Consider the following 455,836-nt stretch of genomic DNA (forward strand, 5'->3'; position numbering starts at 1 on the left):
CCCCAGGGCCTGGGCCTCGACCGCCTCCCAGTCCGCTCTCAGGGGCTCCATGATGGTCGGCTCGATCAAGCGTTCGACATAGGCCCTGGGGGTGTAGTGCGCCCCCAGTTCCGCGCGCTCTTGCGGGTCCAGGGCCTGTTCCAAAAGGGCGCCGAATATGGCCGGCTCGACCAGGGCCCAGTCGCACCGCGCCGCCGCGATCAGGGCCTCAAGCTCCTCTTCCGTGATCGGCAAGGGGACGGCGGAGCGGAACAGGCCGCCGTTGAAGCGGCGAAGACGCTGCTGAATCGCCAGACAATGCCCGCCCTGATCCATAAGGCCGAAGAAGACCCGCGCCCCTTCGTGGAACCGATCCGCCTTGCCCCGATAGGCTTCGAGAAACCGCAGGAATCCCCGCTCCTCGATCAGGCCGACGCTGTCGGCGAACATGGCGAAGATGCACTGCATCACGAAGAGCGCGGTCTGGTTGGCGCGGGCCGCCCGCTGAACCCGGTCTTCGCCCGCCGTCGATCGCCTCTGGCCGATCGAGCGCACAAGCCAGGCCAGACGTCGGGCGATGTCCGTCGTCGCCTCTGCGACCGCAGCGGCGGGATCCAAGGACAGGGGGTCGAGCCAGATCCGGCGCAGCCTGTCGCGGACCTCGGGCGCGCGAAGATGCTCCAGCTCGATGCGGTAGGTGGCGCGATCCGGGTAAGGGATATAGGCCTTCCCCTGACGATCGAAATCCGACCAGACCTCGATGCACCGGCCCACATCGACGATGATCAGGAAGGGCGGCCATTCATCCAGCGCCTTGGCGTAGTTCTCAGCCTGGCGCTTCGCCGCGCGCATCAGGCGATCCACCGCCTCAGGCGAAGGCGCGCGAGGCCTGGCGCTGGGTTTGAGGAAAAGCGACAGTTGCACCGCCGGGTCAAGGGGGCCGCCGTTGCGCCGCTTTGACGACTGTTTGGCCTCCAGCACGAAACAGCCGCGCTTGGCGCAGTCGATCCAGCCCTGGGTCGCGCGGCCGTCGTCATGTCGGAAGCGAACCGGCCGCTCGAAACAATAGTCCAGGTCGCCGGTTCGCTCGTCGTCGGGCGCCGGGACGCCGATCAGACGGCAAAGCTGAATGATGAAGGTCTGATAATGCGACCGTTCCCCGATCGGGGCATGGGCCCAATGCGCGATAAAGGCGTCGACATCCACAGATTGCTCCCCGGCTATGGAGGCAACCTATAGTTAAATCTCGCCCGCCTGCAACCTAAGAGCGCACGCCGTCCAGCCAACGGGCGTGCAGCACAGGCTTGCCCAGCCAATAGGCCAGTTCTGCGGGATTTTGGATGTCCCAGGCGGCCAGATCGGCTCTGAGACCAACCTCCAAACGCCCCAGGTCGGCGCCGAGACCCAGGGCGTGGGCCGCCTCTCGCGTCGCCCCCGCCAAGGCCTCTTGGGGAGTCAGTCGAAACTGAACGCAGGCCAGAGTCATCGCCGCCGTCATGGAGGCGAGCGGAGAGGTTCCCGGATTGCAATCTGTAGCCACCGCCATTCGGACGCCGTGACGGCGCAAGGCGTCGATCGGCGGAATCCGGGTCTCGCGCAGCATCAGAAAGGCGCCCGGCAGCAGCACCGCGACGACCCCCGCCTGGGCCATGGCCGCCACCCCGGCCTGGGTCGCATATTCGATATGATCGGCGGACAGGGCGCCGTAACGCGCCGCCAAGGCCGCCCCGCCGCTGTCGGACAACTGGTCCGCATGCAGTTTGACCGGCAGACCCAGCCCTCTCGCCTTGTCGAACAGGCGCGACACCTGATCGGGGGAAAAGGCGATCGGCTCGCAATAGGCGTCCACCGCATCGACCAGTCCCTCGGCGCAGGCGGCGGGAAGTATGTCTTCGACGGCCTCATCGACATAGGCTTCGGGGTTCGCGCGATGCTCCGGCGGCGTGGCGTGCAGACCCAGATAGGTGGTGCGAACCCGCACCCCGCCCTCTCGACCGATGCGGCGGGCGACGCGCAGCATCTTCAACTCGCTGTCTCGGTCCAGACCATAGCCGGACTTGATCTCTACGGTGGTGACCCCCGTCGCCTTCAGCCCCTCCAGCCGTTCCATGGCCGAGGCGAACAGTTCGGCTTCCGACGCCGCGCGGGTGGCCCGGACCGAAGACAGAATCCCTCCGCCGGCCCGGGCGATCGCCTCGTAGGTCGCGCCGCCCAGCCTCTGTTCGAACTCGGCCGCTCGATCGCCGCCGAAGATCAGATGGGTATGGCAGTCGATCAGGCCGGGCGTGATCCAGCGCCCGTCGAGCCGCTCCGTCCTGCGGGCCGACACGGTCGGCAGGTCCGCCCGATGTCCGATCCAGACGATGCGTCCGTCCGCCGCCGCCACAGCGGCGTCCTCGATCACCCCATAGCCCCCCTCGCCTTCGGACAGGGTTGCGGCGTGGCAGTCGGTCAGAAGCAGGTCGATCTTCATCGTCTCGGCTCCCCGCCGCGGCCGCCGGAACGGGCGGAGGAAAAAAGCGCGACCAGATCATAGCGGTCGCCCGGAAAGATCTGGCGCACCTGGGTCACGCCCAAACCGTCGCGCCAGGTCCGTCGTTCCACGCAAAGGCAGGCGGCGCCCCTCTTGATCTGCAGGAGGCGCGCCGATTGGGCGTCCGCCCCCATCGCGCCGATGCGATTTTCAGCCTCGGTCCAGGGTTCTGATTCCAGGAGCCAGCTTCCGGGCGAAACCCGGCTAAAATCGACGGCGATCGCCTGGGGCGCAGCCTTCAGCCCGATCAGTCGCCGCTCGAGGGCCAGGGGAATGGAATCGGCGCTGTGAAGACAGGTCAGGTCCAAAAGGCGCGCGCCGGCTGCAAGTTCCGCTTCGGCGGCGTCCGTCGGCCCGCGCTCGATCTGCGTCAGAAGCCGATAGCCGTAGACCTGTCCCCGCTCCGTCACCTCGGCCCTGAGATCGGGGATGGCCAGGAAGGCGGCGTGGGCCTTGGGCTGGGCCACAAAGGTGCCGGCGCGGCGTCGGCGCACCACCAAGCCTCGGGCCGCCAGTTCCGACAGGGCTTTGGACACGGTCGCCCGCGAACAGCCGTAGTCCTGCATGAGCTCATGTTCGAACGGCAGCCGCCGCCCCGGCGCGAGGGCGCCCGAAAGGATGCGATCCTCCAGATCGGAATAGATGCGGCGATGCAGCGGCCCCGCGCTCACGCCAGCACCGCCTTCAAGGCCTGGCGATAGCGCGCCTCAATGGCGTCGCGCGCGACATGGCGTCCCTGCCGGACCACCAGCCGTCCCGCGCGCCAGACCGAGGCGACGCCCCCTCTGGGCGCCCCGAAAATCCAGCTGTCCAGCACCGCGTCTCCGAACCGGCCCTCGAAACTGATATGGCCGCCGTCGAGGGCGACGATGTCCGCCGCAGCGCCCACGCTCAAACCGCAGGACACGCCGGTCGCCTGAGCGCCCCCGGCCAGGGCCTGATCAAAGAGGAGCCGTCCGGTCGAACGACCGGGGTCAGCCATGACGGCCCGGCCTCTGAGGGCCAGCCGCTGGCTGTATTCCAGCATCCGCAATTCGTCGGCCAGGCCGATCTGTACATTGGAATCCGTGCCTACGCCGAAACGGCCGTCGGCGCGGTGATAGGCCGCCGCCGGGAAGATTCCGTCGCCCAGATTGGCCTCTGTGATCGGACACAGGCCGACCACGCTCCCGCGCGCGGCGACTCCCCGCCATTCGGTCTCCGCCACATGGGTGGCGTGGATCAGGCACCAGCGTGGATCAACCGGAGCGTTGGCCAACAGCCATTCCACGGGGCGCGCGCCGGACCAGGCCAGACAGTCCTCAACCTCCTTGGTCTGTTCCGCCACATGTATATGGATCGGCCCCTGTCCGGCCATGACAAGCAGCGCCTGCAACTGCTCCGGCGTGACCGCACGCAGGCTGTGGGGCGCCACCCCCACCCCGGCGTCCGCCAGTCCGGCGGTCAGGGCGCGGCAATCGGCGACAAGGACCGCATAGCCGTCGAGGTCGGTGATGAACCGTCTCTGACCTTCGGTCGGCGCCAGGCCGCCGAAGCCGGAATGGGCGTAGAAGACCGGCAGCAGGGTCAGGCCGATGCCCGTCGCCTCGGCCGCCGCCGCGATCCGGGTCGCAATCTCCGCCCGGTCGGCGTAAGGCGCGCCGGTGGGGTCGTTGTGGAGGTAGTGGAACTCCGCCACCCGGGTGAAGCCGCCCTCCAGCATTTCGGCGAAGGCCAGGGCCGTGATGGCCTCGATCTCGTCAGGCCCGCCCCGATCCAGAAACCGGTACATCAGACGCCGCCACGTCCAGAAGTCGTCATCGGTCGGCCCGCGCGCCTCGGTCAAACCGGCCATGGCGCGCTGAAAGGCGTGGCTGTGCAGATTGGCGACGCCCGGCAGGGCCACGCCGCCGCCCTGGTCTTGCGGCGATCGCGCGACCTCCGTCTCCAGACGGGATATGCGGCCTTCGCGGACCCGGACCCTGACCCCGCGCGCCCAGCCTTGCGGCAGCAGGGCCGCTTCGAACCAGAGCAACAGATCGACGGGCGTGGGCTCGGGCGTCACTGGACAGGTCCATCGGGTTGCGATCAATATGTCTAGACATACCACGACGATCCGATTTGGCGAGGGAGGCCGAGATGACGTCCGACTGGCTGACCGTGCACGAGGGCGCCGCCCCCCTGATCATCGGCCTGCCCCACACGGGAACGACCATTCCTGCAGCGATCGAGGCGCGGATGAGCTCGCCCTGGCTGGCGCGCAAGGACGCCGACTGGTGGGTGGATCGGCTTTACGACTTCGCCCGGGACATGGGCGCGACCACGGTTCGCACCGCCCTGTCGCGCAGTGTGATCGACGTGAACCGCGACCCGTCCGGCGCATCCCTCTATCCGGGCCAGATCACGACCGGCCTTTGTCCGCTCGAAACCTTCGACGGCGAGCCCCTTTACCGGCCCGGCCAGGCGCCCGAAGCTGCCGAGATCGAGGAAAGGCGGGCGGCCTGGTTCGATCCCTATCATGCGGCGCTTCAGGCCCAGATCGACCGGTTGCAGGCGAAGGGGCCCCTGGTCGTCTATGACGCCCACTCGATCCGATCGGTGGCGCCCCGGCTGTTCGCCGGCGAACTGCCCCAGTTCAACATCGGCGACAATGACGGCGCCACCTGTGCGCCGCAGCTGACCCAGGCGGTCGAGGCCGCCTGCGCCGTCAGCGGCGACAGTCTGGTCGTCAATGGGCGGTTCAAGGGCGGTTGGACCACGCGCCACTACGGCCGTCCCCAAGTCGGCGTGCACGCCATCCAGATGGAGTTGGCGGACCGAGGCTATATGCGCGAACCGGCCGAGGGTCTGACGCCCGAAAACTGGCCCAGCCCCTATGAGCCGGACCGGGCCGAGACGATGCGTCGTCATCTGCGCCGCATCCTGAACGCCTGCATCACCTTCGCCGAGAGCCGGACATGAAGACCAATATGCGCGAGATCCGCAGCCCGCGCGGTCCTGAAAGGACCGCCAAGACCTGGGCCGCCGAGGCCGCAATCCGGATGTTGATGAACAATCTCGACCCGGAAGTCGCTGAACGACCGCAGGATTTGGTCGTCTACGGTGGGATCGGCAAGGCGGCGCGGGATTGGCCGGCCTTCGACCGGATCGTCCAAACCCTGACCGATCTGGCCCCCGATGAGACGCTTCTGGTCCAGTCAGGCAAGCCGGTGGGCGTGTTCCGCACCCATGCGGATGCGCCACGCGTGCTGATCGCCAACTCCAACCTCGTGCCGAAGTGGGCGACCTGGGATCATTTCTCAGAACTCGACCGTAAAGGGCTTATGATGTATGGACAAATGACCGCCGGGTCATGGATCTACATCGGCACCCAGGGCATTGTTCAGGGCACCTATGAGACCTTCATGGAGGCCGGTCGCCAGCATTACGGCGGCGACTGGTCCGGGCGATGGATACTGACGGCGGGCCTGGGCGGGATGGGCGGGGCCCAGCCGCTGGCGGCCACCATGGCGGGGGCTTCCTGTCTGGCCGTCGAATGCCAGCGCAGCCGTATCGAGATGCGGCTGAAGACCCGCTACCTCGACGTCATGTCGGAAAGCCTGGACGAGGCGCTCGACCTGATTGAGCAGGCCAAGATCGGTAAAAAACCTATCTCGGTCGGCCTGTTGGGCAATGCAGCCGAACTTCTGCCTGAACTTGTCAAGCGCGGGGTGAAGCCGGATTTGGTGACGGACCAGACCAGCGCCCACGATTTGGTGAACGGCTATCTGCCTTCCGGCTGGTCTGTGGCGGAATGGGAGGACCGTCGCCAGTCCGATCCCGGCGCCGTCTCTGCCGCCGCCGCCGCCTCCATCGCCCGCCATGTCCAGGCCATGCTTGATTTCCAGGCGTCCGGCGCGCCCGTGGTCGATTACGGCAACAACATCCGCCAGGTCGCCCTGGATCAGGGTGTGGCGCGCGCGTTCGACTTCCCCGGCTTTGTGCCCGCCTATATCCGCCCCCTGTTCTGTCGGGGGGTGGGGCCGTTCCGCTGGGCGGCCCTGACTGGAGATCCAGAGGACATCCGCAAGACCGATGCGGCCATGAAACGGCTGTTTCCTGACAATGCGGGCCTGCACCGCTGGCTGGACATGGCGCAGGAAAGAATAGCTTTTCAAGGACTTCCGGCCCGAATCTGCTGGATCGGACTAGGCGACCGTCATCGCGCGGGGCTGATGTTCAACGACATGGTCGCCTCGGGCGAGTTGTCGGGGCCGATCGTGATTGGGCGGGATCATCTGGATTCCGGCTCCGTCGCCAGTCCCAACCGCGAGACTGAGGCCATGGCGGACGGGTCCGACGCCGTATCGGACTGGCCCCTGCTGAACGCCCTTCTGAACACGGCCTCCGGCGCCAGCTGGGTGTCGCTGCATCACGGCGGCGGGGTCGGCATGGGCTATTCGCAGCATTCCGGCGTGGTCATCGTCGCCGACGGCACGCCGGAGGCGGCCCGCCGGCTTGAGCGGGTCCTGTGGAACGACCCCGCGACAGGCGTCATGCGCCATGCGGACGCCGGTTACGAGGTCGCCCGTGCGGCGGCGCGGGCCCACGGTCTGAATCTTCCCAGCCTCGAGGCTTGATCATGACAGAACTGATCATCGGCGCTGCGCGCCTGACCTTGCCCCAGTTGCGCGCCGTTCTGGAGGGGCCGGTGACGGTCACCCTGACGCCCCAGGCTTGGTCCGACGTCGAGCGCGGCGCCGAGACGGTGGCCGCCATCGTCGATGAAGGGCGAACGGTCTATGGGATCAACACCGGCTTCGGTCTCCTGGCCAACACCTCCATCGCGCCTCAGGATCTTGAGACCCTGCAACGCAATCTGGTGCTGAGCCATGCCTGCGGCGTCGGCCCTCTCCTGCCCGACCCAGTGACGCGGCTGATGATGGTGCTGAAGATCGCCAGCCTGGCCCGCGGCGCCTCGGGCGTTCGCCGCCAGACGCTGGAGGCCCTTATCGCTCTGGTCGAGGCGGACATCCTGCCCTGTGTCCCATCCAAGGGATCGGTGGGCGCCTCGGGCGACCTTGCGCCCCTCGCCCATATGAGCAGCGTCCTGATCGGCGTCGGCGAGGCTCGTCAGGGCGGCGCGGTTCTGGACGCCCAGGCGGCCCTGGCCAAGATCGGGCTGGAGCCGCTGGTTCTGGGGCCGAAGGAAGGCCTGGCGCTTCTGAACGGCACCCAATGCTCGACCGCCCTGGCCTTGGCGGGTCTGTTCGCCGCAGAGGCGGTGTTCGCCGCAGGGATCGCGGCCGGCGCCCTGTCCGTCGACGCCCTGAAGGGGTCAGACGCCCCGTTCGATCCACGAATCCACGCCCTGCGCGGCCAGCCGGGCCAGATCGCCGTCGCGGGCCGACTGAGAGCGCTGATGCAGGGCTCGGCCATACGCGACAGCCATAGAGACGACTGCGCCAAGGTTCAGGATCCCTACTCCCTGCGTTGCCAGCCCCAGATCATGGGCGCCGTGCTTGACGTCCTGACCACGGCGGCCGACGCCCTGGAACGCGAGGCCAATGCAGTGACTGACAACCCCCTGGTCTTCATTGACGACGGGGATGTGATTTCAGGCGGCAACTTCCACGCTGAACCCGTTGCTTTTGCAGCGGACCAGATCGCAATGGCCCTGTGCGAGATCGGCAATGTCTCCGAGCGGCGAACGGCCATTCTGGTCGATCCGAAGATGAGCGAACTGCCGGCCTTCCTGGTTCGTGAAAGCGGGCTGAACTCCGGCTTCATGATCGCCCAGGTGACGGCTGCGGCCCTTGTGGCCGAGAACCGGATGATGGCCCACCCGTGCAGCATCGACACTGTGCCGACCAGCGCCAACCAGGAAGACCACGTGAGCATGGCGACCCATGGCGCGCGACGCCTGCTGGACATGGCGGAGAACGCCGCCACTGTGGTCGCGATCGAACTGCTGGCGGCGGCCCAGGGGTTGGAGTTCCACCGTCCTCTGACCAGTTCCCAGGCCTTGGAACGGGTCTACGCCCTCGTCCGCGAAGCCGCCGCCCCCTACGCCAGCGACCACTATTTCGCGCCCGACATCGCCCGCGCGACTGACGGGGTTCGGGCGGGGCGGTACCGCCCCTTCGCCCTCGACCTGCTGCCCTCCGCCTGAGACGGAGCCAGCCCCTGATCAGGGCTGGCGTTCCACCGCCAGCGCATAGGCGCCGGTCTCATTGGGGGCCAGGGCCCGGGCGCGCACGACGTACCAGCCGTCTTCCGGCGCGGTCCATTCCAGCTTGGCGTGGGTGTCCGACAGCCCGTCATCGTCCGTCGCCAGACTGGTGAAGGCTTCGCCGCCTTCGCCCAGATCCAGGAAGGCGTCAAAGGCGTTCGAGACTAGGGTGATGCGCAGCTTCTCGTCCTTCTTGGCCTGGAAGCGATAGGCGTCGTAATAGGCGCCCTCTTCGGTCATGGCGTCGGTGGAACTCAGGGTTCCGCGCGCCGTGGCGCCGACCAGGATGCTGCCGGGTTCCGGCTCCGGGCCGCGCTCGGTCAGTTCGAGGGCGTAGAGCCCGTCCTCTTCCGCCGACAGGGGCATGACCCGGATGACGTAGTCGCCGGTCTTCGGCAGGGTGAAGTTCAGCCGCGAATCCGTACCCTGGGCCAGGCCGTCGTCGTCGCTGGCCAAGGCGGTGAAATCGCCTTCGGCGGCCCCAACCTCCAGATAGGCGTCGAAGTCGCCGGATCGAAGGATCGCCTGGATACGCTCTCCCTCCGCGCCGGAGAAGGCGTAGGCGTGATAGTGTTTGCCGTCATCCGACTGGGGATCTTCGGTCTTGATCTCGCCTTCGACCGTGTCGCCGAACTGGATCGGCGTCGGCGGCGGCGGGGGCGCGACTTCGCTGACGGTCAAGGTGAATCGTCCCTCTCCGTCGCCGCTGAAGGCCCGCGCCTCGACCACATAGTCTCCCGCCGTATCGAGGGTCGCCGTCAGGCGCGAATTCGTACCCACGCCTGCGCCGTCGTCGTCTTGCGCGATCACACTGTCATCAACACCGTTTCGCAGGACCAGATAGGTGTCGAAATCCTTTGACGACAGTTCAATGGCGACCCGCTGACCCGCCTCAGCGCTGAAGCGATACAGCTGGGCGCGTTGACCGTCGTCATTGGCCCCCGTGTCGGCATTCAGTTCGCCCTCGACCTTATCGCCGATCGCGAGGGGTTTCGCCGGCGGGGCGTCAGGGGCGGGCGCCAGTCCGATCGTATAGGCGCCGGTTCCGTCCTGCACGGCCGTGGCGCGGATCACATAGTCGCCCGCCGTCGGCGCCGTGAAGACGAGGCGGGAGTTCAGCCCCTGATCGGGGCCATCGTCATTGTGAGCCAGTTCGACGAAGTCGCCGCCCGCCATTCGCCCGACCCGCACCAGAGGATCGAAGTCGTCGGAGTTCAGGGTGATGATGACTCTCTGGCCCTGTTCCGCTCGGAAGCCGTAGGCGTCATAGGAACCGCCGTCCTCCTGTTGGGGGTCGCGATCGGTCAGTTCTCCGGCCTCCTCGGCGCCCAGTCGGATCCGCGCGGGCCGGGGCGCTCGGGCCGGGGCGGGCCGTTCGCGGAGCGACAGGCTGTAGCCCCCGCCGTCCGTTCCCGACAGGGTCCGCGCCCGCAGCACATAGGTTCCGTCCTCTTCGGGCGTAAAGCGCAGCCGCGCGTCCGTGCCCTCACCCAGACCGTCGTCGTCTTCCGCCAAGGCCTCGTCCGATCCTTCGGCGTAAAGGGCCAAATAGGCGTCAAAGGAGTCGGATCTCAGCACCGCCTCCAGCCGCTGGCCCGCGCGCGCGGCGAATCGATAGTCGTCATAGACATAGTCGCCGTCGGTGTCCCGGGCGTCGCCCTCCCCCAGGGCGCCGTCAACGGTCGCGCCGATCCTCAGGCTCGCAGCCTCCTGCGCCAGGGCGGGCGAGACGCTCCAGATCAGGGCCAGGGCGCCGGCGGCGGCGAGAAGCGAGGGCTTCATGAAGAACACTCCAAGAGTTTGCGCCCGATCATAGACGCAGAACGGGGACGGCTGTAAATCGCGCCATCCCCTTTCCGTCCCTTCTCGCCCAGGAGCTCTCATGTCGGCCGAGCCCGCGCACGCCATACTGATCGACGGCAAGGCCTATGCGGCCGCCCTGGTGGACCGGGTCGCCGCCGCCGCCGCCCGCCTGGAGGCCAATGAGGGGGTGAAGCCTGGCCTGGCCGTCGTCATCGTCGGCGAAGATCCGGCCAGCCAGATCTACGTCCGCAACAAGGGCGAGACCACGCTGCGCGCCGGCATGCGGTCCGACACCCACCGCCTGCCCGACACGATCAGCCAGGAAGATCTGCTCGCCCTCATCGCGACCTTGAACGCCGATGCCGACATCCACGGCGTTCTGGTGCAGTTGCCGCTGCCGAAACACATCGACTCCTCGGTCGTTCTGGACGCCATTGATCCCGACAAGGACGTCGACGGCTTTCATGTGGTCAATGCGGGACGGCTGGCGGTCGGACTGCCCGGCATGGTCCCCTGCACCCCGCTGGGCAGTCTGATGCTGTTGAAGGATCAGCTGGGCGACCTGACGGGTCTGAACGCCGTCATCGTGGGCCGGTCGAACATCGTGGGCAAGCCGATGGCGCAGCTGCTGCTGGCCGAAAACTGCACCGTCACCGTGGCCCATTCCAAGACCCGCGACCTGGCCGCCCTTTGCCGCACGGCCGACATACTGGTGGCCGCCGTCGGCCGGCCTGAGATGATCAAGGGCGACTGGATCAAGCCGGGCGCGACCGTGATCGACGTCGGCATCAATCGCGTACCGTCCGCCGATCCGGTCAAGGCGGCCGAGGGCAGGACCCGCGTGGTCGGCGATGTCGCCTTCAAGGAAGCGGTGGAGATCGCGGGTCGCATCACCCCGGTTCCCGGCGGCGTCGGCCCCATGACCATCGCCTGTCTGCTGGCCAACACCTATTCGGCCGCCTGTCGCTCCACCGGCGTCGAACCGGAGCCATTGGACGCTTGAAGCGTTGCAGCCGTGGGGCGATAGTCGCCGCCACGGCGCTGATCGCCGAGAGGGGAGAAACCATGGCTCGTTCCAATGCTCGCGCTCTGGCCTTGGCCGCAACGCTCGTCGCCGTTCCGGCGGTGTCCGCCTGCGGCTACAATACGATTCCGACCAAACAGGAACGGGCTGAAGCCGCCTGGGCCGACGTCCAGGCCCAGTATCAGCGCCGGGCGGATCTGGTGCCCAATCTGGTCGCCACCGTTCAGGGCGCGGCGATCCAGGAACGCACCACCCTGACGGAGGTGATCAACGCCCGCGCCCGCGCGACTTCGGTCAATGTCTCGGCCGCCGACCTCAGCAATCCCCAGGCCTTCCAGCAGTACCAGCAGGCCCAGGGACAGCTTTCCGGCGCTCTGTCGCGCCTTCTGGTCTCTGTCGAAGCCTATCCCCAGCTCCAGGCCAATCAGAACTTCCTGACCCTGCAGTCTCAGCTGGAGGGGACGGAAAACCGGATCACCATCGCCCGCCGCGACTACAATGAGGCCGTGCGGGACTACAACACCACCCTGCGGACCTTCCCCAATGTGATCTGGGCCAAGACGGTCCATTCCGGCTCGCAGCCGATGCAGCTGTTCACCGCGACGGCCGAAGCCCAGTCGGCGCCCAAGGTGGAGTTCAACCTCGGAGCGCCGGCCGCTGCCCCGGGCGGCGGAGCGGCGCCGGTGACGCCGGGATCCGCCCCGCCCGCGCAGTGACGTCCTCGTGAGCGGTTTTCTCGCCCGAGTGAAACATCGCACGGTCGCGGCCGGTCTGGCGGGCCTTCTCACGACCTTGATCATCGCCCTGGCGGTCGCATCCGCGGCCTTGGCGGAGCCGGCTTTTCCGCCCCTTTCCGGCCGTGTGGTCGATCAGGCGGATCTTTTGGACGCGGCGACGGAGCAGGCCCTTACGGAAAAGCTGGCGGCGCTGGAGGCTCAGTCCAGCGACCAGTTGGTCGTGGTTACGGTTCCGAGTCTGGATGGGCTTGAGATCGAAGACTACGGCTATCGTTTGGGGCGCGCCTGGGGGATCGGGCAAAAGGATCAGGACAACGGCGCCCTGCTGATCGTGGCCCCAACGGAACGCAAGGTTCGGATTGAGGTCGGCTATGGGTTGGAGCCGATCCTGACCGACGCCTTCTCGTCCCAGCTCATTCGCAACCGAATCCTGCCGGCGTTCCGCGAGGGCGACTATTCGGGCGGGATCGTCGACGGCGTGGATGGGCTGATCGAACAGCTTCGGCTTGATCCGGCCGAGGCGGAGGCGCGGGCGGCGGCGGCCCAGACGGAAGAGGCCGAGGCTGGACCCGCCGTGCCCTTGATTGTCATCGCCCTGATCGGTTTCGGCCTCTTCATCGTCGGCGTCAGCCTGGCGAACGGCGGTCGTCGCCATCGACGCGACGGCGTGTCGCCCATTCTGATCTGGGCCGCGTCCGAGGCCTTGAAGAACGCCGGACGCGGCGGCGGGGTTTTGGTGGAGGGCTTCGGCGGATTCAGGGGCGGCGGCGGCGGGTTCGGCGGCGGCGGCGCCTCGGGAGGGTGGTGATGCGACTGACCGAAGACGATCGGAACCGTATCGCCGATGCGGTGGCCAAGGCCGAACAAGCCACCTCAGGCGAGATCTTCTGCGTCCTGGCGGGGCGCGTTTCGTCCTATGTCGATGTCAGCCTGGTCTGGGCTGCATTGGCGGCTCTGGCGGTCCCGGCCCTGTTCATTCCCTTCGGCGTCGGTCTGAGTTGGCCCGAAGGTTGGCCGACGAGCGGCTGGCAGGCTGCGCATGCATCGACATCAGCGGTCGCGGGCCAGACCTTGGCCGTCTATGCCCTGATCCAGGTCCTTCTCTTCGCCCTCGTCTTCGTGCTGACGCGCATTCCGCCGGTGCTGCGTTGGGTCACGCCGCGCTCGATCCGGCGTACGCGGGTTCGGGCCGCCGCCTTGCAGCAGTTCCTCGCCCACGGCGTCCATGTCACGCGCGAACGGACCGGCGTTTTGATCTTCGCCGCCCTGGCCGAACATCAGGTCGAGCTGATCACGGACGAGCTGATCCTTCAGAAGGTGGATGCGGGCGTTTGGGCCGACGCCGTGGCCGCCCTGGTGCGGGGGCTAAAAGCCGGGTCGCCTGCGGCCGGTTTCGAGGCTGCAGTTCGACAGTGCGGCGATGTGCTGGCTGCGCATTTTCCACCCCGCCCAGACAACCCCAATGAGCTTTCTGACCGGCTGATCGTGCTGTGATCGTCGCACCGCGGTCGTAATCCGCGCCCAGAATGCCTAATCCTGCGTCCCTGCCCCGCTTACCGGGAAATCATGCCTCGCCTACTGACCTATAATGTTCACCGCTGTGTCGGCACGGACAAGCGACTGGACGTCGATCGCATCGTCGCCGTCATAGGCCAGCATGAGCCGGACGTCGTCTGCCTTCAGGAGCTGGACGTCGGCCGGCTGCGGACGGGCAAGGTGGATCAGGCCGAGGCGATCGCCGAGGGCCTGGCCATGACCTCGCGCTTTCACCCCGCCATGCGAGTGGAGGCCGAGCTTTACGGCGACGCCATCCTGACCCCCCACCCCGAGCGGTTGATCCGAGCCGACGCCCTGCCTACCGTCCGCGGCATTCCGGGATTGGAGCCGCGCGGCGCCCTCTGGTCCGAGATCATGATCGACGGCGCGGCCGTCAATGTTCTGAACACCCATCTGGGCCTGGTGCCTCGAGAGCAAAGACTGCAGGCCGCCGCCCTGGTGGGGTCAGGCTGGCTGGGCGGATGTCAGGGTCCGGCCCTGTTGGCCGGGGACTTCAACGCCACATCGATCACCCGCCCCTATCAGACCTTGGCGCGGCGTCTCGACGACTGTCAGCGTCGCCTCGATCTGAAGCCCTCGGTGAAAACCTTCCCGTCCAGCTTTCCGGCCATCCGAATCGACCATTGCTTCGTCAGCTCCGAGATCCGCGTCACGGGCGTAAGATCCGACTTTTCTCCCTTGGCGAGGGTGGCGTCGGATCACCTGCCTCTGATCATCGACTTCGACATCGTTCCGGACGCTGATCCGGCTTAGAGCCGGGGCCTTCCGGACGGAACCGCTGCGCGGAGCCTCAGCCCGGCGCCAGGCCGCCTTCGGAGGCGGGCCGCGTTCGATGGGATCGATTCAGCCGTTTCCACGGCCGCCAGGCGTCGCCCGTGGAGGTGGGGTCGCCCAACTGCCATTCGGCGATAAGGCGCTCGATAGGCGTCGGGGGTTCGGCGCCCAGCGGTCGCAGCCGCTCGCTTTCGAAGCTGCAGATGGCCGCCCCGGTGGACCCCATTAGCCCCTCCACGGCGGCGAACTCTTCGGCGGCGACGCCGATCCAGTGCGCGATCGTGCGATGGCGGTGGGCGCGAATTACTGCGCGCCCGGCGTCGTCCCGGGGTTCGGCGGCCACGTCGCATTCGGTGTCCAGCCCCATCGACCGATTGTTCAGATTGGTGGAGCCGATCCGCAGCAGCTGATCGTCAATGATGGACACCTTGGCGTGGACGATGATCCGGTCGCCTCTTCTGGTCAGGGGGGAAAAGGCGAAGAAGCGGTTGTAACGGTCCGCCTGCTCCAGCCGGTACAGGACCTCGGCGCGGGCGGTGTCCATGGTGATGCTGTCGAACCAGCTGGGGCTCTTGCCGGTGGACACCACCACCACTTCCGGCCCGTCCACCTCCGCCAGCCGTTCGGCCAAGGCGGCGGCGATCACGGGCGAGGTGAAATATTGGTTCTCCAAATAGATCAGCCGTTTGGCGCGTCGGATCGACTCCAGATGCAGGGTCTCGTTTTCCCGCACCTCGTGACGGCCTGACCATTTCGGCTCGGTCCGGGCGATGCCGATCGGGACATTGGTCATCTGAACCGGCACGCCGTCCGGCCAGGGGTCGTTGTCCACCTCGTCCGGCGCAGTCCTTTCCCAGGTCGCACGGAACCAGCGCTCGCGCGCCAGGTCGCCTAGGGCGCGCGCCGCTTCGCCGTCCATGACGCACATCACCTCGTGACGCGCCTTGCAGATGAGCCCGCTGGGCAGGGCTCGCCGCGGATCCCCGTCCAGATGCTCGTCTGAGTCCCAGCGGTCGGTCGAGATGTCGCCCCCGCCGCAGAAGGCGACCCGGTCATCGATCACGATCACCTTCTGATGATGGCAGGCGCCAATCGGGCCCGGCGCGTCCATGCGGAACTCGACCATACGTTTGCGGAACCAGCGCTGGGCCCGGTGCGGATAAAAGCCTTGGGATGCCGCGATCAGCAGCGGTGATTTCCAGATCAGAAGCCGAACGTCGAGTTCGGGCTTGCGCTTCACCAGCATCCGCAGCTGATGGCCGATCTCATGCTGTTTCTCACCGGGCCGGGTTTCGGGGTCCAGGTGGGTGCGGGGGTCGAACTGCCAACCCAGGATGACGATCGACCGCTCCGCCTTTTGCAGGGCGGACGAGAGGGCGTCGAAATAGGCCTCATTTTCCATCAGAATCGAGAAGCGGCCGGCGGGCGCGCTGCGCCACACCCCGGCGCCGGGGCCCAACAGACTTCCTTCATAGCCGTCAGCGACTTGGGTCATTCCGCCTGCCTGCCCGATTCGCGTGACACCGCGATGGGACCCTTGCCGTCTCCGTTCCATGGAGCCTCGGCGCGGTCAATCTTTGGCGGCAGGATTGTGACGTTCGCCAAAAAGGCGCATAAGTGCGCAGCCGAGCGGGCGGGGAGGAGTTTTCAATGCAGGTGCTGGTCGAACTGATCGCCGGCCTTGTCGCCCTGCTGGCCGCCCTCGTCCTCTCGCAATTCGGGGTGGACATCCACGCGCCGGCGACCGGCAAGCGCGAAGTTCACCGCGTCCAGGACTGCCGCACGGATGACGCCGGCGCGCTCAAGACAGACGCTCGGCCGGACTGCTGATTTCGAACCGTCCACTCCTGTTGAACCGGTTCGACTTGGACCTTGGGTTTCAACTCGCTAGGGTCAAATCGGCGCGTGCTCGCGCGCCTGCGCATGAATCGAGCTCGACGCCTGATGAAATCCCGTAACCGGCCGCCGCTGACCCTGACGAACGAAGACGCCGTCCTGCCCGAGGAGACGCCGGACGTCGCCCTGCCCGCTGACGGGGAACCCGGCCCTATCGCGGACGAATCCGGCGGCGAAGGTCCGCCACAGGCCGAGCTGGCGCCTCTTCCGCCGCCGCCGCCGCCGGAACGTCCGATCTCTGAGCGTCGCCGTCGTCGGCTGGCGGAAGAGGCGCGGCGCGCCCAAGAAGAGGCGGAGCGTCTGAACGCCGAAGCCCAGATTGCGGATCACGCGCCTGCCGGGTCTGAGCCGGAGCCCGCCTCCCAGCGTCGCCCCCCCTCCCGTTTCCGGATCGGAACGCCGGATCAAGACCAGCCGGTTTCACAACAGGCGTCGGAGGCCGCGTCGGCTCCCATCGCCGAACCGACGATCGCCGACGCCGCAGCGGCTCCGCTGGAAATGGCGGTCGCCCAGGGCCAGCCGCCGGCGCCCTTCGAACGCTCCCCGCCCGTCCCGGCCTCGCCGGGGAGCTCGACGCCGGCCCCAAGCGGCCGCAACGCCTATCTGTTCGCCGGCCTGGCCTCGGCCGTGTGGATCGGAGGGGTCGCCTCATGGGCGGCCTATGAGGTCGGCGCAGGCGGGACGGACCTGGATCCGCTCAGGATCGCCGTCTACGCCCTGCTCGCCCTGGCGCCCGCCAGCCTGACGCTGGTCCTGGCCAACGCCATTCTCCAGGGCGCCGGCCTGGCGGCCGAGACGCGGCGCGCGCGCAGAATGGCTGAATCGCTGGTGGCTCCCACGGCTTTCGCCGCAGATCAGGCGGGGCAGGTCCTGACCTCGCTTCGGACCGACATCGACCACGCCGCCCTTGCGGCCGAGCGCGCCCGCAGCGACATGGCCCTGCTTCGGCAGGCCCTGGCCGAGGAGACCGAGCGTCTGAACGAGGCGGCGGAAGCCGCCGGCCGCACGGCCCGACGCCTGGTCGAGAACCTCGGGCGGGAGCGGGATCAGATGCAGGCCCTGGGCCTTCATCTGGACAGCCAGGCCGCAGGGGTCCTCGACGCGGTCGAGCGCCAGTCGCGCATGGTCGCCGACGCCTCCGACCTGGCTCAAGCCCAGCTTCGCGAGGCGGAAGCCGCCTTGGCCGCCCGAGCCGCCGACATGGCGGCGGCTGCGGGAGAGGCTCAGGACGCCGCTCGCGTCGCCGCCGATGATTTGGCGCGCCAGACGATCCGCCTGGAGAATGCGGGCTCGGGGGTCGCCGAACAGATTCAGTCGGTCGAGGAAGGGCTCAGCCAGCAACGCGCAGCCCTGGTTACCGCCGCCTACGCCCTGCGCACCGATCAGGAGGACTTCTCCGCCCAGGTCGAGAGCCAACGGGCCCAGTTCGTCGAACATCTGTCGGCGACACGCGCCGCCCATAACGAAATGGGACAGACCTCCCAGGCCTCGATCCAGGCCTTGCGGGAAATTCTGGAAGCCGCCGGCGATCAGTTCCGCGCTCTCATCGACATGTCTCAGCGCGAGGCGGACGGCTTCGACGCCGCCACAAAGGTCTCGCTCGATCGGTTCGAAGCCTTGGCCGCCGATGCGCGCGACACCCTGATGGAGGAAACCCGCCGCGCGCTGGAGCAGATGCGCGCCACGGCCGAGGATTCCCGCGCCGCCGCCGCCGACGCCTCCGAACAGGCCCGGCTGCGTGCCGACCGCCTTGGCGAAGCCCTGTTCGAGGCCGCTCAGAAGGCCGACCAAGCCGCTGACGCCCGGATCGAAGACGCCCGACGCATCGTCGGTGAAACCTCCGGCCTGCTGGAACAGGCCGGCGAACGGATGGTCCAGCGGCTGGAAAGCCTGATCGATCGCCTCAACGCCGCCCTCTCCGAGATCGACACGGCCGTAGCGGATGTCGATGAAAGGGCCGCCCGCCTGCCCGAACAGGCGCGCGCGCGCGTCGACGCCGTTCGCGCCAGTGTGGAAGAAGGGCTGAACGCCCTGGCCGCCGCCTCGCGCAAGGCGGCCGAGGACACCGAGGCGCTGGATGTCGGCTTCCAGGAAAGGGTTCGCCGAAACTACGACATGTTGACCGAGGCTGTGCGCCTGATGGGCGTTGTCTCCGGGGACGCCCCGACCGGCCGTCGCCGAGACCCTGATTTTGGGCCGGAGCCCCGGCCTTCGCCCCGCCTGCCCGCCTCGCCGCCAGAGCGCGAAGAGGACAAGAGCTTCGGCCTGCGGGGTCGGCTGCGTCTGGCGCCGACTGAGCCGGAAAAGGCCAAGTCGCCCGGCGCCGGCCTGGGCTGGGCCGAACTGGTCGCGGGCGGCCCGGAAGCGCCGCCGCTGGACCTGGACACCCCGACGGCCGCCGCGCCGGACACGGCGGCCCTGTCGGACCGCGTCTCGGCCGCCATCCGCCGCATGGGTGTCGATCCCAACGCCCTGTTGCCGCGCTCGCGCGTGGAAGAGGCGGCGCGCCTGCTGGGCGAAGGCGACCCTGACGGCGCCCGTCACATCGTCCGGCGCGTCGCCCCGGCCGCCGTTCGCAGCGTGTCTCGGCGCGTGCTGAGCGACCCCGAACTCCGCGCAGACGCGGAACGCTATGTCCGGGTCTTCGCCCAGGAATTGGCGAGCGCGGCGCGCATGCGGGATCTTCAGGCCATCCAGACCCGCCTGGCGTCCGACGGCGGCCGCGCCTTTATGTTGTTGGACGCAGCGGTCGGCGATCTGGGATGAGGCTTGACGTCGACCCCCTGTTTCCTTCACCTGTCTTCGTCACGGAAACTTCATGGAATTCGTGGGGATCGGGGCCGGCATGATCATTGAGACCGAAACGCCGGGGCGATCCGACCGTCGACCCGGCATCGCCATATGCGCCTATGAGGCGGACGCGCCCGGCTGGGATCTGGTCGAGGATCTTTCGGGCGAGGTCTGGAGCCCGGCCGGCGCCCGCACCCTGCGCATTCCGGCCGAGGACCCGGATCATCTGGCTCGGATGATCGGGGGCGTCTTGGACAGCGGCGACTGCCGCGCCGTTCTTCTTGTCGGACGTAATCCAAAGGGGGGCGGCTTCCGCATGCAGATGCGCGCCGAAAACCGCGCGCTGGATCGCAAATCCCGCCTCTCCGACACCGGCCCCGCCGTCGCCCGGACGACGGCTCCTGTGGCGGATATCGTCCGCGCCTTGAACGAAATCGGTTTGGCGGCCGATGCTTCATCGGACTCTGTCGATGATGTGGGCTCCTATCTCCTTTATCGGGTTTTGGCCGATCTGCCCGACGAAGCGCATACCCCGGCCGTGGGCCTGCTGCGCGCGCCGCCGGGCGCTGACGAGGCGGCGGTGAAGAAGGCGGTGAAGACCGCCGCCTCTGTAATGGCGGGGCAGATGGCGCTTCTGCCGCGCTTCTGACGTTTGCCCTCGGCGGACCAACCGGCAGAGCCGGATCGGCTCAAGAGGAACAACTCCCCGGTTCCGCCCGAAACGATCATGCCCTAGGGTCGATCCATGATGGTGAACCGCAATCTGATCGTCTTCGCCGCGTTCAACGGCGCCATGGCCGTGGCGCTCGGCGCCTTCGCCGCTCATGGTGCGGCGCCGCAGGTCCGGACGCTGCTGTCGACCGGCGCGGCCTATCAACTCACCCATGCCGTCTTCGCCCTGGCCTGCGCTGTCTGGACCGGAGGCGGGCGGCTGGCGCGGCTCGCCGGATGGCTCGGGGCGGCGGGCGGCCTGGTGTTCGGGCTCGCCCTGGCCCTTCTTGGCGTGCTCAGCCTATCGACCATGGGAATGGTCGCTCCAATCGGCGGTCTGCTGATGATCTCGGCTTGGTTTTGCCTCGCTGTTGCGGCATTGCGACCCTAGTTTCCAGTACGGCCGCGCTTGCAGCCTCTCAGAAAGACCTCTCCATGGCCTTCCCTGCGCCTTCAGAGCCGCGTCGAGACCTTTATCCCGAGATCGAGCCCTTCGCTTCCGGCTGGATGCAGACCGACGGGGTCCATGAGATCTATTATGAGGAATGCGGCAATCCCCAGGGCCGGCCGGTCCTGGTCCTGCACGGCGGCCCCGGCGGGGCGGTCAATCCGGGCATGCGGCGCTATTTCGACCCGGCGCGGTACCGGATCATCCTGTTCGATCAAAGGGGGTGCGGCCAGTCCCGACCCCATGCGTCCCTGGAAAACAACACGACCTGGACCTTGATCGAGGACATCGAACGGCTGCGCGAGCGCTGCGGCGTCGATAAGTGGGTAGTGTTCGGGGGATCGTGGGGCTCGACCCTGTCGATGGCCTACGCCATCACCCATCCTGAACGGGTCATGGCCCTGGTGCTGCGCGGCATCTTCCTTCTGACCAAAAAGGAGTTGCACTGGTTCTATCAGGACGGCGCCTCGATGATCTTCCCCGACGCCTGGGAACGCTTTGTCGAGCCGATTCCAGTCGCTGAGCGCGACGATCTGATGGGAGCCTATCACAAGCGACTGATCGGCGAGGATCAGGTCGAGCGGGCGCGCTGCGCCGTCGCCTGGTCCTGCTGGGAAGGCGAGACCGTCAGCGTGGAAGGGCCCAGCGCCAAGCCGGACAAGTTCGCCGACCCGACCTTCGCGGTCGCCTTCGCGCGGATTGAAAACTGGTTCTTCACCAACGCCGGCTTCTTTCCTGAAGACGGGTGGATTCTGAAGAATGTGGACCGGATGCGCCACATTCCCTGCTGGATCGCCCAAGGCCGGTTCGACGTCGTGACGCCGATCGCGGGCGCCTGGGCCCTGCACCGCGCCTGGCCTGAGGCGAAGCTGGACATCGTTCCCGACGCCGGCCACGCCTCGTCGGAGCCGGGCGTAATCGACAGCCTCATTCGCGCAACGGACTGGGCGGCGAATCTCTGAAGCGGCGCCGGGCGGGGTCGATCCCGCCCGGCGCCCTTCGACCGTCAGGCCGCGTCCACCAGGACCACTTCGGCGTCCGACAGGGCCTTGACCGTCACCAGCTCCTCTTGGGCTATGGCCGCGCCGTCTCTAGCGTTCAGCCGAACCCCATTGACCTCGATCTCGCCCTTGGCCGGGACCAGATAGCCGCGACGGGCGGCGCCCAGCGGATAGTCGGCGCTGTCGCCGGCGTTCAGGGTCGCCGCCACGATCCGCGCATCGGTGCGAATGGGCAGGGCGCCCCCGCCGCTCTCGGACGTGTCCCCGTCAAAGCCGGACGCCAGGACCACGAACTGACCCGACCGCTCGCCCTTGGGAAAGGGCTTGGAACCCCAGCTGGGGGCCTCGCCGCGCCTGGTCGGCTCGATCCAGATCTGGAAGATTCGCGTCAGCTCCGGCTCGGCGTTGTATTCGGCGTGGCGGATGCCGGTGCCGGCGCTCATCACCTGGACGTCCCCGGCCACGGTGCGGCCCTTGTTGCCCAGGCTGTCCTCATGGGTGATGGCCCCGTCGCGGACATAGGTGATGATCTCCATGTCGGCGTGCGGGTGAGGCGGGAAGCCGGTCCCGGCGGCGATCTCATCGTCATTCCAAACCCGCAGATTGCCCCAGCTCATCCGCTTGGGATCATAGTAGTTGGCGAAGGAGAAGTGATGTTTGGCGTTCAGCCAACCATGGTTGGCGCCGCCGAGAGATTCAAAGGGTCTGCGTTCGATCATCGGTCTGTCCTCAGGCCGGGCCGTCCCGGCGTCATTGACTTGACGCCAAGATAGAGATCGACGACCGAACAGAAATAGAAACCCCTGAAACTCATCGTTTCCGACTTGGAGGTCGCCATGTCCCGCCTGCCTGACCTCGAGGCCCTCGCCATCTTCGCCAAGGTGGCGGAGGCCCAGTCTTTCTCCGGCGCGGCTGACGCCCTGGGCCTGTCCAAGGCGACGGTGTCCAAGGCGGTGACGCGGCTGGAACAACAACTGAAGACCACCCTGCTCCATCGGACCTCGCGCCGTTTCGCCCTGACCGACGCGGGGCGCAATCTGGCGGCGCGCGCGGGCCAGATGTTGGCTGAGGCGGAAGGGGCGGTGTCCGAGGCCCTGGACATGTCCGTGACGCCGCGCGGCCTCGTGCGGCTGGCCGCGCCCATGTCGTTCGGCATGGCCTATGTCGCCCCGGCCCTGCCGCAGTTCCTGGCGACCCATCCGGATGTCTCGGTCGATCTGCATCTGTCGGACGAGGTGGTCGATCTGGTGGGCGGCGGCTTCGACTGCGCCCTGCGCATCGCCGCCCTGCCCGACTCATCGCTCACGGCGCGTCGTCTGCGGCCGGTCGAGCGGTTCCTCGTGGCCTCGCCTGACTATCTGGCCCAGCGCGGGCGGCCGATCCATCCGAACGATCTGGAGCGGCATTCCTGCCTCGGCTACGCCTATATGCCGACCCCGGACGCCTGGCGCTTCATCAATGACGCCGGCGAAGAGGTCGTGGTGCGGCCGCGCGGGCCGTTGCGAGCCAATAATTCCGATGCCCTGACCGCCTCCCTCTGCGCGGGCCTGGGCCTCTTCCCCCAGCCGGACTTCATCTATTGGAGGGACGTCGCCGAAGGGCGGCTGGAAACGGTGATGACCGACTGGCGCCTGCCCCCCATCGCCCTGCATCTGGTTGCGCCCAGCGGCGGACCGCGCCCGGCGCGCGTGTCGGCTCTGATGGATTATCTGGCGAAGACCTTCAGCGCTCCGCTCTGGCCCGGTGACAAGGTCGGCCGCTGAGGCTCAGCCGCACTTGACCTGCTGGATCACGCCGGTCGCCTCGTCATAGACGAAGTTCACTCGGTTCTCGCGATAGTCCATCGTGGCCGCGCAGGTGGTGCACAGGAGGCGGAAGGTCTGACCTTCCGGCGCGCTGGGCACCGTCGAACGGTTCCGGCCCACATAGGCCTGATAGTCCTCCACCTTGCAGGCTTTGAACGCGGTGTCGCCCCCCGGCGCAGCGCCGGCGGCGGGCGTCTCGGTCGGGGCGCAGGCCGACAGGGCCAGGCCCGCCGACATCAGGGTCGTCAGGATGAAGGCGGTCTTCATGGTCGTCTCTCCAAAAGCCAGCGTCAGCCGCAGCGGACCTGTTCGATGATCCCTGTCTGGGCGTCGTAGAATATGTTCAGCCGGTAGGCCGAAAAATCATGGGTGACCGGGCAGGTGGTGCAGGTCACGCGCCGGTTGACGACATCCACAGGCACCGGGATTTCGGTCTTGGGCCGCCCCACCAGATACTGAAGTTCCCCCGCCTTGCAGACATCGGTCGTCTGGGCGGTCGGCATGCGACTGCCCACGGGCGGCGTGACCTGCGCCTGTTCCACGGTTCGCGGGGCCGGCTTTTCTGCAACGGGCGTGGAACAGCCGGCTAAGGCCGCCAAGGCGATCAGGCCGCCTTTTCCCAGCGCCCTTCGTCCGTCTGGCGCCAATAGGCCAGATTGGCGCCGTCCGTCTTCAGCGTCTTCCAGCGGGCGCGCGCCTGCTGAAGCGCCGTTTCGTCCCGACCGTCGAAAATGATGAAGCATCGTTCGATCCCTTCCGTGGCGCCCAGTTCTGCGTCATCGACGATGAACAGCGCCTGAGCGCCGTTCAGGTTCTCGCCCGATTCGCTCAGAAGCACCGGCTGGCGATCCGCATGGGGCTGGTCCGCCCGGCCGTGCGGCAGAAAACTCTCCTCATCGAAGGTCCACAGCCGTTCGTCCAGCTCATCCAGCCGATGGGCGTGGGAGGACTTGATCAGGGCGCGCCAGCCCCGCTCGAGCGTCTTCTCGAGCAGGGTCGGCAGCACCTGGTACAGGCTGGACCGTTCCAGGTGGTAGAACCAGATTTCGGGCTTGCCGCTCATCCGGCTCTACCGTCCAGGGCTCAGGCTTCGTAGGTGTCGGCCACCATCCGGTCCAGGGTGCGAACGGCGAAGCCGACGCCGCCTTCCGGCACGGTGGGGCTGGGGCTCTTATTGGCCCAGGCGGTCGGGGCGATGTCCAGGTGCGCCCACGGCACGCCGTTGGTGAAGCGCTGCAGGAAAAGGGCGGCGGTGATCGAGCCGCCGGCGCGGCCGTTGCCGGTGTTCTTCACATCGGCGATCTTGGAATCGATGTGCTGCTCGTAGATGGCCGGGATCGGCATGCGCCAGAAGTTCTCGCCGACCTTCTTTGAGGCGGCCAGGATCGGCTCGGCGACCTCGTCCGAGTTCGAGAAGACGCCGGCGTAATCCAGGCCCAGCGCCACGATCATGGCGCCGGTCAGGGTGGCCAGGTCGATCATGAATTTCGGCTTGAAACGCCCCTGCGTGTACCAAAGGGCGTCGGCCAGGACGAGCCGACCCTCGGCGTCGGTGTTGATCACCTCGACCGTCTGGCCCGACATGGACACGACCACGTCGCCCGGACGCTGGGCGTTGCCGTCCGGCATGTTTTCGACCAGGCCCAGCACGCCCACGGCGTTGACCTTCGCCTTGCGGCCGGCCAGGGCGATCATGGTTCCGGTCACGGCGGCGGCGCCGCCCATGTCCCACTTCATGTCCTCCATGCCTTCGGCCGGCTTGATCGAGATGCCGCCGGTGTCGAAGCAGACGCCCTTGCCGACGAAGGCCAGGGGTTGGGCGCCCGCCTCGCCGCCGTTCCACTTCATGATCGCCAGCTGGCTTTCGCGACGGCTGCCCTGGCCGACGCCCAGCAGGGTGCGCATGCCCAGCTTCTCCATCTCGGCCTCGCCGAGGATTTCGACCTCCAGGCCCAGGCTCTCGAGCGCCTTGACGCGGCGCGCGAACTCGGCGGGATAGAGGACGTTGGCGGGCTCGGACACCAGATCGCGGGCGAAGATCACGCCGTCAGCCACAGCGGTCAGCGGCTCCAGGGCGGCCTCGGCGGCGCGCAGGTCGGACGTCACGACGCGCACCGTGTTGATCGACGGAATCTTGTCCGGCTTCTGGGTCGTCCGGTATTTGTCGAACCGGTAGGCGGCCAGTCGCACCGCGAAGCCGACGCGCGCGGCCTGTTCAGGGCTCAGGTTGGAGGCGTCGATGGTCAGAACCTCGGCGCCCGACAGTTTCACCGCCGCATAGGCGTTGCCGCCGAACGCCTCGACCGCCAGGTCGTCGATTTTGTCCGCCGACCCAGCGCCGACCAGCAGGATGGACTCCGCCTTTGCGCCCGAGACGGCCGCAACCATCAGGGTCTGGCCAGCCTTGCCGACGAACCGCCCCTTGCTCATCGCGCGGGTCAGGGCGCCGCCGGACTGTTCGTCCAGCTCCGACCCGGAGCCGGCGAGGACGCGATCTTCATGAACAGGCACGGCCAGGATTTCAGCGGCGTCAACGGCAGCGACGAACTCGATCTTCATTCAACGACTCCAGCCGGGCCCCACCCGGCGCTCACAACAGAAGAAAAAGACAAACGGCGCGTCTGCATGTCGCGGACGCGCCCTCCTGTGCTACTAGATGCGCCTCATCGCCGCCGCCTGCAACCGGGCGAAGTCCATCCGCCCATGACCCTGATCCAAAGATACCTTTTTCGCCAGCTCTCCCTACCCGTGGTCGCGGCGTGCGCGTCCCTGGCTGGAATCGGAATTTTGAGTCAGAGCCTCGACCAGCTCGAGGTCATCGTGGAACGGGGTCAGAGCGTATGGATGATGGTCAAGCTGACGCTTCTGGCCCTGCCTCAGTTGCTGGCCGTCATCCTGCCCATAGGCCTGTTCGTCGGCGCCCTGATCGCCCTGACCCGGATGCAGCGCGAGCAGGAACTGACCGCCGCCTTCGCCGGGGGCATGACCCGCTGGCAGGTCATATCGCCGGCGGCGCGGCTCGCCGTCCTCGTGCTGATCCTGAACCTGACGATGACGCTGTTCGCCCAGCCCTGGGCACAGCGGGAGGCGCGCAACCAGGCCTTCGCCATTCGCACCGACCTGGCGGCCCTGCTTGTCGAGGAAGGCCAGTTCGTCCAGGGGCCGGACGGGCTGACCGTCTATGTCCAGCAGATCGAGCAGAACGGCCTTCTGAAGAACCTTTTCGTCTATCTGGACGACGGCAAGTCCAGCCAGAACTGGAGCGCGGCCGAGGCCCGCTTCGGGCGTGACGCCGCCAATGAGCCGGTCCTGACCATGATCGACGGCTCCTGGCAGAAATATTCCTCGCGCGGCGTACTCGAAACCCTGTCTTTCGACCGCTACGACTTTCCGCTGGGACAGTTCTCGGCCGTGACCGAGCAGATTCGCTACAAGCCGGCCGACCTCTATCTGCGTCAACTGCTCAACCCGACCCCGCGCGTGCTCGAAACGGCGGGCTCGCGGGGAGAACTTCTGGCGGAGGCCCATGCGCGGATATCAGCGCCGCTTTACGCCTTGACCGCCATGGCCATGGCCCTGGCGGCGATCCTGGGCGGCGCCTTCAGCCGCACCGGCTATTCGCTTCGCATCGCTAAGGCGGCCGGTCTGTTTCTGCTCGTGCGGGTGATCGGCTATGGCCTGGTCGCGGCCAGCGCCTGGAACCCCTGGATGAACCTGCTCCAATATATCGCGCCCCTCGCCGCGACCGCCTTGGCGCTCCGGCTTCTGTTTCGCGCGCTTAAGCCGCGAAAGCGCCGGTCCTGGGCGATCGTTGAGCGGCTGCGGCCCCTGTCTCCGGCTAGGACGGGGTGACCATGAGGTCTCTGTCCCTTCCCGCCCGGTCCTTGCGTTCGCGCCTTCCCCGTCTGGGCCGCATCGAAATCTATGTACTGATTCAACAGTTGCGCGCCTTGGGCGTGGCCCTGGCGGTGATCTCCGCCCTGGTCATGCTGATCGACTTCGTCGAGGTGTCGCGCGGCGTAGGATCGGATCAGGATCTCTCGGCCTTGCGCATCCTGGGTCTGGTGGCGCTGAAGTCGCCGGCGGTGATCGTCCAGCTGCTGCCCTTCGTCTTCCTGTTCGGCACCTTGGGCGCCTATATCGGCCTGAACCGACGCAGCGAACTGGTCGCCATGCGGGCGGCGGGGGTGTCGGCCTGGCGTTTCGTCCTTCCGGCGGCCGGCATGGCCTTCGCCCTGGGCGTTCTTACCGTGACCGTTCTGGGGCCCTTGGCCTCAGCCGGCGACGGTCTGTGGCAGCGCGAACGCGCCCGCATTTCCGGCGCCGCCAACGATGACCGGACGGACGCCCCCATTTGGCTGCGCGAAGGCGACGATCAGCGTCAGATGATCATCCGAGCGGGACGTCAGGACCGCGCCAACGCCCGGCTTCTGGACGTCACCTTCTTCATCTACGTCACGGATGCGGAAGGGAATCGCGACTTTTCCGAACGGATCGACGCCCAGTCGGCCGCGCTCAGCGCCGGCCGCTGGCGTCTGACCAACGCCGTCGGCGCCAGCATCGGCCAGAGGGCTGTCGCCTATTCAAGCCTCGATCTGCTCTCCAGCCTGGCGGACGAAGAGGCGTTCGAGCGATTCGCCCGTCCCCAATCGACGCCCTTCTGGTCCCTGCCGAATCAGATCCAGCGGATCGAGGACGCCGGCTTCGCCTCAACCGCCTATCGCCTTCGGCTTCAGCAGCTGCTGGCGACGCCCCTGGTCTTTGCGGCCATGTCCATACTGGCGGCGGCTTTCTCTCTACGTCTGATGCGTCTTGGGGACCTGGCGAGGATGAGCGTGGCAGCGGTCGTGCTGGGCTTCGCCTTCTTCTTCCTGAACCAATTCAGCTCGGCCATGGGTTCGGCCGAGGTGGTGCCGCCCCTGGTGGCGGCATGGCTGCCGCCCTTGTTGACGGCCCTCGCCGCCTTCACCTTGCTGTTCTATACCGAAGACGGCTAAGCGAGCGCCTCGCTCAAGACAGACGGATGCTTCATGCAAGGTGATCGCGATCGGCGTTCAAGGGCCTTACGGGCTAGGCTTTTGGCCGGCGCGGCGCTCCTGGCGTGTCTGCCCTTCGCGGAAGAGGCGCTCGCCCAAGCTCAGCCGGTGCCGGATCAATCGGCGGTTTCCGACGTCCTGCCCCAGGGCGCCGTCTATGTGGACGCCGACAGCGCCGGCCGTGTCGGCGACACGATCGTCGCCCAGAGCAACGGCGCGCGCCGGGTCTATCTGCGCGCTGACGGTCATGTGCTTCGGGGCGAGAACCTGACCTATGATCTGTCCACCGGCGCGGCCGCGGCCGACGGCCGGGTGGAGGCGATCGCGCCGGACGGCACGGTCGTCTACGCCAGCCATTTGGAGGCCGACGGCGAACTGAAGGCGGCCGTCGCCGTCGATTTCGCCACCCGTTTCAGCAACGGCGCCAGCCTGATGGCCGCGACGGCGGTTCGCCGAAGCGAACGGGTCAATGAGCTGAACTACGCCGTCTTCACCCCCTGCCCCATCTGCGACGACAAGGGCCCCAAGACCCCCAGCCTCTCGATCCAGGCCGAGAAGGTGGTTCAGGATGAGGCCCTGCGCGCCGTCATCTACCGCAATGCGATGTTCCGCATCGGCGGGGTGCCCGTCTTCTACACCCCCTTTTTCGCCCACCCGGATCCCACCGTCGAACGCGCGTCCGGCTTCCTGGTGCCGATCGTCAACTATGACGAAGGCCGCGGCGTCTCGATCGAAACCCCCTATCTGCATGTCGTTTCGCCGTCGGAAGACTGGCTGATCAGCCCGCAGTTCAACACGCGGGTGTCGCCCCTGCTGAACCTTCAGTGGCGCCGCCGCTTCGTCAACGGAACGATCGTCGCCCGCGGCGGCTACACCTATGAGCGCACCTTCGGCGACTTCGACAGGAACGGCGACGGGGATTACGAAAGCAATGTCCGCTTTGGGGACAAGGAGCACCGCAGCTATCTGCTGTCCCATGGCGCGTTCGATCTGTCGGGCCCCTGGCGCCTCGGCTTCACGGCCGAGCGGACGTCCGACAAGACCCTGTTCGACCGCTACGACGTTCAGAACCCCTATCAGGACAACGGCCTCTATTACGGCGACCGTCGCCGTCTGATCAGTCAGGTCTACGCCGAGCGGCAGACCGACCGCTCCTATGTTTCGAGCGCAGCCTTTTCGATCCAGAGCCTGAGACTGGACAACCGCTTCGCCGACACCGATTTCCGCGACACGGAAGGGTTCAAGGTCTTTGAAAACGACGGCGCCCTGCCGATCGTCGCCCCCCTGATCGACGCCCGCTGGGAGCCGTCGGGCCTGATCGGCGGCGGCCGGCTGCGGCTGAAGGGGTCCGCCGTATCCCTGTATCGCGACGTTTTCGTCGGCGCGCCGGTGCTCAATCCGGACATCGTGCCTGGGGACCCAACGGGGCTTTCGGGCGTGGACAGCCGACGGATCACAGGTCAGGCGGAGTGGCGTCGCGTCTTCATCACGCCCAACGGCCTGCGTATCGAGCCCTTCGTCGACGGCCGCGTGGACTTCTACGCCCTGTCCGACCTGCCGCCGATGATGGGCGTCGAAAGCGACGAGACGCTGAGCCGCACGCGCGCGAGCGCCGGGGTGGACCTCAGTTACCCCCTGGTGCGTCGCACGCCGCGCGGCGACATCATCTTGGAGCCGGTCGCCCAGCTGTCGGTCTCCAACAAGTCCGACATCGACCCCCGCATTCCCAATGAGGATTCACAGGTCATCGAACTGGATGAATCTTCCCTGTTCCGCATGGACCGCTTCTCGGGCTATGACCTGGTGGAAGGCGGCGCCCGTTTCACCGCCGGCGCCCGGGCTACGATCCGCTGGTCCGAAGGCCGCAGCGCCAGCCTTTTCGTAGGCCGCAGCTATCGCGCCGACGACGAAGACGCCTTCCGCACCACCATACCCGACAGCACGACCGGCGCCCTCTACGACCCCACCGGACTGGCCTCCTCGGCTTCCGACTGGGTGGTCCAGGGCAGTTTCTCGCCTTCGGACCGGATCCGCAGCTGGGGCCACGCCACCGTCGACGGGTCGGGCGACATCCGGCGCGCCGAGGCCGCGCTGGACGGACGTTGGGGCCGGCGCAACCTGGCCAGCTTCAGCTATATCGTCGACCGGTCCAATCCGTTGTCAGGGCCGCTCAATCGGAACTATGAATTCGTCCAGCTGGCGGGTCAGCAGTTCGTCTACGGCCACTGGGGCGTGGCCGTAGCCGGGATCGCCGACCTGGAGCGCAACGTCATCACCCGCCAGGAGGTCGGCCTCCTGTTCGACGACGATTGTTTTCGGGTCGAGATCGGTTATCGCCGCGACAATACGCGGGTTCGGGCCAGTGGTCCGTCGGACGGGGTGTATCTACGCCTAAACCTCGCCACTTTCGGAGGTTCAGGTTATGGACAGGGCGGATTGCGTTGAGCATGACGCTGTACGGGCGCGACCGCCTGCCGGCCCGGCCGGTGGACCGCTGTGAGGAATCAGGACGACCAATGGGTTTGATGCGTTATTCGACGGGGGCTGCGCTCGCGGCGCTCCTCCTCGCCGGTTCGGCCTATGGTCAGACGGCGCCCGCTCCGGCCGCCCAGCAACCGACGGCCGCAGGCGCGCCTAACCCGGCGGCCGGAGACGGACCGGTTGCGGCCCGCGCCGCGCCTCAGTTCGAACTGGCCGACGGCATTGTCGCTACGGTTAATGACAAGATCATCACCGGCTATGATCTGCGCCAGCAGATGCTGATGCTGATCGCCTCGTCCCAGGTTCAGCCGACGGAACAGAATCTGCCGGCGATCCAGCAGGCGGCGCTGAACCGACTGATCGAAGAACGGCTGAAGGCTCAGGAAATCACCAAGTTCGAGACCTTGAAGGTCACCGACCAGGAGATCGACGAGGAAATCGCCCAGATGGCGCGCCAGGCCGGCGTCACGCCGGCCGCCTATATGGAGTTTCTCCAGCAGGGCGGCATTCAGCCCAGCGCCTTCCGCGAAAACCTGCGCACGGAAATCGGCTGGAGCCAGCTGGTGCCCGGCCGCTTCAACAGCCGCGCCCGGCCCAGCACGCTTCAAGTCGAGCAGGAACTGCGCCGCCTGAACGAGGCGGCGGCCCAGCCCCAGTATCTGATCGGTGAGATCTACATCGAAGCGGCACGGGTCGGCGGCCAAGAGGCTGCGATGAACGGCGCCCGCCAGCTGGTGCAGCAGATCATTCAGGGCGCGCCCTTCCAGGCGGTCGCCCAACAGTTCTCCTCCGCCCCGTCCGCCTCGGCCCGCGTCCCCGGCGACGCAGGCTGGGTGGTCAAGGGCACGGTGCAGCCGGCCCTTCAGACCATCTTCGACCAGCTCCAGCCCGGCCAGCTGTCGAACCCCGTCCCGGTCGATGGCGGCGTGTACATCATCTATATGCGAGACAAGCGTGACGGCGCGGCGACCAGCCTGGTTTCGTTGAAACAGATGATGGTCGAACTGCCGGAATCGGCGTCCGAGGCCGAGCTCGCAGCGGCCACCCGGACTTTGGAAGGCCTGCGCCAGGGACTGAACTGCGACAACATCCTGTCCCAGGCGCGAGCGACCCAGGGCGTAATCGGCGCCGACCTGGGCGAATCGGACGTGGCCAATCTGGCGCCCCAGTTCCAGCAGTTCGCCCGCACCGGAGAGATCGGCTCGGTCTCGACCCCGATTCGTACGCCGCTCGGCCTGCATCTGGTCGCCGTCTGCGGCCGTCGCGTCGGCGGTCCTGAGGCCCCCAATCGTCAGCAGGTCGAGAACCGGCTGCGCGGCCAGAACCTGGCGGTGCTGGAGCGTCGCTATATCCGCGATCTGCGCAACGACGCCCTGATCGAGTTCAAATGACCCGGCCTCTGGTCCTGACGCTGGGCGAACCCGCCGGCGTCGGGCCGGAGATCGTAGCCGCCGCCTGGCGGGCGCGCTCGGCCGACATGCTGCCGTTCGCCGTAATCGGCGACGCCGCCCTGCTTGAGGCGCAAGGCATAGCCGTCGCCGACGTCTTCACGCCCGGCGAGGCCGCCCAGCATTTCGAGCGGGCCCTCCCGGTCATTCACCGCGCCCTGCCTGCGCCGGTGACAGTCGGCCTTCCCGACCCGGTCAATGCGCCCTCGGTCGCCGACGGCATCGAAGAAGCCGTCAGTTTCGCTCTGTCGGGCGAAGCCTCGGGTCTGGTCACCGCCCCCATCGCCAAGGCGCCCATGTACGCCTCGGGTTTCCGCTTTCCGGGTCACACCGAGTTCATCGCCGAACTGACCGCCGACGCCCCCTACGCCGGCACGCGGGGGCCCGTGATGATGCTGGCCGCCCGCGACCTGCGCGCCTGTCTGGTCACCATCCACGTCGCCCTGGATCAGGTTCCCGAGCTGATCACGGCCGAGCGGGTCGCCCGCACCGCCCGCGTCGTCCACGAAAGCCTGAAGCGCGACTTCGCCATCGCCCGCCCGCGCCTAGCCATGGCCGCCTTGAACCCCCACGCGGGCGAAGGCGGCGCCCTGGGGCTGCAGGAGATCGAGACCCTGATCCCCGTCGCCGAACATCTGCGCGGCGAAGGGATCGACATCACCGATCCCAGACCCGCCGACACCCTGTTCCACGACGCCGCCCGCGCGACCTATGATGCGGTGATCTGCATGTACCACGACCAGGCCCTGATCCCGGTCAAGACCCTGGACTTCTGGGGCGGGGTCAATGTCTCGCTGGGTCTGCCCGTCATCCGCACCTCGCCCGATCACGGAACGGGTTTCGACATCGCCGGCAAGGGGATTGCGCGTCCGGACAGCCTGATCGCCGCTATTCGTCTGGCCTCGGAGATGGCGGCGGCCCGCGCCGCGCGCTAACAGGGCGTGTGACCGACCTTCCTTCCCTCCGCGAAACCCTCGACGCCCACGGCCTGTCGGCGAAAAAGAGCTTCGGCCAGCATTTCCTGCTGGACCTCAATGTCACGCGCAAGATCGTCCGCCTGGCCGGTCCGTTCGACGGGCGCGCCGTGATCGAGGTCGGCCCCGGCCCCGGCGGCCTGACCCGCGCCCTGCTGGAATCCGACGCCGGCCCCGTGGTCCTGGTGGAAAAGGATCCGCGCTTCATTCCCCTGCTGACCGAACTGGACGACGGCTCGGGCCGGCTGACCATCGTCGAGGCCGACGCCCTGAAGGTGAAGGAGGCGGACTTGGTCTCCGGCCCCGCCCACCTGGTCTCCAACCTGCCCTACAATGTCGGCACCGCCCTGCTGATCAAATGGCTGACCGGCCCCTGGCTGCCCCACAGCCTGACCCTGATGTTCCAGAAGGAGGTCGCCGAGCGCGTCGCCGCTGGGCCCGGCGAGGACGCCTACGGCCGCCTCGCCGTCATCGCCCAGGCCGTCTGCACCGCCCGCATCGTCATGCACCTGCCCGCCGCCGCCTTCACCCCGCCGCCCAAGGTGGCCTCGGCCGTGGTCCATCTGGTCCCGCTGGATGAGCGCCCGTCGCCTGAGCGCCTGAAGAAGTTGGAACGCGTCACCGCCGCCGCCTTCGGCCAGCGCCGCAAGATGCTGCGCTCCAGCCTGAAACAGCTCGGCGGCGCCGCCCTTTGCGAGGCCGCCGGCATCGAACCCGACGCCCGCGCCGAGACGATCGACGTGGCCGGCTTCCTCAGACTGGCGGACGCCCTGACATGACCGTCGAACCCTTCCGCGCCATCACCGTCAGCCGTCTAGCGCACCAGCTGAAAGCCGAAGGCCGGTCGATCATCCATATGGAATTCGGCCAGCCCTCCACCGGCGCGCCCGCCGCCGCCGTCGCCCGCGCACATCAGGTGCTGGACGCCGACGCCATGGGCTATTGGGAAAGCCCCGACCTGCGCGCCCGCATTGCTCGCCTGTACCAGGACCGGTACGGCGTAACGGTCGACCCCGGCCAAATCCTGCTGACCTGCGGGGCCTCGCCCGCCCTGGTCCTGGCCCTCAGCGTCCGGTTCAAGCCCGGCGACCGCATCGCCCTGGCCCGTCCCGGCTATGTCGCCTATCGCAACAGCCTGCGTGCCCTGCATCTGGAGCCGGTGGAGATCGCCTGCGGTCCCGAGACCCGGTTCCAGCTGACCGCCGCCCAGCTGGAGGCGCTCGATCCCGCTCCGGCCGGCGTCATCATCGCCAGCCCGGCCAATCCGACCGGGACCATCATCCCGGAGGCCGAACTCGCCGCCATCGCCGAGGTCTGCCGCGCGCGAAACATCGCCATCCTTTCGGACGAGATCTACCACGGCCTGTCCTACGCGGGCCCGACCCCGTCGATGCTGCAGTTCGCGCCGGACGCCCTGGTGATCAACAGCTTCTCCAAATACTGGAGCATGGCCGGCTGGCGGTTGGGCTGGCTGCTGGTCCCCGAGGCCCTGATCGAGGCCGCTCGCGCCTATATCGGGAACATGTTCCTGACCCCGCCCAGCCTCAGCCAGCACGCAGGCCTGGTCGCCATGGACGCGATCGACGAGCTTGAGGGCCATATCCAGACCTACGCCCGCAACCGCGAGCTGATGCTGGCGGCCCTGCCGGCGCTTGGATTGAGGAAGATCGCGCCGCCTGACGGCGCCTTCTACATCTGGGCCGACATCGGCCACCTGACGGACGACAGCGTGGCCTTCTGCGAACAACTGCTGCGCGATACCGGCGTGGCCACCGCGCCGGGCGTGGATTTCGACCCCGTCGATGGTCGACGCTACATCCGCTTCAGCTTCGCGGTCTCGACAGGGGAGATCAAGGCCGCGTTGGAACGAATCACGCCTTGGTTCGCCGCTCGAAATCCAGGCTGAGCCGATCCGCAAAAGGCGGCAGGCCCATGGTGGGTCGTACCTAAGCAATCGCCCCTAGGCCGATATTTACCCTCTGGAACCTGCCTTGTGGGAAAAGGAGTGCAGTTGCGTAGCGCATAGGACGACATCGCGTAGGACGCCCCCGCCGGCGCGATGTCGTCGCCGCTTCACAGCCGAAGACGACACTGCGGCGGCCTCTCCCCCCTCCCGCCAGCCGCGGTGTCGTTGTTCGTTCAGACAGGCTCGCGTAGCAGGGCGGCCTTGTAATCCCCCACCCACAGATTGCGGAACCGGCGCGATCGCTCGGCGTGATAGATGTGCGCCAGCTCGGCGTAGGACCGGTCAAAATCCTCGTTGACGATCACATAGTCGAAGGCGTCGCAGTGTTCGATCTCACCCTTGGCGTTGGCGACGCGGCGCTCAATGACATCGTCCGAGTCCTGCGACCGGGTGACCAGTCGTCGGCGCAGCTCTTCCAGGCTGGGCGGCAGGATGAAGACCCGCACCGCGTCCTCCGGGCATTTCTCGGCTACGTCGCGCGCGCCCTGCCAGTCGATGTCGAACAGGACGTCACGTCCCTCAGCGAGGGCCCGATCGACCGGCCCGCGTGGGCTGCCGTACAGATTGCCGTGGACATCGGCCCATTCTAGGAAGGCGTCGGCGTCGATCAGCTTCTGGAACCGCTCGCGATCCACGAAATTATAGTCGCGACCGTCGACCTCGCCGGGACGGATGCCCCGCGTCGTCATCGACACCGACAGTTCCAGCCCCCCGTGGTCCGCCATCAGCCGGCGGCACAGCGACGTCTTGCCGGCGCCCGACGGGCTGGCGACGATGAGGAGGACGCCCCGGCGGGGCGAGCGTTCATTCGACATTCTGAACCTGTTCACGCAACTGTTCGATGACGGCCTTCAGCTCGAGGCCGATTCCAGTGAGCGCCGTCGTAGCCGATTTCGAGCAGAGGGTGTTGGCCTCGCGCATGAATTCCTGCAGCAGGAAGTCCAGTTTCCGTCCGGCCGGCGGCGCGGTCATCAGCTGGCGCGCCGCAGCGACATGGGCCGACAGCCGGTCCAGTTCCTCGCGCACGTCGGCCTTGGCCGCCAGCGACGCAGCTTCCAGAAAGATTCGCTCTTCCAGGCCCGGCGCATCCGGCGCCAGTTCGGCCATACGGCGGCTGAACCGGTCGCGGATGGCGGCGACCTGGGCTTGAGCCTCGCCTTCGGCCGAAGCGACCAGCCCTTCGATCCGGGCGATGAAGTCCGCCAGTAGCGGCGCCAGCTGGGCGCCTTCGGCGTTTCGCGCGCCCTTCAAGGCGTCCAGGGCGGCCTCGACTGTTCGCGCCATCTCGACCTCCAGCGCGGCGCGCGCCTGCGGATCCTCCACCTCCTCCGGCGCCTCTATGACGCCGCGCAGGGCCAGGAGGCCGTCGGCGGACGGCGGCGTCGCCCCGTCCTCGGCCAACTCATTGGCCAGGGTCAAATAGCGGGCCAGCAAGGGCGCATTGATCGTAACGGCCGCCTCCGCCCCCACCGTTCGTTTGGCCTGTACGCCGACGGAGATCTGTCCGCGGACGAATCGCGCCTGGGCGGCTGTCTTCGCAGCCCTCTCCAAGGTGTCGAATCCGTTCGGCCCTCGATACCGAACCTCCAGATTGCGCCCATTGACCGACCGCACCTCGACCGCCCAGGTCCAGCCCTCACCGGCGCCCTCGGCCCGGCCAAAGCCCGTCATTCCAGAAATCAGGCTCATCTCAGACCCTGGGTCGCGCCGGCAGGCAGGGTGAGGGTGGCCTGTCCGCCCTCCGCGTTCGGATCGGTCATGGGCGCAGGGCTGGCCTCAGGCGCGACCGGCGCCTGCGTCTCGGGCGGCAGGCCGGCCTTCTGTCGCTCAATCTGACGCCAGCGCGCCACATTGCGCAGATGCTCTTCATAGGTGATGGCGAAGACGTGGCCGCCTGATCCGTCGGCGACGAAGAACAGGGCCGGATCCGCCGGCGGGTTCAGCACGGCCTCCAGCGCCTCCTTGCCGGGATTGGCGATGGGCGTCGGCGGCAGGCCGTCGATCTGATAGGTGTTCCAGGGCGTCTGACGCTGCAGCTCTGACCGGCGGATGCCGCGCCCCAGCGGCCGCCCCTGGGTCAGGCCGTAAACGATGGTGGGATCGCTCTCCAGCCGCATCCCCTGCCGCAGTCGGTTGGAGAAGACCGCCGCCACGCGAGGCCGCTCGGCCGCCAGCCCAGTCTCCTTCTCGACGATGGAGGCCAGGATCACCGCCTCTTCCGGGTTGCGGGCCACTGTGCCCGGTCCCCGCTGCGCCCACAGCAGCCGCAGATTTTCCTTCGCCGCCCGCTGCATCCGATCGATCACCGACTGGCGGGTATCGCCGCGTGACACCTCATAGGTGTCGGGCCACAGACTGCCTTCCTCGGGCGTCGTCTCGACGGTTCCGGTCAACACCGGCTCCTTGGCCAGGATGTCCACCGCCTGGGCCGAGGACCAGCCTTCCGGCAGGGTCACGAAATGGCGCACCACCCGCCCCTCGACCAGCAGGTTCAGCACTCCGGCCAGCGAGGTCCCCGACGGCACCTCATATTCCCCGGCCCGCAGCTTGCGGTCCGCACCGGTGAAGGTGGCCGCCGCCTTGAACAGGTCGGTCGAACGGATCACCCCCGCCGCCTTCAACTGGGCGGCGATGGCGGAGACGCCCGAGCCGCTGGCCAGGGTCACGACCGTTCGATCCCCCTGCCGTGCGCCCGGTCCTGGCCCGTAATAGACGCCCCAGACGACGGCGAGGGCGGCGATTAGGAACAGGCTGAAGGTCGCTGAGGCGGTCAGCAGACTGACCGTCAACCCCGACCGCTTCTCCACACGCCTGTCACCCCGCCCCCGTCCGAACATGTCAGTCGACCTTCTTGAAGATCACCGAGGCGTTGGTGCCCCCGAAGCCGAAACTGTTGGACATGGCGACGTCGATCTTCATCGGCTTGGCCTTGTTCGGCACCAGGTCGATCGGGGTCTCCATCTCCGGGTCGTCCAGATTGATCGTCGGCGGCGCGACCTGGTCACGGATGGCCAGGACGCAGAAGGCCGCTTCGATGGCGCCGGCCGCGCCCAGCAGGTGGCCCGTCATCGACTTTGTCGAGCTGACGGCCAGGTTCTTCGCATGGTCTCCGACCAGGCCTTCGATGGCCTTCAGCTCGATCCAGTCAGCCATGGTCGAGGTGCCGTGGGCGTTGACGTAGTCCAGGTCGGACGGCTGCAGCCCGGCTCGCTTCAGCGCCGCCTTCATGGCGCGCGCCCCGCCCTCGCCGTCTTCGGACGGGGCGGTGATGTGATAGGCGTCGCCGCTCATGCCGTAGCCGACGATCTCGGCGTAGATCCTGGCGCCGCGCGCCTTGGCGTGTTCGTACTCCTCCAGCACCAGGATCCCTGCGCCCTCGCCCATGACGAAGCCGGCGTGGCCCCGGTCATAGGGTCGCGAGGCCTTCTCCGGCGTGTCGTTATAGGCGGTGCACAGGGCCTTGCAGGCCAAAAAGCCGGCGATGCCGATCGGCACGATCGAGCTTTCGGCCCCGCCCGCCACCATGACGTCGGCGTCGTCCAGGGCGATCATCCGGGCCGCATCGCCGATGGCGTGGGCGCCGGTGGCGCAGGCGGTCACCGCCGCATGATTCGGCCCCTTCAGCCCGTGCCGGATCGAAATCTGCCCGCCGGCCAAATTGATCAGGGCGCTGGGGATGAAGAAGGGGCTGACGCGGCGCGGCCCCTGCTCTTTCAAGACGATGGCCGTATCGGCAATGGGGCCCAGGCCGCCGATGCCGGAGCCGACCATGACGCCGGTTCGTTCCTTGTCCTCGTCCGTCTCGGGCTTCCAGTTGGCGTCATGCAGGGCCTCGTCCGCCGCCGCTATGGCGTACAGGATGAAGTCGTCGACGCGCTTTCGGTCCTTGGCGGACATGATTTTCTCGGGGTCGAAGTCGCCTTCGCCGCCGCCGCCGCGCCCGTCGACGCTCGGCACTTCGCCGGCGATGGTGCAGCCATAGCCCTCGGTGTCGAAGGCCGTGATCGGACCGATGCCCGACCGTCCCTCGACGATGCCCTTCCAGCTCTTGTCGACGCCCCAGCCCAGGGGGGTCAGCAGACCGATGCCCGTAACGACGACGCGGCGCATGGTGCGTGCTCCTTCAACTCCAATCCTGTCCCGGGGAATCACTGCGGATTCGCGAGGGTCAGAAACAGTAAAGGCCGCCGGGCGTCTCCGCTAGGAGCGCCGGGCGGCCCTGTGATCTGTCAGCCTGTCGGCCGCCAGTCGGGGCTGGATCAGCCCGCCGACTTTTCGTCGATGAACTTGACCGCATCGCCGACCGTCTGGATGTGCTCGGCGGCGTCATCCGGGATCTCGATGTCGAACTCTTCTTCGAAGGCCATCACCAGCTCGACGTTGTCGAGCGAGTCGGCGCCCAGGTCGTCGATGAAGCTGGCCTTTTCCGTGACCTTGTCCGGATCGGCGTCCAGGTGGTCGATGACGATCTTGCGAACGCGCTCGAGGGTGTCGGACATGAGTGTCTCTCTGCCTGTTTAAAATCGCCGTAGAGGCGGGGGTAGCTTCAGAAATCGCCGTCTCACGGCAGCGACGACGATGCAAGCCCGAAAGCCTGAACCGCCGATGCGTTCCTGCCCTTTAGCACAGGCTTTCGGGCGGGAAATAGTCTGTTGCGTGTCGTGATGACGATCAGATCATCGCCATGCCGCCGTTCACATGCAGGGTCTGGCCCGTCACATAGGCGGCTTCGTCAGACGACAGATAGACGGCGGCGGCCGCGATCTCGTCGCCCGTGCCCAGCCGGCCCGCCGGAATCCGGCCCAGAATGGTCTCGCGTTGCTGGTCGTTCAGCACGTCGGTCATGGGCGAGGCGATGAAGCCCGGCGCGATGCAATTGACCGTGATCCCGCGCGATCCGACCTCCTGCGCCAGCGACTTGGAAAAGCCGATCATCCCGGCCTTCGACGCCGAATAGTTGGTCTGGCCCGGATTGCCGGTGACGCCGACGACCGAGGTCACGCCGATGATCCGGCCCGACCGGCGCTTCATCATCCCCTTCACCGCGGCGCGGGTCAGGCGGAAATAGCTCTCCAGATTGATCTGGATGACCGACTGGAAATCTTCGTCCTTCATCCGCATCAGGAGGCCGTCCTTGGTGATGCCGGCGTTGGCCACCAGGATGTCCAGGGCTGAGCCCGCCGCCGTCTCGGCCGCGTTCACCAGATTGTCGACCGAGTCGGGGTCCGACAGGTTCGCCGTCGCGAAATGCGCCCGCTCGCCCAGGTCTTTGGCCAGATCCGCCAGCACCGCCTCGCGCGTGCCCGACAGCACCACGGTCGCGCCCTGGGCGTGCAGCGCCCGCGCCACCGCGCCGCCGATCCCGCCCGTCGCACCGGTCACCAGCGCGGTCTTGCCTGCAAGATTGAACATTTATGTCTCTCCGAAGTGGCGAGTGATTAGTGGCGAGTGACGAGGAAAAGCAAAGTGGGGCGGCGATAGTCTCGCCACTCGTCACTCGCCACTCGTCACTCCCCTCGCAAAGGCTTCCAGCTCTTCCGGCGTGTTCAGAGGCAGACTCTCGGCGTCAGGCGCGATCCGCTTGGCCATGCCGGTCAGCACCTTGCCGGAACCGACCTCGACGAAGCGGGTCACCCGCCCTTCGCTCGCCATCCACTCCATGCTCTCGCGCCAGCGCACCCGGCCGGTCACCTGCTCGACCAACAGCCGGCGGATGACTTCAGGATCGCTCTCCGGCCGCGCCAGCACATTGGCCACCACGGGAACCGCCGGCGCCAGAATGGTCGCCGAGGCCAGGGCCGTCGCCATCTCGTCCGCCGCCGGCTGCATCAGCGGGCAGTGGAAGGGCGCCGAGACGTTCAGCGGAATCGCCCGCGCCCCCAGTTCCTTGGCCTTTTCGATGGCCCGGTCCACAGCCGCCTTCTCGCCCGAGATGACGATGTTGCCGGCGTTGTTGTCATTGGCGACCACGCAGACGCCGACTTCAGCGCCGGCCGCCGCTGCGGCCTCGGCCAGGGCCAGATCGGTCTTGGGCCCGATCAGCGAAGCCATCGCCCCCTGCCCGACCGGAACCGCCCGCTGCATGGCCTGGCCGCGCAGTTTCAGCAGCCGCGCCGTATCCGACAGCGAGATCGCCCCGGCCGCCGCCAGGGCCGAATATTCGCCCAGAGAGTGACCGGCCACATAGGCCGCCTTGGCCACGTCGAAATCAAACTCGACCTTCAGCGCCCGGATGACCGCGACCGACACCGCCATCAGGGCCGGCTGGGCGTTCTCGGTCAGGGTCAGCTGATCCTCGGGGCCTTCGCGCATCAGCACCGACAGCTTCTGGCCCAGGGCCTCGTCCACCTCGGCGAAGACGTCGCGGGCGGAGGCGAAGGCGTCGGCCAGTTGCGCGCCCATGCCGACGGCCTGGCTGCCCTGTCCCGGAAACAGAAGTGCGAGGGTCATCGACCGCTCCCTGAATCATTGATCAAGAGCGCGGACCCCTAAGGCCAGACTTCCGTCAGGGCAAGTCGGCGCCTATTCGGCCCGCCGCGCTCTGACCTTGATCCGGACGTCGACCATCTTGGAGACCCAGTCGCCGGTCGCGTCGGATTCCAGGCCCAGGTTCAACGCGGTCCGGTCCAGTTGCAGCCGCCCCTCCACCGTCGCGACGCCGCCGGTCTCACGATAGGTGAAGGGCAGGATGACCCGCAGACTGGTCGTCTTGATCCGCAAGCGGCCCGTCGCCTGGTATCGATCCCCGCCGAGCGACCGGAAGCCCGTCGTCTCGAACCGGGCGGTCGGATATTGGCCGACGTCGAACCATTCAGCCCCCTGGATCGAAGCCTCCTGCGTCGAGTCCCCTGTCCGCGCCGAGCCGGTCTGGACGGTGATCACCGCCTTCGACCCCGCCAGATCGGCAGGGTCGAACCGGATCTGGCCGCTCCAGCGTTCGAACCGGCCGTTGAAGGCGGCGCCCGACTGGCTCCCGGCGAAGGCGATCTCGGAGGCGTCGCGGTCTATGGTCCAGTCGACCGCCTTTTGCGACGCCTCCGTCCCCGCAGCCGGTTCGGCGGTTTCGGCCTCCGCCGCCTGGACGTCCGTCGGGCCGGACGGGATATCGGGCTCGGGCGCCGGAACGGGCGCGATTTCAGGCCGGAGCGTCGGTTCAGTCCTGGGGGCAGGCTGCGCGGCTATAGCCCCGGCCGCCGCCACGACGAGGATCAAGGCCAGGCCGAGACTGCGTTCCGCCCAGGCCGCGCGCGCGTCCGGCTCCACGCCGACATCGGAATCCTCCCCGTCCTGCCTCAGACCTGGAACCATGCGCGCCAGGACGCCGTCGCGGTCGAGAAACTGGTGTTTCAGCGCCGCCCCGACGTGCAGGATCACCAGGACGACCGCGCCCCAGGCCATGGCGGCGTGCGCGCCCATCGCCGAAAAGGCCATTGCCCGCCGCGCCTCCGTCGCCAGTCCGGCCACCCCCGGCAGGTGCGGGACGGGAAACAGGCCGAACCAGCGGGTCGCCACCTCCAGCGCCCGGTCCTGCGACACAGCCCAGCCGGCCGAGACATACAGCCACCCCGTCAGCGGCAGCCCCAGCATCAGCGCGTAGAAGGCCGCATGGGTCGCATGGGCGGCGAAGACCTCCCATCGCTTCATCCCCTCAGGCAGGGCCGGCGGCCGATGCGTCAGCCGCCAGACGATCCGCACCAGGGTCAGGGCCAGAATCAGAAAGCCGATCGACTTGTGGAGTTGGAACACGCGGTAGGCTGCGGCCTGGCTCCCCGGCTGTTCGATCGCGGCGGTCATCCACCACCCCATCGGGATCATGGACAGGATGCAGAGCGCGATCACCCAGTGCAGGGCGACGGCGACGGCGGAATAGCGGCGGGCGGCCATCGGGCTCTCCGGATCAGGACGCAAGCAGCTCCCGCCGCCTCGGCCATCGCCGTGAGAGGAAGCAAGACAGCCCTCTACACCCGCAGCGGCTGATTTCGCAACAGACACTGTATCGTTTGGTTCTGGTTGTCAGTGGTCCGCCTCGAAGATGGAGAACAAATGTTCTTGCTCTGTTCTCGTTTTTGATCCACCTTCCCTTTCATGCAAACCGCCAAGGGAAGAGGCGCGCGTTCGAATGCGACAGGCCGTTACGAGCCCGAGCAGCATGAGTCGTTCGACGACGGCTGGACGAACGACGACGCCCAGGCCGCGCCGTTGCGCACCACCCTCACGCCCGAACACGCCCGCACCATCATCGCCCGGAACGACAGTCCCGACATCGGTTTCGACCGCTCCATCAACCCGTACAAAGGTTGCGAACATGGCTGTATCTACTGCTACGCCCGTCCGTCCCATGCCTGGATGGGCCTATCCCCGGGCCTGGATTTCGAGAGCCGGATCTTCTTCAAGCCCGAGGGCCCACGTCTGCTGGAACAGGCCTTCCTCGCCCCCCGATACCGGTGCAAACGCATCCACATAGGCGGCAATACCGACCCCTATCAGCCGGTCGAGCGCGAGCTGAAATCGACCCGCTCGATCCTGGAGGTCATGCGGCGTTTCAACCACCCCTTCAGCATCATCACCAAGTCGGTACTGATCGCGCGCGACGCCGATATTCTGGGGCCCATGGGGCAGGCCGGCCTGGCCTCGGCCTTCGTCTCCATCACCACCCTGGACCGGGGTCTGGCCCGCGCCATGGAGCCCCGCGCCTCAACCCCCGCCAAACGGCTGGAGGCCATCAGCCGTCTCGCCGATGCCGGCTGTCCCATCGGGGTCGGCTTCGCCCCGGTCATTCCCGGTCTGAACGACCACGAGCTGGAATCAGTGCTGGAGGCGGCGGCCAAGGCGGGGGCGACGCGGGCCATGTATGTCACCCTGCGCCTGCCGCTCGAGATCAAGGATCTGTTTCGCGAATGGCTGGCCGACGCCCGCCCGGACCGCGCCGCCCGCGTCATGTCCCTGATCCGCCAGACGCGCGGGGGCAGGGATTATGACGCCGACTGGTCCCAGCGGATGAAGGGAACCGGCCCCGTCGCCGAACTGATCGGCGCCCGCTTCAAAGCCGCCGTCAAACGCTACGGCCTGGATGCGCCGCTGCGACCGCTCGACGAAACCCAGTTCCGCATCCCCGCCGACGCCCGGCCGCAGTTGGAGCTGTTCGGCTGAATCATGCGACGCTTGGCCGACGCTCGTAATCTTGACGGAAGACGCCCGCCTTTTCAGCCTGTTGAGAGCGTCAAACCACCCTGAACCCGGCGCTTTCCACTGGCGTGGTAAGGTCGTGAACAGGTCTTTGACAATTCAGCGCGTCGGGAAGCTCCCGCCAAAATGTGCACTAAAGTGCACTCATTTTTTCTTGAACGATCAGGCCTAGTCCGCCGCTGACGGATCGACGGCCCGTGTCACCAGATCGCGCCAGGTCGGGTCCGTGTCGTCGACCAGATCGACATCCTCCATCAGGGCCACCGCCCCCTCCCCGTCCGGCAGGATGAGGCCCAGGATCTCCATCGCCTCGCCGTCCGGCCCCAGATGGCTCTCGGCCTGGACGGCGACGGCCGCCTGTTCGCCGTCCTCCTCCCACCAGATCACCGGCTGGGGCAGGTCCATGGCGATGGGGCGCGGGTCGTCGGTCTCGCCCAAAGCGAAGACGGCCCGGCGCGCTTGGACGTCGTCCAGGGTCGCCACTACCCCGACGAAGGGCGTTAACCGGCTCCAGTCGTCGGCGTCAAACCCGCCGCCATCTTCCAGCTCGTCATCCATGGGGCTACCGCTTGAAAACACTGACAAGTTCGACATGGGCCGACCACAGGAACTGGTCCACCGGCGTGACCCGCTCCAGCCGGAACCCGGCGTCAATCAGCACCCGCGCGTCCCGCGCAAAGGTTTGGGGATTGCACGACACCCCGACCACGACGGCGGCCTTGGTCCCGGCGATCTGGGCCGTCTGGTCGATGGCGCCCGCGCGCGGCGGGTCGAACACGATGGCCTCGCACCCTTTCAGATCATAGGGGGTCAGGGGCCGCCGGAACAGGTCGCGCGCCTCCGCCGTGATCGCCTTCATCCCCTTGGCCGAGCCTGCGCCCGCCTTCAGGGCCGCGATCCCCGCCTTGGACGCATCGGCCGCGATCACCGGCGCCACCGTCGCCAGCGGGAAGGTGAAGGTCCCGGCCCCGCAGAACAGATCGGCGATCTTTTTGGCGCCCTTCACCGCCGCCACGGCCCGCTCAACCATGGCCGCCTCGGCCTGGGGCACGGCCTGCAGAAAGCCCCCCGCCGGCAGGGGCACGGTGGCGGGGCCGAAGCCGATCAAGGGTTGACGCGCCATCATCAGGGTCTCGCCCGCGAGGCTCAGCCGCGCCAGATCGGCCCGCCGCGCCGCCTCTATGGCCCGCATCTGGGCGTCGGCCGACAGCCCCCCGCCCGAGCGTCGCTCCACCCCCGTCACATCCACGTCCAGCCCCGACAGGGTCCAGGTCACGTGCAGGGTCGGCGCCGACTTGGGATGCTCCAGAAAGGCCGCCGCCACCTCGGTCAGGGCCGGGATGGCGCGGATGATCCGGGAATCGGCCACCGGGCATTCCCGCACCTCGACCAGCCGCCACGACCGCCGCGCCTTGAAGCCCAGCACCACCCGGCCGTCCTGGGTTCGGCGCGCGTGCAGAGCCACCCGTCGGCGCGTTCCGGTGGGACTCGCCACCGTCGCCTCGACCTCGGTCTCGATCTTCTCGCGCGCCAGGGCCAGCCGCACCTGTTCGCGCTTCCACTCCAGATAGGGTCTGTCCGCCCAGTGTTGCAGCGAGCAACCGCCGCAGTCGCCGTACTGGGGCGACACCGGCGCGATCCGGTCTGGGCTGGGGGTCACGATCTCGACCTGCTCCAGCCGCCCGTCGACGACTTCCCCCCGCACCGTCTCCCCAGGCAGGGTTAGGCCCGCGAAGACCGGCCCCTGCGGCGTCTCGGCGACGCCGTCGCCCTGCCCGCCGACGCGGCTGATCGTAAAGGTCTGCATCGCCGGGCTTCTAGCCCCGACGCTCCCCCGCGCCAAGCCACCGCCTCAAGCAGCGCTGAGCGCGATAGGCCCACGAAACATGAACGAAGATGAACAGCCCGCTCAAAAGCCGTTCAGCTTCGCGGTCCTAAACCTGCATGCAACAGACAGCCGGTCCAGCCGTTCAGCGCCCGTCACTGAACGTCCGACCATAAGGGGTTGAAGATGCGCCTTTCCAACACGTCACTCGCCGCAGTTGCGGCCCTTACGATCGGCGCCTTGGCCGCCCCGGTCTCCGCCTCGGCTCAAGCCTACAGCTACAGCCGCAACTACGGAACCGGCGCCTACGCCCCCGCCTATGACTACGGCCGCTATGGTCGGCAGACCTACGATCCCTGCGCCCGCGAGCGAGAAGGACGCACCGGCGCCGGCGCCGTGATCGGCGGCGGCGCGGGCGCCGTCATCGGCTCTCAGCTGGCCGCGCGCGGACGCCGCACCGAAGGCAGTATTCTGGGCGGGGTCGTGGGCGCCGTCATCGGCTCGCAAGTCGGCCGCTCCAGCTCGGACGCCTGCCGCAGCTATCAAGCCGGCTACGCCTCCAACGGCTACTACGGCGGCGGCTACAGCCAGCCGAGTTACGGCTATTACGACGATCGCTATACGGGCGATAACGGCTATCGCTACGACGACCGCCGCGACGACTACGCCGACGACCGGTACGATGATTACCGCTCGCGCCCGATCGATTCCTATCAGAACTCCGACCGATGCCGCTTGGCGGAAAGCCGCATCCGTCTGCCGGACGGTCGCACGGACACCCGCTATGTCCGCACCTGCCCCGACCAGTACGGCCGCTATCGCGTCGTCGATTAATTTCAGCCCCCCTGTCAAATCGACGACGTGACGGGAGCCGCCGGAGGATCAGTCCTCCGGCGGTTTCTCATTTTTGAGGGGCTACCGGCCTTTGGCCTATTTGAGCCGGCGCTAGGAGGGCTCCAACGCTTCGCGCGGCTTAGGGCTGTTTAGCCTGGCTGATTGGCCCAGAGCAGGAACTCGACATTGCCGTCGCCGCCGGTGATCGGGCTTTCGGTCGTCGCCTGGACGGCCCAACCCAGGGCCTCCAACCAATCCCTGACGCGCTCCACGGCGGCGGCGTGGGCGGCCGGATCCTTGACCACACCCTTCTTGCCGGCGCCGGGACCGTCCGCCTCGAACTGCGGCTTGACCAGGGTGACCAGATCCGCGCCGGGCGCCGCCAGATCCAGGGCGGCGGGCAGCACCTTGCTCAGGCTGATGAAGCTGGCGTCGCACACGATCACAGACGGCGCCTCCGGAATCAGGTCGCGCGTCAGATCGCGCGCGTCCGTCCGCTCCAGATTGACCACGCGCGGATTGGCCGACACCCGGTCGTGCATCTGCCCAAACCCGACATCGACCGCGAACACCTTGGTCGCCCCGCGATCCAGGCAGACCTCGGTGAAGCCGCCGGTGGACGCCCCGACGTCCAGCACCACCCGCCCCTCGACCGCCACAGGCCAAAGCGTCAGGGCGTGATCCAGCTTCAGCGCCCCGCGCCCGACCCAGCGGTGGGCCGGTTCCGCCTCGATTTCGGCCTCCTCGGCGATCTGCTCCGAGGGCTTGGCCACGACGCGCCCGTCCGCCTTCACACATCCCGCCTCAATGGCGGCGCGAGCGCGGGAACGGGTGTCAAACAGTCCCCGTGCGACGAGCAGTTGGTCGATGCGCATCTAAATCCTCCCCCATCGAGGGAGGGGGACCGCGCGCAGCGTGGTGGAGGGGCCCTGCCCCAGACACCGGCCTTGGATCGAGCCCCCTCCACCGCTTCGCGGTCCCCCTCCCCCGATGGGGGAGGATTGGTCATCCGATCTCGCTGAGCCGCGCCAGCGCCGCCTGCAGCTTGACCTTGCCCGCCTCGGCCTCAGCCAGTTTGGCGCGCTGCTCCTCGACCACGTCTGGCGCGGCGCGCGACACGAAGTTGGGATTGCCCAGCTTCTTGTTCACATGGCCGATGTCGGCGTCGAAGACGGCGATCTCCTTTTCCAACCGCGCCCGTTCCGCGGTCAGGTCGATGATCCCCGCCAGCGACAGCGCCGCCGTCGATCCGCCCGAGACGAAGGTCACGGCCCCCGTCGGCGCGGCCTCCGCCGATCCGACCTCGGACACGCGACCCAGGGTCAGGATCAGGTCGCGATGGCGCGCGATTCGCTCGGCCGTGGCGGCGTCCGGCGCGACGAAGGCCAACGGCGGCTTGGCCGACGGCGGCACATTCATCTCGGCCCGCAGCCCCCGGATTTCGCCGACCAGATCGACCAGCCAGCCGATCTCGGCCTCGGCCGAGGCTTCGATGAAGCCGTCCGGCAGCACCGGCCATTCGGCGCCGATCAGCAGGGTCTCACGCGCCGGCCCCTCCTTGCCCAGCTCGGCCCACAGCTCCTCGGTGATGAAGGGCATGACCGGGTGCAGCAGCTTCAGCGTCTGGTACAGGGTCCAGGCCGTCATGGCTCGCGTTTCGGCCTTTGCGGCCTCGTCCGAGCCCTGGAAGATCGGCTTGGCCAGCTCCAGATACCAGTCGCAGAAGACGTTCCAGACGAACCTGTACAGCGCCCCGGCCGCATCGTCGAACCGCCCGCCCTCGATGGCCTCCGACACGGCCCGCTCGGCCTTGGTCAGTTCGCCCCGGATCCAGCGGTTGATCGTCTGTTCGACGGTCGCGGGATCGAAGCCCTCGACGCGGGCGCAGCCGTTCATCTGGCTGAACCGGGCCGCGTTCCACAGCTTGGTGCCGAAGTTGCGGTATCCCTCGATCCGCTGCTTCGACAGCTTGATGTCGCGCGTGCCAGACAGGATGGCCATGGTGAAGCGCAAGGGATCGGCGCCCAGCTCATCGATGATGCCCAGGGGGTCGATGACGTTCCCCTTGGACTTTGACATCTTCTGGCCCTTCTCGTCGCGGACCAGGCCGTTGATGATGACCCGCTTGAACGGGACCTCGTCCATGAAGTGCAGGCCCATCATCATCATCCGGGCGACCCAGAAGAAGATGATGTCCGCCGCCGTGACCAGATCGCTGGTCGGATAGAACCGCTCCAGATCCTCGGTCTTCTCGGGCCAGCCCATGGTCGAGAACGGCCACAGGGCCGAGGAGAACCAGGTGTCCAGCACGTCCTCGTCCTGGGTCAGGGCGACCTCGGAATCATAGTCCGCCATCGCCAGTTCGCGGGCGTCTTCTTCCGTCTCGGCGACATAGATCTCGCCGTTCGGACCGTACCAGGCCGGGATCCGGTGGCCCCACCATAGCTGGCGGCTGATGCACCAGGGCTCGATGTTCTTCAGCCATTCGAAATAAATCTTCTCGTACGACTTCGGCTCGAACACCGTCTCGCCCTGCTCCACCGCCTTCAGCGCGGGCTGGGCCAGGACCTTGGCGTCGACGTACCACTGGTCCGTCAGCCAGGGCTCGATGACCACGCCGGAACGGTCGCCGTGCGGCACCACATGCTTGGTCTTCTCGATCTCGCGCAGCCAGCCCTCTTCCTCGGCGCGAGCCACGATGGCCTTGCGCGCGGCGAAGCGGTCCTTGCCGACGTATTCGGCCGGGATTTCCTTCACGTCGTCGGCGACGATCCGGGCGAAGGCGTCCATGACGTTCAGGGCCGGCAGGCCGGCGCGCTTGCCGACGCCGAAGTCGTTGAAATCATGCGCCGGGGTGATTTTGACCGCGCCCGAGCCCTTGGTCGGGTCAGCATACTCATCAGCCACAACGGGAATACGGCGTCCGGTGATCGGCAGGGTCACGAACTTGCCGACCAGCCCCTTGTACCGCTCATCCTCCGGATGAACGGCCACGCCGGTGTCGCCCAGCATCGTCTCGGGCCGGGTCGTCGCCACCACGATGAAGTCGCGCGTCTCCCATTCCGTCGCCTCGCCGTCCTCGTCAAAGGCGACGGGGTGTTCGTAGGTGACGCCGTCCGCCAGCGGATAGGCGAAATGCCAATAGGCGCCGTCCACCTCGCGCTGCTCGACCTCCAGGTCCGAGATGGCGGTCTGGAAATGCGGATCCCAGTTCACCAGCCGCTTGTCGCGATAGATCAGGCCCTCCTTGTGCAGTTGCACGAAGACCTTGCGCACGGCCGCGTTCAGCCCCTCGTCCAGGGTGAACCGCTCGCGCGACCAGTCGCACGAGGCCCCCAGGCGGCGCAGCTGGCGCACGATGGTCCCGCCGCTCTCGGCCTTCCACTCCCAGACCTTGTCGATGAAGGCGTCGCGACCCATGTCGCGCCGCCCGACATTTCCGGCGGCGGCCAGCTGGCGCTCGACCACCATCTGGGTGGCGATGCCGGCGTGGTCCGTACCCGGCAGCCACAGCACCGCCTTGCCCTTCATCCGGTGATAGCGGGCCAGGATGTCCTGCAGCGTATTGTTCAGCGCATGGCCGATGTGCAGGCTGCCCGTCACATTCGGCGGCGGAATGACGATCGAATAGGCGCCCTCGGCCCCTTCCGTGCGGGGCGCGAACAGGCCGCTCTCTTCCCACTGGGCGTACAGGCGGGGTTCGGCGGCCTGGGGTTCGAAGGTCTTTTCGAGCATGGGTCTTCTTTGATCGTTGTCGTGCGGCCAGGGCGCGGCCTTGAATGACAAAGGGCGGCCCCTTCAGGAGCCGCCCCTCGATAGTCTGAGGTGAAGCGAAGGGCTAGGCGCTGCGCGCGATGCGTTCGACTTCCCTCTGTACCGCCGCCTGGACGATCCCCGGCAGATTGTTGTCCAGCCAGTCCTTGAGCAGCGGACGCAGCATTTCCGCCACCATGGCCTCGACCGTATTGCCGCTGACGAAGCTCATGTCGCCTCCCGCCGGCGCAGGCGCGGCCTCCGGCTTCTTGAAGCTGGCCGCCAAGCCCGCAAAGGCCGAGGCGGCGCTGGCGGCGGCGCTTTCGCCGACCAAGGCGTCATAGCCGCTGGACGCCGCAGGCGCCGGCTCCGTCGCGGCAGGGGCCTCTTCAACGGCTTCGACCACATCCAGATCGCCGATGCTCTCGGCGGCAGGCGGCGCTTCATAAAGCTCGGTCAGCTCGAGAACGTCTTCTTCCGCAGCCGCTGGTTGGGGCTCGGCTTCGGCGACCGGCTCCGGCTGGGCGGCGAAGATGGTCTCGGCCGGTTCCGGCTCAGGCTCCGGCTGGGGTTCCGGTTCGGGGGCGGCTTGCGGCTCCGCCGCCGCAGCAGCGGGGGTTTCCGCCGGCGCCTCGTCTTCGGAGATGATCCGGCGAATAGACGCCAGGATCTCCTCCATGGTCGGTTCCTGCGCGGGCTGATCGGTCATGGCTAAACCTTGGAGAGACCTGGAACAAACTGAGACACGACGCCAGACGTCGCGACACGCCCCGAAAAGACTGCTGATCCCCCCGGTCGCCCGTTTGTCGTCGCACCAACGCCCGCCGGAATCAACGGGCGTTTTAGGCTTGAAGGCTGATCAGACGCTCAATTCTGCGGCGCCGTCTCGACAACTTCGCTTTTCAGCTGGGCGTCGATCGGGGCGTCGGGCGCGTCGTCAGCGTCCACGACGGGCGGCGAGGCCACCCGGTCCAGCGCCTCGATCACGCCGTCCCAGGGCAAGGCCCCGCGATTGCGCACGCGGTCGTAGTTGGCCTTGGCGTCATAGGCTTCCAGCGTCGGGTTCAGGGCAGGCCCTTCCAACTGTCCCATGGCCGACAGGAGCGAGGCGCGGGCGACATATTCGGCCGCACGCGCGCTGGCCAGGGCGGTCTGGGCCGAGCGCAGAGCCACTTCCTGGTTCAGCACGTCCAGAGTGGTGCGAAGGCCCACCTGGGCCTCCTGCCGCACGCCCTCGGCGGCGACGGAGGCGGCGCGAACCGCCTCGTTCCCCGCGGTGACGTTCGCCCGTGTGGACAGAACCTGGGCGTAGGCGGAACTGACGTTCTGCAGGATGGTGCGCCGTTCGGCCTCGATGGCGATCTGGGCGGCGTTGGCCTGTTCCAGAGACTGGGCGACCCGCGAACGGTTCAGGCCGCCGGTGAACAGCGGCACCGACAGGGTAGCGCCGGCCGTAAAGCTGCGGCGATCCGCCAGCTCATCCAGATTGCTGAGGTCGGTCGCCGTACCGCCGTAGGAGGCTGTCGCGCGAATGGAAGGCAGATATTCGGCGCGCGCCGCCGCCACCGCCGCCTCGGCCTGCTGAAGCCGGTATTGCGCCGCCAGAAGACCGGGGTTGCGCGCCAGGGCCACCTCCATGGCGGCGTCGAAATCGGCCGGAATCGTCGGCAGGACGGGGGCGGCCTCCAGGTCGGTCGGCGACTGGCCCACCACGGCGGCATAAGCGGCGCGCGAGGTCGACAGTTGCGCCCGCGCGCTGGCCAGGTCGGCCTGCGACTGAGCCAGGGAGGCTTCGGCCTGGGCCACGTCGGTGCGGGTGATCTCCCCCACCTCGAACCGTGCGCTGGTCTCTTCCAGCTGGCGCTGAAGAACCGACAGATTCTCCTCGCGAATACGCAGGATCTCCATGTCGCGGGTGACGTTCACATAGGCCTGGATCACCGCCAGCATGACCGACTGTTCGGTACCGCGCAGGGTCTCCCGGCCCGCCAACACCCCGGCGCGGGCCTGGTCGATCGCCAGGGCGCTGCGTCCCGCCGTCCAGATGTTCTGGGACAGGCTGACCCCAGCCGTGGCGCCGTCGCTCTCGCTCGAGGAGCTGGAGACCTGGGTGTCGGGCACGCCGTCGTTGTTAGTGTCGACGAACTGGGTCACGGTCGGAAAGTCGTTGCGGGTGTAACTGGCGCCCACCGAACCGCTGAGCGTCGGCCGTAGGCCCGACCGCGCCTGAACGACCGTCTCGTCCAAAGCCCGCTGGTTGGCGCGTTGCGCCAGCAGGTTCGGATTGGTGCGATAGGCCAGGGCGATCGCATCCTGGAGGGTTTCAGCCCAGGCGGGCGCGCCCAGTCCGGTCACGAGAGCAACCACAGCGGCCGAAGCCAGGGTACGCGAGCGTTTCAACATTGTCCGTCCTTGCCTGACGCCCCGCGAGCGTCCGATGTTCTTCAGCGTAACTGCGGCTTCCGCCCGTTCCACGCCAGTTAAGTTTTTTTCACGCTCACCGCCGAGTCCAGGCTGCACCCGGGCTTACCGTCGGTTTCACAGGGCGAAACTGGGCGCCGGCGTCAGTTCCGCCAGGAGGGCCGGCGACGAATCGAACAGTTCGCGGCGAGACAGCCCTTCTCGGCCCTTGGTGTAGAGGGCCGCCTTGCCGATAGCGCCGCGACGCTCGACCAGAACCATCCGACCGCCGATCCGCAGGGCGGCGCCCCAGGCGTCCGGCAGGGCGGCGACGCCGCCTTCGCAGACGATCAGATCCCAGCCCTCGCCGACCGGTCGGCTCAGCGGGGCCAGGGCCGTCGCGACGCCTTCCGCCTCCAAAGGCGCCCCGACAACGTCGAACACCGCCTGTTCGGCTTCCTGAGCCGTCACCGTCAAGCCCATGCGCGCTAGCACCGCCGCAGCATAGGGCGCCGCTATGGCCAGGGCCTTTTCGCCCTCGCGGGCGTCGGCGGCCTGAAGCAGTTTCGACAAATCCCGCGCCGGCATCAATCGACGGTCGGCCGCGATCTCGACCTCAGCATCCGAATAGGCGGCGAAGATCCGGTCTGGCGCGCAATAGTTCTCGCGCGGCACCGCCATCATCGCCTTGTGGATCTCATGGCTGGTGACATCGTTCACGCGAACCTGGGAATCGACCATGGCCTTGCGCTCGGCAGTGAAATCCATCTGTGGTCAGCCTTCAAACGGGAGGGGGAGAGGAATTATCGCGTGCTTATAGTTCCGTGCGTTGCAGCGGACAATCCGATCTGATAGCGAACGCCCCTCGCGATGACCGCCCCCGAGTGATCGGGGATCAGAGCGGCCTGATGGCGGAGTGGTGACGCAGAGGACTGCAAATCCTTGCACCCGGGTTCGATTCCCGGTCAGGCCTCCATCGCGAAGAGACGCTGCACTGAAAAGGGGCGCGAACCGCACGGTTCGCGCCCCTTTTGTCTCAGCCGCCGATCCGAATCAGACCGGTGCGGTGATCCACCCGATCGCACCGGCCGCGCCCAAGGCGGCGACACCCAAGGCGATAGCCAGAGCGACCCTGGCGTTCCTGTTCAGAAAGTACAGAAGATTCATGATCAGCCCCCCCAGCAGGCCGATGGTCGCCACAACTTCGTTCGACACGCAAGGTGAATAGAAGGTTAACGCTTAAACTCTGGGTGATCTCCGTTCGAGGTCATCTGATACAGAGCCAGGGCGCTGGTCGCCGCGACATTCAGCGAATCAAAGCCGCCCGCCATGGGAACGCCGACCGCCCGGCATCGACCGATCACCTCTGGGGGCAGGCCCGGCCCTTCGGATCCCAACACGACGGCCACCGGTCCGCTGCGACGATAGTCGGCCAATCGCTCGGTCGCCGAGGGCGTCAGCGCCAGCACCTCGACGCCGGCCGCTCGAAGCGCCTCGACCAAGGCTGACGCCCTGGTTCCCACGGCGAATGGGGTTCGCAGCACGGCCCCGACGGAAACCCGAATGGCCTTGCGATAGAAGGGGTCGCAACAGAGGTCGTCCAGAAGAACCGCCCGCGCGCCAAAGGCGGCCGCATTGCGGAACAGGCCGCCCATATTGTCGTGATTGCCGACGCCGCAGGCCACGACGAACACATCATCCGCTCGCACGTCGCACAGCAGGGCCTCGACGGAAGCCGTCGCCGGCTTCTCCCCCAGGGCCAGGATGCCGCGGTGCAGGGCGAAGCCCGCGATCCCGTCGAGCACCGCCTGGGAAGCCGCATAGACGGGAACGTCGGCCGGAAGGATCGCGATCACGTCCGCCAGCGCCTCGACGCGCTTCTGCGCCAGCAGGATCGCGCGTGGACGGCAGCGTGAAGCGGCGGAGGCCAGAACGCGCAAGACCACCTCGCCCTCGGCCACGAACAGTCCCTCTCGGCCGGTCAGGTCCCGTTCGCGGATGTGGCGAAAGCCGGCGATCCTCGGATCGTCAGGGTCATGGATGGAGATCGTGCGCATTCGTCATTTTCCCCATTGCACGAATCGAACGGCCGCTGCTATAGGCCCGCCTCCCGAGCAGTTCCGCGGTAGCTCAGTGGTAGAGCAGCCGACTGTTAATCGGCTGGTCGTAGGTTCGAATCCTACCCGCGGAGCCACTCGGGATTAGTCGCCGACGAGATCGGCGGCGCCCCCTTCCCTTCACATCCGATCGCTCACCGCCGCCTTTCGCATGCGGCGACGACCTCGGCCTGTCGATCAGGTGACGCGGCGTTTCTCCAGCTTTCGCGCCAGGGTGCGGCGGTGCATGCCAAGGCGGCGGGCGGCCTCTGAGATGTTGAAATCGGTCTCAGCCAGGGTCTCGTGAATGCGTTCCCATTCCAGAGTCTTGATGGAGGTGGGGCGAGTAGTCAGCGGCGTATCGGCGTCGCCTGCGGCCTTGCCGAAGGCGGCCTCGATGTCGTCGGTGCTGGCCGGCTTGGCCAGATAGTGGCGGGCGCCCAGTTTGATGGCCTCCACCGCCGTCGCGATACTGGCGAAGCCGGTCAGAACGACGATGTTCATCTCGGGGTCCAGTGCATGCAGGGTGGAGACGCAGGCCAGGCCCGAGGCGCCCCCCAGTTTCAGATCCACTACGGCGAAGCCGGGCCGATGCGTCTTCAAAACCTCGCCCATCTGGTCGGGGCCGTCGGCGCTGACGACGGTGTAGCCGCGACGCTCGAAGGATTTCCGCAGGGTGCGCGAAAAGGACTCGTCGTCCTCGACGATCAACAGCACGGGGGCTTCATCGCTCATGGAAGTTCTCCAGCAGAATTATCCTCCGGCGCCAGGACGTCGATCGGGACGGTCAGCCGCACCTCTCCCCCGCCTGCGGCGGGATTGGACGCTTCAACCACGCCGCCGAGGGAGCGGATCACATTGACCAGCAGAAACAGGCCCAGGCCCGCGCCAGGGCGATCCTTCGTCGTATTATAGGGCTTGCCCAGCCGCTCAAGAACCGTGGCGGGAAAGCCCGGCCCATTATCCCGCAGCGTGACCTGCAAACAGCCTTCGCTCACCGTAGGCGTGACGATGACCCGCCGCGCGCCCGCCTCGACCGAATTGTCGAACAGGACGCTCAGAACCTGTCGCAGGGCCGGGTCGGCGATGATCCGTGGATCGAGTCCGTTCCACGGCGTCAGCTCCACCTTCACGCGGCTGTCCCGCGCGCCCCAGCCGTCGGCGACCTCGCGCAGAAATCGCACTAGGGTGGTTTGGGTCGGCGCCTGTCCCCTCGCCTCTCCGGCCGACATCAGAATGCCGGTCACAATGGATTTGCAGCGCTCCACCTCGGCCTGCATCACCTCCATGTCCTGGGTCAGATCGGCGTTGGCCTTCAGCAGAGGCATGCGACGCCAGTCGCTGAGGATGACCGAGAGAGAGGCCAGGGGCGTCCCCAACTCATGGGCCGCCCCGGACGCGAGCAACCCCATGCGAACGATGTGATCCCGCTCGGTCGCCTGCTGCCGAATGTCCGCAAGATAGGCGTCCCTGGCTCTCAGATTCTCCGTGATCCGGGTGATGAACAGCACCAGCAGCACCGCGATGAGCAGAAAACAGATCAGACCGCCCGCCAAATAGAGGCTTAAGCCCCCGCCATGCTCCGCAGGGAGGTCGAGCGGGCGGTTGAACAGACCCAAGCCTGCAAAACACAGGCTGGTCACGACGATCAGCGACCAGGCATAGGCCGGCGCCAGAAGCACGGCGCCCAGAACCACCTGCAAAATATAAAGGGCGACGAACGGATTGGTCGAGCCGCCGGTCAGGAACAGTTGCCACGTCAGGGCGGCGACGTCGGCGAGAAGCGCCAGCATCAGCTCCTGATCGGATATGGCGTCGCGCCTCTGGGTCAATGGAATGCTGATTAGGTTCACCACCACCAGACCGGCCGGGGCGACCAGCAGCCAGCCGATCGGAACCCGAATACCCATGACGAAGTGGACGATCAGGACGGTGGCGATCTGTCCCGCCACGGCCAGCCATCGCAACTGCACCAGAAGGCGAAGATTGCGGCGGTTTACGGCTTCCTGAGACACCGCCGTCTCGCGCCAGTCGCCCATTCCGAACAGGCGCTGCAAGACCGAGTTCATGGCGCCGCCCGTCGGCGTCGCGTTTCGCGCGCCAAGACGCCGTATCCGACCAGGGTCAGCAAGGCCATGCCGAACCAGGTGAGGGCGTAGACGAGATGAGAGTTCGGAAAGGCGATAACTGTCAATCCGCCTCGCGGCCATCCATCCGGGTTCGGTCGGGCGTCGGCGTCGATGAAATAGGGTGCGGCGTTCGACAGGCCGCGCGCCGCCGCAATGGCCGCGACGTCGCGCGAATACCAGCGCCCCGCGCCGGGATCATTGGCGCGAAGAAAGCCGCCTCCGGGCTCGGTGACGCGCAAAAGACCCACGACGGTCTGCGGACCGCCCACCTGCGCGCCGCTTCGAGTCTCGGGCGCGCGCCTCTCGGGGGTAACGAAGCCCCGGTTGACCAGAACGGTGAAGCCTTGCGTCGTTCGCAGCGGCGTCAGAACCCAGAAGCCGGCGCCATAGTCGGTCACCGCCTGAACCAGGGTCTCGCGGCCATGATCGAACACGCCGCGGACCATGACCCGTCGGTACTGATCATTGGCCTGAGACAGCGTCGCCCAGGCGGCGGGGCCCGGCGCCGCTTGAGGGGCGGCGTGAACCCGGGCGTCCACCTGTGCGATCAGCTCGGTCTTCCACCTCAGCCGCTCGAGCTGCCAGACGCCAAGGGCGACGAAGCCGGCGAACAGCAGGGCCGCCCCCAGCCCGGCCCAGAGGAGAACCGGGGAAGTACGCCGCGCGATGGACTGCCGGGCCTGGATGGCGGTCTCCTAGCCGTCCTCTCAGGAGGACATCTGGCTCATGTCATGGGTGGAGGGCATCATATTGGTGTTCAAATGATACATGACCCACAGCGAGCCCGACAGGGCGATGACCACGACGATGATCGTGAAGATCAGGGCCAGCATGGTCCAGCCCCCTTCGGACTTCGAGTTCATGTGCAGGAAGTAGATCATGTGCACCACGATCTGCACCACGGCGAAGGCCATGACGATCAGGGCGGTGGCCTGGGTCGGCAGGACCCCGGTCATGACCAGCCAGAAGGGGATGGCCGTCAGGATCACCGACAACACAAACCCGATGAGATAGCTCTTGAAGGAGCCGTGATTATGCCCCTCGTGGCCCAGGTGGTCGGTGTCGTGGGACTCCGGCGAGTGGTCGTTCTTGTCGGCGCTCATCGAACCATGCCCAGCAGATAGACGAAGGTGAAGACGCCGATCCAGATGACGTCGAGGAAGTGCCAGAACATCGACAGGCACATCAGGCGGCGCTTGTTGGCGGGGATCAGCCCCTTCCAGCTGACCTGGACCATCAGCGTCACCAGCCAGATGATGCCGAAGGTCACGTGCAGGCCGTGGGTGCCGACCAGGGTGAAGAAGGCCGACAGGAAGGCGCTGCGTTGCGGCGTCGCGCCTTCATGGATCAGGTGGGCGAACTCGTAGAGCTCGATCCCCAGGAAGGCCAGACCAAACAGGCCAGTGACGGCGAGCCAGATCAGCGTCTGGCGCGTCTTGTTCTTGTCCATCGCCAGCATGGCGAAGCCGTAGGTGATCGACGAGAACAGCAGCATGGCGGTGTTGACCGCTACCAGCTCCAGGTCGAACAGCTCCTTCGGTCCGGGACCTGCGGCATAGTTGCCCCCCACGACGCCGAACACGGCGAACAGCATCGCGAAGATGAGGCAGTCGCTCATCAGATAGAGCCAGAAGCCCAGCATGGTGCTGGAGCCTTCCTCGTGATGCGGCTCCTCTTCCAGGTGGAAGACGTTCGGGTCGTCGATCTTGATCGCCGTCGCGCTCATGGATCAGCCCTCCGTTCCGGCCAGGAGGCGGGTGCGCGCCTCTTCGGTCGCGCGGACCTCATCCGCAGGGATGTAGTAGTCGCGCTTGTAGTTGAAAGTATGGGCGATCGAGACCGCCAGCACGCCCAGGAAGCTTAGCGCCGCCAGCCACCAGATGTACCAGACCAGGGCCAGCCCCATCACCAGGCACAGGCCGGAGATGATGACGCCGGCGCCCGTGTTCGAGGGCATGTGAATGGCCTTGTAGCCGCTCAGCGGGCGCTGATACTTCTTCTTCTTCATGTCCCACCAGGCGTCGGCGTCATGGACGACGGGGGTGGAGGCGAAGTTATAGGCCGGCGGCGGCGAAGAGGTCGCCCATTCCAGAGTCCGGCCGCCCCAAGGGTCGCCGGTCGTGTCGCGCAGCTTGTCGCGATTGATGATCGAGACCGCGAACTGGATGAACATGGCGGCGATGCCCAGGGCGATGACGCCCGCGCCGATGGCCGCGATCACGAACCAGATCTGCAGCGACGGATCGTCGAACACGCGCATCCGGCGCGTCACGCCCATCAGCCCCAGAACGTACAGGGGCGCAAAGGCCAGCCAGAAGCCGGGCACCCAGCAACAGAAGCTCACCATCCCCCAGAACTTGTCCAGCTTGAAGCCGAAGGCCTTGGGCCACCAGAAGTTGATGGCGGCGAACAGGCCGAACAACACCCCGCCGATGATGACGTTGTGGAAGTGGGCAATCAGGAACAGCGAGTTGTGCAGCACGAAGTCGGCCGGCGGCACCGCCAGCAGCACGCCCGTCATACCGCCGATGACGAAGGTCAGCATGAAGGCGACCAGCCACATCATCGGCAGTTCGAAGCGGATACGGCCGCGATACATGGTGAACAGCCAGTTGAAGATCTTCGCGCCCGTCGGGATCGAAATGATCATCGTGGTGATGCCGAAGAAGGAGTTCACCGAGGCGCCCGAGCCCATGGTGAAGAAGTGGTGCAGCCACACCAGGTACGACAGGATGGTGATGACGACCGTGGCGTAGACCATGGAGGTGTAGCCGAACAGCTTCTTGCCCGAGAAGGTCGAGGCGATCTCCGAGAAGACCCCGAACAGCGGCAGGATCAGGATGTAGACCTCCGGGTGACCCCAGATCCAGATCAGGTTCACGTACATCATCGGATTGCCGCCGAAGTCGTTCGTGAAGAAGTTGGTGCCGACGTAACGGTCCAGCGTCAGCAGGGCCAGGACGGCGGTCAGGACCGGGAAGGACGCCACGATCAGGACGTTGGTGCACAGCGAGGTCCAGGTGAAGACCGGCATCTTCATCATGCCCATGCCGGGCGCGCGCATCTTCACGATGGTGGCGATCAGGTTGATGCCGGACAGGGTGGTCCCCACCCCCGCGATCTGAAGCGCCCAGATATAGTAGTCGACGCCGACGCCGGGGCTGTAGCCGATACCCGAGAGCGGCGGATAGGCCAGCCAGCCCGTCCGGGCGAACTCGCCGACGAACAACGAGGCCATGACGATGACGGCGCCGGCCGTCGTCATCCAGAAGCTGAAGTTGTTCAGGAAGGGGAAGGACACGTCACGCGCGCCGATCTGCAGGGGCACGACATAGTTCATGATGCCCGTCACCAGCGGCATGGCCACGAAGAAGATCATGATCACGCCGTGGGCGGTGAAGATCTGGTCGTAGTGGTGGGCGTTCAGATAGCCCTCGGATCCGCCGAAGGCCATGGCCTGTTGCAGGCGCATCATGATCGCGTCGGCGAAGCCGCGCACGAACATGATCAGACCCAGGATCATGTACATGATCCCGATCTTCTTGTGGTCCACGGTGGTGAACCACTCCTTCCAGAGATAGCCCCACAGTTTGAAATAGGTCAGGGCGCCCACCAGGGCGGCCCCGCCGAGCACGACGACGACCATGGTCGCGAGCACGATCGGCTCATGCGGCAGGGCCTCGAGCGTCAGCCGCCCGAAGATAAGGGGAATGAGGGTGTCAGCGTTCATCGACTGTGTTCGCTCAAGCGTTGGGGGCGGAACGGACGTCGGTCGAAACCGCCCCCGTCGATTGTTGTGATCGGGACAGCGCCGCCATCGGCTGTCCCTGAAGCGACAGGCCCTGCCCCATCAAAGGAGCCAGGCTGACCGGGGCGCTGACCGAATCCAATTCAGCGCGGCGAATACGCTCTGCGGCGGCCGCCTCGGCCTGCAAGGGGGTGCAGATGGTCATCACATAGCTGTCGTCAGAGCCGAAGATGGCGGCGTTCTTCCCGCGGCCGGCGTACTTGTCGTAGACCAGCGGCATGGTGTTACGCACCGAAGCCATGGTGAGGCCGCCCTTGCGGTCGATCTGCATCATCTCGCCCATGCACATCTTGCCGGGCTCGACACACATATTGAGGATGGCGTCCCACAGTCCGCCTTCGACATTGGCGAAATAGAGGGCCGGGACCTTCTCGCTGGGCTTTTCCAGTTCCAGATAACGCTCGCGGTCCAAGGCCTGACCGCCGCGCCGCACGCCGGCGATCCAGCCGTCGAACCCGGCCTGATCGACCCCGTGGAAGACGAAGCGCATGTGCGAGAAGCCGTCGCCCGAATAGTTGGCCGAAAAGCCCTCGTAGTCGCCGGGTCGATTGATCACGGCGTGCAGCTTGGTCTCCATGCCGGGCATGGCGTAGATCTGACCCGCCAGGGCCGGAATATAGAAGGAGTTCATCACCGAGGAGGAGGTGATGTGAAACCGGATCGGGCGATCCACCGGCGCAGCCAGTTCATTGACCGTCGCCACGCCGTACTGCGGATAGATGAACAGCCACTTCCAATCCAGGGCCACCACATTGATCTGCAGGGGCTCGACGTTTTCGGCCACGGCCTGCCCCGGCTTGATCCGGTCGATCGGGCGATAGGGGTCCAGGAGGTGCGTGCCCGCCCAGGTCAGGGCGCCCAGGCAGATGATGATCAGCAGCGGCGCCGCCCAGATTACGACTTCGAGATGGGTCGAGTGGTCCCAGTCGGGCTGATATTCGGCCTCCTTGTTCGACGCCCGGTACTTCCAGGCGAAGAAGACGATCAGAGCCATCACCGGCACGATGATCAGCAGCATCAGCAGGGTCGACACCATCAACAGGTCGCCCTGCTGCTGGGCGACGTCGCCTGCAGGTCTCAGGACGACCAGGTCGCAGGCCGACAGCGCGGCTGCCAGGGGCGCGAGCAGAAGTAGGCGCAGAAGGCGCAAGACGGCTCCAATCGGAAAACGTCGGACAAGGGGGAGGAGTCGCGACGGTTGGCGTTCGAATTCGGCCCGATAGTCAGCTTCGATGCGGAACGACATTGGACAATCTGTCCTATCCCCTCGGACCGCCTTTCATCGCAAAGGGCGCGCGGTCATAATACGGCGTCTGAGCCGTGATCTTCCAATTTTACCCGTTTTACGGAGCGATGCCAGCCCATGTCCGCCTCGACGACCCCCTCGTCAGAGTCGCTGGAACGCGACGCCGCCGCCCTCCATGCCCGTCATGACCATAGCCATGGCAAGGTGGACGCCGGGGAGATCGCCATTGGTGTGATCATCGGCCGCACGTCGGAGTTCTTCGACTTCTTCGTCTACGCCATCGCCTCGGTCGTGGTGTTCCCGCAATTGATCTTTCCCTTTGCGGGTCCGATCGGCGGCACCCTGCTGTCCTTCGCCGTCTTCGCCCTGGCCTTCCTGGCGCGGCCCCTCGGCACCGCGCTCTTCATCGCCATCGACCAGAAGTTCGGGCGCGGCGCCAAGCTGACGACCGCTCTGTTCCTTCTGGGCACTTCGACCGTCGCGGTCGCCTTCCTGCCCGGCTACGAGACGATCGGCATCGCTGCGGCCGTCCTGCTCGCCGTCTTCCGAATCGGCCAGGGCGTCGCCCTGGGCGGCGCCTGGGACGGGCTGGCTTCGCTTCTGGCCCTGAACGCGCCGGAGAATCGTCGCGGCTGGTTCGCCATGATTCCGCAACTCGGCGCCCCGATCGGTCTGATCGTCGCCTCCGCCCTTTTCGCCTTCTTCCTGAACACCCTGTCGGCCGCCGACTTCCTGGACTGGGGCTGGCGTTACCCGTTCTTCGTGGCCTTCGCCATCAATGTGGTGGCCCTGTTTGCGCGGCTTCGCATCGTCGTCACCCCCAGCTTCCAGAAGCTGTTCGAAACCCGCGAACTTCAGCCCGTGCCGGTCCATGCCGCCGTCAAGGCCGAGGGTCCGCGCATCGCCATCGGTGCCTTCGCCCCCCTGGCCAGCTTCGCCATGTTCCACATGGTCACCGTCTTCCCCCTGTCCTGGGTCTTCCTCTTCACCCAGGAGACGCCGGTGCGCTTCCTGCTGATCGAAATGGTCGGCGCCGCCTTCGGTCTTCTGGCCATCCTGGCCTCGGGCCTTCTGGCTGACCGTTACGGCCGACGGACCCTGCTGGCGATCACCGCCGCCGGCATCGCCGCCTTCTCGGGCTTTGCACCCCAACTGCTGAACGGCGGCGCGATCGGCGAGCTGACCTTCATGATTTCCGGCTTCATCCTGCTGGGCCTGTCATTTGGCCAGGCCTCGGGTCCGGTGGCCTCCAGCTTCTCCCTGGCCAACCGCTACACGGCCTCGGCCCTGACGTCAGATCTGGCCTGGCTGTTCGGGGCCGGGTTCGCTCCCCTCGCCGCCCTGTGGATCTCCAGCCAGTTCGGCCTGATCGCCGCCGGCGCCTATCTGCTGTCCGGCGCGATCTGCACCCTGGTCGCCCTGTGGATGAACCGCGAGCTGGCCCGCAGCGCGTCGGATAAGCAACGGGCCGCAAAGGCCTGATCACCAACCGATCTGACCTTCCAACCCCGGTTCCGCCTTGCGGGACCGGGGTTCTTGCTGCGTGAAGGCCAAACTCAGGGCCTTTCATGCAAAACGGGCGATGCCTAAGCATCGCCCGTTCGGCCGCACGATGGACAGGAAGCCCCGTCGATCAGAAGCGGTAGCGCGCCCCGATGTAAATCTGGCGGCCGGTGTGATGGTAGACATAGGTGCTGTCGCGCGATCCGCCCAGGTCGCCGTGGTTCTGACGGTTTTCCTCGTCCGTCAGATTCAGCCCCTCAACCGACAAGCTGAGGCTGTCCGTCAGATTGTAAGAGGCAGAGGCGTCGATCGTCGTCGTCTCGGACTTGCCCTGGAACGGAATCAGACCCGCCGCGCCGTTTGAACCCGGGACATTCTGGTAATAGGCGTCGCGGTAGGCGGCCGAGACCCGCGCGTTCAGCTTGCCGTCGTCATAGTAGAGGGTCGCGTTCCAAGCCTCGGGCGACAGGTTCACCAGATCCTCAGTCACGATGACGGTGCAGCTCGCCGTGGTGCAGTAGTCGATCTCAGACTCGACGTGGGTGTAGTTCAGCAGCGCGCCGATGTTGGACAGCGGCCCCGGCAGGAAGCTGAAAGTCTGCTGGTAGCTGATTTCAAACCCCTTCAGCGGCCCCCCTTCCGTATTGGTAGGGGTGCTGAACACATAGGGCGAACCGGGCGGCCGGGTGGAGACCGCCGGGAAGGCCACGGGATTGAGCGCCGTCAGTTCGCCGTAGGTCAGGGTCTGCTGGGTCGTCTGCACGAAGGTGGAGATGTCCTTGTAGAAATAGGCGAAAGACAGCAGGGCTTCGGGCGCGAAATAATATTCGACCGACAGATCATAGGTCTTGGCGCGATAGGGCTCCAGTTCGACGTTTCCAAGCGAGGCGGTGTTGCTCGATGCGTTGACCGCGCTCAGCGCGAAGACCGGAACAAGGCTGGTGACCGGCGGACGCGACATCACCTTGGCGGCGCCGAAGCGGACGATCAGGTCCTCCATCGGCTCAATCGCGACGTTCAGCGACGGCAGGGTGTCTTCATACTCGTTCTGGCCCGTCACCGGCGTCGCCACCCCGCCGACGTTGGAATAGCCCAGGGCTTCGACCTCGGTCTTGACCTGACGCACGCCGACATTGCCGCGGACCGGCAGGCCCATGATCTCCAGATTCCAATCCGCCTGAACGAAGCCGCCCGTGTCGGTCTCCGTCACCTCGCGCCAGTTGCCGTAGGTAGAGGGGTTGCCGTTCAACCCGACCAGACGGAAGTCGCCGCCGGCCACCCCGGTGTCGCAGTTGCAACGATAATCCCAGACGGTTTGCAGCGCCTCCAGGTCCGGACGGATCCAGGATGTCGCCGCCCCGGCGGGCAGGTCCAAATTCTTGCCGAACCCGGTCCGCAGATCCGTCACATCCGCCATGGTCACCCCAGCCGGAAGCGCCGGCGCGCCATTCGCCACACGCGCAAAGGCCCGGCTGCTTGATTCATATTCCTTGCGGCTGACGCCCGCCTTCAGCGTCAGGCGCTCGCTCAGCTCGAACGCAAAATTGGCTTCGCCGGTGGTGTAGACATTGTCCTGAAAGTTGGCGCTGGAGCGCAGCTCGGACCGGGGCTGGGCGCCGGTCGGGCCGACGATGGACCATTGCGCAGGATCGGTGACGTCAAAGCCCCAGTTGATGGCCGGAAGATTGCGATTTTCCCGGAAATCATAAGAATAGCCGTCGACATTCTGTCGGTCGATGATGGCGCTGACCTGCACCGGATTGCCGAAGCTCGATTCCGCCCGGCCAATCAGGCCGGTGAACCTCAGTCGGTCCGAGAACTCGTGTTCGACCGCAAAGGTCATCTGCTTGAACTCAGTCTCCAGGACGTCGAACCGCTGCTCGCTGCGGATGTCCATGTCGTCGAGCCGGGCATAGGTCATTTCGCCGGTGTCGGGATCGATTGCAAAATCGACGATGTCCACCTGGGGCTTGCCGCCCTGATCGGCCCCGCGACTTAGGGACCAGGCTTGCAGGAAGTTCTCGCTGCGGGTCGAATCCAACTTGGAGTAGAGCATATCCAGGGTGAACAGGGTCGGACCGTTGCCGGGCCGCGCCTGAAGCGAAAGGGTCGCGCCGAGCCGCTCTTGACCATGTTCAAGGCTGCCGTAGCGCGGAATACGCGGATGATAGGTGTTCGCCGGGCTGGGCAGGACGCTGCCGTTCTGGAAACCCCCGTCGGCGCTGGCCGGGCCCCAACGGACGGAGCTGAAGCCTTCTTCGAGGCTCTCACGTTCGCTGTAGGCGATGGAGAACAGGGCGCCCAGCTGATCGTCGGCCCAAGTGTTGGAGATCAGGCCCGCGAAGCGGGGGCTCCAGTCTTCCGACAGGTCATTGTAGCCGTACTGGCCAGACAGCGCGCCTTGGAAGCCCATCTTGTCGAAGGGTCGGCTGGTCCGAAGGTCCACCGTGGCCCCCAATGAGCCCTCCTCCACCTCGGCCGAGGAGGTCTTGCGCACCGTGATATTGTTGAAGAGCTCCGAGGCGAAGACGTTGAAATCGAAGCCCCGCCCTCGGTTGACGCCGCCGGAAGAATCGGTCGCCCCGGTGGAAGCCTGGGCTTCGATGCCGTTGATCCGCGTCCGGGTGAACTCCGAACTTAGACCCCGGACGGTCAAGGTGCGGCCTTCGCCGGCGTCGCGGTCGATGGAGACGCCGGGAATGCGCTGGATCGACTCGGCGAGGTTGGTGTCAGGGAAGTCAGCGATGTCTTCAGCCGAGATGGCGTCCACCACGCCCGCCTCGCGACGCTTGATGTTCAGGGCGTTCTGAAGGCTGGCCCGAAAACCGGTGACCACGATCTCATCAACCTCAGTGGCGCTCTGGGGCTGAGGCGCGGTCTCGGTCGCCTGAGCGGCGGCGTCGTGCGCCATCAGCGCGAGGGTCAAGGCGCCGAGCGATGCGGTCGCGGTCAGGGCGCGTTGGGCGAATTTCTGGCGTGGGGTCATCTGGCTTTCTCCTCCCGTTTATGGCCCTCGGAGATCAATCGCCTCCGTTCAGCCGCCCGCTGCTGGCGGACGACACCGGTGTCAGCTTTGGTTTGCCAAAGCACTGCTACCGGTGTCATAGTTGTTGTACGCACAGTCGCCTTTCTATTGCAAGACGGACGTCTGACGGGTTTTCGAGGCCCGCGCATCATAGGCAAGGCGGCCTTGCCGACCATTACCGACCGGGCGACAGAACACCGGCGACAGGGAAGGACATCAGGTTGAAGCAGCCCCTCTCCAGCAGTTCCGCAGGACAGACGCCCATGACGCGGCGAACGGCCTTAGCGGCGGGTTTGTCCGCCGCCGTTATAGCGCAAACGGCGACGGCAGGGCCGCGCGCCTCGGCGCCGCGCGTGACGACGACGGCTGGGCCCGTCATCGGTCTGCAGGAAAGGGCGCTCAGCGTCTTCAAGGGGATTCGCTACGGAGCCCCGACACGACGATTTCGGCCGCCCGAACCGCCCGCGCCTTGGCGAACGCCGGTCCTCGCCGTCCAGTTCGGCGCCGCCGCTCCCCAACGCGGGGATGAACCCAACCAAAGCGAAGACTGCCTCTTCTTGAACGTCTGGACCCCCGGCGCCGACGCCGCTCGGCGGCCGGTGATGGTCTATATCCACGGCGGCGCCTACGCCACCGGCTCGGGCTCGCATCCCCTCTATGACGGCTCGCGACTGGCCGCGGAGGAGGACGTGGTCGTGGTCACGCTCAATCATCGCCTCAACGCCTTCGGCTACGCCTATCTGGCGCGGCTCGTTCCAGGCTTTGAAGACTCTGGAAACGTCGGTCAGCTTGACCTGATCCTCGCGCTGCGATGGGTTCGCGACAATATCGCGGCCTTCGGCGGCGATCCCGATCGGATCATGCTGTTCGGCCAGTCCGGCGGCGGCGCGAAGATCGCCACCCTGATGGCCATGCCGGCGGCGGAAGGCCTGTTCCACTGCGCCGCCACCATGAGCGGTCAGCAGGTCACGGCGTCCGGACCGATCAACGCCACCACTCGCGCTGTGACGTGGTTGAAGGCCCTGGGGCTGACACCCGATCGCGCGGCCGAAGCGGCGACCCTGCCGGTGGAGCGCCTGCTCGAAGCCCAGGCGGTGCAGGACCCGATTCTCGGGTTCGGCGGGCTGTATTTCGGCCCGGTTCTGGATTTCCGCGCCCTGCCCCGACATCCCTTCTATCCGGACGCCGCGTCCTCGGGTCTCAAGACGCCCATGATCATCGGCAATACCCGCGAGGAGACGCTGGGCTTCATGGGCGACGATCCCAAAAACCAGGACCTGACCTGGGACACGCTACCGGGTCGATTGACGCCGTCCGTCATGCGGATCGACGTCGCGCCCGAGGTCGTCGTCGACGCCTATCGTCGCATGCATCCCGACTGGTCGCCCGACCAGGTGTTGATCGCCGCGACCACGGCCGGCCGCTCCTGGCGTGGCGCGGTGATCGAGGCCGAGGAACGCGCCAAGGCCGGAGCGCCCGCCTGGGTCTATCAGCTCGACTTTCCCGGCGTCATGGCCTCTGGCCGCAAGGGCGCCTTCCACACGGCGGACATCCCCCTGGTCTTCGGAACTGTCGCCTCGCCCGAATCCCGCGTGAACGGTCCTGGCGCCGAGACCGTCTCAGCGGCCATGCGAAAGGCATTCGCCGCCTTGGCGCGGGACGGTGATCCGAACCACCCGGGCCTGCCGCGCTGGGACCGTTACGAACTGCCACAGCGCCAGACTCTGCTGTTTGATGTCGAGCCACGCATGGCGAACGATCCCAGGGGCGACGAGCGCGCCTTCTTCGCCGCCATTCCCTATATCCAGCCCGGAACCTGACCCGCCTAGAGCGGCACGTTCAGCCGACCGGCCCAGGCCCGGACCAAGTCAGGCCAGACCTGGGCGGGCCGGCCCTGGATCAGACGTACGCCGAAGCCGTGGCCGCCTTCTTGAAAGAGGTGTGCCTCCGTCGGCACGGCCGCAGCCTTCAGCGTCCTCAACAGTTGAAGGCTGTTCTCGACCGGGACCGCCAGGTCGTCCATGGCGTGAAGCATGAAAACCGGCGCGGCGTCCCGCCAATCCATCGCCTCCAGAGAATAGGCCCTGATCTGGTCCGCTGCAGGAGCCTGGCCCAGCAGATGGGTTCGCGAACCCTGGTGGGCGTGGGGGTCAGCCATGGTGGCCACCGGGTACATCAAGACCGTCAGGTCGGGCCTTAGCGAAACGGCGTCTTCGGCGTCGATGGCGGGATAGGTCTCATCGCGCCTGGCGCTGAGCAATCCTGCGAGATGCCCGCCCGCAGAGGCCCCGAGGACGCCAATCCGCGCCGGGTCCACTCCATAGACGTCCGCGCGGGAGCGGATCAGCCGCATCGCCCGTTGCGCATCCTGTAGCGGGGCGTCCGGCCCGGCGGCCCAACCATCCGCCGGAAGTCGGTAGCGAAGCACGAAACAGGTCGTACCGGTCGCCGCGAAGACGCGGGCGACGTCGTAGCCCTCTTTGTCGAGAACCGCCCAACGGTAGCCGCCGCCCGGGATCAACAGCAGGGCCGAGCCGTTGGGCCGTGCCGGCCGAAAGACTGTCAGCATAGGATCATCGGTGTACTGGGCGTAGCGGTCGTGAAAAGCCGGATCGGTCGAACGCTCCGGCACGATCGGCGTGAGCCGCACCCCCTCCCCGCCCGGCGCGCCGCGGGGCCACAACCGGATCGTTTCGTCGGGGTCGGGCGGCGCGGCCGCCTGCCGCTCTCCAGCAGAGAAAGCCTCGGCCGCCGCCGGTCGTCCGAACGCCAGCCCGCCTGCGGCCAAGACCAGGCCGAGCAGATGTCTTCGAAGCAGCTTCATCTCTTCATCCAAAAAGAAGCGGCCGGACGAGTGATCGTCCGGCCGCGCTTTGATCAGACCTTGGCCGGAGCGTACTTCGGCGAAAGCAGATGCACCACCAACAGGGCGATCAGATAGGCTGAAGCCGCCACGATGAAGATCGGCGTATAGGTGCCGATCTGCTCCAGCACATAGCCGGCGTACTTCGCCATCGCCATGCCGCCGATGGCCCCCAACATGCCCCCGATCCCGACGACCGAACCGACCGCCGAGCGCGGGAAGACGTCGCCCGGCAGGGCGTAGAGATTGGCCGAAAAGCCCTGGTGGGCCGCAGTGGCCAAACCGATGATGCCGACCGCCACCCAGAGGTTGGACGCCATGGCGGCGAAAGCGACCGGGACGGCGCACAGGGCGCAGATCAGCATGGTGATCTTGCGGGCCCTATTGACGCTCATGCCGCGGTGCATGAAGCGAGACGACAGCCAGCCGCCGCCGACCGATCCCACGTCCGACAACAGGTAGATGGCGACCAGCGGGGGGCCGAAGGATTTCAGATCAAGCCCGTAGGTTTTGCCGAGGAAGTCCGGCAGCCAGAACAGGAACATCCACCAGATGGGATCGATCAGGAACTTGCCCAGGGCGTAGGCCCAGGTCTCCTTAACGCCCAACAGTTTGGTCCATTTGACCTTTTCAACGACATCGGCAGGATCCTGCTCGATATAGGCCAGCTCGGCGGCCGACAGCCGCTTCTGTTCGCGCGGCCGGCGATAGACCAAAAGCCAGATCGGCAGCCAGATTAGGCCCAGCAGGCCGGTGATGACGAAGGCCAGTTGCCAGCCGAAGGCCAGAACCAGACCCGGAACGATCAGGGGCGTGACAATGGCGCCGATATTGGTGCCCGCGTTGAACAGGCCCGTCGCCAGGGCGCGTTCCTTCTTGGGGAACCACTCGGCGACGGCCTTGATGCCTCCGGGGAACCCGCCGGCCTCGCCGACGCCCAGCACCATGCGCGCCATCATGAAGTGCGACAGATCCCGCGCCGCGCCGTGCAGGATATGGCCGATCTGCCAGATGCCGAAAGCCACCCCCAGGCCCCAGCGCGCGCCGACACGGTCCATGATCCGGCCCCAGAGCAGATAGGCCACGGCGTAGGAGGCCTGGAACCAGAAGACGATGTCGGCGTAGTCGGTCTCCGACCAACCGAACTCGGCTGACAACATGGGCTTCAAGAAGCCGATCATCTGGCGATCGACATAGTTGATGACCATGGCTGCAAACAGCAGCCACATGATGATCCACCGATACTTGCCCGGCGACGGCGCCTTGATCTCAATCGGTCCTGCGCTTGACGCGTCGGTCATGATTATTCCCGTTCCTGATGGTTCCTCACGCGTCCCGGCTCTCTCGTCCCTCAACGGCGGCCAGGTTGACGTGTTTGAAGAAGATTACTGCGCTTCAGCCCTCACGACCGAGCAATGGAGTTCGGCAACGCCCCTGAACACGCAGACGGCCTGATCCCCTGCATGGACCCGGTGTACGCCGGTAACGGCGCCGGTGGAGATCAACATGCCGGCCTTCAGCGGTCGGCCCCATCGGGCGCAATGCTCGGCCAAGAAACGGACGGACTCCATTGCGCCGCCCTGAAGCGACGCAGAACCGCCGACGCCGACGCTCTCGCCGTTGACGAAGGTTTCGACCTCGATCGCCTCCAGCCGCTCGCGCCAATCCGCCAACTCAGGCCCGATGACCAGGCCGCCGTTGTTGCCGAAGTCTGAGGCGACGACTGCGGAGCCCAGGTCATTGATCGCCGACAAGGGGCTGCCCGCCAGCTCAACGCCCACGAAGATCTTGTCGATCGCCGCGACGGCGTCCGCCAAGCTCCAATCCGTTTTGTCGGGGTCCAGATCATGACCGATGCGGGCGATGAACTCGGATTCGACGGCTGCAAAGCCGCCCTCGATCTCCGGCAACGCCGTCGCGGCGCCTTCAGCGCTCGCCCAAACATTGCGTGCAAAGATGGCGCCGGCCAGTCGGTGAACCCCCAGCTCCGGCTGCTGTGAAGGCGGCACCCCGCCGACCTTCCATCCGACGACCTCGTCGGGAAACCGCTCTATGGCCGCAGACTGGATCGCATAGGCCTGGGCCATGTTTTCGGGAATCCGGCCTGGATAGTCCGGCGTGGCGCGGCAGGCCAGTCGCGCCGCCACGAAGCGCGCCGCGATCTGATCTGGCTCCACGGCGACAGAGGCCGTCCCGATTTCGGCGATCGGCGTCGCGCTCATGACGCGACGCTCACGAATGAATAGGTGCGGATCAAGGTAAGGCCTCGCAAACAGGCCGCGATAAGAGCGAGGGAGGAAACCGGTGTCAATGCGCTTTGAAGAGGTTTGTAGCGTCCGACGCGAGTCGGCGTTATGGCTGAAGCTCGACAAGAAGGAAGGAGCCGCACCTTGGCTCAAGACGATCCGCGCCCCGGCAAGACGGCTAAGCGGGCCACCATCAACGACGTCGCCCGCGTGGCGGAAGTGTCCAAAAAGACCGTCTCGCGCGTGATCAACCAGTCGCCGTTCGTGCGCCAGGACACGCGGGAACGAGTCAATGCGGTCATCAAGGCGTTGGGCTTTACGCCCGATCCCCAGGCGCGCGGGCTGGCGTTCCGCCGCTCTTTCCTGATCGGCCTGATCTACGACAACCCCAGCCCGACCTATGTCGTCAATATGCAGCAAGGCGTGCTGGACGCCCTGAAGGGTTCGGGGTTGGAACTTGTCGTCCATCCTTGCAACCGCAACTCCCCTACTCTGCTTGAGGACATCCGAGGCTTCGTGGAGCGGCAAAGGCTCTATGGCGTCATCATGCCCCCTTCGGTGTCTGAGGACGAGGCGGTCATCGCGCTGCTGCGCGAACTGGATTGCCCCTATGTCCGCATCGCCTCGGTAGCCCTGGACGAGCCGGCGTCGATGGTGGTGACGAACGACGGGATAGGGGCGGCTGAGGCGGCGAATCACCTTGCCGACCTGGGCCACCGGCGGATCGGTCTGGTTCGCGGGCCGGACCTGTTCCGATCGTCGGCGGTGCGAAGCAAGGGCTTTATCGACGCCCTGTCGGCGCGCGGGATTCCACTGGCGCCCGAATACGACTTCAAGGGCGCCTATACGTTTGAATCAGGTGTTGAAGCCGGCCACGCCCTGCTTTCCTTGGCCCACCCGCCCAGCGCCATCTTCACCCTCAACGACGACATGGCGATCGGGATCATGCAGGCGGCCCGCGAGCGGGGGCTGGAGCTGCCGCGCGACCTGTCGATCGTCGGGTTCGACGACCTGCCCATGGCCGCGCGGGTCTGGCCGAACTTGACCTCCGTCCGCCTGCCGATTCGCGACATGGGCCGCATGGCGGCCGAGAAGCTTCTGGCGCCCATGCGCGGCGTGGATGCGGCCCAGTTGAAGCAGCCGGAAGTCCGACCTGCTCTCGTGGTGCGGAAATCCGCTATTCCTGCGGCTTGAAAAAGCCTTTCCCAGAGGCGGCCGGCGCAGTTCACGCGCCGGCCGAGCCTTGGCCTTATGCGGGCTCCAAAGCCTTCGCGCCGCTTAGAACGCCCTTCAGATAATCACGAATACCTTCGTCCGTAGCGTTGGCGAAGAAGTATTCGGAAAACCGCTCGCCCGCGATCGCGGCTTTCAGCAAGTCCTGATCCATCTCCTTCAGCACGGTCAGCATGTCCTTGCAGGATGCGGCCTTCAGATCGCGCAGCACGCCTCGGTTCTTGCGCATGATCTCCGCACGTTCCTTGGGATAGCCCAGGCCGCGCTCGCCCTCGAACAGTTTGCGATACACGTCCTGAAGGTTCAGCTCCGCCGCCCAACCGAACCCCTTGGCATAGGGCATGGAGATGGCGTTTCCGTCATTGATCTGGCCGAACAGGAAGGCGTCGGTCGGATCAATGACCAGGCCGCAGAAGACGCCCGGCATGCTGTTGCAGGCCAGCATCGATCCCATGCCGGTGCCGCAACCGGTCACCACGAAGTCGGCGGCGCCGGAGTTGAGCAGGATGGCGGTCAGCACGCCGTTCATCACATAGGTCAGCGACGCCTTATCCTCGGCGGCGTACATTCCATAGTGGAACACCTGATGCCCCAGCGGCTCCGCGACGGCGGACAGAGCCGCATGCACCGTCTCGCTTTTTGCGGCCTGGCTGTTTTCGATAATGAGCGCGATCTTCATGGGGACTCCTCAAGGCGAGTTCAGGCGACATCGAACCATGTCGCGCGATTATGGGCTAATGGATTGCATCATAATATGACACCGGTTACCTAGTCCACATGGGGAGAGATGCAAGGTCGCCCGGATCGATTTCGCGGCGAGGCTGACAGAGCGGAACATTCGCCCTTGCCGCATCACACCCGCTAAACGGCGTCGCAAAAGGCGCAGACCAGAGGAAACACAATATGACCACTCCATTCGACCTCACCGGAAAAGTCGCCCTGGTCACCGGCGGCAATGTGGGCTTGGGTCAGGGAATCGCTCTGGCTCTGGCGGAAGCCGGCGCCGACATCGTTTCGGTCGCCCTGTCGGATTCCGACGACACGGTCGCCAGGGTGAAGGCCATGGGACGCCGCGCTCATGCGGTCAGCGCCGATCTGACCTCGATCGAACCTGTCGAGCGCGTGGTTCAGGAAACCCTTAAGGCGATGGGCCGGATCGACATCCTGGTCAACAATGCGGGCCTGATCCGTCGCGCCGACGCCGTGGACTTCACTGAGGCCGACTGGGACCTGGTGATGAACATCAATCTGAAGACCGTCTTCTTCCTCAGCCAGGCCGTGGCCCGTCACTTCATCAAACAGGGCGAAGGCGGCAAGATCATCAACATCGCCTCCATGCTCTCCTTCCAGGGGGGCATCCGGGTGCCCTCCTACACCGCCTCCAAGTCGGGCGTGGCCGGCCTGACCAAGCTGATGGCCAATGAATGGGCGCCGCACGGCATCACCGCCAACGCCATTGCGCCCGGGTATTTCGCCACGGCCAACACTCAGGCGCTGCGCGAGGACCCCGTCCGCTCGGCTGAAATCCTGGGCCGCATCCCGGCCGGCCGCTGGGGCGAGCCTTCGGACCTCGGCGGGGCCGCCGTCTTCCTGGCCAGCCGGGCGTCCGACTATGTCCAAGGCGCCATCCTGCCGGTCGATGGCGGCTGGCAGGCGCGCTGAGCGACGGCTAGTCTGAAGCATGACCTACAGCGCATCTCCCCGCCGCATCCTCTGCTTCGGCGAGATGCTGCTGCGGTTTTCGCCCAATGAGCACGAGTTGCTTCTGCAGTCTCCCGCCCTGACGGTCCGTCCAGGGGGCGCGGAGGCGAATGTCGCGGTCTCCCTGGCCCAATTCGGCGCCCCCACAGGTTTGGCGACAGTCTTGCCCGACAATGTCCTGGGTCGCGCCGCGCGTGACGAAGTGCGCCGCCACGGCGTCGACACCTCGACGGTCGTGTTCAAGGCCGGTCGCATGGGGCTGTATTTCCTCACGCCTGGGGCCGTGAGGCGGCCATCGGAAGTCCTGTACGACCGCGCCGGCTCCGCCTTCGTCGAACATGTCCATACGGGGTTCGACTGGGACGCCTTGCTGGACGGGGTGGAATGGCTGCACGCGTCCGGCGTCACGCCGGCTACGGGCCCTAACGGCTCTTCCGCCGCCGTCGCCCTGATAGAAGCTGCGGCGCGCCGGGGGGTCAAGGTCAGTTATGACGGCAACTTCCGCGGAAAGCTGTGGGAGCAATGGGACGGCGATCCCCCGACGGTTTTGGGCCGCATGCTGAGCGGCGCGACCCTGGCCTTTGCTGACGATCGCGACTTCGGCCTGGTGCTGAGGACGCGGTTCGACGACGCCGACCCCGCCGGGCGGCGTCGCGAGGCCGCAAAGGCCGCCTTCGACGCCTTCCCTCGTCTTCAACGCATCGCCTGCACCATGCGGGTGCAGGACAGCGTCGCCGACCAGGCGCTTTCGGCGGTAATGCTGACGCGAGACGGTGGGCAGATCGTCGAAACGCGGGCGGACGCCCTACACATGGCCGGTGTCGTTGACCGGGTGGGCGGCGGCGACGCCTTCGCTTCCGGGGTGCTGTTCGGGCTCTGGAGCGGCTGGTCGGATCAGCAAGCGTTGGAATTCGGCTTGGCGGCCGCCGGACTGAAACACTCGGTTCCGGGCGATTTCAACCTGTTTTCGGCCGATCAGGTTCGGGCGTCCATGGGTGACAACGGGTTCGACATTCGGCGTTAGATCCCAAGCCGGATTCCGTCGAGACTCCCCTAGGAAACCGGTGTCAGTCGTGCTTGATTGAGTCTCCAACCGGCCGCGAAGAGCCGTTTCAGAGGTCCAGGAGTTTCAGCATGCATGCCCCTTCCATGAGCCGTCGCGCCGTCTTGGCCGCCGGCGCCGCCGCCACATTTGTCGCCGCCTCCGCACCCGCCCTCGCTGGCGCCGCCTCGGCGCCTCAGCGGGACGCCATCCTGGCTGGGATGAAGCGGGCGGCACGCTTTATGACCGATGAGGCTGCAGTCGAAGGCGGTTATGTCTGGCAGTATCTGCCCGACTTTTCGCGGCGCTGGGGCGAGTTGGAAGCCAGCCCGACCATGATCTGGGTGCAGCCGCCTGGAACCGCGACCATGGGGCACCTGTTCCTGGACGCCTACCATGCGACCGGCGACGACTTCTATTATGAGGCCGCCAAGTCCGCCGCCGACGCTCTTGTCCGAGGCCAACACCCGGCTGGCGGGTGGAACTATGTCATCGACACCGCCGGCGAGGCTTCGCTGAGGCGGTGGTACGACACGGTCGGCAAGAACGCATGGCGGCTGGAGGAATTTCATCGCTACTACGGCAACGCCACCTTCGATGACGCGGGTACGGCTGAGGCCTCGCAACTGCTTCTTCGCCTGTACCTCGAAAAGCGAGACCGCAAATATCTGGCGCCTCTGAACAAGGCGATCGATTTTGTTCTCGACAGCCAGTATCCGAACGGAGGCTGGCCTCAACGTTACCCCTTCGTACAGAACGGCGGCGTCCACGGGCACGCCGATTACACGCCCTACATCACCTTCAATGACGATGTCGCAGGCGAGAATCTGGAGTTTCTGATCTACGCCTGGCACGGGTTGGCGCGGAACGGACGCGGCGATCCGCGCATCCTGGATGCGATCAACCGCGGCATGGATATCTTCGTCAAAACCCAACAGCCTCAGCCCCAGCCCGCCTGGGGCCTGCAGCATTTCCCCGACACCCTAAAGCCGGCCGGCGCGCGGACGATCGAACCTCAGGCTTTCGTCACCCATGCGACGGGCACCAACATCAAGTCGATGCTCGGCTTCTACCGGTTGACCGGGGACCGGAAATTCCTTGACCGCCTGCCTGAGGCCCTGGACTGGCTGGATCAGGTCGCGACCAAGCCGCCGCTCAATACACCGGGGCGGACCCATCCCACCTTCATTCTCGAAGGCGCCAACACCCCGATCTACATCCATCGTCGGGGATCCAACGTCGCCAACGGCCAGTACTACGCCGACGACAATCCCGAGAATCTGATCGTCCACTACGGTTCGTTCCGGAACGTGGACACGCCCGCTCTTCGCGCGGAGTATGCCCGCCTCTCCGCCCTGCCGGTCGAGGCTGCGACGCAGGGGTCGCCGCTGAAGGCGCGACCGGGCTCTCTACGGCTTCCGACCTATTTCACCCTTCAAGACGTCGATGTCTGGGACATGTCCGGCGACGCCAAACGGCCGTCGCCGGTCAGCGAGAGCCGCGTAGCCGAGGTTCTGGCCGGACTGAATGCGCGGGGCTATTGGCCGACGCCGCTGACGACGACGTCGAACCCCTACAGGGGCGACTCCCCGACGGCCGTGACCGGCGGCGAATATCAGATGACACGCGTCGGCGACGTCTGGGACACGTCGCCCTATCGGACCGACTACCCGGTCGAGGGCGTTTCCACCTCGGTCTTCATTCGGAACATGGGCGATCTGATCCAGGCCCTGGTCGCCTGATCGGAGCGGGCGGCCCGAATGATCGGGTCGTCCGGCGTCGGGCCTTTAGAGGTAGGCGCCCACCTGCCAGGGGACGAACTCATTGTCGCCGATGCCCAGCGCCTCCGACTTTGACGGCTCGCCAGAGGCCACGGCCAGCATCTTTTGGAAGATCCGTTCGCCGACATCGGTAAGGCTGGCGCCCGTAAGCACCGGCGATGCGTCGATATCCATGTCCTCGTCCATCCAACGCGCCAATTTGGCGTTGGAGGCGATCTTGATCGAGGGCGCCGGCTTGGCCCCGAAGACTGAGCCACGGCCGGTGGTGAAGACGATCAGATTGGCGCCTGAGGCGATCTGGCCCGTCGCCGAACAGGGGTCGTAGCCTGGGCTGTCCATGAAGCTGAGCCCCCTGGCCGCCCGCGGTTCGGCATAGCCGATCACGTCGTTGAGCGGCGTCGAGCCCGACTTGGCGACGGCCCCCAGAGACTTCTCCAGGATGGTTGTCAATCCGCCCTTCAGATTGCCCGGAGAGGGGTTGTTGTTCAGCTCCATCTGATGCCGCGCCGCATAGTCGCGCCACCAGGCCAGGCGCGCCTGCAGCTTGTCGGCGACGGCCTGTGACGCTGCGCGGCGCAGCAGCAGGTGTTCGGCGCCCCAGATTTCGGGTGTCTCCGACAACAGGGCCGACCCGCCGTGGCTGACCAGCCGATCGACCGCCTCGCCCAAGGCCGGGTTGGCCGTGACGCCGGACCAGCCGTCCGAACCGCCGCACTGAAGGCCGACCGTTAGATGCTCGGCCGACACGGTCGTGCGTCGCATCTTGGCGGCCTCCCTGATCAGGTCGCGAACGATCGCGACGCCGGCCTCGATCGCGCGCCCTGTCCCTCCGGCCTCCTGTATGGTCAGGGCGTGAAGGGTGGGACCGGCGTTCAGCCCCTCATTGGCGAGCCAGGCGGGGATTTGATTGGCCTCGCACCCCAGCCCCACGATCAGCAGGGCGTGAAAGTTGGGGTGGCGGGCATAGCCTCCCAGGGTGCGCTGCAAGAGGGCCACATCGGAAGACAGGGATGAGCCGCCGCATCCCCCCTGGTGGGTGAAGGCGACCACTCCGTCGACACCGTCCGGCAGGCCGTCATCAGGAAAGGCGTCGGCGATGCGGCGCGCCACTGTGGCGGAACAGTTCACGCTGGTGAGCACGCCGATATAGTTTCGCGTCCCCACTCGCCCGTCCGGGCGCACGATCCCCTGAAAGGTCGCGTCAGACCGCAGCGGCGGCGAACGCAGATCTGCCCCCACCTCGGCCTCTCGTCCATCGTCGGTCATCATCAGATTATGGATGTGAACGTGGTCTCCCGGCGCGATCGCAATGCGGGCGCGGCCGATGACCTGACCATAGCGACGAACCACTCCTCCCGCTTCCACAGCATGACGCGCGATCTTATGACCCGTGGGGATGTGGGTGCGCGCGGGGACGTCCAAGCCTTCGGGAGTCTGGCCTTCGGAAATGTCATCCAGGGCGATGGCGACGTCGTCGAGTGAATTTAAGACCACAATGCGAGACATGATCTAGACCGCCGCCTCCCGCGCCGCCTCGACCGCTCCTTTGCGACACAGCGACAGATAGGCGTCCGTAACCGCCAGGGCGAAGCGGTCGTCCGCCGCCAGGCGCTGCGGAAAAACGGCCGCAAGCCTCAGAAGACTCAGCACCTGGTCGGCTTCATTGTCAGCCTCAGCCAGACGCCGGGCCGTTTCGGCGGCCAGCGGATCATCGACCTCGAAGCGCTCTCCCCCTTCCGTCAAACCCGATTGCCACCTCATCCAGGCCGCTACGCCCAGCGCCGTCGCCTTGATCCCGAGCCCTGCCGCCAAACGATCTGAGGCCGTCGCCAACAGCCGCTGCGGCAGCTTCTGAGAACCGTCGATGGCGATCTGGCGTGTGCGATGCATCAGGGCGGCGTTGCAGAAGCGCGCCATCAGGGCCCGCCGATAGTCGGCGATCACCAAACCGGGCGGCGGCTCCAACGTCGTCTCGACCTCGTCCCACAGGGCTTCGACATAGGCGCGGAAGGGCGGCACGCCCACCACCTCATGCACATGTTCGAAGCCGGCCAGGGCCCCCAGGTAGGACAAGGCGGAGTGAGCGCCGTTCAGAAGTCTCAGCTTGGCGTTCTCCCAAGGCTCGACGGACTCCGCCAACTGAACGCCCAGGGCCGGGAAGTCCGGTCGCTCGCCGGCGAAGTGGTTTTCGATCACCCACTGGGTGAAGGGCTCCGTCTTGACCATGCCTTGATCCTCGACGCCGAGCCGGCCGGTCAGTCGCGCCACGTCGTCGGGGGTGGTCGCAGGAACGATCCGGTCGATCATGGTCTGCGGGAAGGCGCCATGACGCCTGATCCAGTCGGCCAAGTCAGGGTCGATACGGCCCGCCATCGCCAGCACGGCCGCCCTGATTCTTTGCCCGTTCTGCGGAAGATTGTCGCAGCTGATGACAGTAAAGGGTTTGAGGCCCGCAGCCTTGCGCGCCTTCAACGCCGCAACGATGAATCCGGGGGCCGTGCGCGGCGCCTCCAGATCGATCAAATCCGCGGCCACGTCCGGATCATTGAAAATCAGATCGCCGCTTGCGGGGTCGATACGGTAACCCTTTTCGGTGACGGTCAAGGTGACGATGTGAACCTCAGCCCTTGCCATGGCGGCCACCAGGGCGGCGGGGTCTTCTGGGCCGACCAGGACGCCGCAGCCCGCGCCAATGATGCGAAGATCCTCGCGCGCCCCGTCACGCAGCACCAGGGTGTACAGTCCGTCTTGGGGATTCAGTTGGTCTCTGACGCCCGGCGACCGCAGCGAGGCCCCGAGAACCCCCCAACGCAGGTCGCCGCCGGCCAGGGCGTCGTCGAAAACAACCGCCTGATGGGCGCGGTGGAAGGCTCCCACCCCCAGATGCACTACGCCGGTCTTCACCTCCGCACGGTCATATTTGGGCTGAGCGACGTCCAAAGGCAGTTGCGACAAAGCCCCTGAGTTCAGCCGGGACGTTTGACCGCTCACAGCTTGTAAGCCGCCTTGACCAGGCCATAGGTCAGGGCGTGGGCGACCTCGTGCGCCTCGTCCTCCTCGATCCTATGCTCCACCACAAGCCGGGCCAGGAAGCTGCAGTCCATGCGCCGCGCCACATCGTGACGGGCCGGGATCGACAGGAAGGCGCGGGTGTCGTCATTGAACCCGACCGTGTTGTAAAAGCCGGCGGTCTCGGTGACCTGTTCGCGGAAGCGGCGCATGCCCTCTGGGCTGTCGTGGAACCACCAACTGGGGCCCAGTTTCAACGCCGGATAATGACCGGCCAGCGGAGCCAGTTCGCGGCTGTAGCTGGTCTCGTCGAGGGTGAAGACGATCAAGGACAGGCGCCTGTCCGCTCCAAAGCGATCCAGCAGCGGCTTCAACGCCCTGACGTAATCGGTCGGGGTGGGAATGTCGCATCCCTTGTCGCGTCCAAAGCGATCAAACACCGTCGCCGAATGATTGCGGAAACTGCCGGGATGCAGTTGCATCACCAGGCCGTCCTCGACCGACATGGCGGCCATTTCGGTCAGCATCTGGCCGCGAAACAGCTCGGCGTCCGCAGCTGTCGCAGACGCCGTGGATACGCGACGGAACAGAGCCTCGGCCTCTCCTCTCGGCAGATCCGCCGTAAAGGCGGTCGGATGGCCGTGGTCGGTCGAGGTCGCGCCCCTTTCGATGAAGAAGGCGCGACGGTCGCGGAGGGCTTGAAGATAGCCGTCCCAGCTCATGACGTCGCGACCGGTAAGATCGGCCAGGCTGTGCAGATTGTCGCGGAAACCCTCATAGTCCGGATCCAGGACCGGGTCGGGTCGAAACGCGGTCAGCACCCTGCCTTTCCAGCCTGACGACGCGATGGTCTTGTGGTGATCCAGGGTGTCGAGCGGGCTCTCGGTGGTGGTCAGAACCTCGATATTGTAGCGTTCGAACAGCGCGCGTGGTCGGAAACCGTCGGTTTTGAGGGCGGCGTCGATGACATCGTAATAGTGGTCCGCCGTCTCGCCCGACAGACGCACATCTAGGCCGAACACCTCGGCATAGACCCAGTCATGCCAGAGGCGCGAAGGCGTGCCGCGAAACAGGTGATAGTTCTCGGCGAACCGGCGCCAGATTTTCCTGGGATCCGTCTCCACAGGCCCGCCGTCGACGCGCGGCACGCCCAGATCCTCCATCGCCATCCCCTGCGAATACAGCATTCGAAAGACGTAATGGTCGGGCGTAATCAGCAGCTCAGCCGGGTTGGCGAAGGCTTGGTTCAGGGCGAACCAGCTGGGGTCTGTATGCCCGTGCGGACTGATGATCGGCAGATCTTTGACGGCGTCATACAGCCGCCGCGCGACTGCGCGGGTTCCCGCATCTGCTGGAAACAGGCGGTCGGGATGTAGTCGGAGCGGCTGGGTCATGAAATCCTTCCCTCAGTTCCCGCCGGCCGGACGCGACGAGTCGTTTCTGTTCCTCCTGTTACAGGGCTGAGGACAAAAAAGACACCGGTTACCTTAGTAGTCTAGTCTGCCTACGGCGCACGCTGAATCTGCGGCGCTGTAATCAAACGTGCGAGGTCTAGGCGGACGGCCTGCCGAGGCGCGCTTTTCAATCGGCCTCAGATCAGCCCATGGCCCTTCGGCAGTTCGGCGTATCGATGCACCCGCGTCGCCATGACGAGGCCGAAGCCGATCATGACGGTCAGCATCACGGTGCCGCCGTTGGACAACAGCGGCATGGGCACGCCCACGACCGGCGCAAGCCCCATAACCATGGCGCCGTTGATCAGCACATACATGGCGAAGGTGGCGATCACGCCGGACGCCGCCAAACGGCCGAAATGACTGTGGGACAGGGACGCTATTCGCAAAGAGATCAATATGATGGCCGCATAGGCGCCGAGCAGGAAGAAGGCGCCGACGAAGCCGAACTCCTCGGCGAAGGCGGCGAAGATGAAGTCGGTGTGCCGCTCGGGCAGAAACTCCAGCTGGCTCTGGCTGCCCAGGCCGTAGCCCTTGCCAAGAAGCCCGCCCGAGCCCATCGCGATCTTGGATTGGACGATCTGATACCCCTTGTCGGCCATGTCCGCCTCAGGGTTCAGGAAGGTCAGCACCCGGTGGCGCTGATAGTCGTGCATGCCGAACATCACATAGGGCGGGACGGCGACCGTGGCGACGGCGGCGACGGCGGCGATGATCTTCCAGTTCAGACCGGCCATGAACATGATGGCCGCGCCGGTTAGGCCGATCAGCATGGCCGAGCCCAGATCCGGCTGGTGCGCCACCAGCAGGAAGGGCATGCCGATGATGGCGACGGGAATGATCAGCTTCCAGTGAAAGCTCGCCTCCTTGGCCGAGGCCCCGTGGTACCAACGCGCCAGGGCCAGAACCACGCCGATCTTCATGATTTCCGAGGGCTGTATGCGGGTCACGCCCAGGTCAAGCCAGCGCGTGGCGCCGAGCGCGGTGTAGCCCAACGGCGTCTCGACGAGAGCCAGTAGGAACAGGGCCATGCCATAGATGGGATAGGCCAGGGCGAACCAGTAGCGAATGTTGATCATCGACAGCCCCAGCATCAGCACCAGGCAGACGCCGAACCGGATCAGGTGTTTAGCCGCCCAGGGTGACCATGAGCCGCCCCCCACCGAATAGAGCATCATTGCGCCCGCGCCGCCTACGGCGCAGATGAGCAGCAGAAGCCGCCAGTCGAGCTGGCTGATCTTGGTCGAAACGCGCTCGCGCTCGCCGGGACGAGACAGGGCGGAAGCGGTCATAAGCGCGGCTCCGTCGATGGGGGAAGCGGATCAACCGCCTCCGGCGTCGGGGTCGTCGGCTCGAGGGTCGAAGGCTGGGTCAGGTCCGTCGTCTCTGTCGGCTCGGGCGCCGGGGGGCGCTCCATTCGCGCGCGCATCTCCGGATCCTTCAGCAAGGCGACCTTCATCACCTCCCGCGCGCGCGGCGCGCCGGCTGTACCGCCGCCCATGCCGCCGTGTTGCACAATCACCGACACGGCGTAGCGGGGATTGTCCGCCGGCGCGAAGGCGATGAACAGGTTGTGGTCCTTCTGGGCCCAGGGCCGGCCCGCGCCCTTGCGCGACCCGGCGCCGTAGTTCTGCGCCTGGGCCGTCCCGGTCTTGCCCGCCATGCGGATGTCGCCGAGGCCCAGTTGGCTGTTCCTGAAGCCGGTCCCCCCGACGTCGGTCACCGCCTCCATCCCTTCCCGCATCACCTGCACGAATGCGGGATCATAGGGCAGGTCGGCGAAGCTGCGGTCGCCCCCCTGCTCCACCCCGCCGATCGACTTGATCAGGCGCGGGGTTACGGCCTTTCGGCCATTGGCCAGTCGCGAAGCATAGACGGCCAGTTGCAGGGCGTTGACCGTCAAGGCGCCTTGGCCGATGCCGTAGCTCGGCGTTTCGCCAGGATACCATTTGCCGTCGCCCCGCACGGGATTTTTCCGCCGCCACTCTCGGTCCGGCACCAGGCCCGGCTTCTGGCCGGAGATGCCGATGTCGTAGGTCTGGCCGAAGCCCATTTCGCGCGCCGTCTCGGCGATGGCGTCCGGCCCGACCTCGACCGCCAGGGTCATGAAATAGACGTTGCAGGAGTTCTTGATCGCCGAACGCATGTCCTGCGAACCGTGCCGCCCCAGGCAGGCGAACCGCCGCCCCAGATAATAGGCCCCGTTGCAGACGATCCTTCTGTTCGGATCGCCGCCCCGTTTCAACGCCGTCAGCCCCACGACCGGCTTGAAGGTCGAGCCGGGTGCGAACGTCCCCGTTAGAGCCTTGTCCAGCAGCGGGCGACGCTCATAGTCGGCCAAGGCGCGATAGATGCTGGAAGGCACGCCCCCCACAAACAGGTTGGGATCGAACGAAGGGGCGGAGGTCATCGCCAGGATGTCGCCGTTGCGGACGTCCATCACGACGCAGGCCCCGGACTCCTCGCCAAACACTTCCAGCGCCCGGTTCTGAATGTCGGCGTCCAGGGTCAGAACCACTTCCTGCCCGGGAACCGCCGGGCGGGAGCCGCCCACATCCTCGGCCACCACTCGACCCCGCGCGTCCACCTCGACGCGATTACCGCCGGGCTCGCCGCGCAGGGCCTCGTCCAGCGCCTTCTCCACCCCTTGCCGGCCGATGCGGAAACTGGGGTTGAACAGCAGGGGCGGAACCTCCTCCCCCCTGTCGCGGATGGCCTTGACGTCCCGATCGGACACCTTGGCCACATAGCCGACCACATGGGCGAAAGAGCCGCCGAACGGATAGTAGCGGGCGTCGTTCATGTCGGCCATGACGCCCGGCAGCTCGTTGGCGTACAGATTGACCTTGGCGAACTCCTCCCAGGTCAGGTCGCTCTTGACCGGGACCGGGTTGAACTTGGACGAGGCGTTGACATCGCGGATGATGGCCCGGCGGCGCTCCAGGGTGTCGGGCAAGAGCCGGCCGAGCAGGTCCAGGGTCTGGTCCAGATCCTTGGTTTCGTCGCGCACCACCAGCACTCGGAAACTGGGGCGGTTGCCGGCGATGACGACGCCGTTGCGATCCTTGATCAGGCCCCGCGGCGGCGGAACCATGCGGAAGTTGAACTGGTTCTGCGACGAGAGCGTCGCATACTCCTGCGCCTGCACGACCTGGAGCTGGGCCAGCCGTCCTACAAGCGCCGCCACGCCGAGGGTCGCCAGGCCGCCGAACACGAAGGTGCGCCGCAGGAACGAGCCCTGTCGTTCATTGACGTCGGCGAAAAAAATGGAAGGTTCGCCGCTCATCGGAAGCGAATGTCTCCATCGTCGAACCGCTCAAGCATCCAGTCAGCGACCGGATAAAGCAGGAGGGTCGGGACGATCTGGCCGATCAGCGACAGAATGGCCGGCGGATTGCCCGCCCGCACCGTCACGATGACATAGGCGAACAGAAACGCCCCCAGGGTGCAGGCCACATACCAGGCGAACCGGATCAGCCCTTCGTGTCCGGCCAAAAGATTGCGCGACAGAAGCAAGACGCCATAGACCCCCATCAGACACAGGGCCCACATGCCGAGCGGGCCGTTCCAAAACAGGTCAAGGAACAGGCCCAGGGCGAACAGCACAGCCGGCGCCGTCATCGACGGACGGATCAAGGGCCAGGCGAAGGCCAGAACCATGGGCACGACCGGCTCCGGCAAGGTCAGGCCGAAAAGCTGGGCGGGGGTGGCCAGGACGATGGTCGCCGCGACCGCCACAAGGGCCGGATAGAGGATCCATTGCAAAGGCCCGACGACGCGGACCGCAACCGGCCGTCTCACGCGGCGCCTCCCGGCGCAGGCGAGGGTCCGCCCGGCGGAGTCTCAGGCGTGGACTGATCCGGAGCGGCGCGCGGAGCCGGACCGCGCTGAACCGACGGCCCGGCGGTTGCGGCCTGCGAAGCCTGGGCCTGCCGCGTGCGTTCGGCCTGGGCGCGTGCGGCCGCTTGCCGGCGTGCGGCAACGTCCGCAATCGCAGCCGCCTGTTCGAGGCTGGGCTCGGGCGCCGTGCCCAGACCCGCCAGGGGCGGCGCATTCAGGGCGTTGGGATCGACCAGTTGGCCGAAGTCCTGGAACAACAGCACACGAACATAATCGACAGCGCCACGATCGCTGAACAGTTTGACGCGCCAGCTGCCGTCAATGCCCTTGGCGGCGACGCCGATCGGTATGCCGCGCGGCAGTCCCCCACCGTCCCCAGAACTCAGAATGCGATCACCCGGCTGCACCGAGCCGGCTCCGCGAACAAACTCCAGACGCGGGTTGTCGCTGCCGTCGCCGGTGAGAAGCGCCCGCGCATCGGTGCGATCCACCAGGACGGGCGTCCGAGACGCCACATCGGTCAGGAGCACCATGCGGCTCACGCCTCCGGTCGCGCCCGTCACGCGACCGACGAGGCCGTGTTCATTGATCACCGGATTGCCGATCCGCACGCCGCGGCGCGTGCCCACGTCCAGAAGCTTGGCCCGATTAAAGGGTCCGCGCGCGTCGGAGATGGCGCGCGCCGTGATCATCGGAACGGGCGGCTCAGTCCGCAGCCCCAGCAAGGCTTCATAGCGCGCGTTGACGTTCTTCAGGGCGATGGCCTGGTCGCGCCACGGTTGGAGTTCCGCCAATTCCGCCTTGAGTTTCCGATTTTCCGACACCGCGAAGAAATAGCCCCCGACATAGTCGGTGACGGCGCCGACCCAGCGCACCGGCGCGGCCAAGATCCCGCTGACAGGTCCAGTCACCGTATCAGCCGCTCCGCGCACGGCGCCATAGCTGGAACCGCCGTCGACGGCCTTGCGATCGCTCACCAACAGGAGGCCGGCGGCCACGATCGACACGACGACGACAACCGCGGCGGTCAAGACCAGCGGCACCTTCAGGTTTTCAAAGGGACCGTCGCGAAACGCCACGGGCGACCTTCCACAAAAGGGGTTGGAATCGACAGGCGATCCCTGTCGTTCTGCCTGCCTATCGCAAAATCAGGGCCGGAATGGAACCGTCGATCACGCAGGGCTGAAAAGGATTTGCGGCCGGACTTTCGCCCAGCCGCGATCGAAAAAATCAGAGCGCCGAGTCGAGCACGCCCTTCATCCAGCGCGGATGCTCCAGCACGCGGCCGCAGCCGATGGCGACGCAGGACAGCGGGTCGTCGGCCACCGAGACCGGCAGGCCGGTGTGGTCGCGAATCTCGACATCCAGGCCGCGCAGCAGGGCGCCGCCGCCCGTCAGCATGATGCCCTTGTCGGCGATGTCGGCGGCCAATTCCGGCGGGGTGGCTTCCAGCGCGACCTTCACGGCCTCGATGATCTGGGTCACCGGCTCGGCCAGGGCTTCGGCGGCCTGGCGTTCCGAGATACGGACCTCGCGCGGCACGCCCTGCATCAGGTCGCGGCCCTTGACCTCGATCGACAGGCCTTCGCCGTCGGCCGGGATGCGGGCGGTGCCGATGTCCTTCTTGATCCGCTCGGCGGTCGTTTCGCCGATCAGCAGATTATGGTTGCGACGCATATAGCTGATGATGCTGTCGTCCATCTTGTCGCCGCCGACGCGGACCGAACGCGAATAGACGATGCCCGACAGAGACAGCACGGCCACCTCGGTGGTGCCGCCGCCGATATCGACGACCATGGAGCCGGTCGGCTCGTGGATGGGCAGGCCGGCGCCGATCGCGGCGGCCATCGGCTCGTCGATCAGGCCTACGCGGCGCGCCGAGGCGTTCAGGCAAGAATCATTGATCGCGCGACGCTCGACCGCCGTGGCGCCGGACGGCACGCAGACGATGATCTTCGGGTTCACGAATCCCTTGCGGTTATGCACCTTGCGGATGAAATGTTTGATCATCTCTTCGGCGACTTCGAAGTCGGCGATGACCCCGTCGCGCATCGGGCGGATGGCTTCCATGTGGCCGGGCGTTCGGCCCAGCATCTGCTTGGCCTCAATGCCCACGGCGTGCACGATCTTGCGTCCGCCGACGTTGCGCAGGGCCACCACGGACGGCTCGTTCAGGACGATGCCCTTGCCCTTCATGTAGATCAGGGTGTTGGCGGTGCCCAGGTCCATCGCGATGTCGTTGGAGATCGCGCCGAAAAGGGAAAAGCTCATGGGAATCGATACCGTTGTTCTTTGACCGAGGGCGTCAGTTTCGCAGTCGACCTGGCGACGCCCCGCCGTCCTGACATCCCCTTGCCGGACAGCTTCCTGATCGTCTTCGCCACGCCTACCGCTGGCCCGTGTGCCCGTATGAAACAGGGAATACAACCCCCTTCGCGTACCGGACGCGAGTTCACCCCCAGGCCTGTGTAAGCTTGGCGCTCCGGGCCGTTCACGATAGCGTCATGAGGGGGAAGGACTCCCTGTGAAACATCCTGCCGGCGCTTGCCGCGACGTCAGTCCCCACGCGCCTTTTCGCGACGCCTCACCCACTCCCGGACCCCCAGCATTAGACCCAACCAGGCCAGGGCCACGCCCGCCAGGATGGCCGAGGTCCAAACCCCGTCGCCGCTGACGGCCGTCATGAAGGAGCCGCCGAAAAAGGCCACAAGCGCCGTCTTGGGCAAAACCCCCAGGGCGCATCCGGCCAGGAAGCCGGGAAAGGACGCCCGCGCCGCGCCAAAGGCCATGTTGACCACGATGAAGGGCGCCGAGGGCACGTTGCGGATCATGAAGCTGGCGTAGAAGGCGTTCTGCCCCACGAACCGGGTCAACCGCCCGACCGTCTTTCCGCCGTGCCGCTCCAGCACCCGCGCGGTCGGCCCGCGCCCCATCCAATAGGTGACGGCGGCCGAGGCGACCGTGGCGATCCAGCTGTACAGAAACCCGAACCAGGGCCCAAAGGCCACGACGCAGGCGGCGATCAGAATGAACTGAGGCGCGCCGAAGAAGGCTGCGACTGTGAACACGATCACGGCCGCAGGCAGGCCCCACGGTCCGTGCCGGAACCCGCCCAGCCAGGCCTCCAGCCGCGCCTCGGCGTCCAGCCCCAGCTGGCTCTTACCCACAGCAAACAGAGCCGTCATCGCACCCAGGACGACAATCGTCGCCAGCACGGCGCGCCAGCGCCGCGCCTCCATATTGGACAGGAAATCGAGGATCCAGCGCATCAGACGCGCCGCTTATCACCCCGGCTGTACATTAGCGAGCCTGGGCGGATTGTCCCGGCGGGCCTGCGCGCGTAAGGAACCTCGCCTCCCCGGCAACAACCTTCCAAGACCGATGGGATTCCCATGTCCAGCCTACAATCTTCCGCCCTCGCCCGCGTCAAGCCTTCGGCCACCATCGCCGTGACCGCCCAGGCCCGGAAGCTGAAAGCCGAAGGCCGCGACGTGATCGGTCTAGGGGCCGGCGAGCCGGACTTCGACACGCCGGAGAATATCAAACAGGCCGCCATCGACGCCATTAATCGCGGCGAGACCAAATATACAGACGCCGACGGCATGCCCGAACTGAAGAAGGCCATCGTGGCCAAGTTCGCCCGCGAGAACGGCCTGACCTACGACGTCTCGCAGATCCACGTCGCACCGGGCGGCAAGCCGGTCATCTTCAACGCCCTGGTCGCGACCCTGAACCCCGGCGACGAGGTCATCGTGCCTGCTCCCTACTGGGTCTCCTATCCCGACATGGTCCTGCTCGCCGGGGGCGAGCCCGTGACCGTGGTCGGCGAGGAGAAGGACGGCTTCAAGCTGCGCCCCGAGGTGCTGGAGGCCGCCGTCACGCCCAAGACCAAGTGGCTGATCCTGAACAGCCCGTCCAACCCGACCGGCGCCGCCTACACCCAGGCGGAGTTGCTGGCCTTGGCCGAGGTCCTGCGTCGCCACCCCCACGTCTGGGTGCTGACCGACGACATGTACGAGCACCTCGTCTATGGCGACTTCGAATACACCACCATCGCCCAGGTCGCCCCCGACCTGATCGACCGCACCCTGACGGTCAACGGCGTGTCCAAGGCCTATGCCATGACCGGCTGGCGCATCGGCTACGCCGGCGGCCCCAAGCCGCTGATCGACCTGATGCGCAAGGTGGCCAGCCAGACCACCTCCAACCCCACAAGCATCAGCCAGTGGGCCGCGGTCGAGGCCCTGAACGGAACCCAGGACTTCATCCCCGAGCGCAAGGTCGCCTTCGAGAAGCGCCGCGACCTGGTCGTCTCGATGCTGAACCAGGCGACGGGGATCACCTGTGCTGTGCCGGAAGGCGCCTTCTACGTCTATCCGTCCATCGCCGGCCTGATCGGCAAGACGACGGAATCGGGCGTGGTCATCGACGGCGACTCGACCTTCGCCGCCGAGTTGCTGAACGCCGAGGGCGTCGCCGTGGTCCAGGGCGAGGCCTTCGGCCTGTCGCCCTATTTCCGCATCAGCTACGCCACCTCCGACGCCGTGCTGGAAGAGGCCTGCACCCGCATCCAGCGCTTCGCCGCCTCGCTGCGTTGATTTTTCCACCGGACGGACGCTTCTGCGTCCGTCCGGATCAACGGCCGCAGTTCAGGCCGTGGCGCGAGGCGACAGTTTGGCTCCGTCGCCGCCCGGTTCGTTCGGATCGCCCAGCGCCCCTCGCTCTCGCGCCCTGCGGCCATAGACCCATTCGAACAGGGGCGACGCCATAAGGGTCGTGATGACGGCCATCAGAACCAGGATGGAGAACAGGGCTGGGCCGATGACGCCGCGCTGAAGTCCGATATTGATGATGATCAGCTCCATCAGCCCGCGCGCGTTCATCAGGGCGCCGATCCCCATGGCCGTGGCGTTGTCCTGGCCCGTCAGCCGGGCAGCCGCCCAGCAGGCGCCCCCCTTGGCCAGGACGGAGCCGGCCAGGATCACCAGGGTGACGGCGGCCAAACCGATATTGTCCACCATCGTCAGCTGCGTATTGAGCCCCGAAAAGGTGAAGAACATCGGCAGCAGGACCAGAACGGCGAAAGGCTCCAGCTGACGTTTGATCTCCGCCGTCAAAAGGCCGCGCGGCATGGCGACCCCCAGGATGAAACCGCCGAAGACCGCATGGATGCCGACGGCGTCCATCGCCCAGGCGCTGAGCATGAACAGGATCAGGACGACGCCCAATACGCTCGGTCCGACGCGCCCCTCCCGCTCTGCGATCCGGCCTAGGGGCGCCAGAAGCCGGGGCCCCAAGGTCATCATGAAAAGGGCGAAGGCGCCGCCTCCGGCGATCGCCACCACCGCCACCATCGGGCCGGCGCCGAAGCTGGCCAGGACGATCGCCAATACGCACCACGCCCCGGCGTCATCGATGGCGCCGGCGGCCAGAGACAGCGATCCCAGCCTCGATCCGCTCAGGCCGCGTTCGTGAATGATGCGGGCCAACATGGGAAAGGCGGTGATCGAAATGGCCGCGCCCATAAACAGCATGGCCTGCCAGGTCACGATTCCCTCGCCGAACAGGCCAAGACTCAGAAGCCAGGGCGCGATGGCGACCGCGACCAGAAACGGCGCCGCCATACCGGCCAGCGACACGGCCGCCGCGCTGGTCGCATGGGCGCGGAAATGATCCCGGCGAAACCCCAGCCCGACCAGGAACATGTAGAGACCGACGCCCAGCTGGGCGCCGACGAACAGGATGGACCGCGACTCCTTCGGAAACAGGGCGGCCTGCAAGTCGGGAGCCAGAAGTCCGAACAGGGACGGCCCCAGTATGACGCCGGCGATCATTTCGCCGACGACCTGCGGCTGGCCCAACCAGCGCTTGGCCGCCCATCCCACCACTCGGCAGGCGGCGATGATCACCGCCATCTGCAGGAAAAAGGCGACGCTCAGCTCCGCATTGGTCATGCGATGATCCCTCCCCAGGGCGCGCCGTTCTTGAGAACGATCACAGGTCGCTCACCCTAAACGCCCTCGTCGCCTATTCAAGGCTCCCCCGCAGACCGAGGTCGTCTTGATCAGGGCCGGCTGGCCATGCCCAGCTTAACCGGCTTGGCCTCCTCGTTCAGGGCGCCGCGCTTGACGCCCCAGAGCAGGATGATCGGCGCGCCGACATAGATGGACGAATAGGTGCCCACGATGATGCCGAACATCAGGGCGATCGAGAAGCCGAACAGGGCTTCGCCGCCGAACAGGGCCAGGGCCGCCAGCACCATGACGGCGGTCACGCCGGTGATGATGGTCCGCGACAGGGTCTCGTTCAACGACAGGTCGATCACCTCGCCCAAAGGCATGGTCTTGTACTTGCGCAGGTTCTCGCGGAGCCGGTCGAACACCACCACGGTGTCGTTCATCGAATAGCCGATGACGGTCAGGATGGCGGCGACCATGTTCAGGCTGAACTCCAGCCGGAACACCACGATCAGGCCGAAGGTCAGGACCACGTCGTGCAGCAGGCCGATCACGGCGCCGAAGCCGAATTGCGGCTCGAACCGGAACCAGATGTAGAGGAACATCAGGCCGATGGCGACGGCCAGGGCCAACAGGCCCGAGGTGAACAGCTCGCCGGACACCTTGGACCCGACCACGCTGACGCCCGAATACTGCACCTCGCCGACCGTGCCGCTGATGGCGCGCTCGACCTGGTTCACCACCTGGGTCTGATCGCGGCCTTCCGGCACCTGGAAGCGCAGGATGGCGGTCGAGCCGTCATCGACATTGGTGTCGCGCCGGGCGATGCCCTGCACCTGGACGTCGCCCAGGTTCAGACCGTTCACCGCCTCGCGCACCCGGTCCAGCTCGATGGTCTGGCCGGCGGGCTTGGACACCTCCATCGAGGCGCCGCCCCGGAAGTCGATGCCCATGTTCAGGCCGGGCACGAAACAGCCCACGATCGAGGCGATGCACAGCACCACCGACAGGACGGCGGCGTACCGGGAGTATTTGACGAAATGGAAGTTCGTCTTCTGCGGCAGCAGTTTGATGAGGGGCCATCCACGCATCGCCATTACTCCGCGATCGGCAGTTTTTTGGGCTTGGCGGTCTTGAGCCAGTAGGCCAGCAGCACCTGGGCCACCAGAACCGACGAGAACACCGAGGTGAAGACGCCGATGCTCAGCGTCCAGGCGAAGCCGCGTACCGGACCGGCGCCGAAGACGAACATGATCGCCGCCGCCACCAGGGTGGTGACGTTTGCGTCCAGGATCGTGCCCCAGGCCTTGGAGAATCCGGCGTCCATGCTGGCGATCACGCTGCGGCCCGTCCGGGCCTCGTCGCGCATCCGCTCATAGATCAGCACATTGGCGTCCACGGCCACGGCGAAGGTCAAGATCAGACCGGCAATGCCCGGCAGGGTCAGGGTCGCCTGGGTCAGCGACATGGCCGCCACGATCAGCACGCCGTTCAGGATCAGGCCGACCACCGAAACGCCGCCGAACAGGAAGCCGTAGGCCAGGATCATGAAGACCACGATGATGGCGAAGCCGACCGCAGTGGACAGTGCGCCCGCCGCCACGGCGTCGGCGCCCAGTTCGGCGGTGACGGTCCGGCGTTCCTCGACGTTCAGCGGCGCCGGCAGGGCGCCCCCGTTCAGCAGGTTCACCATCGTCGCGGCTTCCTGGATCGTGAACTGACCCTCGATGATGCCCGATCCGTTGGTGATGGCGCTGTTGATGCGCGGCGCGGATATGACCTTGCCGTCCAGGATGATGGCGAAGGGTTTGCCGATATTGGCCGAGGTCGCCTCGCCGAAGCGGCGGGCGCCGGCGCCGTCGAAGCGGAAGCCGATGGCGGGGCGGCCGCTCTGATCGGCATCGACAGAGGCCCGTGTGAGGTTCTCACCCGAGACCAGAACCCGCTTCTTGACCAGATAGGGCGTGCCCTGTTCATCGGTCAGCAGTTCGGCGTCCGGCGGCACACGCCCCGCCTGGGCCTCGGTCACCGAGTTTTCGGTATCCACCATCTGAAAGGTCAGCTGGGCCGTCTGGCCGATGACCTCCTCCAGCTTGCGCGGATCGCTCTCGCCCGGCGCCTGGACCACGATCCGGTCGGCGCCCTGGCGGGTGATCGAGGGTTCGCGCGTACCCAGGCTGTCGATGCGGCGACGGACGACTTCGATGGACTGATCGACCGCCGTCGATCCCATGCCGGCCAGGGCCGCGTCCGTATAGGCGAAGCGGACCCGGTCCGAACCGACGCGGCTGGCCGTCCGTTCGACCTGGCCGGACGGTCCCGGCGCGCCGGCGAGGCGGCGCAGGGCTTCAAAGGCGGCGGTCTGTTTCGCCGGGTCCGCCAAAGCGACCACGACGCCGCCCGCCTCGCGCTGGAGGCCGTTGGTGGCGATGCCCTCGCCGTTCAGGGTCACCCGCACGTCCTCTATCAGATTGGTGACGCGCTTCTCGCGCATCGCCGGCACGTCCACCTCGAGCAGCAGATAGGAGCCGCCCTGCAGGTCCAGCCCCAGGTTCAGGGCGTTCTTCGGCAGCCAGCCGGGCAGCGCCTCCCGCTGAGCCGGGCTCAGCAGGTTGGGATAGGCCAGCAGGCAGCCGATGATCGCCGAGGCGACGACGAGAATGATTTTCCAGCGCGACAGCTGAATCATGAGGACAGTCCAGGTTCAGCGATACGCTTCGGGTCTCAGGCCTTGGAGTCGTTGGCGGCGACGGCGGTGCGGTTGCGCACCTCGGCGATCATCGCCTTGACGACGCGGATATTGACGCTGGGCGCGATCTCGACATTGACCTCGGCCTCTTCGACGCGGGTCACCTTGCCGATGGCGCCGCTGGACAGGACCACCGTGTCGCCGCGCTTCACGGCGGCGATGGCGGCCGCATGTTCCTTGGCGCGCTTCTGCTGCGGACGGATCAGCAGGAAGTAGAACAGGATGAAGATGGCGACGATCGGCAGGAACTGCATGATCACGGCCATCATGCCGCCGTCAGCTGGGGCGCCCATGGGGTCTCTCCGAACACAAGGCGGGGCGGCCCTCGTCGGCGCCCCCATTAAAACGAGGCGCGGAACCTAGGGCCGCGCTTCGCGGATTGCAACGTAACGAACGATCAGCGCGGCAATACGCTCAGGGGATCGACCGCCACGGGGTCGTCGCCGCGCATCTGGCGGGTCTCGAAATGGATCGACGGGCGGCCGTCCCCGGCGGTCAAACCCACGGTGCCGATCTGCTGACCCGCGCGCACGTCGTCGCCGTCCTTGACCGTGGCCGAGCCCAGATGGCCGTAAACCGTGCGCCAGCCGCCGTTGTGGACGATCAGCACCGTCAGTCCCTGACCCACCAGGTCGTCGCCGACATAGGCCACGCGCCCGCCGGCCGCCGCCACGACCGAGGCGCCGGCCGAGGCGCCGATGTTGATCCCGTTGTTGCGCTCGCCCATGCCCACCGGCCCGAACCGTCTCAGGATGTCGCCCCGCACCGGCCATTGCAGGGCGATGGGTCCGCCGGCGACGGGCGTCGTCGTCGGACCGGGCGCGCTCTCGACCGGCCGCGTCTGGACCGGCCGCGTCTGGGCCGGCAGGGCCGGATTGCCCGAGGGCGGCGGCGGGGGCGGCGGAACAACCCCCGAGTTCGGCACCAGCACCCCGGCCGGGGACGGCCCCGTGGCGTAGGGATCGCGTCCCGTGTCCACGGCGGAATCGGGCAGAATGATTCTCTGACCGCTGGTGATCGCCCCGCGCGGCCCAAGCCCGTTCAGGTCGATCAGGGTTTGGACCGGCGTCTGGAACCGACGGCCGACGCCCGAGATGGTGTCGCCCGGCTGGATCACATAGGCCGCACCCGGCGTCACCACGGCAGGCGGCGAAGACGGGGCGGGCGTCGCCGGATAGGTCGGCTGGGCCGGCGTGACCGAAACCGGCGGCGGCAAGGCCCCGCCGTCGATCGAGCCGACCGGCGCCGTCACTGGCGGCTGCTGATACGGCTGGGCGGGGGTCTGCGGCTGGGCCGGCTGACCATAGGGGCCCTGCTGGGCCTGCGGCTGGGCGCCTCCGGCAGGAACAGGGCGCGTCGAATACTGCGGCTCGGACGGATAGGTCATACAGGCCGCTGCGCTCAGCGACGCCGCCAAGATCACAACCGCTCTCATTCCGCCCGACATCACCTGCACCGGCCGCTCCTTACGTGGTTAAATCCGCCCGCCCGGTTTGCCCGCTCGCGCCGCCCAAGCCAAGCCCGCAATCATCGCCAAAGTGGGGCGGGAAGGTTAACGGCCGTCCAGACCCTCTCCCGCTTGCGGGAGAGGTGGCCTGGCGTCCGCGCAGCGGACCAGGGTCGGAGAGGGAAGTTTTCTTTCAAGAAGCATGACTTCCCCCATCGTCAGGCGTGTCGCTTCGCGCCACGACCTGACACTTCCCCCGCAAGCGGGGGAAGGTCTCACCCCTCCTTCGCCGTCCCCTCGACCAGGGGCACGAACCGCACTTCCGTCAGGCTTTCGCGCCGGAACGAGCCGTCACCTTGCCCCACATAGCGGTGCAGGATCTGCACCGAGGTGCGGCCCACCGGCGCCACCAGAACCCCGTTTGGCTTCAGCTGTTTCAACAGTTCGGTCGGCTCGCCCGGCGATGCGGCCGTCACCATGATCCGGTCGAAGGGCGCCTGTTCAATCCAGCCCAGGCCGCCGTCGCCGTGGCGGGTGATGACGTTCTCGATCTCCAGGGCGCGCAGACGCGCCTCGGCCTCGACCAGCAGGCTGCGATACCGCTCCACCGAATAGACATAGCGGGCCAGCCGGCTCAGCACCGCGCACTGGTAGCCGCTGCCGGTGCCGATCTCCAGCACCCGGTGACGGGGCTGGACGTCCAGGGCCTGGGTCATCAGGCCGACGATATAGGGCTGGCTGATGGTCTGGGCGCAGTCGATCGGCAGGGCCTGGTCTTCCCAGGCCTGACCCAGGAATTTCTCGTGCACGAAGACCGCGCGGTCGATGCTCTCCATCGCGCCCAGCACCCGGGGGTCCGTCACCCCCTGCTGGCGCAGCGACAGGATCAGCCGTCCGGCGCGGTCGTCGTGCAGGTTCATGCCGCCTTCACCGTCTTCGGCGGCGCCCCGCCCAGCACCTTTTTCAGGTCATGGACGCTGGCCATATGGGTCAGGTCGATGTGCAGAGGCGTGACCGAAATCCGCCCCGCCTCGATGGCCCTCAGGTCCGTGCCCTCGGCATGCTCCTGCTTCTCGCCGCGGAAACTCATCCAGTAATAGTCCCGCCCCCGCAGGTCGGTGCGCCGCACCGCGTGCATCTCGCCCACGTCGCGGAAGCCTTGCGTCGTCACCTCGATCTGCTCGACCCGTTCGGGCGGCAGATTGGGGAAGTTGACGTTCATCACCACCCCATTGGCCCATTTCTGGTCCAGCAGACGGCTGATGATCGCCGGCGCAAAGGCCTCGGCCGTCTCCCAGTGCGCGACCACCTCGTCGTGGAACCGCTCCAGGCTCTGGCTCAGGGCGATGGAGCGGATGCCGAAGGCCATGCCTTGCAGCGCCCCCGCCACCGTGCCGGAATAGCTGACGTCCTCGCCGATATTGTGCCCCCGGTTCACCCCGGACAGCACCAGGTCGGGCTTCTCCGGCATCAGGTCGTTGACCGCCAGGATGACGCAGTCGGTCGGCGTCCCCGTCACCGAGAACCGCCGCTCGCCATGCTTATGCACCCGCAGCGGCTCGGTCAGGGTGATCCCCCGGCCCTTGGCCGACTGTTCGACGGCGGGGGCGCACACCCAGATGTCGTCGCTCAGGGTCCGCGCGATCCGCTCAAGGGATTCAAGACCTTCCGCCTCGATCCCGTCGTCGTTTGTCAGGAGGATTCTCATGCCGCAACGCTCCCTTCTCCCGTTGGGAGAAGGTGGCCCGCGGGGCCGGAGGGGGGGCCGCCGGTGGGCCAGTCCGCACCACCGCGCCCCTCACCCTTTCGCGCAAGGACGACGGCTTGCGCCGCCGTGCGCTCAAGCCCTCTCCCGATGGGAGAGGGGCTCAATTGGCCGCTCCCACGAATTCCAAACCGCCCATATACGGCTGCAGCACCTGCGGCACCGCAATCCGCCCGTCGTCCTGCTGATAGTTCTCCATAATCGCCACCAGGGTCCGACCGACCGCCAGCCCCGACCCGTTCAGCGTATGGACGAACTCGGTCTTCTTCTCGCCGGCCCGCTTGAACCGGGCGTCCATGCGCCGGGCCTGGAAGTCGCCGCAGTTCGAGCAGCTGCTGATCTCGCGATAGGTCCCCTGGCTGGGCAGCCAGACCTCCAGGTCGAAGGTCTTCTGCGCCGAGAAGCCCATGTCGCCCTTGCACAGCAGCATCCGCCGGAACGGCAGCTCCAGCGCCTTCAGCACCGCCTCGGCGCAGGCCGTCATCCGCTCGTGTTCGGCGTCGGAGTCTTCCGGCCGCGCGATCGACACCATCTCGACCTTGGAGAACTGGTGCTGGCGGATCAGCCCGCGCGTATCCCGCCCCGCCGACCCGGCTTCAGCGCGGAAGCAGGGCGTCAGCGCCGTCATCCGCATCGGCGTGGCGAGGTCGTCCTCGGACAGGATGGTCTCGCGCACGAGATTGGTCAGGGAGACTTCGGCGGTGGGGATGAGATAGCGTCGATCTAAGAAACTACCTCTCCGAACTGACGCCTCGAATAGGCCTACGATGTTGCGGACAGCGGCCTCGGAACCCTGTTCAGCCAATGGGATTTGGCCAGGAAGAGGGTCGACGTCGAAATCGAAAACCGCATCGATCCAGCGGTTGACGTGGCCCCAGTCAATACTTCCTGCCTGAAACAGATCCTCCTCAAACTTCGGCAACTGCCCGGTGCCGAACATCGCCTCGTCCCGCACCAGCAGCGGCGGGTTCACTTCCAGATAGCCGTGCTGGTCCGTCTGCATGTCCAGCATGAACTGGCCCACGGCCCGTTCCAGCCGCGCCAGCTGGCCCTTCAGCACCGCGAACCGGGCGCCCGACATCCTGGCCGCCGCTTCGAAGTCCAGCATCCCCAGGGCCTCGCCCAGGTCGGCGTGATCCTTGGCGGGGGCGCCTTCGCGCGGCGTCCCCCAGCGCGAGACCTCGACATTGCCCGCCTCGTCCTCGCCGTCCGGCACGTCCTCGGCCGCCAGGTTCTTCAACCCCGCCAGCAGGTCGCGCAGGTCCTTGCCAACGCGCGCCTCGATCTCGGCCGCCGCCGCGATATCGCCCTTCAGCGCCTCGACTTCAGCCTTGAGGCGGTCGGCCTCGGCCATGTCCTTCTTGCCCATGGCGGCGCCGATCAGCTTGGAGGCGGCGTTGCGCTTGGCCAGGGCGTCCTGGCCCGTGGTCTGGGCGTGGCGCAGTTCGGCGTCCAGCCGCAGGATGTCCGCCACCAGCCCGTCGGCCTGATCCACCCCGCGCGACGACCAGCCCGCGACATAAACCTGGGGGTTCTCGCGAATGGCTCTGATGTCGTGCATGGTCTGAAACTTCGGTTGGGCGGGAGAAGCCGAACGCTCTACCCGCCCGCGCGGTTACGGGCAACGGCGGCCGGGCGGTTCCCCCTCCACCACGCTTCGCGCGGTCCCCCTCCCCCAGAGGGGGAGGAATGCGATGACCGAAATCCTCCCCCTTTGGGGGAGGTGGCGCGGCGCGACGCGTCGTGACGCAGCGGGCCAGACGGCCTTTCCTGTGGACGCCGGTTCGGAACCGCGTGGCGAATCACCCCGACTGGGGCAAGCTGGCGGCATGAACGCTCAGGTCGCCTCTTCAGAACTTCAGGGCCGGACGGCCCCCGCCGACCATCCGGAGCGGCAGTATCTGGACCTGCTGCGCGACATACTGGACAACGGCGTCCGCCGCGACGACCGCACCGGCACCGGCACCCTGGGCGTCTTCGGCCGCCAGATGCGGTTCGACCTCTCCAAGGGCTTCCCCGTCCTGACCACCAAGAAGCTGCATCTGCGTTCGATCATCGTCGAACTGCTGTGGTTCCTGCGCGGCGAAACCAACATCGCCTATCTTAAGGAGAACGGCGTCCGCATCTGGGACGAATGGGCCGACGCCGAGGGCGAACTGGGTCCGGTCTACGGCAAACAGTGGCGGTCCTGGACGGCGCCGGACGGCCGCCTCATCGACCAGATCGAAAAACTGGTCCATGGCCTAAAGACCAATCCCAACAGCCGCCGCCACATCGTCACGGCCTGGAACCCGGCGGACGTCGACGACATGGCCCTGCCGCCCTGCCACTGCCTGTTCCAGTTCTTCGTCGCAGACGGCAAGCTGAGCTGCCAGCTGTATCAGCGCAGCGCCGACGTCTTCCTGGGCGTGCCCTTCAACATCGCCTCCTACGCCCTGCTGACCCTGATGCTGGCCCAGGTGGTCGGGCTGGAGCCGGGCGAGTTCGTCCACACCTTCGGCGACGCCCACCTGTATCTGAACCATTTGGACCAGGCCGAGCTCCAGCTCACGCGCGAACCCCTGCCCCTGCCGGTGATGAAGATCGCGCCGAAGGATGATCTGTTCGCCTTCGAACTGTCGGACTTCACGCTGGAGGGCTATGAAGCCTGGCCGCACATAAAGGCCGAAGTGGCCGTCTGATGGATTTCAAGAGTCTGCAGGCCGACGTCCTGCGCATCTCCGACCTCTACGCCGCCAATCACGGCATTGATCGCGACCGGGACTGGGCCTTGCTGAAGCTCCAGGAAGAGCTGGGAGAGCTGACGGCTGAACATCTGCGGCTGTCCGGTCGGGCGCGCGGCGCGGGCGACGCCGAGGCCTTGGGCGACGAGGCGGCCGATGTTCTGGGCATGTTGTTGATCTATTGCGCGGGCGCCGGGATCGACCTTGAAACCGCGATGCGACGCAAATGGCTGAAGTGGCTGGAGCCTGCGGCATGACCGGGCCCGCTCGGATCGCCCTGGTCGTGGCCCGCGGCCGGAACGGCGTCATCGGTCGGGACGGCGACCTGCCCTGGCGGCTCCGTTCGGACCTGCAGAGATTCAAGGCGATCACTATCGGAAAGCCCTGCCTGATGGGGCGCAAGACCTGGGAGAGCCTGCCGCTGAAGCCCCTGCCCGGCCGGCTGAACCTGGTCCTGACCAAGGACGAGTCCTATGAGGCCGACGGCATGGCCAAGGGCGCCGTGGTCTGCTCCAATCTGGACGAGGCGATCGAGATCGCGCGCGAGACCGCCGAGGAGGACGGCGTGGACGAGATCTGCATCATCGGCGGCACGGCCCTGTTCGCCGCCGCCCTGCCCCGCGCCCGCCGCCTCTATATCACCGAGGTCGACGCGGCCCCCGAGGGAGATGCGGTCTTTCCGTCGTTCGACGAAACAGCCTGGGTTGAAGTATCTTCCGAAACCCATGCGGCGGGCGAGAAGGACGATCACGCCTTCACCTTCCGCGTTTTGGATCGTCGTTAGGAGCCCCTCATGTACGTCGCCACCACCAATGACCTGCCCGGTTTTCGCGTCACCCGCCACATCGGCCTGGTGCGCGGCGTTACGGTGCGATCCCGCAACGCCATTTCCGACGCCATCGGCGGCGTCCAGTCCATGCTGGGCGGCCGAGTCGGCGCCTATGTGAAACTGGCCGAGGCCGGGCGTCAGGAAGCCTATGAAGAACTGGTCAAACACGCCCAGGCCCACGGCGCCAACGCCGTCCTCGCCGTCCGCTACGACGCCACCGAGATCATGCCCGGTGTGACCGAGGTGCTGTGCTACGGCACCGCCGTGATCGTCGAGCCGGCCTGACCTCTCGGAAGGCCGGCCGGCCCGACGCCTCGGGTCAGGACAGGGTCATCAGGTCCGAGCGCTCGAAATTGCGCAGTTCCTCGGTGCGCCCGTCCCGAATCTTCTCCACCCAGTGCGGATCGGCCAGCAGCGCACGGCCGACCGCCACCAGATCGAACTCCTCCTTCTCCAGCCGGCGCACCAGACCGTCCAGGGAGGCGGGCTTGGAGCCTTCGCCCCCGAAGGCCGCGATGAATTCGCCGTCCAGCCCGACCGAGCCTACGGTGATGGTCGGCTTGCCCATCAGCTTCTTGGTCCAGCCGGCGAAGTTCAGGTCCGACCCCTCGAACTCCGGCTCCCAGAAGCGGCGCTGCGAGCAGTGGAAGACGTCGACCCCGGCGTCCGACAAGGGCGTCAGCCATTCGGCCATCTGGTCCGGCGTCTCGGCGATCCGGGCGGCGAAGTCCTGCTGCTTCCATTGGGACAGGCGCAGGATGACGGGGATGTCGTCGCCGACGCCCTCGCGCACCGCCTTGACCACCTCGGCGCCGAAGCGCGCCCGTTCGGCGATAGTCGGGCCGCCCCAGCGGTCCCCGCGCAGATTGACCCCGGCCCAGAAGAACTGGTCGATCAGATAGCCGTGGGCGCCGTGAATCTCGACGGCGTCAAAGCCCAGCTCACGCGCCGCCCGCGCCGACCGGCCGAAGGCCGCGATGGTGTCGGCGACGTCCTCTTCGGTCATCGGCTCATACTTGGCCTTGCCCGGCGCCGTCAGGCCTGACGGACTGTCCACCTTGCCTAACGGCGTCCAATCAGCGCCCTGCCCCCGCGCGGATCCGACGTGCCAGATCTGTGGCGCGATCAGGCCTCCGGCGGCGTGGACCTCGTCCACCACCGTCTTCCAGTGCGGCAGGGCCTCGCCGTGGAAAACCGGTACATTGACGTCGTTTCGGGCGGCGGGACGCTCCACCACCGTGCCCTCGGTCACGATCAGCCCCACCCCGCCCTCGGCGCGGCGGCGGTAATAGCCCGCGACATCGGACGTCGGGATGCCGTTCGGGGAAAAGGACCGCGTCATGGGCGCCATGACGATGCGGTTGGGCAGGGTCAGTCCCTTGATCGTAAAGGGGCGAAACAGGGCATTGACGCTCATCGGATCTCCTCGCGAAATGGCAAGGGTGAAGGTGGCGAACAGAGTTGCGTTTGAAAACCCCATGCCCTGAAGTTTCTAAAGCCCCAAGGAAGCCGCCACCTGCTCGGCGATCGCAGCGAACCGCATCGCGATCGCGCCTTTGGGATCCGACGCAACCACAGGCCGCCCCGCATCTCCACGCTCTCGCAGAGCGGCCTCCAGCGGCAGATCGCCCAGGAAGGCAATGGACAGGCGTTCGGCCTCGGCCTTGGCGCCGCCCGCCCCAAAGACTGCGCCGCTCATGTTCTCGATCAGGCCTAGGGTCGGCACATTGACCCGCTCAAACAGGGTGTGCGCCCGCCGGGCGTCGGCCAGAGCCACCTCCTGCGGCGTGGAGACGATGACGGCGCCGTCCAGCGGGGTCTTCTGGATCAGGGTCAGCTGCACGTCGCCTGTGCCGGGCGGCAGATCGACCACCAACACGTCCAGCGGCGCTTCGGCCGCGCCCCATCGGGTCTGGGTCAGCATCTGGGTGATGGCCTGGGACGCCATCGGCCCGCGCCAGATCATGGCGTCGTCCATCTTGGTCAGCAGGCCCACGGACATCGCTTTCAGTCCATGCGCCTGGTGCGGCACGATAGCCCCGTCCTCATAGGCGGGCTGGCCGCTGATCCCCAGCATGGTGGGCAGCGAGGGACCGTAGACGTCGGCGTCCAGAATCCCGACAGACAGCCCCCGTGCAGCCAGGGCCGCGGCCAGATTGACGGCCACGGTCGACTTGCCCACCCCGCCCTTGCCGCTGGCGACGGCCAGGACGCGCCGGACATGGGCCGGGCGGTCCGTGGGGACCGGCGCCTTGGGACGTCCCTGATCCACGGCGGCTTTCGAAAGGCCGGCGGTGCGCGCGGGCTTGCCGAGCCCAGGCTTGGCCTCCGCCGTCAGGATCACCGAGACCCGGCTCATGCCGGGGATGGCCTTCAGCGCCGCCTCGGCCGCGTCCCTGACGGGGGCGTAGGTCGCGACCAGACTACGGTCCACCTCCAGGGCGAAGCCCGCCCGGTCCTCGGCGACGACCAGCCCCTGAACCAGACCCGAAGCATGGAGGCCCTGGCCCGAAACCGGGTCCGTGACGGCGTCGAGCGCGGCGATGACGGCGGAACGTTCGACCAAGACGGTCTCCACAAGACTTGCAGGCGATAAGGGGCGCGTTCTATCGCCCCTGGATGCCGCCCGCGAGCCTCAATTTGTCCAAGCCGCCGTTAGTCACCCTGATCGCCGGCCCCACCGCCTCGGGAAAATCCGCCCTGGCGTTGAAGATGGCGCGCGAGACCGGGGCGGTCATCATCAATGCGGACAGTCAGCAACTCTACGCCGACCTTCGTATCCTGACCGCCCGCCCCTCGCCGGAGGACGAAGCCCAGGCCGAACATCGGCTTTACGGCGTCGCCGACGCCGCGGAGGCCTGGTCCGTGGGAAAATGGAGTCGCGCCGCTCTGGCCATACTGGCCGAACTCCGGGCGGAGAATCGGCCCGCCATCCTCGTCGGCGGCACCGGCCTGTACTTCACGGCCCTGACCCGGGGCCTAGCGGACATTCCGCCGGTCGCGAGCGCTGTCCGCGACCAGGTCGAGGCGGACTTCTTGGTGCAAGGAGAGGCTCTGTTTCGCACCCGTCTGGCGGAAATCGACCCGGCCGCCGCCCAGGCCATTGAGGCCGGGGATCGACAACGGCTCGTGCGGGCGATGAGCGTCCACGCCGCGACCGGCCGGCCGTTGACCGCGTGGAAATCCCAGACCCAGCCGCTTCTGGCGCCGGAATCCTGGACGGGGCTTGTGATCGAACCTGATCGCCAAGTCCTTTACGCCGACTGCGACCGAAGGGCGGATCTGATGGTCGAAAATGACGCGCTAGATGAGGTTCGTCGCCTCGTCGCGCGCGACCTGTCCCCCGCCCTGCCCGCCATGAAGGCGGTCGGCGTGCGGGAGTTGGCCGCCTATGTCTCCGGCGCACTTGACCGCGAGGCGGCCGTCGCCGCCTTGAAACAGGCCACGCGAAACTACGCCAAACGCCAGCTCACCTGGTTCAGAAACCAGTGCCGCGACTGGAGCCGCATTCCCCGCCCCTGATCCCCTTGGCCGAACTGGACTTGGAAACCCGCCGGGCCACGCCTATATTGCCCTCGTCCGGCTTCGGCCGGACTATGGCGATAAAGGCGCCTGTAATAAGCGGACCGGACCCGGGTGCGATTCCCGGCGGCTCCACCATTCACTTCCCCGCGTTATCGGCGGAGGCGTCATGGGGCCGACTAGCATCGACGGACGTGTAAAGAGGATTGCTTTCGCTCGTCCTGGCCCACCGTATCGGGCCATTTTCTAACTGCGAACGATAACTTCGCTGGAGAAGTCGCTCTCGCCGCGTAATGCGGTTCGGGTGATTTCGAACCTTAAGTCCTAGGGGTTCAGATCCCTGGGCGGGGCCTGTCGGGAGCCTGGCAACAGAATCCCGGCGCTTATCCCGAACATCCGACGTCTTTACCCTATTCGCACCTTTCGCGCGCGCGCCGCCGCCGCTATCAGTCACGCTGAATTTGCGAGGTGACGATGACCGATCAGACCCCTCCGGTCGATGAGATGCAGTACGAGCGACTGGCGCACGAGGCTTTGCGCGGCGTGATCCGGTCTGCGCTCGATCATGTGGCCGCCGAAGGTCTGCCCGGCGCGCATCACTTCTACATCACCTTCAAGACCCGGGCCGCCGGCGTCAGCATCCCGGCGGACATGCTGACCAAATATCCCGACGAAATGACGGTGGTGTTGCAACACCAGTATGAGGATCTGCAGGTCGAGGCCGACCGCTTTTCTGTGAAGCTCCGCTTCGGCGGCGTGCCTCGCACCCTCGCCATGCCCTATACTGCGGTGACCCGCTTCTACGATCCCAGCGTCCAATTCCTGCTGCAGTTCGAAGAACCCGAGATCGTCGAGAATGTGGAAGACGCCACGCCGCCGGAAGATCCGGCGCCGACGTCCGACGGTCCGAAGGTCGTTTCCCTGGACCAGTTCCGCAAGAAGTAGACTCTTCCCTCACCCCGTCCTGGCGCTAAGCTGCTGTGTCACGAATGTGGATGGGGACGTGCGATGTGTCGGTGGACCACGGCGGCGGTCGTGATGTTCAGCCTAGTCGTCCTGGGCTGTTCGGCCCAGGCCCAGAACCGGTTCGACGGCTGGGCCTCCGCCGTCATAGCCGCCGACTGGCGCGACAGCGACGGCCGAGCGATCACCGCCTTCGACAACGCCCAACGCGACCTGTCCAAGGCCTTTCAGCGAGTAGGCTTCGATCCGGCCTCCATGGTCAGCGTCAGCCTGCGTCCGGACGTCGCCGCGCCGGTGGAGGCCGAGGACAGCCTGCGTCGGTTTGCCGAGGCCGCTGAACGGGCGACGCGCGGCTGCCTCTTCTACGTCACCTCCCACGGCTCTCCCGAAGGCCTGGTTTTCGGACCGGAGGCGACGCTGGCTCCAGAGGATCTGATCCCTGTCTTGCGTCAAACCTGCGGCGATCGTCCGACGGTCGTGGTGCTGTCCGCCTGCTTCTCGGGCGTCTTCGTCGACGGCCTGAAGGGACCGAACCGCATGGTCATGACCGCCGCCCGGCGCGATCGCTCCTCATTCGGCTGCGCCGCCGACGCCCTCTATCCCTATTTTGATGAATGCGTGCTGGACGGCCTGAAAACCGCGCCGGATTTCATCGCCCTGTCCCGCGCCACCACGTCTTGCGTCGCCGCGCGCGAACAGGCGGAGGGGCTCTCTCCGGCCTCAGAGCCTCAAACGGCGATCGGCGCGAACATGCAACTGCTTTTGCCGACGCTGCGGTTCAGGCCCTACGAGGATAGGATCGGATCGTAATCCGCTCGCGCTCGCCTTCCCGCCGCTCCACGAGAAGACGGGCCACCTGGCTGTCGTCGTGGAACAGATAGCCCTTGATCGAGTCGAGCAGGGCCTTGGCCAGGTTGTCGAGGTCCATCCACGGGGGTTCGCCGACATGTTCCATGCGGATCTCGACCACATGATCGCCCCAGGACGGCCGCGACGCCCACTCCTTGCGCATGAATTCATAGACCAGCGGCTTGTAGTATTTGGCTTGGGTGGTCAGGCCGTCGATGACGATCTCGACCGCCTCGCCGTCCTCACGGGCCCGCACCTTGCCGGTTCCGATCCAGCCGACGGTCATGGGGTGCAGACGGACGGCGCAGCGTCCAGCAAACGGGCGGAACGGATGACGACCGGCGGCGTCAGCTGCTCTTGCGCGTTCGCGGGCATCCTCTGAATGCGGCGCGCCACATCCAATCCCTCGACCACCCGGCCGAAGGCGGCGAATCCCTGGCCGTCCGGATTGCGGGCGCCGCCGAAATCCAGACTGGGCGTGTCCTGGGTTACAATGAAGAAGCTGGACGTCGCGCTGTTGGGACCGTCACGCGCCATGGACACGGTCCCCGCGCGATGACGCAGTCCTGTGTCCCGAGTCCGCTCCAGCGGAATGGGCGGCCGGGCGTCGTCGTCGCTGCCCCGCGGCGTCGCCGCCTGGATGACGTCGATCGGGTTCGGGTTGGCCGTATTGGTCTCGCGCACCACGGTGCGGAAGAAGGACCCGTTGTCATAGTCGCCAAAGACGACGTAGCTGATGAAGTTGCAGGTGCTGATCGGCGCCGCTTCGGCGTCAAGGGCCAGAACGATTCGCCCGGCCGTCGTGTCCAGGGCGACGCGCGGTCGAGGCTGTTCAGCGGGAAGGCCGGCGCACCCCGCCAGCACCAGCAGAGTCGCCGTTAGAATATGCTTTGGTCCCATGGCCGCCTCGCCTTGCCCTGCTCTTCTCTCGTGCTACACCGCCGCGCATACAATCGCCACGCCTGAGAGCCTTGTCCGCGCATGAGCAACGTCCGCACTGAAACCGACACCTTCGGCCCCATCGAAGTCGCCGCTGATCGCTACTGGGGGGCCCAGGCGCAGCGGTCTCTGGGCAACTTCAAGATCGGTTGGGAGAAGCAGCCCCTGCCGGTCGTCCGCGCTCTCGGGATCGTCAAGCGCGCCGCCGCCGAGACCAACCGCGACCTGGGCAAGCTTGACCCCGCCCTGGCCGAGGCCATCATCCAGGCGGCCAACGAGGTCATCGAAGGCAAGCTGAACGACCACTTCCCCCTGGTCGTCTGGCAGACGGGTTCGGGCACCCAGTCGAACATGAACGCCAACGAGGTGATCTCGAACCGCGCCATCGAAATCCTGGGCGGCGAGATGGGCTCCAAGAAGCCGGTCCATCCCAACGACCACGTCAACATGAGCCAGTCGTCGAACGACACCTATCCGACGGCCATGCATGTGGCCTGCGCCGAACAGGTGGTCAACGACCTGATTCCGGCCCTGAAGCATCTGCACGCCGCCCTGGACGCCAAGGCCAAGGCCTGGGCCCACATCATCAAGATCGGCCGCACCCACACCCAGGACGCCACCCCCCTGACCCTGGGCCAGGAGTTCGGCGGCTACGCCCAGCAGGTCGCCAACGGCATCGAGCGGATCGAACAGACCCTGCCCAAGCTGATGGAGCTGGCCCAAGGCGGCACCGCCGTCGGCACCGGCCTGAACGCCCCCGTCGGTTTCGCCGAAAAGGTCGCGGCCCAGATCGCCCAGATCACCGGCCTGCCCTTCACCACCGCCCCGAACAAGTTCGAGGCCCTGGCCGCCCACGACGCCATGGTCTTCAGCCACGGCGCCATCAACACGGTCGCCGCCTCGCTGTTCAAGATCGCCAACGACATCCGCTTTCTGGGGTCCGGCCCGCGTTCGGGCCTGGGCGAACTGGCCCTGCCGGAGAACGAGCCGGGCTCGTCGATCATGCCGGGCAAGGTCAATCCGACCCAGTGCGAAGCCCTGACCCAGGTCTGCGTCCAGGTGTTCGGCAACAACGCCGCCCTGACCTTCGCCGGCTCGCAGGGGCATTTCGAGCTGAACGTCTACAACCCGGTCATGGCCTACAACTTCCTGCAGTCGGTGCGTCTGCTGGCCGATGCGGCCATCAGCTTCACCGACAACTGCGTCGTCGGCATCGAAGCCCGCGAAGACAATATCGCGCGCGGCCTGAACAACTCGCTGATGCTGGTCACGGCCCTGAACGGCAAGCTGGGCTATGACCTCTGCGCCAAGATCGCCAAGACCGCGCACAAGAACGGCACCACCCTGCGCGAGGAAGCCGTCGGCGGCGGCTATCTGACCGACGCCGAGTTCGACGAGGCGGTCCGGCCCGAGAAGATGATCTCGCCGGGCTGATGCGATGACCGCCCTGGAGCGTCCCTACTGGATCGAGGCCCTTTTCGAGCGCCGAGACGGCTGGGACGCTTCCGTCTATCCCTTCAACCTGCCGGTCGTGCGCTCGCTCGACCGGCTGGCCTTCCACCCGAACGTCACCTTTCTCGTCGGCGAGAACGGCTCAGGAAAGTCCACGCTGATCGAGGCCCTGGCGGTAGCGTGGGGGTTCAATGCCGAAGGCGGCGGCCGGGAGCATCGCTTCGGCACACGGGACAGCCATTCGCCTCTGCACAGGTTCGTAAGGCCGGTCCGGTCGGCGCAGCGGGTTCAGGACGGCTTCTTTCTCCGCGCCGAGAGTTTCTTCACCGTCGCCTCCTATCTGGAAAATCCCGAGGTCATGGGCACTCGGTATGGCGCCCGCCGGCTGCACGAACAGTCGCACGGCGAGTCCTTCTTCGCCCTTTTCGACAATCGTTTTATCGGCGACGGCCTTTACATACTGGACGAACCCGAGGCCGCCCTGTCACCCAGCCGGCAGCTGTCCTTCCTCGCGCGCCTGCATGAGCTCGTCATGGCGCGGTCCCAGCTGATCATCGCCACCCATTCGCCCATCCTCCTCGGCTACCCCAACGCCTGGATCTACCAGGCCTCGGATCACGGGCTCGACCGGGTCGAATACGAGGACACTGATCACTATCAGGTCACGCGCAACTTCCTGACCCGTCGCGAGATGATGCTGGACATACTGCTCAAGCCGGACTGAGGCTCAGGCCTTCTCCCGGATCGTCCGCCCCACCGGCGCCACCGCCAGCTTGGCCAGTTCCAGATCCTTCAGGGCGAAGGGGATGCCGATGATCGAGACGAACTCGGCCACCGCGATAACCAGGTGCGACAGGGCGATGTACCAGCCCGCCACGACGAACCAGACGATGTTCAGCACCAGACCCAGACAGCCCGCCACCGGATGGGCGTCCTGCCAGACGATCTCCCGCCCGAAGGGCCAGAAGGAATAGCTGGCGATCCGCCAGGCGGCGAAGGTCCAGGGCAGGCCCACCACGGTCAGGGCCAGGATCGCACCGCCCAGCAGCCACAGCAGGCCCGACAGCCAACCGCCGAAGATCAACCACAGGATATTCAGGATCAGACGGATCATCGCATCTCTCCGAGAACAATGTCCTCCAGATAGAACGAAGGCCCCGCCGACGACAGCAGGGCCTTCATTAATTCGCCGACACCGGGCCCTAGTGGGGTTTCTCGGACCAGCGCGCCTTGGCCTCGTCCTGTGTCAGGTTCAGATGGACATGCTTGTCGTCCACCCGTTCCACCCAGCTGACCGGGATCAGGTGATGTTTGAAGCCGCCGGCGAGGTCCAGCTTGGCCAGTTCGATCTGGTCTCCCAGCACATGATCCACGCGCCCGACGTGGCCGCCGTCCGATCCCACGACTTCGAGATGTTCTTTGATGAGCGAGGCGTCGACCATGAGGGTTCTCCGGGTTTGAAGATTGGTCCCATGAAACGGATGCGCCACGAGCGGGTTTCAAACCGCATAGCTTACTGCTGTATAAGGAACCTGGGACGGGCCCGAGCTCGGCCGCCGGCTCCTTCACGGATCGTCGAGGTACATATGAAACGCGCCTGTTCGACCCTGCTGGCGATGATGATGGCCTGGTCCGTCGCCGCCTGCGGCACCCTGCAGCGGCCGGAAGGCCCGCTGCGCCTGGCCGATGGCGCTCTGATCCCGGCTCAGGACCCGCGGATCCGCACGAATGACGCCGTGCGCCTCGAGGCCTTCACTGAAGAAGTCGGCCAGCGCCTGGCTCAGAAACATGATCTGTCGATCCTGGCCCTGTCCGGCGGCGGGGCCAACGGCGCCTATGGCGCAGGCGTGCTGGTCGGCTGGACCGAGCGGGGCGACCGGCCGGTCTTCGACATCGTCACCGGCGTCAGCACCGGCGCCCTGGCCGCCCCCTTCGCCTTCGCCGGTTCCGAATGGGACCCCCAGCTGGGCCACGCCTATACGGACGGGGGCGCCAGCAGCCTGTTGAGCTGGCGCAGCCTGGCCTTCTTCCTCTACCCCAGCCTCTACAGCGCCTCGGCGCTCCGGACTCTCGTTGACGAGAACGTGACCCCCGACCTCCTGGCGGCCATCGCCCGCGAACACGCCAAGGGCCGCCGCCTGCTGGTCGCCACCACCAATCTGGACAACGAGGAGACGGTCATCTGGGACATGGGCCTGCTGGCCAGCCAGAACGACGAAAACTCGCGCGCCCTGTTCAAGGAGGTGCTGGTGGCGTCCGCCAGCATCCCGGGCGTCTTTCCGCCCGTGCTGATCGCCGGTCTTCAACCGGACCAGACCGTAGTGATGGAAATGCACGCCGACGGCGGGGTCAACACCCCCTTCCTCGCCATCCCCGAGCCCCTGGCCCTGTGGACGCGGCCGCAGGACGAGCCCGGCGGCGGCGCCCTCTATGTCGTGGTCAACGGCCAGGTCGGCCGCAACGAAGGGGTCACGCCCGGTCGGCTGACCGCAATCCTGATGCGCAGCTACGACAGCATGAGCAAGGCTTCGCTGCGCGCCCATCTGGCGACCACCGCCGCCTTCGCCCGGCGCAACGGGATGAGCCTGTCCCTGTCCGCCATTCCCGATAATGTCGAGGCTTCCAGCCTGGAGTTCGACCAGAAGACTATGACGGCCCTGTTCGAACTGGGGCGCCGGCAGGGTCGGTCCGCCGAGGCCTGGACCCGGCTGGATCGGCCGGACCCTTCGCCTGGCTTCCTTCCCGCGAAGGCCCTGCCCGCCGACGAGGTCCCCGAGCCGCTGAGACCCCACGAGGCCGACAGGCCCGAAAAGCAGAACTGACCATGGCTGAAATCATCAACCTGAACCGGGCGCGCAAAGCCCGCGCAAAGTCAGAAGACAAGATCCGCGCTGCGGCGAACCGTGTCGTCCACGGACGCTCCAAGGGCGAGAAACAGGCCGCCCGGACCGAGCAGGAGCGGGCGGAGCGTCGCCTGGACGCTCAGAAGCGCGAGACGCCGACGGAGGACTGAGCCTTAAGCCGCCTTGGGCGCCCGGATCAGCAAGACCTGGCCCACCAGCACAAGGGCCAGCCCGACCAGCATGGTCACGCCGACCTCCGCCTCCTCGAACAGAACGGACATGATGACGGCGATCGGCGGGGTCAGGGCCGAGATATAGCTGGCGAGGGCGAACCCCCTCTGTTTCGCCAGGGTGAAGTACAGGCCGAAGGCGATGACCGATCCGAAAAGCGACAGGTGCAGCAGGGACAGAACATAGGCGGGAGTCGCCTCAACCCGCCACTCCACTCCGGTTGCAAGCCCGTAAGCAGCCAACATGGCCGTGCCATAGGCCATGGCCCAGGCTGTGGCGGCCATGACCGGGGCTCCGGCCTGCTGACCGCGCCAGGCAAACCAGTTGCCCAAGGCGGAGGCGAGCACCGCGACGAGGGCCAGCACAATGCCCAGCCCCGGCGCCGATCCGGCGGAAGCCCCCGTTCCCGCCAGTTGGCCAAACGACAGGACCGCGACGCCGCAAATCCCGAGCACCGCCCCCTGCCAGGCGCCGGCGGACGCCTTCTGCCGCTCAACTAGCCGGAACATCACCAGATTCACGAAGGCCAGGGCCGCAAAAATGACGGCCACCACGGCGGAGGCCACCCGCTCCTCCGCCGCATAGACGAAGCCGTAGCTTACGGCGAAGACGAAGGCGCCCTGCCCCACGGCCGCGAGATGTTGGGCGCGGGTCAGCCTCAACGGCCGCCGCGTCGCCGCGCAGAAGCCGAACAGAACGAGCGACGCCAGGCCGAAACGCCAGACGATCGAGACGATCGGATCGACCACGCCCAGCTGCAGGGTGATGGCGAACCAGGTCGTGCCCCAGATCAGGGCGCAGACCAGGATGGCGAGGACGGTGACAGGGCGACTCATGCAAGACTCCGGTTGGCGGCGTCCGGATACCACCGTCGCCCCATCGGCGCCCCTCACGTCTTGCGCCCGAATGTGACACCCGCCGAAAAGGAAGCCCATGCGCCGCGCCCCTGTCCACTCTCCCCGACCCGGGCTGCGATGAGCGGCCTGACCAAGCGTTCAGTGGTCTTGGCGGGCCATGCCACCTCCGTGGCCCTGGAGCCGGAATTCTGGGCGGTTCTGGATCGGATCGCCGCCGCCCGCGGCTTCAGCAAGGCGCAGTTGCTGGCCGATATCGACGCCGGCCGCGGGCGTCGTCCCCTCGCCTCCGCCTGCCGCCTTCTGGCCCTGTCCTGGGTGGCGGAGCACGGTCCGGGCGCGTAACATGGGTCGTCAAAGGAGCCTCGAATGGACACCCCGCGCCTGATCCCCGCCGCCGCCTTCGGCGGTCTAATCGCCCTCGGTCTGATCGGCGCCGGGGCCCTGATCGGCCAGGGCGTGGTCCACGCCCGCGCCGGCGACCGCACCGTGACCGTGCGCGGCCTGTCGGAGCGCGAGGTGAAGGCCGATCTCGCGGTCCTCCCGCTGCGCTTTACCGCCTCGGGCGAGGTCCTGTCCGAAGTCCAGGCCCGGATCGACGGCGACCTAGCCCTGGTCCGCCAGTTCCTGAGGTCGCAGGGCTACCCGGCCGAGGCCGTCGATCTGGGACGGCTGGAGGTGGCCGACACGCGGTCTCGGGAATACGGCGTCCAGAACGGCGGCCCCCGCTTCATCCTGGCCCAGACCGTCATCGTCCGCACCGGCGACGTCGCCCGCGTCCAGGCCACCACCCGCGCCCTCAACGACCTGGTCCGTCAGGGCGTGGTGCTTCAGGACTTCCAGGGCCCCTCCTACATCTTCACCAAGCTGAACGCCGTCCGGCCCCAGATGATCGCCGAAGGCACGGCCGCCGCCCGCACCGGCGCCGAACAATTCGCCAAGGACTCGGGCACGCCGCTCGGCCCCATTCGTCAGGCCACCCAGGGCTCCTTCGAAATCCTGCCGCGCGACGGCGCGGGCGGCGACGAATCCGGCTCCATCGACAAGAAGGTCCGGGTCGTGACCACCATCACCTATAGTCTGAAATAGGCCCGTCCGGCGCCTGTACCTCGCCCAGCTGGACGATCTCGGACGCGGGCCGTTCGGTCGGTCGCCGCTCGTCGACCTCCCGCTCACCCGTCGATTCGACCAGGGCGACCCACACGGCGATGACGGCGAACATGCCGACCATGCCGAGGACGAAAGCCCGCCAACCGCCTCCGTCCTGTCCAGGTCTTCGGTCCGATGGTCGGGTCATCCTCTGCGCCTTCCGTTGCATCGTCAGGGGAACAGAGCCTCGGCGGAACCGGTTCCGCAGTTCATTTCCGGACCGGTCCTGACATCGCCGTCTGGTCCCCTTATGTTCCCTTCTTCGATTCTGACCGCCCGGACCGCTTGCCGCCTGTGACCGATCTTCCCGCCCCCCGTATTTCAGACCTGGCCCGCGCGCGTGCGCCGCAGGAGGGAGAGGCCCGCGACTATCTGTCTGGACTGAACCCCGAGCAGCGCGAGGCGGTCGAGACGACGGAAGGCCCGGTCCTGGTCCTGGCGGGCGCCGGCACGGGCAAGACGCGGGTGCTGACGACGCGACTGGCCCACATCCTGGCCACCGGCCGCGCCCGCCCGTGGGAGCTTCTTGCCGTCACCTTCACCAACAAGGCCGCGCGCGAAATGCGCGAACGGATCACCCATCTGATCGGCCCCTCCGCCGAAGGCCTGCGCTGGCTGGGCACCTTCCACTCCATCGCCGCCCAGATCCTGCGCCGCCACGCCGAACTGGTCGGGCTGAAGTCCAGCTTCACCATACTGGACACCGACGACCAGGAACGGCTGCTGAAACAGCTGCTGGAAGCCGCCAATATCGACACCAAGCGCTGGACGCCCAAATCCCTGGCCGGCCTGATCGACCACTGGAAGAACCGCGGCTGGACGCCCGAGAAACTGCCGCCGGGCGAAGACTTCGCCAACGGCAAGGGCCAGGGTCTTTACGCCGCCTATCAGGCCCGCCTGCGCACCCTGAACGCCTGCGACTTCGGCGATCTGCTGCTGCACAACATCACCATCCTGTCCAAGCACGCGGACCTGGCCGAGGAATACCGGCGACGCTTCCGCTACATTCTGGTCGACGAATATCAGGACACCAACGTCGCCCAGTATCTGTGGCTCCGGCTGCTGACGGCCTCGACCGGCAATGTCTGCTGCGTCGGCGACGACGACCAGTCGATCTACGGCTGGCGCGGGGCCGAGGTGGACAACATCCTGCGCTTCGAGCGCGACTTCCCCGGCGCCAAGATCGTCAAGCTGGAGCGCAACTATCGCTCGACCAGCCATATCCTGGGCGCCGCCTCGGGCTTGATCGCGGCCAACCGCGACCGTCTGGGCAAGACCCTGTGGACCGAGGACGACAGCGGCGACAAGGTGCGGGTGCGCGGCGTCTGGGACGGCGAGGCCGAGGCCCGTCTGATCGCCGATGAGATCGAGACCGCGCGTCGCCCCCACGCCGGCAAGCCGGGGCTGAAATACAAGGACATGGCCATACTGGTCCGCGCCTCCTTCCAGATGCGCGCCTTCGAGGAGCGGCTGGTCATGCTGGCCATCCCCTACCAGGTCATCGGCGGCCCCCGCTTCTTCGAACGCGCCGAAATCCGCGACGCCCACGCCTATCTGCGCCTGATCCAGTCCGAGGACGACGACCTGGCCTTCGAGCGGATCGTCAACGTCCCCAAGCGCGGCATCGGCGACACCAGCGTCCAGAAGATCCTGCAGATCGCCCGCCAGCACGACCTGTCCGCCCTGACGGCCGTGCGAGGCCTGATCAACACCGACGAGCTTCAGGCCCGCACCCGCACCGCCCTGTCCAACTTCGTGCGCGACCTGGACCGCTGGCGCGCCCTGGCCGAGACCACGCCTCACTGGCAGGTCATGGAGACGGTGCTGGAGGAGAGCGGCTACACTGAGATGCAGAAGGCCGACCGCACCAGCGGCCGGACGCGGCTGGAGAACCTGAAGGAACTGACCCAGTCCATGCAGCAGTTCGAGACGCTGCAGGCCTATCTGGAGCATGTCTCCCTGGTCATGGACCTGGAACGGGCGACGGCCGAGGACCCGCACGGCGACGGGGCGGTCCAGATCATGACCCTGCACGGCGCCAAGGGACTGGAGTTCCCGCTGGTCTTCCTGCCCGGCTGGGAGGAAGGCGTCTTCCCCAGCCAGCGCAGCATCGACGAAAAGGGCGAGAAGGGCCTCGAGGAGGAACGCCGCCTGGCCTATGTCGGCGTCACCCGCGCCAAGCAGGACGCTCGCATCTCCTTCGCCGCCAACCGCCTGGTCTATGGCCGCTGGACCTCGCAACTGCCCAGCCGCTTCGTCGACGAACTGCCCATCGCCCACGTCGATCCACAATCCGACACCGGCTACTACGGCGCCTCGACCGGCATGAAGGAGGCCAAGAGCCGCTGGGACGACGCGCCCAGCTTCGGCAGCGGCTATTCCTCCCCCGGCTGGAAACGGGCCCAAAGCTTCACCGCCGCACAGACGCCGAACCGCATCCCCGCGCGCAAGGCCGTGATCGAGGGCGACGGCCGCCTGATCGCCACGGCGGACCCGAAGTCCAGCTCAGGATGGGCGCGCGGCCAGCGCGTCTTCCACCAGAAGTTCGGCTACGGCCACGTCCGCGTCATAGAGGGCAACAAGCTGCTGGTCGATTTCGAAAAGGCGGGCGAGAAACGGGTGATCGACAGTTTCGTGGAGAAGGCGGACTGAACGGAGCGACGTCGGCGTGGCGGCGATCATCCGCCTTTGCCGTCGGCCAAGCTTTGGCCTAAGCCATCGCCTTCCTGTCTGCGACCGAGTCCGCCATGTCCGCCCCTGCCCGTCCCACCGTTGATCGCGCCTGGTTGAGCTGGGCCATGCGGCGGATCGAGGCGGACTACAACCGCTCGGCCGACACCCATCTGATCCCGGTGGACATGCCGGCCCTGTCGGACATCGCCCTGTATCTGAAGGACGAATCCAGCCACCCGACCGGCAGCCTGAAGCACCGTCTGGCGCGGTCGCTGTTCCTCTACGCCCTCAGCAACGGCTGGATCGGCGAGGGCATGACCATCATCGAGGCGTCCAGCGGCTCGACCGCCGTGTCCGAAGCCTATTTCGCCCGGATGCTGAACCTGCCCTTCATCGCCGTGGTGCCGCGCTCCACCGCCCAGGAGAAGATCGCCGCCATCGAATTCTACGGCGGACGCTGCCATTTCGTGGACGTGCCCGGCGACGCCTACGCCGAGAGCCAGCGGCTCGCCGACGAACTGGGCGGCCACTACATGGACCAGTTCACCTATGCCGAACGGGCCACGGACTGGCGCGGCAACAACAATATCGCCGAATCCATCTTCGCCCAGATGCGACGCGAGCCCTGCCCCATCCCGCGCTGGATCGTGTGCGGCGCCGGCACCGGCGGCACCTCGGCGACCATCGGCCGGTTCGCCCGGTTCAATCGCCACGACACCCGGATCTGCGTCGCCGACCCGGAAGCCTCGGTCTTTCACCGTCACTGGGCCGAAGCGGCGGTCCAGAGCAGCGCCGATCGACCGTCCCTGATCGAGGGCATCGGCCGGGCGCGGGTCGAGCCCTCCTTCATCCCCAGCGTGGTGGATCGGATGATCGTCGTCCCCGACGTCGCCTCAATCGCCGCTGCGCGCGTCCTCAGCCGGCGTCTGGGCCGCCCCTGCGGCGGATCGACCGGCACCAACCTGTGGGCCTGTGTCGAACTCGCCCAGGAGATGGCGCAGGCGGGCGAATGCGGTTCGATCGTGTCAATCCTGTGCGACCACGGCGACCGCTACGCCTCCACCTATTTCGACGACGCCTGGATCGCCGCCCAGGGCCTCGACACCGTCCCTTGGGAGGCCCGCCTGGACGCCTTCTTCGAAACCGGCGTCCTGCCCAAGGCCTGAACCGGCTGTCTTGTCGGGATGGACAGGACTAAGAAGAGCCGAGAGGCCGCAAACGGTCCGAACCTCCACAGGAGCCGACCATGGCGGGCCTCAAGGACAAGCGCGGCTTCATCGACAAGGACCGCATCGACCTGACCGAGCGTCAGTCGGTCGAATACTGGATGAAACGCTGGGGCGTGACCAAGGACCAGATCATCGCCGCCCACCGCAAGGTCGGCCGCATGACCAAGGACATCGCGGCGGAGTTGAGCAAGAAGCGTTAGAGCAACACGATTGCAGATCGCGTAGGTTACTCCGCAGCAGCCCTTAAGTACCGGTATGGATCAATCCAACTTTCGGAGCGAATGCAAAATCATCAACGGCAGTTAACTCATTTGACGCGATTTGGCTGAAGGATGCCACGCAACGACGTGTTCTTCGTTCTTAGGAGTCACCCCCTGCATATAGGGCAGCCTAACCGGCCAAACTCACAACACCACGCCGAACATCTTTACACAACAAAGGCAACCGAACATCAAGCTGGACTCATAAATTTGAATTTATTATCGCCGTTTCGGCCTAATATATATTCGGCAGGCAGAAATTTCTGCTTGCATCATCTCGATTTTCCTTAGCTCCCGGCGCTAGGTGACATAGGCGTCGGGCAGCACGAGATCACAGACCAGATCGCGAGAGTCTTCATAACCTAATTTCAGATTTTGTGGAAAAGTTGAACGCGCCAGTAGCTCTCCTTAAGCACACTATCTACAACGCATGGCAAAATTCCTCGTATACCGCTTCACATTTTGAAATCAATCGCGATGATATTTGTAATTCCTTACCAAACCGACGCCCTGAGAACCAATAGTCTGCATCTATATTCAAGCGCTCTATCGAAAAATGTCGACAGGTTCGATCAATCGCGACCTGCGGATCGGCAACCATAGCATCGTAGTCTAGCAACAAAAATCGCGCATCTCTAAAAAGCTGAATATGATGAATAAACGAATGCGCCCATATATAATAACAAGCAGCTACATTTGCAGTGGAAGCTTCACATATTGAAATTTCTTCAAGCATTAACCGAGCCTGATTAATGGCAATTTCGGTTGCAACAGGATCATCGCGGCACATATGCAATAGCATGCCGCCACGCTCATTTGCGGCCGAAGAAAAGCGTTCCAGCCACACCAGCGCCCCAGCGTTGCCAAATTCGTTTACAAACGATCCTATACAGTCGGCTGGCTGACGAATCATGTAAACAGCGCGAGAACCGGGATAGCTTTCGAGTAGGTATCGCGCTCGCGGCGTATCATGAAACGATTTGAAGAAAACAGGGTCAGGCGCCGAATTGCTCAAAACAGCATCGATATAAACTTTGTCTCTAAGTACAAACTGATCGAAGCAATCCGGGCTATCTTCGTTCCGCACAGAAATCTGATCAGACTTTTCTAGCGCCCACGTCAGAGCGTTTGTTCCGGATCTTGCCGCGCCAAACAGAAAAAAAGGAACCAGTCTCACGAAACACCTATTTAAAAATCAATCGATCTACAGGATATGTCCGACTTGGCCTGCACCCTTAAGAACCTCGATCACAATGAGCGTCTTTTCAAGGTAAAGACGACGGGCGCTATGTCTGTATATGTGTATGAGATCCAAAACCACGAGTGAAGTCGGACGTCTTTATAATCGTGGCGTCAGCGGCCCGATTTCCGGTGAAGCATCGGCCAAGCTGTTGAAACGGTTTTTCACCGCGATGCGAGTTTAATAGGAGTCGACAAGACTGTCGTGCTGCTCCTCCTCGCCGTCATCCTCAAGATCGCGCTGGAGGATGACCGTCACGGCAGGATTAGATGTGCAGGACCCGCCCATAGGCGTCCAGCGCCGCCTCGTGCATGGCTTCCGACATGGTCGGGTGCGGATAGACGATGCCGTGGATGTCCTCTTCCGTCGCCTCCATGGTGATGGCGGTGACATAGCCCTGGATCATCTCGGTCACTTCGTGACCGATCATATGGGCGCCGATCAGGGCGCCGGTCTTGGCGTCAAAGATCACCTTGACGAAGCCGTCCGGCTCGCCCGAGGCCACGGCCTTGCCGTTCACGCGGAATGGGAACCGGCCGATCTTGACCTCGCGCTTCTCGGCGCGGGCGGCCTGTTCGGTGACGCCGACCGAGGCGACCTGCGGCTGGGCGTAGGTGCAGCCGGCGATGGGCGAGACGACATTGGGGGTCTTGTAGCCGGCGATATATTCGGCGGCGTGAATCCCTTCGTGGCTGGCCTTATGCGCCAGCCAGGGGGCGCCGGCGCAGTCGCCGATGGCGAACAGGCCCTTGACGTTGGTCTGGCAGTGGCCGTCGGTCTTGATATGGCCGCGGTCCAGCTCGACGCCCAGGGCCTCCAGGCCGATGCCGTCGGTGTTGGCGGTGATGCCGACCGCCGAGATGCAGACCTCGGCCTCCAGAACCTCGGCCTTGCCGCCGACTTCGATGTCGACCTTCACGCCCGCGCCGGTCTTGGAGACCTTGGTCACCTTGGCGCCGACTTTGAACTTGATCCCGCGCTTCTCGAACGACTTCTGCGCGGCCTTGGAGACCTCTTCGTCCTCGACCGGCATGATGCGCTCGACCGCCTCCACGACCGTCACCTCGGCGCCCAGGGCGCGATAGAAGCTGGCGAACTCGATGCCGATGGCGCCCGAGCCAATGACCACGAAGGTCTTGGGCAGCTTCTTCGGCGCCAAGGCGTCGCGATAGGCCCAGATCTTGTCGCCGTCGGCCTCCAGACCGATCTGCGGCAGGGCGCGCGCCCGCGCGCCGACCGCCAGCATCACCGACTTGGCCTCGACCGTGCGCGACCCGCCGGCCTTCAGGGCGATCACGACCTTGGGCGCCGCAGCGCCCTTCTCCAGCTTGGCCGAACCCTCGATCACCTCGATCTTGTTCTTCTTCATCAGGAAGGCGACGCCCTTGTTCATCGTCGCCGCGACGCCGCGCGAGCGCTGGATGATGGCGTCGAAGTCGAACGACGCGCCGGACGCCGACAGGCCGTATTCCTTCAGATGGCTCAGGCTCTCGAACTTCTCGCCCGACTTCAGCAGGGCCTTGGTCGGGATACAGCCCCAGTTCAGGCAGATGCCGCCCAGGTTCTCGCGCTCGACGATGGCGCCCTTCAGGCCCAGCTGGCTGGCGCGGATGGCCGCGACGTAACCGCCGGGGCCCGAGCCGATGACGACGAGATCGAATTCAGCAGCCATGATCAGATCAACTTCTCGATGTCGGCCTTGATGGCCTCAGGTTCAGTCTGCGGGGCGTAGCGGGCGACCACCCTGCCCTCGCGGTCGGTCAGGAACTTGGTGAAGTTCCACTTGATGGATTGGGAGCCGAGGAAGCCCCGTTTCTGCTTGGTCAGCCAGGCATAGAGCGGATGCCGGTTCGGCCCATTGACTTCCACCTTGTCGAACAGGGGGAAGCTCACGTCGAAACTGGTGGCGCAGAAGACGGCGATCTCCGCCGCCCTGCCCGGCTCCTGATTTCCGAACTGGTTGCAGGGAAAGCCGAGCACCTCGAACGGCGCATCGGCGAAATCCCGATGCAGCTTCTCCAGACCCTCGTATTGGCCGGTGAAGCCGCATTTAGACGCGGTATTGACGATCAGCAGCGCCTGACCGCGGAAACGGTCCAGCGACACCTCGGCGCCGTCGATGGCGCGGGCGGAGAAGTCATAGACCGAGGTCATGACTATCTCCTCCCCCTACGCCAGCATCGCGACGGGATCTTCGATCAGCGGCTTGAACGCCTGCAGGAAGCGGGCGCCGGTCGCGCCGTCCACCACGCGGTGATCGCAGGTCAGGGTCACGGTCATGACCGTGGCCGGAACCACCTGGCCGTTCTTGACCACGGCCCGCTGCTCGCCCGCGCCCACGCTCATGATACAGCCCTGGGGCTCGTTGACGATCGAGGTGAACTGTTTGATGCCGAACATGCCCAGGTTGGACACCGAGAAGGTGCCGCCCTGGAACTCTTCCGGCTTCAGCTTGCGGTCGCGGGCGCGCTTGGCCAGGTCCTTGGACTCGGTCGCGATCTGCGCCAGACCCTTGGTCTCGGCCTTCCTGATGATCGGGGTGATCAGGCCGCCGTCGATCGCCACCGCCATGGAGATGTCGGCGTTGTGGTGCATGGCGATGCCTTCGGGGGTGTAGGAGGCGTTCGCCTCCGGCACCATCTTCAGGGCAAGGGCGGCGGCCTTGATGACGAAGTCGTTGACCGAGACCTTGATCCCCTGCGGCTCCAGCATCTTGTTCACCTTGGCGCGGACGGCCATCAGCTGGTCGATCTCGCAGTCGATGAACAAGGGGAAGTGCGGCACGTTCTGCACGCTCTCCACCATCCGCCGCGCCACGGCCTTCTTCATCCCGTCCAGCGGGATCAGGTCGTAGCTGCCGTCCGGGATACCCATCTGGGCCAGGGACAGGGCCTTGCGGGGCTCAGCGGCGGCGGGCGTCGCAGCGGCAGCGGCGGGCTGGACAGATCCCTTGCCGGCGGCTTCCACATCGCGGCGCACGATGCGCCCATGCGGACCGGTGCCCTTGACCGACTTCAGATCGACGCCGTTCTGAGCCGCGATCCGGCGCGCCAGGGGTGAGGCGAAGATGCGCTGGCCGCTTTCGGACTTCGGCGCCGGCGCGCTCTTAGGCGGCAGAACGGCCTCGGCGGACTTCACGCCTTCGGGCGTGGCCACGGCCTGTCCGCTTTCATGGCCGGCCTGAGCCGGCTTGTCGCTCGTCGAAGGGCCGGCGGGCTTGTCGGCCTTTGGGGACGCCGCGCCGCCCTCATCCTTCAGTCGGGCGATGGGCGTATTGACCTTCACCCCTTCCGTGCCTTCAGCGACCAGGATGTCGGTGATCTCGCCCTCGTCCACGGCCTCAACTTCCATCGTGGCCTTGTCGGTTTCGATCTCGGCGATCACGTCCCCGGCGGAGACGACGTCGCCGACCTTCACATGCCACTTGGCCAGGACGCCCTCTTCCATGGTCGGAGACAGGGCCGGCATCAGGATATCGGTCATGCCATCACCTGCTTCACGGCTGCGATGATCTTGTCCACGCCCGGCAGCGACAGGGCTTCCAGATTGGCGGCGTAGGGCAGAGGCACGTCCTCCTGGTGCACCCGCAACGGCGGGGCGTCCAGATAGTCGAAGGCGTGTTGGATGACGCGGGCCACCACCTCGGCGCCCACGCCCATCGGACCCCAGCCCTCTTCGGCCGAGACCAGGCGGCTGGTCTTCTTGACGCTCTGGACAATGGTGTCGGTGTCCAGCGGACGCAGGGTGCGCAGATCGACCACCTCGCACTCGATGCCTTCCTCGGCCAGCCTCTCGGCGGCCTGCAGGGCGAAGCCGACCATGCGGCTGTGGCAGGTGATGGTGACGTCGCGGCCTTCGCGGCGTACCTTGGCCTTGCCGATCGGCAGGACATAGTCCTCGACCTCCGGCACGTCGAACTCCAGCCCGTACATCATCTCGTGTTCGAGGAAGACGATCGGGTTCGGGTCGCGGATGGCCGCCTTCAGCAGGCCCTTGGCGTCGGCCGCATCATAGGGGGCGATGACCTTGAGGCCAGGAACCTGGGCGTACCAGGCCGAATAGTCCTGGCTGTGCTGGGCGCCGACGCGCGAGGCCGCGCCGTTCGGGCCGCGGAAGACGATGGGGGCGCGGATCTGACCGCCCGACATATACAGGGTCTTGGCGGCCGAGTTGATGATGTGGTCGATCGCCTGCATGGCGAAGTTGAACGTCATGAACTCGACGATCGGCTTCAGGCCCGCCATGGCGGCGCCGACGCCCAGACCGGCGAAGCCGTGCTCGGTGATCGGGGTGTCGACGACGCGCTGGTCGCCGAACTCCTGCAGCAGTTCGCGGCTGACCTTGTAGGCGCCCTGATACTGGGCGACTTCCTCGCCGATCAGGAAGACCTTGTCGTCGCGGCGCATTTCCTCGGCCATGGCGTCGCGCAGGGCGTCACGGATGGTCGTCTTCACCAGCTTGGCGTCGGCCGGAATTTCCGGATCGCGCAGTTCGACCTTGGGGCTAGCGGTCTGGGTCGGGGCCTTTTCGGGATCGCCGGTCTTGCCCTCTGCGGTCGCCGTCGGCGCATCGGCCTGTGCCTTGTCGGACTCGGCCTTCGGCGCGGGCGCAGCCGCCCCATCTTCGCCGGCCAGACGCGCGATCGGCGTATTGACCTTCACATTCTCCGAGCCTTCGGCGACCAGGATCTCCAGCACTTCGCCTTCATCCACGGCCTCGACTTCCATCGTGGCCTTGTCGGTTTCGATCTCGGCGATCACCTGGCCGGCCGACACGGTGTCGCCCGCCTTGATGTGCCATTTGGTCAGCGTGCCCTCTTCCATCGTGGGGGACAGCGCCGGCATGAGGATGTCGGTCACGGATCAGGCCTCCACGTAGACGTCGGTATAGAGCTCGGACGGATCGGGTTCCGGGCTTTCTTGAGCGAATTGAACGGCCTCTGCGACGATGGCCTTTATCTCGTTGTCGATGGCCTTCAGCTCGTCTTCCGTCGCATTGGCGGCGGCCAGCAGGGTCTTGACGTGATCGATCGGGTCGCGGGTCTTCTTGACCTCGTCCACCTCTTCCTTCGTCCGGTACTTGGCCGGATCGGACATGGAGTGGCCGCGATAGCGGTAGGTCTTGACCTCAAGGATGTAGGGACCTTCGCCGGCGCGGGCGCGCTCGACCGCCTTCTTGACCGCATCACGGACGGCCAGAACATCCATGCCGTCGACCTGTTCGCCGGGAATGCCGAAGCTGGCGCCGCGCTGGCTGAGCTGGGTCGTGGAGGACGAGCGTTCGATGCTCGTGCCCATGGCGTACTGATTGTTCTCGATGATGTAGATGGCCGGCAACTTCCACAGCTGGGCCATGTTGAAGCTTTCGTACACCTGACCCTGGTTCGAGGCGCCGTCGCCGAAATAGACGAAGGCCACCGAATCGTCGCCGCGGTACTTGCCTGCAAAGGCCAGGCCCGTGCCCAGCGCCACCTGGGCGCCGACGATGCCGTGGCCGCCGTAGAAGCCGGTCGGCACGTCGAACATGTGCATCGAGCCGCCCTTGCCCTTCGACGAACCGCCGATGCGGCCGGTCAGCTCGGCCATGACTTCCTTCGGATCCATGCCCGCAGCCAGCATATGGCCGTGATCGCGGTAGCCGGTGATGATCTTGTCATGGCCCTGTTTGACGCTCTCCTGAACGCCCACGGCCACGGCTTCCTGGCCAATGTACAGGTGGCAGAACCCCCCGATCAGACCCATGCCGTAAAGCTGGCCCGCCCGCTCCTCGAAGCGGCGGATGAGCACCATCTCACGGTAATAGCGGAGGAGGTCCTCCTTGGAGGCCGAAGGCGTGTTCGGCAGTTTGTCAGGCGCAGTGGTCTGAGCGGCTTTGGCTGGGGCTTTCGCCATCCGGCATCTCCCGGCTAGGCGCCGGGGAGCGACGCCTTCTTATCGTTACGGAAGGGGGCTTTAGCAGCCTTCGTTCCCGAAACGCAAAGGGGGGCGGGCCAAGCTGTAACAATAGTTCAAGTGGGGAGGATTTTCACCCCTGAACGGATTGCGCCTGAACAGCAATCACATAGTCGCGCGGGTCCGAAAACCCGAGAACGGCGCGCGCCCGCTCCTCCAGCAGATCCTTGGACAGGCTGTCGCTGCGCAGATAGCGCACGCGGGTTTCCAGATCGCGCCGTTGTTCCGTCAGATGGGCGAGCTGCGCCTCGCGCTGCCCCAGCAGGGCGTCCCGCGACGATCCGCTCAGCAGGCCGCGCTCGCCCGTCAGGGCCTGCACCCCAAGATAGGCGAGCAGGAGCAAAAGGACGATGGACAGGCGGTACGGCTTCATCCGTTCGGGCAAGACAGACGCTCCTTCTGAGCGCGAGAGACACAGTTCATTAACTGTGCCCGAAAATGCCTAACGAAAAGTAGCTTGGCCTTAAGAAAGTCGGCAAAGAACGCTGATTCTTCGCCGACAATTCACTGGTTTAGCGCAGCAGCATGCCGTCGCCGAAATAGACGGCCTGGTCGCCCAGCATCTCCTCCAGGCGCAGCAGCTGATTGTACTTGGCCACCCGGTCCGAGCGGGCCAGCGAACCGGTCTTGATCTGTCCGCAGTTGGTGGCCACGGCCAGGTCGGCGATGGTCGAATCCTCGGTCTCGCCCGAGCGATGGCTCATCACGGCGGTGTAGCCGGCGCGGTGCGCCATATCGACGGCGTCCAGGGTCTCCGACAGGGTGCCGATCTGGTTGACCTTGATCAGGATGGAGTTGGCCAGACCCTCGCCGATGCCGACGGCCAGACGCGCCGGATTGGTCACGAACAGATCGTCGCCGACCAGCTGGACCCGGTCACCCAGACGTTCGGTCAGCAGGCGCCAGCCGTCGAAATCGTCCTCGGCCATGCCGTCCTCGATCGAGACGATCGGGAACCGCTCGCAAAGATCGACCAGATAGGCGGCCATGCCCTCGGCGTCGACGGTCTTGCCCTCGCCGGCCATGACGTACTTGCCGTCCTTGAAGAACTCGGTCGAGGCGACGTCCAGACCCAGGTGGAAGTCTTCACCGGCCAGATAGCCGGCGGCCTGACCCGCCTTGGTGATGAAGCTCAGAGCCTCCTCGGCCGAGGCCAGGTTCGGCGCGAAGCCGCCCTCGTCCCCGACGTTGGTATTGTGGCCGGCGTCCTTCAGCTGCTTCTTCAGGGCGTGAAAGATCTCCGTACCCATGCGCAGGGCGTCGGTGAAGGTCTCGGCGCCCGTCGGCAGGATCATGAACTCCTGGATGTCGATCGGATTGTCGGCATGGGCCCCGCCGTTGATGATGTTCATCATCGGCGTCGGCAGGACGCGGGCCGAGACGCCGCCGATGTAGCGGTGCAGCGGCAGGCCGGCCGAAATGGCGCTGGCCTTGGCGGCGGCCAGGGAGACGCCCAGGATGGCGTTGGCGCCCAGACGGCCCTTGTTGGGCGTGCCGTCCAGCTCGATCATGGCTTCGTCGATCCGACGCTGGTCCTCGGCGTCCATGCCGGACAGGGCGTCGAAGATCTCGCCGTTGACGGCGTCGACCGCCTTCTGCACGCCCTTGCCGCCCCACATATCCTTGTCGCCGTCACGCAGTTCGACGGCCTCGTGGGCGCCGGTCGAGGCGCCCGAGGGCACGGCGGCGCGGCCGAAAGAGCCGTCATCCAGGATCACATCCACTTCCACCGTCGGATTGCCCCGGCTGTCGAGAATCTGGCGGGCGACGATGTCGGCGATGTCGGTCATGGCTCGGCTCTTTGGCTCAGGCGAAAAACAGGTCCGAGGGGTTTAGCCGTCTCCCTGCGAATCGCCAATGGCTGCCGCGCCCCTCGCCGTCAGGAACAGCCCTCGACCAGCTGTATCGACGGATCGCCCGCATGGATCGCTTTCACCTTGCCGTCGGCGCCGACCTCATAGCGAAGGCCGCGCGCCGCAGGATCGACGACATAGGCGGTGGAGCCGCCGCGCGACCAGACGAACAGATCCTCCGCAGGAGCCGGCTCATATTTGTGCGGCTGGGCGAAGACGGCGCCGCCATAGGCCTGTTTGATCGCCATGCCGTCTTCACCGACGCCGAAGCCGCGGTCGGTCTTGACCGTCGCCTCACGGGCGGCGGTGATCCGGGTCAGGACGCCGTTCTGAATCATGACCCTCACATCCGCGGGCGCCTTCGTGGGATGGAACTCGTCGCAGGTCTCGGGATCGGGGCCGCCGACAGCATTGGGCTGCGAATCCTCGCCCCAGACCTGAACCAGTTCGGCCCGCGTCATGCCGATTCGCGCCGGGCCCAGGCCGTCGCTGGTCAGGGCGTTGGGGTCTGCGGCCGCCGGCGTGGTCTGCGGCGGGGAAACCGGCGTGGGCGCCGGTTCATCGCGACGTTCACAGGCTGAGAGGGTCAACAAGGCCACGGCGCTGACGGCGGCGAAACGGATCATCGGCAAGGTCTCCAGAACAAGCTTCGCCGCCATGAACGCACGAAAACGGCGCGCGGATCACCGCGCGCCGTAAATCTCTTCGTCCGGTCGGCGACCGGGCCGGGAGGAAAAGACTAGTCTTCCTTCGGCGTCAGAACCTGACGGCCGCGATAGGTGCCGGTCTTCAGGTCGATGTGGTGCGGGCGCTTCAGCTCGCCGGTGTCCTTGTCCTCGACATAGACGTTCGAGGTCAGGGCGTCGTGGGCGCGGCGCATGTTGCGACGCGAGGGGGATACTTTGCGCTTCGGAACGGCCATGTCCGTCTCAATCTTCTAAGTCGGGCGCCGCCCAGAGCCGAAGCCTGTCTGGCGCGAAAACAATAGCGGCGGCCCACCGGACCGCCACGCGAGGCGCGGCTTATGCATGAACCGCGCGACGATTTCAAGGCGTTTAAGCGGGCGTCAGGCGGCGGACGATCTTGGCCGGATTGCCGACCACCACGACGTCCGCCGGAACGTCTCGGGTGACGACGCTGCCGGCGCCGATCACCGCCCGATCGCCGATGGAGACGCCGGCCAGGATGATCGCCCCGCCGCCGATCCAGACATCGTCGCCGATGACGATCGGCCGGGCGGATTCCCTACCCCGCCGTTCGACGGCGTCCAGCGGATGTTCCGGCGTCAGCAACTGCACGCCGGGACCGGCCTGGAAGTTGTCGCCGATTCGAATCTCCGCGCAGTCCAGAAACACGCTGTTGGCGTTGACGAAGGCGTTCGAGCCGAAATGGATGTTGACCCCGTAGTCGCAGTAGAAGCCCGGCATGATGATCGCCGCGCTGTCCGACGCCCGGACCAGTTGGTTGACCAGGGCGCGGCGCCGGTCTCGATCCGGTTCGGCGTTGATGGCGACGGTCAGGGCCACGGCGCGGGCGCGGCCGTCGCGCAGGTCCGGATCGCCCGGATCATAGGGCAGGCCGGCCAGCATCTTTTCTCTTTCTGTCATGCGGCCTCCGTCAGGGCGGCGGCCACGGCCTCGCCGATGGCCAGGGAGCTGGTCAGACCTGGGCTTTCGATGCCGAACAGAGCCATCAGCCCCTCCATGCCGTGGCGCTCGACCCCGTGCAGTTGGAAGTCCGGCTGCGGCTCGCCAGGCCCGTGCAGCTTGGGCCGAATGCCCGCGTAGTCCGGGGTCAAAGCTCCATCAGGCAGCCCCGGCCAGAAGCGACGGATATAGCCGGCGAACTCTTCCGCCTTGGCCGGATCGACCGAATAGTCCTCGCTCTCGACATAGGCCAGGTCCGGGCCGAACACCGCCTGACCGCCCAGGTCCTTGCGATAATGGGTGCCCAGGGCGCCGGGAATCGGCGGCGGATAGATCAGCCGGTCGAACGGCGCCTTGCCGACCAGCCGGAAATAGACCCCCTTGCCGAAATGGCCGGCGGGGATGTCCTCTGCCGGATAGCCCTCGATCGCCGCCGCCACGGCCTGGGCCGCCAGACCGGGCGCCGTCACCAGCAGACGGCAGGAGACCGCCATCGCCCCCTCCCCGCCCACGCGGATCGTGAAGCCGCCGCCCGGCAGGGGTTCGGCCCCCTCAAACGGCGCCGAGACCACCACCGATCCGCCCGCATCCTCGATCTCGCCCTGCAGGGCCAGCATATAGCCGTGGCTGTCGAACAGGCCGCTCTCGGGCGACAGGATGGCGGCGTGGGCGTTCAGTTCCGGCTCCAGCGCCCGCGCCTGGGCGCCGGTCAGGTGCTCCAGCCCCTCGACCCCGTTCGCCGTCGCCTGTTCGAAGATGGCCTCGATCCGCTCGACCTCCGACTCCTGCGTCGCCACCACCAGCTTGCCGCATTTCCAGTGATCGATCTTGTGGCTGGCCAGAAAGTCATAGAGCGCCCGCCGCCCCTCGACGCAGAACCGCGCCTTCAGCGATCCGGTCGGATAATAGAGGCCGCCGTGGATCACCTCGGAATTGCGCGAGGAGACGCCTTGGCCGATATGGCCTTCCTTCTCCAGCACCAGCACCGTCAGGCCCCGTTTCGACAACGCCCGTCCGCAGGCCAGGCCCACGGCCCCGGCGCCCACGACGGTCGCATCGAAATCGAAACTCATCGCCTGCCGTACCTCCGCATCGCCTCGGCCTCGAAACAGCCGATCAGCTTTTCCACCGCCCGGTCGAAATTGGCCGACAGCATCAGATCCAGCATGCGCGACTTGAAGGCGAAGTCGATCATGAACTCCAGCCGCGTCCCCTCGGGATGCGGGAAGAACTCCCACCGGTTCTTCAGATGTTTGAACGGCCCTCGCAGCAGACCGACCTCGACCTTGGGCGCATTACGATCATGCCGGACCCAGGTGGAGAACCGCTCCTTCAGGAAGGAGAAGCCCACCCCCGCCTCGGCGTCCAGCACGGTCACGCCCTCGCCTTCGGCCCGCTCGTTCCAGACCCGCATCGAGGTGACCCAGGGCACGAAGTCGGGATAGGCGCGCACATCGGCGACCAGATCGGCAAGCTGTTCGGGCGCATAGGGAAGAATGCGCGTTACGCGGTGGACGGCCATACGGAATTTAGCGGCGCAGCTGCGCCTCGCGCGCGGCCTTCAGCCGGGCGAAGTCGTCGCCGGCGTGGTGCGACGAACGGGTCAGCGGCGACGAGGACACCATCAGGAAGCCCTTGGCCCGGGCGATCGCCTCATAGGCCTTGAACTCTTCAGGGGTCACGAACCGGTCGATGGCGGCGTGTTTGCGCGTCGGCTGCAGGTACTGGCCGATGGTGATGAAGTCGACGCCGGCGGAGCGCATGTCGTCCATCACCTGCATGACCTCTTCCTTGGTCTCGCCCAGGCCGACCATGATGCCGGACTTGGTGAACTGGTTCGGGTCGCGCTCCTTGACCATCTGCAACAGGCGCAGGCTGTGGAAGTAGCGGGCGCCGGGCCGGATCTTCAGATACAGGCGCGGAACGGTCTCGAGATTGTGGTTGAAGACGTCGGGCTTGGCGTCGATCATCACCGCCGCCGCCCCGTCCTTGCGCAGGAAGTCGGGCGTCAGGATCTCGATGGTGGTGTTCGGCGCCTGGAGGCGGATCTGGCGCACCACTTCGGCAAAGTGGGCCGCCCCGCCGTCCGCCACGTCATCGCGGTCGACCGAGGTGATCACCACATGGTTCAGGCCCATCTGCGACACCGCCAGCCCGACCTTGCCCGGCTCTTCCGGGTCCAGCGGCTGGGGCAGGCCCGTCTTGACGTTGCAGAAGGCGCAGGCCCGCGTGCAGGTGTCGCCCATGATCATCAGGGTGGCGTGCTTCTGGCTCCAGCACTCGCCGATGTTCGGGCAGGCCGCCTCCTCGCAGACGGTGTGCAGTCCCTTGGACCGGACGATGTCCTTGGTGGCGTTATACTGACCCGATCCGGGCGCCTTGACCCGCAGCCAGTCGGGCTTTTTCAGAACGACCGACTCCGGACGGTTCTGCTTTTCCGGGTGGCGCAGCTCCGACGGCTTGCGCTGAAGGGTGTCGATCAGGGTCACCATGGCCGGTATTTCGGCCTTCCGGGGGGCAAAGGCAAGCCACAGGCGGTTACAGATGATGGCGCGCACGATCGCCGCCCCAGGAACTCACGCGACGTTACGCATCTTTTCAAGACGCCGTTGCGTCATTATTGACGGACGCCCGACAACAGAGAGGGCCTGTCGCGCCCTCCGCAGGAGACGCGTTTGCGCCAGGATCTGGACCCTTCGCTGTACGAGACCTCGCTGATCGACGCCCTGATCGAGGCGCGCGCCCGGTTCGGGGACAAGGAGATCCTTGAGGACCAGGATCGCCACCCCCTCACCTACACGGGCCTGATCCGCGCCGCCTTCGTTCTGGGCCGCAAGATCGCCAATATGACCGAGTTGGGCGAGCGGGTGGCCATCCTGCTGCCGTCGTCCATGGGCGTGGTCGTCACCTTCTTCGGCCTGCACGCCCACGGCCGCGTGCCGGTCATGCTCAACTTCACCGCCGGCGAGGCCAATCTGAAGGCCGCCATCAAGGCCGCCGGGGTCAAGAAGGTCCTGACCGCCAGACGCTTCATCGACCAGGCCAAGCTGGACGATCTGATCGCGGAGCTCGAGACGGGGGCTGAGATCGTCTGGCTGGACGACATACGCAAGACCATCGGGCTTCAGGACAAGCTGTACGGTCTCGCAGCCGGCGCCGCGCCCAAACGGTTCCGCATCAAGACCGCTCCGGACGCGCCGGGCGTGGTGCTCTTCACCTCGGGCAGTTTCGGCACGCCAAAGGGCGTGGTTCTGAGCCAGAAGAACCTGGTCGCCAACGCCCGACAGGTCGCGGCCCATATCGACCTTCTGCCGGAATGGGTGATGTTCAATCCCCTGCCGACCTTCCACTGTTTCGGCCTGACCGGCGGCGTCGTCCTGCCCCTGCTTCAGGGTCTGAAGGCCTTCCAGTACCCTTCGCCGCTTCACGCCAAACAGATCACCGACCTGCTGCCCCAGGTGAAGGCGTCCATTCTGTTCGCGACCGACACCTTCCTCAGCCAGTACGCCCGGGTCGCCGAGCCCGGCGACTTCGCCACCCTCAAATTCGCCGTCGCCGGCGCCGAAAAGGTGCGCGAGGAGACCCGCAACCTGTTCAACACCAAGTTCGGCGGGGTCGAACTGCTGGAAGGCTACGGCGCGACCGAGGCCTCGCCTGTGGTGGCGGTCAACCATCCCGACCGCAACGCCCCCGGCACCGTCGGCCAGATCCTGCCCGGCATGGACTGGAAGCTGGAGCCGGTCGAAGGAATCGACGAGGGCGGCCGGCTGTTCCTGAAGGGGCCCAACATCATGAGCGGCTATGTCACGGCCGCCGAGCCCCTGGCCTGGGATGCGGTGGGCGACGACTGGCTGGACACCGGCGACATCGTCGATGTGGACGCCGAGGGCTACATCACCATCAAGGGCCGCGCCAAACGCTTCGCCAAGATCGGCGGCGAAATGGTCTCCCTGACGGCGGTCGAAGGCATCGCCGGCGCGGTCTGGCCGGACCAGCGTCACGCCGTGGTCTCCATTCCAGACACCCGCAAGGGCGAAAAACTGGTCCTGGTCACCGACCACGCCGGGGCCGAGGTCGCGCCCCTGGCGGAATGGGCCCGCGCCAACGGCGCGCCCGAGCTGATCGTCCCCAAGAAGATCGTCAAGGTCGCCGAGGTCCCGGTCCTGGGCACCGGCAAGACCGACTATGTGACGATCCAGAAGATGGTCGAGGGCGACAAGGCGGCGTGATCGGGCTCACCCGATCCGCACCCCCGTCATCGAGATCGAACCGCCGTCGATCCGGTCGTTGAAGAAGCTCACCGCCTCCCCGACCGCCTGCTGGGCGGCCACATAGAGCACGGGCAGGAAGTGCTCGTCGGTCGGCACGCTCAGCTGGGCGTCCTCGGCCAGACCGACCCAGTCGATCAGGGCCTCATGGTCGCCGCGCTCGAACGCCGCCTTCACCGCCTCATTGAACCCGGTCGCCCAGGCGTAGGGCTCGGCCCCCGCCTCCCGCTTCCAGGTCCGCAGATTGTGGACGAAGTCGCCCGAGCCGGCGATCACGATTCCCTCGTCCCGCAGCGGTCTCAGGGTCCTGCCCAGCTCGTAATGCTGGCGCGGCGTCAGCTGGCGGTTCAGCGACAACTGGACCACCGGCACATCGGCCTCTGGCCAGACATGGCAAAGCACCGACCAGGTCCCGTGATCCAGGCCCCACTGCGTCGTCTGCACCGCCCCGGTCAGTTCCGCGACTCGGGCCGCCAGGGCTGGCGAGCCGGGCGCGGGATACTGCATCTCGTGAAGTTCGCGCGGGAAACCACCGAAATCATGGATGGTCTCGGGCTTCTCCTGCGCCGTGACGCCCAGCCCGCGCGTCTCCCAGTGGGCGGAGATCATCACCATCCCCTCGGGCTTGCCCACGGCCTCGCCCAGGTCGCGCCAGGCGGCCCCGTAGGGACCGCCCAGGGCGTTCATCGGCGAACCATGACCGAAGAAGAGCGCGGGCTGGCGCATCGGATCAGCCGTGCAGCTTCTTGGCCAGTTCGGCGATATGTTTGCCCTGGAAACGGGCGCCGTCCAGCTCGATCTCGCTGGGCATGCGCGAGCCGTCGCCGCCCGTGATCGTCGTCGCCCCATAGGGCGAGCCGCCGTGCACCGCGTCCAGGGTCATCTGCGCTTGGAAGGAATAAGGCAGACCGACCACCGGCATGCCGTGGTGCATGAAGAAGTTGTGCAGACCCTGGAAGGTGGTCTCCTGACCGCCGTGCTGGGTCGCGGTGGCGGTGAAGGCGCCGCCGATCTTGCCGATCAGGGCGCCGGTGAACCACAGGCCTCCGGCCTGGTCCAGGAAGGCGCGCATCTGCGAGGCGGCCGAGCCGAAGCGGGTGCCGGCGCCGATGATGATGGCGTCATAGTCCTTCAGGTCGTCGATCTTCGCGATCGGCGCCGCCTGATCCAGCTTGTAGTGGGAGGCCTTGGCCAGCTCTTCCGGCACGGTCTCCGGCACGCGCTTGATGTCGACCACGGCGCCTTCGACCTGGCGCGCGCCTTCGGCAACGGCTTCGGCCATGATTTCCAAATGGCCGTAGGTCGAGTGGTAGAGGACGAGAATCTTGGGCAAGGGAGGACTCCGTTGAATGTCACGGCCGTCATTCGCAACAACGACCGTTGCTAACTTGGCGTCTCGCTTGACGCCATGCAAGCCCCCTCTCGAAGTTCACGTTCGTTTCAGTCAAGAACTGAAATGAGAACCGGCGCTTCGTCCAACCGGCTCAGGGCGCGAACGAGGGATCCCAGGGTCGCACATATTCCCAGTGCCAGGGCTCATAGACATAGGGGACGAAGCCGAACCGCCCGGCGTTCGCGACCAGCCAGCGATAGGTCGCCCCGCGCGCCATATATTCGCGGCTGGCGGGCGCGGTCGAATCCACCCCCCGGCCCGGCGCCTGGCCGACGTACAGATCGACCGCCGTCCCCGTCCGATGCGGCGAGCAGACGGCGCGGCGCAGGCCGTCGCAATTGCCCTGCTGGGCGCAGCGCGCCGCGTCCGCCTCGGGATCGCGGAAGCCTGAGAAGATCTGCAGCAGTTCGGGATCGGCGGCGATCTCGGGAACCTCGGCCCGGGCGGCGGCGACCATCCGGCGATAGGCGTCCAGCACGTCGCGCCGCAAAAGGCGGGTCAGCCGGTCGGCGTGCTCCTCTGACGCGACCAGATAGCCCAGCTGGTTGATCGGCGGCGGATCAGGGCATTCGCCACGGGTTCGCGCCATGACGAACGGCCGCCGCTCCTGCCACAGGCCCCGCAACACTTGAAAACTCTCCGCGTCGAACAGGCCGGTCGGCGCCAGGCCGTGGGTTTGCTGGAACCCCGCCAGCTGCGAGGCGAAGATCGGCGTGCCGGGCCCGCAACGCGTGTGCAGCTCCTGCTGGATCAGCGGGACATAGGTCATCCAGCCGTATTCGGTCGCGCCGAACGGCGCCCAGTCCATCCCATAGGCCGAGGCCGCATTGGCCAGGGCCTGCCCGCCCCAGACATCCGCATTGGTATGGCACGGCCCAGCCGCGCGCGCTGCGCCGGCGAAGGCCAGAACGGCCCAGAGGGTCATCAACGCGAGACAGCTTCGCCACATGCCCCCAGCAAGCCCTAAGCCGGCCGAGGGAGCAAGCGCGCAGACGCCCTTCCGCCCGAATCCGACTCCGCTCCCGCGTCCAAACCTGCAATCTTGCATCGGCCCGACTCATCCGGGCTGCCCCGGACCCGTTGCATGACCGCCGCCGCGCCCCGTCGCTCCAACGCCGTGCTCGCCGCCTTCTCCGGCCCCTGCCTGCCGCTGGCGGCCTTCGGCGTGGCCCTGCCCGTCACCCTGCCGGAATTCTACGCCACCCATGTGGGGCTTGAGCTGGGGGTGGTCGCGACCGTCTTCATGGCGGTGCGCCTGATCGACATCGTCTTCGACCCCTTCCTGGGCTGGGGCATGGACAAGACCAAGACCCGCTTCGGCCGCTACCGTCCCTGGCTGGCCCTGGCCACCCCCATGCTGATGCTGGCGGCCCTGATGATGTTCGTCGTGGTCCAGCCGGGCGCCCCGGCGGTTTATCTGTTCGGCTGGCTGCTGTTCCTGTATCTGGGCTTCTCCATCGGCACCCTGGGCCAGCTGGGCTGGGCCGCCGTCCTCGCGCCCCAGTACGACCAACGCAGCCGCGTCTACGGCTGGTGGCAGGTGTTCAACATCATCGGGGTGGTGCTGATCCTGGTCCTGCCGACCGTGGTGGTCCAGACCGGCATCGGCACCTATGCCGACGGGGTGCGGATCATGGGCTGGGGCATCATCATCGCCCTGCCGGTCACTATCGGCCTGGCCATGGCCGCCGTGCCCGAACCCGTCACCGCCGGGGATCAACCGCACGGCAGTCTCGGCGCCTATCTGGCCCTGCTGAAGACGCCCGTGGTGCGCAAGCTGCTGATCGCCGATCTGCTGCTGGGCGTGGCGCCGGGCATCACCGGTTCGCTGCTGTTCTTCTTCTTCGGCCAGATCCGCGGCTACGACCACACCGAGGCCGGGCTCTTCATGCTGTTCTATTTCGTCGCCGGCCTGTGCGGCGCCCCCTTCTGGGCCTGGCTGGCGACCCGGGTCGGCAAGGATCGGGGCCTGGCGATCGCCAGCCTGGTCTCGGCCGTCCTCTATGTCGGCGCCACCCTGGTTCCCGGCGGCAATTTCGTCCTGACCGCCGTCGTCATGTTCATCGCCGGCCTGCCCTACGCCGCCGGCCTGTTCCTGACCCGCGCGATGATGGCCGACGCCGGCGACCAGGAAAGGTTCGAGACGGGCGTCGACCGCACCGGCCTGATGCTGTCCATCCTGTCGGCCACCACCAAGATCGGCCACGTCGTGGCCCTGGTCCCCTATCTGATCCTCCAGTGGGTCGGCTTCCGCGCCGTGCCCGGCCCGAACGGAAACAGCGACACCTCCCTGCTGACGCTCCAGATCCTGTTCATCGCCGTCCCCGGCCTGCTTCTGGCCCTGACCGCCTGGGTGCTGAAGAACTATCCGCTGACCGCCGCGCGCCATAACGAGATCCGCAAGGCCCTGGACGCCCGCGATGCGGAGGCGCGGGCATGAGGCCCATCGACAGGCTCCTGAACATCATGGAGCGGCTGCGCGACCCGGACGGCGGCTGCCCCTGGGACGTGGAGCAGACCTTCGCCACCATCGCCCCCTATACGATCGAGGAGGCCTATGAGGTGGCCGACGCCATCGAGCGTAACGATCTGGTCGAACTGAAGGGTGAACTGGGCGACCTGCTGTTCCAGGTCGTCTTCCACGCCCGCATGGCCGAGGAACAGGGCCTGTTCGCCTTCGACGACGTGGTCACGGCCATCGCCGACAAGCTGGAACGCCGCCACCCCCATGTCTTCGGCGACGAAGCCCAACGGACTTCAAAAGAACAGACCGTGGCCTGGGAAGCCATCAAGGCCGCCGAACGCAAGGACCGCAAGAAGCCCGGCGTCCTCGACGATGTCCCCGTCGGCCTGCCCGCCCTGACCCGCGCCGCCAAACTGACCAAACGCGCCGGCCGCGTCGGCTTCGATTGGCCCTCGACCGACGAGGTGTTCGACAAGCTGGCCGAAGAGGTCGAGGAGCTGCGCGTCGAGATCGCCGCCGGCGATCAGGCCAAGGCCCGCGAGGAGCTGGGCGACCTGCTGTTCGTCGTCGCCAACCTGGCCCGCAAGCTGGATGTCGAGCCCGAGGATGCGCTCCGCGCCGCCAACGCCAAGTTCGTGCGCCGTTTCGGCTTCATCGAGGCGGAACTGGCCAAGTCCGGCCGCACCCCCGACCAATCGACGCTGGAGGAGATGGACCGCCTCTGGGACGCCGCAAAGGCGGCCGAGAAGGCCGGCTCGTCCTCCTGAGCCGCCGCATGACCTACGACCTGATCATCTTCGACTACGACGGCGTGGTCGCCGACAGCGAGGTGCTGAACAGCACCGTCATGGCCGAGCAGCTGACCGCCATCGGCCTGCCCACCAGCCTGGACGATGTCCTCGCCGCCTATACGGGCCGGCGCTGGCGCGACAACCGGCCGGTGGTCGAGGCGGCCCTGGGCCGGCCCTGCCCGGAGGATTTCCACACCACCTGGTTCGCTGCCTGCCGGGCCCGCGCCCCGCTCCATCTGAAGCCCGTGCCCGGCCTGATCGACTTCGTCGCCGCCCGGTCCGAGGCGCGCTGCATCGCCTCGTCCAGCGGCCCTGACTGGATCGGCGTCGGCCTGGACCTGTTCGGCCTGACCGATCATTTCGACGGCGCCGTCTTCACCGGCCTGGCGGTCGAGCGCGGCAAGCCCCACCCCGACATCTTCCTGCACGCCGCCGAAAGCATGGGTGTCGATCCGGGCCGCGTCCTGGTCATCGAGGACAGCGAGGCGGGCGTCACAGCCGGGGTCGCCGCCGGCATGACGGTGGTGGGCCTGACCGCCGGAGGCCATGTCCGCGACGGCCACGCCGACCGTCTGGTCGCCCGCGGCGCCCACCATATCGCCGACAGCTATGCGGCGGTCGCGGCCTTCATGGACCGCTGAGCGTCAAAGGTAGCGCAGTTCCTGCAGATCGACCTCGCGGATCATCTTGCGCGCCGTCACCTCGTCCAGCCGGCGTAAGCGCGCCATCCGGCCGAGCTCTTCCCGCTCCGCCGCGAGCGCCGCCAGCCAGAGCTTGCGCTCCACCTGATCGATCTTGCGCGCCACGGCCGCGTCGTCTTCTTCGGTGCGGGTATGGGTCTCGATGCGGCGGCGATAGATCTCCATGATCCGACTGGCGACGTCGGAATAGAGGTCAGGGTTGGCCTTGCCCTCGGCCATGGCGTGGGACGCATCCTCCAGGGCGCGCAGGGCGGCCGAGGCGGCAGCGACGCGCCCTCTGTCCTCTTCCCGCTCCTGTGACGGTTCGGGGGGCAGCTCCACCCCCTTCATCAGACGCGGCAAGGCGAAGGTGGCGAGCAGCAGGGAGACGATGATCACCCCAGCCGCCAGGAAGATCGCCAGATTGCGGGACGGCATCGGCGAGCCGTCCGCGAGGAAGAAGGGCACGGTCAGGATGCCCGCCAGGGTGATGGCGCCCCGCACCCCCGCCAGAGACATGACCATGGTCAGCCGCAGTCCGACCTTGGGCGGCGGCCCGCGATGGCGGCGCCGAAACAGGGTCAGCCTCAGCGACGTCCACACCCAGACGAAACGCAAGGCCGCCAGGGCCGCGACAATGGCCAGGACATAGACAGCCAGCCACCAGACCTCGGGCCGGCTGGTGCCCCGCACCACCTCGGCCGCGCGCGCCATTATTGAAGGCATCTGCTGGCCCAGAATCACGAAGATGATGCCGTTGGCGACGAACTGGACCGTGTCCCACACCACCCCGCGCCGGATGCGGGTCATGGCCAGGGACTGGCCGCCTACGCCGCCGCCCCGCTCGGTGAAGCTCATGGTCACGCCCGCCGCCACGGCGGCCAATATGCCCGACGCCCTCAGCTCTTCCGCGACCAGATAGGCGGCGAAGGGGATCAGCAGGCTGACCAGGATCTGCGCCCCGACATCCTCGCCCCAGCGCCGACTGACGAAACCCTTGACGTAGCTGATGGCGATTGTGACCAGCACGCCCGTCGCCACCCCGACCACAGACAGCCAGGCGAAGGTCGCCACCGCCCCGCCCAAGGAAAAGGCGCCGGTGGTCGCCGCCACGACCGCGATCCGCATACAGGTCAAGCCCGTGGCGTCGTTCAGCAGCGACTCCCCTTCCAGAATATGCATCAGCCGCTTGGGTATCGGGGCCCGCGCAGCGATGGCCTGGACGGCGATTGGGTCGGTCGGAGACAGGATCGCCGCCAGGGCGAAGGCCACCGGCAAGGGCATCTCGGGGATCATCCACCAGATCATGAAGCCCAGGCCGATGACGGTGAACAGCACCAGCCCCAGGGCCAGTTCCAGGATCACGGCCCGGTCGCGAAACAGGGCCTCCTTGGGGATGCGCCAACCGTCCAGAAACAGCAGGGGCGGCAGGAACAGCAGAAAGAAGATGTCCGGCTTCAGATCGACCGTCGTCCCGGTCGCCAGGACGATGGCGGCCCCCAGACCGATCTGCACCAGCGGCAGGGCGATACGGGTGATCCGCGCGACCGATCCCGACACCACGACGGCCAGAAGCAGCAGCAGGACGGTCTCGATCAGATGCATGGTTCAGTCGGTCAGGCTGGGATACAGGCGCTCGAACCGCCCCAGGGCGGCAGGATGAAGCCTCACTGTGACATGGGTGCGGCCATCCTCCTCCGCGTCCCGCCTCGTCACCCGGCCATGTTCATAAAGCCAGGCCAGCGCCTCGCCCTGTTCGGGCGACAGGGTCAGGCGCGTCTCCGGATCGTCGTCGATCAGGCCGGCGATGGTCTGGCGCAGGCGTTCGATCCCCTCGCCCGTCCAGGCCGAGACGGCGACCGCCTCACCGTCCTTGGCCAGACGTTCGGCCTGACCAAGAATGGTCTCGCGGGCCTCCTCGTCCAGCAGGTCGATCTTGTTCCAGACCTCCAGCACCCGACGGGTCTTGCCCTCGGGAGTCTCGATCTGTTTCAGCACGGCCTCCACATCCTTGGCCTGGGCGTCGCTGTCGGCCGAGGCGATATCGCGGACGTGCAGGATCAGATCGGCCTCGCCCACCTCTTCGAGGGTGGCGCGGAAGCTTTCGACCAGTTCGTGCGGCAGGTCGGAGATGAAGCCGACCGTATCCGCTACAATGGCCGGCCGGCCCTGCGGCAGGCGGATGGTGCGCTGGGTCGTGTCCAGGGTGGCGAACAACAGATCCTTGGCGAAGACCTCCGATCCCGTCAATCGGTTGAAAAGCGTCGACTTGCCCGCATTGGTGTAGCCGACGAGGGCGACGGTCGGGAACGGGACCTTCTGGCGCTGTTTGCGGTGCAGACCGCGCGTGCGGCGCACCTCCTCCAGCTCGGCCTTCAGCCGCACGATCCGGTCAGCGATCAGACGCCGGTCCAGCTCGATCTGGGTTTCGCCGGGGCCGCCGGTCGAGCCGGTGCCGCCGCGCTGGCGCTCCAGGTGAGTCCAGGTCCGCACCAGACGCGACCGTTCATAGTCGAGCCGCGCCAGTTCGACTTGCAGCCGACCTTCCTTGGTCCGCGCACGGCGGCCGAAGATTTCCAGGATCAGGCCGGTGCGGTCGATGACCTTGACCTCCCAAGCCTGCTCCAGATTGCGCTGCTGAACGGGCGTCAGGGCGTCGTCGATGACGGCCACATCGGCTTCGGCCGCCCGCATCAGGGCGGCCAGTTCGTCCACCTTGCCCGATCCGAACAGGGTCGCCGGCGCGACCTTGCGCACGCGCACGATCTCTTCGCCCCGGATGTCGAGGTCCAGGGCACGGGCCAGGCCGGACGCTTCTTCGAGGCGTTCTTCGGCCAGGCGCGGCGACTCCGACCGTCCGTCGGGGTGGATGACGACCGCCCGCTGAACCGGGGCGGCGTGATCAATCAGTTTTTGGGTCAATCAATCGTCTTCGGCGTCGGGCTCGTACAGCTGCACGGGCGCGGACGGCATGATGGTGGAGATGGCGTGCTTGTACACCAGCTGGGACTGGCCATCGCGGCGCAGCAGCACACAGAAGTTGTCGAACCAGGTCACGATGCCCTGCAACTTGACCCCATTGACCAGGAAGATGGTCAGCGGCGTCTTGGTCTTGCGGACCGAGTTGAGGAAGGTGTCCTGAAGGTTCTGGCGTTTGTCTTGCGACATGGCAGGTTTTTCCTGTTCTTGGTTGTTCGTCGCCATGGGAGCGGCGTCGGGGCCGAACGGGCCGGCAGCGACCTTAGACGGCGCCTCCCCGCTCCGGCAACGCCCTAAATGGCCTCTCGACGCGCGCGTTCAAGATAGAGCCGCCGCAGCTTCAATGTAATCGGCCCCGGCTTGCCGTCCCCGATCTTGGTTCCGTCGATCAAAATCGCGGGGGTCACGAAAGCGCCGGCGGCCGTGAAGAAGGCTTCGCGCGCGCGCTTGACGTCCTCGACGCTGAAGGGGCGCTCGTCCAGTTCGAGGCCCTGTTCCTCGATCAGGGTCATCAGGGTGGTGCGCGTGCAGCCCTTCAGGATGTTGGCCTGGGTGTCGCGGGTCCGCAGCTTTCCGTTCTCATCCACGATCCAGGCGTTGGTCGAGGAGCCTTCGGTCACCAGGCCCATGTCGTCGACGAACCAGGCCTCATAGGCGCCGGCCTCCCGCGCCGCCTGTTTGGCCAGGATGTTCGGCAAGAGCCCCACCGTTTTGATGTCGCAGCGTCCCCAGCGGATGTCGGGCTGGGTCAACACGGCGACGCCCTTTTTCGCCTGAGCTTCTCCCCGTGCGGGCGAGATGGACTTGGCGGTGACGATGACGCTGGGCGGCGTCCCCGGCGCGGGGAAGGGATGGTCGCGCCGCGCCGTGCCGCGCGTGACCTGCAGATAGACGATTCCGTTCTTCACCCGGTTGCGCCGGATCGTCTCGCGCAGCACCCGCGTCAGGGCGGCGACCGACATGGGAATGTCGATGCGCAGTTCATTGAGGCTGCGATGCAGCCGCGTCATATGGCCGTCGAAATCCGCCAGCCGACCGTCGAACACGGACCAGACCTCATAGACCCCGTCGGCGAACTGAAAGCCCCGGTCCTCCACATGGACCACGGCTTCGCCGTGCGGCTGATAGGTTCCATTCACATAGGCGACGCGGGACATCAGTCGGCCTCGTCCTCATCTCCGCCTCGCGCGGGAGAAACACCCAGCGACTTCAGCTTTCTATGCAGAGCCGACCGCTCCATGCCGATGAAGGCGGCGGTGCGGGAGATGTTGCCGCCGAAGCGCATGATCTGGGCGGCCAGATACTCGCGTTCGAACACCTCGCGCGCCTCGCGCAGCGGCAGGGCGATGGTGCGCTCCGCCCCCAGGCTGGAGGACGGGCTGTTCGAGGTGGCGACCTCCTGCGGCAGCATGTCGGCGGTGATCGGCTCGTTCGGATCGCCTGTCGCCAGGATCAGCAGCCGTTCGATATTGTTGCGCAGCTGGCGGATGTTGCCCGGCCAGGGATGGACCTGCAGCACCGCCACCGCGTCCTCCCCGACCACACGCCGAGGCAGGCCCTGCGAAGCGCTGATGGTTTCGACGAAATAATCGACCAGTTCGGCGATGTCTTCGCGCCGCTCCGACAGGGCCGGCACCCGGATCGGCACGACGTTCAGGCGGTGGAACAGGTCTTCACGGAACCGGCCTTCGGCAATCTCCGTCTTCAGGTCTCGCGAAGTGGATGTGACGACGCGCACATCGACCTGCACGTCCTGTTCGCCGCCGACCCGACGGAAGCGCTGATCCACCAGAACCCGCAGGATGCGGCTCTGGCTCTCACGCGGCATGTCGCTGATCTCGTCCAGATAGAGGGTGCCGTTGTGCGCCCGCTCGAACACCCCGATCTTGCGCGGCCGGCCGTCCTGTCCCTCTTCCCCGAACAGTTCGACGTCCAGTCGCTCGGGCGTCATTCCGGCGGCCGAGATGGCGACGAACTCGGCGCGCGCGCGCGGGCTGGCTTCGTGGATCTGACGCGCCACAAGCTCCTTGCCCGACCCGGCCGGACCGGAAATCAGCACCCGGCTGTTGGCCTGGGCCACCTTGGCGATGGTGCTGCGCAGGGCCTGGGCCGCCTGGGAGCGGCCGATCAGGCCGGACGGCGTCATCGTCTGCGCGCGCAGACGGCGATTCTCGCGTCTCAGCGTCGCTGCTTCGATCGCCCGCTCGACCACCACCACCAGCCGATCCGACTTGAACGGCTTTTCGATGAAGTCATAGGCGCCGCGCTTCAGCGCGGTCACCGCCGTCTCGATATTGCCGTGGCCCGAGATCATCACCACCGGCAGGTCGGGGTCGATCTCCTTGACCACCTCCAGCAGTTCCAGCCCGTCCAGACCGCCGCCCTGCATCCAGATGTCGAGGATCGCCAGCGAGGGCTTCCGTGCGCGGATCGCCGCCAGGGCCTCGTCGGAATTGGCGGCCACGCGCACGGCGTGCCCCTCATCCTCGAGCAGGCCCGAAACCAGATCGCGGATGTCCGCCTCGTCGTCGACGACCAGAATGTCGGAACCGGTAGGTCGCATCTTGCCTCGCTTATTCGGCGACGACGCTCTGGAGCTTGCGCTCCGTCACATCGCCGGTCTTGCCGTGGGGTTTCAGGGGGAAGATCAGGCACACGCGCGCGCCGCGCAGGGTCTCGGCGTCCGCCAGCTTCAGCTCGCCGCCGTGGTCCTCGCAGATGCGTTTGACGATGGCCAGGCCCAGGCCCGTGCCCTTTTCGCGCGTGGTGACATAGGGTTCGATCAGGCGATCGCGGTCCTTGGCGGGAAGGCCGACGCCGTCGTCCTCCACCACGAAGACGGCCGTCTCGTTCTCGATGATCAGGGAGGCGATTATGGCCGCCGCCTCAGGTCCGGGCGCTGCGCCTTCGGCGGCACGGCGCGCCGCCACGGATTCGCCCGCGTTCTTCAGGATGTTGACCAGCGCCTGTCCCACCATCCGGGCGTCGCACCGCAGGCTCGTCCTGGGCAGGGGTTCGATCAGGTCCACGCCGATGTCGGCCGCCGCCACCCGCTGGGCGAACACCGCCTCTCGCAGCATTTCGGCGGGGTTGGCCGCCCCGAAACGCGGCGCGGGCATGCGGGCGAAGGACGAGAATTCGTCCACCATCCGGCCGATGTCCCCCACCTGGCGGATGATGGTGTCGGTGCAGCGGTCGAAGATCTCCACCTCGTCCACCTTGTCCCTGTATTTCCGCCTCAGCCTTTCGGCCGACAGTTGGATCGGGGTCAGGGGATTCTTGATCTCATGGGCGATACGCCGCGCCACGTCGCGCCAGGCGGCGTTGCGCTGGGCCGTGACCAGCCGGGTGATGTCGTCGAAGGTCAGCACCATCTCGCCGCCCTGACCGCCCTCGATGCGCACGCGCAGACGCAGGGTCTCGCCTTCGCGGCTCAGATCTATGTCCTCTTCTATATGGGCCTCGACCCGTCCGACCAGATCGCTGAGCTCGGGCGACAGGGTCGCCAGTTCACGGCCGAGAACCTCGGCCTCTTCGATGTGCAGCAGTTGCAGGGCGCTGTCGTTGATGGCCGAGATTCGTCCGCGCCGATCCAGACCGATCACCCCGGCGCTGACGCCGGACAGCACCGTCTCGATGAAACGGCTGCGATCCTGGGCGTCTTCGCTGGCCGCCTTCAGCGCCGACTGCTGGGCCTGAAGATCGCCCGTCATGCGGTTGAAGGCCTCCGACAGGGTGGCGATTTCACCTGGCGCCCCGTCGCTGTCCACCCGGGCGCTGAAGTCGCCCGCCGCCACCTGGCCGGCCGCCTTCACCAGCCGCCCGATCGGGACCGAAATGCTGCTGGCCGCCGACATGCCCAGCCAGACCGCTCCAACCAGAACCAGCAGGGCGGTCTCCAGATAGCTGAGAATGAAGGCCGATTGAATTCGGGCGCGGCTCTCCTGGGCTTCGCGATAGGCCTGGATCGACTGGCTCGAGGCGTTCATTCGCGCCACCAGACCGTCCTGGAGCGGCCGCACCAGATAAAGATAGGCGTCGCCATAGGCTGGCAGAGCGATCAGGGAGCGCACGGTGTCGGGGTGCTGGGTGACGTCCGTCGGCGGCTTGCCGCCCTGGACGGCGTCTTCCAGATAGGAACGCGGCGGAGCCAGATAGGGCGGCGCCCCCGGTCCTTCGGCTCGCGCCAGCACCTCCCGATCACCGTCAAGAATATAGATCGCGGGATAGCCGAAGATGTCTCCGATCTGAGCCAAGGCGTCGTTGAACTGAATACGGTCGTCGAACAGTCCGCGTGCGCTGGTCAGTTGATCCGCGATCGTGACGAGATCCGCATCGACGGCTGTGGCGACGTCCTGGATGTAGGCGCGCCCGACCACGGCGCCGTTTTCGACCGAGGCCTGGACGTTCTGACTGAACCATTGATCGACCCCCCGCGTCACGAGCACACCGAAGACCAGGGCGATGAGAACCGCCGGAATCACCGCCACCGTCGAGAACAGGGCCACGAACCGCAGGTGCAGGCGCGAACCCGCTTCGCTGGTGCTGCGGGCTAGGACCAGGACGCGACGTCCCACGATGAAGGCCAGACCCGAAATCAGGATCAGATTGGCGATCAGGACGAACAGCACGATCTGACCGGCCGATCCTCGCGCCGCACCGGCGCTGGCGCCCGGCGCCACCGCGACCAGCCATACCGCCGCCGCCGTAACGATAACGGCCAAGGCGTAGGCTAAACCGAAGGCCGCCCGCGCCCGCTCGGTTTCGAAACGCCCCCAGAACGACTCGTCGCCCGACGAAGGGTCGGTGCGAGAGGTCACGGCTGAGGGCGTATCCGTCATGCCACAGCAGTGTCCGCGAACTGTGGCGGCGTTTCAACAGCCGAATTGAGATCGCCTGGTAAATTTCGCCGCCACAGCCCCGCCATTTCCTGCTCGACGGCCGCTGGATCGTCCAGGCGGCAAATTCTTGCCTTGGCCTGACGACGGTGTTGCGGATCGGCCGGCCAGGGCGCCTGTTCGATGTACCAGCCCAGATGTTTGCGGAACATCTTCAGCCCCAGCGGCAGGCCGTAGAAGTCGATCGAGGCCCTCAGATGGTCGATCACGATCGCCAGTCGCGCCTCCGGCCCCGGCTCCTGGGGCGCCGTCGCGCCGCTCAGCGCCTGTTCCAAATGGGCCGCCAGCCAGGGCCGGCCGTAGACGCCTCGTCCCAGCATCAGACCGTCGGCGCCGGACCGCTCAAGGGCCGTGCGCGCGTCTTCAGGCGTGACGATGTCGCCGTTGACGATGACGGGAATGCGAACGGCCGCCTTTACGGCGCCCACGGCGTCCCAGTCCGCCCTTCCGGTATAGAACTGCTGGCGGGTTCGTCCATGGACCGTCACCGCCTTGACCCCGAGCGCCTCGGCCCGCGTCGCCAGATCCGCAGCGTTTCGGCTGTCGTCGTCCCAGCCCAGCCGCATCTTGACCGTGACCGGACGACCGGTGGCCCCCACCACGGCCTCCATGATGCGACAGGCCAGGTCAGGCGTCCGCATAAGGGCCGATCCGGCGGCCGAGCCCGTCACCTCCTTGGCCGGACAGCCGAAGTTCAGATCCACGATGTCCGCCCCGGCCTGTTCGGCCATGCGCGCCCCCTCGGCCATCTGCCCCGGATCGCGCCCCACAAGCTGGATCACGGTCAGCGGCAGGCCCGCGCCGACGGCGGCGCGCCGCGCCACGTCGGGCCGAGCCCGCGCCAGCTCCTTGGCCGCCACCATCTCGGTCGCCACATAGGCCGCGCCCAGTTTGGAGGCCAGGATGCGGAACGGCAGATCGGTGACGCCGGTCATCGGCGCCATCAGCACGCGGCCGGGCACGGTGACGTCGCCGATGGTCAAGGATTTGGACATTCCCGCCTTTCGCCGCATTGCGCGCCCTTTCGTCAAGCGCGACAGCGCGGATTGACGGTTTCCCGGCTCAACGTCGCGCTCTAGAAGACGGCATGATCTTCTCAGCCATCATTGTCGCGGCCGGTTCCGGAACGCGGGCCGGCGGCGAAAAACAGTGGCGGACCCTGGGCGGAAAGCCGGTTCTGCGCTGGTCCGCCCAAGCGCTTGTGGACGCCGGCGCCCAGGAGCTGGTCGTGGTCGTAGCGTCGGACGCTCAGGATCGCGCCGCCGAGGTGATGGACGGGCTGACGGGGTGGCGCGCCGTGGTCGGCGGGACGACGCGGGCGGAGTCCGTTCGCGCGGGGTTGGCGGCCCTCACCTGTCCCGACGACCAGCCCGTGCTGGTCCACGACGCCGCCCGGCCGCTGTTGGACGCCGCCGTCATCGCCCGCGTGGTCGCCGCCCTGGATCAGGCCGACGGCGCCCTGCCCGTCCTGCCCGTCGCCGACAGCCTGCGTCGGGGATCGGACGGGCTGATGGCCGAGGCGGTGGACCGCGAGGACCTCTGGCGGGCTCAGACCCCCCAGGCGTTCCGCCGTGGACTCCTGGAATCGGCCTATGCCGCCTGGAACCCGACCGAGACCCCGACAGACGAGGCCGTGGTGGTGCGCCGCCACGGCGGCCGGATCGCCCTGGTCGCCGGCGACGCCCGACTAATGAAACTGACCTATCCCGAGGATTTCACCATGGCCGAGGCCCTGCTGTCGCAAGAGACCCGCTACCAGACCCGCATGGGCGCTGGCTTCGACGTCCATCGTTGGGGGCCCGGCGATTCAGTTTGGCTGTGCGGGATCGAAATTCCTCATGATCAGACCCTGATCGGCCATTCGGACGCCGACGCCGGGCTGCACGCCTTGACCGACGCCCTGCTGGGAGCGATCGCCGCCGGCGACATCGGCGATCATTTCCCCCCCACCGACCCGAAGTGGAAGGGCGCCGCCTCCGACCAGTTTCTGATCCACGCCGCCGAACTGGTGGCGGCGCGCGGCGGCCGCATCGTCAATGTTGACGTGACCCTGATCTGCGAACGTCCGAAGGTGAAGCCGCACCGTCAGGCCATGCGCGAACGGATCTCCGATCTGCTGGCCTTGCCGCTGGACTGCGTCAGCGTGAAGGCCACCACATCCGAAGGGTTGGGCTTCACCGGCCGAGGCGAGGGCTTGGCCGCCCAGGCCGCAGCGACGGTGGAGATGCCGGTCTCGGCCTAACCGGCGCCTTCAGCGCGCGGCCAGCCGCATCTGCCGCACCAGGGCTCCGAACAGGTTCACGTAGTCGTCCGTCCACGGCCGCACCTCCGTGGGCGACAGCCTGCGCCAGCGCGGATCTTCGCGATAGGGCGCCAGGGCCGCTTCGCTCTTGCCGATCACCAGGGCCTCGGTCGAGGATTCCGCCATCAGCGGCGCATCCGGCCGTTCCCGATAAATCTGGTGAAGAGCCGGCGCCCCCAGGGCCGCGGCCGCCGCCTCGGCCGGCAGGGTGATGTCCAGATTGCGGTTGGACAGGTGCAGCACCACCACCCCGTCCGGCTTCAAAAGCCGCAAATAGCCGGCGACGGCCTCCTGGGTCAGCAGATGGGTCGGCACGGCGTCGGAGCTGAAGGCGTCGATGATCAGCAGGTCATAGGAACCGGCGGCCTCCCGCGCCATGGTCAGTCGGGCGTCGCCCAGCACCGTCCGGATCGGTCCTTCGGCGCAACCATTGATGAAGCTGAACCAGCGCGGATCGCGCGACAGCCGATCCACCATCGGGTCGATCTCGAAAAAGCTCATCTGGTCCTGACGGCGCTTATAGGCCGCCATGGCCCCCGAGCCCTGGCCCACGACCCCGATCCGGGCGCCGTCCGGCCGGTGCGCCTGGGCCATCAGGGCCGCCTGCCCCAGAGGCGTCGCCGTGGCGTAATAGAGGGTTGGCGAGCAACGGCGCGGCTCCGACTGCGCCTGGGCGCCGTGCAGGGTGGTGCCGTGCATCAGCACATGGACCGGTCCGCCCAGACCGGCGACATCGGTATCGGCCACACGCATGACCCCGAAGAAGCTGCGCTCCGTCAGGGCCCAGTCATAGCCCCGCGCGACGTGATAGCCGGACCAGACCATGGCTCCCAGAACCACGGTGAACATGATCGCCCGGTCCCTCAGCAGGAAGGCGAACAGGGCGGCCACGCCGATCACCGCCTGGGCGATCCGCACCAGTTCGGCGTCCGGGACGACCGCGCGAATGTCGGGGGCGTAGCGCACCAGGGCCAGACCCAGCGATCCCGCCAGGGCGACCAGGACCCCGATCACACAGGCAATGATCTCCCATCGCCGCACCTCGCCTCCGCCCCATGGCCGCAAAAGGCCGACGGCGACCAGCGCCAGCGGATATTCCCAAACCATGTCGAAGATCAGGGGCGCGATCAGGGCGTTGAACACCCCGCCCAGGACGCCGCCCAGCGACAGCAGCAGATAGAATTCCGTCAGCCGGCCCGGCGCCGGCCGCCGCTCAGCCATCCGCTGATGGCACATCAGGGCGCAGAAGAAGAAGGCTGTCAGATTGACGACGAAGACGAACAGCCACTCCGTGGTCCGAAAGGCGACCAGGGCGCAGCCGGCCGCCAGCACCCCCGCCTGGATCGCCAGCGTCAGGGGGAGCGGCAGGACCGGTCGGTTCTGAAAGGCGATGACGAAGGTCAGCAGATAAAGCGCCAGGGGGATGACCCACAGGAAAGGCGCCGAGGCCACGTCTGTCGACAGATGCGCCGTCACGCCCAGCATCAGACTGGACGGGGCCGCCGCGAGCAGGACCAGCAGCCCCTTCTCGCGCCAGGCGATCGGCGCCCCCGCCTCCAGGGGCGCGGGCTCTGCCGCTGCCCCCGTTCGGACCCCGCGACCGAACCAGGCCAGGGCGCCCAGGCCGGCGACCATCACCAGGAACAGACCATAGCCCAGGCTCCAGCCCAGGCGCTGGAGCGAAAGACTGGCCAGGGGTTCGATCAGGATCGGATAGGCCAGCAGGGCCAGAAAACTGCCCAGGTTCGAAGCGGCATAGAGGACATAGGGGTTCTTCGCGTCCGCCTGGCCCGCCCGCGCCCGCGCATACCAGGCTTGAAGCAGGGGCGCGGTGGCCGAAAGAATGGCGAAGGGGGCCCCGATCGAGAGGGTCAGGGTCGCCAGAAGCCAGGCCGTCGGGGCGCTGGGATCGGGATTGCCCAGGACACCGCTGATCCGCAGGGGCAAAGACAGGCCTGCGGCCAGCAGAAGCGCCAGATGAACCAGCACCTGAAGCCGCATCGACCCGATGCGCTGCAGGACGTGGGCGTAGCCGTAGCCGGCCAGCAGCGCGGTCTGGAAGAAGACCATGGCGGCGTTCCACACCGACGGCGATCCGCCCAGGCTGGGCAGGATCAGCTTGGTCGCCATCGGCTGAACCACGAAGACCAGACAAGCCGAGGTGAAGACGGCCAGCGCGAACAGGAGAGGCGTGAGCCGCCCAGGGTTCGGGCGCGCCGCGCTTTTGGCTTGAACCACATCGGTCATGGTGCTGGTTAGAGCGGGACTCGCGGCCTATGGAAAGCGCATGTTCTCACAAGACATCCTGCGACTGGCGCAACAGATCGTCGCAACCGCGGCCGAGCGGGGACTGATGATCGCCACGGCGGAAAGCTGCACCGGCGGCCTGGTCTCCGCCGCCCTGACGGCCGTCCCCGGCTCCTCCGCGGTTCTGGATCGCGGCTTCGTCACCTACAGCAACGCCGCCAAGCAACAGATGTTGGGCGTGCCGGAGGCGACCCTGATCGCCCACGGCGCCGTCTCCGAGCCGACGGCCCGCGCCATGGCCGAAGGCGCCGCAGCCCAGTCGAACGCGAGCGTCAGCGTCTCCGTCACCGGAATTGCGGGGCCGGGCGGCGGCGGCCCGGACAAGCCGGTCGGCCTGGTCCATTTCGCGGCCGTGGGTCCGGGCGGGCTGGTCCACAGGATGGAGCGGTTCGGCGACCTGGGGCGCGACGCGGTCCGGATGGCGGCGCTCAGGGTCGCCTTGGAGATGTTGGCGGAGCGAGCCGCATCGTGACCGAACCCGTCGTCGTCGACGCCCGAGGCCACCGCTGCCCGGCGCCCAGCCTCAGGCTGCAAAAGGCCATGGCCGGGGCGGCGGCCGGCGCCCGTTTCGTCCTTCTGGCGACCGACCCTATGGCGCGCATCGACGCGCCGTTTCTAATGGCTCAGAAGCAGGGCCGCGTGATTTCGATCGAAGAGGTCGACGGCGTCCTGCGCCTTCTGGTCGAAGCGGGCTGAGTTTTCGACCCTAGGTCCGCGACCGCGTGCGGCGGCTGGCCCGCCGTTCCGACAGATCGACCACATCCGCCGCGGCGGAGGCCCTGCGCGCCTGTTCCGCCCTCTCGGCCCCGGCGGCGATCTCCATCTCGGTCGCGAAGGCGCCGCCGTAGAAGATGGCGTTGACGTTCCAGGACAGCCAGATCAGCAAAACCACCACGGCCCCGACCGAGCCATAGGTCGCTCCCAGAGGCGCGATCTGTTCGACATAGATGGCGCAGAGCCAGGATGAGACCACCGACATCAGGGTGGCCACCAGCCCTCCGGTGATCGACGGCAGCCAGGCCACCGGCGTCCGGTGACTCATGGCGTAGCGATAGAGCAACGTCAGCCCCACCACCAGGCCAAGGGCGGGCAGCAGGGCGTCGAGCGGCATCAGACCCGCATTGTCCCCCCTCGCCCCCGGCGAGGCGGCATGGGCCAGAATCCGCGCCGTCACCACGGCGCCGGACACGACGGTGAACAGGGCGAAGGCGAATATGGCGACGAAAAAGGCCAGTAGATTGAATTTGAAGAAGCCGTGAGGCTCAGTCTCATCGTGAATGAGATTAAGTCCCGCCAGCAACGCCTTGAATCCTCGATGGGCCGCGTAGGCGCCGACGAACAGGGCGAAGGCGCTCTGGGCCGAGACGGTCCGGGCGGAAGCCTTGGCCAGCCGGGCGATTTCGTCGTGAAATATGGTCTGGGCCGCGCGCGGCAACAGGTCGGACAGGGCGGCGGCCTGGGCGCTGACCTCATTGATCGACAGGCCCAGCTTATAGACGCCGATCAGGATGGCGATGGCCGGGAAGACGGCCAGAAGGGCGAAGAAGGAAACGCCCCCCGTGTAGAGCATGACGTCCCGGCCCCAGCTGCGGGTGAAGGCGCGCACGGCCAGACCGCCCCAGAATCCGGGCGCCTTCAGAACCGATCGGGTCAGCTGATCGCTCAATCCGGTCCCCACAACCGTTACAACAAACCCCTAAACTTAAAGGATTCTGGAACGGGGAAAAGCCCTGTCGACGCACCTGCCTTTGAGGGCGGCCTGCGAAGGCGATAGTCCTTTATAAAATGCGTCGCGCTATGGTGGTCCGCCTCGCATGCGGCTATGGCCCCAGCGACCAATGGGGAGGGACTGGCTTGGCTTTCGACGCGCGCGTTTTGATCCTGGCGGCTCATGACGCCCGTATCGGGCCGCTCGCCGCCGGCCTGGACGCGCTTGGCTGGACCACCGTCACCGCCCGCGACGTCGGCTCGGCCGAGGCGACGCTTCAGGACCTGCCGCTCGAAGCCGCCGTGATCGACTTTGATTCCCTGACGCCGGACGCAGCGGTCCGACTGCGCGCGGCGGCCCAACCGCGCCGCCTGCCCATCATGGTGGTCGGCGCAGCCCCCGACTCGGTCGAGGGCGCCGATGTCGCCATGTCGGTTCCGCCGCACCCGGCCCAGGCCGCCCTGCGTCTCGAACAGCTCGGCCGCGCCGCCATCGCCGAGGAAGAGTTTCACCTGCGGGTCGCCACCTTCGGCCTGCGGGGCATCAGCCTGGCCGCCGACCCCGGCGCGGCGGCGCCTCTGCGGATCCTGGCGGCCGGGGTTGCGGACCGTCGCTTCCTGGCCCTGTCCAACGCCTTGACCTCTGCGGGCGCCGAGGTGGTGGCGGCGCCCACCCCTTACACCGCCTTCGACTATCTGCATGAGACCCTGTTCGACGCCGCCATATTGTGGGGCGCCAAGGATCACACCCCGGCCCTGTCGATCGCCGCAGGCATGAAGCGCAACACGCGCCTGTATCATATTCCGCTGATGCTCTATCTGCGTGGCGCCGATGAAATCAGCCTGAACGAACTGTTCAATCGGGGCTTCGCCGACGTCGCCTCGACCGAAACGCCGGAGCAGGAGACGGCGGAGCGGGTCCTGGCCATGGCCGGCGCCCACCGCCGCCACCTGACCATCAGAAAGGCGCTGGATTCGGTCCGTAGTCTGGACCTGATGGACGCCTCGACCGGCCTGTTCACGCCCGAACTCTTCGCCGCCCACCTGGGTCGGGTCGCCGAGGCGTCTCGCGTTCGCAAACGTCCCCTGTCCGTCTGCGTCCTCAGGGTGCGCGAGACCGAGCCCGTCACCTGGGCGCGCCAGGGCGGCTGGCTGGACCGGGCCATGCCCCAGATCGGCGCCATGGTCTCGCGCCTGGTCCGGGTCGAGGATACGCCCGCCCGTCTGGCCAAGGAGGTCTTCGCCCTCGCCCTGCCGGCCACACGCGGCGAGGCCGCCCGTCTGGCCGCCGAACGGATCGCCGCCGTCATCGGCTGCACCGCCTTCGACGCCGGCCCCGACCGCTCGCCCTTCGTCGCCGAATTCGACGTCGGCGCCGCCGAAATGCGCCCTGGCGAATCCGCCGGCGCCCTGCTGGAACGCGCCTCCGCCGACCTGTTCGACAAGGTGCGCTAGGGCCTTACGCCCCCGCCACCCGCGCCAGATCGGCCGTGATCCGCTCCGCCACCTTCAGCCGGTCCTCGGCCGTCGGCCAGTCCCCCGTCACGACGATCTTCTGATCCGGCCGGATCTTCCAGAAGGCGTGGTTCTTCTGGATCAGGCCGACCAGTCCGACCGGATTGGGGAAGCTGTTGTCGCGCAGGGTCAGCACCGCGCCGCGCGGCCCAATGTCGATCTTCTCGATACAGGCCCGGCGACAGTTGGCCTTGACGCCGACGATCTTCAGCAGCTGCTGCGCCTCGTCCGGCAGGGGCCCGAACCGGTCGATCAGTTCGGCGGCCAGGGCTTCACGATCCTCGGCCTGTTCGGCGTCGGACAGGCGGCGATACAGGCTGAGACGGACGTTCAGGTCCGGCACGTAGTCCTCTGGAATCAGGACGGAAGCGCCGACGTTGATCGACGGCGACCAGCCGCGATCCACATTCAGCCCCTCGCCCTTCTCGCGCAGTTCGGCGACCGCGTCCTCCAGCATCTGCTGGTAAAGCTCGACCCCGACCTCGCGGATATGGCCCGACTGTTCGTCGCCCAGCAGATTGCCGCCGCCGCGCTGGTCCAGGTCGTGGCTGGCCAGCTGGAAGCCGGCGCCCAGATTGTCCAGCGACTGCAGCACCTGCAGACGCCGCTCGGCCGACAGGGTCATCGGCTTGACCGGATCGGTGGTCAGATAGGCGAAGGCCCGCGCCTTGGACCGGCCCACCCGGCCCCGGATCTGGTACAGCTGCGCCAGGCCGAACATGTCGGCCCGGTGCACGATCAGGGTGTTGGCCGTCGGAATATCCAGTCCGCTCTCGACGATGGTGGTCGAGACCAGGACGTCGTACTCCCCCTCGTAGAAGGCGCTCATCACCTCCTCAAGCTGGGTCGCCGACATCTGGCCGTGGCCGACCACGAACTTGATCTCCGGCACCTGTTCGCGCAGGAATTTCTCGATGTCCGGCAGGTCCTTCAGGCGCGGCGCGACATAATAGGCCTGCCCCCCGCGATATTTCTCGCGCAGCAGGGCCTCGCGCACCAGCACCGGATCCCACGGCGTCACATAGGTCCGCACCGCCAGGCGATCGACCGGCGGGGTGGCGATGATCGACATCTCGCGAATGCCCGACAGGGCCATCTGCAGGGTGCGCGGGATCGGGGTGGCGGTCAGGGTCAGCAGATGGACGTCGGCGCGCAGGGTCTTCAGCTTCTCCTTGTGCTTGACGCCGAAGTGCTGCTCCTCGTCCACGATCACCAGGCCCAGGTCGCGGAAACCGACCTGTTCGGCCAGGACTGCATGGGTGCCGACGACGATCTCGACCGAGCCGTCCTTCAGCCCCGCCCGCGTCTCGGCCGCCTCCTTGCCCGTCACCATCCGCGACAGCTGGCGCACCTTGACCGGCCAGCCGGCGAAGCGTTCGGTGAAGGTCTTGTAGTGCTGGCGCGCCAGCAGGGTAGTCGGCGCCACCACCGCCACCTGTTTGCCGGTCATGGCCACGACGAAGGCGGCGCGCAGCGCCACCTCGGTCTTGCCGAAGCCCACGTCGCCGCAGATCAGGCGATCCATCGGCGTGCCCTTGCCCAGGTCCTCCAGCACGTCGCCGATGGCGTTCAGCTGGTCGTCCGTCTCCTCATAGGGGAAGCGGGCGCAGAATTCGGCGAACAGGCCCGGCGCCGGCGTCACCGCCTCCGTCTCGCGCAGCGCCCGCTTGGCGGCCAGGGCGATCAGCCCCTCGGCCATGGCGCGCAGCCGTTCCTTGGCCTTAGCCTTCCTCGCCTGCCAGCCCGCCCCGCCCAGCCTGTCCAGCTGCACCCCGTCGGCGTCCGTGCCGTACCGGGTCAGAAGATCAATGTTTTCAACCGGCAGATAGAGTTTGCTGTCACCGGCGTACAGCAGCTCCAGGCAGTCGTGCGGCGCCTCCTGGATGTCGAGCGTCTTCAGCCCCTCGTACCGCCCGATGCCGTGATCCAGGTGGACCACCAGGTCGCCCGTGGTCAGAGCCGAGGCCTCGGCCAGGAAGTTGGAGGCCCGACGCTTCTTGCGCGGCCGAGCCAGCCGGTCGCCCAGAATGTCGGTCTCGGAGATGACCGCGACCGCGTCCGTGACGAACCCGTGCTCCACCGGCAGGACGCCCCGCAGATACAGGTCCTTCGGCGCCGCCAGCACGTCGGCCCAGTCGCGCACGGCGACGATATGATCCAGGCCGTGGTCGCCCAGCAGGGTGGCCAGGCGCTCCGACGAGCCCTCGGTCCACGAAGCGAACAGCACCCGCTTGCCTTCGGTCTTCAGGGCCGCGGCATGGGCCGCGACCGCCTCGAACAGGTTGACGCTGTCCTGTGATCGCTCTGCCGCGAAGGTCCGTCCCAGCCGTCCGCCCGCGTCTTCGCCCCCGCCCGTAAAGGGCGTGAGCCGCCGCACCGACCGGCCCGCCAGGGCCTGGTTCCAGTCGCCGGCGTCCATATAGAGAGATTGCGGCGGCAGGGCGCGATTGGCGGCCGCATGCCCTCCCCCCTTGCCCTTCTGGGCCTTGGCCGCCTCGGCCCGCGCCTCATAGGCGTCGACGATCAGATCCCACCGCTCGGCGCGCGCGCTGTCGGCCTGATTGTCCAGAAAGACCTGCGCCTGATCCGGCAGATAGTCGAACAGGCTGTCCAGCCTTTCGTAGAACAGCGGCAGCCACTGCTCCATCCCCTGCCGCCGCGCGCCCTCGCTGATGGTCGCATACAGGGGATCGTCGCCCGGCGCGCCGAACAGCTTCAGATAGCCGGTGCGGAAGCGCGATATGGCGTCCGCATCCAGCAGGGCCTCTGACACCGGCGCCAGGGCCACCGCCGTCATCTGGCCGGTAGAGCGCTGGGTCTCGGGGTCAAAGGTGCGGATCGATTCCAGCTCGGACCCGAACATGTCCAGCCGCACCGGCTCCTCGAAGCCCGGCGGATAGACGTCCACCACCCCGCCCCGCACAGCAAACTCGCCCCGCTCCGACACAGTCGAAGCCCGGACATAGCCGTTGGCGGCGAAGTACCGCTCCAGCGCCTCGATATCGAGATCGCGGCCGACCCTGGTCTCGAACCCGGCCTGGGTCGTCACCGACTTCGGCGGCGTCCTCTGCATGGCCGCACCGACCGTCGTGACCACCAGAACGGGCGCGTCGCCGGTCTTGCGCTGGGCCAGGCGCGTCAGGGTCGCCATCCGCTGGGCGGCGATCCCCGCCGTCGGGCTCAGCCGGTCATAGGGCAGGCAGTCCCAGGCCGGATATTCCAGAATTTCGACATCTTGCGAGAAGAAGCGGAACGCCTGAACAAAGCCGCCGGCCCGCTGATAATCGCGCGCGACAAAGACCCCCACGCCGCCGTCGGCCTTGACGCGCTCCGCGACGACCAGGGCGTCCAGACCTTCCGGCGCCCCGCCCAGATCGGCGTCGGTCCGGTGCACAGTCACCTGCTGATCCATCAGCCGATGCCCTTGCCGACCTCGGCGGCCACATGCTCGCGCATGAAGGCCCGCACCTTGGCCATCACCGGCGTCTCGAACTCCGGCGGCGTCGGATCACGCTCGATGATCCAACCGTAGAGCCACTGGTCTTCCTCGTCGATCAGCCGCTCGAACACGTCCAGCTCGGCCTCGGTCAGGGTCGGCGCCACCTGGTCCGAGAACGGCCCCAGCACCATGTCGGCCTCGCGGAAGCCCCGCCGCCAGCACCGGAACTGGATCCGGCCCAGCCTCTGCTTTCGCTCGGGAGTCATCTCGTCTTCAAAACGCGCGTCGATTTCGGCCACAAGAATCCTTGCCCGGCAAAGTTGAAGGACGCTCAAGCAGCGAGCCACCGCGTGGCGAGCGTTAGCGTCCTCAAATGGAAGAAGCGCAGATAGCGTTCCTGAACGGACTTCGCCACCCGTCATGGTCACGCTATGTTCACGGCGATGCGTCCGCAGATTCTTTTCCCCCTGTTCGCCGAGGTTTCCAGCCTGAAGGGCGTGGGCCCCCGCATCCTGCCCCTGGTGCAGAAGGTGGCGGGGCCGCTGGTGCGCGATCTGGTCTTCCTCAGCCCCTCGGGCGTCATCTTGCGCCGGCCCATGCAGGCGGCGACCGCCGTGGACGGCGAGGTCGGCATCTTCGAGATCGTCATCGACCGCCTGTTCGTCCCCAGCCGCCCCGGCGCCCCGCTGAAGGTCCGCGCCAGCGACCCGACCGGCTTCGTCCACCTGGTCTGGTTCGGAGGCTCGCCCCAGCATATCGACCGGCTGCTGCCGCGCGGCGAGACCCGGCTGGTCTCGGGCAAGGTCGAGCGGTTCAACGGCGAGGTCCAGATCGTCCATCCGGACATCGTCACGCCCGACAAGGCCGCCGACATCCCGGCCTCCGAACCCGTCTATCCGGCGACGCAAGGCTTGACCTCGCGCCAGCTGCGCAAACTGGTCCAGGCCGCCCTGCCCGCCGCCCCCGACCTGCCGGAATGGCAGGACCCCGCCTGGCTGAAGAAGCAGAACTGGCTAGGCTGGCGCGCCGCCCTGGACGCCCTGCACGCCCCGGCGGGCGAGCCCGACCTGTCGCCCGACGCCCCGGCCCGCCGGCGCCTGGCCTATGACGAATTCCTGGCCCACCAGCTGGCCCTGGCCCGCCGTCGCCGCGCCCGCGAGATCAAGCCCGCCCCCGTCATCGCACCCGGCGCCGCCTCCGACTGCCTGCTCCAGGCCCTGCCCTTCACCTTGACCAACGCCCAGGCCCAAGCCGTCGCCGAAATCCGCCGCGACCTGGCCTCCGGCAAACAGATGGGCCGGTTGCTTCAGGGCGACGTCGGCTCGGGCAAGACCGCCGTCGCCGCCCTGGCCCTGGCCGACGCGGCCTCCAGCGGCTTCCAGTCCGCCCTGATGGCCCCGACCGAAATCCTGGCCCGCCAGCATTACGAAAAACTCGGCCCCCTGCTGGAGGCGGCCGGCGTCGCCTCCGTCCTGCTCACCGGCCGGGATGCGAACGGCCAGAGGCGCGAGAAGCTGGCCGCCCTGGCGTCCGGTCACGCCCAGGTCGCCATCGGCACCCACGCCCTGTTCCAGGACGCCGTCCGCTTCGACCGCCTGGCCCTGGCCGTCATCGACGAGCAGCACCGGTTCGGCGTCAGCGAGCGCCAGCGGCTTCAGGCCAAGGGCGACCCGCGTCTGGGCGCCGTCCACCTGCTCACCATGTCGGCCACCCCCATCCCCCGCACCCTGGAGCTGACCCAATACGGCGAGCTGGAAGTCAGCCGTCTGATGGAGAAGCCGCCGGGCCGCACCCCCGTCACCACCGCCGTCGTACCCCTGGCCCGCATCGGCGAGGTCGCCGCCCGGTTGAAGACGGCGCTGGACGCCGGCGCCCAGGCCTACTGGATCTGCCCCCTGGTCGCCGAATCCGAGGCCATCGACCTGGCCGCCGCCGTCGACCGCGCCGACGACCTGCGCCGCCTGCTGGGGGTCGAGGTCGGCCTCGCCCACGGCCAGATGCCGGGCGCCGAGCGCGAAGCCGTCATGGCCGACTTCGCCGACGGCCGCATGCCCCTGCTGGTCGCCACCACCGTGGTCGAGGTTGGGGTCGATGTGCCCAGCGCCTCCATCATGGTCATCGAGCACGCCGATCGCTTCGGCCTGGCCCAGTTGCACCAGCTGCGCGGTCGCGTCGGTCGCGGCTCGAAGGCCAGTTCCTGCATCCTGCTGTACGGCGGCCAGGACGGCGCCCTCGGCGAAACCGCCAAGGAACGGCTCGAAACCCTGCGCCGCACCGAGGACGGCTTCGTCATCGCCGAGGAAGACTTCCGCCTGCGCGGCGGCGGCGACCCGCTGGGCCTGAAACAGAGCGGCTTCCCCGCCTACCGTTTCGCCGACCCGATCCGCCACCGGTCCCTGATGCTGGCCGCCGCCGACGACGCCCGCCTGATCCTGGGCCGCGACCCCGACCTGACCTCCGAACGCGGTCAGGCGGTGCAGGTGCTGGAGGAGTTGTTCGACTGGAAGGGGCATAAGGCGGGGTCGGATTGAAGGGGCGCCGCGCCCACGTCCGTGATCCTGGACCTTGCGCCTAGGATCCAAAGACTCGACCGGCTAGAACGCCCCGGATGTTGCGCCTGTCAGAACTCAAACTGCCCCTCGACCACCCGCCGGAGGCCTTGCCCGCCGCGATCGCCGCCCGGCTGGGCGTGCCGCCGCACGATCTTGTCTCCTGGTCGATATGGAAGCGGGCGCACGACGCCCGCCGGAAATCCGCGATTCTGAAAGTCTACATCCTCGACGTCGAGGTGAGGGATGAAGCGGCGGTGCTGGCCCGCCTTGCAGACGACGTGCACGTGGCGCCGACGCCGGACGTCGCCTATCGCCCGGTCGCCGTCGCCCCCAGCACCGAGCGCCTTCGGCCGGTCGTGATCGGGGCCGGGCCGTGCGGCCTGTTCGCCGGGCTGATCCTGGCCGAGATGGGGTTCAAGCCGATCATCCTCGACCGCGGCAAGGTGGTTCGGCAGCGGACCAAGGACACCTGGGGCCTGTGGCGGAGCAGCAAGTTGGACCCGGAATCCAACGTGCAGTTCGGCGAGGGCGGCGCGGGCACCTTCTCCGACGGCAAGCTCTACAGCCAGATCAAGGATCCGCGTTTCCTGGCCCGCAAGGTGTTGACCGAATTCGTCGCAGCCGGGGCGCCGGAGGAAATCCTCACCGAGGCCCACCCGCACATCGGCACCTTCCGCCTGGTGACCATGGTCGAGGCCATGCGCGAGAAGATCGAACGGCTGGGCGGCGAGTACCGCTTCGAGCACCGGGTCACCGACATCGATCTCGACAAGGGCGTCCTTCGGGGCGTGCGCCTGCACACCGGCGAGACGCTGGAGGCCGACCACGTGGTCTTCGCCATCGGCCATTCGTCGCGCGACACCTTCCAGACCCTCTACGACCGCGGCGTCCATATCGAGGCCAAGCCGTTTTCGATCGGCTTCCGCATCGAGCATCCGCAGTCGTGGATCGACAAGGCCATGTTCGGCCCCTGCGCCGGCCACCCCGACTTGGGCGCTGCGGCCTATTCGCTTTCGCACCATTGCAGCAACGGCCGCACCGTCTACAGCTTCTGCATGTGCCCGGGCGGCACCGTAGTCGCGGCCACCAGCGAGCCCGGCCGCGTCGTGACCAACGGCATGAGCCAATATTCGCGCAACGAGCGGAACGCCAACTCCGGCTTCGTGGTCGGCATCTCGCCCGAGGATTATCCCAGCGACCACCCGCTGGCGGGCATCGAACTGCAACGGGATCTGGAGACCCGCGCCTATGCGGCCGGCGGCGGAGACTATTTCGCGCCGGGCCAGCTGGTCGGCGACTTCCTGGCGGGCCGGCCCTCGACCGCGCTGGGCGAGGTCGTCCCCAGCTATAAGCCGGGCGTGCGCCCGACCGACCTGGCGCCCCTGATGCCCGACTATGTGATCGCCGCCATGCGCGAGGCCCTGCCCGTCTTCGGCCGCAAGATCGCCCGCTACGACGACGCCCAGGCGGTTCTGACGGGCGTCGAAACCCGCAGTTCATCCCCGATCCGAATGACCCGCGGCGCCGACTTCCAGAGCCTGAACGTGCGCGGCCTCTTCCCTGCCGGCGAAGGCGCCGGCTACGCCGGCGGCATCCTGTCGGCCGCCGTCGACGGCATCAAGGTCGCCGAAGCCGTCGCCCGGTCGATGATGGCGAAGGCGGCAGCGTAGACGAAAGGCGGCGCATCGCCACGATCGTGCGGCAATCCGGACCGCGTCAGAGGGCGCGGATTTGTCAGCCTGTTTTTACGACAAGCCTGCCAAAACTCAGCCGATCATGCAGGTCCAGCCGTCGAACCCGACCTCGACATTGGCCGGAACAATCGCCGACAGTTCCTTGTAATCCATGTCGATATGCAGGTTCGTCAGCACGGCCCGCTCTACATCCGCCGCCGCAATCCACTCCAGCGTCCGGTCCAGATGGGCGTGGGTCGGATGGGGGGTGTAGCGCAGGGCGTCGACGATCCAGACCTGACAGCCGGCCACCGCACGGATCGCCGCCTCGTCCAGGTCCGACACGTCGCTGGAATAGGCCATGTCGCCCAGCCGATAGCCGACCGACCGGATCGGCCCGTGCCCCTGATCGAAGGTCACGACCGGGATCGCGCCCCCCGGCCCCTCCACCGACCAGGCCGTCCCGTGCGGCGGAATGACCTGGGCGTCCAGCAGCGGCGGATAGCCGAACTTGCTCTCGAAGATATAGTCGAACCGGTGCGACAGGGACGTTCGGGTCGCCTCGTCCATCCAGGCCGGGATCCGCTTGCGCGCCCGCGTGGCGAAGGTGCGCAGATCGTCGATCCCGTGGGTCTGGTCCGCATGGTCGTGGGTATAGAGGACGGCGTCCACATGCCGGGTCTCGCTGGCCAGCATCTGTTCGCGCAGGTCCGGCGAGGTGTCGATCAGGATGTTGGTCGTCCCCTCCGGCCCGGTCTTGCGCGCCAGCATCGAGCAGCGCGTCCGCCGGTTCCTCGGCTCGGCCGGGTCGCAGACGCCCCAGTCGCCGTCGCCGCGCGGCACACCGCCCGACGAACCGCTGCCCAGGATGACGACTTCGAAGCTCATGCCGATCTCGGTATCCGGTCAAAGAGGCCGAAGAAGGCCTCGGTGGTTCTCTGGTCCGCCTCCTCGGCGCTCCAGCCCCGGATCTCGGCCAGCTTGTCCAGCACATGGCCGATATAGGCCGGCTCGTTGCGCCGCCCCCGATGCGGGATGGGCGCCAGATAGGGGCAGTCGGTCTCGACGATTATACGGTCGCCGGGCATGTCGCGGATCACCGCCCGCACATCCTCGGCCGCCTTGAAGGTGGCGATGCCCGAGACCGAGAACCAGGCGCCCAGTTCCGCTGCGATTCCCGCCAGTTCCGCCCCGCTGGTGTAGCAGTGCATCAGCATCTTGAACGGCCCGGCGGCGTGCTCCTCCTTCAGGATCGCCCCCATGACCTCATCCGCCTCGCGGGTGTGGATCACCAGCGGCAGGCCCGTCTCCCGCGCCGCCGCCACATGCCGGCGGAACACCGCCGCCTGGATCTCTCGCGGGCTGAAGTCATAGTGGAAGTCCAGGCCGCACTCACCGATCCCGACCACCTTGGGCCGCTGCGCCAGTTCGATCAGGGTCGTCGCCGTCAGGTCCGCCGCATCCTTGGCCTCGTGCGGATGGACCCCGACCGTGCACCAGATGTCGGGGTTGGCCATGGCGATCCCATGGGTCGCCTCGAAGGTGGTCAGCTTGTCGGAAATCTCGACCATCAGACCGACCCCGGCCTCGCGGGCCCGGGCGATCACCTCGTCCCGGTCCTCATCGAACTGGGGGGCGTGCAGGTTCACATGGCTGTCGATCAGCATCAGCCCCTCCGTTCCTCTTGCGCCTGAACCCGTTTCAGGTCGGCCAGCGCCCCGGCCAGGACATCGCCCCGATCCAGGTTCAGCCCGGCCGCTCGCTCCGGCAACGGCTGCAGCCGTTCCCACAGCTCGGCCCAGCGATTGGCGAAGCCGGGCGCACTGTTCAGGGCCCGCATCCGCACTGCGGCGATCAGCCGGTCCATCAGTATGTCGAAACGCTCCTGGCCTTCCGCGCCCCGGAACTTGTCGGCGATGGCCAGGGTCTCGGCCCGGTCCACATCGCCCTCGACCCAGCGCCGCGCCAACTGGTCCATCTCGAAGGTCGCCCCCGCCGCCGGGGCCGGGGCCGCGCCGGGCGCCCCGCCCGCCATGGCCGCCGCGTGCTCGGCCGCCTCGGGCTCGGCCCCCGTGCGGTTCCGCACCAGGGTCTCCAGCCGCTCCTGGCTCCAGATCGGGAAGCTCAGCCGCCGACAGCGCGACCGGATCGTGGCCAGCAGCCGCCCCGGCGCATGGGTGACCAGGAACAGCACCCCCCGCTCGGGCGGCTCTTCCAGAACCTTCAGCAAGGCGTTGGCCGCATTGATGTTCAGGTCATCGGCCGCATCGATGATCGCCACCCGGTGCTGGGCCTGGGAGGGGCTCTTGGAAAAGAATTCCGGCAGGTCGCGCGACTGATCGACCGAGATCGACTTCTTGGTCTTGCCGCCCTCCACCAGCCGTTCCAGCACCAGCAGGTCGGGATGGGACTGGGCCGAGATCAGCCGGCTGACCGGATCGTCGCGCCGCGCGATAGGCGAAGGTCGCCTTGCCCGTCCCCTCGACCCCGCACAGCAGCCAGGCATGGTGCAACCGCCCCCGCTCCCAGGCGTCCAGAAAGGCCGTTTCCGCCGCCGCATCGGGCACCAGATCGAACCGGTCGCGGGGGTGGTCGTCGCTCACAGCAGCCGATCCTGCACCGCCCGCCAGACCCGCGCCTCGACCTCGTCCAGCGACCCCACGGCGTCGATCAGCACGCACCGATGGGGGTTGGCCTCGACGATCCTCAGAAAGCCCTCGCGCAGTCGCTCATGAAACTCCAGCCCCTTGGATTCGAATCGCGTCTCGAACAGGCCGCGCCCGAACGCCCGCTCCAGCCCCACCTCGACCGGCAGGTCGAACACCAGGGTCAGGTCCGGCTGGTCGTCTCCGACCACGCCCGCATCGATCTGTTCGATAAAGCTCTGGGCGACGCCCCCGCCCGCGCCCTGATAGGCTCGACTGCTGTCGGCGAACCGGTCGCACACCACCCAGTCGCCGGCCTCCAGCGCCGGCCGGATGGTCCGCTCCAGATGGTCCGAACGCGAGGCGTACATCAGCAGGGTTTCGGTCATGGCCGACCAGGGCTCGGCGTCGGTGGCCACGACCAGGTTGCGGATCACCTCCGCCCCCTTCGATCCGCCCGGCTCTCGCGTGCGGACCACCTGGCGGTCGCCCAGAACGGGTTGCAGCCGCTCCACCAGCCGTCCGACCTGAGTCGACTTGCCGGAGCCCTCGCCGCCTTCGAAGCTGATGAATTTCCCACGGGTCACGGGCGCACTAATGGCGTCCGCAGCGCGGGAGGCAAGCCTTAGCCGCCGGATATCAACAGAGCGTCCGCATATCCGCGCGCCACGACCGCCTGACGGGCCGTCTCGGCCGCATTGGCGTCGCCCCAGGGACCGACCAGAACGCGGTACAGTCCGCCGGTCTCGTCCACGGTCGCGCGCTCGCCCAGCCTGCGCGCGGTCCGCCGCGCGCTGTTCTGATCCCTGAACGCCCCGGCCTGGACCCAGAAGCCGCCGCCCGCGCCGACCGGGGCTTCGGCCGAGGTCGAGGGAGCGGGCGCCGCCGCCTCGGCCCTCAGCACAGCGCCTCCGCCCAGTCGCGGCGCCCGGCCGAGATAGCGAACCCGCACCCGCCCCACGCCTTGCCGCAGCAGATCCAGCTCCTGCGCCGCGCCCCGCGACAGGTCGATGATTCGCCCATCGACGAACGGCCCGCGATCATTGACCCGCACCACGATCCGCCGCCCGTTCTCCAGATTGGTGACCTCGACCAGGCCCGGCAGCGGCAGGGTCTTATGCGCGGCGGTCAGCTGGCGCATGTCGAACCGTTCGCCGGTCGAGGTCGGCCGACCGTTGAAGGCGTCGCCGTACCAGGAGGCCAGACCGACCTCGTCATAATCCGGCTGTTCCTTGGGCGTGTACCACCGCCCGCGCACCTGATAGGGCCGCATCGTGCCCGACACGATCGGGGCCGGGTCCCTGACGACGGGCGCGGCTCCGCCGCCTCGCCCGCCGCCCAAGGTCGAACAGGCCGCCAGCAGCGAGAACAGCCCCAAAACCAGGCCGCTCCGGATCCACTGTCCAACTCGCATCGGCACGCCTCGTCACACCCGTCCAAAAACAGGATGACCGAAGACATTTCCGCTTTGGTTAATGGGGCGTTCGCCTGCTATGGCGTCCGCCCGACCGGGCGATCCGGCAAGGAAGTGTGGCCGAGTGGTTTAAGGCACTGGTCTTGAAAACCAGCGACGGTGCGAGCCGTCCGTGGGTTCGAATCCCACCGCTTCCGCCATTTGCATTAATTTTATTACGCAAATTCTAGCTTTTTCTATACGCCCACCTAAACACCTGCCTATCACAACACCGCTTCAGATGGCTTTTCAGGGCGTTCGAGGTGTGTTCGGTTATCTCCAGTTTCGCCTGGTCCGGGAGTTCTGTCTCACTTCCACAGCGGTTTCAGGCGCGATTCGGCGATATGCCCGAACCATCTCAGGCGAAGAGAGAACGAGAGTCCGCCAAGCACGCAGCACTGTCGTCAGCCGGATAGCGCCGTCTCCTTAATCGACCCTCGCCATCATCCAGCGACGAAAGGCGTCGGCGCCCGCTTGTGCCCCGAAGTGAATAGTGTCGGCCATGGCGTAGAACCAGCTCGTCCCCAGCCTGCTAATCAGCCACGTACCCAGCGAGCGCTCACGACTGGCCCGCGATCGGGCAAGCGGAGCGAAGTCATGCGGGACCATTCGTTCGGCGTCAGCTGTTTCCATCGGCCGCGATAGATCGTGCTTGCCTTGGCTGTCGATTGGCCACTTCGCCTTTCCAACAGATCCTGACCGCCTCGGGTCGGTAGCGCGAACTCCATGGACGCGGGGGAGCGTCCTCAGTGATCCCGAAATGACGGACCGAGTCCGCACCATGTCGATCATTCCCACGTCATGGCGCGCCTCCACGCAGTGACGGAAATTAGGGATCACCTGAAGAGGTGGCGCCAGTCAGACGATACAATCGACGGCCCGCCCCGTAAGACCGTCGCCGCATCGACCGAGGCCTAAGTTGAGGTCGGGGCCAGAGTTGAAGATGAAGGCTAGAAGCCGAAGTCCGTCTGAGCTGGATCCGGACCACGTGAACGTCGTCGCGGCTTGCGCGCCGCCACTGCGGGCGGCGTACACGGTGGAGGTGGAGGTGGTGTTGGGGATTGCGGCGGAACCGACCCCGTCGTCGCCGAACCGGGCGCCCGCTCGCGGGACGGACCGTTCTCCCGCGACGACAGTGGCATGCCCGGCAGACGCGGCGGGCTCGGCGGGCTGAAACGCCGCTCGCCGCCCGGCGCTCGGCCGGGAACCGGTTCGGCGCCTCGCCTCGCCCTTTTCCAGGCGTTCAATTCGCTTTCCCGCCATCCGACCCGACCTGGGGACACGGGTATGGGCCAAGGGAAGAGTCCTGCCCGCTGCATGCGCCAGGCCGTCGTTCGGCTGAAGCCGACGAGGTTTTGAACCTCGGGCCAGAGCAAAAGCCGGTCATCCGGACCGCCGGGCTGGACGCCGTCGTCGTTTAACCGGAACGGGGTCGCCCGGCCTCTTGGAGGCGGAACCGGCGTCGATTCCGCGCGGTCGAGGATCACGTCCGTCACGATCCGCTCCCTCACCGCCTTCGGATGGGCGGAGAAGAGGTTGGGGCCGTCGGATCGGGGCGTCCGATCAGACACGGCGTCGGCTCTGGGCGGCGGCGGGGGCGCCGGTGCGGAGCCCCAATATCTGGGCCGCCGCCCAGGCTTCGAGCAGATTGCGGGGATAGAAGGGTTTTGAACGGACGTGGAGACACGGAGGTCCGTCGGACCGGGTGGACCAAAGCTGCGCCAGCGGGGCCGGCTTGAGCCGGATGCCCCGCTGCGCCAGGAAGGCGGAGGTCTCGGCGCGCGTCAGGAGCGCGCCCTCCTCCACCGCCGAAAACGCGGGCTCCGTCACCATTGGGAGCCTCCCGTAGGCTGGCATTGCTGGACGGTGAGGATCCGCCGGCCCGCCGTCAGGGCGGAGGTAGCAGCCCAGAACGCTCGCGACGTACTGGCGGGTTTCGGCGATGTCGGGGATCTGTCCGAGCCGGGCCACCCGGGCGGGTCCGGCGTTGTAGGCGGCCAGAGCCAGCCGCACGTCGCCGAACCGGACGAGTTGCTGCGCCAGATAGGCCACGCCGCCGCGCACGTTCTCCTCCGGCTCCAAACGATTCGGAACTTGAAGATCGGCGGCTGTCCCGGGCATCAATTGGGTCAGGCCACAGGCGCCGGCGATCAAACAGGCCTCGGGTCGATAGGCGCTTTCAACAATGACGACGGCGTGAAGCAGCTTCTCGTCGAGGCCGTGTCGCCGCGCGGCGGCCTCCACAGCCGCCTGGTAAGGCTGGCTGAGCGCCGCGATCCTGTCGCTCAGCGCTTCGAACTCACCGACGCCCTCCCTGTCCTCAGACGAGAAGCCGAACAGTCCGCCGCCGGCGGCGGACCAGTCCACGGCCTGGGCCCGTGCCGGTCCAATGCCCATAGTCGGGCTGACGAGGCACAGGAGGAGGGCCGCGCGGCTGGCATACCTCACCACAGACGAACGTCCGGCTTGGCCACTCTGGCTGGCAACTGAGCGCCAACGGCGGTCATGTGGACTATGCCGGATAGAGGACATTCGCGCGTGGATCTGAGGCACGCTTTCGGGCGCGATGCATGCTTTTCAAACCCACCCTTAGCAGACATGACCGGGCCCGTTTCAGGCCCGGTCGAGAGTCACAGATCGATCTGCTCTGACATCTCCAGGGCGTCGTCCACCTCGATGCCGAGGTATCGGACAGTGCTCTCCAGTTTCCGGTGACCCAATAGGAGTTGGCAAGCCCGCAGGTTACCGGTCTCCTTGTAGACGAGAGACACCTTAGTGCGGCGGAGGCTGTGAGTTCCGTACCCTGCGATTCGAGGTCGATCATCCGAATCCATTGATCGACGAGCCGGGCGTCCTGTCGGGCGCCGATGTGCTGCCCCGGCCGGCTACGACTGGGGAACAGCCAGTCCTCATCGCGCTGACCCCGGACCTTTAACCAGGCAGCGATTGCGTCACGCGCGGCCTCTGTGATTTCGAACGGCACAGGCCTACCCGTCTTCTGCTGGATGACGAATGAGCGCTGGCGGAAGGCCCAGATGTGCTTTGGCTTGAGCGGCGCCTCGGGGCCGATCAGACCAGCCCGTGTTCCATGGCGCTTGGGTTGGATGAATAGGTCAGACTGGCGCATGGCCAACCTCCATTGAGGTCGCCTCCATGTGCGTTGCCATTCTATGACCACAGCAGCTCTCAGCGCCGTCGGCGGTCAGGTCTTTAACCCAAAGAGCATCTTCAGATAATCGCCATGGCGCCGCCGTCCCGCCTCGGCTACCGGTCGGCTGAATCAAGTGGCAAGCCGATACCCAATGCCTGGTTCGGTGACGAGCAAAGCGGGCTGGGCTGGGTCTTTCTCCAGCTTGTGCCGGAGTTGGCCGATCACGACACGCAGATACTGGACGTCGTGCAGGTGGCCGGCGCCCCAGACGGTCTTCAGCAGATCGACATGGCCCAGCACCTTGCCGGCGTTGCGCGCCAGATAGGCCAGGACGTCGTACTCCTTGGGCCGCAGCTTCACCCGCTCGCCGGCGCGGGTGACGATCCGGCGGTCCAGATCGATTATGACATCCTCCGCCGTGACCACGCCGCCAGCGACCGGCATCAGCATGCCTTGGCGCAAGCCTGCGCGGATGCGCGCCAGCAATTCGCCGACGCCGAATGGCTTTTCCACATAGTCATTGGCCCCCAGGTCCAAGGCCGCAATTTTTTCCGCCTCGCGGTCGCGTGCGGACAGGATGATGATCGGTCCCTTGTAGAACTCACGCGCCCGCGTCAGCACGTCCTTGCCGTCCATATCGGGCAGGCCCAGGTCCAGGACCACGGCGTCGGGGTTCCACAGGGCGATGGCGCGCAGGCCTTCCTGTCCGCTGTCGGCGCGCTTGGGTTCATAGCCGGCGGCGTCGAGCGCAGGCGACAGAAACCGGTGGATTTGAGGTTCGTCGTCGATGACCAGAATCTGGGGGCGAACGGCGGTCATCACAGCAAATCCGGATGGGTGGCGATGGACTTGGGCAGGCTGATCAGAATTCGAGTTCCGCGCTTTTCACCGTCCGGTCCGTCCTGGATCGGGCTGGCGGCGGCGATGCGGCCGCGCATGGCCTCGACGAAGCCCTTGGCGATGGCGAGCCCCAGGCCGGCCCCTTTTGCACGGTCGGTGGATTCCTCCATACGCCGAAACTTGTCGAACACCCTTTCCAGCTCCGCAGTCGGGATGCCCCTGCCCTCGTCCTCGATGGAGATGACGACGGCGCCGCGATCCTCATAAGCCGCCAGTTCGATGGTCGTGCCGTCGGGGCTGTAGGCGATGGCGTTTTCCAGAATGTTGACCACCGCCTGTTCCAAGAGGCCCGGATCGGCCTCGACCATGCTGAGCTGGGCGGGAAAGTCTCGTGTGACCTTGCGCTGGCCCAGGCGGCGCGACACCCGGTCGGCGGCGGCGTTCAGGATGTCGCGCACATCGGTCCAGTCGGTGCGGACGTTCAGCCCGCCGCCCTCCAGCCGGGTCATGTCCAAAAGGTCGCCGACATAGCGCGACAGGCGCTCGGCCTCTTCTCGGATGCTCAGCAGCAGGTCGTCGCGGACCTCGGGCTTCAGGGTCGCACCATAGTCGATCAGCGTCGTCGCCGAGCCCAGGACGGTGGACAGGGGCGTGCGCAGATCGTGGCTGACCGAGTTCATCAGGGCGGCGCGGAAACGGTCGGCGCGGCGCAGGGTCTCGGTCTCCAGCGCCTGTCCCGCCAGGTCGGCGCGCTCCAGCGCCACGGCGCCCTGATCGAGCAGGGCCAGGGCCAGGCGCTCCTCGTCCGAACCGGCCGTCACGGCCGAGGCGTCGATGCCCGCCACCCCTGCCCGTCCCCGAACCCCCTGCAGGGGTTGGAACCGCCATCGGCTCTGCGGCAGGGTGCCGGTGCCGTGTCCGGCGACCTCGCCATGCATCCAGGCCCAGCGGGCGGCGGCCATGGCGTCGGCGCCCAGGGTCGCGCCTTCCGGACTGGCGGCCGCCGGGACGATGTCGTCTCCGTCCGGCAGCAAGACCACGGCTCCCGCACCCGCAGCGGCCGACGCCTGTTCGGCCAGGCTTAGAGCCGTGCCGGCGCGATCCTCGGCCGCAGACAGGGTCTGGCTGGCGGCCAGCAAGGCCGAGACGGCGGCGGCGCGCCTCTGGGCGGCGCGGGCCTGTTCGCGCACCCGCCCCGCCAGGGCCCCGGCGCCCAGTGCGACGGCCCAGAACAGCACCAGAGTGAGAAAGTCGGTCGGCGAGCCGATCAGGAAACTGTAGCGCGGCTGAAGGAACAGGAAGTTGTAGGTCAGAAAGGCCAGGGTCGCCGCCGCCAGGGCCGGGCGCAGGCCATTCAACACCGCCGCCGCCACGACCGCCGCCAGATAGATGACGCCCAGATCGACCCGCTCGAACCGCGTGTCCAGCAGCAGGGCGACGCCCGTCGCCGCACCGATGGAGCCGGCGCTCGCGCTATAGGCGCGCCAATCCGCGCCGCCGCGCGGTCCCGCCCGCGTCGCCGGTTCGGGCGCCGCCAGATCGCCTTCGGTCACCACATGAACCGCGACGCCCTGGGCCTTGCGCAGCAGTTCGGTCGCCAGGGCCCGGCCGGTCCATTCGGCGAACCGCCCGCCTCGCGTCTTGCCGATGACGATCTGGGTGACGTTGTTGCGATGGGCGTGATCCAGAACGGCGCGCACCACGTCGTCGCCGCTCAGCGTCACCGGGCGCGCCCCCAGTTGCTCGGCCAGTTTGAAGGCCTCGGACAGGCGCGCCATGGAGCGAGCGTCAGAGCGCGAGCCCGACGGCCGTTCCACATGGGCCACCGACCAAGGGGCGTTCATCATCATGTCCGACATCCGTCGCCCGGTCCGCACCAGAGACGCGCTCATGGCGTCGCCGCCCACCAGGACCATGATCCGCTCGCTCGCCGCCCAGGGCCCGGACACGCCGCGGTCCCGCAGATGGGACAACAGCTGATCGTCCACCGTCTGGGCCGCGCGACGCAGGGCCAGTTCGCGCAGGGCCGTCAGATTCTCCAGCTTGAAGAAATTCTCGGACGCCGCCCGCGCCGTCTCGGGCACATAGACCTTGCCCTCGGCCAGGCGAGCGCGAAGGTCCTCGGGCGTGATGTCCACCACCTCGATATCGTCGGCCTCGGTCAGGACGCTGTCGGGCACCGTTTCGCGCGGACGGACGCCGGTGATCCGCAGGATGACGTCTGACAGGCTTTCCAGATGCTGGATGTTCAGCGTCGTCCAGATGTCGATGCCGGCGTCGCGCAGCTCTTCCACGTCCTGCCAACGTTTCGGATGGCGCGAACCGGGCGCATTGGAATGGGCGTACTCATCGACCAGCAGTAGACCGGGGCGGCGCGCCAGGGCGCCATCGAGATCGAACTCCATCAGCGACCGGCCGCGATGGTCGATCGGCGCGCGCGGCATGACGTCCAGCCCGCGCAGCAGACTCATAGTCTCCTTGCGGCCGTGGGTCTCAACCAGACCCACGACGACATCCAGCCCCTCAGCCTTTCGCCGACGGGCGGCGCGCAGCATTTCATAGGTCTTGCCCACGCCGGGCGACATGCCCAGAAACACCTTCAGCCGCCCGCGCTTGCGGCGCGGAACGGCTGAAGTCGCGGGCGTTTCGGGCGCCGTCTCGGGCAATCAGCCCTCCACGCCGAAGCGGGCGTCCAGCGCCCGGTTGGTCAGCAGGACATTGACCCGCGGCTGGCCAATGAAGCCGAGGAAGGCCCCCTGGGTCTGGCTGTCGATGATACTCTGGACCTGCTGCACGGACACGCCTCTGGCGCGGGCGATCCGCGCGGCCTGAAGCCGAGCGTAGGCCGGGGACACGTCCGGGTCGAGGCCAGAACCCGAGGTCGTCACCGCATCGGCGGGGATGACGCCGGGACCGTCCTCGGCGCGGATGGCCTGGGCGCTTTCGGCGACCCGCGCCGCCAGGTCCGGGTTCAACGGCCCCATGTTCGAGCCCGACGAGGCGGCGGCGTCATAGCCGTCGCCCGCAGCCGAGGGGCGCGGATGCAGATAGGTCGAACCCGCGAACGGCTGTCCGATCAGGGCCGAGCCAACGACCCGACCGCCGGCGTCGCGCACCAGGCTGCCGTTGGCCTGGCTGGGGAAGGCGATCTGGGCGATCCCCGTCACCGCCAGCGGATAAGCCAGCCCCAGCAGGAGGGTGAAAAGAGCCATCATCACGATGGCTGGACGCAGTTGGTTGACCATGGTCCTCGCCTCAGAAGGTCACCTTCAGCGTCGCTATGGCGCGCGCGCCGTAGAGATCGCCGAAGTCGTGTTGATCGGTGTCGTGATAGCGCAGGTCGACGGCCAGGGTGTCGGTCAGCTGATAGGCCGCGCCCAGGTTCCAGGTGGTGTAGTCTAGGTCCGAAGACACCCACTGACGCCCGACGGCGCCAGAAACAGTCCATTTCTCGGCTGGGCTGACGGCGCCGTTGATCTCCGCATAGGACGCCTCGTCCTCCGATGCGCCGAAGAAGTCGGGTGAATAATAGACCGCCGCTCCCAAGGTCGCGGGACCTACAGCGCGCGAGGCCGCCGCTTTCAGCTCGACATAGTCATAGTCCGCGCCGTCCGGCTGGCCGGCGTACAGATAGCCGATGACGCCGAAGTCCAGGGCATAGCCCGCCACCTCGGGCCGATAGCCGGCGTAGAGATCGACCTCGGCGTGGGTGTCGTCGCCGAAATCGACATTGGAGGCCCAGCCGCCGGCGTAGAAGCCATTGCGGGTCAGATCGACGCCCGCCGAGATCGCCGGATCTTCCTGCGTCTGGCTGACGCCGCGGAAGACATAGTCGGACGTCAGGGCGACGTTTGCCGAAACATCCTGCGCCTTGGCCTCGCTGCACAGGCCCAGGCCTGCGATTGCGGCGATACTGGCGGCGGCGAACCAGGCGTCGTTACGGCCGGAGGCCTTGTTGAGACGATTACGCATGGAAATATCCTTGGAAGCGCGCATCAGGCCAGGCCCAGCGCGGAAATGACGAGATCGATCAGCTTGATGCCGACGAACGGCGCGATCAGACCGCCCAGGCCGTAGATCAGCAGGTTGCGACCCAGCAGGGCGCCGGCGCCGATGGCCCGGTATTTGACGCCCTTCAGCGCCAGCGGGATCAGGGCGACGATGACCAGGGCGTTGAAGATCACCGCCGACAGGATGGCGCTTTCGGGACTGTGCAGACGCATCACGTTCAGCGCGCCGAGCGACGGCAGGGCGACCACGAACATCGCCGGGATGATGGCGAAATACTTGGCCACGTCGTTGGCGACCGAGAAGGTGGTCAGGGCGCCGCGCGTGATCAGCAGTTGCTTGCCGACCTCGACGATCTCGATGACCTTGGTCGGATCGCTGTCCAGATCGACCATATTGCCGGCCTCGCGCGCGGCCTGGGCGCCGGTCTGCATGGCCACCCCGACATCGGCCTGGGCCAGGGCGGGCGCGTCATTGGCGCCGTCGCCGCACATGGCGACCAGACGGCCCTTGGCCTGTTCGGCCTTGATCAGGCGCATCTTGTCCTCGGGCGTCGCCTCGGCGAGGTAGTCGTCCACCCCGGCTTCCGAGGCGATGGCCGCCGCCGTCACCGGATTGTCGCCGGTGATCATGACGGTGCGCAGGCCCATGCGACGCAGGTCGGCGAAGCGCGCCTTCACGCCCGGCTTGACCACGTCCTTCAGGTGGATGACGCCGACCAGCACGCCGTTCTGGGTCACGGCCAGGGGCGTGCCGCCCGAACGGGCGATCCGGTCCACCGCCTGACGGAACTCGGCGGGAGCCGCGCCGTCGGACAGGTTCAGATCCTTCAACACCGCATCGACCGCGCCCTTCCTCCAGCTGTCCTTGCCGACGTCCAGGCCCGACTGGCGGGTGACGGCGGTGAAGGGGATGGCGACGGCGCCGACAGGTTGTTCGACCGAGACGCCTGCGTTGCGGCCCAGCTCGACGATGGACCGGCCCTCAGGCGTCTCGTCGGCCAGGGACGCCATGACGGCCGCGGCCAGGGCGGCCTCGGGGCGCACGCCGGGAACCGGGATGACCTCGGTCGCCATGCGGTTGCCGAAGGTGATGGTGCCGGTCTTGTCGAGCAGCAGGGTGTCGACGTCGCCTGCCGCCTCCACCGCACGGCCCGAGGTGGCCAGCACGTTCACCTTCAGCAACCGGTCCATGCCGGCGATGCCGACGGCGGACAGCAGGCCCCCGATCGTGGTTGGGATCAGGGTGATGAACAGGGCGCCCAGCACCATCGGGTCCAGATCGACGCCCGAATAGGCGCCCAGGCCGACCAAGGTCACGACCGCGATGAGGAAGATCAGGGTCAGGCCGACCAACAGCACGGCCAGAGCCAGTTCGTTCGGCGTCTTGCGTCGATCCGCGCCCTCGACCATGGCGATCATGCGGTCCAGGAAGGTCGAGCCCGGCTTGGCGGTGATGCGCACCTTGATCCAGTCGGACACCACGGTGGTGCCGCCGGTCACCGCCGAACGGTCGCCGCCGCTTTCGCGGATCACCGGGGCGCTCTCGCCGGTGATGGCGGCCTCGTTGACCGAGGCCACGCCCTCGATGATCTCGCCGTCCGAGGCGATGACATCGCCGGCCTCGACCAGGATGACGGATCCGATCTCAAGATCCGACGCATTGGTCGGGATCACCATGCCGGTCTCGGGATCGACGATCAGCTTGGCCTTGGTTGTGACGCGGGTGGCGCGCAGACTATCGGCCGCCGCCTTGCCCCGCCCTTCGGCGACGCTTTCGGCGACATTGGCGAACAGGACCGTGGCCCACAGCCACAGCGCCAGTTGCACCGCAAAGCCCGCCGATTGACCGCCGGCCATGGCCGCCGCCGCCGAGAGCGTGGACAGAAGCGCCACGATCCAGGTGGTGAAGATAACCGGGTTCTTGACCAGTTTGACCGGGTTCAGCTTGACGAAGGCGTCGCCGACTGCGCGCCCGATCATCGCCCCGGAGAGACCGCCCGCGAGGGGCGACGCACCGCCGCCCTCGCGGGGATCGAGTGTGATTTGTGTCATGTCAGGATGTCCGAAGGATCAGGCGCCGGCGACCGCCGCGAGCACCTGGAAGTGCTCGACGATCGGTCCCAGGGCGAGGGCGGGTAGGAACTGCAGGCCGCCGAGGATGAGGATCACGCCGATCAGCAGGCCGATGAACAGGCCGTTGTCGGTGGGCAGTGCGCCGGCGCTGGGCGCCAGCTTGGGCTTGACGACCAAACTGCCGGCGATGGCCAGAACGGCGACGGCCGGAACAAACCGACCGAACAGCATCCCCAGACCCAGGGTCGTGTTCCACCAGGGGGCGTTGGCGGTCAGACCCGCAAAGGCAGAGCCGTTGTTCGCCGCCGCCGAGGTGTAGGCGTAGAGGATCTCCGAAAGACCATGCGGGCCGTCGTTCAACAGCCCCGCCAGGGCGGTCGGGAACACTGCACTGACCGCCGAGAAGCCCAGGATGGCCAGCGGCAGGACCAGCACCGCGATCATGGCGAACTGGATCTCGCGCGCCTCGATCTTCTTGCCCAGATATTCGGGCGTCCGTCCGACCATCAGGCCGGCGACAAAGACCGACAGCAGGGCCATGACCACCATGATGGCGATGCCCGATCCGATCCCGCCGGGCAGGATCTCGCCCAGCTGCATCAGGAACATCTGCAAGGCCCCGCCCAGCGGCATATAGCTGGCGTGCATCGAATTGACCGAGCCGTTCGAGGCGCCGGTCGTGACCACGGACCAGACGGTCGAGGCGGGCGCTCCGAAGCGGACCTCCTTGCCTTCCATATTGGCCGAGGCGTCGACCTGGGCCGCGACCAGGGCCGGGGCCGGCTGGGTCTCAATCACATACATGGCCGCGCTGGCGACGCTCAGCAGGATCAGCGCCGCCGCCGCAAGAGCGCGGACGTCGCGTCCCGCCAGAGCCGTGCGGCCGAAGGCGAAGAAGGCCGCCCAACCCATGACGTTGATCGCCACGGCGCTGAGAAGATTGGTGATGGCGTTGGGGTTCTCGAAGGGATGGGCGCCGTTGACGTTGAAGACGCCGCCGCCGTTGATGCCCAACTGTTTGATCGCCACCTGGCTGGCCGCCGGGAACAGCGGCAGGCTCTGGGACCCGCCCTCGACGCCTGTCGCCTGAACGTTCGCCGCCAGGCTCTGCACAACGCCCAGCCCGGCCAGAACGACCGCCAGCACCAAGGCTGCGGGCAGCAGCACATAGAGGGTGGTCCGTGTCAGATCCGCCCAGAAGTTGCCGACGCCGTCGCCGCGATGGGCCACAAAGGCCCGCGCCAGGGCCGCCGCTATGGTCGCCCCGGTCGCAGCCGACACGAAGTTCTGTACCGTCAGCCCGACCATCTGGCTGAACGTCGACAGCGTCGACTCGCCGCCATAGCTCTGCCAGTTGGTGTTGGTGACAAAGCTGACGGCGGTGTTGAAGGCCAGGTGCGGCGACACGCCGGCAAACCCCTGCGGGTTCAGCGGCAGCAAGCCCTGCAGACGCAGGATCGCATACAGCAACACAAAGCCCGCCAGGTTGAAGGCCAGCAGGGCGCCGGCATATCCCAACCAGCCTTGGCTGCGCTTCGGATCGACGCCCGCCGCGCCGTAAAAGACGGCCTCCACTGGCTTCAGCACCGGGTCCAGCCAGGTCCGCTCGCCGTTCCAGACGCGCGACATATAAACGCCGATGGGCCAGCCGAGCATGACGGCCAGCCCAAGGGTCACGGCGATCTCGCCCCATCCTTGAATGTTCATGAAATCCGTCCCGGTTCCTCAGAACCGCTCGGGCCGCAGCAGCGCCGCGACCATGTAAACGGCGACGACAAGCGCCCCCGCCCCCCAGAGCATGGCGATCATCGTCACACCCGCTTCAACGCTGTGGCCAGCAGGGCGAAGACGGCGAACGCCCCTGCCCCGATCGCCAGAAAGATCACATCGGCCATGTCGGCCTCCTCGCTCAAAGTTCGAGCGGGACAGGACCATCAAGACGCATAATGGCGCGATGTGACTCCCAGCCCTTCGTCTAAAGGATTCATAAAAACATGGATCTATAGACCGGTCGCCTACTAGGCCTATCGCCTGGACGAAGAAGCGCGTCGTGGCTTCCCATTGGGAGTCGCCGTCGTCGATCCGTAGGAGAATTGGTCGCTTTTGCCAGGATGGACGGCGTCCCCTATGGATCGATCCACTTGCCCTACGCCAAGGCCCCGACTTCCCATTGACCGGGAACTTCCGTGACGAAAACGATGCTCAATGTCTATCAGCAGCAGACCATAGTTCAGCGGCTGTCAAAAGCTGTGAAGGGAGAGACCATGCGGACGGTCGACGGATGGAGTCTGGCGACGCTGATGTTGGCGCTGTGCTTGCCGACGCTAGCGCGTGCACAGGATCAGGAATGCGGGGACATCCGGGCGATCGTTCGTCAAGCCTACCCCAGTGCGGTCTCGGACGGTGAGCGCACTATGAGAACTGGAAATCGCACGCTCACCCTGCCCTCACCCTCGTCGATAAACCCTCACGCCATCGTCTGTCGTCGCTGGCGGGGAAGGCCAGGACTGCTTCTGGTCGCCATCCCGCTTATTGCTGAGGTTGGCGTGGATTCGACGCTGGGTGATCTTGATGTGCTCGTCGTCGACGAGCCAACCGGCACGCCGCGCCATCGGCTCCGCATTCCCCACGCCATGGACGACGACGCCGTCCGGATTTCCCGGATTTCTTTCGACACTGCGCCATACCGCCTCGGGCCAGATCGACTGGCGTTTGGCGTGAGACGCGAATGGGTCGGCAGTTCGCGCCCTAACCCGTTCATGGAAACCACGCTGTCCCTCTACGAGCCGCGGGGCGCAGCCCTCGCGTCAGTCTTGGACGACCTGATCGTCCAACGCAGTCAAGGGCAATGGGATCTGTCCTGCGCCGGCGAGACTGTTGTGACCGAGCGGATTCTTCGAATGATCCCGGGCCAGAAGGGGCAGGATATTTCGGTGCTGGAGCGGATCACTCAGAGCACGTCTAGGGAGGCCAAGAACGGTGAGTGCAGCACGACCGACCAAGCGGTCGCGCCTCGCACGATCCGCCTTTCATTTGACGGCAAGCGCTATGACGTTCCCCGCCTGATCCAGCGACGCTAGCCATCTGGTCATAAGGCGACGCGAACGGCGATCTTGATGTCGCTGGCGCGCCACGACAGGTCATCCCTCCCGCGTCATGTCGCTGGACTTGATGGGACGGCGACGGGCTTCTTGGGCGGACGGGCGATCGCCTCGGCCCTTTCCAGAAGGCTCTCCGTTCTGAGGAGGCGATCGTGATCCGTGTGGATCATCCCCCGCACGATGTAGCTGCCGAGCAGGACGCCGAACCCGATAATGGCCAGCTCCGGGGCGAGGCCGGTGGCGAGCGCGCCGAGGGCCCCGGCCGGATCGCCCCCTTCCACGGCGGACCTGAGATTGGCGGCCGCTCCGACCGCAAGCTCTCCCTCCGGAGAGACGATGAACCGTACGGCGGCCGCGCTCGTCGCGATGAGACCAACGGCGATCGGTAGCTTGTCCGGGGCGCGCGCGTTGAGCTTCAACTCGAGACGCACGGATTTCAGCCGACTTGTGATCTCGTCCTTCGAGAACTGATCCGCTACCTCCCCGGCAAAGGAAGCCGCCAAATCGTGGCTGCGCTGGAACCGCCCCTGTGATCTCGCATGAAGTTCCCGGACAAGGACGCCGAAGCTGAAGACCCAGCTTAGGCCCACGAGACCGAGCCCCAGCAGGAAGGCTCCGGCAACGACCGGCTTGAGCCACGCTCTGATCGTCGCCGCGTTCAGGGCGAGAAGCCCACCCAGTATCGTGACGATCAGCGCCCCGACACCGATCACCATCATCCATTTCAACACAGTCTCAAACCGTCCCTCCGGAGCGGAGGTCCGGTTGGCGCGGCACAAGGCGTCTATCGAATAGTCGGAGTTCTTGCCTGTCATGGCGGCGGTGTGGCCTCAGAACGTAAACTTTGAGTTGCGCTCCACAGCGCGCCCCTCAACCGTCGTCCAACACGAACACCTTGTGAGGGCCGGTTGCTCCGGCCGAGGCGCCACCATGGCGCGCGACAGTCTGGCGGAACAGGTGCAGCTCAAGGAGGCCGAGATCCGCTCCACCTAACTGCGCCTCAGAGAGCAGGAGCGAATGATCGCCATCAATGAGGAGCGCCAGCGCCGGGTGCCGACATGCACGACGGAGTCGGCGGCCATCTGGTCTCGCTGGCCCAGTTGAGAGGCGGCGCGCCCGATGTCGAAACCCTGCGCCAGGGCGTGCGGATCGCCATCGACGATCTGCGGCTGATCATCGACTCGATGAATGGCGTGGATGACTCGCTGGAGGTCGCCATCGCCATTTTCCATGAGCGCATGGCGCCCCGCCTGCGTCTGGTGGGTATCGAACTGACCTGGACCGCCGCGCCGGGCGCGCCCGTCGAGGGTTTCAGTCCGGAGGCCAGGATCAACATCTACCGTATTCTTCAGGAGGCGATCACCAACGCGGTCAAACACGCCCAGGCGTCCCGCGTGGACATCCGCCTTGAGAGCGAGTCCGAGGCCGTCGTCATATCGGTCTCGGACGACGGCATGGACCTGCCGCCAAGGCTGCGGGATGGCGGCAAGGGCCTGCCCAACATGAAACGCCGCGCGGAACGGATCGGCGGAACCTGAATCTGGTCCCGCTGAACCCCGGACTTTCAGTTCGGCTGCGGGCGCCCCTGCCCACCTGGTTCGCACGCCGCCCGGAGATTATGCCCCAGTTTTTAGCTCGACCTGCCTCAGCCGTAACGCCTCGGCCTCGTCTGAAGTCAGCGGCAACAAGGCCATGGCGTCGTTCAGATAGGCGTCCAGAGGGCCCGAGAACGGCCAGTCGGATCCTGGTACGAACCGATCGACGCCGATCCGTCGCATCAGATCGACCAGCCTTTCGCGATCTCCGGGCGGCGTGTCGGCGTCGAAGACCTGGGCCAGGTCGAAATAGAGGTCTGGAAAACGCTTGGGATCCGTCGCCAGCGACTGCCGGAAGGCCTCCAGCGCGTCCCAAGTGTTCGCATCCAGTCCGCCCCAGCCGCCCGAATGGGCGATGACCACCGGGACGCCGCGAGCATGGGGCAGAACCTGTTCGACAAAGATGCGCACATCCTGGGCGCCATAGTCGGAGGCGCGGGTTCGCATGTGGATCATGATGGTCAGGCCGGCGCCCGAGGCGGCGTCGAAGACGGCGGCAAGACGGCGAACCTGACCGGGGTCGCGAAGATCGACGCCCGAGTTGGTCAGATGCAGCTTCAATCCCCTTGCAAAAGGCTCGCCTTTCCACGCTTCGATTTCGGCCAGAGCCTCGGGCGCCAGCGGATTGACCGAGATGAAGGCGACCAGCCGCTCGGGATGCGCGGCCGCCGTGGCCACGGTGAAGGCGTTGGCGGCATGAACGCGGTCGGCCGCGTCGGCCAGGGGTGGAACCATCATCGGGCTCTCGGCCAGATAGGCCGTGGACATGATCCAAGCCGTCTGGACGCCCGTCTGGTCCATATCCGCCAGAAGATCTTTGGCCGTCAGTGGTTTGACGAAGGCCGGATCGCAGGCGCTGATCCGCCCCGGACTGTCGCAATAGGCCGTCAGAATCTCCCGAATGGGCGGGGCGTGGACATGGACATGATGGTCGGTACGAACCGGAAGACGGGTCTGGGACGTGGCGGGCGCCGCAGCGAGCACGACCAGGGCCGCGCTCGCCGCGACAAGGCGTTTGAAGAACATGGAGCGTGACTGGAACTGTGTCGCCTAGCGCGCCGCCTCGCCCAGCAGGGTCTGTTTCCAGAACAGAAGGCTGGTCCAGAAATAGTAGTCCTCGTTCTCCTTCTTGTGGAAGCCGTGGCCCTCGTTCTGGGCCAGCAGGTGCCAGGCCGTGCCTCCGCGGCTGCGGACTGCGCTGACGATCTGGTCGGCTTCGGAGGCCGGGACGCGGGGATCGTTTCCACCGGTGGCGACCAGAAGCGGAATGGTGATCTTGTCGACGCTGGTCAGGGGGGAGATGGCTTGAAGCTGGGCGCGCTGAGCCGGATCCCGTTCGTCGCCGTATTCCACCCGTCTCAGGTCGCGGCGATACGACTGGGTGTTTTCCAGGAAGGTGACGAAGTTGGAGATGGCGACATAGCAGTTCGCCCCCTTCAGCCGGTCGCTGTAATGCACGGCGGCGGCGTAGCACATGTAGCCGCCGTAGGAGACGCCGGTGACGGCGAAGCGCGAGGCGTCAAGGGTGGGATCGACCTCGAGCGCGTCCAGGAAAGCGCCGATGTCCTTGACCGAATTCTCGCGCTGGAACGGGCCGTTGTCCAGATTGACGAACCGGGTGCCGAAGCCGGACGAGCCGCGCACGTTCGGGAAGAAAAGGGCCACGCCCATCTCGTTTAACAGATAGTTCTGCGCGCCCAGGAAATCGGGGCGCGTCTGGCCTTCAGGACCGCCGTGGATATCGACAATCAGCGGCCGCTTGCCGGGGAATTTGGCGGGGTCGGGCCGGTAGAGGAAGCCGGACACCGTCTCGCCGTCGAAGCTCCTCACCTCGACCAGTTGCGGCTCGACGTTGACGGCAGGGTCCAGACCGCCCGTCTCGCTGTGGGTCCATTGGGTGACGGCCAGGGTGGTCGGATCGACGGAGAAGGCGTCGCCGGAGACGCGCGCTGACGACAGGCTGAGGCCGATCGCGCCCCAGGGGGCGATGTCGATGGCCGGGCCGATGCTGTAGGGGATGACGCCTTCCGGCAGACCTGTGACGACCCGGACGGCGCCGGTCGCGACATCCATAACCTTCAGCCGCGATATCCCAGCCTCGTTGACCGCATAGGCGATGAAGCCGCCGTCCGGAGCGACGGCGTAGTCGCTGACATCCCAGCGAGCTTCAGTGCTGACCGGAACAAAGCCGTTCCGCACGATCCGCCCCAGACGCAGGAAGTCGGAATCCTTGTTCGAGGTCGCCCAGACGGCGCCGTCGGGCCCGTACTGAGGATCGACATAGGAGACCTGCGCGACAGGGTCAGTCAGCGGCGTCATCCGGCCCGAGGCGAGGTCCAGCTCATAGACAACGGCCCTATTGATCGACATCCGGTTCAGGACCAGGGCCTTGGTCCCGTCCCTGGAGAAGTCGGCGATGTTCCAGCCGCCGCCGGACACCTGGGCCACCAGACGGTCGGTCGAGGGGTCGGAGGGATCGACCACATAGAGGTCCATGTCCGCGCCGTTGCGACGCGATGAGGCGTAGCCGACCCGCTTGCCGTCCCGACTCCAGGCGCCGAACCAGTTGCGGCTCTTGCCGTCCGTAATCAGGCTCAACCGACCGGCGGCCAGGGTGTAGAGTTGATAGAATTCGTCGCCCCCATTGTCCTTCTGGACAAGAAGGGTCTGACCGTTCGGCGACAGGGCGCCGGCCAGGATCGGCTCGGCCTCGAAACTGATCTGGGTCCGGGCGCCGTCAGGAGCGGCGACGACGTGAAGCTGATCCGTGGCGCCGAACCGGGTCTTGATCAGCATCGACTGATCGGCGGCGTTCCAGCCCAGGAAGGTCGCACGGCGCGTCTGAAGATAGGGCTGGCTCGCCGCGACCAGGTCGTCGGGCACGGCGGGAAGGCCGTCGGCGACGATGGCGGCGGGCTTGGGCGCCTCGGCCAGGGCCGCAGGAGCGACGCTCAGGGCGAGCAGGAGAGCCATCGGCAGACGGGAAATCATGACACAGACCGTGTGAAAAATGGAGGAGCAGAAGGGGAGATCGCCGGCCCAATGGAGGAGCGGGGCCGGCGATCCGGAGCGCAGAACCAGAACTAGAAGCGGTACCGCGCGCCAACCGTGACGTACCGACCGATGACGTCGTAATACGGCGAATAGAGCGACCCGACCGGCGGGTCCTTGTCGAACAGGTTGGTCGCATTGGCGTACAGCTCGACCCCGTTTGCGCCGTAGTGCGCCAGGTCGGCCGTCAGCCCTAGATCGACATAGGTGAAGGCGTCGATGTGGTTGTTCGAGATGGCGACGGTGCTGTTGTAGTCGCCCGCCGAGATGTAGCGCGCGCGCAGGTTCGCGCCGAACACCTCGCCCTTCCAGCCGAGGCTGGCGTTGACCCGCAGCTTGGGTACGCCCAGGCCGAAAGAATAGCCCTGGGATTCGACATATTCGATCTTGGTCACGCCGTCGTCCGTGGTCAGGCTGTTCACCCAGGTGCCGACCAAGCGCATCATCACCCGGCCCGTCGCGCCCGGAACCCAGAGGTCGGCGTCGGAGGCGTAGGAGGCCTCGGCGTCGATCCCGTCCGTGTGGTACTCGGCCAGGTTCACATAGGTGGACATGGTGCGGACCAGATTGCCCGCCGAGTCGCGCTCGACCTTGGAGCAGAGGTCGAGGTTGCCGTTGTAGCAGCGGTTGACCAGATCCTGCGGCGCAATCGTCGTTATCACGTCGTCGATCTTGATGTCGTAATAATCCAGCGACAGGTTCAGGCCTGGGATCGAAGGCGGCGAATAGGTGACGCCCAGGGTCAGTGTATCGGCGGTCTCCGGGCGGAGGTTGGGATTACCGCCGCCGTTGTTCAGCGTATAAACTAAAGCCCCGTTCTTGGCCGGGTCATTGATGTTGTTCCAGCCGGTGGTGGTGGTGGTGAACAGCTCCGAAAGATTGGCCGAACGGATATCGCGCGACTGAGTCACACGGCCGCGGAAGCCGGGGAAGAACTCGTTGGTGGCGCCAACCTTCCAAGACCAGATCGAGCCCGTGGTGTCGTAGTCCGAGATGCGGGCGGCGGCGTTGAACTGCAGGTCGTTCAGGATCGGCAGATCCTTGACGATCGGGACCAGGACTTCGGCGAAGGCCTCCTTCACGCTGAACTCGCCGGACATGGCCGAGAAGCTGAACGTCTTGAAGGCCTTGGCCGCGTCCAGCTCGCCAATGCGCTGATCGGTCTGCTCCTTGCGGGCTTCCAGGCCGACGGCGATCGACACGTCGCCGGCCGGCAGGCTGAAGGGCTCGCCACGCAGGCTGACGCCGGCGACGTCCAGCTTGGTGGTGGCCCGCTGCTGAGGCGTGCCGGTGACATAGTCGATGGCTTCCTGAGACGGCGCGCCCAGGCCAAAGAGATTGATCGGCACGCAGCCCGAGTTGGGATTGGTCAGGGTCACGCGGCAGACGGCTCGACCGCTCACGGGATCGATTACGGAATCGACCGCATTGGCGAATTCGGTCTTCAGCAGGAAACCGGGCGTATCGATATTATTCTCAAACTCACCGTGGCTGTAGTAGGCGCCCCAGCGCCAGCTGTCGCCGAACTCGCCGTCCACGGCCAGAGTGGCCTGGGTGGTGACGCGCTCGAAATCGATCGTGGAATAGGACAGATCGGAGTTGAAACGTCCGAAGGTGAAGGACGTCTGGCCAGCGGCCGCCATCTGCTGCTTGATCGTGGACGACAAGAAGGCGTTGTCGATGCTGATGGTCAGGTCGCCGCGATCGTGATCGCCGAACCAGACATAGTCGTTCCACATCCGCGAGTGACGGACATCGGCCGTGACCCGCAGCTTGCCATTGATCTCATAGACGGCGCTGGCCAGGCCGGTGTAGCGGCGCTGCGGCGTGACCAGGGGGCTGAGATCGTCATTGGACGGACCTTCGCCGCCGATCGAGTTGGTTCCGCTGACTGTGCCGTAATCGAAAGGCCGAAGCGTGCCGTCCGGGTTAAACACCTTACCGCGGTTCACGCCCGACAGGATCAGACCGCCGTAAGCGGCGTTGGCGAAGCCGACGTCCGGCTGCAGGGCGCCGTTGACGGTGGCCCATCGGCCGATATTCGGGCGCGACGCTTTGGGGATGACGCCTTCGTTGTCGAGGTATTCGCCGCCGATGACGAAATGGCCGCGCCCGTCGGCGAAGTCTGTGCCCCAGGCGCCTTCGAACCGTTCCTGCTCAGCGTCGTCGTAGGAGGACACGCCGTATTCGGCGCCCAGCTTGCCGCCGGTGAAATAGCGATCGATGCCGATGTTCACGACGCCGGCGACGGCGCCTGAGCCCCAGGCGGCCGATGCGCCGCCCGTAACCACGTCGACGCTCTTGACCAGCACCGACGGCACGGCGTTCAGATCGTTTTCGCTGGACACGCGACGCCCATCGATCAGGACCAAGGTCCGGTTGATGCCCAGGCCGCGCAGATCGACCGGCGCATTGCCCGCACCGGTGTTGGTGCCGGTCGTCTGGGCCGATGTGGTGGCGCGGAATTGAGGCATGTCGTTGAGGGCGGCGGCGATATTCGGCCGCGCGCCGACCGACAGATCCTCGGCGGAAAGGTGGATGGTCGGCGTCGGCGCCTCGAAGCCGGCGCGGTCGATCCGGGAGGCGGTGACGACGATGTCATCGACCGAGGCCGCATCCTCTGGGGCGCCCGCCTCCTGGGCGTGGACAGAGGTGGCGCAGGCCATCAGCGCGATGGCGCTGCAATAATAGGTCAGGTTGCGATTAAGACGAGACAAAGCGAGATTCCTCATGGCGACGACGCCCCTCCCCAGGGTTGCCCAATGCGACCGGCGCTCTGCGGCGCCTGTTCGCCCCCGCTGTCATTGGGCCTGAGAGTTTCGGGCCGTTCGCCGACCCTTTCTCCTTCGGCGAGGCCGCATCCCCCGGATTCGACCTTCTCTCCAGCGTTCCTTCAGCAAGACGGTCCGTTTGCCTGAGCGTTTCCGGGGCGGTTGCGCCTTCGGCGTCGGCGGGAACCGATCTCTCCCGCCTTGCTGAAGTGAGTAAGATCGACCAACGGATGGCTGTCAAATCGCCTCTATTCGCAATTATAATGCTCTAATTCGCACAGTCGTGCACTAACATGCCGCTTTTAAAGCGCGTCAGTCGCTTGTCGCCCAGCGATTATCGGTCACCGCAGGATCGGTGAAAGCGACGTGACAGAAACACCGCCTCCGGAAGAAACAGACTTATCCACAGGAAAGCCTAGGGCGCCGTAGGGTCTTGCGGCGCCCGTTCCGCCGCCTGCATGGCGGCCCGCCAACGCTGTAGAAGCCGCTCGCGACGCGCCTGGTCGAGATTGGCGAGCAGGGCCGGTCCAACCCGAACCGGCCGAGCGCCTGGGATCAAGGCGCGACGTTCGGCGAGAATGTCGTCGCGCGCCGGGCGGACCCCCAGGCCGGCGATGATCCTCTGCCCTTCACGCGATAAAAGAAAATCCAGAAAAAGCCGGGCGGCGTTGGGGTGGGCCGCGTTGCGGGGTATGAAGGCCACGCGCGAGACGGACAGATGATAGTCCTCTGGCGTAACCAGGCCGATATCGGGCGCCCGGGCGACCCACGACGCCCCGTAGGACTGGTTCATATTGTAGGCGAAGGCCATGCGGCCGTCGGCCAGTTGGCCCATCATCCTTTGGCCGGACGTATCGGCACGCGGACGAGTAGACCCCAGGGCAGTCATAAGGGCCCAGGCGTCGGGATAGATCTGGATGTCGGCCGACAACTGCAGAAGCGCCACCCCGCTGCGTTCGGCGTCATACAGGGTGACCCGGCGGAAAAACCGGTCCGCGTCGGTGGACAGCCGTTCGAGCAGTTGGGCGTGGCTGCGCGGCACGATCTCCGACGGCAACCGCCTGCGATTATAGGCGAAGACGACGGGCTCGGCCGTCACTCCGAACGCCTGGTCTCGCCAAACCGAGCCGTCCGGCATGGCTCCCCGATGCGGCGATCGGTAAACTTGGGCGTAGCCGTCATTGATCAGCTTGACCTGCACGTCCATCGCCGTGCTCCAGACCAGATCCGGCCCCTCCAGTCCGGAGGCGGCGCGGGACTGGACTCGGTTCGCGATCAGGGTGGAGTTGATGTCCTCGAGCCGCACCGCGATCTCGGGCCAGCGCCGTTGAAACGCCGCCAGCACAGGCCCCATCAGGCTGGTGTTCGTGAGGATGTGCAGCCCGCCCTCGCGCCTGGCAAGCCATCGGACGCGGGGCGCCGTCGCGACCCCGTCCGGCTCGCCCGCGCAGGCCGAAACCCCCGCCCCCGCGAGCCCGAGAAGCAGATGTCTCCGGTCCGTCTTCACCGGGGCGGGTTTCCCGCTATTGTACCGCTCATGATCCGCTCCTTCGCATCGCCATGAGAATACTGGTCGTCGAGGATGACAAGGCGCTTCGGCATTCGCTCGAGGCCAGCCTTCTGGCGGTCGGTTTCGAACTCCGCTCCACCGACAGCGGGGACCAAGCCCTTCATCTGGAAGCGACGGAGCGGTTCGACGCCGCCGTGTTGGACATCGGCCTTCCCGACATCGACGGTTTCGAGGTCCTGAAGGCCTTCAGACGGCGGGGATCGCAGACGCCCGTCCTGATGCTGACCGCGCGCGACGCCCTGGGCGACCGGGTGGCGGGACTGGATTTCGGCGCTGATGACTATCTCGTCAAACCCTTCGCCCCTTCGGAACTGATCGCCCGATTGAGAGCGATCGTGCGTCGACGCCAGGGTCGGGCGGCGGGCGCCGCGATCGTCGGCTCACTGGTCTGCGACTGGGAGGCCGGCCGGGCCCAGGTCAATGACCGAGAGCTGTCGCTCCGTCCGCGCGAATGGGCGGCCCTGCGCGTTCTGGCCTCGCGCGCCGGCCAGGTGGTTGATCGGGAGTTGTTGGCGGCCGAGGTCTTTCCGCAGGATGAGGCTCCCTCGCTCAACGCCCTGGAGATCCATGTCGGTCGGCTGAGGCGCCAGTTGCAGCCTGACGGCCCCGCCGTGACCAATATCCGCGGTCGCGGCTATCGTCTCGATCCATGAGCGAGGCGCCCGGCTCGCGCCGCCCCCACAGTCTGGTGACACGTCTGCTGATCGCCCAGGTCGCGCCCCTGGCCCTGTTCGCCGTCGTGGTGCTGGCGGTCGGGGCCTGGACGGCCCACCGGGTGGTGGCGGAGACGGCCGACCGCCTCCTGGCGGGGGCGCTGCAGACCATCCGGGAAACGGTCTCGGTCGCCGACGGCAAGGTGACTGTCGATGTCGCGCCCTGGACTCTGGGCCTGCTCGACGGCCCCGAGCGGGACGCCGTCTTCTACAGTGTTCGCGAGGGCGACCGACTGATCACAGGCTATGAGGAGTTGCCGCGCCTGCCCGACGCCTCGTCGGAAGCTCCGGCCTTCGCCGACCTGTCCGTCCGCGGCGTGCCGGTTCGCATGGCCCAGCAAACCCTGACGATCCCAGGAAGACCCGCCCCCGTCATCGTGTCGGTGGCTCAGAGCCTGGACTCGCGACGCGCCAGCCTGTTGGATCTATATCGCAGCCTCCTGCTGCCACCCACCCTGCTCGTGCTGTTGGCGGCGCTTCTGATCTGGCCGGCCTTGAAGTGGGGCCTCAACTCGCTCAAGCGGCTGATCGACGACCTGACGCGCCGCCCCGGTCCCCATGCCGACTTCGCACCCGCCGACATCGACCTGGCGCCCCGCGAGTTCCAGCCGGTACTGACCGCCTTCAACCATCTCCTGGCGCGGCTCGAGGCCTCGACGTCGGGGATTCAGCGCTTCGCAGCCGACGCCTCGCACCAGTTGCGCACCCCGCTTTCGGTCGTGGCGGCCAATCTCGATTTGCTGGCGGGCGCGCCCAGGACCTGGACCGCGCGGGAGAGGCGTCTGATCGACGACTCCCGCGAGGCGGTCGCCGGCATGACCCGGCTCGTCGGCCAATTGCTTTCCACGGCCCGGGCTGACGGAGCCCGGATCAAGTCGTCTGCGGACCTGGGCCGGGCGGCGCGGCGCGCCTTTCAAATGGCTAAGGCGCGCCGGTCCGCTCCGAACGGCGCCCTACGCCTTCGTCTTCCGGCAGAGGCCGTGGTCGTTCTGGGCGCCGAGGACCTCATCGCTGAACAGATCCTCAATCTTATCGACAACGCCTTCCACCACGGCGCACCGCCCGTCGTCGTACATGTGCGAACAACGGGCGCGGTCTGCGTCTGGGATCACGGCCCCGGCGTCGATGAGGCCGCCCTTCCCCGCCTCACGGACCGATTCTTCCGCGCAGCCCCCTCCCAGGCGTCCGGGTCCGGACTCGGCCTCGCCATTGTTCGCACCTTGGCGGAGGCCCAAGGCGGGCAGTTCGGCTTATCCAACCGCAGCGGCGCGCGAAGCGGCCTCGTCGGGCGACTGACTTTCCAACCCAGTTCGGAAGAATGAGTCGTCGAAACGACAAGCCGTTCTGAGGGTGAACGCGCGCCACCGGATCGGGGACGCCGTTCGCACCGACGGCGGCTGAAGACGCTTCGTTCGATGTGCGGTTTGAGGGCGGCTGCGCCGAAGACGCTCTCGCCAAGTTCCACCAGAGGGCTTTCGCTTTTGCCGCACAGCGCCCGTCAGCCGCCGCGGCCCTGCCCGGCTTCGGTCGCCTTGTCCAAATCACATGCGGACCAGGCCGTGTCGCCGCGCCCGCAGAGATTGAGCCAAGAGCTTAGGACTACAACCAAAAGGATTTGACGGTTCTCGCAAAAGACGTGATCAATACAACGCACGGGGTCGGCGGGATCACATTCTCTTGGAGGAGACACGATGTTCGCGAAATCACGCAAGGCGCGCCTGCTGGCCGCCGCCCTCAGCGTCACGGCTGTCCTATTGCCCAGCGTCGCCGCAGCCTGGAAGCCGACGTCCCACGTCTATTTCGCCGAAATCGCGGTGAACGACGCGCTCGACGACGGCTATGTGGAAATCCCCGTCCTAGGAACCGGCGAGGTTCGGCGATACAAGGTTGCGGACGACACACTGATCGCGTTGAGGGCCGGTCGGGCGCAGTATCGCGCCGGCGTGCTTGGGCCGGACGCCTACCCTGACATCCTCACGGGCCAACAGGTCATCCATCCGGACGGCGAGGAAAGCGGCGTCTCGCACGGCTCGGACGCCTGGCTCGAGCACGTCTGGAACAGCTTCGGCGACGATCCGCTGCAACGCGCCTTCCGCCTGGGCTTCCTGACCCACGCGGCGGGCGACACCTATGGCCACACCTTCATCAATCAGTTTTCCGGCGCCCCCTTCACCTTGAACCCGCCGGACAATGCGATCCGCCACATCGTCCTCGAAGGCTATATCGACAAGCGCCTGCCGGGCTCAGCCTTGACCGGCGACTTCTTCACCGCCAGCGTGGCGGGGGTCGACGGACGCATCTATCAGGCGATGGTCGACGCGCGTCCCGGCTCCGCCCTGGACCGGTTGCTGCCCAGCGCCAGCAGCAGCACCAACTATTCGGTGCCGCGCCTGTTCTCGACCCTGCGCGCATCGCTCGACGCCGACATTCGGGCCTATTACGACCACAAGGCCGACCTTCAGCGCCGCATCGACAACTGCCGCTGGAACGACTTCAGCTGTTCGGCGGTCCTGCTGACGGCGGAGCTGGCCGGCTATGTGGCGCTCAATGCGGCGCCGGTCACCTACAAGGAATACTGGCGCGACGACATCGACGAAGGCCTGCGGCTCTGGCCCCAGGTCAGTCATCAGGTGGCGGAGGCTTTGTTCTTCAACGCCGAGCGCAAGACCGACACCGAGAAGGCCGACCGCATCCTCAGCGACTATGCGACCCGACATCTGCTTTCGATGGCGGGAGCGCCGAGCTTCATCGGTCTGACCGCTGCGGCGATCGGCGACATCATCGACGCCGTGACGCCCGACTGGCTGCTGGCGCCGATCCGTGCGCTGAAAGCGGAGCTGCTGGACACCCTTCTGAAGGCGGCCACCGGCATGACGAAGGCCCAGTTGCAGGCCTATCTCACCCGGCCCGACCGGTATTTCGATCAGGTGATGACAAGCGGGAACGGCGAACACATCACCCTGGCGCGCTTCAACCGCGACTATCTGCAGATCAGCGACACCGGCTACGACAATCCGTCTGAATCGTTCGACTATCGCAACCTTCCGGCCGCTTACAACACGGTCGTCGCCAGCAAGCTCGTGCTGTTGCCGCCGGCCGAGATCGACCGCTTGATCCGGGATCTGGGCGGGTCTCGCCGCCTCGAGCGGCCCAATGTCATGCTCGGCTTCGCCCATACGCTCGACGGCTCCGTCCAATGGCGCAGCGGCATGGTGCTCGCCGCCGAGTGCGACGTTTACCGCCGGGTCTTCAAGCCGCTGCCGCGCGACGAGGTCTGCTGATTTCAGAAGACCCGCGACGATCATCCGCTCGACCCCATCGGTCGAGCGGCCCTGCGACCTGGACCTCTACGGTCGTATGGAACTGACAGCCTTTCCGCCGCAGAGGCCCAAGGCGACGGAGAAGGCGGCGGCTACATGTCCGGCGCGCGCGCGCCGTCCGATGCGAACTCCCGCGCCAGCGCCAGCAGCAGCCCTCGACGAGCCGGCGGCGTCTTCTGAAATGCTTTCAAGAGTTCCCGCCGCTCTCGGACATCTCTGTCGTCCTCCTCACTGACGGGGCGGAACGTCTGCGGTGGAAGAAAGGCGACGATCGGGAGTTTGAGCGCGTCCGCGATACGAACCATCGTGGAGACCGATACCCGGCTCGCCGCCCGTTCGTATTTCTGAATCTGCTGAAAGGTGACCCCGATCGCCGCGCCGAGCCGAGACTGCGTCAGGCCGGAGGCCATCCGCTCCTCGCGGATGCGCGCGCCGATGTAGACGTTCAATGGGTCGGTGGTCTCTGAACCGGACGTCATGGGGATTTCCGAAGCGTCTGCGCCCTTTGCCGCTCGGATCACATATAGTCAAGCTTGGTAGGCGCGCAACCGGGGCGCCGCGTCGCGTCCGCAAGCGCCCCCATCAGCGCGGCCGGCTCGGCCGCGGCGCCCCGCCGGGGTCAGAAGTACTCTATGCCTTCAGGCGTGCACCAGCCGACGTGCTCTTGACTGTGGAAGGCGGTCTGCTGGCCGCTGGTGAACTCGCTGTTCCCGGCCCAGATCGGCGTCCCCCAGCCGCCGTAGCAGACGCCGTAGTTTCGACCGACCTCCGTCGTCTTGGAGGCGTCGCTGTAATAGACGACGTCGTAAAGCGCCACGCGATTGCCGCCGATAATCTGGGCGGAGGAGGCCGTCGAGGTCAGGGAGGCGACGCCCAGCGTGACGGCCGCGATGACCGAAAGTCTTAGCGAAGGTTTCATCTCACTCTCCATCGCCTTCGGACGTGAAGGCCTGGAGAATGGGGACACCCATCAGTTGCAGAGTCAAGCCCTAAAGCTTTACGGTTCAGCGATAACGCCTACCCATAACGCGCCTGTGAGTTGCATTCCCAGGCAAGAGCGCGCGCCCTATGCGGCGCACGCGATCGGCGTGCATAGGGAGACAAAGCCAATGAATATCCGTGTGAAACCCGTTCTTGTCGGCGCTGCTTTGATCGCTGCAGCCTCCGTCACCGCCGCCTCCGCCCAAGTCGATCTGACGGCCTACCACTATGTCTACTATGCCGACGCGGCCAAGACCGAATACCTCGGCGAAGTGTCCGATCGCGGGTGCGGAGGATGGGGCGGCAACGTCTATGTGCTGCGCGCCAATGTGCCCTCCCCCTACTATGACGCGACGCCCATCTATGTCTGCGGCGGCCAGGGGCCGGAGCTTCCTCAGGACTGGTGACCCCGACGGACGGCCCCGACCGTTTAAGGTCGGGGCTTGCGGTCGTTTGCCGGCCCGCGGCGACCTCGCATCCGGGCCGGCGTCATGATGGCGGCTACCATCCGTAGGTAAACCGCAGTTCGGCGCCATGGCTGACGCTGGCGTCGCCCAACTGGCCACGATACCCCAAGCCGAGCAGCAGACGATCCGACACCTGCCAATCCGCCCCAAGGTCGAGCTTGAGCGCATTGCGCGACCAGGCGTCCAACGGCACCAGATAGGACGGACTGGCCGCCCAGTCGGCGTAGCGGACCGTCTGGCGTCCCACCTCTTCAAGCTCATGCGACCATTCGAGACGGGCGGAGGCGGTTATGACGCCGGCGCTGCGGGTGTCGGCGACCCATCGCAAGGCCGCGCCGAGGTTGGTGGACAGACTGCTCTGATCGACGCCGTCCCAAACCAGGGCCGCATAGCCCCCGCCGGTTTCGGTAAAGCCGTCCAGAGTGATCTCCCGCGCGTCGATGCGGGCGTAAAGGTCCGTCGTTACCCGGTCGGAGCGCCGCAGCCGCCCGAACGCCGCCGAGGCGAAGAGGGCCTCCCCCGAGCGCTCGGACGCCGCATAGCCGTTTGGCTGGCCGGCCAGTCCCGAAACCCAGCGACGGGCGTCGAAGTCCAGGTCAGAGACGCCCGCGACGCCGTCGACATACAGCCCCCGGGTCGGGCGCCAGCTTCCATAGAGGGCGGCGCTGAACGCCGAGCCGTTGGAGACCGTGCCGTTGTCGCCGACCTTGGTCCGATCCTCGCCGTAACCAAGGCCGCCGCCGACGACCAGCCCGTCCGCGATCTGGTAGTCCAGCCCCACGGTCACGCCTTGGGTCGTGAAGCGATAGTCCCGCTGTCCCGCCGCGTCCTGCCGTCCCCAGTCAATGGAGCCGGCCGTCCAGAACCCGACAGACCCCACACCCTGCGAGCCTTTTGGAGCGGCCGAGAGGGTATTGGAGCGAGGCGTGGAGGCCGCCGCTTCGAGGGCGTCGCCGCCGACCCCGGTCTCGAGACCGAGCGCATCGCGGCTCCGGTCGTTCAGGGCGCCCGGGTCGATGGGATCGCGCGCGCCCAGAGCCTGCCGAAGCGCCTGCCGCGGATCATTGTCCCTGTCGGCCAAGCCGCCCAGGCCGAAGTTGAGGCTCAAGCCGTTGGATGATCCGTTCGTCCCGCTACGGAGGGCCTGTAGGCGTCGCTGGAAGTTGTTCAGCTGAACGTCGGCGAACCGTCGGGCCGACGTGACCTGCGCGGTGGCGACGCCGCGCACCTCCGGATCCAGTCCCGGATCAGGTCGGCCTTCGACGGTGACGGTCAGGACGCCGTTGGTCGAACCCGCAGCATTGGTCAGGCTGAAGGTGATCACGGCCTCTCCGGTGAAGTCCGTCGCCGGCGTGAAGGTGAGGCTCCGCTCCCCGGCGACCGTGGTCAACGTCGCCGATCCGGCTGTGGTCGGAGCGACGGACACCACGGCGGCGCCGATGAAGGGTCCACCTGTCGTATCGTCAATCCGAACGGTCACGGGGACGCCTTGAAGCGTGGCGGCGGTCAAGGCTTGTTCACCGGGGACGGCCAAGGCCGCCAGACTGACCTCGCCCGGCGCCGATGCGCCGAAGGGCAGGTCGATCACATAGGCCAGCGACGCGACGCCGGCCGCCGCAGACACCGTCTCCAGCGACCGCAAGCTCGAATTGGCGGCGGCGGGGGTGAAGACGATGGTCAGGCCCTCGACGACGGCGGAGCCGGAGGTCGGGGGGCGTGTGATGCGCAAGCCGTTGAACGGGCCGCCGACCAAGCCTGTGGTCGGGGTGATCGTCACGGGCGCGCCGGGCCGGGTCGTCAAGGCGAAGTCGGGCGCCTTGCCCGCGACCTGGATCACGAAGGCAGCGGGCGCCGAGTCTCCGCCCGGTCCAGTGGCGACGACCGACACGGTTTCCGTCCCGAGGAAGTTGGCGGCGGGCGTGTAGGTCAGCACCCAGGGATCGGCGGCGGAGCCGTCGCCGGAGATGGCGGCGACGCCGTTCTGCGGCGGAGCGTCGACCCGGTAGCCCGTGACGACGCCGCTGCTGTTCGGCGCCAGCGGCACCTTGACCGGCTGAGGTCCGCTCCCGCTCGGCGGCGGCGGTGCGACAGGCGCAGCGGGCGGCGTCACGACAGGAGCCGCAGGGGCTTCGACGATCAAGCTGACGGTCGCCGGCGCAGAGGCGCCGCCCGGACCCGTGGCGACATAGGTGAAGCTGTCGGCGCCAGAGTAGTCTGCGGTCGGCCTATAGGTGACGACTTCGCCCGACACCGTCGCGGCGCCGTGCGCCGGGGCCGTCGCGATCGCGATGGAGGTCCGCACGCCGCTGATCGAGCCGGACAGATCGACGGCCGTCCCAGCACTGTTGAACGCGACCGTCACGCCGACGCGATCCGAGGCGACCGGCGCCGCTGGAACCGCGACCGTCAAGGAAACCGTCGCCGTGTTCGACACTCCGCCTGCGCCGACCGCCTGATAGGTCAGGCTGTCCGGGCCGAAATAGCCGGATGTCGGCACATAGGTGAGGACGTCGCCGGCGACGGTCACGGCGCCGTGCGCGGGCGCGGTGACGATCACGACCGAGCCATGGGCGCCGCCGGTGATGGCGCTGGACAGGTCAATGGCGGATCCGGGGCTGTTGAAGGGCACAGCCACCCCAGTCACATCCGCCGCGATCGGAGCAGCCGCTGTGACTGCAAAGCTCTGCTGCACGCGCGCCGCCGCTGTCCAGTTCGCGTCTCCCGCCTGATCGGCGTTGATCACGCAGGTTCCCGGTCCGGTGAAGGTCACGGCGGCGCCGGCCAGGGCGCACCCTGTGCTGGCGGCGTCCAGACTGAAGGACACGTTCAATCCCGAGGTCGCGACAGCCGTGACCGTATAGACCGATCCAGGAACCGTGGCGGCCGGCGCGGTGGAGGTGAAGCTGATGGTCTGGGTCCCCTTGGTGATGGTCCCCGAGACCGTCGCCCCGGTCGCCGTGGCCGGCGTCCCCTGGCTGTCGGTCGCCTGGATCGCATAGGCGAAGGCGCCCGCCGTCGTCGGCGTGCCCGTCACTGCGCCGGTCGCGGTGTTCAAGTTGACGCCCGCCGGCAGGGCGCCGGAGGCCAGGGCGTAGACATAGGGCGCTGTTCCGCCCGAGGCCGGGTTCGACTGGCTGAAGGCGCCGCCCACGCTCGTGCCCGTCGCCGCGCCCGGCGTCACCGACAGGGTCGCCGCCGTGACGGTGAAGCTGCGCTGAACCTGGGTCGCCGCATTCCAGTTGGCGTCGCCCGCCTGGTCGGCGTTCAGGGTGCAGGTCCCAGGGCTAAGAAGGGTGACGCTGGTTCCCGACACGATGCAGACCCCGGTCGTGGCCGAGGTGAAGGCCACCGCCAGGCCCGAGCTGCTGGTCGCCGACACCGTCAGCGGCGAGGCCGACAGGGAGGCGTCCGCCAGGGCCGCGAAGCTGATGGTCTGGGTCCCCTTGGCGATGGTCCCCGAGACCGTGGCCCCGATCGCCGTGGCCGGCGTCCCCTGGCTGTCGGTCGCCTGGATCGCATAGGCGAAGGCGCCCGCCGTCGTCGGCGTGCCCGTCACTGCGCCGGTCGCGGTGTTCAAGTTGACGCCCGCCGGCAGGGCGCCGGAGGCCAGGGCGTAGACATAGGGCGCTGTTCCGCCCGAGGCCGGGTTCGACTGGCTGAAGGCGCCGCCCACGCTCGTGCCCGTCGCCGCGCCCGGCGTCACCGACAGGGTCGCCGCCGTGACGGTGAAGCTGCGCTGAACCTGGGTCGCCGCATTCCAGTTGGCGTCGCCCGCCTGGTCGGCGTTCAGGGTGCAGGTCCCAGGGCTAAGAAGGGTGACGCTGGTTCCCGACACAGTGCAGACCCCGGTCGTAGCCGAGGTGAAGGCCACCGCCAGGCCCGAGCTGCTGGTCGCCGAGACCGTCAGCGGCGAGGCCGACAGGGAGGCGTCCGCCAGGGCCGCGAAGCTGATGGTCTGGGTCCCCTTGGTGATGGTCTCCGAGACCGTCGCCCCGGTCGCCGTGGCCGGCGTCCCCTGGCTGTCGGTCGCCTGGATCGCATAGGCGAAGGCGCCCGCCGTCGTCGGCGTGCCCGTCACTGCGCCGGTCGCGGTGTTCAAGTTGACGCCCGCCGGCAGGGCGCCGGAGGCCAGGGCGTAGACATAGGGCGCTGTTCCGCCCGAGGCCGGGTTCGACTGGCTGAAGGCGCCGCCCACGCTCGTGCCCGTCGCCGCGCCCGGCGTCACCGACAGGGTCGCCGCCGTGACGGTGAAGCTGCGCTGAACCTGGGTCGCCGCATCCCAGTTGGCGTCGCCCGCCTGGTCGGCGTTCAGGGTGCAGGTCCCAGGGCTAAGAAGGGTGACGCTGGTTCCCGACACGATGCAGACCCCGGTCGTGGCCGAGGTGAAGGCCACCGCCAGGCCCGAGCTGCTGGTCGCCGACACCGTCAGCGGCGAGGCCGACAGGGAGGCGTCCGCCAGGGCCGCGAAGCTGATGGTCTGGGTCCCCTTGGCGATGGTCCCCGAGACCGTGGCCCCGGTCGCCGTGGCCGGCGTCCCCTGGCTGTCGGTCGCCTGGATCGCATAGGCGAAGGCGCCCGCCGTCGTCGGCGTGCCCGTCACTGCGCCGGTCGCGGTGTTCAAGTTGACGCCCGCCGGCAGGGCGCCGGAGGCCAGGGCGTAGACATAGGGCGCCGTCCCGCCCGAGGCCGGGTTCGCCTGGCTGAAGGCGCCGCCCACGCTCGTGCCCGTCGCAGCGCCCGGCGTCACCGACAGGGTTGGAATATAGCTATAGGCGTTGACGGCTGTAGCGGTCCCGCCGGCCGTGGTCACGGCGACCCCGACCGATCCCGCGCCCGCCGGCACGGTGGCGGTGATCGAGGTGGCGGTATTGGCGGTGATGGTCGCCGCGTTTCCGCCGAAGGTGACGGCGCTCGCATTGGTCAGATTGGTTCCGGTCAGGGTGACCGTGGTCCCTCCGGTCTCGGGACCTGTGTTCGGCGAGACCCCGTTGATCGTCGGAGCGGCCGCATAGGCGTAGCCGCTGACGGCGGTCGCCACGCCGCCGGCCGTGGTGACGGCGACATCGACGATGCCCGCCCCCGCCGGGGCGGTGACGGTGATGGAGGTGGCGGTGTTGGCCGTGATCGTGCCGGCGACGCCGCCGAAGGCGACGCCCGTAGCGCTTGACAGGTTCGTTCCGGTTACGGTCACACTGGTCCCACCGGCGGTAGGGCCCGCGGCGGGCGATACGGAAGTGATGGTCGGCGCCGCCACATAAACAAAGGCGTTGCTGAGTGTCCCCGTCCCGCCCGGCGTCGTCACCGAAACCGACACGGTTCCCGCCGAACCTGCGGGAGAAACCGCCGTGATCTGCGTGGCGCTGTTCACGACGACACCCGTGGCGGGCGATCCGCCGAAGGAGACGGCGGTCGCGCCGGTAAAGGCCGTTCCCTGGATCACAACGCTCGTTCCGCCCGCCGTCGGGCCCGAGTTCGGTGTGACGCCGGTCGTGGTGGGCGACGCGACATAGGTATAGGCGTTCGTGGACGTCACGCTCTGACCGTCGGCCGTGGTGACGACGATGTCCACCGATCCCGCCGCATGCGCCGGCGTGGTGAAGGTTATGGAGGTCGATGATTCCGCAGAGGGGGTGGCGGAAACGCCGCCGATCACGACCGAATTGCCGCTGCTGCTGAACCCGGTTCCGGAGAGGGTGACGCTCGTACCGCCGGCGGTCGATCCGCTGCCGGGCGAGACGCTTGTTATCGCAGGCGGCGAAGAGACCGATGCGACCGCGCTATAGGTGTTGTTCGTATCGCGCCCTGTGGATGCTGAGCCCTGAGCGATGTCGAACGTGCCGCTGTAGGATTGGTTGGCGCTATACTGGCTTTGCGCCGAAGCCCCCGTGGACAGCACGCCCGACCCCGACAGCGTGACCGTCGTCTGACCCGCCACGGGCGTGAAAAACACATAGCTGCTGCCTGACGGCCGCGTCAGGCTCGATCCGTCGTTGAAGGTGAAGGTCCAGCCGGTCGTGAGCAGGGCGCGGTTGTTCGTGCCGGCCCCGTTCAGGATGTTCCCTTCGAAGCGCGGGCTGGAGGCCAGGGTGGACGTCGCGCAGGCGTAGACGAGCGATTCAGGATCCGAATCCGCAGCAATCTTGAATACGGCGTACGCCGCGCCGTCGCCGGGCACGCGAAGAAGATTCAGTTGACCCGAACCACTGAAGTTCGAATCCGAGCGCGAGGCGGACGCGGTGATCGTGCACACGGACTGGGCGCGGGCCGAGCCGCTGCTGAACGCCAAAAGAAGGAGCGCGAGCAGGCCGACGCCGAATGCGGCGAGCAGGCGCGCAGCCTCGCGGGGCCCACGCCCGACAAACGATTTACCCAAAGCCCACCCCTACCCAAAACTCACGCCTAAGCTGTGCGCCCCTGGCAGGGCCCTCAGCTCGACGCCCTGCGGTATTGCCCCGCTAAGGACACTACCCTACGTATCACTGAGATATGGCGGCGGCGACTCATTAATTTCGAATTCGCCTTTTATGACGCTAAAACTGTTACTTCCGTCAAAACTGCTACGCTACACTTGGTTGTGTCATTTGCTAAATTCGGCGAGTTGCAGAAAAAATACTTGCGGTTTTTGAGGCCCGCCCCCCATGCTGCCGGTCTGCCGACGAGGCGGCTCTCGAGCCGCAACACTCGTTTTCCGCGAACCGAGGGACGCCGCATGTCGACTGTTTTCTTGGGCCAGATCATGATGACTGGCTTCAACTATGCGCAGCGCGGGTTCGCGCGCTGCGACGGCGCCATCCTCAGCATCGCGCAGAACAACGCCCTCTACGCCCTGCTCGGCGTCACCTACGGCGGTGACGGAGTCACCACCTTCAAACTGCCGGATCTGCGGGGACGCACGCCGGTCGGCGGCTTCCCCTCACAGAACCCCAGCTGGCAGCCCGCGCCCTATGGGATGGGTCAGGTCGGCGGGGTTGAGACGGTGTCTTTGAGGGCGGATCAGAACGGCCCGCACACGCACGCGATGATGGCGACCACAGCCGAAGGCGTCAGTCCCTATCTCGACGGCGCCCAGACGCTGGCGCAAGCCTCCGCACCGGGCATGCTCTACGGCCAGCCGCAAAACCTGATCCCCCTCGCCGGCAATCCGACGTCGATCGCCGGCGGCGGTCAGCCGCACGACAACATGCAGCCTTTTCAGGTCATCAACTTCAACATCGCCCTGCAGGGGGTCTTCCCCTCGCGCAACTGACCGTCCGCCGCCGACGCGCAGCAAGATCGGACTGAGCCGCCCAGGCGGACATCATCGAGGATGTAAAATGAGCGAATGCTACGTTGGAGAAATCCGCCTCCTGCCCTACATGCGCGGCGCGCCCGAGGGCTGGCACGTCTGCGACGGATCGCTGTTGCCCATCGCGGAGTATGACGCCCTGTTCGCCCTTCTGGGCACGACTTACGGCGGCAATGGACAGCAGACGTTCGGGATTCCGGATCTCAGAAGCCGGGTGCCCGTGCACCAGGGGACCGGCCCCGGCCTTTCGAACCGTCCGATCGGGATGACCGCCGGTGAGGAGTCCGTCCAGCTGACGTCGCTCCAGATGGGCCCGCACGTCCACACGCCGATGGCGTCGACGGCTGTGGCGACAAGCAATTCGCCGGCCGGCGCCGTGCTCGCCGCCCTGCCGGCGGATATAGCCGAGACCTTCTACAATCCGCAGCCCGGCGACGGCGCCCCCGTGGCCTTTCCCCAGACCACCCTCGGCGTCGCCGGCGGCTCTCAACCGCACGACAACACCGCCCCCACCCTGGCGCTTCAGTACTGCATCGCCCTCCTCGGCTACTACCCCTCCCCTCCCTCGTGACTTCGCTCGACCCCATCAGAACGCAAGGACTTCTCAATGTCTGAACCCTTCATCGGCGAAGTGCAGATTTTCGGCTTCCCGTTTGCGCCGTACGGCTGGGCCCTCGCCGCCGGACAGCTCGTCCCCATCCGGCAGCAATCGGCGCTGTTCTCATTGTACGGCATCCAGTTCGGCGGTGACGGCGTCAACACCTTCGGTCTGCCTAACCTGGCCAGCCGCCAAGCCTGCGGAGCCGGCCAATCGCCGGGCAACAGCCGTCGCCCTATGGGCCAGGCCTTCGGCGCTCCGACCGTCGCCCTGACGGCGGCTGAAACCCCCATGCACAACCATGCGATCAGCGAGTTCGAGCCGTCTGACCCCTCTGTGCTGACGGCGGCGCCGACGCCTGCGTCAGCCATCGGCATTGTGGGCAATTCAGGCTTCAACGCCTTCGCCGCCGTCGGCGCGTCGGGAACCATGATGAACCCCAACGCCATCGGCCTGTCGGGGTCGGGCGCGCCGCACGAGAACCTTCAGCCCTATCTCGGCCTGACCTATGCAGTCGCCCTTACGGGAAACTATCCCTACTTTGACTGAAACGACGCCCGCGCCGTTTCCTGCGGCCGGCAAGCCGCTGGAGCGCCGCGGGCTGTCGCGGTTGAGACTGAGACTGCGTCCCGCAGCCGAGGCCGATCTGCCCTTTCTCAGGGCGCTTTATGGAACGACCCGCTCATCAGAAGTCGCCGCCGCCGGATGGCCGCCGGTTCTGGCGGAGGCGTTTCTCGTCAGTCAGTTCGATCTCCAGCATCGCCATTTCGTGGGCGAACGGTTGGCGACGGACTTCTGGATCATCGAGCAGGCAGGCGTGGACGTCGGCCGGCTTTATCTGAATCGATCCAGCTCGACCTGGCGCGTGATCGATCTGGCCCTGTTGCCCGAAGCACAAGGCCGAGGCCTAGGCGGGGCCCTGCTGCGGATCGTGCAGGCGGAAGCGCGCGCTCACGGCGCCGACGCGCTTGATCTCCATGTCCTGAAAACCAATCGACGGGCCGCAGCCCTCTACGGCCGCCTCGGCTTCGTTTTGACCGCCGAAGAGTCCGCAAGCCACGACCGGATGATCTGGCCGATCAGTTGAAGACCGCTTGATAAAGCACGCCCGCCGGATCGCGCCCGATCGGCACTAGGAAGATCGACAACCTGCCCAAGGTCGCATTGCTAAGGCTGTACATCTTCTGCGGCAGAACGATCGCCGAAGTCCCGCGGAAGACCAGGGAGAAGGGCTGCGGGTTCAGACCAGTGGCAGGTAAAGGGGCAACCTCCACCAGTGTGAGCGGCATCGTGGCCTCGCCCACAGACAGATCGAACGCCTCATGGGCCACCCCAGCAAAGCTTTGAAGACTAGGCATTAAACATTTCTCCCACGCCACCTTCACCCGCGCTGCGCGAACTGGCAAGCGGAATGGCGACTGTTTGGGGCATATCACCTCCTCGCGCCGAGATTTCGCCTGCTAGCTGGAGCCCGCCGCCGGGACTTTGCGCAGCTGCCCCCTGGCGCGTCGCCCGTCGCACCCCCCGCGGCTCGACTATTCGGCGTCTGCCGGGCTCCAAGGCAGGGTCGGAAGTCTGCAACTTCAGCGTCCTTGGCAAGGACCGAATGGACACCCAATTGAGAGCGCCCAGCTCGAGCGCCTCAGCCTCGGATTGACTCTCGCGCTATTTACGCGATTGTAGATAGTCAATCAGCGCGTGTAGAGGAGGTATCGATGCTGAGAACTACGCTCATGGCGGCCGCAGCCGCATCCATGATCAGCCTTGTTTCGGCGGAACAGGCTCAGGCGGGCACCTTCTATCTGCCGCCCCCCGGGGTGACGGGGCCGGCGACCGGGACCATCACCTTCCAAACCTTCATAGGACCGGTCACCTGCTCGGTGCGATCGAGTTGGCGGATGCAGAGCGGTGCGCCGTGGTTGGGCACGTCAACCCTGACGGGACCGAACTGCTTCCTGGTGACCCTGAATGGGTTTGGAAGTCTGGTCGCTCCCACGCCGTCCACCCTGCCGTCGGGGATTAACAGCCAGGTGATCCTGAACTGGAGTGTGTCAGGAGGATCCACCTGCATGTCCTCCATGTCGCCCGGAATCTTCGACAATCCGACTTCGACCGTCAGTTTCACGGGGTCTGGGGTGAGTTGCGTCGCCTCGGGAACCTTGACGTTTCCAGGGCTGACGCTTCTTCCTTAGGCGCGTCGAGCAAGTCGTCGCTGGCCGCCAAGCTCGAGAAGGCGGGTCCTGTCGTGTCAGGCAAGCCCCAGCGACGCGCGCGCAAGAAGCGAAAAACTCGGCAGTCTTATGCCCCCTCGACGATGTTCAGCGTCGTGACGGTCCCCTGAAAAATGCGTCTGGAGCGCATGTTGCAGCTTGTAGAACTCTGCCAACCGATAGCGGTCCGCATGGCTGGCTCGTCCTTTTAGTCGCCATCATTACTGGGTGTGCGGTCTACTGAGCCAGAGAAGAGCGTAAGCCAAATCGTCGTATTGCGATTGCCTCGCACTCGCGGGAAGGCGGTCGCCGACCAGTCGCGCCGCATTCGACGCCAAGGCCGAACGGCTGGTCTCTCGATACGATAGCTATGAACCTCTACCCGGCGTTCACCTGGACGGGCGCCGATCTCTCGGCGAGAACCTCGCAGATTTGGTCGGGGTGACCCTGGCGCTTGATGCGCTCCGGCTGCATGCGGCGGAGACCGGGATGGACATGAACGCCCGGTTGGACGGCTTCGCCGCAGAGCAGCGCTTCTTTCTGGGATGGGCGCAGTTCTGGCGCACACAGACAACTGAAGACGCCCTGAGGCGTCAGTCTCAGAACAGCTACCACTCGCCGGCGCGTTACCGCGTCAACGGCGTCGTCCGCAATCTCGACGCCTGGTACGCGGCATTCGATGTCGGGCCGGACGCGGCTCTGTATCTACCACCAGACGAAAGAGTGGTGGTTTGGTAGCGCCTCGGATTCACGATCAGAACTCGGCGCTTGCGAAAAGCGTATGCGCCCAACGTCGCCTTTGAGTCACGCCGCGTCATCCAGCCTGACCCCGGCTGATTAGAACTCATCCAGAGGCAATCCGAAAGGTGGGTACAGACGTGCGAACAATTCAAGATTGTGGCTTATGACGTTGTTTTAATTTATTTAACCTACAAAGCGGACACTGCTTCCGCCGGCGCCCCGTCAGGCCGGATCCGTTCGCCCCAGATGCGCCTGCCCTCGCCTTCGGGCCAACTCGATCTGTCTTTGCCGCTCGGCATAGCGCAGCCTCTGGGCGTCGTCGCGCGTGTCCCTGCAACGGTCGCAACAGACGCCTTCGATGAAATGGGGCGAGGCCCGCCCCGCCGCATCCATAGGCATGCGGCAGCCCCGGCAGAGCGTGTGCTCGCCCCGGACCAGACCATGTCCGACTGACACCCGCTCGTCAAAAACGAAACAGTCGCCCCGCCACAGGCTGTCGGCGGGATCGACCTCTTCCAGATAGCGCAGGACGCCGCCTTCCAGATGGTGGACGTTCTCCACCCCTTCCGCTTTCAGAAAGGCGGTCGACTTTTCGCAACGAATGCCGCCGGTGCAGTACATCGCGACCCGCTGCGGCTTGCGTTCGTCCAGCAGCGCCCGGCCTTCCGTGCGGAACCAGTCGGGAAAGTCGCGGAAGCTGCCGGTGTTCGGCTGCACCGCCCCCTCGAAAGCGCCGATCTCGCCCTCATAGTCATTGCGGGTGTCGATGACCAAGGTGGTCGGATCAGCGATCAGGGCGTTCCAGTCCTGAGGCGCCACATAGACCCCCGCCTGGCGCGCGGGGTCGAGATCGGGCTGACCCATGGTCACGATCTCGCGTTTGATGCGGACCTTCATCCGGAGGAAGGGCGCCTCCCCCGTCCAGGCGTATTTGACGTCCAGATCGGCGAACCCCGGCAAGGCGCGGATCTCACCCAGCACCGCCTCAATCCCCGCCTCCGGCCCGGCGATCGTGCCGTTCAGCCCCTCGGTCGCGACCAGAAGCGTGCCCTTGACGCCGTACGCGTCGCAGACCGCCTGAAGCCGGTCCCGCACCAGGACAAGCTTGCTCTCCCCTATCGGCGCAAACCGATACAGGGCGGCGATTCGAATCTGAGGAGAGGCGAAAGCGGGGTCTGTCATCGAGAAAGCTCTGATCGCCGCCGCCGGAGAATGGCGCGCCCTGTAGGACTCGAACCTACAACCGTCCGCTTAGAAGGCGGGTGCTCTATCCGGTTGAGCTAAGGGCGCCTGGCAAACGCCCGACGTCAGTGCGTCCAGGGCTGTTTGCGGTTGGTTGCGAAGTTGTCGGCATAGGCCTTGATGATCGTCGGCGCCTCGTGCGGCTCGTGCAGCCGGAACGGAATGCCGTGACGTTCGGCATAGGCGACGGCCTCTTCCTTCGAATCGAAGGTCAGGCGCACCTGGCCGTTCATGTCGGAGCTGCCCGTCCAGCCCATCAGCGGGTCGATCGTGCGGGCCGAGGCCGGTTCGAACTCCAGGCGCCAGTCGCGGCTCTTGGCCTTGCCGGACTGCATAGCGGTCTTGGCCGGGCGGTAGATGCGGGCGAGCATGGCGAAATCCCTAGTGATCGGCAGGTCCTGTGGACCTGCCATAACGCGCGCCGGACACGGAATCCAGCGGCCGTTCCATGGTCGGGGCGAGAGGATTCGAACCTCCGACCCTCTGGTCCCAAACCAGATGCGCTACCAGGCTGCGCTACACCCCGGACCGAACGGAGCGCTCTATTGGCACTTCAGCGCGCAATCCGCAAATCATGGCTTGAAATAAGGGTGCAAAACCTTGTCGCCGGGCTTGGCGCCGATCTCAGAGGCCCGGCCCGCGCGCAGTTCCAGAACCCCGTTGGCGGCGCCGTTCGAGGGGATCGGCGTCTCGGAAAAGGGCGTGGCGTGCGAGGCGATGGAGACGATTTGCCCTTTCGGATCTATATAGAGAATGTCCAGCGAACTGGGGGTGTTGCGCATCCAGAAGCTCTGTTCGCGCGGCGGCTCTCCCGGCCATTGGAACAGCATGCCCTGATCGTCCGCCAACGGGGGACGGAACATCAGCCCGCGCTGCCGTTCGGGCTCATCGTCCGCGATCTCAACCCAGAAGGCGTGTTCGCCCGAGGCGGTGACGACCGCCAGCCGCTGCATCGGCTCGCCGTTGACGCCCACCGGCGCCTTGGCGGCGCACCCAGAAAGCGCCAGCGCCATCAAGCCGGCTGAAAACGCACGTCGCACCAGATCGACCATCCGCCCTCCGGGGCGGCCTTCAGCCGCCCGTTCTGATTTCCGCCACCACCAGCCCCTTGGGGCCGCTGGCGAACCGCACCTGAACCACGTCGCCGGGAACCAGATCGTCCAGTCCACAACGGCGCAGCGTCTCTATATGGACGAAGATATCGCCGGGTTCGCGATCACGCACGACGAATCCGTAGCCCTTGGTGCGATTGAACCATTTGACCACGGCGGGCTCCAGCGTCGCGCCGGCGTCAAGCGGCGGCGCCGGCTTGTCGGCCTCGGTACCGGGCCGTCTCGCCACCGCCGCGACGTCGCCGACGCCCAGGTCGTGAACCTGGACGGCCTGCCATCCCTTGGCGCGCCGCACGCAGTCGCACACGATGGGCGCGCCCTCTTCCGCATGGTCGCGCCCCTTGTCTCTCAGACTGCTGATGTGCAGCAGCACGTCCCGCAGATCGGTCAAAGTCGGATCATCCGGAACGATGAAGCCATAGCCCTTCGTCGGATCGAACCATTTGACGCGACCGACGACACGAACGGTCTCCGCCGTTTCAATCCCGTGGTAGTCAGTCAACCTAATACCCCCGTCCGCTCCTCTACGGACCCTTGGATTCCGTTTAACACTGTTCCGCGAATCTTTGGAAAGCGGAATCTGGCCGCAGAGGGTGGGAATATTGCCTCAGGTCAGCAGAAACGCCTCGGTTGTGTCGCACGAACGACACCGATCCGGCGCACCGCTCAACGATTGAATTGGCGAGGATTTCTGTAGGTGAGGCGGCCGGAGGCCAGAGCCTCAGCTTCACCGCGTGGCAGTCCCTAGGGGAATCGAACCCCTCTTTTCAGGTTGAAAACCTGACGTCCTAACCGATAGACGAAGGGACCGCTGCGCGGGAGAGCCGGCGATATAGCCGCGCCCTCAAAAGGGTGCAAGCGCGGATTTCGAGTTTTTCAGCAGCCTGGTCCCGAAGCGGCGACCGTTATATGCGACGGGGATCGGCCACGTCTTCGATCTCGAGCTGAACGCCGCGCCGGCCGTTCCAGTCGTCCGCCTTCAGACGACCCACGACATTCAGCCCCCCCTGGCCCGACAGCAGGGCCCGGCCGATCGGCAGATCGGCGCAACGCCAGGCCACCGCGCGGACGGACGCCCCGTCAGGCCCGACCAGACGACAGCGCACATGACCGCCGCTCATCTGCACCGCCTCGCGGGCCTGGACCCCGCCCAGGGCGAAGACGGGTTCGGGATTGGCCGGACCGAACGGCGCCAGACGTTCGAACGAATCGAACAGATCGCGGCGGGCGGCGGCCGGATCGATCAGGGCGTCGATCTCCAGCACATCCATCGCCACGGCGTCCTCCCGCTCGCCGGACAGCCGCTCCGCCAGAAAGGCGGACAGCTCGGACAGTCGGCGGCCCTCGACCGTCAACCCGGCCGCCATGGCGTGGCCGCCTCCGGCCAGCAGCAGCCCTGCTTCCCACGCGGCCTGGACCGCCCGCCCCAGGTTCATGCCGGGCTGGGACCGGCCCGACCCCTTGCCCAGTCCCGTCACCGGGTCCAATCCGACGACGATCACGGGCTTGCGCCAGCGTTCCCTCAGACGCCCCGCCACGATGCCGACCACGCCGGGATGCCAGTCTTCGCCGGCGACCACGATCACGGGCGTATCATCGACGTGCGCCCCGGTCGCCTCCACCTTGCGCACGGCGGCGTCGGTCACAGCGCGCTCGACGTCGCGCCGAGACAGGTTCAGCGCATCCAACTCCAGCGCCAGCTGCTGCGCCTCGGCCGGATCGTCCGTCGACAGCAATCGCGCCCCCAGGTCCGCGCGCCCGATCCGACCACCTGCATTGATGCGCGGCCCCAGAACAAAGCCGGCGTGATGGCTCTTGGCCGCGCCCTGTTCCGCGCCCGCAGCGGCCAGAAGCGCGCGCAGACCGGGATTTCTCCAGTCGCTCATCACCTTCAGGCCCAGACTGGTCAGGGCGCGGTTGAACCCGGTCAGGCCGGTGACGTCGCAGATGGCCCCCAGGGCGGCCAGGTCCAACCACTGCCGCAGGTCCGGCTCAGGCCGGTCGGCGAACAGGCCTCGCCGCCGCGCCTCGCGGTTCAAGGCGGCCAACAGCACGAAGACCACCCCGGCCGCCGCCAGATTGCCCTGACCTGAGTTGCAGCCGGGGCGATTGGGATTGACCACCGCCAGGGCCTGCGGCGGCTCCGACCGCATCAGATGGTGGTCGATCACCACGACCTTCAGGTCGATGGCGGCGGCATGGGCCAGAGCTTCGTTCGCGGCGGCGCCGCAGTCCACCGTGACGACCAGATCGGCCCCGGCCGCCTTCAGCGTGTCGAAGGCGCGCGCCGACGGGCCGTAGCCTTCGGTCAAGCGATCAGGGACGTACAGAGGCAGGTCGGCGCCCATGGCCCGGAACCAGCGCACCAGCAAGGCCGCGCTCGACGCGCCGTCCACATCATAGTCGGCGAAGACATGCACCCGAGCCTTGGCCAGCAATGCATCGACGATCGCCTCGGCCGCCCTGTCCATATCCATGAAGCTGGACGGATCGGGGAAAAGCGCCCGCAGGGTCGGGGTCAGAAAATCCGCTCCCTGATCGGCGCCCACGCCGCGCGCCGCTAGCGCCCGCGCTACCGGCTCCTCGAGACCTAGGCCCTGACGATGGGCGCGAATCAGGGCCGGGTCCGCCGGGCGTTGCCGCCAAGCCCGCCCGGACAGGGACTGGGACACGCCCAGGAAACCGCTGTCGATCTTGAAGCCGCCGTCGTCCGCCATCATCGCATCATCCGGGGATTCTCTGCCCCGGCGACCGCCTCATGGGATCGGTCGGCGATCGACCGGCGGCGGCGCCTTGGCGCGATCTCTCAGTTCCTGAGCGAAGGCCTCGATATCCGCCTGGGTGCGGGCCGCGTCGGGCGATACGGGAACGGCCCCAACCTGGGCGCGGACAGCCGCGGCTTCAGCCTCGGCGTCGGTCATCGTCCATTCGATTCGCGCCGCCTCCTGCGCCAAGGCCGAGCCCTGGGCCTGGAGCCGATCGACTGAGCCCGCGACCTCGGCCACCTGCGGCAGATCGGTCGGGGCGGCGGGGAAATCACGCCAGCGCGGATAGTCTCGATTGGCGTCGACCAGCGCCTGGACGCGCGGCGCAATGGGCGAGGCGGGATCGGTGTCCAGACCCAGCGACCGCGCACAACCGCCCGAGGCTGCGATGAGGCCCGTCAGGCAGACGACGGAGGCGGCTCGCCTCATTTTCGGCCCGCCGGCTTCATTTTAGATAAGTGCGCGTTCATTTCGAGGTTCGTCTTATGCCATCATCGTCCTCTGCGGAAGGGCGCGGGTTCGAACCGGCGTGACGCGCACAAGAAGGTGGAGGAAACCAATGGCCCGCGCTCCCGAAGACAGCCCGCCCAAGCCGGGCGCACCCCGCACCGAGCCGACCCCGCGCAAGGCGGGACGCCCGACCTCGGCCAAGCCCCGCCCTTCAAAAGCCAAGACGGCCCCCAAGGCCGCGAAGGCCGCGAAGGCCGACGCATCGGAGGCTGCGGCCTCCGCCGCCAAGCGCGGTCCCAAGCCCGCTCCGGCGGATACGAGGCCGCCCGAAACCGAGGACGTCGCCCCGCCCTTCGGCGCCGACCAGGCCCAGTTGATCGAGACTCTGTCGATGAACCTGGCCAAGGCGGCGATGATGGCGCAGGGCGCCTTGGCCGAAGCCGCCCTGTCGCAGGCCGACCGTCCGGCGGCCTTGTCGCCCGACCCGTTCAACATCGCGCCCGCCCTGACGTCGATCATGGGCGGTCTGGCGGCGCGCCCCGAAAAGCTGTTTCAGGCCCAGGCCGATCTGTTCGGCCGCTACATGGACCTGTGGGCCGATACGGCGCGTCAGGCGGCCGGCGAACCGGCGAAGCCCGCCCCCGCCGACAAGCGGTTCAAGGATCCGGAATGGTCCGAGAACCCGATGTTCGACCTGATGCGCCGCTCCTATCTGCTGACGTCCGACTGGATGAACGGCCTGATCGCGGGGGTCGAGGACGTCGATCCGGCGGTGAAGCGGCGCGCCCAGTTCTTCACCCGTCTGCTGACGGACGCCTTTTCGCCGTCGAACTTCCTGGCGTCCAATCCCGTCGCCCTGAAGGCCCTGGCGGAGACGAGCGGCGAATCGCTGGTCAAGGGCATGCAGAACTTCGCCGCCGATCTGGAACGGGGCGCCGGATCGCTGCGGATCAGCCAGGCGGACTACGGCAAGTTCGTCGTCGGTCAGAACGTCGCCACCGCGCCGGGGCAGGTGGTCTGGCGCGACGATCTGTTCGAACTGATCCAGTACGCCCCAGCGACCGAGACCCAGCACCGGATTCCGCTGCTGATCTTCCCGCCCTGGATCAACAAATTCTACATCCTCGACCTTCAGCCAGGCAATTCCCTGATCCGTTGGCTGTCCAGCCAGGGTTTCACCGTCTTCGTCTGCTCCTGGGTCAATCCCGATCGCGACAAGGCGGGCTACGGGTTTGACGACTATCTGGAGAAGGGGGTCTACCGCGCCGTCGAAAAGACGCTGGAGCAGGCCGGGACCGATCGGCTCAACGCCGTCGGCTATTGCATCGGCGGCACATTGTTGGGCGCAGCCCTGGCCCATATGGCCGCCAGGGACGATAAGCGGATCGCTGCGGCCACCTTCTTCGCCGCCCAGCACGATTTCGCCGAGGCGGGCGACCTCCTGCTGTTCACAGACGACCACTGGATCGCCGAGATCGAGCGCCAGATGGACGCCGCCGGCGGCGTCCTGCCCGGCGCGGCCATGGCCGACACCTTCAACGCCCTACGGTCCAATGACCTGATCTGGTCCTTCTTCGTCAGCAACTATCTGTTGGGCAAGGATCCGCCCGCCTTCGACCTGCTGTTCTGGAACGCCGACCAGACCCGGATGCCCAAGGCCCTGCACCTGGCCTATCTGCGCCAGATGTACGGGGCCAACGCCCTGGCCCAGGGGGCGTTCAAGATCGGCGGGCTGACAGCGGATCTCTCCAAGGTGACAATCCCCCTCTATTTCCAGGCCAGCCGAGAGGACCACATCGCCCCGATGAACTCGGTCTATCGGTCCGCCAAACTGTTCGGCGGCAAGGACGTCACCTTCACCCTGGCGGGCTCGGGCCATATCGCCGGGGTCATCAATCCGCCGACGGCGAAGAAGTATCAGCACTGGACCAACGCCGAACTGCCCGACACCCTGGCCGAATGGCAGGCGGGCGCGGTGGAGGCGCCCGGCAGCTGGTGGGAGCACTGGGCGGCCTGGCTGCGGGCGCGATCGGGCGAGCCCGTCGCGGCGCGCGATCCGTCGGCCGGCCCCCTGCCCCCGCTTGAACCCGCCCCCGGCGCCTATGTGAAGGTGAAGTCTTGAACCGTCTGGAACCCAACCTCATGCTGGCCTTCAGCACGGGCGTCGCCCTGGCGCTCTTGATCATGACGGCGACGGCGTTCGGAGCGCCGGGCCAGGCGGCGAAATATCTGATCACCGCCGTCGTCTGTTCGGCCCTGTTCGTCGCCTTCAACGGCGGGATGAACCGGCTTCTGAAACGCCCCACGCCCCAGCCGATGATCCATCCGGCCTCCGCAGCCTCCGCCGTCTGGGCAGGGCTTTTCCCCTTGGTGCTGATCATCGCGGCCGCCGCGCCGGTCTTTTCGCCGGGTCATGACTATGGCCTCCTGATCCTGATCGCCTCGGTCTGGTTCGGCGTGACGGTCGATTCCGCCATCCGGGCCAATCGCATCTAGGCGGGCATGAACTTCAGGGCCGCGCCGTTGTTGCAATAACGCAGTCCGGTTGGGCGGGGACCATCGTTGAAGACGTGGCCTTGGTGTCCCAGACAGCGGGCGCAATGATATTCCGTGCGAGGAATGCCGATCGCAAAATCGCGCTTGCGGCCGATGTTGGCGCCCATGACCTCATAGAAGCTGGGCCAGCCGGTGCCGGACTCGAACTTCCAGCTCGAGCGGAACAGGGTCAGGTCGCACCCCTTGCAGACGAAGGTCCCCCGTCGATGCTCATCGTTCAAGGGACTGGTGAAAGGACGTTCGGTCGCCTCATGCCGCAGAACCCGCCAGGCGGCGTGGCCTAGCCGCCGCCGCCATTCTGCGTCCGAAATCCGGCGATAGGGCGAGGCGGCGTATTGGGCCTCGCCCGCCGCCGTAGGCTCGGGCGAGCAGGCGGCCAGGGCGACGACGCCGGTCAAGAGGCCGCGGCGATGGAGGAGCAAGGACAGGGTCATGCCCTCAGTACGAAGGCGAGTCGGAAAAGGTTTCTCTCCCGTCCTCGAGACTCAGTTCAGCCCGGTGGCCTCATCCAGCCCCAGCATGATGTTCAGATTCTGCACCGCCGCGCCTGACGCCCCCTTGCCCAGATTGTCCAGCAGGGCGACCAGGCGCGCCTGCTCTCCGCCCCGGTCGCCGAAGACGTGAAGACGCAGACGATTGGTGCCGTTCAGGGCCTCGGGTTCGATCCCCGTCAGGGCCTCGGTCTCTTCCAGGTCGGCGACCTCGACGAACCGCTGGCCCTCATAGGCTTCGACTAGGGCGCCGTGCAGCCGCTCGACCGACGGCGTCTCGGGCAGGGCGGACAGATGCAGCGGAACCTCGACCAGCATCCCCTGGCGATAGTTTCCGACGGCGGGAGCGAACAGGACGGGGCGCGACAAGCCCGAATGTTTGGTCATCTCCGGCACATGTTTGTGCTTCAGCGTCAGGCCGTAGGCGCGATAGGCGGTCGAGGCGTCCTCGGCCTCGAACTCGGCGATCATGGCCTTGCCGCCCCCGGAATAGCCGGACACCGCGTTGACCGTAACCGGCCATTCGGCCGGGACCAGCCCGGCCTTCACCAAGGGCCGCATCAGGGCGATGAAGCCGGTGGGATAGCAGCCGGGATTGGACACCCGTGTCGAGGCGGCGATCGCCGCGCGCTGGTCCGCATCCATCTCGGCGAAGCCATAGGTCCAGTCCGGATCGACCCGATAGGCGGTCGAGGCGTCGATCACCTTGACTGACGGATTTTCGATCATGGCCACCGCTTCGCGCGAGGCGTCGTCAGGCAGACACAGGATCACCGCATCGGCCGCATTCAGCGCTTGGCGCCGTGCGTCCACATCGCGCCGCCGGTCGCCCAGCAGCATCAAGTCCAGATCGCCGCGCGCCTCCAGTCGCTCGCGGATCTCCAGTCCGGTGGTGCCGGCTTCGCCGTCGATGAAAATGGTGTGGGTCGTCATAGGCTGCTCCTTGGCCGTCCCGCTCCTGCCGGAGGAGATGGGCAAGAAAAAGGGCGCTCCGGGTTTCCCCGAAGCGCCCCAAATCCAAACCGCATGAATGCGATCAGCGCTTCGAGAACTGGAAGCTGCGGCGAGCCTTGGCGCGGCCGTACTTCTTGCGTTCGACGACGCGGCTGTCGCGGGTCAGGAAGCCGTGCGGCTTCAGAACCTTGCGCAGTTCCGGTTCGAAATGCGTCAGGGCGTGCGACAGGCCGTGGCGGATGGCGCCGGCCTGGCCCGACAGGCCCGAACCTTCGACGGTGCAGATCACGTCATACTGGGTGGCGCGGTCCGACACGGTCAGCGGCTGGGCGATCATCATGCGCAGCACGGGACGGGCGAAATACTGCTCCTGGTCCTTGCCGTTGATGGTGATCTTGCCGGTGCCGGGCTTCACCCAGACGCGGGCGATGGCGTTCTTGCGCTTGCCGGTCGAATAGGCGCGGCCCTGGGCGTCCAGCTTCTGGACATAGACGGGGGCGTCGTTCTCGGCCGAGGCGGTCAGGCCCTTCAGGGCGTCGAAGCCGGTCGCGGTTTCATTGGTCACGTCGGTCATGCTCAGACGCTCCGGGTGTTCTTGGGCGACGCCGACTTGAAGTCGATCGTTTCCGGTTGCTGGGCTTCGTGGTCGTGCTGGCTGCCGGCGAACAGACGCAGGTGCGTCATCTGCTTGCGGGCCAGGGGGCTTTCCTTGGGCAGCATCCGTTCGACGGCCTTCTCCAGGACGCGCTCGGGGAAGCGGCCGCCCAGCACCTTCTCAGGCGTGGTCGACTTGACGCCGCCCGGGTGGCCGGTGTGGCGGTAGTAGATCTTGTCAGTGTTCTTCTTGCCCGTGAACACCACCTTGTCGACGTTGGTGACGACGACATAGTCGCCGCAATCGACGTGGGGGGTGTAGTCGCCGCGGTGCTTCCCGCGCAGACGGTTGGCGATGAAGGTCGCGAGGCGGCCCACGACGACGCCTTCGGCGTCGATGTGGATCCACTTCTTCTCGACCTCGGCCGGCTTCAACGAAGCCGTGGTGCTCTTCAGCATTGAGAGGATTCCTGGAGACGAAAATCGGGTTCGGCCCCGAGGGAACCGAATGAAGGCGCGCTGATACAGGAGGGCGGCGACGGCGTCAATCCAAACGAGGACATCCAGATTGCGCCATCCCTGTGTAAACAAACGTCTTTTTCTATGCGGTATTAAAATACCAGCGCCAACGGCGTCCTTTTGTTATGAAATAACAGTCGTCGTCATCAAACCATGATCATTCGGAGTCATCGGAGGCCGTCCCTCGGAGCCCTCCCCATGATCCTTCATCGTCGCAGTCTGATCGCCTCCAGCGCCGCTCTGGCCTTTTCCGGCCTGGCCCGCAACGTCCACGCCGCCGAAGAGGAAACCTATCTCAACGAGGTCGTCGGCTACGGCCCGCTCAAGCGCGACCCCAACGGGGTGCTGGACCTGCCCGAAGGCTTTTCCTACCGCATCGTCTCCCAGGGCGGAGAGACCATGGCCGACGGCCTGCTGGTTCCTGGACAGTTCGACGGCATGGGGTGTTTCGCCCTGGACGACAGCCGCGTCGCCCTGGTCCGCAATCACGAACTGAAGGGCTCTTCGGCCAGCCACCGCAACTGGGGCCCAGGCGGCTATAATCAGGAACGGATCGGTCGGCTGGACGCGAACCGCGCCTATGACACCTATAAGGACGGCCGTCCCCTGCCCGGCGGCACGACCACCGTCATTTACGACCTGGCGACCGGCCGCACCGAGCGCCAGCACCTCAGCCTGGCCGGCACCAGCACCAACTGCTGCGGCGGCCAGACGCCCTGGGGCTCTTGGCTCAGCTGCGAGGAGACCAGCGAACTGCCGGCCGACTCGGACGTGACCAAGGACCACGGCTACGTCTTTGAAGTTCCCGCGCGCGCCGAAGGCCTGGTCGATCCGATTCCGTTGAAGGCCATGGGGCGCTTCGAACATGAAGCCGTCTGCGTGGATCCCCGCACCGGCATCCTCTATCTCACCGAGGATCAGGGAGACGGCCTCTTCTATCGCTTCCTCCCCGATGCCCCGGGCGAACTGGCCAAGGGCGGTCGGCTGCAGGCCATGGTCCTGCGCGGGCACAACGGGGCCGACACCTCGAACCACAAGGACCGGATCTGGTCCGTCGGCGACTGGCGCGAGGTGGAGTGGATCGACATGCACGAGGTCGAGAGCCCCAAGGGCGATCTGCGGCTGCGCGGCCATGCCGAAGGCGCCGCCCTGGTGGCCCGCGCCGAAGGCATCTGGTGGGGCGACAATGAACTGTATCTGACCGCCACCTCGGGCGGGCCGATCCAACGGGGCCAGATTCTGCGCTATGTCCCCTCGCCGGAGGAAGGGCGGCCCGGCGAAAGCCGGCGGCCCGGGCGCGTGCAGTTGTTCGTCGAGAGCACGGACCTGAAAACGCTGAACATGGGCGACAACATCACCATCGCGCCCTGGGGCCATCTGATCGTCTGCGAAGACAACTATTCGACAGAGGTCAAAAACCACCTGAAGGGGGTCACGCCCGAAGGCAAGCTCTACACCCTGGGGCGCAACGTGTTTCAGGGGAACTCTGAATTCGCCGGCGCGGTCTTCGCCCCCGACGGCCGAACCCTGTTCGTCAATATTCAGTATCCGGGCCTGACGGTGGCGATCACCGGACCATGGTCCTCGGTCCGGACATGAAGATCCGGGGCTGAGCCCGCAGCACCAGCCAGAGGTTCGCCGTCGCCGCCGCCAAGACGACGGCGGCCCCGGCCTGGTGCAGAACGCCCAGCCACAGAGGAACCGCATGGATCAGGGTGGCGATCCCCAGGACCGCCTGGCCCCAGACCACCCCGGCCAAAACGAAGGCCGCCAGCCCCATGCCCTCGGCCACGCGCCAGCGCCAGGCCTGAAAGGCGTAGATGCTGACGGCGATCAGCAGACCATAGGCGACCAGACGGTGGTTGAACTGTGTCAGGGCCTGATCGTGCAGGAAGGCGACGGCGCCCAGGCTCCAGTCCGCAGGCGGCAGGACGGAACCGTTCATCAGGGGCCAGTCGGTATAGACGAGCCCGGCGTGCCCGCCCGCCACCAGGGCGCCCAGCAGGCATTGCAGGAACACCAGACCCAGCAGGAAACCCGCGCCGCGCGCCCAGCCGGCCGGAGGGCGTCCGTGGTCCTGACCGTTCCAGGCCTCCAATCCGGTCCAGATCAGGGCGGCGAACAGGATCAAGGCCAGACCCAGATGGGTCGCCAGACGTTCGGGTGCGACACTGACCCGCTCGGACAGACCGCTTGAGACCATCCACCAGCCGATCAGCCCTTGCAGACCGCCGAGGCCCAGCAGCAGGACGCAGCGCCAGATCAGTCGATCCGGCACGGCCCATTGACGAAAGATCGAGCGGGCGGGCGCGATGCGGCACAGCAGAAACACCGCCAGCGGAAGAGCGAACACCACACCGATCACCCGCCCCAGCAGTCGATGCACCCATTCCCACCAGAAGATGCCCTGAAACTCGGCCAGGCTCATGCCGGCGTTGACCTGGGCGTACTGGGGAATCTGCTTGTACTTCTCGAACGCCTCGGCCCACTGGGCCTCGTTCAACGGGGGGATGGCCCCCATGATCGGCTTCCATTCGGTGATCGACAGACCCGACCCGGTCAGGCGCGTGACCCCGCCCACCACCACCATCAGAAAGACCAAGGCCGCCGTGGCGAACAGCCACACGGCCACGGCGCGGTTACGATCTGGATTTCCGAAACGGTTCATTCGACGCCCGACACTGACCCGGATATGGTGTCGCCTTCGACCGTGACCAAATCGCGACCGAGGCGGTATGCCCCGCCCAGGCCGCAAGATCGAGTCGGATTGAGATCATGACGTCCTCCCCGATGGGGCTGACAGGGAGAAGATGCGTGTTGCAATACGCCGACATCGGCGCCGCCCTTCTGGGCGGCCTGCTTCTGGCCTGGATCGCCGACCTGCTGACCGGACGGCGGGGCTTCGGCGGCGCCAGCCTGGTCTCCGGCGTCGGCCTGGCCTGCGGCTGGTTCCTGGCGGTTCGGGTCTTTGCGGTCAGCACCCTGGACAGCTGGGTCTGGGTCCCTTGGGCCCTGACAGGGTCGGTCGTCTGTCTGGCGACCTTCTTCCTGTTCAGGAACAAGCGCTGATGCCGCCGCGGGCGCGTCGGTTCATCGCCGCCGTCGGCGTCCTGGCCTTTCTGATCTTTTGGGTATGGGGCCTCATCGCCCTGCGCGGTCTTTTGCCGCCCTCGCCTTGGATCGACTTCCTGTTTTTCGGGATCGGAGGCACGGCTTGGGGACTGCCGATCATCCCCCTGCTTAGATGGGCGGAGCGCGGCTGAGCCTGCTCAGCCGCGCCCTGCTGTTCGCGTTCTCTTCAGGTCGAGGAACCTGCGAGCGGCTTCACCTGCGGCTTTGCGGCCGCCGGATCGCGGCGAGGCCGGCGCCCAGCCAGAGCCAAGACCACGGCCGCGCCGATCGCCGAAATGATCGACCCCCCGATCACGCCCAGCTTGACCTCGATCTGCTCAGGGGAGTCCACCGCGCCCGGAAAGGCCAGGACGCCGATGAACAGGCTCATGGTGAAGCCGACCCCGCACAGCAGAGAGACCCCATAGACCTGAAGCCAGCTGGCGTCGGTCGGACGCGCGCCGATCCGCAGGGCCGAGGCCAGCCAGGCGGCGCCGAAGACGCCGATCTGCTTGCCGAAAAACAGACCCAGGGCGATCGCCACGACCAGGGGGGCGAAGGCCTGTTCCAGCGACAGGCCGGCGAAAGAGACGCCGGCCTTGGCGAAGGCGAACAGCGGCAGGACCAGGAAGGCGTTCCAGGGATGGAGGTCGTGCATCGCCTCCTTCAGCGGGCTTTGGCGGTCTTCCTTGCGCGCCTGGATCGGAACGATCATCGCAAAGGCCACAGCCGTGAGCGAGGTCGAAAGACCGGACAGAACCGTCAGATACCAGACCGCCGAAAAGCCAAGCACCCAGAAGGGGGTCGGCACGCGGATCCTGTGGGCGATCAGGCCGAAGGCCGCCAGCAGACCCAAGGCCCAGAACAGCGGCGTCCAGTTGGCGCCCTCGCTGAACAGCAGGGCGATCAGGGCGATCGCGCCCAGATCATCGACTATCGCAAGGGTCAAAAGGAAGACGCGGAGCGACGAGGGCAGCCCCTTGCCGACGAAGCCGAAGATCGCCAGGGCGAAGGCGATGTCCGTCGCCAGGGGGATCGGCCAGCCCGCGTGCGGCGCCCCCATCGTCATGGACAGGAACAGATAGACCGCCGCAGGCCCGGCCATCCCGCCCAAGGCCGCCAAGACCGGCGTCGCCAGCTTCCTGGGGTCGCTCAGCTCGCCGCGAACGATCTCATATTTGATCTCCAACCCCACGACGAGGAAGAAGATCGCCATCAAGCCTTCCTTGATCCAGTCGGAGATCGTCTCCTCCAGACGGATCGGCCCGATCTGGAGCACGTGATAGCTCTTCAGCCAGGCGAAATAGTCGGCGCTCCAGGGCGAGTTCGCCACCAGCAGGGCGGCGACCGCCGCGAGGGCCAGGGCCGAGCCGGACGCGGCCTCGGTCTTCAAGAAATCTAGGGTAGGTTTACGCGCCACGGCGGCCTCCGATCATCGAATGAAGCTGTCGTGACGCCAGGTTATCGACGGGCGTCGGACCGGATTCACCCGAACATCACAGGCGCCGGCCTGGTCGCGTGGAGGCGACCTGATCTCTGCGGTTCATCATAATGAGCCGAGAACCGGGTTCAAGCCGAAGGCGGCCGAAAAAGACCCGCGTGGGCGCAAAAGGAAAAGGGGCCGCCAAAAGGCGGCCCCTGAACCCGTCATCGAACTGTGTCGATGGTCGGAGCGACAGGATTCGAACCTGCGACCCCTTGACCCCCAGTCAAGTGCGCTACCAGGCTGCGCCACGCTCCGAAGGCGCTCCCTATAGACGCGGGTTTCGCGCGCCGCAAACGCAAAAACAGGTTTTCCACCTAGCTTCTAAGAACAGCGTCCAGTCGGGCCTTGGCCTGTTCCAAATCCATCAGCACGACATTCAGCCGCTCAGTCACGCCGGTCAGGGCCGGCAGCCTTGGAATCAGGGGCTCAGCCGGGGATTCGGCGTCGCGCGCCTCCATCAGACCGGCCATGTCCGCGCCGACCAGGGTCTTGAGCCCCTGCTCCTTGTGCAGCCGTTGCACCCCGCGGATGGTCAGGCCGTCCTCATGCAGCAACCGCCGAACCGCCTTAAGCACGGCGATGTCCTGGGGCCGGTAGAATCGACGTCCACCGGCGCGCTTCACCGGCGTGATGAAGCTGAACTTGGTTTCCCAGAACCGCAGAACGTGCTGCGGGGCTCCGACCTCCTCGGCCGCCTCAGAAATGGTGCGGAAGGCGTCGGCGCTCTTAGCCAAGCGAATCAGGCCTCGACGACGGCGTCGTGAACCCGGCTCTTCATGATCTGAGAGGCGCGGAAGCTGATGACGCGACGGGGGTTGATCGCCGCCGGTTCACCGGTCTTGGGGTTGCGGCCCATGCGGGCCCGCTTCTCACGCACCTGGAAGACGCCGAAACCCGACAGCTTTACGGTATCGCCCTTTTCCAGGGCCTCCACGATCAGCTCCAGCGTCCGTTCGACCAGGGACGAACACTCCTGGCGGGACAGACCGACCTCTTCATGCACGGCTTCGCAAAGGTCGGCGCGCGTTACGGTGTGGTTGCCCATCATAGTCCCGTCTGGAAACGATCTTCTGGGCGCATAGGGGCGCAAACTTCTCAGAAAATCAATGCCCGGCGCAGCGGTTAAAGCCTCAAGGCGCAGGCGCCCCAGGTCAGGCCGCCGCCCATGGCTTCCAACAGCACCATGTCGCCCTTCTTGATCCGCCCGTCCTGGATCGCCGCATCCAGCGCCAGGGGAATTGAGGCGGCGGAGGTGTTGGCGTGAAGAGCCACGGTCGAGATCACCTTGTTCTCGTCCAGACCCAATCGGTCGCCGACGCCCTTGATGATCCGCTGATTGGCCTGGTGCGGCACGAACCAATCGACGTCGGCCACCTCTATCCCGGCGGCCTCACAGGCCGCAGTGATGCCTTCGGCGATGTTGACCACCGCATGGCGGAACACCTGATTGCCCGCCATCCGCAGATGGCCGACGGTTCCGGTCGACGCCGGCCCGCCGTCGACATAGAGCAGGTCCGTTTTCGAGCCGTCGGCGCGCAGGGCGAAGCCCAGCATCCCCTGGTCGGCGGCCGTCCCCTGCCCCTCGCGCGGCTCCAGCACCACGGCGCCGGCGCCGTCGCCGAACAGCACACAGGTCGTCCGGTCGGTCCAGTCCATCAGCCGCGTCATTTCCTCGGCGCCGATCACCAGGGCGCATTTCGACAGGCCGCGCGCCACGAAGCCGTCGGCCACGCTCAGCGCATAGACAAAGCCGGAACAGACCGCCTGAACGTCAAAGGCCACGCCGACGCCGGCGCCCAGCTTGTGCTGAACGATGGAGGCGACGGCGGGGAAGGTCATGTCGGGCGTGGTCGTCGCCACGATGATCAGATCGACATCCGCCGCCGTCTTGCCGGCGTCTGCCAGGGCCTTCCTGGCGGCCTCGACCGCCAGATCGCTGGTCGGCTGGTCGTCGCGCGCCTTGTGGCGCTGTTTGATCCCCGTGCGCTCCTGAATCCATTCGTCGGAGGTGTCGACGATCTGGGCCAGGTCGGCGTTGGTGACGATCTGCTCCGGCAGATAGGAGCCGACGCCGGTCACGGCGCTGCGGGTGACGCTCACTTAAGGGGTTCTCCGGCGGGGGCGGCGGGTGGGCTGGAATGGTCGAACACGGCGTCCAGCTTGCCCAGATTGGCGCCGACCTTGGTCATATAGTCGCTGCGGGCCAGATCCACAGCGATACGGATGGCGTTTCCGAAGCCCTTGGCGTCGGCGCCGCCGTGGCTCTTCACCACAATCCCGTTCAGCCCCAGCAGGGGGCCGCCGTTGATGGCGCTGGGGTCGATCTTCTCGCGCATCTTCTTCAGGGCCGGCATGGCGATGGCGGCGCCCAGCTTGGCCTGCAGGTTCGAGGTCAGGGCCTCGCGCAGCAGGGCCGAGATATAGCGGGCCGTGCCTTCGGCCGTCTTCAGGGCGATATTGCCGGTGAAGCCGTCGGTGACGACCACGTCCACCGTGCCCTTGGCGATGTCGTCGCCTTCGACGAAGCCGTAATAATTCAGGTCGAACGGGCCGTCGCGCAGGATGGCGTGCGCCTCCTTGACCTGTTCATTGCCCTTCATGTCCTCGGAGCCGACGTTCAGCAGGCCGATGGTCGGGCGAACGGTGCCGCGCACCGCCGTCTGGAAAGCCTCGCCCATGATGGCGAACTCGACCAGTTGCTCGGCGTCGCTGCCGATGTTGGCGCCGACGTCCAGAACCGCCGTATGGCCCTTGAAGGTCGGCCAGCTGGCGACGATGGCCGGCCGCTCCAGGCCCGGCGCCGACATGCGCAGAATCAGTTTGGAGATGGCCATCAGGGCGCCGGTGTTGCCCGCCGAGACCACGCCGCCGGCCTCGCCGGTCTTAACCGCCTCGACGGCGTTCCATAGGCTCGAGCCCTTGCCCCGGCGCATGGCCTGGGCGGGCTTCTCGTCCATGGCCACCACCTTGTCGGTATGACGGATGTCGACCGTGTCGGCCGGCAGGCTGCAATGCGCCAACTCGGCGCGAATCCGGGTCTCGTCCCCATGCAGCAGGAAGCGGACTCCCTCCCCGCCATGGGCGCGGACAAAGCTTTGGACGCCCGGAACGACGACGGATGGGCCGTGATCGCCGCCCATGGCGTCAAGCGAGATCGTAACTGGGACTGGCAAATGGACCTCGACTAACCGCGTCGTCTTGTCGCACGACACTGGATATAGGCGCCGGACGATAGCGCCGACGCCGGGGGATGCAACCGCACGGCCCCTGCGTCAACCTCAGCCTTGGTCGTCCTGCGGCTTCAGGGCCTTCAAAGCTGCAAAGGGCGAGATTTCGGCGGGCTCTTCCGGTTGCACGAACTGCGCCCCCGGCTTGCGCGGAAAGGGGTCCAGAGACAGGACCAGCTGCTCGACCGCATACTGCCCCAGGTCGATCTTGCCGTCCTCGATCAGGTCGGCGTCCTCCTCCTCCAGGGTGACTTCGATCTCGTCGGTCTGCTGCGGCTCGGCCTCGGCCAACTGAATCGAGAAGCGGCGGTCCACCTCGACCGGCAGGGGTTCCAAGGTCAGGCCGCAGGTCTGGATCGCATGGGCCGTGACGCGCCCCTTCATCGTCCACTCGCTGCTCGACGGGGTCGGCTTGACCTCAATATCGACGGCAAAGGCGTCCAGGCCCTGCAGATCCAGGGCGCGCGCAATTCGCTGACGCGCCGCCGCGTCGGGCTCCAGGCGTCGGCTCAGCCCCGCGCCGATCTGATTGACCCGCACCGTCTCGCTGTAGGGGAGGCTTGCGCTCATGGTCTCAAACATCCGTCCAGGCCGGCTTCACCAGCACATCATTGAATTCCTGCGCCGCCAGGGCGGCTCGCGCGGCCAGGGCGTAGCGCGCCAGATCAGCCGCCTGTTCCGCCCGCGTCTCGCCATAGACATTGCGCGCCAGAGCTTCGGTGAGAGCCGCCGCATCGCCGTCGCGCAGCGGCGGTTCATAGGCGTTCATCCGGCCGTACAGGGCCTCGCCCAGCTTGCGCATCTTCTTGCCCACCGAAATGTCGCCGACGCCTTCTTCCCGCAACGCATGGTCCAGCGCCGAGACATAGACGTCGAACAGAGCCTGGGCCGCGTCTCGCCCGGGCGGCGTGTTCTCATCGCGCAGCCGCAGCACCAGCAGCAGCACGTGCAGCGTATAAAGTTCGAACCGCGCATCGATCCGGTCAGCCACGCCCAGTCGCGTGTAAAGTCCCGGCTGGCGCGCCTGCTCCACCGCCAGGGCGTACAGGGCGTCGCCGATTCGGACGCCTTCGCGGGGTTTGAACAGGTTTTTCAGCATGGCTTTAAACGGCCCCTTTTCCGCCGCGCCGTTGAACTAGGACGCAGGTCCGTCTAGGTCAAAGATCTTGTTCTCTCGCAGGCGCCCGATCATGTCTCGTTTCGTCCCGCTTTTCGTCGCCGTTTCCCTGGGCGGCCTGTCCGCCGCCTGCGCGCCGATGGTCGGCTCCAACGGCTTTCAGGTGATCGACGCCAAGCCCCAGGACGTGGTCGCCGGAACCGACACCAAGGAGACGGTGCTGGCGCGGCTGGGCTCGCCCTCGACCACCTCGACCTTCGAACCGGACCAGGTCTGGTACTACATCAGCCAGACCACTGAGAAATACACCTACAACCTGCCGGTCGTCTCGAGCCGCACGGTGACCGAAATCACCTTCGAGCCGAACGGCGACAAGGTCGCCGCCGTGCGCACCCTGGGCCTGGCGGACGGCGAACAGATCGCCATGAACAGCCGCGAAACCCCGACGCGCGGCCGCGCCCTGACGGTTCTGGAGCAGCTGCTGGGCAACGTCGGCCGCGGCCAGCTGCCGCGCACCGAGGACGACACTCCCGGTCAACGCCGCCCGGACTGATCCCCGGCGCATCGCCCAAGGAAAAACGCCCCGGAGATCGCTCTCCGGGGCGTTTTCACGTCAGCCGACCGTCCCGCTGGCCAGCACCGCCAGCAGCAGCAGGGCCACGATATTGGTGATCTTGATCATCGGATTTACTGCCGGCCCCGAGGTGTCCTTATAGGGGTCGCCTACGGTGTCGCCGGTCACGGCCGCCTTGTGGGCCTCCGATCCCTTGCCGTGCACCACGCCGTTCTTGTCGGTGAAGCCTTCCTCGATCACCTTCTTGGCGTTGTCCCAAGCGCCGCCGCCCGAAGTCATCGACACGGCCACGAACAGGCCGGTGACGATCACCCCCATCAGCATGGCGCCCAAGGCCGCAAAGGCGTTGGCCTTGTCCGAGATGACCATGACGGCGGCGAACAGGACGATGGGCGACAGGACCGGCAGCAGCGACGGCGCGATCATTTCGCGAATCGCCGCCTTGGTCAGGATGTCCACCGCCCGTCCGTACTCGGGCTTGACCTGATAGGTCATGATGTCGGGGTTCTCGCGGAACTGGCGCCGCACCTCGGCCACGACAGACTCGGCGGCGCGCCCGACCGCCATCATCGACATGCCGCCGAACAGGAAGGGCAACAGCCCCCCGAACAGCAGGCCCACGACCACATAAGGATTGGTCAGGTCGAAGGCGACCGTCCCCATGTCGGCGAAGAAGGGATAGTCCGCCGGATTGGCCGAGAAATATTGCAGGTCCGACGTATAGGCCGCGAACAGCACCAGCGCCCCCAGGCCCGCCGAACCGATGGCGTAACCCTTGGTCACGGCCTTGGTCGTGTTGCCCACGGCATCCAGCGCATCGGTCGAATGCCGCACCTCGCTGGGCAGGCCGGCCATTTCGGCGATCCCCCCGGCGTTGTCCGTCACCGGCCCGAAGGCGTCCAGGGCCACGATCATCCCCGCCACGCCCAGCATGGTGGTGGTGGCGATGGCGATGCCGAACAGACCCGCCAGCTGGAAGCTGGCCACGATGCCGACGATGATGGTCAGGGCCGGCAGCGCCGTGGCCTCCAGCGACACCGCCAGCCCTTGGATGACGTTGGTCCCGTGGCCCGACACCGAGGCGTTGGCCACCGACCGCACCGGCCGGAAGCCCGAACCGGTGTAGTACTCCGTCACCACCACAATGGCCGCCGTCACCGCCAGCCCAACCATGCCGGACCAGAACAGGGCCATGGGCTGGATGACCAGACCGCCGGTCGTCGTCACCGGCCCGGTCACCATCTGGTCGATCACCCACCAGACCGCCCCGATGGACAGGACGCCGGTCACGATCAGCCCCTGATACAGGGCGCCCATGATGTTCTGGCTCTTGCCCAGCCGCACGAAGAAGCTACCGATGATCGAGGTCACGATACAGACCGCGCAGATCGCCAGCGGCAGCACCATCAGCATGTCCACATAGGGCTGGCCGCGGAAGAAGATGGCCGCCAGCACCATGGTCGCCACGGTCGTCACCGCATAGGTTTCGAACAGGTCTGCCGCCATGCCGGCGCAGTCGCCGACATTGTCGCCGACATTGTCGGCGATGGTCGCGGCGTTGCGGGGGTCATCCTCAGGGATGCCGGCCTCGACCTTGCCCACCATGTCGCCGCCCACGTCGGCGCCCTTGGTGAAGATGCCGCCGCCCAGTCGCGCGAAGATCGAGATCAGCGAGGCGCCGAAGCCCAGGGCGACCAGCCCGTCGATCACTTCGCGCCCGACCGGATCCAACCCCAGATGGTGCGTCAGCACGATGAAATAGCCCGACACCCCGATCAGGGCGCCGCCCGCCACGAACATGCCGGTGATCGCGCCCGACCGGAAGGCCAGGTTCAGCCCCTTGGACAGGCTTTCGGAGGCCGCCTGGGCCGTGCGTACATTGGCCCGCACCGAGATCAGCATCCCGGCGTAACCGGCCGCGCCCGACAGGACCGCCCCGATCAAAAAGCCTACGGCCGCATAGGGGCCGATCAGCAGATAGGCGGCGATCAGGATCACGATCCCCACCAGGCCGATGGTCAGATATTGCCGCTTCAGATAGGCCGAGGCGCCTTCCTGAATGGCGGCGGCGATCTCTCGCATCTTGTCGTTGCCAGTGCTCGCCTTCATCAGGGCGGCGGTCTGAACGGCGCCGTAAAGCACCGCCAGAACACCGGCCGCGAAGACCAGCGTAAGATAGGTCGTCATTGGCGTTTCCATGCCCTTGCAAACAGGCGCGCAGGCCTGGCGCGGCGGGCGGGCCTTAGGGCCTCTGTCCGCCTTCCGGTCCCCCCGCACGCGGCGAGCGCGTCATTGCGCCCCTTGGGATTTTGCAGAGGGAGCGTGTCACGGGCGTCAAGTTGACGCAACCGTGATCGTTGACCGCTAGTGAGCGGTCGGCATGCCGGAGCGACGGCGTGGGCTCTGGGCGATGATCTCGACGCCGGTCACCGAGCCCCGTCCGGAGATGGTGTTGGCGGCAGCGACCAGGGCGGCCGACATGCGACGCTCGTCCAGGCGCGTCCAGTCGCCGGGAACGGTGAAGGGGGTCCGGTGCGCGGCCTTCACCAGGGCGTCGCGGAAGAAGGCCTCCTTCAGCCGCATCTGATCGGCGGTCTTGCCTGCACCGAGCATCAGGCGGAGCGAGACGAAGACATAGTTCCGCAGCCGACCGTCAGCGATGACGGGCAGGCCCACCCCCGCTATGCCGAAGGTCGGGGGCCCTTCGGCCGCCTTCTCGGAGGAGGCGGCGGCGGAACCGGCGGCGGTCCCGGCGAGGGCGACGGTTCCGGCGGCGATGAAGCTTCTGCGATCCATGCGACCAGCCTAACGGCGGTGGGTTAGGATTCCCTTGCGAAAGTCCTAGCCATGGGTCCAGCCGGCGCGCCCCGGCGTCAGGGGCCGGCCGCCGTAGGAGACCGTGACCCCGGCGCCGACCCGCACCTCGCCCAGCAGGGTCAGACGAACCCGCCGCCGGTCGGCCTCTCGGCGCAGCGTCTCCACCAGCCGGGCGGGGGCGGTGAAGACGATCTGGTAGTCGTCGCCCCCGGTCGCCAGATCCTCCAGCGCCGCCTGAGGATCGACGCGGGCCTCGAACCAGGCCCTGGCGGCCGCCGACAGGGGCAGGCTGTCCAGCTTCAGGTCGATCGCGACGCCGCTGGCGCCGGCGATATGCGTCAGATCGGCGATCAGCCCGTCGGAGACGTCGGCCGCCGCAGTGGCGTGGGCGGCGATCACCTCGGCGAAATCCTGCTGAGGCGTCGGCTGGCGGTAATGGTCGATCAGAAAGGCCAGCCGCTCGGGATCGAGCGTCAACTGGCCCCGCGCCGCCTGAAGCCCCAGGAGGCCGTCGCCGATCGTGCCGGTCACGAAGACCAGATCCCCCGCCTCGGCTCCGGCGCGCGACACCGCCCCCCCGGCCGGAACCCAGCCCAGGGCGGTCAGGGAGAAGGCGGCCGGCCCCGGCGTCTTTACCGTGTCCCCGCCCATCAGAAAGACCCCGAACCGGGCCTGATCCTGGGCCAGGCCCGCGGCGAAGGCCTCGCGCTCCGGCCAGCCGCAACGCTCCGACCAGGCGCAGGCCAGCAGATAGCCGAAGGGCTCGGCCCCCTTGGCCGCCAAGTCGGACAGGTTCACACGCAGCAGCTTTCTGGCCACCGTATCCAGGGGGTCGTCGGGCAGGAAATGGACGCCTTCGACGATGGCGTCCTTGGTCAGGACCAGATCATAGCCGGGCCGGGACGGCAGGACCGCCACATCATCGACCAGCCCCCTGCCCCACTCCGGATGGGCCAGGGGCCGCAGCAGCGTCTCGATCGTCTCGAACTCGCCCGCGACGTCGAGCGCGGGCATCAGCGGCGGACGTCTCTGGCGACGCCGTCCAGAGCAGCGTTGACGAACCGGGCCTCGGAGTCGTCGAAGAAGGCCTTGGCCAGTTCGACATATTCGTCGATCACCACTTCGCGCGGCGTCTCCGGATGTTTGATCAGTTCCCAGGCGCCCGAGCGCAGCAGGGCGCGCAGGGTGGCGTCGATCCGCTCCAACCGCCAGTTGGACGCCAGCCGGGCCTTGATCGCCGCGTCGATCTCGCGCTGGCTTTCGATCACGCCGCGCACGATGTCGGCGAAATAGGCTTCATCCGCCTCGGCCAGGGCCTCGCCCTCGATGTCGGCGTCGAAGCGGAAGTTGGAGAATTCGGTGATCACCGTCTCCACCCCCTCGCCCGCCAGCTCCATCTGGTACAGGGCCTGGACGGCGGCGAGGCGCGACACGGTGCGCGCCCGGCGCTGTTTGGAGCTCAGATGGGGCTCGGCACGCTGTTTCTCGGCTTCGGCCAGTTGTTCGAGGACGGCCTTGACGCTGTTCGGTTCAGTCATGCGCCGAGGCCTAGCCGCAACCGCTTCTTCAATGCAATGAGGTCCAGACAGGCTTTGGCCGCTCCACCGCCCTTATCCCCTTCGGAAAGCCGCGCCCGGGCCCAGGCCTGATGCTCGTCCTCGGTCGTCAGAATGCCGTTGCCGACGATCAGCCCCTTGACGCCCAGGGCCATCAGCCCGGCCGCCGACTGGTCCGAGACGATCTCGAAATGATAGGTCTCGCCGCGGATCACGCAGCCCAGGGCCACATAGCCGTCATAGCGCGGCGCGGTCGGGAACCGCCCGGCCTCTTCGGCCATGGCGATCACCGCGGGAATCTCCAGGGCGCCCGGCACGGTGACGACGTCGAACAGGGCGCCGCGCGCCTTCAGCGTCTCCTTGGCCCCTTCCAGCAGGGCGTCGGCCAGTTCGTCGTAGAAGCGCGCCTCGACGATCAGAATACGGGGTGCGTCGGTCACGCCTTGTCTTCTCCATCCATGTCGCGCCAGCCGACGATGCGCAGGCCATAGCCTTCCAGCGCCGTCGGTTCAGGTCTCGTCGAACTCATCACGATCATATCCTTGACGCCCAGGTCCAGCAGGATCTGCGCCCCCACGCCATAGGCCCGCAGCGACCGATCCACCGCGGCCGGCTTGTCCACCCCCGCCAGACGTTCCGCCAGCGCGTTCAGGGCCGGGTCGCGCAGGAAGACGACGACGCCCGGACCGTCATGCTCGGTGATCTGCTTCAGGGCCTTGGGCACATAGTCCTGGCGCGCCTCGACATGGCCCAGCAGGTCGCAGGCGAAGTCCACCTGGTGCATCCGCACCAGGGTCGGTTTGGACGGGTCGATCCGACCATGGACCAGGGCGACGTGTTCCGCCCCCTCGATCGTATTCTTATAGAGCATCAAGCGGAACGGCCCGCCGTGAACACTCTCGAACGGCGTATCCATGATCCGTTCGACGAACCGCTCGGTGCGGCGGCGATAGGCGATCAGGTCGGCGATGGTGCCGATCTTCAGCCCGTGCAGCTGGGCGAAGGCGACCAGATCCGGCATCCGCGCCATCTCGCCGTCGTCCTTGATGATCTCGCAGATCACCGCCGCCGGGGTCAGGCCGGCCATGCGGCTGATGTCGACGGAAGCCTCGGTATGGCCGGCGCGGACCAGCACCCCGCCGTCACGCGCCACCAGGGGAAAGATGTGGCCGGGCGAGACGATGTCGTCCATGCCCTTCGAGGCGTCGGTCGCCACCTGGATGGTCCGCGACCGGTCGGCCGCCGAAATACCCGTCGTCACGCCTTCCTTGGCCTCGATCGAGACGGTGAAGGCGGTCTTCATGCTCTCGCGGTTCTCGGCGGCCATCGGCGGCAGCCGCAGCTGCTGCGCCCGCTCGGCCGTCAGGGCCAGGCAGACCAGACCGCGGGCCTGTTTGATCATGAAGTTGATCTGATCCGGGGTGGCGAACTGGGCGGGGATGATGATGTCCCCCTCGTTCTCGCGATCCTCGGCGTCCACCAGGATGTAGGGACGGCCGTTGCGGGCGTCCTCCAATATGTCCTCAATGGGACTGATCGGGCTGTCGTTCATGTTCGCGGCCAGCATCTGGCGTTCCTTCGGCATCAGGCCGTCTCCTGCCACCGCGCCAGGTAGCGCGCCAGCATGTCGATCTCGAGATTGACCGGATCGCCGACCTTCAGGCGGCCCAGGGTCGTCACTTCCCACGTATGCGGAATGATATTCAACGAAAAGACCCGGTCTTGCACGGCGTTGACCGTCAGCGACACCCCATCCACCGTGATCGACCCCTTGGCGGCGATATAGCGGTGCAGCGGCGCCGGGGCCTCGACCTCGATCCGGTGCGAGCCCCCTTCGGGCGTGATGGAGACGACCCGGCCCAGGCCGTCGACGTGACCCGAGACGACGTGCCCCCCCATCTCGTCGCCCAGGCGCGCAGCCCGTTCCAGATTGACGCCGTCGCCGGCCTTCCAGCCGCCCAGCGTCGTCTTGGACAGGGTCTCGTTCGACACCTCGACGGCGAACCAGTCTGGGCCCTTCTCCGTCACGGTCAGGCAGCAGCCCGCATGGCTGATTGAGGCGCCCAGGTCGATGGAGGCCACGTCCCAGGCGGTCTCAATCTCATAGCGGCGGTCGCGCTCGGTCTCGCGGACGTCGCGGACGCGGCCGATGTCGGTGACGATGCCTGTGAACATGAGACGACCGGTCCCCCTTCGGACCCGAAAAATACAGTCTAATGTGTCCAGATCGTCCGAAACAGTCCGATCCGGACACCGAAAAACAGTGTCCAAAGTGTCCGATCTGTCCGATCGTCGTCAGATGCGGGCGTAGCTTTCCCATAGATCGTCCCCGACGGGCCGGACATCCAGGCGTCGGAAGTTGGGGGCCTCGGCCAGCTTTGCAAGGGCCAGGGAGGCCACGCACGGCCGCCCCTCCCCGCCCAACAGGATCGGCGCCCGGAACCATTCCAAACGATCCACCGCCCCCGCGCGCAGAAAGGCGGCGGCCACCTGGCCTCCGCCCTCGATCAGGACCGAGGCGACGCCGACCGCCTTCAGCGCCTTGAGAACGGCCGGCACGGCGGGGCGTCCGTCCTGTGTCTCGACCTGCCGCACCTCCGCGCCTCCGACCGGGCGGGGCGCGACGGCGGTCAGGATCAGACTGTTCGGCCCCGCCAGTTTGGCCGTCGCCGGGGGTCTGAGCCGGCTGTCCAACACCACCCGCAGCGGCTGATCGACGCTGCGGCCCGGCAGACGGGTCGTCAGTTCGGGGTCGTCGTGGAGCACGGTCTCGACCCCCACCAGAATGGCGTCATGGGCGGCCCGCAGCCTGTGCCCTTCCAGCCGGGCCGCCTCGCCGGTGATCCAGCGGCTTTCGCCCGAGGCCGTGGCGATGCGGCCGTCCAGCGAGGTGGCCAGCTTCAGGGTGACGCGCATCAGCTCTTGCCGGACGGCTCGTCAAAGCCTTCATCGCCCAGGAATTTGGCGAAGTCGCCCGTGTGCCGAAAGTCCTTATAGACCGAGGCGTAGCGGACATAGGCCACCTCATCCACGCCCTTCAGCGCCTTCATGATGAAGTCGCCGACGACGCTGGAAGCGATTTCGGTCTCGCCCAGGCTTTCAAGCTGGCGGACGATCCGATTGACCATCTGTTCGACCTGTTCGGCCTGGACCGGGCGTTTGCGCAGGGCCACGCCCAGCGACCGCTCCAGCTTGTCCCGGTCGAACGGGGTGCGCCGACCGTTGCGTTTCAGAATCACCAGTTCGCGCAGCTGGACCCGCTCGAAGGTGGTGAAGCGCCCGTTGCAGTTCGGACAGGACCGCCGCCGTCGGATCGCCGAGCCGTCGTCCGACGGCCGGCTGTCCTTAACCTGGGTGTCCTGATGACCGCAGAAGGGGCACTTCATCGGTCAGATCATCCGTAGATGGGGAAGCGGTTCGTCAGTTCGCGCACCTGGGCCGCCACGCCCGCGACCACGGCCGGATCAGCCTCGTCCCCGCCGTTCATCGAGGAGACGACGTCGGCGATCCAGTGGCCGATCTGCTTGAACTCGTCCTCGCCGAAGCCCCGCGTCGTGCCGGCGGGCGTGCCCAGGCGAACGCCCGAGGTGACGGTGAAGGGGGCCGTGTCGAACGGCACGCCGTTCTTGTTGCAGGTCATCAGCGCCTTCTCAAGCTCATGCTCGGTCGCCTTGCCGGTCACGCCCTTGGGCCGCAGATCGACCAGCATCAGATGGCTGTCGGTGCCGCCCGAGACGATGGCCAGGCCGCGCTCGACCAGGACGCCGGCCAGGGCCTGGGCGTTCTTGACCACCTGCTGGGCGTACAGCTTGAACTCGGGCTGCAGCGCCTCGCCGAAGGCCACGGCCTTGGCCGCGATCACATGCTCCAGCGGCCCGCCCTGGAGGCCCGGGAAGACGGCCGAGTTGATCTTCTTGCCCAGTTCGACATCGTTGGACAGGATCATGCCGCCGCGCGGCCCGCGCAGGGTCTTGTGCGTCGTCGTGGTCACGACATGGGCGTGCGGGATCGGATCGGGATAGGCGCCCCCGGCCACCAGGCCGGCGTAGTGGGCCATGTCCACCATCAGATAGGCGCCGACGCTGTCGGCGATCTCGCGGAACCGCTTGAAGTCGATGTGGCGGCTGTAGGCGGAGGCGCCGGCCAGGATCAGCTTGGGCTTCTCGCGCTCGGCCATTTCGGCCACATGGTCATAGTCGATCAGATGGGTGTCTTCGGTGACCTTGTAGGTCACCGGGCGGAACCACTTGCCCGACTGGTTCGCCGGCGACCCGTGGGTCAGGTGCCCGCCGCAGGCCAGGTCCATGCCCAAAAAGGTGTCGCCGGGCTGCAAGAGCGTAAAGAAGACCGCCTGGTTGGCCTGGGCGCCCGAGTGGGGTTGGACGTTGGCGAAGGCCGCGCCGAACAGCTTTTTCGCCCGTTCGCGCGCCAGATCCTCGGTCACGTCCACATATTCGCAGCCGCCGTAGTAGCGGCGCCCCGGATACCCCTCGGCGTATTTGTTCGTCAGAACCGAGCCTTGGGCGTCCAGCACCGCCTGGGAGACGATGTTCTCGGACGCGATCAGCTCGATCTGCTCCTTCTGCCGGCCCAACTCCCCTTGAATGCCCTTGAAGACGTCCGGATCGGCGTCGGCCAGGGTCTTGGTGAAATAGGCGTCATGGGTGAAGGCGGTCACGTCGGAATCCCCGCATCTGAGAAGGCCGCCTATCTAGTCCCCAGCGGAGCGAACCACAATATCTTGTGTCCCAGCCGCCCATTCACGCCGCAGCAGGCCGTAGACCAGCATGTCGCACAGGCCCTTGTGCGTGGTTTCATGCTCCCGCAACCGTCCTTCCAAGGAAAAGCCCAGGCGCTCGGCCAAGCCGGCGGACGGCCGGTTGTCCGCATCGATCTCCGCATAGATCCGACGGCACGACGGATCGGTGAAGAGATGGGACACCAGGGCCGTCATGCACTCCCGCGCCACGCCCTGCCCCTGGCGGTCGACGACGGTGACATAGCCGACCTCCAGAACGCCCTCGTCGCGTCCTGGAAAGGCGACGTAGCGTCCAGCGACCGCGCCGGTTTCGCGGTCCACCGCCGTCCAGCTTCGGCCCGGCCAGGTCGGATCGACCAGCCAATCGGCCAGATCGGCCTCGCTACGGAAGGCGGGTCGCGACATATACAGACACTGGTCGTCGCGCGAGAGGGTTGGAAACAGCGCCGCCGCGTCCTCGCGGACCAACGGCCGCATCAGGAAGCGGGGCGTATGAAGGGTGAGCGTCGGGCGCATGCCGCCGCTATAGGGTCAAGAGAGCGGCTGCGCTATCGCCCAGCCTCCAAAGCTCGCCTCAGCTTGGCGATCGCCACCCGCTCGACGGCCTTGGGTTCGTTCGCCGGTCCCATGGCGCTGACCTCGCGGCCGGTCGCGACGTGGATGGCCGAGCATTTGACATAGGGGCCGTTGCGGACGAACTCGACGATGATCTCGCCGAGGTCGTCGCCGGTCGTCATGCGGCGACGGGCCGGCGCGCCACGTTGCAGTGGGAGAAGAGCTTGTCCATCGCCTGGACCAGATGATCCATCATCGCGTCCGTATGGTTGGGCGAGGGCGTGAAGCGCAGCCGCTCGGCGCCCTTGGGCACGGTCGGATAGTTGATCGGCTGCACATAGACGCCGAAGTCTTCCAGCAGCATGTCCGAGATCATCTTGCAGTGGACCGGGTCGCCGACATGGACCGGGACGATGTGGCTCTCGGACTCCATGACCGGAATGCCGACGGCGGCGAAACGGGCCTTCAGGGTCGCGGCGCGTTCCTGATGGCGTTCGCGCAGTTCGGGATGGGCCTTCAGATGGCGCACCGAGGCCAGGGCCCCCGCCGTCAGGGCCGGCGGCAGGCTGGTGGTGAAGATGAAGCCCGAGGCCCAGCTGCGCACGGCGTCCACGATCACGGCGTCGGCCGCGATATAGCCGCCCATGACGCCCACGGCCTTGCCCAGGGTGCATTCGATGATGTCGATCTGGTCCAGGACCCCGTCCCGCTCGGCGACGCCGGCGCCGGTCGCGCCGTACAGGCCCACGGCGTGGACCTCGTCCAGATAGGTCAAGGCGCCGTATTTCCGGGCCAGGGCGATGGTGCCGGCCAGGTCGGCGATGTCGCCGTCCATCGAATAGACGCTCTCAAACGCGATCAGCTTGGGCGCCTCGACCGGGGCGGCGGCCAGGAGCTGCTCCAGATGCGCCAGGTCGTTGTGGCGGAAGATGTGACGTTCACCGCCGCCGTGACGGATGCCCTCGATCATCGAGGCGTGGTTCAGAGCGTCGGAGAAGATGATCAGGCCCGGCAGGATCTTCTGCAGGGTCGACAGGGTCGCCTCATTGCCGACATAGCCGGAGGTGAACAGCAGGGCCGCCTCCTTCTGATGCCAGTCGGCCAGTTCGCTCTCCAGATCCACAGCCGAGCGGGTGGTGCCCGAGATGTTGCGCGTGCCGCCGGCGCCCGCGCCGGTCGCCGCGATCTCGTCCTGCATGGCCTTCAGCACGTCCGGATGCTGGCCCATGCCCAGATAGTCGTTCGAGCACCAGATCACAACGTCCTGTTCGGACCCGTCTTCCCGACGGCGCACCGCCTGGGGAAAGGCGCCGCTCACCCGCTTCAGATCGGCGAAGACGCGATACCGGCCTTCGCTGCGCACCTGCTCCACCGAGCTTTCAAAGGCGGCCTTATAGTCGAACACGATAGTCGTTCTTTCGCTTATGGCGTGTCTGAGGTTTATTTGCGCCCGACGGCCTGGCTTGTCCATGTCTTCCGTATGGACAAATCGCCCAAGCCCTTAATTGATAACGCTTCTCAGAACGAAGGCGTCAGCTCGTCTCCAGCTCGGTATGCTGCCCAGAATCAGCCTGCGCCGGACCCGTCTTGACTGAATCCCTTGTCTCGCCGCGCGGGCTCGTTCTGGTGAAGATACACCGCAAGCGTGTCCCAGGGCGGCGTGACGGATGCTTGAGTGAGAAGGCGGCCGATCTCGCCTCTGTGATAGCCGGCGTGCAGCGAGACATGAACCAGCATCTCCTCACGCGTCATCGAGCCGCGGTCGCCGTCAGTGAAGGTGAAGGCGACGGGCTCGATCCGAGCTTCGGCAGACAGAGCATCCACATAGTCGATGTACCACTGGTCGGTCGCTGCAACGGCCTCCCTCAACTGGCCGAGCGGCAACGCCGTTTCGAAATTTGTAGAGGTGAAGCCGTGCGTCTCTCCTTGCAGATGTCCTGCGAAAATCCGGCTCACAACGTGAAGGTGGCCGATGAGTCGCCGCGCGATCAGCAATTCCGCCTCCCATTGCACAGCATCAAGAGCGTCCAGTTTGTCAAACAGCTCCTGATTGGCCCAGGCAGAATAGCGAACCAACATCTGCAGCATATTTCCCATTGTCAGGCCTTACTTTGCTGGTGACGAATGCGAGCAATCCGCACACATTTTCAGAAGGAGCGGCGTTCCTGTCTATTCGCATTGAAAATCCGCAAGCGGCGACCCGCAAAACCCCGCGTCAGGCGCGCTCGCGCGCCACGGTCGATGCCATCATCGAAGCCGGTGCTCGCATTCTCAGCGATGACGGATGGGCGGGGTTCACGACGAACCGCGTCGCTGAGAGGGCCGGCGTCAGCATCGGCTCGCTTTACCAGTATTTTGAGGACAAGTTTTCACTGGTCGACGCCATCCGTCAGACCCATCTGGAAAACGGTATGCAAGCGATGCGAAGGCTTCGTGCCGTAGGATTGACGCCACATGAACTGGCGGTCCGGATCGTCGCAGCGAGGATCGAAGCCCATTCCATTCATCCTGGCCTTCATCCCGTCCTACTTCAAGAGATCCCGACAGCGAGGGCGCGCCGCAACCCGGCGAGCGACTATGAAGTCGCCTACCTGTCGTTATACGCGAAAATCGTGGCGGACTTCCGCAGCAGACAGGGTAGTCCCGCTGACGCGGTTGCGGGGCGTGTCCTCTCGGACGCCGTTGACGGCGTGATCCACAATGCGGCGAGTCGCAGCGCCCTCGACGACGAGCGGATGCGCGAGGAGTTGATCCGCTTGATCGCGCTCTATCTATCACCTGGAACTGATTTGCCGTGAAAGGCTGCCTTGTCCAGAGGCGCCTTCCTGGATTCAAGGCTGTCACCCTCACCCCATTGCTGTAGCCCCGCATCACGGACCTCAAGGCGGCGTGGGATCCGCCGCGCGTAAGACAGTCGCCCAAAGCAAAACGGCCCCCGGATTTCTCCGGGGGCCGTTCTTTTTGTAGCCTACGCTCGCCTCGCGGAGGCTCGCCACTTGAGGTCGAAGGGCTCAAGAAGCGAACGACCGCGTCGCGCGCGTTAGCGCACCTAGAGGCTTACTCGACGATCTTGGCCACGACGCCGGCGCCGACGGTGCGGCCGCCTTCACGGATGGCGAAGCGCAGGCCCTGGTCCATGGCGATCGGGGTGATCAGTTCGACGTTCAGCTCGGCGTTGTCGCCGGGCATGATCATCTCGACGCCTTCCTTCAGCTTCACGATGCCGGTCACGTCGGTCGTGCGGAAGTAGAACTGCGGACGATAGTTGGTGAAGAACGGGGTGTGACGGCCGCCCTCTTCCTTGGTCAGGATGTAGGCCTCGGCCACGAACTTGGTGTGCGGGGTGATCGAACCCGGCTTGCACAGAACCTGACCGCGCTCGACGTCTTCACGCTTGGTGCCGCGCAGCAGAACGCCGACGTTGTCGCCCGCCTGGCCCTGATCCAGCAGCTTGCGGAACATTTCGACGCCCGTGCAGGTCGTCTTCTGGACCGGACGGATGCCGACGATCTCGACTTCTTCACCGACCTTGATGATGCCCTTCTCGACGCGACCGGTCACCACGGTGCCGCGGCCCGAGATCGAGAAGACGTCTTCCACCGGCATCAGGAACGGCAGGTCCACCGGACGTTCCGGCTGCGGGATGTAGCTGTCGACGGTTTCCATCAGGGCCAGGATGCGCTGCTCGCCGATCTCCGGGTTCACGCCGTCGGTCGCGGCCTTGGCCGACCCCTTGGTGATCGGGATCTCGTCGCCCGGGAACTGGTACGAGCTCAAGAGCTCGCGCACCTCCATCTCGACCAGCTCCAGCAGCTCTTCGTCGTCGACCAGGTCGACCTTGTTCATGAAGACCACCAGGGCCGGCACGCCGACCTGACGGGCCAGCAGGATGTGCTCGCGCGTCTGCGGCATCGGGCCGTCAGCGGCCGAAACCACCAGGATCGCGCCGTCCATCTGCGCCGCGCCGGTGATCATGTTCTTCACATAGTCGGCGTGGCCGGGGCAGTCGACGTGCGCATAGTGACGGTTCGCCGTCTCATATTCCACGTGCGCCGTGTTGATCGTGATGCCGCGCGCCTTCTCTTCCGGCGCAGCGTCGATGTCGGCGTAGTTCATCGCCTTGGCGCCGCCGGCCTTCGCCAGCGTCATCGTGATCGCCGCCGTCAGCGTCGTCTTGCCGTGGTCAACGTGACCGATCGTGCCGATGTTGCAGTGCGGCTTCGTGCGTTCGAACTTTTCCTTGGCCATTCTCTAGCTCCTAGGTCCCCGAACCGGGGGTTCCTGCAGTCTGGGGGTTAAGGGCGCCCGGTCTTGGGACCGGGCGCTTTTAGGTGCGCTTTTCCGAAAGGAAAAGCTTAGGCGTACTTCTTGATCACTTCGTCGGCGACGTGCTGCGGCACCGGCTCATAGTGGTCGTACTGCATGGTGAACTGGGCGCGGCCCTGCGACATGCCGCGCAGCGTGTTCACATAGCCGAACATGTTGGCCAGCGGCACGAAGGCGTTCACGACGGTGGCGTTGCCGCGCATGTCCTGACCCTGGATCATGCCGCGACGGCCGTTCAGGTCGCCGATCACCGAACCCAGATACTCTTCCGGGGTCACGACCTCGACGGCCATGATCGGCTCCAGCAGCTTGGGTCCGCCCTTCTCGCGCAGTTCCTTGAAGGCGGCGCGAGCGGCGATTTCGAAGGCCAGGACCGAGGAGTCGACGTCGTGGAAGGCGCCGTCCACCAGGGTGGCCTTGACGTCGATCACCGGGAAGCCGGCCAGCAGGCCGTTGTCCTTGGCCGACTTCAGGCCCTTTTCGACGCCCGGGATGTATTCCTTGGGCACCGCGCCGCCGACGATGGCGGATTCGAAGACGAAGTCCGTACCCGGCTCGCCCGGCTCGAACACCAGTTTGACGCGGGCGAACTGGCCCGTACCGCCGGTCTGCTTCTTGTGGGTGTAGTCGATCTCGGCCTTGCGGCTGATGGACTCGCGATAGGCCACCTGCGGCGCGCCGATATTGGCCTCGACCTTATAGGTGCGCTTCAGGATGTCGATCTTGATGTCCAGGTGCAGCTCGCCCATGCCCTTCAGGATCGTCTGGCCCGACTCGTGGTCGGTCGAGACGGTGAAGGACGGGTCTTCCGAGGCCAGCTTGGCCAGGGCGACGCCCAGCTTCTCCTGGTCGGCCTTGGACTTGGGCTCGACGGCGATCTCGATCACCGGGGCCGGGAATTCCATCCGCTCCAGGATCACCGGCGACTTGATCGGGTCGCACAGGGTGTCGCCGGTGCGGGTGTCCTTCAGGCCGGCCAGGGCGACGATGTCGCCGGCGTAGGCTTCCTTGATGTCCTCGCGGTTGTTGGAGTGCATCAACAGCATGCGGCCGACGCGTTCCTTCTTGTCGCGGGTCGAGTTCAACAGGCCCATGCCGGTTTCCATCTTGCCGGAATACAGGCGGCAGAAGGTCAGCGAACCGACGAAGGGGTCGTCCATGATCTTGAACGCCAGAACCGACAGGGGCTCGTCGTCGGACGCCTTGCGCTCGACCTCGGCCTCGGTCTTGTAGTCGATGCCCTTGGTCGGGGGGATGTCCACCGGCGACGGCAGATAGTCGACGACGGCGTCCAGCAGGGTCTGCACGCCCTTGTTCTTGAAGGCCGAGCCGCAGAGGATCGGGTAGAAGGCGCCGGTCAGAACGGCCTTACGGATGCACTTCTTGATCGTCTCTTCCGAGGGCTCTTCGCCGCCCAGATAGGCTTCCATGGCCTCGTCGTCGAGTTCCACGGCGTTGTCGATCAGGTACTGGCGGGCCTCGACGGCCTTGTCCATCAGGTCGGCGGGGATTTCCTCGTCCTGGTAGGAGGCGCCCAGGCCGTCGTTGTCCCAGACCACGGCCTTCATGCGGACCAGATCCACCAGGCCCTTCAGGTTCGACTCGGCGCCGATCGGGAACTGGATCGGCACGGCCTTGGCGCCCAGACGGTCGCGGATCGATTCGACCGACTTGTCGAAGTCGGCGCCGATCTTGTCCATCTTGTTGACGAAGACGATGCGCGGAACCTTGTACTTGTCGGCCTGACGCCAGACGGTCTCGGTCTGCGGCTCAACGCCGGCGTTGCCGTCCAGAACGGTCACGGCGCCGTCGAGGACGCGCAAGGAACGCTCGACCTCGATGGTGAAGTCCACGTGGCCGGGAGTGTCGATGATGTTGAGGCGCTTTTCTTTCCAGAAGGCGGTCGTCGCGGCCGAGGTGATGGTGATGCCGCGCTCCTGCTCCTGGTCCATCCAGTCCATGGTGGCGGCGCCGTCGTGAACTTCGCCGATCTTATGCGACTTGCCCGTGTAGTACAGGATCCGCTCGGTCGTCGTCGTCTTGCCCGCGTCGATGTGGGCCATGATGCCGAAGTTGCGGTAGTCTTCGATTTTATGCGTGCGGGGCATTAGAGCGTCCCTTGAGGGCTTCGGACGCAGATGCGCCCTTCGAAATGTCGGATATGACGGCGCGGGCGATTTAGCTGAAACCGCCCGCGCCGGATAGTCTTAGATAGGAACCGCCCCATACCTTCGAAAGGGAGACGGTTTTAAGACATTTACCAGCGGTAATGGCTGAAGGCGCGGTTCGCCTCGGCCATCTTGTGGGTGTCTTCGCGCTTCTTGACCGCGGTGCCGCGGTTGTTCGAGGCGTCCAGCAGCTCGGCGGCCAGCTTCTCGGTCATGGTGTTCTCGCCGCGCTTGCGGGCGGCGTTGACCAGCCAGCGGATGGCCAGGGCGCGACGACGGTCGGGACGAACCTCGACCGGCACCTGATAGGTGGCGCCGCCGACGCGACGCGAACGGACTTCGACCGCCGGGGCGACGTTGTCCAGGGCGGAGTGGAAGGTCTCGACCGCGGTCTGGTCCTTCTTCTTCTCGGCCAGGATATCGAAGGCGCCGTAGACGATGTTCTCGGCGACGGCCTTCTTACCTTCGTACATGACGTAGTTCATGAACTTGGTGACGACCAGGTCGCCGAACTTGGGATCCGGCAGGACTTCACGTTTCTGGGCGCGGTGACGACGCGACATAGGTTATTCCTCTTGGGGCCCGGCCGACGCCGGGAAGATCTCGAAAAGGCCTCCGGGCGCGACGGCCCGGAAGCGAACGGCTTACTTCGGACGCTTGGCGCCGTAGTGCGAACGGCGCTGCTTGCGGTCCTTGACGCCTTGCGTGTCGAGCACGCCGCGCAGGATGTGGTAGCGAACGCCGGGCAAGTCCTTCACGCGGCCGCCGCGGATCAGAACCACCGAGTGTTCTTGCAGATTGTGGCCTTCGCCGGGGATGTAGCACACGGCCTCGTAGCCGTTCTTGGCCAGACGGACCTTGGCGACCTTACGCAGAGCCGAGTTCGGCTTCTTCGGGGTCGTGGTGTAGACGCGGGTGCAGACGCCGCGACGCTGGGGCGAACCCTCCAGAGCCGGCACCTTGTTGCGGGTGGGCTTGGGCTTGCGCGGCTTGCGGATCAGCTGGTTGATCGTAGGCATTGAGACAGGTCTCGACTTCTATGGGGGGCGTGTGTCTTTCGACCGAGGCGCCCCGCGCCTTCTTCTGTGAACGAGGGACCATTCCCCCGCCCGGGTGTCATCGAGACTGAGTGCGCGACGACCCAAACAGAAAAGCCGGAACGCGCGCTTTGGGCGTTCCGGCGGGCACAGCCCGTCCGTTCGATTGTCACGATCTCAGCGACCGGGGAACCGGCCACGCCTCGAAAGTGCGCGGCTTCTACGCGCGATGGGGGGAAAGGTCAAGGCAGCGGGGGCTCAGGCGCGCATTCCGTTGCGGTCTGCGCCTCCCTAGGTCCGCTTGCGCCTGAATCCAGCCACCCTTGCGGTCGAGCTTCGCTTTAAACGGTAGGGGGACGGGCATGGGGGCGACGGGCAGGATCGGCTGGGCGGGCGCGACCGCCGCCGCTGTCAGCGTCAACGTCCTGGTCATAGCCCTGCTGTCGATGGAGCACCGGCGAGAGCGGACGCCGCGCTCACGGGCTGTCGAACCGGTTTTGTATCTCGATATCGAGCCACGCGCCTCCTTGCCGAGGGATCGGTCCGTTCGGACGTCTCGCAGGCTCGGCCGTGCGCCCTCTCCTGTTGAACGTCCAGCCGCCGTTTCGCCCGCGACCTCCAAGCCGACGAAGGCGGCTGGAGTTTCCGTCGCGGCCGGCGCCCCCATCGATGAAGGCTGGCGCGTCACGGCCGGCGTCGGGCGGCCCAGCGACAGTTTCGCATCCTGCGGCGCGCCGGATCGTCTGTCCGTCGAAGGACGTCGTCGATGCGAGGACCGGTGGATGCGCCTGGGCCAGGAGGTCCGTTCCATAACCGGCTCGGGCGACGCCGAACGGGAGGCGGTCTTCGCGCGCCAGGGCGCCAGACGCCTGGCGGCATGGGAGGCGAAGCGCGCTGAGCCGTCGCGGGGCGACCCGCCTTGCGAAAGTCCCAATCCCGTGGCCGGTTGCGAAGGGGTCAACATCAGCGTTGAGCTATTCTCCACACGCGACGGCGTCCTGCCCAACCTCAGAAAGCGCCGCCAATGAGCGTGTCCGCCCAGCCTCGTCCACCGTTCCAGCGTCCCGACTGGCGCAAGGCGGGTCTGGCCGCGTTGGCCGCCGCCATCAACATCGCCCTGATCGCCGCCCTGTCCGTCACGGCGCTGGGGATCGACGGGGAAGACTTCGCCGCCGAGCCGCCGCCGATCTATCTGGACATCGAGCCCCGCCCCCTGCTGCCCGACGAACGCCCCCGCATTCCCAGCATGGCCACGCCGGACGTCGCACCCGCAGCGGCTCCGACAGCCTCGTCTTCCCCGTCGGTTCGACCTCCCGCTGCGGAGGCCCAGGCCGTTCCCCGCCCTGCCCCCTGCGTCCCCGCCTCGCCGCCCCGACGCCGCCGGGCGCGCCGCCGCCGGCCGACGTCTGGCGGGTCGATCCTTCAAACCGCAGCGGGGCCATGGCCCGCACCCTGCGCCAGGGCCTGCCCGGCTGCGCCTCGCCCGATCTGCTGAACGAGATGGAACGTCAGCATTGCCGCAATGAGTTCGCCCGAAGGGGCGAGAACGCGGCGCCCATCACCGGCTCGGGCAACCCCGAGCGCGACGCCCGCTTCGCCCGCGAGGGGGCGCGCCGTCTGGCGGAGTGGGAGGCGACGCGCCGTCCCCTGTCCGGCGGGGTCGGAGTCGTCGGTCCGGCGGACTGTGTCGGCTCGAACTTCGGCACGGGCTGTGCGGGCGCCCACCTGGACCCGTCCCTGGCGCCGGATTCCCGCCAGAACGTACAGACAAGCCGCGACGGCCACCGCGCCGCCGGCGCCCCTGTCACCCCCGGCGCCTCAGCCCCTAGGGAACGCTGGAAGGACTGACGCATAAAAGAAGGGGCGGCCCCGTCGCCGGCGCCGCCCCTCTTCAGTTCATCGCTTCCGAAAACCGGAGATCAGCCTTCGCTGCTCTCCAGCTCCAGTTGCAGATCGGCCGGCAGGGGCTCGATCGCGTCTTCGCGGGCCTGGGTCAGTTCGGCGTCGCGCTCGTTGGCGATCTTCTGCAGCGAGCGCAGATAGGCGCCCGTGCCCGCCGGGATCAGGCGGCCGACGATGACGTTCTCCTTCAGACCTTCCAGCATGTCCTTCTTGCCGTGGACCGAAGCCTCGGTGAGGACGCGCGTGGTCTCCTGGAAGGAGGCCGCCGAGATGAAGCTGCGGGTCTGCAGCGACGCCTTGGTGATGCCCAGCAGGACCGGCTGGGTGACCGCCGGACGACCGCCGCGCTTCTCGACCTTGGCGTTCTCCAGCGCGGCTTCCGCCACCTCGACCGTGTCGCCACGGATCAGGGTGGTTTCACCGGCGTCGATCACTTCGACCTTCTGCAGCATCTGACGCACGATGACTTCGATGTGCTTGTCGTTGATCGGCACGCCCTGCAGTCGATAGACCTCCTGCACTTCGTTCACCAGATACTCGGCCAGCGCCTCGACGCCCTGGATGCGCAGCAGATCGTGCGGGTCCGGGTTGCCGTCGATGATGTAGTCGCCCTTCTGGATCAGATCGCCGTCGTGGACGGAGATGTGCTTGCCCTTCGGGATCAGGAACTCGACGGGTTCGCCCTGAACGCCGTCGGCGTTGGGCTCCGGCGTGATCTTGATGCGGCGCTTGTTCTTGTAGTCGCGACCGAACTCCACGCGACCGTCCATCTCGGCGATGACGGCGCAGTCCTTCGGACGACGGGCTTCGAACAGTTCGGCGACGCGCGGCAGACCGCCGGTGATATCGCGGGTCTTGGCGCCTTCGGTCGGAACGCGGGCGATGATCTCGCCCGGCTTGACCTCGTCGCCGTTCGCCACGGACAGAACCGCGCCGACGGGCAGCAGATAGCGGGCGTCGGAGCCCGACGACAGCTTGGCGTAGGCGTCGCCGCTGGTGATCCCCATGGCCGGACGCAGGTCCGAGCCGCGCGGGCTGGCCCGCCAGTCGCTGACGACGCGCTGGGCGATGCCGGTGGCTTCGTCGGTCTCTTCCTTGACCGACAGGCCCTCGACCAGGTCCTCGAAGCGCACCACGCCGCCGACTTCCGTCAGGATCGGGGTGGTGTAGGGGTCCCACTCGGCCAGGCGTTGGCCCTTCTTGACCGGATCGCCGTCCTTGACGCGGATGCGGGCGCCGTAAGGGGCCTTGTGCGTCTCGCGGTCCTTGCCGTCCACGACCACGGTCACGATGACGTTGCGGCTCATCGCCACCAGGTCGCCGTGGGCCGCGACGACGGTCGGGCCGGTGACCTTGGCCGTACCGGCGTTGGTCGCCTCCATGAAGGAGGTTTCCGCCACCTGGGCCGTGCCGCCGATGTGGAAGGTCCGCATGGTCAGCTGGGTGCCGGGCTCGCCGATCGACTGGGCGGCGATGACGCCGACCGCTTCGCCGATGTTGACGTTGGTGCCGCGCGCCAGGTCACGGCCGTAGCAGTGGGCGCAGATGCCGGCTTCGGCTTCGCAGGTCAGGGCCGAACGCACCTTCACCGACTGGACGCCGGCGGCTTCGATGGCCTCGACCACCTCTTCCACCAGATAGGTGTCGGCGGGGAACAGGACGGTGTCCGTACCCGGCTCCTTGATGTCCTCGGCCGCATAACGGCCCAGGATACGGGCGCCCAGCGAGACCAGGACGTCGCCGCCCTCCATCACCGCACGCAGGGTGATGCCGCGGGTCGAGCCGCAGTCCTGTTCGGTGACGATCGAGTCCTGCGCCACGTCCACCAGACGACGGGTCAGATAACCCGAGTTGGCGGTTTTCAGCGCGGTGTCGGCCAGACCCTTACGGGCGCCGTGGGTCGAGTTGAAGTATTCAAGGACGGTCAGGCCCTCCTTGAAGTTCGAGGTGATCGGCGTCTCGATGATCTCGCCGGAGGGCTTGGCCATCAGGCCGCGCATACCGCCCAGCTGCTTCATCTGGGCCTGCGAACCCCGGGCGCCGGAGTTGGCCATCATATAGACCGAGTTGATGTCGGGGTTTTCGCCCTCGATCAGCACGCGCGGCTGCGCGATCTCGCCCATCATGGCGTCGGCGATCCGGTCCGTGGCCTTGGCCCAGGCGTCGACGACCTTGTTGTACTTCTCGCCGCGCGTGATCAGGCCGTCGGCGTACTGTTGTTCGTACTCCTCGACCTGGGTGCGGGTTTCGGCGACCAGCTCGGCCTTCTTCGCCGGAATGACGATGTCGTCCTTGCCGAAGGAGATGCCCGCCTTGGCGGCCTCGCGGAAGCCCAGGCCCATCATCTGGTCGGCGAAGATGACCGTCGCCTTCTGACCGCAGTGGCGATAGACCACGTCGATCAGGTTCCCGATCTCCTTCTTGGTCAGGTTCTTCTCGAGCAGGCGATAGCCGACGTTCGGGTTGCGCGGCAGCAGGGCGGCCAGCTTCATCCGGCCCGGCGTGGTGTCGATGACCTTGGTCACCTCCTTGCCCTCGGCGTCCAGCTCGGTCCAGCGCGCCTTGATGCGGCTGTGCAGGGTCACGACCTTGGCGTCCAGCGCCGCGTCGATCTCGCCGATGTTGGCGAACAGCTTGCCTTCACCCGGCTCGCCGTCCTTGACCAGCGACAGATAGTATAGGCCCAGGACGATGTCCTGCGACGGCACGATGATCGGCTTGCCGTTGGCGGGCGACAGGATGTTGTTGGTCGACATCATCAGGACGCGCGCTTCCAACTGGGCCTCAAGGCTCAGCGGGACGTGAACGGCCATCTGGTCGCCGTCGAAGTCGGCGTTGAAGGCGGTGCAGACCAGCGGGTGCAGGCGGATGGCCTTGCCCTCGATCAGCTTCGGCTCGAACGCCTGGATGCCCAGACGGTGCAGCGTGGGCGCGCGGTTCAGCAGAACCGGGTGCTCGCGGATCACCTCGTCCAGGATGTCCCAGACGGCGGGCTGTTCGCGCTCGACCATGCGCTTGGACTGTTTGACGGTGCCCGACAGACCCTTGGCGTCCAGACGCGCGTAGATGAAGGGCTTGAACAGCTCCAGCGCCATCTTCTTGGGCAGGCCGCACTCGTGCAGCTTCAGTTCCGGACCCACGGTGATCACCGAACGGCCCGAATAGTCGACGCGCTTGCCCAGCAGGTTCTGACGGAAGCGACCCTGCTTGCCCTTCAGCATGTCGGCCAGCGACTTGAGGGGGCGTTTGTTGGCGCCGGTGATCACGCGGCCGCGACGGCCGTTGTCGAACAGGGCGTCGACCGACTCCTGCAGCATCCGCTTTTCGTTACGGATGATGATGTCCGGCGCCCGCAGCTCCATCAGGCGCTTCAGACGGTTGTTCCGGTTGATGACCCGGCGATACAGGTCGTTCAGGTCGGAGGTCGCGAAACGACCGCCGTCCAGCGGCACCAGCGGACGCAGTTCCGGCGGGATGACCGGCACGATGGTCAGGATCATCCACTCGGGCTTGTTGCCCGATTCCAGGAAGGCTTCGATCAGCTTCAGGCGCTTGGACGCCTTCTTGGCCTTCATCTCCGACGGATTGTCGGCCAGTTCGGCGCGGTGCTTTTCAGCTTCCGCGTTCAGGTCGATGCCCATCAGCAGATTGCGGACGGCCTCGGCGCCGATCTCGGCGGTGAAGCCGTCGTCGCCGTATTCTTCCTGGTAGCGATAGAACTCGTCTTCCGTCAGCAGCTGGTTCTGCTTCAGCGGGGTCAGGCCCGGCTCGGTGACGATGTAGTTCTCGAAATACAGGACGCGCTCGACGTCCTTCAGCGCCATGTCCAGCATCAGCGAGATGCGGCTGGGCAGCGACTTCAGGAACCAGATGTGGGCGACCGGGGCGGCCAGGTCGATGTGGCCCATCCGCTCGCGGCGAACGCGGGCCAGGGTGACCTCGACCCCGCACTTCTCGCAGATGATGCCCTTGTACTTCATGCGCTTGTACTTGCCGCACAGGCATTCGTAGTCCTTGGTCGGGCCAAAGATACGGGCGCAGAACAGGCCGTCACGCTCGGGCTTGAACGTGCGGTAGTTGATGGTTTCCGGCTTCTTGATCTCGCCGAACGACCACGACCGGATCTTCTCCGGCGAGGCCAGGGCGATCTTGATCTGGTCGAAGGTCGGGGTGACCGGGACCGGGTTGAAGATGTTCAGGACTTCCTGGTTCATCTTGGGTTCCTTGCTGCGGTTTGAAACCGCGAAAAACTTAGTGGCGAGTGGCGAGTGGTGAGTGGCGAGGAAGAAGGGCAAGGGCGACGCTGAATTTCTTCACTCGCCACTCGCCACTCATTACTCGCCACTCTGAGGCGCTACGCGCCTCAGCTGTTCTCCAGCTCCACGTTCAGACCCAGCGAACGCATTTCCTTGATGAGCACGTTGAAGCTCTCGGGAATGCCGGCCTCGAAGCTGTCGTCGCCGCGGACGATGGCCTCGTAGACCTTGGTCCGGCCGGCCACGTCGTCGGACTTCACCGTCAGCATCTCCTGCAGGGTGTAGGCGGCGCCGTAGGCTTCCAGAGCCCAGACCTCCATTTCCCCGAAGCGCTGACCGCCGAACTGCGCCTTGCCGCCCAGCGGCTGCTGGGTGACCAGCGAGTACGGGCCGATCGAGCGGGCGTGGATCTTGTCGTCGACCAGGTGGTGCAGCTTCAGCATGTAGATGTAGCCGACCGTGACCGGACGCTTGAACTGCTCGCCGGTCTGACCGTCGTACAGGATCGACTGGGCCGACTTGTGCAGGCCGGCCTCTTCCAGCAGACGCTCAATGTCGCCGATGTGCGCGCCGTCGAAGACCGGGGTCGCGAAGGGCACGCCCTTGGACAGGTTCTTCGCCAGTTCGATCAGCTCTTCCTCGTCTTCCGGCAGCGGGGTTTCCGGGCCGTAGATTTCGGTCAGACGATCAATCAGCGCCTGCTTCTGACCACCCGCTTGCCAGGCTTCCAGCAGACCGGAGATCTGCTTGCCCAGGCCGGCGGCGGCCCAACCCAGGTGGGTCTCGAAGATCTGGCCGATGTTCATGCGCGAAGGCACGCCCAGCGGGTTCAGAACCACGTCCACGTGGGTGCCGTCCTCCAGGTGCGGCATGTCCTCGATCGGCAGGATCTTGGAGATGACGCCCTTGTTGCCGTGACGGCCGGCCATCTTGTCGCCGGGCTGCAGTTTGCGCTTCACGGCCACGAAGACCTTGACCATCTTCATCACGCCGGGGGGCAGTTCGTCGCCGCGCTGCAGCTTCTCGACCTTGTCTTCGAAACGACGGTCCAGTTGCTTACGCGCGTCCTCGAACTGGCGCTTCATCGCCTCCAGCTCGCCCATGGCCTTTTCGTCGTCCAGGGCGATCTGCCACCACAGGCCGCGGCTGACCTCGGCCAGCTTCTCTTCGGTCAGCTCGCCGCGGCCGATGCCCTTCGGACCCGACACGGCGGTCTTGCCCAGCAGCAGCGGCTTCAGACGGCCGTAGACGTTGCGCTCAAGGATCTTGAGCTCGTCGTCGCGGTCCTTGCCCAGACGTTCGATCTCGGCGCGTTCGATGGCCAGGGCGCGTTCGTCCTTGTCCACGCCGTGACGGTTGAACACGCGGACGTCGACGATCGTGCCGGCGACGCCGGGCGGCAGGCGCAGGGAGGTGTCGCGCACGTCGGAAGCCTTCTCGCCGAAGATGGCGCGCAGCAGCTTCTCTTCCGGGGTCATGGGCGACTCACCCTTCGGCGTCACCTTGCCGACCAGGATGTCGCCCGGCTGGACCTCGGCGCCGATGGCCACGATGCCCGCCTCGTCGAGGTTGCGCAGGGCTTCCTCGCCGACGTTGGGGATGTCGCGGGTGATTTCCTCCGGCCCGAGCTTCGTATCGCGCGCCATCACCTCGAACTCCTCGAGGTGGATGGAGGTGAAGACGTCGTCGCGCACGATGCGCTCGGAGATCAGGATGGAGTCTTCGAAGTTGTAGCCGTTCCAGGGCATGAAGGCGACCAGGGCGTTGCGGCCCAGGGCCAGTTCGCCCAGGTCCGTCGACGGGCCGTCGGCGATCACGTCGCCGGCCTTCACCGCATCGCCCACGCGCACGATCGGGCGCTGGTTGATGCAGGTCGACTGGTTCGAGCGCTGGAACTTCGACAGGCGGTAGATGTCGACGCCCGAGCGGGCGGCGTCCACCTCGCCGGTGGCGCGCACGACGATCCGGGTGCCGTCGATCTGTTCGACGACGCCGTCACGACGGGCCACCACCACGGCGCCGGAGTCCACGGCCACGACCGCTTCCATGCCGGTGCCGACCAGGGGCGCGTCCGACTGCACCAGCGGCACGGCCTGACGTTGCATGTTCGCGCCCATCAGTGCGCGGTTGGCGTCGTCGTTTTCGAGGAAGGGGATCAGGGCGGCGGCGACCGAAACGACCTGTTTCGGCGACACGTCCATCATGTCCACCGCGTCCTTGTTCAGGAGCTGAGATTCGCCGTTGATCCGGCCGGGGACCAGGTCCTCGACGATCACCCCGTCCTTCAGTTCGATGTTCGCCTGGGCGATCGTGTACTTCGACTCCTCCATGGCGGAGATGTAGACCACCTCGCCCTGGGCCTTGCCGTCCTTCACGCGGCGGTACGGGCTCTCGATGAAGCCGTACTTGTTGACGCGGGCGTGAGTGGCCAGGGAGTTGATCAGGCCGATGTTCGGGCCTTCCGGCGTCTCGATCGGGCAGATGCGGCCATAGTGGGTCGGGTGGACGTCGCGGACTTCGAAGCCCGCGCGCTCACGCGTCAGACCGCCCGGGCCAAGCGCCGACAAACGACGCTTGTGGGTGATTTCCGACAGCGGGTTCGTCTGGTCCATGAACTGCGACAGCTGCGACGAGCCGAAGAATTCGCGAACCGCCGCGGCGGCCGGCTTGGCGTTGATCAGGTCGTGCGGCATGACCGTGTCGATATCGACCGAGGACATGCGCTCCTTGATGGCGCGCTCCATCCGCAGCAGGCCGACGCGGTACTGGTTCTCCAGCAGTTCGCCGACCGAACGGACCCGGCGGTTGCCCAGGTTGTCGATATCGTCGATCTCGCCGCGGCCGTCCTTCAGCCCGACCAGGATCTGCAACACCTTCAGCACGTCCTCCTTGCGCAGGACGCGGATCTCGTCGGACACCTCGGGGGTCTCCAGACGCATGTTCATCTTGACCCGGCCCACGGCCGACAGGTCGTAGCGCTCGCTGTCGAAGAACAGCGAGTTGAACATGGCTTCGGCGGCTTCCGGGGTAGGCGGCTCGCCCGGACGCATCACGCGATAGACGTCGAACAGGGCGTCTTCGCGGTTGTCGTTCTTGTCGATGCGCAGGGTGTTGCGCATGTAGGCGCCGACCGTGACGTGGTCGATGTCCAGCACCTCGATGGTGGTGAAACCGTTCTCTTCCAGCACCGCGATGGTGGCGGCGTCCAGCTCGTCGCCGGCTTCGGCGAAGATTTCGCCGGTCTCGAAGTTGACGGCGTCGTTCGCCAGATACTTGGTCACCAGGGCGTCGGCGGCCAGCGACAGCGACTTGACCGTTTCACCCAGCTTCTTGGCGGCGCGGGCGCTGATTTTCTGGCCGGCCTGTGCCACCACTTCGCCGGTGTCGGCGTCGATCAGGTCGAACTCCGGCTTCACCCCGCGCCAGCGCTCGGCCTTGTACGGCGTGACCCAGCCCTCGCCGCGCTTCTCGTAGGGCACGGTCTCGTAGAAGGTCTTCAGGATTTCTTCGCCGTCCATGCCCAGACCCATCAGGAAGGTCGTGGCCGGCAGCTTGCGGCGGCGGTCGATGCGGACATAGACCACGTCCTTGGCGTCGAACTCGAAGTCCAGCCAGGAGCCGCGGTAGGGGATGACGCGCGCGGCGAACAGCAGCTTGCCCGAGCTGTGCGTCTTGCCCTTGTCGTGGTCGAAGAAGACGCCCGGCGAACGGTGCATCTGCGAGACGATCACGCGCTCGGTGCCGTTGACGATGAAGGTGCCCTTGTCCGTCATGAGCGGGATGTCGCCCATGTAGACGTCCTGCTCCTTGATGTCCTTGACCGAACGGGCTCCCGTTTCCTCGTCGGTCTCAAAGACGATCAGGCGCAGCTTGACCTTCAGCGGCGCGGCATAGGTCATGTCGCGCTGAATGCACTCCTCGACGTCGTACTTCGGATCTTCGAACTCGTAGGAGACGTATTCCAGGATGGCGCGTTCGTTGAAGTCCTTGATCGGGAACACCGACTTGAAGACCGCCTCGATGCCCTGCTCCTTGCGCTGGCCCGGACGGACTTCGCGTTGCAGGAACTGTTCGTAGGAGGCGCGTTGAACCTCGATCAGGTTCGGCATCTGGACGGCTTCGGGAATACGCCCGAAGGACTTGCGGATGCGCTTCTTGCCGGTGAACGAGGTGGCGGAGGCGATCTGACCGTTGATGGCGAGATCGTGGGCGACGTCAGTCATTCAGTGTTTCCCATGGCGCGCGACCCGGGGAAGCCGCGCGTGAAATGCAGCAGCCGCGGCGCGCGTTTTCAGCGTCCGCAGCCAGGTTTTCGACGCCCACCCTCGGCCCGCTGCCGGACCAGGACGCCTGAAATGTACCGGCTCCCTGGGGGAGGAGCCGCGCCTTCGCTCCGGTCGGAGGGCGACGGACCGGGCCTCGGCGCTTGCGCGCAGACTCTTTAGGAGTGTTGCGGAACGCGGACATATACTCGCTTCCGCGGCGAAATAAAGGCCCCTGCCCCATATTTTCGCGCCCCTTTGCCAAGGCGTCTAAGGCGGATTGACGGACCGGCGAGTCGCGCCGAAGAGATGGCGTCAGGGGGAACCGCTCAGATGCAGAACCACGCCCGTCAATGCGCTGTCGCCTCGGCCTTGTGCGTCCTGCTGCTGGGCGGCTGCCTGTCGCTGGACGTGCCGGAGGACGCCTTCTTCTATCCAGACGCGCGCGTGGCGGCCGAAAAGATCGACCTGCCGACCGACGCCCCCATGGTCTTCCCCGCCGAAGTCGCTCGACTGAGGTATGCGGGCGGCGACATTGGGACCACGCGGATCAGGACCGGCCGCCGCGACGCGCCCCTGATCCTGTACTGCGGCGGCAACCTGTTTCGGCGCAGCAGCGGCGCCGGGACGGTCGCCAATGAGCTGGCGCCGTTCGGCGACGTGTTGATGTTCGACTATCCGGGCTATGGCGATACGGCGGGCCAGGCGGACTACGCCAATTTTCTCGCCGCCGGCGTCGCAGTCGCGGACGCGGCGCGCGCCCAGGCCGAGGCCGAAGGCCGCAAGCTGATCGCCTGGGGCCATTCCCTGGGCGGCCCCGTCTGCGCCCAGGCCGCCGCCTATATGAAAGCCGACGCCCTCGTTCTGGAAGCCACCACCCCCAGCACGCGTGCGGCGGTGGACACGATGGTTGGCTGGGCCCGCCCCTTCGTCCGGGTGAACATCGCCCCGAACCTGGATGCTATCGACGTGCCGGCGGCGCTCAAAACCTATTCCGGCAAGGTGGTGGTGCTGGAGGCCGGACGCGACAAGACCCTGCCCCCGGCGCTCAGCCGCCGTCTGGCGCGCGAACTGAGGACCGAGGGTCTCAGGGTCGAACATCTGCTCTTCCCTCAGGCTGACCATGGCGACGTGCCGCAACAGGCCGATTTCAAGCCGCGCATGGCCGCTGCCCTGGACGGGCTCTGACGGGCCCCTAAGTCTCAGGACTTCAGCAGTTGCAGCAGGGCCTCCGCCGCGTCGCGCGAGGAGGCGGGGTTCTGACCGGTAACCAGCTTGCCGTCCACGACGACATGGGAGCCCCAGTCGGGGCCGCGCGAATAGTCGCCGCCGTTGGCGCTCAGCACGTTCTCGACCAGGAAGGGCACCACGGCCGTCAGGCCGACGGCCTCCTCCTCGCTGTTGGTGAAGCCCGTGACCTTGCGGCCGTTGACCAGGGGCTGTCCGTCCGGCCCGTTGACCGACTTCAGAACGCCCGGGGCGTGGCAGACCAGGCCCGTCGGCTTGCCCGCCTTGGCGAAAGCTTCGATCAGGGCGATCGAGGCGGGATCGTTGGCGAGATCCCAAAGAGGGCCGTGACCGCCCGGATAGAAGACGGCGTCGAAGTCCTCGGCCTTGACCGAGGACAGTTCGACGGTCGAGGCCAGGGCGGCCTGGGCCTCGGCATCGGCCTTGAAGCGGCGCGTGTCCTCGGTCTGGGCGTCGGGATCGTCGCTCTTGGGGTCCAGCGGCGGCTGACCGCCCTTGGGCGAGGCCAGGACGATCTCGGCCCCGGCGTCCTTGAGCGCATAATAGGGGGCGGCCAGTTCCTCCAGCCAGAAACCGGTCTTCTTGCCGGTGTCGCCGAGCTGGTCGTGCGAGGTCAGCACCATCAGGATCTTCATTTCGGGGGCTCCTTTTCAGGCGTAACAGATGGGAAGCCGAACCGATCCGCCAAGGCCGCGCTTGCGAGGCCTGCCCGGCTGGGGCAAGCCTGCCCCTTCCCTGCCCAAATGGAGACGGACGGATGAGAGCTTGGATTGCGGCCCTGGCCCTGCCTCTTCTGATGGGTGTATTGGCGTCGGCTTCAGCCGCTCGGGCCGATTGCGGCCTGGCGCCGGCCGGAACGACCCGCACCCTGGCCCTGGGTCCGAACGGTCGGACGGTTCAGCTTCATACGCCGCGCGAATTTGACCCGAACCGCCCCGCTCCCCTGGTCTTTCTGCTGCACGGCAGCGGCGGCACGGGCGCCGAAATTCTGGCGTCGTCGCGCCTGGCCGAGACGGCGGATCGGCACGGTTTCATCGTCATTGCGCCCGACGGCGGCATTCCGGTGGAGCGCGGCTTCGTCTGGAACGTGCCGGGCGTGCCCACCATAGCCGGAAAGATTCCCGGCCCGAACGACGCCGACGACGTGGCCTTCATGACCGAGACCATCGACGCCCTGGCCGATCAGGGCTGTATTGACCCGTCCAGGGTCTATGCGACCGGCCTGTCGGGCGGCGGCCGGATGACCTCCTGGCTGGGCTGCGCGGCCGCGGACCGGTTCGCCGCCATCGCTCCCGTGGTCGGGCTGCGCGCCGGACGGCCCGATCGGCGTGATCCTCAGCGCCCTGATCCCGCCACCTGCCGGCCGTCGCGCCCCATGCCGGTGATGGCCTTCGCCGGCGACGCCGACACCACCAATCCGATCCAGGGCGGCGGCGCCCCATATTGGAGCTACACCATGCATGCGGCCGAACAGCGCTGGGCCCAGTTGAACGGCTGCGCGGCCCCGCGTCCCACCGTCTGGGTCACGGCCCAGGTCTATGAAGAAGGCTATGCCGCCTGCCGAGACGGCGCCGACGTCGTCGGCCGCATCACCGCCGGCGGGGACCACAGCTGGGTCGCCGACAACGACGCCATGTGGGCCTTCTTCGCCGCGCGGACACGCCCGCAGAACTGATACGGACTAGGCCCCAGCCATAGCGCTCACGGGCCTCAAGCAGCGCGAAGCGCGGTAGGCCAACAAAAAAGCCCGGCGGTTTCCCGCCGGGCCTTTCCGATCTTCAGCGGAGCTGAGACCCAGATTACTTGATCTGGACCTTGGCGCCGGCTTCCGTCAGCTTCTTGGCGATCTCGTCGGCTTGTTGCTTGGAGACGTTCTCGACGACGTTCTGCGGAGCGCCTTCGACCAGGTCCTTGGCTTCCTTCAGACCGAGGTCCGAACGGACGCCGCGGACTTCCTTGATGACGTTGATCTTCTTGTCGCCGCCGTCGACCAGGACGACGGTGAACTCGGTTTGCTCTTCAGCGGCTTCAGCCGGAGCAGCGGCGCCGCCGCCGGCCGGCATGGCCATGGCGACCGGAGCGGCGGCGGAAACGCCCCACTTTTCTTCCAGCAGCTTGGAGAGTTCAGCGGCTTCCAGAACGGTAAGCGCGGACAGGTCTTCGACGATCTTGGCGAGGTCGGCCATTGTCAGTTTTCCTTCGGAGGATTGGTTTCAGAGAATGATGCAGAGATGAAAGGGTCCGCCGCTTACGCGGCTTCCTTGGTGGCGTAGGCGTTGAACACGCGAGCCAGCTGACCAGCGGGCGCTTGCAGCACGCCGGCGACCTTGGTCGCGGGCGCATTGAGCAGGCCGATGAGCTGAGCGCGGACTTCGTCGAGCGTCGGGAGTTTCGAGAGAGCCTCGACACCCTTCTGATCGACGACGGTTTCGCCCATGAAGCCGCCGATGATCTTGAAACGATCATTGGCCTTGGCGAACTCGGTCGCGACCTTGGCGGCCGTGCCCGGGTTCTCGGCATAGGCGATGCCCACGGGGCCCTTGAACAGGCCGTGGTAGCCGCTGCCTTCTTCGGCTTCGAGCGCCTTCAGCGCCAGGCGGTTCTTGACCACCTTGAACGCGCCGCCTTCTTTGCGAAGACGGCCGCGCAGATCTTCCATTTCCGCAACGGTCAGACCCAGGTTGTGGGTCACGACCACGGAGCCGGCGTCGGCGAACACGCCCTTGAGCGTCTCGATCGACTCGGCCTTTTGTGCGCGGTCCATTGCGGTCTCCAGTCTTGGTATTCGCCGCCGGGCTTATTCCCGACGACGGATTGGCCCATACGCCATGCGTCGCCGCACAGCGTTCAGGCCGGTCTTATTGTCCGAAGGATGCGTCTGACGGCGTCCGTCCCGGAATGCGGGCTGACGTCGGCAAGGTCGCGTCCCCATCTCCCCACGGCGCCAGAGGGCTCTCTGACAGTTACGGCCTGGGTGACCCCCACGCCCCGAAGTTCTCGGACAGGACCGTCAAAGGCGTGAACCTGTGACGGGAAGGCGCGCTCATACAGGCGCGGCCCGGCGAAATCAAGCCGGCTGTTCGTCCGTCGGCAGGGTTGCGGCGAATTCGAGGATCAAGGCCGCCAGATCCGGTTCGTTGACCGCCGCCGCCGCGGCTTGCGGCGTCATCCACCGCCGCTGACGCTGATGGTCCTCAGGCCAGGCTCCGAGCTGGATCAGCACCTGCAGCGGATAGACGGAGACCACGCATTTGCGCTGCCCACCGTCCTTCAGGGTCTTGGCGTAGCGAAAGACGCCGATGGGCGCGTCTTCGACCGCCCCCTTGACGCCCGCCTCCTCCAGAGCCTCCTGCACCGCCGCCTGGGCGTCGGTCTTGCCGGCCATACGGCCGCCCTTGGGTATGACCCAGCGTCCGGTCTGGCGCGACGTGATCATGAGGATTCGGCGCTCGCCCTCCTCCACCCGCCAGGGCAGGGCCGCCACCTGACGCATTTCCGAGCGCGCCGTGCGCTTGGCTCCGCTGGCCATACGTCAGATCCCTTCCACCGCAGAAGGCCGAAAGACCGGTCGAGACCCCTTGCCTCGTCCCCGGCTCGCCCGACCATCCGTACCAAGACGGTCGATCGACCACATCTTCCCAAACGTCATCCGGCAAGCGGCGTCAAGACACTGGTAAGCCCGATAAGGAATCAGGTTTGGCCAGGCGCCGTCGCCTCCTCGTCGCCCAGAATGTCCTGTCGGTAAATCATGGTGATGACGGTGTGCAGAACGAGGGCCAGGGGCGTTGCGAACAGGACCCCCAGCGGCCCGAAAAGCGTTCCTATCCCCACGACGGCGAAGATGCCCAGGACCACCGGCAGATTGGCGACGTTCTTCTGCACCATGGGGGTGATGAAATTGCTCTCCAGCTGGGAAACGGCGACGTAAAGCCCCAGGGTCATCAAGGCGGTCTCCCAGCCCTGGGTCGCGCCCACCAGGACCGCCGGGATGGTGGAGACGATGGGGCCGACGATCGGCACGAACTGCGCCACGCCCGTCAGCAGCCCCAGACCCACCGCCGAGGGCACGCCGATCAGCGCCAGTCCCGTCCCCGTCAAGACCCCGACCAGCACCATGGAGAACAGCTGCGCCTTCAACCACCCCTTCAAGGCGCGGCCGCAGCTGTTCAGCACCTCGCGCAGGCGAGGCCGGTGGGTCTTGGGAGCCAGGGACAGAAGTCCCTCGCGCGATCTGGCGGGCTCGATGGCCAGGAAAACCCCGGCCACCATCACCAGAACCAAGGTGGTGGCCCCGGAGGCGAAGCCCATTGCGAACTTCTGCGCCACTTGCAGCGCCTGCCCCGTCTGTCCGCCCAGACTCTTCAGCTGGTCCAGCAGTTGGGTGGCGTAGGGCTGGGCCTGGATCCAGGACTGCACCCGATCCCAGCCCTGAGGCAGCACCGCCACAAGGGCCGCGATCTGTTCGGCGATCTGGGCGCCAAAGAGGGTCAGAACCCCCGCCAGGATCGAAATGACGATCAACAGGGACAGCAGAACCGCAGCGGGATCGGGCAGGTTGAACCACCGGACGATAGGGTCGGCTAGGGCCCTCAGAACGACCGCGGCCAGAATTGCACCGAAAACCAACAACCATAGGGTGTGTAGCGTGACAATCAGTTGGCCGGCGAAATAGACGCCCACCAGCACCACGGCGCCGAAGGCCAGCCTTCCCTTCCATGGATCGCGTCCGCCCTCATCCGCCGGCGCGCCCTGCGCCGCTCTTCCCAAACCGAACATTCGCTTCCCTTGTTTCGCCTGCCTACAACGCCGCCGGAGCGGCGCCGTTCGAAGCGATGACGAAAAGAGTTCGACCAGGTTCGTGGGACTCAGGGATGATCGCGTCCGTCATAGGCGGCCTGGGCCGCCTCCACCTCGTCCATATGGGTCTCCGCCCAGTCTATCATCGACTGCAGAGCCGCCAGAAGCGATCGGCCCAGGGGCGTCATGGCGTAGGTGACGGACACGGGCACGGTCGGCGCGACCGATCGGGAGACCAGCCCGTCGCGCTCCAGAGCCTTCAGGGTCTGGCTCAACATCTTTTGGGACACGCCGTCGATCCTATGCCTCAGCGCATTGAAACGCATCGGCCCGTCGCCCAGGACGATCAGGATCAGGGTGCTCCATTTGTCGGCGATCCGATCCAGGAGCTGGCGCGTCGGACAGGCGGCGCAAAAGACGTCGCCGCGCAGTCGGGTTTCCAGTGGGTGACCAGGTGAGAGAAAGGTGCCGTCTTGCATAGCCGATTTCCATAACGCACCTGGTCTCCATTGGAAACCTATGGAGACTTTCATGAAGATCGCAGTCTTGGGCGCCAGCGGTCGCGCCGGATCGGAAATCACCAAGGAGCTGGCCTCTCGCGGCCATTCAGTCGTGGCGATCGCCCGCAAGCCGGAAGCCATTCCCGTAGCGCCCGGCGTGACGGCGCTTGGGGGCGACGCCTCGGACGCTGCGGCCTTGGCGAACCTCATCAAGGGATGCGACGCCGTGATCAGCGCCCTGCACCACGACATCAAGGCCGAGACCCTGCTTCAGGCGCTGAAGACTGCGGGCGTGCCGCGCCTTCTGGTCACCGGCGGCGCGGGCAGCCTGGAGGTCGCGCCGGGTCTTCGCCTGATCGACACTCCCGATTTTCCGGAAGAATTCAAACCCTACGCCCTGCCCGGCGTCGCCTTCCTGGAGGATCTGCGGGGCGAGACCGAAATCGACTGGACCTTCTTCTCCCCTGCGGCCTTCATCGAGGAAGGACCGCGCCTGGGCGTCTTCCGCACGGGAACCGATCAGTTGATCGTCGACGCCAACGGACAGAGCCGCATCAGCTTCGCCGACTACGCCATCGCCATGGTGGATGAGTTGGAGCAGCACAACCACTCGCGATCGCGTTTCACCGCGGCTTATTGAGGGCTGGGCGGCGGGTCTTGATCCGCCGCCGTCTTCCAGGTCACAGGTGAAACAGTCCCCGTGATCGTCGCCTGAAAATCACCGCCCCACGGCTTGAGACATCGCCGCCTTCAATTCACGGCGCTGTTCGGCTGTGCATTCGAACTCGTCGCAGAGCACATTGCCCATCTCGGCCATGATTTCCGGCATGATCGCCTGGACCGCCTCCGCCAAACGCGGCGCGGCTTGATAGCTCTTGGTCACCATGGAGCGGCCGACGTCGCTCTGATAGAAGTCGACCAGGGCCTGGAGTTCTTCCAGAGTGAAGATGTCGGCGTAGATCGGCGCCATGGCCTCGAACATGCGCGGCATCATGCGCGCCGTCACCTCCCCCATGACCGCACGGAACTTGGCGGCCTCATCTTCGGACATGCCTTCGAGCTCGGCGGGCATCATCATCGACGTCATCTGACCCAGGGCGGCGCCCAGTTCCTCTCCTTGCATCAAGGAGACGAACTTGTTTGCGAGTGCCAGCCGCGCCGCGCCGTCATCGCGCGTCTCGGCCAGGGCGGCCGGCGCGCAAAATAGTGTCAGGGCCAACATCAGCCCGCCGAAAACGTGTCTCATCCTAAACCCCCGGTTAGACGCCCACCCTGCCGGGCCGTCCGGTTAGAGACAAGAAAAAAGCGGCGGGGATCGCTCCCCCCCGCTCTTCGATACCGATCGTCTTTCGACGCAGACGGCTTAGGCGCCCAGCGAGGCCGGATCGACCTTGAAGCCCGGGCCCATCGTCGACGACAGGCTGATGCGCTTCACATAGGTGCCCTTGGCGCCCGACGGCTTGGCGCGGACCAGGGCGTCCACGATGGCCTTGACGTTGGCCTCCAGAGCTTCCTGGGTGAAGGAGACCTTGCCGACGCCGGCGTGGACGATGCCCGCCTTCTCGACGCGGAACTCGACCGCGCCGCCCTTGGCGTCCTTGACGGCCTGGGCGACGTTCGGGGTCACGGTGCCGACCTTGGGGTTCGGCATCAGGCCGCGCGGGCCCAGCACCTTACCCAGACGGCCGACCAGGGCCATCATGTCCGGCGAGGCGATCACGCGGTCGAACTCCATGAAGCCGCCGGCGATCTTCTCGTACAGATCTTCGGCGCCGACGTGCTCGGCGCCGGCCGCGACGGCTTCAGCGGCCTTGGCGTCCTTGGCGAAGACGGCGACGCGGACGTCACGGCCGGTGCCGGACGGCAGGTTGACCACGCCGCGGACCTGCTGGTCGGCGTGACGCGGATCGACGCCCAGGTTGACGGCGATTTCCAGGGACTCGTCGAACTTGGCCTTGGCGTTTTCCTTGGCCAGCTTGATGGCGTCGGAGAAAGGCAGCAGGTCTTGGGTGACGCCGGTGCGGGCCTTCTGGGCCTTGGTTTGCTTGGCCATGTGCTTAGCCCTCCACCACTTCGAGGCCCATCGCGCGGGCGGAGCCTTCGATGATCTTGGTCGCCGCGTCCAGGTCGTTGGCGTTCAGATCCTTCATCTTCTTCTCGGCGATCTCGCGCAGCTGGGCCACGGTGATCTTGCCGGCCACTTCGCGACCGACCAGCTTGGAGCCCGACTTCAGGCCGGTGGCCTGCTTCAGGTACCAGGTCGCCGGCGGCGTCTTGGTGACGAAGGTGAACGACTTGTCCTGATAGACGGTGATGACGGTCGGAAGCGGGGTGCCCTTGGCTTCCTTCTCGGTGCGCGCGTTGAACTCCTTGCAGAAGCCCATGATGTTCACGCCGCGCTGACCCAGAGCCGGGCCGATCGGGGGCGAAGGCGTGGCCGAACCGGCCGGCACTTGCAGCTTGATATAGCCGAGAATCTTCTTGGCCATTGGTCTCTCCTATGAATGACCCGACGAACGAACGACGAGCCGGTGAGCCGTGGTGCGGCATGGCGGCCTCCCACGGATTTGACGCTCCACGAGCCGAGGCCCGCCGAGCGAAGGCGCGCGTGTAACAGAGCGGGGCTGGAAAGGCAAACGCGACTGGCGCTCCCATCCCCCGCTTCGTCGTCTCGGGCTTTACCCGAAGTCCGGATGCGGATCGGGCTGTGCGTCGTCCGAGGCGCAATGCGACTGACGATCCGATCCTCGGATCAAGCCCGAGGATGACGGCGGGAAACGATCCACACGCCACAACAAAAAAGCCGCGCCCAGTCGGACGCGGCTTCAAATCTCGGCCGGTGCGCGGCTTCAGCCCGCGACCTTCTCCACCTGGCCGTATTCCAGCTCGACCGGCGTGGCGCGGCCGAAGATGGAGACGGCGACGCGCAGGCGGGCCTGTTCTTCGTCGACGCTCTCGACCGAACCATCGAAGCTGGCGAACGGGCCGTCGATGACCTTGACCTTCTCGCCGATGTCGAAGCGGATGGTGGGCTTGGGACGTTCGACGCCCTCCTCCACCTGGCCGATGATGTTCTGAACCTCACGTTCCGAGACCGGCAGGGGCTTGGTGCCGCCGGCGGCGCCCAGGAAGCCGGTGACCTTCGGCGTGTTCTTGACCAGGTGATAGGCCTGGTCGGTCATTTCCATCTTCACCAGCACATAGCCGGGGAAGAATTTGCGTTCCGAGTTCACCTTGCGGCCGCGACGGATCTCGACGACGTCCTCGGTCGGCACCAGGATTTCGGAGAAGGCGTCTTCCAGCCCCTGTTGCTTGGCCTGCTCGCGCAGTTGCTCCGCCACCTTCTTCTCGAAGTTCGAGTAGGCGTTGACGATATACCACTTGTGGCGCGGGTTGGCGGGCTTTGCGGGCGCTGCATCGGTCATGGGCGCGTCTTTCTCAGGATCCGAGAGCGATGATGTAGCGGAAGGCGAAACCAAGGCCGGTGTCCACGACCCAGAAGAAGATCGAGGCGATCACCACCATGATGAAGACCATCACCGAGGTGATCCAGGTCTCCTTGCGGGTCGGCCAGACGATCTTGCGGGCCTCGGCGCGAACCTGGCTGAAGAACTGCGCCGGGCTGGTGCGGGGCTTCTTGGGCTCGATCGGATCGACGACGACGGTGGCGCCGGCCGCGACGGCCTGGGGCTTGGAGCCGGCCTGGGGCCGCTTGCCGGGTGATTTGGCCTTGGCCATCAGTTGCTCTTCACACAATTGTTCCTGTCGCCCCAGATGGGTAGTCCCATCCGGAAGCGACAGGGGGGATTGGCAGGAGTTGGGGGACTCGAACCCACGACCCCCGGTTTTGGAGACCGGTGCTCTACCAGCTGAGCTAAACTCCTAGACAATCGCGCGAACCGTCCGGCCCGCGCGTTCGCCAGAGGGGGGCGTATGCCCCACGCCGCCCGTCATTTCAAGGGCGATGTCGCAGTTCCGCTTCAGTCTTCCAGATGGGCGGCGATGGCTTCCCGCTCGGCCTCGGCCTTCACCAGTTCCTTGAAGATCAGCTTGTCGATGCGGCGGTCGTCCATATCGACCACCTCGACCTCGAATCGGCCGACCTGCAGAATCTCGCCCTCGTCCGGGACGCGCGAAATCTGATGCAGAATCAGGCCCGCGACGGTGTGGAAACCCTCATGCTCGCCGAAGTCCTCGCCCAGGGTATCGGCGAGATCGTCGAGATCGGTCTGTCCGTCCACCAGCCAGCTGCCGTCTGGGCGCTGATGAATCCAGGCGTCGTCTTCATCGTGGCCCTCGTTGAAGTCGCCCGCGATCATTTCCAGAATGTCGGTGGCGGTGACGACGCCTTCGAAGGCGCCGAACTCATCGACGATGAAGGCCATATGAACCCGGGACCCCTTCAGGATCTCCAGGGCCTTCAGGACCGAGGTCGATTGGGGAATAAAGGCCGGTTCGGCCACCAGGGGTTCGATGTCGAACGTGCCGTCGGTCAGCAGGGCGTCCAGCAGATCCTTCTTGTGCACCACCCCAAGGGGATTATCGACGTCGCTCTCACGCGCCACCACGATCCGGGAATAGGGGCAGGTGCGGATCTCTTCGCGCAACACCGCCTCGGGATCGTCCAGGGCGATCCAGAAGACTTCGTGGCGCGGCGTCATGGCCACCCGCACGGGCCGGTCGCCCAGGCGCAGGATTTCCTCGATCATCACCTGTTCTTCGGGCTCGATCAGGCCAGCGGAGGTGCCTTCGGCCAGGATCGTCGCCACCTCTTCCTGGGTGACGTCCGAACCGTCACGATCCTTGACGCCCAGAATCTTCAGAATGCCCGAGGTCGAGGCCGTCAGCAGCAGAACAAAAGGTTTCAGAGCGACGGCCAGGGTGGAGATGGGCGCGGCCATCTTCGCCGCAATGGTTTCAGGGAAGATGAGGGCCAGCCGCTTGGGCACCAGTTCGCCGACGATCAGCGAAACATAGGTGATGCAGACCACGACCAGGGCCGTGGACACGATTTCCGTGTAGGCCGACAGGGCCGGGAAGCTGACTTCCAGAATATGGTCCAGTTCGGCGGCGATGGTGGCCTGACCATAGGCGCCGGCCAGAATGCCGATCAGGGTGATGCCCACCTGGACCGCCGACAGGAACTGCGTCGGCTCCTCTGACAGTTTCAGCGCCTTGCGCGCCCCGCGATCGCCTTTTTCAGCCCGGCTTTGGAGGCGGGATTTTCGCGAGGAGACCACGGCCAACTCGGTCATGGCGAACAGGCCGTTGAGCACCACAAGGAGCAGAACGACGGCAATAGCGATGAGTAACATCTAGGGGTTTTTGGGGACCGACGCGGCGCGACATTCGGCGTCCGCGCGCCTATACTATGACAGGTTGGCGCGCGACGCCACGTTTTCCTTGATCTTCAGCCGGTCCGGCCGACCTCTATCGCCCCATAGGCGCCGGACGTCGAGGCGCGACCGGCGTCATTGGCGCCGGCGCAGGCGCTCATGCCCAAAAGCGTGCCGATGAACAGTCCGGTGCGAAGCGCGCGTCGCATAAGGTTACCAATCGCTTAATACTGACAACCGTCATAAACGATGGATTAAGATTTGGTTCAAGCCGACACCCGCCGGAAGCGAAAAAGAGACGCCACAGCCCGAGCGGCGTCTACAGGATCGAGATGCAGACCATGGATTCCCTCGTCGCCACAGACGGCGCCGCCCTTCCGCCCGGCGCCCTGTCCTCTCCGGCGGCGCGTCGCAACGCCGCGCCGATTCTCGGCGTGCTGAAGGCCCATATGCCCAAGAAAGGCCGCGTGCTGGAGGTCGCCGCCGGATCGGGCGAGCACGCCCTGATCTTCGCCTGCGCCCTTCCCGGCGTGACCTGGACGCCCAGTGATCCGAGCCGTGAGGCGCGCGACAGCATCGACGCCTGGCGGCGGGATGGACCGTCGAATCTGCGGAAGCCCCTTCCGCTGGACGCCGCCGACCCGGCGACATGGCCCCCGACGGCGGGTCCCGAAATGGCTTGGGATGCGGTCTATTGCGCGAACATGGCGCACATCAGCCCCTGGTCGGCGACCGAGGGGCTGATGGTTCTGGCGGGACGGATGCTGCGCGGCCCCGGCGGTCTCTTGGCGCTTTACGGCCCCTATCGCGAGGCCGACCTCCCCCTGTCCCCGTCGAACGCCGCCTTCGACGAGAGTCTGAAGGCGCGAAACCCGAGCTGGGGCTTGAGGGCGCGCGAGGACGTGGAGGATCTGGCCCGGTCGCAGGGGCTGGTCGCGACGCGCCGGGTCCAGATGCCGTCGAACAATCTGATGCTGCTGTTCAGGCGCGCCTGATCAGAGGGCGGCGACCACGGCCGCCAGATCCGGACGGGCGTTCACCAGCTGGACCTGTTCGCCGTTGAACAGGGCGCCGGGCGCCTGTGCGGCCACGCCGAAACGATCGGCCGCCACATCCACGCCGTCGGCGAAGGCGATCACGGGCAGTTGGTTTGCCCGCGCCAGATCGATCAGAGCCCGAACGGCCGCCAGGCCCGTCGCGTCCTGCGCGCCGCCCGGCACGATCAAACCCTTCAAACGCCCCTCGGCGATGTCGGATGCGGTTGCGGTCGCCAAGACCGTCACCCCGCCCGCAACCAAACTGGCGTCGCCGGTCGAAATGGGCGCCAGTCCCACGCCTTCAGCCCGCAGTGCGCCCTCGACATCGCCCATTTCACCGAAGTCCATGTCCCGGCGCATCACCAACCCCATCCGAAGACGGGTGGGCACGGGACGATTATAGCTCGAACGACGAGGACCGGAGGAAGATTTACGTTGTGCGTACAAGACGTCTCCTTTTCAATTTCAATATGTCATCAGATCGCGTCGCCGAATCCGAAGACGCTTCTGGAAAATTTCCAGAGAAACGAAAATGATCGGGATCGGCCGTGGCCGCCCCGCAATCTGCATCGTTTGTGGAATGAGGTCTGATATAGTCGGATCGTCGGCAATATCAACCTTCGCCGGCTCGGAACGTCCTGATCATGGTCATTCACGACCCCCGCGATTTTCTCATACGACCGCCCCGCCTGGAGCCTGATGCGGTGAGGAGGAACGGCTTCGCGGTTCCGTCCGAAGCGATCATGCTCTAGACAGCCGCATCCTTTGACGACGGACCGTAATGGCTTTTTCCCGCACCTATGACGGCGACGCGCCGGTCCGGATCAACAAGTGGCTGGGCCAGACCGGCGTCTGTTCGCGCCGGGAGGCCGAGAGCCTGATCGCAGACGGACTGGTGACCATCGACGGAGAGGTGGTGCGAGACGCGGGCCGCAAGATCGAGCCGGGCCAGACCCTGACCCTGAACGACACGGCCCAGTCGGCCCTGGCGGCGGGCATGACCATACTGCTGCACAAGCCGGTCGGCTATGTCTCGGGCCAGCCTGATCCCGGCAAGATCCCGGCCGTGCGGCTGTTGAAGGCCCCCAACCGCGTCGGCGAGGGCGAGGTCCCGGCGCGCGACGCCTCCCTGCCCCCGATCGGCCGGCTGGACGAGGATTCGCGCGGCCTGCTGCTGCTGTCGTCGGACGGGGTGGTGGCCAAGGCGGTGATCGGGCCGCAGTCCGAACTGGACAAGGAATATCTGGTGGTCGTCGACGGCCAGATCACCGAGGCCAAGCTGGGCAAGCTGCGCCACGGACTGGAGCTGAACGGCAAGCCGCTGAAGCCCGCCCGCGTCACCCAGATCGAACCCCAGCGACTGCGCTTCATCCTGACCGAGGGCAAATACCGCCAGATCCGCCGAATGTGCGAACTGGTCGGGCTGGAGGTCACAGACCTGTACCGCATCCGCGTGGGGCCGCTGTTGCTGGGCGACCTGCCCGAGGGCCGATGGCGTCACCTGACGCCGGACGAGCGCGAGGCGCTGATCCGGCAGTCAGCCGGGAACTGACACGCCCGCCAGGCCGGCAAGCCGGGTCAGCTCCGCCACATGGCCGGCGAAGGCCTTGCGCCCCGCCCCCGTCAGAGCCAGCCAGGTGCGCTGTCGCCCGCCCAGGGCCGCCTTGCGCAGCTTCACATAGCCGGCCTCTTCCAGCTGTTTGACGTGTTTGGACATGACGGAATCGGACACGCCGATCCCGTCGCGGACCACGCCGAACTCGACCTCGTCCGCCGCCGACAGCATGGCGCAGATCTGCAGACGGCCGGGGGCGTGGATGACGACGTCCAGGACCGGGGCGCTCACGGTCGAGTCGCCGTTTCTGCGCGATAAACCCGCATCCAAAGGCGCGAGAAGATCAGAGCGAGGACAAAGGCGGCGGCAATCAGCGGCAGGACCCAGACATACTGGCCCGTCCGTCCAAAATAGACGCTGGCCAGGGCCAGAACGAGGAAGACGACACCCAGGGCGATGGCGACCCAGCGTGCGCGGCGTGGCGACAGGCCGGTGACGCTGACGCCGGTCTTCTCGGACCATCGCCGCCAAAGGATGGCGAAGGCCAGGGTCGCTGCTGCCGAGGCCAATACGTTGAAGGGCATCGGCGCAGCCTGGCCGCCGACAAAGGCGGCCGCGACCGCCGAATAGACGAGGTCATAGGACCAGGAACTCTTGGCGACGCGCTCGCGCACCAGGTCCTGGGAACGCCGGATCTCGGCCAGCATCTGTTCGTGGGTTTCAGGGTCGTTCTGGGACATGGCGGCTTTCTCACTTTCCACAATGGAAAATGATAGAGACTTTCCATATCGTCAAGTCATAAGTTTCCAGATTGGAAAATCAACCCAGCGCCTCGAACCACCGCTGGAGCAGTTCGGCCTCGGCCCGGCGCGCCTCGGTGCGTTCCGCAGCCTCTGCATCGACGCCCCACTGCTCCTCCTGAAACCGCTCATCGATCCGCGACAGGTCGAAGGCGGCGCCGCCCTCCAGAGCGCCCTGCTCCAGCGCCAGGGCCAGGACCGCCGAACCGAACAGGGGCACGGCGGTCGCCAGGCCGGTCAGGCGGAAGTCGTCCAGCGACAGGGCGTGGGCCTTCACCCGGGCGACGGCCTCGGGCGACTGGGGCTGGTGGACGATGCCGGAGACGGGCGCCAGGACCACCCCCATCTCGCGCGCCGCCCAATCGCGCCACGGTCCCCACGCGTGCTGCTGGCGTTCGACCAGGGGCGTCGGGTGTTCAGCCAGATAGCAGACCACGTCCGATCCGGCGTAGGCGGCGATCTCGTCCGCCACCGCCTCGCGCGCCTGGCCGATCCGGTCGATCGCGGTCGAGGCCAGGCGGGTGGCCGGCATGGTGGAGGGCTCGACCACCTCGCCCTGTGCGGCCCACTCATCGGCGACGAGTCGGGCGGCGGCCTCGGTCGGCAGCACCAGGGGCGCCTTGGCGGGGGTCTTGGGCGTGCGCCCGTCCAGCAGCACGGCCCAGCCGCCGTCGGAATGGCGCCCGACGGTTACATCGCCCCAGAAGCGGCGCACCGTCTCCTGAACTTCGCGAAAGCCCTTGCGGGCGGCGACAATGGGGTCGAGCGGGGGAATATGGCTCATCGGATCCTCTTAACACCCAGGAAGGGATCGTCTTCCGCCTCGTCCTCGGAGAAGCCGAAGTGGGCGAAGCCGGCCTTCATCTCGGGGCTGAGGGGGGCTGTGACTTTCAGCAGGCCGCCGCGCGGGTGGTCCAGTTCGATGCTGCGGGCGTGGAGTTGCAGCTTCAGCGGACCGGACAGTTCGCGGGACTTGTCGTCGCCGTATTTGGGATCGCCCAGGATCGGGTGGCCTATGCCCGCCATATGGGCGCGCAGTTGGTGGGTGCGGCCGGTGAAGGGGCGCAGGGCCATCCAGGCGGCGCGATCGGAGGCGCGGGAGATGGTGCTGAAGGCCGTCTCGGCCGGTTCGGCCTTGGGATCCTTGCGATCCGCCGGGCGCATCATCTCGAAGTCGTTGATGCCGGTCTTCTTCAGCGGCATGTCGATCTGGCCCGAATAGGGTTTCGGATTGCCGATGACGATGGCCCAATAGGTCTTCTTGGCCTGACGGCGGGCGAAGGCCCCGGCCAGACGTTTGGCCGCCTCAGGCCCCTTGCCCAGCAGGAGGACGCCGGAGGTGTCGCGGTCCAGGCGGTGGACCAGCCGCGGCCGCTCCATCCCCTCGCCCCAGGCGCCGAGCAGACGATCGACGTGACGGCTGGTCTTGGTGCCGCCCTGGACGGCCAGGCCGTGCGGCTTGTTCAGGGCGATGACCATGTCGTCCTCATAGAGGACCAGAGACTTGGCGAAGGCGATGTCGCGTTCGGTCAGGGTGTGGGGGTCGCCGGCCTGGCGCGAGGTGTCGTCGGGAATCGGCGGCACGCGCACGGCGGCGCCGGCGGTCAGACGGCCCTCGGGCTTGATCCGGGCGCCGTCGACGCGGATCTGGCCGCTGCGGGCCATCTTCTGGACCTGGATGTTGGACAGGTGCGGCCAGCGCCTGCGGAACCAGCGGTCCAGCCGGATGCCGTCCTCGTCTTCCGCCACATAGAGGGTCAGGACTTCGCGCTTGGGCGCGTCTGCGGGCGGTTGGTCGGTCAAAGGGCGGCTCCGAAAGCGCGGCGGGCGACCATCAGGCCGATAAAGAGAGCGGCGACGGCCAGGACCACCGAACCGACCACATAGGCGGCGGCCAGGGCGTAATCTCGGCGTTCGATCATCATCACCGCCTCCAGCGAATAGGAGGAGAAGGTGGTGAACCCGCCCAGCACGCCGACAGCGGCGAACAGGCGGATCGTCTCCTGATGCGCCCCGCCCTTGAAGGCCAGCCAGCCGACCAGCAAGCCCATGGCCAGGCCGCCCAGGATATTGGCCGCGAAGGTGCCCATCGGCCAGGCCGTATTGGGCGCCAGCCGCGTGGCGAGGAGACCGAGCCCGAAGCGCGCCATGGACCCCAGGGCGCCGCCGGCGGCGACGAGAAGAAACCGTGTCATGATCCGGGCCTATATACGCCGCCGCCGCCGAAAGCGAAGTCTCCCTGCCCTCGCCGCACGTCTGACCGAAACTTCACTTGCCCTCGGACGTGGTTAACGGCGATATCCGAAACAGCCTAGTTCCGGTCGGGGATGTTTCATGTCGCAGGAAGACAGCCAGAGCCCGGCGATCGCGCCGACGATGACCCCGCCGCCGCCCGTCGTCGAACCCGAAGCGCCGGCGGCCGAACAGCCGCACGATCTGGCCGAAGCCCCGGCGGAGGCCCCGCGCACGGCCCCGCCGACGCCGACCCCCAGCGACACCCCCGCCATATCGGACGAAGGGGTTCTGCGCCCGATCCAGGAAAGCGACTATTTCACCCTGGACGACGCGGCGATCGCGCGCATCTCCGGCAACATCGACCTGTACTTCAACCAGCCGCTGGAGATCTTCCCCTTCTGGGAGAACGAGAAGAAGCCGGACCGCTTCCACGTCCTGTTCTCGCGCCAGATCGAGGAGCGGTTTCCGGCGGACCGCGACATCCGTGGCCGGGTTCACGCCTATGGGCGGCGCATCTTCCGCGCCCTTTGCGTCCATGTGGGAATCAAGCGGCTGACCCAGGCCCTGGCCCTGATCGCCTTCGCCGTCCTGGCCGAGATGGGGCCGACCCTGTTCGCCGAATGGGCGGGCGGCCAACCGGCCGGTCTGGGTCTGGGGGTGCTGGCCATGCTGGTGACGGGCGGGATTTTCTTCGGCGTCTCGACCATCCTGTTCATCCAGTACCGGTTCCGGCTGGAGAACGACTCCTATGAGCTGTCGCGCGAGATCGTGCAGCGGACGCGGGAGCTGCAAAACCTGTTCACCAACGCCCGCGCCCTGTCCGACCAGGCCGAGACCACCTATCAGATGGACGGCAAGGCCTGGGGCCAGCGCGCCCTCTATCTGACGCGTCTCGTCATGTGGATCGGGGCGCGGATGGAGTATCTGGAGAAGTTCATCCAGATGGAGCTTTGGCGTGTGCGGCGCGAACGCTACTGGATGCGCTGGTTCGGGCGGATCACCACCCCGGCGGTTCTGTTGATCTGGCTCATCGCCTTCGCCCTTTTCCCGGCGCCCCAGGCGAACGAGGTCGGGTTCCGCGTCCTTCAACTGGTCGCCGTCGTTCTGGCGTTCGGCGTGTCCTGGCTGTCCTACTTCCGCTGGCAGACCCCGGCAAACGCCATTCAGGACAAGCTGGGCGCTGACGGCTGGGTCCGCTACGCCTCGCTGGACGTGGACAACACGGTCGGCGACCAAGTGCGGCGCGACAAGGAACGGCTTGTCGAATACCGCGCCCTGACCAGGGGGCGCTGATCAGCGTGGGATGGAGGCCTGGACCGAGCGGGCGTCATAGGCGTTCGGACGATCGGGCTTTCGCCCCCGGCCCATGACGATCTCCAGAGAAGTCGAGGTCGGGCTGGGGCCGCTGAAATTCAGGCCCAGGCCGACGCCGACGCCCGAGGCGGAATAGCCGCCGTACCGGCTGGAGCCGCCGCCGATCGAGACGCTGGGCCGCACCCCGCCGGCGCCGCCGGGGCGGCCGTCGGTCCAGCTTTGGGTCACCTCGAACCAGTCATAGCCCTGTGCAGTCGTCAGGTCGGCGGCCCGCAACAGGGCGAAGTCGGCTACGGCGCCGGGGGCGCCCACGCCGTTGTAGGTCACCCGATAGCGGTTCGATTCGATCCTCTGGTCGGAATAGCCCTGACCGCCCGGCCCGCGCTGGGCGCCGTAGGGCGCCAGACTGGCGCAGGCCGCAAGCGCCAAGGTCGAGGCGGCGAGGCTGAGAACGGCGAGGCGCTTCATGGCGGGGTCTCCTTTGGCTGAGATAGCGTTGTTTGAGCCGGAGCGTTCCGTCCAGAGGCCCAGACTAGAGGCCCCGACTACAGGCCAAGCGCCGCGCGCAAACCCGCAAAGTCGGCGGGCGGCGGCGCCTCGACCGTGGTGGTCCCGCCTTCGGGATGGGGGAAGCTCAGCTTGGCGGCGTGCAGCATCAGGCGCGGCGCCGGCCCGACCTCTGTCGTCAGGGCGCCGCCATAGCGGACGTCGCCGATCAGCGGACGGCCCAGATGGGCCATATGGACCCGCAGCTGGTGCATCCGCCCGGTCAGCGGCTCCAGCTCGACCACCGCGCCCTGATCATTGGCGGCCAGGGTCCGATAGCGGCTCTGCGCCCCTTGGGCGCCGGGCGCGTCGAAGGCGACGACCCGCATATAGGACTCGCGCCCGATCTCCTCGCGCCGCAACGGGGCGTCGATGGAGCCGGATTTCGGGTCCGGCGCGGCGGACAGCAGGGCCAGATACTGTTTGCGGAACCGCCGCATCTGCAAGGCCTTGCCCAAAAAACCCGCCGCCGGCTTGGTCTTGGCCGCCAGGATCACGCCCGAGGTGTCCCGGTCCAGCCGATGCACCAGCTCCGGCCGCTTTCCGTTGGACCGGGCGAAGGCCCACAGCAGATCGTCCAGCGTATGGGCCTTGATCCGCCCGCCCTGGCTGGACAGGCCCGACGGCTTGGAAAAGGCGATGAGATGGGCGTCCTCGTGGATCACCCAGGACCGGACGGCGGCGATCTCATCCTCGGACAGGGCGACGGGGGTGCGGGCGGTCATCGGGGGCTTCTAGAGGTCAGTCCCCCGCCCCGTCCACCGCCGCCTCTTTGGCCATTCGCGCCCGCATTTCGGCCCAGCGTTCCAGCCGCGCCTTGACCTTCTCCTCATGCCCCTCGCCCTTGGGTCTGTAGAAGGTGCGGCGCTCCATCTCGTCGGGGAAGAAGTCGGCGCCGGAAAAGCCTTCGGGCGTGTCCGGATCGTACTGGTAGCCCTTGCCGTAGCCCAGTTGTTTCATCAGCTTCGTCGGGGCGTTGCGGATATGGGCGGGCGGCATCAGGGAGCCGGTCTCATAGGCCGCCTTCTTCGCCGCCTTGAAGGCTTCGTACACCCCCACCGACTTGGGCGCTGTGGCCAGGTGGACCACGGCCTGGGCCAGGGCCAGTTCGCCCTCGGGGCTGCCCAGAAAGTCGTAGGTGTCCTTCGCGGCGTTGGCGACCAGGATCGACAGGGGGTCCGCCTCGCCGATGTCCTCGACCGCCATCCGCACGATCCGCCGCGCCAGATACAGCGGATCTTCGCCCCCGTTCAGCATTCGCGCCAGCCAGTACAGCGCCGCGTCCGGATCCGACCCCCGCACCGACTTATGCAGGGCGGATATGAGGTTGTAGTGTTCTTCCCGCGACTTGTCATAGGCGGGCGCTCGGCGTTGCAGCACCCCCGCCAGGCCCTGGACATCCAGGGTTTCACCGGCGGGCAGGTCGAACAGGACCTCGGACATGGTCAGCAGATAGCGGCCGTCGCCGTCGGCCAGGGCCAGCATGGCCTGACGCGCCTCGGGCACGAGCGGCAGGGGCCGCTCCATATGGGCCTCGGCCCGCGCCAACAGCTGATCCAGGGCCGCATCGTCCAGCCGCTTCAGCACATAGACCTGGGACCGCGACAGCAGGGCCCCGTTCAGTTCGAAACTGGGGTTCTCGGTCGTGGCCCCGATCAGGGTGACGACTCCGGCCTCGACGAAGGGCAGGAAGCCGTCCTGCTGGGCGCGGTTGAACCGGTGGATCTCGTCGACGAACAACAGGGTGCTCTGCCCCGCCGCCCGCCGCATCCGCGCCGCCTCGAACGCCTTCTTCAGATCGGCGACGCCGGAGAAGACGGCGCTGATCGACTGGTATTCATAGCCCGCCGCCTGGGCCAGCAGCCGGGCGATGGTGGTCTTGCCGGTGCCGGGCGGCCCCCACAGGATCATCGAACCCAGCCGCCCCGCCTCGATCATCCGCCGGATCGGCCCGCCGGCGCCCAGCAGATGATCCTGGCCCACCACCTCGTCCAGGGTGCCGGGCCGCAGACGGTCGGCCAGGGGGGCGTCGGGGGGCAGAATGCCGGAGGCTTCGAAAAGATCGCTCATTGCGACCTATGTAGTCGTGCCTAAAGCGGTTTTCACCCGTTAGTATGGGTCAGCGCCACAGAGAGCCCTTATGACCGACGCCCATCCGAACCAAGGCCCGACTGGCGGCCTAACCCCGCACCTGACCATTCCGTCGCGGGGCGCCGCCGCCGCCGTCGATTTCTACACCATCGCCTTCGGCGCGGAAGTGCTGGATCGGCGGCTGGCGGACGACGGGGAACGGTTGATGCACGCCCATCTGAGGATCAACGGCGCCAGCCTGATGCTGAACGACGAGTTCCCGGAATATACGGGCAGCCAGGACCTCCGCCCCGCCGGCGTGACCCTGCACCTTCAGGTCGAAGATCCGGACGCCTGGTGGACCCGCGCCCTGACGGTCGGGGGTGCAGAACCGGTTCTCGACATGGCGGACCAGTTCTGGGGCGACCGCTACGGCGTCCTGCGCGACCCCTTCGGGCACACCTGGTCGATCGGCGGGCCGATGAAGGGTTGAGACGATCAGGCTCTCGCCCCGTCCGGTCAGCGAGAGCCCTCGCAGCGCTCGATCCCCAGCCCTCCGCCTGCCGGCCATCCCTGGGTTTCTCGTCCAATGTCGCGAAAACCCGCTCCTTGTTTCAACGGCTTGCGGCTTCGCCCGTCGAACTACCCGGCGCCCCTCCCGAGGGCCCTATAATGACGCCCGGTCTTTGACATCGCAGAAGGAGCAGAGCGCGGCGGCAGCCGGACAGTCCGACCAGCGTCCGGCCATTTCTCGTTAGAAAACAAAACCTGTCGGACAGATCGGACACATCGGACACCTTTTTTCGCGTCCAATGGCGGAGCGGCCTAGCGCAGAACGCCTCGGATTTGCCGACCGCCGCGATTGATGACCACCTCCCACGGGCCGCGACCGGCGCTGGCGGCCTGAGCGTCAGCGGCTGTGGAAATTTGACGGCCGTTGATCGCGATCAGCAAATCGTTTTGGCGGAAGACGCTGGCCGCATAGCCTCGACCGGAGACGCCGAGCACGACCACCCCGGTGGCGAAAGGATCGCCGCCAAGTCGATCCGCCAGGGCCGGCGTGAGTTGCGCCACCATGGCCCCTTGCAGCGGCCCTTGCTGGATAACGAGGCCCTTGTCGGGATCAGCCTCGCCCGGCAGGGTTTGCACCCGCGCCGTCAGCGTCTGGACCCGCCCGTCGCGCAGGATGGCCACCTGCACCTGATCATTGGGCGCGCGGGAGCCGATGCGGTAGTTCAGCCCGCCCTGGTCGTTGATCTCCTGGCCGTCGATCGCCGTGATCACGTCGCCCTGACGCACCCCCGCGCGGGCGGCCGGGCTGTTCGGATAGACGTCGGTGACCACCAGCCCCTGCGGGCGGGAAAGGCCCAGGCTGCCGGCGATGTCGCCGGTGACCGTGTCGCCCTTCACCCCCAGCCAGGGCCGCACCACCGTCTTGGCGCCGCCCAGGGCGCTGTCGACCACCCGCTTGACCATGGCGGCCGGCACGGCGAACCCGACCCCGGCCGACGAGCCCGAGCGCGAGAAGATGGCGGTGTTGATGCCGATCAGGTCGCCGTCCATGTCCACCAGCGCCCCGCCCGAATTGCCGGGGTTGATGGCCGCATCGGTCTGGATGAAAGAGCCTGAGTCGGAAATGCCCGTCTCGGTCCGGTTCAGGGCCGAGATGATGCCGTTGGTCACGGTCTGGCCCACGCCGAAGGGATTGCCGATGGCCAGGACCAGATCGCCGACCTGCTGTTCTTCCTGATCGTCGATGGCCAGGACCGGCAGGCGGTCGCTGACGTTCTCCAGCCGCAGCACGGCGATGTCGCTGCGCTCATCAGCCAGGATGACGGTGGCGGGAAACTCGCGCCGATCGTTCAGCACCACCTTGATCTGCTGGGCGCCGTCGATGACGTGGTTGTTGGTCACCACGATCCCGTCCGACCGGACGATGACCCCCGACCCCACGGATTCGGCCACCCGCGCCTGGGGGATGCCGCCGCCGAAGAACTGGAAGAAGGGATCGACCTGAACCCGCTGCACGCTGCGCGCCGAGATATTGACCACAGCCGGAGCGGCCGAGCGCACCACAGGGGCGAAGCTGGACTTCATCCCCGCCGCATCGCTGGGGGCGGTGCGCGTGGGCTGGGCGAACTCGCCCTCCTGCGCCTTGGTCGAGGTGGGATTGCCGCAGGCCGAAAGGGCCAGGGCGGCGACGAGCACGATCGGTCGGGTCTTCATCGTCATCCAAGGAATGGAAGCTTCAAGCCGGGCTATACCGCACGGCTTTTCTGGCGGCATCAAGGCGATGGCGGTCAGACCGTCCAGCTCGGCTTGCGCTTGTCCAGAAAGGCGCGAACCCCCTCCTGCCCCTCGGCCGAGACGCGCGCCCGGGCGATCCGTCTGGCCGTATCGTCCATCAGGCCGTGATCGATCCTGTGGCCGGCGATGTCGTTGACCAGCCGCTTGGCCTCGCCCATGGCGCCGGGCGCATTGCCGCCCAGGCTGTCGGTCAACATGGTGATGAACTCATCGACCGAACCCTGGGGCAGGACCAGGTCGATCAGTCCCGCATGGGCGGCGTAGTCGGCGTCGAAACTGTTGGCGGTCAGAAACAGTTGGCGGGCGCGGCGGGCCCCGACGGCCTCGATCACATAGGGGGCGATGGTGGCCGGGATCAGGCCCAGCTTGACCTCGGAAAAGGCGAAACGCGCCCCCTCCACCGCCACGGCCATGTCGCAGGCGGCGACGATTCCGGCCCCGCCGCCCATGGCCGCGCCCTCGACGACGGCGCAGGTCAGAGCGGGGACGTCGTGGAGGGCCTTCAGCATCCGCGCCAGCCCCAGGGCGTCGTCGCGATTGTCGGCCTCGGACCAGTCCGCCGCGTCACGCATCCAGTTCAGATCGGCCCCGGCGCTGAAGGTTCCGCCCGCCCCGCGAATGAAGACCGCGCGCACATGGTCGGCGCCGTGCAGGGTCTCGAACGCCTCATGCAGGGCGGCGATGGTGGCGGCGTCAAAGGCGTTCTTCTTTTCCGGCCGGTTGAGGGTGACGAAGACGACACCGTCGGTCGTGGCGTCGATCCGAACCAGATCATCGTTCGCATCCGGCGCGGGGTCCGCGACCAGGGGATGGGCGATGCTGTTGATCTCCGCCGCCTCCGCGTCGGTGACGTCCAGGGCGTTGATGTCGGCGTCGTTCGGTTGATCGGCCATGTCTTGATCTCGGATATTCGATTGACGAGAGCCTAACGCGCTCCACGTCAAACGGAAACGCAACCCTCCTCGATTCGATCGCCAACTCGCTCAGCCTTCATGGGAAACTAGCCCGTGGAGTTGCCGCAATAGAAGGAGCTGGACCGACACGGCACGCCCGGCTGGGTGTTGAGGCCCATGGCGATGACTTCCAAGGTCAGACTGAAATACATATCGGGGCCGGTTATATTATAGGTGAACTGCGTGCCGGACACTGTTGTTGTCAGAATGCAGGCGTCGTTCCTATACAGGTTGAGCACATATGATGTGGCCTGTGGCACAGCCGCCCACGAGGCCGTAATCGGCGTGCGTGGATAGACGTAAGTCCCTGGCGAGAGACTCCAGTTCACGCCGGTGGTGGGAGGCAGTTGCGGAGCTTGATTGTCCCTCCACTGCACGATCGGCGACTGGCCGTCTTTCGTTTCGGAGGTCCAATACCAGTGGAATGCCGGCCCCTGCGGGCCGTTCTTGAGATAGTTTTGAATGAAGCCGGATACGGTGATGTTGGCGCCCCACAAGCCGTTGTAGAAAACCCATGCTGGGCCGTCATCGGAAATGAAGGTGAGGTTCGGCGCCGTGTCCCAGACTGGCCCCACATCGTCTGTATAATCGTTCGCCGTAAAGCCGGTCTCCGTCCTCATATGTACACCGGCGGTCGTGTAAAGCTCATGGCTGTGCCAAGCCGCATAGCCGTTCAGACGAGGCACTTGGTCAAGCGTCAGGTCTGAAAAATTCGAAGATGTGACAATGTTGGGATCGCCATGGGCTTCATAATCGACATAGAGCAACGACACCTTGTCCTGATTGATCTTCACCTTGGCGGTGAGACGAATCCAGTCCCCTATGTGAGCGCCGAATCCGGAGCCCGAACCCAGAGGCCGTGAGGCGTAAGACGTCTGCGGACCCAGCCCCCCATTATATGCAAAGAAGCCGAAGTAAGAAATAAGATAGTAGTCGTCACGCATTGCGATGCGGACGTACATCGGCGCGGTGATCGTCCTATTTGTAGGTCCATGCTGACCTAAGTACGTTTCGAGCTGATAGTTATAGAAATGAGGGTCGGATACGGGGATCACCGACGGAGACGAGGGGAGAAGCTCACCTATGTCGCTGAAATAACCTTGCCAAAGCGACACCCAGCTCCAATCAGCGACCGGTGCTGACCCCGGCGCAGCCGGAAGAGGAAACAATGAAATATTGTCGATCTCTCCACCGCCGAAGGCAGTGCTGGAGGATCCCGCTTTCAACTTATCCGGAGTCATCGGCCCGGCATCGAGAACGGACATGCCTGAGGGTAAGTCAGCGCCCCCGGATGAAAGTTCTCCGCTACCGCTGACCAACTGGCAGCGGCTGAGAAATGTCTCGACAGCTATCGGCCGATGCGGATCCTGAGAATGCAAGCGAAGGATTGGAGCCAGCTTGGCTGCAACTTGGGCGGGCGTAACCGTCGGCATAAAGATCCCCAAATCTGATAGACCGACGATATGAGGCGCCCTGCGAGAAGTACAGCCGTCTTATGCTACATCCTAAACAGGCCGAAGGTCGTGTCCGGGATCGGGGCGTTCAGGCTCGCCGATATAGCCAGACCGAGCACATCCCGGGTTTGCGCAGGATCAATGACGCCATCGTCCCACAGGCGGGCGGTGGCGTAATAGGGATTGCCTTCGTCCTCGTACTTCTGGCGGATCGGCGCCTTGAAGGCTTCGGCCTCCTCGGGCGACCAGGTCTCGGCGTCGCGATGGACGGTGGCCAGGACGCTGGCGGCCTGTTCGCCGCCCATGACCCCGATCCGGCTGTTGGGCCAGGTGAAGAGGAAGCGCGGCGAATAGGCGCGGCCGCACATGCCGTAATTCCCCGCCCCGAAGCTGCCGCCGATCAGGACGGTGAACTTGGGCACTTCGGCCGAGGCCACGGCCGTCACCAGCTTGGCGCCGTCCTTGGCGATGCCGCCCGCCTCATACTTGCCGCCCACCATGAAGCCCGAGATGTTTTGCAGGAACAGCAGCGGAATCTTCCGCTTGCAGGCCAGTTCGATGAAGTGGGCGCCCTTCTGGGCGCTCTCGGAGAAGATGACGCCGTTGTTGGCCAGGACGGCGACCGGATAGCCCCAGATGCGGGCGAAGCCGCACACCAGGGTGGAGCCGTAAAGGGCCTTGAACTCGTCGAACTCCGACCCGTCGACCAGACGGGCGATCACCTCGCGCACGTCATAGGGCGCGCGGACGTCCTCGGGGATCAGCCCATACAGTTCGGCCGGATCGAAGGCCGGCGCGCGGGGTTCGCGCACATCCAGCTCCACGGCCTTGGTCGTGTTCAGATTGGCGACGATCGACCGCACGATCTCCAGCGCGTGTTCGTCGTTCTCGGCGACATGATCGACCACGCCCGAGCGGCGGCCGTGCGTTTCGGCCCCGCCCAGTTCCTCGGCCGAGATGACCTCGCCGGTGGCGGCCTTCACCAGCGGCGGGCCGGCCAGAAAGATGGCGCCCTGGTTGCGCACGATCACCGTCTCGTCCGACATGGCCGGCACATAGGCGCCGCCGGCGGTGGACAGGCCCATGACGCAGGCGATCTGGGCGACGCCCTTGGCGCTCATCCGCGCCTGGTTGAAGAAGATGCGGCCGAAATGGTCGCGGTCGGGAAACACCTCGGCCTGGTGCGGCAGGTTGGCCCCGCCGCTGTCGACCAGATAGACGCAGGGCAGGCCGTTCTGCTCGGCGATCTCCTGGGCGCGCAGGTGCTTCTTGACCGTCATGGGGAAGTAGGCGCCGCCCTTCACCGTCGGGTCGTTGGCGACGATCATGACCTCGCGCCCTGAGACCCGCCCGATCCCGGCGATGACGCCGGCGCCCGGCGCTTCGCCGTCATACATGCCGTGGGCGGCCAGCTGGCCGATCTCCAGGAAAGGCGAACCGGGATCCAACAACCGCTCGACCCGATCTCGCGGCAGCAACTTGCCGCGGGCGACGTGGCGTTCGCGCGCCTTGTCGGAGCCGCCGCGCGCGACCTTGGCCACATGGTCGCGAAGCTCGGCGACCAGGGCGCTGTTATGCGCGTGCAGGGACTTGTACTTGGGGCTTTGCGGATCGACCGCTGACGTCAGCTTCGGCATGGGGGTGGTTTAGGGGCGGTTGGCGAAAAGCGCTAGTGAGTGAGACGTGCGCTGAGGCGCGCGCTGAAGGCTCACCTCCTGCTCACAGGCGCTTTTCACCCCGACGCCCCGCCGTTCTTGCCAGTTCCCGCCTTTTCCCCTATACGCCCCCGCTTTCCAGGGCTTCGGTCCTGACGCGGAACGCCAAAGGGTTGGACAACCGGTCCCGCCGCCGCGCCAGGAGCCATCGTGGAGATCGACTTACCCGGTCGTTTCCGCGCCGACGCCTACAAGGGAGACTACCGCATGGCTCTTTACGAGCACACGGTCATGACGCGCCAGGACATCTCGGCGCAACAGGCCGAAGCGCTGAACGACACCATCAAGGACCTGATCGTGCAAGGCGGCGGCTCCGTCGCCAAGATCGAGTACTGGGGTCTGCGCAACCTGACCTACCGCGTGAAGAAGAACCGCAAGGCTCACTATTCGCTGCTGGCCGTCGACGCCCCTCCCGCCGCCATGGCCGAGGTCGAGCGTCAGCTGTCGATCAACGAAGACGTGCTGCGCTGGCTGACCGTCCGCGTCGAGGAACTGGACCTGGAACTGTCGCCGCTTCTGGCCCGCCGCGAGCGCGAACGCGAGCGTGAACGCGAGCGCACCCCGCGTGACGACGCCGACGCCGCAGACGCCGAATAAGGAAACCGGATCATGACCGACACGACTGCCCCCACCCCGGGCGCCCCGGCCGGCTCCGGCTCCGCCGGCCGCCGCCCCTTCTATCGTCGCCGCAAGGTCTGCCCGTTCTCGGGCGCCAATGCGCCGAAGATTGACTACAAGGACGTCAAGCTGCTGCAGCGCTACGTCTCCGAACGCGGCAAGATCGTGCCTTCGCGCATCACCGCCGTCTCCCAGAAGAAGCAGCGCGAACTGGCCAAGGCCATCAAGCGCGCCCGCTATCTGGCCCTCCTGCCGTATGTGGTGAAGTAAGATGAAGGTCGTTCTGCTGGAACGCGTCGATAACCTCGGCGCCATCGGCGACGTCGTCACTGTCAAGGACGGCTTCGCCCGCAACTTCCTTCTGCCGCGCGACAAGGCCCGCCGGGCCACCGCCGCCAATCTGAAGGCTTTCGAACTCGACCGCGCCGCCATCGAGCAGCGCAACGAGAAGAACAAGGCCGAGGCTCAGAAGATCGCCGACAAGATCGACGGCCAGACCTACATCATGATCCGTCAGGCCGGTGAAACCGGCCAGCTGTACGGTTCGGTCGCCGGTCGCGACGTCGCCGAGGCCATCCAGGCCGAAGGCGGCAAGGTCGAACGTTCGCAGGTGGTCCTGAACACGGCGATCAAGACCCTGGGCGTCCACGAAGTGCCGGTCCGCCTGCACGCCGAGGTCCGCGCCACGGTCAAGATCAACATCGCCCGCTCCATGGACGAGGCCGAGCGCCAAGCCAAGGGCGAGGACGTGATCCGCAGCCAGTTCGACGATGAGCGCCAGGCCGCCGAGCAATCGGCCCAGGAGCTGATCGAAGGCGGCGCCGGTCAACAGGAAGGCTTCGGCGACGAAGCCTGATCGCCTCCTGGTCTTCGGACCGGACCGGTCGAACTTCAAGGGCGCGTTCCGCAAGGGACGCGCCCTTTCTGCTGCGCGCCCCGCTGCGACGCGACTTCATGACAAGTTTACAACACATTGAAGGCAAGCGAGCGCCTGAGGGGTAGTTGCGCATGAAACGACCTTGACGTCGCGCGCGAACGACCAACACGATTTCCGATCGTCGTTTTTCGCATTTCCAGAGCAAGTATTTTGCGCCGACTTGAAGGCGCGCTTATCGGTTTCAGCCCCGGGAGATCGTCATGCTGCGAAGTCCCACCTTGCCCGACCTTCGGCTCGCGCAGAGACAACTTTATAGATTTTCTAGCCCTTCAGCTCAGCAAACATGGTCAGGGCCGATGGTTGACCCGCCACGGGGCCGCTCTGATATCGCCACAAGGGCTGAACGCCGCCATCGGCCGATGAGGGGACTTAAGATGCATCTGTTTTCCGAGCGTGCGGCCTGGCTGCAACCCAGGGAGCGATGTCGCCGATAGCGTCTCTCTTAAGAACGCCGCTCAAGACGGCGACGCCGCGCCGCCCGTGCGCCCTCTCCAGAACAGGATCTCTCCATGCGCCGCTCCGCTTTCCGACCCACCGCCTCCATCCTGCTGATCACCTCATCGGCCTTCGCCTTGCTGACCGCCGCGCCGGCCCTTGCTCAGCAACAACCTCAGGCCGACGCGGTTGACGACATCGTCGTCACCGGCACCCGCGTCCAGAATCGCTCGCGCCTCGATTCTGTCGCGCCCGTCGACGTCGTTACGGCCGAAACCCTGCAACAGCGCGGCTCGACCGAGCTGGCCACCCAGCTAGCCGCCACCGTCCCTGCCCTGAACTTCCCCCGCCCCTCGGCCACCGACGGCACTGACTCGATCCGCCCCGCAACCTTGCGCGGACAAGGGCCGGACCAGACCCTGGTGCTGGTGAATGGCGTGCGCCGTCACGCCACCGCCCTGGTGAACACCAACGGCTCGGTCGGTCGCGGGTCGGCTGCTGTCGATCTGAACGCCATTCCCTCCACCGCGATCGAACGTATCGAGGTGTTGCGCGACGGCGCTGCGGCGCAATACGGGTCTGACGCCATCGCCGGCGTATTGAACCTGCGCCTGCGCAAGGCTTCCAGCGGCGGCGGCGCCAGCGTCACCTACGGCGGCTATCGCACCGACTACACCGGCTTCTACGGCGGCGGCCAGGATTTGAAGGACGGCGAGGCCCTGACGGTGGCCGGCTGGCAGGGGTTCGGCCTGGGCTCGGACGGCTTTCTGACGGCTTCAGTAGAATATCGGGACCGGGAGCGCACCAACCGAAGCGACCTCGATCCCCGCTTCAACCCGTCCCAGGTTCGCGGGGCACAGGGGGATCCTGAGTCTGAGGATCTCGCCGTCTATCTGAACGCCGGCAAGCCCCTGGCTGCGGGCTGGGAAGCCTATGGCTGGGTCGGCTATCAGACCCGCGACGCCTCGGCCGCCGCCTTCTATCGCACGCCGACCGACAACGCCCAGAACCCGGCCTACGCCTCTGGCCGCGTCTATCCTGACGGCTACCTGCCCTACATTCTGACCGACACGACCGACTGGACCACCGCCGCCGGGCTGAAGGGCCAGGCCGGGGGTTTCGACATCGACATCAACCTGGGCTACGGCAAGAACGAGATCGACTTCAGCGTTGAAAACACGCTGAACCCCTCTTTGGGACCGACCTCCCCGACCAAGTTCTACGCCGGTTCCCTGGCCTATGATCAGCTGGTGCTGGGTATTGACGCCAGCCGCGCCTATGACGTCGGCCTTTACGCCCCCTTGAACGTCGCCTTTGGCCTGGAGGCCCGGCGGGAGTCCTATCAGATCGGCGCGGGCGAACCCAACTCCTATCAGCGCGGGACCTTCCTGAACGTCGGCGGCGTGGATCTCAGCTGGGGCTCGCGCGGTTTCACCGGCTTCACCCCCGCCAATGAGGTCGACGAAGACCGCAACAACATCGGCGCCTATGTCGATCTGGAAGGCGAGCTGTTCGAACGCTTCACCGCCTCGGCGGCTGTGCGGTACGAAAACTACTCGGACTTCGGCGACAATGTTTCGGGCAAGCTGGCGGCGCGGTACGACTTCACCCCGACCTTCGCTGTTCGCGGCGCCTTATCGACCGGCTTCCGCGCGCCAAGCCTGCAACAGCAGTATTTCACCCAGACGGCGATCCTCTACATAAACAACGTTCCCTATGAGACCGGCACCTTCCCCTCGGTCAGCCCGGTCGGCGTCGCGCTTGGCGGCACGCCTCTTAAGGCCGAGACATCGACCAACTATTCGCTGGGCTTGGTCTACCGTCGCGGTCCCTTTGAACTGACAGCCGACGCCTATCGCATCGACATTGAGGATCGGATCATCTTGTCAGAGACGTTGACAGGCAGCGCCACTGCGGCGCCTGGAACCAACGCCCGCGCCATCTTCGATCTGCTTCAGCCTTATGGCGCCACAGCGGCCCGCTTCTTCATCAATGGCGTGGACACCGAGACGACCGGCCTGGACGTGGTTGCGCGCTACCGGGTTCTGGCCGACGTCGGCTCGCTCGACTTCACCCTGGCGGCGAACGTCAATGATTTCGACGTGACCAAGACGCCCCAGACCCGCTCGGGCATCCTGCCGACCCCGGTCTCGCTGTTCGCGCGCCAGGCGACACTGCGGTTCGAAGAGGGCACGCCGCCGTGGAAGACAGTCTTCCAGACGGATTGGACCCGCGCCCGGCTGGGCGGCACCTTCCGCGTGACCGGCTATGGCGACGTCCTGGCTCCTGGCGCGACCGAGGCGACCGATCTGGAGCTTGGCGTCGGCGTGGTCGTCGATGTGGAGGCGCGCTACGCCCTCAATGATCGTCTGACCTTGGCGGTCGGAGCGGACAATGTGCTGGACGAATATCCCCGCCAAGCTCAGCGCGCCAACAACACATCGGGCGCCTTCCCCTTCTCCAACTTCTCGCCCTACGGCTTCAACGGCCGGTTCGTGTACGGCCGTATCGCCTTGAACTGGTGAGCCGGCCCCACCCTGAGATCAGGGACGCTCTTCGGAGCGTCCCTTTTTGTTTCGCGCACGGACCATGGGCGGCGGGACGTCGGCCGCCGCCTGGGTTCCGCCTGAACAATTCCCGTTCACCCACAGGGCGGACGATCTGTCCACCGTCGCGGCGGCGTCCGCGACTGACGCAGGCGCGTGTGAGGGATAGAGCGTTAAGACAATGAACGCCTTCGCCCCCCTGCCCTTCTCGTCCTCGCCGTTGGACTCCAACGGCGTCGCCTCCATGCCTCATAACCTGGAGGCCGAACAGGCTCTGCTCGGCGCCTTGATGTTCGACAACGGGGTGTTCGAGCGTCTCAGCGACCGTCTGCGCGGCTCCCACTTCTACGAGCCCTTCCACCAGCGGCTGTTCGACGCCATCGAGGATCACATCCGTCAGGGCATGCTGGCCGAGCCGACCATCCTGATGGAGCGGTTCAAACAGGACCCCGCCTTTCAGGAGTTCGGCGGCCTGCGCTATTTCGCCGATCTGGTGGACCGGGCCCCGCCGGCGGCCAACGCCCCGGACTACGCCCGCGTCGTCTATGACACGGCCCTGCGCCGCGACCTGATCCGCATCGGCGGCGAGATCATCAAGGAGGCGCCCAATCCGGACGTCCCCGCTGACGAACAGATCGAACAGGCCGAACAGACCCTTTATTCGCTGGCAGAGACGGGCAAGCCCTCGTCCGGTTTCGTCAGCTTTTCTCACGCCTTGTCCGGCGCCGTTCAGATGGCGGCGGAAGCCTATCAGCGCGAGGGCAAGCTGGCCGGTCTGGCCACCGGCCTGCACGATCTGGACCGGAAACTGGGCGGCCTGCACCCGTCCGACCTGCTGATCCTCGCCGGACGCCCGTCGATGGGTAAGACGGCTCTGGCGACCAACATGGCCTTCAACGTGGCCCGCGCCTATCAATGGGAGCCGACGCCGGAGGGCCGCAAGACGGTCAACGGCGGGGTGGTCGCCTTCTATTCGCTGGAAATGAGCGCCGAACAGCTGGCCATGCGGATCCTGGCCGATGCGTCCGGCGTCTCATCCGACAAGCTGCGCAAGGGCGAGATCGACGCCTCGGATTTCGGCAAGCTGCGCGACGCGGCGGTCGAGATCGGCGAGGCGCCTCTCTACATCGACGCCACCGGCGGCATCTCCATCTCCAAGCTGGCCGCCCGGGCGCGGCGGCTGAAGCGGATGGAGCACGGGCTGGATCTGATCATCGTCGACTATCTGCAGCTGGTGACCACCGGCGAAGGCGGCGGTCAAAAGAACCGCGTTCAGGAAGTGTCCGAGATCACCGGCGGCCTGAAGGCCCTGGCCAAGGAGCTGAACGTGCCGATCATCGCCCTGTCGCAGCTGTCGCGTCAGGTCGAACAGCGCGACGACAAGCGGCCCCAGCTGTCGGACCTGCGGGAGTCCGGCTCGATCGAACAGGACGCCGACTGCGTGATGTTCGTCTATCGCGAGAGCTACTATCTGGGCCGGGCCGAGCCGCGCGAAGGCACTGAGGAACACCTGCAATGGCAGCAGGACATGGACCGGCTGCAAGGCCAGGCCGAGGTCGTCATCGGCAAGCAGCGCCACGGCCCGATCGGCATCGTCAAACTGGCCTTCGACGCCGACACGGTCCGCTTCGGCAACCTGGCGCACGGCTATGAGGAAGTCAGCTACGAATAGGGCTCTTCCCTAACCGCCGACTTGCGCCATAAGGCCGCCATGCCCTCCCCCGCCCTGCTCTCCGTCGATCTGAACGCCCTGGCCCGCAACTTCCACACGCTGGAAGCCGTGACCGGCGCGCCGGTTCATCCGGTGGTCAAGGCCGACGCCTATGGGCTGGGCGCCGAGGCCTGTGCGACCCGGCTGATGACCGAGGGGGCGCGGACCTTCTTCGTCGCCCGCGCCGATGAAGGCCTGGCCTTGCGGGCGGCGCTGGGCGATGCGCCGGTCATCTATGTGCTGGACGGCTGCCACGACGGGGCGGCCGGCGTGCTGAAGGCGGCGGACCTGCGTCCAGTGCTGAACCAGCCCCGACAGATGCAGGCTTGGAGCCAGGTCGGCGGCGGCGCCTGCGGCATCCAGATCGACACCGGCCTGAACCGGCTGGGGTTCCGCCCCGAAGACGCGCCGGAGCCGTTCGAGGGCCTCCACCTTGTCATGAGTCACCTGGCCTGCGCCGACGAACCGGACCAGCCGATGAACCGGCGCCAGCGCGACGCCTTCACGGCGGCGGCCGCGCGATATCCGGGCATCACGCGATCGCTGGCCAATTCGGGCGGTTGCTTTCTGGGGCGGGACTACAGCTTCGACGCCGTGCGCCCCGGCGTCTGTCTCTATGGCGGCGGGCCGCAGGGTCGGCCGGACGACAGGATCGCCGCCGTCGCCACCCTGACCGCCGAGGTCTTGCAGGTCCGAGACGTCAGGGCGGAGGAAAGCATCGGCTATTCCAGAGGCTTCGTCGCTGACCGTCCCGTGCGAGCGGCCGTGGTGGCTGCGGGCTATGCCGACGGCGTCATGCGGGCCTATGGACAAGGCGGCGCCGCCTGGGTGTCGGGCGAGATCCGCCCTCTGCTGGGCCGGGTGTCGATGGACGTCTGTACCCTGGACATCACCGGCCTGGACGTCGCGGTCGGCGATCGGGTCGAGCTTTTCGGCGCGAACCGTCATCTAGATGAGGCGGCGGCCGCGGCCGGAACCATCAGCTATGAACTATTGACTGCAATCGGCGACCGGGTGCCTCGCGCCTATTGAGGCGAATGCGACCGCGACTGACGTAGAAGAGGCCGATGAAGGCCCAAAGCTCGGCCCGTCACCCGACGTCGGCTGTCTCTGCTAAGGAAGTCCATGGCTCGCGATTCCGCCCTCTACGTCTGTCAATCCTGCGGCTCGGTCCACGGCAAGTGGTCGGGTCAGTGTTCATCGTGCGGGCAGTGGAACACCCTGACCGAAGAGAGCCGTTCCGCGCCGCCGGGCGCGATCAAGCCTTCGGCGGCCGCTTCGGCGCGCGGACGCGGCCTGCAGTTTGAAGCCCTTCAATCCGACACCCCCGAACCGCCCCGCATCACGACGGGCGTGGCCGAGTTCGACCGGGTCTGCGGCGGCGGCGTGGTTCCGGGTTCGGCCATCCTGCTGAGCGGCGATCCGGGCGTGGGCAAGTCCACCCTGCTGCTCGAGGTCGCGGCCAAGGCGGCGCTTCGCGGCGGGCGTATCGCCTATATCTCGGGCGAAGAGGCCGTCGAGCAGATCCGAGCGCGGGCCAAGCGGATGGGGCTGGACCAGGCGCCGGTCAATCTGGCGGCGGCGACGGCGCTGCGCGACATCCTGGGCACGCTGAAGCGCGAACAGTTCGACATCGTCATCGTCGATTCGATCCAGACCCTGTGGTCCGACGTTCATGAGAGCGGGCCCGGCTCCATCACCCAGGTCCGGGCCTGCGCCGGCGAAATGGTCCGACTGGCCAAGACGCAAGGGATCGCCGTCGTCCTGGTCGGCCACGTCACCAAGGACGGCCAGGTGGCCGGGCCGCGCGTGGTCGAACACCTGGTCGACGCCGTCATGACCTTCGAGGGCGAGCGCGGCTATCCGTTCCGCATTCTGCGCGCGGGCAAGAACCGGTTCGGCGCCACCGACGAAATCGGGGTGTTCGAAATGGGCGACAGCGGCCTGCGCGAAGTCGCCAATCCCTCGGCCCTCTTCCTGGGCGAAGGCAAGGACCGGGCGCCCGGCGCCGCCGTCTTCGCCGGGATCGAAGGCTCGCGGCCCGTTCTGGTCGAGATCCAGGCCCTGGTGGCGCCGTCCGCCTATGGCACGCCGCGGCGGGCGGTGGTCGGTTGGGACTCCGGTCGCCTGGCCATGTTGCTGGCGGTGCTGGAGGCCCGGTGCGGCCTGGGCTTCGGCGACAAAGATGTCTATCTGAACGTCGCCGGGGGGCTGCGGATCAACGAGCCGGCGGCGGACCTGGCGGCGGCGGCGGCCTTGATCAGCTCGGCCCTGGACATGCCCCTGCCCCAGGGCTGCGTCGTCTTCGGCGAGATCGGCCTGTCGGGCGAGGTCCGCAGCGTGGGCCGAGCCGAGGCGCGGCTGCGCGAGGCTCAGAAGCTGGGCTTCGACCATCTGCTGTGCCCGCCCCTGCCCCAGAGCGCGGGGAAGACAAACGGGGTCAAGGTGACGTCGGCGACGCGTTTGACGGATGTGGTCGAACGAATCTCGCAAAACCGCTATTAGACGGGCGCAACAGTTTCTGGACCTCTGAGTGACCGGTTACGACGTCTTCGCCATAGTGGTGATCCTGTTCTCCGCCGCCGCCGGCTGGGTGCGCGGCGGGGTGCGCGAGATCATCACCCTGCTCAGCGCCCTGCTGGCGGCGCTGATCGCCCTGGTGACCCTGCCCTGGACGGCCATGCTGGGGCGGGCCCTGGTCAATCCCGACTGGGCCGGGACGATCCTGGCGGCGATCGTGACCTTCATGGTCGTCTATTTCGGCATCCGCATCTTCGGCTCCTTCCTGTCCAAACAGGCCCAGGCCCATCCGCAGTTGGGAGGAATCGACCGGTTCATCGGAGTGTTCGTCGGCGCAGGCCGGGCCTTGGTCCTGTTGGGCGCCGTCCATCTGGTCATCGTGGCCGCCATGCCGGGCGAACGGACGCCGAAATGGCTGACCCAGGCGGCGCTCTACAAGGTCAGCGCCGTCGGCGCCCGCGCCATTCAGATCGTCCTGCCCGGCATCGGGCGCGGCGCCGATGCGATCACGCCTGTGGTGGATTCATCCGTGCGCAAAGGGTTTTCGAACGACGAAGCCTTGCCTCGGACGCAATCCGAGACTAACTCGCCGCGCGAAGCCGCCCCGTAAGTTTCCCCCGGTCATCGGAGCCCCACGATGCGCCACCACATCGCCGATCCCGTCGTTCACCGCGAGCACTGGCGTGAGCCGGAGGACGATCAGCTCCGTCTGGAGTGCGGCGTCTGCGGCGTCTGGGGCGCGGACGAGGACGAGGGCTCGGCCGTCGTCGCCCTGGGCCTCCACGCCCTGCAGCATCGCGGCCAGGAAGCCTGCGGCATCGCCAGCATAAAGGACGACCGCTTCTACACCGAACGCCATCAGGGTCTGGTCGGCGAGGCCTTCGGCGGCGCCGATCTGATGACCCGTATGCCCGGTCGCGCGGCTGTCGGCCACACCCGCTACTCCACCGCTGGCGGCAGCTTCCTGCGCAACATCCAGCCCATGTTCGCCGACCTGGACCAGGGCGGTATCGCCATCGCCCACAACGGCAACCTGACCAACTTCAAATTCCTGCACAGCCAGCTGGTCAGCGAAGGCGCCATCTTCCAGTCGACGTCGGATTCCGAAGTCATCCTTCACCTGATCGCGCGCAGCCGTAAGGCCAAGATCGTCGATCGCTTCATCGACGCCCTGGCGCGGATCGAGGGCGGCTACGCCCTGGTCGCCCAGACCCGCCACAAGATGATCGGCGCCCGCGACCCGCTGGGCATCCGCCCGCTGGTTCTGGGCCAGATGGGCGAGGCCTGGGTCCTGGCCTCCGAGACCTGCGCCCTGGACATGATGGGCGCCGCCTTCGTGCGCGACGTCGAACACGGCGAGGTCGTGGTCATCGACGAGAACGGCCTGGAATCGATCAAGCCCTTTCCGGCGCGCGCCGCCCGCCCCTGCCTGTTCGAATACGTCTATTTCTCGCGACCCGACTCGGTCGTGAACGGCCGTTCGGTCTATGAAGTCCGCAAGGAGATGGGACGCGGCCTGGCGCGCGAATGGGGCGTGGACGCCGACATCGTGGTGCCCGTGCCGGACTCCGGCGTGCCCGCCGCCCTGGGCTATGCCCAGGAGAGCGGCATCCCCTATGAGATGGGCATCATCCGCAGCCACTATCTGGGCCGCACCTTCATACAGCCCAGCCAGGGCGCCCGGCAGAAGGGCGTGCGGATGAAGCACAGCCCCAACAAGTCTGCCCTGGCCGGCAAGCGGGTCGTGCTGATCGACGATTCGATCGTGCGCGGCACCACCTCGGTCAAACTGGTCCGCGCTGTCCGCGCCGCGGGCGCCAAGGAGGTCCACCTGCGGTCAGCCAGCCCGCAGATCCTCTTCCCCGACTTCTACGGCATCGACATGCCGGAACGGGCGCAACTTTTGGCCGCCAACAAGACGCTGGAAGAGATGCGCGAACTGCTGGAAGTCGACTCGCTCGGCTTCCTCTCGATCGACGGTCTCTACCGCGCCATGGGTGAGACGGGCCGCAACAATGACGCGCCCCAGTTCACCGACCACTATTTCACCGGCGACTACCCCACCCGCCTGCTGGACCGCGAGATCGAGGAAGGCGGCCGGGAGTTTTCGGCGCGACAACTTTCGCTGCTGGTCAGCGCCTAACTTTTCCTGTCCTCCGCCGCGCCGATCTGGCTTGGCGTGCGTGTCCGACGCACGCTAATCATGGCGGATGTCAGACCTGCCCCTCAAAGACCGTATCGCCCTCGTCGTCGGGGCCTCGCGCGGCATCGGCTACGAGAGCGCCCTCGCCCTGGCCAAGGCTGGCGCGCACGTGGTGGCTACAGCCCGGACACAAGGCGGGCTTGAGGAACTGGACGACGCCGTCTTCGCCGCGACGGGCAAACACGCGACCCTCGTCCCGTTCGACCTGGTCGACGGGGGCGGGATCGACCGGCTGGGCGGCGCGATCGTCGAACGGTTCAAGAAACTGGACATCTGGGTCCAGGCGGCGGCGACCATGGGGCCGTCGGGCCTGACGCCGGTGGCCCACGCCGATCCGCGCGAGTTCGCCAAGGTCGAAAAGGTCAACTTCACGGCCGTCTACCGGCTGATCCGCTCGCTGGAGCCGCTGCTGCGCGCCTCGGACGCCGGGCGGGCCATCCATTTCACGACCAGCGTCGCGACCACGCCTCGGGCTTTCTGGGGCATGTACGCCGCCACCAAGGCGGGCGCCGAGGCTTTAATGAAGGCCTGGGCGGACGAGGTGGAGAGCACCCCGATCCGTGTCAGCATCGTCGATCCCGGTCGGATGCGCACCGCCATGCGCGCCCAGGCCTTCCCCGGAGAAGACCCGCAGACCCTGCCCCATCCGTCGGAAATCGGCCCCCTGGTCGTTGAACTGGCGCGGGGCGACCTGACGCCGCCGCCGACGATCCGCTTCCGCGACTGGAGGGCCGGGCCGACGACGGAAGCCTTGGTCTGACGGCGAGTGAAGCCAGGGGTCTGTGCCCCCGCCAATCAGGGCAGGCGCACCACAGCAGCCAGCCATCCCTGGGCCTGGGCCAGGTCCACGGCCTCAAACAGCGGTATGGCGAGCAGGAAGACCAGCCCGTCTCTAATCGTGGTCAGAAAGAAGCTCGGCCGCACCGACAGCTCTGGCTCGTCATGCCAGCGGGTGAAGTCAGGCAGGAAGCGAGGCGTCCGCGCCTTGTAATCGGCATAGGCGGCGCCGAAGGTCGCGCCCAGCCAGGCCTCTTCGCGGCGAACAGTCAGATAGAAAACGGCCACGGACGCGAGGGTGAACAGCACCGCCAGCGTCAGGCTGCCGCTCTGGGCGCCGATGCCGAAGGCGCCGAAGAAGCTGAAGATATAGAGGGGATTGCGGCTGATCGAATAGGGGCCGCGCGAGACGATCTCGGCCTTCTTGCGCCCTCCGATATAGAGGGAACACCAGGCCCGGCCGACGATGGCGAAGACGATGGCGGCCAGACCCACGGCCTCGACGCCTTCGTGAAGCGGACTGTCCAGGCCCGTGGCGGACTGGGACACCATCGTCAGGCCCACCAGACCCAGCAGGGCGACGAGCACGGCGCCCTTACGCACCTTTTGCACCGCTTGAAGATCGAAGATCGGGGATGTCGTCATGGTGTTCTCCTATCCTCGAGGGATCAAGCGCCGCAGTGGGCCTTGCTGCAAGCATTATGATTGCAAACGAATATCCCTATCGAAAAAGGACGCCATCGGAGGGAACTTCAGACAACCGAAACTCCCGTGCTTGCTCCGCACTCAGCCTATCCGATCCACAGGCTGGCTCAGCAGGACGGCGACGATCAGGGCGGGCATGGCGAAGGTTCGAGGCGGACCAAGACCCTAGCCTTGATCAACACCCCTCGCCATCGGCGTCAGCCGCTCCAGAATGTCCGCCAATTCCTGGGGCCAGATCGTCTCTGTCGAGGCGCGGATCTGGTCGAGGCTCCACCAGCGGTGCTCGGCCAGGACGCGCCGCTCCGCCTCGGTCCAACCGTTGGAGGACAGGTCGAAGCCGTCCCTGCGGAGCAGGAAGAAGCGCTGATCGACGTCGGCCATGCAGCCGTCGGGCAGGCGGAAGCTGACGCGGACGCGGGCGACCTGGGGGCCCGGATCAGCGACGATCAGGCCCGTCTCCTCGAACAGTTCGCGGCGTGCGGCGTCCTCGTAGGTCTCGCCCGGATCGCAGCCGCCGCCCGGCGTGGCCCAGAATTCGGATCCCGCAAGGGGGCCGTCGGCGAAGGCGAAACGGAACAGCAGCACCCGCCCCTGCCCGTCCAGGATCAGCCAGCGCGAGGTCGGCCGGTCGGGAAGGACGGACGCGACCTCGCTCATGAGGTCACTTCTTGGCGCCGCCCTTCTGGCCGGTGCGGATGCGGCCTGAGCGCGACACTTGACGGGCGCCGCCGCGCGCGCCCTTCTGGATCGCAACAGACGATCCGGCCTTCTTGGACGCGCTGGCCTTCAGGCCGCCCAGCACCTTGGGCTGGGCCTTGCGGGTCTTCTTCTGCTCCAGCGCCTTGCCGGGCAGCTTGGACAAGGCCTCTTCCTTCTCGGCCTTCTTGACGCGGCGCGGCGCGGTCTTGGCGTCGCCCTTGTAGCGTTCCGGGCCGGACTTGGCGCCGCCCTCGGCATAGGGATTGGCGCCGCTGGACTTGACGTTCAGGCGGATCGGCGTGCCCGGCAGGTCGAAGCTCTCCCGGATCGAATTGACCAGATAGCGCTTGTAATGATCCGGCATGGCCTCGGCCCGATTGGCCATCAGCACGAAGGTGGGCGGACGGGCCTTGGTCTGGGCGATGTATTTCGGCTTGATCCGCTTGCCGTCCACGGCGGGCGGCGGGTGGCGCTGGGTCGCCATGGACAGCCAGGTGTTCAGATCCTTGGTCTTCACCTTGACCGACCAGGTGTCATAGGCCTGAAGCACCGCCGGCATCAGCCGATCGACGCCCCGCCCCGAGTGGGAAGACAGGGCCACAAAGGGCGAACCCTTCAACTGAGGCAGTTTGTCTTCCGCCAGGGTCTTCAGCTTGGCCAGCCGCGACTGGGGCTCGTCCTCCAGGTCCCATTTCGAGGCCACATAGACCAGGGCCCGCCCTTCCCGCTCGACCAGATCGGCCAGCTGAAGATCCTGGGTGTCGAAGGCGTCGTCCTTGTCCATGACCAGGATCACCACCTCGGCGAAGGTGATGGCGCGGATGGTGTCGGCGACCGACAGCTTCTCCAGCTTCTCCTGAACACGGGCCTTGCGCCGCATCCCGGCCGTGTCGATCAGGCGGATGTTCTTGCCCTCGAACGTCCAGTCCACCGAGATGGAGTCGCGGGTGATCCCGGCTTCCGGCCCCGTCAGCAGCCGGTCGTCGCCGATCAGACGGTTGATCAGGGTGGACTTGCCGGCGTTGGGCCGGCCGATCACGGCGATACGGATCGGCTTGTCCGGCTCGTCGATCTCCTCGACGAAGATGTCCTCCGAACCGGCGCGGAGGGCGGCGTAGAGGTCGGCCATGCCCTCGCCGTGCTCTGCGGAGATAGCGACGGGCTCGCCGAAACCCAGGGCGTGCGCCTCGCCCACGCCGCCGCCGCTCTCCCGGCTCTCGGACTTGTTGGCCAGCAGGATGATCGGCTTGTGCACCTTGCGCAGGCGTTCGGCGAAGATCCGGTCCAGCGAAGTCACGCCTTCGCGGGCGTCCATCATGAACAGGATCAGTTCGGCGTCGTCGATAGCCGCCTCGGTCTGTTCGCGCATCCGCGCCTCGAGGCTTTCGTCGGTGACGTCCTCATAGCCGGCCGTGTCGATCAGCGTCAGGTCCATGTCGCCGATGTTGCCGTCGGCATAGCGCCGGTCGCGGGTCACGCCGGGCCGGTCATCGACCAGCGCGAGGCGTTTGCCGACGAGACGATTGAACAGTGTCGATTTGCCCACATTGGGGCGGCCGACGATGGCGACCTTCAGAGCCATGTCGGCCTTCTAACGTAATTCTGGCTGAAAATCAGCGGATACAGATCAACTGACCGGTGTCGGTCAGCACATAGAGGGCGCCGTTATAGGCCGCAGGCGCGATATAGGCGGGCGCGCCCAGCTTCAACGTCGTCTGAGCGACGCCTGTCTTCGGATCGAAGGCGACCGCTTCGCCGTAGGAGTTGACCATCACCAGACGGTTGGAGGCCAGAAGCGGGCCGGACCACTGCGGCGTGATGGTGCGACGGCCGAAGCGCAAGAAGCCGCCGACCTTGCGGGCGCGGCCTTCATTCAGCTCGCGAGTCCAGTAGATCTGGCCGGTGTCGCGATTGGCGGTGATCAGCTCGCCGGACTTGGACACGACGAAGACCACGTCGCCGACCGGCAGGGGCGCGTTCACGCCCGTGACCGGCAGTTGCCATTTGGGTTGACCCGAGCGCAGGTCCAGAGCCGACAGCACGCCTGAATGGCTGACGCCATAGACCATGCCGCGGCTGATCACGGGGCGACCGGCCACGTCGCGAACCTCGGACAGGGCGCTGGTGCGGCTGGTGCGCGACAGGGTCTGTTCCCACAGGGACTGGCCGTTCAGGGCGCTCAGCGCCACCAGCTGACCCGAGGCGAAGGGGGCGATGACGGTGTTTCCGGTCACGGCCGGGCTGGAGGCGCGCATCACGCGAGCCGGCTCGGCGATGCCGCGATAGGTCCAGTCCTGGGCGCCCGTGTTGACGTCGAAGGCGAACAGCTGGCTATCCACGTCCACGACGAAGACGTGCGAACCGACCACCGTCGGCGCGCCGTGAATGGGGGCATCCACCGGCTGGGTCCAGGCGACGGCCCCGGTATTGGCGTCCAGCGCCGTCATGGAGCGATAGCCGGAGGAAACAAAGACCTTGCCGCCCGCCACGGCGACGCCGCCGCCGAAACCGCCGTTGCGGTCGCGTTCGTCGTTCTTCACGTCGGTCTTCCACAGAACCGCGCCCGTGTCGGCGGAAACGGCCGAGACGGTCGATTCGCCGTCCAGCACGAAGATTTTGCCGTCGGCCGCGACGACAGGCGCCATGACGTTGCCGACGCGGGCCGACCCGCGGCCGATGTCGCGCTTCCAGGCGATCTTGAAGTCCGGCGCGGCGATGACGTGCTCGACCAGGTTTTCCGCCGTGCCGCCCGGCTGGGTCCAGGCCGTCGCGGCCTGCGGACCCGGCAGGAAATAAGTCCGACCGGACAAGGCCGCCGAGGGCGCCAGTTGCTGTTCGAACTCCAGCACCGAGATGCGCTGGCCTTCGGACGCCGTCGCTTTGGGATCGCCCTTCTTGCCCAGACCGAAGGGCAGGTTGCGACTGACGGCGCCGCAGGAGGCCATGGTGGCGGCGACGCCGCAGATCAGCGCGACTTTCAGAACTCGGTTCATCGGGGGCGTCCTGTCGGGGGTCGTCACTGTTGAGCGGGGGCGGTGGACGGAGCGGGGGCGGCCGGCGGAGGCGCCGACTTGGCCGCATCGACGATGGCCTTGAGGGCGCCGGCCGTACCGGCGTCGATCGTGGCCACGGCGATGTTGGCGCGCTGGCGGACGTCGTCGGGCACGTCCTGGCCCAGTTGCAGAAGAACGAAGGCTTCACGCGCCTCATCGGTCTTACCGTGTTGCAGGCGCGCCAGGGCCAGGGCTTCCTGGGCGAAGGCGTGCAGCGGACGGTCGTCCTCGGCCAGGGGCGTCAACCGCGCCTCCAGATCGGCCAGGGGCGCCGTATCCATCACCAGGAAGGCGGCCTTGAGGGCTGGCGGGTCCGAAAGGATTGGATCGCCCGATGCCTTGGCCGCCTCGTCAAACAGGCGAACCGCATCCGGAATCTTGTTGGCGCTGACCGCCAGCCCCGCCTGTTGTTGCAGGGCCATGACCTTATAGGCGCCGTTGCCTTCCTTGGCCGCTTCTTCGAAGGCGGCGCGCGCATCGACGGGCTTGTCGGCCCGCAGGGCCTCCATGCCGCGATCATAGGCCTCAGCGGCCTTGGCGGCCTTGCTCGAGTTCAGGCTGTCCCAGCCCCACCAGCCCAGGGCGGCGACCAGGGCGACCACCAGAACGGCGCCCACGACGGGCAGCCAGGTGCGGGCCAGGCGCTTGTACCGGTCGGAGCGAAGCTCCTCCTCGACCTGTTCGAAGACATCAACCACGGAAACGTCGCCCCAAAATCGCAAAAAGCAAACCGGCGCGGACCCTAGAAGGTCGGCCCCTCGCCCGCAACGTCGTCCGTTACGGCGAAGCCGGCTTTTTCGAGAAGTAGGTCTCGACTTCGGCAGGAAAACGGCGGGTTTTCACATCATTGGCGAAAGCGGCGGCCGCGCGGTCGATCTCGGTGCGCAGATCGGCGTATTTCCGCACGAACTTCGGCGCCCAGTCGAACAGGCCCAGCATGTCGTTGACCACCAGGACCTGGCCGTCGCAGGCGGCCGAGGCGCCGATGCCGATGGTGGGAACGTCGAGGGTCTCGGTGATCTCGCGCGCCAGCGATTCGGCGACGCCCTCGATGACGATGCAGAAGGCGCCGGCCTCGGCCGTGGCCCTGGCTTCCGCCAGGACCCGATCCCGCTCGACGTCTGTACGGCCCTTGGCCCGGAAACCGCCCTCGGCCAGAACCGCCTGGGGACGCAGGCCGACATGCCCCATGACCGGAATGCCCCGCCTGACCAGAAAGGCCACGATCTCGGCCAGTTCGACGCTGGTCTCCAGCTTGACCGCCTGGGCGCCGGTTTCCTTCATCACCCGAACGCAGTTGTCGTAGGCCGCTTCCTTGCCGCCCTCATAGGAGCCGAAGGGCATGTCGACCACGACCAAGGCCCGGCGCGATCCACGCACCACCGCCTGACCGTGCAGGATCATCATGTCCAGGGTGACGCCGACGGTGTTGGGCAGGCCGTGAACCGCCATCCCCACGCTGTCGCCGACCAGAAGAACGTCGCAATGGGGGTCGAGCAGCCCCGCCATCGGCGCGTCATAGGCGGTCAGGCAGACGATCGGCTCTGCGCCCTTTCGTCCCGCGATGTCGGGGACCGAAATCCGTTTGACGGTCTCTTGAACATGAACGGACATCGGGCGCCTCCTGACCTGAGGGGCGTCAGATAGGCGCGCCGAGGACGCAAGTCACCCTCAGACGTCCTGCGACAGCTTCACGGCTCCCGCCGCCAGCAGGGCCGCCACCGCGCCCGCCGCGATCCAGAAGGCCAGCATGCCTGAGCCGCCCATCAGGTCGATCGACCCAAGTCCCAGGTTGTGCAAGCCCGTCTGGGCCGCGCCCTGGGCCGCGGCTGCGGCGGTCCGCACCCCCTGCGTCAGGGTCGTGTCGGGGTCGCCGCTGAAGTTGAAGTTCACGCCCTCGCGCACCGCCAGGACGCCGCCGACCAGGCCGGCCGCCGTCAGAGCCAGACCGCGCCAGCGCGACCGCTTCTCCAGCCGGGCCTGCAGGGTGGCCACGAACAGCGCCTCGTCCGCCAGGGTCGGAGTGCGCGAAAACAGGCGCTCGATCATCGGATCGAATTCGTCAGCCGACATGGAGCGACCTCCCGTCCGCCGCCACGGGTTGCAACCGCGCGCGGAGTTTATCCAGACCACGTTTGACATGTGACTTCACCGTGCCGAGTGGCAAATTCATGGCTGCCGCAATCTCCGGGTGAGACATCCCCGCGCCGTGGCACAGGGACACGCAGACCCTTTCCGTTTCGCCGAGGGTCCTCAGCGCCTCGTCCAGATCCATGGACCCGGCCTGATCCTGCGCCGGCGCCGCCTCGTCGGCCTCCGCCTCGGCCACATAGCGGGCTTCGCGGGCGACGCGCTTCAGATAAAGCCGGGCGGCGATCTTCTTGATCCAGCCCGCAAAGGTCCCCTGCCCCCGAAACTCCGAACAGCGCTGAAAACCCTGCAGAAAGGCGTCCTGGGCGACGTCGTCGGCCAGGGACGGCGCCGCGCCCATGCGGCGCAGCAGCCCCCGGACCGCCGAACCGTGCCGCCGGACCAGTTCGCCATATTCCCGCCGTCCGCCGGCCGCCGCCTGGGCGGCCAGCTCCACGTCGTGCAGATCACGCAAGGACTTGCTCATGACGTCCCCCTCCGGTCGACGTCAAGCCTTGTTCGGGTTGAAGAAGCCCAGGATGATGAAGGCGATCCCGATGGCGACGGGAATGCACGCCAGACCCAGCAGAGGATTGGCCACGCCGCCGTTCCATCCGTTGCCCCCTAGATCGCTGACAAGGCCGAACGCCCCGATCCCAACACCCGAGGCCAGGCTCAGCACGCCCTTGCGGATGTCCTTGGTCCGCGACGGCAGGCTCTTTTGCACGTCCTTGGTCATGGCGTCGATCAGTTCGGGCGGCAGGGTCTGGCCCTTGTCCACCGCATGGCGGACGGTCAGTTGCATCTCGGTGCGCTCGCGGCTTTTCAGATAGGAGGGGCCCACGACCACGGCGACGATGGAGCCGAAGACGATGAAGACGATGAAGATGGGTGTCAGTTCCATGACGAACTCTCTTTGATCCGTTGTGACAGCCTGATGCGGCGGCCTTCTGATCACAAGAGGCGCCGGCCCGCGCAAACGGATGCGGGAGCCCAGATGAAATATCGGTAAGCTGTCTCACGAATGCGGCTGACGCGTCCGGTCGAGGCGACTAGGGTCGTCTTCATTGTCATTCTAAGGAGCGTCCCATGGCCCATGTCGTTTACCGGATCGTCGAACACGACGGGGGCTGGGCCTATCAGGTCGGCGACACCTATTCCGAAACCTATTCCACCCATGAGGCGGCCAAGGCTGCCGCCGTCCAGGCCTCGCGGGAACAGAAGGTTCCGGACGAGAACGCCGCCATCGAATATGAAACGGCGGACGGTCGCTGGGTCACCGAAACGGCGGACGGACACGACCGGCCGGTCACCGACGTCGAAGACTGAGGCGAAGACGGTGTTGATTTCGCGTCGCGCCCTTCTCGCCGCCTCCGCCGCCCTGCCGCTGGCGGCCTGCGCCAACAGCGGCTTGGCCGGCGGACCCGCTGACCGGGAGCCGATCCCCTCCCTGACCTTGGCGACCTTCAACATCTGGCACGACATGGGCGATTGGCCCGCGCGGCGGCCGCTTCTGATCGCGGCGCTCCGGGCTCAGAACGCCGATGTCATCGCCTTGCAGGAGGTGCTGGAGGACGCGGACAAGGGGCTGGAGAATCAGGCCGAAATCCTGGCGCGCGAACTGGGCGGCTATCAGGTCGCCTTCGTCTCCACCGATCCCGAAGACGCGCGGCGTCGCTACGGCAGCGCCCTTCTGACCCGTCTGCCCGTACTGGCGCGCGACTCGGTGCGGCTGGAGCCCCTGGACGACTACCGCACGGCGCTGCGTCTGCGCCTGTCCGTCGGCGGCCGGCCCGTCGACGTCGTCGTGACCCACCTGGCTTGGCAGCAGGACGCCGGAGCCGTGCGCGCCCGCCAGATCGGCCATCTGCTGTCCTGGCTGCCTCAGGACGGGACGCCGCTGATCGTCATGGGCGATTTCAACGCCGCCCAGGACGATTCGGGATTGGCGGCTCTGACCGGCCCGCGCTTCATCAGCGCCCTGCCCGCCGGCGCGGCCGCGACGACCCTAAATCCGGCCAGGGGGCACCCGAACCGGGTCATCGACCACATCTTCGTGGAGCGGGTCTTCTTCACTCCCGCCGCCGCCCATCTGTTCGGGGATCAGCCCACCGGCGGGGAATATCCGTCAGATCATTTCGGGGTCGCCGCGACCGTCGCCTTCAACTGAAGGCCTGGGCGTAGAGGTCGGGCTTGAATCCGACCAGCCGCCGATTCCCCAAGTCCAGGATCGGCCGTTTGATCATCGAAGGCTGGGCGATCATCAGGGCGACGGCCTTGTCTCGGTTCAGGCCTGCCTTGTCGGAATCCGGCAGCTTCTTGAAGGTCGTACCGGCGCGGTTCAGCACCGCCTCCCAGCCGTGTTCATCGACCCAGCCGCCCAGGCGCACGGGATCGATCCCCGCCTTCTTATAGTCGTGGAAAACATAATCGACGCCATGCTGTTCCAGCCAGACGCGCACCTTTCTGACAGTGTCGCAGTTGGGTATGCCGTAAAGCGTCGGGGTCATGGCGAGTTCCTTCACCCCGCGCCTTAGCCGAGGAAAGAAGGCCGCGCCAGATGGGTCGGAAGCAGTCAGAAGCGCTTGGTAAAGCCCAGACTGATCACCCGACCACGTGGGTCGGCCACGACGGGGTCGTATCCGAAGGCGAACTGGGCCAGAGGCGGGGCCTTGTCGGCGATATTGACCGCGCCCAAAGTCAGGTCGATGTCGGTCCCGACGGAGCGGGTGTAAAGCAGGTCGATGGTCGTTTGGCTGGCGATCGAGGCGTCGGTGATCCCGCTGCGGTCGTTGGCGTAGCCCGCCGTATAATGAACAAGGCCGGTCAAAGCCTGCCTTCCGTCGCGCCAGTCCAGAACCAACTCTCCCCGATTGCGCGGCAAGGATCGACCGATGTTGTTCAGATTGGTGGACCCCACGCCGGACACGGCGTCGGCGCTCGCATTCAGGCGGATGTCGTAGCGATCGACATAGGTCCAGTCCGCCGCCGCCGACGCCCGTCCGCCCCAAAGATCGCGGCCGTAGCGGGCCGACAGATCCACCCCCTGGGTTTCGATCGACGAGGCGTTGATGAAATAGAGCTGAACGAAGGTCAGGGCCCCGCTCGCGGACCGGGTCAGACGCGACTGGGCGTCCGTACCCGTCCGTCCCGCCAAATCATCGGCCGCCGCCTGGTTGATCACAGCCTGGGCCGATTCCTTGACCACCTGATCTCTATAGTCGAACCGCCAGGCGTCGAGGGACAGCTCCAGCCCGTCCAGCGGACGCCACTGCGCGCCAAAGGTCAGGCTTTCCGACTTCTCAGGCTTCAGCTCCGGATCGCCGGAAGTTAGGGTGTTGACGAAGACGAAGGCGCCGCGATCCAGCACCGAAGGCTGCGCCGCCTGGGCGCCGGATTGGGCGTAGACCGAGGGAGCCCGGTAGCCCTGGCCCCAGGACGCCCTCAGGGCGAGGGCGTCCAGCACCTCCCAGCGAACGGCCGCCTTGGGATTGAACCGGCCTTCTCCATCATAGGCTTCATAGCGGCCGGCCAGTTGGGCCTCGATCTGGTCTCCCAGATGCAGACGCGCCTCGGCATAGGCGGCCAAAGCCTGCTGGTCGCCGTCGAAGTCCGGCGAATAGCCGGCCGTCAGCAGGTCGCCGCGGTTGACGAGATCGTTCCAGTCGTGGCGGAAAGCGCTGCGGCGAAACTGAAGCCCCATGGCGAGATCGACAGAGCCGCCGTCCCAGCCCAGGGCCTGACCCGAGGTCGAGGCGTCGGCGGTCGTCAGGCTGGCGGCGCCACGCAGACCCGCAGAGCCGATCAGACTGTCGATCAGGGCGGCGCTGTTGGGCGCGCCGGTCCCCAGATAGGCGCTTCCGAACGGGTTGAAATATCGGCAGGCGCCGACGCCGGGCGTCCCAGTCGCCGGGTCGCACCCCGGACCGCCCAGGCCGTTCAGGGCGTTTTGCAGGGCGCTGCCGATCACGTCCGGCTTGTCATAGGCGACGTGCTGGCGGCTGGCCGTGGCGGCCAGACTCCAGCGCCAGCCGCCCGAGAAATCGCCGTCCAGCTCCGCGGCGACCCGCCAGGTGCGATAGTCGAACTGAGCCTTCGCCGCCCCGGCCTCGGCGCCGAGAAGCCGACCGCGAAACAGGACGTCTTCTCCGAACGGATTGTCGGGATGGGACGCGGGGACGCTCAGGGACCGCGCCAGAATGGGCAGGGACGGCGTCTGGCGCGCCGTGGTCGAGGTGGCCGAGCCCGCCGCCTGCAAGGACAGGCGCATGTCCCCCACGGGGCGTCGATAATCGGCGAAAACCTGGGTCCGCGTCTCTTCCGGCGCCAGGTCGAAAAAGTCCGAATAGTCCAGTCGGCAGAAGGCGTCGGTCGCTGAGTTGAGATAGGCGGACTGGAAGGCGGGGGCGCCGCAGCTCGGATCGGGCGAATAGGCGCGGCGGCTGGGCCGGTAATAGGAGCCGGGCTGGCCGTAGCTGGTCACGGCGGTCCAGGCGGCCCGGCCATAGGTCTGCGCCTGGGCGAAATCCCTTTCATCCGTACTCAGGGCCGAACGGTGGAAGCGGGACCCTGCGACCGTCAGATCGCCGCCCAGCAGCGTCCAGCCGCCCAGCCCCTGGACCAGGGTTTCGTCTGATCCGTCGGCGAAGGCGTAACGGGCGCTTAATTCCGGATGATCGACCGCGGTGCGCGTGATGAAGTTGACGACCCCGGCGACCGCGTCCGATCCATAGACGGCCGAGGCGCCGTCCTTGACCACTTCGATCCGCTCCAGGGCGATCAGGGGGACGAGGGCGTTGATGTCCACGAAGGCCGAACCGTCGGTGGCCACCACGGCGCTGGAGGTCCAACGCTGGCCGTCCACCAGTACCAGGGTCGAACCCAGGCCGAGGTTTCGCAGATTGAACTGCGCCGTGCCCGAGCTTTGCGGCTGATTCAGCTGATCGACCTGCGCCTCAGACCCCGAATTGGCCGTCACGAGCCGGGTGAGCTGACCCGCATCGCCTACTCCGGCGGCGGCGATCACCGTGCGGTGCACGGTTTCCACCGGCGCAACCCGATCTCCCCCGGCCAGACGCGACCCCGTCACCACGACCTCTTCCACCTGAGCGGGCTGCTGCGCCTGGGCCGCGCCCGCGACGGCGACGGCCCAGCCGGCGGCGGTCGCCATCCAGAGTCTGCGCTTCGTCATATCGGTCTTCCCCCGTGGTCCAAGCCGGGGCTTTTACCGACACTTCGCTGCTTGTGAAGACTCAATTTTGCAATTTTGCAGATTTGCCCCACTGCGTTGGCCGAACCAAACCTCGCCCATTGATCCCGCCATGTAACCGGTTACGGTGGGCCAAAACGCAGCGACCTAGGGAAGAAGCATGGCGGACGTCCGTCTGATCGACGTGAAGAAGGCGTTCGGCGCCGTAGAGGTGCTGAAGGGCGTCGATCTGGAGATCGCGGACGGCGAATTCGTCGTCTTCGTCGGCCCGTCCGGATGCGGCAAATCCACCCTGCTTCGGACCATCGCCGGGCTGGAAGAGGCGACGACGGGAGACGTCTGGATCGGCGGCCGCCGCGTCAACGCCCTGTCGCCCTCGGATCGCGGCGTGGCCATGGTCTTTCAGTCCTACGCCCTTTATCCGCACATGACGGCCTATGAAAACATGGCCTTCGGACTGAAACTGGCCAAGACGGACAAGGGCGAGATTGATCGGCGCGTGCGCGCGGCGGCCGAGGCCCTGAGCATCACCGACTATCTGGACCGCAAACCCAAGGCCATGTCCGGCGGCCAGCGGCAGCGCGTCGCCATCGGCCGCGCCATCGTGCGCGAGCCCCAAGTGTTTCTGTTCGACGAGCCTCTGTCCAACCTGGACGCCGCCCTGCGGGTGCGGATGCGCTACGAGTTCGCGCGGCTGCACGGCGAGCTTAAGACGACCATGATCTACGTCACCCATGATCAGGTCGAGGCCATGACCCTGGCGGACCGCATCGTGGTCTTGAACGGGGGACGGATCGAACAGGTCGGGGCGCCGATGGCGCTTTATCAGCATCCGGCCAATCTGTTCGTCGCCGGATTCATCGGCAGCCCGAAGATGAACCTTCTGAAGGCCGAGATCGTCGAGGCTTCGAAAGAAGGCGCAGTCGTCAAGACGGCTGGAGGCGAAAGGGTGCGGGCGGCGGTGGACGCCTCGACCGCCCAGCCGGGCGCCGCCGTCACCCTGGGGATACGGCCCGAACATATCGCCTTGAACGACGGTCGCGACAGCCTGTCGGCCCAGGTCCTGTTCGTCGAAACCCTGGGCGCAGTCACCATGGCCCATCTGAAACATCCCGCCTCCGACGAGACCCTGACGGTCCAGACGCCCGGCGAGCGCCGTCTGACGGTCGGCGAAACCGTCAGCCTGTCGGCGGCGCCCGCAGACGTCCATCTGTTCGACGCAGAGGGTTGCGCCTTCCCCCGCCTGTGACCGAGGCTGGACCGCGCGGCGTCAGCCGCGCTCCTCGTCGCCGATGAAGGCGCCGGCGATCCAGCTGACCACGCCCGTCACGATGGCGGCGCCGATCCCCGCCCACAGGCCGTTCACGGCGAAACCGCCCAGGAACATGGCGGTCAGGCCGATCATGGCGGCGTTCACCACCAGCAGAAACAGCCCCAGGGTCACGATGGTGATCGGGAAGGTCACAATCACCATGAAGGGCCGCACCACCGCATTGACCAGGCCCAGAATCAGGGCGGCCGCGATCAAAGAGCCGTTGTTGGTGAAGGCGACGCCGGGCACCACCTGGGCCGACAGCCAAAGGCCGATCATGGTGACGACGGCCTGAATGATGAAGCGGATCATGATGTCCTCAGGGCTGGAAGCGTCACCATAACGCGCGATCCCGGCAAAAGGCTCCCCTCGATCCGTCGCGCCTGCTAGATTCGCGAAACGACCCGAGACGGAGACTGCAGATGAGCCTTCACGGCGCCTATGACCCCGACAATGTCTTCGCAAAAATCCTTCGCGGCGAACTGCCCTCGGTGAAGGTCTGGGAGGACGACCATGTCCTGGCCTTCATGGACGTCTTTCCTCAGTCGGAGGGCCACGTCCTGATCATCGCCAAACAGTCCCAGGCGCGGAACCTGCTGGAGGTCGAGCCCGACGTTTTGGCCCATATGACGGCGGCGCTTCAACGCACGGCGCGCGCGGTTGAAAGGGCGCTGTCGCCAGACGGCCTGTCGATCATGCAGTTCAACGGCGACGCCGGCGGCCAGACGGTCTTCCATCTGCATTTCCACATCATCCCGCGCTGGGCGGACCGACCGATGAAGGGCCACGGTCACGCTCCCATAGCCGATGCGGCGACGCTGCAGCCTCTCGCGGACAGGATCGCCGCCGCCCTGGACTGAGGCCGCGCGAGGCGTCTTGCGTCCGGCGCGATCCGTCCGCATAAGGCGCGCAGTTCCGTCACACGGACGCGGCCGGTTTAGCTCAGTTGGTAGAGCGCCAGTTTTGTAAACTGGATGTCGCGGGTTCGATTCCTGCAACCGGCACCATTCCCCTTCTTTGAAGACGGATGGCCTTGGACCTGAGGATCGCTACAGTGTCCGCTCTTTTCAGGAGTGCGTCTTGCCTGCTTCTCGTCGTCTGGTGCTCGTCGGCGGTCTCGCCGCTGCGGGCTGCTCCTCCCTCGCCGTGACGGCGGGCGGCGTCCGCCGTATGGACCCAGCCTTAGACGGGGTTGTCGCCCCGGATGCACGGCTCGAGCGTCTGGCGTCGGGCTTCACCTGGTCTGAAGGCCCGGTCTGGATCGCCGAGGGGGCGTATCTGCTCTTCAGCGACGTGCCGGAGAACCGCATCCATCGCTGGTCACGAGCGGGCGGCCTGTCGGTCTTCATGGCGCCGTCCGGCTATGACGGACCCGACCCGTCTGTCTTCCGCGAGCCGGGGTCGAACGGCCTGATCGCCGGTCCGGCGGGGACGATCCTGATGGCGGATCACGGCAATCGGGCGATCGCCCGCGTGGATTTGGCGACCCAGGTCAAGACCTTGCTGGCGACCCATTACCGCGGCGCGCGGTTCAACTCCCCCAATGATCTGGTCCAGGCGTCGAACGGTGCGATCTTCTTCACCGACCCGCCCTATGGTCTCAAGGACATGGACCGTTCGCCGCTGAAGGAGATGGCGGAGAACGGCGTTTACCGGCTCGATCCCGATGGCGACGTGCATCGTCTGGTCGATGATCTGACCTTCCCCAACGGCGTCGCCCTGTCCCCGGATCAGCGCACCCTCTATGTCTCGGTCTCCGATCCGGCGCGACCGGTCCTGATGGCCTATGAGCTGGACGGCGCGGGCGGGATCAGGGGCGGCCGGGTGTTCAAGGATTTCGCCGCCCTGGCGGGGCCTTCGGCGCCGGGCCTGCCGGACGGGATGGCGGTCGATCGGGACGGACGCCTGTTCGCCACCGGTCCGGGCGGCGTCCATGTGCTGACGCCGGACGGCCGCAGCCTGGGTCTGATCGACACGGCGGGCGCGGCGGCCAACTGCACCTTCGGAGAAGACGGCCGCACCCTGTTCATCACCGCCGGCGACCGACTGCTGCGGCTTGAGACCCTGACGCGGGGCTGACGAGGCGGGTTCACGGCGCGGCGGGATCACCGCGCGCCGGTCAGCGTCCCTTCCAGGCTGATCGTGGCGTCGGCGTTCTCGACCACATTCAGGGTCGTCGCCTCGACCTTGCGGTCATGCAGGGCCGCCAGCCAGCCGAAGGCGGCGGTGGTCGAGACATTGGTCAGGCTGAACCCCAGCCCCCCCTCGGCCGACATCCCCATCTGGGGCGTCAGACCGGTCGCCGCCTCGACCTCGGCGACGGCGGCGGAGACGTCGACCTCTCCTGCCTTGGCGTCGCCGACGGCCAGGCTCCCCGTCCCGCGCTCGATGGCCGTCAGTTCGGCCTCGGCCGTCGCGCGCGTCCGCGCGGCCTCATCGCGCCAGCTCGCCAGCGGCCGAACGATCAGCAACCAGGCCAGGACGGCGGCGATCGCCACGCCCATCACGGTCAGCATGCGCCGCTCCCGCAAGGTGCGGCCGTCCCACCAGGCGGCGGCTTGAGCGATCAGGCGGTTCATTGCATCCCTCCGATGATCACTTCGCTGACGACCCGACCGCCGTCCTCGACCGTGGACTGGTCCGTCATCGACAGGCCCGAGGCGGTCAGAGCCGCGCGGATTGAGTCAAGATCGGAAAAGGCGGGATAGCTGAGCGTCGCCCGCACCCCCTTGCCGGGCCCGGCGCTGAGACTGTCCAGTTCGGCTCCCTCTACCTGTTCGACCGCCGCGAACAAGGCCGCCGAGACCGCCGCCAGCCCGCCCGGCGGCGGCGCGACGTCGATCAACCGACGCGCCTCCTGAACGGGATCGGGGGCGCCGGCCGCCTCCGGCAGCCGGGCCTCGATCAAGGCCAGGGTCTGGCGTTCGGCGTCCCGCGCTGCGGCCTGATCGCGCAAGCCGCCCGCTGCGGTCAGGATCAGGGGCGAGACCAGCAGGGCCGCCGCCAAGGCCGCCGCCAGACGCCAGTCGCCCCGGCCCGGTTCGCGCTTGCGTTCCTGGCCCGACAGCAGATCGACGGCCGGCGCGACGGCGGCGGCGGCCAGCCAGCGCTCCAGGGTCTCGGCGTCCTCGATCCGCACCAGGCGGCGATCGCCGGCGATCAGGTCCACCAGATCGGACTGCACTGTGGCCGCAAAGCCTTCGCCCCGCAGGGCCGTATCCCCGCCGAAGACGGCGGCGACCAGTTCATCGCCCGACGGCGGCGGCGCAAGAAGACAGTCGGGCGTGACCGCGACCGGCCGAACCCCAAGGGCGGCCAGATAGTCGATCCAGGCTTCCAATAGACCCGCGCTGACGGCGGCGACCAGTCGTGGGGCGGTCTCTTCGCCGCGCGCCGCCGGCGCCACGGCCACGACCGTTCTTTCGGGATCGCCGGCCAGTTCGTCCTTCAAGGCCCAGCGCGCAGCGGCCCGCACCTGGGCCGCGCCGCCGACCGGCAGATCCAGCCAGCGCACCAGAACATCGGCGCCCGGCGCCACGGCGACGGTGCGGACATCGGGCGTCGTCAGGGGGTCTTCGAGCAACAGCGACCCGCGCTGCAACACCCGCCCGCCATCGTCGAAGGTCAGGAAGGGCGCGGGCATGGAGGCGGCCGGCGGGATGATGACGATACGGGTCTGGCTCATTCTTCAGGGGTCCAGCGGCGAATGACGGTGCGCACCGCGCCGTCGGGCGCGGCGTGGATCAAGGCGGTTCGGACGGCGCGACCGCCGGCATAGTCGACGTCGACCGTCAGATCGAAATAGCGCGTGACCAGCGTCACCTGCTCACGGGTCTGATCATCGGGTGAATAGGTCTGCAGGGCCGGCTGCCCCCAGAAGGCGTCCGTAGAGGCCCAGCCCTGGCGCGGTCGGGCGGCGATGGCGGCCCGCGCGCCCTGAACTCCGACCGCCCCCGCGGTCAGCATGGTCAGAAGCGGCGCCTGATCGGGCGTCAAGGTGTTGACGTTCAACTTGGCCGGTTGGGCCGTCGGCAGGGCGCAGACATAGGGTCGAAGCCGATCATAGAGACCGGCGTCGATGTGGGCGACCGCCCGCATCTCGCTGACGTCGGCCAGCACGACCCCGCCAGTCCTGTAGGGCGTGGCGAGCCCGGCGTAACGCGCGTCCTCGGCCCCGCCCGGCGCGGCCTCCGCATCGGCGTCCATCCAGTCGGTCAGGGCGGCGGCGGCGGCGGCCATCCGGGCGCGTGACACGCCCAGGGCGGCCCCCAGGGCGATGAACTGGGCCGCGCCCTCGGGCCGGGCGAACAGATCTTCCCTCTGGCCATAGACCAGCGAGTTCAGGTTGAAACAGGCCTGACCGTCCGTGACGACGGCGCGGATCGCGCCCTCTTCGATCGGGAAGTTCAGCAACCGGCCGTTCCAGCGCGGCTCCAGAGGGGTGCGGAGCGGATCGGCCTTGATCAGGTCGGCGATTTGGCGACGGGCCAGGCTCTCGGCCCCGGCGGCGTACCACTGTGCCTGGGCCTGGACGTCGGCGTTGGTGGTGCGGCGCACGGAAAAGCGCACGTCGTCCAGCAGAACGACCGCCACGGCGGCCATGACGGCCACCAGCAGCAGGACGGTCAACAGGGCCATCCCTTCGCGCGACGTCCGCCCCCGCCTCATGCCGATGCGACCAGAAAAAGCTGTTCCAGCCGTCCCACCCCGTCCAGGGTCATGACGATACGAACCGCATCGGGCAGCGGGCGGTCGCTGGAGGTGATGAAGGCCTGGGCTTCCGACCCGTCCTGAATGAAGGTCACGGCCGCGTCCTTGACCCCGCGACAGAGGACTTGAGGCGGTCCCGGGCGCGCGCCGTCCAGATAGGGGAAGACCCGCCGCTCCAGACGCCCCTCCACCACCCGATATTCGACCCTCTGCAACGACGCCCGCGGGGCCTGGCCGGGATTGGACCAGCCGTTCCGAACCAGGGTCAGGATCGGATCGCCGGGCTGCTCCTGCCCCATCAGGGCGCGCGGCAGAGGCCGCCCGGTCGGGGCGCGAACGCGGCGCGGCGCAGCCTGGGCCAGGTCGGCCTTCAACAGGGCGTGCATGCGCTGAAGATCGCCGATCCGGTCGGTCTCGGCGCGCAGAGCGAACCGGGTGTCGATCGTCTGGCTCAGCACCAGGGCGCCCGCACCGGCCAGGAGGGCGAAGATCGCCAAGGCGACCAGCACCTCCACCAGGGTGAAGCCGCCGCGCCTCCCAAGCCTGTGGCCCACGCGCCTCATGCCGCAGCCGCGCGGAACAGAACCCGGTCGGCGACCTGGCCTTCGTCGGTGAAGACGCGAACGTCGATCCGGCCCAGGCCGGGAACCTCGGTTCCCGTCACCACCCGCCGCCAGCGCCAGACGCGGCCCGCCAGCTCGACCTGGCCCGAGGTTTCACCGGTCGGCAGGCTGGACGCCAGCATGGCCTCTGCCGCCACGTTTTCAGCGACGACCCCGCCCAGGGTGCGGGCTTCCAGCCGGATCGCCGAGCGCGTGGCTTCTCCCGACAGGTTCAGCAGGGCCATCGCCGCCAGGGCGAAGACCGCCAACGCCACCAGCATTTCGATCAGGGTGAAGCCGGCGCGGCCCGCCGCTGACGATCGGACGGCCTCAACCATTGATCGACACCTCGCCCGCGCCGTCGATCGAGATGGTGCGGACCTGTTCGTCACGGCTCAGCCGAACCTGCGCCGGATCGGCGATTCCCGTGGGATCGAAGACGATGCGAACAGGGCCGGCGGGCGCCGCGACGCCCTCCGCCCAGGTTCGAGGCGTGAAGACACCGTTCAGCGGCGTCCAGGCCGTCCCGTCGAACTGCGCGAACCGATAGCCGGATGCGTCCGCCTCGACCGCCACCGGACGGTTGGTCATGATGGCCTCCTCTCGGGCGCGCGCCAGCCGAGCGGCGAACTGCTCGGCCTCCACCCCGACGGCCGGTCGAGGATCGGGCATGGAGAGCACCACCGCCCCAGCCGCCAGCCCGATCACCGCGATCGTGACCATCAGCTCGACCAGGGTGAAACCGGCTTTTCTTTTGGCGCCACCGCTCGCCGCGCGGCGGCGCGCTGCTTGAGCGCGGTCAGCCCTGCCAGTTGCCGAGGTCCGCATCATTGCCCTCGCCCCCTTCCTTCCCGTCCGCCCCCAGGGAGAAGACGTCGAACGGCTGGCCGCGCGTGCTCTGGCGGCGGTAGCGGTAGGGATTGCCCCAAGGATCTTGGGGCAGACGACGCACATAGCCGCCTTGGCGATAGCGTTCCGGCTGGGCCAGGCCGGCCGGCGCCGACACCAGGGCCTGCAGCCCCTGCTGATCGGTGGGGAAGTTCAGATTGTCGAGGCGATAGGTCTCGATCGCCTGTTCCAGAACCGCGATGTCCGCCTTGGCCTTGGCCACCATGGCCCGATCCTGGCTGGGCAGGACATTGATGGCCACGACCGTCGCCAACAGGCCGATGATGACGATGACCACCATCAGTTCGACCAGGGTGAAACCTTGACGTTTCCGTCTCTTGTTCTGATTTTCTGAAGTCATCACTAAATGCTCCTCACCCCATCGCCAGGGTGTTGATCTGAAGAATGGGCAGCAGGATCGACAGGACGATCAGGGCCACTACCCCGCCCATGACGACGATGATGGCCGGCTCCAGCAGGCTCAGCATCACGGCGGTGAAGGTGGCGAACTCGCGTTCCAGATAGTCGGCGGCGCGCTCCAGCATGGGCTCCAGCCGGCCGCTGCTCTCGCCCGAAGCGGTCATATAGACCAGCAGCGGCGGGAAGACGCCGGCGCGGCGCATAGCGGCCGACAGGCCCCCGCCCTCGCGCACGGCCTCGGCCATGGTCTCTGTCGCGCGTCTCAGTGCCCGGTTCGACACCGTGCGGGCGGTGATCGTCAGCCCCTCCAGCACAGGCAGGCCGGCCTGAATCATGGTCGACAGGGTCCGCGCCATGCGCGCGCCGTGCAGGTCGCGCGTCAGCCGGCCGACGACCGGCAATCTCAACATCGCCTCATCCATGCGCAGACGGGTTGCAGGATGGCGCCGCGCGGCCACGCCCCCGCCGATCAGGGCCGCCAGGATCAGGATCAGCAACCAGCCCCAGTGCCGCATCAGCGTCGACAGGCCGATCACCATCCGGGTCAACAGCGGCAGGGTCTGGTTCATGCTTTCGAACTGATCGACCACCTTGGGCACGACGAAGGTCATCAGCACCGCGATGACGCCCAACGCTACCACCGCCAAGACGGCGGGATAGACGATCGCCGTGATCACCTTGCCCCGCACCTGCTGGTCGCGTTCCAGCCCGTCAGCCAGCCGTTCCAGAATGGGTTGCAGTGCGCCGGACTGTTCGCCGGCCGAGACCATGGCCCGGTAGAGCGGCGGAAAGGCGCGGCCCTGCACCGACATGGCGTCGGACAACCGCCGCCCCTCCATCACCCCGGCATGAACGCCTTCCAGCACGCGACGCACGGCGGGCCGGTCCGCCTGGAGGGCCAACGTCCGAAGCGCCTCCTCGACCGGAGAGACGGAAATCAGCGTCGCCAGCTGACGGGTCGTCAGGGCCAGGGTCTTCGCCCCCAGACGGACGCCGGCGCCGCCCTGTAGGGGCCGTTCGCCCCGCGACCCGACACGAGCCGGCGTGAGTTCCAACGCCATCAGGCCGCGACGGCTCAGCTGTCTCCTCGCCGCCGTCTCGTCCGCCGCCGTCAGGGCGCCGGACACCGTCCGGCCGACCGCATCGACGGCGACATAGTCGAAGCCCGCCATCAGGCCGCCTCCGCCGGGTCGGCCGCCGTTTCCTGGCGAGCCACGCGCACCGCCTCCTCCACCGAGGTGGCGCCCTCAAGCACCAGCGTCCGCGCCCGATGCCCCAGGGTTCCCGCCCCATCGAAGGCGGCGGCGACCAGGGCGTCCTCGTCCGCCTCGGCGGCGATCAGGCGACGCAGGCGGTTGCCGACCTTCATCACCTCATAAAGGCCGATCCGACCGATATAGCCGGAGCCGCCGCAGTGGCTGCACCCCTGCGGGCGCCAAACCGTGACCCCGGCCTTGGCGCCGATCAGCTTGGCGGTCTTCTTGTCGGCGACCTCGGGGATGCGACAGTGTTCGCACAGACGGCGCACCAGCCGCTGGGCCACGATCAGCCGCAGGGTCGAGGCCAGGAGGAAGGGCTCCACCCCCATGTCGCGCAGACGCGTCACCGCCCCCGCCGCGTCGTTGGTGTGGACGGTGGACAGGACCAGATGGCCGGTCAGGGCGGCCTGGACAGCGATGGCGGCGGTTTCGACGTCGCGGATTTCGCCCACCATGACCACGTCCGGGTCCTGGCGCAGAATGGCCCGCAGGCCCGCAGCGAAGGTCATGCCGACCTTGGTGTTGACCTGGGTCTGGCCGACACCGTCGATGGCGTATTCGACCGGGTCTTCGACCGTCAGTATGTTGCGCGTCTGGTCGTTCAGCAGGGCCAGGCCCGCATACAGGCTGGTGGTCTTGCCCGAACCCGTCGGCCCGGTGACCAGGATGATGCCGTTCGGCTCGGCCAGGGCCGCGCGGAAGGCGGCCAGGGCGTCGGGCGCCATGCCCAGGCGGTCCAGGGTAAGACCCGCCTGATCCTTGTCCAGGATCCGCATAACCACCCGCTCGCCGCCGCGCGACGGCAGGGTCGAGACCCGCACGTCCAGTGTCTTGCCGCCCAGGGCCAGGGGGATGCGCCCGTCCTGGGGCACCCGCTTCTCGGCGATGTCCAGCCGCGCCATGACCTTGATCCGCGAGACCAGAAGCGGCGCGATGCGCGGATTCAGGCTCAGGGCCTCGCGCAGCACCCCGTCGATCCGCATCCGAACCAGGAGCGCGCTCTCATAGGTCTCCAGATGGATGTCCGAGGCGCCGGTCCGCACCGCCTCGGCGATGATCCCGTTGATCAGTCGGATCACCGGGGCGTCGTCGGCCGTGTCCAGGAGGTCGGCGGCCGCCGGGATGTCGTCGATCAGACTGTCCAGGCCGGCGGGCATGTCCAGATCCTCGCCGTCCGCCGCCGCCAGATGATCGCCCGCATAGATCTCGGACAGCTGCCGGTCGAAGGCGGCTTGGCTCAGGGGCTCAACCGCCAGCGGCCGCCCCAGCCCCCGCCGCGCCTCGATCAGTCCCTTGGGGTCGGCGCCCTCGCGCAGACCCACCCGCGCCACATCGCCGGCGTCCAGCAGCAGGACGCCGTGCCGTTTGGCGAAGCCGTAGGGCAGGCTTGGGCCGACCAAGGTGATCATGGCGTCAATATCCCGCCGACGGCAGGGGCGCGGCCTCGACCGGGGCCACAGGCGCGGTCACGCCGGTGGGCGCGATCACCATCGGCTCGCCCGTCGCCGGGGCGGCCGGAGCCTGGGTCCGCATATAGTCCCGCACCAGAGCGTCCAGGCTGGGCTCGCGATCCGGCTGCACCGCCTGCTGCTGGTCGCGGATATAGCCCCAACGGTCGGCAGCCAACCCTTGGGCCTCTTCGCGGGTGCGGATGATGGTGGGGCGCAGGAACACCATCAGATTGGTTCGGCCGCGCTGACGGCTGTTCGAGCGGAACAGGGCCCCGACTCCCGGCAGGTCGCCCAGACCGGGGATCTTGTCCGCCTGAATGATGTCGTTCTGGTCCAGCAGCCCCCCGGCCACCGCAATGTCGCCGTCATCGACGACAAGGGTCGTCTGCAGCTCGCGCTTGTCGAACACCAAATCCGTCGTGCTGCTGGTCAGGCCGCCATTGATGGCCGACACCTCCTGACGCAGCGTCAGGGTGATGGAGCCCCCGGCGTTGATCTGAGGTTTGACTGTCAACCGCACCCCGATGTCCTTGCGGTCGGTGGTGGTGAAGGGGTTGGAGTTTCCGTCCAGCAGGGTCTGGCCCGTGGTGATCGGCACCTCCTGTCCGACCAGGAAGGTGGCCTCTTCGTTGTCCAGCGTCATGATGGACGGGGTCTGGAGCAGGTTGGAGCCCTTGTCGGTCTTGGCCGCATTGATGATGAAGCCGAACAGGCCGTCTCCGACCTCGAACCCGCCGCCGCCGACGAAGCCGTTGGCGCCCACCAGACTGTTCAAGGCCAGGGTCTGCAGCTGTTCGCGCAGAGGATCGTCCTCGTCCAGCTGCCCCGCATAGGCGCCGCCGGCCATTTTCACCAGCGGGGTGGCGTTGTCAGTATAGTTGGTCAGGCCGACGCCGTTCTCACCGCCGTACAGCCACTGGACGCCCAGTTCGCGCACGGCGTTGTCGCTCAGCTCGACCACAATGGCCTCGATCAGCACCTGCTGGCGGCGCACGTCCAGGCGACGGATGACGTCGGCCAAGGTGCGCTGCATGTCGGCCGGCCCGGAAATCACCAGGGCGTTGGCGCCGGGGAAGCGGGCGATGGTGGCGCGCTGGCCGGTGGCGGTGACGGAGGACGAGCCGATGGCGCCGCCCTCGGCGTCTCCGCTCCCCAAGCTGGCGGCGGCGCGCGACAGGCCGCTGGAGGCGCTGGTCGTCGATCCGGTCGCGGCGGTGCGCAAGCCCTGGCTCGTGCTGTTGGAGGCCGTCACGGGCTGGCCCACCACCTGTTGCAACACCGGCAGAAGCTGCTCGGCGTTGGCGTGTTCCAGGAAAACGACGTTCACATCCTGGTTCGCCCTCGACCGGCCGTCCAGGTCATGGATCAGGCCGCGCACCCGCGCCAGGGCCTGGCCGTCGCCGCGCAGGACGATGGAGTTGGAGCTTTCGACCGGCGTGACCGTCACCATGCCCTGCCCGCCCCCGGGCGCGGCCATCACCTGTTGCAGCACCCCGGCGATCTCGCGCGCGGAGGCGTTCTCCAGGGCGACCACCTCATAGCTGGACCGATCCACGTCGATCCGGCCGATCAGCGAGCGGATGCGCGCCAGATTGTCCGAGAAATCGGCCACCACCACGCTGTTGGCGCCCGGATTGGCCAGAACCTGGCCCTGAGCCCCGACCAGGGGCCGAATAGTCTCCGCAGCCGAGGCCGCGTCAATGTTGCGCAGTTGGAAGACCTCGGTCGAGAACCGCTCGGCCCCGACGGTGGACGGTCCCTGGGCCGCGCCCTGGGCGGGACTAATCCGATAGGCGCCTGACTGGGTCGGCGTCACCACCAGGCCGTTGGCCCGCAGGGTGGACAAAAAGACTTCAAACAGTTGGGCCCGACCCAGCGGGCGCTCACTGGTCACCGTCACCGTACCGGTCACGGCCGGGTCGACGATGAAGGTGCGGCCGGTGGTGCGGGCCACGTCCTGGATGAAGGCGCGAATGTCGGCGCCCTGGACGTTCAGGGTCTGGCGCGCCTCCTGGGCCAGGACCGGCGAGGCCGCGACCGGCGCCTGAAAAGCCAGAACCAGGGCCAGCGCCCCGACGCCGGAGCGCATCAGCCGGTGGCGCAGAGAGACGGTCATGGTCGCGTCCTTATGGTGGTGGTGCGGGTCTGACCCCCGCGCTCATACTGGATTTCGGCAGAGGAAGCGTCGGCCAGCTGACTTCTCAGGGCGCCGACCGCTTGAGGGCTGTTCAGGGCCACGCCGTTGACCGACAGAATGACGTCGCCCGCCTGAAGACCCGCGCTGCGAAGCTCCGACCCGTCTCCGGCGGACGAGACGGTCAGGCCTTTGACGCCCAGCCCCTGCAGCCTTGGGCGCAAAGCGGCCTGAGCGATCAGGCGTTGGGGATTGACGACTGCGGCTGCGGCCGCGTTCGAGGCGGGGGAAGCGGCGGGCGGGGTCACGATCTGGGGGTCGAGGGCGGCGGCGGGGGCGACGCGGCCCCGGCAGGCGCATCCGTAAACTCCAACCGGGTCAGGGACTGGCCCCGCGCCAGGGTCACGAAGTCGGGAGCGACAGACTGCAACACCAGTCCGGGCTCGACCTCCTCTCCGACGCCGACGGAAATCTGACGCCCGTCAGCCAGGCCTATGATGGCCGAGCCGCCGCCCACGCCGCCCGCGCGGACGCCGAACAGACGCATCTGACTGGCCTCCGCGCCCGAGGCGCCGGCCAGGGCCCCCTGCCCTCCGGTGCGGAAGAAGGCGTCAAACCGCGACAGTATGCTGACGTCGACAGGCCTAGCCGCAGCGGCGGCGGCCGGCGCCTCAGCCTGGGGCCTGGGCGCGGCGAACAGCCAGATCAGACGGCCGGCCTGCACCAGCAGCAGGGCGATCAGAAGGAGTTCCACGAGGCGGCGCAGCGGCAGACGACGCCCCCTGTCCAGGGCGGCGGAGAGGCTGAGGTTGCGGATGTCAGCAATCACGACGCCAAGCCCGTGCCGGCCCCCGACGGCCGCGAATGGCGTGTAGAACAATCGTCCGTATGCGGGCCTCACCGAAGTGTGAAGACGCGGATAACTTCTCGTGACGGTTCAACTGTGTACGGACATTTAAATCGAAACGGCCGGGAGGCGTTCGCCTCCCGGCCGTCGATGGTTTGCGGTTCTGACGGATCAGAAGCGCGCGGTCAGGCTCACCGAGGCGCTCTGACCCAGGTCATAGTTGTTGACCCGGATCTTGGCGCCCCGCTCCTGGTATTCGTCGAAGTCGGTTCCCAGCAGGTTCCGCAGTTCCAGGGCGAAGCCCATGTCGCGGTCCATGACGGTGAAGTCCTTGCGATAGACGAAGTCCAGGAAGACGCCCGGATCTTGAATGAAATCCGGTTCGCGGCTGGTGCTGATGCCGGCGCCGCGGGCGGTGATGCGATCGCTGACATAGTTGACGATGACCGTCGCCTGAGACCGGGCCGTGTCGTCTTCCCACCCCAGTTGCAGGTTGGCGACGTGATCCGACTGGCCTTGCAGACGGCTGCCGTCCTGAATGAAGAAGGAAGCCTGTTCCGGCGTACCGGCGCCGCCCAGGGTCAGCACCGTATCGCCCGAGCTCACCTTCACCTCAGAGTCGGAGTAGGTGTAGTTGGCCTGGACCAGCCAACGCTTGTTGGCGATGAAGGGCATGGGCTGGTCGGGGAACTCGAAATACTTCTTCACCTCGACCTCGGCGCCCATGATGGTCGCCTTGGGCGCGTTCAGGAAGGACTGCTGGCGCTGGTTGCCGACATCGACGATGACGGATTCAACCGGCTTGTCCATGTCCTTGTAGAAGACGCCGGCCGTGATGAACTGCTGGCGGGCAAAGTACCATTCATACCGCGCGTCGAGGTTCAGCAGTTCGGTGTCCACCAGGTAGGGGTTGCCGATGAAGATGCGGTCGCTTTCCGGATCGGTATAGGCCTGGGGGGCCAGTTCGCGGAACTGCGGGCGACCGATCGTCTTGGACGCGCCGAACCGCAGTTGCTGATCCTCAGCGAAGTTCCACGTGGCCGTGAAGGAGGGCAGCCAATACTGCTCCTCGATTTCGGTGGCCTTATAGGTCGAGGCGCCGCCGAAAACGTCGCGCGGGGTGACGCTCTGTTGGCCGTCCTCGAAACGGACGCCGACCGTCGTGCGGACCAGCGGGATGATTTCCGCATCGATCATCGCATAGGCCGCATTGACCTGAAGCTCGGCGTCATAGGCGCTGGCGCCGTTGCTGCCGGCGATTTCGCGCAGCTGCAGAGTGTTCGGATTGATGTTGTAGTCCGAGAACAGATAATCGACCCGCGCGTGACGCTGGCTGTCGGTCAGGCCGTTGACGGCTTCGAACTGCAGATCGTGGCGGGTGGCTTCGCGATTGTTGTCGAACGAGGCCACGCCGGCGCTGATGATCGCCTCGCGGATCGAGGACAACGGCAGGGTGTAGGCCACATCCACGCCGCCCGAGACGATGTCGTCGTCCAGTTCGCTGAACGAGATCAGATTGCCCTGAACGTTGTGGATGTAATCGCCGGCGGCGTCCACGCCGTATTGGAAGCGGGACTCATAGGGCGCGTCCCGCGACGTCTTGGCGTAGGCGGCCCGCCAGTCGATCTCCAAGGCGCCGTCCATGAACTGGTGTTCGCCAGCCAGCTGGCTCGTGAACAGCTGGCGCACGAACCATTCTGTATAGTCGTTGCGGATGACGCTTCCGCCCGCGTCGAAGTCCGGGCCGGCGGCCGAACGCGCTTCCTTGGTGGTGTTGCGGACGTACAGGTTGGTCCACTTCAGCTCATGATCGACCGTCTTCAGCGACAGGCCGCCGAGCATGTTCAACCGGATGTCGTTCTGGTTCGATTCGACGTCATAGGAAGAGGAGACCTCCAGGGCGTCGCCCTGGAACTGGCCCTCTTGCTGAACGCCGCGACGGGCGCGCCAGCTGTTGTCATAGCCGGCGACCGCGATAAGGCCCAGCGTCCCCAGGCCGGTGTCCTGCGAGAACCCGCCGGCCAGCTCCACGCCCCCGTCGATCGGGGTCTTTTCGCGCTGCAGCAGACGCAGCGGCGCATTCTCCAGCGACTGGCCCATGACCTGAAGCTGAGCGGCCGAGAAGTTGGCGGTGTTGATCTGCTTGCCCTGATCAAAGGCGATGCGGATCGCGCCGGGAACCTCGCGCGTGTCGTCGTCAAAGCCGGTGAAGTCAGTGCGCGACCCGTAATAGATCAGGCTCTCCTTGCCCGTCGATTCCGTGTTGCCGCCCAGCGACAGCTTCATGTTGAAGAAGGGTTCGTTCGGGGCGTCGATCGTGTGCAGATCGATGACGCCGCCGCCGAACTCGCCGGGGAAGTTGGGCGAATAGGTCTTCTGAACCGTCACGCCGTCCAGAATGCTGGAGGGGAACAGATCCAGCGGCACGACCCGTTGCAGCGGCTCGGGGCTGGGCAGGGGCGAACCGTTCAGCAGGGCCGAGGAATAGCGCTCGCCCAGGCCGCGGACATAGATGAACCGACCTTCGACGATCGACAGGCCGGTCACGCGCGTCAGGGCTGCGGCGGCGTTGCTGTCGCCGGTGCGCTCCAGGTCTTCCGAGGTCAGGAAGGCGGCGACTTCAGAGCTTTCGCGGTTGGGTTCGGGAATGTAGCGGCCCAGGACGACGATCTCGCCGACTTCGGCGGGCTCTTGATCGACTTGTTCCGCCGAGGTCTGGGCCGGAGTCTGGGCCGTCGGGGCGGTTTCAGGTGCGGCTTGGGCGAACGCCAGGCCGGGCGCAATCAGCGCGCTGGTGGCGAGAAGGACCCCGCTCAGGGTCAGAGAAAGTCTATTCATGGTCTGCGCCTTGAAGGGGTCAGGAAACGCGAAGAACCGGCGGCGACCCTGAAGGCCGCCGCCGGCGCCGTCGTCATCAGCAGGGAGAGCCGGCCGTCAGGCCGCAGGTCCAACCCTGCCACCAGGTGTCCTGGGCGTTCCGCACAGCGCCGATGTAGTTGACGCTGTCGAAGAAGCTGTAGACCGTCTTCGGATCGATCGCCGTCACGGCGTTCTCATTGGCGCCGTTGATGAAGGCCAGGTTCTGGTTGGCGATGGTCGTGCCGGAAGCCGGGGCCGTCAGGGTCGAAGTTCCCGCCGCCGTCACATTGGTGTTGCGGGCGTTGGTGAACACCGCCGTCGAACGGGCGACGTTGGCCGGACGGTAGGAGACCGAGCAGGACATGTAGATCGAACGCAGCGAAGGCGTCGTGCCCCCGTCGAAGCTCGTCTGGGTGTCGGCGTCAGCGATGTCGAAGCAGCCGGCGACCGAGCCCGTCGTCGAGGTGGCGACGATGTTGATCAGGGTCGGGTTGGTGCCGGTGTCGAAGTGCATGACCGTGTGGGCGTCGGTCGGGGCGTTGCGGCCGACCATGGTCCAGTTGGCGATCTTCGGCTGCGACAGATAGCGCGAAGCATAAGGCGTCGAAGACGGAGCCGACGAGAACTCGAAGCCGGCCGACCGGCTGGTCGAGTTCGGGGCCCGCTGGGTCACGATGCCGAACTGGGCGCCGCCGCGCCAGCCGGTGTCGGTGTCCAGACCGTCGTCGTCGGCGCCGTTGATGACGATGTGCTTGAGGTTGGCGTTGCCGCCGAAGATCTCGATGCCGTCGTCGGAGCTGTTGTAAGACTGGATGTACTCCAGAACCGTGCCGGAGCCGACGCCGGCCAGGGTCAGGGCCTGCAGCTCATTTCCGGTCGAGATTTCAAAGCCGGAATATTTGATCTGAACGTAGCGCAGACGGCCCGAGTTGTCGGTCGCCGTATTGCCGCCGTAGAAGGCGTTGGTGCCCTCGACCTGGCCGGTGCAGGTGACCGGCGCCGTCAGCTGGCAGTTGGCCTGGGGCGCGCGGCCGGCCAGGACGATCCCGCCCCACTGACCTTGCGAGGTCGCCGTGGCCGTGCCCTCGACGTCCTGGCGGCTGGTGAAGATGATCGGCTTGGTGGAGGTGCCCTCGGCGTAGATTTGCGAGCCGCGGTTGACCAGCAGATAGTCACCGCCGCTGGAGGCGAAGATCTTCACACCCGGTTCGATGGTCAGGATGCCCTGCGTGCCCGTGGTCGAGGCGGGATCGATGCCGCGGTCGGTGCCCACCTCGGTGCGGCCGCTGATCGAATAGATGGTGCCGGCGCGGACGGCCAGGCTGAGGTTGCCCAGAATCTGCTGCGGCAGTTGGCAAACGCGCAGCGAGCCGTTGGCGATGGTGCCGACATTGGCCAGGCCGGTCGGGCAATCCGCAGCGGGCGTGCCGGGGGCCGGCGTGTTGCCGCCACCGTTGTTGCCGCCGTTGTTGCCGCCGTTGCCGAAGTTGCCTTCGCCGGGCGAAGCCACTTCCGCCGAGCCGCAGGCGGCGAGCGCGAGGGCGCTGGCCGCCGTCACGAGCAGGGTTTTCATCTGAAGGCCGGTCATCGTCAGTCCACCGTGTCTGGTCAAAGAGCTATGACAGGGGGCGCCCGAGCCCATGCCCGGCCGCAAAGACGTGATCGCCCCTCCTGCCCGAGTGGAGTCATTAGGGATGCTGTGTGAAGGCGCATGCGCTGTTGCGTGAAGCTTCAGCGGAGCTTTTGCTGCGGATTGCGATCCATTTTACGACAAACGATCTGCCTTCGGATCACTGGCTCTCGTCCAAGGCCCTGCGGCGGCGCGCCTTCTTCGGTCTGGCCTTGACCCAATCTGGAAATCTATCTTAGGTTGCAACGTGTCGCGCGATCCCGAAATAAAATCCGGACCTCCACGTCCCGCGCAAGACCGGCGCGCCGCCGACCCAGGGCGGCGACGCGGGTCGATCATCTTGGCTGGCGCCGTCGGCGCCTTCATCTGGCTGACGATCGCCGGCGCGGCCTGGCTGGCGGCGCGGGCCCTCGGTTGATCAGTCGCCGTTCCACCACGTCAGGTTGACGGGGAACCGGCGATCGCCCACCTGAACGGCCCCGCTCATAACCGGCGTCTGGTCGCCCAGATTGCGTCTGGCGGTCGCCAGGGCGCCCTGGTCGATCCGCAGATCCAGACGCACCGCCTCTCCGCGCGCAGCGGTCCCCGTCATCCGCAGCCTATCGTCCGTGATCTCATAGGTTTGCAGCGACACCGGCGGCGAGCCGTGCGATCCGGCGAGGGTCAGGATCAAAGGCGCGCCCGCCCGCGATCCCCGCTCCCACGCTTCAAAGGCCGCGATCTGGCCGACGAACAGCCCGGCCAACTCCCCCGGTGCAGCCCCGCCCCCAACCGGCCGATACTGGCCCGAGACGTCGCCGCTCAGATGGTGACGGAAGGCCGCCTCAACCGGCGCCCGCTCTGCGGTCTCCGTCCCCCGACGCACTCCGCCCTCCCGGCCTTCGCACGCCGCCAGGGCTGCAATACAGAGAAGAATCCCGCCCAGGCGCCGCATCAGCGATCCAACGACCGGTCCAGAGCCCGGAATCCGGCGATGGCCAGTTCGGTCGAGGCGGCGAAGACCTCCGGCTTGATCCGCTCGAAGTCGTCGCTGGGGCGATGATAGTCGGGGTGATAATCGACGCCCATATAGAGGAAGGGAACCCCGGCCTCATGGAAGGGGGCGTGATCGGAGGCGTCCACCCAATTGTCCTCTCCCTCGTCCTGCGGCGTGTCCTTGCCGAAGGCGAGGCGGACCGGCCCTACCGGGGCGATCGGCTCCAGGATCGGGCGTAGACTCGGATTCTGATAGGTCCCCGTGACCCATAGCCGCCCATCGGTCTCGGCCCGCGCCGTCATGTCGAAGTTCAGGTTCAGGGCGACGGCGGACAGGGGCATGGGCGGGGCCTTGACGAACTCTTTCGCCCCCAGAAGCCCGCGCTCTTCCCCGTCGAAGAAGACGAGCAGAACGCTGTGCTCCGGCGCCTCGGCCTTCAGCCGCTTGGCCAGCTCCAGGGCGGTCGCGACGCCGGAGGCGTTGTCGTCGGCGCCGTTGTAGATCCGACCGCCGTGGACGCCGACGTGATCATAGTGGGCCGACACGACGATATAGCGGTCGCTGACCCGGCGGCCGGGGATCAGCCCCAGAATATTGACGCCGCGATAGGTCGTCGGCCCGTTGGGCGAATCGCCCATGGCTTCGAAGGGCTGCAGCCGCCCGAACGGCGCCGGCGCCACGTCCAGGGCCTCCAGCCGCGACACGACATAGGCCCTGGCCCGCTCTCCGCCAGTCGAGCCGGTGTCGCGCCCCTCCATTTCGTCCGACGACAGGATCCGCGCGTCCGCCAACAGCTGATCATAGACGGAGGCGAGCGGGGCGACCGGCTGGCCGGCCGGCGTCGCGGTCGGCGTGACACAGCCGGCCGCCCCGAGCGCGAGGCCCGCCGTCATGACGGCGCTGACGAAAGAACGGACGGTCGGCATGGGCGGCTCCACGGGGTCGATACGGCAACTTAGCGCGGCGCTGCGGCGCCGTCAGCCGCGTTGACGGGATGAACCTGACGCTGCGCATGCATTGAAACAGGTGATAGGGAGTTCGACATGTCCAGCGCGATTCCCGCCTTTCCGCCCGTCGAAGACCTGACCGCCGAGACGGCGGCTGAGGAGCTGGCCTGGCTGGCCGCCGAAATGGCTCGCCACGACGCCCTCTATAATGAAGCGGCGCCCGAGATTTCCGACGCGGACTACGACGCCCTGCGCGCCCGGAATCTGGCGGTCGAGGCCGCCTTTCCCGATCTGGTCCGCCCCGACTCTCCGTCGAACAAGGTCGGCGCCGCCGCCTCCAGCCAGTTCGCCGAGGTGCGCCACGGCGTCCCCATGCTGTCGCTGGACAACGCCTTCGACGAGGGGGAGGTGCGCGACTTCGTCGCCCGCATCGCCCGCTTCCTGAAACTGCCGGCCGACGAACCCATCGCCTTCGTCGCCGAGCCCAAGATCGACGGCCTGTCCGCCAACCTCCTCTATGTGGACGGCCGCCTGACCCTAGGCGCCACGCGCGGCGACGGCCGCACCGGCGAGGACGTCACCGCCAATCTGAACACCATCGCCGATGTGAGACAGACTTTAGCCGGCGACGACTGGCCCGACCGGATCGAGATCCGGGGCGAGGTCTACGCCCCCAATGACGCCTTCGCCGCCTTCAACGCCGCCGCAGAGGCCGAAGGCCGCCGCACCTACGCCAATCCCCGCAACTTCGCCGCAGGCTCCCTGCGCCAAAAGGACGCCCGGATCACGGGCAAAAGGCCGCTGAACTTCTTCGCCTACGCCTGGGGCGAACACTCCAGCGATTTCGCCGAGACCCAGTGGGAGGCCCTGCAAAAGCTCAAGGCCTGGGGCTTTCCCGTCAACGCCCGCTCGCGCCGGGTCGAGGGCGCCGAGGGCCTGATCGCCGTCTATCGCGAGCTGGAACGCGACCGCGCGACCCTGGGCTATGACATCGACGGCGTGGTCTACAAGGTCGACCGCATCGACTGGCAACGCCGGCTGGGCTTCGTCGCCCGCAGCCCCCGCTGGGCCATCGCCCACAAGTTCCCGGCGCAACAGGCGACCACGGTGCTGGAGGGGATCGACATCCAGGTCGGCCGCACCGGCTCCCTGACCCCCGTCGCACGGCTGCACCCCGTCACCGTCGGCGGGGTCGTGGTCCGCAACGCCACCCTGCATAATGAAGACGAGATCGAACGTCTGGACGTGCGCATCGGCGACACCGTCCGCCTGCAACGCGCCGGCGACGTCATCCCCCAGATTCTGGGCGTGGTCCCGGAGCTGCGCCCCGCCGACGCCGTCCCCTATGTCTTCCCCGACAAATGCCCCGAGTGCGGGTCTGCCGCCATCCGCGAAAGTGGTGAAGCCGTCCGACGTTGCACAGGCGGATTGATCTGCCCTGCTCAAGCCATGGAGCGGCTTAAGCATTTCGTCTCGCGGAAAGCACTAGACATTGAAGGCTTTGGCGAAAGCTATGTCGAGCTGTTCTACAAACAGGGCTTCCTTCACAACCCCGCTGACATATTCAGACTCAGGGACCGCCCGGATACCGTCCGCTCGGCTGTTCTCGAACGTCGCAAAGAACTGGCTTTGCAGCGGCAGCAAAAATCCGGCGCAGCTACAAAATCAATAGATGACGCTGAACGTGCCTTTGGTTCTGTAGAAAAACTTTTCGCCAACATAGCTGCGCGGCAAATCAACGTCCCGCTCAGCAGACTCATATTCGCCCTCGGCATTCGCCATGTGGGCGAAGAGACCGCGAGGCTACTGGCTAACCATTTCGGAACGCTCGACGCGCTTCAAGCCAGCGCAATAGCGGCAGGCCGCCATAATGATCTCCGGGCAAAAATGCTCGATGTGGAGGGATTGGGCGATACGCTTTTAGATCGACTTTTGGATAAGTGGCCCTCGGTTAGGCACAGAATGACTGAGTCCAACTCCTTAAATCTTGATATCTCGAACATTCTTGGGCTTCCTAAACCAGTAACATCTCGCCTAACGCTCGAGATGGGACCAGAACTGGCGCCCACGCTAGACAAGTTGGAGGAACGACTAGCTCGCAATGCGTTTAACTACATCAAGGCGATCAATGGCCTTGGCCAGGTAGGACTTGAATCTCTTTCGGGTTTCTTTTCAGAACCCAAAAACCAAGCCCTTATCCAAGACCTAGAAAATCTTATCCAAATCGCTCCTCCCGAAGTCGTCGAGGAAAGCGCCCTTTCGGGAAAAACCGTCGTGTTTACCGGAACACTCGAGTCCACGACACGAGACGAGGCAAAGGCACAGGCTTTGCGACTGGGAATGAAAGTCTCGGGTTCAATATCAGCCAAGACCGACTTTCTCGTCGCTGGCGCGTCAGCTGGGTCCAAACTTAAAAAAGCGGAATCTCTCGGGGTTGAAGTGTTGACTGAACAAGCTTGGCAGGCGTTGATCACGCAACCATAAGGACACCTTCATGCGCGCCGTCGCCATCGACTTCGAAACCGCCAACGAGACGCGGGCGAGCCCTTGCTCAATCGGCTTGGCCTGGATCAACGACGGACGTATCGACGAGATCGAGCACCACTACATCCGTCCGCCCGGCATGCGGTTTTCTAGCTGGAATATCGCCTTTCACGGCATTGGTCCGGATCAGGTGAAAGACGCTGACGAATTCCCCGGCGTACTCGAAAAGCTTATGCCCCGGCTGCAAGGGCGAACCGTCTTGGCGCACAACGCGGCATTTGACATGAGCGTCATCCGCAGCACGTGTGATGTGTACGGTCTTCCTTATCCAGAGTTCGACTACCTCTGCACGGTCAAGATCGCGCAGCAGAGTTGGCCGATGCTCGGTTCGGCCAAACTAAATGACGTCTGCAATCACCTCGGGATCACCTTCCAGCACCACGACGCGGCGCAGGATGCTTACGCTTGCGCCTCGGTCGCGCTGGCAGCGATCCAAGCGACCGGTGCACAATGCCTCGTCAGCTTGGCCGAGTTCACATCAATCACTGCTGGCCGCCTGAATGCCGACCACTACTGGCCGTGTTCGTCGCCCTATCGACCTCGCCCTAAAGCTGCTGCGCCCTCTCGGCCCTCGGCCTTTGCGTCAAGGGCAGAGACCACATCATCCCCCATCACCGGCTTAACCCTGGTCTTCACCGGCGCCCTGGAACGCTTCACCCGCGACGAGGCCAAGGCCCGCGCCGAAAGCCTGGGCGCCAAGGTGTCGGGTTCCGTCTCCAAAAAGACCGACTATCTCGTCGCCGGTCCCGGCGCCGGCTCAAAGCTCAAAGACGCCGAAAAGCACGGGGTTCGGGTGCTGACCGAGGACGAGTGGCTGGCTCTGATCGGGGGATAGGTGGGGGCTTAGCCGGTCCGCGCGCGGAACGCCCGCTGCTCCAGCCGCCGAAAGCTTCCCTAAGGTCCGGTTTTTGTTGGCGATAAGGTGATCGGCAGAGCCTTGTTTTGATCCAAAACCGGGATCACCTTGCGCCCAACGGGCGGCGTCGCCGACCCGAACAGAGGAAACGACGATGAAGACCAAGATCATGCTGGCCGCCGCCGCCCTGGCGACCGCCCTCGCCTCCCCCGCCCTGGCCGGCGATCCGACTGGCCTGTGGCAGACCCCCACCAATGGCGGCCAGGTGCGGATCAGCCGCTGCGGCCAGGCCCTGTGCGGGACGCTGGTGACGTCGAACCACATCCGCGCCGACCCCAATGTGCGCGACGAGCACAATCGCGACGCCAGCCTGCGGGGCCGGACCCTGCGCAATCTGCCCATGCTTTCGGGCTTTACCGGCGGCCCCACGGAATGGCGCAACGGCTCGGTCTATAATCCGGCTGACGGCCGCACCTATCGCGGCACCATCACCATGAACGGGGACAACAGCCTGAACCTGCGTGGCTGTGTCGTCGCCCCCCTGTGCAAGACCCAGACCTGGACCCGCATCCAGTAATCCTCTTCGGCGCAGAACAGCAAAGGCCCGGCCGGATCGCTCCGGCCGGGCCTTTTCATGGCGTTCAGAGCCAGAACCTCAGCGGTTCAGGGCCGCCCGCGCCGCTTCGGCGTAGCGATGGCCCACCGCCGCTCCCTTGGGGAAGACGGCGTCGATTCGCGCCAGATCCTGGGGCGTCAGCGCCAGGTCCACGGCGGCGACGTTCTGTTCCAGGGTCGCGACGCGGCGGGTGCCGGGAATGGGGATCAGATCGTCCCCCTGAGCCAGGACCCAGGCCAGGGCCAGTTGGGCGGCCGTGACGCCCCTGTCGGCCGCGATCGCCTTCACCGCCTCGACAAGATCCAGGTTCTTCTGGAAATTCTCACCCATGAAGCGCGGATTGGTGCGGCGGAAGTCGTCGGGGGCCAGATCGTCCACCGACCTGATCTCGCCGGACAAGAAGCCCCGGCCCAGCGGGCTGTAGGGCACGAAACCGATCCCCAGCTCGCGCGTGACGGCGAACAGCTCGTCTTCGGGCTCGCGGCTCCACAACGAATACTCCGTCTGAAGCGCGGTGATCGGATGGGTGGCGTGGGCCTTGCGCAGGGTCTCAGGCGACGCCTCCGACAGTCCCAGGAAGCGGACCTTGCCTTCGGTCACCAGCTCCGCCATCGCCCCGACCGTCTCTTCGATCGGTGTGTCGGAATCGACCCGGTGGATAGTAGAGATCGACGTGATCGACGCCCAGCCGCTGGAGACTGCCCTCAATGGCCCGGCGGACGTTGGCGGGGCTGCCGTCCACCATCAGCTTCGACCGGTCCGCGTTGTAATTGATGCCGAACTTGGTGGCGATAAAGGCTTGGTTGCGCCGATCCTTCAACGCCTTGCCGAGGAGGATCTCGTTCGCATGGGGCCCATACATCTCGGCCGTATCGAACAGGGTCACGCCCAGGTCCAGGGCCCGGTGGATGACGGCGGTGGACTGGGCCTCGTCGGCGCCGCCGTAGAAGGCGCTCATGCCCATACAGCCCAGGCCGATGGCCGAGACTTCGGGTCCGCTCGGACCCAGTTTGCGCGTCTTCATCTGCGCTCTCCTGTCGATGTGGGGGATCGGCCCAAAAACGGAAAATGGAGGCCGACGATCAGGAGATGGGAGCTACAGGCCGGGGCATCAAGCCCGCCCGGCCTCTGCGATGGTACCGCCTCTCAGGCTTGAACTGAGGACCTCCGGTTCCACAAACCGGCGCTCTAACCAACTGAGCTAAGGCGGCCCGCGCATCGCGAGGCGCGTTCTCTACCGGTCCTGCGACAGGGGATCAAGCGGCTTGATGCGATTTCGTGACGACGCGGGACAAAAGAAAACGCCCCGGAGATGGCTCTCCGGGGCGTCTGTCCTTTGAAGGCTGCGCCTCACCCGAGGGTGAAGGGCACCCGGACACGGAAGGTGGCGTCCTGGGCGGCGCCATCGACGGTCCGCGGGGACAGTTGTCCACGCTGAACCACCCGAATGGCGGCGCGACCGAAGCCCATGCCGGCCGGCTCTTCCGAGACCACCCGACAGTTGGCCGGGGAGCCGTTGGCGCGAGCCGTGCACTCGACCGTGGCCGAGCCGCTGATTTCCCGTTCCAGAGCGCGGGCAGGGAAGTCGTCGGCGGTCGGACGCGGCTGACGGGCCCACTGCACGTTCGTGATCACGGACGGCTTGGGCGGCGCCGGCGGAGCCGGAGGCGGCGGCGGGCCGGGAACGACGACGGGCGGACCGGTGTACTCGACCCGATCTTCCTTCTTCGTCGGCGTGATGTTCACCGGCGGAGGCGGAACGATGTTCGGGACGGGCGCAGGCACGCGAACCTGAAGCTTCGGCGGCGGAGGCGTGTCCGTCGGCGGAGGCGGCGGCGGCGGAGGCGGCGGAGGCGGCGGGACCGGCTCGACCAACTCGACCTCGACGGACTCGTCGACGTAGTTGAACTCCTTGAGCTTAAACTTCGACTGCTGAAGGAAGAAGATCAGCAGGGCGAACAGGAGGGTGACGATCAGCAGGCACACGATCAGCACGGGGTAGGAAACCCCCATGAAGCCCTTGGCCTTGGGTACGTCGTAACGACTGCGATGATAAGTGACGTCTGTCATACTATCTCCGCCATCTAGCTCGTCGCCTGGTCTTCGCCGACCAGTGCAACGCTGTAGAAGCCGTTATCCTGCAAGGCGTTCATGACCTGCATGAAGTCGCCGTAGCGGGTGTTTTGGTCAGCCCGAATGAAAATCCGCTCATCGGCCGGGTTCCGGGAGCCGATCTGTTTGGTCAGATCTTCTCCCAGCGTTCCGATGCTGGTCTGGAAGTCGCCCACAAAGACGTCGCCGTCGTTCTGGATCGAAATATAGACCGGCTTGGGCGGGTTCGGGGCCGCCTTGGCGACGGCGATCGGCAACTCTACCGGCACCGACACGGATGCGAGCGGAGCCGCAACCATGAAGATGATGAGCAGGACGAGCATGATATCAACGAAAGGCGTGACGTTGATATCGCTGTTGGCCTCGACCTGGCTGCCGCCGCCGCCTGATTTAATCTTGGCGGCCATCCGTCTTACGCCCCCTTGTCGAGTTGACGCGAGATGCCGTTCAGCAGCTCAGCGGCGAAACCGTCGGCGCGGGTGCCGTAGGCGGCGATGCGGGTGTTGAAGTAGTTATAGAAGACCACGGCCGGGATAGCGGCGAACAGGCCGATACCGGTGGCCAGCAGGGCCTCGGCGATACCCGGAGCAACGACGGCCAGGTTGGTCGTGTTGGATTCCGCGATGCCGATGAAGGAGTTCATGATGCCGTAAACGGTGCCGAACAGACCGACGAACGGACCGGTCGAACCGACCGAGGCCAGGAACTGCTGACCGCCCGACAGGCGCTTGGCCAGGCCCGACTGAACGGCGGCGACGGCGGCGGTGGCGCGGCCCATGGCGTTGTCCAGGTGGTCGCCGGTGACCGAAAGGCCGGCTTGACGCGACATTTCGATTTCGTCGGTGGCGGCGGCGGCCATGTCGGCCAGCGGGTTGCCGTCATATTCTTCCTGGGTGGCGACGGCGCGCATGTCCGCGATGGTGCGGGCGCCGCGGAAGTTTTCCAGGAAGTTGTCGGTCTTGCGGTTCAGGGCGCCGAACTCGAACAGCTTGATGAGCAGCAGGGTCCACGACAGGATCGAGGCCAGCAGCAGGCCGATCATCACGACCTTAACGATGATCGTGGCTTCCATGAACATGGAGATCGGGGTGATGCCGCCCGAATGACCGCCGCCGACGGATTCGCCGACGGTTGAGGGGTTGGCCGCATCGGCGGCCGGAGCCATGGCCGTCGGGGCTTCGGCGGGCGCGGCGGCCGGGGTCGGCTCGGCCGGGGCCTGGGCCAGAACCGGCGAGCTCGCCATCAGGACGGCCGCGCCGGCCGCGGCGAGAAGGATGTTCGTCTTTTTGCTGTTCAGCATAGTTCGCCAGTTCCTGCTTGGTCTGACTCGTGGAACCAAAGGTGCGGCCGTGTCAAAGGGCCGCCCCCCAACCTGAAATGTTTCCTTCAGAGGCCATGTCCCTGCGGGATCGCCGGCCGCTGAATTCTTGGATGGAGACATATGCGGTCGCCCGTACTGCCTCCGATGTTCGAACCGCGGGAGAACACGCCTCCTAGAATCCGTTTGACGCCTTAATGGGAGGGCGTCCCAACCCCTTTGACGAACCCTTACCGGAGCGTCAAGGGACAACAGCCGGATTTCGCCTTTGGGGAGAAGGTTCATGCGAATCTCGCCCTTTTGTCGCGCCCAGAATGGCGCAGCACGACATTTTTGTGATGCTAATCTGTAGATTAGGGGAAGCTTGTTCGAAAACGCGCCTCGGCGCAGTTTTTAACTCTTTCAGCAGCGTTCCGCAGGTCATCCGCCCCGCGAGTCGCCGATTGCACGCGACGATCGCACGCATGAAGGCGCTTGCCGGGAAAAGATATGAGATCTGGGAAGCCCCGAAGGGAAAATGGTGCCTGGAGGCGGATTCGAACCACCGACACGCGGATTTTCAATCCGCTGCTCTACCAACTGAGCTATCCAGGCGCCGACGCGGCGTCGCGAGAGGCGGGTCTATAGGCGACACTTTTCGCACTGTCCAGCGCCGTTTCAGTCCTTTTCGTCATCCTCCTTCAGCCCCTCTTCCAAGGGAACCGGAATGACGTAAGCCCCACTGAACCAGCGTTGCAGATCCACCTCTGAACAGCGGCGCGAGCAGAAGGGCCGATATTTGGGATCGGCCTCGGCCTTTCGGCAAATGGGACAGGCGCTCATGGTTCAGCCTTCTTCTATATGGCCCCGGCCGGGCGGCAGGGCGTCGTCGGACCGCAGGCCGGCCCTCGGCCCCAGCCGGGCGATCAGGGGCGCGGCCAAGGCGGCCTCCTCGGGCGCGCAGCGGACGCTCAGCCTCGGCGTCGTCGTTTCGCTCAGCAGCCGCCGACGCAGCGCCCGAACCAAGGCCAGGGCGCGCGTGGCGACCGACGGTCCGCCGCCGTCGAACAGTCGTTCCTCGACCGGCGTCATGCGCCAGGGCAGCGACATCTGCAGCAGGCCGAACCGGCTGATCGGGCCGAAGACGGCCTGCGGTTCATGGGAAAAGGCGGCGCGGGCGATGCGGGCTTGAGCCTCCGCGTCCTGCCCGTCCCCGACCAGGTCGATGACCACCAGCCCGCCCCACTGTCTGAGACCGATCAGCCGCGCGGCCTGATGGAGCCCCTCTCGGTTGGCGGCCGCCCGCCCCTGCCGCGCGTCTCGACCGGGACTGGGCGCATAGTCGATGTCGACGGCGACCAGGGCGCGCGTCCTTTCCAAGGCGAGATCGACGCCATGGGCCGCGCTGCCCCATCGGGCGGCTAAGGCCTCTTCCTCCGCTTCCACAGCGGCGTCGATGGCGGCGACGCCCTCGATCAAGTGACTATTCGGAGCCAGGGCCTGGAGACGTTCCGCCACGCCGGGCGCGGCTTGCAGCAGACGCGGCGCGCCCTCCCCCGGCCCCAGACGACGCACGACCGGCCCCTTGCCGGCGCGGGGTTCGGCGATCACCACCACCTCCAACCGCTCGCCCTGATCGACGCGATCCTTCCGATTCAGCGGCAGGAAGGCCGGCGGGCCGGCGCCCAGGTCCATGAAGGCGCCGCGAAGGCCTGGAATGACGTCGGTCACACGGCCTACGGCCCGCGCGCCCAAACGGCACTGAGGGACGTCGTCGTCGCGATGGATGATCAGATGGGTGTAGCGGCCTTTCCGGGACGCCACGCCGCGGATTTCGCCAGGCGTGTCGTCGAGGAAGACCTCGACCGCGCCGCTCATGCGCGCCAGCCGACGCCGTGCAACAGTTGGACGGCTTCGTACAGGGGCAGCCCCATGACCGAGGGATGGCTGCCGACGATCCGCTGAACGAAGGCGCCGGCCGGGCCCTGGATGCCGTAGCCCCCGGCCTTGCCGCGCCAGTCGCCCGTCGCAACATAGGTCGCGATCTCATGATCGGACAGCGGTTTGAAGGTGACGCGGGTCTCATTGACCCGTACGGCCGTCCTGCCGTCGCGCACCACCGCCACCCCTGTGAAGACGCGATGGTTGCGCCCGGACAGCAGTTTGAGGAAACGTGCGGCCTCGGCCTCGTCCGCCGCCTTTTCGAGAAACCGACGACCGACCGCGACCACCGTGTCGGCGGCCAGAACGACGGCCTGGGGGCGACGCGAAGCGACCACCTGGGCCTTGGAGGTCGCCAGCCGCTCGGCCAGACGCGGCGGCGTCTCCCCCTTCAGCGGGGTTTCGTCGATATCGGCAGGGTCGATGTGATCCGGCTTGAGTCCCACCTGCGCCAGCAGTTCGATGCGGCGTGGGCTGGACGAGGCCAGCACAAGCTCCAGACGCCCTTCCGACACGAAAACGACGCCGCTCCTTATTTGAAGCGGTAGGTGATGCGACCCTTGGTCAGGTCGTAGGGGGTCATTTCCACCAGGACCTTGTCGCCCGCCAGCACACGGATGCGATTCTTGCGCATCTTGCCGGCGGTGTGGGCGATGATCTCGTGGTCGTTCTCGAGCGTCACGCGGAAGGTGGCGTTCGGCAGCAGTTCGCTGACGGTGCCGGGAAACTCGAGCAGTTCTTCCTTAGCCATGCGGCCTCTCGCGCCCGGTTGATATGCGTTCAGCCCCACGCCGGGCGGGCGCGAGGGGCGGAATGGAGGGGCCTAATGCCCCAAAACGGCAAGATAGTCGAGGTCAGCCGCGACGGTAGAGGGCGCACAGCAGGGTGAATAGCCGCCGCGCCGTCTCCTGATCGACTGCGATCTTGCCTTCCAGGCGGTTCATCAGCTGTTCCGCCCCTTCGTTATGCAGTCCCCGTCGACCCATATCGACGGATTCGATCTGGCTGGGCGAGGAGCCGCGCAGGGCTTCATAATAGCTGTCGCAGATCAGCAGATAGTCTTTGATGACGCCCTTCAGCGGCGTCAGGCTGATGGCGTAGGTGCGGGCGAACGCCTCGCCCGTGACGTCGAACACCAGACGATTGTCCTGAAGCGACAGCTTCAGCCGGTAGGACCCGCCCTCTGCGCCGACGGGTTCAAAACTGTTTCGTTCGACCAGATCGAAGATGGCGACGCGGCGCTCGTGTTCGATCTCGGCCGTCGCCGCCGGCAGGGTGGCGGCGTCCAGCTCGACGGACGCCAGCTTGTGGGGGGCGCTCATACCGTCTTCCCTTCGTCCAGCCCTGCGTCGTCCAAATGGGTCGGCGCCATTCGGGCCGGCCAGCGCTCGGATATGTCGGTGACGACGGCGTCCAGGCATTCGACGTCGATTCTCAGATCACCGCCCCCGGCGAACATCAGTATGACCCGACCGCTCGGCGCCTCGGTCGGGATGAAGTCGAGCGCCAGCAGTTCCAGCGTGGCGTCCGGATTGCGCGGCAACCGCCGGCTCTTTACCCCCATGACATCGCCGAACTGCATGGCGGACATGACGCGCGTTCCGCCGCATTCCCAACAGAAGCGGCTGAAGGCGATGGTCAGGGTGCGCGCGCCCTTTTCCCAGACGATGTCGATCGGCCGGAGTATGGCGTCCTGAAGGGCGGCCGAAATGATCTGCAGATCGTCGGCGTCCTCGGCCAGCAGACGCAGCGGTTCGACCGCCGTCTTGGCTTCGGACAGGGCGCCGTCGATCTCCGCTGTCATCACTCCATCCCTTCGCTGTGACCCTTGATCCGCCGAATCTCTGCGCCGCAGGCGCCGAGCTTTTGTTCCAAACGCTCGAACCCGCGATCCAGATGATAGACGCGACCGACGGTCGTTTCGCCTTCGGCGACCAGGCCGGCGATGATCAGGCACATCGAGGCGCGCAGATCGGTGGCCATGACTTGGGCGCCGTGCAGCGCCTCGACGCCGTGCACACGGGCCTCGCCCGCATGGACGGAGATGTCGGCGCCCAGCCGCGCCAGTTCCGGCACATGCATGAAGCGGTTCTCAAAGATCGTCTCCCGCACCGTGCTGACGCCCTCTGCCGTGGTCATCAGGGCCATGAACTGGGCCTGCAGATCGGTGGCGAAGCCCGGATAGATCGCCGTCTCGACATCGACCGCCTTCAACCGGACCTTGGGATCGCGCTTGATCAGAACGCCGTCTTCCGTCGGCGACACCTCGACTCCGGCCTCGATCATCTTGTCGGTCAGGGCGCCGATCAGATCAGCCCTGGCCTTGGTCAACCGGACCTCGCCCCCGGCCATGGCGGCGGCGACGGCGTAGGAGCCCATTTCGATACGGTCGGGAATCACCGACCAGGTCGTCCCGGTCAGGGACGAGACGCCGGTGATGGTCAGGACGTCGGTGTCGATCCCCTCGATCTTGGCGCCCATGGCGGTCAGACAGCGCGCCAGATCGCCGATCTCGGGTTCACGCGCGGCGCGGCGCAGCACCGTCGTGCCCTGGGCCAGAACGGCGGCCAGCAGGGCGTGTTCGGTCGCCCCGACGGAGACGAACGGAAACTCGATCTCGGCGCCCTTCAGGCCGGACGGCGCCTTGGCGGTCACATAGCCTTCCTCCAGCTCGATCTCAGCGCCCAGGGTCGTGAGCGCCTGAAGATGCAGATCAACCGGCCGGGCGCCGATGGTGCAGCCGCCGGGCAGGGACACCTTGGCCTCGCCGGTGCGGGCCAGAAGCGGGCCCAGCACATTGAAGGAGGCCCGCATCTGGCGGACCAGGTCATAGGGAGCGAAGGTCGATGTCAGGGTCTGGGCGTGGAACAGGCTCTCCTGCCCATCAGCGCCGTCGCGCTCGGTCACCTCAATGCCGAACTGACGCAGCAACTGACCCAAGAAGCGGGTGTCGGCCAGCCGCGGCATATTGGTCAGCAGCAGGGGTTGATCCGTCAGGATCGAGGCGGCCATCAGCTTGATGGCGGAATTCTTGGCGCCGCTGACGGGGATCTCCCCGAAGAGCTGAGCGCCGCCCTGAATGGCGATACTGTCCATGACGTCCTTGAAGCGCGCCCGAAGGAAACGCCTCGGGGGGAGGGTTCTCTAGCAAGCCGGCGCGCGCTTGCCAAAGGGCGGAGCGTCCGCCGGGCGATGACTTTCAGTTGCTGTCCTTGGGCGCCGCCGGGGTTCGGGCGGGCGCCTTGCGGCGTCGCAGGTTGGCGCGCAGGGCCGCCGCCAGGCGAATGGCGCGTTCGGCCTTGGCCCGCGCCGCCTCGGACGGCGCGCCGGCCTCTGGCGTCAAGCTGGGCGAGGTCTCGACGGGCGGGGTGTCGGTGTCGTGCGGCGGACGAGTCATGGGCTTAGAATGCCGTGATAACGGGGCTTGTCCAAACTTTCTTTCAGATCGTCAAAAAGCCGCTTCCCTCCCCCGAACGGTTTGGCTATACGGCCGCTTCCTCAGTCGGGGCCGCCGTAGCTCAGTGGTAGAGCGCATCCTTGGTAAGGCTGAGGTCGTGGGTTCGATTCCCCCCGGCGGCACCATCTGAGACGAAAAAGGCCCGGCGAAAGCCGGGCCTTTTGCTTGATGGAAGGCCGCGCCGCTTCAGTCCGAAGCCGTCGCGCCTGGCGGCCAGGCCGCGCCGTCTTCAGCGTCCCGGTCCTTGCTCCAGCTGAAGCCCATCGACAGGGACTTGCGGCTCGAATCGCCGCCGTAGCCGCGCACCCGCCCGTAAGGCGGATAGAAACCAGGCCCCCGAAGTCCATAGCCGTAAGCCTCATAGCCGTAGCCCCAGGGTTCGTTGCGCCCCTCGCGATAGGCCAGGTCCAGACGCCCGTTTTCGCCGATCGGCATCGAGACGGCGGCGCCATAGCTGCGATAGCCGCCGGTGCCGACGCCCGCCTCGACCATGCCGTGCATCTGGCGGTCGTCCATGGGGCCTTCAGGGAGGCGCTCCTGAAAATCCACGCCGGGGGTTCGGTTGCTGAGCCAGGCCTGGATCTGCTGTTCCGTGGTCATCCCATGGGGCTGAGCGTCCTGCGCGGTCGGCGCAGGCGCAGCGGCTTCCGGGGCGGCGGCCATGGCCTGGGCCAGGGTCGGGGCGTTGGTCGGGGCGGTCGCGACGACGCCGTCAGGATCGCCGTCCGCGCCTGCGCCCGAAGCTGCGAGCGCCAAGCTCGCCACAAGTCCTGCCATCAGCATGGGCCGTCTCCTTCCACCTCATCCTAGCACGCCGATTGCGGCCATGGTCAGGCGTTTCCGTCGCCCCGTCGCAACGGGTCCGGCAAGGGTTCGCCTTCGGGCACGAAGGTCAGAGCGACCGAGTTGATGCAATAGCGGTTTCCCGTCGGCGGCGGGCCGTCGGGGAAGACGTGGCCCTGGTGGCTGCCGCAGCGGGCGCACAGGGTCTCGATGCGAATCATCCCGTAGCTGGTGTCGCGCACCTCATGGACGTGGGCCGGATCGACAGGTTCGGTGAAGCTGGGCCAGCCGGTTCCGCTTTCGAACTTGGTGCGGCTGCGGAACAGGGGCAGGCCGCATTCCCGGCAACAGAAGACGCCCGCGCGCTTTTCGCCCAGCAAGGTTCCGCAGAACGGCGCCTCTGTGCCGTGGGACAGGAGGACGCGCTTCTCCTCGGGGTTCAGGTCCGCCTCCAGCCGGGCGCGTTCCTGATCATCGGGCGGCGTCAGATCATAGCCGGCCGAGGAGCGTCGGGGGGCTAGGGAATCGGAAAGGTCGATATCGGTCATGACCCCGAAATAGGAAGGGGCGGGCCGAGGTTCCACCCCGACCCGCCCCCTTCAGATCCGATCGCCGAGACGTCCTATTGGAACAGGCTGGCGACCCAGGCGCGCACGGCCGTCTCGTCGGCCGCATCACCCGAGTAAGCCAGGCCCTGCGTCGGCGTGTACGGGGCGTCATTGCCGCGCTGGCGGGTGGTCCAGGCCTTATGGCCATAGGTCAGCTCCGCGTAGTTCGACGGCAGACGCAGCACGGTCGGCTCGATGAAGATGGTGTCCTCAGCCGTGGTTGATCCCGCCAGACGCACGTTCGGCAGGCGGGTCAGCAGATCCAGGGTGTCCAGGCAGCCCCCGCTGCAGCCGGCGTCCACCAGAACGACCACGGGTCCGGCGACCGGATTGGCCGCGCCGGTGTCCGGCACGGACGGACGACCCGGCATGGTGAAGGTCGCCTGATTGGCCGCCAGGGCCGAATCGAAGGCCGCCACGATGGCCTGGGTCTGGTCGATCACTGCGCTGGATTCCTGCACGAAGCGAGGATCGGCCTGCATGCGGCCCAAGGTGTCGACGAACCACTGGCGATTGGCCGGGGTGGCGCGATAGGTGATGGAGCCGGCTTCCGGCTGGCGGCTGACGGTGAACTCCGGCGTCCAGATGCGATTGGCCAAGCCGTAGCCGCGGCTGGTGGCGTTCAGCGACGACCCGTCGGCGCCGCGCAGATCGATCACCAGGCCCTGCGATCCGCGAATGGCCGGCAGCTGCGCCTCGACGGCGGCGAAGAAGGCGTCCCAGCCGGCGTCGTCGGCCAGACTGTGGACATGGACCCAGGGACGACCGTTGACGGTCTCGACGGCCAGCGGCGTCGCCGGCGGCACATAGACGGTCGCGCGATAGGCGGCTTCCAGCGACGCCGCGTCGGCGGGTTGCGGCTGCATCTGGAACTCGCGGTCTCGGCGCCCGACCTTGAAGCTGCACAGCGACGGCACGCCGCCGGTGAAGGGGTTGTTGCGGTTCCACAGCAGATAGGGGGCGGTGCGGACGCGCCCGGCTTCCGTCGTCAGATCGCCTTCCCAACGGTCCAGCCGCTCTTCGGCCAGTTGAGCCGCAGTCTTGTCGCCGCACTTGACCAGGGTCGAGCCGACAGGCGGCAGGTTTCGAACGCCCGGCTTGACGTAGGAGACCACATATTCGCCGTTGCGCCAGGCCGTCGTCAGGCCCGGCCAGCCGATGGCGAAGAAGGGCCCCTGCCCTTCATAGGTCGGCCGGATCACGGTGTTGGAATCGCGGAATCCGTTCGCATAGTAGCGCAACAGATAGGCGTGGCTGTCCCCGCTGTTGACGCGGCCGACGCGGCCCATGGCGTCCTGATAACCGGCGTCGATCCAGTTGCGGAAGGTTTCGCCCGGCGCGCCGGGAATGACGGCGGCCGGATGGTTGGCGGCCAGGGCGTCTCGGGCGGCCTGAAGGTCTTGCTGGGCCAGTGCGCGGAAATCCTGGGCCGATGCGGCTCCAGCCGCCAGACTGAGGGACATGACGGCGGCCGAGGCGGCGGCGATCAAGCGGTTCATGGAGGCTCCTGGGCTCGGATTCTAAAGCGAGGTGGCGCCGTTAAACCTTATGGCCGCCGGGCTTGCCAACCCCCATCGGCGCCCTTTGGCGCGATTGTCGCATCCCGCGCCGAGCGCCGATACGGCTCAGAGTGGCGGGGAACTTTCCGTTACCGGACCGAATATCTGTCGGAAGCTGTTCTTCAACGCCGCATCCGCCTCATCCATCGTGGCCAGGATTCCCAGGTCCACCAGGCTGGTCACCCCGTGGTCCTGGATGCCGCACGGCACGATGCCGCCGAAATGCTCCAGGTCGGGCTCCACGTTCAGGCTGATCCCGTGGAAGCTGACCCATTTGCGGACCTTGACCCCGATGGCGGCGATCTTGTCCTCGCGCGACCATCCGGCGCCCTTGCGCTCGACCCAGACCCCGACCCGGCCCTCGCGCACCCCGGCCTCCACGCCGAACCGGTCCAAGGCGCCGATCAGCCATTGCTCCAACCCACGCACGAAACCGCGCACGTCCTTGCCGCGCTGGTTCAGGTCCAGCATCACATAGGCCACGCGCTGACCCGGTCCGTGATAGGTGAACTGCCCGCCGCGCCCCGTGCGATGAACGGGAAAGCGCGCCGCATCGAGCAGATCCTCGTCCTTGGCCGACACTCCGGCCGTATAGAGGGGCGGATGCTCCAAGAGCCACACCAGCTCCGCCGCCTCCCCCGCCGCGATGGCGGCGACGCGAGCCTCCATGAACGACTCGGCGGCGGCGTAATCGACATAGGTCGAAGAGACGGTCCATTCGACCGGGCGGCCGTCGCCGCGACGCAGCTTCTGAAGGTCGGGACTTAACGGGTCGGCAAGCATAAGGCTTCAATGTGCAGGCGGAGGCGTTTCCGCAAGGGACGACCTCTTAGTGAACGAGAGCGCCCGTGTCCCAGATCAACGCCGTCAACGTCGAAATCTCAGTCGTGCTGGGGCGTATGGTGCTGCCGATGTCCCAGCTGCTGAAGATGGGTCGGGGCGCGGTGATTCCGCTGGATGCATCCGAGGGCGACGAAGTTTGGATCCTGGCGAACAACCACCCCGTCGCGCGCGGCGAGATCGAGATTCGCGACGACCGGATCGCCATCACCGTCACCCGGCCCGCCGACGTCTATGACTTCATGGCCGGCGCGGCCTGAGGTCCGAACGGCGTCAGCCGCACAAAGCGCGCTCGGGTCAAAAGAGAGACTTTCCTTTTCCAGCGGCTTCGTCTATTCGCCGCCGCTCCGATGCGAGCGGTCGTGGCGGAATTGGTAGACGCGCAGCGTTGAGGTCGCTGTGGGGCAACCCGTGGAAGTTCGAGTCTTCTCGACCGCACCATCTGGCTAAACAGGGCGATTCATCGGCTAACTACGGCTGGACATTCTACCAAGGGAGGCGACCACGTGAGCAACACGGACACCGCCTTTGCTCCAGCCGAAGCGCCTGAAGCCGAAGACCACGCCGCCCTGGACGAGGACTACGTCCTCACGCCGCAATTCGTCGAAAAAGTCGTGGACGCCGCTGACGACGGCGACGGCATGCGGCTGCGGTCGCTGCTGGAAGATCTTCACCCCGCCGACGTCGCCGACCTGATGGGCTTTCTGACGGCCGAGCACCGCGCCGTCGTGGTGCTGTGGCTGCCGCCGGAGCTGCTGGCCGAGACCCTGCCGGAACTGGACGACGGGATTCGGGAAGAAGTGCTGGAGCGGGTGCCGCACGGCACCCTGGCCGAGGCCCTGCAGGAACTGGATTCAGACGACGCCGCCGCCGTGGTCGAGGATCTGGAGGACGATCAGCGCGAACGGGTTCTGGCCGCCATGCCTGACGTCGATCGCGCCGCGATCGAAAGCAGCCTGGGTTATGAGGAAGAGTCCGCCGGCCGCCTGATGCAGCGCGAGGTGATGGCTGCGCCCCAGTTCTGGAGCGTGGGCGACACCATCGACCACATCCGCAAACAGGGCGACGACCTGCCGGAGCTGTTCTTCGACATCTATGTGGTCGACCCGCTGAACCGCCCCGTCGGCGGGGTCCCGATCAGCGGCCTGCTGCGCGCCCCGCGCAGCGCCGCCCTGTCCGACCTGATGGAGCCGATCAATGAGATCGCAGTCGATCAGGACCAGGAAGAGGTCGCCTACATCTTCGAAAAATACCACCTGATCTCAGCGCCGGTCGTGGACGCGGCCGGCCGGTTGGTCGGCCAGATCACTGTCGATGACATCGTCAACATCATTCAGGAAGAGAACCGCGAGGACATCCTGCGTCTGGCCGGTGTCTCCGACGAGGATCGCGGCTCGTCCGTGACCGAGATCGTGCGCGGCCGCGTGCCTTGGCTGGCCATCAACCTGGCGACCGCCGCCCTGGGCGCCAGCGTGATCGGCCTGTTCGAGGGCACGATCCAACAAATTGTGGCCCTGGCGGTCCTGATGCCCATCGTCTCGGCCATCGGCGGCAATGCAGGCACCCAGGCTCTGACCGTCACTGTCCGCGCCCTCGCGACCCGCGAACTGAACTCCGCCAACGCCACCCGCACGTTTTTCCGCGAACTGGTCGTGGGCCTGGCCAACGGCCTGATCCTGGCGCCCCTGATCGGCGTCGCCGCGGGGATCTGGTTCCGAGATGAGGACTGGAAGATCGGCGTCGTCATCGCCGCCGCCATGATCCTGAACCTGCTGGTCGCGGCCTGTATCGGGGTTCTGACGCCCCTGACCCTGTCGAAGCTGAAGTTCGACCCCGCCGTCTCCTCGGCGGTGTTCGTGACCGCCACGACCGATTTCTTCGGCTTCCTCATATTCCTGGGTCTTGCGACGATCGTTCTGTTGTAAACGCTTGGCCCCAGGCTTGCTGCGGGACGGCTCAGGGCCGAGCCGTCGTCTCGCTTTGGGGCAACACCTGTGTCAGACACGTTGAAACCGACCAAGATCTCCCGCGAGGGTGTCATTCTGATCAAGAGCTTCGAGGGTTTCCGCCCTCGGGCGATCCAGCGCGACGACGGCCGCTGGATGATCGGTTATGGCCATACGGCGTCCGCCCGCGAGGGGCTGACCGTTTCGGAAGTCGATGCTGAACTGCTGTTGCAGTACGACCTGCTGCCTGTCGTCAAGGCGATCGACGAAGTCCAGGCGCCGCTGAACCAGCACCAGTACGACGCCCTCGCCAGTTTCGTCTTCTCCATCGGGGTGGATCGCTTCCGCTCCTCCGAGGTCTTGAGGCGACTGAACGCGGGTGAGACCCAGGCTGCGGCCGAAGCCCTGGCCGCCTGGATCGACGACGGCGGCCCCTTGTCGCCCCCGCGTCGCCGCGCGACCGAACGGGCCCTGTTCGTCGCCAATCCGGACGCCCCGGTCTCCCTTGCCGATCTGCTGTCCGCTCCCCTGCCCCCGGCGACGGCGACGATCTTGGAGACGACGGAGGCGGCCGGTTCGACCGGTTTCGACGCGGTCGATGTCGCGCCTTTTCCGGCCCATGACGCGTCGGAGCCCATGACGTGGGAAAGCGCAATATCCGCCCTGCTGAACGAGTCGGATCTCAAGCAAGCGGATGAAGAGGTCGACGAAGGTCCCGATCAGGCGTCTCATCCTGCAGACGACGCCGCGGACGCACCTGCGAGCCAGGACGCCGAAACCCCCATGGCGAACGGCGAAGCTCAACCGGTGGAAGCCGAGCCGGTGACGACGGTCGAACCTTTGGTCGATGCGGGCAAGCCGTGCGCAGACTCCGCCTCGCCCCCTGCCGAATCCTCTGTTGCGCTTCTTCTGGACGAGCCGGCCGTCGAGGCGGAACCCGAAGAGGCCAGGGCCGTGCCTAGGCCTGCCGAATCTTCAGATGGTGAGGCGGAAACAAGCGAGCCCCCGGTCGAGGCCGACGCAGGAGAATTCGTCGCTCCGGCCCTCGAACAGCCCACAGCGTCGGACGAACCCGAGCCTGCCTCATCGGAGCCGGCTTCAGCGTCCCCTGCCGCCCGCCCGGCGCCCAGCGCGGCCGTCTTCTATTCTCCCTACGCGATTCGGGTGACCGGACCGCTCGCCCTCCTCTCCTCGCCCCCCCCGTCGCCCCCGGCGGCCTCCGCCTCAGCCGTCCCGGCGGCGCTGACGCCCGTCCCGCTTGAGACCCTTGCCGCAGAAGCGGAGCCGGCGAACGACGACGGCGTGAGCCTTCCGGAGGAGGCTGTGGCGGCGCCGGCCGCCGAGGCGGAAGCGGCCTCCGTCGATCAGCCCGCCTTCGAGCCGTCCAACGCCCCGAGCCCCACGCCGACCCTGGCATCCGCCGATGCGCCCGACGTGGAGGAACAGACGGTTCAGGTGCCCATGTTCTTGATCGCCCCGACCGAGCCGCCCGCCGAGCCGGACAGCGAGCAGGCGTCGGCGGGGCGTTTGGAGGCCGCTCCGCCTCCCCACGCCGCGACCGATGCGACGGGATTCACCGACCTCGATCAGACCGCCCTGTTCGACGCGGAGGTCCAACCGGAGGACGGCCTGCATCCGTCGATCGACCAGGAGGCGACGCCCGACAAACGGTTCGACTGGAGCGAAACCGCGACCTTCCTGGTGATGGGCGGCATAGGCATGCTGGCCTTCGGCGCGGCCATGGCGGCCTTCCGACAGGCGTCGAACTCGACGGGGGGCGAGACCGCCGTCATCGGCTGGGTTCTGGCGATCATCGCCTTGGCCTGCGTCGGGGTGTCGGGCTACAATCTGTTTCAGCGCTGGGGCCGCCCGACGGATCCGACGGCCTGACGGACGGAATCGTCACAGGCTGAAACGGACAGGTCGTCCTGCGCTTTGCGAAAGGCCGTGCGCGATGCTACGCCCAAGGGCATGAGCATTCCCTTCGCACCCCAATCCATGGAATTCGGCCTCGGCGAGAACGCGGACGCCATTCGCGACACCACCGCGCGCTGGGCGGCGGATCGCCTGGCGCCCCTGGCCGCCGAGATCGACGAAACGAACAGCTTCCGCCGCGAACTCTGGCCCGAGATGGGCGAACTGGGCCTGCACGGCATCACGGTCGAGGAAGAGTTCGGCGGCCTTGGCCTGGGCTATCTGGAACATGTGGTGGCGATGGAGGAGGTGTCGCGCGCCTCGGCCTCGATCGGCCTCAGCTACGGCGCCCACTCCAATCTGTGCGTCAACCAGATCCGCCGCTGGGGCACGCCTGAGCAGAAACAGAAATATCTGCCCAAGCTGATCAGCGGCGAACACGTCGGATCGCTCGCCATGTCCGAAGCCGGTTCCGGCTCGGACGTCATGTCCATGCGCACCCGGGCCGAAAAGCGGGGCGACCGGTACGTCCTGAACGGGACCAAGTTCTGGATCACCAACGCCCCCCACGCCGAGACCCTGGTGGTCTACGCCCGCACGGGCGACGGCAACGGCGGGATCACCGCCTTCCTGATCGAAAAAGGCATGAAGGGATTCAGCGTCTCCAAGAAGCTGGACAAGATGGGCATGCGCGGCTCCGACACCGCCGAACTGGTGTTCGAGGACTGCGAGGTTCCCGAGGAGAACGTCATGGGCCCGGTCGGCGGCGGCGCCGGCGTCCTGATGAGCGGCCTGGATTATGAGCGCGCGGTGCTCGCCGCCGGCCCCTTGGGCATCATGCAGGCCGCCCTGGACGTGGTCCTGCCCTATGTCCGCGACCGCAAACAGTTCGGCAAGCCGATCGGCAGCTTCCAGCTGATGCAGGGCAAGGTGGCCGACATGTACGTCGCCCTGAACAGCGCCCGGGCCTATGTCTATTCGGTCGCCCGCGCCTGCGACGCAGGCCTCACCACCCGCTATGACGCCGCGGGCGCCATTCTGCTGGCGTCCGAAAACGCCGTGAAGGTCACGCTTGAGGCGGTTCAGGCCCTGGGCGGCGCGGGCTACACCAAGGAGTGGCCGGTCGAACGTCTGGTCCGGGACGCCAAACTCTATGACATCGGCGCCGGCACCAACGAGATCCGTCGCTTCCTCATCGGTCGGGAACTGCTGGGCGGCTGACGGCTTCTTCCGGACGGAAGGAGACCCCCATGCCCGCAAAATCCGCAGCCCAGCAGAAGGCCGCCGGCGCCGCCCTGTCGGCCAAGCGCGGCGACACGCCCAGGTCGGAGCTGAAGGGCGCGTCCAAGTCCATGGCCGAGTCCATGACGGAAAAACAGCTGGAAGACTTCGCCCACACCAAACGCAAGGGCAAACCCGAACACGCGACCAAGAAATAGCCGTTCGGCGCGATTCTTCGGCATTGTTGCCGTTCCGTAAGTGGCGGTGAAACCTCTGTGCGCCTAAATGGCGACCTCCTTTCGCCGAGCCCGCCGCTGATGCCCGCCCAAGACAAGCCGAACGACGACCTGCGGCTCTTCTCCGACGTGATCGAGGAACTGGGCGAAGGCGACGCCCCCAAACTGAAGCTGGAAGAGCTGGTCGCCGCTTTCGGCGAACGGGGCTTCGGGGCCATGATACTGATCCTGTCGATGCTGGCCCTGCTGCCGTGGCCGCCGGGCGGCAAGGCGGTGTTCGCCGTGCCCATCATTCTGATGTCGCTGGAACTGGCCTTTCAGCGCAGTTCGATCTGGCTGCCGCGCTGGGCGCTGCGCACCTCCATCAGCCGCCCCGCCTATCGCGCGGGGGTGTCGCGGATCATGAAGACGGTGCGCTATGTCGAAAACCTGACCCAGCCGCGCCTTCCCCTTCTGACCGGTGAAGTCGCCGATACCGTCACCGGCCTCGTCTGCGTCCTGCTGGCGCTGATCATGGCCCTGCCGATTCCGTTCGGAGACGCCCTGCCGGGCATAGCCCTTGTCTTCTTCGCCTTGGGCATGATGCAGAGGGACGGTGTGGCCATTCTTCTGGGCGCTCTGGCGACCGGCGCCTGCGGCCTCTACCTGTTCCTCATCTGGCACACGGTGTCAGAGATCGCCCATCACGCGGCCGGATGGTTCTCGGGCGTTCTGCCCTGAACGACAAAAGGGCCGCCGCGTCGCCGCGACGGCCCTTCATTGTCTGACCGCGAACGGCCGGACCGCAACTCAGCCCGAAAGGATCAGGCCAGGCCTCCAACGAGGACCAGGGTCGCGGCCACCGCACGCGATTGATGACAATGAGACACTGGATCACCTCCTTTCGACTGTTGAACAGGGACTCGAAAGGTAAGACGCCTCAAGGCTTTGCGCCAATAGGCTTCGCGATTTCGTGAAGTCAGCCGTCAGGCCGCCTGCTGCGCGCCCGGCGCCAGGCCCTGCATCATCATGCGATTGATGTCGATCAGATCCTCGAACGACTCCTCTCCGCGCATGACCAGTGAAGAGTGGCGATTGACGAACAGGCTCAGCGAGATGATCTGGGCGCGCACGGCCTGAGGCAGGGCATTGGCGGAATCGCCGCAGTCCGCCGCCAGGGCCGACCAAAGACGGCGATTCCAATCCAAGGCGTCAATCCGGGTGGCCAGATCACGCTCATCAGACTTGGACGCCTGGACCAGGGCGCGCGTGACCTGACCGAACAGGCGGTATTCCAGGTCGCGCGGCGTCTCAGCCCGCGTCGCCGCCGCTGCGTACGCCTGAAGCGACATTGAGCACCTTCTCTTCGTAATCGACAATCTTACGGGCGGCCATCAAGGCCTTATAGTATTCGCGTTGCAGCACATAGCGCGAGGCGGCGACACATTCGGCCAAGACGTCCGGGTTCTTGGTCGCCCCCATGAATTCGGTGATGCGGAGGGCCATCTCGTCGTAGAATTTCGACGCCGACGCCTCGTCCAGATACATCATCATGATCGGGAAATAGATGCGGCGCGCAGGGGTCGTGACCTCATCGGCCTGCATGATGTCCTTTTCACGCAAAACACTGGCGCGGTTTTGCAGGATGAGAACGCCGCGACGGTCGCCGTTTTGAACCACCGCGCCGTTCAACACGAATTTTTCGCCGGGTTTCAACGACAGTTTCAAAGCCATTGACGACCGAACTCCTTCAGCAGGTCGGAACCGATCGAAGATGGACCGCCCCTAACGATTCGAAACCTTAAAGGCTGAGGGTTAATCATCCCTTGTTCCCAGCCTGCGCGGAACACCTGCCTCGGGGCGACGTTTCGTCACCAGACAGGAGGCGACCATGCCCGACATGGACTATCAGGACGATCAGGGACAGGCCGAGGTCTTTGACGAAACCCATCTGGACGATGAAGGCGAAGGCGACCTTCTACTGGATGAGGCTGAGCAAATTCTGGACGTGACCCAGGCCGACGGCGACGCCGATGAAGAACCGTTCGACGAGGACGATCTGGATATCGACGATCAACTGGCCTTGGACGGGATCGAGCGGGAGGCGGACGCCCTGCTCGGCATGGACGGCGAGAAAATCAATCAGTCCGACGCCGACAGCAATGATCTGGCGGCCGAGGACGAGATCGAACTGGTCTACTCCGGCCTGATGGAAAACGACCGCGGCGCCCAGGCCAGCGCCGCCCACTGGGAGTCGCGCCGCCTCGACGACGACGACCTCGAACAACTCGGCTACGCGCCGGACGAACCCCGGACGCAAAAGCCTTAAAGGAGCAGACATGCACGAAACACGCGCAAAGGATGACGCCTCTACCGACGTCCCCCACGCCAAACGAGTGGAACCCCGACAAGGCAAGCCGGACCAGTTGGAACCCCGCCTAAAGCCGGACGAAGGCCGGGAGGAAGCGCTGGTCGACGAAAGCATTGAGGAGACCTTCCCCGCCAGTGACCCCATCTCGCCCAAACACATCACCTGATCGCTGTTCACGCGACTGATGATCGGCTAACCCGCTTCGTGACATCCACGGAGCGGGTTTTTCATGAGCCGGTTTGAAGGCACTGATCGCTACATCGCGACGGCGGACCTCAAGGTCGCCGTCAATGCGGCCGTGGCCTTGGAACGTCCGCTGCTGATCAAGGGCGAACCGGGAACGGGCAAGACCGTGCTGGCCTATGAGGTCGCCAAGGCCTTCGATGCGCCCCTGATCACCTGGCACGTCAAATCGACCACCAAGGCCCATAACGGAGTCTATGAGTACGACGCCGTCAGCCGGCTGCGCGACAGCCAGCTCGGCGAGGCGCGGGTTCATGACGTCCGCAACTATCTGAAGAAGGGCAAGTTGTGGGAGGCTTTCACATCCCCGGCGCGCCCGGTCCTGCTGATCGACGAGATCGACAAGGCGGACATCGAATTCCCCAACGACCTGTTGCAGGAACTCGACCGGATGGAGTTCTACGTTCAGGAGATCGACGAGACGATCCGCGCCGAGGTCCGGCCCATCGTCATCATCACCTCGAACAATGAAAAGGAGCTGCCGGACGCCTTCCTGCGCCGCTGCTTCTTCCACTATATCCGCTTTCCCGACGCCGAGACCCTGGCGGCCATCGTCGACGTCCATTTTCCGGGCATCAAGCCGCGCCTGGTCTCGGAGGCGTTGAAGACCTTCTACGAGATCCGCGACACGCCCGGCCTGAAGAAGAAGCCCTCCACCTCCGAACTGCTGGATTGGCTGAAGCTGCTGCTGGTCGAAGACATTGACGCGGAAACCCTGCGCGAAAAGACGCCCAACAAGCTGATCCCGCCCCTGCACGGCGCCCTGCTCAAGAACGAGCAGGACATTCACCTGTTCGAACGCCTGGCCTTCCTGGGCCGCAGAGACGGCGCGCGCCCGGGCGGCTGAGCGGCATTACCGCGATTTCACTGGACCACTCTCTTCGATGGCTCAAAAATAGAGACCATGAGCGTTACACTCCCGTATCGTTTGCTGACCGCCGGCGTGGCGATCGTCGGGCTCGGTGCAGGCCTGGTCGCCTGTGACGGCGAAAACGCGGTTCGGATCACCAAGACCACGACGACCAGCGCCTCCAATGACGTGGAGCCCGGCGTGCTCAAGGTCGTCGAAGGTCTGAAATGCCCCGAAACGCTGGGCGTGCTGACGCGCAAGGGCTTTGCAGACCCCGGCGGGGCCGCCTGCACCTACGGCGGCCCCCGCGGCGCCGAGGTGGTGCTCTATCTGGTCAAGCTTGAAGATCGGTCCGCCGAGGACGTGCTGCGCGAATACGAACGCCGCGTCTCGTCGGACATGCCCCAGGCGGCGGTGCGTATCGACGCCCGCCAGACGGAAAACGGAGCGGAAGAGGCCACTGTCGCCGCGCCCGGCGTGAACATCCAGGCCAAGGGCGATGACGCCTCGGTCAAGCTTCCGGGGCTTCAGATCGAGACCCGGGGCGACAGCGCGAGCGTTCGCATCGCGGGCATCAACATCCAGTCCAAGGACGGCGAAGGCGTCCGCACCGAAAAGAGCAGCGTCAAGATCGACTCTAACGGCGAAACCACCCAGATTCGCACCCAGGCGCCAGGGGACGCCACGCGGGCCAGCTTCATCCTGGCGGACGACGACGTGCCGGCGGGCGCATGGCGTCAGGTCGGCTTCGAGGCGCGTGGGCCCGCCGGCGGCCCGCTCGTCATCGCCACGGTTCGCTCCAAGTCACGGCACGACCGGGTGTTCGAAGCGGCCAAGGATCTGGTCGCCCTGAACGTCGGAGACTGAAATCCACGCCGAAAACAAGCGCCGACGGCCGGACGCCTTGATCCTGACGGCGCTTTGCGTCACCTGACCAGCCCACCAGCGAGCAGGATCGACGATTTGGCCGAGCGCCCCAAGAAGAAGACCGAAGTCCGCGCCTGGCAGCGCATGCTGTCGGGCCGACGCCTGGATCTGCTCGACCCCTCTCCTTTTGACATTGAGATCGAGGACATCGCCCACGGCCTGGCCCGGGTTGCGCGGTGGAACGGCCAGACCATCGGCGAGCACGCTTTTTCGGTGGCCCAGCACAGCGTCGTGGTCGAGGAGATCGCCGCCCACATCAAGCCGGGGCTCGATCCCAAATGGCGCCTCGCCGCTCTGCTGCACGACGCCTCCGAATATGTCATCGGCGACATGATCTCGCCGTTCAAGGCGGCCCTGGGATCCGGCTACAAGGACTTCGAGGCGCGGCTGGAAGCCGCCATCCACGTCCGCTACGGCCTGCCGCCCAAGACGCCCCAAACGATCAAGACCCTGATCAAGAAGGCGGACAAGGCCTGCGCCTATTTCGAGGCGACGCAGTTGGCGGGTTTCAGCGAGAAGGAATCGCTCGGCTTCTTCGGCGCGCCGCCGCCCGGATACAGCCTGACCATAGAGCCACTGCCGGCCTCTCTCGCCCAGGCGCGCTATCTGGAGCGGTATCAGGTGCTGGCCAAGGCCGTGGGCCTTCTGCCCGCCGACGACGCCTGGCACACGGAATAGAGCTGTGACCGGGCCGACGGATCAGGGCGTGCGAATCGGTCTGTCGGCCGTCGTCATGACGCTGAAGGACCGTCGGGCCGTGGTCCTGACCACCCAGACGGAAGACGGCGTCCGCGCCCTGCCGTTCGGGCCTTTCGACCCGGCGCGGGACCGCACCTTTGAGCGCGCGCTGCGCGACTTCGTCACCGATCAGACGGGGTTCCGGCTCGGCTTCGTCGAACAGCTCTACACCTTCGGCGACGCGGGCCGCGCCTCGCCCCGCGCAGCGCCCGGCCCCGACCAGATGCGCGAGGTGTCGGTCGGCTATCTGGCCCTGACCTCGGAAGCCGCCGCTCCGCCGGCCCATGACGCCCAATGGACTCCCGTCTTCGACATCTTCCCTTGGGAGGATCGGCGTTGCGGCCGATCGACTCTGCACGGCTCGGTGATAGACGCCCTTCTCCGCTGGGCCGGGGCGGATGAACGACGCCTGGGCCGCGCCCGGGCCCTTTTCGCTCTGACGCCGGATCATCGCTGGAACGAGGAGCGCGTTCTGGAGCGCTATGAACTTCTTTATGAGGCGCGCCTGGTTGCGGAGGCTTGGCGCGACGCCCGACAGACGCCGCACGACGTCCCGCCCCTCCCCGGCGCCGTCATGGGCTCCGACCACCGGCGCATTCTCGCCACGGGCCTTGGTCGGCTGCGCAGCAAGCTGAAGTATCGGCCCGTCCTGTTCGACCTGACGCCCGAGGCCTTCACCCTTTCCGAGCTTCAGGCGGCCGCCGAGGCCGTCTCCGGCCTCACCCTGCACAAGCAGACCTTCCGCCGCGCCGTGGAACGCGCGGGCCTGGTCGAGCCCCCCGGCCGGATGTCGTCGGCCACGGGCGGCCGCCCCGCCGAGCTGTTTCGATTCAAGGGTCTGGCCCCGGAAACCGGCGCCGCGCCCGGCCTGTCGCTGCCGGCGCAAAGATAGGTTCGGATTTCTTTCACAGACAGCTTGCGGCGCCGCCGCTCTGCCATTAGAGAAGCCGCTCGCTCGACCAAGCGACTGATGCGCCGCGGAGAGGTGGCAGAGTGGTCGAATGTACCGCACTCGAAATGCGGCGTGCCTGGAAGGGTACCGTGGGTTCGAATCCCACCCTCTCCGCCATCATCCTGCTGTCCCGAGGCGAGGCGGGCCCCGCCTCACCGAACCGAAGAACTGCATTCGAACACTGCATGTTTCGGAGCCCTGCGCCCAGGGAGCCGCCGGTCTTTCGACCGGCGGGGCTGCCCCTATTGCGGCAGGCTGGCCCGCGCCAGCGCCGCCTGGACCTCGGCGCGCGCGGCCTCCATGTCGCGGCGGAAGACGTCCGAGCGTTGTTCCGCGCCGTAAATGACCATGCCTGACAATATGCCGGCCTCGACGGCGCTGTAGCTGTGAGAACCGCAGATGTAACGGCTCTCGGCGAAAGCGCGGCCGCGGGCGTAGAGGGCGTCGGCGCGCTGGGGCGCCAGTTCCGCCAGGATCATGGCCACGTGAGCGCCGTGGGCCGAATGGCCGGACGGATAGTCGGGGTTGCCCGCCAGATGTTCGGTCTTGGCTTCGCAGATCGGCTGGTCCGTGCCGATGTAGGGCCGTTTCGTTCCCCAGTGGGTCTTGGCGTCGCCGACCACGGACCGGTCCTCGCCCGCCCGATCCAGCAAGGCGGTCAGAACCGGCGCGGTCTCTGGCGTCAGCCGCATCCCCAGGGCCTCTGCGAAGTCATCATAGATTTCGCCCGACACGTCCGAGGTCGCCAGCGCCCAACGCGGCGTGCCCTGCAGGGCGCGCGTCTCACGGAACACGCCCTGGTCGGCGACGGCGCGAGGCGAGCCCGGTTCGGGCGGCGGAGCCAGCACCTGGGTCAGATCCGGTCTTTCCGCCGGAGTCAGATAGCCCCGCTCCGTCCCTTCGTCGGTCAGCTCCACGGCGAGCCCGTCGCACCGCTTTTCAGTCCGCAGCAGATTGCAGACAGCCGCCGCGCCCCCGGTCAGCCGCACCTGATAGGCGGGGAAGCGCGGATCCGGCGTCATATAGTCGGTAGACACATACTGCGCCCCGCTGGCGAAGGCGGCGCTGCGCCGAGTCACGTCCCCCGTTCGCGCTTCCAGAGTGTCGGCGTCGGCGCGGGTGCGGACAATGAAGCCGGCGCGGACGGCCGTCTGGATGCGCCCCTGCTCGGCCACTGGATCGTTCAGGGTCAGATAGGCGGCGGCGGGCGAGGTCTCATCGGTGTTGACGAAGAAGACCCGGCCTTCCAGCGAGCGCCGCGCGCCGCGATAGGCGGCGACCTTCTCGGGCCCTTCGTCCAGGGCGAAGAAGACCTTGCCGCGCGCTTCGCCCAGCCTCGGCCAGCCTCCGGCTAAAACCCCTTCACGCAGGGTGGCGTGCCGCCCCTGGACCCGGTCGGGCGTGATCAGGTGATCGGCGTCGAACACCGACCGCACCTCGGCGTCCAGGGCGTCCCAGGCGGCGGCGTCGAAATCCAACGGCGTCGTTCCGCCGGGCATGGAGGGCCCGCCCGTCTTGGCGTTCAGCATGATCAGAATGGGCGCGTGGTCCGGATGGGCGCGCGACCAATCGCGGATCTCCGCCAGACAGGCCACGAAGGTCAGGCAGGTGCTGCGGAAATCGACGTCGGGCATGTGCAGGGTCTTGAAGCCCGGCCGGGCCATGGCTTCCGCGAAGGCCGCGCTTACCGGCGCGCCCTGTCCCGGCCGTCCCAGGGCCGACAGGGGATGGGCGTAGCGCCCGCCCTGCGGATCGTTCAGCACGTCGATCTCGATCTGGCGCGCCCCGGCGTCCAGCTGTTCCGTCAGGGGGCGATGCGAATAGTCCAGAGCCACGGCTCCGGGATTGACGGCGATCATGGCCTGAAGTTCGGCGACCGGGATCGGCAGCTTGTAGCTGTTGTGGGCGCCCACCGCCGTCAGATCGTTCATGCCCAGATTGCGATCCATCCAGGCCGGAGCGCAGGGGTCGCCGCCGGCTGTGCGCACGTCGGCTGCGGTCAGGTCGCAGGCCGGCGCCGTGCCCGCCAGAGCGGAGCCGGCCATCAGGGCCGCCATCAGATTGAGCATCGAAAATCCTCGGAAGTCACAAGCAGAAGGGAAAAGGGATCACAGGGACCAACGCAGGCTGGCGGTCAGGCTGGGGCCGACGCGGCCCAGCTGGAGCAAGCGCCGCGTGTCGTATTCGTAGGCGAGGTCGGTCGTATCGGTCAGGTTGGAGGCGGCGACGACCAGGGTGCCGCCGGACCCGATCTCGAACGAGGCCTGAGCGTCCAGATAGCCGGCGGGGCCGACGGTGAAGTCGGCCACCCCTCCCCCCTGCATGTCCGCCTCGGACCGGAAGGCGGACCGCCATGACCAGGACAGGCCGATCGCGACCGGCCCTCGTTCGAAGAAGGGATTGATGGAATAGGCGATGCGCGAAACCCCCGCCAGACTGCGTCCCCCGGGCCCGTGGCCGTCGGTGAAGGTCCCGCTGGCCCATAGTCCGAAGCCGGAGGGAAGCCGGCGATGGAGCCCCACCTCCACGCCCCGGCTGACGGCGCGCCCCAGATTGGCGGGCCGCGACATCATCACCTCGGCCCGCACCAGGGGACCGGCGCGGGTCTCGAACACCAGCATCTCGGGCGCCTCCACCAGGCCGATGAAGTCATCGATGCTCTTGTGGAAGACGGCGAGGCTGAGCGCGCCCTGCGGAAAGCTCCACTCAAACGAGGCGTCGAGATTGGTCGCCATGTAGGGGCTGAGATCCGGGTTCCCGCCGACCCCGGTGAAGATCGAGCCGGGCGACGGGGCGTCGATCTCCGCCTGTCCGCGCTCGTAGATGTTGGAGACGAGGGAGCTGGCGGGCACGGTCGCCAGACGCAGATCCGCCAGCGACGGCCGCGTCATCGTCCGCGACGCCGCGAGCCGCAGTCGCCGACCCTGATCAAGATCGAAGGCGATGTTGAAACTGGGCAGCAGGGCGGTGTCGGTCCCGACCTTGGAGACCGGACGAATGACGGCGCCGCCGCTCTCGCCGGCGTTGAGAAAGGCGCCGTCCACCACCGTGCACGTCGTCACAAGACGAAGACCCAGATTGCCCGAGAACGGTGCGCCGCCCGCCTCTCCTTTGAAGTCCGTTCGTGCATAAAGAGCCCCGACCCGCTCCCCGACGCGATAGGAGTTCTGCAGATCAGCCCCCGTGGGAGCCAGCGCGTCGGGCCCGACCGCCAGTTCCTCGCTTTCCCTGGGGATTCGAAAGGCCTGCTGAAAGCGGTCGAAGTCGGCGGCGATCCAGGACCCCGGATGCCGTTCGATCAGGGAATCGAACACGTCGTCGGCCACGCGGAACCCGAGAAAATCGGGGGTGACCACGGCGCCCGGCCGAAGCGCGGCCTCGCGGTCGCGTCTCTGGTAATCGCGGGACCGGTCGCTGATCTGTGCGCCGAAGGCGATTTCGGTCAGGACCGTCCTGCCCAGATCGACGGACACAGGACGCCGCAGATCGAGGAGGCCCGTCAGGTCCTCGTCGACGGATTCGATGGCGCGCACGCCCAGACGCTTGAAGGCGAAACTCGCGGGGTCGGTCAGGTCCAGATCGGTCGCAAGCAGGGCCGCCTCGCGGTCGCTCGCCGCTCTGCTGACGTCGAATGCGTAGGACGGGGTTCCGATGGCCCGAGAAGATATCCGCTCCAGCGGCGTATCCAGCCTGGACCGCGCGCGCGACAGGCTGAAGCGCGGCGTCAGGCTCCAGTTGCCCAGCACCAGGTCCGCCAGGGCCGACACCACGATGTTCAGGTGGGCCTGTTCCGAAAACTCCGTGTTGTTGTCGATCGTGCCCGCCTGGATGGAAGCGGCCGTCACCACCCCGTCCGTGATAGAGGCCTTGGCGCCGGGCGTCTCCAGCAGCGCCCCGACCCCATAGGCGATCCGGTCCTCGCGAATGGTGTTGTCGAAGGTGGAGACGAGGCTGTCGAACCGAAGCCTGAGCGAAGGCGAGGCCCGCCACTCTCCGCCCAGAAAGAGGCTGCGCCTCAGCCGATCCTCGTGCTCGACCGTCGTCCTCACATCGCTGGGGGCGACCGCCGGCTGCCCTTCGAGGACCACCGGCGTATAGCGACCGACCTGAAAGCGGTCGTAGAGGACCGAGCGTCCCTCCTGGGACAGGCCGCCCACCACACCCCAGGCGCCGTCTTCGGACACGAACCGGCCCGCGAGGGAGACGTCCGTTTCCGGCCGGCCCGTTCGCGCCTCGACGGAGGCGCCCGCCCTGAGGCTCAGGAAAGGATCGCCGTCCAGTCCGCCGATCGTCTCGATGTCGATGTTGGAGCCGATCCCGCCCTCGATCAGATCGGGCGTCGTCGACTTGGTCAGTTGCGCCCCCGCCAGGAGATCGGCCGACAGGGCGCGGAACCGGAACTGCCGACCGCTCTGGGTCGAGTTGCGGATGTTCTCGTTGAAGGCGACCGGCGCTCCGTTCAGGGTCACCGACTGGAACAGCGGCCCCAGCCCCCGAACGCTGACGAACTGCCCCTCGCCCACCTCGCGTTCGATGGCCACGCCGGGGACCCGCTGCAAGGCCTCGGCCAGATTCGCGGCCGGAAGTTCGCCGATCCGGGTCGCGGACGCGCTGTCCAGGATGACGTCCGCCGCCGCCTTGCGTCGCAAGGATTCCTCGATCTGCTCCGACAGCCGCCCCACGACCGTGATCGACTCCAGCTCTGCGGTGGGAACGGCCGGGATCTCGGCGGGCTTTTGGGCTTCCATCCAGACCCGCAGGCCCCGGTCGCCGATGAAACGGTGCCGCAAGCCGGTGCCTTGGAGCATCTGGTCTGCCGCGGCGCGCCAGGACATTTGCCCGCGAACCGCTCGCGTGCGCCGCGCCTCGCCCGTGGGCGTCAGAAAGGCCAGGTCACAGCCCGCCGAAACACAGAGCTGCACCAGGGCGCGACGCGCGTCCTGGGCGGGGATGTCGAAAACCTGCGCCCGCTCCTGCGCCCGGGCGGCCGGGGCCCAGCCGCCGAGGGCGACGATCGCCAGAGCGGCGGCGGCGACGCCTCCCCGTAGCGCATCGAACGGCGTCGATCGTGCGGGCGGTTTCAAGCGAACGTCGCCTTGAGACAGGATAGCGAACAACGAAGACGCAACGCTTAGCGCGCTTGCGTGACAGCTCTGCGATAGACCTATTCGGCGCGGATCAGGACCCGGCCGTCTTCGCCACGTTCGATCGAGATCGGCAACAGGGCGTCCAGCCGGTCGATCAGTTTCGCCTCGTCCGTCAGGGGCAAAACCGCCGTCACGCGCATCTCGGCGAGGGCGGGGTCGGCGATCACCAGAGGCGCGCCTGCGTAGCGCCCCGCCTCTTCGACCACGACCGACAGGGGCGCATCGTGGAAGACCAGTCTGCGCTCGCGCCAGGCGGTGGCCGCCTCGACGTCGACCCGACGAAGGCTGATCCGGTTGACGCCCCGTTTGAAGACGGCCTGCTGCCCCGGCGCCAGGGCGACGGCGCGCTCCATCGCACGCGCGCGGCCGACGTCCGTCCGCCCTACGGCGACCCGACCCTCCAGCAGAGACACCTCCGCCTGACCCTTCCTCAGCGCCGCCGCGAACCGCGTCCCCGTCACGATGACGTAGCGATCCTCGACAGAGACCTGGAAGGGTCGTTCGACATTGTGGGCGACGTCGAAATAGGCGGCGCCCTGCATCAGGGTCACGCGGCGGGCGTCGCGGCCATAGGCGACCTGGATCCGCGTGTCGGAATCCAGGGTGACGCGCGACCCGTCTTCCAGCGTCACATCCGTGATCTCGCCCGGCGCGCTGGCGTAAACACGACCGGCCGCGACGGCGGGCTCCTGCCCCGCGCCGGGCAGGACCAGAGCGACGGCGGCCACCGCCGCCACCGCGCCTGTCGCCAGGCCGCCGGCGATCAGCATACGTCTCTGGGACACGACATTCCGTCGCCCCCGAAGACGCGCCAGATCGGCCGCAAAGACATCGCCCAACGGCGACAGTTCCGCCACCCCCCTCTTCGCGGCCTCGTACTGGTCCAGATGAGCCTCGTCCGCCTCCAGCCATTCGAGGAAGGCCGCCTGGTCGCGTGCGGAGACGTCCGGCCGTCGCATGCGCGCCAGCCAGGCTTCGGCGGTCAGCGGCCGACGATCAAACAGGGATGTCAGGCGCTGGATCATGCGCAAACAGAACGCTCCGGGACGCGGCGGGGGGATGGGGCGCCGACGCCTTCAAGACTCACAACGACAGTTTCAGCGAACCCCTCAGCCATCGCGTGAAATCTTCAGCTGACGGAGAGCTTCGGCAATGTGTTTTTCGACCATGCTGACCGACACGCCCAGACGTTTGGCGATCTGGACGTAGGTCTGGTCCTCGAACCGGTGCAATAGAAAGGCGTCTCGGGTTCGCGGCGGCAGGGCGCGGATGACGCGGGCGGCCGCAGCCAGATTCTCTCGGCCGATCAGCTGCTGGTCGGCGGCAGGCGCCTCGCTCGCCACGGCGCGCGGCGAAGCGTCGAGGGCGTGGATGTCGTCCGTGCCCCGAACCCCCGTCCGACCAGCGGCCTTCCACCGATCCGCCTGAAGGTTTCGGGCGATGACGAACAACAGGGGGCGGGCGTCCGGCCCCGTCAGATCGTGGCCCGCGCGGTGGAAACGCGTGAAGGCTTCCTGGGCCACGTCCTCCGCGTCCTCGGCCGACAGGCCGCGGCGCTGGACATAGGCCATGAGATCGCGCCGCAGGCCGGCGAAGACCTGATCAAGCGACATGGTCGCCCCGCTCACCTGGACACTCAGACGCGACTAAGCGAAGACGCCCCCTCCTCGCGGAAGGGGCGTCGCGCCGGCCTCTGTCCCGCCGGGTTGGGCCGGGGAAGGCGAAGGACGACGTCGGTCGCCCCCCGCTTTCGACATGAGGTTCGCTTGTGGGAATGGATCAGAACTCCATCCGCAGGCCGAAGTTGATACGGCGTCCCGACTTTTCGTACATGGTCGGGAAGGAGGGATCCATCGTGTATCCCTTGGTCGCCTCGTCCGTGACGTTGATGCCTTCCACATTGAGCTGGAGGCTGTCGGTCACGCGATAGCTGGCCGACAGATCGACCTGGCCATAGCCCTCGCGCGTGATCGGGTACATCTCATAGCCGATGGCTTCGACATACTCGTCCTTGTAGTTGTAGGAGGCGCGGGCCTGCAGCTTGTCGTTCTCGTAGAACAGGGTGACGTTGTAGGTGTTGTCGGCCAGACCAATGGGCGGCGTCGGGATGTCCAGGGTCGACGAGCCGGTCAGCGAGCTGTCCAGCACCGTGTAGTTGGCGTTGATCCCGAAGCCTTCCAGCGGTGAGAAGAACTGGCCGAAGGGCACGACGGCGACCAGCTCCACGCCGCTGACCTCGTAGGAGCCGGGCTCGTTGATCGGCTGATAGACGTCGAAGGTGTAGACGCCGTCGATCGAGCCGTTGGCGTTGTACTTGGTGACGTTCGGCACCGTGCCCGTCAGGGCCTGACGCACCACGCCCTCGATCTCCTTCCAGAAGTAGGAGACCGCCAGCAGGCCGCCGTCGCCCAGATACTGTTCCAGACCGGCTTCCCACTGTTTGGCGTAGGTCGGCTTCAGGTTGGGGTTGCCGTCGGTGAAGCGGAACGAGTTCCAGCTGGCCGTGCGCTTGTAGGCCAGGTCCGTCAGGGCCGGACGGATCAGGGTCTCGGATGCTGCGGCGCGGAAGATCAGGCTGTCGGTCAGGTCGGCAGTGATGTTCAGGCTGGGCAGGACCTTGTCGTAGCTGCCGTCGCTGGACACCGGCTCCGGCGTATAGGTGGTGCCGCCGGTCGGCGTTTGAATCTGGTGATAGCCCGAAGAGGTGATCGAGGTGTCGATGTAGCGGGCGCCGCCGTTGACGGCGACCGGCACCGGTCCCAGGTCGAACTCCAGGTCAGCCATGGCGTAGGCGGCCAGAACCTCTTCCGTCACCTCGTAGTAGTCGCCGACGTTGAACGGAGTGAAGAAGCCGTCATAGCGGAAGGTGCGACGGGCGTAGTCGTTCGAGACCTGGCTCCAGTTCAGGTCGCGGATGCTGTAGTCGCCGCCGGGCACCAGAACGCCGATCGGCGTCAGTTCGCTCTGCGACATCGGGCGCCCCACATAGTCGACCTTGCCTGCGCCGGAGCCTTGGATGTTCAGCGAACCGTACTGACGCTCCTTGGACTTGTCCGTGTAGCGCGCGCCGACCTGGACGCTCTTCAGCGCCGGGAAGAAGCTGAAGTCGAGGTACTGGGTGAAGTCGATCTGGGCGGCGTACTTGTCGTCGTTGATCTCTTCGTAGGTGGTCTCATACGCCTCGAACAGATAGCGCGAGGGCGAGTTGTACATGTCGATCGAGGCCGGGTTGGCGCTCTGGATCGTCTCGCCGCCTTCGGCCGTCCAACGCGTCCGCGACGGCGCATAGGCCACGTGCTTCAGATTGGCGTAGTCCAGGGTCTTCTCGGCGCCGGAATAGCCGGCGATGGCGTGCAGTTTCCAGCTGTCGCCGCTCCAGTTCAGTTCGGTTCCAAACTGCTGGTAGTCGGTTTCGTTGACACGCTCCTTGCTGAGCATCTCGTGCTGGGTCGCGGTGTAGGAGACGTCGCGCAGCACCACCATGCCGTAGTCGGCCAGGGTGGTCTTGTCGAACTCGTGGATGGTCTCCAGGGTCGAGCGGCTGGAGGCCGAATAGGCCGCCGCATCATACTCGTCCTCGGTCGTGTCGTAACTGCCGACCATGGCGTCGAAGGCCAGGCTGAAGTTCGACGACGGGCGATACTGCAGAGAGACGGTGCCGCCCCACTGATCCTGGGTGTTCAGATAGGCGCGGTCGCCGACCTTGTCCTGGAAGATGATCCGGTTGGTGACATTGGTGTCGGACCGGTTCGGAATGGCGATGCCGGCGTCTCGCAGCAGAACCGCCGCCGCCTGGGTCCCCCGGGCGCCGGTCGAGGTCGCCAGGAAGCGCGACATCGGGCGGAAGTTGATGCCCGATTCCGAGTCGGTGCGGTTGGTGCGGCGGGCCGTCGAGAAGGACACCAGGGCCCCGAAGTCGCCCCAGGTGTCGCTGGCCAGGAAGGCGATCTTGGGATCGATCTCTTCGGAGATGGAGTTGTAGGCGCCCTCCACCGAACCGACGACCCGGCGACCGGCGTAATCGAACGGACGGGCGGTCGAGATATTGACCGAACCGGCGATGCCGCCTTCTTCATCGGCGGCGCGCGGCGACTTCTGGACCGTCACCTGCTGGATGATTTCCGAGGCGAAGATGTCGAACTCGACGTCACGACCGCCGCTGCCCGAGGCGGTGGCCAGGCCGTTGATGCTGACGAAGGTGAAATCGCTGGGCAGGCCGCGCACGTTGACGCGCTGGCCCAGGCCGCGGTTGCGTTCGATGGTGACACCTGGGATGCGCTGCAGTGCCTCGGCCAGGTTCTGTTCGGGGAAGTTGGCGACGTCGGTGGCGACGATGGAGTCCGAGAAGCCGACCGTCTTGCGCTTGATGTCGACCGCCTCTTCAAGGCTGCGGCGATAGGAGCCGGTGACGACGATCTCGTCCAGAGTGGCTGTGGCCTGGCTCGCGACGGCGGCCGGTTCGGCGGTCTGCGCCAAGGCGACGAACGGCGTTGCAGCGACCACGGCGAAGGCCGTCGTGCCCAGAATTCGGTTCTTCATGTGAGTAGCCCCCAGTGAGTTCTAGGCGCTTCAACGACGGGCTCTCAGGCCCCCTCAATGTGTGACAGGCCTTTTCATTCAAACTTCACGGCCCTGTCGCGTTCGACCTTCTCACACAAGCAAAACGGCCCGCAGGCGCAACCTGCGGGCCGTCGTCCGATTCTGGCGAAGGGACGAGTTCAGCCGCCGAAACTGCGCCCCCCGCCGCCGAAGCCGCCGCGCGAGACGACCGTGGTCCGGCTCTGTACCCGCGTCGGCGCCTGCTTCACGACATCTCCGTTGTCGCGCGTCGTCACCATCCTACCGGTCCGGTAGTCGCGATAGGCATAGCCGCCGCCGTATCCGTTCACATAGCGGTCCTCGCGATCCCGATACAGCGGACCCCCGCCATAGTATCGCCCGCCGTCCAGCATCTGGCCGATGACGAAGCCGGCCAGCAGCGGGGTGAAGAAGGATCCCCCGCCCTGATTGTTCGGCTGGCACTGCGATGGGCCCCATTGGCCCTCGCACTCCTCGCGCGTGGCGTAGCGTGGAGCAGTCCGCGCCGCATCCTCCTGCGCCTTGGCCAGGGCAGCGTCGCACTGGGCGTCGGGTATGACGTCGGCGGTCCGACACTCATCCAGCGAGGCATAGACCAGCGCCGGCTCGGCCTCGGCCCGCGGGGCTGGAACGTCCGGAGAATCGCAGGCCGCCAGCGTAAAGCCGGCCGTGGCCATCAGGCTTCCGATGTGCAGGACACGCGACCGCTTCAGCCGTCGCATCGTCCTTGTCGGGGGCAGATCGCCCGATCCATTGTTGTGGTCGGTCATGGCGGTCACGAGGTCATGCAGGCGGCGTTTAGCAGGCCGACACAGATCGAGATGGAGGCCAGATAGACAGCCGCCGCGATCTCGCCCGCCTCGATCCGGGCCACCAGATTGCGGAAGGCCAGGCGGCTGATGGTGACGAAGACCACGATCTGGATCACCCCGGCCAGCAGGGCCCAGGCGGCGAACTCGGCCAGGCTGACCGTATGGGACAGGGCCGAGGCCAGCGGCAGGACATAGCCGATCAGGGCGCCGCCCAACGCAATGGCGGCGGCCGTATTGCCCTGCCGGATCAGCGTATGCTCGTGGTACGGCGTGACCCACTGGTAGAGCAGCTTGAACGCCAGGGTGAAGCCGCCCGCTACGGCGAAGGCGATCAGAAAGGCGATCGCACCTTGCTGAAACAGGAACCAGTCGAACATTCGGTCTTCCCCTCTTTAAACACGCCCTCAGGCGCGGAATTCGGCCATTTCCAGCGGAATGCCGATCATGATCTCGTGCGTCGTCTCGCCGCCCTCGGGCTGCTGCTCCAGGGCGATCATCAGTTCGCGCCCGCCCGCCAGTTCGCGTGTATAAAGCATGCAGGTCTGGAAGATCTTGGCGTAGGGCTTCGTCGCGGCGCGGTCGTCCCAGATGGTCTCCCACAGGGTGACCGGCGGCTGGATCGCGTCGCTCTCGGAGAACCAGAACCGCGGATAGTCGGGCAGGTCCTCGGCCGCCCCGTGGAAGACCGGCGCCGACAGCCGGTCGCGCCAGACCCGCCGTTCCCGCTCTCCCGGCGGATAGGCCGAGGTCCAGGGCACAAACAGACTGAAGTCATAGTTCTCCAGCCCCGCCTCGTCGTCACTCATGGCCTGAAGCATGACGTGGTCGTCGGTGTAGAAGCGATGGACGAACTGGCCGCTTTCCAGGCTGATCAGCCCCTGGGCCGAAATGTCGAGCACGTCGCGGTCCAGGGCGAAACGGGTCTCTTCGCCCAGCCGCCGCCAGGCCAACGGGTCCAGCGACACGGTCCGACCCACGGTGATGTTGCGCACCGCCGCCAGCTTCGATGCGGGCTCAGCCTTGTTCGACGATCCGAAGAGTTTCTTGAACATGGCGACTATCTAGGCCCCATGGACGCCAAGGGCGAGCCTCGGACGCAAGAGCGACGGAACGAAGCGGTTCATACGCGCAACCTCAGCCCGATCTTGCATCATGTCAAGCGTTCATGTTACACGTTTCATGTAACGCCATGCCCAGCCGCACCCCGCACTCTTCCGCCGCCAACGACCGCATTCGCGCGTGGCGACAGGCGCGCCGGGAAGCGGGCCTCGTCAAGCTGGAGCTCTGGGTGCCGGAGGCCGCGCGCGACGACGTCAAGGCCGCCGTCCGCGCCATCGTCACGGACTCCACCCGCGGCCCGGAGCTTGCCGGGCGCCGCCGGATCCCCACTTCCGATTCCTTCACCCCTGGAGACGACCATCAGATGGACGCCGTGATCGAAACCCCCTGGACCGTGCCCGCCATCAAGGCGGCGCTGGACCAGTCCCCCCTGGTGCGCGAGGGCGAAATGACCCTGCGCGTGCTGGAGGGGGCGGACCCCGTACTGCTGGCCACCATGCATGAATATGGCGACCTGCCGGTCTATCTCAGCGTCGGGGGCGCCCAGATCGTCTGTTCGGTCCTGCTGTGGCCGGTGTCGGAACAGACCGATCGCCATGCCTTCAACGAGTTTCTCCTGAAGGCCCAGCGGGTGGTGCCCCTGTCGAACTTCGCCATCACCAACGTCGGCGGCGAGGACGTGTATGAGTTGATGGGCGAGCTGTCGTGCAAGACGACGCTCCAGACCATACTGATCGAACTGCGCACCCTGGCCGAGAATGCGATCGACGCCACCGAACTGCGCGAAACCTTCGGCGCCGAAGCCGCCTGATCCGAAAGACCCGACCATGTCCATGCTCAGAAAACTCTCCGCCCTGTTCCGCGGCACGGCCCATGATGCGGCCCAGGGCGTCGTCGACGCCAACGCCCTGAAGATTCTCGATCAGGAAATCCGCGACGCCGACAACGCCCAGGGCAAGGCGCGCGACGACCTGGCCGGCCTGGTGGCGCGTCGCCGCATGGCCGAAAACGAGATGGCCAGCTTCCGCGACCAGATCGCCAAGTACGAAAGCTCGGCCCGCACCGCCCTGGCTCAGGGCAAGACCGACCTGGCCCGCGAGGTCGCCGCCCGCATCGCCGAGCTGGAGGTCGAGATCACCAGCCGCGGCCCGTTGATCGAGGACATGAAGACGGCCGAGACGCGTCTGCGCACGGCCATCGCCGCCACCGACCAGAAGATCGAGACGCTCCGTCGCGAGATCGACATCGTCAAGGTCAATGACTCAGTCCAGCGAGCCCAGACCTCGGTCGCCCTGAACTCGGCCGGCGCCCATTCGCGCATCGGCTCGGCGGCGGACAGCCTGCAACGGATCAAGCAGCGCCAGGCCATCCAGGAAGAAAAGCTGAACGCCAGCCAGGCCCTGGAAGATCGCCGCACCGGCGCCGATCTGGACGCCAAGCTGCGCGAGGCCGGCATCCTGCCCGGTCATTCGTCGGCCGACGATGTCCTGGCCCGCCTCAGCCAGCCGGAAGTGACCGTGGTCACCCCCCGCATCGGCCAGGCCACACCCGACAAGGACCCGGCCTGATCCATGGAGCGTCTGCGGTTCGATCCCCGCCCCGACTGGGAAGCCACGGCCGAGCGCCTGGGCTTCACCTGGCGCCACATCAACGGCGAGATCTACTGGGACGAGACGGCGGCCTACGCCTTCTCCATGGAAGAGGTCGAGGACGGGATCGAGGCGCCGACCGCCGAACTGCACGGCCTCTGCCTGGAGCTGGTGGAGGAGGCCGTCCAGTCCGAGCGGCTGATGGAGCAGTTGGATATCCCCGAGCCCATGCGGGACTATGTGGCCGCCAGCTGGACGCGCGGGGATCCGTCCCTCTACGGCCGCTTCGACTTCGCCTACGACGGCCGGGGTCCGGCCAAGCTTTACGAGTACAACGCCGACACCCCGACGAGCGTCTACGAGACGGCCGCCTTCCAGTGGCTGTGGCTGGAGGATCAGATCCGGGCCGGCGTCCTGCCCGCCGACGCCGACCAGTTCAACAGCCTCAGTGAAAAGCTGATCACGCGGTTCCGCACCATTTTCCCGAACGGCGGCTTCGTCCACTTCAGTTCCGACGCCGACTTTGTGGAAGACCGCCAGACGGTGCGCTTCCTCGAAGACCTGGCCCAGCAGGCCGGGCTTGAGCCCCAGTTCGTCGCCATCGACCAGATCGGCCTGAACGCCGACGGCCGGTTCGTCGATCACGAGAACTGGATCATCCAGGCGATGTTCAAGCTGTATCCCTGGGAGCAGATGCTGCGCGACGACTACGCCGCCCCCCTGCCGACCGCCGATGTCCGGGTGCTTGAACCCGCCTGGAAGAGCATCCTGTCCAACAAGGCCATCCTGCCCCTGCTTTGGGAACGCCACAAAGGCCACCCCAATCTGCTGGAGGCCTATTTCGAGGGCGATCCGGGGCAGGCTACTCTCGGGAATTCCTACGTCCGCAAGCCCCTGTTCTCGCGCGAGGGCGCCAATGTCGAACTGATCGACCGGGGCGTCAGCGCGGAAGCAGTCGTGGACGGCGGCTACGGCCAGGGCGGTTTCATCCGTCAGGCCCTGCACGACACCCCCCGGTTCGACGACGCCCATGTCATCGTCGGCTCCTGGGTGGTCGGCGACGAGCCGGCGGGCATGAGCCTGCGCGAGGACGCGGGCCGGATCACCCGCGACACCTCACGCTTTGTCCCGCACTTCATCCGTGACTGAGGCTCAATCGAAAACAGCGATCGGCCCGCGCAACCACTCTCAGACCCACGCCTGGATGGCAGCTGCTGATGATCGAAACTGAGACAAGCCGAGCCAAAAGACTGAAGGCGGCGACGCAAGGCGTGCATCAGGGCCTGGACGAAGCCGTCATGGCCGCCCGCCCCTTCGAAAGTCGCGCGCGATATGCGGAGTTTCTGCGAATTCAGCAGATATTCCATCGCGACGTGGCGGCCCTCTATAAGAACGAGGCTCTGACGGCCCTGATCCCGGATCTGGCCGCGCGGCGAAGGTATGACGCGGTGATCGCAGACCTTGGCGACCTGGAGGCCGAACCCGGCGTCGAGTCTGACAGCCCCGTATTTGAGGATCAGATCGCCGACATTCCCACGGCGCTGGGCTGGCTGTATGTGGCGGAGGGATCGAACCTGGGCGCAGCGTTTTTGCTGAAGGCGGCGGCCGGCCTGGGCTTGTCAGAGGCGTTCGGCGCCCGGCATCTGGCCGCCTCTCCGGACGGTCGCGCCAACCACTGGCGCAGCTTCACCGCCGCCCTGGACGCGGCGGAGATGACGCAGGCTCAAGAGGATCGGGCAACGGCCGGCGCCACAGCCGCCTTCGCCCGCGTGCGCGCCCTGGTGGAGGCGCACCTCGGACCGGATCAGTCGGCGGCGGCCTGAACCCCGCCGACCGTCTCCGCCTTATTGCGGCGCGACCCGCCAGACGGTGTTCGACAGATCGTCGGCGATCAGCAGGATGCGACGTTGAGGGTCGAAGGTGACGCCGACCGGCCGTCCCCTCGCCTTGCCGTCCTTGATGAAGCCCGTGACGAAATCGACGGGCTGGCCCGCCGGACGACCGGCGTTGAACGGCACCCAGCTCACCTTATAGCCGGACAGGTCCTGGCGGTTCCAACTGCCGTGCTCGCCGATGAAGGCGCCCTGGCTGAAGGCGCCGCCGAAACCACCGTTGGTGGCGAAGCTCAGGCCAAGGGCCGCGACATGGGAGCCCAGGGCGTAGTCGGGCTTGACCGCCTCGGCCACCTTGTCCGGCCGCTGCGGATGGGCGCGCGGATCGACGTTCTGCCCCCAATAGCTGTAGGGCCAGCCGTAGAAGGCGCCGGGCCGCACCGAGGTCAAATAGTCGGGAGCCAGTTGCGGGCCCAATTCGTCGCGCTCATTGACCACGGCCCAGAGAGCGCTGGTGGTCGGCTCAATCGCCAGGGCCGTCGGATTGCGGATGCCGCTGGCGAGGATGCGGTGGGCGCCGGTCTGCCGGTCGATCGCCCAGACCACGGCGCGGTCCTGCTCCACCGCCATGCCGCGCTCGCCGACATTGCTGTTGGATCCGATGCCGACGTAAAGGGTCTGGCCGTCGGCGCTGGAGGTCAGTGACTTGGTCCAATGGTGGTTGATGGCCGAGGGAAGCTCGGTCAGGACCGCGCCGGGCGCTGTGATCCGCGTCTGTCCAGGCTGATAGGGAAAGCGCAGCAGGGCGCCCTGCTCGGCCACGTAGAGGGCGCCGTCCACGAAGGCCAGGCCGTAGGGCGCGTCCAGATTGTCGATGAAGGTCGTGCGGAGTTCGGCCTGTCCGTCTGCGTCGGCGTCGCGCAGCAGGGTGATCCGATCCCCGCCCTTCACGCTGCTCTTGCCCTTGGCCTTGATGAGGCCGGCGATGACGTCCTTGGGACGCAGCTTGGGCGCATGGCCGCCCGACCCTTCCGCCACCAGAATGTCCCCGTTCGGCAGAACAAGAATCTGGCGCGGAATCTTCAGGTCGGTCGCCAGGGGCGTGATGGCGAAGCCGGCGGGCACGGCGGGCCGGTCGCCGTTCCAGCCCACCGGCTCGGCGATCTTCATCGGTGGAACCAGGGTCTGGTTCTGGGCCGGTAGATCGGGATTGGGACCGGTCTGTCTGAGGTTGGGATCACTGCGGCTGCAAGCCGTCAGGGCCAGGAGCACGGCGGTCGCGCCGAGAAGGTGTCTGATCATCGTGCAATCCCCCGAACCGGCGCGGCGCTATAGGCGAACCACCCTGCGACAAGGACGAAGAGGGTGGACAGGACAGACAGGGTCAGGCCCAGGGTCCCGACCGAGCTCCATGCGTCCTGGCTGTGCTTGAAGGCGTTGATCAGGCCGCAAAGCCAAGCCAAGGCCAGGGCGACCACATAGATCAGGGTCGCCAGCCGCTGAGGGGTGCGCCAGGCCAGGACCAGCTGGACGATCGCCCACAGTCCTGCGACGCCGCCGAACACCAAGGCGCCGACGATCAGCCAGGCCGAAAAATTCGACCACTGCATCTCAGCGGTCCGCAGATAGGCGATGTCGCTGATCAGGGCCGAGGTGAACAGGGCGATCGGAAAACACAACAGTATGGCGTGGAGTGGATTGTGGGCGGGGCGCTCCGACCCTGTGGCGGCGATCATCGACCTTCAATCTCCTCGTCCAGCCTTCGTCTGTCCGAGCCCAATCCTCCGTCGAGGAATTTGGTTTCATCAGATCATCGAGGGAGCGCGGCCCTGGGCGGAAAGGCTGTCGCCGGCGCCATCATCTCCGCTACACAATCCGAGATTAAGCCGCGCTCGGTCCGCGACGCTTCGTCGCTGAAGACAGGGCCGTCTTCCCCGAACCTCGCGCCGCGCACTCGACAGCTCATCATCGAGACTTCATTGAAACCTATGTCTCAAGTCCAAGCGCCCAGCCGGGCCGCCGACGCCCTTCAGATCATCAAGGCCGCCATCGCCCAGGCGGCGGCCAACGGGCTCGACAGCCTGACGATGCGGGACCTCGCCCACGCCGTCGGCAAGAGCACGACGGTCATCGTCAACCTCTTCGGATCGAAGGCCGGGCTGATCCAGGCGGTGGGAGAAGAGGCGCTACGGCAGGACACGGCCTTTCACACCGCCTTCTTCGCCCCCGTCGTCGGCCTGCCGCCCAGCCGAGACGCTCTGCTGGCCTTGTTGCGGCACTATCTGCGCCTGCGCGCTTCCGAAAGCGCCGGTTTCGCGCGGATCTGGGAGGCGCTGTTGATCGACGGAGACGCCTGCGCCGAGCGTCGCGATCTCATTCGGCGCTGGACCGCGATGCGGGAAACGGCGTGGGCCGACTATCTGGCGGCTGATCCCCGGTTGGTCGACTTCGCCTCCATCATCGTGGCCTGGACCACGATGGAGCAGTTCTACGCCGGAGCCCTGGGCGAACGCGCAGACTATGAGGTGATCGCGTCCGAAGGTCTCGGCGGCCTCATCGATCGCGCCTTCGGCGAGACCGAAAGGCCGGCGGCGGCGACCCTATGGCACAGGGAAACCCTGATCATACCCCAGGCGCCGGCGGCCGGACTGGAACCGGACTCGATGAAGCTGAAGCTTCTGCATATCGCGGCGGATCAGATACTGGAGCGGGGTCTGGGGGCCCTGACCAACCGGTCCGTCAGCGCTGTGGCGGGGACCTCGACCTCAACCATCGCCTATCACTGGCCCGACATGCGCCGCTTCGTCCTGGACGCGGTCTGGCACAGCGTCTTCCGCGACATGCCGCTGTATCTGGCCGGTCAGCGTCCAGAAGGCGACCCGGCGTCGGCGGACCTGGAGCGTTGGGCGCGACTCATGGCGCCGACAGTCGCCATCGCGCCCCGGGCAGAGGGCTTCTACGTCCGATACGCCAGGCTGATCGCGGGCGTGTGCATGGAGGCGCGGCGCGACCCCGCGCTGCGTGACCTGGCCATGTTGCTGCGCGGTCCCGAAGGCGGAGGCACCTATTACAATCAGGCCGGCGTCTGGCCCGCCGACTTCGATCTCAATCGGCTGGCGGCGACGCGGTTCGCCCTCTGGATCAAGGCCGCCGCCCTGACCGCTCGAGCGAGCGGAGAGCCCCTCGATGAGGCGGCGCTCAAGGCGGCCGCAACCCGGCTGGTTGCGCGCCGCACGTGACAGAACACACGTTATCGTCGTGCGCACTCAGCCCTAACTGCGGCTGACAAGAACAGTTCTAACAAGCTTCATAAAAGCATTGCGCGCGCAATCTAATGCCGCATCGTTGTCGAACATCTGTTTTTCCACGCGACGATGCGGCCGGACTTCTCCCCAGGGTCAGGGCCCGCTTCGATCAGGAGGCGACCAAACGGCTGTTCGACGACCTTCAGCAACACATCGACACGCGAGGGTGGGGGCCCCGCGCGTCGCCCGATGGATGGTCAACATGCAACGTCTTCTTCTCGGCGCCTCGGTCGCCGTCCTCACGGCGGCGGCCCTGCCCGCCTCCGCCCAAACCCAAACCGCCTCTCAAACGGCTTCGGTCGATGACGTCATCGTCACGGCCCAGCGTCGCTCCGAATCGTCGCAGAAGGTCGCCTTGGCCCTGACCGTGGTGTCCGGCGAAACGCTGGACGACCGCAACATCCAGACCGTGAACGATCTGGAAAACACCGTGCCCAGCCTGGAGGTCGACAGCCAGCTGGGCGGCGGCCAGCCCCAGTTCCGCATCCGCGGCGTCGGCCTGACCGACTACGCCGCCAACAACACCTCGACCGTCGGCATCTATGTGGACGAAGTCGCCTATCCTTACGGCGTGATGACCCAAGGGCTGCTGTACGACATCGCCCGCATCGAGGTGCTGCGCGGCCCACAGGGCACGCTTTACGGCCGCAACACGACGGGCGGCGCGGTCAGCGTCATCACCAACGCCCCCACCGATCACGTCGCCGCAGGTCTGAACCTGAGCTACGGCAGCTATGACGCGGCCAAGATGGAAGCCTATGTCTCCGGCCCCGTCGTCGATACCCTGACCGCCCGCCTTTCGGTCGCGGCTGAATCGGGCGGGGCGTGGCAGTACAATCGCGACACCGGCGAGAGCCTGGGCGACAAGGACACCAAGGCCGCGCGCCTGCGCCTGACCTGGCGTCCCTCGGCCCAGACCGACGTCAATCTGAACCTGCACTACAGCCGCGACGAGTCCGACGGGCGGGGCCTGCGTCTGATCACCACCCCCTTCACCGCCGGCGGCGGGCGGGTCTATCCGATCGACACCGATCACCGCATCACCGGCTGGGGCATCTCGCCCTATTTCGCTCAGTTGATCGGCGCCTCGCCCAACGCCAAGCCCTTCCGGGACAATGAGGGCAAGGGCGTCAGCCTACGGCTGAACCAGGATCTGAACTGGGCGACCCTGACGGCCATCGCCAGCTACGAGACCTTCGACCGCAAGGAGTTCAACGACTGGGACGCCACGGCATCGAACGAGGCGGGCACCTTCTTCTTCAACGACATCGACACCTCGTCCCAAGAGGTCCGCCTGGCCTCGCCGGCCGGCGGTCGGGTCCAGTGGTTGGCCGGCGTTTATCACGCCAATGAATCCGTCGGCGGCGGCTTCTATTCCGACTTCTCCGAAGCCAAGAGCCTGGCCTTCTGGATGAGCACCACCTACGGCCAGAAGGTCGAGACCACCGGCGTATTCGGAAATCTGGACTATCGACTGAGCGACCGTCTGACCCTGGTCGGCGGCCTGCGCTATGAGGATGAAACCCGCGACCTGAACAACTTCAAGACCGAGGTTCTGGCCCCCACGCCGTCCGTCCGGGCCACCACCTCCAAGTCGCAAGAGATGGGCGAGTGGACCGGTAAACTGGGCGTCGAATACACGGTCAGCGACGACATCCTGGCCTACGCCAATGTTTCGCGCGGCGTGAAGTCGGGCGGTTTCACCACCTACAACAGCGGCCTGCCGGACCAGCTGGAGCCGTTCAAATTCGAAGAGCTGATCGCCTATGAGACCGGTCTGAAGTCCAGCTTCTTCCAGCGCAAGCTTCAGTTCAACGCCGCCGCCTTCTACTACGACTATCGCGATCAGCAGCTGCAGGGCATCCTCTACACCCGCACGGGCCGCGTGGGCCGCATGATCAACGTGCCCAAGTCCCACATCCAGGGCGCCGAGATCGAGGCCGTCTGGCGGCCCCTCCCCAACCTGACCATCACCCAGGCCCTGGCCTACAAGTACGGGGAGTATGACGAGTTCTTCTTCGTCAACAGCGCCGCGACGGAGGCGGCGCGCGACAAGGTGACGGGCGAGTACAACACCATCGTCTACAGCGACCGCGCCGGCGAACGTCTGCCCTTCCCCAAATGGGACTACAAGGGTTCGATCGCCTATGACTGGCGGATGGGCGACTGGGGCGTCGAGGCCCAGACCAACTACGCCTTCCGTGACGAGAAGTTCAGCACCTCGGCCAACTCGATCATCGACTCCTTCTGGCTGGTCAACGCCGGCCTGACGGTGCGGCCGATGGACGGGAACTACGCCCTGGGCGTCTATGTGAACAATCTGACGGACGACTATTCCGAGGAGTCGCGCAATCGCTTCATCTCGGCCTCGACCGGTTCGCCGAACCCGCCCCGCACCTGGGGCGTGCGCCTGAGCTATCGGTACTGACGCCTTGCGGGCTTCGGTCGGTCGGCCGAAGCCCGCCCTTCTTCGTTGGGAGAGACACGCCTTGCAATTCCCCTGGAAACGTCTGGGCGGGACCGCCGCCGCCCTCGCCGCCTTGACCGCCTTGACCGCCGGAGCCGTCAGGGCCGAACCGGCGCCGCAGCGGTTCACCATCGCCGTCATTCCCGACACTCAGAACTACGTCGATTTCACCCATCAGCGCGCGGAGGGCTTCGCCTTCGACGCCCGCGACCTGATGGATCAGCAGCTTCAATTCATCGCCGACAACGCCGTGTCGCGCGGCGGCGACATCGTCTTCGCGACCGCCGTGGGCGATGTCTGGCAGCACCCGATCATCGAAATTGACCCGGACCACGCGGCCCGGGGCTTCCGCCCTCGCCCTGCGCTGGCAGGCGCGGGCGTCGCGGCCTGGGCGGACGGCGTGCGGAATGTCGAAATCCCGGCCTCCGTCGCCGCCTACGACCGGATCGACGGCGTCCTGCCCTTCTCCGTCGTGTCGGGCAACCACGACTACGACGGCCAATGGTGGGACGAGCAGTGGCCCCAGGACCTGACGGCGCCGCCGGGCGACCTGCGTCGTCTGGGCATGATCCACATCGGCGGCCTGACCGCCTTCACCCAGGCCTTCGGCGCGACCTCGAAATATTTCAAGGACCGGCCCTGGTATGTGGCCTCTCATGACGACGGCGCCGACAGCGCCCAGGTCTTCGAGGCGGGCGGCTATCGCTTCCTGCATATCGGCCTGCAGATGGCGCCGTCCGACGCCAGCCTGAAATGGGCGGAGGCGGTCATCCACGCCCACGCCGGCCTGCCGACCCTGATCACCACCCACGACTTCATCGACAAGACCGGCCAGCGCCGCGCCCATCCGGTGGTCGATCTGAACGCCCTCGATCCCTTCGACAACAGCGCCCAGGGCGTGTGGGACAAGCTGATCAGCCGCAATCCGCAGATCTTCATGGTGCTGAGCGGCCATCATAACGGCCAGGCCTTCCGTACCGACCTGAATCGACAGGGCGGCGCCGTCTATCAGCTTCTGTCCGACTATCAGGACCGCAATCAGACGGCGCTCGACGCCGGGCTGGCGCCGGGCCGCGCGCCGGGGATCGGCGACGGCTGGCTGCGGCTGATGATCTTCGACATGGGCGGCGATGTCCCGACCGTGCGAGTCCGCACCTATTCGACCTATTATGGGGTCTATGCGTCCGACCAGGCCGAATACGCCCGTCGCTACAAGCCCAATGAACAGCCCCAGATGACCGACGAAGCCTTTGTCGCCGCCGACGACTTCGTCATCCGCCTGGAAGATTTCCGCACCCGCTTCGGCCCCGGCGCCGACGAGGCCGGGCGATGATCGGCCTGAACGATCCACTGTCGCGCCGCGCCCTGATCGGGGGGCTGGTCGCCGCGCCGGTCGTCCTCCAGTTCGGCCGGGCCCAGGCGGGCGCCGCCGATCTGTTCCCCCTGGGCGTCGCCAGCGGCGACCCTTGGCCGGACGGCTTCGTCCTGTGGACCCGCCTGGCCGCCGATCCCATAGCGCCGGACGGCATGGGCGGGCTGGGCGATCCGATGGAGGTTCTTTGGGAGGTCGCCGCCGACGAAGGTTTCAACCGCATCGTCGCTGCGGGCCGGACCACGGCCCAGCTCGCCGAGGCCCATTCGGTCCATGTCGAGGTCCAGGGCCTGCTTCCCGGCCGCCCCTATTGGTACCGTTTCACCGCCGCCGGTCAGCGCAGCCCCGTCGGCCTGGCGCGCACGGCGCCGGCGCCCTACGCCGAGGTGGATCGGCTGAAACTGGCCGTGGCCTCCTGTTCGAACTGGGAGGTCGGCTATTTCAGCGCCTATGGCTATATGGCCGACGAGGCGCCGGACCTGACCCTGTTCCTCGGCGACTATATCTACGAATACACCCGCACCGGCGCGCGAGCGGCCAATGTGGTGCGACACTACGGCTTTGAGGACGCCACCACCCTGGCCGGCTATCGCAACCGCTACGCCCTGCACCGCACCGATCCGGACCTTCAACGTCTTCACGCCGCCGCTCCCTGTCTGGTGACCTGGGACGACCATGAGGTGCTCAACAACTATTCCGGCGTCTGGCCCGACGAGGGCGGGCGGCCCGACGACTTCCTGCGCCGCCGCGCCGCCGGCTATCAGGCCTTCTATGAAGCCATGCCGATCCGCCGCACGCGGCTGGACCGCCGGCTTCAGATGCCCATTCACAAGCGCGTCCGCTACGGCCGTTTGGCCGAGTTCTTCATGCTGGACGGACGCCAGTATCGGTCGCGCGGCGCCTGCGTCGATGAAGGCGGGGCCAAGGGCCAGATCGTGCCCGACAGCCTGTGCCTGGACCGCACCGACCCGTCGCGCACCTTCCTGGGCTTCGACCAGGAACGCTGGCTGTACGACGGTCTCGGGGGCGGCGACGCGCGCTGGACCATCCTGGGCCAGGACCTGGTCATGGCCGGGCTCCGGTTCGAAAACCCCAATGGCGAGACCCGCTACTGGACCGACACCTGGGACGGCTTCCCCGCCGCTCGCGACCGCATGACCCAGGCCCTGCATCAGCTGAAGCCGCGCAATCCCGTGGTCCTGTCCGGCGACTATCACTCCTTCTGGACCAATGACGTCCTGCTGGACAGCCGCGACGAGACCTCGCCGGTGGTGGCGACCGAGTTTGTGGGCACCTCCATCACCTCCGGCGGCCCGCCCTATGAGGGGCTGATGGCGGCCATGCCGGCCAATCCGCACATCCGCTTCTTCGAAAGCCGCGTGCGCGGCTATATGGCGATGGACGTCACCCCGGAGCGGATGATCACCCGCTATCAGGCGATCAGCGACGTGCGCGATCCCAAGGCGTCGATCTCCACCCTGAATCGCTGGGTCGTCGAGGATGGCCGCCCCGGGGCCCAACCGGCCTGATCCCGTCCAGAGTTGATTTCATGATTCGAATCCTGTCCCTGCGCGGCCGCGCCGTCGCGGCGGCCCTGGCGCTCGCCCCGTTGATCGTGCTGGCCGGATGCGCCTCCAGCCCCTCTCCCGCCCCGACCTTCTGGACCGGCTTCCGCGATCACCCGAAGGGCTATCTGACCGCAGGCGCGGCCCCTGACGCCTCCCGTTTCCTGCCGCCCCCGCCGGAGGCCGGGTCGCTGCGCGATCAGGATGACGTCGACCGGTACCGCGCCACCCGCGCCTTGAAGGACACGCCCCGCTGGGATCAGGCCCGCGCCGACAATGAGATCGAGACGCCGACCGCGCCTCGGGTCTTTGACGAGGCGCTCGGCATTCGGTTCGAGCCCGCGCGCATGCCGACCCTGACCCGGCTCCTGGGCCGGATGCTGGGGGACCTTGAGATCGTCCAGACCCCCGCCAAACGCGGCTTCTTCCGCCCACGTCCCTTCGTCACGGAACCGGCCGAAACCTGTTTCCCGCCCGAACCCTGGCTGGCGAACAGCGGCTCCTATCCTTCCGGCCACGCCGCCCTGGGCTGGGCCTGGGCCCTGGTCCTGGCTGAAATGGCGCCGGACCGCGCCGACGCCGTCCTGGCCCGCGGCCTGGCCTATGGCGACAGCCGAATGATCTGCGGCGTCCACTACGCCAGCGACGTCGAGGCCGGCCGCCTGGTCGGCGCCGCCTTGGTCGCCGCCCTGAAGGCGAATCCCGCCTTCCAGGCCGACTTCAGCATAGCCCGCAACGAACTGGAGGCGGCGCGTCTAGAAGCGGCGCGTTGACGACTTCACGCAGGCGAACAGCTCCGGGGCGAGCTTCCGTTTCACTCATGCTTCCAAGGAGGTGGCGGAGACGGAGGGATTCGAACCCTCGGTACCCCTTACGGGGTACGACGATTTAGCAAACCGTTGCCTTCAGCCACTCGGCCACGTCTCCAGCGAAGGGCTCGATAGCGGAGCCTGATGCGTCGTGCAATCCGCTTCGCGCGAAACGACGATGTTAACGTCACATAGAGGGCCGAGCGTGCAGGGTGGCGGCTGTACGACGCCACGGATATCCATGCCTGACTGCGCCTCCTCTCTCGCCGCGACCGCCGCCGCGACGCCGCCGGGCGACGCGGGCGAGGCGCGCGCCCAGCGGGGTCCGTTCCGGCCCGAGGTCTGGCTGAACGCGCGCCGTCGCTCCAGCGTACGCCTGGCCGCACACTGGTTTCGCGCCCTCGACGTGACGGTCGCCGTCGGCCTGGCCGCGGTCGTTCTGTGGGCGCTGGAGTCGATTGATCTGCGCATCCTGCCGGTCGGCGCCGTCCTGCCCCTGGCCGTCGGAGTGACGACGGTTCTGGCCCTGCTGCGCGGCCTGGACCTGTATCGATTCGAGCCGGAGCGGTCGCCCCTGGTCCATCTGGCGGCGGTGCTCGCGGCCCTGGCGCTGGCGATGGCGGCCGCCGTGACTGTGGGCTGGGCGCTGCAAGGCGACGGCCTGGGTCCGGTCATCCCCTGGGGCCTGACGGCGGCGGCGGCCCTGACCGGTCTGCACGGTCTGTGGCTGATCCTGGTCGGGCGTTGGCGCCGCCAGGGCGCCCTGTCGCCCAACATCGTCATCGTGGGAGCCACCCGAAACGCCCAGGCCCTGATCGAACGCGCGCTGGAGCGGCGGGACCTGAACGTCCTGGGCGTGTTCGACGATCGGCTGGCGCGTTCGCCCAGCCGGCTGGCCGGAGTGCCCGTGCTGGGCCGGGCCGACGCCCTGCTGAGCCACCGCATGCTGCCCTATGTCGATCATATCGTATTGGCCATCGACCCTGAGGCCGGGCCGCGCGGGCGCGACTTGGCCCGTCGGCTGGAGACCCTGCCCACGCCCGTGGCCATCCTGGTCGATTCCGAAGCCGGCCGCGACGATGCGCTCAAGCGGCTGGCCGGTGGCCGCCTGGCGCCGCTCGGCAACACGCCCAGCGACGAGCGCCGGGCCTTCGTCAAACGGCTTCAGGATCTGGTGATCGGCGGCCTGGCCCTGATCGCCTCGGCACCTCTGATGATTCTGATCGCCCTGGCGGTGCGTCTGGACAGTCCTGGGCCGATCTTCTTCCGCCAGCGGCGACACGGCTTCAACCAGGAGGCCATCATAGTGTGGAAGTTCCGCTCGATGCGCCATGCCGCCGCCGACGCCACCGCAAGCCGCCAGGTGGCCGCCGACGACGACCGCGTCACCCGCGTCGGCCGCTTCATCCGCGCCACCAGCCTGGATGAGCTGCCCCAGATCTTCAATGTTCTGTCCGGCGAAATGTCTCTGGTCGGTCCCCGGCCCCACGCCATCGGCATGAAGACCGGCGAGACCGAATCCGCCCTTATGGTGGCCGAATACGCCCACCGTCACCGCATCAAGCCCGGCATCACCGGCTGGGCCGCCGTCAAAGGCTCGCGCGGCCCGGTCCACACCGAGGCCGAGGTGCGCCGCAGGGTCGAGCTGGACATCGACTATATCCAGCGCCAGTCCTTCTGGCTGGACCTGTGGATTCTCCTGGTCACCGTGCCCGTTCTTCTGGGCGACCGGGCCGCCGTCAGGTGAGCGAGAAACGTATGTTCTGGCGCGGCGTCTGGGGCTATCTGCCGGCCCAGATCGTTCAGGGCGTGGTCGGCTTCCTGACCATCGTCGTCTTCACCCGCCTGCTCAGCCCCGAGGATTTCGGCCGCTACGCCCTGGCCTTTTCGGTCACCAGCCTGGCCCATACCGTCAGCTTCAGCTGGCTGGAGGCGGCCATGGCCCGCTTCTGGGCGGCCGAGCGCACGCCGGGCGGCCTGGCGACCCATTTCGCCAGCCTGTACCGCACCTCCTTCGCCGTCATCGCCGTCTTCACGCCGGTCGCCGCCCTCGCCGTCTGGCTTCTGCCCCTAAGCCCGGCCTTCAAACTGGCCCTGGCCTTCGGCTTGGCCGGAGCGCCCATCCGCAACCTGGCCAAGCTGGCGCAGGAGCGGTATCGCGCGGCCGGCGAGGTGTCCAAGGCCGCCACGGTGGATATGGCCGTCGCCGTCCTGGGCTTTCTGGTCGGGGCCGGGTTCGCCCTGGCCGGCGCGGGCGCCGCCTCTCCCATGCTGGGGCTGATGATCGCCCCCCTCTTCGCCCTGCCCTTCATCCTGCCGGGCGAACTGCGCCAGTCGGCCGGCGGAACCGTGGATCGCGCGCGGCTGAAGGCCTACGCCGCCTACGGCTATCCCATCGCCGCGTCGCTGACCCTGGCCCTGCTCCTGGCCTCGACCGACCGGTTCCTGTTGGCGGCCTTCCTGGATGCGGCGGCGGTCGGCGCCTATCACGCCAGCTACAGCCTGGCGAACCGCACCCTGGATTTGATGTTCATCTGGCTGGGCGCGGCAGGCGCGCCGGCCATGGTCATGGCGCTGGAGCGCGGCGGCCGCGAGGCCCTGCGCCAGACGGCGCTGGAACAGGGTTCGACCCTGATCCTGATCGGACTGCCCGCCGCCGTCGGCCTGGCCCTGGTGGCCCGCCCCCTGGCCGAGCTGATGATCGGCCCCGAGCTGCGCGTCGCCGCGACCCTCGTCACGCCATGGATCGCGGCCTCGGCCTTTCTGTCCGGCCTGATCGCCTATTATTTCGGTTTCGGCTTCACCCTGGGCAAGAAGACCGGCCTGCTGCTGGTCACCATGGCCGTCCCCGCCGTCGCCAACATCGGGCTGAACCTGATCCTGATCCCTCGTCTCGGCGTGCTGGGCGCCGCCGTCGCCACGGCCCTCAGCTTCGCCATAGGCCTGGTCGCCTGTCTGCTGATCAGCCGCCGCGCCATCGCCCTGCCCATTCCGTGGGAGGCCCTGATCCGTTGCGGCCTGGCCTCGACCGGCATGGCCCTGGTGGTCTGGCGCCTTCCGCCTCTGGGCGGCTTCATCCAACTGATGCTGGACGCGGGCGTGGGCGGACTGGTCTATGCGGCCCTGGCGCTGACGCTCAACGCCGCCGGAGTGCGCGACGTGCTGAACCGACTGATCCAGGCCCGACGGAGCGCGACGGCATGAGCGGCTCCCGCGCCGATATCCACGACAACCCCGGCTGGGCCGCCGCCGGGCCCGAATTGTCGGTCCTGATCCCCTTCCTGGGCGACGATCCGGAGCCCCTGCTGCGCCAGCTGGATACGGAAGGCGCCGCCATCGCCGGCCGGGTCGAACTGATCCTGCTGGACGACGGCACGGGCGACCCTGGTTTGACTGCCCGGCTGAAGGCGACGCTGGACGCCCTGGCCCTGCCTGCCCGCCTCGTCGCCCTGTCCGCCAATGAAGGCCGGGCGCGCGGTCGCAATCGCCTGACCATCGCCGCCCGCGCTGGCTCGTGGCTGTTCCTCGACAGCGACATGAAGCCCGACAGCCCGCGCTTTCTCCAGACCTGGATCGAGCTGATCGCGCGCGACGATCCGGCCGTGGCCTTCGGCGGCTTTTCGCTGAAGCAGGCGCCGCGCGACCGTCGCTTCGCCGTCCACCGCGCCCTGTCCGGCGCCAGCGAGTGCGTTCGCGCCGCCCAGCGCGCCAGGACGCCCGAGAAATACGTCTACACCTCCAATCTTTTGGTGCGTCGCGACGTCTTCGCCGTCGAATCCTTTGACCCCGGCTTCACCGGCTGGGGGTGGGAGGACGTCGAATGGGCCATGCGGGTCGCCCGCCGGTTCCAGGTGGTCCACATCGACAATCCCGCCACCCATATGGGCCTGGACACGGTGCCGGACCTGGCGCGCAAGTTCGACCAGGGCGCCGGCAACTTCGCCCGCGTCGTCGCCCTGCACCCCGAGATCGTCCAGACCTACCCCAGCTACAAGGCCGCCCGCGCCCTGAAGCGCCTGCCGTCCCTGCCCCTGATCCGTCGCCTAGCTAGGGGTGCCGCCCTGTCGCCCCTGTTGCCGACCCGCACCCGCGCCTTCGCCCTTCGCCTGTACCGCGCGGCCGTCTATGCGGACACGATCTGATGCGGAATGTCGCCGTCGTCATTCCCACCCTGCGTCGGCCGGTCATGCTGGAGCGGGCCCTGCGCTCGGTCTTTGCTCAGGTCGGGTCGCTGGACCGGATCGCCGCCGTGGTCGTCGCCGACAATGACCCCGACGGTTCGGCCGCCGCCCTGATAGACCGCCTGCGGGCCGAGGCGCCGGTTTCCCTGACCTACGCCCACGCCCCCGTCCCCGGCGTCGCCACCGCCCGCAATGTCGGCCTGGCCGCCACGGACGCCCCCTTGATCGCCTTCCTGGATGACGACGAGGCCGCCTCCCCCGGCTGGCTGGCCGCCCTGTTGCAGGCCCAGGCCCAGACCGGCGCCGACGTCCTGTTCGGCCCGATCCGGGGCCGCGTGCCTGAGGGCACGGGCTGGACCACCGCCTATCTGGAGCGGTTCTTTGGCCGCGACGGCTCGACCCAGACCGGCCTGACCGACCAGATCCACGGCTGCGGCAACAGTCTGATGGTCCGCGCTACGGCTCTGCCCGGCGACGCTCCTTTCGACACGGCCATGAACGAGACCGGAGGCGAGGACGACCGCCTCTTCACCGCCCTGCAGGCGCGCGGCGGCCGGTTCGGCTGGGCCGCCGACGCCTGGGTGGACGAGTTCGCGCCCCCCGACCGCGCCACCCTGAACTACGCCCTGCTGCGCGCCTTCGCCTATGGCCAGAGCCCCAGCCAGATGGCCGCCGCCCGCCGCGACTGGCCTGGCGTCTCCCGCTGGATGCTGATCGGCGCCGCCCAGGCCGCCGTCTGGGGACTTGCGTCCCTGACCCTCGCCCTGCTCCGCCGCCCCGCCCGCGCCGAAACCTTGGACCGCATGGCGCGCGGCTTGGGCAAGGTCTTCTGGACAAAGGGGTTCGAGCCGAAGCTCTACGGCGCGGCCATGCTTCGCAAAGCCGCTTAACCCGCCAGCCGGGACAGGAATTTGGGCGGCTTATAGGTCGAACGGTTCATGACCACCCCGGCGATACGACCGCCGACAGCCTCGATCTCGTCGCGCAGGATGACCGGGGCGCTCGCGCTCGCCCCGCCGGCCGCGACCACCAGAACCGTCATGTCGACGAAGGGCGCCAGAATGATCGCCATGTCGTTGCGGTCCGCCGCCGGGCTGTCGATGACGATGGTGTCGGCGTGCGGCCTCAGGGCGTCCCAGTAGCGCGGCTCTCCCACCGCCTCGACGCGGTGTCCCGAGCGCAGGGCCTCCATGTGAAACCGCGTCGTCCACAGCCGTCCGCCCAGGCAGGGCCGCGCGGTCAGCAGGCGCGCCGGCGGAACCGGCTTGCCGTCTCGCCCCGTCGGCGCCGGCGTGACCGCGAAGAAGCTGGAGCCATCGGGCGAGGCCTGGGCCGGCTTGCCCAGCTGCCCGAACCGGTCCGGTTCGGCGGCGATGGCTTCAAGCTGCCCTTGCTGCGCCAGATCGCCGTCCACCAACCAGACCGGCTTTCGCGCCCGCACGGCGGCCAGCCGGGCGTATTCGCGCGTGACCGTCGAGACGCCTTCGCCGGTCGTGGCGGCGGCGAACTGGATCACCCGGGCGCGATGCGCCGGGGCCGGCCCCAGCGCCGCCCACAGACCGGCCATTTCGGACGTCAGATCGACCATCGAATCGCTACGCGCGCTCCACCACGCGCCACAGTATCATGGCCGCCCGCCCAAGCCCCACCGACCTAGTGCGCCTTGGCGGGGGCGACCGCCAGGACCGGCACGTCCAGAGTACGGCGCACCGAGTCGGGCGTCGAAAATCCCCGCCGCGTGAAAATCCTCAGCAGGCCGATGCACAGGGCGGTGAAGGCGGCGAACAGGAAGACGGCGGCCAGGGCCGGCGCCTTCAGGCTCTTGCCCGTCGCCGGCGGCTGGGCCCGCTCGATGACGGTGACGTTGTCGGCGCCGGCCGCCACCAGGGCGTTGTCCGCTCGGCTCTGGCTTTCGCGCTGCTGGAACTCGCGGATATTGGCGGTCAGGACCTCGCGATTGCCCGCCAGGGTCGCATTCTCGGACTCCAGAGCCGTCAGCCGCGCCTGCCGCGACCGGATGTCCGAGAGCTGCCGATCCAGCGCCGCCAACCGGGCCGCCAGGGCGTCACGGTCGGCCTGGGTGTTGATTCGGGTCGTCTCCAGCTCGGTCCAGACCGGGTTGGGTCCGGTACGAACCTCCTTAGGCCCGACCGCCGTCCCGCTGGCGACATAGGCTTGCAGCTGGGCGATCCGCGCCTCGATGTCCTTCACCGGCTGGGCGTCGGGTTGATAGCGCGACAGCAGCTGCTGACGTTCTGTGCGCAGTTGCAGCACCTGATCCTGGGCCGAGATATTCAGATCCTGCTGCAGGGCGACCTCGGCCGGCGTATTGGCCTGCTGCGCCACCAAGGTGCTCAGCCTCTGGCTGGTCTGGTTCAACTGGCTCTGCGTCGCCATCCGGTCGGCGAAGGTAGTCTGATAGGTCGCGGCCAAGGTGGCCTTTGCGGCGGCGAAGTCGCCGATGTCGTTCGACGTCAGAAACTGCTCATAGGCCCGGTCCGCAGCGTTCAAATCCTCTTCAAACGCAAGGCGCTGGCTGGCGATGGCCGGGGTCTTGTCCTGAAAGACTTCGCGACGATAGGCCAGATACTGATCGATCACGCTGTTCAGGATGCGAGCCGCCTGCTGAGGATCATCCGCCTTGTAGCTGACGCGGATGACCGCGCTGCCCGGCGCCGTCGCGACGTGCAGGCTGGAGCCCAGCACCTTGCTGGCCGCCGCCTTCGACTTTTCCGGCGCGCCCTTGGGCGCCCTGCCCAAAATGACCTGGGGGCCCAAGCCGTCGATGACGCGCTGGCGCACCTGGCCCGAACTGAGGATGGCCGCTTCGGAGTTCGCCACCTCGTCGCCCTGCGGCGCCTGCCCCCGTTCGGCCGTGCCCACGCGGGGTTGATAGACATATTCCTGGCCGACGCCTGCGAAGACGGCGCCCTGGGCCGTATAGGTCTTCTTCAAGGTGAAGACGGCGGCGGCTCCCAAGGCGAAGATCAGCAGGAAGACGACGACCATCAAGAGCAGTTCGCGGAACAGCAGTCCGACGACGTCCAGCACGCCGTAGCGCGGTCGGGTCGTGACATAGGCCGTCGAACGCATGGCGAGCGAATCCAGGAAACTCTTGATCGACGCCACCTTTCGCTGACCGGCGTTAACCATCGGTTACCCATAAGGGGCGAGGCTGTGATCCATCCTCTTTCCCGGCGGACCAACCGATTCCATGACGTCAGATCGCCGACTGTTCCTGCTGGCCCTCGGATCGGCCGCCGCCACCCTGGCGGCATGCGGCGGCGGGGCTGCGGGCCGAATGCCCCGCCCCAGCGACCGCGCGCAAAGGATCCAGCCTTCCAGCCGCGGGGATTTTCCCAACATCCCCTTCGCCGACTGGACCGACGAAGAGCCGGAATATCTGCTTTATCCCGGCGATGAGATCGAGGTGGCCCTGCCCACCGCCGCCGAACTGACGCGAACGCTGAAGGTCGGACCGGACGGCCGTGTCGCCCTGCCCCTGATCGGCCAGGTCATGGCGGCGGATCGGAGCCTCTCTGAGTTGGAACAGGCGGTGTCTGCGGCCTATGGGTCGCAACTGCTGCGCCCGACGGTGGAGGTGACCCTGCGCCAGGCCGGACCCATCCGGGTCTGGGTGGACGGCGAGGTCCGCACGCCGGGCGTGATCGAAATGGTCGGTGACCTGGACGCACACCAGGCCGTCATTCAGGCAGGCGGACTGCTGCCCACAGGCAAGGCGGAACGGGCGGCCCTGATCCGGCGCGGCCCGGGCGGCGCGCGCATGATGCGGGTGATCGATCTGCGTCCCCGGCGGGGCGAGGTCGTTGCTTTGCGGCGGGGCGACATCATCTTCGTGCCGCGTTCGACCCTGGGCGAACTCGCCGCCTTCTTCACCCAGGTGCGCGCCGCCATGCCGATCGGCTTCAGCTATTCGATCAACGGCTCGAACGGCGCGGGTTACGCCAGCTTCTGAGGCGTAACCGTCTCTGCGGTCAGGCGACCAGACGCACCACGCCGGTGTCGATGTAACGGCGCGCCGCCTTCTGGGCCTCGGCGATTTCTTCGCGGTCCATCTCTTGGCTCATCTCGCGGCGATAGACGCGCGCTTCGATCGAACCCTTCATGGCCGCAAGGTTGAAGATCATATGGGCCGAGACCCGGTCCATCGGACAACCGCCCGATCCGGCCGAATACATCATGCCCAGTTTGAACAGCTCATCGCCCGACATGTCGGCGGTCGGCAGGGGCAGTTCATCCGTCTGCGCGCCGGCCGCCAGGTCGTGCGCCATTTCTTGCGCTTGCATCACCACATCTCCTGAACGAACGCCCTTCTGGGTCCGTCTCTGATGACGCATCAAATACCGCTGGTTTGAAGTTAAAGTTAACGCCGAAAGCCCGCGCAGGACTTTTCAGTAAAGCGAGAATGAATACTCCAGATCCGATTCATAAATACGAAATCGTTCGGAAACCTGTCGTTTACGCGGTGCGCGCCCGCTGGCCGAAGAGGATGGCCCGCGCCGCTTCGGCCGCTTTTCCTGACCCGCCGGCGTTTCCGCGCCGGTCTTCCAGAAGCGCTCGGCCCGCCCTGACAGCCGGCCGGGCGCCGACCCGCTCAAGCCACGCCGCCAGACGGGGGAACTCGGCCAGATCCTGACCTTGCAGACTGGGCAGTATCCAGGGCCAGGCGGCCATGTCGGCGATGGAATAGTCTCCGGCCAGATAGTCTCGATCCCGCAGGCGGCGATCCATGACGCCATAGAGACGATGGGTCTCGTTCGTATAGCGCCGGACGCCGTAGGCGATCTGACGCTGATCCTTGATCATGGCCGGAGCATACTGGCGGAAATGATGGGTCTGTCCGGCCATCGGCCCGAGGCCGCCGACCTGCCAGAACAGCCATTGATCGACCTCTACCCGCGCCCGCGCGTCGGTCGGATAGAAGAGCCCCGACTTGTTTCCCAGGTACTGGAGGATGGCGCCGGATTCGAAGATCGAGATCGGCGCGCCGCCGGGTCCGTCCGGATCGACGATGGCCGGCATCCGACCGTTGGGGCTGATCGCCTGGAAGGCCGGCTCGAACTGTTCGCCGACGCCGATGTTCACAGGCCTGACCTCATAGGCCAGGCCCATCTCCTCAAGCGCGATGGAGACCTTCCACCCATTGGGGGTGGGCCAGTACCAGAGCTGGATCGGCGCGTTCATTAGACGATCTCCATTGAGCCTTGCGGACATCTGGGTCGGCAGCCTCGCCTGCGCAACGTCCGCTCGATTAATCCTGACACGGTCATTCAGGAGGCGTTCAGACGCAAAGCCGGACTTTGACGTCATTAACGGGTGCTTTCGTCCTCTCGGCGGAAGGCCCAGATTGGAGCACGCTGATGAAACGCCTTACCAAGGCCGCCGTCGTCGCCCTCGCCCTCTCCGCTACCGCCGTTCCGATGATGGCCCAGGCGCAGAGCCGCGACGACCGGCGCGAATATCGCCAGGACCGCCGGGACGACCGCCGCGACTATCGCAACGAACGCCGCGACGATCGACGTGACTGGCGTCAGGGCGAATACCGGGATCGCCAGGAATACCGCCACGATCGCCGCGATGACCGCCGCGATTATCGCGTCGAACGCCGGGATGATCGTCGCGACTGGCGTAACGACCGCTGGGACCGCAACAATCGCGACTGGTGGCGGGGTCGGTCCGAGTTCCGCGGCTACAACGGGCCTCGGTCGGGCTACTGGTACGCCCCCAGCTACGGCTACTACCGCGTCGAGCCGCGCTACTACGGCTATCGGTGGCGGACCGGCGCCTATCTGCCGTCCCGGTATCGGACCTACTATGTCCGCGACCCCTATTTCTACGGCCTGCGTCCGGCGCCGCACGGCTATCGCTACGTCCATGCCGGCAGCGACATTCTGCTGGTCGCCGTCGCGACGGGTCTGATCGCCAGCGTCCTTTCGAACGTCTATTGATCCGACCCGGGGCTGAAGCGCGGTTCGAATGAAGAAGGCCCGGAGAGCGATCTCCGGGCCTTTTTTCAGAGGTTCCGTCAGACGGGGCGGAGGCGGAGGTCAAAGCCCCAGCTTGGCCTTCAGTATGTCGTTGACGGCGGCCGGATTGGCCTTGCCGCCCGTGGCCTTCATGACCTGGCCGACGAACCAGCCGAGAGCCTGAGGCTTTTCGGCGACGGCGGCGGCCTTGTCCGGATTGGCGGCGATGATCTCGTCGACCGCCTTCTCGATGGCGCCGGTGTCGGTCACCTGCTTCAGGCCGTGCTTCTCCACCACCTCGGCCGGCGAGCCTTCGCCGTTCCAGACGTGGTCGAACACCTCCTTGGCGATCTTGGAGGAGATGACGTTGGTCTCGATCAGTTCGACCAGCTGGGCCACATGGGCGGCCGGCAGCGGGTTCTCGCTGAAGTCCTTGCCGTCGGCGGCCAGACGCGCCGACACCTCGTTCGTCACCCAGTTGGCGACCAGCTTGGCGTCGCGACCCTTCGCGGCGGCCTCGAAATAGTCGGCCTTGGCCTGTTCCGAGATCAGCACGATGGCGTCGTACTGGGACAGGCCGTACTGGCTCATCAGACGTTTGCGCTTGTCGTCCGGCAGTTCGGGCAGGGACGCCTTGATCTCGGCGATCCAGGCCTCTTCCAGGTCCAGCGGCAGCAGATCGGGGTCGGGGAAATAGCGGTAGTCCTGCGCCTCTTCCTTGGAGCGCATCGACCGCGTCTCGCCCTTCACCGGATCGAACAGGCGGGTTTCCTGGATGATCGAACCGCCGTCCTCGAGGATCTCGATCTGGCGGCGCGCCTCGTACTGGATGGCCTGGGAGATGAAGCGGAACGAGTTGACGTTCTTGATCTCGCAGCGCGTGCCCAGGAAGCTGAAATCGCCCGTTGCTTTGAACTTCTCATAGTTGCCGGCGCGGCAGACCGAGACGTTCACGTCGGCGCGGAGGTTGCCCTTCTCCATGTCGCCGTCGCAGGTGCCCAGATAGACCAGAATGGTCCGGATCTTTTTGACATAGGCGACCGCCTCTTCCGGCGTGCGCAGGTCGGGGCGCGAGACGATCTCCATCAGGGCCGTGCCGGCCCGGTTCAGGTCGACATAGCTCTCGGTCGGCGACAGGTCGTGGATCAGCTTGCCCGCATCCTGCTCCAGGTGCAGCCGCTCGATGCCGACGTTGAAGAAGCTGCCGTCCTCGGCCTCCACCTCGACCACGCCCTCACCCACGATGGGGTAATAGAGCTGGCTGATCTGATAGCCCGTCGGCAGGTCGGGGTAGAAGTAGTTCTTGCGGTCGAACTGGCTGCGCTTGTTGATCTGCGCACGCAGCCCCAGACCGGTCTTCACCGCCTGTTCGACGCAGTGCTTATTCAGGGTCGGCAGCATGCCGGGGAAGCCGGCGTCCACCAGCGAGACCTGTTCGTTCGGCCCCGCGCCGAAGCCGACGGCGGCGCCGGAGAAGAGCTTGGCCTTGGAGGCCACCTGGGCGTGGATCTCCAGCCCCATGACGATTTCCCAATCGCCGGTGCGGCCCTTGATGGTTTTCGGGTTCGGAACAGTGTCGGTCATGAGGTCGTCCTAGCGCCCTCGGCGGCGGCGAGAAAGAGGCTGTCTTGAGGGTGTCGCGAAATCGCGCTCAACTTCGGTCGCCTCAATGGAGAATCCCATGTCCAAGACCCTGTTCGCCGCCGCAGCGGCCTCCCTGCTGCTGGTCGGCGCCGCCTCGGCCCAGACCGCCCCGGCTCCGGCTCCGGCCCCGGCCCCGGCCCAAGACCATGCTCATGCCGAGCATCACGCCCATCCGACCATCGACAGCCCGATCGAGGCCCTGGTGAACGATCCGGCGACCAAGGCCGTGCTGGAGAAGCACCTGCCCGGCATGGACAAGCATCCCGCCTATGGCCAGTTCAAGGGCATGACCCTGCGCCAGCTGGCCCCCTACTCCCAGGGCGCCATCACCGACGAGAAGATCGCGGCCATCGACGCCGACCTGAAGGCGCTGCCGGCGGCTTGATCTTCCCCTCTCCCGGAGGGAGAGGGAGGGGCCCGCGCCGCAGGCGTGGGAGGGTGAGGGAAAGACGTCGGCCGTCAATAGCATGGTCTTCCCTCACCTAAGCCTTTCGGCCGCCTTCTCCCTCCGGGGGATAGGGCCGCAACCATGACGAGACAAGAGCGAACAGATCGGGCGCGGACGCTGAGACAGACGTCCGGTCTGGCGGAACGACGCACCTGGTCTCTGTTGCGCGGCGGGCGGTGCGACGGGTTCAAGTTCCGTCGGCAGCATCCGATTGATCGCTACTATGCGGACTTCGCCTGCGAGGCGTTGAGGCTGGTCATCGAACTGGATGGCCCGGTCCATGAGCGGGACAAGGTAGTGCTGAACGACCATTATCGCCAGCTGGACATCGAAGCGCTGGGGTGGGTCGTCATAAGGTTTACCAATGCTCAGGCCCTGGGGGAGCCGCATCAGATCACCGATGCGGTCCGCGATCATGCGAGACGGGTGAGGTCGGTCCCTCACCCTCCCACTCAACTGCGTTGAGCGGGTCCCTCCCTCTCCCTCCGGGAGAGGGGAAGATCAGTTCACCACCACTTGCCCGGCTTGGCCGTGAAGCCCGCCGCCCGTTCCAGGGCCGCGCCGACCTGGAAGACGGTCGCCTCGTCCAGGGCCTTGCCGATGACCTGAAGGCCGAGCGGAAGGCCGTTGGAATCGACGCCGGCGGGGACCGAGAGGCCCGGCAGGCCGGCCAGGTTGGTCGTCACCGTGAAGACGTCGTTCAGATACATGGTCAGGGGGTCGATCTGCTTGTCCCCCAGGGCGAAGGCGGCCGACGGGGTCGAGGGGGTCAGGATGGCGTCCACCTGGCCCCAGACATTGTCGAAGTCCTCGGCGATGCGGCGACGCACCTTCAAGGCGCGGACGTAGTAGGCGTCGTAGAAGCCGGCCGACAGCACATAGGCGCCGATGGTCAGGCGACGCTGGACCTCCTTGCCGAACCCTTCCGCGCGCGAGGCGGCGTAGAGGTCGTCAAGCGACTTGAAGTCATCCGCCCGGTGCCCGAACCGCATGCCGTCATAACGGGCCAGGTTGGACGAGGCCTCGGCCGGGGCGACGATATAGTAGGTCGGCAGGGCGTACTTCGTGTGCGGCAGGCTGATGTCCACGATCTCGCAGCCGGCGTCCTTCAGCCAGGCCACGCCCTGGTCCCACAGGGCCTGGATCTCGGCGGGCATGCCCTCCACGACATATTCGCGCGGCACGCCGATGCGCAGGCCCTTGACCGACTGGCCGACCGAAGCGGTCCAGTCGGGCGTCGGGACGTCCAGACTGGTCGAATCCTTGGCGTCGAACGAGCACATGGATTGCAGCAGCAGGGCCGCGTCCTCGACCGTCTTGGTGATCGGGCCGGCCTGGTCCAGCGAACTGGCGAAGGCCACCATGCCGAACCGGCTGGCGCGGCCATAGGTGGGCTTGATCCCGACCGTGCCGGTGAAGGCGGCGGGCTGGCGGATCGAGCCGCCGGTGTCGGAGGCGGTGGCGGCCAGGCACAGGTCGGCGGCGACGGCCGAGGCCGAACCGCCCGAGGATCCGCCCGGCGTCAGATCGGCGTTGGAGCCGGTGGATTTCCACGGATTCTTGACCGGACCGAAGGCCGAGGTCTCGTTGGACGAGCCCATGGCGAACTCGTCCATGTTCAGCTTGCCCAGCATGACCGCCCCGTCGCGCCACAGATTGGCGGTGACGGTGGATTCATAGGGCGGCACGAAGCCGCGCAGCATGTTGGACCCGGCCGTGGTCTGGACGCCCTCGGTGCAGAACAGGTCCTTGATCCCCAGCGGTGCGCCTTCCAGAACCCCGGCTTCGCCGGCCGCGATGCGGGCGTCGGAGGCGCGGGCCATGTCCATGGCCTTGTCCGCCGTCACCTCGACATAGGCGTTCAGCGTCGGATTGGCGGCCTCGATAGAGGTCAGGAAGGCCTGAGTGATTTCGGCCGAGGAAAAGTCCTTGGCCTTCAGGCCGTCGACGGCGGCCTTCAGGGTCAGTTTGGTCAGGTCGCTCATGATTATTCGACCACCTTGGGCACGACGAAGAAGCCGTCGGCGGACTTCGGGGCGTTGGACAGGACGGCGTCGATCTTGCCGCCGTCGGTGACCACGTCCTCGCGCAGGCGCAGGGGCTGGGCGACGTTCGAGGTCATGGGCTCGACGCCGTCGACATCGACCTCGTTCAGCTGCTCGATCCACTGCAGGATGCCGTTCAGCTCCTGGGCCAGCGGCTCCAGCCGATCCTCGGGGGTCTTGATGCGGGCGAGATGCGCAACCTTGCGCACCGTCGCAGCGTCGATGGCCATGCGGCCCTCCAATGCACGTCGATAAAGGGGTCTAGGGGGCGGGATTAGCGGCACAGGCGGGGATTCACAAGAACGAGCCGGTGTTCGCCTTCAACCGTGGCGGCGCCGGGCGCCTTGGCGCAAAACAGGGTGACAAGCTGCCAAACGCGCTAAACCTGCCAAATTCTCTTCACAGCCCGCCACCCGCGTTTACGACCCGACACTATAACCCCACCTGGGAGACCGATGGGTTGGGGACGCGAAATCAGCCTGAAAGCCTTGCACCGCTGCAGATCGACGTGGTGGGCAGATAAATTTTGGAGCCGCGCCAGACTTCATTGGCTGTCAACGCAGACCACTTTTAGGACTTCACGACGTTACTAAGGGTGGCACCTCACCCGCATTGAAAAGCTCCACGCCGCCCGGCGTTACCCGTGCGATTCGTCCGTCTGGCGCCGTGATCCGGATATCAACTTTGGGGCCGTCAGCCTTCGCCGTGGCTTTCGCTACTGCAAGCGTAGCTTTGTATGCGTCTTGCTCGTCTAACGCGCTGTGTTTGTGGATAGCGGTCGTTAGGCTATCCATTTTGAATAGGTAAGGGCGATACTTCGCGTACTCTTCTGGAGACCAACGGAATTGCATGTAGCCCCGATTGGGGTCGAACTCCCCATCCCGATGAGCCACGGCCTCGAACTCAGCTTTGAGGCCTCTAAACTCATCTAATAGGGCCGCCGTAGTATTGTGGCGGTCATCCAGCATCATCATGATAGCGAGCGCTTCGAGGTCACCACCCTTTCCGACCTGAGCCACCTCGTCCGGCGAGAACGAAAGCCGGATTAGGCTCGGAGCGAACGGCCTAAGTTCCATGGATAGATGATCAAGGAAGTTGAGCCCTTCTCTGGCTGCTCTCTCCTTAGCAGCGGCCAGACGATGGACAGCCTCATCACAGGAGATCCTAATTTCCTTCTGTGCGGAGTATATTTTATTCAGCTTCTGCACCACAGAGAACCGGAGTTGCCGGTCGCGTGCAGATTCCGCACGATTTATGGCTTCGCGTGATGCCTTCAATCCGAAGTGATAGGCCGCCCAAGCGCCAACTAACGCACCGATCACGCCGCCCATAACGCCGATACCGCCGTTAATTGCCATGCCTCCGTAGTCCTTAGGCTCGGGAGGCGCCTGGACAGTCACAGCAACCATTTGCGGTTTCGAAGGAATTGAAGCCGGAACGGTCTTGTTTGGCTCGGAAAGGACGACGGCGCGATTAGTCATGACCGAAGCGTCGCACGGCTAGGCTCGGTTGGGAACGCAAAGTGAGGAAGCTACCAGACTTGCGGTCCGAATGACGCTGTTTCCATAAGCCTCCGCCTTTGACTTCCCTGCGCGCCGGTCCTAACCGCAGGCCGTGCCCGTTCTCGACCTCCTTGACCTGCCCGCCGCCTGCCCGCCCGACACCCCGTGGATGGGGCTGGATCTGGGCGAAAAGACGATCGGGGTGGCCGTGTCGGACGCCACGCGCCTGATCGCCTCGCCGCTGGAGCTGATCCGCAAGTCCAAGTTCACGCATGAAGCCGAGCAGCTGTTCAAGCTGATGGCGCATCGCAAGGTCTCGGCCCTGGTGATCGGCCTGCCCGCCAATATGGACGGAACCGAGGGGCCGCGCGCCCAGTCGTGCCGCGCCTTCGCCCGCAATCTGGAACGGCTGCGGCCCATCAACGTCGCCTTCTGGGACGAGCGGCTGTCCACCAGCGCGGTCGAGCGGTTCCTGATCGAGGATCTGGACCTGAACCGCAAGCGCCGGGCCGAGGTCGTGGACCGCACCGCCGCCGCCTGGATCCTGCAAGGCGCGCTGGACCGGGTGCGGGATCAGGCGAGCTGGATTTGACCGGCCTGATCGCCGGCGTCCTGCCGGTCTTTCTGATGATCGCCCTGGGCTATGGCTTGCGAAAGTCCGGCTTCCTGCCGGACGAGGCCTGGCGGCCGATCGAGAAGCTGTCGATCAATATCTTCTATCCCAGCTTCCTGATCCCCGCGATCTGGCATGCCGATCTGGCCGGTGGCGGGGCGACAGTGGCGGGGCGGCGGCGGTCGGGGCGACCCTGATCGTGGCGGCGGCGGCCTATGCGGCCAAGCCCCTGATCCCGCTGGACGGGCCGGCCTACACCAGCGTGTTCCAGGGGGTGATCCGCTGGAACAGCTTCGTCTTCGTGCCGGTGATCCAGTCGGTCTATGGCTCGACCGGGACGGCCATGGCGGCGGTGGCCATCGCCTTCATCATTCCGGTGACCAATATCACCTGTGTGGCGGTTCTGGCCAAATGGGGAGCGCTGAAGCGCGAGCCCTCGGTGCCGGGTCTGGCGAAGTCGATGATCGCCAATCCGATCCTGCTGGCCTGTCTGATCGGTCTGGGGCTGAACCTGCTGCGGGTCCCGCTGATCCCCGGCCTGTCGGATGCGATGGACCTGCTGGGCGCGGCCGCCCTGCCCCTGGGGCTGATCGTCGCCGGGGCCGGTCTGTCCTTCGCCGAGGTCAGGCGCCGCCAGGGGACCATCGCCGCCGTGACCCTGGTCAAGCTGGGCGTCATGCCGCCGCTGATGTGGCTGATCGCCTGGGCCCTGGGCGGCGACAGCCTGACCCAGGGGGTGGCCCTGATCTGCGGGGCGGCGCCGGGATCGGCCGCCTCCTATATGCTGGCGCGGCAGATGGGCGGGGACGCGCCCCTGATCGCGGGGATCATCGCCTCGACCACCGTCGGCAGCGCGGTGGTGATTCCGGTGCTTCTGGCCCTGTTCCACTTCGTTTGATCCGCGGCCCGGCCGGCCCCCGGTCTGGCGTTTGCGGCGACTCCCGCCTATAGGCGCGTCTCGATGACCCAGCCCCACGACGTCACCGACCAGACCATTCGAGAGCGGCTGATTCCGTTCCCCAAGGCCCATTTCCTGGCCGCCTCGGATCTGAACCCCTTCGTCACCCCGCAGCTGCTGGACCTGGGCGACGCCTTCGTCGACTTCAATCGCCAGTCGTCCAAGGCTCTGGATCTGCTGCACGGGCGCACGGTCGTGAACCTGTTCTTCGAGAACTCGACCCGCACCAGCTCCTCGTTCGAGATCGCCGCCAAGCGGCTGGGCGCAGACGTCGTCACCATGCCGGTGGCCTCTTCATCGGTGAAGAAGGGCGAGACCCTGATCGATACGGCGGTGACGCTGAATGCGATGAAGCCGGACATTCTGGTCATCCGCCATTCGGCCTCGGGCGCGGCGGAGCTGCTGAGCCAGAAGGTGGGGTGCGCCGTCGTCAACGCCGGGGACGGCCGGCATGAGCACCCGACCCAGGCCCTGCTGGACCTGCTGTCGATGCGCCGCGCCTTCGGCGACGTGACCAGCCTGACGGTCGCCATCTGCGGCGACATCACCCACAGCCGGGTGGCGCGCTCGAACGTCGCCCTGTTGCAGATGATGGGGGCGCGGGTGCGCCTGATCGGGCCGCCGACCCTGGTGCCGGGCGACGCCGACCGTTGGGGTTGCGAGGTCTTCCACGACATGCGCGAGGGGCTGGCCGGCTGCGACGTGGTCATGATGCTGCGGCTTCAGTTGGAGCGGATGGCCGGCGCCCTGGTGCCCTCGACCCGCGAATATTTCCGCTTCTGGGGTCTGGACCGCGAGAAGCTGGCCTGGGCCAAGCCCGGCGCAAAGGTCATGCACCCCGGGCCGATGAACCGGGGGGTCGAGATCGATTCCGACGTGGCCGACGATCTGGACGTCTCCCTGATCCAGGATCAGGTCGAGATGGGCGTCGCCGCCCGCATGGCCGTGCTGGCCTCCCTGTCGGCCCGCTGGGGAGACGCCGCATGAGCGACACCATCATCGTCTTTTCGGACGCCCGCCTTCTGGATCCGGCCACAGGCAGGGACGGCCCCGCCACACTCATCGTCCAGCACGGCAAGATCATAGAAGTCGCCTTCGAGCGGCAGTTTCATACTGAGCTCGGCGCAGATTTCGAGATTATCGACTGCGACGGCCACTGCCTCGCGCCCGGCCTGATCGACATCCGGGTCAAGACCGGCGAACCCGGCGCTGAACCGAAAGAGACGCTGAAGTCCGCCAGCCTGGCCGCCGCGGCCGGGGGCGTGACCACCATCGTGGTCCAGCCCGACACCGATCCCGCCGTGGACGACCCGGCCATGGTCGACTTCATCCAGCGGCGCGGCGCAGCCCTGAATCTGGTCAATGTCCGTGCGGCCGGCGCCGCGACCAAGGCCCTGGACGGCCAGCGGATGGCCGAGATCGGCCTGATGGACGAGGCCGGCGCCCTGTATTTCACCGACGGCGACAAGGTCATCGTCAACAGCCGCACCCTGCAGAGGGTGATGAGCTACGCGGCCGCCTTCAACGCCCTGATCGCCTGCCGCCCGTCCGACCCCTGGCTGACCGAGGGGGCCGTGGCCGCCTCGGGCGAACTGGCCACGCGGCTGGGCCTGTCCGGCAGCCCGGCCATAGCCGAGCGGATCGGGCTGGAGCGCGATCTGGCCCTGGTCGAACAGACGGGCGCCCGGTTCCTGGTGGATCAGATCTCGACCGAAGGGGCGCTGGAGACCCTGGCGCGAGCGCGGGCCAAGGGGCTGGAGGTCGCCGTCAGCGTCTCGATCAACCACCTGTGCTTCAACGAGGTGGACATCGGCGACTATCGCACCTTCTACCGGTTGGACCCGCCGCTGCGGTCGGAGACTGATCGCCAAGCCCTGATCGAGGCGGTGCGCGAGGGGCTGATCGACGTGATCACCTCGGCCCACGCCCCTGCCCCCGCCGAGGACAAGCGCCGTCCCTTCGCCGAGGCCGCGCCCGGCGCCGTGGGCCTGGAGACCCTGCTGTCGGCCGCCCTGACCCTGCACCACGAGGACGGTCTGGACCTGCTGGACGTGCTGAGGCCCCTGACCCAGGGACCGGCGGCGCTGCTGGGCCTCGACGCCGGGGTGCTGGCCGAAGGCGCGCCGGCCGACCTGGTGCTGTTCGACCCCGGCGCGCCGGTGATCGTCGATGCGGACAGGCTGCGCTCGAAGTCGAAGAACTCGCCGTTCGACGGACGCAGACTGCAGGGCCAGGTGATCGGGACCTGGGTGGGCGGCCGTAAGGTTTTCTGAAGCCCGCTTCGCTACTTTCGTCATCCTCGGGCTTGACCCGAGGATCGGACGCGGTCCTGGACCGATTAAACCTTCGTCGCATCAACGGCGGACCTTCCGATCCTCGGGTCAAGCCCGAGGATGACGGTGTTCACGCCGTCAGCATCCGCTTCACCACCCGTTTGAACGGCGCCGTCGCCTGGCCGGCGCGCAGGGCGGCGCCGCGCGCCAGACGGGCCGGGAGCGTTTCCTGGGTGAAAAGGCGGACCAGGGCGTTGGTGCCCTGGTACAGGGGCCAGCTTTCGAGGCGGTGGTCGCGTTCATAGCGGGCCAGCAGCCGTTCAGAGCCGATGTCCCCGCCCCGCGCCGACTTCACCACCCTCGCCAGCGCATCCTGTCCGCGCAGACCCAGGTTGAAGCCGTGGGCGGTGACCGGGTGCATGCCCACGGCGGCGTCGCCGATCAGGGCGAAACCCTCGCCGGCGAACCGGTGGCTCGAGGTCGTGGCCAAGGGATAGGCGCAGCGTTCGCTGACCAGCTCCAGCCCGGTCAGCCGCCCCTTCAGCCGCCGTTCCATTTCTACCTCAAAGGCCTCGGACGACAGGCGCATCAGCTCGGCGATGTCCGGAGCGGCCAGGGTCAAGACGACGGAGGAGACCCGCTCATCAACGTCCGCGACCGGCAGCAGGGCGACGGTCTGGCGGTGGTCGAACCATTCGGTGGCGACATGGCCGTGCGCCTGGTCGTGGCGCATCCGGCAGACCATCATCGACCGGCCCAGCCGGTTCATCTCGACCCCGACGCCCAGCTGGTCGCGCACGCCGGAGAAGCGCGAATCCGCCGCCACGATCAGCCTGGCCCGCATCGTCGTCCCATCGTCCAGCACGACCCGGCCCCGCGGGGTGGCGCCCTGGACGGCGCAGCTGGCCACCCGCCGGCCGACCATCAGGGTCACGCCCGCCTGGCCTTCGACAACTTCGAACAGGGCGCGGCGGATCAGGTGGTTGGGGATCAGGACGCCCAGCCGGTCGGCGCCGCCGGCGTCGAAGGTCAGGGCGAAGGGCGAGCCGCCGTCCAGCACCCGCGCCTCGCGCAGGTCCGAAATCTCTTCGGCCGGAACCCGGACCCAGGCGCCGAGGGACTTCAACAGGCGGATGGAGTTGTGGGTCAGGGCGATCTCGCGCCCGTCGAAGGCCGGGTCGCGCAGGGCGGCCTGACCCTGGCCCTCGATCAGAGCGACGCTCAGTCCGGTTCCAGCCAGGGACCGGGTGAAGGCCAGGCCCGCCGGTCCGGCCCCGACCACGGCCACGTCGAACATCAGATCATCGCGCATGCTGAACTCCTGATCTTCCCCTGCCCTAGCCGGTTCGTCCGCTCCTTGATCGAGCGCAAATCGTCGCGTCAGCGCGGGCGGCGGCAGGCAGCAGCCTTGGCGACTTCGGCGCCCAGCACCGACTGGACCGCCAGAGGGGTGTCGGTGGCGATGACGGTCACGCCCTGGCGGAAAAGGTCGCGGTATTCGGAGACGTCGCCGTCGGCGGCGTAGCGGTCGTCGCGGCGGCGCCCCTCCGCCCCCAGGGTGCCGAACTGGACCTCGATCCCCGCCTGACGCAGGGCCGACCATAGGGCGGGCCGCTCCTCGCGCGTGCCGGTCCAGGCCAGGATCTGGGCCGGATTCAGACCGTCCAGATCCTCGACGCCGTCCAGACCGGCCGAAATCATCATCTCCGGCGCCAGGGCCGCCACGGCGCGGGCGTCGGCGTCATTATAGGTGATCAGGATGACCCGGTTCTGCGCGCCCGAGCGCCGCACCTGGGCGATGATGGCTTTCGCCAGATCGACCGTGGTCGCGCCTTCGGCCGGTTTCAGGTCCAGGCTGGCGATGGCGCCGACGCGGCCGGCGGCGTCCAGGGCTTCGGCCAGGGTCGGGGGCGCGGCCTCGGTCAAGGCGCCGTTCGACGCCTTCAGCCGGGCGGCCTTGACCTGGGCCAGGGTCAGGTCGGCGACGCGGCCCCGGCCGGTCGTGGTCCGGTTCATCGTCTCGTCGTGCATCAGCACCAAATGGCCGTCCCTGGTCAGGACCGCGTCCAGTTCGAGGACGGCGCCCGGAATGGCCCGCCCGGTCGCCTCGATGGCGGCGATGGAGTTCTCGGGCTGATCCGGCGCCGAGACCGCCCTATGGGCAGAGATGGCCACGCCGCCGTCGCGGACACAGTCGAAATAGGCGGCCATGGCCGGGCGGGACACGGCCCCCCCCCCGCCGGTCGGAGCGCCGACGCAGGCCGAAGCCGACATCAACAGGATCGAGGCGGCTACGGCGGTGGAATATCGGCTCATGGAACTCTCCGGAAAGGCGGGCGGACCTGACCCTGCGTCATTCATCGGGTCAAGAGGCCGGATCGCCCTTGCTCCGTAAGGCGCGCCGACGCATTTTGCCGCTGCATTTCCCGGGGAGAGAATCAAAGTGCAGGATCTGGTGGGGCCCGCGGTCGGGACCTTGGCGCTGGTCGCGCTGGGCGGATATCTGCTCGGCTCGATCCCGTTCGGCGTGGTGATCACCCGCGCCGCCGGCGCCGGCGACGTGCGCAACATCGGCTCCGGCAATATCGGCGCGACCAATGTGCTGCGCACCGGGCGCAAGGACCTGGCCCTGGCCACCTTGCTGCTGGACGCCGGCAAGGGGGCCGTCGCCCTGTTGATCGCCCGCGCCCTGTTCGACAGCCAGGCTGCGGGCGCCATCGCCGGCGGCGCGGCCTTCCTGGGCCACCTGTTTCCCGTCTGGCTGAAGTTCAAGGGCGGCAAGGGGGTGGCGACCTTCTATGGCCTGCTGCTGGCGGCCGCCTGGCCCCTGGGCCTGATGGCCGGCGCCGTCTGGCTGATCAGCGCCTTCGCCTTCCGCTATTCGTCGCTGGCGGCCCTGATCTCCTCGGCGACTGCGCCCCTTCTGGCCCTGTTGCCGCTGGCCGCCGTGGGCCTGCCGGTGGACATGCCGATCCTGGCCCTGACCGTCTTCGCCGCCGTGCTGATCTGGATCCGCCACCACGAGAACATCGCCCGGCTGCTGAAGGGCGAGGAGCCGCGCATCGGGGCCAAGAAGGCGTGACCCCGGCGGCGGACGAACGGTTCGCCCGGCTGCGGCTCGCCCGCACCGACCGCATCGGTCCCGTCGCCTTTTCCCAGTTGCTGGGCCGTTATGGGTCAGCTGTCCGCGTGCTGGAGGTCCTGCCCGACCTGGTCCGCAAGTCCGGCGCGGCCTCCATTCCGCCGCCCGTCGCAGGCATTGAGCGCGAACTGGCCGATGGCGAGCGGATTGGCGCGCGCCTGCTGGTGCTGGGCGATCCTGACTATCCTGAGATGTTGGCGAACCTGGACCCGCCGCCGCCGATTCTGTGGGCCCGGGGTCGGGTCGATCTGTTGAACATGCCCAGCATCGCCATCGTCGGCGCCCGCATCGCCTCGGCGGGCGGGCAGAGGATCGCGCGCGGCCTGGCGCTGCAACTGGGTCAGGCCGGGCATGTGGTCGTGTCGGGCATGGCGCGCGGCATCGACGCCGCCGCCCACGAAGGCGCCCTGGCGACGGGGACCGTCGCGGTCTTGGGCGGCGGGGTGGACGACGTCTATCCGCCCGAACACGCGGATCTTTACGCGCGGCTGATCGACCAGGGCTGCGTCGTGTCGGAAAGCCCCGTCGGCGCGCGGGCCCAGGCGCGGGACTTCCCCCGCCGCAACCGCATCATCTCGGGCCTGTCGCGCGGCGTCGTGGTGGTGGAGGCGGAGATCAAGTCGGGATCCCTGATCACCGCCCGACTGGCGGCCGAACAGGGGCGCGACGTCTTCGCCGTGCCGGGCTCGCCGCTGGATCCGCGCGCCAAGGGGCCGAACGAACTGCTGCGCCAGGGCGCCATCCTGTGCGAGGGGATCGAGGACATCGAGCGCGCCTTCAATACCCTGCGCAGCCTGCGCGCGCCGTCGTCGGAGCCGATCGCCTATGGCGAGGTGGACGACGATTTCCTGGACCGGGTCGCCGCCATCCTGTCCCCCACCCCGACGCCGCGCGACGAGATCGCCCGCGCCCTGAACGCCCCCATGGGCCAGGTCGCCGCCGCCCTGCTGGAGCTGAGCCTGGCCGGCCGAGCCGAGCTGCTGCCGGGGGGTCTGGCGTCGATATAGTGAAGTCTCTTCCGGATTCGTCTTCGATCCGTGATAGTCACCCGATAATCCGCAAGTTCACGGGCGTCCGGGGGCCGGTGCATTGACACATGGCTCCGCTCCAACCACGTTCGCGCCCCTTCCCGAGACCGAACACGCATGAACCTCGTCATCGTCGAGAGCCCCGCAAAGGCCAAGACCATCAATAAATACCTCGGCTCCGGCTACGAGGTTCTGGCGTCCTACGGCCACGTCCGCGACCTGCCGTCCAAGGACGGATCGGTCCTGCCCGACGACGACTTCTCCATGCACTGGGAGGCCGACGCCAAGGGCGCCAAACGCCTGTCCGAAATCGCCGAGGCCGCCAAGCGCGCCGACCGCGTCATCCTGGCGACCGACCCCGACCGCGAAGGGGAAGCCATCAGCTGGCACGTGCTGGAGGTGCTGAACAAGAAGAAGGCGCTGAAAGACACCCAGGTCGAACGCGTCACCTTCAACGCCATCACCAAGTCCGCCGTGCTGGAGGCCATGGCCAATCCGCGCCAGCTCGATATGGAGCTGGTCGAAGCCTATCTGGCCCGCCGCGCGCTCGACTACCTCGTCGGCTTCACCCTCTCGCCAGTCCTGTGGCGCAAGCTGCCGGGCGCGCGCTCGGCCGGGCGGGTGCAGTCGGTGGCGCTGCGCATCGTCGTCGATCGCGAGATGGAGATCGAGAAGTTCAAGCCTCAGGAATACTGGTCCATCGAGGCGGACCTGAACGCCGACAGCCCGCCCTTCACCGCCCGCCTGGTCAAGCACGCCGGCAAGCGGGTGCAGCGTCTGGACATCAAGGACGAGGCCACCGCCTCGGCCGCCCGCGCCGCCATCCAGGCCGGGGACTTCACCATCAACTCGGTCGAGAAGAAGCCGGTCCGTCGCAACCCGGCGCCGCCCTTCACCACCTCCACCCTGCAGCAGGAGGCCGCGCGCAAGCTGGGCTTCACCGCCCAGCGCACCATGCAGGCGGCGCAGAAACTGTATGAGGGCGTGGACGAGACCGGCGGCCTGATCACCTATATGCGGACCGACGGCGTGTCCGTCAGCCCCGAGGGTCTGGCCCAGGCGCGCGAGGTGATCGGCAAGGAGTACGGCCCCGCCTATGTCCCGGCCGAACCTCGCCATTACAAGGTGAAGGCGAAGAATGCTCAGGAAGCGCACGAAGCGATCCGGCCAACCAACATCGCCCGCCATCCCGACAGCCTGCGCCTCGAGTCCGATCTTCAGCGCCTCTATGAGCTGATCTGGAAGCGGATGGTCGCCTCGCAGATGGAGGCCGCGCGTCTGGACCGCACCACGGTCGAGATCGAGACCTCCGACGGGCTGACCGGCCTGCGCGCCACCGGCCAGGTGGTGACCTTCGACGGCTTCCTGGCCGTCTATGAGGAAGGCCGCGACGAGAAGCAGAAGGGCGCGGAAGGCGACGAGGGCGAAGACGACACCAGCCGCCTGCCGGCCCTGAAGGAGGGCGCCAAGGCCAAGGTCGACGCCATCCGCACCGATCAGCATTTCACCGAACCGCCCCCGCGCTATTCGGAAGCCACCCTGGTCAAGAAGCTGGAAGAACTGGGCATCGGCCGCCCCTCGACCTACGCCTCGACCCTGTCGACCCTGCGCGACAGGGAATATGTGCGGGTGGACAAGAACCGCTTCTATCCTGAGGACAAGGGGCGGCTGGTCACGGCCTTCCTGGAGCAGTTCTTCAGCAAATGGGTCGAGTACGACTTCACCGCCGCGCTTGAGACCCGGCTTGACGAGGTTTCGGCCGGCGATCTGAACTGGAAGGTGCTGCTGCGCGAGTTCTGGCAGGACTTCCACGCCGCGACCCAAGCCGCGGGCGAGCTGCGCACCACGGCCATTCTGGACGCCCTGAACGAGAGCCTGGGCGCCCATATCTTCCCCGACAAGGGCGACGGGTCCGACCCGCGCGAATGCCCCCTGTGCCATCAGGGCCAACTGAGCCTGAAGACCAGCCGGTTCGGCGCCTTCATCGGCTGCTCGCGCTATCCTGACTGCAAATACACTCGCCCCGTCGCCAGTCCTTCGGCCGAGGACGGGTCGGCCGAGAGCGGCGATCGCGAACTGGGGGTCGATCCGGCGACCGGACACCCCGTGCAGCTGAAGATCGGCCGCTTCGGCCCCTATGTCGAAATCGCGCCGCCGGACGGCGAGAAGCCGAAACGCTCGTCCCTGCCCAAGGGCTGGTCGCCGGCGTGCCTGACACTGGACCAGGCCCTGCGCCTGCTGGCCCTGCCGCGCGAGGTCGGGGTTCACCCCGAGGACGGCAAGATGATCACGGCGGGCCTGGGGCGTTACGGGCCCTTCGTCCTGCACGCCGGCACCTATGCGAACGTCTCGGACATCGACGAGGTGTTCGAGGTCGGTCTGACCCGCGCCGTCGCCCTGCTGGCCGAGAAGCGCGCCGGTCGTCCCGGTCGCGGCGCGGCTGCGGCGCCGCTGAAGGATCTGGGCGCCCACCCCGAGACGGGCGAGCCGATCCACGTCATGGCGGGCCGCTTCGGCCCCTACGTCAAATCAGGCAAGATCAACGCCACCCTGCCCAAGGGAACCGCGCCCGAAGACCTGACCCTTGAAGCCGCCCTGCCCCTTCTGGCCGCCAAGGCCGGCGCGGCGCCGAAGAAGAAGGCCCCGGCGAAGAAGGCGGCTGCGTCGAAGAAGGCTGCGGCTGCGAAGAAGCCCGCCGCCAAGAAGGCGCCGGCGAAGAAGGCCAAGGCGAAGGCGGAAGACTGACTCATAAGGCCCCTCTCCCGCCGGGAGAGGGCTTGAGCGCACGAGAGCGAAGCGATCGTTCTGGCGCGAAAGGGTGAGGGTTCGGCGGTGCGAACCGGCCCACCGGCCGGCCCTCATCCGGCCCTCCGGGCCACCTTCTCCCAATGGGAGAAGGAAGACCTTTCGTCAGCGCATCTCCACCCGTCGCGCGCCTGCCGGGATCGCCAGCTCGTCATCGGTCCATTGCGCGGCCCGCCCGTCGATGCGCACCCGCTCGGGCCGCCCCTCGCCCGCCGGCCATTGCAGCACATAGCCGCCCGGCGGGGTCGCCCCTTCGCCCAGGGTCAGGACGTACCCCGCCCCCTGTTTGCGATAGGCGTAGGTCAGCGCCCCATAGGCCGTGCGCAGGTCCTTCACCCCCACGCCCTCGGCCGTATCCAGCCAAGCCTCCGGCACGCCCGCCGCCAGCACCAGGGCGTGGTCGCGGTCTCGCTCATAGGCGAACAGGTCGAGCGCCGAGCGGATATAGTCCGAGCTGATCCAGGCGTGGGGCATGTCGCCGATGAAGCGCGGCTCGCGTTTGTCGCGCCCCACCACCTCGGCCCAGCCGTTCCAGGCCTCGGGCCGGCGGTCGGCCATCAGGAAGTCCAGCACCGCCAGGGCCCGGTCCTTCTGACCCAGCCGCACATAGGCGCCGACCAGCCGCCATTCATAGGGGGTATAGTCCTTCCACGCCGTGCGATTGGTCAGCCGGTTCTGGAAGTTTTCCCAATAGCGGTCGAAGGTTCGCGTCATCAGTTCAGGCGGAAGATTATCCTGCTCGCCCGCCGGCGACAGGGCGATGGTGGTCGAGGTGGCGTCGAAATCGCCCCGGTCGGCGGCGCCTGCGATCCAGTCGATGTCGTGGTGCGCGGCTGTGGCGACAATGGAGGCGCGGATGTCGGCGGCGAACTGATCGCGCGCCGCGGCATAGCGGGCGGCGGCCTCGGCGTCGCCCAGGGTCTGGGCGATGAAGACGGCGTCCTTGTAGCCCAGCAGGCCCCAGAAATCGTCCCAGTAGGAATAGGCCGCCTTGTCCGAATAGCCCTCGTGGCTGATCGTCGGGGGCAGCAGACCGTACAGGTGGCGCTGGTCGGGGGCCTGGAAGGCGGCGGTGCGGGTGGAGGCGCGCAGTTCGTCCATATAGGTGATCGCCTTCTGCACCTGGGGCCAGACCTGACGCAGCAGGGCCTCGTCGCCGGTGTAGCGATAGGTCTCGGCGGCCAGGAAGACGAACTCGCCGTGGCTGTCGTTCTCGGGCACCGGATCGGCGCCCCGCGCATCGACGCAGCAAGGGACCTTGCCGTTGTCGAACACATAGGGGGCGTACCAGCGCAGATAGTCGGCGGAGTGCTCGGCCATGCCCAGCCGGTTCAGCCCCTCGGCCATCATGGCGCCGTCGCGGATCCAGGAACGGTTGTAGCTGCGGGTGCCGGGCTGCAGGATCGGCCCCTGACGCGACATCAGCATATGGGCGAGCGACGACTTCAGCGCGTCCTCGATCCGCTGGGCGGCGGGCGGCAGGGTCAGGTCCACCCGGTCGAGCTTCGCGCGCCATTCGGCGGCCAAAGCCTGCTCGGCCTGATCCAGGGCGGCGAGGCCCTGCCCGGCCAGGGGCGGATCGCCCGCCAAGGGTGACAGGAAGCCGAAGGTGCGCGTCTCGCCAGGCTGAAGCGTCACCTCGTACAGCAGGGCGCCGGCCGGCAGGTCCGCGGCGTCGGAGACGGCGACCGGCTCACCGGCGGGCCGTCGCGCCGTCGGCAAAATCAATGATTGAGGATCGGCCCCGGCGTCGAAGCTCGAAGCCGCAACAGCGTCCGGCGCGGTCAGGGCGTGGACGCGGACATCGTCGTTCAGCGTCAGGCTCGCGCCGTCCCAGGCGATCCGCTCGACCGGCGCCACGCCCCCCGGAATGGCCAGAAACTGCACCGGCCCGTTGACCTGGAACGGTCGCGCCGTCAGGGCCAGGGTCAGGCTGCGCGGCCGGTTGGAGGTGTTGGTCAGGTCATAACGGCCCCACAGCCGCGCCTGGTCCGGCGTTCCGACGGCGAAGCTGGTGATCTTCAGCGTCCAGTCGTCGGCGATCCAGGTTACCGAGGGAATGGGCAGATCGCCGTCCTTCAGCCCCTGTTCGATATTGACGTCGGCCCAGGTGATCAGCCGGCCGTTATCGACGACGAAGGGTTCGATGCTGGGGCCCGCGCGGCGCAGTTCAATGGCGCCGTCCTCGCCGATCAGGCCGCTCTCGCCGCCGCCGTCCACGCCGACCAGGGTCCAGTAGGGCTGTTCGCCGAAGAAGCCGCGCGGATAGAGGCCGCGCAGGTTCTCCCTGGCCACCGCCTCCACGAAGGCCGTGGCGTCCTCGCCGAAGGCCAGGGGTTCGACCTCGATCTCGTTCAGCGCATAGGTGGTCGCCTGCCCCGCGCCCAGCCGCTGGCCGGCGCCGGACGAGCCGACCACGTCCGAGGCGGGGACCGGCTTCAGCGGCTCAAGCCGCAGCCAGCGGGCGGTCGTCTCGGGCGCGCGCAGCCAGTCGACGCCGCCGCTGCCGCCCCTCACGGATGTCAGCTCGCGCCAGTCCCGTCCGTCAAGAGACGCCGAAATCCGATAGTCCGCCGCCGCGCCCCGCTCGCCCCAGCGCAGGGTCAGGCCGCCGAACTCGCGCTCGTAGCCCAGGTCCAGGGTCAGGGCCGACGGTTCGTCCACCGGCGGGGTCCAGGCCGTCTTCGGGTCCAGATCGACGGCGTGGGCGGCGGTCGTCTCCGCCCGTTCGTCGGCGGCGACCGGCTGCGGGGGCACGGCGGGATCGACCGGCAGGACGCGAAGGCTCAGTTGGTCGATCTCGACGGCGCCCTTGCCGCCCTCGGCTGCGACGACGACGAACTCGACCCGCTCGGCGCAGCACAGCACCGTCTCCGGGCTGGGGCCCCAGGCCTTGGACACTTGGCGGCGCTTGATGACGAACTTCGTCCAGCCGTCAGGGAAGTCGTAGCGCGCCGTCTGTTTCCACCAGACGTTCTCGGCCGAGGCGTCGGTCAGCTTGACCTCGAAGGTGTTGGTCGGCCCGGCGCCGCGCACCCAGAAGCTGATCTCGTAATTGTCGGGCAGATCGACCGGCAGGGCGCGGCTGAGCACGGCGTAGCCGGCCTTGCCGTCGAAATCATAATCGAGCCGCACGGCGCGGCCGTCATGCCCCGCCACGGCGGAGACGGCGGCGTGGACGTCGGTCGAGGCGCTGGCCTGCCACCGCGAGGCGTCGTCCATGCTGTCGAGAACGCGCGTGTCCTGGGCGACGGCGGGGACGGCCATGAGGGCGGCGCTGAGTGCGAGGATGGAGGTCAGGATACGCATTGGATGACTCCAGCTTTCCCTCTCCGCGTCATCCTCGGGCTTGTCCCGAGGATCCAGACTCCCGGTATTGGACGGGGTGCATAGGGCGGCCGCACCGGGAGTCTGGATCCTCGCCACAAGGGCGAGGATGACGGCGTTGAGAGACGAGAAATTTACCCCTTCACGCTGCCCGCGAGCATGCCGCGGATGTAGTAGCGTTGCAGGGCGAGGAAGAGGATCAGCACAGGCGCGACCGTGACGACCGCGCCCGCCATCATCAGTTCGACATCCTGGACATGTTCGCGAGAGAGCGCCGCAAGCGCCACCGGCAGGGTGTAGTTCGACTGGTCCGTCAGGATGATCAACGGCCACAGGAAGTCGTTCCAGCTGCCCAGGAAGACGAACAGGCCCAGGGTGACGATGATCGGCTGCAGCGTCGGCAGGACGATGCGGCGGAAGATCTGGCCTTCGCTGGCGCCGTCGATGCGGGCGGCCTCCAGCATCTCGTCGGGAATGCTCAGCGCATACTGGCGCACCAGGAACAGGCCGAAGATCGAGGCCAGCCAGGGCACCAGGGCGCCGGCATAGGTGTTCACCAGCCCCATCCCCTTCAGCATCAGAAATAGCGGCAGGGTGCCGATCTGGGCCGGCACCACCAGGGCGGCGACCAGGAACTGGAACAACCGTTCGCGCCCGGTGAACTTCAGCTTGGCGAAGGCGTAGCCGGCCGGGACGGTGAAGCCGAGCGCCAGGATCGTCGCCAGGGTCGCCAGGGCGAAACTGTTCCACAGATAGCGGCCCATGCCCTGGTTCAGGAACAGGTCCTGATAATGCTCCAGCGTCCAGCGCGACGGGACCAGCGGCGGCGGGAAGGTCGCCGCCTCGCCGGTCGGCATGAAGCTGACCGACGCCATCCAGACCAGCGGGAACAGAACGACGAGGGCGATGAGGGCGACGGCGAGGTTGAGGAGAATGGAACGGATCTTCATAGGCATCCCTCCTCCATTGCCGTCTCCCCCCCTACCCCCTTCCCAAGCACCGTCATCCTCGGGCTTGTCCCGAGGATCCAGACTCCAGGTGTTTGAAGGGGGTGCATACTGCGGACACACCGGGAGTCTGGATCCTCGCCACGAGGGCGAGGATGACGCGCTCTTGATAGGGGAGACTGACCGCAGGAAAACGCCATCACTGATACGCCCCCACCCGCTTGGCCACGGCCAACTGCACCAGGGTGATGGCCAGGATGCACAGGAACAGGACGAAGGCGACCGCGCTGGCGGAGCCCAGGTTCCACCATTTGAAGCCCTCTTCGTACATGAAGTAGAGCACCGTCACCGTGCTCTGGGCCGGGCCGCCTTGGGTCATGACATAGGGTTCGGCGAACAGCTGGAAGAAGCTAGCGACCGAGATGATCGAGACCAGCAGCATGGTCGGGGCGATGGCCGGCAGGGTGACGTGGCGGAACTGTTTCCACGGCCCAGCGCCGTCGATGCGGGCGGCCTCGTACAGGTCGTCCGGCACGGTCTGAAGCACGGCCAGGAAGATCAGCATATTGTAGCCGAAGATCTTCCAGACCACGAACATCAGGATGGCGGGGATGGAGGTCGAGGGCTGGCCCAGCCAGTCGACGGCGGGCAGGCCGATGCTCTCCAGCCCCCAGTTGATGACGCCGTAGCGGGTGTGCAGCAGATAGCGCCAGACCACCGCCGTCGCGACCAGGGTGGTGACATAGGGGGCGAAGAACATGACCCGCCAGATCGGCCGCCACTTCACCACCCGCGCGTTCAGGATCACCGCCGCCGCCAGGGAGGCCGCGATGGACACGGGCACGCCTAGGACCGCGAAGGTCAGGGTGTTCTTCATCGCCCCCCAGAACAGCGGATTGGTCATCAGCCGCTCGTAGTTCTGCAGACCGACGAAGCGCAGATTGCCGAGGTCCGCCAGGGCGTAGATGTCGAAGTCGGTCAGGCTGAGCAGCAGGGCCGCGATCACCGGAAGGGCGAAGAACAGGCCGATGGCGATCATGGCCGGGGCGACGAAGCCCCAGGCGGCGCGTTCGCGGGCTGCGAGGCCACGCGACGGTCTCGGCTGGACCAATGTCGGATCGGCGACGGTCATACAGCCCTGCCCTGTTCCATCATCCAGCGGCGCTTCTCCAGCAGCCGGTCGGCCCGGCGATCAATCTCGGCGGCCGCAGTCTCGGGCGTATATTCGCCGCGCACCATCCGTTCGGCGACGATCTGCATCTCTGTCACGATCCGTTCCCATTCCGGAACCTTGGGCACGGCCTTGGCGCGTTCCAGTTGGCCCCGGAAGGGCTCCAGCATCGGGTCGCGCTCGACCTGGGCGATGTCCCAGGCGCTCTTCCGCGCCGGAAGATCGCCGACGATGGTGTTGAACCGAGCCTGCACCGCCGGCTCGGACAGATAGCGGACCAGGGCCCAGGCCGCCTCCTGATGCGGCGAGGATTGGAAGACCGCCAGGCTGGAGCCGCCCGGCGCCGAGGCGCCCAGGCCGGTCGGTCCCGGCACGCCCGCCGTGGCCCAGCTGGACTGGAAGCTCGCCGGCAGGCGGCTGCGGAAGTCGCCGACACTCCACGGGCCGGAGAAATAGAAGCTGAAATAGCCGCGCGCGAACTCGGTCCAGACGTTCGAGATCTGCGCCGCCGACGCCAGGGGCGCCAGGCCCTCGGCGAACAGGCTGCGATAGAAGGCCAGGGCCGAGATGAAGCCGGGGTTGGAGAAGTTGCCGCGCGTATTCCTGTCCCGCAACAAGGGCTCCTCGGTCTGAAGGCCGAAGGTCAAAAGCTGCTCGAACTCGTTCAACGGCAACAGGATGGCGTAGTTGTCGCCGCCCGCCACGCGCTTGATCCCGTGCATGGCCCGCTTCCACTCGCCCCAGTCCTGCGGCGGCGCGTCGAAGCCCGCGCGGGCCAGAAGGTCGGTGCGATAAAACAGCAGACGCGTGTCCACGTACCAGGGCGTGGTCATGGCTCGGCCGGCCACCTCGTTGGTCTCGAGCACCGCCTCGAACTGATCGGTCAGCAGGTCGGCCGCGGCCGGCGGAGTCGGCGACAGGGCGCCGATGGCGGTCAGTTCCGACACCCAGGTGTTGCCGATCTGGCTGACGTCCGGAAGGGAGTCGCCGGCATAGGCGGTGAGCAGCTTCTCATGCGCCGCCGTCCAAGGCAGGGGCTGGACCGCGACGCGGACGCCGGGATTGCGCCGCTCGAACTCGGGCATCAGTTGGCCCACCGTCCCGCCCTCATTGCCCATGGCCCAGAAGCGCAGCACTGTCTCGCCGTCACGACGCGGCGTGCAGGCCGCCGCCGCCCCGCCCGCCAGCAGCGCCAGGGCCCCGCGTCTGTGCGGGCCAGAGGTCATGCGTTCAGCCAGCCGCCGGTGAAGCCCGCCGTCTCCAGAGCCTTACGGATGTGCGGCTCGCCGCGCATATAGCGCCAGATGAAGTCGGAGCGATGGTTCTCGGTCATGCCGACGATGGGGCCCTGGTCGATGCCCAGATAGTCGTCGGCCACCCACCCCACCCCGTCAACGATCTTGCCGTGCTGCAAGGGCCCGTCGCGCTGGGTCAGGGTCGGGTTGAAGCTGTCGCGGAAGCCCCACTCGGTATAGATCCCCGCGCCGAACCGGCTCTTCATCGCCTTGATGCAGGGCACGACGATCTCGGGCGCAAAGGCGATGGAGCTGGCCGCCGCCGTGGGGGCTATGGTGCCGTCGTCGCGGTCGCCGGGGCCGCGCGCCGAATAGCTGAAGAACTCGCGCTCGACCCCGTTGATCGTCTGTTTGAAATCGCCCGGCCCGTCGCAGGCCGTCAGGCCCCAGATTTCGGACGAATAGCCGGCCCACTGGCCCGGATTGTCGTGGCCGTATTTCTGCTGGGCATAGACGGCGCGGCGGCTGTTTTCGAAATAGTCCAGATACTCGCCCATCTGGGCCGACTGGCCCCGCATCCAGGCGTCCTGAATGCCGCGGAAGTCGACGTACATATGGCTGTACTGGTGGCCGAAGATCGGCGCGAAATTCAGGTGCCAACTGCCCCAGCGGTCGGTCCAGCTCTCGTCATAGCTGGCGGCCCATTCGTGCCAGACATTGACCGAAACCGGATGGGTCGGGCTACCGATGGCCAGCAGCAGCACCAGCATGCCCTCGTTATAGACGTGCCAGTCCGACGGGATGAAGCCGCTCTCCGGATGCCAGCCCATGGTGATCCGGTTGTCGCGCACGACGGCCCAGTCCCATTCGATCCGCTCGTACAGGGCCTGGACCCGGCTGCGGATCTCGACCTCATCGGGATGGTCGCCGTCGAAATAGCGGGCGGCGAACAGCATGCCGGCCATCAGCAGGGCCGTGTCGACGGTCGACAGCTCGTTGGTCCGGTAGCGGTGACCGGTCTCCATATCGAGGAAATGATAGAAGAAGCCCTTGTGCCCCGCCGTGCCGGTCGGCTCCGGCCCCTGGGGCAGGCTGTGGAAATAGCGGACGGTGATCAGGGTCCGCTCGCGCGCCTCGTCCCGGCTCATCCAGCGGCGCTCGACGCCGATGGGCCAGCAGGTCAGGGCGAAACCGACCGCGGCGATGGAGCAGAAGGATTTGCTGGGCCAGCGATCCGGCGTCAGGCCGGTGGCCCGGTCCGTGACCTTTTCGAACCAGCGGAAGGTGCGTTCCTGAAGCTCATCGACCTCGCGGTCCAGCCGCAGAGGCCGGCGCTGCGTGCCGTTGACCGCGCCTGTGACCGCCTGCTGCGCCGCCGCCTGGCCCGCGACCATGCCGCCGACCGCCAGGGCCGCCGCACCTGCCGTGGTTCGCATCAGGAAGTTTCGGCGGTTCATAGGCACGCTCACTGAATATCTGAAAAAAGAAGGCCGCCTTCCACGCAAGCGGAAGGCGGCCCAGGCTCAGGGTGGTTAGAAGGAGTAGCGCGCGCCGATCTGGAACGTCCGCGTGGGGAAGAGCACCGCCGAGGGACGGCCGAAGTTGGGGTTCGGGTCCGTCGCCGAACCCGTTCCGCCGTCGAAGCCCGTGTAGTTCTTGAAGTTGAACACGTTGATGGCGTCGACATAAACCGAAAGCTCGCCAGCGCCCGGAACGTCCAAGTTCTTCGTCAGACGGAGATCCAGGTTCCGATAAGCGAAGGCGTTCGGCAGGAAGAACTGCTCCTTCTCCGGATAGGCGCCGTACGGACGATAGACGAAGTTGGCGCCGCGTCCGTCGAACACATCGAAGGGCGTGCCGGAACCCAGGGTCAGGATGCCTGACAGCTGGAAATCAAGCGGAAGGTCAACGATGCCGTTGGCGACGATCCGGTGACGTTCATCATTAGCCGAGGACCGCATCGGCGAGCTTTCCACCGAGAAGCAGTCGAAGCAGAAGTTGTCGTTGCCGCCGTTCTGCTCAGCCTTCGAAAGCGTGTAGGCCACATTGACGCCCCAGCCCGAGTCGCGGGTGTAGGCCTTGTCCAGCTTGACGTAGAGCGCCTTGAACGTGCGCTCCTTGTTGTGGTCCGACACCAGATAGGACCGATAGGGGTTCGTGGCGCCAGGGCCGCAGAATCCGCCGTTGTCTCCGAAGCCGTTGCCGTCGTTGCCACGCGTTGGTTCACGGCAGCGGTTCAGATACTGCCAGGTAAATTCGTTCTCGGTCTTACCATAAGCCAAGGTAAACTCGGTCTGCCAGTCTCCGATCCGCTGGCGAACGCCCAGGTTGACCTGATCCGTACGCGGCGGCTCGAAATCATTCTTCAGCAGGAAGGCTTCGCCCTTAGCCGGAATATTGGCGAGGATCGCATCCAGGCCGGCTGTGGTCTCATAGGACGAGTTCCACAGGATCGGATCGGACGAGCTGCCATTCGCCACGCCGGCCGGCCGGCCGGTGGTCGAGAAGAAGACGTTCTGGGTGAAGTCAAACGGCTTGGCCAGTTCGTCGAAGGCGAAGTTGAACTGGACCCGGTCGTAGTAGCGACCGGCGCCGCCGAAGAGAACCGTCCCGCGGTCGCCGAAGACGTCATACGAGAAGCCGATCCGCGGCTGGAACGCATTCTTGAACGGGTCGCGATTGTCGCCAGTCGAGATGTAGTCGTTGATGTCGAACCAGCTGGGCGCATAACCCGCCGCCTTACCGCCGTCGGTTGAGGCGATCCATTGACGGAGCCCCGACACCACCGAGTCCGGCGTCACGTAATTCTTGTTGTCGGCATTGGTCTCGTAATCCCAACGGAGACCGAGGTTCAACTCCAGCTTGTCCGTAATCTGCCAGTCGTCCTGCACATACAGGCCGATGACGGTATTGGTCAGATCGACGGTGGGGAACTCGTTGCCCAACTGCACGCGGTAAGGGACGGCGGCATTGCCGCTGGCCGTGCCGTTCAAATCATAGAAGAACTCGGGATTTCGGCCGAACTCCTTGACGACATTATAGTTCTGGCGGCTGACCTTGGCGCCGAGCTTGATCGTGTGGAAGCCATTGAACTGTATATCGTTGAACGTCAGGTCGTTGCGGACCGTGAGGGCGTCGTCGCTGATATCCTGACGGCTACCCGATCCGCCAATGTTCAGGATCGCCACACCACCGAACGGATCATAGCCGTTTTCGAAGATGCGATAGCTGCGACCGCTCTGATCGAAGTTCACGGCTGTCGGGTTGTAGTTGTAATTGCGATAATCGACCGCCAACTCGTTCAGGAAGCCGTCACCCTGCCATTGATAACGTAGGTTGGCGCTCTTGGTCGTCTGCTGCAGACCGCTGGCGCGTTCTATGGAGTTGGCGCCGCCGACGCCCGTCACGTCCGCTTCATCGCGATAGGTGACGCTCAGATCAATGAGATGTCCCTCTGCTGGCTGGAAGCTCAGCTTGCCGAAGTAGAGGTCTTCCTCGAACGGGGTCGCGAAGGTGCCGATATACTGACCGAACTGGCTGACATAGGCCGGGTTCTGACGGCCCAGTGTCACGGCAGCAGCGCGGTTTTCTTGCTTGTGCTCGTAGCTGCCGAAGAAGTGCAGCTTGTCCTGAATGATCGGACCGCCGAGAGCGGCGCCGTATTGCTGAACTTCCAGCGCAGGCTTTTCACGGCCCGCCGCACGCGAAAACTCGTCTTGCTTGATGAAGTCCTGATCGCGATAAGTGCCGAAGATTTCGCCGTGGAATTCGTTCGTGCCTGAGCGCGTCACAGCCGTAATGATGGCGGACGAAGCCTGCTCATATTCGGCCTTGAAGTTCTGGCTGACGACACGGAACTCCTGCACGGCGGCCTGCGGGAACGGATTTCCGCGGCTGTCGTCCTGACCGACGATACCGCCGGCAATGATGTTCGATTTCAGACTGGCGCCGTCGATGAAGGCGTTGACGGATTCAGCCCGCTGACCACCGGCGGTGATCTGAACTTCTGCTTCGTTAGTTCCAACCCGAACGCCCGGCGCCAAGGCCGCAAAGTTCAGGAAGTTGCGGTTGATCTGCGGCAGGGTCTGAATTTGCTGTGTGGTGACGTTGGTGGCGTTCTCGGGCGTGCGCACCTCGACTAGGCGGCGGCCGGTCACGACAATGTCGCCCAAGTTTGCAGCGTCGGCGTCAGCAGCGCCGGTCGCCGCACCAGCGACGGCCAGATCCAGGTTGCCGACTTGGCCGACGCCGATCGACACCGTGTCAGAGGCCGTCTCGTTCTCCGACGTCGTCGCCGTAATCTCATAGGTGCCGGGACGCAGACCCGACAGCGTGTAACCGCCTTGAGCGTTCGCTGTCGTGCGGCTGGTGAAACCCGAGGCGACATTGCGCGCGACAACGGTCGCGCCCGGCTCGACAGCCGTTCCGTCGGTCACATTGCCTCGGATCGTCGAGGTGGCGACCTGCGCCTGCGCCCCGCCGACAACCGCCATGCTCATGGCCAGAGCCGACGCGGCCGCCAAGGCGGTGCTGCGTGTATTGAACTTTCTCATCCTGTTTTCCCCTCCTGATGGGCCCGTTTCACAACGGCTGTGCGGTTGGATTGACGGTGGTCGACCCGGCGGTTTCAGCCGCCGCGGTGGATTGTCGTTCGACCAGGAGCGGCCGAACGATTTCGCAGGCGGAATCCGGCGCCCCGTTCGGGCCGGCCTGGACCAGGCCGATCAGGCGCTCCACGCCCCTTCGGCCCATTTCCGCAATATTCACTCTCAACGTGGTCAGGGTCGGCCGGACCAGGGCGGCCAGCGGCACGTCGTCGAATCCGATCACGGCCACGTCCTCAGGGCAGCGCACGCCCGCCTCCTGGAAGGCCAGCATGGCGCCCAGGGCCATCATGTCGTTGGCCGCGAACACCGCGTCGGGGCGCTGGTCCAGAGCCAGCAACCGGGTGGCGGCGCGATGCCCGGCCGCCTGGGTGAAATCGCCCTCGACGATGATCGGTTCTTGGTCGACCAGGGCGCTGGCGTAGCCCTCGGCGCGGATGTCCGCCTCCAGGTTTCCGGCCGCGCCCCGAATGTGGGCGATGCGGCGCCGGCCCGTCGCGCGCAGATGCTCGACCGCCGTGACGGCCGCCCCGTGATTGTCGATCGCGATGGAGGGGCGGCCCGCCTCGTCCAGGCCGCCGTTCATCAACACCACCGGCATGCGGCCCGCTACGTCGGCGGCCAGGTTGGCGGCGCGCAGATGGGGCGACAGGACGATCATTCCATCGACCCGACCGCGCATCGATCGCAGAGCGGCCAAGGTCTCCTCGGTATCGCCGTGGGAGCTGGATACGATCAGATGTTTGCCGTGCGCGCGCGCGGCTAAATCCATGCCGCGGATCAGCTCGGAGAAGAACTCGCCGTACAGGTCCGGCAGGATGACGCCGATCGTGTCGGTGCGGCTGGTCGACAGGCTGCGGGCGCCGACGTGAGGCACATACCGGAGATATTCGACCGCATCGAGCACCCGACGTCGGGTCGATTCCGTGATGGCGTCAGAGCCGTTAAGCACGCGCGACACTGAGGCCACGGACACCTGCGCCCGCTCCGCCACGTCACGGATCGTGGCGGCCTTGGCGGCCGGCGCATGTCCGTTAACGGCTGACGGGGTGGAGACGTCCACGGTTTCCTCTCTGAGCGTTCATCGTGCCGGCCCACTTATCGAAGGTCCGTCGATAGCAAATGTAATCGGTTACATGACACAGGAGGCTCAGTCACCGCAAGCGGCGAGATGTCGCCCCTTCTCGATTTCTCCTCCCCCGACGGGTGTTCCCGTCCAGGCTTCGGCCGCCACCGCCCCTGGGTGCGAGCCCTGGGGACGGGCGGCATGATCCACCGCGAATTCAGCGGTTGATAACGACTACATCTAGTAGCGCGGGCCGTCGCGACACCGTAATCTGGCGCCAGCTCTAAGGGGAGATGCGGTTTATGCGCTTTCAATCCGGCTTCGTCGCTCGCGCCGTGCGGGTCGCGATGGAGACCCGCGCCATAGAGCGCCCCTTCCTGGTCCAGGAGGTTCTGGCGCCCGCCGGCTGGTCCGACGCCCGGATCGAAGCCTGGCTGGACTGGGGCGATTCGCTCTCGCCCCCGCCGTCCGTCGCAGGCGGCTGGCTGAACGGCGCGCCGGACGCCTGGGCTGGGCGTTTGGCGGCCAAGGGATTGGCCGAGGGCGTCTTTGCCGACACCAAGGCGGCGGGCGCCTTTGCGGCGGAGCTGGCGGCTACGATGCAGCTCGGCCTGGCGACCCCGGTGGGACACGCGGCAACGGCCGGCGTCGTCGACCTCGCCGATCCATCCGCCGCCGCCCGGCTTTCCGCCCACAGGGCCGATCGGACGACCCAGCGGCTGGCGCGACAATCAGCGGAGGCCCTGACCGACGCCCTCTGCGCCGTCGCCGACGCGGTCGATCGTTGCGAGGGGGCCCGGGGGGATTGCGCCGACCCGATGCGAAATCCCGCGCTGGGCCGCGCCGCCGCCGCAGCCCGGGGCCGCGGGGCGACCGACGCCGACATCCTGCGCGCCGTCGACGGTGAGCGTCCCAGCCTGACGCTTCGCCCCTTGGCGGACGGCGCCCAGCTGGTGGTCCTGGCCGATCGGACCCAGACCGCCGCCGGCTCCCCTGACGTTCTGGCCGCTGCAGAGGCCGCCCTGGACGGCGGCCTGGTCGTCGCCTTCGACCCGAGGGACGCTGAGGTTCTGGCCGAACCCGCCGCCAATCGGGTGCTGATCGACCTGGCTGCGGTCGCGGCCCTTAGCGATGGAACGTTCGATCTTCTGCCCGATCTGGTTCGTCTGTGGGTGACGGCCCTGGACCTCCAATCGGACGACGCCGTGCTCGCCCTGGGACTGGAGGGGCTTTTGGACGCCCTGGCGCCGCTCGACGGCGATCCCGCCGCCCGCGCCGAGGCTTTGGGCGCCCTGACGGCGTCGGTCGCAGCCCAAACCTCGGTCGAGCTGGCGCGGCTGCGCAGTCCCTGTGGCGAGTGGGAGGGTTTGAAGGCCCAAATCATCGACCTCGAAAAGGCGCGCCGCGACCGGCTGTCCGCCAATTCCCTCCCCCTCGCCGCCCAGGCGATCGAGATTCTGGATCGGACGTCCGGTCCTCGCCGCCACATCGCCGTGGGTCTGTTCGTCGATGACGCCGAGGCCCGCCTGCGTCTCGGCCGGGGCGCGCCCGCCGTCGTCGATCTATTCGAGACCGCAGACGGTGGGATCGGTCGCCGCCTGGCCCCGGCCCTGGCCGCCGCCCTGGTCCGCAGCGGAGGGGACGTCCAGGCGGCCGAGCGTCGCCTGTTCGGCCGACGCACCCTGGTCGAGGCGCCGGGCGTGGATCATTCCGCGCTCCGCGCCTTCGGCTTCACCGATGTGGAACTGGCCGCCGTGGAACAGGCTCTGGGTGCTGCGGAAAGCTTCGACGCCGTCTTCACCGCACCCGTCCTCGACCCCGGCTTCATCCGCGACGTTCTGGGACTGGAAGACGGCGACGGCCCCTTGTTGAACCTGCTGGGGGTGCCCGAAGAGGCTGAGGCCGCTGCGGCTCAATGGGTGTTCGGCCATGGTCATCTGAGGGATTGGGAGGGCGCGCCGACCGACCTCGCAGCCCTTCTCGCCGATCCCGCCGGCTTCGAGGGTCGCCTGCGTCTGGCGCTCGAACCCTTCAGCGACGCCCCGGACATCGCCCTTGAAACCCTCGACTGGCGCGCCACCGCCGCCCAGGCCGCGCGCACGCTCAGCCAGGCGGCGGATCACGGACGGCGCGCCATCCGCCTGAACCGCGCCGCGCCTCCCCCCGGCCCTCTGCTGACCCTGCCCAAGACCGACCCTGCGCCGCGCTTCGAAGCCGCACCCCAGACCGCCGCCGCACCCGCCCCCAAGGAGCGGATCATCGAACGGGTGGTGGAACGCGAACGCGCCCGCCGCAAACTGCCCGACCGTCGCAAGGGCTATATCCAGAAGGCGGCCGTAGGCGGCCACAAGGTCTATATCCACACCGGAGAATATGAAGACGGCGAACTGGGCGAGATCTTCATCGACATGCACAAGGAAGGCGCCGCCTTCCGCAGCCTGATGAACAACTTCGCCATCGCCATCTCTATCGGCCTGCAATACGGCGTGCCGCTGGACGAGTTCGTGGACGCCTTCGTCTTCACCCGCTTCGAGCCGGCGGGACGGGTCACCGGCAATGATTCCATCCGTTCGGCGACCTCGATCCTCGACTACATCTTCCGCGAACTGGGCGTCTCCTATCTGAGCCGCCAGGAGTTGGCCAACGCCCAGGCGGATCACACCCAGGCCGAGGGCCAAAACTGGGGCGAACTGGGCGATGGAAAGCCCAAGGACGGCGAGGCCGTTCCCGCCGCACGCTTTATATCCAAGGGGTTCGCGCGCGGCTCGCCGCCGGACAACCTGGTCGTCGTGCCCTTCGGCCGCAAGCTGGAGACGGAGCCTCGGCCGGGCGGCGAGACAGAGGCGGCGGCCTGTCCCTCCTGCGGCGACTTCAGCCTGCAACAACGCGGCGCCGGCTGGACCTGCGACACCTGCGGCGCGGCGCCGGCCCTGCAAGGCGGGGATCAGGGCTAAGTTAACGGGTCGCCCCTAGGCTCAGGATCAATGCGACGCCTTCGCCGGAGCGACCCCATGTCCCGCCTGACCGCCCTTTCCCTCGCCGCCGCCCTTCTCGCGACCCTGGCCGTCCCCGCCTCGGCCCAGAACGCCGGTCAGATCGCCTCGGTGCGTCGGGGCGCTTCCTGCGCGGGCTGCAACCTTTTTCAGGGCGACTTTTCCGGGCTTGAGGCGCGGGGCCTGAACCTGTCGCGGTCGCGTCTGCGCCAAGCCGACCTGAGCCTGAGCGTGATGAACCGCACCCGCTTCTTCAACGCCGATCTGCGCGACGTGGACGCCTATGGCGGGGTCTTTTCCGGCTCCAGCTTTTCAGGCGCGGACCTGACCAACGCCAGTTTCGTCGGCGCCTATCTGCAAGGGGCGAACTTCGCAGGGGCCACGCTCCAGGGAACCAATCTCTCCGGCGCCGATCTGTCGCGCGCCTCCGGTCTGACGCAGAGCCAGCTCAATCGAGCCTGCGGCGACGGCTCCACCGTCCTGCCGCACGGCCTGCGTATTCCGGCCTGCTGAAGGCCGCCAATCTTGCCGGCATTTAACGAAATTACCTCGATTTAAGTAGGTCCGGTCACGGTTTCAGGGCATTCAGGCGGTGTGAAACAGATCATCCGCCCTACCCTTTCGGTCCTTTTGCCCGCCCTGGCTGCGGCGAGCGGCCTTCTGCTGGCGCCGTCCGCCTTCGCCGGCGTCGAGATGACGGTGCAAGATCGCGACGTGGCCCGGTCAGTCTCGCTCGGCGGATCCTGCAATCGCTGCGAGCTGTCGGGGCGCAATCTTTCCGGTGCGACCTTCACCGGCGCCAGCTTCATGAACGCCACCCTGGTCGGGGCCAATCTGCGTGGCGCGGAAATGGTGGGGTCGAACTTCACGGGCAGCGACTTCAGCCGCGCCAATCTGACCGGAGTCGAGATCGTCGGCGCCGACTTCACCTCCACCAGCTTCGCAAACGCCGTCCTGACGGGAGCAGAGGCCCAGGGCGCCTCCTTCGTGCGCGCCAACCTTTCCCGCGCCAACCTTTCCGGAGGCGAGTTGCACGGGGTCAATTTCAACGGCGCCACCCTGATCGAGGCCGACTTTTCGGGCAGCGAGCTATTCGGCGCGACCCTGGCCAATGTCCGCGCCGCCGGGGCCGATTTCAGCGATGCCGAGATCAACGCCTCCAACCTGACCCACGGGGACTTCACCGGCGCCTCCTTCCGGGATTCCAGCCTGGACGGCGCGCGGCTGACCGGCGGCGTCTTTAGCCGGGCCGACTTCAGAGACGCCTCCCTGCGGCGCACCGATATTCGAGGCGCAGATTTGTCCGGCGCGCGCAATCTGACCCAGGATCAGGTGCGGGAAGCCTGCGGCGATGGATCGACCCGCCTTCCCGGCCGTCTGACGGCCCAGGCCTGCCGCGGCGCAATCCGCGTCATCCGCGCCGTTCCCGCGCCGCCGACGCCGCCCGCGCCGCCGCGCGTCCGCAACTTCGTGACTGCAGAGCGCTGACGCCCTGCTGAATGCGGTCGAATCGAAAAGGGCGCGCCTTTCGGCGCGCCCTTTCTTTCGCTCAGTCAGGCCGATCAGACCTTGATCGGCGGGGCCGTGCGGATGTGCAGCTCCTTCAGCTGGCGATCCTGCACCGAGGCCGGGGCGCTCATCAGCAGGTCTTCGCCTTGCTGGTTCAGCGGGAAGGCGATTACCTCGCGGATGGCCTGCTGACCGGCCAGCAGCATGACGATCCGGTCGATGCCGGGCGCCAGGCCGCCGTGCGGCGGGGCGCCGAAGCGGAAGGCGTTCAGCATGCCGCCGAACTGCTCTTCGACCACCGAGGCGTCGTAGCCGGCGATCTCGAAGGCCTTCAGCATGATCTCGGCCTTGTGGTTCCGGATCGCGCCCGAGCACAGCTCATAGCCGTTGCAGACGATGTCGTACTGATAGGCGCGGATGGTCAGCGGATCCTGGGTCTCCAGGGCCTCCAGCCCGCCCTGAGGCATCGAGAAGGGGTTGTGGCTGAAGTCGACCTTCTTCTCTTCTTCCGACCATTCGAACATGGGGAAGTCGACGATCCAGCAGAACTTGAACTGGTTCTCGTCGACCAGCTTCAGCTCCGTCCCCACGCGGGTGCGGGCCAGACCGGCGAACTTGGCGAAGACCGACGGCAGGCCGGCGACGAAGAAGGCGGCGTCGCCCTGGCCCAGGCCCAGGGACTTCATCAGGGCCTCAGTCGGCCCCTGGCCCAGGTTTTTGGCGATGGGGCCGCCCCAGGCGCCCTGGTCGTCGGACCAGAAGATATAGCCCAGGCCCGGCTGGCCCTCGCCCTGGGCCCAAGAGTTCATGCGGTCGCAGAAGGCGCGCGATCCGCCGGTCGGCGCCGGAATGGCCCAGACGGCGTTCTTCTCGTCCGCGCCCAGGATCTTGGCGAACAGACCGAAACCGCCGTCGCGGAAATGGTCGGATACGACCTGCATCTTGATCGGGTTGCGCAGGTCGGGCTTGTCGGAGCCGTACCAGGCCATCGACTGGGCGTAGGTCAGGCGTTCGAAGCCCTTGTGTTCGAAGCTCTGGCCGAAGTCGTTGGTGAAGGTGTGGGTCTGGTCGATGGGCGAGACCGGCTTGCCCTCGCCGAACTCTTCGAAGACGCCGTGCATGACGGGTTCGATGGCGGCGAAGACGTCTTCCTGGGTCACGAAGCTCATCTCGACGTCGAGCTGGTAGAACTCCAGCGACCGGTCGGCGCGCAGGTCTTCATCGCGGAAGCAGGGCGCGATCTGGAAATAGCGGTCGAAGCCCGAGACCATCAGCAGTTGCTTGAACTGCTGGGGCGCCTGCGGCAGGGCGTAGAACTTCTCGGGGTGCAGGCGGCTGGGCACCAGGAAGTCGCGCGCGCCCTCGGGCGACGAGGCCGTCAGGATCGGCGTCTGATATTCCAGGAAGCCCTGGTCGAACATGCGGTTGCGGATCGACTGGATCACGCGCGAGCGCAGCACGATGTTCTTGTGCAGGGTCTCGCGCCGCAGGTCGAGATAGCGGTGCTTGAGGCGGATCTCCTCAGGGTACTCCGGCTCGCCGAAGACCGGCAGCGGCAGTTCGGCGGCTTCCGACCGGACCTCGACGCCTTGGACCCGAACCTCGATCTCGCCGGTCGGCAGGTTCGGATTGATGACGGCGGCGTCGCGGGCGATCACTTCGCCGTCCACCCGGATCACGCTCTCGGCGCGCAGACGCTCCACGGCGGCGAAGCCCGGCGTCTCGGGGTGCAGCACCAGCTGGGTCAGGCCATAGTGGTCGCGCAGGTCGATGAACAGCAGACCGCCGTGGTCGCGCTTCCGATGAACCCAGCCGGACAGGCGGACGGCGGAACCGGCGTCGGAGGCGCGCAGGGCGCCGCAGGTATGGGAGCGGTAGGCGTGCATGAACAGACCGTCTGGAAATCTGGCGGTGGAATCTGACGCCTTCGGCGCCTGAAATCGAAGCGGCGTAGGGCGCATCATCGCCCCGGAAAGTCAAGGTTTCAGCCGTTGCAAACCCCGCTGCGGCGCGCAATAGCGGTTCCAGTCAAAGCTGAAGGCGCCCATGTTCATCGTCACCATCACCTATACCCAGCCGATCGAGGCCATCGAGGAAAAGACGGTCGAGCATCGCGCCTGGCTGGACCAGCACGTCGCCAGCGGCCTGATCCTCGCCGCCGGCCCGATGGTTCCTCGCACCGGCGGCATTCTCGTCGTCCGTGGCGGCGGAACGAAGGAGGCGCTGGAAACCCTGCTGAAGGACGATCCTTTCCAGGTCCACGGCCTGGCCGATTACAAGGTGACCGAGTTCAAGGCGGGCAAGCTGAACCCCGCCCTGGCCGATTTCGCCTGAAACGCTCCACAGGGTCTGACGTCCCTCCCCATTACCAACAGGCCCGCTCTGACACAGGCCGACCGGGCCTCTGCTATGACAGAACCATGTCCGCGCCGAGCGCCCTGAGCCCAAAGCCCGCCGAACAGCTGCGTCTGCCGCTGGAACGCCCCGTAGGCGACGCCTTCGTGGTCTCAGACAGCAACGCCGAGGCCGCGCGGGTGCTGGCGGCCTGGCCGGACGGCGTGGGTTCTGTCCTGGCGCTCTATGGACCGGCGGGAGCCGGCAAGAGCCGTTTGGCCGCCGACTGGGCCGAACGGGTCGGCGCCCTGCCCCTGCACGGCGCGGAAGCAGCTGTGATCGACCCCCTGGAGCTGGAAGGCCGCCCCGTCCTGCTGGACTCGGCCTCTGATGCGGATGATGAAAGCCTGTTTCATCTGATCAATCTGGCGAACGTCTCCGGCGGCGCCCTCCTGCTGGTGGATCGGGCGGCCCCGCGGCAATGGCGAGCAGCCCTGCCCGACCTGCGCTCGCGTCTGGACGCGGTGCGGGCCGTGCCCGTCGAGGCGCCGGATGACAAGGTGCTGTCGGCCATTCTTCGCGCCCGCTTCGCAGAGCGCAGCATCGCCCCCGCCGACGACGTCATCGACTATCTGGTGCGACGCCTGGACCGTTCAGCGGACATGGCCGTGAAGGTGGTGGATCGGCTGGACGCCCTGCATCGCCCGGTGACCCGCCCCCTGGCCCGCGAGGTTCTGGACCAGCTCGGAGACGCAGACGCCGCCTGACGCGGCCCCTCCCTACCATCTTCCCGGCCCCTGCAAATTTCCGGCTCGTCCGCTTGCGGCCGTCACAGTCGCGCGCGACAACCGGCGCATGACCGACGCTGCGATTCAAGACGATACCCGGGGCGAGGAAGTTCCAGCCTCCCGCGCGCCTCAGTTGGCCCTGAACGAAGATCTGATGATTTCGCCGTCGCGCTTCTTCAATCGCGAAATTTCCTGGCTGGCCTTCAACGAACGCGTGTTGGAAGAGGCGGCCAATCCGAACCATCCGCTGCTGGAGCGGCTGCGGTTCGTCTCGATCTCGGCGAACAATCTCGACGAGTTCTTCATGACGCGGGTCGCAGGCCTGAAGGGCCAGTTGCGCGAGCGACTCAGAATCCTGTCCGCGGACGGTCTGACCCCGGCCGAACAGCTGGAGCGCATCAATATCGCTGCGGGCCAGTTGATGGCCGAACAACAGGTCCGCTGGCGTCAGCTGAAGAAGGAATTGGCTGCGGCGGGGATCGAGGTGGTCGATCGCAACCGCCTGACCAAGACCGAAAGGGAGCGGCTGGAGCCCGAGTTCCTGAACCAGCTGTTCGCCGTTCTGACGCCTCTCGCCATTGATCCGGCTCACCCCTTCCCCTTCCTGCCCAACCTCGGCTTTTCCCTGGCGCTGAAGCTGAAGCGCAAGGGCGAGGCCAAGACCTTCTACGCCCTGGTGCCGGTGCCGACCCAGGTGCGCCGCTTCTGGGAATTGCCGACCGACGGGCGATCCGCGCCGGGTCGCAAGCGGTTCATCACCCTGGAGAACGTGCTTCTGCTCTTCATCAACCACCTCTTCCCGGGCTGTGAGGTCTTGGAAAAGGGCCTGCTCCGTCTGATCCGCGACAGCGACATCGAGATCGAGGAAGAGGCCGAAGACCTGGTGCTGGAGTTCGAGGAGGCCTTGAAGCAGCGACGCCTCGGCTCGGTGGTGCGCGTCAAGATCGAGGCCTCGATGCCCGCCGATCTGCGCGACTTCATCATCGGCGAGTTGGAGGCGACGCCCCAGGACGTGGTGCTGGTGGACGGCATGCTGGGCCTGGCTCAGCTGTCGGACCTGATACCCGGCGGCCATCCCGATCTGAAGTTCAAGGGCTATGAGCCCCGCTATCCGGAACGGGTTCGGGACAATGGGGGCGACATCTTCGCCGCCGTCCGAGAAAAGGACATGCTGATTCACCACCCGTTCGAGAGCTTCGACGTGGTGGTGCAGTTCCTGCGTCAGGCGGCGCGTGACCCGAACGTCATCGCCATCAAACAGACCCTGTACCGCACCTCCAAGGACAGCCCCATCGTCGCCGCCCTGATCGAGGCGGCCGAGAACGGCAAGAACGTCACCGCCCTGGTCGAGCTGAAGGCCCGTTTCGACGAAGAAGCCAACCTGCGCTGGGCGCGAGCGATGGAGCGGGCCGGCGTCCACGTCGTCTTCGGCTTTGTCGAATACAAGACCCACGCCAAGCTGAGCGTCGTGGTGCGACGTGAAGGGGACGGCCTGCGAACCTATTGCCACTACGGCACCGGCAACTATCACCCGGTCACGGCCAAGGTTTACACCGACCTGTCCCTTTTCAGCTGTGATCCGGCTCTGGCGCGCGACGCCAGCCGGGTGTTCAACTACATCACCGGCTACGCCACCCCGGACGAGTTGGAGGCGTTGATCGTCTCCCCGCTCAACATGAAGGCCAAGCTGATCGAACTGATCGGCAAGGAGATGTCGGCCGCCGCCATGGGCAAGCCGGCGGCCATCTGGGTGAAGCTGAACGCCCTGGTCGATCCCGAGATCATCGACGCCCTGTACCGGGCCAGCCAATGGGGCGTGCGTATCGACCTGGTGGTGCGCGGCATCTGCTGTCTGCGTCCCGGGGTACCGGGCCTGTCGGAGAACATCCGGGTCAAGTCCATCGTCGGCCGCTTCCTGGAACACAGCCGCATCGTCTGTTTCGCCAACGGCAAGGATCTGCCGCACGACAAGGCCAAGGTCTTCATCTCGTCAGCCGACTGGATGACCCGGAACCTGAATCGGCGGGTCGAAGTGATGACCCCCATCCTCAACGCCACCGTCCATGATCAGGTGCTGGATCAAATCATGGTCGCCAATCTGAAGGATGATGCGCAGAGCTGGGTCTTGGACGCCGAAGGACGCTATACGCGCGTTTCCCCCGCCGATCCGGAACGCCCCTTCTCCGCCCATGATTACTTCATGACCAATCCCAGCCTGTCGGGCCGCGGCCGCAAGGTGAAGACCTTGCCGGCCGTCCTCCGCTACGAGCGCCCCGGCCGTTGATGGGTGACATAGCCCCAGCCGGCCGTGACATCGCGGCCATCGACATCGGCTCCAACTCGGTTCGCCTGGTCCTGTACCATCTGGAAGGCCGCGCCGTTTGGACGGTGTTCAATGAAAAGGTCTTGGCGGGCCTGGGCCGCGATCTGCCCGCGACGGGCCGGCTGTCGCCCGAGGGGGTCGCCATGGCCCTGACGGCGCTTCGCCGCTTCGCCGCCGTCCTGGAAGGCGTGCGCCCGGACGCGACCCTGATCGCCGCCACAGCTGCGGTGCGAGAAGCCGAAGACGGGCCTGACTTCTGCCAGAGGGTGGCGGCGGAGACCGGGCTGAACATCCGCGTATTGAGCGGCGAGGAAGAGGCGAAGTACGCCGCCATGGGCGTGTTGGCGGGCGCCCCGACGGCCCAGGGCGTTTCGGCCGACATGGGCGGCTCCAGCCTGGAGCTGACTCAGTTGAAGGGTCTGAAGGCTCTGAAATGGACTCGAGGACAGGGCCTGACCCTGCCGCTCGGGCCCTTCGCCCTGGCCGAGGGAAGCGGTTTTGACGCTGAACGGATCAGGGGCCGCATCGACCAGAAGCTGAAGCCGGTCGCTTCACGGTTCCGAACGGACCGGCTCTACGCCGTCGGCGGCGCTTGGCGCACCCTGGCCCAGGTTCACATGGGGCTGAAATCCTATCCGCTGAAGGTGGTGCATCAATATCAGATGTCGGCGAACGAGGCGTTGGAGACCGCGCGGCTGGTGTCCCGACAATCCGCCGTCAGCCTGGCCAAACTGCCCGGCGTCTCGAAAACCCGCGCAGAAACCCTGCCCTACGCCGGACTGGTGCTGGAGGGGTTGATCAATCATCTGGGCCTCAAACACATTGAAATGTCGGCCTGGGGCGTGCGTGAGGGCCTCCTGTTCGAAACCCTGGACAAGGCCACCCGGACGGCTGATCCTCTTCTTGCCGGCTGTGCGGCCCTGGGCGGCCGTCAAGGAGTGGCGCCCGCCCTGCCGGGCGCTCTGAAGGGATGGATCGCCGACATCGTCGCAGCCCTCCCCTCCGTCTTTGGCGCCAAGCGCGACGACGTGCTGGTGGCGGCCGCCTGCCGGCTGGCGGATCTGGGCGCGCGGCTGCACCCTGATCACCGCTTGGAGTTGGTGTTCGACCAGGTGCTGCGCGCGCCCGTGGCGGGGATCAGCCACGACGAACGCGCCTTCCTGGCCAGCGCCCTCAACGCCCGCTACGGCGGCGGTCCGGCCACGCCCCAGCCCGAGGTCGTTGATCGTCTGCTGGACGCCACAGCCGCCAGACGCGCCCGAGCCCTGGGGCTGGCCATCCGCCTGGCCTGCGATCTGTCCGGCCGCTCGCCGCAACTTCTCGCCAACGCCACGGCGCGTGTGAAGGGCGGAGAGCTTCGGCTGACGGCGACGGAAGGTTATGCCGACGTTCTGCTGGGCGAACAGACGCGCAAACGCGCCAAGGCTCTGGCCGAGGCGATGGACCTGGGCCTGAAGATCCAGACCTAGAGGATCGACGGCGCGTCGAGCCCCGGCCTCTAGCCTTCGATCTCGACCACCTCGACCCGGGCGCCGCTCAGCACCAGGGCGATCTCGCCCCGTTTCAGCTTCAGCGCGTCCTCGCCGAAGATCTGACGCCGCCAGCCCTTCAGCGCATCCACGTCGGCGTCGTCCGTAACGGCGATCTTCTCAAGGTCGGAAACCGTGGCGATCAGCTTGGGCGCGACGCCGGCGTTGTCGCTCTTGGCCTTCAGCAGCACCTTAAGCAGCTCGACCACCGACGGAGGCGCCGGCTGGCGATGGGCAGGGCGCTCCATCTCGGGCGCATGGGATTCCGGATCGGCCAGAACGCGTTTCAGCTCCTCGGCCAGTTCCAGCCCCAACCGCGATCCGCCGAACCCCTTGGGCACCGAACGCAGCCGGTTGAAGGCGTCGGGGTCGGTCGGCGCCTGTTGCGCGACCTCGTCGATCCCCTCGTCCTTGAGGATGCGGCCGCGCGGCTGGTCGCGCTCCTGGGCCGCCCGCTCGCGCCAGACGGCCACGGCCTTGAAGGCCGCCAGATATTTGGCTGAGAACTTCTTGGGCTTCAGCCGCTTCCAGGCGTTCTCGGGATTGGTGTCGTAAAGGGCCGGATCGACCAGGCTCTCCATCTCCGCCATCACCCAGTCCAGCCGACCTTCCTTCTTCAGCCGGTCGCGCAGCTTCGGATACAGGGCCGCCAAATGCGTCACGTCGCCCAGGGCATAGACCAGCTGGCTGTCCGACAGGGGGCGTCGCGCCCAGTCGGTGAAGCGGCTGCCCTTGTCCAGTTCGACGCGCAGCATCTGCCGCACCAGGGAATCATAGGCGACCTGCTCGCCGAACCCGGCCGCCATGGCCGCCACCTGGGTGTCGAACATCGGCTTGGGCATGGCGCCCAGGCGCACGAAGATTTCGACGTCCTGTCGACAGGCGTGGAAGACCTTGATGATCTTCGGGTCGCGCAGCAGATCCAGGAAGGGCTCCAGGTCCAGGCCTTCCGCCATCGGATCGATGATGCCGGCGTGATCGGCGGACGCGGCCTGGATCAGGCACAGCCTGGGCCAGTAGGTCGTTTCCCGCATGAACTCGGTGTCGACCGTGATGAACGGGGCGGTGGCGAGGCGGGCGCAGAAATCGGCCAGCGCCTCATTGGTGGTGATCGGCGTCATTCCGAATGCTATAGCCCCCCGCAACCCACCTGTGGCAAGAGCCGCGCTGCATTTCCGCCCCGATTCCAGGCCCGAGACCCATGAGCGACACCCAAAAACCTCTCGAAAACGGCCTGACCTACGCCGACGCCGGCGTGGACATCGACGCAGGCGAGATGCTGGTCGAACATATCAAGCCCATGGCCAAGTCCACGGCGCGCCCCGGATCCGAGCCTTCGCTGGGCGGTTTCGGCGCCCTGTTCGATCTGAAGGCGGCCGGATTCGAGGATCCGCTGATCGTCACCACCACCGACGGCGTGGGCACCAAGCTGAAGATCGCGATCGAAACCGGCCGTCATGACGGCGTCGGCATCGACCTGGTCGCCATGTGCGTCAACGACCTCCTGGCCCAGGGCGCCGAGCCCCTGCTGTTCCTCGACTATTACGCCACCGGCCGCCTGGAGATCGACGCCGCCCGCCGCGTGGTCGCCGGCATCGCCGAGGGCTGCCGCCAGGCCGGCTGCGCCCTGGTGGGCGGCGAGACGGCGGAAATGCCCGGCATGTACACCGAGGGCGACTATGACCTGGCCGGCTTCAGCCTAGGCGCCGTCGAGCGCGGCCATGCCCTGCCCTATCTCGACCGCCAGGCGGCCGGCGACATCATCATCGGCCTGGGCTCCACCGGCCCGCACTCGAACGGCTATTCGCTGGTTCGCAAGGTGGTCGAGAAGTCCGGCCTGGCCTGGGGCGACGACGCCCCCTTCGCCAAGGATCGCTCCCTGGCCCAGGCCCTGATGGAGCCCACCCGCATCTATGTGAAGCCGGTCCTGCCCCTGATGAAGGCGGGCCTGGTCAAGGGCGCGGCCCACATCACCGGCGGCGGCCTGATCGAAAACCCGCCGCGCTGCATCGCCGAGGGGCTGAAAGCCGCGTTCGACTGGGACGCCTGGCCCATGCCCCACGTCTTCCAGTGGCTGGCCGAGACCGGAGGCATCAGCGACCACGAGATGCGCCGCACCTTCAACTGCGGCGTCGGCTTCATCCTGATCGTCTCGCCCGAGAACGCCGAGCCGGTGCTGGCCGCCCTGCTCAACGCGGGCGAGGTCGCCTTCGTCTGTGGGCAGCTGGAAGCGGCCTGATCCTTCGACCCGCCGATTTCGAATGAAACAAGGGCAGGAGGCGGCGACGCCTCCGGCCCTTTTGCGTATCAGCGCGCCCCGCCGTTCGCCGTTTCGCTGTAGAAGCGCGACAGGTCGGCGTGCAGCTTCACCAGGGCCTCGTGGCTCAGGTACATCATGTGCCCGCCCTCGTAGTAGGTGAACTCCAAGTTCGGCCTCAGGCTGGGCTCCAGCATCATCTGGGCCAGGTCAAACTCGGTCGAGAAGAAGGGCGTCGCGGCGTCGTAATAGCCGTTCAGCGCCAGCACCTTCAGATACGGATTGCGCCGCATCGCCGTGGCCAGATCGACCGCCGTGTTCGGCGTCGTCTGCGGCCCGCCGACCGGCGGCCGGTGGCTCCAGTTCCAGTTGAAGCCCGGCAGGCCCCGCGCCGACATCCGGTATTCGACGTCGGTCTTGTAGTTCAGCTCATTGGCCACATAGTCGCGGAAGACGCCGAAATAGGCCCCCGTCACGGCCGAGCTGGACGGATCGTCCTCGGGCGAGTCGCCGGAGGCGTCGTCGTCCAGGCCCAGATAGCGGGTGTCCAGCCGCCCGATGGTCTGGCGCCGGTCGCGCAGCAGCTCCTTGCGGAAACTGCTCAGCTCCACCCGCATATTGGCGTTGTCGATGAAGGTGGGCGACAGGCCGGTCAGTTCGCTCATCTGGCGCACAATCTCGGCCCGTTCGGCGTCTGAGATCATATGCCCTTTGGCCAGGGCCGAGGCGTAGGGCCCGAGCGCGAAGTCGCGCGCCCGCTGAACCTGTTCCCCCACCGTCGCCGCCGGATGGGCCAGCTTGCGATGATACCAGGCCGTCGCCGAATAGGTCGGCAGCAGGGTGACGAAATTCTGCGGATAGCCCGGCTGACGCACGCCGTAGTTCATGATCGAGGACAGCAGCACCACCCCGTTCAGGGACATGCCCCGGTCTTCCAGCTGGAAGGCCACGGCCCCGGTCCGCAGGGTGCCGTAGGATTCGCCGATGATGTATTTCGGACTCGACCAGCGGCTGAACTTGGTCGTGTAGCGCATGATGGCGCGGGCGAAGGCGTCGGCGTCCTGGTCCACGCCCCAGAAGGTCGAACCGGACGTCTCGCCCAGAGGCCGCGAGAAGCCCGCCCCAACCATGTCGATGAAGACCAGATCCGTCTGATCCAGCAGGGTCATGTCATTGGGGCCGAAGGCGAAGGGCGCCGGGCGCACCACCGTCGGCTCGTCGGTCTGGACCCGCATCGGCCCGAACGAGCCCATGTGCAGCCAAACCGTCGGCGAGCCCGGCCCGCCGTTGTACAGATAGGTCACCGGCCGCGTCCCGACCGGCTGACCGTCCAGCGTATAGGCGGTGTAAAACAGGCTGGCGGTCGGCATGCCCGCGTCGTCGCGGATCGTCAGCGTGCCCGCCGTCGCGTGATAGCGCAGAGTCTTGCCATGGGCGTTGACCGAGTGGGCCGTCGTGACCTCGGTCTCTTCGACCGGCGCGCGCGCCCAGTCTTTCTCGATGGCCTCGGCGTTGGCGTTGCGGAACCGGTCGGTCGCCGAGCGCATCGCGCCGCCGCCGTTGCTGCTCGAACCGCTCTCCTGGGCGAAGGCCGCCACGGGCGCGCCCAGCATCGCGGCCATGGCCGCAAGGCAGATCAGTCTCTTCATGCGATAATCCCCTGTACGCGCCGGCCCTTAAGACCCCTCGTCGAACGGGCGGCGTTACACGGTAACGTCCGAACACGACGAACAACAAGAGCCGATCGTGTTTGAACCTTGCCAAGCGTCGCCCGCCCCGCCATGGGGGCGGCCATGTCGTCCCAAGCCGCTTCTTCCGTCCCTGTCGCCGTCCTGATCTCGGGAACCGGCTCCAACATGGCCGCCCTGATCGACGCCGGTCAGACTGCCGCCAGCGGCTATGACGTCGCCTTGGTGGTTTCGAACGTCGAGGACGCCGGCGGTCGGGCCATCGCTGCGGCCAAGGGGGTCCAGACCCTGTCCATCCCTCACAAGCCGTTCGGCAAGGACCGCGAGGCGCATGAGCGGGCCGTGGATGCGGCCCTGCGCGCGGCCGGCGTCGAGGTGGTCGCCCTGGCCGGCTATATGCGCATCCTGACCCCCTGGCTGGTGCGGGCTTGGGAGGGCCGGATGCTGAACATCCACCCCAGCCTCCTGCCCCTCTATCCGGGCCTGGACACCCACGCCCGCGCCCTCGCCGCCCGCGACGCCGAGGCCGGTTGCACCGTGCATCTGGTCACCGAAGGCGTGGACGAAGGCCCGATCCTGGGCCAGGCCCGCGTGCCGATCCTCTCCGACGACACGCCCGCCGCCTTGGCCGAGCGGGTCAAGACCGCAGAACACAGGCTGTATCCGCAGGTTCTGGGGGACTTCTGCAAGGGGCTGGCGCGGGGTTGAACCCTGCCCTCCATTCCGCCCATCCCCCTCGTCCGCACCTCGATCCCCGACATCCTCCTTGCAACAAAACGGGGTCCCCGCTTTCGCGGGGATGAGCGGAGTGCGGAACATCAGATTACGAAAACTTCATGCGACACCGCGCCGCACCGGCGCAAAGGTGCCGCCGACCAAAATCGGGACCTTATCTTTCATGCAACGTATTCGCCTGATGGCCGCCTGCTCGGCCTGCATCCTCGTCGCCCTGACCGGCGGCGCCTCGGCCCAGGACCATTCGCACGGGGCCCACGCCGCGCCCGGCTTCGGCGCCTGGGGCTTCGACCTCGCCGGTCGCAATACGGCGGTGAAGCCGGGCGACGACTTCAACGAATACGCCAACGGGACCTATCTGCGCACCACCGAGATCCCCGCTGACAAGGCCCGGTTCGGCCCGTTCGACGTCCTCTATGAAAACGCCCAGGCCCAGCTGCGCGCGATCATCGAGTCCAGCGCCGCCAACCCGGTCAACGCCAACGCCCAGAAGGTGGGCGCCCTCTACGCCAGCTTCATGGACGAGGCCCGCGTCGAACAACTGGGCGCCGCGCCCATGGCCGCCGATCTCGCCGCCGTGAAGGCCGTCTCCGACCACGCCGCCATGGCCCGCCTGATGGGCGCCAGCCATTCGGGCTTCGGCGGTTCGCTGTTCGGCGTCGCCGTGTTCGAGGACCTGCAGAACCCGAACATCAACTCGGCCTATCTGGGCCAAGGCGGGCTCGGCCTGCCCGACCGCGACTATTATCTGAAGCCGGACTTCGCCGCCCAGCGCGAGGCCTATCTGGCCTATCTGACCCAGACCCTGACCGCCATCGGCTGGACCAAGCCGGCTGAGACGGCCGCCGACATCCTGGCCTTCGAGACCAAGATCGCAGAGAAACACTGGACCACGGTCGAGCGTCGCCAGATCGACAAGCTCTACAATCCGACCAAGGTCGCCGACCTGGCGACCTTCGCGCCGGGCTTCGACTGGGCCGCCTTCCTCGACGGCGCCCAGGTCGGAAACCTCGACACCCTGATCCTGATGGAGAACACGGCCATCCCCGGGATCGCCCAGGTCTTCGCCGAGACCCCCATCGAGACCCTGAAGGCGTGGGAAGCCACCCAGATCGTCGATCAGGCCAGCCCCTATCTGTCCAAGGCCTTCGTCGACGCCCGCTTCGAATTCCGCGGCAAGACCCTGCGCGGTCAACCGGAGAACCGTCCGCGCTGGAACCGGGGCGTGGCCCTTGTCGACGGCCAGCTGGGCGAGGTCCTGGCCCAGGAATATGTCCGCCTTCACTTCCCCGCCTCGTCCAAGGCCCAGATGGAGACCCTGGTCGACAACATCCGCGCGGCCATGACCGAGCGGCTGAAGACCCTGGACTGGATGAGCGAGGCGACGCGCGAACAGGCCCTCTACAAGATGTCCAAGTTCGGGGTGAAGATCGGCTACCCCGACAAGTGGCGGTCTTATGACGGTCTCGAACTGACCCCCGGCGACCTGTACGGCAATGTCGAACGCTCCAGCGCTTTCGAGTGGGCGTATCAGCGCGGCAAGATCGGCAAGCCGGTCGATCCGCTGGAATGGGGCATGACGCCCCAGACGGTGAACGCCTATTACAACCCGCCGCGCAACGAGATCGTCTTCCCGGCCGCCATCCTGCAGGCGCCCTTCTTCGATCCGAACGCGGACCCGGCCGTCAACTACGGCGGCATCGGCGCCGTCATCGGCCATGAGATCACCCACGGCTTCGACGACCAGGGCCGCAAGTCCGACGGCGACGGCGTGCTGCGCGACTGGTGGACGCCGGAAGACGCCGCCCGCTTCGAGGCGCGCGCCAAGGTGCTGGGCGACATCTACAACTCGCTGGAGCCCATCCCCGGCGTCCATGTGAACGGCGACCTGACCATGGGCGAGAACATCGCCGATCTGGGCGGCCTGCTGCTGGCTCTGGACGCCTATCACAAGTCGCTGAACGGCCAGCCGGCGCCGGTGATCGACGGCCTGACCGGCGACCAGCGGGTGTTCCTGGGCTGGGCCCAGGTCTGGCGCGAGAAATCGCGGCCCGAGGCCCTGCGCGAACAGCTGACCACCGACCCACACTCGCCGGGCGCGGTCCGCGCCGCCACCTCGCCGCGCAACATCGACGCTTGGTACGCCGCCTTCGGCGTCTCGCCTGACCAGAAGGAATACATCGCCCCCGAGGCCCGCGCCCGCATCTGGTGAGCGGTCGCACAAGCCCGAACGAAAAAGGCCCGGAGCGTCGCTCCGGGCCTTTCTTTTTCAACCGAAGGCGAAAAGCCTTACTTCGGCGTGGTCGCGGCGCCGGCGACGGCGCCGATGGCGGCGCCGGCGACAGTTGAGCCGGTGTTGCCGCCGACCACCTGACCGGCGACGGCGCCGCCCAGGGCGCCGGTGGCGGCGCGTTGTTCCATGGTCTGGCCGCAAGCGGCCAGCAGGGCCACGGCGCCGATGACGGGGGTCAGTTTCAGCAGGGTTTTCATAGGTCTTCTCCGGGGGGATGAGATGATGTTGACCCAACGAAAAGGCCCGCGTCCGGTTCCGGACGCGGGCCCCTGTCTCTTCGCGCTACGCTCGGGACGCGGTCCCTCGCGGCTTGAGCGCTGACTTCGCGCTACGCTCGGGACGCGGTCCCTCGCGGCTTGAGCGCTGACTTCGCGCTACGCTCGGGACGCGGTCCCTCGCGACTTGAGCGCTGACTTCGCGCTACGCTCGGGACGCGGTCCCTCGCGACTTGAGCGCTCAGCCGACGATCTGGTCTTCGGTGAAGAACTGGGCGATTTCGATCTTGGCGTTGTCCAGGCTGTCCGAGCCGTGGACCGAGTTCTCCCCGATCGACAGGGCGAATTGCTTGCGGATCGTGCCTTCGGCGGCCTGTTCCGGGTTGGTGGCGCCCATGACTTCACGGTACTTGGCCACGGCGTTCTCGCCTTCCAGAACCTGGACGACCACCGGCTCGGCGGTCATCTGCTCGACCAGTTCGCCGTAGAAGGGGCGCTCGGCGTGGACTTCGTAGAACTTCTTGGCCTGGTCGGTCGACAGCTTGACGCGGCGCTGGGCCACGATGCGCAGGCCGGCGCCTTCGATCACGGCGTTGATCGCGCCGGTCAGGTTGCGGCGCGTGGCGTCGGGCTTGATGATCGAGAAGGTGCGTTCGGTCATGGAGAGTGACTTCTTGTTTGGGAGATTGAGTGTCGCGGGCTTATAGCGACGACCTCCCGAGTTTCCAACTGTCCCTTTTTTCATGTCTGACGGCCCCTCGCCCGGCGATAGGCGGCCTTCGGACGATTTCAGATTTCGACCGCCCACATGCTCCAGATCAACAACCTGACCCTGAACGCCTGGGGCCGCCAGTTTCTGGACGACGCCTCGGTCAGCCTGCCGCCCGGCTCCAAGGTGGGTCTGGTCGGCCGAAACGGCATCGGCAAATCGACCCTGTTCAAGGTGATCCTGGGCGAACTGGCCGCCAACGGCGACGAGATCAGCCTGCCCAAGACCGCCCGCATCGCCTCGGTGGATCAGGAACACCCCGCCACCCCCGTCAGCGTGCTGGAGACCATCCTTGAGGCCGACGTCGAGCGCCACGAGCTGATGACGCGGCTGGAAACCGCCGATCCCGAGGAGATGGGCGAAATCTGGGGCCGGCTAATCGAGATCGATGCCGAGAGCGCCCCGGCGCGCGCCTCGGAAATCCTGGTCGGCCTGGGCTTCAGCCAGGAAGACATCCAGAGGCCCATGTCGCATTTCTCGGGCGGTTGGCGGATGCGCGTGGCCTTGGCCGCCGCCCTGTTCGCCGAGCCGGACATGCTGCTGCTGGACGAACCGACCAACTACCTCGATCTGGAAGGCGCCTTGTGGCTGGAGGCGCGGCTGAAGAAATACCCGCACACGGCCCTGATGATCTCGCACGACCGCGATCTGCTGAACTCGGTCTGCACCCATATCCTGCAGCTCTCGAACCGCAAGCTGGAGCTCTACACCGGCAACTACGACACCTTCGAGCGCACCCGGGCCGAAAAGCTGCGGCTGATGGAGGCCACCAAATCCAAGCAGGACGCCGAGCGCGCCCACCTTCAGAAGTTCATCGACCGCTTCAAGGCCAAGGCCTCCAAGGCCACCCAGGCCCAGTCGCGCGTCAAGAAGCTGGAGAAGATGGAGCGGATCGAGCTGCCGCCCGAAGAACGGGTCGCCCCCTTCGTCCTGCCTTCGCCGGAGCGCCCCCTGCCCCCGCCCCTGATCCGTCTGGAGAAGGCCAGCGTCGGCTATGAGCCGGGCAAGCCGATCCTGCGGAACCTGAACCTGCGGATGGACCTGGACGACCGCATCGGCCTCTTGGGCGTCAACGGCGCCGGCAAGTCCACCTTCGCCAAGTTGATCGCCAAGGCCCTGACCGTCGACGCCGGCGAGTTCCACCGCGACGGCAAGATGCGGGTCGGCTGGTTCCACCAGCACCAGATCGAAGCGATGGATCCCGAGGACACGCCGTTGCAGATCATCCTGCGCGCCATGCCCGAAGCCTCGGAAAGCAGCCGCCGCAGCCGCCTGGCCCAGTTCGGCCTGCCCTTCCAGAAGCAGGACACCAAGGTGGGGGCCCTGTCCGGGGGCGAGCGCGCGCGTCTTCTGCTGAACCTGGTGGCCATGGATGCGCCCCACATCCTGATCCTCGACGAACCGACCAACCACCTGGACATCGACAGCCGCCGCGCCCTGCTGGACGCCCTGAACCAGTACACGGGCGCCGTGATCCTGATCACCCACGACCGATCGCTGATGGAGCTGGTCGCCGACCGGCTGTGGCTGGCCGCCGACGGCACGGTGAAGCCGTTCGAAGGCGACATGGACGACTACGCCAAGTTCGTGCTCGACCGCGCCAAACAAGCCGGGATGAAGCCCAGTCAGCTCAAGCCCGAGCCCGTGGCCGAAGCGGCGCCTGTCGCTGCGCCCAAGGCGGAGAAGAAGAAGTCAGGCCCCTCCCCCTCTACCCTGCGCCATGCGGTGAAGAAGGCGGAAGAGGAGATGGCGCGCCTGACCGCCGACCTGGCCCGTATCGACACCGACCTCGCCGCTGCGGCAGCCGCCAATAACTCGAAAAAGCTGGAAAGCCTGGGCCGCGCCCGCGCCAAGACCCAGGCCGATCTGGACGCCGCTGAAACCGCCTGGATCGCGGCGGAAGAGGCGCTGGCCGAGGTGGCGTGATGATCAAGCCCGTTCAACTGTCCAAGGATCAGCGCGCGGCCGCCACGGCCAGGCTGCGCGCCTATTTCCGCGACGAGCTGGAGCAGGAGCTGGCTCAACTGCCGGCCGAGATGTTGCTGGACTTCATCGGCAAGGAAATCGGCGCGATCTTCTACAATCGCGGCGTTCAGGACGCCCAGCAGTTGGTCCAGCAGAAGGCGGAGGACGTGGTCGAGGCCCTGTATGGCCTGGAACGCTCAGTTTCGATCCGTTAGGCGTCAGCCCGGATCGCGCGCGTCCGGAGCCCAATATTCCAGCCGCTGATAGGCTTCGCCCAGGAAGACGGCGGCCAAGGGCGCCTCCAGCCCCGACAGGACCAGGGCGGATGCCACGTCCCTGGCGGCGTCGGACAGCAAGCCCGCAGCGGAGAGCCCGATCAGGACCAGCTTGGGCAGGCCGACCACGATCAGCCCGCCCAGCAGGGGCCAGAAACTGCCCTGGGCGACGCCCATGCTGTTCAGCGAGACCATATGCCCGCGCCCCAGGGTGGCCGGGGCGAACAAGGACAGCCGCACGGCCATCACCAGAACCCCATTGGCCACCAGCAGGGTCACGACCGCGAGCAGCACCAGCTTCCACACCGGACCGACCGCAGCCCAGTTCCGCTGGTTGATCGCCTCAGCGTCCAGCCCCGCCATTCCGAACAGGGCCAGAAGCAGCAGGGCCGCAACCGACAGGATCATGGCCATGAAGACCGCGCACAGCAGGGCGGCGCCCAGCAACCGCAGTTCCGGCCATCCGAACTGAAGACCGGCCGGACCCAGTCCGCGTCGCCGCGCCTCATCCAGATCGGCGCTGACCGCAATCCGCGTCAGGCCGCCCGCCAGGGCCAAGCCGGCGACGAGGCCGGCGATCTGGCCGACACCCCGCCCGATCATCGCCCACGAGGCTTCAACCGCATGGGCGCTCCACCCGGCGACGCTCCAAACGACGGCGCAGACCAGGATCGCGCCCCACGCGCCCCGCCAGGCCAGCGGCAGCTTTGCGAAGGCGGCCTTCAGGGTCTCGCCTAACGGCAACTGTCTGTGACGGTTCACGCGCACCCCCTCATCCCCGCCGCGACATAGCAGGGGATCATGACATCACGCCAGACGGCCGCTAGAAGGCCGCGATGAACGCTTCCCCCACATCTCCTTCCCCTGTTCACGTCATCGGCGGCGGCCTGGCCGGCTCGGAAGCCGCCTGGCAGATCGCTCAGGCCGGCGTGCCCGTCATCCTGCACGAGATGCGCGGCGTGCCCGGCGTGAAGACCGACGCCCACCAGACGGACGGACTGGCCGAACTGGTCTGCTCCAACTCCTTCCGCTCGGATGATTGGGAGTACAATGCGGTCGGTCTGCTGCACGCCGAGATGCGCGCGCTGGACTCGGTCATCATGGCATGCGGCGACGCCCATCAGGTGCCGGCGGGCGGCGCCCTGGCGGTGGATCGCGACGGCTTTTCCCAGGCGGTCACGGCGAAGCTGGAGGCCCACCCTCTGATCACCGTCGTGCGTGAGGAGATCGTCGGCCTGCCGCCTGAGGATTGGGACAATGTGATTGTCGCCACCGGCCCCCTGACCTCGCCCGCCCTGGCCGACGCCATCCTGAAGGCGACGGGCGAGGAGAGCCTGAGCTTCTTCGACGCCATCGCCCCCATCGTCCACGCTGACTCGATCGACTTCGACATCGCCTGGCGGCAGTCGCGCTATGACAAGGAAGGTCCCGGCGGAGACGCGGCCGCCTACGTCAACTGTCCGATGGACAAGGACCAGTACGAGGCCTTCATCGACGCCCTGCTGAACGGCCCCAAGGCCGAGTTCAAGGACTGGGAGCACGTCCCCTATTTCGACGGCTGTCTGCCGATCGAGGTCATGGCCGAGCGGGGGCGCGAGACCCTGCGACACGGGCCGATGAAGCCCGTCGGCCTGACCAATCCGCGCGACCCGACGGTCAAGCCCCACGCCATCGTCCAGCTGCGTCAGGACAATGCGCTGGGCACCCTGTTCAACATGGTCGGTTTCCAGACCAAGCTGAAGCATGGGGCGCAGGCGGAGGTCTTCCGCATGATCCCCGGCTTGCAGAAAGCCCAGTTCGCGCGTCTGGGCGGCCTGCACCGCAACACCTATCTGAACAGCCCCCAGCTGCTGGACAAGCAGCTGCGGCTCAAGGCCATGCCCCGGCTGCGCTTCGCCGGCCAGGTCACGGGGGTCGAGGGCTATGTCGAGAGCGCCGCCATGGGCCTGCTGACCGGCCGCCTCGCCGCGGCGCAAGCTCTGGGCCGCGACCTGTCGCCGCCCCCGCCCGAGACCGCCATGGGCGCCCTGGTCGAACACATCACCGGGGGCCATCTGGAAGGCTCGAAGTTCCAGCCGATGAACATCAACTACGGCCTGCTGCCCCCGCTGGAGGCCCCCAAGGTCGATGAAGACGGCAAGCGCATCCATCCCAAGGAACGCGGACGGGCCAAGAAGCGGCTGCAGAGCCTTCGTGCGATGGCGAGCCTGAAGGCGTGGCGGGACGCGGGCTAAACCCGTCCGCGGACCGTCGCCCAGAGCAGTCGCAAACGCTTGAGCGGCTCCGGCTGATCGGGCGTCGTCAGGGCGGCCGAGGCCACGGCCGGGAAGGCTTCGGCGGGCAGGCTCTTCAAGGCCGCATTGGCCTCAGGACGCGCCGCCCTCGCCTCCTCCGTCCGCCCGACCTGCGCCAGCCCCCGCCCCCGACCCGCCTCGACCACCTTGTCCGCGTGGCCCGGACCGGCCAGCACATGAACCGCCGTCTGCATCGGGCCGACGTAGAAGGCGTCCAGGTCGTGGGGCTCGCCGTGGACGCGGCCGATATGAGCCTCGATCAGGGCGTCGAAGGGGGCGCGGTCCAGGCCGTGGCGGGCGACCAGATCGGTCAGGGCCTCCAGCACCGGGTGACCCTTGCGGGGGATCCCGGCGAAGACCCCGTCCAGCTGCTCGGCCCACCAGGTGTAGCGCATCTCGGCCAGAAGCGGCTGGGTCACCCGCGTGGGTATGGCCATCAGCTCGGCCTCGAAGGCGTAGAGGGTGATCAGGTCGGCGCGGGCGCGCGCGTCGGCGACCAGGCGGCTGGACAGCCAGCGGTCCAGATCGGCGGCGCGGACCTGGGCGTCCAGACTCGCCGCGACCGTCGCCGTCGGATCGGGTTCATTCACAGGTTCAGGCGGCACGCGAAACGGCGAAATCGGCCAGGTCTTCCAGGGCCGCGCGCCAGTCGGAGGCCGGCAGGACCGACAGGGCGGCCTTGGCCTGATCGGCGTAGTCGCCGGCCAGGTCCAGGGTCGCGCCGATGGCGCCCGAGCCGATGACCAGTTCGCGGGCTCGGGCGAAGTCCTCGGGTGTGCGTTCGCCCTTGGTCACGGTCCGCTCCCAGAAGGCGTCCTCGCGGCCCCGAGTGCGGGCCACGGCCAGCAGCAGCGGCAGGGTGGCCTTGCCCTCGTTGAAGTCGTCGCCGGCGTTCTTGCCCAGGGCCTCGGCGGTCGCGCCGTAATCCAGGGCGTCATCGGCCAGCTGGAAGGCGATGCCCAGGGCCATGCCGTAGTCGCGCAGGGCCTTGACCGCTTCGACCGACGCCCCGGCGCCCACGGCCCCCGCCTCGGCGGCGGCGGCGAACAGTTCGGCGGTCTTGGCCGAGATGATCTGAAGATAGGTGGCCTGGTCCAGGTTCAGGGCGTGGGCGCGGGTCAGCTGCAGCACCTCGCCTTCCGAGATCACGCGCGAGGCCTCGGCCAGAATGCCCAGAGCCCGCATCGAATCCGTTTCGACCATCAGTTCGAAGGCGCGCGCGAACAGGAAGTCGCCGACGAGGACGCTGGTGGGCGCGCCCCAGATCAGATGAGCGGCGACCTTGCCTCGACGCAGCTCCGACGCATCCACGATGTCGTCGTGCAGCAGGGTGGCTGTGTGGATGAACTCCACCGCCGCCGCCAGCTTCTTGGGCGACAGAATGTCCCCTTGCGCGCCCGTGGCCCTGGCGGCGGCGACTGTGAGCAGGGGCCGCAGCCGCTTGCCCCCCGCCGAGACTAGATGTTCGGCCAGTCTTGGGATGATCGGCACATCCGACTGCATCCTGTCGATGATCAGGGCGTCCACCTCAGCCATATCGGTTCCGGCCAGCCGGACGAGGGCGTTCACATCCCCCTTCGGACGGGGAAACACGGCAGGGGCGAGGTCCAAGGGGATACTCTTTCGCAGGTCGCGCAACGTCCGCCGCGCAGCTAATTCCGACCGCGTCCGCTTGCCGGATCGCGATGGCGCGCACAATGGTGATCACCCCCCGGAGGGTCAAGGAGATTGAGGCTTGGACAGCGTTCCCGCCGCGCCGGAAGTCGTCGAGAACGCCCTGCTGGGCGGGCGCGTGCGTTTGCGACAGCCCGCGCGGGGTTATCGCGCCGGCATGGACGCCGCCCTTTTGGCTGCCGCCGTCGCGCCACGGCCGGGCGAGCGGCTGTTCGAAGCCGGCTGCGGCGCGGGGGCGGTCCTGATGCAGATCGCCGCCCGTCATGATGGGGCTTTCCTGACGGGGCTGGAGCGCGATTCGCTCGCCGCCGATCTGGCGCGTCAGAATGCGGCGCTGAACGGTTTCACGGACCGTATGACCGTCATCGACGGCGAAGTGGCGGCGGGCTTCCGCCCCCTGGAGCTGCCGGCCTTCGACTGGGCCGTATCCAATCCCCCCTTCTTCGACGACCCGGGCGCCCTGCGCGCGCCGGCCCCTGGCAAACAGGGCGCCTGGATGGCCGAGGACGGCCTGGCGGCCTGGACCGGCCTGCTGCTGAAAGCGGTGCGCGAGGGCGGCCGGATCGTGATCATCCACCGCGCCGACCGCCTGGCCGATCTGCTGGCCCTGCTGGGAGACAAGGCCGGGTCCTTCGCCATTCGACCGATTCAGCCCTTCGCCGAGGAACCGGCCAAACGGGTGCTGGTCCGGGCGATCAAGACCGGCAAGGCGCCGTTGCGCCTCCTGCCGCCGCTGGTGCTGCACGACCGGTCGGGCGCCAAACACACGCCCGAATCCGAGGCCCTTCTGAGAGGCGAAGCCGCTCTGGACTGGTGAGAGGCCCCGTCCCGAGACAGGGCGCCCGACCCGCCGATACTCGCCTTATTTGCTCTCGCGCCTCAGGATCGCTACATCCGCGGCAACCTCCCCCATTCGACGAAACCCCAAGGGCGAAATCGCACCTCATGGCGCAGCAATATATTTTCCAGATGCAGGGTCTGACCAAGACCTTCCCCGGCGGCCGCAAGATCTTCGAGAACATCTGGCTCAGCTTCTACAACGACGCCAAGATCGGCGTGGTCGGGGTCAACGGCTCGGGTAAGTCCACCCTGCTGAAGATCATGGCCGGCCTGGACACCGAGTTCTCCGGCGAGGCCCGCGCCGCCGACGGAATCAAGCGCGGCTATCTGGAGCAGGAGCCCCAGCTCGATCCCGCCCTGAACGTTCGCGAGAACGTCGAGGCCTGGTGCGAGGAGAAGCAGTGGGTCAACCGCTTCAACGCCGTCGCCGCCGAACTGGGCGAGAACTACACCGACGAGCTGATGGAGGAGATGACCAGCCTCCAGGAGAAGATCGACGCCGCCGACGTCTGGGACATCGACAGCCGGATCGAGATGGCCATGGGCGCCCTGCGCTGCCCGCCCGACGACTGGGAAGTCACCAACCTGTCCGGCGGTGAGAAGCGCCGCGTCGCCCTCGCCCGCCTGCTGCTGTCCAAGCCCGACATGCTGCTGATGGACGAACCGACCAACCACCTGGACGCCGAATCCGTCGCCTGGCTGCAGCACCACCTGGAGAACTTCCCGGGCTGCGTCATCCTGGTCACCCACGACCGCTACTTCCTGGACCAGGTCACCAAGTGGACCCTGGAGCTGGACCGCGGCAAGGGCCACCCGCACGAGGGCAACTATTCCTCCTGGCTGGAAGCCAAGCAGAAGCGCGTCGTGCAGGAGCAGTCGGAATCCGAAGCCCGCCAGCGCGCCCTCACCCGCGAACTGGAATGGGTCCGTTCGGGCGCCAAGGCCCGTCAGGCCAAGTCCAAGGCCCGTCTGGCCGCCTACGAGCGGATGGTCGAGGAGCAGGAGAATATGCGCGGGGCCCAGACCCACGCCCATATCCAGATCCCGCCCGGCCCGCGCCTCGGCAATGTGGTGCTGGAGGTCGAGGGCCTGCAGAAGTCCTATGGCGACAAGCTGCTGTTCGACAACCTGACCTTCAAGCTGCCGCCCAACGGCATCGTCGGCGTCATCGGCCCCAACGGCGCCGGCAAGTCGACCATGTTCAAGCTGATCACAGGTCAGGAAAAGCCGGACGGCGGCTCGATCCGGGTCGGGGAGACGGTGAAGCTGGCCTATGTCGACCAGTCGCGCGACGACCTGAAGCCGGACGAAACCATCTGGCAGGCCATCTCCGGCGGCACCGACGTGATGATGGTCGGCAAGCGCGAGATCAACACCCGCGCCTATGTCGGCAGCTTCAACTTCAAGGGCGGCGACCAGCAGAAGAAGGTCGGCCAGTTGTCGGGCGGTGAGCGCAACCGCGTCCACCTGGCCAAGACCCTGGCTGCCGGCGGCAATCTGATCCTGCTCGACGAGCCGACCAACGACCTGGATATCGAGACCCTGCAGAACCTCGAGGAGGCTCTGGAGGAGTTCGCCGGCTGCGCCGTGGTCATCTCCCACGACCGCTGGTTCCTGGACCGTCTGGCCACCCACATCCTCGCCTTTGAAGGCGACGGCCATGTGGAATGGTTCGAAGGGAACTTCGAGGCCTACGAACAGGACAAGATGCGCCGCCTGGGCGCCGACAGCATCATTCCCAAGCGCCTGCAACACCAGAAGTTCGGGCGCTGATTGATCTGTGATAGGATGCGGGACATGAGCGACGATCTTCTGTCCCGCATCACCATTGATCCCAGCCAGTGCGGGGGCCGTCCGTGCATTCGAGGCATGCGAATTCGCGTGCAGGACGTTCTGGACATGCTGGCCGGTGGCGCGAGCCCGGAGGAAGTCCTCGCGGACTTTCCCTACCTGGAAGCTGACGACATTCGGGCCAGCCTTGCCTATGCGGCCGCAAGCATCGGCGACACTGGCGTGATCGCCGCGTGAAATTCATCGTGGACGCCCAGCTGCCTATCGCTCTTGCCGATTGGCTGAGAGCTAATGGGCACGCGGCCGACCATGTTTCCACGCTTCTGGCGGTACATGCGCGTGACCAGGACATCTGGGATTTGGCCCGAGCGGAATCGCGCGTCATCATCACCAAGGATCGGGACTTCGCCATCTGGGCGGCGGACCGCCGGCTAGGGCCTCAGATCGTCTGGCTTCGTCTTGGCAACGCGACCCGGCGTGTTCTGATCGAATGGCTTGAACCTCGATGGGCCAGGATCGAACAAGGCCTCCTCGACGGCCTCCATTTGATCGAGGTCCGGCCATGACCCAGCGCCCCGCCGTCCTGATCATGCAACGGCATCTCGCCCCGCTCTCGGCCATCCTCGAGAGCGTCTATGACGTCTACCGCTTCTGGGAAGGTCCGCCGATCGAGGCCGCCCACGACATCCGCGCCCTGATCGTCGCCGGCGAGGCGCCGCTGGACAAGGGGCTGATCGAACGCCTCCCCGCCCTCGATCTGATCGCCTGTTTCACCTCGGGCTATGACGGGATCGACATCGACTGGTGTCGTGAACGCGGCCTGCCCGTCACCCATGCGCCGGGGGTCAACCATGAAGACGTGGCCGACCACGCCCTGGGCCTGGTCCTGGCCGCGCGTCGGCAGATCGTCTCGGGCGATCGTCAGGTCCGGTCGGGCGGCTGGACCGCCGAGACCCGCAGCATCACCCCCTCGCTCGGCGGCCAGAAACTGGGCGTCGTCGGCCTGGGCGCCATAGGCGCGGCCGTGGCCTGGCGCGCCGAGACGTTCCGCATGGATGTGAGCTGGTGGGGCCCTCGCCCCAAGGACGCCGAATGGCCCCGGGCCGACAGCCTGTCGGCCCTGGCCGAGGCCAGCGACATCCTGGTCGTCGCCTGCAAGGCCGATGAAACCAATCGCGGCCTGATCTCACGCGAGGTGCTTCAGGCCTTGGGGCCGGACGGCCTGCTGGTCAATGTCGCGCGCGGCCAGTTGATCGACGAGGACGCCCTGATCGACATGCTGAAGTCCGGCGCCCTGGGCCAGGCGGCCCTGGACGTCTTCATGGAGGAGCCGACCGAGCCTTCACGCTGGGCCGATGTTCCGAACCTCGTCCTGACGCCCCACACCGCCGGCGCGACGACCGCCGGGGTGCAGGGCATGCTGATGCTGCTGATGCAGAATCTTCAGGCGCATTTCGCGGGCCAGCCGCTGAAGACGCCGGTCGAGTGATCAGTTCGGGCGTTGCGGACGCTGCGGACGTTCATCGGCCGTGACGACGCCGTCGCCGTTCTTGTCCATGGTCTTGAACATGGCTTCGGCGCCGGCCTCCATCTCGGCCTTGGTGATGAGTCCGTTCCCATCCGCATCGGCGCGGCTCAGCATCCGACCGCCCGGCGAGGCGGCCAGCTCCGAGGCGTTGACCGCGCCGTCATGGTTGGCGTCGATACGGTCGAACATCGCGCCCATCCTCGCCTTCATGTCAGCGAGGGTCTCGCGCTCCGGCGGACGCATCCCGCCCATCCGCGGCGGACTGGACATCTGCCCCCCGCCCATCGGCGGCTCCGGAAAATCGCTCTGCGCCAGGGCCGGTCCGGCGATGAGGAGGGCGAAGGTTGAGATCAGAAGGCTGCGCATGGAACCACTCCAAAGGGATTGCATGTCCTTCAACGGCGAACGGAAGCCTTCCCGTCGCGGCCTTTGCGACAAGGTTTCTGCTTGCCAAATCATATAAAGATATCTTTATATGATCATATGAGCCTGAACGCCGATCAGACTGTCGAAGCGCTTCGCGCCGCCGGCGAACCCACCCGCCTGCGCATCCTGTCTCTGCTGGCCAGTGAAGAGCTGTCGGTCATGGAGATGTCGCGCATTCTGGACCAGAGCCAGCCCCGCGTCTCCCGTCACCTGAAGCTGATGACCGATTCCGGGCTGATCGAGCGGTTTCCCGACGGCGCCCGCGTCTATTACCGCCTGTCGCACGATCCCCATGCGCGGCGGCTGATCGACACCGTACTGGACATTCTGGCCGACGACGCCGGAGAGGCCGACCATCGGCGACTGAGCGAGGTGCAGAAGGACCGACAGCAGGCGGCCGAAAGCTATTTCGAACAGATTGCGCCGCAATGGGACCGACTGCGCTCCCTCTATGTCAGCGAAAGCGCCGTGGAAGCCGCACTGGAAAGGGCGGTGGGGCCCGGTCCGTTCAAGCGCGTCGTCGACCTGGGCACCGGCTCGGGACGTATGCTGACCCTGTTCGGCAAGAAGGCCAAGATGTCGGTCGGGCTGGATCTGAGCCAGAACATGCTCAACATCGCCCGCGCCAACGTCTCCAAGGCCGGACTGAGCAAGGTCGAACTGCGTCACGGCGACATCTTCGCCACCCGTCTGCCCGCCGGCAGCGCCGATCTGGTGATCGTGCATCAGGTCCTACACTATCTCGCCGACCCGTCCGCCGCCGTGGCTGAGGCGGCGCGTCTGGTCTGCCCGGGCGGGCGGCTGGTCATCGTGGATTTCGCACCCCACGACTTCGAACATATGCGTGAGGCGCATCAGCACCGCCGCTTGGGCTTCGCCGACGCCGAAATCACCGACTGGCTGGTCGAGAACGGCCTGGCTCCCTCTGCGCCCATCGCCCTGCCCCCCGATAACGAAGGGCTGACCGTGACGATCTGGACGGCGGAGCGCAGGGCGGCGCCGGCCGCCGCCCAAGGCAGAAAGAGCGCATGATGACCGGTTCCTCCACCAATCTGGCGGAAGCGCGCGCCCTGCTGCTCTCGCCCCTTGGTCCCGTCGCGCGCGCTGGGTCGAACCGCGAAACGGTTCGGGTCTCCTTCGAGTTCTTTCCGCCCAAGACTGACGAGGCCGAGGTCAATCTGTGGAAGGCGATCCGCCGGCTTGAGCCGCTGAACCCCGCCTTCGTCTCCGTCACCTATGGAGCGGGTGGTTCGACGCGTGAACGCACCCACCGGACCGTGCAAAGGATCATCGCCGAGACGGCTTTACGTCCCGCCGCCCACCTGACCTGCGTCGACGCCAGTCGCGACGAGGTGGACGAGGTGATCGCCGGCTATAAGGCCATCGGCGTCGATCACATCGTCGCCCTGCGCGGCGATCCGCCCGGCGGCGGCGGCATCGGCGGCGTCTATCAGCCCCGCGCCGACGGCTACGCCAACGCCACCGAATTGACCGCCGCCATCAGCCGGATCGGCGGCTTCGACGTCACGGTCGGCGCCTATCCCGAGAAACACCCCGAGAGCCCCTCCATCGATCACGACATCGAGGTGCTCAAGGCCAAGGTGGACGCCGGCGCCACCCGGGCCATCAGCCAGTTCTTCTTCGATATCGACGCCTTCCTGCGTTTCCGCGACCGGGTGCGGGCGGCGGGCGTGACCATTCCCCTGATCCCCGGCGTCATGCCCGTGTCCAACTTCGCCGGCCTCCAGCGCATGTCCGGCGCCTGCGGGACGAGCATCCCCGACTGGCTCCAAGCGCATTTCGACGGGCTTGACGACGACCCGGAGACCCGCAAACTGCTGGCCGCCTCCGTCGCCGCCGAGACCTGTGCGCGTCTGCACGAGGAAGGCTTCTCCGACTTCCACTTCTACACCCTGAACCGCGCCGATCTGGTCTATGCGATCTGCCGCGTGCTGGGCGTGCGTGAAACACAGGCTGTGGCGTAATGACCTCTCCCCTCACCCGCCCCCTGACTCGGGCCGAAAGGATCGCCGCCCTGCATGCGGCGGCCAAGGAACGCATCCTGGTCCTCGACGGCAGCTGGGGCGTGATGATCCAGCGTCGCGGCCTGTCTGAAGCCGACTTCCGGGCCGACCGTTTCGTCGCCGCCAACGGCTATGACGAGGCGCAGCAGATGAAGGGGAACAACGACATCCTCTGCATCACCCGGCCCGACATCATCTCGGACCTGCACGACCAGTATTACGCCGCCGGCGCCGACATCTCCGAGACCAACACCTTCTCCGGCACCACCATCGCCCAGGAGGATTACGCCCTGGACGCCCAGGCGGTGTGGGACATCAATCTGGAAGGCGCCAAACTGGCCCGCGCCGCTGCCGACTGCTGGACCGAGAAGGAGCCGCACAAGCCGCGCTTCGCCGCCGGCTCCATCGGTCCGCTGAACAAGATGCTGTCCATGTCGTCCGACGTGAACGACCCCGGCGCCCGCAGCGTGACCTTCGATCAGGTCTATGAGGCCTATCGCCATCAGGTGAAGGCGCTGAACGAGGGCGGCGTCGATCTCTATCTGATCGAGACCATCACCGACACGCTGAACTGCAAGGCGGCGATCAAGGCGATCAAGGATCTGGAGGACGAGGGCATGGACGCCCTGCCCATCTGGATTTCGGGCACCATCACCGACCGCTCGGGCCGCACCCTGTCGGGCCAGACCGCCGAGGCCTTCTGGAACAGCGTGCGCCACGCCAAGCCCTTCGCCGTCGGCTTCAACTGCGCCCTGGGCGCCGACCTGATGCGGCCCTTCATCGCCGAACTGAGCCGCGTCGCCGACACCCTGGTCGCCGCCTATCCCAACGCCGGCCTGCCCAACGCCATGGGCCAGTACGACGAGGAGCCGCACGAGACCGCCCACTTTATCGAGGAATGGGCCGCCTCCGGCTTGGTCAACATCGTCGGCGGCTGCTGCGGCACCACGCCGGACCACATCAGGCACGTCGCCGAAGAAGTCGCGCCGCTGAAGCCGCGCGCCATCCCGGAACGCCCCGTGGCCTTACGGCTGTCGGGGCTCGAACCCTTCGAGATGGTGGCGTGATGAAGGTGGAGATTTCTCGAGAGGATTTCAAAGCGTTTTCTGACGAACTCGAACAGTTTGTTTCCAGCCTTGATACTGGTTTTCGAGCACGCTTTCGTCGCTCACATGATGCAATCCTCATCTGGACCAACCCAGTCGACCGTAGACACCCCCGACTTGAAGTAAGCGCATCCGAGACGGACTTATCGTTTTCTCTTGGCAGCGCCGGTGAAGATGAAATTCCGATGACTTCCGCCAACGCCCGTTGGGTACTCGCCGTCTTGGACGCCTGCCGTGATGGCCGGGTTCGATACGTGACGATGAAGTCGAGCCTAATGCCTGCCTTTGCAGTGATGTTGACGACGAGGGGCCTAAACGAATTCTTCTGGATCGGACAAGGCGAGACAGGACAACGGTTGATCAAGGCGGGGCCACGAAAAGTGCATTCCTATCCCATCACAGGCTGGCAGGAAGCACTCGGCTGATGCGCCCTACCTTCATCAACGTCGGCGAACGAACCAACGTCACCGGCTCGGCCAAATTCCGCAAGCTGATCGTCGAGGGCGACTACTCGGCCGCGCTCGACGTCGCCCGGCAACAGGTCGAGGCCGGCGCCCAGATCATCGACATCAATATGGACGAGGGCCTGCTGGACGGCGCCGTCGCCATGCGGACCTTCCTCAACCTGATCGCGGCCGAGCCCGACATCGCCCGTGTGCCGGTGATGATCGACAGCTCCAAATGGGAGGTGATCGAGGCGGGCCTGAAGTGCGTCCAGGGCAAGCCCATCGTCAACTCGATCAGCATGAAGGCGGGCGAGGCTGAGTTCCGCGAACAGGCCGTCAAATGCCTGCGCTACGGCGCCGCCGTCGTGGTCATGGCCTTCGATGAGGTGGGACAGGCCGACACCGCCGCCCGCAAGATCGAGATCTGCACCCGCGCCTATAACATCCTGGTCAACGAGGTCGGCTTCCCGCCCGAGGACATCATCTTCGATCCCAACATCTTCGCGGTAGCGACGGGGATCGAGGAGCACGACAACTACGCCGTCGACTTCATCGAGGCGGTCAAGGTCATCAAATCCACCCTGCCCTACGCCCGCATCTCGGGCGGCGTCTCGAACGTCTCGTTCAGCTTCCGCGGCAATGAGCCGGTGCGCCGGGCCATCCATAGCGTCTTTCTGTACCACGCCATCAACGCCGGCATGGACATGGGCATCGTCAACGCCGGCGACCTGCCGGTCTATGACGACATCGACCCCGAGCTGCGCGAGGCGGTCGAGGACGTCATTCTGAACCGGCCGCAGCGGACCAATGTCTCGAACACCGAGCGACTGGTCGACATGGCGCCCCGCTACAAGGGCGAAAAGGGTCAGGCCCGCGTCGTCGATCTCAGTTGGCGCGAACAGCCGGTCGGCAAGCGGATCGAGCACGCCCTGGTCCACGGCATCACCGAGTTCATCGAGGCCGACACCGAGGAGGCGCGTCTCGCCGCCGAACGGCCGCTGCACGTCATCGAAGGTCCGCTGATGGACGGGATGAATGTGGTCGGGGACCTGTTCGGCTCGGGCAAGATGTTCCTGCCCCAGGTGGTCAAATCCGCCCGGGTGATGAAACAGGCCGTGGCCTGGCTCGAGCCCTATATGGAAGCTGAAAAGGCCGGCAAGCCGCGCGAACAGGCCGGCCGCATCCTGATGGCCACGGTCAAGGGCGACGTCCACGACATCGGCAAGAACATCGTCGGCGTCGTGCTCCAGTGCAATAATTACGAGGTCATCGACCTGGGCGTCATGGTCCCGGCCGACCGGATCCTGGACGAGGCCAAGGCCCATAACGTCGACATCATCGGCCTGTCCGGCCTGATCACCCCGTCGCTGGACGAGATGGTCTTCGTCGCCGCTGAGATGGAGCGGCGCGGTTTCGATATTCCTCTGCTGATCGGCGGCGCCACCACCAGCCGCACCCATACGGCGGTCAAGATCGAGCCGGCCTATCGCCGGGGCTCGACAACCTATGTCGTCGACGCCTCGCGCGCCGTCAGCGTGGTCTCAGGCCTGCTGTCGCCCACCGAAAGGGCCAGGAACGAAGCCGCCACCCGCGACGAATACATCCGCATTCGGGAACAGTACGCCCGGGGCCAGGAGGTCAAGGCCCGCGCCAGCCTGGATCAGGCGCGCGAGAACCGCTTCAAGCTCGACCCCGATCAGCCCCGCCCCGGCAAGCCCGGCTTCATCGGCGTACGAGCCTTCGAGTCCTGGGATCTTCAGGACCTCGCCGACCACATCGACTGGACCCCATTCTTCGCCAGTTGGGAGCTGATCGGCCGCTATCCGCTGATCCTTGACGACGAGATCGTCGGCCAGGCCGCCCGGGATCTGTTCGCCGACGCGCAAGCCATGCTGAAGCGAATCATCGACGAGAAGTGGTTTACCGCCAAGGGCGTGGTCGGCTTCTGGCCCGCCCGCGCCGCCGGCGACGACATCATCGTCTTCGCCGACGAGGCGCGCGACGCCGAGATCGCCCGCTTCCACACCCTGCGTCAGCAGATCAAGAAGTCGAACGGCAAGCCGAACCTCGCCCTGTCCGACTTCATCGCCGACGACGACCAGGACTATATCGGCGCCTTCGCCGTCACGGCCGGCCATGGCGAGCTGGAGATCGCCAAACGCTTCAAGGAGGCGGGCGACGACTATTCCGCCATCCTCGCCACCGCCCTGGCCGACCGCCTGGCCGAGGCCTTCGCCGAACGGCTGCACAAGGAAGTCCGCACCCAGCTGTGGGGTTACGCTGCCGACGAGGCGACCAGCGTCGACGATCTGATCGCCGAACAGTACCAGGGCATCCGCCCCGCGCCCGGCTATCCGGCCCAGCCGGACCATACGGAAAAAGCCACCCTGTTCCGCCTGCTTCAGGCCGAAACCAACGCCGGCATGGCCCTGACGGAAAGCTTCGCCATGACGCCCCCGGCCTCGGTCTCGGGCCTCTATTTCGGCCATCCCGGCAGCCACTATTTTGGCGTCGGCAAGATCGACCTGGACCAGGTCGAGGACTACGCCCGTCGCAAGGGCTGGGACGTGGCCACCTGCGAACGCTGGCTGGCCCCCATCCTCAACTACGATCCCTACGCCGCCAAACGGGAAACGGCGGCCTGAGCCGGACCCAGGCCGCCGCTGCTAATCTTCGAGATCCCGCTGCTTAGTTTGCGGGCGCCGGCGCCTCAAGCCCCACTTCGGCCGGAGTCGCCGGCGGAGTGGTGATGTTGTTCCGGATGCGCCGCGCCGCATGTTCGCACCGGCCCGGCAGGCCGTAGAATAGGCCGAACGACTGGCTCCGCGCCGCCTCGTCCTCGCTCGCCAGAAGCGGCGCCCACTGGGCCTTGGCCGCAGCCGCCGCCTGTTGCGCAGCCGCCTTGGTCGCCGCCGTCTGCCTCGGCTCCGCCGCCGCCAGGGCGCTGCGGAAATCCTGTGCCTCCAGACGACCCAGCCGCACCAGCTCCGTATCCTCCGGCGAGCGGTTGGTCAGGCTGTCGCCCAGATCCGCGTGCCCCGTCACCAGGGCGTCGCACCAGGCCACCAGCGGATAATCCTGTGTCGGCGCCCCGCGCGGCAGCGTGTGCGAATAGGCGATCGCCTCACGGACCTTCAGGGCCTCCGCCGTCTCGGCGGTGCGATTGCCCGTGACGATCGGCCCGTCCTGGGACTGGGCGAAGGCGGCGGCGGCAGTGGAAAGCGAAAGGGTCGCGGCGAGTGCGGCGGCGGAAAACTTCAGCATTGCAATCCTAGACGAGAGGGCGCCCCAGCGCCCAGCCAAGCTGTAACGCTCCACCGCCAAGATGGCGCCAGTGCGGCGGCATCAATTTGAGGATAAAAACTGCCGAGTTTTATTGCTCAAAAGATCGGATCTCGTTTTCAAAACAAAAAAGGAGCGGGCCGCAGGCCCGCTCCTCTCTCGTCACCGCTACGGTCTTTTAGAACTTGACCGAAGCGCTGAGACGCACATAGCGCGGCGTCTGATAGGCGGTGACCTTGCCGAAGTTCGGGTTTACCTGACCGGGGCCCGGATAGGCGCCGATGTCGATTTCACCGAATTCGTTGAAGTCGAGTTCAGCCTGCTGGTTGAAGATGTTGAACACATCCGCGCGCAGCGTGACGCCGTCGCCCGGAATGCCCCAACGATCACGAAGGGTATAGGCGAAGGTCAAATCCACGACCTTGAGCCAATCGCTCTTGAACACGGAGCCCCGAGGCGTGGCCTCTGACGTTCCGTCGCCGTCCAAGTCGCAGTACCACGACGCGGCGCCGTAGAAGGCGGCGAACAGGTCGTCGTCGGTGTTCGGGTCGGTTTCCGGGTGAACCCCCTGACAGCCAAACTGACGCGGCGACTCGATCAGGATGTTGGCGCCGATATTGAAGTTCGGCGTCACCTGCCAGTTGCCATACGCCTTGAAGGCATGTTCGCGGTGGTTCGGCAGCTTGCCAAACGCGCCGTCCGCCAGGCCAGGCACGTCGTAGTCTTGAGTAAGACCAGGGTCAGCCTGTCCGTTGTCGGACTTCAGAGCGCCTTCATAATTGCCTTCCAGATCAGACCAGACGTAGCTGACCCGGCCGCCCCACACGCCATCGAAAGCGCGTTCCAGCGAGAACTCGACGGCCTTGTATTCCCGGACAGGTTTCGGGAAACGCAGGTCATCCGCCGCCAGATCGACGACACGATCCTGAGTGATCAAGCCGCCCGAAGCTGCGGCCAAGTCGGAGCCCGCCAGGGTGACAGTGACGTCTTCGCCGGGGTTGGCCAGAACGTACTGGTGGAAGCCCGACCAGACGCCGGCGCAGCTCGCCGCCGAGAGACCGCCGCCAGCTTGTTCGCAGTACTGCTGCAGAGCCGAGTCGATGGCGATGTCGTCAATGGCACGACCCAGATCGCGGTAAGTCGCAGTCACGCCGGCCGTATAACCGCCGAACCGTTGCGAATAGCCGATGATGAACTCATCAACGTACATCGGATCAAGGTTCGAAGCGACCTGAGTTGCGATCGGCTTGGTCGTGCCGTCAGCGAGGGTGACTTCCGAGAACAGGCTGCCCAAGATGGGTTGTTCATTGTCGTCACGAATGCCGTCTTGGTTGGCGTCGATGGCGAGATTACCGTTCAACACATTCAGATTGTACGTATCGCGGAAGTACAGCTCCCGACCGGCCAAGCGCTGGTTCGTGTTGACGGCGACGGGCAGATAGTAGCGCCCGTAGAAGCCGAACAGCTTAGCCTGACGATCGCCGAAAACGTCGAATGTGGCGCCGAGCCGCGGAGCGATCTGATTTTTGATGTCGACGAAGGTTTCGCCGTTGATATTGGCGTTCTCGAAGCTTTCGCCGCGGACGCCGAGATTCAGAGTAAGCCGGTCGGTGACTTCCCAGCTGTCCTGCACGTACCAGGCGTTTTGCGTCGAAGTCCACGAGCCAGAATTATCGTAGACTTCAACCCGCACGCGGCGCGGCGAACCGATGAGATCAGGCCGTCCAGCGGGAGCGTTCGCAGCGGTGAAGGGCGTCTGGTAGCGGTAAGCCACGCCGCCGGTCCGCTCGCCAGAGCAGACAAGGGCGTCTTCGTTCGTCGCGGTGTTGATCGGCGAGGACCGGCAGATGTTGAAGCCCGAGCCCGAGCGAGACAGCGTTTGGCTGGCTTCCAGATCTTCATTGTCGATACCAGCCCGGAAGTGGTGCTGACCAAACAGCGACACATAGGCATCGACGTCGAAGCGCAGCATTTCGCGCCGGTCGTCATTGGTGCCCGGCGAGCCGATCAACCAATTGCCACGCTGGGCCGTCAGCGTGTTCTCAACGTCCAGAATACCATCGCCGTTGTAGTCGAAGCCGGTAATATCGATGATCACCGGGTTGCCGTCTTCAGGCGAAGAACTGACGGTACGGTTTTCCGTCACGCCGTAAGACAGCGAAGTGGTCAGCCAGTCGGTCCAAACACCAGTGTAGCGGAAGACGTAATTATCGCCGCCGCTCTCGAAGTTGTAAACGCCATCCGACCTCGAACCCGCGTTGTTTGCGAAGAAGGTCGTCTGTTCGGTTTCCTGCTCAACGTGGTCGGTGAAATAGGTGCCTTCCAGGCGGTGACCATCCGCTATGATGAAGTCGACCTTTCCGCCGTAAACCGGCGTGTCGTCCTTCGTCCGGAAACCAAGGCCGCTGGTGTTCTGGTCGTACGCTTCGCGGTTGCGCACATTGTACAGACCATAGGCAAAGAGACGGTCGCTGATGATGGGACCGCCCGCCTCAAGGATAACATCCCAAGACTCGCGATAATCGTTTTCGTTCAGCGCGAGATATGTATTGGGCTGATACTCGCGCAGGCTTTCCGGTTCCCAGTACGACGTCAACCCGAACTTCCATTCGTTGCCGCCAGATTTGGTCGTAGCATTGATGACCCCGCCGGTGCCCCGGCCGAATTCCGCAGAATAACCACCCGTCTTGACGTCGAACGTTTCGTAGAACTCGAAGGGCACACTGGCGCCGCCCAAGAAGCTCACGAAGTCCGTGGTGTTCAGGCCGTTGACGAAGAAAGTGTTCTCCCCCGCCGAAGAGCCGGAAATCGCCGGGATGCCGCCAAATGCGGCATCACCGGCAGTCACGCCGGGCGCGAGAAGCGCCAATGCCGTTCCGGACCGAGCGATCGGCGTATTGGCCGTCAGTTGTTCGACGTTGACGCTCAGACCCGTCGTCGTGGCGTCAAATTCGGACACAGCTCGGCGCGTACCTACGACGACGATGTCACCGACCGTCGTGGCGTTTTCTCGACCAATGGTGAAGGTGAAGGACGACGTGCCGCCGACCGAAACGTCCACATTGTCAGAAAACGCATTATAGCCCGGGGCCGAGATGGCGATCGTATAATTGCCTTGCGGCAGCGCGACCGCGCGAAAAGCGCCAGAGGCGTCCGTGGTAAACGTGCGGCTGAAG

At 66.7% G+C, this 455,836-nt stretch carries 422 protein-coding genes, 15 tRNA genes, 1 other RNA gene, 5 pseudogenes and 1 riboswitch (2 of these 444 running past the window's edge); of the genes and pseudogenes, 170 read left to right on the forward strand and 273 right to left on the reverse strand.

The features are described 5' to 3' along the window. The 4 genes in view from JMT67_RS02815 to JMT67_RS02830 are tightly spaced (at most 55 nt apart) and all read right to left on the reverse strand, a layout consistent with a single transcriptional unit that may run on beyond the window. Positions 1-1,185 carry the start of a class I SAM-dependent DNA methyltransferase gene (locus tag JMT67_RS02815; RefSeq protein WP_201462632.1) on the reverse strand. The gene continues 2,220 nt to the left of window position 1, outside the view, so 1,185 of the gene's 3,405 nt are visible here — the first part of the coding sequence; its start codon is at positions 1,183-1,185; its stop codon lies beyond the left edge, outside the window. A gap of 55 nt (positions 1,186-1,240) precedes the next feature. Next, positions 1,241-2,452 carry an imidazolonepropionase gene (hutI, locus tag JMT67_RS02820; protein ID WP_201462633.1) on the reverse strand — a complete coding sequence of 404 codons (1,212 nt, stop codon included), beginning with the start codon at positions 2,450-2,452 and terminating at the stop codon, positions 1,241-1,243. Continuing rightward, the gene (gene hutC, locus JMT67_RS02825) at positions 2,449-3,183 is read right to left on the reverse strand and encodes a histidine utilization repressor (RefSeq protein ID WP_201462634.1); all 735 of its coding nucleotides are present in this window, start codon (positions 3,181-3,183) and stop codon (positions 2,449-2,451) included. Before hutC ends, hutI begins: the two co-directional genes overlap by 4 nt. Beyond that, on the reverse strand, positions 3,180-4,556 hold the full coding sequence (locus JMT67_RS02830) for a formimidoylglutamate deiminase (RefSeq protein WP_201462635.1): 1,377 nt from the start codon (positions 4,554-4,556) through the stop codon (positions 3,180-3,182). Before JMT67_RS02830 ends, hutC begins: the two co-directional genes overlap by 4 nt. A gap of 74 nt (positions 4,557-4,630) precedes the next feature. On the opposite strand from JMT67_RS02830, the gene hutG reads away from it, so the two are divergent. From hutG to hutH, 3 genes are read left to right on the forward strand one after another with little or no spacing between them, the layout of a single operon-like run. Beyond that, a complete protein-coding gene (gene hutG / locus JMT67_RS02835) occupies positions 4,631-5,452 on the forward strand; it encodes an N-formylglutamate deformylase (RefSeq protein ID WP_201462636.1) in 822 nt (273 codons plus the stop codon). Further along, complete coding sequence (gene hutU, locus JMT67_RS02840) at positions 5,449-7,110, forward strand: urocanate hydratase (protein WP_201462637.1); 1,662 nt, start codon at positions 5,449-5,451, stop codon at positions 7,108-7,110. Before hutG ends, hutU begins: the two co-directional genes overlap by 4 nt. 2 nt (positions 7,111-7,112) lie before the next feature. Further along, positions 7,113-8,642, forward strand: coding sequence for a histidine ammonia-lyase (gene hutH, locus JMT67_RS02845; protein ID WP_201462638.1), 1,530 nt, complete (start codon positions 7,113-7,115; stop codon positions 8,640-8,642). Between the two features lie 18 nt (positions 8,643-8,660). Here hutH and JMT67_RS02850 read toward each other — a convergent pair whose 3' ends face one another. After that, complete coding sequence (locus JMT67_RS02850) at positions 8,661-10,484, reverse strand: PPC domain-containing protein (RefSeq protein WP_201462639.1); 1,824 nt, start codon at positions 10,482-10,484, stop codon at positions 8,661-8,663. A gap of 100 nt (positions 10,485-10,584) precedes the next feature. On the opposite strand from JMT67_RS02850, the gene folD reads away from it, so the two are divergent. The 5 genes from folD to JMT67_RS02875 all read left to right on the forward strand — a co-directional run bounded on the left by folD (position 10,585) and on the right by JMT67_RS02875 (position 14,576). Continuing rightward, positions 10,585-11,508, forward strand: a complete 924-nt coding sequence (gene folD, locus JMT67_RS02855; RefSeq protein WP_201462640.1) for a bifunctional methylenetetrahydrofolate dehydrogenase/methenyltetrahydrofolate cyclohydrolase FolD — start codon at positions 10,585-10,587, stop codon at positions 11,506-11,508. 62 nt (positions 11,509-11,570) lie between these two features. Then, entirely contained in the window at positions 11,571-12,245 is a 675-nt protein-coding gene (locus tag JMT67_RS02860; RefSeq protein WP_054765800.1) for a LemA family protein, read from the forward strand. 7 nt (positions 12,246-12,252) lie between these two features. Beyond that, positions 12,253-13,074, forward strand: a complete 822-nt coding sequence (locus tag JMT67_RS02865; protein WP_233455772.1) for a TPM domain-containing protein — start codon at positions 12,253-12,255, stop codon at positions 13,072-13,074. After that, positions 13,074-13,760 carry a TPM domain-containing protein gene (locus JMT67_RS02870; protein ID WP_227975921.1) on the forward strand — a complete coding sequence of 229 codons (687 nt, stop codon included), beginning with the start codon at positions 13,074-13,076 and terminating at the stop codon, positions 13,758-13,760. The genes JMT67_RS02865 and JMT67_RS02870 overlap by 1 nt, the downstream gene beginning before the upstream one ends. A 72-nt stretch (positions 13,761-13,832) precedes the next feature. Continuing rightward, entirely contained in the window at positions 13,833-14,576 is a 744-nt protein-coding gene (locus JMT67_RS02875; RefSeq protein ID WP_054765802.1) for an endonuclease/exonuclease/phosphatase family protein, read from the forward strand. 37 nt (positions 14,577-14,613) lie between these two features. Here JMT67_RS02875 and JMT67_RS02880 read toward each other — a convergent pair whose 3' ends face one another. Beyond that, the gene (locus tag JMT67_RS02880) at positions 14,614-16,092 is read right to left on the reverse strand and encodes a phospholipase D-like domain-containing protein (RefSeq protein WP_054765803.1); all 1,479 of its coding nucleotides are present in this window, start codon (positions 16,090-16,092) and stop codon (positions 14,614-14,616) included. 155 nt (positions 16,093-16,247) lie between these two features. On the opposite strand from JMT67_RS02880, the gene JMT67_RS02885 reads away from it, so the two are divergent. From JMT67_RS02885 to pip, 5 genes are all read left to right on the forward strand, one after another. Next, positions 16,248-16,427: a hypothetical protein gene (locus JMT67_RS02885; RefSeq protein ID WP_054765804.1), complete on the forward strand. Its 180-nt coding sequence runs from the start codon at positions 16,248-16,250 to the stop codon at positions 16,425-16,427. Between the two features lie 114 nt (positions 16,428-16,541). Then, the gene (locus JMT67_RS02890; protein ID WP_233455773.1) at positions 16,542-19,259 is read left to right on the forward strand and encodes a coiled-coil domain-containing protein; all 2,718 of its coding nucleotides are present in this window, start codon (positions 16,542-16,544) and stop codon (positions 19,257-19,259) included. A gap of 52 nt (positions 19,260-19,311) precedes the next feature. Then, positions 19,312-19,932: a C15 family peptidase gene (locus JMT67_RS02895; RefSeq protein ID WP_228184179.1), complete on the forward strand. Its 621-nt coding sequence runs from the start codon at positions 19,312-19,314 to the stop codon at positions 19,930-19,932. Positions 19,933-20,028: 96 nt separating this feature from the next. Further along, positions 20,029-20,385, forward strand: a complete 357-nt coding sequence (locus tag JMT67_RS02900; protein WP_007445956.1) for a DUF423 domain-containing protein — start codon at positions 20,029-20,031, stop codon at positions 20,383-20,385. Positions 20,386-20,429: 44 nt separating this feature from the next. Beyond that, a complete protein-coding gene (gene pip, locus JMT67_RS02905) occupies positions 20,430-21,404 on the forward strand; it encodes a prolyl aminopeptidase (protein WP_183215483.1) in 975 nt (324 codons plus the stop codon). Positions 21,405-21,448: 44 nt separating this feature from the next. Here pip and JMT67_RS02910 read toward each other — a convergent pair whose 3' ends face one another. Then, on the reverse strand, positions 21,449-22,162 hold the full coding sequence (locus JMT67_RS02910; protein ID WP_183215481.1) for a pirin family protein: 714 nt from the start codon (positions 22,160-22,162) through the stop codon (positions 21,449-21,451). Positions 22,163-22,279: 117 nt separating this feature from the next. Here JMT67_RS02910 and JMT67_RS02915 point away from each other — a divergent pair, with 117 nt between their 5' ends. Then, on the forward strand, positions 22,280-23,206 hold the full coding sequence (locus JMT67_RS02915; protein WP_183215478.1) for a LysR family transcriptional regulator: 927 nt from the start codon (positions 22,280-22,282) through the stop codon (positions 23,204-23,206). A 3-nt stretch (positions 23,207-23,209) separates the two neighbouring features. Here JMT67_RS02915 and JMT67_RS02920 read toward each other — a convergent pair whose 3' ends face one another. From JMT67_RS02920 to JMT67_RS02935, 4 genes are all read right to left on the reverse strand, one after another. Further along, entirely contained in the window at positions 23,210-23,515 is a 306-nt protein-coding gene (locus JMT67_RS02920) for a hemolysin (RefSeq protein WP_182714739.1), read from the reverse strand. Between the two features lie 23 nt (positions 23,516-23,538). Continuing rightward, positions 23,539-23,751 carry a hypothetical protein gene (locus JMT67_RS02925; RefSeq protein WP_054766951.1) on the reverse strand — a complete coding sequence of 71 codons (213 nt, stop codon included), beginning with the start codon at positions 23,749-23,751 and terminating at the stop codon, positions 23,539-23,541. 101 nt (positions 23,752-23,852) lie between these two features. Continuing rightward, positions 23,853-24,311 carry a DNA polymerase III subunit chi gene (locus tag JMT67_RS02930; protein WP_191557841.1) on the reverse strand — a complete coding sequence of 153 codons (459 nt, stop codon included), beginning with the start codon at positions 24,309-24,311 and terminating at the stop codon, positions 23,853-23,855. A gap of 20 nt (positions 24,312-24,331) precedes the next feature. Further along, entirely contained in the window at positions 24,332-25,807 is a 1,476-nt protein-coding gene (locus JMT67_RS02935) for a leucyl aminopeptidase (RefSeq protein WP_201462642.1), read from the reverse strand. Between the two features lie 144 nt (positions 25,808-25,951). Here JMT67_RS02935 and JMT67_RS02940 point away from each other — a divergent pair, with 144 nt between their 5' ends. The 7 genes from JMT67_RS02940 (at position 25,952) to JMT67_RS02970 (ending at position 35,093) form a co-directional block, all read left to right on the forward strand. Further along, positions 25,952-27,100, forward strand: a complete 1,149-nt coding sequence (locus tag JMT67_RS02940; protein WP_201462643.1) for an LptF/LptG family permease — start codon at positions 25,952-25,954, stop codon at positions 27,098-27,100. 2 nt (positions 27,101-27,102) lie between these two features. Continuing rightward, on the forward strand, positions 27,103-28,245 hold the full coding sequence (gene lptG, locus JMT67_RS02945) for an LPS export ABC transporter permease LptG (protein ID WP_152950288.1): 1,143 nt from the start codon (positions 27,103-27,105) through the stop codon (positions 28,243-28,245). Between the two features lie 147 nt (positions 28,246-28,392). Then, a complete protein-coding gene (locus tag JMT67_RS02950) occupies positions 28,393-30,729 on the forward strand; it encodes an LPS-assembly protein LptD (RefSeq protein WP_233455774.1) in 2,337 nt (778 codons plus the stop codon). A 71-nt stretch (positions 30,730-30,800) separates the two neighbouring features. Continuing rightward, the gene (locus JMT67_RS02955) at positions 30,801-32,156 is read left to right on the forward strand and encodes a peptidylprolyl isomerase (RefSeq protein WP_224760935.1); all 1,356 of its coding nucleotides are present in this window, start codon (positions 30,801-30,803) and stop codon (positions 32,154-32,156) included. Further along, the gene (gene pdxA / locus JMT67_RS02960) at positions 32,153-33,148 is read left to right on the forward strand and encodes a 4-hydroxythreonine-4-phosphate dehydrogenase PdxA (protein WP_201462645.1); all 996 of its coding nucleotides are present in this window, start codon (positions 32,153-32,155) and stop codon (positions 33,146-33,148) included. Before JMT67_RS02955 ends, pdxA begins: the two co-directional genes overlap by 4 nt. An 8-nt stretch (positions 33,149-33,156) precedes the next feature. Beyond that, the gene (gene rsmA, locus JMT67_RS02965) at positions 33,157-33,966 is read left to right on the forward strand and encodes a 16S rRNA (adenine(1518)-N(6)/adenine(1519)-N(6))-dimethyltransferase RsmA (RefSeq protein ID WP_201462646.1); all 810 of its coding nucleotides are present in this window, start codon (positions 33,157-33,159) and stop codon (positions 33,964-33,966) included. Then, positions 33,963-35,093, forward strand: coding sequence for a pyridoxal phosphate-dependent aminotransferase (locus JMT67_RS02970; RefSeq protein ID WP_182714746.1), 1,131 nt, complete (start codon positions 33,963-33,965; stop codon positions 35,091-35,093). Before rsmA ends, JMT67_RS02970 begins: the two co-directional genes overlap by 4 nt. Positions 35,094-35,326: 233 nt before the next feature. On the opposite strand, the gene gmk is transcribed toward JMT67_RS02970, so the two are convergent. The 8 genes from gmk to JMT67_RS03010 form a co-directional block, all read right to left on the reverse strand. Beyond that, positions 35,327-35,968 (reverse strand): guanylate kinase, encoded by a 642-nt coding sequence (gene gmk, locus JMT67_RS02975; protein WP_152950293.1) that lies wholly within the window; start codon positions 35,966-35,968, stop codon positions 35,327-35,329. Then, positions 35,958-36,842, reverse strand: coding sequence for a YicC/YloC family endoribonuclease (locus JMT67_RS02980; protein WP_054765817.1), 885 nt, complete (start codon positions 36,840-36,842; stop codon positions 35,958-35,960). The genes gmk and JMT67_RS02980 overlap by 11 nt, the downstream gene beginning before the upstream one ends. Continuing rightward, on the reverse strand, positions 36,839-37,990 hold the full coding sequence (gene mltG, locus JMT67_RS02985; protein WP_054765818.1) for an endolytic transglycosylase MltG: 1,152 nt from the start codon (positions 37,988-37,990) through the stop codon (positions 36,839-36,841). The genes JMT67_RS02980 and mltG overlap by 4 nt, the downstream gene beginning before the upstream one ends. Before the next feature lies 1 nt (position 37,991). Then, positions 37,992-39,263 (reverse strand): beta-ketoacyl-ACP synthase II, encoded by a 1,272-nt coding sequence (gene fabF / locus JMT67_RS02990; protein WP_201462647.1) that lies wholly within the window; start codon positions 39,261-39,263, stop codon positions 37,992-37,994. Between the two features lie 149 nt (positions 39,264-39,412). Beyond that, positions 39,413-39,652, reverse strand: a complete 240-nt coding sequence (locus JMT67_RS02995; protein WP_008264317.1) for an acyl carrier protein — start codon at positions 39,650-39,652, stop codon at positions 39,413-39,415. 172 nt (positions 39,653-39,824) lie between these two features. Next, complete coding sequence (gene fabG / locus JMT67_RS03000; RefSeq protein ID WP_054765820.1) at positions 39,825-40,565, reverse strand: 3-oxoacyl-[acyl-carrier-protein] reductase; 741 nt, start codon at positions 40,563-40,565, stop codon at positions 39,825-39,827. Between the two features lie 81 nt (positions 40,566-40,646). After that, on the reverse strand, positions 40,647-41,603 hold the full coding sequence (fabD, locus tag JMT67_RS03005) for an ACP S-malonyltransferase (RefSeq protein WP_201462648.1): 957 nt from the start codon (positions 41,601-41,603) through the stop codon (positions 40,647-40,649). A gap of 72 nt (positions 41,604-41,675) precedes the next feature. Continuing rightward, complete coding sequence (locus JMT67_RS03010; protein WP_201462649.1) at positions 41,676-43,037, reverse strand: cytochrome b/b6 domain-containing protein; 1,362 nt, start codon at positions 43,035-43,037, stop codon at positions 41,676-41,678. Between the two features lie 201 nt (positions 43,038-43,238). On the opposite strand from JMT67_RS03010, the gene JMT67_RS03015 reads away from it, so the two are divergent. Further along, complete coding sequence (locus JMT67_RS03015; RefSeq protein WP_201462650.1) at positions 43,239-44,303, forward strand: PA0069 family radical SAM protein; 1,065 nt, start codon at positions 43,239-43,241, stop codon at positions 44,301-44,303. Between the two features lie 204 nt (positions 44,304-44,507). On the opposite strand, the gene JMT67_RS03020 is transcribed toward JMT67_RS03015, so the two are convergent. Both JMT67_RS03020 and JMT67_RS03025 read right to left on the reverse strand, forming a co-directional pair. Beyond that, complete coding sequence (locus JMT67_RS03020; RefSeq protein WP_191553995.1) at positions 44,508-44,897, reverse strand: hypothetical protein; 390 nt, start codon at positions 44,895-44,897, stop codon at positions 44,508-44,510. Between the two features lie 4 nt (positions 44,898-44,901). After that, complete coding sequence (locus JMT67_RS03025) at positions 44,902-46,146, reverse strand: class I SAM-dependent RNA methyltransferase (RefSeq protein WP_201462651.1); 1,245 nt, start codon at positions 46,144-46,146, stop codon at positions 44,902-44,904. A gap of 204 nt (positions 46,147-46,350) precedes the next feature. Between JMT67_RS03025 and JMT67_RS03030 the strand changes: the two genes are divergently transcribed. After that, positions 46,351-46,998 (forward strand): glycine zipper 2TM domain-containing protein, encoded by a 648-nt coding sequence (locus JMT67_RS03030; RefSeq protein WP_183215448.1) that lies wholly within the window; start codon positions 46,351-46,353, stop codon positions 46,996-46,998. A 149-nt stretch (positions 46,999-47,147) separates the two neighbouring features. On the opposite strand, the gene JMT67_RS03035 is transcribed toward JMT67_RS03030, so the two are convergent. From JMT67_RS03035 to JMT67_RS03055, 5 genes are all read right to left on the reverse strand, one after another. Further along, positions 47,148-47,873 (reverse strand): TlyA family RNA methyltransferase, encoded by a 726-nt coding sequence (locus JMT67_RS03035; protein WP_201462652.1) that lies wholly within the window; start codon positions 47,871-47,873, stop codon positions 47,148-47,150. Positions 47,874-48,003: 130 nt separating this feature from the next. Beyond that, positions 48,004-50,733: a valine--tRNA ligase gene (locus JMT67_RS03040; RefSeq protein WP_201462653.1), complete on the reverse strand. Its 2,730-nt coding sequence runs from the start codon at positions 50,731-50,733 to the stop codon at positions 48,004-48,006. Positions 50,734-50,836: 103 nt separating this feature from the next. Further along, positions 50,837-51,460, reverse strand: a complete 624-nt coding sequence (locus JMT67_RS03045; protein ID WP_054765828.1) for a DUF2497 domain-containing protein — start codon at positions 51,458-51,460, stop codon at positions 50,837-50,839. 158 nt (positions 51,461-51,618) lie between these two features. Further along, positions 51,619-53,154 carry a TolC family outer membrane protein gene (locus tag JMT67_RS03050; protein ID WP_054765829.1) on the reverse strand — a complete coding sequence of 512 codons (1,536 nt, stop codon included), beginning with the start codon at positions 53,152-53,154 and terminating at the stop codon, positions 51,619-51,621. 135 nt (positions 53,155-53,289) lie between these two features. Continuing rightward, positions 53,290-53,919, reverse strand: a complete 630-nt coding sequence (locus JMT67_RS03055) for a protein-L-isoaspartate O-methyltransferase family protein (RefSeq protein ID WP_191557847.1) — start codon at positions 53,917-53,919, stop codon at positions 53,290-53,292. Between the two features lie 134 nt (positions 53,920-54,053). Here JMT67_RS03055 and JMT67_RS03060 point away from each other — a divergent pair. Beyond that, a tRNA-Cys gene (locus JMT67_RS03060) sits at positions 54,054-54,127 on the forward strand. Between the two features lie 77 nt (positions 54,128-54,204). On the opposite strand, the gene JMT67_RS16175 is transcribed toward JMT67_RS03060, so the two are convergent. Both JMT67_RS16175 and JMT67_RS03065 read right to left on the reverse strand, forming a co-directional pair. Next, complete coding sequence (locus JMT67_RS16175) at positions 54,205-54,366, reverse strand: hypothetical protein (RefSeq protein ID WP_233455775.1); 162 nt, start codon at positions 54,364-54,366, stop codon at positions 54,205-54,207. 17 nt (positions 54,367-54,383) lie between these two features. Beyond that, positions 54,384-55,208 (reverse strand): TrmH family RNA methyltransferase, encoded by an 825-nt coding sequence (locus tag JMT67_RS03065; protein ID WP_054765831.1) that lies wholly within the window; start codon positions 55,206-55,208, stop codon positions 54,384-54,386. A 62-nt stretch (positions 55,209-55,270) separates the two neighbouring features. On the opposite strand from JMT67_RS03065, the gene JMT67_RS03070 reads away from it, so the two are divergent. Next, positions 55,271-55,345, forward strand: a tRNA-Asn gene (locus JMT67_RS03070). Between the two features lie 100 nt (positions 55,346-55,445). Here JMT67_RS03070 and JMT67_RS03075 read toward each other — a convergent pair. The 7 genes from JMT67_RS03075 to cyoA are packed head-to-tail and all read right to left on the reverse strand — an operon-like array spanning position 55,446 to position 62,334. Next, positions 55,446-55,982 (reverse strand): response regulator transcription factor, encoded by a 537-nt coding sequence (locus tag JMT67_RS03075; protein WP_054765832.1) that lies wholly within the window; start codon positions 55,980-55,982, stop codon positions 55,446-55,448. Then, a complete protein-coding gene (locus tag JMT67_RS03080) occupies positions 55,979-57,316 on the reverse strand; it encodes an ATP-binding protein (RefSeq protein WP_183215438.1) in 1,338 nt (445 codons plus the stop codon). Before JMT67_RS03080 ends, JMT67_RS03075 begins: the two co-directional genes overlap by 4 nt. Beyond that, a complete protein-coding gene (locus JMT67_RS03085) occupies positions 57,313-58,062 on the reverse strand; it encodes an SURF1 family protein (RefSeq protein ID WP_325100346.1) in 750 nt (249 codons plus the stop codon). The genes JMT67_RS03080 and JMT67_RS03085 overlap by 4 nt, the downstream gene beginning before the upstream one ends. A 21-nt stretch (positions 58,063-58,083) precedes the next feature. Beyond that, a complete protein-coding gene (cyoD, locus tag JMT67_RS03090) occupies positions 58,084-58,479 on the reverse strand; it encodes a cytochrome o ubiquinol oxidase subunit IV (protein WP_152950309.1) in 396 nt (131 codons plus the stop codon). Continuing rightward, entirely contained in the window at positions 58,476-59,102 is a 627-nt protein-coding gene (gene cyoC, locus JMT67_RS03095; protein WP_054765835.1) for a cytochrome o ubiquinol oxidase subunit III, read from the reverse strand. The genes cyoD and cyoC overlap by 4 nt, the downstream gene beginning before the upstream one ends. Before the next feature lie 3 nt (positions 59,103-59,105). Beyond that, entirely contained in the window at positions 59,106-61,106 is a 2,001-nt protein-coding gene (cyoB, locus tag JMT67_RS03100) for a cytochrome o ubiquinol oxidase subunit I (RefSeq protein WP_054765836.1), read from the reverse strand. A gap of 13 nt (positions 61,107-61,119) precedes the next feature. Beyond that, on the reverse strand, positions 61,120-62,334 hold the full coding sequence (cyoA, locus tag JMT67_RS03105; protein WP_233455776.1) for a ubiquinol oxidase subunit II: 1,215 nt from the start codon (positions 62,332-62,334) through the stop codon (positions 61,120-61,122). Between the two features lie 213 nt (positions 62,335-62,547). Between cyoA and JMT67_RS03110 the strand changes: the two genes are divergently transcribed. Then, entirely contained in the window at positions 62,548-63,912 is a 1,365-nt protein-coding gene (locus JMT67_RS03110; protein ID WP_201462654.1) for an MFS transporter, read from the forward strand. Between the two features lie 151 nt (positions 63,913-64,063). Here JMT67_RS03110 and JMT67_RS03115 read toward each other — a convergent pair whose 3' ends face one another. Beyond that, a complete protein-coding gene (locus JMT67_RS03115) occupies positions 64,064-66,919 on the reverse strand; it encodes a TonB-dependent receptor (RefSeq protein ID WP_201462655.1) in 2,856 nt (951 codons plus the stop codon). A gap of 302 nt (positions 66,920-67,221) precedes the next feature. On the opposite strand from JMT67_RS03115, the gene JMT67_RS03120 reads away from it, so the two are divergent. Beyond that, positions 67,222-68,778 carry a carboxylesterase/lipase family protein gene (locus JMT67_RS03120; RefSeq protein WP_201462656.1) on the forward strand — a complete coding sequence of 519 codons (1,557 nt, stop codon included), beginning with the start codon at positions 67,222-67,224 and terminating at the stop codon, positions 68,776-68,778. Positions 68,779-68,783: 5 nt separating this feature from the next. Here JMT67_RS03120 and JMT67_RS03125 read toward each other — a convergent pair whose 3' ends face one another. The 3 genes from JMT67_RS03125 to JMT67_RS03135 form a co-directional block, all read right to left on the reverse strand. After that, complete coding sequence (locus tag JMT67_RS03125) at positions 68,784-69,782, reverse strand: alpha/beta hydrolase (protein ID WP_201462657.1); 999 nt, start codon at positions 69,780-69,782, stop codon at positions 68,784-68,786. Positions 69,783-69,835: 53 nt separating this feature from the next. Next, on the reverse strand, positions 69,836-71,122 hold the full coding sequence (locus tag JMT67_RS03130; protein ID WP_201462658.1) for an MFS transporter: 1,287 nt from the start codon (positions 71,120-71,122) through the stop codon (positions 69,836-69,838). A gap of 84 nt (positions 71,123-71,206) precedes the next feature. After that, on the reverse strand, positions 71,207-72,043 hold the full coding sequence (locus JMT67_RS03135) for a 2-keto-4-pentenoate hydratase (protein ID WP_201462659.1): 837 nt from the start codon (positions 72,041-72,043) through the stop codon (positions 71,207-71,209). A gap of 168 nt (positions 72,044-72,211) precedes the next feature. Here JMT67_RS03135 and JMT67_RS03140 point away from each other — a divergent pair, with 168 nt between their 5' ends. After that, positions 72,212-73,261, forward strand: coding sequence for a LacI family DNA-binding transcriptional regulator (locus JMT67_RS03140; protein ID WP_227975925.1), 1,050 nt, complete (start codon positions 72,212-72,214; stop codon positions 73,259-73,261). A 55-nt stretch (positions 73,262-73,316) separates the two neighbouring features. Here the strand turns inward: JMT67_RS03140 and JMT67_RS03145 are convergent, their stop codons facing one another. Further along, positions 73,317-73,979, reverse strand: coding sequence for an RpiB/LacA/LacB family sugar-phosphate isomerase (locus JMT67_RS03145; protein ID WP_182714294.1), 663 nt, complete (start codon positions 73,977-73,979; stop codon positions 73,317-73,319). 224 nt (positions 73,980-74,203) lie between these two features. On the opposite strand from JMT67_RS03145, the gene kduD reads away from it, so the two are divergent. From kduD to JMT67_RS03160, 3 genes are all read left to right on the forward strand, one after another. Further along, positions 74,204-74,962: a 2-dehydro-3-deoxy-D-gluconate 5-dehydrogenase KduD gene (gene kduD / locus JMT67_RS03150; RefSeq protein ID WP_201462660.1), complete on the forward strand. Its 759-nt coding sequence runs from the start codon at positions 74,204-74,206 to the stop codon at positions 74,960-74,962. Positions 74,963-74,981: 19 nt separating this feature from the next. Beyond that, positions 74,982-76,025 (forward strand): sugar kinase, encoded by a 1,044-nt coding sequence (locus JMT67_RS03155; protein WP_201462661.1) that lies wholly within the window; start codon positions 74,982-74,984, stop codon positions 76,023-76,025. A gap of 110 nt (positions 76,026-76,135) precedes the next feature. Continuing rightward, on the forward strand, positions 76,136-77,785 hold the full coding sequence (locus tag JMT67_RS03160) for a pectate lyase (protein ID WP_201462662.1): 1,650 nt from the start codon (positions 76,136-76,138) through the stop codon (positions 77,783-77,785). 45 nt (positions 77,786-77,830) lie between these two features. Here the strand turns inward: JMT67_RS03160 and JMT67_RS03165 are convergent, their stop codons facing one another. The 9 genes from JMT67_RS03165 to JMT67_RS03205 all read right to left on the reverse strand — a co-directional run bounded on the left by JMT67_RS03165 (position 77,831) and on the right by JMT67_RS03205 (position 89,396). After that, entirely contained in the window at positions 77,831-79,330 is a 1,500-nt protein-coding gene (locus tag JMT67_RS03165; protein WP_201462663.1) for a UxaA family hydrolase, read from the reverse strand. Positions 79,331-79,333: 3 nt separating this feature from the next. After that, positions 79,334-80,779, reverse strand: a complete 1,446-nt coding sequence (locus tag JMT67_RS03170) for a mannitol dehydrogenase family protein (RefSeq protein WP_233455777.1) — start codon at positions 80,777-80,779, stop codon at positions 79,334-79,336. Between the two features lie 32 nt (positions 80,780-80,811). Continuing rightward, on the reverse strand, positions 80,812-82,227 hold the full coding sequence (gene uxaC, locus JMT67_RS03175) for a glucuronate isomerase (RefSeq protein WP_191554009.1): 1,416 nt from the start codon (positions 82,225-82,227) through the stop codon (positions 80,812-80,814). A 197-nt stretch (positions 82,228-82,424) separates the two neighbouring features. After that, positions 82,425-83,579 carry a rod shape-determining protein RodA gene (gene rodA / locus JMT67_RS03180; protein WP_201462665.1) on the reverse strand — a complete coding sequence of 385 codons (1,155 nt, stop codon included), beginning with the start codon at positions 83,577-83,579 and terminating at the stop codon, positions 82,425-82,427. After that, a complete protein-coding gene (gene mrdA / locus JMT67_RS03185; protein ID WP_201462666.1) occupies positions 83,576-85,573 on the reverse strand; it encodes a penicillin-binding protein 2 in 1,998 nt (665 codons plus the stop codon). The genes rodA and mrdA overlap by 4 nt, the downstream gene beginning before the upstream one ends. Beyond that, positions 85,570-86,088: a hypothetical protein gene (locus JMT67_RS03190; RefSeq protein ID WP_054765852.1), complete on the reverse strand. Its 519-nt coding sequence runs from the start codon at positions 86,086-86,088 to the stop codon at positions 85,570-85,572. Before JMT67_RS03190 ends, mrdA begins: the two co-directional genes overlap by 4 nt. Beyond that, on the reverse strand, positions 86,085-87,206 hold the full coding sequence (gene mreC / locus JMT67_RS03195) for a rod shape-determining protein MreC (protein WP_201462667.1): 1,122 nt from the start codon (positions 87,204-87,206) through the stop codon (positions 86,085-86,087). Before mreC ends, JMT67_RS03190 begins: the two co-directional genes overlap by 4 nt. A 151-nt stretch (positions 87,207-87,357) precedes the next feature. Next, entirely contained in the window at positions 87,358-88,398 is a 1,041-nt protein-coding gene (locus JMT67_RS03200; protein ID WP_054765854.1) for a rod shape-determining protein, read from the reverse strand. Between the two features lie 284 nt (positions 88,399-88,682). Further along, the gene (locus JMT67_RS03205; protein WP_152950322.1) at positions 88,683-89,396 is read right to left on the reverse strand and encodes a TVP38/TMEM64 family protein; all 714 of its coding nucleotides are present in this window, start codon (positions 89,394-89,396) and stop codon (positions 88,683-88,685) included. Between the two features lie 123 nt (positions 89,397-89,519). On the opposite strand from JMT67_RS03205, the gene JMT67_RS03210 reads away from it, so the two are divergent. Further along, entirely contained in the window at positions 89,520-90,725 is a 1,206-nt protein-coding gene (locus JMT67_RS03210) for a pyridoxal phosphate-dependent aminotransferase (RefSeq protein WP_201462668.1), read from the forward strand. A gap of 51 nt (positions 90,726-90,776) precedes the next feature. On the opposite strand, the gene JMT67_RS03215 is transcribed toward JMT67_RS03210, so the two are convergent. The 8 genes from JMT67_RS03215 to serS form a co-directional block, all read right to left on the reverse strand. Continuing rightward, complete coding sequence (locus tag JMT67_RS03215) at positions 90,777-92,081, reverse strand: cation:proton antiporter (protein WP_201462669.1); 1,305 nt, start codon at positions 92,079-92,081, stop codon at positions 90,777-90,779. Between the two features lie 110 nt (positions 92,082-92,191). Beyond that, positions 92,192-93,181, reverse strand: coding sequence for a protein translocase subunit SecF (gene secF / locus JMT67_RS03220; protein ID WP_054765858.1), 990 nt, complete (start codon positions 93,179-93,181; stop codon positions 92,192-92,194). After that, positions 93,181-94,773, reverse strand: a complete 1,593-nt coding sequence (gene secD, locus JMT67_RS03225) for a protein translocase subunit SecD (RefSeq protein WP_201462670.1) — start codon at positions 94,771-94,773, stop codon at positions 93,181-93,183. Before secD ends, secF begins: the two co-directional genes overlap by 1 nt. A gap of 35 nt (positions 94,774-94,808) precedes the next feature. Further along, on the reverse strand, positions 94,809-95,126 hold the full coding sequence (gene yajC, locus JMT67_RS03230) for a preprotein translocase subunit YajC (RefSeq protein ID WP_054765860.1): 318 nt from the start codon (positions 95,124-95,126) through the stop codon (positions 94,809-94,811). Between the two features lie 104 nt (positions 95,127-95,230). Further along, positions 95,231-96,280 carry a M23 family metallopeptidase gene (locus JMT67_RS03235; protein ID WP_233455915.1) on the reverse strand — a complete coding sequence of 350 codons (1,050 nt, stop codon included), beginning with the start codon at positions 96,278-96,280 and terminating at the stop codon, positions 95,231-95,233. A gap of 275 nt (positions 96,281-96,555) precedes the next feature. Beyond that, a complete protein-coding gene (locus tag JMT67_RS03240; protein WP_201462671.1) occupies positions 96,556-97,200 on the reverse strand; it encodes a protein-L-isoaspartate(D-aspartate) O-methyltransferase in 645 nt (214 codons plus the stop codon). Then, on the reverse strand, positions 97,197-97,988 hold the full coding sequence (gene surE, locus JMT67_RS03245; protein ID WP_201462672.1) for a 5'/3'-nucleotidase SurE: 792 nt from the start codon (positions 97,986-97,988) through the stop codon (positions 97,197-97,199). The genes JMT67_RS03240 and surE overlap by 4 nt, the downstream gene beginning before the upstream one ends. A gap of 160 nt (positions 97,989-98,148) precedes the next feature. Further along, the gene (serS, locus tag JMT67_RS03250; RefSeq protein WP_201462673.1) at positions 98,149-99,606 is read right to left on the reverse strand and encodes a serine--tRNA ligase; all 1,458 of its coding nucleotides are present in this window, start codon (positions 99,604-99,606) and stop codon (positions 98,149-98,151) included. A gap of 268 nt (positions 99,607-99,874) precedes the next feature. Here serS and JMT67_RS03255 point away from each other — a divergent pair, with 268 nt between their 5' ends. Genes JMT67_RS03255 through JMT67_RS03270 form a run of 4 tightly spaced genes read left to right on the forward strand, consistent with a single transcriptional unit; the run spans position 99,875 to position 101,882 of the window. Then, a complete protein-coding gene (locus JMT67_RS03255; protein WP_201462674.1) occupies positions 99,875-100,726 on the forward strand; it encodes a thymidylate synthase in 852 nt (283 codons plus the stop codon). Then, positions 100,726-101,025 (forward strand): nucleoside triphosphate pyrophosphohydrolase family protein, encoded by a 300-nt coding sequence (locus tag JMT67_RS03260; RefSeq protein ID WP_054765865.1) that lies wholly within the window; start codon positions 100,726-100,728, stop codon positions 101,023-101,025. The genes JMT67_RS03255 and JMT67_RS03260 overlap by 1 nt, the downstream gene beginning before the upstream one ends. Next, positions 101,022-101,552, forward strand: coding sequence for a dihydrofolate reductase (locus tag JMT67_RS03265; protein WP_054765866.1), 531 nt, complete (start codon positions 101,022-101,024; stop codon positions 101,550-101,552). Before JMT67_RS03260 ends, JMT67_RS03265 begins: the two co-directional genes overlap by 4 nt. A gap of 9 nt (positions 101,553-101,561) precedes the next feature. Further along, the gene (locus JMT67_RS03270) at positions 101,562-101,882 is read left to right on the forward strand and encodes a YbjQ family protein (protein WP_201462675.1); all 321 of its coding nucleotides are present in this window, start codon (positions 101,562-101,564) and stop codon (positions 101,880-101,882) included. 34 nt (positions 101,883-101,916) lie between these two features. Here the strand turns inward: JMT67_RS03270 and JMT67_RS03275 are convergent, their stop codons facing one another. After that, positions 101,917-103,014 carry an NADH:flavin oxidoreductase gene (locus JMT67_RS03275; protein WP_201462676.1) on the reverse strand — a complete coding sequence of 366 codons (1,098 nt, stop codon included), beginning with the start codon at positions 103,012-103,014 and terminating at the stop codon, positions 101,917-101,919. A 75-nt stretch (positions 103,015-103,089) separates the two neighbouring features. After that, positions 103,090-104,163 carry an Mrp/NBP35 family ATP-binding protein gene (locus JMT67_RS03280; RefSeq protein WP_201462677.1) on the reverse strand — a complete coding sequence of 358 codons (1,074 nt, stop codon included), beginning with the start codon at positions 104,161-104,163 and terminating at the stop codon, positions 103,090-103,092. A 74-nt stretch (positions 104,164-104,237) separates the two neighbouring features. On the opposite strand from JMT67_RS03280, the gene miaA reads away from it, so the two are divergent. The 4 genes from miaA to JMT67_RS03300 all read left to right on the forward strand — a co-directional run bounded on the left by miaA (position 104,238) and on the right by JMT67_RS03300 (position 106,892). After that, positions 104,238-105,119, forward strand: a complete 882-nt coding sequence (gene miaA / locus JMT67_RS03285) for a tRNA (adenosine(37)-N6)-dimethylallyltransferase MiaA (protein WP_267904128.1) — start codon at positions 104,238-104,240, stop codon at positions 105,117-105,119. 16 nt (positions 105,120-105,135) lie between these two features. Further along, positions 105,136-105,503: a transfer-messenger RNA gene (ssrA, locus tag JMT67_RS03290) on the forward strand. Positions 105,504-105,593: 90 nt separating this feature from the next. After that, a complete protein-coding gene (locus tag JMT67_RS03295) occupies positions 105,594-106,064 on the forward strand; it encodes an SspB family protein (RefSeq protein ID WP_182713053.1) in 471 nt (156 codons plus the stop codon). Between the two features lie 63 nt (positions 106,065-106,127). Continuing rightward, positions 106,128-106,892, forward strand: a complete 765-nt coding sequence (locus JMT67_RS03300) for a C13 family peptidase (RefSeq protein WP_201462679.1) — start codon at positions 106,128-106,130, stop codon at positions 106,890-106,892. Here JMT67_RS03300 and JMT67_RS03305 read toward each other — a convergent pair. Both JMT67_RS03305 and JMT67_RS03310 read right to left on the reverse strand, forming a co-directional pair. Then, positions 106,861-107,217 (reverse strand): RusA family crossover junction endodeoxyribonuclease, encoded by a 357-nt coding sequence (locus tag JMT67_RS03305; RefSeq protein WP_054765871.1) that lies wholly within the window; start codon positions 107,215-107,217, stop codon positions 106,861-106,863. The genes JMT67_RS03300 and JMT67_RS03305 overlap by 32 nt on opposite strands. After that, complete coding sequence (locus JMT67_RS03310; protein ID WP_201462680.1) at positions 107,214-107,831, reverse strand: peptidylprolyl isomerase; 618 nt, start codon at positions 107,829-107,831, stop codon at positions 107,214-107,216. Before JMT67_RS03310 ends, JMT67_RS03305 begins: the two co-directional genes overlap by 4 nt. Positions 107,832-107,912: 81 nt before the next feature. Here JMT67_RS03310 and fumC point away from each other — a divergent pair, with 81 nt between their 5' ends. Both fumC and JMT67_RS03320 read left to right on the forward strand, forming a co-directional pair. Next, positions 107,913-109,304: a class II fumarate hydratase gene (gene fumC, locus JMT67_RS03315; RefSeq protein WP_201462681.1), complete on the forward strand. Its 1,392-nt coding sequence runs from the start codon at positions 107,913-107,915 to the stop codon at positions 109,302-109,304. Between the two features lie 4 nt (positions 109,305-109,308). Next, positions 109,309-110,046 carry an AAA family ATPase gene (locus JMT67_RS03320; RefSeq protein WP_201462682.1) on the forward strand — a complete coding sequence of 246 codons (738 nt, stop codon included), beginning with the start codon at positions 109,309-109,311 and terminating at the stop codon, positions 110,044-110,046. Between the two features lie 3 nt (positions 110,047-110,049). Here the strand turns inward: JMT67_RS03320 and JMT67_RS03325 are convergent, their stop codons facing one another. Together JMT67_RS03325 and JMT67_RS03330 are read right to left on the reverse strand one after the other, a co-directional pair. Next, entirely contained in the window at positions 110,050-110,436 is a 387-nt protein-coding gene (locus tag JMT67_RS03325) for a YccF domain-containing protein (protein ID WP_201462683.1), read from the reverse strand. A gap of 88 nt (positions 110,437-110,524) precedes the next feature. Continuing rightward, positions 110,525-110,764 (reverse strand): DUF2171 domain-containing protein, encoded by a 240-nt coding sequence (locus JMT67_RS03330; protein WP_054765876.1) that lies wholly within the window; start codon positions 110,762-110,764, stop codon positions 110,525-110,527. Between the two features lie 144 nt (positions 110,765-110,908). Here JMT67_RS03330 and JMT67_RS03335 point away from each other — a divergent pair, with 144 nt between their 5' ends. Both JMT67_RS03335 and JMT67_RS03340 read left to right on the forward strand, forming a co-directional pair. Further along, positions 110,909-112,144 carry a patatin-like phospholipase family protein gene (locus tag JMT67_RS03335; protein WP_201462684.1) on the forward strand — a complete coding sequence of 412 codons (1,236 nt, stop codon included), beginning with the start codon at positions 110,909-110,911 and terminating at the stop codon, positions 112,142-112,144. A 2-nt stretch (positions 112,145-112,146) separates the two neighbouring features. Next, positions 112,147-112,335 carry a DUF4169 family protein gene (locus JMT67_RS03340; protein WP_201462685.1) on the forward strand — a complete coding sequence of 63 codons (189 nt, stop codon included), beginning with the start codon at positions 112,147-112,149 and terminating at the stop codon, positions 112,333-112,335. Between the two features lie 3 nt (positions 112,336-112,338). Here the strand turns inward: JMT67_RS03340 and JMT67_RS03345 are convergent, their stop codons facing one another. Beyond that, a complete protein-coding gene (locus JMT67_RS03345; RefSeq protein ID WP_201462686.1) occupies positions 112,339-113,232 on the reverse strand; it encodes a DMT family transporter in 894 nt (297 codons plus the stop codon). Positions 113,233-113,370: 138 nt separating this feature from the next. Here JMT67_RS03345 and JMT67_RS03350 point away from each other — a divergent pair, with 138 nt between their 5' ends. Both JMT67_RS03350 and JMT67_RS03355 read left to right on the forward strand, forming a co-directional pair. Next, positions 113,371-113,595 carry a ribbon-helix-helix domain-containing protein gene (locus JMT67_RS03350; protein WP_183215373.1) on the forward strand — a complete coding sequence of 75 codons (225 nt, stop codon included), beginning with the start codon at positions 113,371-113,373 and terminating at the stop codon, positions 113,593-113,595. Between the two features lie 24 nt (positions 113,596-113,619). Beyond that, positions 113,620-114,339 carry an SIMPL domain-containing protein gene (locus JMT67_RS03355; protein WP_201462687.1) on the forward strand — a complete coding sequence of 240 codons (720 nt, stop codon included), beginning with the start codon at positions 113,620-113,622 and terminating at the stop codon, positions 114,337-114,339. Here JMT67_RS03355 and JMT67_RS03360 read toward each other — a convergent pair. After that, positions 114,320-114,547: a hypothetical protein gene (locus JMT67_RS03360; RefSeq protein WP_152950337.1), complete on the reverse strand. Its 228-nt coding sequence runs from the start codon at positions 114,545-114,547 to the stop codon at positions 114,320-114,322. The two genes, JMT67_RS03355 and JMT67_RS03360, sit on opposite strands and share 20 nt — an antisense overlap. A gap of 146 nt (positions 114,548-114,693) precedes the next feature. Between JMT67_RS03360 and JMT67_RS03365 the strand changes: the two genes are divergently transcribed. From JMT67_RS03365 to JMT67_RS03375, 3 genes are all read left to right on the forward strand, one after another. Further along, positions 114,694-117,051: an ATP-dependent helicase gene (locus JMT67_RS03365; protein ID WP_233455779.1), complete on the forward strand. Its 2,358-nt coding sequence runs from the start codon at positions 114,694-114,696 to the stop codon at positions 117,049-117,051. Positions 117,052-117,146: 95 nt separating this feature from the next. Next, positions 117,147-118,238 (forward strand): PLP-dependent cysteine synthase family protein, encoded by a 1,092-nt coding sequence (locus JMT67_RS03370; protein WP_233455780.1) that lies wholly within the window; start codon positions 117,147-117,149, stop codon positions 118,236-118,238. Positions 118,239-118,318: 80 nt separating this feature from the next. Then, positions 118,319-118,501, forward strand: a complete 183-nt coding sequence (locus tag JMT67_RS03375; protein WP_201462689.1) for a DUF3606 domain-containing protein — start codon at positions 118,319-118,321, stop codon at positions 118,499-118,501. 481 nt (positions 118,502-118,982) lie between these two features. Here the strand turns inward: JMT67_RS03375 and JMT67_RS03380 are convergent, their stop codons facing one another. From JMT67_RS03380 to lipA, 14 genes are all read right to left on the reverse strand, one after another. Continuing rightward, a complete protein-coding gene (locus JMT67_RS03380) occupies positions 118,983-119,738 on the reverse strand; it encodes a sulfotransferase domain-containing protein (protein ID WP_201462690.1) in 756 nt (251 codons plus the stop codon). Between the two features lie 328 nt (positions 119,739-120,066). Further along, on the reverse strand, positions 120,067-121,473 hold the full coding sequence (gene lpdA / locus JMT67_RS03385; RefSeq protein ID WP_201462691.1) for a dihydrolipoyl dehydrogenase: 1,407 nt from the start codon (positions 121,471-121,473) through the stop codon (positions 120,067-120,069). 2 nt (positions 121,474-121,475) lie between these two features. Continuing rightward, positions 121,476-121,955, reverse strand: coding sequence for a glutathione peroxidase (locus JMT67_RS03390; protein ID WP_201462692.1), 480 nt, complete (start codon positions 121,953-121,955; stop codon positions 121,476-121,478). Positions 121,956-121,970: 15 nt separating this feature from the next. Beyond that, a complete protein-coding gene (locus JMT67_RS03395) occupies positions 121,971-123,284 on the reverse strand; it encodes a pyruvate dehydrogenase complex dihydrolipoamide acetyltransferase (RefSeq protein WP_201462693.1) in 1,314 nt (437 codons plus the stop codon). Continuing rightward, positions 123,281-124,660: a pyruvate dehydrogenase complex E1 component subunit beta gene (locus tag JMT67_RS03400; protein WP_201462694.1), complete on the reverse strand. Its 1,380-nt coding sequence runs from the start codon at positions 124,658-124,660 to the stop codon at positions 123,281-123,283. Before JMT67_RS03400 ends, JMT67_RS03395 begins: the two co-directional genes overlap by 4 nt. A gap of 3 nt (positions 124,661-124,663) precedes the next feature. Then, complete coding sequence (pdhA, locus tag JMT67_RS03405) at positions 124,664-125,692, reverse strand: pyruvate dehydrogenase (acetyl-transferring) E1 component subunit alpha (protein ID WP_054765890.1); 1,029 nt, start codon at positions 125,690-125,692, stop codon at positions 124,664-124,666. 133 nt (positions 125,693-125,825) lie between these two features. Next, the gene (locus JMT67_RS03410; RefSeq protein WP_054765891.1) at positions 125,826-126,125 is read right to left on the reverse strand and encodes an FtsB family cell division protein; all 300 of its coding nucleotides are present in this window, start codon (positions 126,123-126,125) and stop codon (positions 125,826-125,828) included. 139 nt (positions 126,126-126,264) lie between these two features. After that, positions 126,265-127,542 carry a phosphopyruvate hydratase gene (gene eno / locus JMT67_RS03415; RefSeq protein WP_201462695.1) on the reverse strand — a complete coding sequence of 426 codons (1,278 nt, stop codon included), beginning with the start codon at positions 127,540-127,542 and terminating at the stop codon, positions 126,265-126,267. 89 nt (positions 127,543-127,631) lie between these two features. Beyond that, positions 127,632-128,264, reverse strand: a complete 633-nt coding sequence (locus JMT67_RS03420; protein WP_224760940.1) for a hypothetical protein — start codon at positions 128,262-128,264, stop codon at positions 127,632-127,634. Between the two features lie 80 nt (positions 128,265-128,344). Then, positions 128,345-128,527 (reverse strand): 50S ribosomal protein L32, encoded by a 183-nt coding sequence (gene rpmF / locus JMT67_RS03425; protein WP_054765894.1) that lies wholly within the window; start codon positions 128,525-128,527, stop codon positions 128,345-128,347. A 133-nt stretch (positions 128,528-128,660) separates the two neighbouring features. Beyond that, positions 128,661-129,212 carry a sugar O-acetyltransferase gene (locus JMT67_RS16460; RefSeq protein WP_182713070.1) on the reverse strand — a complete coding sequence of 184 codons (552 nt, stop codon included), beginning with the start codon at positions 129,210-129,212 and terminating at the stop codon, positions 128,661-128,663. Continuing rightward, positions 129,209-130,324 (reverse strand): NAD(P)/FAD-dependent oxidoreductase, encoded by a 1,116-nt coding sequence (locus tag JMT67_RS03435; RefSeq protein ID WP_183215358.1) that lies wholly within the window; start codon positions 130,322-130,324, stop codon positions 129,209-129,211. Before JMT67_RS03435 ends, JMT67_RS16460 begins: the two co-directional genes overlap by 4 nt. Continuing rightward, positions 130,321-130,773, reverse strand: coding sequence for a type II toxin-antitoxin system RatA family toxin (locus tag JMT67_RS03440; protein WP_191554040.1), 453 nt, complete (start codon positions 130,771-130,773; stop codon positions 130,321-130,323). Before JMT67_RS03440 ends, JMT67_RS03435 begins: the two co-directional genes overlap by 4 nt. A gap of 7 nt (positions 130,774-130,780) precedes the next feature. Further along, positions 130,781-131,743 carry a lipoyl synthase gene (lipA, locus tag JMT67_RS03445; protein ID WP_183215356.1) on the reverse strand — a complete coding sequence of 321 codons (963 nt, stop codon included), beginning with the start codon at positions 131,741-131,743 and terminating at the stop codon, positions 130,781-130,783. A gap of 183 nt (positions 131,744-131,926) precedes the next feature. Here lipA and JMT67_RS03450 point away from each other — a divergent pair, with 183 nt between their 5' ends. After that, on the forward strand, positions 131,927-133,480 hold the full coding sequence (locus JMT67_RS03450) for an AMP-binding protein (protein ID WP_183215354.1): 1,554 nt from the start codon (positions 131,927-131,929) through the stop codon (positions 133,478-133,480). Positions 133,481-133,486: 6 nt separating this feature from the next. Here JMT67_RS03450 and ygiD read toward each other — a convergent pair whose 3' ends face one another. From ygiD to JMT67_RS03465, 3 genes are all read right to left on the reverse strand, one after another. After that, entirely contained in the window at positions 133,487-134,245 is a 759-nt protein-coding gene (gene ygiD, locus JMT67_RS03455; RefSeq protein WP_183215352.1) for a 4,5-DOPA-extradiol-dioxygenase, read from the reverse strand. Positions 134,246-134,249: 4 nt separating this feature from the next. Beyond that, positions 134,250-134,852: an NAD(P)H:quinone oxidoreductase gene (gene wrbA / locus JMT67_RS03460; RefSeq protein ID WP_183215350.1), complete on the reverse strand. Its 603-nt coding sequence runs from the start codon at positions 134,850-134,852 to the stop codon at positions 134,250-134,252. Positions 134,853-135,003: 151 nt separating this feature from the next. After that, the gene (locus JMT67_RS03465) at positions 135,004-135,837 is read right to left on the reverse strand and encodes a M15 family metallopeptidase (protein WP_233455781.1); all 834 of its coding nucleotides are present in this window, start codon (positions 135,835-135,837) and stop codon (positions 135,004-135,006) included. A gap of 159 nt (positions 135,838-135,996) precedes the next feature. Here JMT67_RS03465 and JMT67_RS03470 point away from each other — a divergent pair, with 159 nt between their 5' ends. From JMT67_RS03470 to JMT67_RS03480, 3 genes are read left to right on the forward strand one after another with little or no spacing between them, the layout of a single operon-like run. Continuing rightward, positions 135,997-137,352, forward strand: coding sequence for an MFS transporter (locus JMT67_RS03470; protein ID WP_201462697.1), 1,356 nt, complete (start codon positions 135,997-135,999; stop codon positions 137,350-137,352). Continuing rightward, positions 137,349-138,143, forward strand: coding sequence for a nucleoside triphosphate pyrophosphohydrolase (mazG, locus tag JMT67_RS03475; protein ID WP_201462698.1), 795 nt, complete (start codon positions 137,349-137,351; stop codon positions 138,141-138,143). The genes JMT67_RS03470 and mazG overlap by 4 nt, the downstream gene beginning before the upstream one ends. An 8-nt stretch (positions 138,144-138,151) precedes the next feature. After that, positions 138,152-138,808: an HAD family hydrolase gene (locus tag JMT67_RS03480; protein ID WP_054765903.1), complete on the forward strand. Its 657-nt coding sequence runs from the start codon at positions 138,152-138,154 to the stop codon at positions 138,806-138,808. 3 nt (positions 138,809-138,811) lie between these two features. Here JMT67_RS03480 and JMT67_RS03485 read toward each other — a convergent pair whose 3' ends face one another. The 7 genes from JMT67_RS03485 to dusB form a co-directional block, all read right to left on the reverse strand. After that, a complete protein-coding gene (locus tag JMT67_RS03485) occupies positions 138,812-140,452 on the reverse strand; it encodes a Na+/H+ antiporter (RefSeq protein WP_054765904.1) in 1,641 nt (546 codons plus the stop codon). A 3-nt stretch (positions 140,453-140,455) separates the two neighbouring features. After that, the gene (hflX, locus tag JMT67_RS03490) at positions 140,456-141,769 is read right to left on the reverse strand and encodes a GTPase HflX (RefSeq protein WP_201462699.1); all 1,314 of its coding nucleotides are present in this window, start codon (positions 141,767-141,769) and stop codon (positions 140,456-140,458) included. Continuing rightward, positions 141,770-142,015, reverse strand: a complete 246-nt coding sequence (gene hfq / locus JMT67_RS03495) for an RNA chaperone Hfq (protein WP_054766962.1) — start codon at positions 142,013-142,015, stop codon at positions 141,770-141,772. A gap of 104 nt (positions 142,016-142,119) precedes the next feature. Continuing rightward, on the reverse strand, positions 142,120-142,983 hold the full coding sequence (locus tag JMT67_RS03500; protein ID WP_201462700.1) for a D-amino-acid transaminase: 864 nt from the start codon (positions 142,981-142,983) through the stop codon (positions 142,120-142,122). Then, positions 142,983-144,389, reverse strand: coding sequence for a nitrogen assimilation response regulator NtrX (ntrX, locus tag JMT67_RS03505; protein ID WP_182713081.1), 1,407 nt, complete (start codon positions 144,387-144,389; stop codon positions 142,983-142,985). The genes JMT67_RS03500 and ntrX overlap by 1 nt, the downstream gene beginning before the upstream one ends. A gap of 10 nt (positions 144,390-144,399) precedes the next feature. Next, a complete protein-coding gene (locus JMT67_RS03510) occupies positions 144,400-146,667 on the reverse strand; it encodes a sensor histidine kinase NtrY-like (protein ID WP_183215335.1) in 2,268 nt (755 codons plus the stop codon). Beyond that, positions 146,664-147,719, reverse strand: a complete 1,056-nt coding sequence (gene dusB, locus JMT67_RS03515; RefSeq protein ID WP_183215333.1) for a tRNA dihydrouridine synthase DusB — start codon at positions 147,717-147,719, stop codon at positions 146,664-146,666. Before dusB ends, JMT67_RS03510 begins: the two co-directional genes overlap by 4 nt. A gap of 92 nt (positions 147,720-147,811) precedes the next feature. On the opposite strand from dusB, the gene JMT67_RS03520 reads away from it, so the two are divergent. After that, positions 147,812-148,966, forward strand: coding sequence for a bifunctional 2-C-methyl-D-erythritol 4-phosphate cytidylyltransferase/2-C-methyl-D-erythritol 2,4-cyclodiphosphate synthase (locus tag JMT67_RS03520; RefSeq protein WP_201462701.1), 1,155 nt, complete (start codon positions 147,812-147,814; stop codon positions 148,964-148,966). 9 nt (positions 148,967-148,975) lie between these two features. Here the strand turns inward: JMT67_RS03520 and JMT67_RS03525 are convergent, their stop codons facing one another. Further along, complete coding sequence (locus JMT67_RS03525; RefSeq protein ID WP_201462702.1) at positions 148,976-151,273, reverse strand: spermidine synthase; 2,298 nt, start codon at positions 151,271-151,273, stop codon at positions 148,976-148,978. A 40-nt stretch (positions 151,274-151,313) separates the two neighbouring features. Between JMT67_RS03525 and JMT67_RS03530 the strand changes: the two genes are divergently transcribed. Together JMT67_RS03530 and JMT67_RS03535 are read left to right on the forward strand one after the other, a co-directional pair. After that, the gene (locus tag JMT67_RS03530) at positions 151,314-151,805 is read left to right on the forward strand and encodes a CinA family protein (protein WP_182713086.1); all 492 of its coding nucleotides are present in this window, start codon (positions 151,314-151,316) and stop codon (positions 151,803-151,805) included. Continuing rightward, a complete protein-coding gene (locus tag JMT67_RS03535) occupies positions 151,802-152,029 on the forward strand; it encodes a sulfurtransferase TusA family protein (RefSeq protein ID WP_054765913.1) in 228 nt (75 codons plus the stop codon). Before JMT67_RS03530 ends, JMT67_RS03535 begins: the two co-directional genes overlap by 4 nt. Positions 152,030-152,039: 10 nt before the next feature. On the opposite strand, the gene JMT67_RS03540 is transcribed toward JMT67_RS03535, so the two are convergent. Further along, positions 152,040-152,903: a YihY/virulence factor BrkB family protein gene (locus JMT67_RS03540; RefSeq protein ID WP_182713208.1), complete on the reverse strand. Its 864-nt coding sequence runs from the start codon at positions 152,901-152,903 to the stop codon at positions 152,040-152,042. Positions 152,904-153,187: 284 nt separating this feature from the next. Here JMT67_RS03540 and JMT67_RS03545 point away from each other — a divergent pair, with 284 nt between their 5' ends. Continuing rightward, positions 153,188-154,495: a diguanylate cyclase domain-containing protein gene (locus JMT67_RS03545; protein WP_201462703.1), complete on the forward strand. Its 1,308-nt coding sequence runs from the start codon at positions 153,188-153,190 to the stop codon at positions 154,493-154,495. A gap of 4 nt (positions 154,496-154,499) precedes the next feature. Here the strand turns inward: JMT67_RS03545 and mfd are convergent, their stop codons facing one another. Continuing rightward, positions 154,500-157,967: a transcription-repair coupling factor gene (mfd, locus tag JMT67_RS03550; RefSeq protein ID WP_201462704.1), complete on the reverse strand. Its 3,468-nt coding sequence runs from the start codon at positions 157,965-157,967 to the stop codon at positions 154,500-154,502. Further along, positions 157,967-158,293, reverse strand: coding sequence for a succinate dehydrogenase assembly factor 2 (locus JMT67_RS03555; RefSeq protein ID WP_182713089.1), 327 nt, complete (start codon positions 158,291-158,293; stop codon positions 157,967-157,969). Before JMT67_RS03555 ends, mfd begins: the two co-directional genes overlap by 1 nt. Before the next feature lie 144 nt (positions 158,294-158,437). On the opposite strand from JMT67_RS03555, the gene recG reads away from it, so the two are divergent. Beyond that, positions 158,438-160,525 (forward strand): ATP-dependent DNA helicase RecG, encoded by a 2,088-nt coding sequence (gene recG, locus JMT67_RS03560; protein ID WP_201463964.1) that lies wholly within the window; start codon positions 158,438-158,440, stop codon positions 160,523-160,525. 77 nt (positions 160,526-160,602) lie between these two features. Further along, positions 160,603-162,216, forward strand: coding sequence for an NAD(P)/FAD-dependent oxidoreductase (locus JMT67_RS03565; RefSeq protein ID WP_201462705.1), 1,614 nt, complete (start codon positions 160,603-160,605; stop codon positions 162,214-162,216). A 96-nt stretch (positions 162,217-162,312) separates the two neighbouring features. On the opposite strand, the gene JMT67_RS03570 is transcribed toward JMT67_RS03565, so the two are convergent. The 5 genes and pseudogenes from JMT67_RS03570 to JMT67_RS03590 all read right to left on the reverse strand — a co-directional run bounded on the left by JMT67_RS03570 (position 162,313) and on the right by JMT67_RS03590 (position 166,242). Beyond that, entirely contained in the window at positions 162,313-163,107 is a 795-nt protein-coding gene (locus JMT67_RS03570; protein WP_201462706.1) for an MBL fold metallo-hydrolase, read from the reverse strand. Next, complete coding sequence (locus JMT67_RS03575) at positions 163,104-163,886, reverse strand: TatD family hydrolase (RefSeq protein ID WP_201462707.1); 783 nt, start codon at positions 163,884-163,886, stop codon at positions 163,104-163,106. The genes JMT67_RS03570 and JMT67_RS03575 overlap by 4 nt, the downstream gene beginning before the upstream one ends. Then, positions 163,886-164,822 (reverse strand): annotated as a pseudogene (locus tag JMT67_RS03580) (AAA family ATPase). Before JMT67_RS03580 ends, JMT67_RS03575 begins: the two are co-directional and overlap by 1 nt. Next, positions 164,819-165,451 (reverse strand): dTMP kinase, encoded by a 633-nt coding sequence (gene tmk, locus JMT67_RS03585; RefSeq protein ID WP_201462708.1) that lies wholly within the window; start codon positions 165,449-165,451, stop codon positions 164,819-164,821. Before tmk ends, JMT67_RS03580 begins: the two are co-directional and overlap by 4 nt. A 38-nt stretch (positions 165,452-165,489) precedes the next feature. Continuing rightward, on the reverse strand, positions 165,490-166,242 hold the full coding sequence (locus JMT67_RS03590) for a septal ring lytic transglycosylase RlpA family protein (RefSeq protein WP_325100303.1): 753 nt from the start codon (positions 166,240-166,242) through the stop codon (positions 165,490-165,492). A gap of 146 nt (positions 166,243-166,388) precedes the next feature. Here JMT67_RS03590 and JMT67_RS03595 point away from each other — a divergent pair. After that, positions 166,389-166,478: transfer RNA gene (locus tag JMT67_RS03595), tRNA-Ser, on the forward strand. A 789-nt stretch (positions 166,479-167,267) separates the two neighbouring features. Here JMT67_RS03595 and JMT67_RS03600 read toward each other — a convergent pair. The 9 genes from JMT67_RS03600 to JMT67_RS03645 form a co-directional block, all read right to left on the reverse strand. Continuing rightward, positions 167,268-167,888 (reverse strand): helix-turn-helix transcriptional regulator, encoded by a 621-nt coding sequence (locus tag JMT67_RS03600; protein ID WP_325100304.1) that lies wholly within the window; start codon positions 167,886-167,888, stop codon positions 167,268-167,270. Continuing rightward, the gene (locus JMT67_RS16190; RefSeq protein ID WP_233455782.1) at positions 167,881-168,684 is read right to left on the reverse strand and encodes a lytic transglycosylase domain-containing protein; all 804 of its coding nucleotides are present in this window, start codon (positions 168,682-168,684) and stop codon (positions 167,881-167,883) included. Before JMT67_RS16190 ends, JMT67_RS03600 begins: the two co-directional genes overlap by 8 nt. Before the next feature lie 913 nt (positions 168,685-169,597). Further along, positions 169,598-170,287 carry a response regulator gene (locus JMT67_RS03615; RefSeq protein ID WP_201462710.1) on the reverse strand — a complete coding sequence of 230 codons (690 nt, stop codon included), beginning with the start codon at positions 170,285-170,287 and terminating at the stop codon, positions 169,598-169,600. Next, on the reverse strand, positions 170,287-172,974 hold the full coding sequence (locus JMT67_RS03620) for a sensor histidine kinase (RefSeq protein WP_201462711.1): 2,688 nt from the start codon (positions 172,972-172,974) through the stop codon (positions 170,287-170,289). The genes JMT67_RS03615 and JMT67_RS03620 overlap by 1 nt, the downstream gene beginning before the upstream one ends. Continuing rightward, positions 172,975-173,553, reverse strand: coding sequence for a K(+)-transporting ATPase subunit C (gene kdpC, locus JMT67_RS03625; RefSeq protein ID WP_201462712.1), 579 nt, complete (start codon positions 173,551-173,553; stop codon positions 172,975-172,977). Between the two features lie 10 nt (positions 173,554-173,563). Further along, positions 173,564-174,280, reverse strand: a complete 717-nt coding sequence (locus tag JMT67_RS03630) for a TorF family putative porin (RefSeq protein WP_054765927.1) — start codon at positions 174,278-174,280, stop codon at positions 173,564-173,566. A gap of 23 nt (positions 174,281-174,303) precedes the next feature. After that, positions 174,304-176,370, reverse strand: coding sequence for a potassium-transporting ATPase subunit KdpB (kdpB, locus tag JMT67_RS03635; protein WP_201462713.1), 2,067 nt, complete (start codon positions 176,368-176,370; stop codon positions 174,304-174,306). A gap of 18 nt (positions 176,371-176,388) precedes the next feature. Next, the gene (gene kdpA, locus JMT67_RS03640) at positions 176,389-178,098 is read right to left on the reverse strand and encodes a potassium-transporting ATPase subunit KdpA (protein ID WP_201462714.1); all 1,710 of its coding nucleotides are present in this window, start codon (positions 178,096-178,098) and stop codon (positions 176,389-176,391) included. 18 nt (positions 178,099-178,116) lie between these two features. Then, positions 178,117-178,200: a potassium-transporting ATPase subunit F gene (locus tag JMT67_RS03645; protein WP_082503478.1), complete on the reverse strand. Its 84-nt coding sequence runs from the start codon at positions 178,198-178,200 to the stop codon at positions 178,117-178,119. 377 nt (positions 178,201-178,577) lie between these two features. Between JMT67_RS03645 and JMT67_RS03650 the strand changes: the two genes are divergently transcribed. Next, positions 178,578-179,471: a PA3715 family protein gene (locus JMT67_RS03650; protein WP_201462715.1), complete on the forward strand. Its 894-nt coding sequence runs from the start codon at positions 178,578-178,580 to the stop codon at positions 179,469-179,471. Between the two features lie 74 nt (positions 179,472-179,545). On the opposite strand, the gene JMT67_RS03655 is transcribed toward JMT67_RS03650, so the two are convergent. After that, entirely contained in the window at positions 179,546-180,307 is a 762-nt protein-coding gene (locus JMT67_RS03655; protein ID WP_201462716.1) for a hypothetical protein, read from the reverse strand. 243 nt (positions 180,308-180,550) lie between these two features. Between JMT67_RS03655 and JMT67_RS03660 the strand changes: the two genes are divergently transcribed. Next, complete coding sequence (locus JMT67_RS03660) at positions 180,551-181,030, forward strand: sensor histidine kinase (protein WP_054765933.1); 480 nt, start codon at positions 180,551-180,553, stop codon at positions 181,028-181,030. Positions 181,031-181,108: 78 nt separating this feature from the next. On the opposite strand, the gene JMT67_RS03665 is transcribed toward JMT67_RS03660, so the two are convergent. From JMT67_RS03665 to JMT67_RS03680, 4 genes are all read right to left on the reverse strand, one after another. After that, positions 181,109-182,113 (reverse strand): amidohydrolase family protein, encoded by a 1,005-nt coding sequence (locus tag JMT67_RS03665; RefSeq protein WP_201462717.1) that lies wholly within the window; start codon positions 182,111-182,113, stop codon positions 181,109-181,111. Positions 182,114-182,137: 24 nt separating this feature from the next. Next, the gene (locus JMT67_RS03670) at positions 182,138-184,060 is read right to left on the reverse strand and encodes a S9 family peptidase (RefSeq protein WP_233455783.1); all 1,923 of its coding nucleotides are present in this window, start codon (positions 184,058-184,060) and stop codon (positions 182,138-182,140) included. 110 nt (positions 184,061-184,170) lie between these two features. Then, positions 184,171-186,855: a TonB-dependent receptor domain-containing protein gene (locus tag JMT67_RS03675; protein WP_233455784.1), complete on the reverse strand. Its 2,685-nt coding sequence runs from the start codon at positions 186,853-186,855 to the stop codon at positions 184,171-184,173. Positions 186,856-187,030: 175 nt separating this feature from the next. Continuing rightward, positions 187,031-187,118: riboswitch (glycine riboswitch) on the reverse strand. Between the two features lie 206 nt (positions 187,119-187,324). Beyond that, positions 187,325-188,263: an ABC transporter substrate-binding protein gene (locus JMT67_RS03680; protein ID WP_201462720.1), complete on the reverse strand. Its 939-nt coding sequence runs from the start codon at positions 188,261-188,263 to the stop codon at positions 187,325-187,327. A gap of 206 nt (positions 188,264-188,469) precedes the next feature. Between JMT67_RS03680 and JMT67_RS03685 the strand changes: the two genes are divergently transcribed. The 3 genes from JMT67_RS03685 to JMT67_RS03695 all read left to right on the forward strand — a co-directional run bounded on the left by JMT67_RS03685 (position 188,470) and on the right by JMT67_RS03695 (position 192,473). Continuing rightward, entirely contained in the window at positions 188,470-189,132 is a 663-nt protein-coding gene (locus tag JMT67_RS03685) for a response regulator transcription factor (RefSeq protein WP_201462721.1), read from the forward strand. Next, a complete protein-coding gene (locus JMT67_RS03690; protein WP_201462722.1) occupies positions 189,129-190,514 on the forward strand; it encodes a sensor histidine kinase in 1,386 nt (461 codons plus the stop codon). Before JMT67_RS03685 ends, JMT67_RS03690 begins: the two co-directional genes overlap by 4 nt. Positions 190,515-190,883: 369 nt before the next feature. After that, the gene (locus tag JMT67_RS03695; protein WP_201462723.1) at positions 190,884-192,473 is read left to right on the forward strand and encodes a hypothetical protein; all 1,590 of its coding nucleotides are present in this window, start codon (positions 190,884-190,886) and stop codon (positions 192,471-192,473) included. Positions 192,474-192,604: 131 nt separating this feature from the next. On the opposite strand, the gene JMT67_RS03700 is transcribed toward JMT67_RS03695, so the two are convergent. Both JMT67_RS03700 and JMT67_RS03705 read right to left on the reverse strand, forming a co-directional pair. Beyond that, positions 192,605-192,961: a helix-turn-helix domain-containing protein gene (locus tag JMT67_RS03700; RefSeq protein ID WP_183217270.1), complete on the reverse strand. Its 357-nt coding sequence runs from the start codon at positions 192,959-192,961 to the stop codon at positions 192,605-192,607. A 170-nt stretch (positions 192,962-193,131) separates the two neighbouring features. After that, complete coding sequence (locus JMT67_RS03705; protein WP_183217272.1) at positions 193,132-193,431, reverse strand: hypothetical protein; 300 nt, start codon at positions 193,429-193,431, stop codon at positions 193,132-193,134. Positions 193,432-193,633: 202 nt separating this feature from the next. Here JMT67_RS03705 and JMT67_RS03710 point away from each other — a divergent pair, with 202 nt between their 5' ends. After that, the gene (locus JMT67_RS03710) at positions 193,634-193,900 is read left to right on the forward strand and encodes a hypothetical protein (RefSeq protein ID WP_201462724.1); all 267 of its coding nucleotides are present in this window, start codon (positions 193,634-193,636) and stop codon (positions 193,898-193,900) included. Between the two features lie 94 nt (positions 193,901-193,994). On the opposite strand, the gene JMT67_RS03715 is transcribed toward JMT67_RS03710, so the two are convergent. Then, on the reverse strand, positions 193,995-200,333 hold the full coding sequence (locus JMT67_RS03715) for an IPT/TIG domain-containing protein (RefSeq protein ID WP_201462725.1): 6,339 nt from the start codon (positions 200,331-200,333) through the stop codon (positions 193,995-193,997). A gap of 336 nt (positions 200,334-200,669) precedes the next feature. Between JMT67_RS03715 and JMT67_RS03720 the strand changes: the two genes are divergently transcribed. From JMT67_RS03720 to JMT67_RS03735, 4 genes are all read left to right on the forward strand, one after another. Further along, entirely contained in the window at positions 200,670-201,206 is a 537-nt protein-coding gene (locus JMT67_RS03720) for a phage tail protein (RefSeq protein WP_182713117.1), read from the forward strand. Between the two features lie 67 nt (positions 201,207-201,273). Beyond that, positions 201,274-201,816, forward strand: a complete 543-nt coding sequence (locus JMT67_RS03725) for a phage tail protein (protein ID WP_183217284.1) — start codon at positions 201,274-201,276, stop codon at positions 201,814-201,816. A gap of 36 nt (positions 201,817-201,852) precedes the next feature. Continuing rightward, entirely contained in the window at positions 201,853-202,392 is a 540-nt protein-coding gene (locus tag JMT67_RS03730) for a phage tail protein (protein WP_182713119.1), read from the forward strand. Further along, positions 202,385-202,930: a GNAT family N-acetyltransferase gene (locus tag JMT67_RS03735; RefSeq protein ID WP_182713120.1), complete on the forward strand. Its 546-nt coding sequence runs from the start codon at positions 202,385-202,387 to the stop codon at positions 202,928-202,930. The genes JMT67_RS03730 and JMT67_RS03735 overlap by 8 nt, the downstream gene beginning before the upstream one ends. On the opposite strand, the gene JMT67_RS03740 is transcribed toward JMT67_RS03735, so the two are convergent. Next, complete coding sequence (locus JMT67_RS03740) at positions 202,923-203,201, reverse strand: DUF6916 family protein (protein ID WP_183217286.1); 279 nt, start codon at positions 203,199-203,201, stop codon at positions 202,923-202,925. The genes JMT67_RS03735 and JMT67_RS03740 overlap by 8 nt on opposite strands. Positions 203,202-203,641: 440 nt before the next feature. Continuing rightward, positions 203,642-203,968, reverse strand: coding sequence for a hypothetical protein (locus tag JMT67_RS03745; protein WP_201462726.1), 327 nt, complete (start codon positions 203,966-203,968; stop codon positions 203,642-203,644). Between the two features lie 394 nt (positions 203,969-204,362). Here JMT67_RS03745 and JMT67_RS03750 point away from each other — a divergent pair. After that, positions 204,363-204,791, forward strand: a pseudogene (locus tag JMT67_RS03750) (M13-type metalloendopeptidase); the annotation flags it as partial. 225 nt (positions 204,792-205,016) lie between these two features. Here JMT67_RS03750 and trhO read toward each other — a convergent pair. The 9 genes from trhO to JMT67_RS03795 all read right to left on the reverse strand — a co-directional run bounded on the left by trhO (position 205,017) and on the right by JMT67_RS03795 (position 210,342). Continuing rightward, entirely contained in the window at positions 205,017-205,976 is a 960-nt protein-coding gene (gene trhO, locus JMT67_RS03755; RefSeq protein WP_201462727.1) for an oxygen-dependent tRNA uridine(34) hydroxylase TrhO, read from the reverse strand. 31 nt (positions 205,977-206,007) lie between these two features. Then, positions 206,008-206,084 (reverse strand) — tRNA-Arg (locus JMT67_RS03760). Positions 206,085-206,101: 17 nt separating this feature from the next. Next, positions 206,102-206,407 (reverse strand): ETC complex I subunit, encoded by a 306-nt coding sequence (locus JMT67_RS03765; RefSeq protein ID WP_054765943.1) that lies wholly within the window; start codon positions 206,405-206,407, stop codon positions 206,102-206,104. Between the two features lie 78 nt (positions 206,408-206,485). After that, positions 206,486-206,562, reverse strand: a tRNA-Pro gene (locus tag JMT67_RS03770). Positions 206,563-206,608: 46 nt separating this feature from the next. Further along, entirely contained in the window at positions 206,609-207,088 is a 480-nt protein-coding gene (locus JMT67_RS03775; RefSeq protein ID WP_201462728.1) for a DUF192 domain-containing protein, read from the reverse strand. A 19-nt stretch (positions 207,089-207,107) separates the two neighbouring features. Next, positions 207,108-207,650 (reverse strand): cold-shock protein, encoded by a 543-nt coding sequence (locus JMT67_RS03780; RefSeq protein WP_233455785.1) that lies wholly within the window; start codon positions 207,648-207,650, stop codon positions 207,108-207,110. 233 nt (positions 207,651-207,883) lie between these two features. Further along, positions 207,884-207,958: transfer RNA gene (locus tag JMT67_RS03785), tRNA-Glu, on the reverse strand. A gap of 95 nt (positions 207,959-208,053) precedes the next feature. After that, positions 208,054-209,865, reverse strand: coding sequence for a single-stranded-DNA-specific exonuclease RecJ (recJ, locus tag JMT67_RS03790; RefSeq protein ID WP_201463968.1), 1,812 nt, complete (start codon positions 209,863-209,865; stop codon positions 208,054-208,056). Between the two features lie 39 nt (positions 209,866-209,904). Further along, on the reverse strand, positions 209,905-210,342 hold the full coding sequence (locus JMT67_RS03795; protein WP_152950364.1) for a hypothetical protein: 438 nt from the start codon (positions 210,340-210,342) through the stop codon (positions 209,905-209,907). Positions 210,343-210,472: 130 nt separating this feature from the next. Here JMT67_RS03795 and phaC point away from each other — a divergent pair, with 130 nt between their 5' ends. Continuing rightward, positions 210,473-212,485: a class I poly(R)-hydroxyalkanoic acid synthase gene (phaC, locus tag JMT67_RS03800; RefSeq protein ID WP_201462729.1), complete on the forward strand. Its 2,013-nt coding sequence runs from the start codon at positions 210,473-210,475 to the stop codon at positions 212,483-212,485. After that, positions 212,482-212,859: a hypothetical protein gene (locus JMT67_RS03805; protein WP_183217295.1), complete on the forward strand. Its 378-nt coding sequence runs from the start codon at positions 212,482-212,484 to the stop codon at positions 212,857-212,859. Before phaC ends, JMT67_RS03805 begins: the two co-directional genes overlap by 4 nt. Here the strand turns inward: JMT67_RS03805 and msrB (JMT67_RS03810) are convergent. The 4 genes from msrB (JMT67_RS03810) to rplM all read right to left on the reverse strand — a co-directional run bounded on the left by msrB (JMT67_RS03810) (position 212,856) and on the right by rplM (position 215,417). Next, positions 212,856-213,353: a peptide-methionine (R)-S-oxide reductase MsrB gene (gene msrB / locus JMT67_RS03810; protein ID WP_201462730.1), complete on the reverse strand. Its 498-nt coding sequence runs from the start codon at positions 213,351-213,353 to the stop codon at positions 212,856-212,858. The genes JMT67_RS03805 and msrB (JMT67_RS03810) overlap by 4 nt on opposite strands. Before the next feature lie 51 nt (positions 213,354-213,404). After that, positions 213,405-214,343, reverse strand: a complete 939-nt coding sequence (gene argC, locus JMT67_RS03815) for an N-acetyl-gamma-glutamyl-phosphate reductase (protein ID WP_201462731.1) — start codon at positions 214,341-214,343, stop codon at positions 213,405-213,407. A 103-nt stretch (positions 214,344-214,446) separates the two neighbouring features. Next, positions 214,447-214,938 (reverse strand): 30S ribosomal protein S9, encoded by a 492-nt coding sequence (gene rpsI / locus JMT67_RS03820; RefSeq protein ID WP_054765954.1) that lies wholly within the window; start codon positions 214,936-214,938, stop codon positions 214,447-214,449. Between the two features lie 2 nt (positions 214,939-214,940). Beyond that, positions 214,941-215,417, reverse strand: a complete 477-nt coding sequence (rplM, locus tag JMT67_RS03825) for a 50S ribosomal protein L13 (RefSeq protein WP_054765955.1) — start codon at positions 215,415-215,417, stop codon at positions 214,941-214,943. Positions 215,418-215,675: 258 nt separating this feature from the next. Here rplM and JMT67_RS03830 point away from each other — a divergent pair, with 258 nt between their 5' ends. Continuing rightward, positions 215,676-217,076, forward strand: a complete 1,401-nt coding sequence (locus JMT67_RS03830; protein ID WP_201462732.1) for an alkaline phosphatase PhoX — start codon at positions 215,676-215,678, stop codon at positions 217,074-217,076. Here JMT67_RS03830 and JMT67_RS03835 read toward each other — a convergent pair. Continuing rightward, entirely contained in the window at positions 217,045-218,145 is a 1,101-nt protein-coding gene (locus JMT67_RS03835) for a COX15/CtaA family protein (protein WP_201462733.1), read from the reverse strand. The genes JMT67_RS03830 and JMT67_RS03835 overlap by 32 nt on opposite strands. A gap of 146 nt (positions 218,146-218,291) precedes the next feature. Here JMT67_RS03835 and JMT67_RS03840 point away from each other — a divergent pair, with 146 nt between their 5' ends. Both JMT67_RS03840 and JMT67_RS03845 read left to right on the forward strand, forming a co-directional pair. Continuing rightward, the gene (locus tag JMT67_RS03840) at positions 218,292-218,546 is read left to right on the forward strand and encodes a transglycosylase (protein WP_224760946.1); all 255 of its coding nucleotides are present in this window, start codon (positions 218,292-218,294) and stop codon (positions 218,544-218,546) included. Continuing rightward, the gene (locus JMT67_RS03845; protein ID WP_201462734.1) at positions 218,546-218,740 is read left to right on the forward strand and encodes a DUF2842 domain-containing protein; all 195 of its coding nucleotides are present in this window, start codon (positions 218,546-218,548) and stop codon (positions 218,738-218,740) included. Before JMT67_RS03840 ends, JMT67_RS03845 begins: the two co-directional genes overlap by 1 nt. Before the next feature lie 35 nt (positions 218,741-218,775). Here JMT67_RS03845 and nhaA read toward each other — a convergent pair whose 3' ends face one another. The 8 genes from nhaA to JMT67_RS03885 all read right to left on the reverse strand — a co-directional run bounded on the left by nhaA (position 218,776) and on the right by JMT67_RS03885 (position 224,400). After that, on the reverse strand, positions 218,776-220,008 hold the full coding sequence (gene nhaA / locus JMT67_RS03850; RefSeq protein ID WP_054765960.1) for a Na+/H+ antiporter NhaA: 1,233 nt from the start codon (positions 220,006-220,008) through the stop codon (positions 218,776-218,778). A 244-nt stretch (positions 220,009-220,252) separates the two neighbouring features. Beyond that, positions 220,253-220,329 (reverse strand) — tRNA-Pro (locus tag JMT67_RS03855). 59 nt (positions 220,330-220,388) lie between these two features. Beyond that, positions 220,389-220,808, reverse strand: coding sequence for a MerR family transcriptional regulator (locus JMT67_RS03860; protein WP_201462735.1), 420 nt, complete (start codon positions 220,806-220,808; stop codon positions 220,389-220,391). A 5-nt stretch (positions 220,809-220,813) separates the two neighbouring features. Next, positions 220,814-221,119 (reverse strand): integration host factor subunit alpha, encoded by a 306-nt coding sequence (locus JMT67_RS03865; protein ID WP_054766969.1) that lies wholly within the window; start codon positions 221,117-221,119, stop codon positions 220,814-220,816. Positions 221,120-221,196: 77 nt separating this feature from the next. Then, a complete protein-coding gene (locus JMT67_RS03870) occupies positions 221,197-222,174 on the reverse strand; it encodes a beta-ketoacyl-ACP synthase III (protein ID WP_152950515.1) in 978 nt (325 codons plus the stop codon). Continuing rightward, positions 222,171-223,247: a phosphate acyltransferase PlsX gene (gene plsX, locus JMT67_RS03875; protein ID WP_267904129.1), complete on the reverse strand. Its 1,077-nt coding sequence runs from the start codon at positions 223,245-223,247 to the stop codon at positions 222,171-222,173. Before plsX ends, JMT67_RS03870 begins: the two co-directional genes overlap by 4 nt. 105 nt (positions 223,248-223,352) lie before the next feature. Continuing rightward, a complete protein-coding gene (locus JMT67_RS03880) occupies positions 223,353-223,871 on the reverse strand; it encodes a YceD family protein (protein ID WP_233455786.1) in 519 nt (172 codons plus the stop codon). Positions 223,872-223,875: 4 nt separating this feature from the next. Next, positions 223,876-224,400, reverse strand: coding sequence for a ubiquinol-cytochrome C chaperone family protein (locus JMT67_RS03885; RefSeq protein ID WP_201462738.1), 525 nt, complete (start codon positions 224,398-224,400; stop codon positions 223,876-223,878). A 91-nt stretch (positions 224,401-224,491) separates the two neighbouring features. On the opposite strand from JMT67_RS03885, the gene JMT67_RS03890 reads away from it, so the two are divergent. After that, positions 224,492-224,971: an outer membrane protein assembly factor BamE gene (locus JMT67_RS03890; RefSeq protein ID WP_182714725.1), complete on the forward strand. Its 480-nt coding sequence runs from the start codon at positions 224,492-224,494 to the stop codon at positions 224,969-224,971. Positions 224,972-225,031: 60 nt separating this feature from the next. On the opposite strand, the gene JMT67_RS03895 is transcribed toward JMT67_RS03890, so the two are convergent. From JMT67_RS03895 to JMT67_RS03960, 14 genes are all read right to left on the reverse strand, one after another. Further along, positions 225,032-227,179, reverse strand: a complete 2,148-nt coding sequence (locus tag JMT67_RS03895; protein WP_201462739.1) for a sodium-translocating pyrophosphatase — start codon at positions 227,177-227,179, stop codon at positions 225,032-225,034. Positions 227,180-227,356: 177 nt separating this feature from the next. Further along, a complete protein-coding gene (locus JMT67_RS03900) occupies positions 227,357-227,788 on the reverse strand; it encodes a hypothetical protein (RefSeq protein WP_054765968.1) in 432 nt (143 codons plus the stop codon). Positions 227,789-227,833: 45 nt separating this feature from the next. After that, entirely contained in the window at positions 227,834-228,823 is a 990-nt protein-coding gene (gene thiL / locus JMT67_RS03905) for a thiamine-phosphate kinase (protein WP_201462740.1), read from the reverse strand. After that, complete coding sequence (gene nusB / locus JMT67_RS03910) at positions 228,823-229,347, reverse strand: transcription antitermination factor NusB (RefSeq protein ID WP_054765970.1); 525 nt, start codon at positions 229,345-229,347, stop codon at positions 228,823-228,825. The genes thiL and nusB overlap by 1 nt, the downstream gene beginning before the upstream one ends. Then, positions 229,344-229,805 (reverse strand): 6,7-dimethyl-8-ribityllumazine synthase, encoded by a 462-nt coding sequence (gene ribH, locus JMT67_RS03915; protein ID WP_182714729.1) that lies wholly within the window; start codon positions 229,803-229,805, stop codon positions 229,344-229,346. The genes nusB and ribH overlap by 4 nt, the downstream gene beginning before the upstream one ends. After that, the gene (gene ribB, locus JMT67_RS03920) at positions 229,802-230,950 is read right to left on the reverse strand and encodes a 3,4-dihydroxy-2-butanone-4-phosphate synthase (RefSeq protein WP_233455787.1); all 1,149 of its coding nucleotides are present in this window, start codon (positions 230,948-230,950) and stop codon (positions 229,802-229,804) included. Before ribB ends, ribH begins: the two co-directional genes overlap by 4 nt. Further along, the gene (locus tag JMT67_RS03925) at positions 230,950-231,540 is read right to left on the reverse strand and encodes a riboflavin synthase (protein WP_183217193.1); all 591 of its coding nucleotides are present in this window, start codon (positions 231,538-231,540) and stop codon (positions 230,950-230,952) included. Before JMT67_RS03925 ends, ribB begins: the two co-directional genes overlap by 1 nt. A 120-nt stretch (positions 231,541-231,660) precedes the next feature. Beyond that, on the reverse strand, positions 231,661-232,281 hold the full coding sequence (locus tag JMT67_RS03930) for a RibD family protein (RefSeq protein WP_201462741.1): 621 nt from the start codon (positions 232,279-232,281) through the stop codon (positions 231,661-231,663). Then, complete coding sequence (gene nrdR / locus JMT67_RS03935) at positions 232,281-232,751, reverse strand: transcriptional regulator NrdR (RefSeq protein ID WP_054765974.1); 471 nt, start codon at positions 232,749-232,751, stop codon at positions 232,281-232,283. The genes JMT67_RS03930 and nrdR overlap by 1 nt, the downstream gene beginning before the upstream one ends. 8 nt (positions 232,752-232,759) lie before the next feature. Next, positions 232,760-234,043, reverse strand: a complete 1,284-nt coding sequence (gene glyA / locus JMT67_RS03940) for a serine hydroxymethyltransferase (RefSeq protein WP_191554074.1) — start codon at positions 234,041-234,043, stop codon at positions 232,760-232,762. A 33-nt stretch (positions 234,044-234,076) separates the two neighbouring features. After that, entirely contained in the window at positions 234,077-234,640 is a 564-nt protein-coding gene (locus JMT67_RS03945) for a GNAT family N-acetyltransferase (RefSeq protein WP_201462742.1), read from the reverse strand. Between the two features lie 32 nt (positions 234,641-234,672). Next, positions 234,673-234,861: a DUF6898 family protein gene (locus JMT67_RS03950; protein WP_054765977.1), complete on the reverse strand. Its 189-nt coding sequence runs from the start codon at positions 234,859-234,861 to the stop codon at positions 234,673-234,675. Further along, entirely contained in the window at positions 234,858-236,084 is a 1,227-nt protein-coding gene (gene hemA, locus JMT67_RS03955) for a 5-aminolevulinate synthase (protein WP_201462743.1), read from the reverse strand. The genes JMT67_RS03950 and hemA overlap by 4 nt, the downstream gene beginning before the upstream one ends. Before the next feature lie 161 nt (positions 236,085-236,245). Continuing rightward, positions 236,246-236,767: a DinB family protein gene (locus tag JMT67_RS03960; protein WP_197273304.1), complete on the reverse strand. Its 522-nt coding sequence runs from the start codon at positions 236,765-236,767 to the stop codon at positions 236,246-236,248. Between the two features lie 29 nt (positions 236,768-236,796). Here JMT67_RS03960 and JMT67_RS03965 point away from each other — a divergent pair, with 29 nt between their 5' ends. Beyond that, the gene (locus JMT67_RS03965; protein WP_233455921.1) at positions 236,797-237,477 is read left to right on the forward strand and encodes a TetR/AcrR family transcriptional regulator; all 681 of its coding nucleotides are present in this window, start codon (positions 236,797-236,799) and stop codon (positions 237,475-237,477) included. Positions 237,478-237,736: 259 nt separating this feature from the next. Here the strand turns inward: JMT67_RS03965 and tuf are convergent, their stop codons facing one another. The 4 genes from tuf to rpsL form a co-directional block, all read right to left on the reverse strand. Further along, the gene (gene tuf / locus JMT67_RS03970; RefSeq protein ID WP_183217189.1) at positions 237,737-238,927 is read right to left on the reverse strand and encodes an elongation factor Tu; all 1,191 of its coding nucleotides are present in this window, start codon (positions 238,925-238,927) and stop codon (positions 237,737-237,739) included. 107 nt (positions 238,928-239,034) lie between these two features. Continuing rightward, entirely contained in the window at positions 239,035-241,113 is a 2,079-nt protein-coding gene (gene fusA, locus JMT67_RS03975) for an elongation factor G (RefSeq protein ID WP_054765981.1), read from the reverse strand. A gap of 149 nt (positions 241,114-241,262) precedes the next feature. Next, a complete protein-coding gene (gene rpsG / locus JMT67_RS03980) occupies positions 241,263-241,736 on the reverse strand; it encodes a 30S ribosomal protein S7 (RefSeq protein ID WP_054765982.1) in 474 nt (157 codons plus the stop codon). An 81-nt stretch (positions 241,737-241,817) separates the two neighbouring features. Further along, complete coding sequence (gene rpsL, locus JMT67_RS03985) at positions 241,818-242,192, reverse strand: 30S ribosomal protein S12 (RefSeq protein WP_008260482.1); 375 nt, start codon at positions 242,190-242,192, stop codon at positions 241,818-241,820. A gap of 1,042 nt (positions 242,193-243,234) precedes the next feature. On the opposite strand from rpsL, the gene JMT67_RS03990 reads away from it, so the two are divergent. Together JMT67_RS03990 and JMT67_RS03995 are read left to right on the forward strand one after the other, a co-directional pair. Then, positions 243,235-243,705, forward strand: a complete 471-nt coding sequence (locus JMT67_RS03990) for a hypothetical protein (RefSeq protein WP_201462745.1) — start codon at positions 243,235-243,237, stop codon at positions 243,703-243,705. Further along, entirely contained in the window at positions 243,651-244,058 is a 408-nt protein-coding gene (locus JMT67_RS03995; RefSeq protein WP_201462746.1) for a hypothetical protein, read from the forward strand. Before JMT67_RS03990 ends, JMT67_RS03995 begins: the two co-directional genes overlap by 55 nt. Before the next feature lie 71 nt (positions 244,059-244,129). Here JMT67_RS03995 and rpoC read toward each other — a convergent pair whose 3' ends face one another. Both rpoC and rpoB read right to left on the reverse strand, forming a co-directional pair. Continuing rightward, positions 244,130-248,326: a DNA-directed RNA polymerase subunit beta' gene (rpoC, locus tag JMT67_RS04000; RefSeq protein ID WP_201462747.1), complete on the reverse strand. Its 4,197-nt coding sequence runs from the start codon at positions 248,324-248,326 to the stop codon at positions 244,130-244,132. A 149-nt stretch (positions 248,327-248,475) separates the two neighbouring features. Further along, positions 248,476-252,591, reverse strand: coding sequence for a DNA-directed RNA polymerase subunit beta (gene rpoB, locus JMT67_RS04005; protein ID WP_182714531.1), 4,116 nt, complete (start codon positions 252,589-252,591; stop codon positions 248,476-248,478). A 372-nt stretch (positions 252,592-252,963) separates the two neighbouring features. Between rpoB and JMT67_RS04010 the strand changes: the two genes are divergently transcribed. After that, positions 252,964-253,818 (forward strand): alpha/beta hydrolase family protein, encoded by an 855-nt coding sequence (locus JMT67_RS04010; protein ID WP_201462748.1) that lies wholly within the window; start codon positions 252,964-252,966, stop codon positions 253,816-253,818. Positions 253,819-253,832: 14 nt separating this feature from the next. On the opposite strand, the gene JMT67_RS04015 is transcribed toward JMT67_RS04010, so the two are convergent. Beyond that, a complete protein-coding gene (locus tag JMT67_RS04015) occupies positions 253,833-254,513 on the reverse strand; it encodes a type 1 glutamine amidotransferase domain-containing protein (protein WP_201462749.1) in 681 nt (226 codons plus the stop codon). A 122-nt stretch (positions 254,514-254,635) separates the two neighbouring features. On the opposite strand from JMT67_RS04015, the gene JMT67_RS04020 reads away from it, so the two are divergent. Continuing rightward, positions 254,636-255,553: an alpha/beta hydrolase family esterase gene (locus JMT67_RS04020; RefSeq protein ID WP_233455788.1), complete on the forward strand. Its 918-nt coding sequence runs from the start codon at positions 254,636-254,638 to the stop codon at positions 255,551-255,553. Between the two features lie 124 nt (positions 255,554-255,677). Here the strand turns inward: JMT67_RS04020 and rplL are convergent, their stop codons facing one another. The 5 genes from rplL to JMT67_RS04045 form a co-directional block, all read right to left on the reverse strand. Continuing rightward, positions 255,678-256,064 (reverse strand): 50S ribosomal protein L7/L12, encoded by a 387-nt coding sequence (gene rplL / locus JMT67_RS04025; protein WP_152950534.1) that lies wholly within the window; start codon positions 256,062-256,064, stop codon positions 255,678-255,680. 62 nt (positions 256,065-256,126) lie between these two features. Beyond that, a complete protein-coding gene (rplJ, locus tag JMT67_RS04030) occupies positions 256,127-256,642 on the reverse strand; it encodes a 50S ribosomal protein L10 (RefSeq protein WP_054765990.1) in 516 nt (171 codons plus the stop codon). Positions 256,643-256,945: 303 nt separating this feature from the next. Next, positions 256,946-257,407 (reverse strand): NUDIX hydrolase, encoded by a 462-nt coding sequence (locus JMT67_RS04035; protein WP_054765991.1) that lies wholly within the window; start codon positions 257,405-257,407, stop codon positions 256,946-256,948. A 161-nt stretch (positions 257,408-257,568) separates the two neighbouring features. Next, a complete protein-coding gene (locus tag JMT67_RS04040) occupies positions 257,569-258,654 on the reverse strand; it encodes an AI-2E family transporter (RefSeq protein WP_201462750.1) in 1,086 nt (361 codons plus the stop codon). Positions 258,655-258,743: 89 nt separating this feature from the next. After that, on the reverse strand, positions 258,744-259,154 hold the full coding sequence (locus JMT67_RS04045) for a winged helix-turn-helix transcriptional regulator (RefSeq protein ID WP_054765993.1): 411 nt from the start codon (positions 259,152-259,154) through the stop codon (positions 258,744-258,746). A 52-nt stretch (positions 259,155-259,206) separates the two neighbouring features. Between JMT67_RS04045 and JMT67_RS04050 the strand changes: the two genes are divergently transcribed. Next, positions 259,207-259,815, forward strand: coding sequence for an NAD(P)-dependent oxidoreductase (locus JMT67_RS04050; protein ID WP_054766973.1), 609 nt, complete (start codon positions 259,207-259,209; stop codon positions 259,813-259,815). A 78-nt stretch (positions 259,816-259,893) separates the two neighbouring features. On the opposite strand, the gene JMT67_RS04055 is transcribed toward JMT67_RS04050, so the two are convergent. The 8 genes from JMT67_RS04055 to JMT67_RS16390 form a co-directional block, all read right to left on the reverse strand. After that, entirely contained in the window at positions 259,894-260,421 is a 528-nt protein-coding gene (locus JMT67_RS04055; protein ID WP_183217161.1) for a DUF2059 domain-containing protein, read from the reverse strand. A gap of 117 nt (positions 260,422-260,538) precedes the next feature. Further along, positions 260,539-261,228: a 50S ribosomal protein L1 gene (gene rplA, locus JMT67_RS04060; protein ID WP_054765995.1), complete on the reverse strand. Its 690-nt coding sequence runs from the start codon at positions 261,226-261,228 to the stop codon at positions 260,539-260,541. A gap of 4 nt (positions 261,229-261,232) precedes the next feature. Then, a complete protein-coding gene (gene rplK / locus JMT67_RS04065; protein WP_054765996.1) occupies positions 261,233-261,664 on the reverse strand; it encodes a 50S ribosomal protein L11 in 432 nt (143 codons plus the stop codon). Between the two features lie 360 nt (positions 261,665-262,024). Then, a complete protein-coding gene (gene nusG / locus JMT67_RS04070; RefSeq protein ID WP_054765997.1) occupies positions 262,025-262,600 on the reverse strand; it encodes a transcription termination/antitermination protein NusG in 576 nt (191 codons plus the stop codon). Positions 262,601-262,613: 13 nt separating this feature from the next. Further along, positions 262,614-262,913 carry a preprotein translocase subunit SecE gene (gene secE / locus JMT67_RS04075; RefSeq protein ID WP_201462751.1) on the reverse strand — a complete coding sequence of 100 codons (300 nt, stop codon included), beginning with the start codon at positions 262,911-262,913 and terminating at the stop codon, positions 262,614-262,616. A gap of 70 nt (positions 262,914-262,983) precedes the next feature. Beyond that, positions 262,984-263,059, reverse strand: a tRNA-Trp gene (locus tag JMT67_RS04080). 96 nt (positions 263,060-263,155) lie between these two features. Beyond that, positions 263,156-264,490: a hemolysin family protein gene (locus JMT67_RS04085; RefSeq protein WP_191554085.1), complete on the reverse strand. Its 1,335-nt coding sequence runs from the start codon at positions 264,488-264,490 to the stop codon at positions 263,156-263,158. Positions 264,491-264,585: 95 nt separating this feature from the next. Continuing rightward, on the reverse strand, positions 264,586-264,720 hold the full coding sequence (locus tag JMT67_RS16390) for a hypothetical protein (RefSeq protein ID WP_267904130.1): 135 nt from the start codon (positions 264,718-264,720) through the stop codon (positions 264,586-264,588). 132 nt (positions 264,721-264,852) lie between these two features. Here JMT67_RS16390 and JMT67_RS04090 point away from each other — a divergent pair, with 132 nt between their 5' ends. Next, positions 264,853-265,506, forward strand: coding sequence for a DUF938 domain-containing protein (locus JMT67_RS04090; RefSeq protein WP_233455789.1), 654 nt, complete (start codon positions 264,853-264,855; stop codon positions 265,504-265,506). Here the strand turns inward: JMT67_RS04090 and JMT67_RS04095 are convergent, their stop codons facing one another. Beyond that, positions 265,507-265,908 carry a hypothetical protein gene (locus JMT67_RS04095; RefSeq protein WP_007445689.1) on the reverse strand — a complete coding sequence of 134 codons (402 nt, stop codon included), beginning with the start codon at positions 265,906-265,908 and terminating at the stop codon, positions 265,507-265,509. Between the two features lie 421 nt (positions 265,909-266,329). Here JMT67_RS04095 and JMT67_RS04100 point away from each other — a divergent pair, with 421 nt between their 5' ends. Next, positions 266,330-267,100, forward strand: coding sequence for a pseudouridine synthase (locus tag JMT67_RS04100; protein ID WP_152950537.1), 771 nt, complete (start codon positions 266,330-266,332; stop codon positions 267,098-267,100). Here the strand turns inward: JMT67_RS04100 and JMT67_RS16195 are convergent. The 5 genes from JMT67_RS16195 to crcB form a co-directional block, all read right to left on the reverse strand. Then, positions 267,086-267,394 (reverse strand): transcriptional regulator, encoded by a 309-nt coding sequence (locus JMT67_RS16195; protein ID WP_233455790.1) that lies wholly within the window; start codon positions 267,392-267,394, stop codon positions 267,086-267,088. The genes JMT67_RS04100 and JMT67_RS16195 overlap by 15 nt on opposite strands. Next, on the reverse strand, positions 267,391-267,843 hold the full coding sequence (locus tag JMT67_RS16200) for a hypothetical protein (RefSeq protein ID WP_233455791.1): 453 nt from the start codon (positions 267,841-267,843) through the stop codon (positions 267,391-267,393). The genes JMT67_RS16195 and JMT67_RS16200 overlap by 4 nt, the downstream gene beginning before the upstream one ends. A 79-nt stretch (positions 267,844-267,922) precedes the next feature. Continuing rightward, on the reverse strand, positions 267,923-268,687 hold the full coding sequence (locus tag JMT67_RS04110; RefSeq protein ID WP_201462754.1) for an ATP12 family chaperone protein: 765 nt from the start codon (positions 268,685-268,687) through the stop codon (positions 267,923-267,925). Next, positions 268,684-269,706: an RluA family pseudouridine synthase gene (locus JMT67_RS04115; RefSeq protein ID WP_054766003.1), complete on the reverse strand. Its 1,023-nt coding sequence runs from the start codon at positions 269,704-269,706 to the stop codon at positions 268,684-268,686. Before JMT67_RS04115 ends, JMT67_RS04110 begins: the two co-directional genes overlap by 4 nt. Next, complete coding sequence (gene crcB / locus JMT67_RS04120; protein ID WP_201462755.1) at positions 269,703-270,098, reverse strand: fluoride efflux transporter CrcB; 396 nt, start codon at positions 270,096-270,098, stop codon at positions 269,703-269,705. The genes JMT67_RS04115 and crcB overlap by 4 nt, the downstream gene beginning before the upstream one ends. A 139-nt stretch (positions 270,099-270,237) precedes the next feature. Between crcB and JMT67_RS04125 the strand changes: the two genes are divergently transcribed. After that, positions 270,238-271,431 (forward strand): hypothetical protein, encoded by a 1,194-nt coding sequence (locus JMT67_RS04125; RefSeq protein ID WP_183217142.1) that lies wholly within the window; start codon positions 270,238-270,240, stop codon positions 271,429-271,431. On the opposite strand, the gene JMT67_RS04130 is transcribed toward JMT67_RS04125, so the two are convergent. The 3 genes from JMT67_RS04130 to JMT67_RS04140 form a co-directional block, all read right to left on the reverse strand. Continuing rightward, on the reverse strand, positions 271,432-271,920 hold the full coding sequence (locus tag JMT67_RS04130; RefSeq protein WP_201462756.1) for a CC0125/CC1285 family lipoprotein: 489 nt from the start codon (positions 271,918-271,920) through the stop codon (positions 271,432-271,434). A 77-nt stretch (positions 271,921-271,997) separates the two neighbouring features. Further along, a complete protein-coding gene (locus JMT67_RS04135; protein ID WP_182714521.1) occupies positions 271,998-272,723 on the reverse strand; it encodes an RluA family pseudouridine synthase in 726 nt (241 codons plus the stop codon). A 16-nt stretch (positions 272,724-272,739) separates the two neighbouring features. Continuing rightward, positions 272,740-274,068, reverse strand: coding sequence for a replication-associated recombination protein A (locus JMT67_RS04140; protein ID WP_201462757.1), 1,329 nt, complete (start codon positions 274,066-274,068; stop codon positions 272,740-272,742). A 70-nt stretch (positions 274,069-274,138) separates the two neighbouring features. Between JMT67_RS04140 and JMT67_RS04145 the strand changes: the two genes are divergently transcribed. Then, positions 274,139-274,561, forward strand: a complete 423-nt coding sequence (locus JMT67_RS04145) for a VOC family protein (protein WP_201462758.1) — start codon at positions 274,139-274,141, stop codon at positions 274,559-274,561. 332 nt (positions 274,562-274,893) lie between these two features. Here the strand turns inward: JMT67_RS04145 and JMT67_RS04150 are convergent, their stop codons facing one another. The 4 genes from JMT67_RS04150 to JMT67_RS04165 all read right to left on the reverse strand — a co-directional run bounded on the left by JMT67_RS04150 (position 274,894) and on the right by JMT67_RS04165 (position 280,419). Next, the gene (locus tag JMT67_RS04150; protein WP_082382801.1) at positions 274,894-276,294 is read right to left on the reverse strand and encodes a Do family serine endopeptidase; all 1,401 of its coding nucleotides are present in this window, start codon (positions 276,292-276,294) and stop codon (positions 274,894-274,896) included. 74 nt (positions 276,295-276,368) lie between these two features. Beyond that, positions 276,369-277,268: an enoyl-CoA hydratase-related protein gene (locus JMT67_RS04155; RefSeq protein WP_191554096.1), complete on the reverse strand. Its 900-nt coding sequence runs from the start codon at positions 277,266-277,268 to the stop codon at positions 276,369-276,371. Between the two features lie 107 nt (positions 277,269-277,375). Further along, positions 277,376-278,593 carry a hypothetical protein gene (locus JMT67_RS04160; protein WP_201462759.1) on the reverse strand — a complete coding sequence of 406 codons (1,218 nt, stop codon included), beginning with the start codon at positions 278,591-278,593 and terminating at the stop codon, positions 277,376-277,378. Between the two features lie 233 nt (positions 278,594-278,826). Next, positions 278,827-280,419: a carboxyl transferase domain-containing protein gene (locus JMT67_RS04165; protein WP_201462760.1), complete on the reverse strand. Its 1,593-nt coding sequence runs from the start codon at positions 280,417-280,419 to the stop codon at positions 278,827-278,829. 285 nt (positions 280,420-280,704) lie between these two features. Between JMT67_RS04165 and rpsF the strand changes: the two genes are divergently transcribed. The 10 genes from rpsF (at position 280,705) to JMT67_RS04215 (ending at position 292,227) form a co-directional block, all read left to right on the forward strand. Continuing rightward, positions 280,705-281,094, forward strand: a complete 390-nt coding sequence (gene rpsF, locus JMT67_RS04170; RefSeq protein WP_054766976.1) for a 30S ribosomal protein S6 — start codon at positions 280,705-280,707, stop codon at positions 281,092-281,094. Between the two features lie 12 nt (positions 281,095-281,106). Further along, positions 281,107-281,385: a 30S ribosomal protein S18 gene (rpsR, locus tag JMT67_RS04175; protein ID WP_054766014.1), complete on the forward strand. Its 279-nt coding sequence runs from the start codon at positions 281,107-281,109 to the stop codon at positions 281,383-281,385. 1 nt (position 281,386) lies between these two features. After that, positions 281,387-281,971 carry a 50S ribosomal protein L9 gene (gene rplI, locus JMT67_RS04180; protein WP_183217132.1) on the forward strand — a complete coding sequence of 195 codons (585 nt, stop codon included), beginning with the start codon at positions 281,387-281,389 and terminating at the stop codon, positions 281,969-281,971. Between the two features lie 590 nt (positions 281,972-282,561). Continuing rightward, positions 282,562-285,012, forward strand: a complete 2,451-nt coding sequence (locus JMT67_RS04185; RefSeq protein ID WP_201462761.1) for a TonB-dependent receptor plug domain-containing protein — start codon at positions 282,562-282,564, stop codon at positions 285,010-285,012. A gap of 202 nt (positions 285,013-285,214) precedes the next feature. Next, positions 285,215-286,705 carry a replicative DNA helicase gene (locus JMT67_RS04190; protein ID WP_054766017.1) on the forward strand — a complete coding sequence of 497 codons (1,491 nt, stop codon included), beginning with the start codon at positions 285,215-285,217 and terminating at the stop codon, positions 286,703-286,705. Between the two features lie 39 nt (positions 286,706-286,744). After that, on the forward strand, positions 286,745-287,776 hold the full coding sequence (alr, locus tag JMT67_RS04195) for an alanine racemase (protein ID WP_191558459.1): 1,032 nt from the start codon (positions 286,745-286,747) through the stop codon (positions 287,774-287,776). Between the two features lie 93 nt (positions 287,777-287,869). Next, positions 287,870-289,249, forward strand: coding sequence for a DNA repair protein RadA (gene radA, locus JMT67_RS04200; RefSeq protein ID WP_201462762.1), 1,380 nt, complete (start codon positions 287,870-287,872; stop codon positions 289,247-289,249). Between the two features lie 28 nt (positions 289,250-289,277). Further along, positions 289,278-289,874 (forward strand): CvpA family protein, encoded by a 597-nt coding sequence (locus JMT67_RS04205; protein WP_054766020.1) that lies wholly within the window; start codon positions 289,278-289,280, stop codon positions 289,872-289,874. 27 nt (positions 289,875-289,901) lie between these two features. Continuing rightward, complete coding sequence (gene purF / locus JMT67_RS04210) at positions 289,902-291,407, forward strand: amidophosphoribosyltransferase (RefSeq protein ID WP_201462763.1); 1,506 nt, start codon at positions 289,902-289,904, stop codon at positions 291,405-291,407. A gap of 67 nt (positions 291,408-291,474) precedes the next feature. Then, positions 291,475-292,227: an SDR family NAD(P)-dependent oxidoreductase gene (locus JMT67_RS04215; RefSeq protein WP_201462764.1), complete on the forward strand. Its 753-nt coding sequence runs from the start codon at positions 291,475-291,477 to the stop codon at positions 292,225-292,227. 35 nt (positions 292,228-292,262) lie between these two features. On the opposite strand, the gene JMT67_RS04220 is transcribed toward JMT67_RS04215, so the two are convergent. The 9 genes from JMT67_RS04220 to JMT67_RS04260 form a co-directional block, all read right to left on the reverse strand. Beyond that, positions 292,263-292,889, reverse strand: a complete 627-nt coding sequence (locus JMT67_RS04220) for a methyltransferase family protein (protein WP_183217118.1) — start codon at positions 292,887-292,889, stop codon at positions 292,263-292,265. A 225-nt stretch (positions 292,890-293,114) separates the two neighbouring features. Beyond that, the gene (locus JMT67_RS04225) at positions 293,115-293,606 is read right to left on the reverse strand and encodes an NUDIX hydrolase (protein ID WP_183217116.1); all 492 of its coding nucleotides are present in this window, start codon (positions 293,604-293,606) and stop codon (positions 293,115-293,117) included. A 4-nt stretch (positions 293,607-293,610) separates the two neighbouring features. Further along, entirely contained in the window at positions 293,611-295,230 is a 1,620-nt protein-coding gene (gene der, locus JMT67_RS04230) for a ribosome biogenesis GTPase Der (RefSeq protein ID WP_054766026.1), read from the reverse strand. 31 nt (positions 295,231-295,261) lie between these two features. After that, on the reverse strand, positions 295,262-296,641 hold the full coding sequence (locus JMT67_RS04235) for a PQQ-binding-like beta-propeller repeat protein (protein ID WP_201462765.1): 1,380 nt from the start codon (positions 296,639-296,641) through the stop codon (positions 295,262-295,264). 23 nt (positions 296,642-296,664) lie between these two features. Continuing rightward, positions 296,665-297,399 carry a tetratricopeptide repeat protein gene (locus JMT67_RS04240; protein WP_054766028.1) on the reverse strand — a complete coding sequence of 245 codons (735 nt, stop codon included), beginning with the start codon at positions 297,397-297,399 and terminating at the stop codon, positions 296,665-296,667. A 79-nt stretch (positions 297,400-297,478) separates the two neighbouring features. After that, positions 297,479-298,315: a 3-methyl-2-oxobutanoate hydroxymethyltransferase gene (panB, locus tag JMT67_RS04245; protein WP_201462766.1), complete on the reverse strand. Its 837-nt coding sequence runs from the start codon at positions 298,313-298,315 to the stop codon at positions 297,479-297,481. A 57-nt stretch (positions 298,316-298,372) separates the two neighbouring features. Further along, a complete protein-coding gene (locus JMT67_RS04250) occupies positions 298,373-298,774 on the reverse strand; it encodes a hypothetical protein (RefSeq protein WP_201462767.1) in 402 nt (133 codons plus the stop codon). Next, complete coding sequence (locus tag JMT67_RS04255) at positions 298,764-299,318, reverse strand: RNA polymerase sigma factor (protein ID WP_201462768.1); 555 nt, start codon at positions 299,316-299,318, stop codon at positions 298,764-298,766. The genes JMT67_RS04250 and JMT67_RS04255 overlap by 11 nt, the downstream gene beginning before the upstream one ends. A gap of 21 nt (positions 299,319-299,339) precedes the next feature. After that, positions 299,340-299,735, reverse strand: coding sequence for a DUF6249 domain-containing protein (locus JMT67_RS04260; protein ID WP_201462769.1), 396 nt, complete (start codon positions 299,733-299,735; stop codon positions 299,340-299,342). A 185-nt stretch (positions 299,736-299,920) separates the two neighbouring features. Here JMT67_RS04260 and JMT67_RS04265 point away from each other — a divergent pair, with 185 nt between their 5' ends. Further along, positions 299,921-300,160 (forward strand): hypothetical protein, encoded by a 240-nt coding sequence (locus JMT67_RS04265; RefSeq protein ID WP_201462770.1) that lies wholly within the window; start codon positions 299,921-299,923, stop codon positions 300,158-300,160. Between the two features lie 10 nt (positions 300,161-300,170). Beyond that, positions 300,171-301,001 (forward strand): endonuclease/exonuclease/phosphatase family protein, encoded by an 831-nt coding sequence (locus JMT67_RS04270; protein WP_201462771.1) that lies wholly within the window; start codon positions 300,171-300,173, stop codon positions 300,999-301,001. Here the strand turns inward: JMT67_RS04270 and JMT67_RS04275 are convergent. Further along, a complete protein-coding gene (locus JMT67_RS04275; protein ID WP_183217100.1) occupies positions 300,994-301,341 on the reverse strand; it encodes an arsenate reductase in 348 nt (115 codons plus the stop codon). The two genes, JMT67_RS04270 and JMT67_RS04275, sit on opposite strands and share 8 nt — an antisense overlap. Positions 301,342-301,406: 65 nt before the next feature. Further along, positions 301,407-304,022: a TonB-dependent receptor domain-containing protein gene (locus JMT67_RS04280; protein ID WP_201462772.1), complete on the reverse strand. Its 2,616-nt coding sequence runs from the start codon at positions 304,020-304,022 to the stop codon at positions 301,407-301,409. Between the two features lie 178 nt (positions 304,023-304,200). Here JMT67_RS04280 and JMT67_RS04285 point away from each other — a divergent pair, with 178 nt between their 5' ends. Further along, entirely contained in the window at positions 304,201-305,289 is a 1,089-nt protein-coding gene (locus JMT67_RS04285; protein WP_182714988.1) for an ABC transporter ATP-binding protein, read from the forward strand. A 21-nt stretch (positions 305,290-305,310) separates the two neighbouring features. Here JMT67_RS04285 and JMT67_RS04290 read toward each other — a convergent pair whose 3' ends face one another. Continuing rightward, complete coding sequence (locus JMT67_RS04290; RefSeq protein ID WP_201462773.1) at positions 305,311-305,664, reverse strand: phage holin family protein; 354 nt, start codon at positions 305,662-305,664, stop codon at positions 305,311-305,313. A gap of 110 nt (positions 305,665-305,774) precedes the next feature. Here JMT67_RS04290 and JMT67_RS04295 point away from each other — a divergent pair, with 110 nt between their 5' ends. From JMT67_RS04295 to JMT67_RS04305, 3 genes are all read left to right on the forward strand, one after another. Then, a complete protein-coding gene (locus tag JMT67_RS04295) occupies positions 305,775-306,212 on the forward strand; it encodes an HIT family protein (protein ID WP_201462774.1) in 438 nt (145 codons plus the stop codon). Between the two features lie 71 nt (positions 306,213-306,283). After that, positions 306,284-306,359 (forward strand) — tRNA-Thr (locus tag JMT67_RS04300). Between the two features lie 73 nt (positions 306,360-306,432). Next, positions 306,433-307,431, forward strand: coding sequence for an SMP-30/gluconolactonase/LRE family protein (locus JMT67_RS04305; protein WP_224760954.1), 999 nt, complete (start codon positions 306,433-306,435; stop codon positions 307,429-307,431). 26 nt (positions 307,432-307,457) lie between these two features. On the opposite strand, the gene gspM is transcribed toward JMT67_RS04305, so the two are convergent. The 16 genes from gspM to JMT67_RS04380 all read right to left on the reverse strand — a co-directional run bounded on the left by gspM (position 307,458) and on the right by JMT67_RS04380 (position 324,054). Then, positions 307,458-307,931 carry a type II secretion system protein GspM gene (gene gspM / locus JMT67_RS04310; protein WP_201462775.1) on the reverse strand — a complete coding sequence of 158 codons (474 nt, stop codon included), beginning with the start codon at positions 307,929-307,931 and terminating at the stop codon, positions 307,458-307,460. Then, a complete protein-coding gene (gene gspL, locus JMT67_RS04315; RefSeq protein ID WP_201462776.1) occupies positions 307,928-309,037 on the reverse strand; it encodes a type II secretion system protein GspL in 1,110 nt (369 codons plus the stop codon). The genes gspM and gspL overlap by 4 nt, the downstream gene beginning before the upstream one ends. After that, positions 309,034-309,990 carry a type II secretion system minor pseudopilin GspK gene (gspK, locus tag JMT67_RS04320; protein ID WP_224764315.1) on the reverse strand — a complete coding sequence of 319 codons (957 nt, stop codon included), beginning with the start codon at positions 309,988-309,990 and terminating at the stop codon, positions 309,034-309,036. Before gspK ends, gspL begins: the two co-directional genes overlap by 4 nt. Before the next feature lie 26 nt (positions 309,991-310,016). Then, positions 310,017-310,616 carry a type II secretion system minor pseudopilin GspJ gene (gene gspJ, locus JMT67_RS04325; RefSeq protein ID WP_224764314.1) on the reverse strand — a complete coding sequence of 200 codons (600 nt, stop codon included), beginning with the start codon at positions 310,614-310,616 and terminating at the stop codon, positions 310,017-310,019. A gap of 5 nt (positions 310,617-310,621) precedes the next feature. Further along, positions 310,622-311,002 carry a type II secretion system minor pseudopilin GspI gene (gene gspI, locus JMT67_RS04330; protein ID WP_201462777.1) on the reverse strand — a complete coding sequence of 127 codons (381 nt, stop codon included), beginning with the start codon at positions 311,000-311,002 and terminating at the stop codon, positions 310,622-310,624. Further along, positions 310,995-311,495, reverse strand: coding sequence for a GspH/FimT family pseudopilin (locus JMT67_RS04335; RefSeq protein WP_325100310.1), 501 nt, complete (start codon positions 311,493-311,495; stop codon positions 310,995-310,997). The genes gspI and JMT67_RS04335 overlap by 8 nt, the downstream gene beginning before the upstream one ends. After that, positions 311,464-311,913, reverse strand: a complete 450-nt coding sequence (gene gspG, locus JMT67_RS04340) for a type II secretion system major pseudopilin GspG (RefSeq protein ID WP_201462779.1) — start codon at positions 311,911-311,913, stop codon at positions 311,464-311,466. The genes JMT67_RS04335 and gspG overlap by 32 nt, the downstream gene beginning before the upstream one ends. 13 nt (positions 311,914-311,926) lie before the next feature. Further along, positions 311,927-313,144: a type II secretion system inner membrane protein GspF gene (gene gspF / locus JMT67_RS04345; protein ID WP_201462780.1), complete on the reverse strand. Its 1,218-nt coding sequence runs from the start codon at positions 313,142-313,144 to the stop codon at positions 311,927-311,929. Beyond that, a complete protein-coding gene (gene gspE / locus JMT67_RS04350; RefSeq protein WP_201462781.1) occupies positions 313,144-314,640 on the reverse strand; it encodes a type II secretion system ATPase GspE in 1,497 nt (498 codons plus the stop codon). Before gspE ends, gspF begins: the two co-directional genes overlap by 1 nt. Positions 314,641-314,644: 4 nt before the next feature. Beyond that, positions 314,645-316,798, reverse strand: a complete 2,154-nt coding sequence (gspD, locus tag JMT67_RS04355) for a type II secretion system secretin GspD (RefSeq protein ID WP_054766048.1) — start codon at positions 316,796-316,798, stop codon at positions 314,645-314,647. Beyond that, positions 316,795-317,124 carry a PDZ domain-containing protein gene (locus JMT67_RS16205; protein WP_224760956.1) on the reverse strand — a complete coding sequence of 110 codons (330 nt, stop codon included), beginning with the start codon at positions 317,122-317,124 and terminating at the stop codon, positions 316,795-316,797. The genes gspD and JMT67_RS16205 overlap by 4 nt, the downstream gene beginning before the upstream one ends. Beyond that, positions 317,121-317,645, reverse strand: coding sequence for a type II secretion system protein N (locus tag JMT67_RS16210; RefSeq protein WP_224760957.1), 525 nt, complete (start codon positions 317,643-317,645; stop codon positions 317,121-317,123). Before JMT67_RS16210 ends, JMT67_RS16205 begins: the two co-directional genes overlap by 4 nt. Before the next feature lie 189 nt (positions 317,646-317,834). After that, positions 317,835-320,501 (reverse strand): TonB-dependent receptor domain-containing protein, encoded by a 2,667-nt coding sequence (locus tag JMT67_RS04365; RefSeq protein ID WP_201462782.1) that lies wholly within the window; start codon positions 320,499-320,501, stop codon positions 317,835-317,837. A gap of 76 nt (positions 320,502-320,577) precedes the next feature. Beyond that, positions 320,578-322,095, reverse strand: coding sequence for a hypothetical protein (locus JMT67_RS04370; protein WP_233455793.1), 1,518 nt, complete (start codon positions 322,093-322,095; stop codon positions 320,578-320,580). A 475-nt stretch (positions 322,096-322,570) separates the two neighbouring features. Next, positions 322,571-323,086, reverse strand: coding sequence for a hypothetical protein (locus tag JMT67_RS04375; RefSeq protein WP_201462784.1), 516 nt, complete (start codon positions 323,084-323,086; stop codon positions 322,571-322,573). Next, entirely contained in the window at positions 323,086-324,054 is a 969-nt protein-coding gene (locus tag JMT67_RS04380) for a M20/M25/M40 family metallo-hydrolase (protein WP_201462785.1), read from the reverse strand. The genes JMT67_RS04375 and JMT67_RS04380 overlap by 1 nt, the downstream gene beginning before the upstream one ends. 117 nt (positions 324,055-324,171) lie before the next feature. Between JMT67_RS04380 and ligA the strand changes: the two genes are divergently transcribed. The 4 genes and pseudogenes from ligA to JMT67_RS04400 all read left to right on the forward strand — a co-directional run bounded on the left by ligA (position 324,172) and on the right by JMT67_RS04400 (position 328,052). After that, a complete protein-coding gene (gene ligA / locus JMT67_RS04385; protein ID WP_201462786.1) occupies positions 324,172-326,559 on the forward strand; it encodes an NAD-dependent DNA ligase LigA in 2,388 nt (795 codons plus the stop codon). 10 nt (positions 326,560-326,569) lie between these two features. Then, positions 326,570-327,025, forward strand: a pseudogene (locus JMT67_RS04390) (3'-5' exonuclease); the annotation flags it as partial. A 207-nt stretch (positions 327,026-327,232) separates the two neighbouring features. Next, positions 327,233-327,454, forward strand: a pseudogene (locus JMT67_RS04395) (BRCT domain-containing protein); the annotation flags it as partial. Positions 327,455-327,629: 175 nt separating this feature from the next. Then, the gene (locus tag JMT67_RS04400) at positions 327,630-328,052 is read left to right on the forward strand and encodes a DUF2147 domain-containing protein (RefSeq protein WP_054766053.1); all 423 of its coding nucleotides are present in this window, start codon (positions 327,630-327,632) and stop codon (positions 328,050-328,052) included. 78 nt (positions 328,053-328,130) lie between these two features. Here the strand turns inward: JMT67_RS04400 and JMT67_RS16510 are convergent. The 14 genes and pseudogenes from JMT67_RS16510 to JMT67_RS04470 all read right to left on the reverse strand — a co-directional run bounded on the left by JMT67_RS16510 (position 328,131) and on the right by JMT67_RS04470 (position 336,838). Beyond that, positions 328,131-329,115: pseudogene (locus tag JMT67_RS16510) on the reverse strand (aldo/keto reductase). Between the two features lie 110 nt (positions 329,116-329,225). Then, positions 329,226-329,302, reverse strand: a tRNA-His gene (locus JMT67_RS04410). A 139-nt stretch (positions 329,303-329,441) separates the two neighbouring features. Further along, positions 329,442-330,161 (reverse strand): energy transducer TonB, encoded by a 720-nt coding sequence (locus JMT67_RS16395; protein WP_182715004.1) that lies wholly within the window; start codon positions 330,159-330,161, stop codon positions 329,442-329,444. Positions 330,162-330,175: 14 nt separating this feature from the next. Next, positions 330,176-330,610, reverse strand: a complete 435-nt coding sequence (locus JMT67_RS04420) for a biopolymer transporter ExbD (RefSeq protein ID WP_054766056.1) — start codon at positions 330,608-330,610, stop codon at positions 330,176-330,178. Positions 330,611-330,615: 5 nt separating this feature from the next. Beyond that, positions 330,616-331,503, reverse strand: coding sequence for a tonB-system energizer ExbB (exbB, locus tag JMT67_RS04425; protein ID WP_054766057.1), 888 nt, complete (start codon positions 331,501-331,503; stop codon positions 330,616-330,618). 536 nt (positions 331,504-332,039) lie between these two features. Continuing rightward, positions 332,040-332,115: transfer RNA gene (locus JMT67_RS04430), tRNA-Phe, on the reverse strand. A 63-nt stretch (positions 332,116-332,178) separates the two neighbouring features. Then, positions 332,179-332,343, reverse strand: coding sequence for a DNA gyrase inhibitor YacG (locus JMT67_RS04435; protein ID WP_082382714.1), 165 nt, complete (start codon positions 332,341-332,343; stop codon positions 332,179-332,181). A 3-nt stretch (positions 332,344-332,346) separates the two neighbouring features. Continuing rightward, positions 332,347-333,378, reverse strand: a complete 1,032-nt coding sequence (locus JMT67_RS04440; RefSeq protein ID WP_201462787.1) for a ribonuclease E/G — start codon at positions 333,376-333,378, stop codon at positions 332,347-332,349. After that, positions 333,375-333,956 (reverse strand): Maf family protein, encoded by a 582-nt coding sequence (locus tag JMT67_RS04445; protein WP_201462788.1) that lies wholly within the window; start codon positions 333,954-333,956, stop codon positions 333,375-333,377. Before JMT67_RS04445 ends, JMT67_RS04440 begins: the two co-directional genes overlap by 4 nt. A gap of 17 nt (positions 333,957-333,973) precedes the next feature. Continuing rightward, positions 333,974-334,192, reverse strand: a complete 219-nt coding sequence (infA, locus tag JMT67_RS04450) for a translation initiation factor IF-1 (protein ID WP_008261544.1) — start codon at positions 334,190-334,192, stop codon at positions 333,974-333,976. 103 nt (positions 334,193-334,295) lie between these two features. Next, on the reverse strand, positions 334,296-334,763 hold the full coding sequence (locus JMT67_RS04455) for a UPF0262 family protein (RefSeq protein ID WP_054766060.1): 468 nt from the start codon (positions 334,761-334,763) through the stop codon (positions 334,296-334,298). Then, positions 334,760-335,245, reverse strand: coding sequence for a DUF2948 family protein (locus JMT67_RS04460; protein WP_183217078.1), 486 nt, complete (start codon positions 335,243-335,245; stop codon positions 334,760-334,762). Before JMT67_RS04460 ends, JMT67_RS04455 begins: the two co-directional genes overlap by 4 nt. After that, the gene (murA, locus tag JMT67_RS04465) at positions 335,245-336,537 is read right to left on the reverse strand and encodes a UDP-N-acetylglucosamine 1-carboxyvinyltransferase (protein WP_201462789.1); all 1,293 of its coding nucleotides are present in this window, start codon (positions 336,535-336,537) and stop codon (positions 335,245-335,247) included. The genes JMT67_RS04460 and murA overlap by 1 nt, the downstream gene beginning before the upstream one ends. A gap of 103 nt (positions 336,538-336,640) precedes the next feature. Then, positions 336,641-336,838 (reverse strand): hypothetical protein, encoded by a 198-nt coding sequence (locus JMT67_RS04470; protein WP_054766063.1) that lies wholly within the window; start codon positions 336,836-336,838, stop codon positions 336,641-336,643. A gap of 110 nt (positions 336,839-336,948) precedes the next feature. On the opposite strand from JMT67_RS04470, the gene JMT67_RS04475 reads away from it, so the two are divergent. After that, positions 336,949-337,023, forward strand: a tRNA-Thr gene (locus tag JMT67_RS04475). 61 nt (positions 337,024-337,084) lie between these two features. On the opposite strand, the gene JMT67_RS04480 is transcribed toward JMT67_RS04475, so the two are convergent. From JMT67_RS04480 to lipB, 4 genes are all read right to left on the reverse strand, one after another. Continuing rightward, the gene (locus JMT67_RS04480) at positions 337,085-337,681 is read right to left on the reverse strand and encodes a hypothetical protein (protein WP_233455794.1); all 597 of its coding nucleotides are present in this window, start codon (positions 337,679-337,681) and stop codon (positions 337,085-337,087) included. A gap of 47 nt (positions 337,682-337,728) precedes the next feature. Then, complete coding sequence (gene msrB, locus JMT67_RS04485; RefSeq protein ID WP_201462790.1) at positions 337,729-338,229, reverse strand: peptide-methionine (R)-S-oxide reductase MsrB; 501 nt, start codon at positions 338,227-338,229, stop codon at positions 337,729-337,731. A gap of 74 nt (positions 338,230-338,303) precedes the next feature. After that, a complete protein-coding gene (locus JMT67_RS04490) occupies positions 338,304-339,788 on the reverse strand; it encodes a hypothetical protein (protein WP_201462791.1) in 1,485 nt (494 codons plus the stop codon). A 126-nt stretch (positions 339,789-339,914) separates the two neighbouring features. Beyond that, positions 339,915-340,631, reverse strand: a complete 717-nt coding sequence (gene lipB / locus JMT67_RS04495; RefSeq protein WP_201462792.1) for a lipoyl(octanoyl) transferase LipB — start codon at positions 340,629-340,631, stop codon at positions 339,915-339,917. A gap of 65 nt (positions 340,632-340,696) precedes the next feature. On the opposite strand from lipB, the gene JMT67_RS04500 reads away from it, so the two are divergent. From JMT67_RS04500 to JMT67_RS04530, 7 genes are all read left to right on the forward strand, one after another. Then, positions 340,697-340,948 carry a FliM/FliN family flagellar motor switch protein gene (locus JMT67_RS04500; protein WP_183217073.1) on the forward strand — a complete coding sequence of 84 codons (252 nt, stop codon included), beginning with the start codon at positions 340,697-340,699 and terminating at the stop codon, positions 340,946-340,948. 96 nt (positions 340,949-341,044) lie between these two features. After that, positions 341,045-341,129 (forward strand) — tRNA-Leu (locus JMT67_RS04505). Positions 341,130-341,194: 65 nt separating this feature from the next. Next, positions 341,195-342,613 carry a magnesium transporter gene (gene mgtE, locus JMT67_RS04510; RefSeq protein ID WP_183217071.1) on the forward strand — a complete coding sequence of 473 codons (1,419 nt, stop codon included), beginning with the start codon at positions 341,195-341,197 and terminating at the stop codon, positions 342,611-342,613. A gap of 69 nt (positions 342,614-342,682) precedes the next feature. Continuing rightward, positions 342,683-344,524: a lysozyme gene (locus JMT67_RS04515; RefSeq protein ID WP_201462793.1), complete on the forward strand. Its 1,842-nt coding sequence runs from the start codon at positions 342,683-342,685 to the stop codon at positions 344,522-344,524. A gap of 81 nt (positions 344,525-344,605) precedes the next feature. Beyond that, complete coding sequence (locus JMT67_RS04520; RefSeq protein ID WP_201462794.1) at positions 344,606-345,769, forward strand: isovaleryl-CoA dehydrogenase; 1,164 nt, start codon at positions 344,606-344,608, stop codon at positions 345,767-345,769. Between the two features lie 29 nt (positions 345,770-345,798). Next, on the forward strand, positions 345,799-345,987 hold the full coding sequence (locus JMT67_RS04525) for a DUF3008 family protein (protein WP_201462795.1): 189 nt from the start codon (positions 345,799-345,801) through the stop codon (positions 345,985-345,987). Positions 345,988-346,086: 99 nt separating this feature from the next. Next, positions 346,087-346,725: an exopolysaccharide biosynthesis protein gene (locus tag JMT67_RS04530; RefSeq protein ID WP_201462796.1), complete on the forward strand. Its 639-nt coding sequence runs from the start codon at positions 346,087-346,089 to the stop codon at positions 346,723-346,725. Between the two features lie 245 nt (positions 346,726-346,970). On the opposite strand, the gene flaF is transcribed toward JMT67_RS04530, so the two are convergent. Both flaF and flbT read right to left on the reverse strand, forming a co-directional pair. Beyond that, positions 346,971-347,336: a flagellar biosynthesis regulator FlaF gene (gene flaF, locus JMT67_RS04535; protein ID WP_152950573.1), complete on the reverse strand. Its 366-nt coding sequence runs from the start codon at positions 347,334-347,336 to the stop codon at positions 346,971-346,973. Beyond that, positions 347,296-347,718: a flagellar biosynthesis repressor FlbT gene (gene flbT, locus JMT67_RS04540; RefSeq protein ID WP_152950574.1), complete on the reverse strand. Its 423-nt coding sequence runs from the start codon at positions 347,716-347,718 to the stop codon at positions 347,296-347,298. The genes flaF and flbT overlap by 41 nt, the downstream gene beginning before the upstream one ends. Positions 347,719-347,875: 157 nt before the next feature. Here flbT and JMT67_RS04545 point away from each other — a divergent pair, with 157 nt between their 5' ends. The 7 genes from JMT67_RS04545 (at position 347,876) to JMT67_RS04575 (ending at position 352,182) form a co-directional block, all read left to right on the forward strand. After that, positions 347,876-348,313: a hypothetical protein gene (locus JMT67_RS04545; RefSeq protein WP_183217068.1), complete on the forward strand. Its 438-nt coding sequence runs from the start codon at positions 347,876-347,878 to the stop codon at positions 348,311-348,313. 10 nt (positions 348,314-348,323) lie between these two features. Beyond that, positions 348,324-348,521 (forward strand): hypothetical protein, encoded by a 198-nt coding sequence (locus JMT67_RS04550; protein ID WP_182713472.1) that lies wholly within the window; start codon positions 348,324-348,326, stop codon positions 348,519-348,521. Positions 348,522-348,584: 63 nt separating this feature from the next. Continuing rightward, the gene (locus tag JMT67_RS04555) at positions 348,585-349,445 is read left to right on the forward strand and encodes an AAA family ATPase (RefSeq protein ID WP_201462797.1); all 861 of its coding nucleotides are present in this window, start codon (positions 348,585-348,587) and stop codon (positions 349,443-349,445) included. Between the two features lie 57 nt (positions 349,446-349,502). After that, positions 349,503-350,315 (forward strand): methyltransferase type 11, encoded by an 813-nt coding sequence (locus JMT67_RS04560; protein ID WP_191554124.1) that lies wholly within the window; start codon positions 349,503-349,505, stop codon positions 350,313-350,315. 144 nt (positions 350,316-350,459) lie between these two features. Beyond that, complete coding sequence (locus JMT67_RS04565; RefSeq protein ID WP_054766983.1) at positions 350,460-351,053, forward strand: YfbR-like 5'-deoxynucleotidase; 594 nt, start codon at positions 350,460-350,462, stop codon at positions 351,051-351,053. Between the two features lie 4 nt (positions 351,054-351,057). Further along, on the forward strand, positions 351,058-352,005 hold the full coding sequence (locus JMT67_RS04570) for an NUDIX hydrolase (RefSeq protein ID WP_201462798.1): 948 nt from the start codon (positions 351,058-351,060) through the stop codon (positions 352,003-352,005). Between the two features lie 87 nt (positions 352,006-352,092). Next, positions 352,093-352,182: transfer RNA gene (locus JMT67_RS04575), tRNA-Ser, on the forward strand. A 125-nt stretch (positions 352,183-352,307) separates the two neighbouring features. Here the strand turns inward: JMT67_RS04575 and JMT67_RS04580 are convergent. The 8 genes from JMT67_RS04580 to JMT67_RS04615 all read right to left on the reverse strand — a co-directional run bounded on the left by JMT67_RS04580 (position 352,308) and on the right by JMT67_RS04615 (position 363,654). Next, entirely contained in the window at positions 352,308-354,134 is a 1,827-nt protein-coding gene (locus tag JMT67_RS04580) for a Ca2+-dependent phosphoinositide-specific phospholipase C (protein WP_201462799.1), read from the reverse strand. Between the two features lie 39 nt (positions 354,135-354,173). Further along, entirely contained in the window at positions 354,174-357,149 is a 2,976-nt protein-coding gene (locus JMT67_RS04585; protein ID WP_233455795.1) for a TonB-dependent receptor, read from the reverse strand. 80 nt (positions 357,150-357,229) lie between these two features. Next, complete coding sequence (locus JMT67_RS04590) at positions 357,230-358,237, reverse strand: FecR family protein (protein ID WP_201462800.1); 1,008 nt, start codon at positions 358,235-358,237, stop codon at positions 357,230-357,232. A gap of 84 nt (positions 358,238-358,321) precedes the next feature. Next, entirely contained in the window at positions 358,322-358,840 is a 519-nt protein-coding gene (locus tag JMT67_RS04595) for an RNA polymerase sigma factor (RefSeq protein WP_224760962.1), read from the reverse strand. Between the two features lie 151 nt (positions 358,841-358,991). Then, positions 358,992-361,751, reverse strand: a complete 2,760-nt coding sequence (locus JMT67_RS04600; RefSeq protein WP_201462801.1) for a TonB-dependent receptor — start codon at positions 361,749-361,751, stop codon at positions 358,992-358,994. A gap of 179 nt (positions 361,752-361,930) precedes the next feature. Beyond that, complete coding sequence (locus JMT67_RS04605) at positions 361,931-362,560, reverse strand: DUF1190 domain-containing protein (protein ID WP_233455796.1); 630 nt, start codon at positions 362,558-362,560, stop codon at positions 361,931-361,933. Between the two features lie 5 nt (positions 362,561-362,565). Continuing rightward, positions 362,566-362,979: a DUF350 domain-containing protein gene (locus JMT67_RS04610; RefSeq protein WP_182713479.1), complete on the reverse strand. Its 414-nt coding sequence runs from the start codon at positions 362,977-362,979 to the stop codon at positions 362,566-362,568. A 27-nt stretch (positions 362,980-363,006) separates the two neighbouring features. After that, positions 363,007-363,654, reverse strand: coding sequence for a DUF2491 family protein (locus JMT67_RS04615; RefSeq protein WP_182713480.1), 648 nt, complete (start codon positions 363,652-363,654; stop codon positions 363,007-363,009). Positions 363,655-363,767: 113 nt separating this feature from the next. Here JMT67_RS04615 and JMT67_RS04620 point away from each other — a divergent pair, with 113 nt between their 5' ends. The 4 genes from JMT67_RS04620 to JMT67_RS04635 all read left to right on the forward strand — a co-directional run bounded on the left by JMT67_RS04620 (position 363,768) and on the right by JMT67_RS04635 (position 367,073). Next, the gene (locus tag JMT67_RS04620) at positions 363,768-364,472 is read left to right on the forward strand and encodes a YjfI family protein (RefSeq protein WP_325100314.1); all 705 of its coding nucleotides are present in this window, start codon (positions 363,768-363,770) and stop codon (positions 364,470-364,472) included. Between the two features lie 16 nt (positions 364,473-364,488). After that, positions 364,489-365,229: a PspA/IM30 family protein gene (locus tag JMT67_RS04625; protein ID WP_201462802.1), complete on the forward strand. Its 741-nt coding sequence runs from the start codon at positions 364,489-364,491 to the stop codon at positions 365,227-365,229. A 3-nt stretch (positions 365,230-365,232) separates the two neighbouring features. Next, positions 365,233-366,399, forward strand: coding sequence for a glutathionylspermidine synthase family protein (locus JMT67_RS04630; protein ID WP_201462803.1), 1,167 nt, complete (start codon positions 365,233-365,235; stop codon positions 366,397-366,399). Between the two features lie 68 nt (positions 366,400-366,467). Further along, positions 366,468-367,073 (forward strand): biliverdin-producing heme oxygenase, encoded by a 606-nt coding sequence (locus JMT67_RS04635; RefSeq protein ID WP_182713484.1) that lies wholly within the window; start codon positions 366,468-366,470, stop codon positions 367,071-367,073. Between the two features lie 21 nt (positions 367,074-367,094). Here the strand turns inward: JMT67_RS04635 and JMT67_RS04640 are convergent, their stop codons facing one another. Beyond that, positions 367,095-368,384, reverse strand: coding sequence for a PQQ-dependent sugar dehydrogenase (locus JMT67_RS04640; RefSeq protein ID WP_182713485.1), 1,290 nt, complete (start codon positions 368,382-368,384; stop codon positions 367,095-367,097). Continuing rightward, a complete protein-coding gene (locus JMT67_RS04645) occupies positions 368,381-368,818 on the reverse strand; it encodes a DUF2231 domain-containing protein (RefSeq protein WP_183217041.1) in 438 nt (145 codons plus the stop codon). Before JMT67_RS04645 ends, JMT67_RS04640 begins: the two co-directional genes overlap by 4 nt. A 252-nt stretch (positions 368,819-369,070) precedes the next feature. Between JMT67_RS04645 and JMT67_RS04650 the strand changes: the two genes are divergently transcribed. The 5 genes from JMT67_RS04650 (at position 369,071) to JMT67_RS04670 (ending at position 376,564) form a co-directional block, all read left to right on the forward strand. Next, positions 369,071-370,321 (forward strand): TetR/AcrR family transcriptional regulator, encoded by a 1,251-nt coding sequence (locus tag JMT67_RS04650; RefSeq protein WP_201462804.1) that lies wholly within the window; start codon positions 369,071-369,073, stop codon positions 370,319-370,321. Positions 370,322-370,589: 268 nt separating this feature from the next. Beyond that, positions 370,590-372,815, forward strand: a complete 2,226-nt coding sequence (locus JMT67_RS04655) for a TonB-dependent receptor (RefSeq protein ID WP_201462805.1) — start codon at positions 370,590-370,592, stop codon at positions 372,813-372,815. Between the two features lie 61 nt (positions 372,816-372,876). Beyond that, positions 372,877-374,187 carry a metallophosphoesterase family protein gene (locus JMT67_RS04660; protein WP_233455797.1) on the forward strand — a complete coding sequence of 437 codons (1,311 nt, stop codon included), beginning with the start codon at positions 372,877-372,879 and terminating at the stop codon, positions 374,185-374,187. Next, a complete protein-coding gene (locus JMT67_RS04665) occupies positions 374,184-375,755 on the forward strand; it encodes an alkaline phosphatase D family protein (RefSeq protein ID WP_201462806.1) in 1,572 nt (523 codons plus the stop codon). The genes JMT67_RS04660 and JMT67_RS04665 overlap by 4 nt, the downstream gene beginning before the upstream one ends. Before the next feature lie 20 nt (positions 375,756-375,775). Further along, entirely contained in the window at positions 375,776-376,564 is a 789-nt protein-coding gene (locus tag JMT67_RS04670; RefSeq protein WP_201462807.1) for an acid phosphatase, read from the forward strand. A 62-nt stretch (positions 376,565-376,626) separates the two neighbouring features. Here the strand turns inward: JMT67_RS04670 and JMT67_RS04675 are convergent. Further along, positions 376,627-376,718 (reverse strand) — tRNA-Ser (locus JMT67_RS04675). A gap of 123 nt (positions 376,719-376,841) precedes the next feature. Here JMT67_RS04675 and JMT67_RS04680 point away from each other — a divergent pair. Genes JMT67_RS04680 through JMT67_RS04695 form a run of 4 tightly spaced genes read left to right on the forward strand, consistent with a single transcriptional unit; the run spans position 376,842 to position 381,671 of the window. Further along, on the forward strand, positions 376,842-378,347 hold the full coding sequence (locus JMT67_RS04680; RefSeq protein ID WP_201462808.1) for an exopolysaccharide biosynthesis polyprenyl glycosylphosphotransferase: 1,506 nt from the start codon (positions 376,842-376,844) through the stop codon (positions 378,345-378,347). A gap of 11 nt (positions 378,348-378,358) precedes the next feature. Beyond that, complete coding sequence (locus tag JMT67_RS04685) at positions 378,359-379,804, forward strand: lipopolysaccharide biosynthesis protein (protein WP_201463974.1); 1,446 nt, start codon at positions 378,359-378,361, stop codon at positions 379,802-379,804. Continuing rightward, the gene (locus JMT67_RS04690) at positions 379,801-380,742 is read left to right on the forward strand and encodes a glycosyltransferase family 2 protein (protein ID WP_201462809.1); all 942 of its coding nucleotides are present in this window, start codon (positions 379,801-379,803) and stop codon (positions 380,740-380,742) included. Before JMT67_RS04685 ends, JMT67_RS04690 begins: the two co-directional genes overlap by 4 nt. Next, positions 380,742-381,671, forward strand: a complete 930-nt coding sequence (locus tag JMT67_RS04695) for a glycosyltransferase family 2 protein (protein ID WP_201462810.1) — start codon at positions 380,742-380,744, stop codon at positions 381,669-381,671. Before JMT67_RS04690 ends, JMT67_RS04695 begins: the two co-directional genes overlap by 1 nt. On the opposite strand, the gene JMT67_RS04700 is transcribed toward JMT67_RS04695, so the two are convergent. Beyond that, positions 381,668-382,369 carry a P-loop NTPase family protein gene (locus JMT67_RS04700; protein WP_191559029.1) on the reverse strand — a complete coding sequence of 234 codons (702 nt, stop codon included), beginning with the start codon at positions 382,367-382,369 and terminating at the stop codon, positions 381,668-381,670. The genes JMT67_RS04695 and JMT67_RS04700 overlap by 4 nt on opposite strands. A 65-nt stretch (positions 382,370-382,434) precedes the next feature. Next, positions 382,435-383,874 (reverse strand): GumC family protein, encoded by a 1,440-nt coding sequence (locus tag JMT67_RS04705; protein ID WP_201462811.1) that lies wholly within the window; start codon positions 383,872-383,874, stop codon positions 382,435-382,437. Between the two features lie 121 nt (positions 383,875-383,995). On the opposite strand from JMT67_RS04705, the gene JMT67_RS04710 reads away from it, so the two are divergent. Beyond that, the gene (locus JMT67_RS04710) at positions 383,996-384,757 is read left to right on the forward strand and encodes a polysaccharide biosynthesis/export family protein (protein ID WP_201462812.1); all 762 of its coding nucleotides are present in this window, start codon (positions 383,996-383,998) and stop codon (positions 384,755-384,757) included. 19 nt (positions 384,758-384,776) lie between these two features. On the opposite strand, the gene JMT67_RS04715 is transcribed toward JMT67_RS04710, so the two are convergent. After that, the gene (locus tag JMT67_RS04715) at positions 384,777-385,088 is read right to left on the reverse strand and encodes a sel1 repeat family protein (protein WP_152950594.1); all 312 of its coding nucleotides are present in this window, start codon (positions 385,086-385,088) and stop codon (positions 384,777-384,779) included. A 172-nt stretch (positions 385,089-385,260) separates the two neighbouring features. Further along, positions 385,261-385,986, reverse strand: a complete 726-nt coding sequence (locus JMT67_RS04720; RefSeq protein WP_201462813.1) for a glutathione S-transferase N-terminal domain-containing protein — start codon at positions 385,984-385,986, stop codon at positions 385,261-385,263. Between the two features lie 176 nt (positions 385,987-386,162). On the opposite strand from JMT67_RS04720, the gene JMT67_RS04725 reads away from it, so the two are divergent. Then, the gene (locus JMT67_RS04725) at positions 386,163-386,750 is read left to right on the forward strand and encodes an RcnB family protein (RefSeq protein ID WP_201462814.1); all 588 of its coding nucleotides are present in this window, start codon (positions 386,163-386,165) and stop codon (positions 386,748-386,750) included. 99 nt (positions 386,751-386,849) lie between these two features. Here JMT67_RS04725 and gatB read toward each other — a convergent pair whose 3' ends face one another. Beyond that, entirely contained in the window at positions 386,850-388,352 is a 1,503-nt protein-coding gene (gatB, locus tag JMT67_RS04730) for an Asp-tRNA(Asn)/Glu-tRNA(Gln) amidotransferase subunit GatB (RefSeq protein ID WP_201462815.1), read from the reverse strand. Between the two features lie 97 nt (positions 388,353-388,449). Between gatB and JMT67_RS04735 the strand changes: the two genes are divergently transcribed. Next, positions 388,450-388,797: a hypothetical protein gene (locus JMT67_RS04735; RefSeq protein ID WP_233455798.1), complete on the forward strand. Its 348-nt coding sequence runs from the start codon at positions 388,450-388,452 to the stop codon at positions 388,795-388,797. Positions 388,798-388,941: 144 nt separating this feature from the next. Then, positions 388,942-389,325: an endonuclease domain-containing protein gene (locus tag JMT67_RS04740; protein ID WP_201462817.1), complete on the forward strand. Its 384-nt coding sequence runs from the start codon at positions 388,942-388,944 to the stop codon at positions 389,323-389,325. 41 nt (positions 389,326-389,366) lie between these two features. Here JMT67_RS04740 and gatA read toward each other — a convergent pair whose 3' ends face one another. The 3 genes from gatA to JMT67_RS04755 all read right to left on the reverse strand — a co-directional run bounded on the left by gatA (position 389,367) and on the right by JMT67_RS04755 (position 392,314). Then, entirely contained in the window at positions 389,367-390,845 is a 1,479-nt protein-coding gene (gatA, locus tag JMT67_RS04745; protein ID WP_201462818.1) for an Asp-tRNA(Asn)/Glu-tRNA(Gln) amidotransferase subunit GatA, read from the reverse strand. A 2-nt stretch (positions 390,846-390,847) separates the two neighbouring features. Continuing rightward, positions 390,848-391,135 (reverse strand): Asp-tRNA(Asn)/Glu-tRNA(Gln) amidotransferase subunit GatC, encoded by a 288-nt coding sequence (gene gatC / locus JMT67_RS04750; protein ID WP_008261275.1) that lies wholly within the window; start codon positions 391,133-391,135, stop codon positions 390,848-390,850. A 348-nt stretch (positions 391,136-391,483) separates the two neighbouring features. Further along, entirely contained in the window at positions 391,484-392,314 is an 831-nt protein-coding gene (locus JMT67_RS04755) for a hypothetical protein (RefSeq protein ID WP_201462819.1), read from the reverse strand. Between the two features lie 205 nt (positions 392,315-392,519). Here JMT67_RS04755 and ruvX point away from each other — a divergent pair, with 205 nt between their 5' ends. The 5 genes from ruvX to pyrC all read left to right on the forward strand — a co-directional run bounded on the left by ruvX (position 392,520) and on the right by pyrC (position 396,251). Beyond that, on the forward strand, positions 392,520-392,999 hold the full coding sequence (gene ruvX / locus JMT67_RS04760; protein ID WP_201462820.1) for a Holliday junction resolvase RuvX: 480 nt from the start codon (positions 392,520-392,522) through the stop codon (positions 392,997-392,999). Next, on the forward strand, positions 392,996-393,217 hold the full coding sequence (locus tag JMT67_RS16220) for an AEC family transporter (protein WP_233455799.1): 222 nt from the start codon (positions 392,996-392,998) through the stop codon (positions 393,215-393,217). Before ruvX ends, JMT67_RS16220 begins: the two co-directional genes overlap by 4 nt. Before the next feature lie 2 nt (positions 393,218-393,219). Beyond that, positions 393,220-393,918, forward strand: a complete 699-nt coding sequence (locus JMT67_RS04765) for an AEC family transporter (protein ID WP_233455800.1) — start codon at positions 393,220-393,222, stop codon at positions 393,916-393,918. A gap of 63 nt (positions 393,919-393,981) precedes the next feature. Then, positions 393,982-394,965 (forward strand): aspartate carbamoyltransferase catalytic subunit, encoded by a 984-nt coding sequence (locus JMT67_RS04770; RefSeq protein WP_201462821.1) that lies wholly within the window; start codon positions 393,982-393,984, stop codon positions 394,963-394,965. Then, complete coding sequence (gene pyrC / locus JMT67_RS04775) at positions 394,962-396,251, forward strand: dihydroorotase (protein WP_201462822.1); 1,290 nt, start codon at positions 394,962-394,964, stop codon at positions 396,249-396,251. The genes JMT67_RS04770 and pyrC overlap by 4 nt, the downstream gene beginning before the upstream one ends. Before the next feature lie 130 nt (positions 396,252-396,381). Here pyrC and ubiM read toward each other — a convergent pair whose 3' ends face one another. Both ubiM and JMT67_RS04785 read right to left on the reverse strand, forming a co-directional pair. Then, complete coding sequence (gene ubiM, locus JMT67_RS04780) at positions 396,382-397,563, reverse strand: 5-demethoxyubiquinol-8 5-hydroxylase UbiM (RefSeq protein WP_201462823.1); 1,182 nt, start codon at positions 397,561-397,563, stop codon at positions 396,382-396,384. Between the two features lie 68 nt (positions 397,564-397,631). Then, positions 397,632-398,567, reverse strand: a complete 936-nt coding sequence (locus tag JMT67_RS04785) for a glycerophosphodiester phosphodiesterase family protein (RefSeq protein WP_201462824.1) — start codon at positions 398,565-398,567, stop codon at positions 397,632-397,634. A gap of 127 nt (positions 398,568-398,694) precedes the next feature. Here JMT67_RS04785 and plsY point away from each other — a divergent pair, with 127 nt between their 5' ends. From plsY to topA, 3 genes are all read left to right on the forward strand, one after another. Further along, a complete protein-coding gene (plsY, locus tag JMT67_RS04790) occupies positions 398,695-399,333 on the forward strand; it encodes a glycerol-3-phosphate 1-O-acyltransferase PlsY (protein ID WP_152950601.1) in 639 nt (212 codons plus the stop codon). Then, on the forward strand, positions 399,330-400,400 hold the full coding sequence (gene dprA, locus JMT67_RS04795) for a DNA-processing protein DprA (protein WP_201462825.1): 1,071 nt from the start codon (positions 399,330-399,332) through the stop codon (positions 400,398-400,400). The genes plsY and dprA overlap by 4 nt, the downstream gene beginning before the upstream one ends. A gap of 138 nt (positions 400,401-400,538) precedes the next feature. Further along, on the forward strand, positions 400,539-403,166 hold the full coding sequence (gene topA, locus JMT67_RS04800; RefSeq protein ID WP_201462826.1) for a type I DNA topoisomerase: 2,628 nt from the start codon (positions 400,539-400,541) through the stop codon (positions 403,164-403,166). Positions 403,167-403,331: 165 nt separating this feature from the next. Here topA and JMT67_RS04805 read toward each other — a convergent pair whose 3' ends face one another. The 7 genes from JMT67_RS04805 to JMT67_RS04835 form a co-directional block, all read right to left on the reverse strand. After that, positions 403,332-406,535: a discoidin domain-containing protein gene (locus JMT67_RS04805; RefSeq protein ID WP_201462827.1), complete on the reverse strand. Its 3,204-nt coding sequence runs from the start codon at positions 406,533-406,535 to the stop codon at positions 403,332-403,334. A gap of 152 nt (positions 406,536-406,687) precedes the next feature. After that, entirely contained in the window at positions 406,688-407,503 is an 816-nt protein-coding gene (locus JMT67_RS04810) for a carbohydrate ABC transporter permease (protein ID WP_201462828.1), read from the reverse strand. A 196-nt stretch (positions 407,504-407,699) separates the two neighbouring features. Beyond that, on the reverse strand, positions 407,700-408,632 hold the full coding sequence (locus tag JMT67_RS04815) for a carbohydrate ABC transporter permease (RefSeq protein WP_233455801.1): 933 nt from the start codon (positions 408,630-408,632) through the stop codon (positions 407,700-407,702). Beyond that, positions 408,629-409,897 carry a sugar ABC transporter substrate-binding protein gene (locus JMT67_RS04820; RefSeq protein WP_201462829.1) on the reverse strand — a complete coding sequence of 423 codons (1,269 nt, stop codon included), beginning with the start codon at positions 409,895-409,897 and terminating at the stop codon, positions 408,629-408,631. The genes JMT67_RS04815 and JMT67_RS04820 overlap by 4 nt, the downstream gene beginning before the upstream one ends. Continuing rightward, positions 409,894-411,363, reverse strand: a complete 1,470-nt coding sequence (locus JMT67_RS04825; protein WP_201462830.1) for a glucoamylase family protein — start codon at positions 411,361-411,363, stop codon at positions 409,894-409,896. The genes JMT67_RS04820 and JMT67_RS04825 overlap by 4 nt, the downstream gene beginning before the upstream one ends. 75 nt (positions 411,364-411,438) lie before the next feature. Continuing rightward, positions 411,439-414,459, reverse strand: a complete 3,021-nt coding sequence (locus JMT67_RS04830) for a TonB-dependent receptor (RefSeq protein ID WP_201462831.1) — start codon at positions 414,457-414,459, stop codon at positions 411,439-411,441. 28 nt (positions 414,460-414,487) lie between these two features. Beyond that, positions 414,488-415,573, reverse strand: coding sequence for a LacI family DNA-binding transcriptional regulator (locus JMT67_RS04835; protein ID WP_197273308.1), 1,086 nt, complete (start codon positions 415,571-415,573; stop codon positions 414,488-414,490). Between the two features lie 305 nt (positions 415,574-415,878). Between JMT67_RS04835 and JMT67_RS04840 the strand changes: the two genes are divergently transcribed. From JMT67_RS04840 to JMT67_RS04850, 3 genes are all read left to right on the forward strand, one after another. After that, on the forward strand, positions 415,879-418,530 hold the full coding sequence (locus tag JMT67_RS04840) for a TSCPD domain-containing protein (protein WP_201462832.1): 2,652 nt from the start codon (positions 415,879-415,881) through the stop codon (positions 418,528-418,530). Between the two features lie 57 nt (positions 418,531-418,587). Beyond that, positions 418,588-419,082 (forward strand): pentapeptide repeat-containing protein, encoded by a 495-nt coding sequence (locus tag JMT67_RS04845; protein WP_201462833.1) that lies wholly within the window; start codon positions 418,588-418,590, stop codon positions 419,080-419,082. 81 nt (positions 419,083-419,163) lie between these two features. Then, on the forward strand, positions 419,164-420,057 hold the full coding sequence (locus JMT67_RS04850; RefSeq protein ID WP_183214744.1) for a pentapeptide repeat-containing protein: 894 nt from the start codon (positions 419,164-419,166) through the stop codon (positions 420,055-420,057). A gap of 74 nt (positions 420,058-420,131) precedes the next feature. On the opposite strand, the gene aspS is transcribed toward JMT67_RS04850, so the two are convergent. Then, positions 420,132-421,964, reverse strand: coding sequence for an aspartate--tRNA ligase (gene aspS, locus JMT67_RS04855; protein WP_201462834.1), 1,833 nt, complete (start codon positions 421,962-421,964; stop codon positions 420,132-420,134). A 160-nt stretch (positions 421,965-422,124) separates the two neighbouring features. Between aspS and JMT67_RS04860 the strand changes: the two genes are divergently transcribed. The 4 genes from JMT67_RS04860 (at position 422,125) to JMT67_RS04875 (ending at position 426,992) form a co-directional block, all read left to right on the forward strand. Beyond that, positions 422,125-422,412, forward strand: a complete 288-nt coding sequence (locus JMT67_RS04860; RefSeq protein WP_201462835.1) for a YciI family protein — start codon at positions 422,125-422,127, stop codon at positions 422,410-422,412. Between the two features lie 86 nt (positions 422,413-422,498). Continuing rightward, positions 422,499-423,179: a P-loop NTPase family protein gene (locus JMT67_RS04865; RefSeq protein WP_201462836.1), complete on the forward strand. Its 681-nt coding sequence runs from the start codon at positions 422,499-422,501 to the stop codon at positions 423,177-423,179. A gap of 88 nt (positions 423,180-423,267) precedes the next feature. Continuing rightward, positions 423,268-425,484 carry an RNA degradosome polyphosphate kinase gene (locus JMT67_RS04870; RefSeq protein ID WP_201462837.1) on the forward strand — a complete coding sequence of 739 codons (2,217 nt, stop codon included), beginning with the start codon at positions 423,268-423,270 and terminating at the stop codon, positions 425,482-425,484. Then, positions 425,484-426,992 carry a Ppx/GppA phosphatase family protein gene (locus JMT67_RS04875; protein ID WP_182713521.1) on the forward strand — a complete coding sequence of 503 codons (1,509 nt, stop codon included), beginning with the start codon at positions 425,484-425,486 and terminating at the stop codon, positions 426,990-426,992. Before JMT67_RS04870 ends, JMT67_RS04875 begins: the two co-directional genes overlap by 1 nt. A 29-nt stretch (positions 426,993-427,021) precedes the next feature. Here JMT67_RS04875 and rnd read toward each other — a convergent pair whose 3' ends face one another. After that, positions 427,022-428,173: a ribonuclease D gene (rnd, locus tag JMT67_RS04880; protein WP_054766133.1), complete on the reverse strand. Its 1,152-nt coding sequence runs from the start codon at positions 428,171-428,173 to the stop codon at positions 427,022-427,024. An 80-nt stretch (positions 428,174-428,253) separates the two neighbouring features. Here rnd and purM point away from each other — a divergent pair, with 80 nt between their 5' ends. After that, positions 428,254-429,291 (forward strand): phosphoribosylformylglycinamidine cyclo-ligase, encoded by a 1,038-nt coding sequence (gene purM / locus JMT67_RS04885; protein WP_201462838.1) that lies wholly within the window; start codon positions 428,254-428,256, stop codon positions 429,289-429,291. Positions 429,292-429,359: 68 nt separating this feature from the next. Here the strand turns inward: purM and JMT67_RS04890 are convergent, their stop codons facing one another. Further along, entirely contained in the window at positions 429,360-430,958 is a 1,599-nt protein-coding gene (locus tag JMT67_RS04890) for a S10 family peptidase (protein WP_201462839.1), read from the reverse strand. A gap of 144 nt (positions 430,959-431,102) precedes the next feature. Between JMT67_RS04890 and purN the strand changes: the two genes are divergently transcribed. Further along, entirely contained in the window at positions 431,103-431,705 is a 603-nt protein-coding gene (gene purN, locus JMT67_RS04895) for a phosphoribosylglycinamide formyltransferase (RefSeq protein WP_233455802.1), read from the forward strand. A gap of 190 nt (positions 431,706-431,895) precedes the next feature. Beyond that, entirely contained in the window at positions 431,896-433,944 is a 2,049-nt protein-coding gene (locus tag JMT67_RS04900; RefSeq protein ID WP_201462840.1) for a M13 family metallopeptidase, read from the forward strand. A 77-nt stretch (positions 433,945-434,021) separates the two neighbouring features. On the opposite strand, the gene JMT67_RS04905 is transcribed toward JMT67_RS04900, so the two are convergent. Further along, positions 434,022-434,222, reverse strand: coding sequence for a hypothetical protein (locus JMT67_RS04905; protein ID WP_008260739.1), 201 nt, complete (start codon positions 434,220-434,222; stop codon positions 434,022-434,024). A gap of 259 nt (positions 434,223-434,481) precedes the next feature. Then, on the reverse strand, positions 434,482-434,901 hold the full coding sequence (gene ndk / locus JMT67_RS04910; protein WP_201462841.1) for a nucleoside-diphosphate kinase: 420 nt from the start codon (positions 434,899-434,901) through the stop codon (positions 434,482-434,484). A gap of 147 nt (positions 434,902-435,048) precedes the next feature. Between ndk and JMT67_RS04915 the strand changes: the two genes are divergently transcribed. Next, entirely contained in the window at positions 435,049-436,935 is a 1,887-nt protein-coding gene (locus tag JMT67_RS04915) for an ABC-F family ATP-binding cassette domain-containing protein (RefSeq protein ID WP_201462842.1), read from the forward strand. Next, positions 436,935-437,189: a DUF2164 domain-containing protein gene (locus JMT67_RS04920; protein WP_197273309.1), complete on the forward strand. Its 255-nt coding sequence runs from the start codon at positions 436,935-436,937 to the stop codon at positions 437,187-437,189. Before JMT67_RS04915 ends, JMT67_RS04920 begins: the two co-directional genes overlap by 1 nt. Before the next feature lie 3 nt (positions 437,190-437,192). Here JMT67_RS04920 and JMT67_RS04925 read toward each other — a convergent pair whose 3' ends face one another. Further along, positions 437,193-438,011: a hypothetical protein gene (locus JMT67_RS04925; protein ID WP_233455803.1), complete on the reverse strand. Its 819-nt coding sequence runs from the start codon at positions 438,009-438,011 to the stop codon at positions 437,193-437,195. A 74-nt stretch (positions 438,012-438,085) separates the two neighbouring features. Between JMT67_RS04925 and trmFO the strand changes: the two genes are divergently transcribed. Next, entirely contained in the window at positions 438,086-439,483 is a 1,398-nt protein-coding gene (trmFO, locus tag JMT67_RS04930; RefSeq protein WP_201462844.1) for a methylenetetrahydrofolate--tRNA-(uracil(54)-C(5))-methyltransferase (FADH(2)-oxidizing) TrmFO, read from the forward strand. Here the strand turns inward: trmFO and JMT67_RS04935 are convergent. Together JMT67_RS04935 and JMT67_RS04940 are read right to left on the reverse strand one after the other, a co-directional pair. Then, positions 439,480-440,133, reverse strand: coding sequence for a squalene/phytoene synthase family protein (locus tag JMT67_RS04935; RefSeq protein WP_201462845.1), 654 nt, complete (start codon positions 440,131-440,133; stop codon positions 439,480-439,482). The two genes, trmFO and JMT67_RS04935, sit on opposite strands and share 4 nt — an antisense overlap. A 4-nt stretch (positions 440,134-440,137) precedes the next feature. Beyond that, the gene (locus JMT67_RS04940) at positions 440,138-441,154 is read right to left on the reverse strand and encodes a polyprenyl synthetase family protein (protein ID WP_407645718.1); all 1,017 of its coding nucleotides are present in this window, start codon (positions 441,152-441,154) and stop codon (positions 440,138-440,140) included. A 124-nt stretch (positions 441,155-441,278) separates the two neighbouring features. Between JMT67_RS04940 and JMT67_RS04945 the strand changes: the two genes are divergently transcribed. The 5 genes from JMT67_RS04945 to JMT67_RS04965 all read left to right on the forward strand — a co-directional run bounded on the left by JMT67_RS04945 (position 441,279) and on the right by JMT67_RS04965 (position 445,337). Then, positions 441,279-442,034, forward strand: a complete 756-nt coding sequence (locus tag JMT67_RS04945; RefSeq protein WP_201462846.1) for a tRNA1(Val) (adenine(37)-N6)-methyltransferase — start codon at positions 441,279-441,281, stop codon at positions 442,032-442,034. Positions 442,035-442,162: 128 nt separating this feature from the next. After that, positions 442,163-443,830 (forward strand): energy-dependent translational throttle protein EttA, encoded by a 1,668-nt coding sequence (gene ettA / locus JMT67_RS04950; protein WP_182713529.1) that lies wholly within the window; start codon positions 442,163-442,165, stop codon positions 443,828-443,830. Between the two features lie 24 nt (positions 443,831-443,854). Continuing rightward, complete coding sequence (locus JMT67_RS04955) at positions 443,855-444,085, forward strand: DUF433 domain-containing protein (RefSeq protein ID WP_054766146.1); 231 nt, start codon at positions 443,855-443,857, stop codon at positions 444,083-444,085. Next, positions 444,082-444,414 carry a DUF5615 family PIN-like protein gene (locus tag JMT67_RS04960; protein ID WP_201462847.1) on the forward strand — a complete coding sequence of 111 codons (333 nt, stop codon included), beginning with the start codon at positions 444,082-444,084 and terminating at the stop codon, positions 444,412-444,414. Before JMT67_RS04955 ends, JMT67_RS04960 begins: the two co-directional genes overlap by 4 nt. Next, on the forward strand, positions 444,411-445,337 hold the full coding sequence (locus JMT67_RS04965) for a 2-hydroxyacid dehydrogenase (RefSeq protein ID WP_201462848.1): 927 nt from the start codon (positions 444,411-444,413) through the stop codon (positions 445,335-445,337). The genes JMT67_RS04960 and JMT67_RS04965 overlap by 4 nt, the downstream gene beginning before the upstream one ends. On the opposite strand, the gene JMT67_RS04970 is transcribed toward JMT67_RS04965, so the two are convergent. Next, the gene (locus tag JMT67_RS04970) at positions 445,338-445,742 is read right to left on the reverse strand and encodes an EF-hand domain-containing protein (protein ID WP_201462849.1); all 405 of its coding nucleotides are present in this window, start codon (positions 445,740-445,742) and stop codon (positions 445,338-445,340) included. 117 nt (positions 445,743-445,859) lie between these two features. On the opposite strand from JMT67_RS04970, the gene JMT67_RS04975 reads away from it, so the two are divergent. From JMT67_RS04975 to metH, 5 genes are read left to right on the forward strand one after another with little or no spacing between them, the layout of a single operon-like run. Then, entirely contained in the window at positions 445,860-446,834 is a 975-nt protein-coding gene (locus JMT67_RS04975) for an ArsR/SmtB family transcription factor (RefSeq protein ID WP_183214761.1), read from the forward strand. Beyond that, positions 446,831-447,787 carry a methylenetetrahydrofolate reductase [NAD(P)H] gene (gene metF / locus JMT67_RS04980; protein WP_201462850.1) on the forward strand — a complete coding sequence of 319 codons (957 nt, stop codon included), beginning with the start codon at positions 446,831-446,833 and terminating at the stop codon, positions 447,785-447,787. The genes JMT67_RS04975 and metF overlap by 4 nt, the downstream gene beginning before the upstream one ends. Then, positions 447,787-448,893 carry a homocysteine S-methyltransferase family protein gene (locus tag JMT67_RS04985; RefSeq protein WP_201462851.1) on the forward strand — a complete coding sequence of 369 codons (1,107 nt, stop codon included), beginning with the start codon at positions 447,787-447,789 and terminating at the stop codon, positions 448,891-448,893. The genes metF and JMT67_RS04985 overlap by 1 nt, the downstream gene beginning before the upstream one ends. After that, the gene (locus tag JMT67_RS04990) at positions 448,893-449,357 is read left to right on the forward strand and encodes a hypothetical protein (RefSeq protein ID WP_201462852.1); all 465 of its coding nucleotides are present in this window, start codon (positions 448,893-448,895) and stop codon (positions 449,355-449,357) included. The genes JMT67_RS04985 and JMT67_RS04990 overlap by 1 nt, the downstream gene beginning before the upstream one ends. Beyond that, positions 449,357-452,023 carry a methionine synthase gene (gene metH, locus JMT67_RS04995; protein ID WP_201462853.1) on the forward strand — a complete coding sequence of 889 codons (2,667 nt, stop codon included), beginning with the start codon at positions 449,357-449,359 and terminating at the stop codon, positions 452,021-452,023. Before JMT67_RS04990 ends, metH begins: the two co-directional genes overlap by 1 nt. A 43-nt stretch (positions 452,024-452,066) precedes the next feature. Here the strand turns inward: metH and JMT67_RS05000 are convergent, their stop codons facing one another. Continuing rightward, on the reverse strand, positions 452,067-452,642 hold the full coding sequence (locus JMT67_RS05000) for a hypothetical protein (protein ID WP_201462854.1): 576 nt from the start codon (positions 452,640-452,642) through the stop codon (positions 452,067-452,069). A 196-nt stretch (positions 452,643-452,838) separates the two neighbouring features. Next, positions 452,839-455,836 carry the 3' portion of a TonB-dependent receptor gene (locus JMT67_RS05005; protein ID WP_182713536.1) on the reverse strand. 263 nt of this gene lie beyond the right edge of the window, so only the last 2,998 of its 3,261 coding nucleotides appear in the window; its start codon lies beyond the right edge, outside the window — the gene reads right to left on this strand; it ends in the stop codon at positions 452,839-452,841.

The organism is Brevundimonas aurantiaca, assembly GCF_904830995.1.
Taxonomy (GTDB): Bacteria; Pseudomonadota; Alphaproteobacteria; order Caulobacterales; family Caulobacteraceae; genus Brevundimonas; species Brevundimonas aurantiaca.

Coding starts and splice junctions, on each gene's coding strand:
- hutI (WP_201462633.1), bottom strand. CDS start 2,452: ATGAAGATCGACCTGCTTCTGACCGACTGCCACGCCGCAACCCTGTCC.
- hutG (WP_201462636.1), top strand. CDS start 4,631: ATGACGTCCGACTGGCTGACCGTGCACGAGGGCGCCGCCCCCCTGATC.
- hutU (WP_201462637.1), top strand. CDS start 5,449: ATGAAGACCAATATGCGCGAGATCCGCAGCCCGCGCGGTCCTGAAAGG.
- hutH (WP_201462638.1), top strand. CDS start 7,113: ATGACAGAACTGATCATCGGCGCTGCGCGCCTGACCTTGCCCCAGTTG.
- JMT67_RS02850 (WP_201462639.1), bottom strand. CDS start 10,484: ATGAAGCCCTCGCTTCTCGCCGCCGCCGGCGCCCTGGCCCTGATCTGG.
- folD (WP_201462640.1), top strand. CDS start 10,585: ATGTCGGCCGAGCCCGCGCACGCCATACTGATCGACGGCAAGGCCTAT.
- JMT67_RS02860 (WP_054765800.1), top strand. CDS start 11,571: ATGGCTCGTTCCAATGCTCGCGCTCTGGCCTTGGCCGCAACGCTCGTC.
- JMT67_RS02870 (WP_227975921.1), top strand. CDS start 13,074: ATGCGACTGACCGAAGACGATCGGAACCGTATCGCCGATGCGGTGGCC.
- JMT67_RS02875 (WP_054765802.1), top strand. CDS start 13,833: ATGCCTCGCCTACTGACCTATAATGTTCACCGCTGTGTCGGCACGGAC.
- JMT67_RS02880 (WP_054765803.1), bottom strand. CDS start 16,092: ATGACCCAAGTCGCTGACGGCTATGAAGGAAGTCTGTTGGGCCCCGGC.
- JMT67_RS02885 (WP_054765804.1), top strand. CDS start 16,248: ATGCAGGTGCTGGTCGAACTGATCGCCGGCCTTGTCGCCCTGCTGGCC.
- JMT67_RS02890 (WP_233455773.1), top strand. CDS start 16,542: ATGAAATCCCGTAACCGGCCGCCGCTGACCCTGACGAACGAAGACGCC.
- JMT67_RS02895 (WP_228184179.1), top strand. CDS start 19,312: ATGGAATTCGTGGGGATCGGGGCCGGCATGATCATTGAGACCGAAACG.
- JMT67_RS02900 (WP_007445956.1), top strand. CDS start 20,029: ATGATGGTGAACCGCAATCTGATCGTCTTCGCCGCGTTCAACGGCGCC.
- pip (WP_183215483.1), top strand. CDS start 20,430: ATGGCCTTCCCTGCGCCTTCAGAGCCGCGTCGAGACCTTTATCCCGAG.
- JMT67_RS02910 (WP_183215481.1), bottom strand. CDS start 22,162: ATGATCGAACGCAGACCCTTTGAATCTCTCGGCGGCGCCAACCATGGT.
- JMT67_RS02915 (WP_183215478.1), top strand. CDS start 22,280: ATGTCCCGCCTGCCTGACCTCGAGGCCCTCGCCATCTTCGCCAAGGTG.
- JMT67_RS02920 (WP_182714739.1), bottom strand. CDS start 23,515: ATGAAGACCGCCTTCATCCTGACGACCCTGATGTCGGCGGGCCTGGCC.
- JMT67_RS02925 (WP_054766951.1), bottom strand. CDS start 23,751: ATGCCGACCGCCCAGACGACCGATGTCTGCAAGGCGGGGGAACTTCAG.
- JMT67_RS02930 (WP_191557841.1), bottom strand. CDS start 24,311: ATGAGCGGCAAGCCCGAAATCTGGTTCTACCACCTGGAACGGTCCAGC.
- JMT67_RS02935 (WP_201462642.1), bottom strand. CDS start 25,807: ATGAAGATCGAGTTCGTCGCTGCCGTTGACGCCGCTGAAATCCTGGCC.
- JMT67_RS02940 (WP_201462643.1), top strand. CDS start 25,952: ATGACCCTGATCCAAAGATACCTTTTTCGCCAGCTCTCCCTACCCGTG.
- lptG (WP_152950288.1), top strand. CDS start 27,103: ATGAGGTCTCTGTCCCTTCCCGCCCGGTCCTTGCGTTCGCGCCTTCCC.
- JMT67_RS02955 (WP_224760935.1), top strand. CDS start 30,801: ATGGGTTTGATGCGTTATTCGACGGGGGCTGCGCTCGCGGCGCTCCTC.
- pdxA (WP_201462645.1), top strand. CDS start 32,153: ATGACCCGGCCTCTGGTCCTGACGCTGGGCGAACCCGCCGGCGTCGGG.
- JMT67_RS02970 (WP_182714746.1), top strand. CDS start 33,963: ATGACCGTCGAACCCTTCCGCGCCATCACCGTCAGCCGTCTAGCGCAC.
- gmk (WP_152950293.1), bottom strand. CDS start 35,968: ATGTCGAATGAACGCTCGCCCCGCCGGGGCGTCCTCCTCATCGTCGCC.
- JMT67_RS02980 (WP_054765817.1), bottom strand. CDS start 36,842: ATGAGCCTGATTTCTGGAATGACGGGCTTTGGCCGGGCCGAGGGCGCC.
- mltG (WP_054765818.1), bottom strand. CDS start 37,990: ATGTTCGGACGGGGGCGGGGTGACAGGCGTGTGGAGAAGCGGTCGGGG.
- fabF (WP_201462647.1), bottom strand. CDS start 39,263: ATGCGCCGCGTCGTCGTTACGGGCATCGGTCTGCTGACCCCCCTGGGC.
- JMT67_RS02995 (WP_008264317.1), bottom strand. CDS start 39,652: ATGTCCGACACCCTCGAGCGCGTTCGCAAGATCGTCATCGACCACCTG.
- fabG (WP_054765820.1), bottom strand. CDS start 40,565: ATGTTCAATCTTGCAGGCAAGACCGCGCTGGTGACCGGTGCGACGGGC.
- fabD (WP_201462648.1), bottom strand. CDS start 41,603: ATGACCCTCGCACTTCTGTTTCCGGGACAGGGCAGCCAGGCCGTCGGC.
- JMT67_RS03010 (WP_201462649.1), bottom strand. CDS start 43,037: ATGGCCGCCCGCCGCTATTCCGCCGTCGCCGTCGCCCTGCACTGGGTG.
- JMT67_RS03015 (WP_201462650.1), top strand. CDS start 43,239: ATGCAAACCGCCAAGGGAAGAGGCGCGCGTTCGAATGCGACAGGCCGT.
- JMT67_RS03020 (WP_191553995.1), bottom strand. CDS start 44,897: ATGGATGACGAGCTGGAAGATGGCGGCGGGTTTGACGCCGACGACTGG.
- JMT67_RS03025 (WP_201462651.1), bottom strand. CDS start 46,146: ATGCAGACCTTTACGATCAGCCGCGTCGGCGGGCAGGGCGACGGCGTC.
- JMT67_RS03030 (WP_183215448.1), top strand. CDS start 46,351: ATGCGCCTTTCCAACACGTCACTCGCCGCAGTTGCGGCCCTTACGATC.
- JMT67_RS03035 (WP_201462652.1), bottom strand. CDS start 47,873: ATGCGCATCGACCAACTGCTCGTCGCACGGGGACTGTTTGACACCCGT.
- JMT67_RS03040 (WP_201462653.1), bottom strand. CDS start 50,733: ATGCTCGAAAAGACCTTCGAACCCCAGGCCGCCGAACCCCGCCTGTAC.
- JMT67_RS03045 (WP_054765828.1), bottom strand. CDS start 51,460: ATGACCGATCAGCCCGCGCAGGAACCGACCATGGAGGAGATCCTGGCG.
- JMT67_RS03050 (WP_054765829.1), bottom strand. CDS start 53,154: ATGTTGAAACGCTCGCGTACCCTGGCTTCGGCCGCTGTGGTTGCTCTC.
- JMT67_RS03055 (WP_191557847.1), bottom strand. CDS start 53,919: ATGGATTTCACTGCCGAGCGCAAGGCCATGGTCGATTCCCAGGTTCGC.
- JMT67_RS03065 (WP_054765831.1), bottom strand. CDS start 55,208: ATGCGCACGATCTCCATCCATGACCCTGACGATCCGAGGATCGCCGGC.
- JMT67_RS03075 (WP_054765832.1), bottom strand. CDS start 55,982: ATGAGCGATGAAGCCCCCGTGCTGTTGATCGTCGAGGACGACGAGTCC.
- JMT67_RS03080 (WP_183215438.1), bottom strand. CDS start 57,316: ATGAACTCGGTCTTGCAGCGCCTGTTCGGAATGGGCGACTGGCGCGAG.
- cyoD (WP_152950309.1), bottom strand. CDS start 58,479: ATGAGCGCCGACAAGAACGACCACTCGCCGGAGTCCCACGACACCGAC.
- cyoC (WP_054765835.1), bottom strand. CDS start 59,102: ATGAGCGCGACGGCGATCAAGATCGACGACCCGAACGTCTTCCACCTG.
- cyoB (WP_054765836.1), bottom strand. CDS start 61,106: ATGAACGCTGACACCCTCATTCCCCTTATCTTCGGGCGGCTGACGCTC.
- JMT67_RS03110 (WP_201462654.1), top strand. CDS start 62,548: ATGTCCGCCTCGACGACCCCCTCGTCAGAGTCGCTGGAACGCGACGCC.
- JMT67_RS03115 (WP_201462655.1), bottom strand. CDS start 66,919: ATGACCCCACGCCAGAAATTCGCCCAACGCGCCCTGACCGCGACCGCA.
- JMT67_RS03120 (WP_201462656.1), top strand. CDS start 67,222: ATGACGCGGCGAACGGCCTTAGCGGCGGGTTTGTCCGCCGCCGTTATA.
- JMT67_RS03125 (WP_201462657.1), bottom strand. CDS start 69,782: ATGAAGCTGCTTCGAAGACATCTGCTCGGCCTGGTCTTGGCCGCAGGC.
- JMT67_RS03130 (WP_201462658.1), bottom strand. CDS start 71,122: ATGACCGACGCGTCAAGCGCAGGACCGATTGAGATCAAGGCGCCGTCG.
- JMT67_RS03135 (WP_201462659.1), bottom strand. CDS start 72,043: ATGAGCGCGACGCCGATCGCCGAAATCGGGACGGCCTCTGTCGCCGTG.
- JMT67_RS03145 (WP_182714294.1), bottom strand. CDS start 73,979: ATGAAGATCGCGCTCATTATCGAAAACAGCCAGGCCGCAAAAAGCGAG.
- kduD (WP_201462660.1), top strand. CDS start 74,204: ATGACCACTCCATTCGACCTCACCGGAAAAGTCGCCCTGGTCACCGGC.
- JMT67_RS03155 (WP_201462661.1), top strand. CDS start 74,982: ATGACCTACAGCGCATCTCCCCGCCGCATCCTCTGCTTCGGCGAGATG.
- JMT67_RS03160 (WP_201462662.1), top strand. CDS start 76,136: ATGCATGCCCCTTCCATGAGCCGTCGCGCCGTCTTGGCCGCCGGCGCC.
- JMT67_RS03165 (WP_201462663.1), bottom strand. CDS start 79,330: ATGTCTCGCATTGTGGTCTTAAATTCACTCGACGACGTCGCCATCGCC.
- uxaC (WP_191554009.1), bottom strand. CDS start 82,227: ATGACCCAGCCGCTCCGACTACATCCCGACCGCCTGTTTCCAGCAGAT.
- rodA (WP_201462665.1), bottom strand. CDS start 83,579: ATGACCGCTTCCGCCCTGTCTCGTCCCGGCGAGCGCGAGCGCGTTTCG.
- mrdA (WP_201462666.1), bottom strand. CDS start 85,573: ATGAGCGGCGAACCTTCCATTTTTTTCGCCGACGTCAATGAACGACAG.
- JMT67_RS03200 (WP_054765854.1), bottom strand. CDS start 88,398: ATGAGCTTTTCCCTTTTCGGCGCGATCTCCAACGACATCGCGATGGAC.
- JMT67_RS03205 (WP_152950322.1), bottom strand. CDS start 89,396: ATGCGCTGGATCCTCGATTTCCTGTCCAATATGGAGGCGCGGCGCTGG.
- JMT67_RS03210 (WP_201462668.1), top strand. CDS start 89,520: ATGTCCAGCCTACAATCTTCCGCCCTCGCCCGCGTCAAGCCTTCGGCC.
- JMT67_RS03215 (WP_201462669.1), bottom strand. CDS start 92,081: ATGACCAATGCGGAGCTGAGCGTCGCCTTTTTCCTGCAGATGGCGGTG.
- secF (WP_054765858.1), bottom strand. CDS start 93,181: ATGGCGATGCGTGGATGGCCCCTCATCAAACTGCTGCCGCAGAAGACG.
- secD (WP_201462670.1), bottom strand. CDS start 94,773: ATGATTCAGCTGTCGCGCTGGAAAATCATTCTCGTCGTCGCCTCGGCG.
- yajC (WP_054765860.1), bottom strand. CDS start 95,126: ATGGGCGCCCCAGCTGACGGCGGCATGATGGCCGTGATCATGCAGTTC.
- JMT67_RS03235 (WP_233455915.1), bottom strand. CDS start 96,280: ATGTCGGGCGGAATGAGAGCGGTTGTGATCTTGGCGGCGTCGCTGAGC.
- JMT67_RS03240 (WP_201462671.1), bottom strand. CDS start 97,200: ATGAACCTGCACGACGACCGCGCCGGACGGCTGATCCTGTCGCTGCGC.
- surE (WP_201462672.1), bottom strand. CDS start 97,988: ATGAGAATCCTCCTGACAAACGACGACGGGATCGAGGCGGAAGGTCTT.
- serS (WP_201462673.1), bottom strand. CDS start 99,606: ATGCACGACATCAGAGCCATTCGCGAGAACCCCCAGGTTTATGTCGCG.
- JMT67_RS03255 (WP_201462674.1), top strand. CDS start 99,875: ATGAACGCTCAGGTCGCCTCTTCAGAACTTCAGGGCCGGACGGCCCCC.
- JMT67_RS03260 (WP_054765865.1), top strand. CDS start 100,726: ATGGATTTCAAGAGTCTGCAGGCCGACGTCCTGCGCATCTCCGACCTC.
- JMT67_RS03265 (WP_054765866.1), top strand. CDS start 101,022: ATGACCGGGCCCGCTCGGATCGCCCTGGTCGTGGCCCGCGGCCGGAAC.
- JMT67_RS03270 (WP_201462675.1), top strand. CDS start 101,562: ATGTACGTCGCCACCACCAATGACCTGCCCGGTTTTCGCGTCACCCGC.
- JMT67_RS03275 (WP_201462676.1), bottom strand. CDS start 103,014: ATGAGCGTCAATGCCCTGTTTCGCCCCTTTACGATCAAGGGACTGACC.
- JMT67_RS03295 (WP_182713053.1), top strand. CDS start 105,594: ATGACCGATCAGACCCCTCCGGTCGATGAGATGCAGTACGAGCGACTG.
- JMT67_RS03300 (WP_201462679.1), top strand. CDS start 106,128: ATGTGTCGGTGGACCACGGCGGCGGTCGTGATGTTCAGCCTAGTCGTC.
- JMT67_RS03305 (WP_054765871.1), bottom strand. CDS start 107,217: ATGACCGTCGGCTGGATCGGAACCGGCAAGGTGCGGGCCCGTGAGGAC.
- JMT67_RS03310 (WP_201462680.1), bottom strand. CDS start 107,831: ATGGGACCAAAGCATATTCTAACGGCGACTCTGCTGGTGCTGGCGGGG.
- fumC (WP_201462681.1), top strand. CDS start 107,913: ATGAGCAACGTCCGCACTGAAACCGACACCTTCGGCCCCATCGAAGTC.
- JMT67_RS03320 (WP_201462682.1), top strand. CDS start 109,309: ATGACCGCCCTGGAGCGTCCCTACTGGATCGAGGCCCTTTTCGAGCGC.
- JMT67_RS03325 (WP_201462683.1), bottom strand. CDS start 110,436: ATGATCCGTCTGATCCTGAATATCCTGTGGTTGATCTTCGGCGGTTGG.
- JMT67_RS03330 (WP_054765876.1), bottom strand. CDS start 110,764: ATGGTCGACGCCTCGCTCATCAAAGAACATCTCGAAGTCGTGGGATCG.
- JMT67_RS03335 (WP_201462684.1), top strand. CDS start 110,909: ATGAAACGCGCCTGTTCGACCCTGCTGGCGATGATGATGGCCTGGTCC.
- JMT67_RS03340 (WP_201462685.1), top strand. CDS start 112,147: ATGGCTGAAATCATCAACCTGAACCGGGCGCGCAAAGCCCGCGCAAAG.
- JMT67_RS03345 (WP_201462686.1), bottom strand. CDS start 113,232: ATGAGTCGCCCTGTCACCGTCCTCGCCATCCTGGTCTGCGCCCTGATC.
- JMT67_RS03350 (WP_183215373.1), top strand. CDS start 113,371: ATGAGCGGCCTGACCAAGCGTTCAGTGGTCTTGGCGGGCCATGCCACC.
- JMT67_RS03355 (WP_201462687.1), top strand. CDS start 113,620: ATGGACACCCCGCGCCTGATCCCCGCCGCCGCCTTCGGCGGTCTAATC.
- JMT67_RS03360 (WP_152950337.1), bottom strand. CDS start 114,547: ATGACCCGACCATCGGACCGAAGACCTGGACAGGACGGAGGCGGTTGG.
- JMT67_RS03370 (WP_233455780.1), top strand. CDS start 117,147: ATGTCCGCCCCTGCCCGTCCCACCGTTGATCGCGCCTGGTTGAGCTGG.
- JMT67_RS03375 (WP_201462689.1), top strand. CDS start 118,319: ATGGCGGGCCTCAAGGACAAGCGCGGCTTCATCGACAAGGACCGCATC.
- lpdA (WP_201462691.1), bottom strand. CDS start 121,473: ATGGCTGCTGAATTCGATCTCGTCGTCATCGGCTCGGGCCCCGGCGGT.
- JMT67_RS03390 (WP_201462692.1), bottom strand. CDS start 121,955: ATGACCTCGGTCTATGACTTCTCCGCCCGCGCCATCGACGGCGCCGAG.
- JMT67_RS03395 (WP_201462693.1), bottom strand. CDS start 123,284: ATGACCGATATCCTGATGCCGGCCCTGTCTCCGACCATGGAAGAGGGC.
- pdhA (WP_054765890.1), bottom strand. CDS start 125,692: ATGGCGAAAGCCCCAGCCAAAGCCGCTCAGACCACTGCGCCTGACAAA.
- JMT67_RS03410 (WP_054765891.1), bottom strand. CDS start 126,125: ATGAAGCCGTACCGCCTGTCCATCGTCCTTTTGCTCCTGCTCGCCTAT.
- eno (WP_201462695.1), bottom strand. CDS start 127,542: ATGACCGACATCGCCGACATCGTCGCCCGCCAGATTCTCGACAGCCGG.
- JMT67_RS03420 (WP_224760940.1), bottom strand. CDS start 128,264: ATGGCGGCGAAGCTTGTTCTGGAGACCTTGCCGATGATCCGTTTCGCC.
- rpmF (WP_054765894.1), bottom strand. CDS start 128,527: ATGGCCGTTCCGAAGCGCAAAGTATCCCCCTCGCGTCGCAACATGCGC.
- JMT67_RS16460 (WP_182713070.1), bottom strand. CDS start 129,212: ATGACAGAAAGAGAAAAGATGCTGGCCGGCCTGCCCTATGATCCGGGC.
- JMT67_RS03435 (WP_183215358.1), bottom strand. CDS start 130,324: ATGAGTTTCGATTTCGATGCGACCGTCGTGGGCGCCGGGGCCGTGGGC.
- JMT67_RS03440 (WP_191554040.1), bottom strand. CDS start 130,773: ATGGCCGTCCACCGCGTAACGCGCATTCTTCCCTATGCGCCCGAACAG.
- lipA (WP_183215356.1), bottom strand. CDS start 131,743: ATGGTGACCCTGATCGACACCCTTCAGCGCAAGCCGTCGGAGCTGCGC.
- ygiD (WP_183215352.1), bottom strand. CDS start 134,245: ATGCGCCAGCCCGCGCTCTTCTTCGGTCATGGTTCGCCGATGAACGCC.
- JMT67_RS03465 (WP_233455781.1), bottom strand. CDS start 135,837: ATGACCCTCTGGGCCGTTCTGGCCTTCGCCGGCGCAGCGCGCGCGGCT.
- JMT67_RS03470 (WP_201462697.1), top strand. CDS start 135,997: ATGACCGCCGCCGCGCCCCGTCGCTCCAACGCCGTGCTCGCCGCCTTC.
- mazG (WP_201462698.1), top strand. CDS start 137,349: ATGAGGCCCATCGACAGGCTCCTGAACATCATGGAGCGGCTGCGCGAC.
- JMT67_RS03480 (WP_054765903.1), top strand. CDS start 138,152: ATGACCTACGACCTGATCATCTTCGACTACGACGGCGTGGTCGCCGAC.
- JMT67_RS03485 (WP_054765904.1), bottom strand. CDS start 140,452: ATGCATCTGATCGAGACCGTCCTGCTGCTGCTTCTGGCCGTCGTGGTG.
- hfq (WP_054766962.1), bottom strand. CDS start 142,015: ATGTCGCAAGACAAACGCCAGAACCTTCAGGACACCTTCCTCAACTCG.
- JMT67_RS03500 (WP_201462700.1), bottom strand. CDS start 142,983: ATGTCCCGCGTCGCCTATGTGAATGGAACCTATCAGCCGCACGGCGAA.
- ntrX (WP_182713081.1), bottom strand. CDS start 144,389: ATGCGACCTACCGGTTCCGACATTCTGGTCGTCGACGACGAGGCGGAC.
- JMT67_RS03510 (WP_183215335.1), bottom strand. CDS start 146,667: ATGACGGATACGCCCTCAGCCGTGACCTCTCGCACCGACCCTTCGTCG.
- dusB (WP_183215333.1), bottom strand. CDS start 147,719: ATGTCCAAATCCTTGACCATCGGCGACGTCACCGTGCCCGGCCGCGTG.
- JMT67_RS03520 (WP_201462701.1), top strand. CDS start 147,812: ATGATCTTCTCAGCCATCATTGTCGCGGCCGGTTCCGGAACGCGGGCC.
- JMT67_RS03525 (WP_201462702.1), bottom strand. CDS start 151,273: ATGACCGATGTGGTTCAAGCCAAAAGCGCGGCGCGCCCGAACCCTGGG.
- JMT67_RS03530 (WP_182713086.1), top strand. CDS start 151,314: ATGTTCTCACAAGACATCCTGCGACTGGCGCAACAGATCGTCGCAACC.
- JMT67_RS03540 (WP_182713208.1), bottom strand. CDS start 152,903: ATGCTCTACACGGGGGGCGTTTCCTTCTTCGCCCTTCTGGCCGTCTTC.
- mfd (WP_201462704.1), bottom strand. CDS start 157,967: ATGGATCAGCAGGTGACTGTGCACCGGACCGACGCCGATCTGGGCGGG.
- recG (WP_201463964.1), top strand. CDS start 158,438: ATGCGTCCGCAGATTCTTTTCCCCCTGTTCGCCGAGGTTTCCAGCCTG.
- JMT67_RS03565 (WP_201462705.1), top strand. CDS start 160,603: ATGTTGCGCCTGTCAGAACTCAAACTGCCCCTCGACCACCCGCCGGAG.
- JMT67_RS03570 (WP_201462706.1), bottom strand. CDS start 163,107: ATGAGCTTCGAAGTCGTCATCCTGGGCAGCGGTTCGTCGGGCGGTGTG.
- JMT67_RS03575 (WP_201462707.1), bottom strand. CDS start 163,886: ATGCTGATCGACAGCCATGTGAACCTGCACGCCCCCCAGTTCGATGAG.
- JMT67_RS03615 (WP_201462710.1), bottom strand. CDS start 170,287: ATGACCGCCGTTCGCCCCCAGATTCTGGTCATCGACGACGAACCTCAA.
- kdpC (WP_201462712.1), bottom strand. CDS start 173,553: ATGGTCAACCAACTGCGTCCAGCCATCGTGATGATGGCTCTTTTCACC.
- JMT67_RS03630 (WP_054765927.1), bottom strand. CDS start 174,280: ATGCGTAATCGTCTCAACAAGGCCTCCGGCCGTAACGACGCCTGGTTC.
- kdpB (WP_201462713.1), bottom strand. CDS start 176,370: ATGACACAAATCACACTCGATCCCCGCGAGGGCGGCGGTGCGTCGCCC.
- kdpA (WP_201462714.1), bottom strand. CDS start 178,098: ATGAACATTCAAGGATGGGGCGAGATCGCCGTGACCCTTGGGCTGGCC.
- JMT67_RS03645 (WP_082503478.1), bottom strand. CDS start 178,200: ATGATCGCCATGCTCTGGGGGGCGGGGGCGCTTGTCGTCGCCGTTTAC.
- JMT67_RS03655 (WP_201462716.1), bottom strand. CDS start 180,307: ATGACAGGCAAGAACTCCGACTATTCGATAGACGCCTTGTGCCGCGCC.
- JMT67_RS03660 (WP_054765933.1), top strand. CDS start 180,551: ATGCACGACGGAGTCGGCGGCCATCTGGTCTCGCTGGCCCAGTTGAGA.
- JMT67_RS03665 (WP_201462717.1), bottom strand. CDS start 182,113: ATGTTCTTCAAACGCCTTGTCGCGGCGAGCGCGGCCCTGGTCGTGCTC.
- JMT67_RS03670 (WP_233455783.1), bottom strand. CDS start 184,060: ATGGCTCTCCTGCTCGCCCTGAGCGTCGCTCCTGCGGCCCTGGCCGAG.
- JMT67_RS03680 (WP_201462720.1), bottom strand. CDS start 188,263: ATGGGGCCTGTGCTGGCGGCGTTTCAACGGCGCTGGCCCGAGATCGCG.
- JMT67_RS03685 (WP_201462721.1), top strand. CDS start 188,470: ATGAGAATACTGGTCGTCGAGGATGACAAGGCGCTTCGGCATTCGCTC.
- JMT67_RS03690 (WP_201462722.1), top strand. CDS start 189,129: ATGAGCGAGGCGCCCGGCTCGCGCCGCCCCCACAGTCTGGTGACACGT.
- JMT67_RS03695 (WP_201462723.1), top strand. CDS start 190,884: ATGTTCGCGAAATCACGCAAGGCGCGCCTGCTGGCCGCCGCCCTCAGC.
- JMT67_RS03705 (WP_183217272.1), bottom strand. CDS start 193,431: ATGAAACCTTCGCTAAGACTTTCGGTCATCGCGGCCGTCACGCTGGGC.
- JMT67_RS03720 (WP_182713117.1), top strand. CDS start 200,670: ATGTCGACTGTTTTCTTGGGCCAGATCATGATGACTGGCTTCAACTAT.
- JMT67_RS03725 (WP_183217284.1), top strand. CDS start 201,274: ATGAGCGAATGCTACGTTGGAGAAATCCGCCTCCTGCCCTACATGCGC.
- JMT67_RS03730 (WP_182713119.1), top strand. CDS start 201,853: ATGTCTGAACCCTTCATCGGCGAAGTGCAGATTTTCGGCTTCCCGTTT.
- JMT67_RS03740 (WP_183217286.1), bottom strand. CDS start 203,201: ATGCCTAGTCTTCAAAGCTTTGCTGGGGTGGCCCATGAGGCGTTCGAT.
- trhO (WP_201462727.1), bottom strand. CDS start 205,976: ATGACAGACCCCGCTTTCGCCTCTCCTCAGATTCGAATCGCCGCCCTG.
- JMT67_RS03765 (WP_054765943.1), bottom strand. CDS start 206,407: ATGCTCGCCCGCATCTACCGCCCGGCCAAGACCGCTATGCAGTCCGGC.
- JMT67_RS03775 (WP_201462728.1), bottom strand. CDS start 207,088: ATGGTCGATCTGGTGCGACGTGCGTTTTCAGCCGGCTTGATGGCGCTG.
- recJ (WP_201463968.1), bottom strand. CDS start 209,865: ATGGCGGACGACGGCGGCTTCAAGATCGACAGCGGTTTCCTGGGCGTG.
- JMT67_RS03795 (WP_152950364.1), bottom strand. CDS start 210,342: ATGAGGCGAGCCGCCTCCGTCGTCTGCCTGACGGGCCTCATCGCAGCC.
- phaC (WP_201462729.1), top strand. CDS start 210,473: ATGGCCCGCGCTCCCGAAGACAGCCCGCCCAAGCCGGGCGCACCCCGC.
- msrB (WP_201462730.1), bottom strand. CDS start 213,353: ATGACCCTGTCCTTGCTCCTCCATCGCCGCGGCCTCTTGACCGGCGTC.
- argC (WP_201462731.1), bottom strand. CDS start 214,343: ATGACGACCCACACCATTTTCATCGACGGCGAAGCCGGCACCACCGGA.
- rpsI (WP_054765954.1), bottom strand. CDS start 214,938: ATGACCGACGTGACCAATGAAACCGCGACCGGCTTCGACGCCCTGAAG.
- rplM (WP_054765955.1), bottom strand. CDS start 215,417: ATGCTGAAGAGCACCACGGCTTCGTTGAAGCCGGCCGAGGTCGAGAAG.
- JMT67_RS03830 (WP_201462732.1), top strand. CDS start 215,676: ATGATCCTTCATCGTCGCAGTCTGATCGCCTCCAGCGCCGCTCTGGCC.
- JMT67_RS03835 (WP_201462733.1), bottom strand. CDS start 218,145: ATGAACCGTTTCGGAAATCCAGATCGTAACCGCGCCGTGGCCGTGTGG.
- JMT67_RS03845 (WP_201462734.1), top strand. CDS start 218,546: ATGCCGCCGCGGGCGCGTCGGTTCATCGCCGCCGTCGGCGTCCTGGCC.
- JMT67_RS03865 (WP_054766969.1), bottom strand. CDS start 221,119: ATGGGCAACCACACCGTAACGCGCGCCGACCTTTGCGAAGCCGTGCAT.
- JMT67_RS03880 (WP_233455786.1), bottom strand. CDS start 223,871: ATGAGCGCAAGCCTCCCCTACAGCGAGACGGTGCGGGTCAATCAGATC.
- JMT67_RS03885 (WP_201462738.1), bottom strand. CDS start 224,400: ATGCTGAAAAACCTGTTCAAACCCCGCGAAGGCGTCCGAATCGGCGAC.
- JMT67_RS03890 (WP_182714725.1), top strand. CDS start 224,492: ATGTCTCGTTTCGTCCCGCTTTTCGTCGCCGTTTCCCTGGGCGGCCTG.
- JMT67_RS03895 (WP_201462739.1), bottom strand. CDS start 227,179: ATGACGACCTATCTTACGCTGGTCTTCGCGGCCGGTGTTCTGGCGGTG.
- JMT67_RS03900 (WP_054765968.1), bottom strand. CDS start 227,788: ATGGATCGCAGAAGCTTCATCGCCGCCGGAACCGTCGCCCTCGCCGGG.
- thiL (WP_201462740.1), bottom strand. CDS start 228,823: ATGCCCGCGCTCGACGTCGCGGGCGAGTTCGAGACGATCGAGACGCTG.
- nusB (WP_054765970.1), bottom strand. CDS start 229,347: ATGACTGAACCGAACAGCGTCAAGGCCGTCCTCGAACAACTGGCCGAA.
- ribB (WP_233455787.1), bottom strand. CDS start 230,950: ATGCCGAAGGAACGCCAGATGCTGGCCGCGAACATGAACGACAGCCCG.
- JMT67_RS03925 (WP_183217193.1), bottom strand. CDS start 231,540: ATGTTCACAGGCATCGTCACCGACATCGGCCGCGTCCGCGACGTCCGC.
- JMT67_RS03930 (WP_201462741.1), bottom strand. CDS start 232,281: ATGCGCGTCACCCTGAAGCTGGCCACCTCGCTGGACGGCCGCATCGCC.
- nrdR (WP_054765974.1), bottom strand. CDS start 232,751: ATGAAGTGCCCCTTCTGCGGTCATCAGGACACCCAGGTTAAGGACAGC.
- JMT67_RS03945 (WP_201462742.1), bottom strand. CDS start 234,640: ATGCGCCCGACGCTCACCCTTCATACGCCCCGCTTCCTGATGCGGCCG.
- JMT67_RS03950 (WP_054765977.1), bottom strand. CDS start 234,861: ATGACGACCGGCGACGACCTCGGCGAGATCATCGTCGAGTTCGTCCGC.
- JMT67_RS03960 (WP_197273304.1), bottom strand. CDS start 236,767: ATGCTGCAGATGTTGGTTCGCTATTCTGCCTGGGCCAATCAGGAGCTG.
- tuf (WP_183217189.1), bottom strand. CDS start 238,927: ATGGCCAAGGAAAAGTTCGAACGCACGAAGCCGCACTGCAACATCGGC.
- fusA (WP_054765981.1), bottom strand. CDS start 241,113: ATGCCCCGCACGCATAAAATCGAAGACTACCGCAACTTCGGCATCATG.
- rpsG (WP_054765982.1), bottom strand. CDS start 241,736: ATGTCGCGTCGTCACCGCGCCCAGAAACGTGAAGTCCTGCCGGATCCC.
- rpsL (WP_008260482.1), bottom strand. CDS start 242,192: ATGCCTACGATCAACCAGCTGATCCGCAAGCCGCGCAAGCCCAAGCCC.
- JMT67_RS03990 (WP_201462745.1), top strand. CDS start 243,235: ATGAGCGTGTCCGCCCAGCCTCGTCCACCGTTCCAGCGTCCCGACTGG.
- JMT67_RS03995 (WP_201462746.1), top strand. CDS start 243,651: ATGGCCCGCACCCTGCGCCAGGGCCTGCCCGGCTGCGCCTCGCCCGAT.
- rpoC (WP_201462747.1), bottom strand. CDS start 248,326: ATGAACCAGGAAGTCCTGAACATCTTCAACCCGGTCCCGGTCACCCCG.
- rpoB (WP_182714531.1), bottom strand. CDS start 252,591: ATGACTGACGTCGCCCACGATCTCGCCATCAACGGTCAGATCGCCTCC.
- JMT67_RS04010 (WP_201462748.1), top strand. CDS start 252,964: ATGCAGAACCACGCCCGTCAATGCGCTGTCGCCTCGGCCTTGTGCGTC.
- JMT67_RS04015 (WP_201462749.1), bottom strand. CDS start 254,513: ATGAAGATCCTGATGGTGCTGACCTCGCACGACCAGCTCGGCGACACC.
- JMT67_RS04020 (WP_233455788.1), top strand. CDS start 254,636: ATGAGAGCTTGGATTGCGGCCCTGGCCCTGCCTCTTCTGATGGGTGTA.
- rplL (WP_152950534.1), bottom strand. CDS start 256,064: ATGGCCGACCTCGCCAAGATCGTCGAAGACCTGTCCGCGCTTACCGTT.
- rplJ (WP_054765990.1), bottom strand. CDS start 256,642: ATGGACCGCGCACAAAAGGCCGAGTCGATCGAGACGCTCAAGGGCGTG.
- JMT67_RS04035 (WP_054765991.1), bottom strand. CDS start 257,407: ATGGCCAGCGGAGCCAAGCGCACGGCGCGCTCGGAAATGCGTCAGGTG.
- JMT67_RS04040 (WP_201462750.1), bottom strand. CDS start 258,654: ATGTTCGGTTTGGGAAGAGCGGCGCAGGGCGCGCCGGCGGATGAGGGC.
- JMT67_RS04045 (WP_054765993.1), bottom strand. CDS start 259,154: ATGCAAGACGGCACCTTTCTCTCACCTGGTCACCCACTGGAAACCCGA.
- JMT67_RS04050 (WP_054766973.1), top strand. CDS start 259,207: ATGAAGATCGCAGTCTTGGGCGCCAGCGGTCGCGCCGGATCGGAAATC.
- JMT67_RS04055 (WP_183217161.1), bottom strand. CDS start 260,421: ATGAGACACGTTTTCGGCGGGCTGATGTTGGCCCTGACACTATTTTGC.
- rplA (WP_054765995.1), bottom strand. CDS start 261,228: ATGGCCAAGCAAACCAAGGCCCAGAAGGCCCGCACCGGCGTCACCCAA.
- rplK (WP_054765996.1), bottom strand. CDS start 261,664: ATGGCCAAGAAGATTCTCGGCTATATCAAGCTGCAAGTGCCGGCCGGT.
- nusG (WP_054765997.1), bottom strand. CDS start 262,600: ATGACCGATGCAGCGCCCGCAAAGCCCGCCAACCCGCGCCACAAGTGG.
- secE (WP_201462751.1), bottom strand. CDS start 262,913: ATGGCCAAGGCCAAATCACCCGGCAAGCGGCCCCAGGCCGGCTCCAAG.
- JMT67_RS04085 (WP_191554085.1), bottom strand. CDS start 264,490: ATGTTACTCATCGCTATTGCCGTCGTTCTGCTCCTTGTGGTGCTCAAC.
- JMT67_RS16390 (WP_267904130.1), bottom strand. CDS start 264,720: ATGCGACGCGCGCTTCGCACCGGACTGTTCATCGGCACGCTTTTGGGC.
- JMT67_RS04090 (WP_233455789.1), top strand. CDS start 264,853: ATGGATTCCCTCGTCGCCACAGACGGCGCCGCCCTTCCGCCCGGCGCC.
- JMT67_RS04095 (WP_007445689.1), bottom strand. CDS start 265,908: ATGCGCCGGGACATGGACTTCGGTGAAATGGGCGATGTCGAGGGCGCA.
- JMT67_RS04100 (WP_152950537.1), top strand. CDS start 266,330: ATGGCTTTTTCCCGCACCTATGACGGCGACGCGCCGGTCCGGATCAAC.
- JMT67_RS16200 (WP_233455791.1), bottom strand. CDS start 267,843: ATGTCCCAGAACGACCCTGAAACCCACGAACAGATGCTGGCCGAGATC.
- JMT67_RS04110 (WP_201462754.1), bottom strand. CDS start 268,687: ATGAGCCATATTCCCCCGCTCGACCCCATTGTCGCCGCCCGCAAGGGC.
- crcB (WP_201462755.1), bottom strand. CDS start 270,098: ATGACACGGTTTCTTCTCGTCGCCGCCGGCGGCGCCCTGGGGTCCATG.
- JMT67_RS04125 (WP_183217142.1), top strand. CDS start 270,238: ATGTCGCAGGAAGACAGCCAGAGCCCGGCGATCGCGCCGACGATGACC.
- JMT67_RS04130 (WP_201462756.1), bottom strand. CDS start 271,920: ATGAAGCGCCTCGCCGTTCTCAGCCTCGCCGCCTCGACCTTGGCGCTT.
- JMT67_RS04135 (WP_182714521.1), bottom strand. CDS start 272,723: ATGACCGCCCGCACCCCCGTCGCCCTGTCCGAGGATGAGATCGCCGCC.
- JMT67_RS04140 (WP_201462757.1), bottom strand. CDS start 274,068: ATGAGCGATCTTTTCGAAGCCTCCGGCATTCTGCCCCCCGACGCCCCC.
- JMT67_RS04145 (WP_201462758.1), top strand. CDS start 274,139: ATGACCGACGCCCATCCGAACCAAGGCCCGACTGGCGGCCTAACCCCG.
- JMT67_RS04150 (WP_082382801.1), bottom strand. CDS start 276,294: ATGAAGACCCGACCGATCGTGCTCGTCGCCGCCCTGGCCCTTTCGGCC.
- JMT67_RS04155 (WP_191554096.1), bottom strand. CDS start 277,268: ATGGCCGATCAACCGAACGACGCCGACATCAACGCCCTGGACGTCACC.
- JMT67_RS04160 (WP_201462759.1), bottom strand. CDS start 278,593: ATGTCCGTTCTCGATGCCGGGCCGATGACTCCGGATAAGTTGAAAGCG.
- JMT67_RS04165 (WP_201462760.1), bottom strand. CDS start 280,419: ATGCCGAAGCTGACGTCAGCGGTCGATCCGCAAAGCCCCAAGTACAAG.
- rpsF (WP_054766976.1), top strand. CDS start 280,705: ATGGCTCTTTACGAGCACACGGTCATGACGCGCCAGGACATCTCGGCG.
- rpsR (WP_054766014.1), top strand. CDS start 281,107: ATGACCGACACGACTGCCCCCACCCCGGGCGCCCCGGCCGGCTCCGGC.
- rplI (WP_183217132.1), top strand. CDS start 281,387: ATGAAGGTCGTTCTGCTGGAACGCGTCGATAACCTCGGCGCCATCGGC.
- JMT67_RS04185 (WP_201462761.1), top strand. CDS start 282,562: ATGCGCCGCTCCGCTTTCCGACCCACCGCCTCCATCCTGCTGATCACC.
- JMT67_RS04190 (WP_054766017.1), top strand. CDS start 285,215: ATGAACGCCTTCGCCCCCCTGCCCTTCTCGTCCTCGCCGTTGGACTCC.
- alr (WP_191558459.1), top strand. CDS start 286,745: ATGCCCTCCCCCGCCCTGCTCTCCGTCGATCTGAACGCCCTGGCCCGC.
- radA (WP_201462762.1), top strand. CDS start 287,870: ATGGCTCGCGATTCCGCCCTCTACGTCTGTCAATCCTGCGGCTCGGTC.
- purF (WP_201462763.1), top strand. CDS start 289,902: ATGCGCCACCACATCGCCGATCCCGTCGTTCACCGCGAGCACTGGCGT.
- JMT67_RS04215 (WP_201462764.1), top strand. CDS start 291,475: ATGTCAGACCTGCCCCTCAAAGACCGTATCGCCCTCGTCGTCGGGGCC.
- JMT67_RS04220 (WP_183217118.1), bottom strand. CDS start 292,889: ATGACGACATCCCCGATCTTCGATCTTCAAGCGGTGCAAAAGGTGCGT.
- JMT67_RS04225 (WP_183217116.1), bottom strand. CDS start 293,606: ATGAGCGAGGTCGCGTCCGTCCTTCCCGACCGGCCGACCTCGCGCTGG.
- der (WP_054766026.1), bottom strand. CDS start 295,230: ATGGCTCTGAAGGTCGCCATCGTCGGCCGCCCCAATGTGGGCAAATCG.
- JMT67_RS04235 (WP_201462765.1), bottom strand. CDS start 296,641: ATGAACCGAGTTCTGAAAGTCGCGCTGATCTGCGGCGTCGCCGCCACC.
- panB (WP_201462766.1), bottom strand. CDS start 298,315: ATGTCCGTTCATGTTCAAGAGACCGTCAAACGGATTTCGGTCCCCGAC.
- JMT67_RS04250 (WP_201462767.1), bottom strand. CDS start 298,774: ATGTCGGCTGACGAATTCGATCCGATGATCGAGCGCCTGTTTTCGCGC.
- JMT67_RS04255 (WP_201462768.1), bottom strand. CDS start 299,318: ATGAGCAAGTCCTTGCGTGATCTGCACGACGTGGAGCTGGCCGCCCAG.
- JMT67_RS04260 (WP_201462769.1), bottom strand. CDS start 299,735: ATGGAACTGACACCCATCTTCATCGTCTTCATCGTCTTCGGCTCCATC.
- JMT67_RS04265 (WP_201462770.1), top strand. CDS start 299,921: ATGGCCCATGTCGTTTACCGGATCGTCGAACACGACGGGGGCTGGGCC.
- JMT67_RS04275 (WP_183217100.1), bottom strand. CDS start 301,341: ATGACCCCGACGCTTTACGGCATACCCAACTGCGACACTGTCAGAAAG.
- JMT67_RS04280 (WP_201462772.1), bottom strand. CDS start 304,022: ATGACGAAGCGCAGACTCTGGATGGCGACCGCCGCCGGCTGGGCCGTC.
- JMT67_RS04285 (WP_182714988.1), top strand. CDS start 304,201: ATGGCGGACGTCCGTCTGATCGACGTGAAGAAGGCGTTCGGCGCCGTA.
- JMT67_RS04290 (WP_201462773.1), bottom strand. CDS start 305,664: ATGATCCGCTTCATCATTCAGGCCGTCGTCACCATGATCGGCCTTTGG.
- JMT67_RS04295 (WP_201462774.1), top strand. CDS start 305,775: ATGAGCCTTCACGGCGCCTATGACCCCGACAATGTCTTCGCAAAAATC.
- gspM (WP_201462775.1), bottom strand. CDS start 307,931: ATGAACCGCCTGATCGCTCAAGCCGCCGCCTGGTGGGACGGCCGCACC.
- gspL (WP_201462776.1), bottom strand. CDS start 309,037: ATGAGCCAGACCCGTATCGTCATCATCCCGCCGGCCGCCTCCATGCCC.
- gspK (WP_224764315.1), bottom strand. CDS start 309,990: ATGGCCCTGTTGACCGTCCTGCTGCTGGTGGCCGTCATGGCCGCCGTG.
- gspI (WP_201462777.1), bottom strand. CDS start 311,002: ATGGTTGAGGCCGTCCGATCGTCAGCGGCGGGCCGCGCCGGCTTCACC.
- JMT67_RS04335 (WP_325100310.1), bottom strand. CDS start 311,495: ATGATGCGGACCTCGGCAACTGGCAGGGCTGACCGCGCTCAAGCAGCG.
- gspG (WP_201462779.1), bottom strand. CDS start 311,913: ATGACTTCAGAAAATCAGAACAAGAGACGGAAACGTCAAGGTTTCACC.
- gspF (WP_201462780.1), bottom strand. CDS start 313,144: ATGGCGGGCTTCGACTATGTCGCCGTCGATGCGGTCGGCCGGACGGTG.
- gspE (WP_201462781.1), bottom strand. CDS start 314,640: ATGATCACCTTGGTCGGCCCAAGCCTGCCCTACGGCTTCGCCAAACGG.
- gspD (WP_054766048.1), bottom strand. CDS start 316,798: ATGACCGTCTCTCTGCGCCACCGGCTGATGCGCTCCGGCGTCGGGGCG.
- JMT67_RS04365 (WP_201462782.1), bottom strand. CDS start 320,501: ATGAATAGACTTTCTCTGACCCTGAGCGGGGTCCTTCTCGCCACCAGC.
- JMT67_RS04370 (WP_233455793.1), bottom strand. CDS start 322,095: ATGAAAACCCTGCTCGTGACGGCGGCCAGCGCCCTCGCGCTCGCCGCC.
- JMT67_RS04375 (WP_201462784.1), bottom strand. CDS start 323,086: ATGCGGCGCCTGGGCGGGATTCTTCTCTGTATTGCAGCCCTGGCGGCG.
- JMT67_RS04380 (WP_201462785.1), bottom strand. CDS start 324,054: ATGCCGACCGTCCGTTCTTTCGTCAGCGCCGTCATGACGGCGGGCCTC.
- ligA (WP_201462786.1), top strand. CDS start 324,172: ATGTCCAGCGCGATTCCCGCCTTTCCGCCCGTCGAAGACCTGACCGCC.
- JMT67_RS04400 (WP_054766053.1), top strand. CDS start 327,630: ATGAAGACCAAGATCATGCTGGCCGCCGCCGCCCTGGCGACCGCCCTC.
- JMT67_RS16395 (WP_182715004.1), bottom strand. CDS start 330,161: ATGACAGACGTCACTTATCATCGCAGTCGTTACGACGTACCCAAGGCC.
- JMT67_RS04420 (WP_054766056.1), bottom strand. CDS start 330,610: ATGGCCGCCAAGATTAAATCAGGCGGCGGCGGCAGCCAGGTCGAGGCC.
- exbB (WP_054766057.1), bottom strand. CDS start 331,503: ATGCTGAACAGCAAAAAGACGAACATCCTTCTCGCCGCGGCCGGCGCG.
- JMT67_RS04435 (WP_082382714.1), bottom strand. CDS start 332,343: ATGAGCGCCTGTCCCATTTGCCGAAAGGCCGAGGCCGATCCCAAATAT.
- JMT67_RS04440 (WP_201462787.1), bottom strand. CDS start 333,378: ATGAGCGGCGCGGTCGAGGTCTTCCTCGACGACACGCCTGGCGAAATC.
- infA (WP_008261544.1), bottom strand. CDS start 334,192: ATGGCTAAGGAAGAACTGCTCGAGTTTCCCGGCACCGTCAGCGAACTG.
- JMT67_RS04455 (WP_054766060.1), bottom strand. CDS start 334,763: ATGAGCGCCCCCCACAAGCTGGCGTCCGTCGAGCTGGACGCCGCCACC.
- JMT67_RS04460 (WP_183217078.1), bottom strand. CDS start 335,245: ATGACAGCGGAGATCGACGGCGCCCTGTCCGAAGCCAAGACGGCGGTC.
- murA (WP_201462789.1), bottom strand. CDS start 336,537: ATGGACAGTATCGCCATTCAGGGCGGCGCTCAGCTCTTCGGGGAGATC.
- JMT67_RS04470 (WP_054766063.1), bottom strand. CDS start 336,838: ATGACTCGTCCGCCGCACGACACCGACACCCCGCCCGTCGAGACCTCG.
- JMT67_RS04480 (WP_233455794.1), bottom strand. CDS start 337,681: ATGCTGATGGCAGGACTTGTGGCGAGCTTGGCGCTCGCAGCTTCGGGC.
- msrB (WP_201462790.1), bottom strand. CDS start 338,229: ATGACCGATATCGACCTTTCCGATTCCCTAGCCCCCCGACGCTCCTCG.
- JMT67_RS04490 (WP_201462791.1), bottom strand. CDS start 339,788: ATGAACCGCTTGATCGCCGCCGCCTCGGCCGCCGTCATGTCCCTCAGT.
- lipB (WP_201462792.1), bottom strand. CDS start 340,631: ATGCTTGCCGACCCGTTAAGTCCCGACCTTCAGAAGCTGCGTCGCGGC.
- JMT67_RS04520 (WP_201462794.1), top strand. CDS start 344,606: ATGAGCATTCCCTTCGCACCCCAATCCATGGAATTCGGCCTCGGCGAG.
- JMT67_RS04525 (WP_201462795.1), top strand. CDS start 345,799: ATGCCCGCAAAATCCGCAGCCCAGCAGAAGGCCGCCGGCGCCGCCCTG.
- JMT67_RS04530 (WP_201462796.1), top strand. CDS start 346,087: ATGCCCGCCCAAGACAAGCCGAACGACGACCTGCGGCTCTTCTCCGAC.
- flaF (WP_152950573.1), bottom strand. CDS start 347,336: ATGTCGCTTCAGGCGTACGCAGCGGCGGCGACGCGGGCTGAGACGCCG.
- flbT (WP_152950574.1), bottom strand. CDS start 347,718: ATGGCTTTGAAACTGTCGTTGAAACCCGGCGAAAAATTCGTGTTGAAC.
- JMT67_RS04545 (WP_183217068.1), top strand. CDS start 347,876: ATGCCCGACATGGACTATCAGGACGATCAGGGACAGGCCGAGGTCTTT.
- JMT67_RS04550 (WP_182713472.1), top strand. CDS start 348,324: ATGCACGAAACACGCGCAAAGGATGACGCCTCTACCGACGTCCCCCAC.
- JMT67_RS04555 (WP_201462797.1), top strand. CDS start 348,585: ATGAGCCGGTTTGAAGGCACTGATCGCTACATCGCGACGGCGGACCTC.
- JMT67_RS04560 (WP_191554124.1), top strand. CDS start 349,503: ATGAGCGTTACACTCCCGTATCGTTTGCTGACCGCCGGCGTGGCGATC.
- JMT67_RS04565 (WP_054766983.1), top strand. CDS start 350,460: ATGCTGTCGGGCCGACGCCTGGATCTGCTCGACCCCTCTCCTTTTGAC.
- JMT67_RS04580 (WP_201462799.1), bottom strand. CDS start 354,134: ATGCTCAATCTGATGGCGGCCCTGATGGCCGGCTCCGCTCTGGCGGGC.
- JMT67_RS04590 (WP_201462800.1), bottom strand. CDS start 358,237: ATGATCCAGCGCCTGACATCCCTGTTTGATCGTCGGCCGCTGACCGCC.
- JMT67_RS04600 (WP_201462801.1), bottom strand. CDS start 361,751: ATGAAGAACCGAATTCTGGGCACGACGGCCTTCGCCGTGGTCGCTGCA.
- JMT67_RS04605 (WP_233455796.1), bottom strand. CDS start 362,560: ATGACCGACCACAACAATGGATCGGGCGATCTGCCCCCGACAAGGACG.
- JMT67_RS04610 (WP_182713479.1), bottom strand. CDS start 362,979: ATGTTCGACTGGTTCCTGTTTCAGCAAGGTGCGATCGCCTTTCTGATC.
- JMT67_RS04615 (WP_182713480.1), bottom strand. CDS start 363,654: ATGTTCAAGAAACTCTTCGGATCGTCGAACAAGGCTGAGCCCGCATCG.
- JMT67_RS04620 (WP_325100314.1), top strand. CDS start 363,768: ATGTTACACGTTTCATGTAACGCCATGCCCAGCCGCACCCCGCACTCT.
- JMT67_RS04625 (WP_201462802.1), top strand. CDS start 364,489: ATGTCCATGCTCAGAAAACTCTCCGCCCTGTTCCGCGGCACGGCCCAT.
- JMT67_RS04630 (WP_201462803.1), top strand. CDS start 365,233: ATGGAGCGTCTGCGGTTCGATCCCCGCCCCGACTGGGAAGCCACGGCC.
- JMT67_RS04635 (WP_182713484.1), top strand. CDS start 366,468: ATGATCGAAACTGAGACAAGCCGAGCCAAAAGACTGAAGGCGGCGACG.
- JMT67_RS04640 (WP_182713485.1), bottom strand. CDS start 368,384: ATGATCAGACACCTTCTCGGCGCGACCGCCGTGCTCCTGGCCCTGACG.
- JMT67_RS04645 (WP_183217041.1), bottom strand. CDS start 368,818: ATGATCGCCGCCACAGGGTCGGAGCGCCCCGCCCACAATCCACTCCAC.
- JMT67_RS04650 (WP_201462804.1), top strand. CDS start 369,071: ATGTCTCAAGTCCAAGCGCCCAGCCGGGCCGCCGACGCCCTTCAGATC.
- JMT67_RS04655 (WP_201462805.1), top strand. CDS start 370,590: ATGCAACGTCTTCTTCTCGGCGCCTCGGTCGCCGTCCTCACGGCGGCG.
- JMT67_RS04665 (WP_201462806.1), top strand. CDS start 374,184: ATGATCGGCCTGAACGATCCACTGTCGCGCCGCGCCCTGATCGGGGGG.
- JMT67_RS04670 (WP_201462807.1), top strand. CDS start 375,776: ATGATTCGAATCCTGTCCCTGCGCGGCCGCGCCGTCGCGGCGGCCCTG.
- JMT67_RS04680 (WP_201462808.1), top strand. CDS start 376,842: ATGCCTGACTGCGCCTCCTCTCTCGCCGCGACCGCCGCCGCGACGCCG.
- JMT67_RS04685 (WP_201463974.1), top strand. CDS start 378,359: ATGTTCTGGCGCGGCGTCTGGGGCTATCTGCCGGCCCAGATCGTTCAG.
- JMT67_RS04690 (WP_201462809.1), top strand. CDS start 379,801: ATGAGCGGCTCCCGCGCCGATATCCACGACAACCCCGGCTGGGCCGCC.
- JMT67_RS04695 (WP_201462810.1), top strand. CDS start 380,742: ATGCGGAATGTCGCCGTCGTCATTCCCACCCTGCGTCGGCCGGTCATG.
- JMT67_RS04700 (WP_191559029.1), bottom strand. CDS start 382,369: ATGGTCGATCTGACGTCCGAAATGGCCGGTCTGTGGGCGGCGCTGGGG.
- JMT67_RS04705 (WP_201462811.1), bottom strand. CDS start 383,874: ATGCGTTCGACGGCCTATGTCACGACCCGACCGCGCTACGGCGTGCTG.
- JMT67_RS04710 (WP_201462812.1), top strand. CDS start 383,996: ATGACGTCAGATCGCCGACTGTTCCTGCTGGCCCTCGGATCGGCCGCC.
- JMT67_RS04715 (WP_152950594.1), bottom strand. CDS start 385,088: ATGCAAGCGCAAGAAATGGCGCACGACCTGGCGGCCGGCGCGCAGACG.
- JMT67_RS04720 (WP_201462813.1), bottom strand. CDS start 385,986: ATGAACGCGCCGATCCAGCTCTGGTACTGGCCCACCCCCAATGGGTGG.
- JMT67_RS04725 (WP_201462814.1), top strand. CDS start 386,163: ATGAAACGCCTTACCAAGGCCGCCGTCGTCGCCCTCGCCCTCTCCGCT.
- gatB (WP_201462815.1), bottom strand. CDS start 388,352: ATGACCGACACTGTTCCGAACCCGAAAACCATCAAGGGCCGCACCGGC.
- JMT67_RS04735 (WP_233455798.1), top strand. CDS start 388,450: ATGTCCAAGACCCTGTTCGCCGCCGCAGCGGCCTCCCTGCTGCTGGTC.
- JMT67_RS04740 (WP_201462817.1), top strand. CDS start 388,942: ATGACGAGACAAGAGCGAACAGATCGGGCGCGGACGCTGAGACAGACG.
- gatA (WP_201462818.1), bottom strand. CDS start 390,845: ATGAGCGACCTGACCAAACTGACCCTGAAGGCCGCCGTCGACGGCCTG.
- gatC (WP_008261275.1), bottom strand. CDS start 391,135: ATGGCCATCGACGCTGCGACGGTGCGCAAGGTTGCGCATCTCGCCCGC.
- JMT67_RS04755 (WP_201462819.1), bottom strand. CDS start 392,314: ATGGTTGCTGTGACTGTCCAGGCGCCTCCCGAGCCTAAGGACTACGGA.
- JMT67_RS04770 (WP_201462821.1), top strand. CDS start 393,982: ATGACCCAGCCCCACGACGTCACCGACCAGACCATTCGAGAGCGGCTG.
- pyrC (WP_201462822.1), top strand. CDS start 394,962: ATGAGCGACACCATCATCGTCTTTTCGGACGCCCGCCTTCTGGATCCG.
- ubiM (WP_201462823.1), bottom strand. CDS start 397,563: ATGCGCGATGATCTGATGTTCGACGTGGCCGTGGTCGGGGCCGGACCG.
- JMT67_RS04785 (WP_201462824.1), bottom strand. CDS start 398,567: ATGAGCCGATATTCCACCGCCGTAGCCGCCTCGATCCTGTTGATGTCG.
- topA (WP_201462826.1), top strand. CDS start 400,539: ATGAACCTCGTCATCGTCGAGAGCCCCGCAAAGGCCAAGACCATCAAT.
- JMT67_RS04805 (WP_201462827.1), bottom strand. CDS start 406,535: ATGCGTATCCTGACCTCCATCCTCGCACTCAGCGCCGCCCTCATGGCC.
- JMT67_RS04810 (WP_201462828.1), bottom strand. CDS start 407,503: ATGAAGATCCGTTCCATTCTCCTCAACCTCGCCGTCGCCCTCATCGCC.
- JMT67_RS04815 (WP_233455801.1), bottom strand. CDS start 408,632: ATGACCGTCGCCGATCCGACATTGGTCCAGCCGAGACCGTCGCGTGGC.
- JMT67_RS04820 (WP_201462829.1), bottom strand. CDS start 409,897: ATGACCTCTGGCCCGCACAGACGCGGGGCCCTGGCGCTGCTGGCGGGC.
- JMT67_RS04825 (WP_201462830.1), bottom strand. CDS start 411,363: ATGAACCGCCGAAACTTCCTGATGCGAACCACGGCAGGTGCGGCGGCC.
- JMT67_RS04830 (WP_201462831.1), bottom strand. CDS start 414,459: ATGAGAAAGTTCAATACACGCAGCACCGCCTTGGCGGCCGCGTCGGCT.
- JMT67_RS04840 (WP_201462832.1), top strand. CDS start 415,879: ATGCGCTTTCAATCCGGCTTCGTCGCTCGCGCCGTGCGGGTCGCGATG.
- JMT67_RS04845 (WP_201462833.1), top strand. CDS start 418,588: ATGTCCCGCCTGACCGCCCTTTCCCTCGCCGCCGCCCTTCTCGCGACC.
- aspS (WP_201462834.1), bottom strand. CDS start 421,964: ATGCACGCCTACCGCTCCCATACCTGCGGCGCCCTGCGCGCCTCCGAC.
- JMT67_RS04860 (WP_201462835.1), top strand. CDS start 422,125: ATGTTCATCGTCACCATCACCTATACCCAGCCGATCGAGGCCATCGAG.
- JMT67_RS04865 (WP_201462836.1), top strand. CDS start 422,499: ATGTCCGCGCCGAGCGCCCTGAGCCCAAAGCCCGCCGAACAGCTGCGT.
- JMT67_RS04870 (WP_201462837.1), top strand. CDS start 423,268: ATGACCGACGCTGCGATTCAAGACGATACCCGGGGCGAGGAAGTTCCA.
- JMT67_RS04875 (WP_182713521.1), top strand. CDS start 425,484: ATGGGTGACATAGCCCCAGCCGGCCGTGACATCGCGGCCATCGACATC.
- rnd (WP_054766133.1), bottom strand. CDS start 428,173: ATGACGCCGATCACCACCAATGAGGCGCTGGCCGATTTCTGCGCCCGC.
- purM (WP_201462838.1), top strand. CDS start 428,254: ATGAGCGACACCCAAAAACCTCTCGAAAACGGCCTGACCTACGCCGAC.
- JMT67_RS04890 (WP_201462839.1), bottom strand. CDS start 430,958: ATGAAGAGACTGATCTGCCTTGCGGCCATGGCCGCGATGCTGGGCGCG.
- purN (WP_233455802.1), top strand. CDS start 431,103: ATGTCGTCCCAAGCCGCTTCTTCCGTCCCTGTCGCCGTCCTGATCTCG.
- JMT67_RS04900 (WP_201462840.1), top strand. CDS start 431,896: ATGCAACGTATTCGCCTGATGGCCGCCTGCTCGGCCTGCATCCTCGTC.
- JMT67_RS04905 (WP_008260739.1), bottom strand. CDS start 434,222: ATGAAAACCCTGCTGAAACTGACCCCCGTCATCGGCGCCGTGGCCCTG.
- ndk (WP_201462841.1), bottom strand. CDS start 434,901: ATGACCGAACGCACCTTCTCGATCATCAAGCCCGACGCCACGCGCCGC.
- JMT67_RS04915 (WP_201462842.1), top strand. CDS start 435,049: ATGCTCCAGATCAACAACCTGACCCTGAACGCCTGGGGCCGCCAGTTT.
- JMT67_RS04920 (WP_197273309.1), top strand. CDS start 436,935: ATGATCAAGCCCGTTCAACTGTCCAAGGATCAGCGCGCGGCCGCCACG.
- trmFO (WP_201462844.1), top strand. CDS start 438,086: ATGAACGCTTCCCCCACATCTCCTTCCCCTGTTCACGTCATCGGCGGC.
- ettA (WP_182713529.1), top strand. CDS start 442,163: ATGGCGCAGCAATATATTTTCCAGATGCAGGGTCTGACCAAGACCTTC.
- JMT67_RS04955 (WP_054766146.1), top strand. CDS start 443,855: ATGAGCGACGATCTTCTGTCCCGCATCACCATTGATCCCAGCCAGTGC.
- JMT67_RS04965 (WP_201462848.1), top strand. CDS start 444,411: ATGACCCAGCGCCCCGCCGTCCTGATCATGCAACGGCATCTCGCCCCG.
- JMT67_RS04970 (WP_201462849.1), bottom strand. CDS start 445,742: ATGCGCAGCCTTCTGATCTCAACCTTCGCCCTCCTCATCGCCGGACCG.
- JMT67_RS04975 (WP_183214761.1), top strand. CDS start 445,860: ATGAGCCTGAACGCCGATCAGACTGTCGAAGCGCTTCGCGCCGCCGGC.
- metF (WP_201462850.1), top strand. CDS start 446,831: ATGATGACCGGTTCCTCCACCAATCTGGCGGAAGCGCGCGCCCTGCTG.
- JMT67_RS04985 (WP_201462851.1), top strand. CDS start 447,787: ATGACCTCTCCCCTCACCCGCCCCCTGACTCGGGCCGAAAGGATCGCC.
- JMT67_RS04990 (WP_201462852.1), top strand. CDS start 448,893: ATGAAGGTGGAGATTTCTCGAGAGGATTTCAAAGCGTTTTCTGACGAA.
- metH (WP_201462853.1), top strand. CDS start 449,357: ATGCGCCCTACCTTCATCAACGTCGGCGAACGAACCAACGTCACCGGC.
- JMT67_RS05000 (WP_201462854.1), bottom strand. CDS start 452,642: ATGCTGAAGTTTTCCGCCGCCGCACTCGCCGCGACCCTTTCGCTTTCC.